The 421854-nt window shown below is 70.6% G+C and carries 357 protein-coding genes, 6 tRNA genes, 6 rRNA genes, 4 pseudogenes and 3 riboswitches; of the genes and pseudogenes, 259 read left to right on the forward strand and 114 right to left on the reverse strand.

From position 1 onward, the window contains the following. The first annotated feature begins 42 nt into the window (after positions 1-42). From P8S73_RS09850 to P8S73_RS09870, 5 genes are all read left to right on the forward strand, one after another. A 16S ribosomal RNA gene (locus P8S73_RS09850) occupies positions 43-1572 on the forward strand. A gap of 80 nt (positions 1573-1652) precedes the next feature. Continuing rightward, a complete protein-coding gene (locus P8S73_RS09855; protein WP_145001424.1) occupies positions 1653-1883 on the forward strand; it encodes a hypothetical protein in 231 nt (76 codons plus the stop codon). Between the two features lie 61 nt (positions 1884-1944). After that, a 23S ribosomal RNA gene (locus P8S73_RS09860) occupies positions 1945-5064 on the forward strand. Between the two features lie 226 nt (positions 5065-5290). After that, positions 5291-5407 (forward strand): 5S ribosomal RNA (gene rrf, locus P8S73_RS09865). The 16S, 23S and 5S rRNA genes sit together here, the layout of an rRNA operon. Before the next feature lie 642 nt (positions 5408-6049). After that, on the forward strand, positions 6050-7978 hold the full coding sequence (locus tag P8S73_RS09870) for an acetoacetate--CoA ligase (protein WP_396350361.1): 1929 nt from the start codon (positions 6050-6052) through the stop codon (positions 7976-7978). A gap of 27 nt (positions 7979-8005) precedes the next feature. Here P8S73_RS09870 and P8S73_RS09875 read toward each other — a convergent pair whose 3' ends face one another. Both P8S73_RS09875 and P8S73_RS09880 read right to left on the reverse strand, forming a co-directional pair. Continuing rightward, complete coding sequence (locus P8S73_RS09875) at positions 8006-8839, reverse strand: lysophospholipid acyltransferase family protein (RefSeq protein ID WP_396350362.1); 834 nt, start codon at positions 8837-8839, stop codon at positions 8006-8008. A 4-nt stretch (positions 8840-8843) separates the two neighbouring features. Further along, positions 8844-9626 (reverse strand): SDR family oxidoreductase, encoded by a 783-nt coding sequence (locus P8S73_RS09880; protein WP_019310270.1) that lies wholly within the window; start codon positions 9624-9626, stop codon positions 8844-8846. Positions 9627-10040: 414 nt separating this feature from the next. Between P8S73_RS09880 and P8S73_RS09885 the strand changes: the two genes are divergently transcribed. Then, positions 10041-10676: a TetR/AcrR family transcriptional regulator gene (locus P8S73_RS09885; RefSeq protein ID WP_124108885.1), complete on the forward strand. Its 636-nt coding sequence runs from the start codon at positions 10041-10043 to the stop codon at positions 10674-10676. Here P8S73_RS09885 and P8S73_RS09890 read toward each other — a convergent pair. The 3 genes from P8S73_RS09890 to P8S73_RS09900 are packed head-to-tail and all read right to left on the reverse strand — an operon-like array spanning position 10673 to position 14262. Further along, positions 10673-11947: a DUF4032 domain-containing protein gene (locus tag P8S73_RS09890; protein WP_164481600.1), complete on the reverse strand. Its 1275-nt coding sequence runs from the start codon at positions 11945-11947 to the stop codon at positions 10673-10675. The genes P8S73_RS09885 and P8S73_RS09890 overlap by 4 nt on opposite strands. Position 11948: 1 nt before the next feature. After that, on the reverse strand, positions 11949-12746 hold the full coding sequence (gene otsB, locus P8S73_RS09895) for a trehalose-phosphatase (protein ID WP_019310267.1): 798 nt from the start codon (positions 12744-12746) through the stop codon (positions 11949-11951). Then, the gene (locus P8S73_RS09900; protein ID WP_019310266.1) at positions 12739-14262 is read right to left on the reverse strand and encodes a trehalose-6-phosphate synthase; all 1524 of its coding nucleotides are present in this window, start codon (positions 14260-14262) and stop codon (positions 12739-12741) included. Before P8S73_RS09900 ends, otsB begins: the two co-directional genes overlap by 8 nt. 189 nt (positions 14263-14451) lie before the next feature. On the opposite strand from P8S73_RS09900, the gene P8S73_RS09905 reads away from it, so the two are divergent. Then, positions 14452-15324 carry a thioredoxin domain-containing protein gene (locus P8S73_RS09905; RefSeq protein WP_124108887.1) on the forward strand — a complete coding sequence of 291 codons (873 nt, stop codon included), beginning with the start codon at positions 14452-14454 and terminating at the stop codon, positions 15322-15324. 302 nt (positions 15325-15626) lie between these two features. Here the strand turns inward: P8S73_RS09905 and P8S73_RS09910 are convergent. From P8S73_RS09910 to P8S73_RS09925, 4 genes are all read right to left on the reverse strand, one after another. Beyond that, positions 15627-15703: transfer RNA gene (locus tag P8S73_RS09910), tRNA-Thr, on the reverse strand. A gap of 130 nt (positions 15704-15833) precedes the next feature. Next, positions 15834-16436 (reverse strand): TIGR03085 family metal-binding protein, encoded by a 603-nt coding sequence (locus tag P8S73_RS09915; RefSeq protein WP_396350363.1) that lies wholly within the window; start codon positions 16434-16436, stop codon positions 15834-15836. A gap of 188 nt (positions 16437-16624) precedes the next feature. After that, the gene (locus P8S73_RS09920; protein ID WP_396350364.1) at positions 16625-18562 is read right to left on the reverse strand and encodes an ABC transporter ATP-binding protein; all 1938 of its coding nucleotides are present in this window, start codon (positions 18560-18562) and stop codon (positions 16625-16627) included. Further along, on the reverse strand, positions 18559-20304 hold the full coding sequence (locus P8S73_RS09925; RefSeq protein WP_396350365.1) for an ABC transporter ATP-binding protein: 1746 nt from the start codon (positions 20302-20304) through the stop codon (positions 18559-18561). Before P8S73_RS09925 ends, P8S73_RS09920 begins: the two co-directional genes overlap by 4 nt. A gap of 189 nt (positions 20305-20493) precedes the next feature. On the opposite strand from P8S73_RS09925, the gene P8S73_RS09930 reads away from it, so the two are divergent. From P8S73_RS09930 to P8S73_RS09965, 8 genes are all read left to right on the forward strand, one after another. Further along, a complete protein-coding gene (locus tag P8S73_RS09930) occupies positions 20494-21285 on the forward strand; it encodes a DeoR/GlpR family DNA-binding transcription regulator (RefSeq protein ID WP_019310261.1) in 792 nt (263 codons plus the stop codon). Beyond that, positions 21282-22469 (forward strand): 1-phosphofructokinase family hexose kinase, encoded by a 1188-nt coding sequence (locus P8S73_RS09935; protein WP_121241923.1) that lies wholly within the window; start codon positions 21282-21284, stop codon positions 22467-22469. Before P8S73_RS09930 ends, P8S73_RS09935 begins: the two co-directional genes overlap by 4 nt. A gap of 46 nt (positions 22470-22515) precedes the next feature. Further along, positions 22516-24642, forward strand: coding sequence for a fructose-specific PTS transporter subunit EIIC (locus P8S73_RS09940; RefSeq protein ID WP_121566516.1), 2127 nt, complete (start codon positions 22516-22518; stop codon positions 24640-24642). 5 nt (positions 24643-24647) lie between these two features. Further along, entirely contained in the window at positions 24648-26393 is a 1746-nt protein-coding gene (ptsP, locus tag P8S73_RS09945; RefSeq protein WP_081477453.1) for a phosphoenolpyruvate--protein phosphotransferase, read from the forward strand. 57 nt (positions 26394-26450) lie between these two features. Beyond that, positions 26451-26732, forward strand: a complete 282-nt coding sequence (locus tag P8S73_RS09950) for an HPr family phosphocarrier protein (RefSeq protein WP_121241921.1) — start codon at positions 26451-26453, stop codon at positions 26730-26732. A 101-nt stretch (positions 26733-26833) separates the two neighbouring features. After that, positions 26834-28738, forward strand: coding sequence for an FMN-binding glutamate synthase family protein (locus tag P8S73_RS09955; protein WP_121241919.1), 1905 nt, complete (start codon positions 26834-26836; stop codon positions 28736-28738). 88 nt (positions 28739-28826) lie between these two features. Then, positions 28827-29909, forward strand: coding sequence for a peptidoglycan bridge formation glycyltransferase FemA/FemB family protein (locus tag P8S73_RS09960; RefSeq protein ID WP_121241917.1), 1083 nt, complete (start codon positions 28827-28829; stop codon positions 29907-29909). Between the two features lie 121 nt (positions 29910-30030). Then, positions 30031-32142 (forward strand): threonine/serine exporter ThrE family protein, encoded by a 2112-nt coding sequence (locus tag P8S73_RS09965; protein WP_019310254.1) that lies wholly within the window; start codon positions 30031-30033, stop codon positions 32140-32142. A 15-nt stretch (positions 32143-32157) separates the two neighbouring features. On the opposite strand, the gene P8S73_RS09970 is transcribed toward P8S73_RS09965, so the two are convergent. Both P8S73_RS09970 and P8S73_RS09975 read right to left on the reverse strand, forming a co-directional pair. Continuing rightward, entirely contained in the window at positions 32158-33012 is an 855-nt protein-coding gene (locus tag P8S73_RS09970) for a siderophore-interacting protein (protein ID WP_121566515.1), read from the reverse strand. A gap of 19 nt (positions 33013-33031) precedes the next feature. Next, the gene (locus tag P8S73_RS09975; protein ID WP_121566514.1) at positions 33032-33715 is read right to left on the reverse strand and encodes a uracil-DNA glycosylase; all 684 of its coding nucleotides are present in this window, start codon (positions 33713-33715) and stop codon (positions 33032-33034) included. 62 nt (positions 33716-33777) lie between these two features. On the opposite strand from P8S73_RS09975, the gene P8S73_RS09980 reads away from it, so the two are divergent. The 4 genes from P8S73_RS09980 to P8S73_RS09995 all read left to right on the forward strand — a co-directional run bounded on the left by P8S73_RS09980 (position 33778) and on the right by P8S73_RS09995 (position 37719). After that, positions 33778-34002, forward strand: a complete 225-nt coding sequence (locus P8S73_RS09980; protein WP_019310251.1) for a DUF3263 domain-containing protein — start codon at positions 33778-33780, stop codon at positions 34000-34002. A gap of 143 nt (positions 34003-34145) precedes the next feature. Next, positions 34146-34460, forward strand: a complete 315-nt coding sequence (locus P8S73_RS09985; protein WP_121566513.1) for a hypothetical protein — start codon at positions 34146-34148, stop codon at positions 34458-34460. A gap of 263 nt (positions 34461-34723) precedes the next feature. Continuing rightward, positions 34724-36358 (forward strand): chaperonin GroEL, encoded by a 1635-nt coding sequence (groL, locus tag P8S73_RS09990; RefSeq protein ID WP_012398905.1) that lies wholly within the window; start codon positions 34724-34726, stop codon positions 36356-36358. Positions 36359-36513: 155 nt separating this feature from the next. Then, positions 36514-37719: an RNase H family protein gene (locus tag P8S73_RS09995; RefSeq protein WP_102613770.1), complete on the forward strand. Its 1206-nt coding sequence runs from the start codon at positions 36514-36516 to the stop codon at positions 37717-37719. A 7-nt stretch (positions 37720-37726) separates the two neighbouring features. Here the strand turns inward: P8S73_RS09995 and P8S73_RS10000 are convergent, their stop codons facing one another. From P8S73_RS10000 to P8S73_RS10015, 4 genes are all read right to left on the reverse strand, one after another. After that, the gene (locus tag P8S73_RS10000) at positions 37727-38017 is read right to left on the reverse strand and encodes a WXG100 family type VII secretion target (RefSeq protein WP_019310247.1); all 291 of its coding nucleotides are present in this window, start codon (positions 38015-38017) and stop codon (positions 37727-37729) included. A 104-nt stretch (positions 38018-38121) separates the two neighbouring features. After that, the gene (locus P8S73_RS10005) at positions 38122-39594 is read right to left on the reverse strand and encodes a HAMP domain-containing sensor histidine kinase (RefSeq protein ID WP_187162194.1); all 1473 of its coding nucleotides are present in this window, start codon (positions 39592-39594) and stop codon (positions 38122-38124) included. A 4-nt stretch (positions 39595-39598) separates the two neighbouring features. Further along, positions 39599-40312 carry a response regulator transcription factor gene (locus P8S73_RS10010; RefSeq protein WP_135010409.1) on the reverse strand — a complete coding sequence of 238 codons (714 nt, stop codon included), beginning with the start codon at positions 40310-40312 and terminating at the stop codon, positions 39599-39601. A 113-nt stretch (positions 40313-40425) separates the two neighbouring features. After that, positions 40426-40686 (reverse strand): hypothetical protein, encoded by a 261-nt coding sequence (locus tag P8S73_RS10015; protein ID WP_070636148.1) that lies wholly within the window; start codon positions 40684-40686, stop codon positions 40426-40428. 139 nt (positions 40687-40825) lie between these two features. Here P8S73_RS10015 and P8S73_RS10020 point away from each other — a divergent pair, with 139 nt between their 5' ends. From P8S73_RS10020 to P8S73_RS10030, 3 genes are read left to right on the forward strand one after another with little or no spacing between them, the layout of a single operon-like run. Continuing rightward, positions 40826-41209: a cold-shock protein gene (locus tag P8S73_RS10020; RefSeq protein ID WP_029603266.1), complete on the forward strand. Its 384-nt coding sequence runs from the start codon at positions 40826-40828 to the stop codon at positions 41207-41209. Further along, positions 41202-42071, forward strand: coding sequence for a DUF3027 domain-containing protein (locus P8S73_RS10025; RefSeq protein WP_396350366.1), 870 nt, complete (start codon positions 41202-41204; stop codon positions 42069-42071). The genes P8S73_RS10020 and P8S73_RS10025 overlap by 8 nt, the downstream gene beginning before the upstream one ends. Before the next feature lie 53 nt (positions 42072-42124). Beyond that, positions 42125-43345 carry an MFS transporter gene (locus P8S73_RS10030; RefSeq protein ID WP_047978762.1) on the forward strand — a complete coding sequence of 407 codons (1221 nt, stop codon included), beginning with the start codon at positions 42125-42127 and terminating at the stop codon, positions 43343-43345. A gap of 39 nt (positions 43346-43384) precedes the next feature. On the opposite strand, the gene serC is transcribed toward P8S73_RS10030, so the two are convergent. Continuing rightward, positions 43385-44506, reverse strand: a complete 1122-nt coding sequence (gene serC / locus P8S73_RS10035) for a phosphoserine transaminase (RefSeq protein ID WP_059280809.1) — start codon at positions 44504-44506, stop codon at positions 43385-43387. Positions 44507-44704: 198 nt separating this feature from the next. Here serC and P8S73_RS10040 point away from each other — a divergent pair, with 198 nt between their 5' ends. The 4 genes from P8S73_RS10040 to P8S73_RS10055 all read left to right on the forward strand — a co-directional run bounded on the left by P8S73_RS10040 (position 44705) and on the right by P8S73_RS10055 (position 48342). After that, positions 44705-45400, forward strand: a complete 696-nt coding sequence (locus P8S73_RS10040) for a metal-dependent transcriptional regulator (protein WP_019310239.1) — start codon at positions 44705-44707, stop codon at positions 45398-45400. A 313-nt stretch (positions 45401-45713) separates the two neighbouring features. Then, a riboswitch (cyclic di-AMP (ydaO/yuaA leader) is annotated at positions 45714-45898 on the forward strand. A 5-nt stretch (positions 45899-45903) separates the two neighbouring features. Further along, positions 45904-46506, forward strand: a complete 603-nt coding sequence (locus P8S73_RS10045) for a C40 family peptidase (RefSeq protein ID WP_135010399.1) — start codon at positions 45904-45906, stop codon at positions 46504-46506. A 230-nt stretch (positions 46507-46736) separates the two neighbouring features. Further along, entirely contained in the window at positions 46737-47720 is a 984-nt protein-coding gene (locus tag P8S73_RS10050) for a C40 family peptidase (RefSeq protein WP_135010397.1), read from the forward strand. 304 nt (positions 47721-48024) lie between these two features. Next, complete coding sequence (locus P8S73_RS10055) at positions 48025-48342, forward strand: hypothetical protein (RefSeq protein WP_235005082.1); 318 nt, start codon at positions 48025-48027, stop codon at positions 48340-48342. 182 nt (positions 48343-48524) lie between these two features. Here the strand turns inward: P8S73_RS10055 and P8S73_RS10060 are convergent, their stop codons facing one another. Further along, positions 48525-49553 carry a DUF4031 domain-containing protein gene (locus tag P8S73_RS10060; RefSeq protein WP_235005081.1) on the reverse strand — a complete coding sequence of 343 codons (1029 nt, stop codon included), beginning with the start codon at positions 49551-49553 and terminating at the stop codon, positions 48525-48527. A gap of 61 nt (positions 49554-49614) precedes the next feature. On the opposite strand from P8S73_RS10060, the gene P8S73_RS10065 reads away from it, so the two are divergent. Then, positions 49615-49687: transfer RNA gene (locus P8S73_RS10065), tRNA-Arg, on the forward strand. 52 nt (positions 49688-49739) lie between these two features. Here the strand turns inward: P8S73_RS10065 and P8S73_RS10070 are convergent. Then, positions 49740-50441, reverse strand: coding sequence for a hypothetical protein (locus P8S73_RS10070; RefSeq protein WP_235005080.1), 702 nt, complete (start codon positions 50439-50441; stop codon positions 49740-49742). Between the two features lie 110 nt (positions 50442-50551). Between P8S73_RS10070 and P8S73_RS10075 the strand changes: the two genes are divergently transcribed. Then, positions 50552-51283: an integrase gene (locus tag P8S73_RS10075; protein ID WP_235005079.1), complete on the forward strand. Its 732-nt coding sequence runs from the start codon at positions 50552-50554 to the stop codon at positions 51281-51283. A gap of 123 nt (positions 51284-51406) precedes the next feature. Then, positions 51407-53869 (forward strand): DNA helicase PcrA, encoded by a 2463-nt coding sequence (gene pcrA / locus P8S73_RS10080; RefSeq protein WP_208546826.1) that lies wholly within the window; start codon positions 51407-51409, stop codon positions 53867-53869. 29 nt (positions 53870-53898) lie between these two features. Here the strand turns inward: pcrA and P8S73_RS10085 are convergent, their stop codons facing one another. After that, a complete protein-coding gene (locus P8S73_RS10085; RefSeq protein ID WP_135010387.1) occupies positions 53899-54648 on the reverse strand; it encodes a hypothetical protein in 750 nt (249 codons plus the stop codon). Positions 54649-54860: 212 nt separating this feature from the next. Between P8S73_RS10085 and sucC the strand changes: the two genes are divergently transcribed. Both sucC and sucD read left to right on the forward strand, forming a co-directional pair. Next, the gene (gene sucC, locus P8S73_RS10090; protein ID WP_039100878.1) at positions 54861-56030 is read left to right on the forward strand and encodes an ADP-forming succinate--CoA ligase subunit beta; all 1170 of its coding nucleotides are present in this window, start codon (positions 54861-54863) and stop codon (positions 56028-56030) included. A 32-nt stretch (positions 56031-56062) separates the two neighbouring features. Then, a complete protein-coding gene (sucD, locus tag P8S73_RS10095; protein WP_039100879.1) occupies positions 56063-56980 on the forward strand; it encodes a succinate--CoA ligase subunit alpha in 918 nt (305 codons plus the stop codon). Positions 56981-57108: 128 nt separating this feature from the next. Here the strand turns inward: sucD and purU are convergent, their stop codons facing one another. From purU to P8S73_RS10110, 3 genes are all read right to left on the reverse strand, one after another. Further along, on the reverse strand, positions 57109-57981 hold the full coding sequence (gene purU / locus P8S73_RS10100) for a formyltetrahydrofolate deformylase (RefSeq protein ID WP_039100880.1): 873 nt from the start codon (positions 57979-57981) through the stop codon (positions 57109-57111). A gap of 609 nt (positions 57982-58590) precedes the next feature. Continuing rightward, complete coding sequence (locus P8S73_RS10105; protein ID WP_396350367.1) at positions 58591-59757, reverse strand: VIT1/CCC1 family protein; 1167 nt, start codon at positions 59755-59757, stop codon at positions 58591-58593. A gap of 191 nt (positions 59758-59948) precedes the next feature. Continuing rightward, positions 59949-62939 carry a DEAD/DEAH box helicase gene (locus P8S73_RS10110; RefSeq protein WP_135010383.1) on the reverse strand — a complete coding sequence of 997 codons (2991 nt, stop codon included), beginning with the start codon at positions 62937-62939 and terminating at the stop codon, positions 59949-59951. A gap of 171 nt (positions 62940-63110) precedes the next feature. Here P8S73_RS10110 and P8S73_RS10115 point away from each other — a divergent pair, with 171 nt between their 5' ends. The 4 genes from P8S73_RS10115 (at position 63111) to P8S73_RS10130 (ending at position 71760) form a co-directional block, all read left to right on the forward strand. Then, a complete protein-coding gene (locus P8S73_RS10115) occupies positions 63111-66230 on the forward strand; it encodes a hypothetical protein (RefSeq protein WP_144802997.1) in 3120 nt (1039 codons plus the stop codon). Between the two features lie 140 nt (positions 66231-66370). Next, entirely contained in the window at positions 66371-68512 is a 2142-nt protein-coding gene (gene betT / locus P8S73_RS10120; RefSeq protein ID WP_144802994.1) for a choline BCCT transporter BetT, read from the forward strand. Next, positions 68509-70002, forward strand: a complete 1494-nt coding sequence (locus P8S73_RS10125) for an aldehyde dehydrogenase family protein (RefSeq protein WP_059280821.1) — start codon at positions 68509-68511, stop codon at positions 70000-70002. Before betT ends, P8S73_RS10125 begins: the two co-directional genes overlap by 4 nt. 171 nt (positions 70003-70173) lie before the next feature. Continuing rightward, positions 70174-71760 (forward strand): GMC family oxidoreductase, encoded by a 1587-nt coding sequence (locus P8S73_RS10130; protein ID WP_059280822.1) that lies wholly within the window; start codon positions 70174-70176, stop codon positions 71758-71760. 140 nt (positions 71761-71900) lie between these two features. On the opposite strand, the gene P8S73_RS10135 is transcribed toward P8S73_RS10130, so the two are convergent. Both P8S73_RS10135 and P8S73_RS10140 read right to left on the reverse strand, forming a co-directional pair. After that, on the reverse strand, positions 71901-72197 hold the full coding sequence (locus P8S73_RS10135; protein WP_019310221.1) for a hypothetical protein: 297 nt from the start codon (positions 72195-72197) through the stop codon (positions 71901-71903). A gap of 368 nt (positions 72198-72565) precedes the next feature. Next, on the reverse strand, positions 72566-73750 hold the full coding sequence (locus P8S73_RS10140) for a glycosyltransferase family 1 protein (protein ID WP_208546829.1): 1185 nt from the start codon (positions 73748-73750) through the stop codon (positions 72566-72568). A gap of 117 nt (positions 73751-73867) precedes the next feature. On the opposite strand from P8S73_RS10140, the gene P8S73_RS10145 reads away from it, so the two are divergent. Further along, positions 73868-75766 (forward strand): DUF6350 family protein, encoded by a 1899-nt coding sequence (locus P8S73_RS10145; protein WP_396350368.1) that lies wholly within the window; start codon positions 73868-73870, stop codon positions 75764-75766. Between the two features lie 37 nt (positions 75767-75803). On the opposite strand, the gene P8S73_RS10150 is transcribed toward P8S73_RS10145, so the two are convergent. Next, positions 75804-76409, reverse strand: a complete 606-nt coding sequence (locus P8S73_RS10150) for a hypothetical protein (RefSeq protein ID WP_135010371.1) — start codon at positions 76407-76409, stop codon at positions 75804-75806. A gap of 75 nt (positions 76410-76484) precedes the next feature. On the opposite strand from P8S73_RS10150, the gene purN reads away from it, so the two are divergent. Next, positions 76485-77042 carry a phosphoribosylglycinamide formyltransferase gene (gene purN, locus P8S73_RS10155; protein ID WP_135010368.1) on the forward strand — a complete coding sequence of 186 codons (558 nt, stop codon included), beginning with the start codon at positions 76485-76487 and terminating at the stop codon, positions 77040-77042. Positions 77043-77167: 125 nt separating this feature from the next. Then, positions 77168-78778, forward strand: coding sequence for a bifunctional phosphoribosylaminoimidazolecarboxamide formyltransferase/IMP cyclohydrolase (gene purH, locus P8S73_RS10160; protein WP_135010366.1), 1611 nt, complete (start codon positions 77168-77170; stop codon positions 78776-78778). Between the two features lie 83 nt (positions 78779-78861). Here purH and P8S73_RS10165 read toward each other — a convergent pair whose 3' ends face one another. Next, positions 78862-79419: a gamma carbonic anhydrase family protein gene (locus P8S73_RS10165; RefSeq protein ID WP_396350369.1), complete on the reverse strand. Its 558-nt coding sequence runs from the start codon at positions 79417-79419 to the stop codon at positions 78862-78864. 163 nt (positions 79420-79582) lie between these two features. After that, the gene (locus tag P8S73_RS10170) at positions 79583-82939 is read right to left on the reverse strand and encodes a beta-phosphoglucomutase family hydrolase (protein ID WP_059280827.1); all 3357 of its coding nucleotides are present in this window, start codon (positions 82937-82939) and stop codon (positions 79583-79585) included. 312 nt (positions 82940-83251) lie between these two features. Here P8S73_RS10170 and glyA point away from each other — a divergent pair, with 312 nt between their 5' ends. Next, entirely contained in the window at positions 83252-84538 is a 1287-nt protein-coding gene (gene glyA, locus P8S73_RS10175; RefSeq protein WP_059280828.1) for a serine hydroxymethyltransferase, read from the forward strand. Between the two features lies 1 nt (position 84539). Next, positions 84540-85430, forward strand: a complete 891-nt coding sequence (locus P8S73_RS10180; protein WP_039100891.1) for a bifunctional methylenetetrahydrofolate dehydrogenase/methenyltetrahydrofolate cyclohydrolase — start codon at positions 84540-84542, stop codon at positions 85428-85430. A gap of 94 nt (positions 85431-85524) precedes the next feature. On the opposite strand, the gene P8S73_RS10185 is transcribed toward P8S73_RS10180, so the two are convergent. Further along, positions 85525-87024: an MFS transporter gene (locus P8S73_RS10185; protein WP_396350370.1), complete on the reverse strand. Its 1500-nt coding sequence runs from the start codon at positions 87022-87024 to the stop codon at positions 85525-85527. Between the two features lie 108 nt (positions 87025-87132). Here P8S73_RS10185 and P8S73_RS10190 point away from each other — a divergent pair, with 108 nt between their 5' ends. The 5 genes from P8S73_RS10190 to P8S73_RS10210 all read left to right on the forward strand — a co-directional run bounded on the left by P8S73_RS10190 (position 87133) and on the right by P8S73_RS10210 (position 91613). Next, positions 87133-87663, forward strand: coding sequence for a hypothetical protein (locus P8S73_RS10190; protein WP_135010356.1), 531 nt, complete (start codon positions 87133-87135; stop codon positions 87661-87663). Positions 87664-87746: 83 nt separating this feature from the next. Beyond that, positions 87747-88586 carry an exodeoxyribonuclease III gene (locus P8S73_RS10195; RefSeq protein ID WP_135010354.1) on the forward strand — a complete coding sequence of 280 codons (840 nt, stop codon included), beginning with the start codon at positions 87747-87749 and terminating at the stop codon, positions 88584-88586. A 211-nt stretch (positions 88587-88797) separates the two neighbouring features. Continuing rightward, positions 88798-89826 carry a tryptophan--tRNA ligase gene (trpS, locus tag P8S73_RS10200; RefSeq protein ID WP_135010351.1) on the forward strand — a complete coding sequence of 343 codons (1029 nt, stop codon included), beginning with the start codon at positions 88798-88800 and terminating at the stop codon, positions 89824-89826. Between the two features lie 58 nt (positions 89827-89884). Continuing rightward, entirely contained in the window at positions 89885-90457 is a 573-nt protein-coding gene (locus P8S73_RS10205; RefSeq protein ID WP_135010349.1) for a 2'-5' RNA ligase family protein, read from the forward strand. After that, on the forward strand, positions 90444-91613 hold the full coding sequence (locus P8S73_RS10210) for a YihY/virulence factor BrkB family protein (RefSeq protein ID WP_260857956.1): 1170 nt from the start codon (positions 90444-90446) through the stop codon (positions 91611-91613). The genes P8S73_RS10205 and P8S73_RS10210 overlap by 14 nt, the downstream gene beginning before the upstream one ends. Before the next feature lie 262 nt (positions 91614-91875). On the opposite strand, the gene P8S73_RS10215 is transcribed toward P8S73_RS10210, so the two are convergent. The 4 genes from P8S73_RS10215 to sdhC form a co-directional block, all read right to left on the reverse strand. Further along, entirely contained in the window at positions 91876-92658 is a 783-nt protein-coding gene (locus tag P8S73_RS10215) for a succinate dehydrogenase iron-sulfur subunit (protein ID WP_039100897.1), read from the reverse strand. After that, entirely contained in the window at positions 92658-94409 is a 1752-nt protein-coding gene (gene sdhA, locus P8S73_RS10220; protein WP_019310205.1) for a succinate dehydrogenase flavoprotein subunit, read from the reverse strand. Before sdhA ends, P8S73_RS10215 begins: the two co-directional genes overlap by 1 nt. 106 nt (positions 94410-94515) lie before the next feature. Next, positions 94516-95001 carry a succinate dehydrogenase hydrophobic membrane anchor subunit gene (locus P8S73_RS10225; RefSeq protein ID WP_019310204.1) on the reverse strand — a complete coding sequence of 162 codons (486 nt, stop codon included), beginning with the start codon at positions 94999-95001 and terminating at the stop codon, positions 94516-94518. A 4-nt stretch (positions 95002-95005) separates the two neighbouring features. Then, positions 95006-95383, reverse strand: a complete 378-nt coding sequence (gene sdhC, locus P8S73_RS10230; RefSeq protein ID WP_019310203.1) for a succinate dehydrogenase, cytochrome b556 subunit — start codon at positions 95381-95383, stop codon at positions 95006-95008. 458 nt (positions 95384-95841) lie between these two features. On the opposite strand from sdhC, the gene P8S73_RS10235 reads away from it, so the two are divergent. From P8S73_RS10235 to P8S73_RS10320, 18 genes are all read left to right on the forward strand, one after another. Continuing rightward, positions 95842-96957 carry a mannose-1-phosphate guanylyltransferase gene (locus tag P8S73_RS10235; protein ID WP_259920207.1) on the forward strand — a complete coding sequence of 372 codons (1116 nt, stop codon included), beginning with the start codon at positions 95842-95844 and terminating at the stop codon, positions 96955-96957. Between the two features lie 256 nt (positions 96958-97213). Next, positions 97214-98473, forward strand: coding sequence for an amidohydrolase (locus P8S73_RS10240; protein ID WP_047978105.1), 1260 nt, complete (start codon positions 97214-97216; stop codon positions 98471-98473). Positions 98474-98617: 144 nt separating this feature from the next. Next, the gene (locus P8S73_RS10245) at positions 98618-99709 is read left to right on the forward strand and encodes a BMP family protein (RefSeq protein WP_019310200.1); all 1092 of its coding nucleotides are present in this window, start codon (positions 98618-98620) and stop codon (positions 99707-99709) included. Between the two features lie 27 nt (positions 99710-99736). Then, on the forward strand, positions 99737-101497 hold the full coding sequence (locus P8S73_RS10250; RefSeq protein WP_059280832.1) for an ABC transporter ATP-binding protein: 1761 nt from the start codon (positions 99737-99739) through the stop codon (positions 101495-101497). Further along, complete coding sequence (locus tag P8S73_RS10255) at positions 101494-102705, forward strand: ABC transporter permease (RefSeq protein WP_059280833.1); 1212 nt, start codon at positions 101494-101496, stop codon at positions 102703-102705. Before P8S73_RS10250 ends, P8S73_RS10255 begins: the two co-directional genes overlap by 4 nt. After that, a complete protein-coding gene (locus P8S73_RS10260) occupies positions 102702-104024 on the forward strand; it encodes an ABC transporter permease (RefSeq protein WP_059280834.1) in 1323 nt (440 codons plus the stop codon). Before P8S73_RS10255 ends, P8S73_RS10260 begins: the two co-directional genes overlap by 4 nt. 136 nt (positions 104025-104160) lie before the next feature. Further along, positions 104161-104568, forward strand: a complete 408-nt coding sequence (locus P8S73_RS10265; RefSeq protein WP_019310196.1) for a cytidine deaminase — start codon at positions 104161-104163, stop codon at positions 104566-104568. Positions 104569-104671: 103 nt separating this feature from the next. Continuing rightward, positions 104672-106573, forward strand: a complete 1902-nt coding sequence (locus P8S73_RS10270) for a hypothetical protein (RefSeq protein ID WP_124108905.1) — start codon at positions 104672-104674, stop codon at positions 106571-106573. Positions 106574-106577: 4 nt separating this feature from the next. Further along, a complete protein-coding gene (locus tag P8S73_RS10275) occupies positions 106578-107789 on the forward strand; it encodes an adenosine deaminase (protein ID WP_396350371.1) in 1212 nt (403 codons plus the stop codon). Then, complete coding sequence (locus tag P8S73_RS10280; RefSeq protein WP_145000941.1) at positions 107786-108730, forward strand: MazG family protein; 945 nt, start codon at positions 107786-107788, stop codon at positions 108728-108730. Before P8S73_RS10275 ends, P8S73_RS10280 begins: the two co-directional genes overlap by 4 nt. Before the next feature lie 104 nt (positions 108731-108834). Beyond that, positions 108835-110118: a phosphopyruvate hydratase gene (gene eno, locus P8S73_RS10285; RefSeq protein WP_019310193.1), complete on the forward strand. Its 1284-nt coding sequence runs from the start codon at positions 108835-108837 to the stop codon at positions 110116-110118. A 139-nt stretch (positions 110119-110257) separates the two neighbouring features. Further along, positions 110258-110833, forward strand: coding sequence for a septum formation initiator family protein (locus tag P8S73_RS10290; RefSeq protein ID WP_019310192.1), 576 nt, complete (start codon positions 110258-110260; stop codon positions 110831-110833). Then, positions 110830-111375, forward strand: a complete 546-nt coding sequence (locus tag P8S73_RS10295; protein WP_019310191.1) for a DUF501 domain-containing protein — start codon at positions 110830-110832, stop codon at positions 111373-111375. The genes P8S73_RS10290 and P8S73_RS10295 overlap by 4 nt, the downstream gene beginning before the upstream one ends. 44 nt (positions 111376-111419) lie before the next feature. Continuing rightward, on the forward strand, positions 111420-112370 hold the full coding sequence (locus tag P8S73_RS10300; RefSeq protein ID WP_039100908.1) for a Ppx/GppA phosphatase family protein: 951 nt from the start codon (positions 111420-111422) through the stop codon (positions 112368-112370). A gap of 78 nt (positions 112371-112448) precedes the next feature. Continuing rightward, complete coding sequence (locus P8S73_RS10305) at positions 112449-113807, forward strand: S8 family serine peptidase (RefSeq protein ID WP_019310189.1); 1359 nt, start codon at positions 112449-112451, stop codon at positions 113805-113807. A 72-nt stretch (positions 113808-113879) separates the two neighbouring features. Continuing rightward, positions 113880-115265 carry an NAD(P)/FAD-dependent oxidoreductase gene (locus P8S73_RS10310; protein WP_019310188.1) on the forward strand — a complete coding sequence of 462 codons (1386 nt, stop codon included), beginning with the start codon at positions 113880-113882 and terminating at the stop codon, positions 115263-115265. A gap of 71 nt (positions 115266-115336) precedes the next feature. After that, positions 115337-115410, forward strand: a tRNA-Leu gene (locus P8S73_RS10315). Between the two features lie 149 nt (positions 115411-115559). Then, positions 115560-116357, forward strand: coding sequence for a Bax inhibitor-1/YccA family protein (locus tag P8S73_RS10320; RefSeq protein ID WP_019310187.1), 798 nt, complete (start codon positions 115560-115562; stop codon positions 116355-116357). Positions 116358-116474: 117 nt separating this feature from the next. Here P8S73_RS10320 and P8S73_RS10325 read toward each other — a convergent pair whose 3' ends face one another. Continuing rightward, entirely contained in the window at positions 116475-117077 is a 603-nt protein-coding gene (locus P8S73_RS10325) for a hypothetical protein (protein ID WP_019310186.1), read from the reverse strand. A gap of 149 nt (positions 117078-117226) precedes the next feature. On the opposite strand from P8S73_RS10325, the gene P8S73_RS10330 reads away from it, so the two are divergent. Continuing rightward, entirely contained in the window at positions 117227-118522 is a 1296-nt protein-coding gene (locus P8S73_RS10330; protein ID WP_396350372.1) for an AI-2E family transporter, read from the forward strand. 143 nt (positions 118523-118665) lie between these two features. Continuing rightward, a complete protein-coding gene (gene ilvA / locus P8S73_RS10335; RefSeq protein WP_271073989.1) occupies positions 118666-119913 on the forward strand; it encodes a threonine ammonia-lyase in 1248 nt (415 codons plus the stop codon). 19 nt (positions 119914-119932) lie between these two features. Here the strand turns inward: ilvA and P8S73_RS10340 are convergent, their stop codons facing one another. The 3 genes from P8S73_RS10340 to P8S73_RS10350 form a co-directional block, all read right to left on the reverse strand. Beyond that, positions 119933-120145 (reverse strand): hypothetical protein, encoded by a 213-nt coding sequence (locus P8S73_RS10340; protein WP_019310183.1) that lies wholly within the window; start codon positions 120143-120145, stop codon positions 119933-119935. A 170-nt stretch (positions 120146-120315) separates the two neighbouring features. Next, positions 120316-120813, reverse strand: a complete 498-nt coding sequence (gene greA, locus P8S73_RS10345) for a transcription elongation factor GreA (RefSeq protein ID WP_019310182.1) — start codon at positions 120811-120813, stop codon at positions 120316-120318. Between the two features lie 165 nt (positions 120814-120978). Continuing rightward, entirely contained in the window at positions 120979-121467 is a 489-nt protein-coding gene (locus P8S73_RS10350) for a DUF4307 domain-containing protein (RefSeq protein WP_019310181.1), read from the reverse strand. A 135-nt stretch (positions 121468-121602) separates the two neighbouring features. Between P8S73_RS10350 and mca the strand changes: the two genes are divergently transcribed. From mca to P8S73_RS10365, 3 genes are all read left to right on the forward strand, one after another. Further along, the gene (gene mca, locus P8S73_RS10355) at positions 121603-122517 is read left to right on the forward strand and encodes a mycothiol conjugate amidase Mca (RefSeq protein ID WP_019310180.1); all 915 of its coding nucleotides are present in this window, start codon (positions 121603-121605) and stop codon (positions 122515-122517) included. A gap of 8 nt (positions 122518-122525) precedes the next feature. Then, on the forward strand, positions 122526-122954 hold the full coding sequence (locus P8S73_RS10360; protein ID WP_310265808.1) for a hypothetical protein: 429 nt from the start codon (positions 122526-122528) through the stop codon (positions 122952-122954). Positions 122955-123078: 124 nt separating this feature from the next. Further along, on the forward strand, positions 123079-125307 hold the full coding sequence (locus P8S73_RS10365) for a thioredoxin domain-containing protein (RefSeq protein WP_396350373.1): 2229 nt from the start codon (positions 123079-123081) through the stop codon (positions 125305-125307). Positions 125308-125319: 12 nt separating this feature from the next. Here P8S73_RS10365 and P8S73_RS10370 read toward each other — a convergent pair whose 3' ends face one another. Continuing rightward, positions 125320-126027 carry a hemolysin III family protein gene (locus P8S73_RS10370; protein ID WP_082698293.1) on the reverse strand — a complete coding sequence of 236 codons (708 nt, stop codon included), beginning with the start codon at positions 126025-126027 and terminating at the stop codon, positions 125320-125322. Positions 126028-126163: 136 nt separating this feature from the next. Between P8S73_RS10370 and P8S73_RS10375 the strand changes: the two genes are divergently transcribed. Further along, positions 126164-126925 (forward strand): isoprenyl transferase, encoded by a 762-nt coding sequence (locus tag P8S73_RS10375; protein ID WP_059280844.1) that lies wholly within the window; start codon positions 126164-126166, stop codon positions 126923-126925. A gap of 222 nt (positions 126926-127147) precedes the next feature. Next, positions 127148-128590, forward strand: coding sequence for a PhoH family protein (locus P8S73_RS10380; RefSeq protein WP_223110450.1), 1443 nt, complete (start codon positions 127148-127150; stop codon positions 128588-128590). Positions 128591-128726: 136 nt separating this feature from the next. Here P8S73_RS10380 and P8S73_RS10385 read toward each other — a convergent pair whose 3' ends face one another. After that, complete coding sequence (locus P8S73_RS10385; protein WP_396350374.1) at positions 128727-129497, reverse strand: hypothetical protein; 771 nt, start codon at positions 129495-129497, stop codon at positions 128727-128729. Between the two features lie 79 nt (positions 129498-129576). On the opposite strand from P8S73_RS10385, the gene P8S73_RS10390 reads away from it, so the two are divergent. Continuing rightward, positions 129577-130116 carry a prepilin peptidase gene (locus P8S73_RS10390; RefSeq protein WP_396350375.1) on the forward strand — a complete coding sequence of 180 codons (540 nt, stop codon included), beginning with the start codon at positions 129577-129579 and terminating at the stop codon, positions 130114-130116. Positions 130117-130189: 73 nt separating this feature from the next. Beyond that, positions 130190-130657, forward strand: coding sequence for an NUDIX domain-containing protein (locus tag P8S73_RS10395; RefSeq protein WP_059280846.1), 468 nt, complete (start codon positions 130190-130192; stop codon positions 130655-130657). A gap of 122 nt (positions 130658-130779) precedes the next feature. On the opposite strand, the gene P8S73_RS10400 is transcribed toward P8S73_RS10395, so the two are convergent. The 4 genes from P8S73_RS10400 to P8S73_RS10415 all read right to left on the reverse strand — a co-directional run bounded on the left by P8S73_RS10400 (position 130780) and on the right by P8S73_RS10415 (position 136338). After that, positions 130780-132522, reverse strand: a complete 1743-nt coding sequence (locus P8S73_RS10400) for a pyruvate dehydrogenase (protein ID WP_396350376.1) — start codon at positions 132520-132522, stop codon at positions 130780-130782. Between the two features lie 346 nt (positions 132523-132868). Continuing rightward, positions 132869-134275 carry a class II fumarate hydratase gene (locus tag P8S73_RS10405; RefSeq protein WP_102613734.1) on the reverse strand — a complete coding sequence of 469 codons (1407 nt, stop codon included), beginning with the start codon at positions 134273-134275 and terminating at the stop codon, positions 132869-132871. Positions 134276-134616: 341 nt separating this feature from the next. Then, positions 134617-135267 carry a carbonic anhydrase gene (locus tag P8S73_RS10410; protein ID WP_200829432.1) on the reverse strand — a complete coding sequence of 217 codons (651 nt, stop codon included), beginning with the start codon at positions 135265-135267 and terminating at the stop codon, positions 134617-134619. Between the two features lie 195 nt (positions 135268-135462). Beyond that, on the reverse strand, positions 135463-136338 hold the full coding sequence (locus tag P8S73_RS10415) for a DUF4245 domain-containing protein (RefSeq protein ID WP_070636206.1): 876 nt from the start codon (positions 136336-136338) through the stop codon (positions 135463-135465). Between the two features lie 137 nt (positions 136339-136475). On the opposite strand from P8S73_RS10415, the gene glpX reads away from it, so the two are divergent. Continuing rightward, a complete protein-coding gene (glpX, locus tag P8S73_RS10420; protein ID WP_019310167.1) occupies positions 136476-137483 on the forward strand; it encodes a class II fructose-bisphosphatase in 1008 nt (335 codons plus the stop codon). Between the two features lie 114 nt (positions 137484-137597). After that, positions 137598-139103 (forward strand): hypothetical protein, encoded by a 1506-nt coding sequence (locus tag P8S73_RS10425; RefSeq protein WP_102614033.1) that lies wholly within the window; start codon positions 137598-137600, stop codon positions 139101-139103. Positions 139104-139153: 50 nt separating this feature from the next. Here the strand turns inward: P8S73_RS10425 and P8S73_RS10430 are convergent, their stop codons facing one another. The 5 genes and pseudogenes from P8S73_RS10430 to P8S73_RS10450 form a co-directional block, all read right to left on the reverse strand. Further along, a complete protein-coding gene (locus P8S73_RS10430; RefSeq protein WP_019310166.1) occupies positions 139154-139909 on the reverse strand; it encodes an SDR family oxidoreductase in 756 nt (251 codons plus the stop codon). Next, positions 139906-140898: a peptidoglycan bridge formation glycyltransferase FemA/FemB family protein gene (locus tag P8S73_RS10435; RefSeq protein WP_249494309.1), complete on the reverse strand. Its 993-nt coding sequence runs from the start codon at positions 140896-140898 to the stop codon at positions 139906-139908. The genes P8S73_RS10430 and P8S73_RS10435 overlap by 4 nt, the downstream gene beginning before the upstream one ends. Before the next feature lie 56 nt (positions 140899-140954). Beyond that, on the reverse strand, positions 140955-142634 hold the full coding sequence (locus tag P8S73_RS10440) for an LCP family protein (protein ID WP_396350377.1): 1680 nt from the start codon (positions 142632-142634) through the stop codon (positions 140955-140957). Between the two features lie 202 nt (positions 142635-142836). Beyond that, positions 142837-143340, reverse strand: a complete 504-nt coding sequence (gene purE / locus P8S73_RS10445) for a 5-(carboxyamino)imidazole ribonucleotide mutase (RefSeq protein WP_275439788.1) — start codon at positions 143338-143340, stop codon at positions 142837-142839. 90 nt (positions 143341-143430) lie between these two features. Further along, a pseudogene (locus P8S73_RS10450) lies at positions 143431-144561 on the reverse strand (5-(carboxyamino)imidazole ribonucleotide synthase); the annotation flags it as partial. 235 nt (positions 144562-144796) lie between these two features. On the opposite strand from P8S73_RS10450, the gene P8S73_RS10455 reads away from it, so the two are divergent. Continuing rightward, on the forward strand, positions 144797-145444 hold the full coding sequence (locus P8S73_RS10455; protein ID WP_396350378.1) for a GtrA family protein: 648 nt from the start codon (positions 144797-144799) through the stop codon (positions 145442-145444). Here P8S73_RS10455 and P8S73_RS10460 read toward each other — a convergent pair. Further along, entirely contained in the window at positions 145441-146154 is a 714-nt protein-coding gene (locus P8S73_RS10460; RefSeq protein WP_396350379.1) for a TIGR03089 family protein, read from the reverse strand. The genes P8S73_RS10455 and P8S73_RS10460 overlap by 4 nt on opposite strands. 222 nt (positions 146155-146376) lie before the next feature. On the opposite strand from P8S73_RS10460, the gene P8S73_RS10465 reads away from it, so the two are divergent. The 4 genes from P8S73_RS10465 to P8S73_RS10480 are packed head-to-tail and all read left to right on the forward strand — an operon-like array spanning position 146377 to position 149597. Then, a complete protein-coding gene (locus P8S73_RS10465) occupies positions 146377-146946 on the forward strand; it encodes a WhiB family transcriptional regulator (protein WP_396350380.1) in 570 nt (189 codons plus the stop codon). 5 nt (positions 146947-146951) lie between these two features. After that, a complete protein-coding gene (locus P8S73_RS10470) occupies positions 146952-147551 on the forward strand; it encodes a DUF3499 domain-containing protein (RefSeq protein WP_259906056.1) in 600 nt (199 codons plus the stop codon). A gap of 58 nt (positions 147552-147609) precedes the next feature. Continuing rightward, positions 147610-148881, forward strand: a complete 1272-nt coding sequence (locus tag P8S73_RS10475) for an Ig-like domain-containing protein (protein ID WP_135010333.1) — start codon at positions 147610-147612, stop codon at positions 148879-148881. Further along, a complete protein-coding gene (locus P8S73_RS10480) occupies positions 148878-149597 on the forward strand; it encodes a TIGR01906 family membrane protein (RefSeq protein ID WP_039100933.1) in 720 nt (239 codons plus the stop codon). The genes P8S73_RS10475 and P8S73_RS10480 overlap by 4 nt, the downstream gene beginning before the upstream one ends. Here P8S73_RS10480 and P8S73_RS10485 read toward each other — a convergent pair. Then, the gene (locus tag P8S73_RS10485) at positions 149581-151215 is read right to left on the reverse strand and encodes a dolichyl-phosphate-mannose--protein mannosyltransferase (RefSeq protein ID WP_135010331.1); all 1635 of its coding nucleotides are present in this window, start codon (positions 151213-151215) and stop codon (positions 149581-149583) included. The genes P8S73_RS10480 and P8S73_RS10485 overlap by 17 nt on opposite strands. A gap of 97 nt (positions 151216-151312) precedes the next feature. Between P8S73_RS10485 and rsmI the strand changes: the two genes are divergently transcribed. Beyond that, entirely contained in the window at positions 151313-152233 is a 921-nt protein-coding gene (gene rsmI / locus P8S73_RS10490; protein WP_135010329.1) for a 16S rRNA (cytidine(1402)-2'-O)-methyltransferase, read from the forward strand. A 139-nt stretch (positions 152234-152372) separates the two neighbouring features. Here the strand turns inward: rsmI and P8S73_RS10495 are convergent, their stop codons facing one another. The 4 genes and pseudogenes from P8S73_RS10495 to P8S73_RS10510 all read right to left on the reverse strand — a co-directional run bounded on the left by P8S73_RS10495 (position 152373) and on the right by P8S73_RS10510 (position 158613). Further along, entirely contained in the window at positions 152373-155000 is a 2628-nt protein-coding gene (locus P8S73_RS10495; RefSeq protein WP_235005074.1) for a DUF3488 and transglutaminase-like domain-containing protein, read from the reverse strand. Beyond that, the gene (locus P8S73_RS10500; RefSeq protein ID WP_135010327.1) at positions 154997-156403 is read right to left on the reverse strand and encodes a DUF58 domain-containing protein; all 1407 of its coding nucleotides are present in this window, start codon (positions 156401-156403) and stop codon (positions 154997-154999) included. Before P8S73_RS10500 ends, P8S73_RS10495 begins: the two co-directional genes overlap by 4 nt. Beyond that, positions 156400-157350, reverse strand: a complete 951-nt coding sequence (locus P8S73_RS10505; protein ID WP_052239230.1) for a MoxR family ATPase — start codon at positions 157348-157350, stop codon at positions 156400-156402. The genes P8S73_RS10500 and P8S73_RS10505 overlap by 4 nt, the downstream gene beginning before the upstream one ends. A gap of 44 nt (positions 157351-157394) precedes the next feature. After that, positions 157395-158613, reverse strand: a pseudogene (locus P8S73_RS10510) (IS110 family transposase). 384 nt (positions 158614-158997) lie between these two features. Between P8S73_RS10510 and P8S73_RS10515 the strand changes: the two are divergent. The 4 genes from P8S73_RS10515 to P8S73_RS10530 all read left to right on the forward strand — a co-directional run bounded on the left by P8S73_RS10515 (position 158998) and on the right by P8S73_RS10530 (position 163756). Continuing rightward, a complete protein-coding gene (locus tag P8S73_RS10515) occupies positions 158998-159999 on the forward strand; it encodes a TatD family hydrolase (RefSeq protein WP_191872895.1) in 1002 nt (333 codons plus the stop codon). Between the two features lie 125 nt (positions 160000-160124). After that, positions 160125-161201, forward strand: coding sequence for a 16S rRNA (adenine(1518)-N(6)/adenine(1519)-N(6))-dimethyltransferase RsmA (gene rsmA / locus P8S73_RS10520; RefSeq protein ID WP_396350381.1), 1077 nt, complete (start codon positions 160125-160127; stop codon positions 161199-161201). Continuing rightward, positions 161198-162190: a 4-(cytidine 5'-diphospho)-2-C-methyl-D-erythritol kinase gene (locus P8S73_RS10525; RefSeq protein ID WP_396350382.1), complete on the forward strand. Its 993-nt coding sequence runs from the start codon at positions 161198-161200 to the stop codon at positions 162188-162190. The genes rsmA and P8S73_RS10525 overlap by 4 nt, the downstream gene beginning before the upstream one ends. A gap of 123 nt (positions 162191-162313) precedes the next feature. After that, entirely contained in the window at positions 162314-163756 is a 1443-nt protein-coding gene (locus P8S73_RS10530; protein WP_396350383.1) for an RNB domain-containing ribonuclease, read from the forward strand. On the opposite strand, the gene P8S73_RS10535 is transcribed toward P8S73_RS10530, so the two are convergent. After that, complete coding sequence (locus P8S73_RS10535; RefSeq protein WP_112235393.1) at positions 163746-165101, reverse strand: APC family permease; 1356 nt, start codon at positions 165099-165101, stop codon at positions 163746-163748. The two genes, P8S73_RS10530 and P8S73_RS10535, sit on opposite strands and share 11 nt — an antisense overlap. Before the next feature lie 295 nt (positions 165102-165396). Between P8S73_RS10535 and P8S73_RS10540 the strand changes: the two genes are divergently transcribed. The 6 genes from P8S73_RS10540 (at position 165397) to P8S73_RS10565 (ending at position 169557) form a co-directional block, all read left to right on the forward strand. After that, positions 165397-165951, forward strand: coding sequence for a TetR family transcriptional regulator C-terminal domain-containing protein (locus tag P8S73_RS10540; protein ID WP_144830887.1), 555 nt, complete (start codon positions 165397-165399; stop codon positions 165949-165951). A gap of 14 nt (positions 165952-165965) precedes the next feature. After that, positions 165966-167378, forward strand: a complete 1413-nt coding sequence (locus P8S73_RS10545) for a flavin monoamine oxidase family protein (protein ID WP_396350384.1) — start codon at positions 165966-165968, stop codon at positions 167376-167378. A gap of 73 nt (positions 167379-167451) precedes the next feature. Continuing rightward, positions 167452-167757 (forward strand): antibiotic biosynthesis monooxygenase, encoded by a 306-nt coding sequence (locus tag P8S73_RS10550; RefSeq protein WP_112235390.1) that lies wholly within the window; start codon positions 167452-167454, stop codon positions 167755-167757. A 313-nt stretch (positions 167758-168070) separates the two neighbouring features. Beyond that, positions 168071-168709, forward strand: a complete 639-nt coding sequence (locus P8S73_RS10555; protein WP_012398799.1) for a hypothetical protein — start codon at positions 168071-168073, stop codon at positions 168707-168709. A 206-nt stretch (positions 168710-168915) separates the two neighbouring features. Beyond that, on the forward strand, positions 168916-169050 hold the full coding sequence (locus P8S73_RS10560; RefSeq protein ID WP_012398798.1) for a hypothetical protein: 135 nt from the start codon (positions 168916-168918) through the stop codon (positions 169048-169050). Positions 169051-169155: 105 nt separating this feature from the next. Continuing rightward, a complete protein-coding gene (locus P8S73_RS10565; RefSeq protein WP_396350385.1) occupies positions 169156-169557 on the forward strand; it encodes a GTP-binding protein in 402 nt (133 codons plus the stop codon). A gap of 9 nt (positions 169558-169566) precedes the next feature. On the opposite strand, the gene P8S73_RS10570 is transcribed toward P8S73_RS10565, so the two are convergent. Next, on the reverse strand, positions 169567-171432 hold the full coding sequence (locus P8S73_RS10570) for an ABC-F family ATP-binding cassette domain-containing protein (protein ID WP_396350386.1): 1866 nt from the start codon (positions 171430-171432) through the stop codon (positions 169567-169569). Positions 171433-171577: 145 nt separating this feature from the next. Here P8S73_RS10570 and P8S73_RS10575 point away from each other — a divergent pair, with 145 nt between their 5' ends. From P8S73_RS10575 to P8S73_RS10590, 4 genes are all read left to right on the forward strand, one after another. Then, positions 171578-172324 (forward strand): hypothetical protein, encoded by a 747-nt coding sequence (locus P8S73_RS10575; RefSeq protein ID WP_396350387.1) that lies wholly within the window; start codon positions 171578-171580, stop codon positions 172322-172324. Between the two features lie 56 nt (positions 172325-172380). Continuing rightward, positions 172381-172452, forward strand: a tRNA-Gln gene (locus P8S73_RS10580). A gap of 22 nt (positions 172453-172474) precedes the next feature. Beyond that, positions 172475-173992, forward strand: coding sequence for a bifunctional UDP-N-acetylglucosamine diphosphorylase/glucosamine-1-phosphate N-acetyltransferase GlmU (gene glmU / locus P8S73_RS10585; RefSeq protein WP_396350388.1), 1518 nt, complete (start codon positions 172475-172477; stop codon positions 173990-173992). 54 nt (positions 173993-174046) lie between these two features. Next, the gene (locus tag P8S73_RS10590) at positions 174047-175027 is read left to right on the forward strand and encodes a ribose-phosphate diphosphokinase (RefSeq protein WP_039102235.1); all 981 of its coding nucleotides are present in this window, start codon (positions 174047-174049) and stop codon (positions 175025-175027) included. Positions 175028-175277: 250 nt separating this feature from the next. Here P8S73_RS10590 and P8S73_RS10595 read toward each other — a convergent pair whose 3' ends face one another. After that, positions 175278-176948, reverse strand: a complete 1671-nt coding sequence (locus P8S73_RS10595; protein WP_059281028.1) for a GH25 family lysozyme — start codon at positions 176946-176948, stop codon at positions 175278-175280. Between the two features lie 277 nt (positions 176949-177225). After that, positions 177226-178704, reverse strand: coding sequence for a sugar transferase (locus tag P8S73_RS10600; RefSeq protein WP_019310136.1), 1479 nt, complete (start codon positions 178702-178704; stop codon positions 177226-177228). A gap of 761 nt (positions 178705-179465) precedes the next feature. Between P8S73_RS10600 and P8S73_RS10605 the strand changes: the two genes are divergently transcribed. Continuing rightward, positions 179466-180101: a 50S ribosomal protein L25/general stress protein Ctc gene (locus P8S73_RS10605; protein ID WP_019310135.1), complete on the forward strand. Its 636-nt coding sequence runs from the start codon at positions 179466-179468 to the stop codon at positions 180099-180101. Between the two features lie 318 nt (positions 180102-180419). Then, a complete protein-coding gene (gene pth / locus P8S73_RS10610; RefSeq protein WP_029603223.1) occupies positions 180420-181007 on the forward strand; it encodes an aminoacyl-tRNA hydrolase in 588 nt (195 codons plus the stop codon). Positions 181008-181127: 120 nt separating this feature from the next. On the opposite strand, the gene nhaA is transcribed toward pth, so the two are convergent. Together nhaA and P8S73_RS10620 are read right to left on the reverse strand one after the other, a co-directional pair. Then, entirely contained in the window at positions 181128-182423 is a 1296-nt protein-coding gene (nhaA, locus tag P8S73_RS10615; RefSeq protein ID WP_019310133.1) for a Na+/H+ antiporter NhaA, read from the reverse strand. Between the two features lie 112 nt (positions 182424-182535). Then, the gene (locus P8S73_RS10620; protein WP_019310132.1) at positions 182536-183036 is read right to left on the reverse strand and encodes a DUF2505 domain-containing protein; all 501 of its coding nucleotides are present in this window, start codon (positions 183034-183036) and stop codon (positions 182536-182538) included. A gap of 436 nt (positions 183037-183472) precedes the next feature. Here P8S73_RS10620 and P8S73_RS10625 point away from each other — a divergent pair, with 436 nt between their 5' ends. Genes P8S73_RS10625 through P8S73_RS10635 form a run of 3 tightly spaced genes read left to right on the forward strand, consistent with a single transcriptional unit; the run spans position 183473 to position 188268 of the window. Next, on the forward strand, positions 183473-184831 hold the full coding sequence (locus P8S73_RS10625; RefSeq protein WP_237708728.1) for a glycosyltransferase: 1359 nt from the start codon (positions 183473-183475) through the stop codon (positions 184829-184831). A gap of 37 nt (positions 184832-184868) precedes the next feature. Continuing rightward, on the forward strand, positions 184869-186728 hold the full coding sequence (locus tag P8S73_RS10630; protein WP_019310130.1) for a hypothetical protein: 1860 nt from the start codon (positions 184869-184871) through the stop codon (positions 186726-186728). Between the two features lie 7 nt (positions 186729-186735). Further along, a complete protein-coding gene (locus P8S73_RS10635) occupies positions 186736-188268 on the forward strand; it encodes a lipopolysaccharide biosynthesis protein (protein WP_019310129.1) in 1533 nt (510 codons plus the stop codon). On the opposite strand, the gene P8S73_RS10640 is transcribed toward P8S73_RS10635, so the two are convergent. The 4 genes from P8S73_RS10640 to P8S73_RS10655 form a co-directional block, all read right to left on the reverse strand. Continuing rightward, entirely contained in the window at positions 188241-189326 is a 1086-nt protein-coding gene (locus P8S73_RS10640; RefSeq protein WP_019310128.1) for a glycosyltransferase, read from the reverse strand. The two genes, P8S73_RS10635 and P8S73_RS10640, sit on opposite strands and share 28 nt — an antisense overlap. Positions 189327-189395: 69 nt before the next feature. Next, on the reverse strand, positions 189396-190775 hold the full coding sequence (locus P8S73_RS10645) for a hypothetical protein (RefSeq protein WP_121241882.1): 1380 nt from the start codon (positions 190773-190775) through the stop codon (positions 189396-189398). Next, positions 190772-191956 (reverse strand): glycosyltransferase, encoded by a 1185-nt coding sequence (locus tag P8S73_RS10650; RefSeq protein ID WP_396350389.1) that lies wholly within the window; start codon positions 191954-191956, stop codon positions 190772-190774. The genes P8S73_RS10645 and P8S73_RS10650 overlap by 4 nt, the downstream gene beginning before the upstream one ends. After that, entirely contained in the window at positions 191946-192626 is a 681-nt protein-coding gene (locus tag P8S73_RS10655; RefSeq protein WP_052239386.1) for a YveK family protein, read from the reverse strand. The genes P8S73_RS10650 and P8S73_RS10655 overlap by 11 nt, the downstream gene beginning before the upstream one ends. Positions 192627-192867: 241 nt before the next feature. Between P8S73_RS10655 and P8S73_RS10660 the strand changes: the two genes are divergently transcribed. Both P8S73_RS10660 and P8S73_RS10665 read left to right on the forward strand, forming a co-directional pair. Continuing rightward, positions 192868-193905, forward strand: coding sequence for a glycosyltransferase family A protein (locus P8S73_RS10660; protein ID WP_019310124.1), 1038 nt, complete (start codon positions 192868-192870; stop codon positions 193903-193905). A 64-nt stretch (positions 193906-193969) separates the two neighbouring features. Continuing rightward, on the forward strand, positions 193970-194767 hold the full coding sequence (locus tag P8S73_RS10665; RefSeq protein ID WP_019310123.1) for a sirohydrochlorin chelatase: 798 nt from the start codon (positions 193970-193972) through the stop codon (positions 194765-194767). Here the strand turns inward: P8S73_RS10665 and P8S73_RS10670 are convergent. Beyond that, positions 194740-195579: a uroporphyrinogen-III synthase gene (locus tag P8S73_RS10670; RefSeq protein ID WP_019310122.1), complete on the reverse strand. Its 840-nt coding sequence runs from the start codon at positions 195577-195579 to the stop codon at positions 194740-194742. The two genes, P8S73_RS10665 and P8S73_RS10670, sit on opposite strands and share 28 nt — an antisense overlap. Positions 195580-195810: 231 nt before the next feature. Between P8S73_RS10670 and mfd the strand changes: the two genes are divergently transcribed. The 3 genes from mfd to rfbD all read left to right on the forward strand — a co-directional run bounded on the left by mfd (position 195811) and on the right by rfbD (position 202106). Beyond that, positions 195811-199596: a transcription-repair coupling factor gene (gene mfd / locus P8S73_RS10675; RefSeq protein WP_019310121.1), complete on the forward strand. Its 3786-nt coding sequence runs from the start codon at positions 195811-195813 to the stop codon at positions 199594-199596. Positions 199597-199671: 75 nt separating this feature from the next. Continuing rightward, the gene (gene rfbB, locus P8S73_RS10680) at positions 199672-200670 is read left to right on the forward strand and encodes a dTDP-glucose 4,6-dehydratase (RefSeq protein ID WP_019310120.1); all 999 of its coding nucleotides are present in this window, start codon (positions 199672-199674) and stop codon (positions 200668-200670) included. Between the two features lie 17 nt (positions 200671-200687). Beyond that, the gene (rfbD, locus tag P8S73_RS10685) at positions 200688-202106 is read left to right on the forward strand and encodes a dTDP-4-dehydrorhamnose reductase (RefSeq protein ID WP_257744290.1); all 1419 of its coding nucleotides are present in this window, start codon (positions 200688-200690) and stop codon (positions 202104-202106) included. A gap of 77 nt (positions 202107-202183) precedes the next feature. Here rfbD and P8S73_RS10690 read toward each other — a convergent pair whose 3' ends face one another. Next, positions 202184-202612: a hypothetical protein gene (locus P8S73_RS10690; RefSeq protein ID WP_019310118.1), complete on the reverse strand. Its 429-nt coding sequence runs from the start codon at positions 202610-202612 to the stop codon at positions 202184-202186. Positions 202613-202716: 104 nt separating this feature from the next. Then, complete coding sequence (locus P8S73_RS10695; protein WP_019310117.1) at positions 202717-203529, reverse strand: purine-nucleoside phosphorylase; 813 nt, start codon at positions 203527-203529, stop codon at positions 202717-202719. A 75-nt stretch (positions 203530-203604) separates the two neighbouring features. Here P8S73_RS10695 and P8S73_RS10700 point away from each other — a divergent pair, with 75 nt between their 5' ends. Beyond that, positions 203605-205029, forward strand: a complete 1425-nt coding sequence (locus P8S73_RS10700) for an NAD(P)H-quinone dehydrogenase (protein ID WP_029603220.1) — start codon at positions 203605-203607, stop codon at positions 205027-205029. A gap of 87 nt (positions 205030-205116) precedes the next feature. Here P8S73_RS10700 and P8S73_RS10705 read toward each other — a convergent pair whose 3' ends face one another. The 14 genes and pseudogenes from P8S73_RS10705 to P8S73_RS10770 form a co-directional block, all read right to left on the reverse strand. Beyond that, on the reverse strand, positions 205117-206529 hold the full coding sequence (locus P8S73_RS10705) for an MFS transporter (protein ID WP_029603219.1): 1413 nt from the start codon (positions 206527-206529) through the stop codon (positions 205117-205119). A 229-nt stretch (positions 206530-206758) separates the two neighbouring features. Continuing rightward, entirely contained in the window at positions 206759-208570 is a 1812-nt protein-coding gene (locus P8S73_RS10710; RefSeq protein WP_019310114.1) for a biotin carboxylase N-terminal domain-containing protein, read from the reverse strand. 122 nt (positions 208571-208692) lie between these two features. Further along, positions 208693-209313, reverse strand: coding sequence for a nucleoside triphosphate pyrophosphatase (locus P8S73_RS10715; protein WP_019310113.1), 621 nt, complete (start codon positions 209311-209313; stop codon positions 208693-208695). Between the two features lie 169 nt (positions 209314-209482). Further along, positions 209483-209689: pseudogene (locus P8S73_RS10720) on the reverse strand (hypothetical protein); the annotation flags it as partial. A gap of 13 nt (positions 209690-209702) precedes the next feature. Continuing rightward, positions 209703-211181 carry a polysaccharide biosynthesis tyrosine autokinase gene (locus P8S73_RS10725; protein ID WP_019310112.1) on the reverse strand — a complete coding sequence of 493 codons (1479 nt, stop codon included), beginning with the start codon at positions 211179-211181 and terminating at the stop codon, positions 209703-209705. 126 nt (positions 211182-211307) lie between these two features. Then, positions 211308-212804, reverse strand: a complete 1497-nt coding sequence (locus P8S73_RS10730) for a PqqD family peptide modification chaperone (protein WP_124108936.1) — start codon at positions 212802-212804, stop codon at positions 211308-211310. A gap of 26 nt (positions 212805-212830) precedes the next feature. Continuing rightward, complete coding sequence (locus P8S73_RS10735; protein ID WP_029603217.1) at positions 212831-213235, reverse strand: DUF779 domain-containing protein; 405 nt, start codon at positions 213233-213235, stop codon at positions 212831-212833. A gap of 197 nt (positions 213236-213432) precedes the next feature. Next, positions 213433-214956: an aldehyde dehydrogenase family protein gene (locus P8S73_RS10740; protein WP_019310109.1), complete on the reverse strand. Its 1524-nt coding sequence runs from the start codon at positions 214954-214956 to the stop codon at positions 213433-213435. 142 nt (positions 214957-215098) lie between these two features. Continuing rightward, positions 215099-216559 (reverse strand): dicarboxylate/amino acid:cation symporter, encoded by a 1461-nt coding sequence (locus P8S73_RS10745; RefSeq protein ID WP_050899454.1) that lies wholly within the window; start codon positions 216557-216559, stop codon positions 215099-215101. A gap of 104 nt (positions 216560-216663) precedes the next feature. Continuing rightward, on the reverse strand, positions 216664-218400 hold the full coding sequence (locus P8S73_RS10750; RefSeq protein ID WP_019310107.1) for a DUF885 domain-containing protein: 1737 nt from the start codon (positions 218398-218400) through the stop codon (positions 216664-216666). 55 nt (positions 218401-218455) lie between these two features. Next, on the reverse strand, positions 218456-219562 hold the full coding sequence (locus tag P8S73_RS10755; protein ID WP_019310106.1) for a MauE/DoxX family redox-associated membrane protein: 1107 nt from the start codon (positions 219560-219562) through the stop codon (positions 218456-218458). 158 nt (positions 219563-219720) lie between these two features. Further along, positions 219721-220059, reverse strand: a complete 339-nt coding sequence (locus P8S73_RS10760; RefSeq protein ID WP_019310105.1) for an acyl-CoA carboxylase subunit epsilon — start codon at positions 220057-220059, stop codon at positions 219721-219723. Next, positions 220056-221639, reverse strand: a complete 1584-nt coding sequence (locus P8S73_RS10765) for an acyl-CoA carboxylase subunit beta (RefSeq protein WP_019310104.1) — start codon at positions 221637-221639, stop codon at positions 220056-220058. Before P8S73_RS10765 ends, P8S73_RS10760 begins: the two co-directional genes overlap by 4 nt. Positions 221640-221824: 185 nt before the next feature. Further along, positions 221825-222106, reverse strand: a complete 282-nt coding sequence (locus P8S73_RS10770; RefSeq protein WP_019310103.1) for a YciI family protein — start codon at positions 222104-222106, stop codon at positions 221825-221827. A 131-nt stretch (positions 222107-222237) separates the two neighbouring features. Between P8S73_RS10770 and P8S73_RS10775 the strand changes: the two genes are divergently transcribed. Genes P8S73_RS10775 through P8S73_RS10790 form a run of 4 tightly spaced genes read left to right on the forward strand, consistent with a single transcriptional unit; the run spans position 222238 to position 225806 of the window. Then, positions 222238-223134 (forward strand): biotin--[acetyl-CoA-carboxylase] ligase, encoded by an 897-nt coding sequence (locus tag P8S73_RS10775; protein ID WP_019310102.1) that lies wholly within the window; start codon positions 222238-222240, stop codon positions 223132-223134. After that, positions 223131-223739 (forward strand): hypothetical protein, encoded by a 609-nt coding sequence (locus P8S73_RS10780; protein WP_019310101.1) that lies wholly within the window; start codon positions 223131-223133, stop codon positions 223737-223739. Before P8S73_RS10775 ends, P8S73_RS10780 begins: the two co-directional genes overlap by 4 nt. Continuing rightward, positions 223732-224892 (forward strand): adenylate/guanylate cyclase domain-containing protein, encoded by a 1161-nt coding sequence (locus P8S73_RS10785; protein WP_019310100.1) that lies wholly within the window; start codon positions 223732-223734, stop codon positions 224890-224892. The genes P8S73_RS10780 and P8S73_RS10785 overlap by 8 nt, the downstream gene beginning before the upstream one ends. Further along, on the forward strand, positions 224889-225806 hold the full coding sequence (locus P8S73_RS10790; protein ID WP_019310099.1) for a PP2C family serine/threonine-protein phosphatase: 918 nt from the start codon (positions 224889-224891) through the stop codon (positions 225804-225806). The genes P8S73_RS10785 and P8S73_RS10790 overlap by 4 nt, the downstream gene beginning before the upstream one ends. Before the next feature lie 244 nt (positions 225807-226050). On the opposite strand, the gene P8S73_RS10795 is transcribed toward P8S73_RS10790, so the two are convergent. Next, positions 226051-228165 (reverse strand): acyl-CoA dehydrogenase, encoded by a 2115-nt coding sequence (locus tag P8S73_RS10795; protein WP_019310098.1) that lies wholly within the window; start codon positions 228163-228165, stop codon positions 226051-226053. Further along, positions 228165-228881 (reverse strand): TetR/AcrR family transcriptional regulator, encoded by a 717-nt coding sequence (locus P8S73_RS10800; RefSeq protein WP_235005072.1) that lies wholly within the window; start codon positions 228879-228881, stop codon positions 228165-228167. The genes P8S73_RS10795 and P8S73_RS10800 overlap by 1 nt, the downstream gene beginning before the upstream one ends. A gap of 72 nt (positions 228882-228953) precedes the next feature. On the opposite strand from P8S73_RS10800, the gene P8S73_RS10805 reads away from it, so the two are divergent. From P8S73_RS10805 to P8S73_RS10840, 8 genes are all read left to right on the forward strand, one after another. Next, positions 228954-230351: an acetyl-CoA C-acetyltransferase gene (locus P8S73_RS10805; RefSeq protein WP_047979051.1), complete on the forward strand. Its 1398-nt coding sequence runs from the start codon at positions 228954-228956 to the stop codon at positions 230349-230351. A gap of 49 nt (positions 230352-230400) precedes the next feature. After that, positions 230401-231783 (forward strand): 3-oxoacyl-ACP reductase, encoded by a 1383-nt coding sequence (locus tag P8S73_RS10810; protein ID WP_259921772.1) that lies wholly within the window; start codon positions 230401-230403, stop codon positions 231781-231783. Positions 231784-231787: 4 nt separating this feature from the next. Further along, positions 231788-232867 carry a MaoC/PaaZ C-terminal domain-containing protein gene (locus P8S73_RS10815; RefSeq protein ID WP_259921773.1) on the forward strand — a complete coding sequence of 360 codons (1080 nt, stop codon included), beginning with the start codon at positions 231788-231790 and terminating at the stop codon, positions 232865-232867. 227 nt (positions 232868-233094) lie between these two features. Beyond that, complete coding sequence (ligA, locus tag P8S73_RS10820; protein WP_396350390.1) at positions 233095-235437, forward strand: NAD-dependent DNA ligase LigA; 2343 nt, start codon at positions 233095-233097, stop codon at positions 235435-235437. Continuing rightward, positions 235434-236318: an inositol monophosphatase family protein gene (locus P8S73_RS10825; protein WP_052239331.1), complete on the forward strand. Its 885-nt coding sequence runs from the start codon at positions 235434-235436 to the stop codon at positions 236316-236318. Before ligA ends, P8S73_RS10825 begins: the two co-directional genes overlap by 4 nt. A 433-nt stretch (positions 236319-236751) precedes the next feature. Next, positions 236752-237435, forward strand: a complete 684-nt coding sequence (locus P8S73_RS10830; protein WP_039101811.1) for a transglycosylase family protein — start codon at positions 236752-236754, stop codon at positions 237433-237435. A gap of 225 nt (positions 237436-237660) precedes the next feature. Beyond that, positions 237661-238785: an NAD(P)/FAD-dependent oxidoreductase gene (locus P8S73_RS10835; RefSeq protein WP_396350391.1), complete on the forward strand. Its 1125-nt coding sequence runs from the start codon at positions 237661-237663 to the stop codon at positions 238783-238785. Positions 238786-239076: 291 nt separating this feature from the next. Continuing rightward, positions 239077-239658 carry a hypothetical protein gene (locus P8S73_RS10840; RefSeq protein WP_396350392.1) on the forward strand — a complete coding sequence of 194 codons (582 nt, stop codon included), beginning with the start codon at positions 239077-239079 and terminating at the stop codon, positions 239656-239658. Between the two features lie 46 nt (positions 239659-239704). Here P8S73_RS10840 and P8S73_RS10845 read toward each other — a convergent pair whose 3' ends face one another. Continuing rightward, the gene (locus P8S73_RS10845; RefSeq protein ID WP_396350393.1) at positions 239705-242149 is read right to left on the reverse strand and encodes a S9 family peptidase; all 2445 of its coding nucleotides are present in this window, start codon (positions 242147-242149) and stop codon (positions 239705-239707) included. A gap of 26 nt (positions 242150-242175) precedes the next feature. Between P8S73_RS10845 and P8S73_RS10850 the strand changes: the two genes are divergently transcribed. Then, the gene (locus tag P8S73_RS10850) at positions 242176-242952 is read left to right on the forward strand and encodes a CPBP family intramembrane glutamic endopeptidase (protein ID WP_052239328.1); all 777 of its coding nucleotides are present in this window, start codon (positions 242176-242178) and stop codon (positions 242950-242952) included. 38 nt (positions 242953-242990) lie between these two features. Here the strand turns inward: P8S73_RS10850 and P8S73_RS10855 are convergent, their stop codons facing one another. Beyond that, complete coding sequence (locus P8S73_RS10855) at positions 242991-243629, reverse strand: VOC family protein (RefSeq protein WP_039101808.1); 639 nt, start codon at positions 243627-243629, stop codon at positions 242991-242993. Between the two features lie 105 nt (positions 243630-243734). Then, positions 243735-243854, forward strand: a riboswitch (SAM riboswitch). A 74-nt stretch (positions 243855-243928) separates the two neighbouring features. Between P8S73_RS10855 and P8S73_RS10860 the strand changes: the two genes are divergently transcribed. The 3 genes from P8S73_RS10860 to P8S73_RS10870 all read left to right on the forward strand — a co-directional run bounded on the left by P8S73_RS10860 (position 243929) and on the right by P8S73_RS10870 (position 248088). Continuing rightward, a complete protein-coding gene (locus P8S73_RS10860; RefSeq protein ID WP_039101807.1) occupies positions 243929-245377 on the forward strand; it encodes a bifunctional o-acetylhomoserine/o-acetylserine sulfhydrylase in 1449 nt (482 codons plus the stop codon). Next, positions 245374-246600 (forward strand): homoserine O-acetyltransferase, encoded by a 1227-nt coding sequence (locus P8S73_RS10865; protein ID WP_039101806.1) that lies wholly within the window; start codon positions 245374-245376, stop codon positions 246598-246600. Before P8S73_RS10860 ends, P8S73_RS10865 begins: the two co-directional genes overlap by 4 nt. Positions 246601-247050: 450 nt before the next feature. Continuing rightward, positions 247051-248088: an IS30 family transposase gene (locus tag P8S73_RS10870; protein ID WP_168165702.1), complete on the forward strand. Its 1038-nt coding sequence runs from the start codon at positions 247051-247053 to the stop codon at positions 248086-248088. Positions 248089-248170: 82 nt separating this feature from the next. On the opposite strand, the gene P8S73_RS10875 is transcribed toward P8S73_RS10870, so the two are convergent. Further along, entirely contained in the window at positions 248171-249046 is an 876-nt protein-coding gene (locus tag P8S73_RS10875) for an SGNH/GDSL hydrolase family protein (protein ID WP_039101398.1), read from the reverse strand. A 72-nt stretch (positions 249047-249118) separates the two neighbouring features. Here P8S73_RS10875 and P8S73_RS10880 point away from each other — a divergent pair, with 72 nt between their 5' ends. Next, entirely contained in the window at positions 249119-249763 is a 645-nt protein-coding gene (locus tag P8S73_RS10880; protein ID WP_396350394.1) for an alpha/beta hydrolase, read from the forward strand. Positions 249764-249829: 66 nt separating this feature from the next. On the opposite strand, the gene P8S73_RS10885 is transcribed toward P8S73_RS10880, so the two are convergent. Next, positions 249830-250066, reverse strand: a complete 237-nt coding sequence (locus P8S73_RS10885; protein WP_396350395.1) for an RNA-binding S4 domain-containing protein — start codon at positions 250064-250066, stop codon at positions 249830-249832. 202 nt (positions 250067-250268) lie between these two features. Between P8S73_RS10885 and P8S73_RS10890 the strand changes: the two genes are divergently transcribed. Both P8S73_RS10890 and mmsB read left to right on the forward strand, forming a co-directional pair. After that, positions 250269-251765, forward strand: a complete 1497-nt coding sequence (locus P8S73_RS10890) for a CoA-acylating methylmalonate-semialdehyde dehydrogenase (RefSeq protein WP_396350396.1) — start codon at positions 250269-250271, stop codon at positions 251763-251765. Positions 251766-251950: 185 nt separating this feature from the next. Then, positions 251951-252883, forward strand: a complete 933-nt coding sequence (gene mmsB, locus P8S73_RS10895; protein ID WP_396350397.1) for a 3-hydroxyisobutyrate dehydrogenase — start codon at positions 251951-251953, stop codon at positions 252881-252883. Here the strand turns inward: mmsB and P8S73_RS10900 are convergent. Further along, complete coding sequence (locus P8S73_RS10900) at positions 252849-253385, reverse strand: MarR family winged helix-turn-helix transcriptional regulator (protein ID WP_047978997.1); 537 nt, start codon at positions 253383-253385, stop codon at positions 252849-252851. The genes mmsB and P8S73_RS10900 overlap by 35 nt on opposite strands. Before the next feature lie 113 nt (positions 253386-253498). Here P8S73_RS10900 and P8S73_RS10905 point away from each other — a divergent pair, with 113 nt between their 5' ends. The 10 genes from P8S73_RS10905 (at position 253499) to P8S73_RS10950 (ending at position 266294) form a co-directional block, all read left to right on the forward strand. Further along, the gene (locus tag P8S73_RS10905) at positions 253499-254692 is read left to right on the forward strand and encodes an acyl-CoA dehydrogenase family protein (RefSeq protein WP_039101405.1); all 1194 of its coding nucleotides are present in this window, start codon (positions 253499-253501) and stop codon (positions 254690-254692) included. A 347-nt stretch (positions 254693-255039) separates the two neighbouring features. After that, positions 255040-256422 (forward strand): glycine--tRNA ligase, encoded by a 1383-nt coding sequence (locus P8S73_RS10910; protein WP_257744917.1) that lies wholly within the window; start codon positions 255040-255042, stop codon positions 256420-256422. A 4-nt stretch (positions 256423-256426) separates the two neighbouring features. Further along, positions 256427-257392, forward strand: coding sequence for a GNAT family N-acetyltransferase (locus tag P8S73_RS10915; protein WP_257744916.1), 966 nt, complete (start codon positions 256427-256429; stop codon positions 257390-257392). Positions 257393-257595: 203 nt separating this feature from the next. Then, positions 257596-259086 (forward strand): sugar porter family MFS transporter, encoded by a 1491-nt coding sequence (locus P8S73_RS10920; protein ID WP_396350398.1) that lies wholly within the window; start codon positions 257596-257598, stop codon positions 259084-259086. A 51-nt stretch (positions 259087-259137) separates the two neighbouring features. Beyond that, on the forward strand, positions 259138-260502 hold the full coding sequence (locus tag P8S73_RS10925; protein ID WP_259920037.1) for a galactokinase family protein: 1365 nt from the start codon (positions 259138-259140) through the stop codon (positions 260500-260502). 20 nt (positions 260503-260522) lie between these two features. Then, on the forward strand, positions 260523-261356 hold the full coding sequence (locus tag P8S73_RS10930; RefSeq protein ID WP_259920035.1) for a hypothetical protein: 834 nt from the start codon (positions 260523-260525) through the stop codon (positions 261354-261356). Continuing rightward, a complete protein-coding gene (dusB, locus tag P8S73_RS10935; protein WP_039101410.1) occupies positions 261337-262521 on the forward strand; it encodes a tRNA dihydrouridine synthase DusB in 1185 nt (394 codons plus the stop codon). Before P8S73_RS10930 ends, dusB begins: the two co-directional genes overlap by 20 nt. 5 nt (positions 262522-262526) lie before the next feature. Further along, positions 262527-263846, forward strand: coding sequence for a deoxyguanosinetriphosphate triphosphohydrolase (locus P8S73_RS10940; RefSeq protein WP_396350399.1), 1320 nt, complete (start codon positions 262527-262529; stop codon positions 263844-263846). Positions 263847-264051: 205 nt separating this feature from the next. Further along, on the forward strand, positions 264052-266097 hold the full coding sequence (gene dnaG / locus P8S73_RS10945) for a DNA primase (protein ID WP_257744908.1): 2046 nt from the start codon (positions 264052-264054) through the stop codon (positions 266095-266097). Between the two features lie 121 nt (positions 266098-266218). Beyond that, positions 266219-266294: transfer RNA gene (locus P8S73_RS10950), tRNA-Asn, on the forward strand. 330 nt (positions 266295-266624) lie between these two features. Here P8S73_RS10950 and P8S73_RS10955 read toward each other — a convergent pair. Further along, entirely contained in the window at positions 266625-267575 is a 951-nt protein-coding gene (locus P8S73_RS10955) for a calcium/sodium antiporter (protein WP_257744907.1), read from the reverse strand. Positions 267576-267697: 122 nt separating this feature from the next. Between P8S73_RS10955 and P8S73_RS10960 the strand changes: the two genes are divergently transcribed. The 6 genes from P8S73_RS10960 to P8S73_RS10985 are packed head-to-tail and all read left to right on the forward strand — an operon-like array spanning position 267698 to position 273473. After that, a complete protein-coding gene (locus P8S73_RS10960; protein WP_257744906.1) occupies positions 267698-270484 on the forward strand; it encodes a DUF4040 family protein in 2787 nt (928 codons plus the stop codon). Continuing rightward, entirely contained in the window at positions 270481-270957 is a 477-nt protein-coding gene (locus P8S73_RS10965; RefSeq protein ID WP_257744905.1) for a sodium:proton antiporter, read from the forward strand. The genes P8S73_RS10960 and P8S73_RS10965 overlap by 4 nt, the downstream gene beginning before the upstream one ends. Further along, positions 270954-272435, forward strand: coding sequence for a monovalent cation/H+ antiporter subunit D family protein (locus P8S73_RS10970; RefSeq protein WP_308219540.1), 1482 nt, complete (start codon positions 270954-270956; stop codon positions 272433-272435). The genes P8S73_RS10965 and P8S73_RS10970 overlap by 4 nt, the downstream gene beginning before the upstream one ends. Further along, on the forward strand, positions 272432-272821 hold the full coding sequence (locus P8S73_RS10975) for a Na+/H+ antiporter subunit E (protein ID WP_257744904.1): 390 nt from the start codon (positions 272432-272434) through the stop codon (positions 272819-272821). The genes P8S73_RS10970 and P8S73_RS10975 overlap by 4 nt, the downstream gene beginning before the upstream one ends. Positions 272822-272880: 59 nt before the next feature. Further along, on the forward strand, positions 272881-273075 hold the full coding sequence (locus P8S73_RS10980; RefSeq protein ID WP_257744921.1) for an MrpF/PhaF family protein: 195 nt from the start codon (positions 272881-272883) through the stop codon (positions 273073-273075). Then, positions 273072-273473: a monovalent cation/H(+) antiporter subunit G gene (locus P8S73_RS10985; RefSeq protein WP_229565180.1), complete on the forward strand. Its 402-nt coding sequence runs from the start codon at positions 273072-273074 to the stop codon at positions 273471-273473. The genes P8S73_RS10980 and P8S73_RS10985 overlap by 4 nt, the downstream gene beginning before the upstream one ends. Before the next feature lie 258 nt (positions 273474-273731). On the opposite strand, the gene P8S73_RS10990 is transcribed toward P8S73_RS10985, so the two are convergent. From P8S73_RS10990 to P8S73_RS11010, 5 genes are all read right to left on the reverse strand, one after another. Beyond that, positions 273732-274004 carry a hypothetical protein gene (locus P8S73_RS10990; protein WP_396350400.1) on the reverse strand — a complete coding sequence of 91 codons (273 nt, stop codon included), beginning with the start codon at positions 274002-274004 and terminating at the stop codon, positions 273732-273734. 212 nt (positions 274005-274216) lie between these two features. Beyond that, positions 274217-274393 carry a hypothetical protein gene (locus P8S73_RS10995; RefSeq protein ID WP_257744903.1) on the reverse strand — a complete coding sequence of 59 codons (177 nt, stop codon included), beginning with the start codon at positions 274391-274393 and terminating at the stop codon, positions 274217-274219. Continuing rightward, positions 274394-274633, reverse strand: a complete 240-nt coding sequence (locus tag P8S73_RS11000) for a hypothetical protein (RefSeq protein ID WP_257744902.1) — start codon at positions 274631-274633, stop codon at positions 274394-274396. It lies immediately after the preceding gene. Positions 274634-274660: 27 nt separating this feature from the next. Beyond that, positions 274661-275056, reverse strand: a complete 396-nt coding sequence (locus tag P8S73_RS11005) for a hypothetical protein (RefSeq protein WP_257744901.1) — start codon at positions 275054-275056, stop codon at positions 274661-274663. A 75-nt stretch (positions 275057-275131) separates the two neighbouring features. After that, the gene (locus P8S73_RS11010) at positions 275132-275254 is read right to left on the reverse strand and encodes a hypothetical protein (protein WP_257744900.1); all 123 of its coding nucleotides are present in this window, start codon (positions 275252-275254) and stop codon (positions 275132-275134) included. A 480-nt stretch (positions 275255-275734) separates the two neighbouring features. Between P8S73_RS11010 and P8S73_RS11015 the strand changes: the two genes are divergently transcribed. The 6 genes from P8S73_RS11015 to P8S73_RS11040 all read left to right on the forward strand — a co-directional run bounded on the left by P8S73_RS11015 (position 275735) and on the right by P8S73_RS11040 (position 282140). Continuing rightward, positions 275735-276454 (forward strand): DUF998 domain-containing protein, encoded by a 720-nt coding sequence (locus P8S73_RS11015; protein ID WP_257744899.1) that lies wholly within the window; start codon positions 275735-275737, stop codon positions 276452-276454. Continuing rightward, positions 276451-277356 carry an alpha/beta fold hydrolase gene (locus tag P8S73_RS11020; RefSeq protein ID WP_257744898.1) on the forward strand — a complete coding sequence of 302 codons (906 nt, stop codon included), beginning with the start codon at positions 276451-276453 and terminating at the stop codon, positions 277354-277356. Before P8S73_RS11015 ends, P8S73_RS11020 begins: the two co-directional genes overlap by 4 nt. Before the next feature lie 120 nt (positions 277357-277476). Then, positions 277477-278535, forward strand: a complete 1059-nt coding sequence (locus P8S73_RS11025) for a FecCD family ABC transporter permease (RefSeq protein WP_396350401.1) — start codon at positions 277477-277479, stop codon at positions 278533-278535. Positions 278536-278771: 236 nt separating this feature from the next. After that, entirely contained in the window at positions 278772-279623 is an 852-nt protein-coding gene (locus P8S73_RS11030) for an ABC transporter ATP-binding protein (RefSeq protein WP_237573721.1), read from the forward strand. Continuing rightward, positions 279620-280792, forward strand: coding sequence for an ABC transporter substrate-binding protein (locus P8S73_RS11035; protein WP_082019287.1), 1173 nt, complete (start codon positions 279620-279622; stop codon positions 280790-280792). The genes P8S73_RS11030 and P8S73_RS11035 overlap by 4 nt, the downstream gene beginning before the upstream one ends. 94 nt (positions 280793-280886) lie before the next feature. Next, complete coding sequence (locus P8S73_RS11040) at positions 280887-282140, forward strand: MFS transporter (protein WP_065118182.1); 1254 nt, start codon at positions 280887-280889, stop codon at positions 282138-282140. Here the strand turns inward: P8S73_RS11040 and P8S73_RS11045 are convergent. After that, positions 282133-282756 carry a response regulator gene (locus P8S73_RS11045; protein WP_396350402.1) on the reverse strand — a complete coding sequence of 208 codons (624 nt, stop codon included), beginning with the start codon at positions 282754-282756 and terminating at the stop codon, positions 282133-282135. The two genes, P8S73_RS11040 and P8S73_RS11045, sit on opposite strands and share 8 nt — an antisense overlap. Beyond that, a complete protein-coding gene (locus P8S73_RS11050) occupies positions 282753-284132 on the reverse strand; it encodes a sensor histidine kinase (RefSeq protein ID WP_396350403.1) in 1380 nt (459 codons plus the stop codon). Before P8S73_RS11050 ends, P8S73_RS11045 begins: the two co-directional genes overlap by 4 nt. A 212-nt stretch (positions 284133-284344) precedes the next feature. On the opposite strand from P8S73_RS11050, the gene P8S73_RS11055 reads away from it, so the two are divergent. The 6 genes from P8S73_RS11055 (at position 284345) to P8S73_RS11080 (ending at position 289899) form a co-directional block, all read left to right on the forward strand. Next, positions 284345-285460 carry an ABC transporter permease gene (locus P8S73_RS11055; RefSeq protein ID WP_396350404.1) on the forward strand — a complete coding sequence of 372 codons (1116 nt, stop codon included), beginning with the start codon at positions 284345-284347 and terminating at the stop codon, positions 285458-285460. A 2-nt stretch (positions 285461-285462) separates the two neighbouring features. Next, positions 285463-286302 (forward strand): ABC transporter ATP-binding protein, encoded by an 840-nt coding sequence (locus P8S73_RS11060; protein WP_396350405.1) that lies wholly within the window; start codon positions 285463-285465, stop codon positions 286300-286302. A 111-nt stretch (positions 286303-286413) separates the two neighbouring features. Continuing rightward, complete coding sequence (locus P8S73_RS11065; RefSeq protein WP_039102330.1) at positions 286414-287280, forward strand: phage holin family protein; 867 nt, start codon at positions 286414-286416, stop codon at positions 287278-287280. Between the two features lie 268 nt (positions 287281-287548). Next, positions 287549-288502, forward strand: coding sequence for a DMT family transporter (locus P8S73_RS11070; protein WP_144803247.1), 954 nt, complete (start codon positions 287549-287551; stop codon positions 288500-288502). Between the two features lie 22 nt (positions 288503-288524). Continuing rightward, entirely contained in the window at positions 288525-289679 is a 1155-nt protein-coding gene (locus P8S73_RS11075; protein ID WP_144803251.1) for a glycosyltransferase, read from the forward strand. A 146-nt stretch (positions 289680-289825) separates the two neighbouring features. Further along, a tRNA-Ile gene (locus P8S73_RS11080) sits at positions 289826-289899 on the forward strand. A gap of 83 nt (positions 289900-289982) precedes the next feature. On the opposite strand, the gene P8S73_RS11085 is transcribed toward P8S73_RS11080, so the two are convergent. Together P8S73_RS11085 and P8S73_RS11090 are read right to left on the reverse strand one after the other, a co-directional pair. Beyond that, positions 289983-291038: a site-specific integrase gene (locus P8S73_RS11085; protein ID WP_257744965.1), complete on the reverse strand. Its 1056-nt coding sequence runs from the start codon at positions 291036-291038 to the stop codon at positions 289983-289985. A 46-nt stretch (positions 291039-291084) separates the two neighbouring features. Then, positions 291085-291780 carry a helix-turn-helix domain-containing protein gene (locus P8S73_RS11090; protein ID WP_257744964.1) on the reverse strand — a complete coding sequence of 232 codons (696 nt, stop codon included), beginning with the start codon at positions 291778-291780 and terminating at the stop codon, positions 291085-291087. A gap of 113 nt (positions 291781-291893) precedes the next feature. Here P8S73_RS11090 and P8S73_RS11095 point away from each other — a divergent pair, with 113 nt between their 5' ends. The 15 genes from P8S73_RS11095 (at position 291894) to P8S73_RS11165 (ending at position 299801) form a co-directional block, all read left to right on the forward strand. Further along, positions 291894-292079, forward strand: coding sequence for an AlpA family transcriptional regulator (locus tag P8S73_RS11095; protein WP_257744963.1), 186 nt, complete (start codon positions 291894-291896; stop codon positions 292077-292079). Between the two features lie 130 nt (positions 292080-292209). After that, positions 292210-292380, forward strand: a complete 171-nt coding sequence (locus P8S73_RS11100) for a hypothetical protein (protein WP_257744962.1) — start codon at positions 292210-292212, stop codon at positions 292378-292380. Positions 292381-292538: 158 nt separating this feature from the next. Next, complete coding sequence (locus P8S73_RS11105; RefSeq protein WP_257744961.1) at positions 292539-292829, forward strand: hypothetical protein; 291 nt, start codon at positions 292539-292541, stop codon at positions 292827-292829. Beyond that, positions 292826-293143, forward strand: a complete 318-nt coding sequence (locus P8S73_RS11110; RefSeq protein WP_257744960.1) for a hypothetical protein — start codon at positions 292826-292828, stop codon at positions 293141-293143. The genes P8S73_RS11105 and P8S73_RS11110 overlap by 4 nt, the downstream gene beginning before the upstream one ends. Then, a complete protein-coding gene (locus P8S73_RS11115; protein WP_257744959.1) occupies positions 293140-293322 on the forward strand; it encodes a hypothetical protein in 183 nt (60 codons plus the stop codon). The genes P8S73_RS11110 and P8S73_RS11115 overlap by 4 nt, the downstream gene beginning before the upstream one ends. 5 nt (positions 293323-293327) lie before the next feature. Beyond that, positions 293328-293636 (forward strand): hypothetical protein, encoded by a 309-nt coding sequence (locus P8S73_RS11120; RefSeq protein WP_257744958.1) that lies wholly within the window; start codon positions 293328-293330, stop codon positions 293634-293636. Then, entirely contained in the window at positions 293633-294697 is a 1065-nt protein-coding gene (locus tag P8S73_RS11125; protein ID WP_257744957.1) for a helicase RepA family protein, read from the forward strand. The genes P8S73_RS11120 and P8S73_RS11125 overlap by 4 nt, the downstream gene beginning before the upstream one ends. 95 nt (positions 294698-294792) lie before the next feature. Then, entirely contained in the window at positions 294793-295017 is a 225-nt protein-coding gene (locus P8S73_RS11130) for a hypothetical protein (RefSeq protein ID WP_257744956.1), read from the forward strand. Positions 295018-295034: 17 nt separating this feature from the next. Beyond that, positions 295035-295223 (forward strand): hypothetical protein, encoded by a 189-nt coding sequence (locus tag P8S73_RS11135; protein WP_396350406.1) that lies wholly within the window; start codon positions 295035-295037, stop codon positions 295221-295223. Positions 295224-295353: 130 nt separating this feature from the next. Then, entirely contained in the window at positions 295354-295599 is a 246-nt protein-coding gene (locus P8S73_RS11140; RefSeq protein WP_257744954.1) for a hypothetical protein, read from the forward strand. Continuing rightward, a complete protein-coding gene (locus tag P8S73_RS11145; protein ID WP_257744953.1) occupies positions 295596-295880 on the forward strand; it encodes a hypothetical protein in 285 nt (94 codons plus the stop codon). The genes P8S73_RS11140 and P8S73_RS11145 overlap by 4 nt, the downstream gene beginning before the upstream one ends. Beyond that, positions 295877-296464, forward strand: coding sequence for a hypothetical protein (locus P8S73_RS11150; protein WP_257744952.1), 588 nt, complete (start codon positions 295877-295879; stop codon positions 296462-296464). Before P8S73_RS11145 ends, P8S73_RS11150 begins: the two co-directional genes overlap by 4 nt. 233 nt (positions 296465-296697) lie before the next feature. Then, entirely contained in the window at positions 296698-297549 is an 852-nt protein-coding gene (locus P8S73_RS11155; RefSeq protein ID WP_257744951.1) for a phage major capsid protein, read from the forward strand. Positions 297550-297609: 60 nt separating this feature from the next. Beyond that, positions 297610-298197 (forward strand): hypothetical protein, encoded by a 588-nt coding sequence (locus P8S73_RS11160; RefSeq protein WP_257744950.1) that lies wholly within the window; start codon positions 297610-297612, stop codon positions 298195-298197. 216 nt (positions 298198-298413) lie between these two features. Continuing rightward, a protein-coding gene (locus P8S73_RS11165) for an IS3 family transposase (protein WP_370518181.1) occupies positions 298414-299801 on the forward strand; the annotation gives its coding sequence in 2 pieces (ribosomal slippage) (positions 298414-298762 and positions 298762-299801; 1389 coding nt in all). Between the two features lie 213 nt (positions 299802-300014). On the opposite strand, the gene P8S73_RS11170 is transcribed toward P8S73_RS11165, so the two are convergent. Continuing rightward, a complete protein-coding gene (locus P8S73_RS11170) occupies positions 300015-300587 on the reverse strand; it encodes an MOSC domain-containing protein (protein WP_011117093.1) in 573 nt (190 codons plus the stop codon). A gap of 215 nt (positions 300588-300802) precedes the next feature. Between P8S73_RS11170 and P8S73_RS11175 the strand changes: the two genes are divergently transcribed. Both P8S73_RS11175 and P8S73_RS11180 read left to right on the forward strand, forming a co-directional pair. Continuing rightward, positions 300803-301432: a TetR/AcrR family transcriptional regulator gene (locus P8S73_RS11175; protein WP_158443063.1), complete on the forward strand. Its 630-nt coding sequence runs from the start codon at positions 300803-300805 to the stop codon at positions 301430-301432. 297 nt (positions 301433-301729) lie between these two features. Continuing rightward, positions 301730-302194 (forward strand): YkgB family protein, encoded by a 465-nt coding sequence (locus tag P8S73_RS11180; RefSeq protein WP_051050204.1) that lies wholly within the window; start codon positions 301730-301732, stop codon positions 302192-302194. Positions 302195-302369: 175 nt separating this feature from the next. Here the strand turns inward: P8S73_RS11180 and msrB are convergent, their stop codons facing one another. After that, complete coding sequence (gene msrB, locus P8S73_RS11185; protein WP_053447646.1) at positions 302370-302795, reverse strand: peptide-methionine (R)-S-oxide reductase MsrB; 426 nt, start codon at positions 302793-302795, stop codon at positions 302370-302372. 156 nt (positions 302796-302951) lie between these two features. On the opposite strand from msrB, the gene P8S73_RS11190 reads away from it, so the two are divergent. Both P8S73_RS11190 and P8S73_RS11195 read left to right on the forward strand, forming a co-directional pair. Next, positions 302952-304339 (forward strand): IS3 family transposase gene (locus tag P8S73_RS11190; RefSeq protein WP_370518181.1). Its coding sequence is split into 2 segments (ribosomal slippage): positions 302952-303300 and positions 303300-304339, totalling 1389 coding nucleotides; the frame shifts between segments, so codons are not numbered across the junction. Positions 304340-304645: 306 nt separating this feature from the next. Continuing rightward, entirely contained in the window at positions 304646-304813 is a 168-nt protein-coding gene (locus tag P8S73_RS11195) for a hypothetical protein (RefSeq protein WP_257744949.1), read from the forward strand. A gap of 29 nt (positions 304814-304842) precedes the next feature. On the opposite strand, the pseudogene P8S73_RS11200 reads toward P8S73_RS11195, so the two are convergent. Next, positions 304843-306062, reverse strand: a pseudogene (locus P8S73_RS11200) (IS110 family transposase). Positions 306063-306758: 696 nt separating this feature from the next. Beyond that, positions 306759-307271 (reverse strand): M23 family metallopeptidase, encoded by a 513-nt coding sequence (locus P8S73_RS11205; RefSeq protein WP_052239407.1) that lies wholly within the window; start codon positions 307269-307271, stop codon positions 306759-306761. Positions 307272-307843: 572 nt separating this feature from the next. On the opposite strand from P8S73_RS11205, the gene rpsB reads away from it, so the two are divergent. The 17 genes from rpsB (at position 307844) to P8S73_RS11290 (ending at position 325126) form a co-directional block, all read left to right on the forward strand. Next, entirely contained in the window at positions 307844-308713 is an 870-nt protein-coding gene (gene rpsB, locus P8S73_RS11210) for a 30S ribosomal protein S2 (protein ID WP_019310866.1), read from the forward strand. 113 nt (positions 308714-308826) lie between these two features. Then, the gene (gene tsf, locus P8S73_RS11215; RefSeq protein ID WP_019310867.1) at positions 308827-309657 is read left to right on the forward strand and encodes a translation elongation factor Ts; all 831 of its coding nucleotides are present in this window, start codon (positions 308827-308829) and stop codon (positions 309655-309657) included. Between the two features lie 330 nt (positions 309658-309987). Next, complete coding sequence (pyrH, locus tag P8S73_RS11220; protein ID WP_029603509.1) at positions 309988-310719, forward strand: UMP kinase; 732 nt, start codon at positions 309988-309990, stop codon at positions 310717-310719. 135 nt (positions 310720-310854) lie between these two features. Further along, on the forward strand, positions 310855-311412 hold the full coding sequence (gene frr / locus P8S73_RS11225; protein WP_019310869.1) for a ribosome recycling factor: 558 nt from the start codon (positions 310855-310857) through the stop codon (positions 311410-311412). Beyond that, positions 311412-312389: a phosphatidate cytidylyltransferase gene (locus tag P8S73_RS11230; RefSeq protein ID WP_039102327.1), complete on the forward strand. Its 978-nt coding sequence runs from the start codon at positions 311412-311414 to the stop codon at positions 312387-312389. The genes frr and P8S73_RS11230 overlap by 1 nt, the downstream gene beginning before the upstream one ends. Positions 312390-312465: 76 nt before the next feature. After that, a complete protein-coding gene (locus tag P8S73_RS11235) occupies positions 312466-313146 on the forward strand; it encodes a DivIVA domain-containing protein (RefSeq protein ID WP_039102326.1) in 681 nt (226 codons plus the stop codon). 153 nt (positions 313147-313299) lie between these two features. Beyond that, a complete protein-coding gene (locus tag P8S73_RS11240) occupies positions 313300-313689 on the forward strand; it encodes a DUF485 domain-containing protein (RefSeq protein WP_019310872.1) in 390 nt (129 codons plus the stop codon). Continuing rightward, complete coding sequence (locus tag P8S73_RS11245) at positions 313686-315326, forward strand: cation acetate symporter (RefSeq protein ID WP_070636361.1); 1641 nt, start codon at positions 313686-313688, stop codon at positions 315324-315326. The genes P8S73_RS11240 and P8S73_RS11245 overlap by 4 nt, the downstream gene beginning before the upstream one ends. 150 nt (positions 315327-315476) lie before the next feature. Further along, positions 315477-315740 carry a GlsB/YeaQ/YmgE family stress response membrane protein gene (locus P8S73_RS11250; protein ID WP_029603513.1) on the forward strand — a complete coding sequence of 88 codons (264 nt, stop codon included), beginning with the start codon at positions 315477-315479 and terminating at the stop codon, positions 315738-315740. A gap of 168 nt (positions 315741-315908) precedes the next feature. Beyond that, positions 315909-317189, forward strand: a complete 1281-nt coding sequence (dxr, locus tag P8S73_RS11255; RefSeq protein ID WP_348613927.1) for a 1-deoxy-D-xylulose-5-phosphate reductoisomerase — start codon at positions 315909-315911, stop codon at positions 317187-317189. A 190-nt stretch (positions 317190-317379) separates the two neighbouring features. Beyond that, a riboswitch (SAM riboswitch) is annotated at positions 317380-317494 on the forward strand. Between the two features lie 91 nt (positions 317495-317585). Next, positions 317586-318467, forward strand: coding sequence for a MetQ/NlpA family ABC transporter substrate-binding protein (locus tag P8S73_RS11260; protein WP_396350407.1), 882 nt, complete (start codon positions 317586-317588; stop codon positions 318465-318467). After that, positions 318464-319516 (forward strand): methionine ABC transporter ATP-binding protein, encoded by a 1053-nt coding sequence (locus tag P8S73_RS11265; RefSeq protein WP_121566876.1) that lies wholly within the window; start codon positions 318464-318466, stop codon positions 319514-319516. The genes P8S73_RS11260 and P8S73_RS11265 overlap by 4 nt, the downstream gene beginning before the upstream one ends. Further along, complete coding sequence (locus tag P8S73_RS11270) at positions 319516-320172, forward strand: methionine ABC transporter permease (RefSeq protein ID WP_102613557.1); 657 nt, start codon at positions 319516-319518, stop codon at positions 320170-320172. Before P8S73_RS11265 ends, P8S73_RS11270 begins: the two co-directional genes overlap by 1 nt. A gap of 179 nt (positions 320173-320351) precedes the next feature. After that, the gene (gene ispG, locus P8S73_RS11275) at positions 320352-321518 is read left to right on the forward strand and encodes a flavodoxin-dependent (E)-4-hydroxy-3-methylbut-2-enyl-diphosphate synthase (RefSeq protein WP_102613558.1); all 1167 of its coding nucleotides are present in this window, start codon (positions 320352-320354) and stop codon (positions 321516-321518) included. Positions 321519-321556: 38 nt separating this feature from the next. After that, positions 321557-322372: a DUF4081 domain-containing GNAT family N-acetyltransferase gene (locus P8S73_RS11280; protein ID WP_259463950.1), complete on the forward strand. Its 816-nt coding sequence runs from the start codon at positions 321557-321559 to the stop codon at positions 322370-322372. A gap of 99 nt (positions 322373-322471) precedes the next feature. Then, the gene (locus P8S73_RS11285; RefSeq protein ID WP_102613560.1) at positions 322472-324298 is read left to right on the forward strand and encodes a proline--tRNA ligase; all 1827 of its coding nucleotides are present in this window, start codon (positions 322472-322474) and stop codon (positions 324296-324298) included. A 21-nt stretch (positions 324299-324319) separates the two neighbouring features. Further along, positions 324320-325126, forward strand: a complete 807-nt coding sequence (locus tag P8S73_RS11290; RefSeq protein ID WP_259906197.1) for a TSUP family transporter — start codon at positions 324320-324322, stop codon at positions 325124-325126. Positions 325127-325162: 36 nt separating this feature from the next. On the opposite strand, the gene P8S73_RS11295 is transcribed toward P8S73_RS11290, so the two are convergent. Beyond that, a complete protein-coding gene (locus P8S73_RS11295) occupies positions 325163-326215 on the reverse strand; it encodes a hypothetical protein (RefSeq protein WP_396350408.1) in 1053 nt (350 codons plus the stop codon). 108 nt (positions 326216-326323) lie between these two features. Here P8S73_RS11295 and rimP point away from each other — a divergent pair, with 108 nt between their 5' ends. From rimP to P8S73_RS11340, 9 genes are all read left to right on the forward strand, one after another. After that, complete coding sequence (gene rimP / locus P8S73_RS11300; RefSeq protein WP_019310882.1) at positions 326324-326815, forward strand: ribosome maturation factor RimP; 492 nt, start codon at positions 326324-326326, stop codon at positions 326813-326815. A gap of 149 nt (positions 326816-326964) precedes the next feature. Beyond that, positions 326965-327942: a transcription termination factor NusA gene (nusA, locus tag P8S73_RS11305; protein WP_144803274.1), complete on the forward strand. Its 978-nt coding sequence runs from the start codon at positions 326965-326967 to the stop codon at positions 327940-327942. A 127-nt stretch (positions 327943-328069) separates the two neighbouring features. Next, positions 328070-328402, forward strand: a complete 333-nt coding sequence (locus tag P8S73_RS11310; RefSeq protein WP_019310884.1) for a YlxR family protein — start codon at positions 328070-328072, stop codon at positions 328400-328402. Between the two features lie 125 nt (positions 328403-328527). Beyond that, the gene (gene infB / locus P8S73_RS11315; RefSeq protein ID WP_259906192.1) at positions 328528-331419 is read left to right on the forward strand and encodes a translation initiation factor IF-2; all 2892 of its coding nucleotides are present in this window, start codon (positions 328528-328530) and stop codon (positions 331417-331419) included. Between the two features lie 216 nt (positions 331420-331635). Next, positions 331636-332097: a 30S ribosome-binding factor RbfA gene (rbfA, locus tag P8S73_RS11320; RefSeq protein ID WP_144803282.1), complete on the forward strand. Its 462-nt coding sequence runs from the start codon at positions 331636-331638 to the stop codon at positions 332095-332097. A gap of 5 nt (positions 332098-332102) precedes the next feature. After that, positions 332103-333281, forward strand: coding sequence for a tRNA pseudouridine(55) synthase TruB (gene truB, locus P8S73_RS11325; protein ID WP_396350409.1), 1179 nt, complete (start codon positions 332103-332105; stop codon positions 333279-333281). Beyond that, complete coding sequence (locus tag P8S73_RS11330) at positions 333281-333652, forward strand: hypothetical protein (RefSeq protein ID WP_019310888.1); 372 nt, start codon at positions 333281-333283, stop codon at positions 333650-333652. The genes truB and P8S73_RS11330 overlap by 1 nt, the downstream gene beginning before the upstream one ends. 44 nt (positions 333653-333696) lie before the next feature. Continuing rightward, positions 333697-334164 (forward strand): hypothetical protein, encoded by a 468-nt coding sequence (locus P8S73_RS11335; RefSeq protein WP_310266637.1) that lies wholly within the window; start codon positions 333697-333699, stop codon positions 334162-334164. Positions 334165-334209: 45 nt separating this feature from the next. Beyond that, positions 334210-335238, forward strand: coding sequence for a bifunctional riboflavin kinase/FAD synthetase (locus tag P8S73_RS11340; protein ID WP_144803292.1), 1029 nt, complete (start codon positions 334210-334212; stop codon positions 335236-335238). Positions 335239-335384: 146 nt separating this feature from the next. Here P8S73_RS11340 and P8S73_RS11345 read toward each other — a convergent pair whose 3' ends face one another. Both P8S73_RS11345 and mtnN read right to left on the reverse strand, forming a co-directional pair. Further along, on the reverse strand, positions 335385-336257 hold the full coding sequence (locus P8S73_RS11345) for an aldo/keto reductase (RefSeq protein ID WP_059280767.1): 873 nt from the start codon (positions 336255-336257) through the stop codon (positions 335385-335387). A gap of 77 nt (positions 336258-336334) precedes the next feature. Further along, complete coding sequence (gene mtnN / locus P8S73_RS11350) at positions 336335-337096, reverse strand: 5'-methylthioadenosine/S-adenosylhomocysteine nucleosidase (RefSeq protein ID WP_144803299.1); 762 nt, start codon at positions 337094-337096, stop codon at positions 336335-336337. Between the two features lie 188 nt (positions 337097-337284). Between mtnN and rpsO the strand changes: the two genes are divergently transcribed. The 17 genes from rpsO (at position 337285) to dapF (ending at position 356202) form a co-directional block, all read left to right on the forward strand. Beyond that, positions 337285-337554 (forward strand): 30S ribosomal protein S15, encoded by a 270-nt coding sequence (gene rpsO, locus P8S73_RS11355; protein ID WP_019310893.1) that lies wholly within the window; start codon positions 337285-337287, stop codon positions 337552-337554. 274 nt (positions 337555-337828) lie between these two features. After that, on the forward strand, positions 337829-340084 hold the full coding sequence (locus P8S73_RS11360) for a polyribonucleotide nucleotidyltransferase (RefSeq protein ID WP_019310894.1): 2256 nt from the start codon (positions 337829-337831) through the stop codon (positions 340082-340084). A gap of 20 nt (positions 340085-340104) precedes the next feature. Next, positions 340105-341511, forward strand: coding sequence for a pitrilysin family protein (locus P8S73_RS11365; protein ID WP_019310895.1), 1407 nt, complete (start codon positions 340105-340107; stop codon positions 341509-341511). An 11-nt stretch (positions 341512-341522) separates the two neighbouring features. Continuing rightward, positions 341523-342281, forward strand: a complete 759-nt coding sequence (gene dapB, locus P8S73_RS11370; protein ID WP_019310896.1) for a 4-hydroxy-tetrahydrodipicolinate reductase — start codon at positions 341523-341525, stop codon at positions 342279-342281. After that, the gene (locus P8S73_RS11375; RefSeq protein ID WP_019310897.1) at positions 342278-342913 is read left to right on the forward strand and encodes a hypothetical protein; all 636 of its coding nucleotides are present in this window, start codon (positions 342278-342280) and stop codon (positions 342911-342913) included. Before dapB ends, P8S73_RS11375 begins: the two co-directional genes overlap by 4 nt. Before the next feature lie 9 nt (positions 342914-342922). Then, positions 342923-343858 carry a 4-hydroxy-tetrahydrodipicolinate synthase gene (gene dapA / locus P8S73_RS11380; RefSeq protein ID WP_121566366.1) on the forward strand — a complete coding sequence of 312 codons (936 nt, stop codon included), beginning with the start codon at positions 342923-342925 and terminating at the stop codon, positions 343856-343858. A 16-nt stretch (positions 343859-343874) separates the two neighbouring features. After that, entirely contained in the window at positions 343875-345569 is a 1695-nt protein-coding gene (locus P8S73_RS11385; protein ID WP_019310899.1) for a ribonuclease J, read from the forward strand. 83 nt (positions 345570-345652) lie between these two features. Beyond that, the gene (locus P8S73_RS11390) at positions 345653-348556 is read left to right on the forward strand and encodes a DNA translocase FtsK (protein ID WP_019310900.1); all 2904 of its coding nucleotides are present in this window, start codon (positions 345653-345655) and stop codon (positions 348554-348556) included. Next, on the forward strand, positions 348553-349185 hold the full coding sequence (pgsA, locus tag P8S73_RS11395; RefSeq protein ID WP_019310901.1) for a CDP-diacylglycerol--glycerol-3-phosphate 3-phosphatidyltransferase: 633 nt from the start codon (positions 348553-348555) through the stop codon (positions 349183-349185). Before P8S73_RS11390 ends, pgsA begins: the two co-directional genes overlap by 4 nt. Further along, positions 349182-349721, forward strand: coding sequence for a CinA family protein (locus P8S73_RS11400; protein WP_144803309.1), 540 nt, complete (start codon positions 349182-349184; stop codon positions 349719-349721). Before pgsA ends, P8S73_RS11400 begins: the two co-directional genes overlap by 4 nt. Before the next feature lie 148 nt (positions 349722-349869). Then, positions 349870-350295 carry a helix-turn-helix domain-containing protein gene (locus P8S73_RS11405; RefSeq protein ID WP_035885382.1) on the forward strand — a complete coding sequence of 142 codons (426 nt, stop codon included), beginning with the start codon at positions 349870-349872 and terminating at the stop codon, positions 350293-350295. 177 nt (positions 350296-350472) lie between these two features. Further along, positions 350473-350694, forward strand: a complete 222-nt coding sequence (locus P8S73_RS11410; RefSeq protein ID WP_396350410.1) for a DUF3046 domain-containing protein — start codon at positions 350473-350475, stop codon at positions 350692-350694. 154 nt (positions 350695-350848) lie between these two features. Continuing rightward, a complete protein-coding gene (gene recA / locus P8S73_RS11415) occupies positions 350849-352000 on the forward strand; it encodes a recombinase RecA (protein WP_019310905.1) in 1152 nt (383 codons plus the stop codon). 133 nt (positions 352001-352133) lie between these two features. Beyond that, on the forward strand, positions 352134-352697 hold the full coding sequence (locus tag P8S73_RS11420) for a regulatory protein RecX (protein ID WP_396350411.1): 564 nt from the start codon (positions 352134-352136) through the stop codon (positions 352695-352697). Between the two features lie 94 nt (positions 352698-352791). Beyond that, positions 352792-354315, forward strand: a complete 1524-nt coding sequence (gene miaB, locus P8S73_RS11425) for a tRNA (N6-isopentenyl adenosine(37)-C2)-methylthiotransferase MiaB (protein ID WP_396350563.1) — start codon at positions 352792-352794, stop codon at positions 354313-354315. A gap of 5 nt (positions 354316-354320) precedes the next feature. Then, complete coding sequence (miaA, locus tag P8S73_RS11430) at positions 354321-355247, forward strand: tRNA (adenosine(37)-N6)-dimethylallyltransferase MiaA (protein WP_396350412.1); 927 nt, start codon at positions 354321-354323, stop codon at positions 355245-355247. 10 nt (positions 355248-355257) lie between these two features. Further along, entirely contained in the window at positions 355258-356202 is a 945-nt protein-coding gene (gene dapF / locus P8S73_RS11435; protein WP_396350413.1) for a diaminopimelate epimerase, read from the forward strand. A gap of 91 nt (positions 356203-356293) precedes the next feature. Here the strand turns inward: dapF and P8S73_RS11440 are convergent, their stop codons facing one another. After that, positions 356294-356911: a class I SAM-dependent methyltransferase gene (locus P8S73_RS11440; protein WP_396350414.1), complete on the reverse strand. Its 618-nt coding sequence runs from the start codon at positions 356909-356911 to the stop codon at positions 356294-356296. Between the two features lie 85 nt (positions 356912-356996). On the opposite strand from P8S73_RS11440, the gene hflX reads away from it, so the two are divergent. Further along, the gene (gene hflX, locus P8S73_RS11445) at positions 356997-358658 is read left to right on the forward strand and encodes a GTPase HflX (protein ID WP_101888427.1); all 1662 of its coding nucleotides are present in this window, start codon (positions 356997-356999) and stop codon (positions 358656-358658) included. Then, positions 358655-360712: an ATP-dependent DNA helicase gene (locus tag P8S73_RS11450; RefSeq protein ID WP_144803331.1), complete on the forward strand. Its 2058-nt coding sequence runs from the start codon at positions 358655-358657 to the stop codon at positions 360710-360712. The genes hflX and P8S73_RS11450 overlap by 4 nt, the downstream gene beginning before the upstream one ends. Before the next feature lie 21 nt (positions 360713-360733). Here P8S73_RS11450 and lexA read toward each other — a convergent pair whose 3' ends face one another. After that, entirely contained in the window at positions 360734-361492 is a 759-nt protein-coding gene (gene lexA, locus P8S73_RS11455) for a transcriptional repressor LexA (RefSeq protein WP_070636369.1), read from the reverse strand. 279 nt (positions 361493-361771) lie between these two features. Between lexA and P8S73_RS11460 the strand changes: the two genes are divergently transcribed. The 7 genes from P8S73_RS11460 (at position 361772) to P8S73_RS11490 (ending at position 366836) form a co-directional block, all read left to right on the forward strand. After that, on the forward strand, positions 361772-362209 hold the full coding sequence (locus P8S73_RS11460; RefSeq protein ID WP_396350415.1) for a LysM peptidoglycan-binding domain-containing protein: 438 nt from the start codon (positions 361772-361774) through the stop codon (positions 362207-362209). Positions 362210-362311: 102 nt separating this feature from the next. Then, the gene (locus tag P8S73_RS11465; protein WP_235586572.1) at positions 362312-363358 is read left to right on the forward strand and encodes a histidinol-phosphate transaminase; all 1047 of its coding nucleotides are present in this window, start codon (positions 362312-362314) and stop codon (positions 363356-363358) included. 185 nt (positions 363359-363543) lie between these two features. Beyond that, positions 363544-364161: an imidazoleglycerol-phosphate dehydratase HisB gene (hisB, locus tag P8S73_RS11470; protein WP_019310916.1), complete on the forward strand. Its 618-nt coding sequence runs from the start codon at positions 363544-363546 to the stop codon at positions 364159-364161. Further along, positions 364158-364874 (forward strand): imidazole glycerol phosphate synthase subunit HisH, encoded by a 717-nt coding sequence (hisH, locus tag P8S73_RS11475; protein ID WP_039101306.1) that lies wholly within the window; start codon positions 364158-364160, stop codon positions 364872-364874. The genes hisB and hisH overlap by 4 nt, the downstream gene beginning before the upstream one ends. After that, on the forward strand, positions 364871-365032 hold the full coding sequence (locus tag P8S73_RS11480) for a hypothetical protein (RefSeq protein ID WP_164481643.1): 162 nt from the start codon (positions 364871-364873) through the stop codon (positions 365030-365032). Before hisH ends, P8S73_RS11480 begins: the two co-directional genes overlap by 4 nt. A gap of 204 nt (positions 365033-365236) precedes the next feature. Then, positions 365237-365986 carry a bifunctional 1-(5-phosphoribosyl)-5-((5-phosphoribosylamino)methylideneamino)imidazole-4-carboxamide isomerase/phosphoribosylanthranilate isomerase PriA gene (priA, locus tag P8S73_RS11485; RefSeq protein WP_039101305.1) on the forward strand — a complete coding sequence of 250 codons (750 nt, stop codon included), beginning with the start codon at positions 365237-365239 and terminating at the stop codon, positions 365984-365986. Next, a complete protein-coding gene (locus P8S73_RS11490) occupies positions 365979-366836 on the forward strand; it encodes an SseB family protein (protein ID WP_039101304.1) in 858 nt (285 codons plus the stop codon). The genes priA and P8S73_RS11490 overlap by 8 nt, the downstream gene beginning before the upstream one ends. A 50-nt stretch (positions 366837-366886) precedes the next feature. On the opposite strand, the gene P8S73_RS11495 is transcribed toward P8S73_RS11490, so the two are convergent. Continuing rightward, on the reverse strand, positions 366887-367336 hold the full coding sequence (locus P8S73_RS11495) for a DUF1844 domain-containing protein (protein WP_039101303.1): 450 nt from the start codon (positions 367334-367336) through the stop codon (positions 366887-366889). 329 nt (positions 367337-367665) lie between these two features. Here P8S73_RS11495 and infC point away from each other — a divergent pair, with 329 nt between their 5' ends. From infC to P8S73_RS11540, 9 genes are all read left to right on the forward strand, one after another. Then, positions 367666-368700: a translation initiation factor IF-3 gene (gene infC / locus P8S73_RS11500; RefSeq protein WP_224764911.1), complete on the forward strand. Its 1035-nt coding sequence runs from the start codon at positions 367666-367668 to the stop codon at positions 368698-368700. 120 nt (positions 368701-368820) lie between these two features. Then, the gene (gene rpmI, locus P8S73_RS11505) at positions 368821-369018 is read left to right on the forward strand and encodes a 50S ribosomal protein L35 (RefSeq protein WP_016998296.1); all 198 of its coding nucleotides are present in this window, start codon (positions 368821-368823) and stop codon (positions 369016-369018) included. A 92-nt stretch (positions 369019-369110) separates the two neighbouring features. After that, the gene (rplT, locus tag P8S73_RS11510; RefSeq protein ID WP_039101302.1) at positions 369111-369497 is read left to right on the forward strand and encodes a 50S ribosomal protein L20; all 387 of its coding nucleotides are present in this window, start codon (positions 369111-369113) and stop codon (positions 369495-369497) included. 8 nt (positions 369498-369505) lie between these two features. Beyond that, positions 369506-370468 (forward strand): RNA methyltransferase, encoded by a 963-nt coding sequence (locus P8S73_RS11515; protein WP_039101301.1) that lies wholly within the window; start codon positions 369506-369508, stop codon positions 370466-370468. After that, positions 370465-370980, forward strand: a complete 516-nt coding sequence (locus P8S73_RS11520) for a (deoxy)nucleoside triphosphate pyrophosphohydrolase (RefSeq protein ID WP_396350416.1) — start codon at positions 370465-370467, stop codon at positions 370978-370980. Before P8S73_RS11515 ends, P8S73_RS11520 begins: the two co-directional genes overlap by 4 nt. Continuing rightward, the gene (locus P8S73_RS11525) at positions 370977-372476 is read left to right on the forward strand and encodes a DHA2 family efflux MFS transporter permease subunit (RefSeq protein WP_059280752.1); all 1500 of its coding nucleotides are present in this window, start codon (positions 370977-370979) and stop codon (positions 372474-372476) included. The genes P8S73_RS11520 and P8S73_RS11525 overlap by 4 nt, the downstream gene beginning before the upstream one ends. Before the next feature lie 272 nt (positions 372477-372748). Further along, positions 372749-373807 (forward strand): phenylalanine--tRNA ligase subunit alpha, encoded by a 1059-nt coding sequence (gene pheS / locus P8S73_RS11530; RefSeq protein ID WP_019310927.1) that lies wholly within the window; start codon positions 372749-372751, stop codon positions 373805-373807. Between the two features lie 3 nt (positions 373808-373810). Then, positions 373811-376363: a phenylalanine--tRNA ligase subunit beta gene (gene pheT, locus P8S73_RS11535; protein WP_102613853.1), complete on the forward strand. Its 2553-nt coding sequence runs from the start codon at positions 373811-373813 to the stop codon at positions 376361-376363. A 28-nt stretch (positions 376364-376391) separates the two neighbouring features. After that, on the forward strand, positions 376392-377000 hold the full coding sequence (locus P8S73_RS11540; RefSeq protein ID WP_019310929.1) for a hypothetical protein: 609 nt from the start codon (positions 376392-376394) through the stop codon (positions 376998-377000). 22 nt (positions 377001-377022) lie between these two features. Here P8S73_RS11540 and P8S73_RS11545 read toward each other — a convergent pair whose 3' ends face one another. Then, entirely contained in the window at positions 377023-377997 is a 975-nt protein-coding gene (locus P8S73_RS11545) for a quinone oxidoreductase (protein WP_019310930.1), read from the reverse strand. A 222-nt stretch (positions 377998-378219) separates the two neighbouring features. Here P8S73_RS11545 and argC point away from each other — a divergent pair, with 222 nt between their 5' ends. The 6 genes from argC to P8S73_RS11575 all read left to right on the forward strand — a co-directional run bounded on the left by argC (position 378220) and on the right by P8S73_RS11575 (position 384280). Further along, positions 378220-379269 carry an N-acetyl-gamma-glutamyl-phosphate reductase gene (gene argC / locus P8S73_RS11550; RefSeq protein ID WP_019310931.1) on the forward strand — a complete coding sequence of 350 codons (1050 nt, stop codon included), beginning with the start codon at positions 378220-378222 and terminating at the stop codon, positions 379267-379269. A gap of 50 nt (positions 379270-379319) precedes the next feature. Then, complete coding sequence (gene argJ, locus P8S73_RS11555) at positions 379320-380525, forward strand: bifunctional glutamate N-acetyltransferase/amino-acid acetyltransferase ArgJ (protein ID WP_019310932.1); 1206 nt, start codon at positions 379320-379322, stop codon at positions 380523-380525. Positions 380526-380535: 10 nt separating this feature from the next. Further along, complete coding sequence (gene argB / locus P8S73_RS11560; RefSeq protein ID WP_019310933.1) at positions 380536-381486, forward strand: acetylglutamate kinase; 951 nt, start codon at positions 380536-380538, stop codon at positions 381484-381486. Then, positions 381483-382718 (forward strand): acetylornithine transaminase, encoded by a 1236-nt coding sequence (locus P8S73_RS11565; RefSeq protein WP_019310934.1) that lies wholly within the window; start codon positions 381483-381485, stop codon positions 382716-382718. The genes argB and P8S73_RS11565 overlap by 4 nt, the downstream gene beginning before the upstream one ends. Before the next feature lie 99 nt (positions 382719-382817). Further along, on the forward strand, positions 382818-383789 hold the full coding sequence (gene argF, locus P8S73_RS11570) for an ornithine carbamoyltransferase (protein WP_019310935.1): 972 nt from the start codon (positions 382818-382820) through the stop codon (positions 383787-383789). Continuing rightward, a complete protein-coding gene (locus P8S73_RS11575) occupies positions 383786-384280 on the forward strand; it encodes an arginine repressor (protein WP_019310936.1) in 495 nt (164 codons plus the stop codon). The genes argF and P8S73_RS11575 overlap by 4 nt, the downstream gene beginning before the upstream one ends. A gap of 135 nt (positions 384281-384415) precedes the next feature. On the opposite strand, the gene P8S73_RS11580 is transcribed toward P8S73_RS11575, so the two are convergent. After that, positions 384416-384847: an ankyrin repeat domain-containing protein gene (locus tag P8S73_RS11580; RefSeq protein WP_019310937.1), complete on the reverse strand. Its 432-nt coding sequence runs from the start codon at positions 384845-384847 to the stop codon at positions 384416-384418. A 209-nt stretch (positions 384848-385056) separates the two neighbouring features. Here P8S73_RS11580 and P8S73_RS11585 point away from each other — a divergent pair, with 209 nt between their 5' ends. The 11 genes from P8S73_RS11585 (at position 385057) to rrf (P8S73_RS11635) (ending at position 400536) form a co-directional block, all read left to right on the forward strand. Beyond that, the gene (locus P8S73_RS11585; protein ID WP_144803369.1) at positions 385057-386571 is read left to right on the forward strand and encodes a long-chain fatty acid--CoA ligase; all 1515 of its coding nucleotides are present in this window, start codon (positions 385057-385059) and stop codon (positions 386569-386571) included. A gap of 87 nt (positions 386572-386658) precedes the next feature. After that, positions 386659-387864, forward strand: coding sequence for an argininosuccinate synthase (locus tag P8S73_RS11590; protein WP_019310939.1), 1206 nt, complete (start codon positions 386659-386661; stop codon positions 387862-387864). A gap of 231 nt (positions 387865-388095) precedes the next feature. After that, positions 388096-389541, forward strand: a complete 1446-nt coding sequence (gene argH, locus P8S73_RS11595) for an argininosuccinate lyase (RefSeq protein WP_019310940.1) — start codon at positions 388096-388098, stop codon at positions 389539-389541. Then, positions 389538-390248, forward strand: coding sequence for a DNA-3-methyladenine glycosylase (locus P8S73_RS11600; protein WP_019310941.1), 711 nt, complete (start codon positions 389538-389540; stop codon positions 390246-390248). The genes argH and P8S73_RS11600 overlap by 4 nt, the downstream gene beginning before the upstream one ends. Before the next feature lie 42 nt (positions 390249-390290). Then, positions 390291-390818, forward strand: a complete 528-nt coding sequence (locus P8S73_RS11605; RefSeq protein ID WP_019310942.1) for an adenine phosphoribosyltransferase — start codon at positions 390291-390293, stop codon at positions 390816-390818. A gap of 88 nt (positions 390819-390906) precedes the next feature. After that, entirely contained in the window at positions 390907-393192 is a 2286-nt protein-coding gene (locus P8S73_RS11610) for an AAA family ATPase (RefSeq protein WP_348613921.1), read from the forward strand. Between the two features lie 13 nt (positions 393193-393205). Further along, positions 393206-394516 carry a tyrosine--tRNA ligase gene (tyrS, locus tag P8S73_RS11615; RefSeq protein ID WP_019310944.1) on the forward strand — a complete coding sequence of 437 codons (1311 nt, stop codon included), beginning with the start codon at positions 393206-393208 and terminating at the stop codon, positions 394514-394516. A gap of 653 nt (positions 394517-395169) precedes the next feature. Next, positions 395170-396701 (forward strand): 16S ribosomal RNA (locus tag P8S73_RS11620). Between the two features lie 80 nt (positions 396702-396781). Further along, positions 396782-397012: a hypothetical protein gene (locus tag P8S73_RS11625; RefSeq protein WP_145001424.1), complete on the forward strand. Its 231-nt coding sequence runs from the start codon at positions 396782-396784 to the stop codon at positions 397010-397012. Between the two features lie 61 nt (positions 397013-397073). Further along, positions 397074-400194: ribosomal RNA gene (locus tag P8S73_RS11630) — 23S ribosomal RNA — on the forward strand. A gap of 225 nt (positions 400195-400419) precedes the next feature. Then, positions 400420-400536 (forward strand): 5S ribosomal RNA (gene rrf, locus P8S73_RS11635). Positions 400537-401152: 616 nt separating this feature from the next. Here the strand turns inward: rrf (P8S73_RS11635) and P8S73_RS11640 are convergent. Next, positions 401153-402364, reverse strand: a complete 1212-nt coding sequence (locus tag P8S73_RS11640; protein WP_019310945.1) for a dicarboxylate/amino acid:cation symporter — start codon at positions 402362-402364, stop codon at positions 401153-401155. Between the two features lie 1228 nt (positions 402365-403592). Between P8S73_RS11640 and P8S73_RS11645 the strand changes: the two genes are divergently transcribed. The 9 genes from P8S73_RS11645 to P8S73_RS11685 all read left to right on the forward strand — a co-directional run bounded on the left by P8S73_RS11645 (position 403593) and on the right by P8S73_RS11685 (position 414873). Continuing rightward, entirely contained in the window at positions 403593-404762 is a 1170-nt protein-coding gene (locus P8S73_RS11645; RefSeq protein WP_019310947.1) for a hypothetical protein, read from the forward strand. Further along, positions 404752-405789 (forward strand): HAD-IIA family hydrolase, encoded by a 1038-nt coding sequence (locus tag P8S73_RS11650; RefSeq protein ID WP_224764882.1) that lies wholly within the window; start codon positions 404752-404754, stop codon positions 405787-405789. Before P8S73_RS11645 ends, P8S73_RS11650 begins: the two co-directional genes overlap by 11 nt. A gap of 631 nt (positions 405790-406420) precedes the next feature. Next, on the forward strand, positions 406421-407188 hold the full coding sequence (locus P8S73_RS11655) for a TlyA family RNA methyltransferase (protein WP_019310949.1): 768 nt from the start codon (positions 406421-406423) through the stop codon (positions 407186-407188). A gap of 56 nt (positions 407189-407244) precedes the next feature. Next, positions 407245-408327 (forward strand): NAD kinase, encoded by a 1083-nt coding sequence (locus P8S73_RS11660; protein ID WP_019310950.1) that lies wholly within the window; start codon positions 407245-407247, stop codon positions 408325-408327. Further along, a complete protein-coding gene (gene recN / locus P8S73_RS11665) occupies positions 408324-410036 on the forward strand; it encodes a DNA repair protein RecN (RefSeq protein WP_019310951.1) in 1713 nt (570 codons plus the stop codon). The genes P8S73_RS11660 and recN overlap by 4 nt, the downstream gene beginning before the upstream one ends. A gap of 32 nt (positions 410037-410068) precedes the next feature. Continuing rightward, complete coding sequence (locus P8S73_RS11670; protein WP_029603541.1) at positions 410069-411784, forward strand: CTP synthase; 1716 nt, start codon at positions 410069-410071, stop codon at positions 411782-411784. A gap of 189 nt (positions 411785-411973) precedes the next feature. Beyond that, the gene (locus P8S73_RS11675) at positions 411974-412630 is read left to right on the forward strand and encodes an NUDIX hydrolase (protein WP_019310953.1); all 657 of its coding nucleotides are present in this window, start codon (positions 411974-411976) and stop codon (positions 412628-412630) included. After that, complete coding sequence (locus P8S73_RS11680) at positions 412627-413799, forward strand: site-specific tyrosine recombinase XerD (RefSeq protein WP_223110115.1); 1173 nt, start codon at positions 412627-412629, stop codon at positions 413797-413799. Before P8S73_RS11675 ends, P8S73_RS11680 begins: the two co-directional genes overlap by 4 nt. Positions 413800-413889: 90 nt before the next feature. Then, positions 413890-414873, forward strand: a complete 984-nt coding sequence (locus P8S73_RS11685; protein ID WP_050899520.1) for a D-alanyl-D-alanine carboxypeptidase family protein — start codon at positions 413890-413892, stop codon at positions 414871-414873. A gap of 285 nt (positions 414874-415158) precedes the next feature. On the opposite strand, the gene P8S73_RS11690 is transcribed toward P8S73_RS11685, so the two are convergent. The 4 genes from P8S73_RS11690 to P8S73_RS11705 all read right to left on the reverse strand — a co-directional run bounded on the left by P8S73_RS11690 (position 415159) and on the right by P8S73_RS11705 (position 419548). Then, entirely contained in the window at positions 415159-416298 is a 1140-nt protein-coding gene (locus tag P8S73_RS11690; protein WP_144802819.1) for a bifunctional 2-methylcitrate synthase/citrate synthase, read from the reverse strand. An 82-nt stretch (positions 416299-416380) separates the two neighbouring features. After that, positions 416381-417292, reverse strand: coding sequence for a methylisocitrate lyase (gene prpB / locus P8S73_RS11695; RefSeq protein ID WP_019310956.1), 912 nt, complete (start codon positions 417290-417292; stop codon positions 416381-416383). Between the two features lie 2 nt (positions 417293-417294). Continuing rightward, on the reverse strand, positions 417295-418827 hold the full coding sequence (locus tag P8S73_RS11700) for an MmgE/PrpD family protein (protein WP_019310957.1): 1533 nt from the start codon (positions 418825-418827) through the stop codon (positions 417295-417297). Between the two features lie 64 nt (positions 418828-418891). Then, entirely contained in the window at positions 418892-419548 is a 657-nt protein-coding gene (locus P8S73_RS11705; protein ID WP_019310958.1) for a GntR family transcriptional regulator, read from the reverse strand. A 180-nt stretch (positions 419549-419728) separates the two neighbouring features. Between P8S73_RS11705 and P8S73_RS11710 the strand changes: the two genes are divergently transcribed. Continuing rightward, a complete protein-coding gene (locus tag P8S73_RS11710; RefSeq protein ID WP_259905211.1) occupies positions 419729-421648 on the forward strand; it encodes a propionyl-CoA synthetase in 1920 nt (639 codons plus the stop codon). Positions 421649-421854 lie beyond the last annotated feature (206 nt).

Below are 421854 nucleotides of genomic sequence, written 5' to 3' on the forward strand. Positions count from 1 at the left end.
TACCGCGCCTTGGTGTGTGGTGGGTGGTTTCTGTTGAATTTTTTGACGGAGAGTTTGATCCTGGCTCAGGACGAACGCTGGCGGCGTGCTTAACACATGCAAGTCGAACGCTGAAGCTTGGTGCTTGCACTGGGTGGATGAGTGGCGAACGGGTGAGTAATACGTGAGTAACCTGCCCTTGACTCTGGGATAAGCCTGGGAAACTGGGTCTAATACTGGATACGACATGTCACCGCATGGTGGTGTGTGGAAAGGGTTTTACTGGTTTTGGATGGGCTCACGGCCTATCAGCTTGTTGGTGGGGTAATGGCTCACCAAGGCGACGACGGGTAGCCGGCCTGAGAGGGTGACCGGCCACACTGGGACTGAGACACGGCCCAGACTCCTACGGGAGGCAGCAGTGGGGAATATTGCACAATGGGCGAAAGCCTGATGCAGCGACGCCGCGTGAGGGATGACGGCCTTCGGGTTGTAAACCTCTTTCAGCACGGAAGAAGCGAAAGTGACGGTACGTGCAGAAGAAGCGCCGGCTAACTACGTGCCAGCAGCCGCGGTAATACGTAGGGCGCAAGCGTTGTCCGGAATTATTGGGCGTAAAGAGCTCGTAGGCGGTTTGTCGCGTCTGCTGTGAAAGCCCGGGGCTTAACCCCGGGTGTGCAGTGGGTACGGGCAGACTTGAGTGCAGTAGGGGAGACTGGAATTCCTGGTGTAGCGGTGAAATGCGCAGATATCAGGAGGAACACCGATGGCGAAGGCAGGTCTCTGGGCTGTTACTGACGCTGAGGAGCGAAAGCATGGGGAGCGAACAGGATTAGATACCCTGGTAGTCCATGCCGTAAACGTTGGGCACTAGGTGTGGGGAACATTCCACGTTTTCCGCGCCGTAGCTAACGCATTAAGTGCCCCGCCTGGGGAGTACGGCCGCAAGGCTAAAACTCAAAGGAATTGACGGGGGCCCGCACAAGCGGCGGAGCATGCGGATTAATTCGATGCAACGCGAAGAACCTTACCAAGGCTTGACATACACCGGACCGGGCCAGAGATGGTCTTTCCCCCTTGTGGGGCTGGTGTACAGGTGGTGCATGGTTGTCGTCAGCTCGTGTCGTGAGATGTTGGGTTAAGTCCGCAACGAGCGCAACCCTCGTTCTATGTTGCCAGCACGTGATGGTGGGGACTCATAGGAGACTGCCGGGGTCAACTCGGAGGAAGGTGGGGATGACGTCAAATCATCATGCCCCTTATGTCTTGGGCTTCACGCATGCTACAATGGCCAGTACAATGGGTTGCGATGCCGCGAGGTGGAGCTAATCCCAAAAAGCTGGTCTCAGTTCGGATCGTGGTCTGCAACTCGACCACGTGAAGTCGGAGTCGCTAGTAATCGCAGATCAGCAACGCTGCGGTGAATACGTTCCCGGGCCTTGTACACACCGCCCGTCAAGTCACGAAAGTTGGTAACACCCGAAGCCGGTGGCCTAACCCTTGTGGGGGGAGCCGTCGAAGGTGGGACTGGCGATTGGGACTAAGTCGTAACAAGGTAGCCGTACCGGAAGGTGCGGCTGGATCACCTCCTTTCTAAGGAGCACAGTGGCTGGCCGTGTGGCCGGCACCCACGATCCTCGTCATCTTCGACGGGGTGTGGTTGATGCTCATGGGTGGAATATCAGCAAGCGGACACGCTGCTCCCTGACACGGGAACACGACCGGACACGAGTTCTGGTGGTGGTGTTGGGGTGGTGGTGTGGTGGCACATTGTTGGGTTGTCGATCAACACGCTGGTGTTGGTTGGTTTCCCGCAGCACCACGAAGCTGGGACGGTTGTTCTGGTGGGGTGGTGCTGGTGGGTTGTTGTTTGTCAACTACATAGTGGACGCGAGCATCTTTGACGCCGCGCACCCTGTTGGGGTGTGTGGTGTGTTCTTTGATGATTTATTTGTGTTGTGTGGCGTATAAGTTGTTACGAGCACACGGTGGATGCCTTGGCATCAGGAGCTGATGAAGGACGTGGAAATCTGCGATAAGCCTCGGGGAGCTGATAAACGAGCTGTGATCCGAGGGTCTCCGAATGGGGTAACCCGGCTGCGTGTTATGCGTAGTCACTCGTATCTGAATTCATAGGGTGCGAGGAGGAACGTGGGGAAGTGAAACATCTCAGTACCCATAGGAAGAGAAAACAACAGTGATTCCGTGAGTAGTGGCGAGCGAAAGCGGATGGTGGCTAAACCGGTTGTGTGTGATACCTGGCGAGGGTTGCATGATCGGGGTTGTGGGATGCGTTGTTCCTGGGGTCGCCACCCTGGGCGCTGTGGCGTGGTGGTAGTCGAACTGGTGGTGAGTGCCAGACCGTAGGGGGTGTGAGTCCCGTAGACGAAACTGTCATTGTCGTGGTGTGACGTTCTCCCGAGTAGCACGGGGCCCGTGAAATCTCGTGTGAATCTGCCAGGACCACCTGGTAAGCCTGAATACTTCCTGATGACCGATAGCGGATCAGTACCGTGAGGGAATGGTGAAAAGTACCCCGGGAGGGGAGTGAAATAGTACCTGAAACCGTGTGCTTACAAGCCGTTGGAGCCTTTAGGGGTGACAGCGTGCCTTTTGAAGAATGAGCCTGCGAGTTAGTGTTACGTCGCGAGATTAACCCGTGTGGGGTAGTCGTAGCGAAAGCGAGTCTGAATAGGGCGTTGGGAGTGGCGTGATCTAGACCCGAAGCGGAGTGATCTACCCATGGCCAGGTTGAAGCGCGTGTAAGAGCGCGTGGAGGACCGAACCCACTTCAGTTGAAAATGGAGGGGATGAGCTGTGGGTAGGGGTGAAAGGCCAATCAAACTCCGTGATAGCTGGTTCTCCCCGAAATGCATTTAGGTGCAGCGTTGCGTGTTGCTTGCTGGAGGTAGAGCTACTGGATGGCTGATGGGCCCTACAAGGTTACTGACGTCAACCAAACTCCGAATGCCAGTCAAGTTGAGCGTGGCAGTGAGACTGTGGGGGATAAGCTTCATAGTCGAAAGGGAAACAGCCCAGACCATCAACTAAGGCCCTAAGCGTGTGCTAAGTGGGAAAGGATGTGGAGTTGCTTAGACAACCAGGAGGTTGGCTTAGAAGCAGCCACCCTTGAAAGAGTGCGTAATAGCTCACTGGTCAAGTGATTCCGCGCCGATAATGTAGCGGGGCTCAAGTACACCGCCGAAGTTGTGGCATGACATCGTATAGCTGAGCCGTTTGTGGTTGAGGTGGTGTTGTGGGTAGGGGAGCGTCGTTGGGGTAGTGAAGCTGCGGGGTGACCCAGTGGTGGAACCTCAACGAGTGAGAATGCAGGCATGAGTAGCGATAGACGGGTGAGAAACCCGTCCGCCGGATGATCAAGGGTTCCAGGGTCAAGCTAATCTGCCCTGGGTGAGTCGGGACCTAAGGCGAGGCCGACAGGCGTAGTCGATGGACAACGGGTTGATATTCCCGTACCGACGAAGAACCGACCCTACTGAACCGGGGATACTAACCACCCGAACCACCATGACCGTGTGCCCTTGTGGTACGCGGGGTGTGTGGGGAGCGTGGGACCTGATCCGGGGAGGTAAACGTGTTAACAGGTGTGACGCAGGAAGGTAGCCGAGCCAGGCGATGGTTGTCCTGGTCTAAGCATGTAGGGTGACCCGTTGGTAAATCCGCGGGTTGTGTGCCTGAGATGTGATGGGACTCTCTTAGGTGAGGGAATTCGGTGATCCTATGCTGCCAAGAAAAGCATCGACGTGAGGTTCTAGTCGCCCGTACCCCAAACCGACACAGGTGATCAGGTAGAGAATACTAAGGCGTTCGAGAGAATCATGGTTAAGGAACTCGGCAAAATGCCCCCGTAACTTCGGGAGAAGGGGGGCCCTGTCTGGTGATCACACGTGCTGTGTGAGCTGGGTGGGGTCGCAGAGGCTAGGGGGAAGCGACTGTTTATCAAAAACACAGGTCCGTGCGAAGTCGTAAGACGATGTATACGGACTGACTCCTGCCCGGTGCTGGAAGGTTAAGGGACCTGTTAGACCCTTGGGTCGAAGCGGAGAATTTAAGCCCCAGTAAACGGCGGTGGTAACTATAACCATCCTAAGGTAGCGAAATTCCTTGTCGGGTAAGTTCCGACCTGCACGAATGGAGTAACGACTTCCCTACTGTCTCAACCATGAACTCGGCGAAATTGCAGTACGAGTAAAGATGCTCGTTTCGCGCAGCAGGACGGAAAGACCCCGAGACCTTTACTATAGTTTGGTATTGGTGTTCGGTGTGGCTTGTGTAGGATAGGTGGGAGACTGTGAAGCTATCACGCTAGTGGTGGTGGAGTCGTTGTTGAAATACCACTCTGGTCACTCTGGACATCTAACTTCGGCCCGTGATCCGGGTCAGGGACAGTGCCTGATGGGTAGTTTAACTGGGGCGGTTGCCTCCTAAAGAGTAACGGAGGCGCCCAAAGGTTCCCTCAGCCTGGTCGGCAATCAGGTGTTGAGTGTAAGTGCACAAGGGAGCTTGACTGTGAGAGTGACAGCTCGAGCAGGGACGAAAGTCGGGACTAGTGATCCGGCGGTACATTGTGGAATGGCCGTCGCTCAACGGATAAAAGGTACCTCGGGGATAACAGGCTGATCTTGCCCAAGAGTCCATATCGACGGCATGGTTTGGCACCTCGATGTCGGCTCGTCGCATCCTGGGGCTGGAGTTGGTCCCAAGGGTTGGGCTGTTCGCCCATTAAAGCGGTACGCGAGCTGGGTTCAGAACGTCGTGAGACAGTTCGGTCCCTATCCGCTGCGTGCGTTGGAAATTTGTGGAGGCCTGTCCTTAGTACGAGAGGACCGGGACGGACGAACCTCTGGTATGTCAGTTGTTCCGCCAGGAGCATCGCTGATTAGCTACGTTCGGGATTGATAACCGCTGAAAGCATCTAAGCGGGAAGCTTGCTCCGAGATGAGATTTCCTAGCCTCCTTTGAGGGGTGTGAGGTGCCCAGTAGACGACTGGGTTGATAGGCCAGGTGTGGAAGCGTTGCAAGGCGTGGAGCTGACTGGTACTAATACACCGAAGACTTATACACACACAAACAGTCATCACGTGTGGTGTTCGCGTTCACTATGTGGTTGACCACCAACAACCCCCACCCCACGGGGGGACACGCAACCCAGGCCCGAGAGCCTGGGCCGGCACTGCCGGGGGGCGTGTTCCGGTGAGGGTGGTTCGGGTCGTGTGGTTGGCAACAGAATATTGTTCCCGTAGACAACGGGAAACCAGGTTTCCCCCACCATAGGGCGGGGGTACAGGTTTCCGGTGGTTATAGCGTGGGGGAAACGCCCGGTCCCATCCCGAACCCGGTAGCTAAGACCCACAGCGCTGATGGTACTGCACTCGGTAGGGTGTGGGAGAGTAAGTCACCGCCGGAATCAACATGGAAGGGTTGAGGCCCCACCAGGACCACTCAGGACGAGTGGACCAGGTGGGGCCTCCCCACATTTAACAAGCATTCTCCCACCAGCCGCGGCCACGCAGGCGCTTCGGGGCCGACAACGGATCCCCGCGTGCCCAGGATCCGTGCCCGGACACCGCGGCTCGCCCCAGGCCCTCACGCAGCGGCCGGCCTCTGGCACCTACCGCCCCTCGGCATCGGCCCCGAACCGGTTGGTCGCTGGGCCGCCGCACTCGTCCCGCGCACCGTGCCGCGCTCCTCACGTCCGTGGCATTGCACGGTGCGCCATGGCTTCACGTGCCGCTGGCGGTCCATGCCGGGTTCTTGTGCGTACCAGTCGCTGCATGGTGCGGGAGCCCGCGTGTCCACCTGAGTGAGCCGACTCGGTGCTCCTCACGCCTTCCCTTACTGCTCGCCTCCTCGGTCCACCGGCGGTGCGGACGTCTGAAGTTCTGGTCCTCCCGCTTGTGAGCCAAGCCACCTGGTAGGTTTCGAGCACGATCCCACGAGGTGGGTCACCGTGAGCGAGAGGACTGTTGATCCGATGAGAGCACGAGAACGTGAGAACAGTAGAGCCCTCCTGTGGGAGCCTTCACCGGAGGCGGTTCGCGATTCACGGATGGCGGCCTTTGCCCGGTGGGTCGAGGAATCCCGCGGTCTCAGCCTTTCGGGGTTCACATCCCTGCATGAGTGGTCCATCAGTGACCTGGACGGTTTTTGGGGTGCGGTGTGGGAGCATTTCGACATCGTGGCGTCGGCGCAGGGGGAGTGCGCACTGAGGGCCCACACGATGCCCGGTGCAGAGTGGTTCCCCGGCGCACGGCTGAACTATGCCGAGAACACGTTGCGGTGGGCGCGGACGTCGCCTCATGAGCTGGCCGTCATCGGTGAGCACGAGACCCGTGAACGCTTGGAGTGGACTTGGTCCGATCTCGAGGCAAGAGTGGCGTCGCTCGCCCAGCGCCTGCGAGACCTCGGGGTGGTCCGCGGGGATCGTGTGGCAGGAGTGCTGCCCAACATCCCGGAGACCGTGGTCGCTCTGCTGGCGACGGCTTCCGTGGGGGCCGTGTGGTCCGTGGTCAACACTGATTTCGGGCCGGCGGGGGTGGCGGACCGGTTTGCCCAGATCGAGCCCAAGGTGCTGTTCGTGGTGGATGGCTACGAGTTCGGGGGCACCGTGCGGGACATGACGGGGTCCTACGATGCGCTGCTGGGTGTCTTGCCCTCGGTAGAGCAACTGATTGTGGTTGACCAGATGGGGGATGGGGATGTGGGGCCGCTGCCTGACAGTGCCCTGCGCCTCTCGGGCGTCCTGGGAGAGCCTGCGGAACCGTGCTACGAGCAGGTTCCTTTCGAGCACCCGCTGTGGATCCTCTACTCCTCGGGGACCACGGGTAAACCGAAAGGGATTGTCCACTCCCACGGGGGAGTGGTTCTGGAGTTCTGCAAGGCACTCGGTCTGCACGCGGGTCTCGGGCCGGATGACGTGGCCTACTACGCCGTGGCCACCACATGGATGGTGTGGAACATGCTGGTGGGAATCCTCCTGACCGGCGCCCGCATCATCACCTACGACGGGTCACCCACGTTCGGGGGCCCCGAGAAGTCACTGGAGCTCGCCGCACGGAACCGGGCCACGTTCTTCGGCACCGGCGCAGGGGTGCTGTCCATGGTGCAGAGGGCGGGTGTGGTGCCGAACGTTCGACTGGACTTCTCCGCGCTGCGCTCCATCCTGGTTACGGGATCCCCCTTGCCGGAGGCCACGTGGGACTGGGTGTACGAGTCGGTCTCCTCCACTGTGCGGCTGGGTTCGGACTCCGGGGGAACGGACGTCACCAGCGCGTTCATCGGGACCAACCCGCACCAGCCGGTGTACCGGGGCGAGATCATGGGGCCGTACCTCGGTGTGGCCGCCGAGTCCTGGAACTCCCGCGGTGAGCGTGTGTGGGACGAGGTGGGGGAGCTGGTGATCACCACGCCCATGCCGAGCATGCCCGTGGCGTTCTGGAACGACCCGGACGGCTCGCGTTACCGCGAGGCCTACTTCGACATGTTCCCCGGGGTCTGGCGTCAGGGGGACTGGGTGACCCAGCTGTCCGAGGGGCCGTTCATCGTGCACGGTCGCTCGGACTCCACGATCAACCGCGGAGGCATCCGGATGGGCTCCGCTGATCTCACCCACGTGGTGGACCGCGTGGCGGGCGTTGCGGCGTCCATGGTGATCGGTGCCGAACTGGCCGGCGGGGACTACTACATGCCGCTGTTCGTGGTTCCTGAACCGGGCACCCGGCTCACGGAGGATCTGGAGCAGCGCATCGTGGCCGCCATCCGCGAGCAGGTCTCGCCGCGGTACGTGCCGGACGAGATCATCGAGGCGCCGGCGGTGCCGCGCACACGCACGGGCAAGCTGCTGGAGATCCCGGTGAAGAAGCTGTTCCAGGGTGCGGATCCGAGCAGCCTGAACCGGGCCACGGTGGAAGATCCGGCCGTCCTCGACTGGTATGCCGAGACGGCGCGTCGGCACACCTCGCAACGGCCGGGGTCCTGAGGTCCGGAGCGGGCCCAGCTCTGGCCGTCAGTCCCGGATGTGGTGCCGGTTCGCGGCGTACAGCGCCCGCACGGCGGCTTCGATCCGCTCGTTGAAGCCGATGGCGTTCTCGTTGCTCCGCGCGCGCAGCGGTGCGCCCACGGCCACGACCACGGGCGGACGACCGCGGCGCGGCCAATTGGCTCCCCGGGGCATGGCCTCGTGCGCGCCGATCAGGGCCACGGGCACCACGGGCACCTGGGTGGACAGGGCAAGCGACGCCGCTCCGATCTGGAACGGTGCCATCTTGCCGGTCTTCGAGCGGGTGCCCTCGGGGAAGATCAGCAGGGGGATGCCCGCCGCGAGCAGCTTCTTGGACAGACCTCGATTGGCACCCTCGCCGCGCCGGTCCACGGGAAATGCGTTGAACACGAGCTGGGTGAAGAACTTCTTGTGCCACGCCGTGAAGAAGTAGTCGGCGGCCACGCCCGTGGCCAGGTCACGGGAGATGTAGTGCGGCACTCCACTCATGACCAGCGGGGCGTCCAGGTGGCTCGAGTGGTTGACGACCACCACGCACGTGCCCTTGACCCCGTACGCCGCCGGGTCCACCAGGTTGGTGCGGGTGATCGTGCGGTTCACCATGCCGCGGAAGAAGACGGTCTGCGCGACTCTCCGCGCGAGCCGCCGCACCGGGTGGGTGTAGTGGGCCGCGGTCAGTTCAGCGGACTCCGCAGGGGGAGCCGGGGGATGGGGCTCCTGCTGTCCGGCGGAGCCCTCGAGGGAGTCCAGCACCCGGGGGCGGGGCTGCGGTTCCCTGGCCTTTCGGGGGCGTGCCGGCTTGGCGGAGTCGTTCTCGGCAGGTTCCTGGGAACGCGACATGGGATCAGGCCTGGATCTCGCGGCGTCGGATTCCCGAGATCTGACGGGAGACCCAGCGGACTGCGGGACGGGGAAGGTGGCGCATGGTGGTGGCCATGACCTTGTAGCGCAGCGTGGGGATGGAGATGACCTTGCCCCGCGCGATGTCCGCGAGGGCCTCCTCCGCCAGGCGGTCCGCGTCCAGCCACATGAAGTCGGGGATCGAGGAGCCGGCGATGCCCGCGCGGCTGTGGAACTCGGTGCGGACCCATCCCGGCAGCAGGGCAGTGACCTGGACTCCCGTGCCGTGCAGCTCCACGGCCAGGGACTCGGTCATGCTCGTGGCGTAGGCCTTGATGGCGGAGTACTCGCCCATGGTGACGTATCCGGAGACGCTCGACACGTTGACGATCCACCCCGTTCCACGGGCGGTCATCGCGCGGGCCGCCGCGCCGGAGAGGCGCGCCACTGCGGCGCACATGACGTCGAACCCCATCTCGTGCCGGGCGAAGTCCTTGTCCGCGTAGGGAGTCTTGACGGAGAAGCCCGCATTGTTGACCACCATGTCGACCGGGCGGTCGGGGTCCTCGATGCGCCGCGCGACCCTGGCGAGATCCTCCGCGACGGCCAGATCGGCCCCCACGGTCTCGACGTGGATGCCGTGCTCGTCAGTGAGGTCGTTCGCCGTGCGGGCGAGGCGGTCCTCGTCCCGTGCGACCAGGATCAGGTTGAAGCCCCTGCGGGCGAGGGAGCGTGCGAACGCGGCACCGATGCCTGACGTCCCACCGGTCACGAGAGCGGTAAGCATGCCCCCAAGATACACTACGGTAGGCGTAGCGTTGAGTGGACCTGCGGGCTGACCTGCGGGGAGCCGCGCGGACGGGGTCCGCAGTCTGCCGCCCCGGGCCGGGCGGGCCACGCCCTGGACCGGGCGGGCCACGGATGCCCACGAGGTGGAGGCGTCGCCTCCGGCGGGGGTGCGTGGTCGGCCACGTGGTGCGGCAGCGTGCGCGGTGGGCCGGTGCCCGCCGCGCGGGTGGGGTGCGGTGGTCCTGGTGGCCTGCCGTGGCGGACGACGCCGCCCGCTCCCGTCTGCGGCGGAGCGGGCGCTCCCCGAGCCTGCACCGCGTCCCGCCCACGGACCGAGGGCGGTCCGCCCACCGCTTGTGAACCACCCGTCCACTGCCCGTGAACCAACCGCACCGACACCCGGAGGAGCCCCGTGACCGACAGCACCAGTGCTCCAGCAGCGCGCCCGCGGCCCCCCGAGCCGGACCCGCAGGCCGTCGCGAGTGAGTCCGTGGACCCCCGTACGGCCCGGACCGACCGCAGGATCGTGGCCGGGGCACTGCGCCTGCTCCGGGAGGGTGGTCCGCAGCGGGTGACGATCGAGGCGGTCTCGGCACTCACGGGCGTGGCCAAGACCTCGATCTACCGGCGCTACGACAACAGTCCTCAGCTGCTCGAGGCGGCCCTGAAGCACACGGCCGCGGCGGCGGGCTCCCTGCCGGAGGACGCCACGTGGGAGCAGGCGCTCACGGAGGCCGTGGAGCTGCTGCTGCGGGACATGGGCCTGGGGGTGGCGATCACGCTGCTGCAGGAGCCGGGGTCAGCGACGGCCCAGGTGCTGCGCTCCTCGGTGGTCCGCCCTCGGATGGATGCGCTGCGTTCCCTGCTGCAGCGGGACCGGGACCGCGGGCTGATCCGGGCCTCCGTGGACCTGGACATGGTGGTGGACTTCATCCTGGGAGCCGCGTACGCCCACGTGGCGCGGTACGGATCACTGGACGAGCAGTGGACAGAGCGCGTGCACCGGGCCGTGACCGACCTGATCTGCGTGCCCCCGGACGAGGACTAGAAGACGTCCCGTTCGTCCGGGCGCTGCGCCAGGTAGGACTTCACGTAGTCCTGCGCCGCGGCCGCGGTGGCCACGTCCTCGCCCGCCTTCTCCGACATGAACCAGCGGTGCTCCAGGACCTCGTGGACGATCTGCGCAGGTTCGCGCTTGCGGTGCAGCTCGGCGGGGACAGCGGACATGATGGGCGCGAAGATCTCCCGCATCCACAGCTGCGCCGTGAGGTCCTCGGGAAGACCCGGGTACAGGGCGTGACCGAACTGGTCGATGTCCGTGAGGATCCGCCGGGCCTGGTTCTCCTGGGTGTTGAGCCCCGTGAGGTGCAGGAGTCTGCGGCTGTGGTGCCCGGGCTCCACCACCCTCGGACGCAGGTGCACGCGGCCGGCCTCGTCGGAGTCCAGGGAGGCCTCCTCCACGTCGAATCCGAGGTCGTTGAGCCGCTCCACCCTGGCCTGGACGCGCCAGCGCTCCGCCACGGAGAACACCTCGGTGGCAGTCAGCTCCTCCCACAGCCCGTTGTAGGTCTCCACGAGCCGGTCCGAGACGACGAACGGGTCCACCGACCCGGGGTCCACCCCCTCCTCCGAGAGCCGCTGCTGCATGTGCTCACCGGCCAGCAGGTCCATGATCTCCCCGGCCACGTTGGTACGGGCGAGGTCGATGTCGTACTCCCGCTGCCCGCGCGTGAGCCGGGGATGCAGCTCACCGGTCTCCGCGTCCACGAGGTAGGCGGCGAACTCCCCGGCGTCCCGGCGGAACAGCGTGTTGGACAGCGAGACGTCCCCCCAGTAGAAGCCGGACAGGTGCAGCTGCACGATCAGCAGGGCCAGCGCGTCCACGAGACGCTCGATGGTCCCGGGGGAGGGAACCTGCTCGAAGATCGCGCGGTAGGGCAGCGAGAAGCTCAGGTGGTCGGTCACGAGGGCCGCCGGCAGCGGCTCGCCGTCCGCTGAGCACCGGTCCGTGACGACCGAGTCCGGGACCACCGAGGGGGTTCCCATGCGCTGCAGCCTCCGCAGCAGTCCGTACTCCCGCCGGGCGTAGTGCGCGGTGGTCTCCTTCACTGCCACCACGCGCTCACCCACGCGGGCGAAGCGCACCACGTGACGGGACAGCCCGCGCGGGTACGCGGCGAGCACCTCGGGCGGCCATTTCTCGAGCGGCACGTCCCACGGCAGCTCGAGCAGCCCGGGATCGGGAAAGGCCGTGCTGATGGACACGCCGCGCGGCGGGTGCGCGGGGGTTGAGGTTCCCGGCTGCTGGGTGTCGGCCATGTCAGCCGGCGTGGCCCAGGGCCCGGGCACGACGCCGCACGAGGTCCGCGAGTGCCTCGGCGAGGGTTGCGGGATCCGCCACGCGCCACGGCGCCAAGGAGTCCTTGGCGCCCACCTTGATGCCCACGTCGCGAGGGCCCAGGACGGCCAGGGCGTCCTCGTCCGTGTCGTCGTCCCCGGCGAAGACCGTGACGTCCGGGCGCACCGCGGCGCGGATGGTGTCGAGGCCGTCGCCCTTGGTGGCGCTGAGCACCGAGCACTCGACCACCTGCTGCCCCGGGGTCACGCGCAGCCCCGGCACCGCGGCATAGGCGCTCCTCATGTCGGCCAGGGCGCGCTGCGCCACCTCCGGATCGGCGATGGGGCGGGTGTGGAACGCGACGCCCGCGGGCTTGTGCTCCGCCCGCGAGCCCGGGTAGCGCGCCACGATCGCCTCGGTGGCCGCCACGGCACGTGCCAGGAGCTCACGCTGCTGCGGGTCCAGGACGATCTCGGTGCCGCCGTCCGCGCCGGGGGCCGCACCGAGATCCACCTCGGCACCGTGCGATCCCGAGAGCACCATGGCGCGGTCAGGATCCACCACGGTGCGCAGGAAGTCGAGAGGACGCCCCGAGATCACGGCCACCGTGGTGCGGGGCAGCCGTGCCAGGGCATCCAGGGCGTCCCGGGCCGCGGGCAGGGGACGCGAGTCCTCGGGGCGTTCGGTGAACGGAGCCAGGGTGCCGTCGAAGTCCAGTGCCACGAGCAGGCTCTCGGCCTCCGCCGCGGCGTCGAGCGCGGCCTCGACCCCGTCACCCACGGTCGGCTCCGCTCGCCGCGTCACCCGGCCGTGCGGCGTCGTGCTCCGGTCCGCCCGCGCCGCCGGCGTGGGCCGCGAGGTCGTCGAGGAAGCGCTGGGACCAGTCCACGACGTCGTGCGTGAGGACCTGACGGCGCATGGACGCCATCCGCTTGCGGGCCTCGGTCGCGGGCATGTCCCGCGCGTGCAGGATGGCCTCCTTGAGACCGTCGATGTCGTGCGGGTTGACCAGGATGGCCTGCTTCAGCTGCTCGGCCGCACCCGTGAACTCGGACAGCACGAGCGCGCCGGAGCGGTCCCGGCGGGCGGCCACGTACTCCTTGGCCACGAGGTTCATCCCGTCCCGCAGCGCGGTCACGAGCATGACGTCCGCCGCGAGGTACAGCGCCACCATCTCCTCGAACGGGTACCCGTGGTGCAGGTAGCGGATGGCGGTGTGCGAGATGGTGTCGTGCTGGCCGTTGATCCGGCCCACCATGCCCTCCACGAGCTCACGCAGCTGGCGGTAGGAGTCCACGCGCTCGCGGGACGGGCTGGCCACCTGGATCAGCACGGAGTCCTCCACCGTGATCTCGCCGTCGTGCAGCAGCTCCCCGTAGGCCTTGATGCGGTGCCGGATGCCCTTGGTGTAGTCCAGCCGGTCCACGCCCAGGAAGATGGTCTCCGGGTTGCCGAGCTCCTCGCGGATCTCCCGCGCCCGCGCCTGGACCTGGGGGTCGTCGGCGAGCTCCTGGATGGAGTCCACGTCGATCGAGATGGGGTAGGACTCGGCGTGCACGGTCCACGTGGTCCCCTGGCCGTCCGCGGTGTCCTCCGACATCACCGCGGTGCCCTTGGTGAACTGCGCACCCAGGTACTTGCGGGCGCACCGCTGGAAGTTCTGGGCGTCCCCGGGACGCTGGAAGCCGATGAGGTCCGCGCCCGTGAGCCCGTCCAGCACGGCCCGGCGCCACGGCAGCTGGGAGAAGATCTCGGTGGGAGGGAACGGGATGTGGTTGAAGAACCCGATGGTCACGTCCGGGCGCAACCGGCGCAGCATGCGCGGCACGAGCTGCAGCTGGTAGTCCTGCACCCACACGGTGGCGCCCTGCGCGGCCGTCTCGGCGGCCGTGCGCGCGAAGCGCTCGTTGACGCGTCGGTAGGCGTACCACCAGGTGCGGTGGAACTCCGGGGGTGCAATCACGTCGTGGTACAGCGGCCACAGCGTGGCGTTGGAGAAGCCTTCGTAGTAGCGGGTGACCTCCAGCTCGCTGAGCGTCACCGGGACCAGGTGGAACACGTCGTGGTCGAACGGCTCCAGGGTTTCGTCGGAGGCGCCGTGCCAGCCGATCCACGCGCCGTCGCGCTGCGCCATGACCGGGGCGAGCGCGCTCACCAGGCCGCCGGGGGAGCGCCGCCAGGTGCTGCTGCCGTCCTCGGCCACGTCCCGGTCCACGGGGAGCCGGTTGGAGACCACGACGAAGTCGTAGCCGTCCCGGGGGACGGCCACCTCTTCCATGGACTGTTCTGCACTCATGCTGGTTCCCTTCCCGCGTACCGGCTGGTTTCCCTCCATCCTAAGTGGGCGTACCACCGCCGGGCAGGGGCGGCGCGTTCCGGGGAGGCCCCTGGGTGCCCGCTGAGTCGTGGGCGACCCCCGGGCCGGGTACCCTGAGGACGAGTTGTCGACACCCCGCCACGCCCCACGGAAGGACACCTGGCCCCCATGGTTTCCAAGAACAACAATGCCGGTTCCTCACCGGCGGACGCCCGAGAGCGGGCCCGGCAGATCGCCGACCGCCAGGCGCGCCGCCACAGCGGTCGACCCCTCGGTCTGATCCTGGGCATCGTGGCCCTGGTGCTGGCCATCGTGCTGATCATCGGGCTGGTGATGTGGCAGAACAGCAAGTCCAAGATCCCCGAGGCCGGCCCCGTGCCCGCGAGCGCCAACCAGTACGGCGGCATCACGGTCACCAAGGACGGCATCCCGCAGAACACCTCGGACGTCGAGGAGCGGGACCTCTCCACCCTCCCGCCCGCCCCCGAGGAGCCGGACACCAGCAAGACGCCCCCGGGCATCGTGGACGCGGACAAGGCGGCCACCAACGGGGAGCCCGTGCAGCTCGTGGTATTCCAGGACTACGAGTGCGTGCACTGCGCGGACTTCGAGAAGGAGAACGCGGAGCTCCTCAAGAAGTACGTGGACGCAGGGAAGCTGGACGTGGAGTACCGCAACCTCAACTTCCTGGACAAGGCCACTCCCGACCAGTACTCCTCGCGCGCCGCCAACGCGGCCTACCTGGTGGCCGAGCAGGTCAGTGCGGACCAGTTCCTGGAGTACTCCCAGGAGGTGTTCACCCACCAGGGAACCGGTGGTCTGAGCAACCAGGAGCTCGCGGAGATCGCCGGGAAGCACGGGGCCTCCGTGACCGCCGAGGACATCGACGAGAACACCTACCGCCCCATGGTGGACGTGGCCACCCGCGAGTCCGTGACCAACGGCGTGGCCGGGACCCCCACCATGTTCGTGGACGGCAAGCGCTACGAGGAGGGGGCCTTCGAGGACATGCTCAAGAAGGCCGTCGACGCCAAGAAGTAGGTGCCACAGCTTCCGTGCCGAACGGGCCCTGTTCCTCCGGGAACGGGGCCCGTTGCTGTGCTGCCGGGACACATCGGGCGGGGGCTGCGCCCCGTTGGAACCGTGCCAGGGCAGGGCGGGGCGCAGCGGCGTCGTGGGGGCAGCAGGGGTCCTGAACGGTGACCGCGCGCCCGCAGGAGGTGCTGGCGATCGGGACATCGCCCGGTTGCCGAGTGCAGCGGCGTCGTGCGCGCGGCAACCACCCGGCGCGCACCAGGGGCACACGGCGTGTTCCGTGTGCCCCTCGTGCGCGCCAGGCGCTGTGGAGCCCCCTGCCGGATTCGAACCGGCGACCCTCTGTTTACAAGACAGATGCTCTGGCCATCTGAGCTAAGGAGGCGCTGCGACCCCGGTTCGCTGCCGCGAGAACGGGACCGCTCCATGATACTGGACCGCGCCGGGTGGCCCGCGCACACGACGCCGGCCACGCTCCCCGGGGAACGTGGCCGGCTGTGAGCGAGGTGCGGGGGTTACTCCTTGGAGATCTCCACCGCGGCCTGCTCCCGGCGTCCGAAGGCCCACAGCAGCAGCTCCGAGGGCTCGCCGCGCACGATCTTCACGCGGCGGGCGGACTTCTTGCCGCCGCGCACGGCGCCGAAGCCCGCGGCGAGGAGCACCACGGACTCGGACTCCTTGCGGAGCATGGCCGGACCGCCCAGCTTGAGCATGGCCCACAGGGCCTTCTGCTCGTCGTGGAGCAGCTGACGCGGGTGCCACTGCGGCTGCGCGCGGCGGACGTCCTCGTGGTGCACGAAGAACTCGCCCGTGTTCATGCGCTTGTCCACCGGGGACCAGCGACCGGGGGAGTGCAGCGGGGGACGCTCCACGAGGTTCACGAGGGACTCCCACGGCATGGCGCGGTAGTCCCCGTCCACGGACTTGGTGTGCGAGCCCAGCAGCGGGAGCTTGGGTGCGAACATCCCGGGCACCGCATCCGGGCGCGCATCGCGGATGGCGAGGTGCACGGCGAGGTCGCGGGTGTCCCACCCCTCGCACAGCGTGGGGGCATCAGGGCCGACCCGGCGCAGCAGTGCGGCGAGGTGGCGGCGTTCGACATTGGCGAAGTTTGTCACGGGGACATCCGTTCTGTGGGGTGGACCATCACGACCACGGTAGACGCGCTCGGCCGGGTGCGCCACCGCCCCGGGGCACCCTGGCGCCGAGATCGGGGGTCTGCGCACACCGGCGGCACCGGCACGACGGAGCCGCCGGGAAGCCGCCTCGAGTGCGTGTGGAGGGGGCGCGGTGCCCCGTCCGGAGATCAGGCGTCCGCGTCGGCACCCACGCCGGGTTCGGGTTCGTTGAACTGGGCCTCGTACAGCTCCGCGTACGCGCCCTGGGCCTCGATGAGCTCCGCGTGGGAGCCCTGCTCCACGATCCGCCCGGAACGCATCACGATGATCGTGTCCGCGTCCCGGATGGTGGACAGCCGGTGGGCGATCACGAAGGACGTGCGCTGCGCCCGCAGAGCCGCCATGGCCTTCTGCACGAGCAGCTCCGTGCGGGTGTCCACAGCAGACGTCGCCTCGTCCAGGATCAGCAGGGACGGCTGGGACAGGAAGGCCCGCGCAATCGTGATCAGCTGCTTCTCCCCGGCGGAGACCGAAGATCCCTCCTCGCTGATCACGGTGTCGTAGCCGTCCGGCAGGGCCCGCACGAAGCGGTCCACGTACGTGGCCTGCGCCGCCGCGACCACCTCCTCGTCCGAGGCGTCCTGGCGGCCGAAGCGGATGTTCTCCATGATCGTCCCGCTGAACAGCCACGCGTCCTGCAGCACCATGCCCACCTGGGAGCGCAGGTCGTGGCGCGCCAGGTCCCGGATGTCGATGCCGTCCAGGGTGATCCGCCCGCCGTCGATCTCGTAGAAGCGCAGGACGAGGTTCACCAGGGTGGTCTTCCCAGCACCCGTGGGACCGACGATCGCCACGGTCCGTCCCGGTTCCACGTGCAGGGAGAGGTCCTCGATCATGGGGCTGGCGCCCTCGGCGAGGGCGGCCTTGTCGTAGGAGAAGTCCACGTGCTCGAAGCGCACCTCACCGCGCAGCCGTTCGGGCAGCTGGGCGGTGGGGGTCTCGGGTTCCTGCTCGGGGGCGTCCAGCAGCTCGAAGGTGCGCTCCGCGGAGGCGATGCCGGACTGCAGCTGGGTGGCCATGCCTGCCACCTGCGACAGCGGCTGGGTGAACTCGCGCGAGTACTGGATGAACGCGGTGGCGTCCCCCAGGGTCAGCTGCCCGGTGGCCACGCGCAGTCCGCCGAGCACCGCGATGCCCACGTAGGAGAGGTAGGAGATGAACTGCATCACGGGCATGATCGTCCCGGACAGGAACTGGGCGCCGAAGGCCGCGCGGTAGAGCTCCTCGTTGCGCTCGTCGAACTGCGCCTGCATCTCCCGCTGGCGCCCGTACGCGTGGACGAGCTCGTGGCCCGAGAAGGACTCCTCGATGTGCCCGTTGAGCTGGCCCGTGGCCCTCCACTGCTCCTTGAACATGCGTTGTGAGCGGGTGCCGATCACGCCGGCGGCCACTGCGGACAGCGGCAGCGCGAGCAGCGCCACCAGGGCGAGCTGCCACGAGACCACGAACATCATGACCACGATGCCCAGCACGGTCAGGACGTCCTGGACCAGCTGCGCGAAGGTCTGCTGCAGCGCGGTCTGGATGTTGTCCACGTCGTTGGTCACCCGCGACATCACGTCCCCGCGCTGGCGGGTGTCGAAGTAGCTCAGCGGCAGGGCGTTGATCTTGCGCTCCACCTCGGCGCGCAGGTCGTACACCACCCGCATCACCACGCGGTTGAGCACGTAGCCCTGCAGCCACATCAGCACGGAGGCCACGGTGTACATGGCGAGGACCGTGAGGATGAGGGTGCCCAGCCTGGTGAAGTCCACGCCCTGGCCGGGGACCAGGGTCATGGCGGAGATCATGTCCGCGGTGGAGTCCTGGCCCTGCGCGCGCAGCCCGGCCTCCACCTGCTCCTGGTCCGCACCGGCGGGCAGGGAGCGGCCGACGACGCCGGCGAAGATCACGTCCATCGCACGTCCCAGCACGCGCGGCGCCCACACGCCCAGGACCACCGAGACCACCACGGCCAGGACCACCACGGTGAGGGCCGCCTTGTGCGGCGTGAGCAGCTTCATGAGCCGCGCGGCCGAGGCCCAGAACTGCTGCGGCTTGCGGGCGGGTTCCTGGGTCTCGCTCACAGTGCGCCTCCGGTGCTCTGGTCTGCCGACAGCTGGGAGGTGACGATCTCCCGGTACGTGGTGCTGCTCGCCACGAGCTCCTCGTGGGTGCCCCGGGCGGTGATGCGGCCCCGTTCGAGGACCAGGATCTCGTCCGCGCCCGTGATGGTGGAGACGCGCTGGGCAACGGTGACCACGGTGGCGTCCCGGGTGACCGGGCGCAGCGCCGCGCGAAGTCGGGCGTCGGTGGCCACGTCCAGTGCGGAGAAGGAGTCGTCGAAGACGTAGACGCTCGGGCGCGCCACGAGGGCACGGGCAATGCTGAGCCGCTGGCGCTGACCGCCCGAGACGTTGGTTCCGCCCTGGGACATGGGGGCGTCGAGACCCTGGGGCATGGCCCGCACGAAGTCCTCCGCCTGCGCCACGCGCAGCGCCTCCCACAGCTCCTCGTCCGTGGCGTCCTCGCGCCCGAAGCGCAGGTTGCTCGCCACGGTGCCCGAGAACAGGAAGGGACGCTGCGGAACCAGGCCCACCCGCCCGGCCAGGTCCTCGGGGGCGTAGTCCGGCAGTGCCAGACCGTCCAGCAGCACCTCGCCACCCACGGGGTCGATGAGGCGGGGGATCAGGTTGATCAGGGTGCTCTTCCCGGATCCGGTGGCCCCCACGATCGCCACGGTCCGCCCGGGCTCCGCGGTGAAGCAGATGTCGTCCAGCACGGGTGCCTCGGCCCCGGGGTACTGGAAGGTGACGTCCCGGAACTCGAGGCGGCCGCGGGCGGGCGGGGCGACGGCCGGCTGCTGCGGGGGGTGCATGGCCGGGTGGGTGTCCAGCACCTCGGTGATGCGCTCGGCGCTGACCACCGCGCGCGGGACCATCATGAACATGAAGGTGGCCATCATGACGGCCATCAGGATCTGGAGCATGTACTGCAGGAACGCCGTGAGGGCGCCCACCTCGATCTGCCCCTGGTCCACGCGCTGGCCGCCGAACCACAGCACGGCCGCGGTGGCCAGGTGCATGACCATGTTGATCACGGGGAACATCAGCACGAACAGGGCGCCGATCTTGAGGGAGATGTCCGTGAGGTCCTGGTTGGCGCGGGCGAAGCGCCGCGTCTCGAAGGGCTCCTTCACGAACGCGCGGATCACGCGGATGCCGGTGATCTGCTCGCGCAGCACCCCGTTGATGCCGTCGATGCGCTCCTGCATGGTGCGGAACCACGGCATGAGCCGGGAGACCACGAGCCCCAGCAGCACGCCCATCACGGGTATGGAGACCCACACGAGCCACGACAGCCCGGGGTCCTCCCGCAGGGCCATGATGATCCCGCCCACGCACATGATGGGTGCCATGACCATGAAGTTCAGGGCCATGAGCGTGAGCATCTGGATCTGCTGCACGTCGTTGGTGTTGCGGGTGATCAGCGAGGGCGCGCCAAAGCTCCCGACCTCGCGCGCGCTGAACGAGCCGACCCGCAGGAACACGCTGCGGCGCAGGTCGCGACCCACGCCGATCGCGGTGCGGGCGCCGCACCACACGGCGACCACGGCCGAGACCACCTGCACCAGGGCGACCGCCAGCATCACGGCGCCCGTGCTCCAGATGTAGTCGGTGTCCCCCTTGGTCACGCCGTTGTCGATGATCCTGGCATTGAGGCTGGGCAGGGAGAGGGTGGCGATCGTGGAGATCAGCTGGAAGACCAGGACGCCCACCACCCAGGGACGGTAGGGGTGGGCGTGGATGCGCAGAAGACGCAGCAGCATGAGGGTCGATCCTGACGCAGAGCAGCGCGGCCGGAGCCGATGACGGGCCCAATATACGCGTTGGCACGGACACGGTTGCGCCGGGGACGACCGGAGAAATGTGGGAAAAAGGGTGGTAAAACCACATAAACAGACATAAGCTCACATCCAACACGCGTGAGACCCGCAGCCCCCGTCCGTGAGGTGAGCATGTTCGCTGCAGAACGCCACGAGGAGATCGCCCGCACCGTGACCCGCGAGCGCCGGGTCAACGGCGCGGAACTGGCCCGCCGGTTCGAGGTGACCATGGAGACCATCCGACGGGACCTCGCGGTCCTCGAGACACAGGGAAGGCTGCGGCGCGTCCACGGTGGAGCCGTGTCCGTGGACCAGTCCACGAGCGGGGAGCAGGGCATGGACTCCCGCCACCGTCTGGCCACCGCCCAGAAGCGCAGCATCGCCGTCAAGGCCCTCGAACTCCTGGAGGGCGCCGGAGCCGGGGCGGTGGTGCTCGACGCCGGAACCACGGTGGAGGCGCTCGCGGAGCTGATGCTGTCCCGCGACAACCACCTGGAGGGCGGCCAGGAGCAGCTGGTGATCACCCACGCGCTGCACATCGCGGCCAAGCTCGCGGACGCCGAGGGCGTGGGGCTCGAACTCGTGGGCGGACGGATCCGCAAGCTCACGTGGGCGGCCACCGGTTCCCGGGCGGCCCAGCACTACGACCAGCTGCGACCGGACCTCGCGTTCGTGGGCTGCAACGGCGCCCACGCCCGCTTCGGGCTCTCCACCCCGGACCCCATCGAGGCGGTGGTGAAGTCCGCGATCGTGACGGCCGCACGCCGCGTGGTGGTGCTGTGCGACGCCAGCAAGCAGGACCAGGAGACCCTCACACGATTCTGCTCGCTGGAGCAGATCGACACCTTCATCACCGACAGGGCACCCGTGGGGGACCTCGCGCAGGCCCTCGAAGACGCAGACGTGGAAGTGGTCGTCGCATGATCATCACCGTGACCCTCAACCCCTCCGTGGACCGCACGGTGGACCTCTCCGGCCCGCTGGCCCGTGGCCGCGTGCAGCGTGCGCACGCCACCCGCCAGGACCCGGGCGGCAAGGGCATCAACATCTCGCGGGCGCTCGCCGCCGGGGGAGCGGCCACGGTGGCCATCGCCCCGGGGGACGACACCGACCCCCTGTTCGCGGGGCTCGACGCCGCCGGGGTGCGCTACGACAACGTGTCCACCGGTGCCGCCATCCGCACGAACATCACCGTGACCGAGCCGGACGGCACCACCACCAAGATCAACGAGCCCGGTCCCGCCCTGGACGAGGGCACCGTGGAGCGGATCGTGGAGCGCATCGTGAGCCGTGCCGCCGGTGCCTCGTGGCTCGTGTTCGCCGGTTCCGTGCCCCCGGGACCCGCCCAGGACGTGTACGCGGTCATCGCGTCCCGGGTGCGCGGGGCACTCGGGGCCGCGGCGCCGTCGTACGCCCTGGACACCTCCGGGGCCCCGCTGACCGAGGCGCTGGCCCCGGGAGCGATTGTGCTGCCGGACGTCATCAAGCCCAACGGGCACGAGCTCGCCCAGCTGCTCGGCCGGGAGGACGGCGACGCGCTCGAGGCCGATCCCCGGGCCGCGGCCGATGCCGCGCGCATCCTCGTGGAGCGCGGCGTGGGCGCGGTGCTGTGCACGCTGGGCGGCCACGGCGCCGTGCTCGTCACGGCCGACGGCGCGTGGCACGCGGTGCACGAACCGGTCACCGTCCGCTCCACGGTGGGGGCCGGGGACAGCGCGCTGACCGGGTACCTCGTGGCCGCCGAGCGGGGAGACACGCCGAGCGAGTGTCTGCGCCACGCGGTCGCCCACGGGTCCGCGGCCGCCGCACTGCCCGGTACTCAGATGCCGAGTGCCGCCCAGACGACCCCCGACGCCGTGCGCGTGACGGAGCTCGGCCCGTGTGCGGGGTTCCCGCAGGTCTCCCACACCCCGCCTGCCTCCCACACCCCGCGGGGCACGGCCCACGACGCCGCACGGCACCGGGCCGCCGCGACCCAGCCCGCCGTGAAGCAGCCCGCCACGACCCGGCCCGCCGACCCACCGGGGACGGCGTCGGCGCCCGGCCCCGCCGACGCCGCCCCGGACGCCCCCGGTCCCGACCGCGGGCCTGCGGGTCTTCGTCCCTGATCCACCCACTGCGCGCCGCACCGGCCCGTACCCGAGGAGCACCGAGATGTCAGAACTCATCACCCCCGACCTGGTCCTGCTGGACCGGGAGCTGGGCGGGGACACCGACAGCGTGATCCGCGCCCTCGCGGCGACCGTCCACCGGAACGGCCGCGCGCGGAACGCCGACTCGCTCGCGGCGGACGCCCTCGCCCGCGAGGCCAAGAACGCTACCGGGATCCCCGGCGGCATCGGCATCCCGCACTGCCGCTCCGAGGCCGTCACCCGGGCCACCCTCGTGATGGCGCGCCTGGCCCCTGCCGTGGACTTCGGCGCCAAGGACGGCCCGGCGGACATCGTGTTCTTCATCGCGGCCCCGGCGGGCGCGGACCAGGAGCACCTCAAGCTGCTCTCCAAGCTCGCGCGCTCCCTCATGAAGAAGCCGTTCGTGGCCTCCCTGCGCGCGGCCGCCTCCCCGGAGGAGGTCGTGGCCGTCGTGGACGGGGCCCTGGGGCTCGCTCCGGCCGACGACGCCGCCGCACGCCCCGCGGGGGACGGCACCTCGTCGGCGGGCTCACCCGCGGCTCCCGCCGCGGGTGCCACCGCGGTCGGTGCGGTGACCGGGGGAGCGGGCGCCGCGGCGTCGTCGTCCCACGGTGAGGACGGTGCGCGGGACGCCGGTGGCCCGCGTCGGCTCGTGGCCGTGACCGCGTGCCCCACCGGGATCGCGCACACCTACATGGCCGCAGACGCTCTGACCAACACCGCGCAGGAGATGGGGGTGGACCTGCAGGTCGAGACGCAGGGCTCCTCCGGCGCCACCCGCCTGGATCCGCAGGTGATCGCGCGCGCCGAGGCCGTGATCTTCGCGACCGACGTGGATGTCCGCGAGCGCAACCGCTTCGCGGGCCTGCCGTACATCGCCTCGGCCGTGAAACGGGGGATCGACGAGCCCCGCGAGATGGTCGAGGAGGCGCTCGCCGCCGCGGACGACCCCCGCGCACCGCGCGTCACGGGGGACGGCACGGCCACGGCAGATGCCCTGACCGCGAGCGAGGGCTGGGGCACGCGCATCCGCAAGGCCGTGATGACGGGCGTGAGCTACATGATCCCGTTCGTGGCCGCGGGCGGTCTGCTCATGGCCATCGCGTTCATGATCGCGGACCCGGTGGCCGTCGCGAAGCAGGCGGAGGACATCCTGGGCACCGCCACCCTGGGCAACCTGGGGGACGTGTCCCTGTCCATGTACTTGGGCGCGGTGCTGTTCACGATCGGCAACCTCTCCATGAGCCTGCTGGTCCCGGCGCTCGCGGGCTACATCGCCTACGGGCTCGCGGACCGGCCGGGCATCGCCCCGGGCTTCACCGCGGGTCTGGTGGCCAACTTCATGGGAGCGGGCTTCATCGGCGGCATCGTGGGCGGTCTGCTCGCGGGGCTGTGCGCGTACTGGCTGAGCCTGCCGCGGCTGCCCCGCTGGCTGGGCTCGCTCATGCCCGTGGTGATCATCCCGCTGCTGGCCTCGCTCTTCGCGGGCGGGCTGCTGTTCCTGGCGATCGGCGGGCCCATCGCGGCGTTCATGACGTGGCTCAACGGGCTGCTCGCCGGGATGAGCGGGGCGTCCGCCGTGGCGCTCGGGGCGGTGCTGGGCCTCATGATGTGCTCCGACCTGGGCGGCCCCATCAACAAGGTGGCCTACTCGTTCGCCGTGGCCGGTCTGGGCGCCGCCACCGCGACCAACACCGCACCCCAGGAGATCATGGCCACCGTGATCGCCGCGGGCATGGTGCCCCCTCTGGGACTGGCCCTGGCCTCCACCGTGCTGGGCCGGAAGTACTTCACCGCGGCGGAACGGGAGAACGGGAAGACCTCGTGGCTGCTCGGGGCCTCCTTCATCTCCGAGGGCGCCATCCCGTTCGCCGCGGCGGATCCCCTGCGCGTGATCCCGGGATGCATGGCCGGCGGTGTGGTGACCGGCGCCATGACCATGGCCTTCGGCGTCACCTCCGCCGCTCCGCACGGCGGGTTCTTTATCCTGCCGGTGATCGGTGGTCCCCTGGCCTTCATCGGCTCCGTTCTGGTGGGCACCCTGGTCACCGGCGTGCTGGTGACGCTCCTCAAGCGCGTGGGCGGGGTCGAGAAGCGGGCCGCCGAGACCCCCGGGGTTCCCGCCACCCCGCAGACCGTGGAAGCGTGAGCAGCATGGACGAGAACCGGACGGGGCAGCAGAGCCCCGAGAAGCAGCCCGAGCAGCAGAGCCTGCACGGCGTGGGCGTGAGCCCGGGGCGGGTCATCGCCCCCCTGGTGCACATGGCCCCGGCCGTCACGGAGCCGCCCGAGGGGGATCCGCTCACGGGCGACCCCGAGGCGGCGGTCGACCGGCTCAGGGCCGCCGCGCTCGCGGTCAAGGCCGAGCTCACCGAGCGCGCCGCCCGCGCCCGGTCCGAATCCGCGGCCGAGGTGCTCAAGGCCACCGCGCTGATGGCGGGGGACCGGGCCCTGACCAAGAACGCCGGCAAGCTCGTGGTGTCGCAGGGGCTGAGCCCCGAGCGGGCACTGTGGCAGGCCGCCACCGCCTACGCGGACCAGATGCGTGCCATGGGCGGCTACATGGCGGAGCGTGCCGCGGACATCGAGGACGTGCGTGCACGGATCGTCGCGCAGTTGCGCGGGGAGGACGCCCCCGGCGTGCCCCAGCGCCGTGAGCCGTTCGTGCTCGCCGCCGAGGACCTCGCGCCCGCGGACACGGCGGTGCTCGACCCCGATGTGGTGCTGGCCCTGGTGACCGAGTCCGGCGGTCCGCAGTCCCACACCGCGATCCTCGCCCGCAACCTCGGTCTGCCCGCGGTGGTCGCCGTGGCCGGCGTGCTGGAGCTGCCCGGCGGCACGCGCGTGTACGTGGACGGCGCGGCCGGGGCGGTCGTGACCGAACCGGGCGTGACCGAGGAGCAGGCCGTGGCCGCGTGGCGGCGCGCGAGCGAGCAGCTGGCGTCCTTCGACGGGCACGGCGAGCTCGCGGACGGCACGGCGGTCCCGCTGCTGGCCAACGTGGGAACGGGCGACGACGCCCGCGCGGCCGCCGAGGCCGGCGCCCAGGGCGTGGGGCTGCTGCGCACCGAGTTCTGCTTCCTCGGGCGGGACACCGAGCCCACCGTGGCCGAGCAGGCCGAGGCCTATGCCGAGGTCTTCGCCGCGTTCCCGGGGCGCAAGGTCGTGGTGCGCACGCTCGACGCCGGCGCGGACAAGCCGCTGCCGTTCCTCACCGACGCGCAGGAGCCCAACCCGGCGCTGGGGGTGCGCGGCTACCGCACCGACTGGAGCACACCGGGTGTTCTCGCCCGGCAGCTGGAGGCCATTGCCGCGGCCGCCGCCGAGAGCTCTGCGGACGTGTGGGTCATGGCCCCCATGATCGCCACGGTGGCCGAGGCCGCCCACTTCCGTGAGCTCGTCCACGCGGCGGGGCTGCCCGTGAGCGGCGTGATGGTCGAGACGCCCGCCGCCGCCATGACCGCCGAGCAGATCCTGGACCGCGTGGATTTCGTGTCCCTGGGCACCAACGACCTCACCCAGTACACGATGGCCGCGGACCGGATGCTCGGCTCGCTGGCCGAGCTGAACTCCCCGTGGCAGCCCGCCGTGCTGCGCATGGTCGAGTGCGTGACGCGCGGGGCGGCGTCGGCCTCGCAGTCGCACGCCACCCCCAAGAACGTGGGAGTGTGCGGAGAAGCCGCCGCGGATCCCGCGCTCGCGGTCGTGCTGGTGGGCCTGGGCGTGGACTCGCTGTCCATGAGCGCTCGTTCACTCGCCGCGGTGGCCGCGGTGCTGAGAACCGTGGACACGGAGCAGGCCCGGAGGATCGCGCGTCTCGCACTGCGGGCCACGAGTCCGCAGGAGGCGCGGGACACCGTGCGGGCGGAGCTGCCCGTGCTGGCCGAGCTGGGTCTGTGACGGCCCCCGGGGCTGCCCGGAACGAAACCATCCGCAAGACAACGACTAGGAGCTGACATGTCAGAACGCACTGCCACCGTGGCCTCCAGCGTGGGGCTGCACGCCCGACCCGCCGCGATCTTCGCGGAAGCGGCCGGGGAGTACGAGAACCTGGAGATCACCATCCGCGCCGAGGGCGAGGATGCCGAAGAGGGCATGGACGCTTCCTCGGTGCTGTCCCTCATGTCCCTGGGCGCCGCCCACGGCGATCGCGTGGTCCTCGCCGCCGAGGGCGAGGGAGCCGAGGAGGCCCTCGAGCACCTCGCGGGCATCATCGAGACGGACCTCGACGCCGACTGACACTCCCCCCGGTGCACCGGATTCCTCCGCGGATCCGGTGCACCGGTGTCATGCCCGCACGCCTCGGGCCGGGCTCCGGACGCGCGGGGTACGGTGTCCCCATGGTGCGTCATCTGATCCTCGCCGGCCTCGCCGTGGCCACCCTCGCCACGGTCCTCGCGGCAGTTCTCGGTCCCTGGGGATGGTGGTTCCCCGCCATCGCCTTCCTCCTCCTGCTGCTCGTGGCCGTGCGCGACGCCACGCAGCGCAAGCACTCGGTGCTGCGCAACTTCCCCGTGCTGGGTCACATGCGGTTCTTCCTGGAGAAGATCCGTCCGGAGATCCAGCAGTACTTCATCGAGCGCAACTACGACGGCAAGCCCTTCGACCGCGACCAGCGCTCGCTCGTGTACTCCCGGGCCAAGGGCTTCAAGGGGGACAAGGCGTTCGGCACCGAGCTGAACGTCAACGAGCCCGGCTACGAGTACTTCGTGCAGTCGGTGGCTCCCAAACCCGCGCCCGAGGACGAGCACCGCGTGCGGCTGGGCGGCCCGGACTGCCTCCAGCCCTACGACGCCTCGCTGCTGAACATCTCCGCCATGAGCTTCGGCTCCCTGTCCAAGAACGCCGTGCTGGCCATGAACAAGGGTGCGGCCCTGGGCGGGTTCGCGCAGGAGACCGGTGAGGGCGGCCTCACGGAGTACCACCTGGCGCACGGCGCCGACCTCATCTGGGAGTTCGGCTCCGGGTACTTCGGCACCCGGGACGAGCACGGGAACTTCGACCCGGAGGTCTTCCGGGAGAAGTCCCGCCTGCCGCAGGTCAAGGCCATCAACATCAAGCTCTCCCAGGGCGCCAAGCCCGGTCTGGGAGGTGTGCTCCCCGGCTCCAAGGTCACCGCGGAGATCGCGGCGGCCCGCGGCGTGCCCGAGGGGCAGACCTGCATCTCCCCGGCCAGCCACTCGGCGTTCACCACCCCGCGCGAGCTGATCCGGTTCGTGGCGCGGCTGCGGGAGCTCTCCGGCGGCAAGCCCATCGGGTTCAAGCTGTGCGTGGGCTCGCGCGTGGAGATCCTCGCCATCTGCAAGGCCATGATCGAGGAGGGGGTGAGCCCGGACTTCATCATCGTGGACGGCGGTGAGGGCGGCACCGGAGCCGCCCCGCTGGAGTACCAGGACCACGTGGGCACGCCGCTCGTGGAGGGCCTGATCCTCATGCACAACGCGCTCGTGGGCTCCGGTCTGCGGGAGCGCATCAAGCTCGGGTGCGCCGGGAAGATCACCTCGGGCCACGACATCGTGCGCCACATCATCCAGGGCGCGGACTTCTGCATGAGCGCCCGTGCCATGATGATGGCGGTCGGGTGCATCCAGGCCCAGGCCTGCCACACCAACAAGTGCCCCGTGGGGGTCACCACCCAGGATCCCAGGCTCTACCGTGCCCTGGACGTGACGGACAAGGGCGAGCGCGTGGAGCGCTACCACCGCCTGACGGTGGCGGAGGCGGGGCAGATGATCTCCACCATGGGCTGCGAGCACCCCGAGGAGCTCACCCGGGAGATGCTGCGCCGCAAGGTCACGGCCACCCAGTCCACGTCCTACGAGACCCTCTACCAGTGGCTGCGCCCCGGTGAGCTGTTCGGGGGCGTCGAGGGCGGCTGGGGTGAGGACTGGGACTACGCGGACCCGGACCGCTTCTCCGCGGGCCACCCCGGCAAGTACGTGTTCCACGACCGCGGGCCGCTGACCCCGGCCGGCGTGATCCCCGAGGCGGACCGCAGGTACGCGGGCGGCGCCGCCGGCGTGCGCTTCCCGGACGGGCGCCCCGCGGCGGCGTCGTCCCCCTCCGGAGCCCCCGTTGCCGGGGGCTCCCGGGAGAACGGCTCCCCGGCGGGGACCGGCAAGCGCCCGGAGGGCGAGCCCGGGACCACGGCGGGCGCCCAGCACACCACGCGGGACCCGGTTCCCGAGCCAGACAACGTGGATCCGCGTGACGACTCCCGCAGCCGCAACCCCGGGATGGCCTGAGCGCGGAGGGATATCATGTGGGACGGCGTCGCCGCGCGGCGTCGCCCACCGTCCGAGCACGACCCGCGGTCGAAGGATTGAGAGAGCCTTGCGAGAATTCACGGCACGATTTGCCACCGCCCAGGAGATCGCCGAGTGGGACTCCCACGTGACGGCCAACCCGGCGGGCGGCAACCTGCTGCAGTCGGAGGCCTTCGCGGAGGTCAAGAAGGACCACGGGTGGACGCCCCGGCACGTGGTCTACGAACCCTCGGACGGCTCGCGGGCGAGCTACAACCTGGTGCTCGAGAAGAAGGTCCCTGCTCTCGGCAGGCTCTGGTACATGATCAAGGGCCCGGACGTGGAGTCCGTGGACGACATGCCGGGCATCGTGGCCGCCAACGAGCGCTTCGTGGCCGGCGCGGCCAAGGGCGTGTTCGCGATCAAGTACGAGCCCGAGATCGTGGCCTCGGACTACGCCGCCGGGGTGCTCGCGCGCTGCGGGCTGGTGGAGTCCTTCGAGATCCAGCCGAACGACTCCACCGCGGTGCTGGACACGGACATGGACGAGAAGGCCCTGCTGAAGTCCCTGCACTCCCGCGGCCGCAACGCCGTGCGCCGCGCCACCCGCGAGGGCTGCGAGGTGGCGCAGGTTCCGCTCACCGAGGAGAACATGCGCGCCATGTACACCCTCATGGACTCCGTGGGCCAGGGCCACGCGCACGTGAACCTGCGCTCCTACGAGTACTACCGGGCGTTCTGGACGAACTTCGCCGAGCGCGGCCAGGGACGCCTGTACTTCACCTACGAGGACGGCAAGCCCTCCGTGGGTGCCTACGTGATCGCGTACGGCTCCAAGGGAACGTACAAGGACGGCGGCTCCAAGCCCCGCCGCAAGCAGTACGGGGACTCCCACCTGGTGCAGTGGAGCGCGATCACGGACCTGAAGCGGGACCACGGGATCACGCAGTACGACTTCTGCGGCACACCGCCCTCGGACCAGCTCAAGAACAAGGAGCACCACTACTACGGCCTGGGTCTGTTCAAGACGAGCTTCACGAAAACTGTCGTGGACTACGCAGGCGTCTGGGACCAGCCGCTCAGCCGCGCGAAATACGCTGTCTGGACCAACGTGGCGGAGAAGGTCCAGCGTCAGCTGTGGGTGCGCCGCACGGGGCAGCCGTTCTACTGACCGTCCACCCCGCCGCGACACCCGGCGGGTCCACCGCGTCCCGGCCTGAGAGCCGAGGCCCGCACCAGCCACCACACCAGATCTGAGCAGTGCCCGCGGCGGCAGGGAAGGGTCATCCGACGTGAGCGTGAACGAGCAGTTGAGGCACCTGGCGCACCAGGGGTACCCGTCCTCGGGGGAGGCCACGGCCCGCCCCTCGGCCGACGACCAGCCCTTCGGCCCGGGCGGTGACACGGCGCTGCGGGAGGCCGTGCGTTCCACCGCTCCGCGCCGTCGTGCGCATCCCATGCCGCGCCCCACGGAGGAACAGGCGGCCCAGGCCCGTGCGCGCGCCGCCGCGCACCCGCACACGGACCCGCACGCCGCGGCCCCCCGCACCGCCGGGCCGCGAACCCTGCGGACGGGTCAGTCGGCCACCGCCGGATCCACCCGGGTCTCCGCCCTGCCCGTGCTCACCCCCGGACAGATCGCCGCGGACCGCGCGGGGCAGGGACACCGCGGCGGGGTCCCCGCCGCGCTCACCGAGCCGATCGGCACCACGTCCCGACGCAGCAGCACCCCGGCGGCCTCGCCCGTGGAGCGCCCGGAGACGGTCGAGCACGAGATCGCCCCGGCCACCACCGCGATCCCCCGGGCCGTGTACCCGGCCGCCCGGGTGGACCCCCCGAAGGCCTCCCGGTCCCTGTTCCGCTCGCTCGTTCAGGGCGACGCCGCCCCCACGGCTCCCATGCGCGTGGTGGACCGTCTCACCTCCACGCCGTTCCGTCACCTGCGCAAGTTCGGCGACGGCTCCGACCGGCAGGCCCGGCGGACCCTGAACTTCGCCCTGCGCCTCGCGGAGACCATGTTCCACTACGGGGCGGACGCCCTGGACGTGGAGAACGCCATCATCGCGGTGTGCGCCACCTACGGGGTGGAGAACCTCGAGGTGGACATCACCAACCAGTCCGTGACCATCAACTACGTGGCCGAGACCACCGCCACGGGCCAGCTCGCGGCCGCGGGGCTCACACCGGCCACCACGGTGGCCGAGAGGGAGGCCGGGGAGAACGCATCCTCGTTCGCGGGCACCCCCGGCACCACCGGGGAGATCCGCGGCTCGGGGACCACCCGGACGGGGGAGGACCCCTGGGGGGACTCCGCGACCTCCAGCCACACCGTGATGCGCGTGGTGCGCTCGTGGACGGACAACTACTCGGGCCTGGCGGACACCCACCAGCTCGTGATCCGCATCATCGAGGGCGAGATGCCGCTGCGCAGGGCGGAGCGGGAGCTCGCGGAGATCAATGCGCGCCCCAAGCCCTACGCCCGCTGGATGGTCACGGCCGCGACCGTGCTCGTGGCCGGAACCCTGGCGCTGGCCCTCGGGGCGTCCTGGGTGGGGGCGTCGGTGGCCGTGGCCTCGGCCGCCGTGGTGCAGATGGTCACCGCCAAGCTCAGCGCGTGGCGGATCCCTGAGTTCTTCACACTCGCCGCCAACGCCTTCGTGGTCACGCTCGTGGCCATCGTGGTCTCCGCCCTCGGTGTGCCGCTGTCGCCGCCCACGGTGATCGCGGGCGGTCTGATCATGCTGCTGCCCACCACGCGCATGGTCTCCACCATGCAGGACGCCATCAACGGCTTCCCGGTGACCGCGGCGGGGCGGCTGCTCTCCACGGCCATGGCATTCCTAGGCATCGTCGCGGGCATTGCCCTGGGGGTGTCCCTGACCGTGAACGTGCTCGGGGTGCCTCCCATCGACATCTCCCAGTCGAGCTTCACCCCCACGGGCAAGCTGACGAACATCGCGTTCATGCTCGTCTCCACCGCCCTGATCGCGGTGTCCATGCAGGTCAAACCGCGGCACATCCCCCCGGCCGTGGCCGCGGCCCTCGCGGGGCTGCTGCTGTACCACGGCGTGGGACTCGTGGACGCCGGCAGCCGGATCGCCACGGGCGTGGGGGCGGTGGCCAGCGGGTGCGTGGCCGCCCTGCTGGCCGCCCGCTCCAAGATTCCCCAGGCCGTGCTCGCGATCCCGGCCATGACGTTCCTGCTGCCGGGGCTCACCCTGTTCCGCGGGATGTACGCCATGACGGTGCAGACCGAGGCCCCGGGCCAGGGCATCAACGAGCTGGTCAACGCCATGGCCTCGATCGTGCTGCTGGCCGCCGGCGTGGTGCTGGCCAAGTACCTCATGCGCCCGTTCATCGAGCAGATGCAGCACCTCTCGCAGCGGCGCAACCGCCGCCGCTGACGGCGCGCGCGGACCTCAGAGGATCTTGCCCACGGGCAGCTTCTTCTCCGCCTGGAACACGTCCTCGGTGCGCCCCCGCGCCCAGTAGCCGGACAGCGACACCTGTGCGCGGTCGAGTCCCCGGACGTCGAACAGCTCCCGACGGGCGGCCTTCATGGCCTCGCGCTCGCCGTGCACGAACGCCTGCACGCCCGTGAGGTCCCCGGGCCACGCGGCCTCCGACAGGCCGACGACGAGCGCCCGCTCACCCGGGCGCTCGTCCGCCCGGTGCACCCACCGCACCCGCACGCCCTCGGGTACGGCCGTGTCCGAGAGGTCGAGCTCGTGGGAGGCGTCCTGGACCTCCAGAACCGCCTCACCGCGCGCGGTGCCCGGCAGGGCCTCGAGGTTCGCGAGCACGGCGGGAACGGCGGCGTCGTCCCCCGCGAAGATGCTCCATGAGGCGGCGGGGTCCGGAGCCCACTTCCCGCCCGGGCCCAGGGCCACGATCCGGTCACCGGGCTGGGCGGACGCGGCCCACGGGCCGGCGTGGCCCTCGCCGCCGTGCAGGGCCACGTCGATCCACAGTGTGGCCGTGGACAGGTCCACCCGGCGCAGGGTCAGGTGGCGGGACACCGGCTGCTCGTGCGGTGGCGCGCTCTCCCGGACCGCCCAGTAGTCCGGCAGCTCACCGGGAGCGGTGGCCGCGAGCGTCTGCGGGGAGAAGAAGAGCAGCTTGACGTACTTCTTGGGCGGTGCGATGTCCCGGAAGTCCTCGGGGTTGTCGATGCGGCACACCACGCGCACCATGGCGGGCGCGAGACGGGTGCGCTCGAGCACGCTGAGGTTGATCTGGGGCTTGCGGTCCGCGGGCGCTGGAATCCGTGGCATGGCCCCAGCGTAGGGGACCCTAACCCGGCAGCTCCCACGAGACGGGCTCCGCCCCCTGCTCCCGCAGCAGGTCGTTGACGCGCGAGAAGGGGCGGGAGCCGAAGAACCCTCGGGACGCGGACAGCGGTGAGGGGTGCGCCGACTCCACCGTGGGTGCCCCGCCCAGCCAGTCCTTGGTGGTGCGGGCGTCCCGGCCCCACAGGACGGCCACGAGGGGCTGCTGGCGGTCACCGAGTGCCCGGACCGCGCACTCGGTGACCGCCTCCCAGCCCTTGCCCCGGTGCGACGCCGCCGAGCCCGCCTGCACCGTGAGCACCCTGTTGAGCAGCATGACTCCTTGACCCGCCCACGAGGAGAGGTCCCCGTGCGGGGGCGCCTCGATGCCCAGGTCGGACCGCAGCTCCTTGTAGATGTTCTGCAGGGACCGGGGGACCGGGCGGACATCCGGCGCCACCGAGAACGAGAGCCCCATGGCGTGGCCGGGCGTGGGGTAGGGGTCCTGGCCCACGATCAGCACCTTCACCGCGGACAGCGGCTCCCGGAACGCGCGGAAGATGTTCTCCCCGGCCGGCAGGGTGTGCCGCCCCGCGGCGTGCTCGGCCCGCAGGAACTCGCCCATCTCCCGGATCCGGGGCTCCACGGGCTGGAGTGCGGCGGCCCACTCCGGGTGCATGATCTCGGACAGCGGGCGCGGGGTGCTCACGAGTGGCCTCCTGGTGCGGTGCGTCGCGCGCGGCGCAGTCCCCGCGCGCTAGGGTTGACGCCATGTCTACCACGGGGGAGGAGCTCGACGAGCTGGACCGGGCCGTTCTGGAGCTCGAGTCCGAGCACTGGAAGTACCGCGGCGCCAAGGAGTCCGCGATCCGCTCGCGGCTGGGACTGAGCCCGGTGAACTACTACCAGCGTCTGAACGCCCTGATCTCCTCCGAGGCCGCAGCGCGCCACGCGCCGATGCTGATCTCCAGGCTGCGCCGGGCGCGCTCGCGCTGACCGCTCGTGGACACCGGGCGCGTGTCCCCGGACGCGGGCAGACCTCCGAGCGGGCACCCGGTCGGCCGTGCGATAGTGGCCACTGACAGCGTTGCGCCCGGAGCACCGCGCGGTGCGCGAGCCGGGCCCAGGAGAGCGAGACCATGAGCGAACACCCCCGCGACGAGTTCGACGACGTTCCCGAGGACGGCGCGCGCCAGGGCGCGCACCGCGGCCACAACCCCCGCGCCCGTGAGGGCTCCACGCGACAGTTCCGCACGGTCCTCGTCTCGGGCGTGCTCGCCCTCGTGCTCGGTGCCGTGTGCTTCGTCAACGCGCCCCGCACGGCCCAGGAGGCGCAGTCCCTCGGGAGCGTTGCGGTGTCCCCGGTCGCCGTGACCACCGCTTCGCCCGTGCTCGCCGACGCCGCCACGGCGGGCCTGCGCGCACCGGCCCCGGGCGGCGTCGAGCACGTCTGAGCCGTCCGGCGTTCAGCCGGCAATGAAACCTGAGCCCACCACGCGCAGGGCGTTTGCGGTTCCGCGCGCGGCAGTGCCACTATGGGATTAGCACTCAGTCGGGTGGACTGCTAACCGGGTCCGGTGGCACCGCCTCGGCGCACGAGTGGAAACCACATCACGGTGAGGTGGTCGCGGCGCGGTGAGGACCGCGGTGCGAGCGCCGTCCGTCGCGGGCATCGTGACCAGTCTCGTTTGTCGACCGTCCAGGAGGGACGAATCACATGGCAAAGATGATCGCATTCGATGAAGAAGCACGCCGCGGCCTCGAGAAGGGTCTCAACACCCTCGCGGACGCCGTCAAGGTCACGCTCGGCCCCCGCGGCCGCAACGTGGTCCTGGAGAAGTCCTGGGGCGCCCCCACCATCACCAACGACGGTGTCTCCATCGCCAAGGAGATCGAGCTGGAGGAGCCGTATGAGAAGATCGGCGCCGAGCTCGTGAAGGAGGTCGCCAAGAAGACCGACGACGTCGCCGGTGACGGCACCACCACGGCCACCGTGCTGGCCCAGGCCCTCGTGAAGGAAGGCCTGCGCAACGTGGCCGCCGGTGCGGACCCGCTGTCCCTCAAGCGCGGCATCGAGAAGGCCGTGGCCTCCGTGACCGAGCAGCTGCTGTCCTCCGCCAAGGAGATCGAGACCGAGGAGGAGATCGCCGCCACCGCGTCCATCTCCGCCGCTGACCCCGAGATCGGCAAGCTGATCGCCGAGGCCATGGAGAAGGTCGGCAAGGAAGGCGTCATCACCGTCGAGGAGTCCAACACCTTCGGGCTGGACCTCGAGCTGACCGAGGGCATGCGCTTCGACAAGGGCTACCTCTCCGGCTACTTCGTCACGGACGCGGACCGCCAGGAGGCCGTCCTGGAGGATCCCTACATCCTCATCGTGAACTCCAAGATCTCCGCCGTGAAGGACCTGGTCCCCGTGCTGGAGAAGGTCATGCAGGCCGGCAAGCCGCTGCTGATCATCGCCGAGGACGTGGACGGCGAGGCCTTGGCCATGCTGGTGCTGAACAAGATGCGCGGCGCTGTGAAGTCCGTGGCCGTCAAGGCTCCCGGCTTCGGCGACCGCCGCAAGGCGCAGCTCGCGGACATCGCGATCCTCACCGGCGGCCAGGTCATCACCGAAGAGGTGGGGCTGTCGCTCGAGTCCGCCACGATCGACCTGCTGGGCCAGGCCCGCAAGGTCGTCGTCACCAAGGACGAGACCACCATCGTGGACGGCGCCGGCACCCAGGAGGAGATCGAGGGCCGCGTGGCGCAGATCCGCGCGGAGATCAACAACTCCGACTCCGACTACGACCGCGAGAAGCTGCAGGAGCGCCTGGCCAAGCTGGCCGGCGGTGTGGCAGTGCTCAAGGCCGGCGCGGCCACCGAGGTGGAGCTCAAGGAGCGCAAGCACCGCATCGAGGACGCCGTGCGCAACGCCAAGGCGGCCGTGGAGGAGGGCATCGTCGCCGGCGGTGGCGTGGCCCTCATCCAGGCCGGTGCCAAGGTGTTCGACTCCCTGAACCTCTCGGGTGACGAGGCCACGGGCGCGAACATCGTCAAGGTCGCCATCGACGCCCCGCTCAAGCAGATCGCCCTCAACGCCGGCATGGAGCCCGGCGTGGTGGTCGACAAGGTGCGCGGGCTCGAGACCGGCTGGGGCCTCAACGCCGCCACCGGCGAGTACGAGGACCTCATGGCCGCGGGCATCAACGACCCCGTCAAGGTGACCCGTTCCGCTCTGCAGAACGCGGCGTCCATCGCCGGGCTGTTCCTCACCACGGAGGCCGTGGTGGCGGACAAGCCGGAGCCCGAGGCCGCCGGTGCGGGCGCGGGTGCCGATCCCATGGGCGGCATGGGCGGCATGATGTGATTCCACTCCACCGAGTGGACTCCCACCCGTTCTGCGGGTGAGACCCGTGAAGGACCCCGGACGCGCACGTCGTGTCCGGGGTCCTTCCGCGTCCGGGTGGGGCGGCAAGGCGCCGTGGCGTTCCGCGTGTCGGCACGCTTTGGGAGGATGGGTGCATGACGATCATTGCTTCCGCGGACGGTTCAGCGCTCGGCAACCCGGGGCCGGCCGGCTGGGCCTGGTACATCGACCCCACGTCGTGGCGTGCGGGCGGCTGGGCGCACGGCACCAACAACATGGGCGAGCTCACCGCCGTGCTGGACCTGCTCGAGTGCACGCGCCACCGGCGGGACGAACCGCTCACGGTCTACTGCGACAGCCAGTACGTGATCAACTCGATCACCAAGTGGATGCCGGGCTGGAAGAAGAAGGGCTGGAAGAAGCGGGACGGCAAGCCCGTGCTGAACGTGGACATCATGAAGGCCCTGGACCGGGAACTGTCCGGCCGCTCGGTCACTTTCGAGTGGGTCAAGGGCCACGCCGGTCACGAGCTCAACGAGGCCGCTGACGTGCGTGCCCGGGCGATGGCCACGGCGTACCAGGCGCGCACCGCCCCCGAGGACATGCCGGTGGGTCCGGGCTTCCGGGACGAGGATGCCACCCCCGCCTCTCGTCACGCGTCCGGGGCCGAGCCCTCCGTCACCGACGCCGCCGCACCCGCGTCCGGTGCGGCCGCACCCGTGCCCGCCGCAGACGCCGTTGCACCCGCGTCCAGCGCTGCGACGGCCCCGCCCTCCGCCGAGGGTGGTACGTCCCGCCCCGCGGCCCCGGGGCACGCTGCCGCCGGTGGCGGCACACGTGCCGGACGACCGTCTGCGGCACCGGGGGACGGCATGGTCAGCCAGCCGGATCTCTTCTCCGAGCTGGAGGCCGCGTCGCCGCCGAGCGGGACCCAGGAGTCCGCCGGGGTTAGAGCGGAAGGGTGGTCGGAGCAGTTCGTGGTGGATGCCGTGCAACGGGAGCGCGCGGCGGTGTGCACCCCGCCCGGGGCGGCGCACGAGACCGCCGGGGCCTCACCCCGTGCGGCGGCGTCGCCCCACGCCGCGGAGCACGCCACCGCACTGCTGCACCCCGACCTGCAGTGCATCGACGCGGGCGGTGCCGTGGTGCCGGTGGCGCAGTTCCCGTCCCGGGCCGTGGCGGAGGGCACCCCCGGTGAGGTGCGGGTGACCGCCCTCGGTGCGGATGCCTACCACGTGAGCTACCGGCTCGAGGAGCCCTCGCGCGTGACCCGTCGCAGCTCCGTGTGGGTGCGCGAGGACCAGCACAACGACATGGGCCCCTGGCTCCTGCGCTTCCACCAGGTCACGGCGGAGGACTGAGCTGGACTCACGAGGAGAACATCCGGGCGTTGGCGGCCTCCGTCTCCGCGTACTGCGTTCCGGCGGTCGCGAGGGCCTGGTTGATCTGCGCGACGGCCTGCTCCATCTGGGCCTGCGCCGAGCGCCACGAGCTCAGGGCCTCCTGGAAGCTCGCGGAGGCGGTGCCCGTCCAGGTGCCCTGCAGATCCGTGAGCGTGGCGGTCATGCCGTTGACCTCCGCGCTGAGCCGTTCGATGTGCCCGTGTGCCTGCTGGGACTTGGCGGCAATGGTGTCGCTGTCCACCACGAAGTGAGCCATGATGTTCCTCCTCGGAAAAAGGTGCCGGTGACCGGCGGGTGCCGGTACGGGTCACGCTACGAGGGGGAGGTCCGCGGGGACGCGAGACCGAGGAGACGGTGGACCTAGGAGTCCGATCCGCGGCTGTCCACAGGTTCCGTGTGCGGGATCCGCACGGTGAACGTGGCTCCTCCGCCGTCCGTCTGCTCCAGGCGGACCGTGCCGTCGTGCTGCTCGATGATCGCGGCCACGATGGACAGCCCCAGCCCGGTGCCCCCGGTCTCACGGGTCCGGGAGGAGTCCGCCCGGTAGAACCGTTCGAAGACCCGCTCTGCGTCCGTGCCGTGGATGCCCGGCCCGTGGTCGCGCACCTGCAGCACGGAGGTGGACCGGCCGTCCACGTCGGGTTCGAGACCCACGGCGAGCTCCAGCGGCGAGCCCGCCGGTGTGTAGCGCAGGGCGTTGGTCAGCAGATTGGCCACCACCTGGCGCAGCTTGGACTCGTCCCCGTGGACCCAGGCGGCCTCCGGGGAGGAGTCCTGCAGGCCCACCACCGTCACGGTGCGGTCGGGAGCGGTCGCGTGGGCGTCCGAGGCGGCGTCGTACGCCAGGTGCAGCAGGTCCACCGCGCCCATGGTGGACACCCGGCGCTCGTCCAGGCGGGCCAGGGTCAGGAGGTCCTCCACGAGCTGCGTCATGCGCTTGGACTCCGACTCGATCCGGTCCATGGCCTTGCCCACGTCCTCGGGCGTCTGCAGCGCCCCGTGGCGGTAGAGCTCGGAGTACCCCCGGATGGACACCAGGGGGGTGCGCAGCTCGTGGGAGGCGTCGGCCACGAACCGCCGCAGCTTGGTCTCGGACCGGGTGCGCGCGTCGAAGGCGTCCTCGATGTGGCCGAGCATCGCGTTGAGGGATGCGGAGAGCTGACCGATCTCGGTGTGCGGGTTGTACCCCTCCATGCGCTGGGAGAGGTCGCCGTCCGCGATCCGCGCGGCAGTGGCCTCCACCTGTCGCAGCGGCTGGAAGGCGCGGGTGACCATGACCCACCCCACGGTCATGGCCGCGATCAGGGTGGCCAGTCCGAAGCTGAAGGTCAGCAGGCCCACGCCCGAGATGATCGCGTTCGTGCGGGCCATCGGCTCGGCCACCACCACGGACATGTCGAACATCGTGAGCTTGGCGGGCAGCACCCGCCACGTGTCCTCGTCCGAGCCCACGGACCCCACGGTCTCCGCCTGACCGTCGTGGGCCACCACGTAGTCGAGGGTCATCCTGCTCAGATCTGGATCCGGCGGGTCCTCGGCCGTGGGGGCGCCGCCGTGTGCCGTGGCGATCACGTTGCCCTCGGCGTCCAGGAGGTACCCGTTGGTGGGCACCGGCGAGCTCACGTCACCCTCGAGGGTGCCCGTGAGAGCGGTCGCCACCGCGGGAACGGACTGCCGCAGCTCCTGGTCCAGGCTCGTCACGAGCGAGTCCCGCAGCACCGAGACCGCCACCAGCGTGGTCACCATGATGCTGACCGCGAGCAGCACGCCCGTGAGGGCCATGAGCTGCGAGCGCAGGGACGCGGAGCGGAACCGCCGGGCGAGCACGTTCAAGGGATCAGTGGCGCTTGTCCGCGGAGCGCAGCAGGTAGCCCACGCCGCGCTTGGTGTGGATCAGGGAGGGCTGGTCGGAATCGTTGTCAATCTTGCGGCGCAGGTAGGAGATGTAGGACTCCACGATGGAGGCGTCCCCGTTGAAGTCGTACTCCCACACGTGGTCCAGGATCTGGGCCTTGGACAGCACCCGGTTGGGGTTGAGCATGAGGTAGCGCAGCAGCTTGAACTCCGTGGGGGACAGGTCGATCTCGCGCCCGTCGCGGAAGACCTCGTGGGCGTCGTCGTCCAGGACGAGGTCGTCCACCTTGAGACGGGAGTCCTCCTCCTCGAGGGGCTGGGTCCGGCGCAGCACGGCGCGGATGCGGGCCACGACCTCGTCGAGGCTGAAGGGCTTGGTGACGTAGTCGTCGCCGCCCACGGTCAGCCCGGCCACCTTGTCGTCGGTGTCGTCCTTGGCCGTGAGGAAGAGGATGGGGAAGTGCCGCCCGGCCGCGCGCAGCTTGCGGGTCACGGAGAAGCCGTCGATGTCCGGGAGCATGACGTCCAGCACGGCGAGGTCCGGGTCCTCGGCCTCGGCCTTGAGCAGGGCGTCGCGGCCATTGGCGGCGGTGACGACCTCGAAACCGGCGAACCGCAGGGAGGTGGCGAGCAGCTCGAGGATGTTCGGCTCGTCGTCCACGACGAGCAGTTTCGCTTCTGTGGTTTTCGTGTTCATGCGCTCAGTGTCTCCGAATTTCCTGGATGGAAGCTGTCATGCAGCCCGCGGAAAACTGGGAGGGGTGAGCAGGCGGGGGCACGGGGGCTCCGGGACGACGGCGAGCGGCGCTCTCAGCGGTGCGAGCGGCGTCGTGCACCGCCCCGCACGAGCTCCACGCACAGCAGCAGGAACGCCAGGGGGAAGAGGATCGACGGGATGAAGGTGAACCCGGGCCACAGCACCGTCCCCGCGGCAGAGGCCACGAGCACCGCAATCAGGCAGAGGGCGCTCACGCCAGCCAGCACGAGGGCCACCACGAGCAGCACCGGCAGACCTCCCCCGGTGCGGTGGTCGGCGGCGGCGGCGGTGGTGGGTGCGGTGGATTCAGGCATGCCCACAAGGTAGCAAGCCGGGGTTACGCGCTGGGTTGAACGGGGCCGCGGTCGAGCTCGCGGGGGATAAACTGTGGTGTTCGCAAGGCGCCGCGCAGCGGTGGCCGCAACGAGAAGACGAGAGACTGAGGTGATCCGCGTGCCCACGGGCAAGGTCAAGTGGTTCGACGCAGACAAGGGTTTCGGTTTCCTGGCCACCGACGACGGCCAGGAGGTGTTCCTCCACGCGTCGGCACTGCCCCAGGGGGTGACCACGGTGAAGCCCGGCACCCGCATGGACTTCGGGATCGCGGACGGCAAGCGGGGGGCGCAGGCGCTGTCCGCCACCGTGCTCAGCGCACCGCCGTCGGTCACCCGCAACACCCGCAAGCCGCCGGAGGAAATGGCGGTGCTCACCGAGGACCTGATCCGCCTTCTGGACGGGATGTCCAACGGGCTGCGCCGCGGGCGCTACCCGGACCGCTCCCACGGGCACAAGATCGCGGCCATCCTGCGCACCGTGGCGGATGAGCTCGATGTCTGAGCGCACAGCACGGACCACGGACACCGCCCGCGCGGATGCTGCCGGCTCCCCGGCTCCGGCCGAGCAGATCCCGGACACGCAGACCCCGGACGAGCAGACGGCCACCGGGCAGACCCCGGACGAGCAGGCCCAGCAGGAGCAGACCACCGCTGCCCAGAACCCCACCGAGCAGGGCTCTGCCGACCAGACCCCGGGTGGACGGAGTCCCGCCGGGCAGCTCTCGGTGGATGAGGCCTCGACGGAGCAGGACCCGCCGCAGCAGGACCGTGGGGAGGCCCCCGCGGCATCCCGGTCCGCAGCAGCGGTGACCGCCGCCGAGAGCGGTGCGGAACCGTCGTCGGCTCCGTCCCGTGGCGCGGCGAAGCGGCGCTCGGGACCGCGCACCCGCACGCCCAAGCAGGATCCCGTCCTCACGGAGGCCGTGGACCTGGCCCGGGAAGCGGTCGTGGCGGGCGCCCACGAGGACGGCGGCATCGGCGAGCACGTGGGTGTCACCGTCCACGAGGACCGTCTGCTCACGCACCTCTTCGACTGCACGCTCCCGGGGTACCCGGGGTGGACCTGGTACGCCACCGTGTCCCGCGCTCCCCGTTCCAAGCACGTGAGCGTGTGCGAGTCCGGTCTGCTGGCCGGCCCCCGCTCGCTCCTGGCGCCGGCCTGGATCCCGTGGGAGGAGCGCATGAACTCCCTGCACGCGGAGCAGGAGGGCGCAGAGCACGAGGGCACGGAGCAGCCGAGCCCCGAGCAGGCGGAGACCGACCGTCCCGACGACGCCGCGCGCGAGCCCCACGAGGGGTCCGCGGCCGGTGATCCCCCGGCCGGGCAGGACACGGTGTCCGCCGAGGGCGGCACGTCATCCTAGGCCGCGGGTCCGGCGCGGGGGAGCGGGGACCGGCGGCACCGGGTGCCACCGGGATGTTCCGATCGCTGCGGATCCGCAACTACCGGCTGTGGTTCACGGGGGCTCTGGTCTCCAACATCGGCACGTGGATGCAGCGCACGGCGCAGTCCTGGCTGGTGTTCGACGAGCTGACGGATCACGACTCCACCGCCATGGGCGTGGTCATGGCGCTGCAGTTCGTCCCGCAGCTGCTCCTGGCGCCGTACGCCGGGGTGCTCGCGGACCGCTACGACCGGCGCCGCATCCTGGTGCTCACCCAGGGGATCATGGCGCTGCTCGCCGCGGCGCTGGGAACGCTGCTGCTGCTCGACCTCGCGGGGCTGTCCACCGTGTACGTCTTCGCCCTGGCGCTGGGGGTCGTGGCCACGTTCGACGCTCCCGTGCGGCAGACGTTCGTCTCCGAGATGGTCCCGGACACCCACCTGTCCAATGCGGTGGCCCTGAACTCCACCTCGTTCAACTCCGCGCGGTTGATCGGCCCCGCGGTGGCCGGAGTGCTGGTGGCGGCCGTGGGCACCGGGTGGGTGTTCGTGCTCAACACCCTCACGTTCGCCGCCATGATCTGGGCAATCGTGCTGATCGACGCCGGGCGGCTGCGGCCCGCCCCGCGCGCCCGCCGGGGGCGCGGCCAGATCCGGGAGGGCATCGGCTACGTGGCGCACCGCCCGGACATCGTGGCGGTCATGGCCACGATCTTCATGATCGGCACCTTCGGCATGAACTTCGCGGTGTACCTCGCGGCCATGGCGGGTTCGGAGTTCGGGCGCGGCTCGGAGGAATTCGGGCTCCTGAACTCGATGCTGGCCCTGGGCACCGTGACCGGTGCCCTGCTCTCCGCCCGCCGCGAGCGGGCGCGGCTGCGCTACATCTTCATCGGCTGCGCGGCGTTCGCGGTCTCCTGCCTGGGGGCGGCCACGGCGCCCTCGCTGTGGCTGTTCGCCGTGTGGCTGATCCCGTGCGGCGTGTCCTCGCTGACCATCATGACCACGGCCAACGCCTACGTGCAGAGCACCACGGCGCCCGCCATGCGGGGACGCGTGATGAGCCTCTACATGGCGATCTTCATGGGCGGCACCCCGATCGGCGCCCCCGTGGTGGGGTGGCTCACGGACACGTTCGGAGCACGCTGGGGCATGGGCTCCGCGGTCCTCGCGGGTCTCGTGGGCGCGCTCATCGGGGCGTGGTTCGCGTGGCGCCACGTCCCCGCCCGCTCCGGGGCGCCCACGGCGGGCTGAACGCGGCAGGACGACGACGCCGCGGCGCCCGCCGCGCGCTCAGGCCAGTTCGCCCACGGCCCAGTCGATGCACCGCAGCAGCGCGCGCACGTCCTCGGGGGGAACGGACGCGAAGGTGGCGATGCGCAGCTGGTTGCGTCCGAGCTTGCGGTAGGGCTCCACGTCCAGCACACCGTTGGCCCGCAGGACGGAGGCCACCCGGGCCGCGTCCACGGCGGCGTCGAAGTCCACCGTGCACACCACGGGGGAGCGGTGCGCGGGATCGGCGACAAAAGGTTGCGCGTGCTCGCTGGCCTCGGCCCAGTCGTAGACCAGCCCGGAGGTCTCGGCGGTCCGCGCGGCGGCCCACGGCATGCCGCCCTGCTCGAGCAGCCAGCCGAGCTGCTCGTCCAGCATCACGAGCCCGGCGAGGGCCGGGGTGTTGTAGGTCTGGTGCTTGCGGGAGTTCTCCACGGCGGCGGCCAGCGAGAGCACGTCCGGGACCCAGCGCCCGGAGGCCGAGAGGCGCTCCACGCGCTCGAGGGCTGCGGGGGAGAACGCGGCGAACCAGATTCCGCCGTCGCTGCCGAAGTTCTTCTGCGGGGAGAAGTAGTAGACGTCCGTCTCGGCGATCTCCACGGCCATGCCGCCGGCGGCGGAGGTCGCGTCGACGACCGTGAGGGCGTCGTCGGCCACCACACGGCGCACCGGCATGGCCACCCCCGTGGAGGTCTCGTTCTGCGGCCATGCGTAGACGTCCACGTCCGGCAGGATGCGCGGTTCCTCGGGACGGGAGCCCGCGGGAGCCTCGAGCACCACGGAGCGTTCCAGGAACGGTGCCCGGTCGGTGACGCTCGCGAACTTGGCGCCGAACTCGCCGAAGGCCAGGTGCTCGGCGCGGGAGCGCACCAGGCCGAAAGCGGCGCTGTCCCAGAACACGCTGGCACCGCCCGTCCCCAGCACGATCTCGTAGCCCGCGGGCAGCCCCAGGAACTCGGCCAGCCGCTCCTGGATCCGGGCCACGAGGTCCTTGACGGGGGCCTGCCGGTGGGAGGTTCCCAGCAGCGTCGTTCCGGCCCGGGCGAGGGCACCCAGCTGCTCCGGGCGCACGCGGGACGGGCCAGCCCCGAACCGGCCGTCCTCGGGAAGCAGGTGCGGGGGGATCACGGGCAGATCGGTCACGGTGGGTCCTCCTGGAGGGCGGGACGGTGGTGTGCTCCATTGTGCTCGCCCCGGCCGGTGCTGCGGCGCACGACGACGGCGGGGACGAGACCCGCCTCGTTACAATTATCCTGAATCATTCACACCACGCTGGAGTGCACCCCCCACCGGGGGCCGTTGACCCGCGCGCCGCGGTGCGCAGAAATTCGAGGACGGACCATGAGCGGCGACCTGATCGACACCACCGAGATGTATCTGCGCACGGTGCTGGAGCTCGAGGAGGAGGGCATCACGCCCATGCGGGCCCGCATCGTGGAGCGGCTGCACCACTCCGGACCCACGGTGTCCCAGACGGTCTCCCGCATGGAGCGCGACGGTCTGCTGTCCGTGGCGCCGGACCGTTCCCTGCAGCTCACGCCCGCGGGCCGTGACACGGCCGTGTCCGTGATGCGCAAGCACCGCCTGGCCGAGCGGCTGCTCGCGGACGTGGTGGGACTGGACCTCGCGCACGTGCACGAGGAGGCCTGCCGCTGGGAGCACGTGATGAGCGAGCGCGTGGAGAGCCGGCTCGTGGACCTGCTCGGTGACCCCAAGGTCTCCCCGTACGGGACGCCCATCCCCTGCCGGGACGGGGACGCCCTCGAGGTGTTCGGCGGCCTCACCCTTCTTGACGCCGCCACGGCGGCCGACGGCGCGCAATACGGGGTGCGACTGCTGCCCGAGGTGGTGCAGGCAGACCCCGAGCTGATCGAGACGCTCAGCTCCGCCGGCATCCTCACTGGGTCACGTGTCACCGCCGAGATCAACCCTGGTGACGAGCAGCGAGTCGTGGTGACCCATGTGGCATCGGGGGTTTCCCTGGACCTCGACGGAGCCACGGCACGGGCCATCCGGGTGAGCGCGACCGCCTCCTGAGCCCGGCCCGCGGGCGGGACCGTGATCTTTCCGATGTGTGGACAACCACACGGCGACCGGTTCGTCGTGCCGGGCCGCGCGATGCTCCGCAGGGCTGTCTCCGCAGGTCAGAGATATGTTGTCCCTGGTAATGAGCCCATAAGACCCCCTGTCGATTGCTTTACTTTTTGTGATCAAATGGGCTGACTGATAGCCGTGAGTGCCCGATCCGTGATCGGTTGTAATCAAAACGTGACATTCCCGTGATCTGTCCTGTACAGTCGTGACCGTGCCGATCACTGGTCGGATCCGGCACTCCCGAGCGCTCGCCGAGTTCTGCCACGCGCCCCGGGATCCCGTACACAGAACATCCGCATGGCAGAAGCGGGGGAACCACTTCCCGGATTCGTCACAGCCCGTCGAATCCTTGGGGTCAAGCCGGCACGGCCCATCGGCTCGTGCGGCCGGATGTCTCCCATCCGAACCCGACAGCTCACCCCGCAGGCGTAGGGAGGAAAACACACATGTCTTTCATGAAGCAGAGCTCTGCCCGCCACCGCGCTGAGACCCAGTCCCACGTGGTGCGCAACACCACCGTTGCCACCATCGCGGCCGGCGCGGCCGTGGCCGGCATGACGATGCCCGCTCAGGCGTCCAGCGACATCGTGGAGCTGGGCTCCACCTCGTCCTACAGTGCCGACACCTCTCTGGGCGCCTACAACGCCTCCTACACCACCCCGGCCCCGGATGCCATGGCGTCCGGCTCTGGCATGAGCACGCAGTCGAACCACGCCGCAGGCGGCCTCGTGGGCGATGCCTACGCCGGCATCGGCGGCGCGTACGTCTGGGGCGGCACCGGCTACAAGGCCTGGGACTGCTCCGGCTTCGTCCAGTCGGTGTACGCCCAGAACGGCATCAGCATCCCCCGCACCACCTGGGCCCAGTTTGAGGCCGCCACCCCCACCTCCACCCCGCAGCCCGGTGACCTGGTCTCCCAGAACGGCGGCTCGCACGTGGGCATCTACGTCGGCAACGGCCAGATGATCTCCGCGCTCAACGAATCGCAAGGCACCCAGCTCCACGCTGTCAATGCCATGCAGGTCGACGGCTTTTACACCTTCCGCTGATCCGGCGGGTCTGCGGCGCCCACGGGCGCCGCAGACCCCGATCCAGTGAGAAACACGGCACGGCGCATTGGCCCGCACCCGGGCGGTGCGCACGTGCTCGCACGAACTGACATCAGAAGACATCGCCAACCCGCCCTCCCTCGGTGAGTTGCGGCAGCACTGCGCTGCCCGACGACCACCGCACATCTCCGTGCCCTGGGCGGACACGAACGTGTTAGGAAACCACACGCATGACGAACGAAACCACCACTCAGTCGGCCAAGGGTCTGTTCGCGGGCAAGGCTCGCACCGTGGCAGCCGTTGCCGCCTTCTCCGGTCTGGCTCTCGCCACCACCGTGTCGGTGCAGGCCACGCAGAACGCTTCCGACGAGCAGGCTCCCGCCGCCGCCGTGTCCGAGGCTCCCGCCTCCGAGAACACCGTCTCCGCCGAGCCGGCCGCCAAGGCTGACAAGGCCGAGAAGGCTGAGAAGGCTCCCGCCAAGAAGGCCGAGCCCGCCAAGGCTCCGGCCCAGCCCGCCGTGGTGCAGGCCGCCCCCGTCGCCGAGGTGACCCCGGTCGAGGCGCCCGCCGCTCCGCAGGTGGCTCCCGCCGCCCAGACCGTGACCCCGGTCGCGGAGCAGGCTCCGGCTCCGGCTCCGGCCCAGGGCCGCCACGCCGCGCAGCCCACCCAGCAGACGCTGCAGGCCGAGGCCGCCGCCGAGCAGGGCAACGCCATCTACAACTACAGCGCCCCCCAGACCGGCTACACCGCTCAGACCGGCTACACCGCTCAGACCGGCTACACCGCTCAGACCGGCTACGACACCACCGCCAACACCGGCAAGGTGACCACGCAGTCCAGCACCACCCCCAAGCAGGCCAAGGCCGCGTCCAGCACCCCGGCTTCCGGCCAGGGCCAGGCCATCCTGAGCGCCGCTGAGGGCCAGATCGGCGTCAACCAGGACTGCACCGCCCTGGTGAGCAACGCACTGGCAGCGGTGGGCATCAACCACCACGGCTGGCCCGCCAGCTACAAGTCCCTCGGCACTCCGGTCTCCGCCGCTGAGGCCCAGGCCGGCGACATCGCCTACTACGCCGACGGCGGCGCCGGTGTGGCCCACGTGGCCATCTACGCCGGCAACGGCCAGGCCATCCACGGCGGCTGGAACGGCAACCAGACCGTGAAGACCACCGCCAACGTGGGCTCCGGCCCGGAGTACATCCGCGTCGGCTGAGCTCCCCCGAGTTCGGCACCGCGCTGATCGGCGCGGTGCCACACCTCGAAACGAGTCGGGACCGGTTGTGTACCCGCTCCCGACGAGGACGAGATGAATGCGTACGGACCCTGATGACCACAGGGTCCGTACGTTTTTCTCGTCTCTGCATACCTTTGCATACCTTTGCATGCCTCTGCGTCCCTCTGCGCCACTGCCGCGCAGTACGCGCCGGCCACGGGACCAATCATCCCGTCCGTCCACCGCGGGCCGTCGGGGCCAGCGTGGGGGTGACGTCCAGGGGACGGGATCTAGAATGGACGCCATGTCCACCGATTTCTCGAGCGCAGCCAGAACCCCCCAGGACCAGGAATTCACCTACTACGCCGTGGGGATGGTGGCCGGCGCAGTTCCCGGCATCATCGTGGGATTCATCGTGGCGGCCTTCGCGGGCCACGCGGCCATGTGGCTGTCCGTGTTCGGCGGTCTCGGGATCATCGTGGGTCTCGTGCTGGCGGCGCTCATCTTCCGCCGCCGCCGTGCCTCCGCCCGCGAGCGCGAGGAATCAGGGGCCCTCGCCCCGGACGCCTCTCAGCAGCCCGGGGCGGACTCCACCGCCACGCCGCCGACCCACCGCTCCTGACGTCGACCACGCGGAGCCGTAACCAGCCGCGTACCCTCACCTCGGCGGGACAGCGCCACCCGCGTGCCCTCACCTCGTAGGAATGATGCGACCCGGGTGCACTCACCTCGGCAGAGTGGTGCCAGCCTGGTGAACAGTGGGTCGGCCACGAATCCCCTCGGCGCGCCGCCCCTCCCCGTTGCTCACTGCCCGGTGAGCAACTGGATCTCCCGTGCCACATTGCGCCGGGCCTGCGTCTCCCACAGTGCCACCGCAGTGGCGTGGTGGAACAGGCGGGGACTGGACAGCAGATTCTGCAGCACCTCGGCGCGGGCGGCCCGGAACTGGCTCTCGGGGACGTCTGCGTACTCCCGGCGCACGTCCGCGCGGTAGCGCTCGTACTCCTCCGCGGTGCCCCCGAGCACGGCAAGATCCGCGTCCACGAGCAGGCACGCGTCCCGGTCCGTGGGATCCGGCCGGTGCGCCACGGTGACCATGACGAGCTCTGCGACCCTGTCCGCAAGGCCGGCCGGCAACGACTCCGCAGCTCCTGGACCCCGTCCTTCGCGCGGGGCCGCCCGAACCCCGGACCCGGGGGCGGCGTGGCCCTCCCCGCTGCCCTCCTGGACCGGGGAGCGTCCCGCCCCGCCGCGGCCGGCAGGCGGGGGTGACTCCGGTGCGCACCCGTCGGGGCCCAGCAGCTGCCGGGCGAGGGCCGCCGAGTCCTTCTCGTCCTCGCCGGCCCGCCCCCGGTGCACGGCGTCGTGGAACCACGCCGCCAGCACGAGCTCCTGGGACGGGCGCCCATCCGTGAGCAGATCCACCGCCTCCAGCACCTTCAGCAGGTGGGCGGGGCCGTGGTAGGCACGGTGCGGTTCGAGCCAGCGCTCCAGCAGGTGCGAGCCCAGGCCGGGATGCCCCGGAACGTGCCGCTCCCAGCGGCGGGTGAGCGCCGGGGCCAGCTTGGCCGGGCGGCGTCGTGCGGGGACCCGCAGGCCGCTGCGGATCAGGATCCGCGCGAGGTCCTTGCCCTCCACCGCGACCGCGCCGAGGGCCAGGGCGTCTGCGAGGCGGTGCGCGGGAATGTCGTAGTGGTCCTGGTCGAACGCCCGCACGGACACGCCCAGGCGCGAGGCGAACTCGTGCAGCTCGTCGAGCGACTCGTCCGAGACGAGGTGGGAGAACACGGTCCCGTGGGCGGGCCAGCGCGGGGGATCGATGTAGACCGTCATGGTGACCATTGTGCGCCTGACTCGCGGGGTGGGCCCCCCGCGGATAAGGTGGTGCAGTGTTGCCCTCGTAGCTCAGGGGATAGAGCACGGCTCTCCTAAAGCCGGTGTCGTTGGTTCGAATCCAATCGAGGGCACGAACGATGCCCCGCCCGGTCCCGGGCGGGGCATCCGTCGTACGGGGGGCGGTCAGCCGCGTGGACGCTGGCCGGGCAGCTCGCCCTCGGAGAAGGCATTGATCTTGCGGCGCACCACGGAGATGCTCACGAGCACCGCAATGAGCAGCAGAAGCGCGAACAGCACCCAGCGGGTGACCACCAGCCCGGACGCCAGGGCCACGGCGCCGCTGTCCTCCGGGTGTGCCACGGCGGCGTCGAGCGCGGCGTTGCCCGCCAGGAAGACCACGGCGTACGCCAGGACCACGGACCAGTAGAGCCACTTCCGGGCTCGCTGCGGGGTGTTGAGACCGGTGAACAGCAACCATCCCAGGCTCAGCAGCAGGGGCGTGAACAGTCCGGTGGTCGCGTGCACACCCTCGTAGGAGGCGATGCCCTCCGCGCCCAGTCCGCGCGCGAAGGCGGCGATGTGCTGGGAGTCGAAGCCGCCGGGCATCAGCTCGGGAGCGGTCACCCCTCCGGCCAGGTTCCCGGACACGCCCTGCAGGACGAGCAGGTGGTAGTACAGCCAGAGCGCGATGCCCACGAAGAACGCGACCCCCACGAGGATTCCGGCGGAGGAGCCCTTGGTGGGGTCCGCGGCGAGCTGCCCGTCCCGCATCTCGTGGACGCTCACGGGGCGCACGGAGGCTCCCTGGGTGCTCGTGGATCCGGCCGGGGCAGCACCCGCGGCCTCCCCGTGCTTCCTGGCCTTCTGCGCTCTGGTCATACCCATGGCTCCATTATCTCCCGGGGCGTACTGTGAATCGAAGACGGGTACCCACTCTCGACGACGAGGTGGAGGACAGGTGCCCCCGGCGGGCACCGCGAAAGGTGGTGACGGTCATGGAGCTCTCCATCGGCCTTCCGGACGGTCTGCTCATGAACGCGGGTGACGGCTCGGAGCTCACGCTGTACGAGGCCGACCACTGCACGGTGCGCCGCAGGATCGACTGCTCCGTCCTCGAGGGCGCCCGCATGGCCGACATCGTCTGGTCCCACAAGCTCTCCGCCGTGGTCGCGGCGGTCCCCGACCGCCACCGGCTCTACCGCTGGGACGCCTACACGGACGAGCTCCAGGAGTGGGCGGGCACGGGAGAGCCCGGCCGCAGGGACGGCACGCTCGGCCAGGCCACGTTCGCGGCCACCGTGTCCATCACGGAGGCCGGGGACGGCACACTCTGGTTCGTGGACCGGGACTCCTCCTCGCTGCGGCGCATCGACATCAACACGGACCGGCCCGACGGCGCGCCCCACGTGGTCACGGTGGTCGGCAGGCACGGGGCCGGGTATCGGGACGGCGCGGCGTCCGAGGCCGCGCTCGACCATCCCCAGGACCTGCAGATCCTCTACGACGGCTCCGTGGTGGTGGCCGACACCGGCAACCACGCCCTGCGGCACGTGGACACCTCCGACGGCGAGGTCACGACCATCTTCGGGGGCCCGGAGCAGGTGCTCGACGAGCTGAGCGACGACGACCTCGTGCTGGAGGCTCCCGTGCGGGTCACCGTGGCGGACTCCCAGCTGTGGGTCGAGGACGCGAACGGCCGCCACCAGGTGGAACCCCGGTACGTCTGACGGGCTGGCAGTCGTGCGGTGCCGGACACCGGGGCCCGGCCCCGGCTGCCCGTCGCCGGTGAGGCCACAGTGCGGGTCCGCGCCCGGCTGCGCGTCCGAGCCGCTGGATAGACTGGGCGCACCATGGACTACCTCTCTGACAACCCCCTGCTCTCTGCCACGTCGGTGCGTTCCCCGGCCGGTGGGGCCTCTGCCGAGCCGTCCGACGCCGCGGCGTCCCCGGAGCAGCTCGTGGCGGGGCTCAACGACCCGCAGCGCGCGGCGGTCGAGCACTCGGGCTCACCCCTGCTGATCGTCGCGGGCGCGGGGTCGGGCAAGACGAGGGTGCTGACCCACCGGATCGCGCACCTGCTGGCCACCGGTCGGGCCGGCCGTGGTGAGATCCTGGCCATCACGTTCACCAACAAGGCCGCGGCGGAGATGCGCGAGCGGATCGTGGAACTGGTGGGGGACTCCGCCCGTTCCATGTGGATCTCCACGTTCCACTCGCTGTGCGTGCGGATCCTGCGCCGCGAGGCCAAGACCCTGGGACTGAGCACGAACTTCTCGATCTACGACTCCGCGGACTCCCTGCGGCTGATCACCCAGGTGGCCAAGCAGCACGAGCTGGACCCCAAGCGCTTCGCGCCGAAGGCCATCCAGCACAAGATCTCCGCGCTGAAGAACGAGCTCGTGGACGACGAGACGTACCTGGCGCGGGCCAGCTCCACGGACCCCTTCGAGTCCGCGGTCGCGCAGGTGTACCGGGGGTACACCCAGCGGCTGCGCGCGGCCAACGCCATGGACTTCGACGACCTCATCGGCGAGACCGTGCACATGTTCCGCGCGTTCCCCCAGGTCCTCGAGTACTACCGGCGGCGGTTCCGCCACGTGCTGGTGGACGAGTACCAGGACACCAACCACGCCCAGTACGCCCTGGTCCGGGAACTCGTGGGAGGGAACTCTCCCGGTCACACGGACTCGTCCGGGATCCCCGCGGCCGAGCTCACGGTGGTGGGCGACTCCGACCAGTCCATCTACGCGTTCCGCGGGGCGGACATCCGCAACATCACGGACTTCGAACGGGACTTCCCGTCCGCGCGTACCATCCTGCTGGAGCAGAACTACCGCTCCACCCAGAACATCCTCTCCGCGGCCAACGCGGTGATCTCGCAGAACGCGGACCGCCGGGACAAGAAGCTGTGGACGGCCGAGGGCGACGGCGCACCCATCGTGGGCTACGCGGCGGAGAACGAGCACGAGGAGGCGCGGTTCATCGCGGAGGAGATCGACCGCCTCCAGGACGAGCACGGGATCCGCCCCGGGGACGTGGCCGTGTTCTACCGCACCAACGCCCAGTCCCGCTCCCTGGAGGAGATCCTCATGCGGGTGGGGCTGCCGTACAAGGTGGTCGGGGGCACGCGCTTCTACGAACGCAAGGAGATCAAGGACGCCATCTCCTACCTGCGGGCGATCGCCAACCCCTCGGACGACATCACCGTGCGCCGGATCATCAACGAGCCCAAGCGCGGGATCGGCGACCGTGCCCAGGGGTCGATCGCCGCGCTCGCCGAGCGTGAGGGGATCTCGTTCTCCGCGGCCATGCACCGGCTGGACGAGGCCCCGGCCCTGGCCACCCGTTCCGCCAACGCGATCCGCTCGTTCTCCCAGCTCATGGACGACCTCGCCGAACTGGCCGAGGGGGCGTCCGTGACCGCGGTGCTGGAGGCCGTGCTGGAGCAGTCCGGCTACCTCGAGGCCCTGCGCACGTCCACCGACCCCCAGGACGAGTCCCGGGTGGAGAACCTCGCCGAGCTCGTGGCCGTGGTGCGCGAGTTCGAGAAGGACCACCCGGACGCGGGACTCGGCCAGTTCCTCGAGCACGTGGCCCTCGTGGCGGACGCGGACCAGATCCCCTCGCGACCGGAGTCTTCGGGGGAGGGCACGGCCAGTGCCCAGCAGATCGCGGCGGAGGTGGAGGAGGCCCGGTCCCTGGGGGTGGTCACCCTCATGACCCTGCACACCGCCAAGGGGCTGGAGTTCCCCGTGGTGTTCCTGACCGGCATGGAGCACGGGATCTTCCCGCACCAGCGCAGCTTCGCCGATCCTTCGAGCATGGAGGAGGAGCGCAGGCTCGCGTACGTGGGCATCACCCGTGCCCGGCAGCGGCTCTACATCACCCGGGCGGAGTCCCGCTCCATGTGGGGGCAGTCCCAGTTCAACCCGGCCAGCCCGTTCCTGGACGAGATCCCCGCCCACCTCATCGACTGGAAGCGGGAGGGCTCCGCGGCGGCGGGAGGCTGGGGGTCACCCGTGCACTCCGGCCCGTCCGGTTCCCGGGATCCGCTGCGGGGGTCCTCGTGGGGGGCCGCCGCCGGTTCCGGAGCCACGTTCCGTCGCCTCTCACCGGCCTCGGCGGGCAGGGTGCAGCCGCAGAAAGAGATCCCCTCCCTGAGTGTGGGGGACACCGTGGAGCACAAGGCCTTCGGCCGCGGATCGGTGATCGCGGTGGAGGGCAGCGGGGACAAGACCGTGGCCAAGGTGCGCTTCGGGGCCGAGGAGAAACGGCTCCTGCTGCGCTACGCACCCATGTCCAAGGTCTCGTGACGGAGCGGGCGCGGGGGTCCGGTGCCGCGTCAGATGAGGGCGTAGACCAGGACCGTGAACGGTGCCGTCACGCGCAGGGACTCCCCGGAGCGCACGTGCAGCATGCCCAGCAGCACGCTGGCCACGAGCGTGCTCAGCCCCGCGGCCTGTCCCCGGGACAGCAGGGCCACGGTGCCCAGGCACACTCCGGTGACCAGCCCGCCCCACGGGATCCACCGCGCGCCCCGGAACGTGGCCACGCCGAGCACGGCCCGGTGGGAGTACGCCAGCAACCCGGCCACCACGAGGCAGCGCCCCACGAGGTACACGAGCCACGCGGCCATCGCGAGCCAGGCGCCGTCACCGTACTGCGCGTAGAGGTCCAGGAACCGGTCCACCGGGGCGAAGCCCCACGGCAGCCCCACCACGGCGGGCAGCGCGATCGCGGTGACGACGGCGGCCGCGAAGTACCCGAGGACGGCTCGCCAGGCGCGGTGGTCCGGCCCGTCCGTCCGCTCACCCGCGGGCCGGTCCGGGGGCAGGGGGTCCAGACCGCGGCGTCGGCACCAGAGCACGAGGGCGCGCGCCAGCAGCAGCCACACCGCGCCGAGCGCCACCCAGGTCAGGCACTGCCAGCCGAGGGGGTAGAGCGATGGGACGTCACCCGTGAGGGTCAGGTAGGTGCCGTCGACCACGAGCTCGAGTCCCAGCGCCACGAACGAGAACGTGGCGAGCGAGGCCATGAACCCGTGGTCCGCTTCCCGTGCGTCCCAGACGTCCGGCAGTCCGATCCATTGCATGGACCCAGTCAACCAGGCGATCCCGGGTGGCAGCGCATCGTGGGCTGTGGGTTCACGCGGGCCCCGGTGGGGCGAATCGCCGCGCCATGGACTAAAATCACAGTGAGGGCACTGTGAGCGCAGCGCTGCGCCGCATCCCCCCACATCAGGTCGCTCCAGCCGGGGGTTCCCGGCGCGGAACGACACACCTCGACGCAGAAGGACACTTATCCGTGGACCTGTTTGAGTACCAGGCACGCGACCTGTTCGAGAAGCACGGAGTCCCCGTGCTGGCCGGCATCGTCGCCACTACCCCAGAAGAAGCCAAGGCAGCTGCTGAGAAGATCGGCGGCGTGACCGTCGTCAAGGCCCAGGTCAAGGTGGGCGGTCGCGGCAAGGCGGGCGGCGTCAAGGTCGCGAAGTCCCCCGAGGAGGCCTTCGAGTACGCCCAGCAGATCCTGGGCATGGACATCAAGGGCCACACCGTGCACCGCGTGATGATCGCGCAGGGCGCGGACATCGCCGAGGAGTACTACTTCTCCGTCCTGCTGGACCGCGCCAACCGCTCCTACCTGGCCATGTGCTCGGTCGAGGGCGGCATGGAGATCGAGCAGCTGGCCGTGGAGCGCCCGGAGGCCCTGGCCCGCGTGGACGTGAACCCCGCCGAGGGCATCACCGAGGCCAAGGCCCGCGAGATCGTGGAGCAGGCCAAGTTTGACGCCGAGACCGCCGCCAAGGTCGTGCCCGTGCTGGTCAAGCTGGGCGAGGTCTACGCCAAGGAAGACGCCACCCTGGTGGAGGTCAACCCCCTGGTCAAGACCGGTGACGGGGAGATCCTCGCGCTGGACGGCAAGGTGTCCCTGGACGACAACGCCGAGTTCCGCCACGAGGACCACGCCGCGCTCGCGGACAAGACCACGGCCGATCCCCTGGAGGAGAAGGCCAAGGAGAACGACCTCAACTACGTCAAGCTGGACGGCGAGGTCGGGATCATCGGCAACGGTGCGGGTCTGGTCATGTCCACCCTGGACGTCGTGGCCTACGCCGGCGAGAAGCACGGGGACGTCAAGCCCGCCAACTTCCTGGACATCGGCGGCGGCGCCTCGGCCGAGGTCATGGCCGCGGGCCTGGACGTCATCCTGGGCGACCCCCAGGTGAAGTCCGTGTTCGTCAACGTCTTCGGCGGCATCACCGCGTGCGACGCCGTGGCCAACGGCATCGTCAAGGCCCTGGAGATCCTCGGCGACTCCGCCACCAAGCCCATCGTGGTGCGGCTGGACGGCAACAACGTGGACGAGGGTCGCGCGATCCTCCGCGAGGCCAACCACCCGCTGATCACCACCGCGGACACCATGGACGCCGGCGCCGACAAGGCCGCCGAGCTCGCCCACTCCGCCAAGTAACCGCCCACGAGCAGAGCTACCAGGAAGAAGACATGTCGATCTTTTTGAACAAGGACTCCAAGGTCATCGTTCAGGGCATCACCGGCGGCGAGGGCACCAAGCACACCGCACGCATGCTCGCGGCCGGGACCCAGGTCATGGGCGGCGTCAACGCCCGCAAGGCCGGGACCACCGTGAACCACCAGGACAAGGACGGCAACGCCGTCGAGCTGCCGGTCTTCGGCTCCGTGGCCGAGGCCATGAAGGAGACCGGCGCGAACGCGTCGATCGTCTTCGTGCCGCCGGCCTTCTGCAAGGACGCCGTGATCGAGGCCATCGACGCCGAGATCCCACTGGTCGTGGTGATCACCGAGGGCATCCCCGTGCAGGACTCCGCCGAGTTCTGGGCCCACTCCCAGGCGAACACCGGTGCGGACGGCAAGCCCAAGACCCGCATCATCGGCCCCAACTGCCCGGGCATCATCTCCCCGGAGGAGTCGCTGCTGGGCATCACGCCCGCGAACATCACCGGCAAGGGCAAGCTGGGCCTGGTCTCCAAGTCCGGCACCCTGACCTACCAGATGATGTACGAGCTGCGTGACCTGGGCTTCACCACCGCCATCGGCATCGGCGGCGACCCGGTCATCGGCACCACCCACATCGACGCCCTCGAGGCGTTCGAGGCGGACCCCGAGACCGAGGCCATCGTGATGATCGGCGAGATCGGCGGCGACGCCGAGGAGCGCGCCGCGGACTTCATCAAGGCCAACGTCACCAAGCCCGTGGTGGGCTACGTGGCCGGCTTCACCGCTCCCGAGGGCAAGACCATGGGCCACGCCGGCGCCATCGTCTCCGGCTCCTCCGGAACGGCCCAGGCCAAGAAGGAGGCCCTCGAGGCCGCCGGGGTCAAGGTCGGCAAGACCCCCTCGGAGACCGCGCAGCTCATGCGGGAGATCTTCGAGACCAAGTGAGTCGCGCCCGGCTCCGTCCGGGACCCGCGCTGAGAACGACGCCGCTCGCCCACCTCGGTGGGGGAGCGGCGTCGTTCTCGTTGTGAGTGGCTGGTCGTTCCGGGGGGGGGGGGCGGTCCGGTCGGGTCTCAGGCCAGCACGATGGTGCGGTTGCCGGAGACCACCACCCGGCCCTCCGCGTGCCACTTCACCGCCCGGGACAGCGTCTGTGCCTCGGCGTCCGACCCCACGGCCACAAGATCCGCGGGGGTGTGGGCGTGGTTCACGGGAATCACGTCCTGCGCGATGATCGGGCCCTCGTCCAGGTCCGGGGTGACGTAGTGGGCGGTGGCCCCCACCATCTTGACGCCGCGCTCGTAGGCCTGGTGGTAGGGCTTCGCTCCCTTGAAGGACGGCAGGAACGAGTGGTGGATGTTGATGCAGCGTCCCGCGAGCTCCCGCGTGAGCTCGTCCGAGAGGATCTGCATGTAGCGGGCCAGCACCACGAGCTCGGTGTCGTGGGCGGCCACGAGGCGCAGCAGCTCCGCCTCGGCCTGGGGCTTGGTGTCCCGGGTGACGGGCACGTGGTGGAAGGGCACGCCGTAGAAGTCCACGAGCGGGCGCAGATCCGTGTGGTTGGAGACCACGGCCACGATCTCCACGGGCAGCGAGCCCACGTGCGCCCGGTGCAGCAGGTCCGCCAGGCAGTGGGAGATCTTGGAGACCATCACCAGCACCCGGGTCTTCTTGCGGGCGTCCACCAGCCGGAAGCGCATGTCGTGCTCCTGGGCCACCGGGCGGAAGCCCTCGATCAGCGACTCGGTGGTCACGGTGCCCGGCGCGCTGATGGTGTGGCAGCGGATGAAGAACCGGTCGTCGTGGCGGTCGGAGAAGTGCTTGACGTCGAAGATGTCGCAGCCCTGGCTGGTGAGGTTGGAGGCCACCGCGCTCACGAGGCCGTAGGCCTCGGGGCAGTGGGCGGTGAGGACGTGCTCGTCGGGCGTGGAGGGCTGGGCCGACATGAAGGGGATGCTCCTGGGGTCACGGGACGGATCGGTGGTCCGCGGGGCGGCAGGGCCGCGGCACCGTGGACCGGCGTCGATTTTATCGCCGGGACAGGGGCGTTATCGACCGGTGGCCGCGTGAGCGGACGGTAGGAGCCCGTCCGGCGCGGGGAGAGGTGCGCCTCTGTGAGAGAACCAGCGGCCACCGGCAGGCGATAACGCCTCAACGGGATCGAGCCGTGGGCTGAGCGGCTACCGACGCACAGCACCGGCCACAGTGCACCCCCCAGTGCAGGTGTGGCGGTTTCCCTGTGCGAAGTCTCCCGTTGCAGTGGTTCAGTGAACCACGCGTCCAGAATATCCGAATTTCACAGATGGCTCGGAGGCTGTGCAGAATCAAAGAACCGCTTTACCTACACGGGTACCCCCGCCCTCCGCGGGTGCGGGCGGGCCGGGCGTCGAGAACCCTGCTGTGACTAGGGGAAACGCAGAAAGTAAATGATATCCCTACTATTTACCTCTGCGAATTGCCATATTTCTCGAGCCAAGTCGATTCACTTGTGGGCCCTAGAGGGGACAATACTTTCCGTGGACTGCGGCGATGCGCTTCGGGCCCGCGAGAGCGGGTCAGGCCACCCCGGTGTTGAACACAAGCCCCAGCAGGTAGGTGGCCACGGCCGCGCCGTAACCGATGCCCAGCTGCCGCAGGCCCCGCTTGAGCGGGGAGGCACCGGAGAGCAGACCCACGAAGCCACCCGTGACCAGCAGGGCCATTCCCACCAGGACCATGGCCACGACCATGGCGACTCCGCCCGTGAGCCCGAAGATGTAGGGCAGGATCGGGATGACCGCTCCCGAGGCGAAGAAGCAGAAGCTGGACGCCGCCGCGCCCAGATCCGTGCCGAGGGCCTCGTGCTCGCCGGAGCCCGCGGCGTCGTCGTCGCTCTCCTGTCCAGGGTCCGCGGCACGGCGGGCCTTCTCGTCCTGGAACGAGAGTGAGGGGTCGCAGTCGCAGTCGTAGTGGCCGAGTCGCTCCGCGGCACGGTGCTCCGCGGCCTCCTCGCTCATGCCGCGGGCCCGGTAGATGAGGGTGAGCTCGTTCTCGTCCAGGTCCAGGGACGGGGCGACCCGGAGGGTCACCTGGGTGGGCTGCGAGGCGTCCAGCAGCTCGCGCTGGGAGCGCACGGACACGTATTCGCCCGCCCCCATGGACAGCGCGCCCGCGAGCAGCCCGGCGATGCCCGAGAACAGCACCATCGAGCTGGACGTGCCGGTGGCCCCCACGCCCATGACGAGTGCGAGGTTGGACACCAGGCCGTCGTTGGCGCCGAACACTGCGGCGCGGAAGTTCCCCGAGAGCCGGGTGCGGCCGTCGGTGGCCAGCGCCCGGATGATCTCCTCGTGCACGGCCTCGTCCGCGGCCATGGCCGCGGTGGCGTCGGGGTCCTCCCGGTACGGGGAGCGGGACTCGGCGCGCTGCAGCAGCGCCAGGACGAAGACCGAGCTGACGTGCTTGGCCAGGAACATGAGGATGCGCGCCTCGAGGCCGGGGCGGACCGTGCGCTGCGCGTGGGGTCCCAGGAGCCGGCGCCAGTGCTCCGCGTGGCGCCCCTCGCCCTCGGCCACCCGGTGCAGGATCTCCGCATGGCGCCCGGTGCTGTGGCGGGCCAGGTGCTCGTAGGTCTGCGCCTCGGCAAGCTCGTCCGCGAGGTAGTGGCGCCACCTGCGGATCTGGGCGGGGGTCGGTTCGGCGGTTCCGGGCACGGGGGAGTGCGTGCTGGTGGGCTCAGGCATGTCTCCGGATCATACGCACGAGCCGTCACGGGTGATTTCGGGGCCCCGAAGCTCGGGTCGAGACGCGCGCCGTGGCCGCCACCGGCACCACGGGCCCGGTTCCTCTGATCACGGGCGCCGGGGAGCCGGGGCGCCGGACCCACGCTCTGGCTGCAGTGCCAACTCGCCGTGTGGTGCCGGTGGTGCGGCGCTCAGGGCTCCACGAGCGAGCGGATGTCCTGCGCGTCGAGGCTCGCGGAGAACACGCGGTCGTCGTCGAGCACCGCGGAGAAGAGGTCCGCCTTGCGGGTCTTCAGCTCCATGACCTTCTCCTCGATGGTGCCCTGCGCCACCATGCGGTAGACCATGACCTTCTGGGTCTGCCCGATCCGGTGGGTGCGGTCCACGGCCTGGTTCTCGGCGGCGGGGTTCCACCACGGGTCCAGGAGGAAGCAGTAGTCGGCCTCCGTGAGGTTGATGCCGAAGCCACCGGCCTTGAGGCTCACCAGGAACACGGGGGCCTTTCCGCTGCGGAACGTGTCCAGGGCCGCGGCGCGGTCCCGGGTGCTGCCGTCCAGGTAGGCGTAGGCGATCCCGGCCTCTTCCAGCCGCCGGGCCACGATCTTCAGGAAGCTCGTGAACTGGCTGAACACCAGGGGGCGGTGGCCCTCCTGCAGCAGCTGGGGGAGCTGCTCGAAGAGGACGTCCAGCTTGGAGGAGGCCGCGGTGGACTCGGGGTCCACCAGGGCGGGGTCCAGGGCGAGCATGCGCAGCGTGGTGAGGGACTGGAAGATCGTGAAGCGGTTCCTGTCGAAGTCGCGCAGCAGCCCCAGGATCTTGGCGCGCTCGCGCTGCAGCCGGCGGTCGTACGCGGCGCGGTGCTCGGGGTTGAGCCCCACGGCCAGCACGTGCTCGAGCTTGGGTGGCAGCTGCAGGTCCACGTCCGCCTTGGAGCGGCGCAGCATGAACGGCCTCATGCGGGAGCGCAGCCGGGCCAGGGCGTCCGAGTCCATCGCGCGTTCGATGGGCCGCTGGTAGTGCTCGGTGAAGCGCTTCTTGGACGGGAACAGCCCCGGTGCGGTCAGGGACAGCAGAGACCACAGCTCCGTGAGGCTGTTCTCCATGGGGGTGCCGGTGATGGCCAGGCGGGTGCGGGCACTCAGGTTCTTCACGGCGCGGTAGGCCTTGGTCCGCGGGTTCTTCACGAACTGCGCCTCGTCCATGACCACGCCGGCCCACTCGACGCCGCGGTAGGCATCCGCGTCGAGACGGAGCAGGGCGTAGGAGGTCAGCACCACGTGCGAGTCCCGCGCGGCGTCGGCCACGGAGTCCTTGGTGCTGGTCAGCACGGTGGTCCGCAGCGACGGCGCGAAGCGCGTGAGCTCGGCCGACCAGTTGGCCACCACGGAGGTGGGGGCGATCACCAGGAACGGCGGCAGCTGGGGGTCGCGGGCCACGGCGCGCAGCATGGCGGCGATGGTCTGCACGGTCTTGCCCAGCCCCATGTCGTCCGCGAGGATCCCGCCGAGGTCGTGCTCCCACAGGAAGCTCAGCCACCGGAATCCCTCGTACTGGTAGGGGCGCAGGGTGGCCTGCAGGGCCTCGGGCACGGAGGGCGACGGGATCTCGTCCAGGTGCGCCAGCGCGCGGACGCCCGTGCGCCACTGCTCCGCCTGCTGCGTGTCCGTGGCGAGGTCCTCGAACTGCTCCCAGAGGCTGGTCTGGTACCGGTTCAGGGCCAGGGGCGCGCTCTTGTCCTCCTGCAGGGTGCGGGCCTCGGCGATCAGCTCGCGCAGCCGGACGAACTCCGGGCGGTCCAGGGAGAACCAGGACCCGTCCCGCAGCAGCATCACGTCCTGGCCGCGGTCCAGGGCCTGGAAGATCTCCGAGAAGGGCAGGTAGTGCTCACCCACCTTCACGGTGACTCCCAGCCCGAACCAGTCGTGGTGCTCGGTGGGGGCGGTGGAGACGGTGATCTCGGTGGGCTCGGAGACCTCTCGGTAGGCGGGGGCACCACCGGTCTCCTCGATCCGCAGGTCTGGGATGCCGCGCAGCCGCGGCAGCCACTCCCGCAGCAGCGTGAGGGCGTCCTGGGCGGCGTAGGAGCTGCGTTTGACGTCCAGCTCCGGGACACGGCGGTGCACGGCCTGGACCATGGAGGACTCCCAGCGGGACTCCCGCGCCACGACCTCGTCCCCGAGCGGGTCCAGGGGCCGGAACGGCAGGCGCACGCGCTCCCTGCCCTTCTGGTACTCCCACTCCCACTCCACGCGCTCGGTGAGGTCGTCGTGGTGGACGGTCAGCACGAGCTCGGGATCTGCCACCTGCGGGAGCACCAGGGAGTCCTCCCCGGCGGTCACGTGCATGCTCTGGTGCAGCCGGGGGAAGTACGTCTCGAAGAACTCCTCCACCCCGTCCTGCGGGACCGTGAGGTCCTCCGCGCGGTCCAGGAAGGATCGCTGCTGCTGGTTGAGGCGGGTCCCCAGGGCCACCAGGTGCAGGGGGAAGCGGTTGAGGTCCTCGGCGTCCTCGAGCGCCGCAGGGGAGGCCTCGGGGTAGAACAGCCCGTGACCGGGCTGACCGATGATGTGGGCCCAGCGCAGGGGCACCTCGTGCTCGCCCACGATCAGCTGCGGGCGCAGGCTCAGCTCCCCGTGCTCGCCCGGGTCCACCCGCACCTCGAAGCGCCCCTCGTGCTCCAGCACCACGGGGGCCCCCGAGCCGCGGGAGACGAGGGGGATGCCCAGGGCATCGGCGCGCGACAGGATGGGCCACAGCAGGGGAGAGGTGTAGCGCTCCACGTGCAGCTGGTGGCGTTCGGCGGCGTAGCTGCCACGGTGGGACTCGGACAGGGCGCGCAGCTCCTCGAACCAGTCCAGCTGCTCGGGGCCCAGCCGTCCCGCGCGGACGTGGGAGGCCAGATTTCCCCAGTCGATGCCGCTCTGCACCCAGCCGCGGCGCCCGCGCAGCACGGGCCGCGCGGTCAGTGCGAGGGGCAGTTCCCCGAGTGAGCTCCGCCACGCCCTGGGGGCGCGGTTCTGCACGCGGGAGAGGTCCAGTTCGAGTGCGACGCCCGGGGCGTCGTCGGGGTCGGAGACCACGCGCTCCGAGGCGGTGCCGGGGACGATGCGGGAGAGTTCGCTGCGCCAGTCCGGGCCCCCACCCGGCATGCGGGCATCGGGGAACTGCGCGGCGTCACTCATGCGCACTACGGTACCGCCCGGTACGGACACGGCTGCGCGAGGGCCCGCGCGGAGGCGGCCCGGCGGCGTCGTGGGAATCTCCGCCCGGCCCCCGTGGGACGGCACGGCCCGGACTCCTATACTCGAGGTGACTGTGACGACTGAAGCGCCCACGGCGCAGACGGAGGATTTGTGGCTGACGCTGCCGGTTTCCGCACGGGAGACCACGCGATTGCATCCGGACCCCAGGAAGTCGAGTACCTGCGCTGGAACGACGCCGTGGCGCGTGCGTTCTTCGGCCCCCGCGCCGCGGGGGAGCTCGTCCAGCTGGACCTGGACGAGAAGATGCTCGAGCAGATCGGTTCCGAATTCGGCCTGGACGGGCCGTCCACCCTGCGGGCGCTCGCGGACTCCGTGACGCCGCTGCTGGTCACGGACGGCTCCCGCCGCTCGATGTTCGACGCGTTCAACAAGCTCACCGAGGTCTGGTACCGGATGTCCCGGCGCCAGCTCGAGGACCTCACGAAGATTGGCCCGCCGCCGATCGTGGCGCTGCTGGCCCTGCTGTCCCTCGCGGGACGGCACATGTCCGCGCTCGCGGCCCGCACGGGCAAGAAGTCCGTGTCCACGTTCTACCTCCCGCTCGCGGTGCTGCTGCAGGCGGGGCAGGACAACGCCAAGGCCCTGGAGTCTTCGGTGCGCAAGGACTCGGAGACCTACTGGGACGCCCTGCGCTACTGGCTCGAGGCCTTCGACGGGCAGCTGGGGCTGCCCTCCGCGTACGCCGTGAACCACCGGCCCGTGGGCCTGGCGCTGTCCCAGACGCTGTTCGGCCCCTCGGAGCTGCGCCAGCTGCACCAGATGTTCGAGGACCTGGAGCTCACCACGGCGCAGGGCATGAGCGCGCAGGAACTCGGGATCTACATCGACTTCTGGCTGGACATCGCGGACACGGACGCCTCCAAGTCCATGCGCAGCATCTGGTCCAATCCGCTCACCCGCGACCCTGCGCTGCAGGTGGCACTCGCCCAGCTCGCCGCGTGGGAGTCCTCCCCGGACGACGACGCCGCCGCGGCCACCCGAGGCTCACGGCACCTGGGCTCGCGCAGCCCGGGCCTGTCCCTCACGGACGGCACGGACTACGTGGGCAACCCGGTCTACGAGCTGGGCTTCGTGGTGCCCAAGCGGCTGGTTCCCGGCCGTGAGGTGGACCTGGCCACCACGGCCGGCCCGCGGACCATGTTCCTGAACTACATCGGGGACGCGTTCCTGGGGATCTCCGCCTACAGCGCCCGCATGACCAGCGACACCCTGCTCTCGGGCCAGCTGACCGTGACCGCGGGGGAGCTCACGCTCACCCGCAACCCGCGGCCCGTGGTGGTCTTCGCCAAGGACGCGTACTCGGACACCTTCCTGTCCGTGGACCACGTCCCCACGGCGTGGCCGTGCCGGATCATGGTCCGCAACGAGCCCGAGTGGGTCGAGCAGGTCCGTGCCATCCTGGACGATTCCGCCTCCCCGGACTACCGCGTGGTGGGGCCGGGGGAGAACGGCGTGGCCGAGGGCTGGGTGCTCTTCGACGACGTCCAGGTGCTGCGCGCGGGCGATCCCGCGCTCACGGTCAACGACAACTTCTCCGCCCTGGTGCCCCGCCTGGTGCCGGCCATGACGCTGTCCGGCGGGCTGCGCATCCCGGGGGACGTGGAGCGGTTCTCGGCGCTGCGCCCGCCGCAGCTCACCGTGACCTCCGACAGCGACGACCCCCTGAGCGTGGAGTGCGAGTGGCGCAACCCGCACTCGTTCAAGCTCACGAGCACCAAGCTGACCGCACCGCGCGTGCCCCCGTTCCAGGTGAGCCTGGGCGCCACCGAGCTGGCCACCGAGCACGGTCACCTCAAGCCCAACGACTACACCCTGGTGCTGCGCTCCGGGCGCACCGTCAAGCAGCGGCTCGAGTTCCGGGTCCGGGACAGCTCCTACTACATCACGCAGCGCTCCCTGGGCTACGAGGGTGAGATGGTGCACGTGGCCGAGGAGACCCTGTGGCCCGTCACCGCCGTCACCCGGGACGAGATCCCGGACGAGTACGTCCAGGGCTCGTTCGACAACATGACCCCCCACGAGGCCGAGCTGCCGGAGGCCGAGGTGCCCGAGGTCGCGGGCTGGGAGTCCGCGGAGGGGCAGATGTTCCCCGAGCGCAGCAACGAGCTGCCCACCGCACCAGACGTCTCCTGCATGGTCACGGGCAAGCACAAGGTGATCCTGCCGCCCATGGACCCCAAGGCCAAGGCGCCCTGGGTGTTCGGGCGGTGCACGTTCTGCGGGCTCACCAAGCGCTACCCCGGCCGCCTCACCAAGCTTTCGGCGGTGGGGCAAACCGGTTCGGTGGAGGCCCTGCAGTTCATCGGCCCCGAGGAGGGGGAGTACCCTGGTTCGTGGGCACCCTTCAAGGACATGCTCACGTTCCTGGGCGGCGGCAAGCGCTCGAGCCTGTCGATCGTGGCGCGCCAGCTGGAGGACTCCGAGAGGTTCGAGGAGTGGTTCGTGGGCCACCTCCAGGCCCTGGGGTTCCTGGAGACCATCCGGGACGAGAACTGGACGGTGCGCCGCTGGCAGGTCTGCTCCCCGGCACTGACCCAGCTGGTGGACGGCTCCGTGCTGCTCACGGGCGGGTGGAAGGCCGAGCAGGAGGAGGCCGTGACCCGCGCCGTGGCGGCCCAGGGCGGTGAGGTGGTCGTGCTCTCGCCCGAGGACCACGCCACCACCATGCTGGTGGACGTGGACCTCGACTCCCTGGGCCGGATGCTGCCCGAAGGGATGTGCGACGTGGTGTACGACGCCGGGCCGGTCATGCTCGACACCCTCCCGCCGCTGTCCTCGGTGGTGGCCGGGCTGCCGCTGCGCGAGATGCAGTACAACGGGGTGGCGGAGAAGTTCGTGCCCGCAGACGCCACGTGGGAGGCCACGGAGGACCGCAACACCCCCGGGCTGTACCGGATCAACCACCACCACAAGACGCGCTACGTGTTCCGCACGGCGGAGGACGTGGAGTCCGGCCACGGCCGGCAGGTGTCCTCGGGGCTGGGCAAGCACCTGGCCGCTCGGGAGCTGGGGACCGCCCTGGTCAGCCACGACCCCGAGCTGCGGCTGCTCTCCGTTCCGATCGGAGCCGCCCTGCCGGGGCTGTACGCCCGCGCCGCGGTGCTGTGCTCCGGTCTGCTGCCCACGCTCGTGGACGAGGACTTCTCCCTGAACTACGGGGACGTCTCCGAGGAGTTCGCGAGCGCGCTCGTGGCCAAGCTGCTCGGATGACGGAGACCGGGCGGGGCGCGGATGTGCCCTCGCCCGAGGCCTGTCCTAAGGTGGGAGGGCCGAAAATTTGCTACTTATCGGTAACACGACGCATCGACCCCGGGTCGCCCAACGTCCGACCCAGACGTGAGTTCGTTCCCATGAGTGAGTCCTCGACCCCGCCCTCGTCCGCAGCCGGCGCCACGCCGGTCACCTCCGCAGCCAGCTCCGGCACCGCCCGGCTGCCCGTCAACTGGCGTGTCCTGATCGCGGCGGCCGTGGTCATCATCGGCCTGTCCGCGTGGGCCATTGCCGCCCCTGAGCAGGCCGACGCCGTGATCGGCGGCGTCGTGGCGTGGGTGGCCTCCAACCTGGGATGGTTCTACATCCTCACCGCCACGGTCGTGATCGGCTTCGTGATCATGGTGGCCGCGAGCCGCGGCGGCAAAGTCCGCATGGGCCCCGACCACGCGCGGCCGCAGTTCAACATGTTCACGTGGACCGCGATGCTCTTCGCCGCGGGCATCGGCGTGGACCTCATGTTCTTCTCGGTCTCCGAGCCCGTCAGCCAGTACTTCGCGCCGCCCTCGGGGGAGGGAGAGAGCCTGGAGGCGGCACGGCAGGCGGTCGTGTGGACCCTGTTCCACTACGGCATCACCGGCTGGGCCATGTACGCCCTGATGGGCATGGCCTTCGGCTACTTCGCGTACCGCTTCGGCATGCCGCTCAGCATCCGCTCGGCGCTCTACCCGATCCTGGGCAAGCGCATCCACGGCGTGGCCGGCGACGCCGTGGACACCGCCGCGCTGCTGGGCACCGTCTTCGGCGTGGCCACCTCCCTGGGAATCGGCGTGGTGCAGCTGAACTACGGGCTGAAGTCCCTGTTCGGCGTTCCCGAGAACCTCGCCGTGCAGACGGCCCTGATCGCGGTGGGCGTGGGCATGGCCGTGGTCTCGTGCGTGTCCGGCGTGGACAAGGGGATCCGGCGGCTGTCCGAGCTGAACATCGTGCTGGCGATCGGGCTCATGCTCTACGTCCTGCTCGCGGGCCGCACGTCGTTCCTGCTGGACGCCATCGTGATGAACGTGGGGGACTTCATCTCCAGCTTCCCGGGAATGACCCTGGACACGTTCGCCTACGAGGCGCCGCAGGAGTGGATGAGCGCCTGGACGCTGTTCTTCTGGGCGTGGTGGATCGCGTGGGCGCCCTTCGTGGGGCTGTTCCTGGCCCGGATCTCCCGCGGCCGCACCCTGCGCCAGTTCGTGGTGGGCACCATGACCGTGCCGTTCACCTTCATCCTGCTGTGGATCTCGATCTTCGGGAACTCGGCACTGGACCTCGTGGTGGGCGGCAACACGGAGTTCGGCGAGGTGGCCATGAACACCCCGGAGCGCGCGTTCTACTCGCTGCTGGAGCAGTACCCCGGTGCCACGATCGCCGCCTCGATCGCCACCTTCACGGGCCTGCTCTTCTACGTGACGTCCGCGGACTCCGGGGCGCTCGTGATGAGCAACTTCACGTCCCGCATCGACGACCCCAACCAGGACGGCCCCAAGTGGCTGCGGGTGTTCTGGGCCGTGGGCACGGGTGTGCTGACCCTGGCCATGCTCCTGGTGGGCGGTGTGACCACGCTGCAGAACGCCACCCTGATCATGGGCCTGCCGTTCTCCGTGGTGATGTACCTGATCATGGTGGGGCTGTGGCGGGCCCTGCGCGTTGAGGTCAGCACCGCCGAGTCCGGTGCGGTGGCCAGCCGCTCGGCCGTGGCCGGGCGCACCGGCCGGGACACGCACTGGCGGGCACGGCTGTCCCGGCTGGGCAGCTATCCCGGCGCCCGCGCCGCCCAGCGCTACGTCAAGGACGTGGCCGCTCCCGCGCTGGACACGCTCGCCGCGGAGCTGCGCGGGTCCGGGGCTGCGGTCACCGTGGTCACCGACCCGGTCGAGGAGAACCCGTCCCTTCAGCAGGTGTGCCTGTCGGTGGACCTGGCCCCGGAGCGGGACTTCGTCTACCGGGTGCACCCGGTGGCGTTCCCCACCCCCGGCTTCGGCGGGTTCCGCACCAATCCGGACTCGGACCGCTACTACCGCCTGGAGGTCTTCACGGCCACGGGCTCCCTGGGCTACGACGTCCTGGGCTACACCGCCGAGCAGCTCATCAACGACGCACTGGACTGCTACGAGCGTCACCTGGAATTCATCCGGCTCAACCACGAGCACCCGGGCAGCACCCAGATCGGCCTTCCCTCGGCCGAGACCGGTGCCCCGGTGAACAGCTCCCCGACCAAGGAGGACAACGCATGAGCACCACCCTGTACATCGACGGCCGGTGGGTCCCCGCCCAGCAGGGCGGCACCCGCACGATCACGTGCCCCGCGGACGGCACCGAGGTGGCCGTCGTCGCCGAGGCCACCCGCGAGGACACCGAGCGCGCGATCGCCGCGGCCCGCGTGGCCTTCGACGACGGCCGCTGGTCCGGCGTGCCCGCACCTGAGCGCGGACAGTTCCTGCTGCGCGTGGCCACCCGGCTGCGAGAGCGCGCGGACGAGTTCGCCCGGGCCGAGTCCCTCGACACCGGCAAGCGGATCGAGGAGTCTCAGCAGGACATGGTGGACATCGCCAACTGCTTCGACCACTTTGGCAGGATCGCCGCGGACGACGCCGGACGCGTCGTCGACGCCGGGGACCCGGACGTGGTGAGCCGCGTGGTCCACGAGCCCGTGGGCGTGTGCGGTCTCATCACCCCGTGGAACTATCCCCTGCTGCAGGCGGCGTGGAAGATCGCGCCGGCGCTCGCGGCGGGCAACACCTTTGTGCTCAAGCCCGCGGAGCTCACCCCGCACACCGCGATCCTCATGATGCAGGTGCTCGAGGAGCTCGAGCTGCCGGCGGGCGTGGCCAACCTCGTGCTGGGCGCCGGAGCGGAGGCGGGCGCGCCGCTGTCCTCGGACCCCCGCGTGGATCTCGTGTCCTTCACCGGCGGTCTCGTCACGGGCCGCGTGATCGCCCGCGAGGCCGCGGCCACCGTCAAGAAGGTGGCCCTGGAGCTGGGCGGGAAGAACCCCAACGTGGTCTTCGCGGACGCGGACTACGACGCCGCCCTGGACAACGCCCTGAACGCGGCGTTCGTGCACTCGGGGCAGGTGTGCTCCGCGGGGGCGCGCTTGGTGGTCGAGGAGTCCATCGCGGAGCGCTTCGTGGACGACCTCGTGGCGCGTGCCGAGGGCATCCGACTGGGCGGCCCGTTCGACGAGAAGGCCGAGACCGGCGCGCTGATCTCCGCCGCGCACCGTGACAAGGTGCACGCCTACGTGGAGCACGCCCGGGAACAGGGCGCGCGGGTCCGCTGCGGTGGCCGCTTTGCCGAGGGCCCCTCCGCGGACGGCTCCCTGCAGCTGGAGGACGGTTTCTTCTACCTGCCCACGGTGATCGACCAGTGCACCCCGGACATGGACTGCGTGCACGACGAGGCCTTCGGCCCCACCGTGACCGTGGAGACCTTCCGGACCGAGGAGGAGGCCGTGGCGATCGCCAACGACACCCACTACGGCCTGGCCGGCGCCGTGTGGACCCAGGACGCCGGGAAGTCCCAGCGCGTGGCCGGGAAACTGCGCCACGGCACCGTGTGGATCAACGACTTCCACCCCTACCTGCCCCAGGCGGAGTGGGGCGGCATGAAGCAGTCCGGCGTGGGCCGCGAGCTCGGCCACGACGGGCTGGGGGAGTACCAGGAGACCAAGCACGTCTACCAGAACGTCCGCCCCGCCGTCACCGGCTGGTTCGCGCAGCACTGAGCGCACCGCGGGGTCCACCGGGGCACGACGCCGCCACGGCGCAGGCGCGCACGCACGGAACCTCGGCGCGCTGAGCCGCCCGCTGGGCGGTCTCGCGCCCCCGAACACCTCACCGGCACCGACGCCGCGGTCCCGCACCGCGGCGTCGGGCACCCACCGAAGGGAGAAGGCATGACCGAGAAGAACACCATCGCCGAGTACGACTACGTGGTCGTGGGAGCAGGATCCGCAGGGGCGGTCGTCGCCGCCCGCCTGAGCGAGGACCCGGACGTCACCGTGGCCCTGCTCGAGGCCGGCGACCACGACGCCGGGTACCCGGAGGTCCTGCAGCTCAACCGCTGGATGGAGCTGCTGGAGTCCGGCCACGACTGGGACTACCCGCTGGAGGAGCAGGAGAACGGCAACTCCTTCATGCGCATGGCCCGTGCCAAGGTGCTGGGCGGGTGCTCGTCCCACAACTCGTGCATCGCGTTCTGGGCGCCGTCCGAGGACCTGGACGAGTGGGAGACGAAGCACGGGGCGGAGGGCTGGAACTCCGAGCTGGCGTTCCGGCTGTACCAGAAGCTCGAGAACAACGAGGACCCGGGCGCCCACCACGGCCACGACGGGCCCGTGCGGCTGCGCAACGTGCCCCCGGCGGATCCGAGCGGCGTCGCCCTGCTGGACGCCGCCGAGCAGGCCGGGATCCCCCGCGCGGACTTCAACACCGGCAAGACCGTGACCCAGGGAGCCAACTTCTTCCAGATCAGCGCCCGGGAGGACGGCACCCGCTCCTCCTCCTCCGTGAGCTACCTGCACCCCGCGCAGGACCGGGAGAACCTCACGATCCTCACCGGCACGCAGGTCAAGCGCGTGCTGTTCGACGAGGACCGCCGTGCGACCGGCGTGGAGGTCACCGACAATGCGTTCGGCAAGGCGCACACCATTTCCGCGCGCCGCGAGGTGGTCGTCTCCGCCGGGGCGATCGACACCCCCAAGCTGCTCATGCTCTCCGGCATCGGCCCCGCCGAGCACCTGGCCGAGGTGGGCGTGGACGTCCTGGTGGACTCCCCGGGCGTGGGCTCGCACCTGCAGGACCACCCGGAGGCGGTGATCCAGTGGGAGGCGAAGAAGCCCATGGTGGAGGACTCCACCCAGTGGTGGGAGATCGGCGTCTTCGACCAGGTGGACGAGGGCCTGGACCGTCCGGACCTGATGATGCACTACGGCAGCGTGAACTTCGACATGCACACCTACCGGCAGGGCTACCCCACAGCGGACAACGCGTTCTGCCTGACCCCGAACGTCACGCACGCCCGCTCCCGCGGCACCGTGCGGCTGCGCACCCGGGACTTCCGCGACAAGCCCCGCGTGGATCCCCGCTACTTCACGGATCCCGAGGGCTACGACATGCGGATCATGACGGCGGGCATCCGCCGGGCCCGCGAGATCGTGGCGCAGCAGGGCATGTCCGAATGGGCCGGGAAGGAGCTCTTCCCGGGCGAGGACGTGCAGAGCGACGAGGAGATCGCGGACTACATCCGCCGCACCCACAACACGGTGTACCACCCCGCGGGCTCGTGCCGCATGGGCCCGGTGGAGGACGCGGACTCGCCGCTGGACCCCCAGCTGCGGGTCAAGGGCGTCACCGGGCTGCGTGTGGCGGACGCCTCCGTGATGCCGGAGCTCGTGACCGTGAACCCCAACATCACGGTCTACATGATCGGTGAGCGCGCCGCCGAGCTGATCGCCGAGGAGCGGCAGGGCACAGGGCGCTGATCCGCCCGCTCCCTGACACGATCTGGGGCCCGGCACCGTGCGCGGTTCGCGCGTGGTGCCGGGCCCCAGTGGTGATCGAGTGCCGGTGCTGTTCAGGTGGCAACGGTCCGCCGGAGCGCCCTTGCCCCGGTGGGAGTGGCTCAGGCCGGCAGCGGCTCCAGCTTGAAGAAGGGCATGCCTCCGGTCACCCGGGAGGCTCCCGGCACGAGGAGGCGACGGTACTTGGCGCACCACTGGCCCCGGCCGCGCGTGTGCTGGGTGGCGAGCGCGAGCTCACGGACGTCCTCGGTGCGGAAGGATCGCTCGTGTCCGTCCGCCCCGGTGAGGGAGACGAGCTGGTGGGCGACGTCTGCGCGGACGGTGACGTCCACCCACTGCTCGCGGGACTCGGTCCCGGCGTCGGTGCCGTGCGATGGTCGCTGTGCTGTGCTGTTCATGGTGTGTGGCCTTCTGTGCTTTCTGGCTGCTTGCCGGAGCCACGCGTGTGACCCGGCCTCTTCGTCATCCAATCCACCCCTGGACCGAGGGTTGGCGTGCGCCGAGTTGGAGCTCGGGGTGCGCAGGGGCGTGTCCGCCCTCGCGCAGGCGCATCTCGTGAAGATGGTTCGAGCGTAGCCAGGCGGTCCGGGCGCGAGCCAGGGACCGGCCGGGAATGTCATCAAAACTTAACCAATGCACCCCGTGAGACCCGGATCACGGGGTGCTGGGATGCAGATGTGGTCGACATCACCGCAATTGCGGTCTGCGAGGGGTCTTCGGGGCGCACGTGCGGCACCCCCGGGCATCTGCCGTGGCCCGGGGAGGCTCACTGCAAACCGGCGGGTCCCGTCCGTTCGAGCCTGGATCCGGCACGTGCCCGCAGCCGGCGGGCGTTGACCGTGCGGGCCCGTTCGTAGTGCTCGACCAGCTGGTCGCACACCCCGGCCCACGTGCGCGGCTGGACCGTGCGGTGGGCGGTGCGGGCGAACGCGAGGCGCTTGGCGTCGTCGCCCACGAGGTCCCGGACGCGCTCGCGCAGCTGCTCGGTGTCCCCGGGGCGGTAGAGCCACCCGGTGCGGGAGGAGTCCACGAGGTCCAGGGGGCCGCCGCGGCCCACGGCCACCACGGGCACGCCGGAGGCCATGGCCTCCTGGATGGTCTGGCAGAAGGTCTCGTGCTCGCCCGGGTGGACGAACACGTCCAGGGAGGCCATGGCGGTGGCGAGCTCCGTGCCTGCGAGGAAGCCCTCGAAGTGGGCGTTGGGCAGCAGCGTGCGCAGGGACTCCTTCTCCGGGCCCGAGCCGATGACGACCACGCGGGTGTCCGGCAGCGAGTCCAGCACCACCAGGTCCGAGACCTGCTTCTCCGGGGCGAGCCGGCCCACGTAGCCCACGAGGCGCCGGCCGCCGCCCACGCGCTCCCGCCACGCGTGGTCCCGCAGCTCGGGACGGAAGCGGGCCGTGTCCACGCCGCGGCGCCACATGTGCACCCGCTGGACCCCGTTCTCGTGGAGCGCGGCGATGGATGCCGTGGAGGGCGCCAGGGTGAGCGTGGCGGTGTTGTGCATGGTGCGCACGTGGGACCACATGGCCTTCTCCAGCACCGGGGCCCCGTAGCGCGCGGCGTAGCCGGGGACGTCCGTCTGGTACACGGCCACGCACGGAAGGCCGAGGCCGTTGGCGGCCTGGATGGCCTGCCAGCCCAGGATGAAGGGGGAGGCCACGTGCACGACGTCCGGCGCGAACCGGTTCAGGATGCGCTGCATGCGGGCGACGCTGCAGCTGGCCACCCGGACCTCCGGGTACCCCGCCAGGGGCAGGGACGGGATGCGCTCGATGCGCACGCCGTCCACGTGGTCCACGGAGCCCAGGAAGAGGGTCTTCTCGTACGAGGGGGCGATCACCATGGCCTCGTGGCCGCGGTCGCGGAGGTGCTCCAGGACGCGGAGGACGGAGTGGGTGACGCCGTTGACGTGGGGGAGGAACTGTTCGGCCACCAGTGCGATTCTCACGGTTCCCACGGTGGGGGCCGCGCCCCACCGCAGCGTCACCCCACGGTGGCCGGCGGGTGAAATCCGCGCGAACAACGCTGCCCTGGCGGACGGCGCGGGCGTGGGAGGATGGGAGGGATGAAACTTCCCTCTGTGCCCGGCGCCGTCTCGGGCGTACGCGACCGCTGGCGGGCCCGCGGCTCCTCCGCCGCGCAGGACCCGACCGAGCCCCGCCCCGGACGCGGGGACGACGGCATCCCCATGCCCCTCCCGCTGCAGGGGGTCATCGAACTCCTGGTGGTGGCCGCGGTGAGCCTGCTGCTGGGTGCCCTCCTGCTCGGCGCCGTCTGGGCCGCGGGCGGCTCGGACACCCTCGGGGCCGGGGGCAGCCTGCGGCTCGCGGGCCAGGTGTGGCTGCTGTCCCACGGGGCTCCGCTGTCCATCCAGGCCGTCGAGGGTCTGTCGCTCGCGGGCGGCACCGTCACACTGGTGCCGCTGGGCCTCACCCTGATCCCGTTCGGCCTCTCGGTGGTTGCCGGACGACGGATCGCCCGGGCGTGCTGGCGCGGCCAGTTCCTGCTGCCGTTCGCCGCGGGCATGGTCGGCTACGCGGTGTTCGGCGCACTCGTGGGGCTGCTCAGCCGCACGGAGGAGGCCTCGGTGGACCTCGTGGCCGCGGCCTTCTGCCCCCTCGTTCCCGTGGCGCTGGGAACCCTGGTGGGTGGCTGGAGCGTTTCCCGCTCCCTCGCGGCCGTCCTCGGAGCCGACGCCGCGTCCTGGCTGCAGCGCACGAGCCAGTACTCCCGGTGGGCCGGTTCCTACGTGTGGGCCGTGATCCGCGCGGGCTTCCTGGCCGCCGTGGCCGCCGTGGCGGGGGGCGCGCTGCTGCTCACGGCGGCCCTCGCCTGGAACTGGGACGCCGTCATCGCCGTCTACCAGGACCTCGGCACGGATCCCGCGGGGGACACCGCCCTGACCGCACTGCAGCTGGGGTACCTGCCCAACATGGTGGTCTGGGCGCTCGCCTGGGCCACGGGCGCGGGATTCTCCCTGGGGGCGGGGACCACCACGTCCCCGTTCCAGACCGCGCTGGGCCCTCTTCCCGAGGTGCCCGTGCTCGCGGCCGTGCCCACCGGCGACCCGTGGGCCTTGGCCCCGGGGGTGCTGGCCATTCCGGTGGTCGCCGGTCTGCTCGCGGGCTGGTGGTTCTGCCGGGAGGGGGAGAACCACCTGGACGACTGGATGGCCATCCGCCTGCCCCTGCGCTGGATCACGTTCCTGCTCTCCACCGTGCTGACCGTCGTGTTCATTGCGGCGGTGGGGGCCGGGCTGGTCTCGGTGCTCGCGTGGCTGTCCCACGGCTCGCTGGGGATCGGCCGGCTCACGGACGTCGGCCCGCACGCCGGGTCCGTCTTCCTGTGGCTGGGTGCCGAGCTCGCCGTGGGCGCCGCCGTGGGCTACCTGCTCGGCCCCTGGCTGGAGCACGAGGGCTACCGCTCCCGGGTGCGGGCCACCGCGGACGACGACGCCGCCCCGGCCCCCGACGATCCGCACCGTGCCGGCACCCCGACCACGGACCCCCTGGACCCCACGGGTGCGGACGGAGCGTCCGAAGAGCCCGTGGACGCGCCCGCCGCAACCGGAGCACGACGCTGGCGCCTGGGGGGACGCGGGAACCCGGCGCAACCCACCTCGCGGGACCACGCGGCGTCGGGCGCGGTCGGCGGGGAGGACGCGGACGGCTCCGCAGGACGCGCTCCCGCCGGCTCCTCGGAGCCTCGTGGACGCGACCCCCGGCAGCCCGTGACCGGACCGGCGCCCCGGAAGCTGTCTGCCACGGCCGGCCGGTCCGGAGAGGAGCCACTACGTGCCGGGCGCCCGACCGGCGGGTCCACTGCGGTGTCGCGGGGTGCCGGGCCCGAGGACCGGCCCGCGGTGTCCGCGCGGGAGGAGGCCAAGCGGCGTCGTGCCGAGCGCCGGTCCGCCAAGCGCAAGGCCGCGCGGCTCGCCGCGATGGACCGGGAGAACGAGCGCTAGCTTCACCCAGGCAGGACCCGCAGCCCCGCCGGGCGCGTCAGGTCGAGGGTGTGCCGGACGGGGTGCCCGACGCCGCGCTCGACGGGGCGGCGGTGGGGGACCCGGTGCCGGTGCTCGTCGCGGACGGCGAGGGTGACGACGAGGTGGACGCGGACGGACCGGGCGAGGGCTGCTGCGTGGGGAAGCCGGTCTCCACGGGATCGCCCGAGAGGTGGCGCCACACGTTGTCGGTGAGCTGCTGCTGGCACTGGGACGTGGAGGACAGCGTGAGCGCCCGGTCCGTGCACTCCTGGAACGCCTCGGAGGCCGGCCACACGAGCAGCCGGCTGCCGCCGCCGAAGGCGTTGAGCGTGCCCCACAGGATCGCGATGACCGAGAGGGCGACCACCAGCGCCCGGGCCGCGGAACCCCGCAGCCGCGCGAGGGCCACGATGCCCAGGACCACACCCGCGACGGCCAGGACGATCCCGAGCACCGTGGCCCAGACGTCACCGCTCACGAAGGCCGAGGCCAGCACGGCCAGCCCGGCCGCGGTGGCGGCGAGCTTCACGCGCGCGGCGTCCGCTGCGGAACGGCCCGAGGGATCGGGGGAGCCGGGGGTGTGGTCGTGGGGCGGCGTGCCGCGGCGGGGCGAATCCTGCATGCCCACCACTGTAGGCGAGGCGCGGGGGTGCCCCCGCCGGGGTCCGCGGCCCGGCCCGGCCGTTAGCATGGGCCCATGCGCATAGTGGTTCTGGTCTCGGGGTCCGGCACGAATCTGCAGGCGGTCATCGACGACCTGCACCACGGGGACGCCCCCGTGGAGATCGTCGCGGTGGGCGCCGACCGGCCGTGCACGGGGCTCGAACGGGCTGAGGCCGCCGGGATCACCACGTTCCTGGTGCGCCCCGCGGACCACCCCGACCGGGCGCAGTGGAACCGCGCACTGGAGCGCGCGGTGGCCTCCCACCACCCCGAGCGGGTGGTGTTCGCGGGATTCATGCGCATCGTGGACGCCGAGTTCGTGGCCGCGTTCCCCGGGCTCGTGGTCAACACGCACCCTTCGCTGCTGCCGTCGTTCCCGGGGGCGCACGCGGTGCGCGACGCCCTGGCCTACGGCGTGAAGCTCACGGGCGCCACCGTGCACGAGGTGGTCGCGGACGTGGACGCCGGGCCGATCCTCGCCCAGGTCGCCGTGGCCGTGGAGGACCAGGACACCGAGGACACCCTGCACGAGCGCATCAAGACGGCGGAGCGGCAGCTGCTCGTGGACTGCCTGGCCGACCTCGCCCGCTGAGCAGGCCCGCCGCACAGGGCTGCGCCGGCGACCGCGGCCGTAGACTGGACCGGGCGCTGACCTGCGGTGCCCGCACCGTCGCCGCCGCGCCGGACCACACGTCCCCACGTCTTCCTGGAGAGTCCGTGAACACTTCCGACCTGAACCGTGTGCCGCTCAAGCGTGCCCTGATCTCCGTGTACGACAAGACCGGCCTCGAGGAGCTCGCCCGCGGGCTGCACGACGCCGGCGTGGACATCGTCTCCACCGGCTCCACCGCGAAGACCATCCAGGCCGCAGGGGTCCCCGTGACCGAGGTGGCCGAGGTCACCGGCTTCCAGGAGTGCCTGGACGGGCGGGTCAAGACCCTGCACCCGCGCGTGCACGCCGGGATCCTCGCGGACCGCCGCAAGCCGGAGCACGTGCAGCAGCTGTCGGAGCTGGAGATCGAGCCCTTCGACCTGGTGGTGGTGAACCTGTACCCGTTCCAGGACACGGTGCGCTCGGGCGCCGGCCAGGACGCCGTGGTGGAGCAGATCGACATCGGCGGGCCCTCCATGGTGCGCGCCGCCGCCAAGAACCACGCCGCCGTCTCCGTGGTGGTGGACCCCGCCGGCTACCCCGACGTGGTGCGCGCCGCCCAGGAGGGCGGCTACGACCTCGCCGCCCGCCGCAGGCTCGCGGCGGCCGCCTTCGCCCACACCGCGGCCTACGACACCGCCGTGGCCACGTGGACCGCGCAGCAGTTCGACCACGACCCGGAGGCCAACTTCTGGCCGCCCTACGCCGGACTGGCCCTGCAGCGCGCCGAGTCCCTGCGCTATGGCGAGAACCCGCACCAGAAGGCCGCGCTCTACACGGACGACGCCGCCTCGCCGGGCATTGCGCAGGCCGAGCAGCTGCACGGCAAGGCCATGTCCTACAACAACTACGTGGACGCGGACGCCGCACTGCGCGCCGCCTACGACTACGACCAGCCGGCAGTGGCCGTGGTCAAGCACAACAACCCGTGCGGCGTGGCCGTGGCCACCCCCGGTGCCGCGGACCCGATCGCGGACGCCCACCTCAAGGCGCACGCGTGCGACCCGCTCTCCGCCTACGGGGGAGTGGTGGCCGCCAACCGCCCCGTGACGGCGGGGATGGCCCGCAACCTCAAGCCCGTGTTCACGGAGGTGGTCGTGGCGCCGGAGTTCGAGCCCGAGGCCCTGGAGATCCTCTCCGCCAAGAAGAACATCCGCCTGCTCGCCCTGCCCGAGGATTTCGACCGGGACCCCCTCGAGGTGCGCGGGGTGTCCGGTGGTGCGCTGATCCAGCAGGCGGACCGCCTCGACGCCCCCGGCGACGACCCCGCGAACTGGACACTGGTCGCGGGTGAGCCCGCGGACGAGCAGACCCTCGCGGACCTGGAGTTCGCGTGGCGCTCCCTGCGCGCGGTGAAGTCCAACGCGATTCTGCTCGCGGACCACGGCGCCTCGGTGGGCATCGGGATGGGCCAGGTCAACCGCGTGGACTCGTGCCGGCTGTCCGTGGAGCGCGCCAACACGCTCGCCGAGGACGGTGCGCAGCGCGCCCGCGGTGCTGTGGCGGCGTCGGACGCGTTCTTCCCGTTCGCGGACGGGCTGCAGGTGCTGCTGGACGCCGGTGTGCGCGCCGTGGTCCAGCCCGGCGGCTCCATCCGGGACGAGGAGGTCGTCGCGGCGGCCCAGGCCGCCGGCGTGACCATGTACGTCACGGGAGCGCGCCACTTCTTCCACTGAGCTGCGCCCGCTGAAAGCCAGCGGGCACGGCGGCGGCCCGGACTCCACGAGTCCGGGCCGCCGTGGTGCTCGGGGGTTTCCGGTCAGGCGTTCAGGGCGCGGTGCTCCCGGGAGAGCACGATGTAGTGCTGGGCGTTGCGGCTCACCGCACGGCGCTCCTCGCCCGTGAGCTCGCGGCGCACCTTCCCCGGCACACCGGCCACGAGGGAGCCCGGCGGCACCTCGGTCCCCTCCAGGACCACGGCGCCCGCCGCGATGAGACTGCCGCTTCCCACCACGGCGCCGTTGAGCACGGTGGCGTTCATGCCCACCAGGACGTCGTCCTCCAGGGTGCAGCCGTGGACCACTGCGCCGTGGCCCACGCTCACGCGCTCGCCGATCGTGGTGGGGTGCTCCGGGTCCGAGTGGACGGTCACGTTGTCCTGCAGGTTCGAGTTCGCCCCGATCCGCAGCGGGGAGCGGTCACCGCGCACCACGGCACCGTAGAAGATCCCCGCGCCCGCCCCCACCAAGACGTCCCCCACCAGGGTCGCGTTCGGAGCCACGAACGCGGTCTCGGACACCACGGGGCGGCTCTGGCCGTAGGAGAGGACGAGCGGTCCGCGGGCGGCGTCGGACGCGGAGGAAGCACTGTGTGTCATGCGGCACAGTCTAGTGCGGCCCGGCCCGGCGTGCGGTGGGCTGCGCTCCCCGGGGCGGGGACCGCAGCGGTCCGCAGCCTCGTGGCAGTGCCGGGCGCGGGCCCCGGGCTCGGGCCCCGGGTGACGCCGCCGTGCCCGGCCCGGTGGCGTCACCCGCCGTGCCTCAGGACTCGCCGGCGTCCGAGATGAACCGGCGGCGCAGGGCCGCGGTGGCCTTCTCCGGGCGGCGCGACTCGCGGTGGCGCAGCGCCACGGAGATCTTCTGGCCGCCCTTGAGCACGTACTCGGCGTCGTTGACGTGGATGGTCACCGGATCCGCCTTCACGGAGCTGCCCTCCAGCTCCAGGATGTCGTGGTCCAGGGAGACCTCGATGACCTGCCCGTAGTACAGGACGGTGAAGTCCACGGCTTCGATCTCACGCGGCAGCGCGGGCTGGAACTCGAGCCAGTCGCCGCGCACGCGCAGCCCGGCGTAGGCGCGGGTGACCACGTCCACCGACCCGGCCATGGCACCCAGGTGGATGCCCTCTCCCGTGGTGCCGCCCTGGGTGTCGTCCAGGTCGACCATCAGGGCGTCCTGGAAGGAGCCCCACGAGCGGTCCGGGTCCAGCCACGCGAGCACCGCGGCGTTGACCACGCGGGACAGGGACGAGCCGTTCGAGGAGCGGGCGATGTAGTGGTCCACGGTCCGCTGCACGGCGTCCAGGTCTGTGGTGTAGCCCATGCGGGCGAGCTCCTCGATCACACCCTCCGGACCCAGCAGGTAGACCAGCATGATGGTGTCCGCCTGCTTGGTCAGCTTGTAGTTGTTGGTCATGTCCCCCTCGTTCTCGAGGAGGAGGTCCAGGCGGCCGATGTTGCGGTACTTGTTCCGGTAGAAGTCCCAGTCCAGTTCCGCGAGCTCGTCGTAGCCCTCGAACTGGGCGATCGTGCCGTCCGCGTTGAACGGGACGTACATGTTCTTGGCCATGTTCAGCCAGGTCTGGACCTCCTGCGGGGAGATCTCGAAGCGGGACTCCAGGTACTCGCGCTGGTGCTCCACCATGTCGTTGAAGATGTGGGCGGAGTGGCGGAACAGCCACGAGGCGAGCACGTTGGTGTAGGCGTTGTCCTTCAGGCCGCCGCCGTGCTGGCCCGCGGGGCCGTCGTGGTACTCGTCCGGGCCCATGACCCCGGCGATGTGGTACCGCCCGTCGTGGGAGTCGTACTCCGCCAGGGACGCGAACAGGCGGGTGATCCCGATGATCAGCTCGGCACCCTGGCCGGAGAGCCAGTCCATGTCACCCGTGGACTCGTAGTACACCCACGCGTTGTAGGCGATCGCGAGCCCCACGTGGAACTGCCGCCAGGAGTTGTCCGGCAGCCAGCGGCGGGAGTGGTGGTTGTACAGCTCCGGGGGAGTCTCCTCCCGGCCGTCGGAACCGGACTGCCACGGGAATGCCGCACCGTAGAGGCCGATCTCCTGGGCCCGCTGCTGGGCCATGGCCAGGCGGCGCCAGCGGTAGGAGAGCAGGGAGCGGGTCACGTGCGGCTGGCGCATGTTGATCACCGGCAGGATGAACAGCTCGTCCCAGAAGATGTGGCCGCGGTAGCCCTCGCCGTGCAGACCGCGGGCGGGGACACCGGCGTCGCGCAGGGTCAGGTGCGGGGCCAGGGTCTGTGCGGCGTGGAACAGGTGCGTGCGCATGGCGAGCTGGGTGCTCAGGTGCTCCGGGGTATCCTCCGTGGACTCCAGGGTGACCTCGTAGCGGTCCCAGAACCGGGCCCACTCGATCTCGTGGGACGCGAGCAGCTTGCGCACCCCGAACGGCGTGCGGTTGAGCTCTGCGAGCGCCCCGTCCCGCGGCGAGCCGATCGCGGCGTCGCGGCTGGTGACCACGGCGGTGGTGCTGTCCACGAGCACGGGGCTCCACGGCGTCACCTGCACGGTGTGGCGGCGGAACTCGATGCCACCGGGGCGCACCTCGCGGCGCTCGGTCACCGCACCCTCGCACTCGATGCGGGTGCGCTGGGCCATGGCGATCTCGATCTTGGACTGGGACGTGCGCACGAGGGACAGCAGGGTCTCGTGCTCGTCCGGCAGCGTGGTGGAGTCCAGCAGCAGGAGGTGGTGGGAGTTGAGCTCGCGGTACTCGGCCACCCCGCTGTTGGTCACCGCCGGGTCCACGCCCGTGCGCACGTGCAGCCGCCCCTGGTAGCCGCGCGAGACGATGCGCGTCTCTTGCGCGCCCAGGTGGCGGTAGCGCAGGGACACCAGGCGGCGCTGCTCGATCTCCAGGCTGCGCTCGGGCTCCGGGTCCGCGGGGTCGGCCTCGGTGTCCGTGAGCACGAGCGTGCGGATGAGCACACCCCGGCGCAGATCCAGCTCCACACGCTCCTGCGACGCGCGCAGCCCGCCCTCGGACCACCAGCGGCCGTCCGAGAACCGCAGGTCCAGGTGGAGCCAGTTGGGGGCGTTGACCATGGACTCGTGCTCCACGTCCCGCCCGTTGACGTGGCTCAGCACGCGGTTGAACACGCCGGCCAGGTAAGTGCCGGGGTAGTGCACGCCGTTGGCGGGGAACTCGCACGCCGCGCCGCGCACGCCCATGTAGCCGTTGGCCAGCGTCAGCAGCGCCTCGCGGCGGGCCTCGGTGGCGGGGTCGAAGCCGTCAAAGACGAGCCGCCAGGTGTCGTCCCGGCGGGCCCCCAGGTCCAGCTCGGAGACGTCGTTGAGCACCACGTGGGCACCGGCACGGTAGAGGCGCTCGCGGGCGCCGTCGCGGTTGACTCCCACCACCAGGCCGAAGCCACCCGCGGCACCGGCCTGGACACCGGCCACGGCGTCCTCCACGACCACCGCGTCCGCGGGGTCCACCCCGAGCAGCCGGGCGCACTCCAGGAAGGTGTCCGGCGCGGGTTTTCCGGGCAGGCCGTTCTCCGCGGCCCAGTTGCCGTCCACGATCCGGTCGAAGGAGTCCTGCAGCCCGGCGGCCGCGAGCACCACACCGCTGTTGCGGCTCGCGGTCACGAGTCCCACCGGCACGCCGCTGTCCCGCAGGCGTCCGATCAGCGCCACGGTGCCGTCGAAGACACGGACCCCGTGCTCGGCGAGCTCCTCGTGGAAGAACCCGTCCTTGGCGCTCGCCTGCCCCTGCACGGTCCAGTCCCCGGGCTGCGGGTCTGCGTGGCCGTCCGCCTCCGGGAGGGCCGCCCCGCGGGCGGCGAGCAGTGCACGCACACCGTCCTCGCGGCGTCGTCCGTCCACGTGGGCGCGGTACTCGCCGGCCATGTCGAAGGGTTCGCGCTCCACCCGGCCGCCCGGCTCCGCGGGCTCGAGCCGGGGATCCTGCAGCAGCTGGTCGAACAGCTTCTTCCACGCCCGGGCGTGCACGCCGGCGGTGTCCGTGACCACGCCGTCCATGTCGAAGATCACGGCGGCGTAGCGGGTGCGCAGCACGTCCACGGGTTCCGACGGCGCGTGGCCGTCCGACACGCGGGGCATGGCGGCGGTGAACGGGGCAGTGGGAAGGACGTTCACGGCGCGGGTACTCCTAGCACAGGCAACGGGTGGAAGGGATGGTGCGGATGCTCGCAACCTCCAGGGACAACGGCGGCCCGGCGTGCGTCGACCGCGCGAGTGCTCCGCGAGCGGTTCGGGCACACACGTTACCGGCATTCGTCCCCCGCGTACCACACCGGGCTCCACCCCACCGGTACGCGGCCGGACCCGCGGGCGGGGGAGGGGGACGCGCGCCCGGTCCGGCGGGAAGCCGTGTGACGCACCGAACAGCAGCTGGGCGGCGCACGGATATGCTGGTGCGGACCCTACCGACGACGAAGAAGGTGGAGCATGACGCCGACCCCGGCAGACTCCGTGACCAACCAGCCGCTCTCCCAGGTGGATCCTGACGTGGCGCGCGCGATCGACGACGAGCTGGGCCGCCAGCGCTCCACGCTCGAGATGATCGCCTCCGAGAACTTCGCACCGCGCGCCGTGCTCGAGGCGCAGGGCTCCGTGCTGACCAACAAGTACGCCGAGGGCTACCCCGGGCGCCGCTACTACGGCGGCTGCGAGCACGTGGACGTGGTGGAGAACCTGGCCCGCGACCGCGCGTGCGAGCTGTTCGGGGCCGAGCACGCGAACGTGCAGCCACACTCCGGCGCGCAGGCCAACACCGCCGTGATGGCCGCGCTCATGCAGCCCGGTGACACCCTCATGGGCCTCTCACTGGCCCACGGTGGACACCTCACCCACGGCATGAAGATCAACGTCTCGGGCAAGCTCTACAACATCGCGGCCTACGAGGTGGACCCGGACAGCTACCGGATCGACATGGACAAGGTGCGTGCGCAGGCCCTGGAGGCCCGCCCGAACGTGATCGTGGCCGGCTGGTCCGCGTACTCGCGCCAGCTGGACTTCGAGGCCTTCCGCTCCATCGCGGACGAGGTGGGCGCCAAGCTGTGGGTGGACATGGCCCACTTCGCCGGACTGGTGGCCGCGGGCCTGCACCCCAACCCGGTGCCGTACGCCCACGTGACCACCTCCACGGTGCACAAGACCCTGGCGGGCCCGCGCTCCGGCGTGATCCTGTGCGAGGCGGACCTGAAGAAGAAGATCGACTCCGCGGTGTTCCCGGGGCAGCAGGGCGGACCGCTCATGCACGCGATCGCGGGCAAGGCCGTGGCGTTCAAGATCGCGGCCTCCGAGGGCTTCGCCGAGCGCCAGCAGCGCACGATCGAGGGCGCCCAGATCCTCGCCGAGCGGCTCACCGCACCCGACCTCGCCGAGCACGGGGTCTCCGTGCTGACTGGCGGCACGGACGTGCACCTGGTGCTCGTGGACCTGCGGGACTCCGAGCTGGACGGCAAGCAGGCCGAGGACCTGCTGCACCGCGCGGGCATCACCGTGAACCGCAACGCGGTGCCGTGGGACCCCCGCCCGCCCATGGTCACCTCGGGGCTGCGGATCGGCACCCCCGCGCTGGCCACCCGCGGCTTCGGGGCCACGGAGTTCACCGAGGTCGCGGACGTGATCGCGCAGGCCCTCAAGCCCGGTGCGGACATCGACGGGCTGCGCTCCCGGGTGGACGCGCTCACCGAGCAGTTCCCGCTGTACCCCGGCCTCGAGGAGTGGTGAGGTGACGGCCAGGATCCTCGACGGCAGGGCCACGGCGGCCCAGATCAAGGACGAGCTGACCGAGCGGGTCGGGAGGCTGCGGGAGTGCGGCGCGGTCCCCGGACTGGGCACCGTGCTTGTGGGCGACGATCCCGGATCGCGCTCGTACGTGGCGGGCAAGCACCGCGACTGCGAGCAGGTGGGTCTGGCCTCGATCCGCAGGGAGCTTCCGGCGGACGCGTCCCAGGAGGAGCTCGAGCGCGTCATCGACGAGCTCAACGAGGACCCGCAGTGCACCGGCTACATCGTGCAGCTCCCGCTGCCCGAGCACATGGACACCAACGCGATCCTGGAGCGCATCGACCCCGCCAAGGACGCGGACGGGCTGCACCCCACCAATCTGGGGCGCCTGGTCCTCAACGTCAGCGAGCCCATGACCTCCCCGCTGCCGTGCACGCCGCACGGGATCGTGGAGCTGCTCACCCGCCACGGGGTGGAGCTCGCGGGGCGTGAGGTGCTCGTGATCGGCCGCGGCGTGACCGTGGGCCGTCCCATGGGCCTGCTGCTCACCCGGCGGGAGATCAACGCCACGGTCACGCTCGCGCACACGGGCACGCAGAACCTGCCCGAGTTGCTCGCCCGGGCGGACGTGGTGGTGGCCGCGGCGGGCCGCCCGCACATGGTCACCGCGGAGCAGGTCAAGCCCGGCGCGGTGCTGCTGGACGTGGGCGTCTCCCGCGTGCCGGATCCGGAGACGGGCAAGGGCAGGCTCACGGGTGACATCGACCCCGCGGCCGCCGAGGTCGCGTCCTGGATGTCCCCCAACCCCGGCGGTGTGGGTCCCATGACGCGCGCCATGCTGCTGGTCAACGTGGTCGAGTCCTGCGAACGGCAGGTCGCCGGGGAGGCCTGAGTCCTCCGCCGTCCACGACGCCGCCCGGCCGCCTCCTCCGCGGGGCCGCCGGGCGGCGTCGTCCCACCTCTGGCCGCGGCGCCGGGTCCGTGGGTCAGGTGCGGGAGGCGGCCGTGCGGCGTCGCCCGTCCGCCACGGCCACGGCCATGGCGAGCAGGACCACCAGGGCGATCACCCCGAAAGCGGCCGCGAACGCGGTGTTCCAGTCCGCGAGCTCCAGCACCGCGAACGTGACGGCCGTGATCAGGGCGGTGCCGATCGCGGTGCCCATGCGCTGACCCGTCTGCAGCACCCCGCCCGCGGCTCCGGCGAACTTCAGGGGCACGTCCGCGAAGCTCAGGGTCTGGTTGGGGGCCATCACGGCGCCCTGCCCCGCGCCGATGAACGCGAGCGAGGCGTAGAAGCACGCGATGGGCCAGCCCCAGTGGCTCATGCCGTGGGCCACGAGCACCGACAGCAGGATCCCGGACAGCGCCACGCCCATGCCGACGACCACCACGGTGCGTCCCCAGCGCAGCACGGCGCGTCCGGAGAGCGGGGCGATGACGGCGGAGAGGACGGACGCGGGCAGACCCAGGGTCCCGGCCTCAAGTGCCGTGCGTCCCAGCCCCTGCTGGGCGTACATGGCCACGACGATCCACACGCTCGTCACGCCCAGGAAGTAGATGGAGATCAGCAGGCTCCCGTAGCTGAAGCTCGCGGTGCGGAACAGTTCCAGGTCCACCATGGGGGAGCCGCCCGCGGTCTTGTACCGGCGCTCCCAGCGCACCCAGGCACAGAGCAGGAGCAGGCCCGCGGGCAGCGACAGCCAGATCCAGGGGCTCACCCGAGCCTCCACGAAGGGCAGCAGCAGGGCGAGCACCGCGACGCCGAACACGCCCACCCCCACGGGGTCCATGTCCACGCGGCCGGGGCGGCGGCGCTGACGGGGCAGCCACAGCAGGGCGAGCACGATCGCGAGCACCGCGATCGGGACGTTCACCAGGAACGCCGCGCGCCACCCCGTGCCGGGGCCCAGCACCTGGATGAGCAGACCGCCCAGCGTGGGCCCGATCGCCACCGCGACCCCCACCACGGAGCCGAACAGGCCGAAGGCGCGGGCGCGTTCCCGGCCCCGGAAGTACTGCTGGATCATGCCCACGGTCTGCGGGTTGAGCATGCCGGAGCCCAGCCCCTGGACCACGCGCCCGATGTTGAGCACCGTGGTGTTCGGCGCCAGCCCGCACAGCAGGGACGCGCCCGCGAACACGGCGATGCCCCCGACGAACAGCTTGCGGCGCCCGAACACGTCCCCGGCCCGCCCGCTGGCCACCAGCAGGACGCCGAAGGCCAGGGCGTAGCCGGTGAGCACCCACTGCAGTGCGGAGGCGCTCGCGTGCAGGTCCTGCTGGATGGAGCTCAGGGTCACGTTCACGATGGACACGCTGATCAAGGACATGAACAGCGGCACCAGCAGCACCCCGAGGATGCGACGGCGCGCGGCGTCGCTCAGCTCCTCCTGCTCGCCCCCGGAGGCATCGGGACTCGGAGAGGGCTGGGAGGTCGTGGTGGCGGCGTCGTCGGAGCGCGGGGAAGGTGCGGGGTCGTGACTCACCCTCCTTTGATACTCCTGTCCGGGGGCGAGCGCCACGGGCACGACCCCGCCGCGCGGCCCGGACCCGCGCGATTCGGCACGCACAGCCGGGTTTGAGACAATGACCCCATGCAGCCCATCGGATCTCCCGCCGTCCACCCCGCCGACCCCGACCGCTCACCCCGCTCGGGGCGCACCGCGCTGTGGGGCACCCTGATCGGGCTGGCCGTGCTCGTGGTGATCTTCGTGGTCGCCCTGATCGAGGCGGCCAACGCCAACACGCTGCTGGGCTGGATCCTCGCGGGCATCGCCCTGGGCTGGCTCATGCTCGCCGTGTGGGCGCTGTCCATGGTGCGCAAGGCCGCCGTGTTCGGACGGGAGCAGGTGCGCCAGGCCCAGGAGCAGTTCCAGGCCCAGCACGGTCGAGCCCCCGCCACGTCCGCGGCGGGCGAGGGACGATCGCTGCGGGACGAGAAGCTCGCCCACGGCATGCAGGTCATCCTGGTGCAGTCCAAGGTGGTCAAGGAGCAACTCTCCTCCCCGGAGGCGGATCCCGAGCAGGTCCGGCGGGCCCTGGAGACCATCGACATGACCGCGGCCAACGGGCTGCGCAGCCTCCGCGACTCCGGCACCCCGGTGAGCGGTACGGTGGTGGACTGATCCTGTGGGACGGGGCCCAGCGGCGTCGTCCCTCCGCGTCAGGCACGCACGAGACATCATGGACGACCGAGGAGACTCAACGGATGGCTGACTCAGGGCAGACGGTACGCATTGCCACGGTGAACGTGAACGGCATCCGGGCCGCCTACCGGCGTGGGATGGCCGAGTGGCTGGCACCTCGCGGCGTGGACCTGCTGTGCCTGCAGGAGGTGCGCGCACCGGACAAGATCACGCGCGAGCTGCTGGACGAGGACGTCTGGGACGTGCGGCACGCCGAGGCCGCGGCCAAGGGTCGGGCGGGCGTGGCGATCGCCACCCGCCGGGACGCGTTCGACGGCGCCCTGCTGCCCACCGCTTCACGCGTGGGGATCGGCGAGGAGTACTTCGACGACTCCGGGCGCTGGATCGAGAACGACCTCACGCTCCCCAACGGGGAGACGCTCACCCTGGTCTCCGCGTACGTGCACTCCGGTGAGGTGGACACGCCCAAGCAGGCGGACAAGTACCGCTTCATGGACGCCATGCTCACGCGCCTGCCGCGGCTCGCGGAGGGCTCCGACCACGTGCTCGTGGTGGGAGACCTCAACGTGGGCCACACCGAGCGGGACATCAAGAACTGGAAGGGCAACGTCAAGAACGCCGGCTTCCTGCCCGAGGAGCGCGCGTACTTCGACCGCTTCTTCGGGGACGTGGGCTACGTGGACGTGGCCCGCAGCCTGGCCGGGGACGTCCCCGGCCCCTACACGTGGTGGTCCTACCGCGGCAAGGCGTTCGACACGGACGCCGGGTGGCGCATCGACTACCACATGGCCACCCCCGGGCTGGCCGCGCGCGCCGGGAGCGCCACGGTGGACCGGGCCGCGAGCTACGACGTCCGGTTCTCGGACCACGCCCCGCTCGTGGTGGACTACCGGCTCGCCTGAGCCGCGGCACTGGTTCGACGCCGCGGGACTCCTTCCCCGCAGCGGGGCGCGGCCCGATCCCCGTACCCGACGCACCAGCGCCGTCCGCGCTCCGGCCACCACGACCTCCCGCACTCCCGACCACGACGCCGCCGCCCGCACGCGGCGCGTCACCCGCACCTCCACGCACCGCGGTCCTGCGCGGCCCGCACGAACGAAAGAAGACAGCCCCGTGAGCGAACAGAGCACCCCCGTTAACCAGATCCCGCGCGTGGTCTCCGGCGTCCAGCCCTCCGCGGACTCCCTGCACCTGGGCAACTACGTGGGCGCCCTGCGCAACTGGGTGGACATGCAGGACGACAACGACTGCGTGTTCTTCGTGGCGGACCTGCACTCCATCACCACCGGGCAGGACCCGGCCACGATGTCCGAGCGCACCCGGGTCACGGCAGCCCAGTACATCGCCGCGGGCATCGACCCGGAGCGCTCCACGCTGCTGATCCAGTCCCAGGTCCCCGAGCACACGCAGCTGGCGTGGGTGCTCAACTGCATCACCGGCTACGGTGAGGCCGCGCGGATGACCCAGTTCAAGGACAAGTCCGTGAAGCAGGGGGCGGAGAACACCACGGTGGGGCTGTTCACCTACCCGGTGCTGATGGCCGCGGACATCCTGGTTTACCAGGCCCAGCAGGTCCCGGTGGGGGAGGACCAGCGCCAGCACCTGGAGCTGACCCGCACCCTCGCGCAGCGCTTCAACTCCCGGTTCGGCGAGACCTTCACCGTGCCGGACGCCAAGATCCTGGAGAACTCCGCCAAGGTCTACGACCTGCAGAACCCCACGGCCAAGATGTCCAAGTCCGCTCCCTCGGACTCGGGACTGGTCCGGCTGCTGGATCCCGCCAAGGTCAACGCCAAGAAGATCAAGTCCGCGGTCACGGACGACGGCACCGAGGTGCGCTTCGACCGCCAGGCCAAGCCGGGTGTCTCCAACCTGCTCACCATCTACTCGTCTCTGACGGGCACGCCCGTGGACGCCCTGGTGGCCGAGTACGAGGGCAAGATGTACGGCCACCTCAAGGTGGACCTCGCCGAGGTGGTCACCCAGACCCTGGACCCCATCCAGAAGCGCGCCCAGGAGCTGCTCGACGACCCCGCCGAGCTCGACCGGCTGCTGGCCCGGGGTGCCCAGAAGGGCAGGGACATCGCGTCCCGCACCCTGGCCGAGGTGTACGGGCGGATGGGCTTCCTCCCCGGAGCCTGAGGCACCACGCGGAACACGGTGGGATAGTCTGGAACGCGGCCGAGTCGAGGAGGATCGCGTGAGCGAGCAGCAGACCTCACCCACCGTGCGCCCGGGACACATCTACGCCGGTGTGGTCATCCGGTTGCCCGAGCCCACGGGCCAGGAGCTGCAGGACTGGCGGGCCTCGTTCGAGGACTCCCCGGCCGCGGACGTCTCCCCGCACATCACCCTCATGATCTCGGAGTCCCGAGGCGAGTGGGACCGGCTCGTGGAGCACGTCCGCCGGGTGCTGGCCGGGTGGGAGCCGTTCCACCTGGAGATCCACGGCACCGGCACGTTCCGGCCCGTGACCCCCGTGGTCTACCTGGACGTGGAACGCGGCCGCGAGCAGTGCCTCGCCCTGCACCGGGCCCTGCACGGCAGCGGAATGGACTCCGCCTCCCCCTTCGAGTACCACCCGCACGTCACCCTGGCCCACGGGCTCGACGACGAGACCCTGGACCGGGCGCAGGAGATGCTGCGCACCTACCGCGCCGGCTTCCTCGTGGACCGCGTGCACGTGTACGAGGGCGACGAGCACGGCGTGTGGCACGTGCGCGAGACCGTCCGTTTCGGCCAGCGGGGTGCGGACGAGCGTGGCTCGCACTGACCCACCCCCGGTGGTTCCCGCCCTCGTGGACCGCGCCGGGCTGACCGCCGAGCACCGTAGACTCCGCGCCGTGCGCCGGGACCTGGCCTCTCACGGTGCTCCTGCGGGACGACGCCTCGGCGCGTTCTTCGCGTGGGCCTTCGCCCGGACCATGGCCCTGTTCCCGGTGCGCACCGTGGGCCACTACACGTTCCACGGCGGTCCCCTCATGGCGGCGGGTCTGGCCTACCAGCTCCTGTTCGCCTCCACCGCCCTGCTGGTGATCTTCTTCGCGGCACTCGCCACGTTCCTGGGGACCAACTCCCCGTTGCAGCAAAACCTGGTGGCGGGGCTGACGGAGAAGATCCCCGGGCTGCTGGACGTGGGGGACGGGCACGGGGGAGTGATCCCCCTGGAGCTGCTCGAGAACACCGGCCCCTTCTCCGTGGCCTCCACCGTGGCCGTGGTGGTGCTGCTCTACACCGCGTGGCGCTGGGTGGCCGGGGTGCGCCTGGCGACCCGCCGGATGTTCGAGGTGCCCCCGGCGCCCGGCGCTCCGCTGGCGGCCGTGGCCCGGGACCTCGGCTGGCTCGTGGTCGTCGGACTGCTCCTGCTGGCCTCCGCGACCGTGAGCATCTTCGCCTCGGGCGCGGTGGACGGCATCATCGGGTGGCTCGGGGACATCGGGCTCACCACCCTGCAGCCCTGGCTCGACGGTGGGGTGAAGTCCACGATCACGTTCGCGGTGGGGCTGCTCGTGGACTGCCTGATGAGCTTCACCCTGGTGCGCGGCGTGGCCCAGCTCAAGCTGCACCGCAAGGCGCTCACGGTCACCGTGGTGATCGGCGGCCTGGGCTCCCAGGTGCTGCGCTACGGCGGCAGCGAGATCATCGGGCGCGCGGGGGAGAACCCCTACCTACTGTCGGTGGCCGTGCTGGTGGGTGTGCTGCTGTGGTTCAACTTCTACGGCCAGGTGCTGCTGTTCTCCGCCGCCGCCGGGGCCGTGGTGCAGGCCGACATCCGCGGCGCCCGTGCCCAGCCCGAGCGCGAGGACCGGGCCGTGGCCGCCGTGGCGGCATCCGCCCTTCCCGACGCCGCACGGGGACTCGGTCACGAGGCGCCCGTCGACTTCGGGCGCGCCTCGGGCAGCAGTCCCGCCCCCACCGACGCGCGGTAGGACCTTTCGTCCACCCGGTCCCGGCCCGCGAACTCGTTCCGCACCCACCGACGCGCGGTCGGGCTGCGGGCCGTCCACGGCGGTCATGGGACCGCCCGCCGACGACCGTGGGGGCCGGCGGGTGCGTCGCGGTCGTGAAGCCCGGCCGGTGCGTCGCCGTGGTGAGGGGAGCTGGTCGGGTATCCGCACGGGACACTCGCGGCAGCGACGAAGGCCCCGGGATCCAGAACGGATCCCGGGGCCTGTCGGCTGCGTCAGAGGGTCACAGGGCGGAGGCGAAGACCGCCTTCTTGACCTCTGCGATGGCCTTGGTCACCTGGATGCCGCGGGGGCACGCCTCGGTGCAGTTGAAGGTGGTGCGGCAGCGCCACACGCCCTCCTTGTCGTTGAGGATCTCCAGACGCATGTCACCCGCCTGGTCGCGCGAGTCGAAGATGAACCGGTGCGCGTTGACGATCGCGGCGGGCCCGAAGTACTGCCCGTCCGTCCAGAACACGGGGCACGAGGACGTGCACGCCGCGCACAGGATGCACTTGGTGGTGTCGTCGAAGCGCTCGCGGTCCTCCTGGGACTGGAACCGCTCCCCGGTGGGGGTGTGGTCCTCGTTCACCAGGAACGGCATGATCTCGCGGTAGGACTGGAAGAACGGCTCCATGTCCACGATCAGGTCCTTCTCGCACGGAAGACCCTTGATGGGCTCCACGAGGATGGGCTTGGACAGGTCCAGGTCCTTCAGCAGGGTCTTGCAGGCCAGGCGGTTGCGGCCGTTGATGCGCATGGCATCGGAGCCGCACACGCCGTGGGCGCACGAGCGCCGGAAGGACAGCGAGCCGTCCAGCTCCCACTTGACCTTGTGCAGGGCGTCCAGCACACGGTCGGTGCCGTACATGGTGAGGGGCCACTCGTCCCAGTGCGCCTCGGTCTCGAACTCGGGGTTGTAGCGGCGGACCCGCAGCACCACGTCGTACGTGGGGATGGCCTCTTCGCCCTCGGTATCGGGCTTCTGGGCGTCCTGGTTCTGGTTCTCGGTCACTGCAGTGGACATCAGTACTTACGCTCCATCGGCTCGTAGCGGGTCATGACCACCGGCTTGGTCTCCTGCCGGATGCCCGCGGTGGCTGACGACGGGTCCTCGTAGACCATGGAGTGGACCATGAAGTTCTCATCGTCACGATCAGGGAAGTCCTCGCGGAAGTGTCCGCCGCGGGACTCCTCACGGTGCAGGGCCGCCACGGACATCACCTTGGCGAGCTCCAGCAGGAAGCCCAGCTCCACGGCCTCCAGCAGGTCCAGGTTGAAGCGCTTGCCCTGGTCCTGGATGGAGATGTTCGCGTAGCGCTCCTCGAGAGCGGCGATGTCCGTCAGCGCCTGCTGGATGGTCTCGGCCGTGCGGAACACCTGCATGTTCAGGTCCATGGTGTCCTGCAGGTCCTTGCGGATGGCGGCGACCTTCTCGCTGCCGTGGGGGCTGCGGGCGTTGTCCAGCAGCGCCTCGGTGCGGGCCACGGCGTCGTCGGGGATGGGCAGGAACTCGGCGGTCTGCGCGTACTCCGCCGCGAAGATCCCGGCGCGCTTGCCGAACACGTTGATGTCCAGCAGGGAGTTGGTGCCCAGGCGGTTGGAGCCGTGCACGGACACGCACGCCACCTCACCCGCGGCGTACAGGCCGGGGATCGTGGTCTCGGAGTCCTGGAAGACCTCGCCCTTGATGTCGGTGGGGATGCCACCCATGCAGTAGTGCGCCGTGGGGAACACGGGCACGGGCTCGGTGTAGGGCTCCACGCCCAGGTAGGTGCGGGCGAACTCCGTGATGTCCGGGAGCTTGGCGTCGATGTGCGCCGGCTCCAGGTGCGTGAGGTCCAGCAGCACGTAGTCCTTGTTGGGACCGCAGCCGCGGCCCTCGCGCACCTCGTTGGCCATGGATCGGGCCACGATGTCGCGCGGGGCGAGGTCCTTGATGGTGGGGGCGTAGCGCTCCATGAAGCGCTCGCCGTCCGCGTTGCGCAGGATGCCGCCCTCGCCGCGGGCGGCCTCCGACACGAGGATGCCCAGACCGGCGAGTCCCGTGGGGTGGAACTGGACGAACTCCATGTCCTCCAGCGGCAGGCCGTTGCGGAACGCGATGGCCATGCCGTCACCGGTGAGGGTGTGGGCGTTGGAGGTGGTCTTGAAGACCTTGCCCGCGCCGCCGGAGGCGAAGACCACGGACTTGGCCTGGAACACGTGCAGCTCGCCGGTGGCGAGGTCGTAGGCCACCACACCGGCGGAGCGACGCCCCTCGGGGGTGTCCACCATGATGAGGTCCAGCACGTAGAACTCGTTGAAGAACTCCACGTTGTGCTTGATGCACGTCTGGTAGAGGGTCTGCAGGATCATGTGGCCCGTGCGGTCCGCGGCGTAGCACGCGCGGCGCACCGGGCTCTTGCCGTGGTCACGGGTGTGGCCGCCGAAGCGGCGCTGGTCGATCTTGCCCTCGGGCGTGCGGTTGAAGGGAAGACCCATGTGCTCCAGGTCGAGCACCGCGTCGATGGCCTCCTTGGCCATGACCTCGGCGGCGTCCTGGTCCACCAGGTAGTCACCACCCTTGACGGTGTCGAAGGTGTGCCACTCCCAGTTGTCCTCTTCGACGTTGGCGAGGGCCGCGCACATGCCACCCTGCGCCGCGCCCGTGTGGGAGCGGGTGGGGTAGAGCTTGGTCAGTACGGCAGTGCGGGCGCGCTGGCCGGACTCAATGGCGGCACGCATGCCGGCGCCGCCGGCGCCGACGATTACCACATCGTACTTGTGAACCTGCATACCAGATGTTCTTTCTACGTGGGTGAGTGGGAGAAGTGTGGGGTCCGGAGGCGTGGTCCGGAACGACCGCGAACGGCGGGGCCCGCGGGCCCCGCCGTTCGCCGGGTCACTGCGCGGGGCAGAAGGACGGCAGCAACGACGGATCGGCGCCGGCCGGGCAGGGATCGAAGGTGAAGATCACCATGGTGCCCAGCAGGATCACGAACGCCGAGGCCACGAACAGCAGCACCTTGAGCCAGAAGCGGGTGGTGCTGCGGGCGGCGTAGTCGTCGATGATGGTCCGCATGCCGTTGGTGCCGTGGAGCATGGCCAGCCACAGCATGACCAGGTCCCAGACCTGCCAGAACGGGTTGGCCCACTTGCCGCCCACAAAGCCGAAGTCCACGGCGTGCACACCCTCGCCCACCATGAGGTTGACGAAGAGGTGGCCGAAGACGAGGACGACCAGCAGCACGCCGGACATGCGCATGAACAGCCACGCGAACATTTCGAAGCTGCTGCGGGAGGAGGAGGCACGGTTGTACTTGACGCCGTCCACCTCGAGGTCCCGGCTGCGGGGGACCTGGATCTTGGTCTTGAGAGGAGTGCTCATGGGATCAACCCCCGAAAACGATCGACAGGTGGCGGATGAGGAAGGGGATCATCACGATGACCCACAGGGCGATGACTCCCCAGAGGAGACCCTTCTGGTGCTTGGTCCCGCCCTTCCAGAAGTCGATCAGGATGATGCGCAGCCCATTGAAGGCGTGGTACACGATCGCGGCCACCAGGCCGGTCTCGCCCAGACCCATGATGGGGTTCTTGTAGGTGGCAATCACTGCGTTGTACGCCTCGGGGGATACACGCACGAGTGCGGTGTCGAGGACGTGGACCAGCAGGAAGAAGAAGATGGCCACGCCGGTAATACGGTGGGCAACCCAGGACCACATGCCGTACTGGCCGCGGTAAAGGGTGCCCCTGGATGAGTTCGCCACGGAATGTCCTCCCTGTGTCGCTCGTCGTCGTGCGCACTGGTGATCGGTGAGATTCGGTAGCGGTCTCGCGCGGGTGCACGGCGAAGGCGGAGCTCTGGCTGGCTCTGTCATGGATGATGCGGTAGTTCTCGACAAAGATACCAGCCTCCCGGGAGTTCACTGACAACGTGTCGCCATCCCGAAAACCGCGCGGGGCCGGGGAATTAGCACAGTTCGGCATTCCCGAATCGCGGCCCTCTGAGGCGGCCCCGGACGGTGTTCCGCGGTGGCCCCGGGAGCGGCGTCGGGCGGACCCCCGGCACGTGGACCGCACGCGGCGGCGTCGTGCCCCGGGGTGTGCACGGGGCGGGAAGGGCGACGGCAGCGGCGTCCCCCGGGCGGGGGATGCCGTTCGTCCGGGCGAGATCACAGGCGCGAGATCCGCGGAGCAGCGCGGGTCTGGCCGTACACTGACGGGCGTGACTTCGCCATTGCAACGATTCCATCCGTTCATCCCGGCGGGCGGCGTGGGCTCCCGGCTGTGGCCCCTGTCCCGCGCGGACGCCCCCAAGTTCCTGCTGGACCTCACCGGCTCGGGCTCGTCCCTGCTGCGCGCCACCTACGACCGGCTGGCCGCGCTGACGGACGGGCCCATCATGGTGGTCACGGGACGCTCGCACGCGGGAGCGGTGCAGGAGCAGCTGCCGGAGCTCACGGACGGGGACCTCGTGCTGGAGCCGTCGCCGAAGGACTCGGCGGCGGCGATCGGGCTGGCGTGCACGCTCATCGCCCGGCGCGATCCCACGGCGATCATCGGCTCGTTCGCCGCGGACCACGTGGTGGAGCCCGCGGAGGCGTTCCAGGAGGTGGTCCGCGAGGCGGTGCAGGCGGCGGACACCGGACGGATCGTGACCATCGGCATCACCCCGTCGTCCCCGGCCACGGGCTTCGGGTACATCAAGGCGGGGGAGTCCCTGGGGCTCGAGGGGGCGCCCCACGCGCTCGCGGTCGAGCAGTTCGTGGAGAAGCCGGACGAGGAGACCGCCCGGCAGTACGTGGCCAGCGGCCGCTACACGTGGAACGCGGGGATGTTCGTGGCACCGGTGGGTCTCATGCTCGAGTACCTGCGCGAGAGCGAGCCCGAGCTGGCCAGGGGGCTGGACCGGATCGCCGACGCCTGGGACACCCCCGAGCGCGACGTCGTGGTGGACGAGGTCTGGCCCACCCTGACCAAGACCGCGATCGACTACGCCGTGGCGGAGCCCGCCGCCGCCGCGGGTGCCGTGGCCATGGTCCCCGGGGACTTCACGTGGGAGGACGTGGGGGACTTCGCCGCGATCAACCGCCTCAACAAGGTGGACCCGCAGACCGATTCCCAGGTGTCCATCCTGGGGCAGAACAACCGGGTGCTCGCGGACGAGTCCTCCGGGATCGTGGTCTCGGACACCGGGCGGCTCATCGCGCTGATCGGTGTGGAGGACATCGTGGTGGTGGACACCCCGGACGCCCTTCTCGTCACCACCGCGGAGCACGCCCAGCGCGTGAAGAACGCCGTGGACTCCCTCAAGCGCAACGGGGACACGGACGTCCTCTGACAACCGGCCGCCGGCCCGTCCCGGCTGCGGCGCCCGCGGCCTACTCCCGCCCCGGGGTGGCCCAGGATCACGCGCCCGGCCACGGTTGCGGTGACCGCCGCCTGCCCCGGCGCCGGTGACCACCACCCTCCCCGCCGCGGACGACGCCGCCCGCGCGCCACCGTGCCGCGTGCCGCCGCGCGCGGTGGTGGCCACCCCGGGGAGGGGCACCCGGGTGCGATCCGCGTCACTGCGCCGCGGCGGTACTCTGGCTCTCATGTTGGATCTGCCGCTGCCCTCCGCCGACGACGTGGGCCTGCCCCCCGCGATCGGACCCCTGCTCTCCCACTACCTCCCGGACCTGATCCGCTTCCGGCGCGACGTGCACCGCCACCCGGAACTGTCCTACGAGGAGTACCGCACCACCGAGCGGATCGTGAACGCCCTGGAGGCCTCCGGTCTGCGCCCCGTGCGGTTCGAGCGCACCGGCTGCTACGTGGACGTGGGTCGCGGGCCCGTGATGGTGGGGCTGCGTGCGGACATCGACGCCCTGCCGATCCTGGAGGACACGGGGCTGGAGTACGCGTCCATCCACGAGGGCGTGATGCACGCGTGCGGACACGACATCCACACCACCGTGATGCTCGGGGTGGCCCGGGTGCTCGCGGACCTGCACCGCTCCTCGCCGTTCGCGGGCACCGTGCGGATCGTGTTCCAGCCCGCGGAGGAGAAGCTGCCGGGCGGGGCGCTGAGCATCATCAAGCAGAACGTGCTGGCAGGCGTGCCGCGGATGTTCGCCCTGCACTGCGAGCCCAAGCTGGACGTGGGGCAGGTGGGCACCAGGATCGGGGCCATCACCTCGGCGTCCGACACCATCCGGATCGAGCTGTCCGGGCGCGGCGGGCACACGTCCCGCCCGCACCTCACGGAGGACCTGGTCTACGCCATGAGCCAGATCGCGATCGACGTGCCCGCGGTGCTCTCCCGGCGCGTGGACGTGCGCTCGGGCGTGGCCGTGGTGTGGGGGCAGATCCACGCGGGGGTGGCCCCCAACGCCATTCCCATGTCCGGGTTCATGGCCGGGACCATGCGCTGCCTGGACGCGGATGCCTGGTACCAGGCCGGGGAGATGCTCGACGAGGTCGTCGGCCAGGTGGCGGCCCCCTACGGGGTGAACGTGGACCTCGAGCACATCCGCGGCGTGCCGCCCGTGGTCAACGGCGAGACCGAGACCACCCTGCTGGAGATCGCCGCCCGCGCGGAGCTGGGGGAGGAGAGCATCCTGCTCGTGGAGCAGTCCATGGGCGGGGAGGACTTCGCGTGGTTCCTGCAGCACGTGCCCGGCGCCATGATGCGCCTGGGCACCCGTGAGCCGGGAGGACGCACGTACGACCTGCACCAGTCCGACTACGCCCCGCAGGAGGAGGCCATCCGGTGCGGCGTGCAGGTCATGGCGTCCGCCGCGCTGCGGGCGGTCCGGCTGCGGGTGCGCGAGCTGACAGACGCGGCACAGGTTCCGGAACGGTCCGAGGGCTGACACGCCGACACTCGGTGCACGGCCAGGGATTCATGGGGCTACACTGAGCGGACCTATGATCCGGGTCACGTCCTTCTCGCGGTTCCACCGCGGTGCGAGGACCCGGTTCTGCGCGCCCCCAGCCCGATCCCACCGGAGGACCCCATGACCACTCGACGTTTCCGCGCTCTCGGCGCCCTCGGACTGGCCGGGCTGACCGGCCTCACCCTGGCAGGCTGCGGTGCCGCACCGGACAGCTCCGGGGACAGCAGCGCACAGGCGTCCGACTTCAAGGGCTGCATCGTCTCCGACGACGGCGGCTTCCAGGACCGCTCGTTCAACCAGAGCTCCTACGAGGGCCTCAAGGCAGCGGAGGAGCACAAGGGCATTAAGATCAGCCAGGCCGAGTCCCAGTCCGAGACGGAGTTCGAGCCCAACCTGACCTCCATGGCGCAGCAGGGCTGCAACCTCACCGTGTCGGTGGGCTTCCTCCTCGCGGACACCACCAAGAAGGTCGCGGAGGCCAACCCCGACAAGCACTTCGCGATCGTGGACGACAACTCGATCAAGGCCGACAACGTCAAGCCGATCGTGTACAACACCGCGGAGGCGGCCTTCCTGGCCGGCTACCTCGCGGCCGGCAGCTCCGAGACCGGCAAGGTGGCCACCTACGGGGGCATGGACATCCCCACCGTGACCGTGTTCATGGACGGTTTCTCGGACGGCGTGAAGTACTACAACGAGAAGAACAAGAAGGACGTCAAGGTCCTCGGGTGGAACAAGGACTCGCAGAACGGCACGTTCCTGAGCTCCTTCCAGGACTCCTCCAAGGCCAAGACCGTGACCCAGAACCTCGTCGGTGACGGCGCCGACGTCGTGCTCCCGGTCGCGGGCCAGGCCGCCCAGGGCACCGTGGACGCGGTGGTCGAGGCGAACAAGGGCAACAAGAACGTGCGGCTGATCTGGCCGGACACGGACGGCTACGAGACCCTCGACTCCGGCAAGGAGTTCCTGCTCACCTCGGTGCTGAAGGAGATGACCACCTCCGTGGAGGACGTCGTCACCCAGGCCGCGGACGGCAAGTTCGACAACAGCCAGTACGTGGGCACCCTCGAGAACGGCGGGGTGGGTCTCGCGCCATACCACGACCAGGAGTCGAAGGTGGGGGAGGACCTTGACAAGGAGGTCCAGCAGCTGAAGCAGGACATCATCGACGGCAAGGTCACGGTGGAGTCCGAGAACGCCCCCAAGTCCTGACCGAGCGCGCAGGCAGGAGCTAACGACGTGCAGCTGAAACTCACGGACGTCACCAAGAAGTTCGGTGACTTCACCGCCAACAACCGTGTGAACCTGACCGTGGAACCCCACCAGATCCACTGTCTGCTCGGGGAGAACGGAGCGGGCAAGTCCACGCTCATGAACGTCCTCTACGGTCTCTACGAACCCACGTCCGGGAGCGTGGAGATCGACGGTGAACCCGTGAGGTTCAGCGGCCCCGGCGACGCCATGGCGGCCGGGATCGGCATGGTGCACCAGCACTTCATGCTCGTCCCGGTCTTCACGGTGGCCGAGAACGTGGCGCTGGGGCACGAGAGCACCCGGGGCGTGTCCCTGGACCTGGAGACCACGCGGGCCAGGATCCGGGAGATCTCCCGGCGCTACGGCTTCGACGTGGACCCCGACGCCGTGGTCGAGGACCTGCCCGTGGGCGTGCAGCAGCGCGTGGAGATCATCAAGGCGCTCGTGCGCGACGCGCGGGTGCTGATCCTGGACGAGCCCACGGCCGTGCTGACCCCACGGGAGACGGACGAGCTGCTGCAGATCATGCGCCAGCTGCGGGATGGCGGCACCTCCATCGTGTTCATCTCGCACAAGCTGCGGGAGGTGCGGGCCGTCTCGGACGTGATCACCGTGATCCGCCGTGGCGAGGTGGTGGGGCACGTGGGCCCCGAGGCGTCCACGGAGGAGCTCGCGGCCCTGATGGTGGGCCGGAAGGTCTCCCTCACGGTGGAGAAGGAGCCGGTCCTGCCGAGCGGTGCCGCACTCGAGGTGCGCGACCTCACGGTCGTCGGGGACAACGGTCTCGTGGTGCTGGACGGCGTGAGCTTCGACGTGGCCCCCGGGGAGATCCTCGCCGTGGCCGGCGTGCAGGGCAACGGCCAGACCGAGCTGACCCAGGCGCTCGTGGGGCTCGAGGACCGCGTGACGGGGTCCGCGCGCCTGGACGGCCACGAGCTCGTGGGGCTGCGCACGCGCGAGGTGCTGGCCCGGGGCGTCGGATTCGTGCCCGAGGACCGGTCCACGGACGGCCTCGTGAGCCCGTTCTCCGTGGCCGAGAACCTCGTGCTGGACCGCTACCGGGACCGCGAGTTCGCGGCGGGACCCTCGCTGCGGCTGGGCGCCATCGGCGAGAACGCCCGCTCCGCCGTGTCCGAGTACGACATCCGCACGGGATCCGTGGACTCCGCGGTGGTCACGCTGTCCGGCGGCAACCAGCAGAAGGTGGTGATCGCCCGCGAGCTCGGGCGCCCCCTCACGCTGTTCATCGCCTCCCAGCCCACGCGCGGTGTGGACGTGGGCTCGATCGAGTTCATCCACCGCCGCATCGTGGCGGAGCGGGACCGGGGCACCGCGGTGCTGATCGTCTCCACCGAGCTCGACGAGGTCTACGCGCTCGCGGACCGCATCGCGGTCTTCTTCCACGGTCGGCTGATGGGCATCGTGGGCCCGGAGACCCCGCGCGAGGCGCTCGGGCGCATGATGGCCGGCGAGCCCGCCGAGTCCGTGCTCCCCGCGGCCCCCTGGGACCACTCCGACGTCGCCTCGTCCCAGCAGGCCGACGGCGCCCACGTACCCGACGACGCCCACGCCGCAGCTGACGACGCCCACGCGACATCCGCCCACTCCGACGACACCGGCGCGGGCGCCACGCCCGCCGACGACGCCGCCCACCACGCGGTCCCCGGCGCGGCCTCTGACGCGCACCGGGGAAGCAGCGCGGCCGACCCGACCGACGACCGACCCGAGGGGGACCGCACGGCATGAGCGCGACCACCACACCGGCGCAGACCGACCAGGTGTCGGCGCCGCCACCGACCGAACTCGCCGCGGGCAGCCACCGCCGCACCCTGCTGGGCTCCACGCTCCAGTCGGTGCTGGCCGTGGTGGTGGCGCTGATCCTGGGCGGACTGCTGATCGCGGTCACCAACGAGGACGTCCGGGAGGCTGCGGGGTACTTCTTCGCGCGCCCCGGCGACACGCTGACCGCCATGTGGCAGGCCGCCTCGAGCGCCTACGTGGCCATGTTCCACGGTGCGGTGTACAACCCCGCCGGGGCCACGCTCGCCGACAAGCTCTACCCGCTGACGGAGACCCTCACCGTGGCCACCCCCCTGATCCTCGCGGGTCTCGGCGTGGCGCTCGCGTTCCGCGCGGGCCTGTTCAACATCGGTGCGCAGGGCCAGATCCTGATCGGGGCCACGCTGGCCGCGTGGGTGGGGTTCTCGTGGCACCTGCCCGCCGGGATCCACCTGCTCGCCGTGATGGCGGCCGGCGCCCTGGGCGGTGCCCTGTGGGGCGGGATCGTGGGGCTCATCAAGGCCCGCACGGGCGCCCACGAGGTCATCCTCACGATCATGCTCAACTACGTGGCGCTCAACCTGGTGGCGTGGCTGCTGACGCTGCCGGGCTTCCAGCGCGAGGGCTCGTCCAACCCCATCAGCCCTCCCGTGGACCAGACCGCCATGTTCCCCAAGCTGCTCGGGGACCAGTTCCGGCTGCACTGGGGCTTCGTGCTCGCGGTCCTGGCCACCGTGGCCGTGTCCTGGCTGCTCAACCGCTCCACCGTGGGCTTCGAGCTGCGGGCCGTGGGGGCCACCCCCCGCGCGGCGCGGACCGCGGGCATCTCCGTGACCCGCGGCTTCGTCGTCGTCATGCTGCTCGCGGGTCTGCTGGCGGGTCTCGCCGGCACCGCGCAGGTCTCCGGCACCGAGCACTCGCTCACGGCGGGCATTGCGGCCTCCTTCGGCTTCGACGCCATCACCGTGGCCCTGCTGGGCCGGTCCACACCGTGGGGCACGTTCTTCGCGGGGATCCTCTACGGGGCGTTCCGCGCGGGCGGGGTGACCATGCAGTCGATGACCGGCACCAACGTGGACATCGTGCTGGTCGTGCAGTCGCTCATCGTGCTGTTCGTGGCGCTGCCACCCCTGTTCACCTTCGCCACCCGTCGCTCGCAGGAGGTCGCCGCGTGAGCACCGCCACCGCTTCCCCCCACCTGGACGGCCCGGACGGCTCCGTGCCCGAGGCCGATCTGCCCACCTCCGCGGTGCTGCGCGACGTGGGCGTGCGGACCCTGCGACCCGCGGTCGGCCTGGCCGTGCTCGCGCTCGTGGCCCTCGTGGTCTTCGCCCTGAACGCCTCCGGGCAGTCGGTGCAGTTCCGCTTCTCCGGCGAGAACGACGCCGTGCGCCTGCCCGACGTCTCCGTGGCCTCGACACTGTGCGGCTGGGTGGTGACGGCCGTGCTGGCCGTGCTGGCCGGCTACGCCGCGGTACGGGCCCGCGCCCTGCCCCGCTGGGCCTCGCTCGTGGCCGGTTTCTTCTTCGTCACCGGATTCCTCGTGTGGATCGTGGGCACGGCCCAGACCCCCAGCATCTCCGTGACCGCACTGCTCGCGGGCTCCGTGGCCCTCGCCACGCCGCTGGTCTTCGGCTCCCTCGGGGGTCTGCTGTGCGAGCGCTCGGGCGTGGTGAACATCGCGATCGAGGCCCAGCTGCTCTTCGGTGCGTTCTCCGCGGCGGTCGTCGCAACGATCGCGGGCAGCGCCTGGGCGGGCCTGCTCGCGGCCGTCCTCGGTTCGGTGCTCGTGTCGGTGGTGCTCGCGGTCTTCGCCATCCGCTACCGCGTGAACCAGGTGATCGTGGGCGTGGTGCTCAACGTCCTGGTCTCCGGGCTCACGGGCTTCCTGTTCGCCACCGTGCTGGAGCCCAACGCGGCCGCGTTCAACTCCCCGGAGCGGCTGCCGCACGTGCGGATCCCGGTGCTGGCCGAGATCCCCGTGGTGGGGCCGGTGCTCTTCGACCAGTCCGTGATCGGATACATCATGTACGCCACCGTGGCCGTGGTGTGGTTCGCGCTGTACCGCACGCGGTGGGGCCTGCGGACCCGAGCGGTGGGCGAGCACCCCAAGGCCGCAGACACCCTGGGCATCCCCGTCAACGCCCTGCGCGTGCGCAACGTGCTGCTGGGCGGTGCGGTGGCCGGGCTGGGCGGTGCGTTCTACACGCTCGTGTCGGTGTCCGCGTTCACCCGGGACATGACGGCGGGCTCCGGCTACATTGCGCTGGCGGCCCTGATCTTCGGGCGGTGGAACCCCGTGGGGGCGCTGCTGGCCTCGCTGCTGTTCGGCTTCGCGTCCAACCTGGAGTCGATCCTCTCCTTCCTGGGCACCCCGGTGCCCAGCCAGTTCCTGGCCATGCTCCCGTACGTGGTCACCATCCTCGCGGTGGCGGGCCTCGTGGGCCGGTCACGGGGGCCGGCCGCCTCGGGTGAGCCCTACCTCAAGGAGTGACCACCCCGCCCGGCGAGCGCCTCGACGGCGTAGCGTCGGGGGTGGACCTCCCGCGCGGTGGCGCGCTGAGCGGCGTCGCCGGGAGAATCCGCACAAGGACCCGCACGAGAACCCAGGACCAGGAGCGCACGACACCATGACCGAGAACCAGCAGATTGTGGACGAGTCCACCTGGCAGCGGCTGCAGCGGGCGGCCACCGAGGCCCTCGAGCACTCCTACTCCCCGTACTCCCGCTTCCCCGTGGGAGCGGCGGCACTCGTGGACGATGGCCGCGTGGTCACCGGGGCCAACATCGAGAACGCCTCCTACGGTGTGACCCTGTGCGCGGAGTGCTCGCTCGTGAGCGCGCTGTTCATGTCCGGCGGCGGCAAGCTTGTGGCCTTCGTGTGCGTGGACGGGCACGGGGAGGTGCTGATGCCGTGCGGGCGCTGCCGGCAGCTGCTGTACGAGCACCGCGCTCCCGGGCTGCAGCTGCTCACCGTGAGCGGTGTTCGCAGCATGGACCAGGTGCTGCCGGACGCGTTCGGGCCCGAGAACCTGTGACCCGCCGAGCCGCCGGGGGAGCGTCCGGCTCCCGGGTGGCTCCCGAGCGGCCCGCCTATACTGAGCACCAGACCGAGCCCGGCTTTCGAAGGGAAACATTCACGTGGGTTTGAGAGATCTGTTCCGCAGCAAGAACACCACCCCGACACCCCAGCCGTCGCCCGGCGCCGCGCCGTCAGACCCCGCGGTGGGACCCGTGTCCGGCCAGGCGACGCCGCCCGAGGCAGTGCAGAGCACCGCCGGGGATCACCACGAGCACCCGCGCCAGGAGCCGACCGCCGAGCCGCTGCCGCAGGACGGGGCGCTGCAGCACCTCGTGGAGCTCCTGCTGGCCCGGGGTGCGGACCGTGCCCGGCTGACCCTCGTGCAGTCCGGGAACATCATGACGCACCAGACGCGCCAGGCCGTGGGGGAGGCGCCGGACGAGGTGGAGAACGGGACCGTGGACCAGGGATCGCCCCTGTTCGACGACGTCGCAGACCTCTACACGCAGGCCATGAGCACCCCGGTGGGGCCGTGGCGCCAGCTGGACCTCGTGGTCTCGGCGTCCCACCACGCGGCGCACGAGATCACGGTGACCTACGACTACCCCACCGGGGAGTCGCGCACCGAGCACTACAGCCACCCCGGTGGTGGTTCCGTCCAGCAGCACCACGGTGCCTCCGACGAGTCGCGCACGGCCACGCCGGCGCACCACGAGGAGCAGCACCAGGCCAGCTCGGACGACCGCACGGAGGCCACGGACCGCGTCCAGGACCACCACGGAACCCCGGCGGGCCACGGCTCCGACGACCGGGCCGGTGCCCCCGGGCACGTGGACGCCGCGGGCGCGGGGACGGTGGCCGGCGGTGCGGCTGGGCTCGCCGCCGCGGGCACCTCGGGGGACCAGGGTGACCACATTGCCGATGCTCACCGTTCCGAGCAGGGCCACGCCCCCGGCGAGGCCGCAGAGCAGGTGCACACGGGCGCTCCGCAGGACTCCGACGCCGTGCGTGTGGTCTCCGACGGCCACACCGAGCCGGCCACGGACGGCGACGTCCTGGCCGCGGGCCAGGCGTCACCGGTGCTCGCGTCCGGCGAGCAGAGCTCCGCGGAGCGCGCCGAGGACGGCTCCCCGGCGGTGCCCGCCGAGGAACGGTCCGTGGATCCGGAGCGCGCCTTCGACGCACAGGACGGAGGATTCCCGGACGGCGCCGCAGGGTCGGAGGAGGACGAGCACTTCGACCAGGGCCTGGGCGAGGACCCCCGCATCCTGGGCGGTGGGCCCACCCATGACGGCGCGCGCGGTGCGCAGCCCGGAGCGGAGCACGCCGCTGCCACGGACACCCAGGACGCCCGGTCCTCGGAGGACCTGCCCGCCCACGTGGACGAGTCGGCGTTCGGCACGGAGTCCGAGGACACGCTGGTGCCCGCGCCCGTGCGCGCGGCGGTGGACGGCGACGACGATCCGGCCGGTGCGCCGCAGGTGGCCACTGCCACGGACGTGTCCCCGTCCTACCGGGCCCCTGCCCCGGAGCAGGACGTGGACCCCGATGCCCTCGCGACCGGCAACCTCGCGCTCACCGTGGGTGACGTCACGGCCCGCCTCGCGGATGCGCAGCGGCACCTGTTCGGACCGGAGGGCACCGCCCGTGAGGTCTCCACCGTGCTGATCCGCGTGCGCGCTCTCGGCACCTACTACGACGCCCTGACCCACGTGCGCCTCAACGGGTTCTGGGACCAGCGCCCCACCTTCGACCTGGTGCCCGAGGACCAGCTCAAGGTCCAGGAGCTCAAGGACGACTCGTACGTGGAGGGCTCCGGCGCCCCGCTGGCCATGATGTTCCGCTTCCGTCCGGGCGTTCCCCCTGAGGTCGCGTTCGACTACTCGGACGAGGAGGCGTTCGTGCGCTACGAGCAGCGCCTCCCGGGGCAGAACTACCTGGAGGAGCTGCGCATGTATCCGCGCACCGGCTCCAACATCCCCCAGCACGTCAACGACGCACTGCAGGACTGGAACTACTGACGCCATGAGCACTCGAACGACCCCCGAGGGCCCCGTCCGCACCACGGACGGGGCCCTCGGGCCACACGGACTGATCTCGCTGCACGACCACCTGGACGGCGCACTGCGCCCCGCCACCGTCGTGGATCTCGCGGCGCAGGTGGGCCACGAGCTGCCCACCACGGACCCGGCATCCCTGGGTCAGTGGTTCCGCGACAGCGCCGACTCCGGGAGCCTGCCGCGGTACCTGGAGACCTTCGCGCACACCGTGGCGGTGATGCAGACGGCACCGGCCCTGCGGCGCGTGGCCCGCGAGTACGTGGCGGACTGCGCAGCGGACGGCCTGGTCCACGCCGAGGTGCGCTGGGCACCGGAGCAGCACGTGGCCGGGGGACTCACTCTGGACCAGGCCGTGGACGCGGTGCAGAGCGGTCTCGCGGAGGGTGTCGCCGAGGTCAAGGCCGCAGGCGGGCACGTCTCGGTGGTCCAGATCTTGTGCGCCATGCGCCACCTGGACCGCTCCCGGGAGATCGCCGAGCTCGTGGTGCGGCGGCTGCGGGCGGCGTCGTCCCCGTCCGGGAACCCTGACGAGGCAGTCACCGGCGGCACGCCGGCCACGGACGTCGGCGCGCACACCCCCACGACGACGGCGGACGGCCAGGTTCCCGGGGAACCGGTGCCGGGATCCGTGGTGGGCTTCGACCTGGCGGGCCCGGAGGACGGCTTCCCCGCCTCGGCCCACCGGGACGCCCTGGAGCTTCTCGCGGCGGAGCACGTCCCCGTGACGCTGCACGCGGGGGAGGCCGCCGGCGCGGAGTCCATGGCCGACGCCCTCCGCTCGGGCCGGGCCCTGCGACTGGGGCACGGCGTGCGGCTGCTGGACGAGGACCGGGAGATGACCGCACCGCTGACCCTCTGGATCCGGGACCGGCGGATCGCGCTCGAGGTCTGCCCGTGCTCCAACCTGCAGACCGGAGCGAGCGCGGCGTGGGGCGCCACCGTTGCCGAGCACCCGGTGACGCGCCTGCTGCGGGCCGGATTCGCGGTGACGGTCTCTCCCGACAACCGCCTCATGAGCGGGACCTCCGTGACGCACGAACTGGACCGGCTGCGCTCCGAGGCGGGGTGGAGTTCCGAGGACGTGCTGCGGGTCCAGCGCACGGCGGCGCGCGCGGCCTTCGTGCCGGTGGCCTACCAGCAGTGGCTCGAGCAGCGCATCACGGGGGAGACCTCGTGAGCCCGGAGAGCACAGGACCCGCCGAGCGTTCGCACGGCGACGCGTTGCAGACCTCGGAGGGGGCCGGGGCCTCATCGCCCCGCGATGCGCGGCGGGCCCCGGAGGGCGCGGGGAGCCTGGCCCCTCGTCACGCCGCGACCGGCACGGCCACGCACGGTGCGGAGAGCACTGCGGGCGAGCAGTTCGAACGGCTGCTGGCGGTCATGGACCGGCTGCGCTCTCCGGGGGGCTGCCCGTGGGACGCGGAGCAGACCCACGAGTCGCTGCTGCGCTACCTCGTGGAGGAGGCCTACGAGGTGGTGGAGGCCGTGGAGACCCTCGAACCCTCGAGCCGCCGCCGGGACGAGCTCGTGGAGGAGCTCGGGGACGTGCTGCTGCAGGTGGTCTTCCACGCGCGGATCGGCCAGGAGCACCCGGCCCCGCAGGGCTTCGACGTCACGGACGTGATCTCCGCCGTGACGGACAAGCTCGTGCGCCGCCACCCGGCGGTGTTCGGCGGGGGCGCGGGGACCACCCTGATGGCCACCGGGAACACCCTGCTGGGTGAGGAGAACGTGGACGGCCAGGCGGCGTGGTCGGACGAGATCGCCGCCGCGGGGGAGCAGCCGGGCACCGCCGAGCTCGCCGCGCGCTGGGACGCCGTCAAACGGGACGAGAAACCGCAGCGCACGCGCATCTTCGACGGGATCCCCCCGGCGCTGCCCGCCCTGGCTCGCGCCGAGAAGGCGCTGTCCAAGGCCCGCCGGTACGCGGTCCCCGGGGTCGGACCCGTGGGTCCGGAGCTGCCGGAGGAGCAGCGCGAGGACGAGGAGCGCGAGCTGGGGGAGCGGCTGCTGCGCCAGGTGGCGGAGGCCTCCGCACGCGGCCTGGACGCCGAACGGGCCCTGCGCACGGCGGTGCGCCGCTTCGTGCGGGAGCACGACGGCCCGCTGCCCGGGTGAGCACCGTCATCCCGGGGCGTATCGCCGGGACACAGGCGCGCTCGGTAGGCTGGGACCCGGGGCCGGAACCGCCCCACGGGTCGACGACCGACAAGGAGATTTTCATGGCAATGATCATTGCGCTGCAAGCCCGCCAGATCCTGGATTCCCGCGGCAACCCCACGGTCGAGGTGGAGGCCCTGCTGGACGACGGCAGCTTCGGCCGCGCGGCCGTCCCCTCGGGTGCGTCAACGGGCGAGTTCGAGGCCGTGGAGCGCCGCGACGGCGACAAGAAGGTCTACCTGGGCAAGGGCGTCCTGGACGCCGTGCACGCCGTGGACGAGGAGCTGGAGCAGGCCGTGGTGGGTCTGGACGCGTCCGACCAGCGCGCCGTGGACCAGGCCATGCTCGAGCTCGACGGCACCGACAACAAGGCCAAGCTGGGCGCCAACGCGATCCTGGGTGCCTCCATGGCGATCGCCCGTGCGGCCGCGAGCTCCGCGGACCTGCCCCTCTACAAGTACCTGGGCGGCCCGAACGCCCACGTGCTGCCCGTGCCCATGATGAACATCCTCAACGGCGGCTCCCACGCGGACTCCAACGTGGACATCCAGGAGTTCATGATCGCCCCGATCGGCGCCCCCACGTTCTCCGAGGCCCTGCGCTGGGGCGTGGAGGTCTACCACAGCCTCAAGTCCGTGCTGAAGGACCGCGGCCTGTCCACGGGCCTGGGGGACGAGGGCGGCTTCGCCCCGAACCTGGACTCCAACTCGGCGGCACTGGATCTCATCCTCGAGGCCATCACGAAGGCCGGCTACAAGCCCGGCCGGGACATCGCCCTGGCCCTGGACGTGGCCTCGTCCGAGTTCTTCGAGAAGGGCAAGTACACCTTCGAGGGCAAGAAGCGCTCCGCGGAGGAGATGTCCGCGTACTTCGAGGACCTCGTGAAGAAGTACCCGCTCGTGTCCATCGAGGACCCCCTGGACGAGGACGACTGGAAGGGCTGGGCCACGCTCACCGAGCACATCGGTGACAAGGTGCAGCTCGTGGGCGACGACCTCTTCGTGACCAACCCGGAGCGGCTGGCCCGCGGCATCCAGGAGGACGTGGCCAACTCCCTGCTGGTCAAGGTCAACCAGATCGGCTCGCTGACCGAGACCTTCGACGCCGTGGAGCTCGCCCAGCGCAACGGCTACCGCTGCATGATCTCCCACCGTTCCGGTGAGACCGAGGACACCACCATCGCGGACATCGCGGTGGCCGTGAACGCGGGCCAGATCAAGACCGGTGCCCCGGCACGCTCCGAGCGCGTGGCCAAGTACAACCAGCTGCTGCGCATCGAGGAGGAGCTCGGCGACGCCGCGGTCTACGCGGGTGCCTCGGCCTTCCCGCGCTTCACCGCCAAGTAGGCCCGCCGCGCGGCGTCCCCGGACGCCCCGCCCGGCCACGACGACGCCGCCCGGTTCCGCCCAGGGGACCGGGCGGCATCGTGCTGCGGGTAGACTGGCCGAGCACGATCCGCCCCACGACGTCACCCGGGAGGTACGCATGGTCGGTCCCCGCCCCCGGATCCCCCGACGCACACCGCGCCCCGCGCAGCAGGCCCCTCGGACCGAGCGACCGGACCCGCGCCGCGACGCCGCACCGCGTCCCGAGCGCTCCGCGGGAGGCTCGTCCACGCTGGCGGCGCCCACGCCCGCGCACTCGTTCAACGGGCGCCTGGTGGCCCTGGTCGTCGTGGCCACGCTGATCGTGTTCCTGGCCGCGCCCACCGCCAAGATCTTCCTGGACCAGCGGGCGCAGATCTCCGAGCTGCAGGCGAGCATCGCCCACGAGGAGCAGCGCCAGCAGGAGCTCAAGCGCGAGGAGCAGCTCTGGGGGGACGACGCCTACGTGGAGCAGCAGGCCCGGGAGCGGATGTCCTACGTGAAGCCCGGTGAGAGCGCCTACGTGGTGCTCGGCGGGCAGCAGGAGCTGCACCAGGCCCCGGAGTCCTCGGCCGAGCAGGTCGAGGCCGGCAAACCAGCGTGGGCGGACGGGCTCTGGCAGTCGGTGCTCGACTCCGCCTACCCCCAGGAGGACATCACCCTGGAACCGCAACCGGACGAAAGCAGCGAGAAGTGACCGCACCGCACGACCCGACCGTCACGCCACAGGACCTCACCGTGGTGGGAGCCCAGCTCGGGAGGCCGGCCCGGGACGTCGTGGAGATCGCGGCGCGCTGCGTGTGCGGCAACCCCCTCGTGGTGGCCACGGCCCCGCGGCTGAGCAACGGCACCCCGTTCCCCACGGTCTTCTACCTGACCCATCCGGTGGTCACCGCCGCCGTGTCCCGGCTCGAGGCGGAGGGCGCCATGTACGCGATGTCCGACCGCGTGGCCCAGGATCCGGAGCTCGCCGAGCAGCACCGCGCGGCGCACGAGGACTACCTGGCCCAGCGGCGTCGTGTGGGCGAGCTCGCGGGCACCGGTGACGTCCCGGAGATCGAGGGGATCTCGGCCGGTGGGATGCCCACCCGGGTGAAGTGCCTGCACGTGCTCGTGGGCCACAGCCTGGCCGCGGGCCCCGGGGTGAACCCGCTCGGGGACGAGACCCTCGAGACCATCTCCGGGACGTGGACGCCGCAGCGCTGCGCGTGCGACCCCGCGTGGCGCGACGCGGCCTGACGCGCCGGACCCCTGCCCCCTTCGACACGAGGATCTCTGCTGCCATGCGCGTTGCTGCCATCGACTGCGGTACCAACTCCATCCGACTGCTCATCGCCGACGTGGTGACCCGCGAGCACCACCCCGCCCTGAAGGACGTGGTGCGCGAGATGCGCATCGTGCGCCTGGGTCAGGGTGTGGACGCCACGGGGTGGCTCGCCGAGGCCGCCCTCGAGCGCACGTTCGCCGCCGTGGACGAGTACGCCGCCCTGATCACCGAGCACGGTGCGGACAGGGTGCGTTTCGTGGCCACCTCCGCCACCCGGGACGCCGGCAACCGGGACGTGTTCGTGGCGGGCATCCGCTCCCGGCTGGGCGTGGTTCCTGAGGTCGTCAGCGGCGACGAGGAGGCCGCCCTGTCCTTCCGGGGCGCACTCAACGCGGCCCCGGGCCTGGACCCCGCGGACCGGGTGCTCGTGGTGGACGTGGGCGGCGGTTCCACGGAGTGCGTGCTGGGCACCCCCCGCGAGGTGCTGGCCGCCCGCAGCGTGGACGTGGGGTGCGTGCGCATGACGGAGCGCCACCTGGGCTCCAACCCTCCCACCGAGGAGCAGCAGGCCCACGTGCTCCGGGACGTGGACGAGGCCATGGACGTGGTGGCACGCACGGTCCCCCTGGAGCAGACCACCCGCCTGGTGGGAGTGGCGGGCACCGTCACCACCGTCACGGCCATGGCCATGGGTCTCAAGCGCTACGACCCCGACCGCATCAACGGGACGGTGCTGGACGTCGCGGACGTGGACCGCGCGTGCCGGGAGCTCACCGCCATGACCCGCAAGCAGCGGGCACGCCTGGGCTTCATGCACGAGGGCCGGGTGGACGTGATCGGGGCCGGAGCGCTCGTGTGGCGCCGCGTGGTCGAGCGGGTGGCCCGGGCAACGGACGGCCGGGTCGACACCGTGACCGCGAGCGAGCATGACATCCTGGACGGCATCGGCCTGTCGCTGGTGTCCTGACACCCGACACCTGACACCCGGCACCGCCGGGACCACCCGCGGCACGGACGGCGGGACACACGAGGAGACACGACGGACATGACCGGTCGATCGAGAACGCGCCGCGCGCTCGCGGGGTCGGCGGCGGCGCTGCTGCTCTCGGGAGCCACGCTCGCTCCCGCGCTGGCCCAGGACCCCGCGGTCCCCGCGCCAGCACCGTCCGTCCCGGTGGAGACCCCGGTGCAGCCCCCGCCCGCCGGTGGCAAGCCCCCGGTGGACGGGGCGGACATCCAGCAGAGCGAGTACTGGCTGGACGACTACGGGGTGCGCGACGCCTGGAAGCAGTCCACGGGCAAGGGCGTGAAGATCGCGGTGATCGACACGGGTGTGGACGGTGGCCACCAGGACCTCGCCGGCGGCGTGCTGCCGGGTGCGGACGCGTCCGCCGCCGGCCAGTCCGACGGCCAGAAGGGCCTCGGTGCCGAGCCCGAGCACGGAACCCTCGTCTCGTCCCTCGCGGCCGGACGCGGTCACGGGGCCCCGAACGAGAACGGCCCGGGCCACCAGGAGGGAATCCTCGGGGTGGCTCCAGACGCGGAGATCCTGCCGGTCTCCCTGTGGCTCGGCAACGAGCAGCCCGGTGTCAAGGACGTCAACGAGCAGATCCCCGAGGCCGTCCGGTGGGCCGTGGACCACGGCGCGGACGTGATCAACATGTCCGTGGGCTCCGACTCCACCTCCTGGCCGCAGTCCTGGGACTCCGCGTTCGCGTACGCGGAGGAGAAGGACGTGCTGGTGGTCGCCGCGGCGGGCAACAGGGGCTCCGGACTGAACCAGGTGGGCGCACCGGCCACCATCCCGGGCGTGGTGTCCGTGGGGGGCGTAGACCGTTCGGGCAGGGCCAGCTGGGACTCGTCCTCCCAGGGCATCTCGATCGCCGTGGCCGGTCCCAGTGAGGACATGGTGGGCGCGATGCCCGGTGACGGCTACGCGCAGTGGTCCGGCACCTCCGCCACCGCACCCCTCGTGGCGGGAACGGCGGCCCTGGTCATGGAGCAGCACCCGGAGCTCACGGCCGAGCAGGTCACGCAGCGCATCGTGAAGACCGCGCACGACGCGGGGGAGAAGGGCAAGGACCCGATCTACGGCTACGGGGTGCTGGACGTGCGCGCGGCCGTGCTCGACGACGTCGAGACCCCGGACGAGAACCCCATGGGCAGCGTGCGGCACTGGATCGACCAGAACCGTCCGCGCAGCGGCTCTGCCGCACCCACGGCCACCTCCGGCACCACGGACGGGGACACCCGGCAGGTCACCCAGGAGGCCACCCCGCCGGTCGCACAGGCACCGCTCAACGAGACCGGGGCGCTGCCGGTCGTGGTGCTCGCGTCCTTCGGGCTGGTGGTGACCGCTCTGACCGTGGCCGCCGTCCTGCACATCCGCCGGCTCTCCCGCTGATTTCACGATCAGCACACTTCCCGACCGTCACACCGCCAGCGAAAGCCCGGCACCGTGGGTAAACTCGGGGGCATGGCTTTCAATCAACTTGCTAAGGACCGACCGCGCCTTCTCATCGTGGGTGGCGGCTACGTCGGCTTCACCCTCGCCCAGAAGCTGCAGACTCGCATCAAGGAGTCGGGCGGCGTGGTCACGGTGGTGGACCCCAACCCGTACATGACCTACCTCCCGTTCCTGCCGGAGGTCGCGGCGGGCAACATCGACGCTCGTTCCGCCGTCATCTCCCACCGCCAGCACCTCGGTGACTGCGAGCTGGTCGGTGGCCGCGTGGAGCACATCGACCACGCCTCGCACACGGTCACCGTGCGCGGGATCGACGAGGGCCCGGAGTTCCAGCTGCCCTACGACGAGATCGTGATCGCCGGTGGCTCCACCACCCGCACGTTCCCCATTCCGGGGCTCGCGGAGAAGGCCATCGGCATGAAGACCATCGAAGAGGCCGTGTCGGTGCGCAACTGGGTGCTCGAGCGCATCGAGGTCGCCTCCCTCACCGACAGCGAGGAGGAGAAGCGCAAGGCGCTGACCTTCATCGTGGTGGGCGGCGGCTACGCCGGCTCGGAGTCCATCGCGGAGCTCGAGGACATGGCCCGCACCGCCGTGGAGCGCAACGACCGCCTGCGCGTCTCGGACCTGCGCTTCGTGCTCGTGGAGGCCATGGGCCGGATCATGCCCGAGGTCTCCAAGGACCGCGCCGAGAAGGTCATCGCCGAGATGCGCGCCCGCGGCATCGAGGTCCTCCTCAACACCTCCATCTCCGAGGTGGACGGGGACGTCGTGAAGCTCATCAACATGGGCGACAAGTCCCCGGCCGGCGAGGTGGCCACCGACACCCTGATCTGGTGTGCCGGAGTGGCGGCCTCCGGCTTCGCCAAGAACAGCGACCTCCCGGTGGACGAGCGCGGCCGCGTGCGCGTGGGCGCGGACCTGCGGGTCACCGGTGACGACGGGCCCCTCGAGGGTGCCTGGGCCGCCGGCGACATCGCCGCCGTCCCGGACCTCACGGGCTCCGGCCCCGGCGGGTTCTGCGTCCCGAACGCCCAGCACGCCGTGCGTCAGGCCGCCACCATGGCCAAGAACATCATGGCGGCCCACCAGGGCGAGGCGCTGGAGGACTACTACCACGAGAACCTCGGTTCCGTGGCGGGGCTGGGCCTCTACAAGGGTGCGGCCACCATCCGCGGCGTGGACCTCGGCGGGCTGCCCGCCTGGACCATGCACCGGCTCTACCACGGCTACGCGATCCCCACCGTGGAGCGCAAGGTTCGTGTGTTCACGGAGTGGGGCATCAACATGCTCTTCGGCCGCGACACCACCGCTCTGCGCCACCTGCGGGAGCCGCGCAGCGCGTTCCTCCAGGCCGCAGGCAAGCGCGAGTCCGCGGGGAAGGCCCAGCTCTAGGGATCTTCCGCACGGAAGCAGACGTTCAGCGGTGGGGTCGCACTCGAGGCGACCCCACCGCCGTCGTTGCCGCCCCCATAGCCCAACCGGCAGAGGCAGCGGACTTAAAATCCGCTCAGTGTGGGTTCGAATCCCACTGGGGGCACCCGACCGCCGGTCCCGACCAGCCCGCGCGGCTCTGGACCTGGCAGCTGGCCCTGAACCTGGTGATCCTGCGCTGAAGCGCGCAGTGGCGCGCAGGTGCCGCTGATAGCCTGGGGCAACAGCTCGACTACGCCCTCGAAAGGACGTCACATGGCCGGCGGAAACCCCCTCCTGCGCGACTTCGACAGGAAGAACGCGACCACCCCGGGGTCCTACCAGGATTCCCGCTACTCACCCGAGCAGCTCGAGCGCATGTACAACGCGCCCGCTGCGGGACCCGCGCAGACGGGACGCATGAGCTACGACGACGTCGTGATGCGCACCTCGCTCGTGCTGGCGTGCGTGATCGCCGGTGCGGCGGCGGGCTGGTTCATGCCTGTCCTGGCCTTCCCCGGCGCACTGGTGGGCCTGGTGCTCGGTCTGGTCAACTCGTTCAAGCGCGAGCCCAGCCCCGTGCTCATCATCCTCTACGCCCTGGCCGAGGGCATGTTCCTGGGCGGGTTCTCCATGATGATGGAGGCCGCGTACCCGGGGATCGTGGTGCAGGCAGTGATCGGCACCCTGGCCGTGTTCGTCTCCGTCCTGGTGCTCTACAAGGTCGGTGTGCTGCGGTCGTCCCCGCGCGTGACCAAGTTCTTCATGGTCGCCCTCATGGCCTACGCCATCTTCGCGCTGGTCAACCTGGGCACGAGCCTCATCGGCGGCTTCGACATGCGCTCCGAGGTCTCCATCATGGGCATCCCGCTGGGGCTGGTCGTGGGGGCCGTGGCCATCCTGCTGGCGGCCTACAGCTTCGTGCTGGACTTCGAGAACATCAGCGACGGCGTCTCCCGCGGGATCCCCCAGAAGGCCGCGTGGACCGCGGCTTTCGGGCTGACCGTGACCCTGATCTGGGCGTACGTGGAGATCCTGCGCGTGCTCTCGATCATCCGCTCCATGAGCGACTGACCTCGCAACAGGACTCGGAGCCGCCGCTGCGGATCTGAGCCACCACAGACCACGGCGGCCCGGTGCACTCCAGCACCGGGCCGCCGTGGTCTTGTCGTGGGTTCCGTCCGTGGCGGCTCAGATCCAGCTGATCTCCAGCTCGCGCGGCGGCAGGTTGATGGCCCTGGCCGGCACGCTGTCGGATGCCGCGCGGCCCACGAACAGCCAGCCGAGCACCTCCTCGTGCTCGTCCAGCGAGTAGAAGTCACGGATCAGCTCGCGGTCGAAGGGTTCACGCTGGGACCACATGGTGGCCCAGCCCTGCGCGTAGAACGCGGCTTCCAGCACACCGCGTGCCGCGTGGACCTGACCCCGCTGGTCCTTCTTGGACTCCGGGAGCTCGGGATGGTGCCGGAAGATCAACGCCAGGGCCACCCCGCCCCGGGACGCCCACTGCAGGCTGCCGCGGTAGGCGGCGAGCACGCGGATCTTCTTGCCCTTCAACCGGGGCACCGGGCCGGTGAGGTTGGGCACCGAGGTGAGCCCGGCCATCGCGGCGGCCAGCAGGGAGGCTGACCTGCGGTTGGTCACGGCCACCCGCCACCCCGTGGGGCGGTCGTCGTACTTGGCGCCGGCAGCGGCTCTCAGCACGGCCTCGAGGTCCTCGGGCCGGGGACTCTCCTGGGTGAGCAGACTCGCGGGGCGGCGCTGGGCCAGGACACGCAGCAGTGTGGTGGACATGACAGCCATCTTGTCATCCTCGGTTCTTGTTCGCGTGTATCTGGGGCGCGCGCAATGGTGCGATGATAGTGCGCATGTCATCCAGTGTTCCGACGTCGCACGCGGGCTCACCCCCGGGCCGCGCCTCAGACGTCCCCCAGTCGAATCCCGTGCCCATCGCCGATGCCGAGACCATGGTCACCACGCCCGTTCGGATCGCCGCGGCGTGGTCCTGGCGCGTCCTGCTGATCATCGCCGGGGTGGGTGTGATCGGCTGGCTGCTGAGCCACGTGACCACCGTCCTGATCCCGGTTCTGCTGGCGGCACTGGCCGCCGGGCTGCTGTCGCCCGCCGTGCGGTGGCTGCGCTCCAAGGGGATCCCGGCGGCGTTCGCGGCCATCACGGTGGAGCTGGGCCTCATCCTGCTGGTCCTGGGGCTGCTGACGCTCGCGGGTCAGCAGATCATCGTGGGCTTCGCGCAGCTCTCCAGCAACGTGGTGGCGGGCTTCCAGCAGCTCATGGGCATGCTCGAGGACAGCCGCCTGAACATCTCCACCGACACCATCAACCAGTGGTTCTCGGAGCTCGGCAGCACCCTGCAGGCCAACTCGGACGCGATCCTCTCCGGGGCCATGAGGTTCGGCTCCACCGCGAGCAACATCGTGACCGGCACCGTCATCGCGCTGTTCGTGCTGCTGTTCTTCCTCATGGACGGGGAGAGCATCTGGCTCTTCCTGGTGAAGCTCTTCCCGCGTCGGGCCCGTCCGGCCGTCAACGGGGCGGGCCGCAAGGGCTGGATCTCCCTGGCGCAGTACGTGCGGATCCAGGTGTTCGTGGCCTTCGTGGACGCCGTGGGCATCGGCCTCGGAGCGTTCCTGCTGCACGTGCCCCTGGCGCTGCCGATCGGCGTCCTGGTGTTCCTGGCCTCGTTCATCCCCATCGTGGGTGCGGTGCTGACCGGAGCCGTGGCGGTCCTGGTGGCGCTCGTGGCGGTCAGCCCCGGTATCGCCCTGGCCATGCTGCTGGTGGTCCTGGCCGTGCAGCAGATCGAGTCCAACATCCTGCAGCCCCTGGTGATGGGCAAGGCGGTCTCGCTGCACCCCGTGGCGGTCTTCCTGGCGGTGGCCGCCGGCAGCGTGCTCTTCGGGATCATCGGCGCCCTGTTCGCCGTGCCGCTGATGGCCATCCTCAACACGATCATCCGCTACCTGGCCGGCCGGGCGTGGGAGCACGACGAGGAGATCGCGTGGGAGCCGTTCCTGTACCCGCGTGAGATCAAGAAGGCCGCCAGGAAGAAGAACCTCTCCAGCGAGCAGATCATGGCGCAGCTGCAGCGGTTCCGCGGCAAGCGCCACCGTGAGCGCGAGAGCGAGGAGCGCAAGCGCGAGGAGAAGCACAAGAAGGAGACCGAGCACAACGCGAGCATCGAGCAGCGTTCTCCGGGTGAGGACCAGCCGCTGCGCTGACGCACCGGTGCCATAGCATGGAACGCGGCGTCCCCATCTGCGGGCGCCGCGTTCTGCGTTCCTCCACCACGCCGTCCGCCGCGATCCGGCCGCGCGCGGGGAGCGGCAAGCCTCACGAACCGGCAACGACGAAGGAATTCCCTGTGGGCCACAATGCACTGCCCGTTTCCGCCACGGACGTCCACGACGCCGCGCAGCTGCTGGACGGCATCATCGAGCGCACCCCGCTGGCCCACTCCCGCGCCCTGTCGCGCATGCTGGGCTCCGAGGTGTACCTCAAGTGCGAGAACCTGCAGCGCGCGGGCTCGTTCAAGGCGCGGGGCGCCTACGTGCGCATGGCGCAGCTCAGCGAGGACGAGAAGCGCAGGGGTGTGGTGGCGGCGTCGGCGGGCAACCACGCGCAGGGAGTGGCGCTCGCCGCGGCAAAACTGGGGATCACCGCGCGGATCTACATGCCCCGCGGAGCGGCCCTGCCCAAGATCGCGGCCACGCAGGACCACGGCGCGGAGGTGGTCCTGCACGGCTCCTCCGTGGACGAGGCCCTCGCGGAGGCGCAGCGCTTCGCGGACGAGACCGGTGCGGTGTTCGTCCACCCGTTCGACCACGTGGACATCATCGCCGGACAGGGCACCATCGGGCTGGAGATCCTGGACCAGCTGCCCACGGTGGACACGGTGATCTCCGGGGTGGGGGGCGGTGGCCTGCTGGCCGGGCTGTCCGTGGCCGTCAAGGCGAAGGCCGAGCAGCAGGGGAGGGACATCCGGGTGATCGGGGTCCAGGCGGAGAACGCCGCGGCCTATCCGCCGTCCCTCGCGGGAGACGCGATCGTGACACTGTCCAAGGTGTCCACGATCGCGGACGGCATCGCGGTGGGTCGCCCCGGCCAGTTGCCGTTCCGGATCATCCGGGAGCTCGCGGACGACGTGGTCACGGTGTCCGAGGACTCCCTCTCCCAGGCCCTGATCTTCATGCTCGAGCGCAACAAGATGGTGGTGGAGCCGGCCGGTGCCGTGGGCGTGGCGGCCATCCTCGAGGGCGAGCTGAAGCGGACCCACCCAGAGCTCGGAACCACCGTGGTGCTGCTCTCCGGGGGCAACATCGACCCCATGCTCATGCTCAAGGTGATCCAGCGCGGACTGTCCGCGGCCGGACGCTACATGACCATCAAGATGATGCTCACGGACCGCCCCGGCGAGCTCGCCCAGATCTCCAAGATCATCGCGGACATGGATGCCAACGTCACCGGTGTGAACCACACGCGGATCGGGGGATCACTGTCCATGGGGGACGTGTCCATCACCATCGACATGGAGACCAAGGGGCACGCGCACTGCGACCAGGTGATCGCGGCCCTCGAGACGCACGGGTACCACCCGGTCATCGTGCACTGACGCGCCCGGTGGGGGAGCGCTAGCGGCGTCGCCCCCGCGCGGTGAAGAACGTGAGCAGGGCGGACGCGAACGTGGCCACGAAGAGGATGTTGCGCAGACCGCCCGTGGCGTTGAGCGAGGGATTGCCCTGGCCCAGGACGTGGACGACGATTGCCGCCACGGCCAGCAGCGCCGTGAGGACGATCAACGGCGTGGTCCAGGGTGCCGGGCTGCGATTCCAGTGGGTGACCACGGTCGGGCTCCTCTCGGGGACGTGACAGGTGATGGCACGATCCTACGGGGCGCGCCTGCGGGAACCGTGGGAACCGGGGCGTGGTGGGCGGCGGCACCACCCGGGTACGCGAAAGGCCACCCCGCCGTGGCGAGGTGGCCTCCGGGGACCCGCGGAGGGGTCGGGGTGGCTCAGCGGCTGAAGGGCTTGGCCTTGAGGATCTTCACCGTGATGTCCTTGCCGTTGGGGGCCTGGTAGCTCACGGTCTCGCCCACCTTGTGGCCGTTGATCGCGGCACCCATGGGGGAGCGCTCGGAGAAGACCTCCAGGTCCTCGCCGCCGGTGAGGTCCTCGGCGACCTCGCGGGATCCCATGAGGAAGGTCATCTCGTCCCCGGCGATCTCGGCGGTCACCACCATCCCCGCCTCGATGATGCCGTCGTCTGCGGGGGCCTCGCCCACCTGGGCGTTCTCGAGCAGCTGGGTCAGCTGCACGATGCGGCCCTCGTTCTTGCCCTGCTCCTCACGGGCGGCGTGGTAGCCGCCGTTCTCCTTGAGGTCTCCCTCGGAGCGCGCCTGTTCGATCCGGTCCACGATCTCCTGGCGGTAGGGCCCGGCGATGTAGTCGAGCTCCTTCTTGAGCCGGTCGTACGCTTCCTGGGTGAGCCAGGCTCCCTCTTGTGCAGGCACTGTGCCTCCGTTCTCCGGTGTCCGTCGCCCTGACGGTCACGTGTGAAAAACCCCGCCCCGGGGCGAGCCGTGTGGCCCAGCGCTTCCGGGTCGGGGATGTGGTCTTCGGGCAAGTGTAGAGGACGCTGCGCCCGCACCCCAAAGTGACGCGGGGCACTCGGTGCGTCAGCCGGAGGTGTTCCAGCAGGAGTCCACGCCCGCGGTGTTGGCCAGGTTGGTGGTGCGCACGGGCACCCGGTGGGTGCTGGTGCGGCCGTTGAGCTCGTCCTCGGGGACGTGGCCGATCGTGACCTCGTTCCACCCCACCACGGCGTACTGCTCGTTCAGCGCCTGCACGGCGCACGTGACGGTCTGGTCCGGGTCCTTGGTGAGGTCGAAGTCCGCGTAGACCTGCCCGGCGTCCATGATCTTGAAGCTGACGTCCTTGGCCACGGGCTGCTGGGACTCGCCCCGCACGATCCACGTGACGAACAGTGCCGCCACCAGGGTGGCCGCCACCGCAATGAGGATCCAGCCCCTTGCCCCGGGGCCGCGGCGGGGCGTGCCCGCCACGGTGCGGTGGCCCGATCCGTAGCGCTGGGAGAGCACCCGCTCCGTGGCGGGCTCCTCCGGCGTGCGCCGGGCGTCGGAGGGCTGGGAGGTCGCGGAACTCATGGCCTCCACTGTACCCAGCGGGAATGGGTGCGCACTGGGCGGACGGGCCACCGTCCGGCGGGTTCGGGCGGCGTGATCGGCGTAGGATACCGGGGGTTGTCATTTTCGCTTCGACGTCTTGGAGGCATCCGTTCGGTGACGGACTATTCGCAGCTTCGTTTGTTGGCCATCCACGCCCACCCGGACGACGAGTCCAGCAAGGGCGCGGCGACCATGGCCCACTACGCCGGGCTCGGCGCCCGCGTCATGGTGGCCACGTGCACCGGTGGTGAGCGCGGTTCGATCCTCAACGCCGAGATGGAGGGCGACGTCCGGGCCGAGCGGGACCTGCCGGGTCTGCGCCGCCACGAGATGGCCTCGGCCGTGTCCGCTCTGGGAGTCGAGCACCGCTGGATCGGGTTCGTGGACTCCGGGCTGCCGGAGGGCGATCCCCTGCCCCCGCTGCCGTGGGGCTGCTTCGCCCTCCAGCCCCTGCAGCGCGCGGCCGCGCCGCTGGTGCAGCTGGTTCGTGAGTTCCGCCCGCACGTGATCCTGAGCTACGACGAGAACGGCGGGTACCCCCACCCGGACCACATCCAGACGCACAAGGTCTCCATGGAGGCGTACCTGCGCGCAGGAGACCCCGCGGCGTACCCGGGAACGGGGGATCCCTGGACGCCGGCCAAGCTGTACTACGACCGCGCGTTCAACCCGGAGCGCTTCCTGGCCCTGCACGAGGCCCTGGAGGCCCGGGGGCTGACGTCCCCGTACGCGCAGCGCATCGCCGCGATGCAGGAGTCCGATCCCGAGGGCCACCAGCCGCCCGTGCCCCGGCACGAGACCACCACGCAGGTGCGCTGCCCGGAGCAGTTCCCCGCCCGGGACCGCGCGCTGAGCAGCCACCGCACCCAGGTGGATCCCCGCGGCATGTTCTTCGCGGTCTCCGCCGAGACCCAGGCGGAGGTGTGGCCCTGGGAGGACTACACCCTCGCGGAGTCCCGGGTGGAGACCAGCCTGCCGGAGACGGATCTCTTCGCCGGGATCGACCCGACCACGACCCCACGGAAGTGAGTGCCGCCGTGCCCACGCTGCTGACCGTTCTGACCGCCGTGACCCCCGCTCCGAGCCCCGACACCACCCTGAAGCCGGGTCTGGATCCAAGCCAGGTCTCGCCCGGGCTCGTGGGCTTCCTCATGACGTTCGTGCTGACCGCCGCGGTGGTTCTGCTCGTGATCGACTTCAACCGCCGCAACCGCAGGCTGCGCTACCGCGCGCAGTACGCCGAGCAGCGCGCTGCGCAGGAGGAGCAGGCCCAGGGGGCGGCTCCGGCAGCGGAGCACCTCGCCTCCCGCCACGGTGGTGCGGAGCGGACGGCGTCCGCCGGGGACGGTTCGACCGGGGCGCGGTCGGCGAGCGGCCGTCCACACGACGTCGCCCGCCCCCACCGCGGCGACGGCGATGCCGCCCGCCCGGACACCGTCGACGGTTCGGAGCAGCCCCGCTCCTGACGTCCGGGCGGTACCGACCGCGCAGCGCGCCGTCCGTACCGCGAGCATTGGCGCGGGAGCGTTCCGCGCTCCGGCCACCCCGCCGGGTGGGTGGGGTGGCGGGGCGCTGTGAGACGGTGGTGTCATGACGAACCGTCTGGCGCACGCCACCAGCCCGTACCTGCTGCAGCACGCCGAGAACCCCGTGGACTGGTGGGAGTTCTCCCCGGAGGCCTTCGCCGAGGCCCGGGAGCGCGACGTCCCCGTGCTGCTGTCCGTGGGCTACGCGGCGTGCCACTGGTGCCACGTGATGGCCCACGAGTCCTTCGCGGACCCGCAGACCGGGCACCTGGTCAACGAGCACTTCGTGGCCGTCAAGGTGGACCGGGAGCAGCGTCCGGACGTGGACTCGACCTACATGGCGGCCACCCAGCTGCTCACGGGCCAGGGCGGGTGGCCCATGACGGTCTTCCTCACGCCGGAGGGTCGCGCGTTCCACGCCGGGACCTACTTCCCGCCGCGCCCAGTCCAGGGGCGACCGTCCTTCCGGCAGGTGCTCGCCGCCGTCACCGAGGCGTGGACCGAGCGCCGCGACGAGGTGCTGCGGGGCGCGGACCAGGTCACCGAGGCGCTGTCCCGGCACCCCGAGCTCGTGGAACGGATGCTCGCGGAGGCGGGGCCCGCCGTCGTCGTGCCCTCCGGTGGGGAGGCGGACGACGCCGCGGGACGGCTCGTGGGTGCGTGGCTCGACGGCCTGGAGGTGGCGCGCGACGCCGCCCACGAGGGGTTCGGCACGGGCGCCAAGTTCCCGCCGTCCCCGGTGCTCGACGCCCTGACGCGAGTGGCGCGGGTGCCCTCACCGGAGACGACAGGACCCGGCTCGGCTGCCGCGCTCGGGCAGCCCGGTGCCGATTCGCGCGCCGACGAGGCGGCGGACGCACCGGTTGTCGAGGGCTCCGCCACCGGTCGTGACGGCTCCGGTCGCAGCGGCCCCGAGAACGGGTCGACCGGTTCCGCGCACGCGGCCGCCGAGCAGCGCCGACGGTCCGCGCGCGAGCTGCTGTGCGCCACCCTGGACGCGATCGTGCGGGGTGCTCTGCAGGACCACGTGGGCGGCGGATTCTTCCGCTACTCGGTGACCCCGGACTGGTCCCTGCCGCACTTCGAGAAGATGCTCTACGACAACGCCCAGCTGCTGCGCGTGCTCGCCCGCACCGTGGAGCTGCTGGAACGCGACGGCACGGACCCGGCGCGCGCGGCCCGGTACCGCAGGGCCGCCGAAGCCCTCGTCGAGTGGCTGCACCGCGAGATGATCACGGGAGAGGGTGCCTTCGCGGCCGCGCTGGACGCGGACAGCACCCCCGCCGCGGACGAGCCGCACGCCGAGCGGGAGGGCGCCTACTACACCTTTGCGCGCGACCGGGGCCCCCGGAGCGGAGCGGACCGGGGACATCCCGAGCCCGTCACCGCGAGCTGGGGCGAGGCCGGGGCCCTCACGGGAATCCTCGACGAGAGCGTGCGGCACGAGCTGTGGGAACGACGCGTGGCGCGCGAGGCACCCCACCGGGACGACAAGGTGGTCACCGCCTGGAACGGCATGATGGTCACGGGTCTCGCGGAGGCGGCGGTGCTGCTCGACCGGCCGCAGTGGCTGGAGACGGCGGGCACGGCGGCGCAGTTCCTGTGGGAGCGGCACTGGGACCCCGAGCGGGGGACGCTCGCGCGGACCTCGCGCGGCGACGTCGCGGACCCCCACGAGGGCGCGCTCGAGGACCACGCGTGCTTCGGGGCGGGACTGCTCGCCCTGTACCGCGCCACGGGGGACACCACGTGGTACGAGCGCAGCTGCGAGATCGCGGACGTGACGGTCCGGCGCTTCCTGCGGGGCGGTCGCGTGCTCGAGACCGCGGAGCTGGACGACACGCTCGCGGCGGCCGGTGCGACGGGGCGCGCCGAGCCGTTCGACGACGTCGCCGCGTCCAGCGCCGCCGTGCTTGGCCGGTGGCTCTCGGAGCTGTCCCGGCCCGAGGTGGGCGGGCGCGAGAGCGGGGACGTGGTCGCCGCGGTGACGGCGGCGGCCACGGGTGTGGTGCTCAAGGCACCCACGGCCGCCGGTGGGATGGTCTCCGCGGTGCTGGCGGGGGAGGAGCCGCCGCAGCTGCTGCAGGTGGCGGACGCCTCCCCGGAGCAGTGGCGCGAGCTGCTGGAGGGCGTGGGCGCCGCCCGCGTGCTGGACACCCTCGTCCTGGAGTCCCGTGTGGCACCGTACGGCGCGCCGCAGGACACCGGCGCAGGGTTCACCGTGTGGCGGTGCCGGGACGGGCGGTGCGAGCTGCCCGTGCACTCGGTCGAGGAGCTGCTGCGCCAGCTCTGAGCGGTGCTCGGTTCAGGACGCGAACATCGCGAGCATGATCGAGATGTAGTGGCACACGAAGCCCACGATCGTGCACGCGTGGAAGACCTCGTGGAAGCTGAACGTGGCCGGGCGCAGCCGCGGCCACTTGGTGGCGTAGCAGACGGCACCGGCGATGTACGCTGCGCCGCCGCAGATCAGCAGCACCGTGGCCGGGACGTTCACCGCGAAGAACGCGGGCAGGTACAGCAGGGCGATGCACCCCATGACCACGTAGAGCGGGGTGTACAGCCACCGGGGCGCACCCAGCCAGAACACCCTGAAGAGCACGAGCAGCGCGCCGATGGACCAGATCACGGCGAGCAGCACGGTGGCCGGGCCGCTGGGCAGGAAGCTCACGGCCAGCGGGGTGTAGGTGCCGGCGATGATCAGGGCGATGTTGGAGTGGTCCAGTCTGCGCAGCACCGCGTTCATGCGGGCGCCCCAGTAGAAGCGGTGGTAGATGGCAGAGGTCCCGAACAGCATCACGGCAGTGATCGTGTAGACCAGGCACGCCAGGCGCAGCTGCAGCGTGGGTGCCACCACGATGGCCACGACCCCCATGGCGATCGCGAACGGGCTGAAGCCAGCGTGGATCCACCCGCGCCAGGCGGGCTTCTTCTCCACCGTGAGCTCGCCGTGGCGGGTGTGTCGGACCACGGTGGGGGGTGCGGGGGTCTGGGCCGCACGATCTTCTCGCATGCTGGGTACCACTGCCTTCCAGGACGGCCCGGACTGCGCCGGGGCGGTGGGGCGCTGCTGGACTGCGCTTGACCTACGGGTAGTTTAGAACGTGTGGAACCACGCAGGCCGACGCGAAGCAGGGGGTAGGAACGCCGTGAAGCTCCCCCGAGTGCTGTACTCCTTCTACGAGCATCGCCTGGCCCGCACCCTCGCACCCGAGGAGCTGCCCCACCACGTGGGTGTGCTGGTGGACGGCAACCGACGCTGGGCCAAGCAGTTCGGGGCCACCACGGAGGAGGGCCACCGGGCCGGGGCGCGCAAGATCGTGGAGTTCCTGCGCTGGTGCCACGAGCTCGACGTCCAGGTGGTCACCCTCTACATCCTCTCCACGGAGAATCTCAACCGCCCGCCCGAGGAGCTCGAGGCGCTGCTGGACATCATCACCCAGCTCATGTGCGAGCTGCAGGACGAGGGCATCTGCCGCATCCAGCCGGTGGGCGCACTGTCCACGCTGCCTGCGGCGCTGCAGGAGCAGCTCGAGTGCAGCGCCCGCAGGACCGCCGACAACCCCGGGCCGCACCTCAACATCGCGGTGGGCTACGGCGGGCGCCAGGAGATCGTGGACGCGGTGCGCGAGGTCCTCGCGGACGCCGCCGCCCGGGGGGAGTCCCTCACGGGGATGGCCGAGTCGCTGAGCGTGGAGCACATCTCCGACCACCTCTACACGCGGGGGCAGCCGGACCCGGACCTCTTGATCCGCACCTCCGGCGAGCAGCGGCTCTCGGGCTTCCTGATGTGGCAGTCCGCCTACAGCGAGTTCTACTTCTGCGAGGCCCTGTGGCCGGACTTCCGCCGCGTGGACTTCCTGCGGGCGCTGCGGGACTACGCCCGCCGCCAGCGCCGCTTCGGGGGCTGACGGGCGGCGCACCGTTCCGGCCCGCGGAGGCGTTCACCGATCCGTGGGTGCGGTCATCGGACACGGGCGTTCACCGTGGTTCCCACGGGGATGCCGGGCGGTGCCGTTTCCACGGCGGATGTTCACGCCTCGTTCACCGCGGGGCCGGGGCGCTCTTCCTCTCGGCTCCTAGCGTGGAACCACCCGGCACGTGCCGGCCCGAACCCGCGTGGAAAGGCCCCCATGAGCAGCGACACCTCCGTGGCACCCGTTCGTTCCGCAGGACTTCCCGGCCAGGACGCACCCGTGGGGATCGCGCCTTCCGCCGGGGCCTCCGGTTCCCCGGTGGACCCGAGCGGCCTGGCCGGAGCAGCGCAGCCCGCGGACACAGCCCGCGCGGTGCGCAGCTACGTGATCGACACCTCCGTGCTGCTCTCGGATCCGCGGGCCCTGCTGCGCTTCGCGGAGCACCGTGTGGTGGTGCCCATGGTGGTGATCACCGAGCTCGAGGCCAAGCGTCACGACCCGGATCTGGGCTACTTCGCGCGCAAGGCGCTGCGGCTGCTCGACGACCTCCGCGTGACCCACGGCGGGCTGGACCGCCCCGTGGAGCTCCCGGGTGGTGGGTGCCTGGCGGTGGAGCTCAACCACGTGGCGGACACGGTGCTGCCCCAGAGCTTCCGGCTCAAGGACAACGACTCCCGCATCCTCTCGGTGGCCGCGAACCTCGCGCAGGAGGGTCACGACGTGTGTGTGGTCTCCAAGGACCTCCCGATGCGCGTCAAGGCCTCCGCCCTGGGTCTGGCTGCGGACGAGTACCGTGCCGAGTGGCTGGGCGGGGACGACGAGTACACAGGCGTGGCCCAGCTGGACGTCCCGGACGACGTCGTCTCCGGGCTCTACCTGGACGGGCACGCGGAGGTGGAGGGGGCCCGTGAACTGCCCGTGAACACCGGCCTCGTGGTGCGCTCCTCCGCAGGCAGCGCGCTGGCCCGAGTGCAGCGCGACGGGCAGGCGCGGGTGGTGGCCGCGGACAAGGACGTCTTCGGCGTGCAGGGCCGTTCCGCGGAGCAGCGCCTGGCGATCGACCTGCTGCTGGACCCCTCCGTGGGGATCGTGTCCCTGGGCGGGCGCGCGGGCACGGGAAAGTCCGCGCTCGCGCTGTGCGCTGGGCTCGAGACCGTGCTGGAGCGCCGCGAGCACCGCCGCATCATGGTCTTCCGCCCCCTCTACGCGGTGGGCGGCCAGGACCTCGGCTACCTGCCTGGCACCGAGGAGGAGAAGATGAACCCGTGGGGCCAGGCGGTCTTCGACACCCTCTCCGCTGTGGTCTCCCCGGCCGTGGTGGACGACGTCGTGGCGCGCGGCATGCTCGAGGTGCTGCCTCTGACCCACATCCGTGGGCGCTCGCTGCACGACGCATGGGTGATCGTGGACGAGGCCCAGTCCCTCGAGCGCAACGTGCTGCTCACGGCGCTGTCCCGGATCGGGCAGAACTCCAAGGTGGTGCTCACCCACGACGTGGCCCAGCGGGACAACCTGCGGGTGGGCCGCCACGACGGCGTCATGGCCGTGGTCGAGGCGCTCAAGGGCCAGGAGCTGTTCGGCCACGTGACCCTCACCCGGTCGGAGCGCTCGCCCATTGCCGCGCTCGTCACGGACGTCCTGGAGCGTCACGACGTGTGACGCGCCCCGTGCACGGACGGCCGCGGCGGCGTCGGGCGGGGGACGACGCCGCCCGGTCCGGTGGGAGGGGAGCGGCGTACCCTCGGCGTCCCCCACGGCCGCGATGCCGAGTGTGGGACCGCACGTGGCAGTGCGGCTACGAGGCGGCCACTGGCCAGGGCACGTGGCGGGAGACGTCCGTGAGGTCGAAGTCCTGGCGGGTGAAGAGGTCGTCCAGCATGTACTCGTCCACCGCCTCGATCACGAGCCGGTGGCCCTGCCCCGCGTGGGGGCCCCGGAGCACGTGCGAGTAGACGCACACGCCCGTGGCGGTGTCCACCGCAATGCGCGTGGGGCCGGGGGCCAGCGGATGGGCCTCCGTGACCGGGCGGTAGCGCGGCGTGGGCTCCACGGTGGCGCACCACACGCGGCGTCCGGCGAAGGCCCCCGCCACCACGGAGTGCAGCGCAGCGGGGCGCTGCTCCGGGAGGTAGGGAGGCACGGGCGCCGACCCCACGCACTCCACGGGATCCAGGATCGCCTGCCAGCGGCCGCCGCCGAACACCGGGTCCCCGTAGGCGGCCTCGGGTCGGCGGGTGACCAGGCCGTGGTCGTCGTAGAGCGGCGCCACCAGGGCGGGCGGGAGCAGCCACGAACGGGGAGTGTCTGTGACGTAGAAGTCGTCACGGGAACGCTCCAGGGACGTGGAGGTGTAGAGGGGCTCACCGTGCAGCGTCTCGACGCGCAGGTCCGAGGGGCGCCGCAGCCACGCCCGCACGGGTTCCGCGGGCGTGGTGTCGCCGCCGCCCACCCAGTGCAGTGAGAACCGCAAGGTGTCCCAGCGCCACGGCGAGGAGCGGCAGAGGGCCGCGAAAGTCGCCTCGGACACGTCCGGGTGGGCGGACCGGGTCTGCCAGGGAACGCTCATGGGCCCAGTCTACGAAGCCGCCCTGCACAGCCCCTGCAACATCTCCGGCAGGCGGCTGGGCGGTGCCTACCATGGCCCCATGATGCAGCCCAACTCGGCGGGCATCGGGGGATTCGTAGGGGACCACCTGCAGGAAGCGGCACTCAGTGCCCAGCTCGCGGCAGTGCTGTGCGCGCTGGCCGTCCTGGTGCTCGCGTGCTCCGGGGTGTGGCTCGCGGCCACCGACATCCGCGAGCACCGACTCCCCGGTTCCGTGGTGCGACCGCTCTACCCCGTCACGGTCCTGCTGCTGGGCGCCGCGGCGGTCCTCGGGGACGACCCCGAGCGGCTCGGGTGGATGCTGTGGGGACTGCTGATCATGGGCGGGCTGTTCCTGGCGCTGCGCCTGATGCATCCTGCGGGCATGGGACTCGGGGACGTCCGCCTGGCGGGTGTGCTCGGGATCCTCACCGGCTTCTCCTCCGTGACGCACACCGTGGTGGCGCTCGCGGCCACGTTCCTGCTCGCGGGCGCCTTCTGCGCTGTGCTGCTGCTGTCGGGGAGGGCAGGACCCACCAGCCGCATTCCCCTGGGGCCGTTCATGATCGTGGGAAGCTTGGGTGTGGTGGCGTTCGTGTGACAGGGCCCTCCTGAACCCGCCCACCGCCGCAGTTCTGCACCCCTGCACCCCTGCACCCCGAGGAGATCACCCCATGGCCGTCCCGGACTTCATCCAGCAGCTGCGGCGCAGCATCGGCCACGACCTGCTGTGGCTGCCCGGCTGCACCGCCGTGGTGCTGCACGAGGGCAAGGTGCTGCTCGGACGGCGCGCGGACAACGGGAACTGGGGGCTCATCACCGGCATCGTGGAGCCGGGGGAGGACCCCGGTGTGGCCGCCCGTCGGGAGTGCCTGGAGGAGACGGGGGTGGAGATCACCGTGGATGCCCTGGTGCGGGTCAAGGCCGGAGGGGAAGTGGAGTTCCCCAACGGGGACCGTTGCCAGTTCCTGGACCACACGTTCCTGTGCAGCTACGTGGGCGGGGACGCGCGGGTCGCGGACGACGAGTCCCTCGAGGTCGGCTGGTACCCCGTGGACGCCCTCCCAGAGATGCCTGAGCACCAGGCCGAGCGGCTGCACGCGGCGCTGGAGTTCACGGGGCGCACCGGCTTCGAGAGCTGAGCCCGCGCCCGGACACGCGACGACGCCGCGGGGGTGGCCCCGCGGCGTCGTCGTCCGTGCGTCCCCGGGCGGTAACGGGCCCCGCCGGGAAGGAGCCAGCCGGGACGGACCCGGCCGGCGGATCAGCCGCGCGGGATGTTGCGCAGGTTGGAGCGGGCCATGGAGACGGCCTCGCCGGCGCCGCGGTTGAGCACGATGCGGGACATGGCGGTGGCGAAGCCGAAGACCTGGTCCTTCTTGATCTCCGGGGGGATGGACAGGGCGTTGGGGTCGGTGATGACCTCCACCACGGACGGGCCCTGGTGGGCGAGCGCGGTGGTGAACGCGGACTCGAGGTCCTTGGGCTTCTCCACCCGGATGCCCTGCATGCCCATGGCGGTGGCGATCTGCGCGTAGTTCGCCTGGGGCACGTCCACGCCGAAGTCCGGCAGCCCGTCCACGAGCATCTCCAGCTTGACCATGCCCAGCGTGGAGTTGTTGAACACCACCACGGTCACGGGCAGGTTGTAGGCCGCCAGCGTCAGCAGCTCGCCCATGAGCATGGAGAGCCCGCCGTCACCCGACATGGAGATGACCTGGCGTCCCGGCTCGGCCAGCTGCGCGCCGATCGCCTGCGGCAGGGCGTTGGCCATGGACCCGTGCAGGTAGGAGCCCAGGATGCGGCGGGTGCCCAGCGGATTGATGTAGCGGGCGCTCCACACGTTGCACATGCCGGTGTCCGCGGTGAACACGGCGTCGCGGGCCGCCACCTGGTCCAGGATGGACGCCGCGTACTCCGGGTGGATGGGCGTCATCTTCTCGACCTTGCGGGTGTACGCCCCCACGGCCTTGTTCATGAGCTTGTCGTGCTTGGCCAGGGTCTTGTCCAGGAACGAGCGGTCGGACTTGACCGTGAGCTCGGGCAGCAGCTTGAGGATCGTGGACTTCACGTCACCGTGCACGGGGATGTCCACACCGGTGCGGCGCCCGATCACGGTGGGATCGGTGTCCACCTGGATGGTGGTGACGTCCGGGAGGAACTGGTCGTACGGGAAGTCGGTGCCGAGCATGAGCATCACGTCGGCGTCGTGCAGCCCCTCCGCCGCGGCACCGTAGCCCAGCAGCCCGGTCATGCCCACGTCGAACGGGTTGTCGTACTGGATCTGGTCCTTGCCGCGCAACGAGTGGCCCACGGGCGCCTTCAGGGTGTCCGCGAGGGCAATCACCTCGTCGTGGGCGCCGGCCACGCCGATGCCCGCGAAGATCGCGACCTTCTTGGCCGAGTTCAGGGCCTGCGCCATGCGCTCGACCGTCTCGTCCGAGGGAACGACGGCGCTCGGTGCCGGCACGGCGAACGGCCGGGCCTCCACCGCGACGTCCGAGTCCGCGTGGTCACCCGGCAGCGTGACCACGGAGACGCCGGGGCTGGTCACGGCGAACTGGATCGCGGAGCTCACCACGGCGGGGCACTGCTGCGGGGTGCTCACCAGCTCCGAGTACACGGAGCACTCGGTGAAGATCCTGTCCGGGTGGGTCTCCTGGAAGTACTCGGAGCCGATGTACTGCGAGGGGATGTGGGAGGCGATGGCCAGCACGGGCGCACCGGAGCGGTTGGCGTCGTACAGCCCGTTGATCAGGTGCAGGTTGCCCGGTCCGCACGAGCCCGCGCACACGGCGAGCTTGCCGGTCAGCTGGGCCTCGGCGCTCGCGGCGAACGCACCGGCCTCCTCGTGGCGCACGTGCACCCAGTCGATTCCGCCCTTCGCGGAGCCGCCGGTGCGGCGCACGGCGTCCACGATGGGGTTGAGGCTGTCGCCGACCACACCGTAGATGCGCTCCACGCCGGCTTCCACGAGCTGCTGGACGATCTGTTCTGCGAGCTTCACACTGTCTCCTCGAAGGAACGGCCCGCCGCGGGAGCACCCGGGCGGGCATCACGAATGTCTCTGCCCTCCAGGGTAGACCCGGATCCTTGCAGCCGAAAAGATCTGTGGGCAACGGAACACCGGCGCGTGCGGCGTCCCACGAAGGCCCCGCAGCCGCTCGGTCCCGCGCCGGACGGACGGGGACCGGGCGCGCGGACCCAACCCTGCGGCGTCGTCCGCGCGGCGCGCTGCGGGGCCGGCGCGAGGTCCCCGGTCCGGACACGGAAGGACCCGGCCGCCCCTCACGGGGAGGCCGGGTCCTGTCACGCGCTCGCCGCGCAGGCGGGCGCGGCGGTCAACCGGTGGCTCAGTGGCTGCCAGTCATCGTGGTGACGTCCAGCGCCTTGTCGAGCTGCTCCTCGGTGAGCTTCTCGCCGTCCACGTAGCCGAGCTCGATGGTCGCCTCGCGCACGGTGACCTTGTTGGCCACGGCGTGCTTGGCGATCTTCGCCGCGGCCTCGTAACCGATGGCCTTGTTCAGCGGGGTCACGATCGAGGGGGAGGCCTCGGCCAGGAACCGGCAGCGCTCCTCGTTGGCCTGCAGCCCGTCCACCATCTTCTCCGCGGCCACGCGGGAGGAGTTCGCGAGCAGGCGGATGGACTCGAGCAGGTTCGCGGCCATCACGGGGATGCCCACGTTCAGCTCGAACGCGCCGTTGGTGGAGGACAGCGCCACGGTGGTGTCGTTGCCGATCACCTGGGCCGCCACCTGGATGGTCGCCTCGCAGATCACGGGGTTGACCTTGCCCGGCATGATCGAGGAGCCCGGCTGCAGGTCCGGGATGTGCAGCTCGCCCAGACCGGTGTTGGGCCCGGAGCCCATCCAGCGGATGTCGTTCATGATCTTCATGTAGGAGTACGCGATGTTGCGCAGCTGCCCGGAGGCCTCCACCAGGCCGTCGCGGTTGGCCTGCGCCTCGAAGTGGTTGCGGGCCTCCGTGAGGGGCAGCCCGGTCTCCTCGGAGAGCAGCTCGATCACACGCGCGGAGAAGCCGTCCGGGGTGTTGATGCCGGTGCCCACGGCGGTGCCGCCCAGGGGGACCTCGGCCACGCGCGGCAGGGAGGCGTCGATGCGCTCGATGCCGTAGCGCACCTGCGCGGCCCAGCCGCCGAACTCCTGGCCCAGGGTCACGGGGGTGGCGTCCATGAGGTGGGTGCGCCCGGACTTCACGACGTCCTTGAACTCCGCGGCCTTCTTCTCCAGGGAGGTGGCGAGCACGTCCATGGCCGGCTTGAGGTCGTTGATCAGGGCGTTGGTCACGGCCACGTGCACCGAGGTGGGGAACACGTCGTTGGAGGACTGCGAGGCGTTGACGTGGTCGTTCGGGTGGACCTCCACACCGGCGGACTCCAGCGCCCGGGACGCCAGCGTGGCAAGCACCTCGTTGGTGTTCATGTTCGAGGAGGTGCCGGAGCCGGTCTGGAACACGTCGATCGGGAAGTCGGCGTCGTACTCGCCGGAGGCCACGGCGTCTGCTGCGTCGCGGATGGCCTGCGCGCGCTGCGCGTCCAGCACACCCAGCTCCTCGTTGGCGGTGGCGGCGGCCTTCTTCACCTGGGCGAGCGCCCTGATGTGCTCGCGCTCCAGGGTGGTGCCGGAGATGGGGAAGTTCTCCACGGCGCGCTGCGTCTGCGCACGGTAGAGCGCGTTCTTGGGAACGCGCACCTCGCCCATGGTGTCGTGTTCGATGCGGTACTCGGTGTTTTCAGCCATGGCCCCAGTTTAGGCGCCCGCACCGCCGCACGCCCGCCGCACCGGTGCCCGAGCGGCCGCATGACGGACGACGACGCCGCCCGCCCGGGTGCCGCAGCGTCGTCGCCCGCCCGGAGGCCTTCGCACGGACCTCCGGTGGGGAACCCGCACCCGCAGCTGCACGCCTCCGCGCGGACCGGGACGCTCTCATGTGTCGATAGTGCACAAGATGGGCCGTGATGCTGCGTTTGCTCCACACCACAGCATCACGCGGGTGTGCGGGGCGGGGCGGGGCCGCGGCGGGGCGGGGCTGCGGCTGTGCGATGCGGGCGGCGCGGGGCGTGAGGGAGGCCCCGGGAGGCTCAGGCCTCGCCGAAGGCGGGGTCCTCGCTGTAGACCAGCTCGGCCTTGCCGTCCGCGAGGTGGTAGAACACGCCGATCACAGCGGCGTCCCCGCGGGTGACCGCACTGGAGATCGCGGCGGAGTGGTCCATGAGTCGTGCGGCGGTCTGCCGGGTGTGCTCCACGACCATGTCCTGCAGGTCCGCGTCCCCGGCGCGCTTGGCCTCCAGGACGGACGGGGTGATGCGCTCCACGAGGTCGCGCTGGAAGCCGCGGGGCAGCTGTCCGGACTCCACGGAGTCCTTGGTGGCCGTCACCGCGCCGCACGAGTCGTGGCCGAGGACCATGATCAGCGGCGTGCCGAGCACCTCGATCGCGTACTCCAGGGAGCCGAGCACGGCGTTGTCGATCACCTGACCGGCGGTGCGGATCACGAAGGTGTCACCGAGGCCGAGGTCGAAGATGATCTCCGCGGCCAGCCGGGAGTCGGAGCACCCGAAGATCACGGCGAACGGCTTCTGGGACTGCGCGAGGTCCTTGCGGCGCTGCGCGTCCTGGTGAGGGTGCTCGGTCTCCCCGGCGATGAAGCGGGCATTGCCGTCCTGCAGGGCGCGCCACGCCTCGAGCGGGGTGCGGGGGGTGTGGTCCACGGCGGTGGTCTGAGTGCTCACGCAACGGCTCCAGGGTGCTCGAAGGGTTCGCGGGCGCCGATCGGGCCCGCATCGGTTCCAGGGTAGACCGGCTCACGCCGTGGTTCTGCGGGGCCGCGGACAGCGGCCTGAGTCCGGTCGGTCGAGGCGACCGTGGCGGTCCCGCGGTCTGCGGGCTCCAGAAGCACCGGCGCCACCCCTGGACACTGCGGCGGGTCAGGAGCCGGACAGCGACTGCGCGACCTGCTCGAACTCCGCGTCCGGTGCCTTGCCACTGAGCACCACGGTGGAGTCCTTGAGGTCGGCGACCCACGCCGTGTACTCCTCCTGCTTGTCCGTGGCTTCGCGGTGGTGCAGGGTCCACGTGACCCCGCCGACGGTCTTCTCGCCGGTCTGCGGAGCCTGCTCGGTGCGCTGCGCGAGCCACGTGGGGTTGGGCTCGGCCGTCTGCACCAGGTCCACCAGGTGGTACTCGGGGGAGAGGTATCCCACGTTCCACAGCGGCACGCCGTCCTCGGAGTTCTCGGTCCAGCGCGCGTAGTTGGCGCTCCACCCCTCGGGCAGCTGCGGGGCCGCCGGGGTGAAGGGCGCCTGGTCCGCCACGAACGCGGCCTCCTGGCCCACGTCCACGTTCGCGCGGTAGGGCTGTCCGTCCGGCTTGGGCTGAAGCCACAGGAACGGCAGCAGCAGGAGCATGAGCACCACCATGGAGATGACCATGCCCCGGATGGGGGCGTTGATCCGCGCCGCCTGCTTGGTGGTCAGCTGGGGGACGGGCTGCTCGGCGTCCCCGGCGTTCTCCGTGCCGCTGCCGACGCCGCCCGGTCCACTCTCCGGGGCGGCGCTCTCCGCACCGGGGACGGGACCAGCGCTCCCGGAATCACCCTCGATGCTGGGAGGGGAGGACGCACCGGGGGTGCTGGTTGCACCGGAGGCGGGCGGGACCCCGGGACCGTCGACCGCGCCGCCACTGTTCCCGGGAACGGCCGCGGCGCCGTCGGTGCCGGCGGGGGAGCGGTGGGCGGCGGCGCCGTCGGCGGGGTGATCGCCGTGGGCGGAGCGGGGGTCGGGGCCGGAAGCAGAGGAACTCACGCGCTCCATTGTGCCGTGCCCGCGCGGACCGTCCCAACAGCGGGGCCCGGGGATATGCTGGGGACACCCGTGGTGGTGCCCCGGGTCCCCGCAGCACGCGGACCGGGCGCCGCCGTAACTCGAAGGTGAGGAACAACGTGGCAGAGACGACCCAGCAGGGCTCGGGAAATGTGGCGGACCGCAACTTGGCACTGGAGCTGGTGCGTGTCACGGAGGCCGCGGCGATCGCGGGCGGCCACTGGGTGGGCGCCGGTGACAAGAACAGCGCGGACGGCGCGGCCGTGGACGCCATGCGCTCGTTCCTCTCCACCGTGGACTTCAACGGCACCGTGGTGATCGGCGAGGGCGAGAAGGACGAGGCGCCCATGCTGTTCAACGGCGAGCAGGTGGGCAGCGGAGCGGGGCCGGCCTCGGACGTGGCCGTGGACCCGATCGACGGCACCCGGCTCACCGCGTTGGGCATGAACAACGCGCTCGCGGTGATCGCCGTGGCGGACGGCGGCTCCATGTTCGACCCCTCGGCCGTGTTCTACATGGACAAGCTCGTGGTGGGCCCCGAGGCCGCGGACATGGTGGACCTGCGCCTGCCCGTGAAGCAGAACATCCACCTGGTGGCCAAGGCCAAGGGCGTCAAGCCCAATCAGGTCACCGTGTGCGTGCTGGACCGCCCGCGCCACCAGGGACTCGTGGAGGAGATTCGCGCCACGGGTGCCCGCACCCGCATGATCCTGGACGGGGACGTGGCCGGGGCGATCGCCGCGTGCCGCGAGGGCACCGGAGTGGACATGATGATGGGCATCGGCGGCACCCCGGAGGGCATCGTCACCGCGTGCGCCGTCAAGGCCACCGGCGGCGTGATCCAGGGTCGGCTGGCCCCCACGGACGAGACCGAGCGCCAGAAGGCCGAGGAGGCCGGGCTGGACGTGGACCGCATCCTCACCACGGACGAGCTCGTGACCTCCGACAACTGCTTCTTCGCCGCCACCGGCATCACGGACGGCGACCTGCTGCGGGGTGTGCGCTACCGCGGCCGCACCATCACCACGCAGTCCATCGTGATGCGCTCGCACTCTGGCACGGTCCGCATGGTCGAGGCAGAGCACTTGGCCACCAAGTGGGAGAAGTACGAGCGCCGCCAGGGCTGAGCCTCCACATCCCCCACGAAGCGCGTGCCCACCCGAGTTCGGGTGGGCACGCGTCGTTGGTGCCGGCCGCTAAGCTGGGGCGCGGTGCATCGGGCCCGAGGAGAGGAAACAGGCGTGGCGTTGAGCGTGACCCCGTGCGGCAACCGGAAGAGCTGGGACGCCCGCGTCCGGGTCACCGGAGGGCACCCGGACCTGCTGTGGGGCATCGGGGAGGCCGAGGCCCTCACGGGCGAGCGCGTGAGCGTGGAACGGGTGGCCGTGGACCGCGCGAACCAGACCGTGGGCTACGGGCAGCTTCTGGTCCACGCGGAGGACCGCCACACGGTGGTGGACGCCAAGTCCCTGCACGTGAAGAACCCGCGGGACCTCGTGACCGTGCTGGCCGCGCTGCAGGACCACGCCCGGGACGCCCACCACGCCGCGGTGCTGCGGGTGAGCCCCGACACGCACGCCACCGTGGCGCTGGCCGCCGAGCTCGCGGAGGCCGGGTACCGCCGCAGGGACAAGCCGCGCCGCGGGGAGGCCGGACCGCGTCACCTGGTGGTCCGTCTCGGTGAGACCGAGGGCGAGCTGTCCCGGAGATTGTCCAGCGCCACGCTGCAGCGCTGCCGTGGAGGGCTGCGGGACTCGGGGATCCGGGTGCGCCGTGTGGACGCCGCGGACCGGGACCTGTCCCACGTGGGTCTGCGCACCCAGCACATCAGGGATCTGCTGCGGGCCGTGGGGGACGACTCCGTGTTCCTCGTGGCCACCGAGTGCCCGGAGGAGGGTGGCGCGGAGCATGCCCTGGGCTACCTGTGGTTCGTCCACACCGGGGAGTCCGCCATGATCCACCGCTCGGGTTTCACCGACCGCGCGCGCCAGCTCGGGGTGGACGACGCCCTGCTGCTCACGGGCCTCGTGCAGCTGCAGCAGCGCCAGGTCCACAAGGTGCTTGCCGGGGACCCGGACCAGCCGGGCCAGCCCATGGTGCTGCGCGAACTGGCCACCGAGGACCACGAGGTGCTGGGCACGTGGGAGTTCCCGCTCGTGGGCGAGTTCCAGGTGGCGGGACGCGCGGAGAAGACGCGGCGCCGTTTCTTCGGGCGACGCCGCCCGGCCGCGCCGCAGAACGACCTGCTCCCCGAGGCGGGCGAGGACCCGGGAACGCTGGCGGCTCACGGGGCGCCCGACTCCGAGGGACGTGCGCGTCCTGGGGCGCCGTCACGGCACCCAGCGCCCCAGGTGACCGGTCTCCCGAGCCCTGGGGACGAGCCGCTCGCTCCGGTCACCCCCATTGCCGCCGCGGTGGACGCTGACCCGGACCTCGCGCGACCGCAGGATCTCGCCCCGCACGGTGACGCCGCACCGGCCCACGGAGCGCAGGAGCCCGCGCAGGACAAGCACTCAGGAGCTCGCAGCCGTCTCCTCGTGGGCCGACTCAAGCGCGGCGCGGGGCGCGGCGGCACCGAGTCCGGCGGTGCCGCACCGAGTGCGGGGGCGGCGGCAGAGAGTGGGCGGACGGCGTCGTCGTCCACCGGCGGTGGGGAGCCGGAGCCCAGTGAGAACCGGGCGAGCGCCCTGCTGCGGCGGGCCGTGGCCGAAGGACGCGCCGCCGTGAGGGACGCCGCCCGCTGGTAGCGCCACCCGGCGCCGCACTGGCGCCGTAACCGGCCCCGGGGAACCGGGCGTCAGGAGCGCCCCGACACCCTGTTGGCCACCCGTGCGCTGAGCGCGTGCGGCACGAGACCGGTGATGCGCTCCAGGACGTGGTAGGCCCGCGGGAACACGAGCCGCGAGCGTCCGCGCTCGAGGGCGGACAGTGCCGCTGCCGCGAGGTCCTCCGGCCGGGCCGACCGCCCGAGGTCGATGGCGGCGGCGTCCGCCACGGCGAAGAAGTCGGTGTCCACGGGCCCGGGATTCACGCTCAGCACCCGCACGCCGTGCTTGCGGGCCTCCACACCCACCGCGAGCGTGAAGCGGTCCACGAACGCCTTGGACGCGCTGTACGTGGCCATGGACGGCAGCGGCTGGAACCCCGCCACGGAGCCGATGTTGACGATTGCCCCGCTGCGGGCGGCGGTCATGGTGCGCAGCGCCGCGTGGGTCAGGGTCATGAGCGCGCGCACGTTGACGGTGAGCTCCTCGAGCTCACGGTCCAGATCGAGCGTGGCGAACTCGCCGTGGCTGCCGAAACCGGCGTTGTTGACCAGCAGGTCCACGGGGTCCTGCTCCAGGACGCGCACGAGGGCGTCGATCCCGTCCTGGGTGCCCAGGTCCGCGGCCACCGTGCGGGCCACCCCGCCGGTGACCTCGTGGGAGAGGGCGGTGAGCTTCTCCTCGCTGCGCCCGGTGAGCACCAGCGCCCAGCCCCGCTCGTGCAGCGCCCGGGCGAACGCCCGGCCGATCCCTCCCGTGGCCCCGGTGACCAGCGCGGTGCGGGTCACGACGCCGCTCCGCGGGTGCGCAGCGACCGCAGCTTCCGCCGGGCGGCCACCAGCCCTTCCCGGGCAGCCCTCCCGCCGTTGTAGGCGGCGTACCCCGCACGGGACACCGGGAGGTCCCACGTGCCCGGATGGGACACGGGTTCGCCGCCGAAGGACTTCTTGAAGGATGTGAAGCCGTACCACTCGTGCTCGGGACCGGCACCCTCGGGCGCGGTGCCGAAGAGGTCGAACCACGTGAGGCCCTTCTCCCGGGCGTCCATGATCATGGTCACCACGAGCGGGATCCCGGCCGAGAGCCTGCGGTGCTCCTGGTCCATGGCGGCGTGCGCGTAGGTGCGGGTGTCCGCGGAGTCGTACACGAGCGACGCCGCGATGGGCGTGCCGTCGAGCTTCGCGAGGTAGAGGCTCGCCGCACCCACCGGCATCAGGGTCTCCGCGGCGGTGCGCAGGTAGTCGTCCTGCTGGCGGTTGAAGTTGCGGCGCGCGGCGGTGTCCTCCAGGAACTCGAGCAGGTACCGGACGTCCCCCGGGTCCTCGGAGCGCTCGATGCTCACGCCCTTCTTGTGGATGTTGCGGTACAGGTTCCGGTTGGTGGACTTCATGTCCTTGAGCAGGTCCTTGGGGTCCCTGCGCAGATCCACCACCTGGGTGTGCCCCGGCTGCACCTGGCGCGGGGAGCGCTTCATGCCCCGGCGCTCGAGGGACTCCTCGGGGGTCTCGCCGTCCCGTGCGGGGTGTCCGTCGACCGGCTCCACCCGCACGAACCAGCAGCGGTGGGCCCTGGCCTGGGCCGCGAGGTCCGCGAGCGCGAGGTCGAATGCCTCGGGGGACTCTGCCTCCGGACCGTAGGGGCAGTAGAGGTAGCGCCCGGTCCGGCCGCCCTCGACCGTGGCGAGGTAGCGCCACCCCGGGCCCTCGGCCTGGACCACGCGGTGACCGATGCGTTGCTGGAACTGTGCCCATTCGGGGGACTGGAGGATGTTTGCCACGCCCCCACTGTACCGATGCGCACCTGGTGCGCGCCGTGGCCCGCACCGCACGGGGACTAGGGCACCGAGCACGTGCCGTTCGGGGAGAGCTGCTCCTCGGAGGGCACCCTGGCCAGTGCCGGGCGCGCCGTGCTGGCGCCGGCCGCGGAGACACCCGCGGCGGGCCCCGTGCCGGCCCCGGCGGCGTCGCCAGCCCCCGCGGACGACGACGCCGCGGTGCCCGCCGCCTGCGTGTCCCGGCCGTCGGCCTTCTCCAGGATGCCCGCGAGGTCCGCCTGGAACTGGGCGTAGTCCGGGTAGGTGGGGAAGCTCTGGTCGTAGTACGGCGGACCCGCGGCGTAGGACTGCAGCTCGTGGTTCTGGGCCTTGCTGGCTACGGAGACCATGGAGCCGATCGAGGACTGGGGGATGTCCGTCTCGAGGATCTGCTCCCCGGACGCCGCGAGGTCGTCGAAGTTGGTGAGCACCGTGCGGGGGTCCAGCTGCGAGATCATCGCGGCCTGGACGCAGCGCTGACGCGCCTGCCGGTCGTAGTCCGTGGCGCCCTCGCGGGAGCGCGCGTACCAGAGCGCGTGGTACCCGTCCATGTGCTGCGTGCCGGGTTCGATCCACCCCAGGATCGGGTTCTTCTCGCCCGTCTCGAGGTTGGTGCCGCCGCCGATCGGCACGCGGCCGCCCACGGTGATGTCGATCCCGCCCATGGCGTCGATGAACGCCTCGAAACCGTCCATGTCCACGAGCGCGTAGCCCTGGATCTTCAGACCGGTGACACCCTCGGCGGCTTCCTTGGTGGCCTGGGCGCCCGGGTCCGCGACGCCGGGGTAGAGGTCCTGGTGGTTCTGCATGACGTCCGTGTAGATGGCGTTCATGAGGCACTCGTCCCCGCAGTTGAAGCCTTCCGGGTACACCGACGCCATGGGGGAGTCCGCGGGGAACGGAACGTTCTGCAGGTTGCGCGGGATGGACACCGAGACGGTCTGGCCCGAGGAGGCGTCCACGCTCATCACGGACATGGAGTCCGGGCGGCGGCCCTCCCGGTCCTCACCCGCGTCACCGCCCATGAGCAGGATGTTGTAGCGCCCGTCGGAGGGCGCGAACGGGAGGCCGTCCGCGAACGTGTTCGAGATCGCACTGCGGGCCACGGACACCAGGTGCGCCGCGTACCCGAGTCCGCCACCCGTCACGAGCATGGCGAGGACGGTCACCAGGATCACGGCGCGGCGCATCCCGGTGCTCAGCAGGCCGGGTCTGATCAGGCGCAGGGTGTCGAACCACAGCAGCACCCACCCGATGGCGAGGGCCACCAGGACCACCGTGAGCACCAGGGACGTCACGGCGCCGGTGAGCACCCAGACCACGGCGGTGCGCCACACGAACCACAGCACGAGCGCCGCGAGGAGCAGGGCCCACACGAGGGCCGTGACGCGCACGGCGGCACGCCCGAGCCGGCGGTTGCCCGCCACGAGCTGCGCGGAGCCTGGCACGAGCAGCGTGGCTCCCAGCAGCCACCACGCACGCCTGGTGCGGGTGGCCGGGGCGGCGAAGCGCGGGTGCACCAGGGGATCACCCACCCGCGACCTCGCGCGGCGGGGCCCGTCGTCCGGGTGGCGGGCGGCCGTGGCACCCGCGAACGGGTTGCGCTCGTCCCCGGGGCCGGCGTCAGCGACCTGCTCGTAGGCCCTCGTGGCCGAGGGGTGGGCGGCAGCGCCGTCGGGGCGGTCGGTCGATCCGTTCACGTGCAGCTCCGTGCGGGAGGGGAAGGTGGTGCGGGTCCGCGGGAGCGGTCCCGCGGGGCCGGGGTCCGGTGCCTCGGGGGGAGGGACTCCGACGCGCTCATTGTGCCCTGTCCACCCGGGTGGGTGTCGAGGTGCGGGATGCCCAGGCGAGTCCGCCGCGGGACGGTGCCGGGGCGGACTCGCCCGGCGGGTGCGCGGACGGTCAGGCGCCGGAGCCGACGCCGCGCGCCACCGTCTCGCGCAGGGCGGCGCCCTTGCGGTGCGCCGCCTCGGACAGCTCGCTGGCGAATTCCTGCAGCCGCCCGCGCAGCTCGGTCCCGGAGAGATCGGGGGAGGAGGCGAGGACGCGGGCCGCGAGCAGACCCGCGTTGCGCGCGCCGTCCACGGACACCGTGGCAACGGGAACGCCCGCGGGCATCTGCACGATGGAGAGCAGCGAGTCCATGCCGTCGAGGTTCTTCAGAGACACCGGCACACCGATCACGGGCAGCGGCGTGACGGACGCGAGCATGCCCGGCAGGTGGGCCGCCCCGCCCGCGCCGGCGATGACCACGCGCAGTCCGCGCTCGTGCGCGGTGCGCCCGTACTCGAGCATCTCGGTGGGCATGCGGTGCGCGGAGACCACGTCCGCCTCGTAGGGGATCCCGAGCTCCTCGAGCGCCTGCGCCGCGGCGGACATCGTGGCCCAGTCCGAGTCCGAGCCCATGACGAGACCCACGACCGGGGCCTCCGCCTGCGTTGCGGGAACGGCACCCCATGTGGTGGTGTGCCGGGGATTCACCGTCTCGGAGCCGTCGGCCTGCTCGCCGTCGCGAACGATCGCGGCGGCACGGGTGGCGAGGGTGCGCAGCCGCTCGACCTCGTGGGCGCCTCCCACGGCGTTGACGTGCCCGATCTTGCGGCCGGGGCGCACGGACTTGCCGTACATGTGGATCTTGGCGCGCGGCTCCGCGGCCATGGCGGCGGGGTAGGCCGAGAACAGGTCCTGGTTGCTCCCACCCAGCACGTTCTTCATGACAGCGGCGCCCGCCACGGGATCCGTGGCTCCCAGCGGCCAGTCCAGCACGGCGCGCAGGTGCTGCTCGAACTGGCCGGTCACGGCGCCGTCCATGCTCCAGTGCCCGGAGTTGTGCGGGCGCATGGCCAGCTCGTTGACGGCGAAGCCGGCGTCCGTGCCGGGTGTCTCGAACAGCTCCACGGCCATCACGCCGGTGACGCCGAGCTCGCGGGCCAGCAGCAGGGCCGCCTCCTGTGCGGCGGCGGCGACGCGCGGGTCCAGACCCGGGGCCGGGGCGATCACCTCGTCGCACACGCCGTCCACCTGGATGGACTCCACCACGGGCCACGCGCGGGTCTCGCCGGAGGGACGCCGGGCCACCATCGCGGAGAGCTCCCGGGAAAAGGGGACGGCCTCCTCCGCGAGCAGCCCCGCGCCGTCGGCCGCGCGGGCGCTGCGCTCGAACCACTCGGCGGCCGTTCCACGGGCGGCGGCCTCCGGGCCGTCCACGAGGAGCACTCCCTTGCCGTCGTAGCCGCCGCGCGGGGTCTTGAGCACCACGGGCCAGCCCGTGCTCTCGCCGAAGGCCACGAGGTCCTCGGACGTGCGGACCTCCGCCCAGCGCGGATTGGGAAGACCCAGCCGTTGCACGGCCTGGCGCATCACGAGCTTGTCCTGTGCGTGCACGAGCGCATCCGGACCGGGCCGCACGGCCACGCCCTCGGACTCGAGGGCGCGCAGGTGCTCGGTGGGCACGTGCTCGTGGTCGAAGGTGAGGACGTCCACGTCCGCCGCGAAGCGGCGCAGGGACTCCAGATCGGTGTGGTCACCGGTGGGCGCACTGTGCACGGCGGGCACGGCGCTCGCGTCCGAGGACTCTGCGAGGACCCGCAGCTGCACTCCGAGAGCGGTGGCGGCGGGGGCCATCATGCGGGCCAGCTGACCGCCGCCCACGACGCCGATGACGGGACCGGTAACGGGAGAATTCACCGGCCCAGGATACCGTCACACGCCGCGCCCAGTCATGTCGGAGTAGGATGCAGACATTTATCGCAGAACGCCGAACGACCCCGTCCGGGGCTCGGCGGGTCCGTGGCGGCGCCCATAGTGGGGGTCGGGGCCAGGACCGTCCACCTTCCCCGAGTAGCAGATTGAGATCGAATCCTTGAACAACCTGGCTGACCGCGCTCACGCGCTGTGGGAACTGTTCGTCAAAGAGCTCACCAAGTTCGGACTGGTGGGTGCCGCGGCCTTCGGCATCAACGCGAGCCTGGTGTGGCTGCTCATGCACACGCCGCAGTTCTCCGACAGCCACATCAAGGCCAAGGTGGTGGCCACGGTGGTGGCCATCATCTTCTCGTGGGTGGCCAACCGGATGTGGACGTTCCGGGAGAAGCGCCAGGACGACAAGAAGAAGGAACTCGTGCAGTTCCTCGTGGCCAACGGGATCGGCATGGCCATCGAGCTGGGCTGCCTCGGGGTGAGCTACTACGTCCTGGGGCTGACCTCCGCCACCGCGTCCTTCATCTCCGGCACGGTCATCGGCACCATCCTGGGCACGATCTTCCGCTACTTCGCCTACCGCTTCTGGGTCTTCCGCACGGAGCTGGACCAGGACCCGGACTTCGCGGACAGTGCGGACGAGGAGTTCGCGTTCATCACGAGCCAGATGCCCGTGGTCCACGACCACGGCACCCAGGGGCGCCACGGGGACACGCCGAACGACGCCGCCGGGACGTCCCCCGCCTCCGGCTCCACGGCCGAGCGTCCCACCCCCGAACCCTCCGACGACGACATCCGCCGCGCGTCCTAGAGGGACACGGCGCGTTCCTGGCCCAGGACGTCAGCGGTCGCGTCCTCCGGGGCGGCCGTGATCAGCACGGCCCCGCCCAGCACCACCGTGCCGAGCAGCGTGAGCAGCTCCGTGTCGCCCCACCCGTCGGCCAGGGGCAGGTGCACCGTTGCCGGGTGCTCGGCCATCCCGGAGGGAACGGTCGCGAGGGCCCGCGCCACGAGGTCGCCGTGCAGCACTGCGGATCCCAGGGCCTCGGCCGACGGGTCGGGGGTTTCGAACCCCGTGTAGACGTCCGGCATGGCGCGCACCTCGTCCGCGAAGTCCACGGCACCGTCCGGCAGGGGAGCGGCGCACGAGAAGGCCAGCGCGGGGCCGGCGACCACGAGCAGCAGCTGCGCGGCGGCGTCGTCCGGGGCCGACTCCAGGTGGGCGTGGACCACGGAGTCCGGTTCCGGCCGGTGCGTGAACTGCACGCGGGCCCCGGCGCGCAGGGCGGCGAGCGCGATCACCATGAGCCGCCAGTGCGGAACGGGGGAGACCGTGACCACGTCCGATGCGGCCACGTCCAGCTCGTCCACGAGGAGGCCCGCGGTCTTCTCCACCCAGTTGACCAGGACGCGGCCCGAGAACTCGACACGTTCGGGGCCGTCACGCCAGACCAGAGCGGGAGTGGGGCGCTCGGAGACCGTCATGAGCGCCTGGGTGAGGTCTCTCGGTGTGCGTCCCACGAAGAAACTCCTTAGGGTAAGTGACGGCGCCCCGGGTTCCCGGGCGGCGCGCCGGAAGAACCGGTCACCTCAGGGTACTCGGCTTGACCCCCCGGACTTACACGCGTGTAATTAGGGGGTCCACCCGGCCCCCGTGGGTGAACCCGATCACGGCGCACGGGCCGGGACAACCGGGCTGGTTGAGGGCACGAGACAGCGTACGCGTGGGACGGAAGGACTGACATGGGAGAGGCCGCACGCCGCCGGATCGACGGTCGCGAGGACTCCGGAACCGATGCGAGCGGGGGCACCGTCCCCGTGGACTGGTTCGTCGATCCCGTGGATCAGGCCCGTGGTGCCGCCGGGGTGACCACCCTGGACGACCTGGCCTCCGCCTTCCTGGCCGCCCACCCCGAGGTCGCCGGCGACGTGCTGCTGCGCTCCGACCGCAAGAAGCTCCGCGACTCAGAACCCCCCGCACCCGCTCCCCAGGACTTCAGCGGCATGGAGGTCCACGACGTCCAGAGCGTGGACGCCTCCGTGTGGCAGGCCGTCGCGGGCCTCTACTCCGTGAGCGAGGGCGATGCCGAGGGCGAGCTCGCGTGGCAGACGGACGCGCTGTGCGCCCAGACGGACCCCGAGGCGTTCTTCCCCGAGAAGGGCGGGTCCACCCGGGACGCCAAGCGCGTGTGCGAGGCGTGCCCCGTGAGCGGGCAGTGCCTCGACTACGCCATGACGAACGACGAGAAGTTCGGCATCTGGGGTGGGCTGTCCGAGCGAGAGCGGCGCCGGCTGCGCCGCCGGGGACGCTGAGTCCCGTGCCGGACGCCGCCGCACCTCGCCGCAGCTGCTCCAAGCTGACGTGCAACCGCGAAGCCGTGTGCACCCTCACCTACGTGTACTCCGACTCCACCGCCGTGATCGGGGCGCTCTCCGCGCGCCGTGAGCCCCACGCCTACGACCTCTGCCCCGCCCACGCCGACGCCCTGACCGCGCCCCGCGGCTGGCGCATCGTGCGCCTCGAGGCCCCGGGCGGCTGGAGCCGCGACGACCTCGACAACGTGGTCCAGGCCGTCAGCACGGATGACACACCGCCTGCCCGCCGCGCCCCTGGCCGGGGCCCCTCCCTCGGGGCGGCCCGGCCGACGGGCGGTGCCCGTGTGCTGCGGGACGTCTCCTACCGGGTCCCGCCGGCGCAGGACGCGCCGGGCCGCGCCCCCGGCGCACCAGACGGCACCTCGGGGGCCGACCGGAACGGGACCGAGGACGCGGGCGGCGCCCCGTCCGCTCACGGCAACAGGTCCAGGGAGTATCCTGAACCGACGCAATCAGTTGCAAAGGCACATTCCCACCCTGCACCGCCCCGCTCCGTCGCGATGCCCGACGAGCTGCGCACGCCGCACTGGCGCCGTCCCTGACCGTTCGGCGCCCACCCGCGGCGCACGCGGGCCGGTGGATCCCCCTGTGAGGTTCTCCATGACGTCCTCGTCACCACGCCGCCCGTCCTCGGAGCAGGCCGGGCTCCGCGTCCGCGGGTCCCGCTCGTCCCGGGCTTCCGCCCTGTCCGCCCTGGGTCTCGTGGCGTTGCTGGGTCTCACCGCGTGCGGCGCGGGATCGGGTGACGACGCCGCCGCGCCCGGTTCATCGACGAGCGGCACCACGGCCTCGCAGCACGCGTCGGCCGCTCCCGAGGTCAGCGTGACCCCGGCGGCGGACACCGCAATGGTCAACCCCGTGGACCCGGTGGTCGTGACGGCGTCCGGTGGAGAGCTCACGGACGTGACCGTGACCGCGGCGAGCACCGGAGAGAGCGCGAAGGGCTCCCTAAGCGAGAATCACGGCGAGTGGCGCTCCACGCAGCCCCTGGCGTTCAACGAGACCTACACCGTGTCCTACACCGCACGCAACGGCGACCAGCAGCGCACGGGGCAGAGCGCCTTCACCACCGTGGACGCCGCCCACGAGGCGGACGTGAGCCTGAACGTGAGGGACGGCGAGACCTACGGCGTGTGGCAGGTTCCCGAGTTCACGTTCTCCGAGCCGGTGACGAACAAGGCGGCCGTGGAGAAGGCCATCACCGTGGAGGGGGCCCACCAGAAGGGCCAGTTCCGCTGGTACTCGGACCAGAAGCTGCGCTTCCGTCCGGACAAGCCGTGGACACCCCACTCCTCGGTCACGGTCTCGGCGAACATCCTGGGCACGGACCTGGGCAACGGGATGATCGGCAACGGGAACAAGAGCGTGACCTTCACCACCGGGGCCGAGCAGCGGGCCTACGTGGACAACACCACCAAGACCCTCGTGTCCTACGTGGACGGCAAGCAGACCGGCAGCTGGCCCGTGACCCTGGGCAACCCGGACTGGCCCTCCACCACGGGCAAGAAGGTCATCATCGAGCAGGCGGAGTCCTACGAGTTCAAGGCGTCCTCCCTGAACCTGAAACCCGGCGACCCGCACTACTACCCGCCGTTCGACGCCTCCAACGTGTCCCGGCTGACGTGGAGCGGGGAGTTCATCCACCAGGCCCTTCCCTCCGCGCTGCCGGTGCTCGGCGTGGCGAACGTCTCCCACGGGTGCGTGGGCATGCCCCCGGAGGGCGCGTCCTACATGTACGACGTCTTCCGCCCGGGCGACATGGTGGAGGTGGTCAACACCGACTACCCCCAGGCGGACCCGGACGACGGCTACGGGGACTGGAACATCCCGTTCGAGCACTATGCGGACGAGAACTGGCACGGCAACTGGTGAGCGCGCCCGGTTCCTCCGCAGCCCGGGTCCGAGCGCCCCGCCCCACCCCGGCGCAGCGCGTGCTCCAGGCGTTCCTGGTGCTCACGCTGCCCGTGCTGTGGCTGGCGGCGGCCGTGCGGCTCGTGGCCACCCCCGCGTTCCTGTGGCTGGAGTACCACCGCCCCGGATTCCCCGCCGACCACTGGGGCATGGGTCTCAACGAGCGCATGACCTTCGGCTCGTACGGGCTGGACTACATCATGAACCTCGCGCCGCCCGAGTACCTGGGCGGACTCGTGAGCCCGGAGGGCGGACTGGCGTTCACGCCGTCCGAGGTCTCCCACATGACGGACGTGCAGCACGTCATGCAGTGGGGCCTGCTGCTGGCCGCAGTGCTGCTGGTGCTCAGCGCGCTCGCGGGCTGGTACCTGCACCGCACGGCGCCGGGTACCGCCTCCGCCGCGTGGTTCGCGGGGGCCTGGCTCACCGTGGTCCTGCTCGTGGTGGCCGCGGCCACCGCTCTGCTGGGCTGGGAGCAGTTCTTCACCGCGTTCCACTCGCTGTTCTTCAGCTCCGGGACGTGGACGTTCAGCGTGACCGACACCCTGATCCGGCTCTACCCCATGCAGTTCTGGGTGGACGCCGCCGTGACCGTGGCACTCGTGGCCCTGGTGGGAGCGTTCGCCACCGTGCTGGTCACCCTTCGGCGCCGCCGGAGCATCAGATCCAGGAGCTGAACCACATCCGCCAGCGCCAGTGCTCGTAGGGGATGGTCTGGGCGGTCCACACGGGCCAGAAGAACACGAACAGTGCGGCCACCACGAGCAGGTACACGAGCGTGACGGTGCGCCACCTGCGGGCCCACACCGGGGAGACCACCCGTTCCCGCTCCGCGGCCGCCACGGAGCCCGCCACCGCGCCGCCCCGTGGCACGCCCAGCCTGCCGGTGAGCACTCCCACCGCGCCGGCGATCAGCAGCGCCATGGCCGGGAAGTAGGACAGGGCGTAGAAGAAGAACATGGTGCGCTCGGGGTAGAGGAACCACGGCAGGTAGCCGGCCGCGTAGACCCCCACGAGGGCCCCGAAGCGCCAGTCGCGGCGCACGATCCACAGCCACACCCCGAGCAGCACGGCCGCGATCCCCACCCACCAGATGGCGGGGTTGCCCACGTTGAGGATCGCCTGGCTGCACGCGTCCACGGTGCAGCCGTCCGTGCCCGCCCCCGGCGACTCGTAGTAGTAGGACGTGGGGCGGCCCATGAACGGCCAGGTGGCCGGGCCCGCCATGTAGGTGTGCGGGGAGTCCAGGCCGGTGTGGAACGAGTACGCGGACACGTGGTACTCCCACAGGGAGCGCAGGGCCGGGGGCAGCCACTGCGGGCCCTCCCCGGGGTGCAGCTCGGCCCAGTGCCGGTCGTAGCCCGAGTCCGTGAGCAGCCACCCGGACCACGTGACCACGTACGTCACGAGCCCCACGCCGATCATGGTGAGGAAGCCCCACGGGCCGTCCTTGAGCACCGCTCCCGTGAACCAGTGCCGGGCCCCGGCCACTCGGCGGGCGTTCATGTCCCAGAGCACCACCAGGATCCCCAGGGCGCCAATGCTGAACAGGGCGTTCCACTTCACCGCGGCCGCCGCGCCGCACGCCACGCCCGCGGCCACCCGCCACCAGCGCACCCCCAGCCACGGGCCCAGGGCGGAGCCGTTCCAGCGGGCGACCAGGCGGCGTCGGCCGTCGTCTCGGTCCAGCAGCGCGAAGACGAACGCGAGCAGCAGGAAGAACATGAGGAAGATGTCCAGCAGCGCCAGCCGGGACTCCACGAGGTGCAGCCCGTCCAGGGCCGTCACCAGCCCCGCGATCGTGGCCAGGGACACCGAGCGGAACAGCAGCCAGCCCGCCCACCAGACCAGGGCGATGGACAGCGTGCCGAACAGCGCTGCGGAGAACCGCCAGCCGAACGGGTCGTCCGCGCCGAACAGCCACAGCCCGATCGCGATGAGCCACTTGCCCAGGGGCGGGTGCACCACGAAGGACGGCTGGTCCTCCACCGGTGGGATCATCCCCGAGACGAAGCCCTCGTCCGCGTTCTCCGGCCACTGCTGCTCGGTGCCGTGCAGCAGCAGCGAGTAGGCGTCCTTGAGGTAGTAGGTCTCGTCGAAGACCACGGCGTGCGGGGAGGACAGGCCGACGAAGCGGACCACACCGCCCAGGACCGTGACAAGCAGCAGGGGAACCCACCACAGGTGCGGCAGCCGGGTCACGGCGGGCAGCAGCAGCTCGCCCAGCGAACGGTCGGAGCTGCGGACGGCCGGGGGGCCTGCGGGGGTGAGGGCAGTCGAGGGCACGCCCCCCATGGTAGGGCGCCGACCCGAAGGACCGTGCGGTGCGCCCGCGGCTGCGCGGACGGGGCGCCTGCGCGCCGCGACTGGACGGGGTTCGTAGAGTGGGACTGTGAATTCGCACGCATCGACCCCGTCATCCGGCAGCGACGAGCAGGCACCGACCGAGGACGGCCCCCGAGGGGGCGGCCCCGGCGCCGTGGTCGTCGTGGGCACCCCCATCGGCAACCTCTCGGACGCCTCCCAGCGGCTGAAGGACGTGCTGCGCACCGCGGACGTCCTCGCCGTGGAGGACACCCGCACCCTGCACCGTCTCGCCACGGGGCTCGGCGTCACGGTGTCCGGGCGGATCGTCACGCACCACGAGCACAACGAGAACTCCCGCGCCGGCGAGCTGCTGGACGAGGTCCGGGCCGGGCGGACCGTCGCGGTGCTCTCGGACGCGGGCATGCCCACCGTCTCGGACCCCGGCTTCCCCCTGGTGCGCGCCGCGGCGGAGGCGGAGCTGCCCGTCTCGGTGCTGCCCGGCCCGTCCGCCGTGCTCGCGGCGCTCGCCGTCTCCGGCCTGCCCACGGACCGCTTCACCTTCGAGGGGTTCCTGCCGCGCAAGACCGGGGAGCGCGCCGCCCACCTGGCCGCGCTCGCGCAGGAGCCTCGCACCATGGTCTTCTACGAGTCCCCGCACCGGCTCGCGGAGATGCTCACGGCGGTGCGCGACGCCCTCGGCGGGGACCGCCGCGCCGCGGTGTGCCGGGAGCTGACCAAGCTCCACGAGGAGGTGCTGCGGGACGACCTCGACGGGCTCGTCGCGTGGGCCACAGGGAACCAGGTGCGCGGCGAGATTGTGGTGGTGGTCCACGGGGCCGCGCCCGCACCCGCGCCGGAGCCCGAGGACCTGGTGGGGGAGGTCGAGGCGCTCGTGGCCTCGCACGAGATCAAGCTCAAGGCCGCCGCGCGCCAGGTGGCCACCGACCGCGGCGTGAGCACCCGCCGGTTGTACGACGCCGTGATCGCCGCCCGGGGTCGCGCCTGAGACCCGCAGGAGCGCCCGCGCGCCGTCGGTTCTGACCCGCCGCGAAAGTCCCGCCCACGGTGAGGCCTGAGGTGCGCCTCATGCTCTGCGCTGCTGGACGATGCCGCCCGCTCGCCCGGGCGCGCGGGCGGCGTCGTCGTCAGCGGCGGGATCCTCCGAACAGGGAGGCCGGCCACCACGTGGCACGGAACCGCTGCCCGCGGGAGGCCTTGCGGCGGAACTCGTCCCGGATTGTCGCGAGGTTCTCCGGGGTGGTCCGGGGGATCCACGAGGAGTCCGGTGCGCCGTAGCTCGCGCTCTCCAGGTCCGCGACCACGCGGTCCACGGCCGGCTGTGCCGCAGGGATCCCCGCCGCGAGCCGGCTGGCCCGCGCCCGCGGGGTGTCCGAGACCCGGGAGGCCGCGCCGTGGTCCACGGCGAGGGCCAGGAACTCGTCCCACGCGGCGTTCGCCCGGCGCTGCGGGGTCAGCGAGGTGTCCTGCATCGCGCGGACCCGCGCCCGCCGACGCCGCCCGCGCAGCCACCGGGGCAGCGCCGCGAGCACGAGCAGCAGGGGGACCGCTGTCGCGGCCGCGACGGCCCACCACGGCAGCCGAAGCCCTGCTGGCTGCTGCTCCTGCGGGGCGGGCTCGTCCGTGGCGCCGCTCTGTCCTGGCTGCTGGGAGGCCGGGTCACTGGGCGGCTCGGAGGCGGGCTCGCTGGGCTGCTCGCCGGGACCCTCGCTCGTGCCGGGCTCGGGCTGCGAGGCGCCCGGTGCGGGGGAGGCGGCGGCGTCGCCCTGTTCCTGGGGGGTCTCCGGGGCCCAGCCGGGTGTGCTCGGGACGCCGGGGGTCGGTTCGAAGCGCACCCACCCCACGTTCTCGAAGTACAGCTCGGGCCACGCGTGGGCGTCCCCGGTGCCCACGGTGAACGAGGCACCGTCCTCCGCGGTGGCGGCCGTGGGGAGATAGCCCACGGCCACCCGGGCGGGGATTCCGACCTCGCGGGCCATGAGGGCCATGGCGGGGGCGAAGTGCCCCGAGTAGCCCGTGCGGGTGGACATGAACGTGTCCATGGAGCTCATCCCGCCGGCGTCGTAGCCCTGGGCCAGGGGAGCGTTGACGTCGTGCTGGAAGTCCCGGCGCAGGTGGTTCTGCAGCGCCAGGGCGCGGTCGTAGTCCGTTCCCGCTCCCTCCGTGAACTGCCGGGCGGCGTCCGAGAGGGACTGCGGACGGTCCGCGGGCAGCTTGAGGTACTCGGTCATCGCGGGGTCCGCGGACGCCGGGGGTACCTGGCGCAGGGTCTCGGGGGTGGGCTGCGGCTGCACCGAGGTCACTGTGTAGCTCGCGCCGGACATCCCGGTGGCCGCGCTGTGCACGGTGAGGTCCTGCGGGTTCCATCCCCACCCGTCCTCGCCCAGCCCGGAGATGTCGGCGGGGGCGTAGGGGGCGGGCAGCCAGTGCTCGTCGTAGTCGTCGAACGTGACCTTGGTGGTCACCTCCGTGCCGCCGGGCACGGCCTCGCGGGCGGCACCGCCGAGCGCGGAGAGGTTCTCGTCCAGGCCCTCGGTGTCCGGGAACCACTCGTCCTGGGAGAAGTCCGAGAGGGTCAGCAGGCGCATGTACTGCGCCTGGCCGTCCGAGGTGGTGTAGCTGAAGCGCTGGGCGTCCTCCGCCGAGCGCAGGTCCTGGCCCACGGCGCGCAGCGGTCCCACGCCGGAGGCGCGCCCGGACGTCAGCGAGCTGCCCTGGGGGAACGCGCCGTTGAAGAACCCCGGCATCACCGAGGGCACGAGCAGCACGACCGCGAGCACTCCCGCGATCACGAGCAGGGCGCGCGGCAGCCCTCCCGGTGCCGGGGCGATCCGGCGGTCGCGGGTGGCGCCCCAGATCCGGGAGCCGGCCAGCAGTGTGAGCGCGGCGAGGGCGGCGGCCGCCAGTCCCAGCGTGCTGACACTGTCGGGCAGGGTCAGGGCCGGCACCAGCTGCAGCGTGAGGATCCCCACGCACGCCAGCCCCGCCATGCGCAGGCCCACCAGGACGGTCTCCATGAACACCGTGACCAGGCCCACCAGGGCGCACAGCACGAAGGACAGCCCCGGGTCCTCGCCGTAGGGTGCGGCGTCGCGAGCCACGAAGTCACCCGAGGACCGCCAGAGCGAGGAGGCGGCGGAGAAGGTCTCCCCGGTGGGCACGAACCCCAGCAGCGCGTGATCGCTCAGGTGCACCACCGTCAGCGCGAGCAGCAGCGCGGCGAGTCCCAGCACCGTGACGAGCACCGAGGGCAGCCGCAGCCAGCGCGCGGCACCGGTCACCAGCAGCACGGTGACCACGGTTGCCGCCACGGGCAGGATCCACCACGTGCCGCTCAGCGCGTCGGCCAGTCCCACGCACCCCAGGGCGGTGCTCACGAGCAGCAGCAGAGACAGCTCCGGCACCCGCAGCCGCGGTGCGGAGCCCGGTCCGCCGGTCGGGGCGGCGCCGCCAGAACGACGCCGCCGCGGTGCGGTCTCCGCGCGGCCGGCACCGGTGGCCCGGCGCGGCCTGCGGGCCTGGCCCGGGGTGCCAGCGGGTTCCGCTCCGCCGGCTCGGCCGGTCGCCGCGGCAGTGGTGCCGCCCAGGGGGCGTTCGGTGGGATTGCCACCGGGAGTCTCCCGGCGCGCGGCACCGCCGCTCGCATGGTCCTGGGGTGGTGCGTCGGCCGCACGGTCCGAGGCGACGGCGTCGTCCGCAGGGTTCGGCGTGCGGTCCCACGGCGTGCGGCGGGACGAAGGATCGGGGGAGCTCATGCGGTGGTCCTTCGGGGGGTGCGGCGCATCATCTCGTCCATGCCCAGCTGGGTGGTTCCCGGGGCGGGAGGACGGGGGGCCATCAGGGTGCCGCCGCCGCGCAGGGCCAGCCAGGCGGCGTCGACGTCGGTCCAGCAGCTCACGAGGACCACGGACCAGCCCGCGGCTTCGAACACGGCCGCGCTGGCGGGGCGGTTCAGCGGCGGGTCCACCACCATGACCACCGAGCTCGCCGGGCAGCCCGCGGTGGCCTGCACGTAGCGGCGGGCGGCCGCCTCGGACAGCCGGCCCGTGAAGAGCATCACGGGGTGGCTGAGTCCCTCGCGGTCGAGGCGCGCGGTCAAGGGGTCGTGCGCCGCCTCCGGCTCGGGGCGGGGCACGGGCGCCACCCGTGCCAGCCCGTGGACCACCTCGGTGGCCGTGGTGTCCGTGACCGCGGTGTCCCGCAGCTCGGCGCTCTCCGCGTCACCGCGCGGCAGGGCGCGGCCCTGGTCGTCCAGGGCGTGGACCACGGTCTCGCGGCGGGTCAGGTGCTCCAGCACGGAGGCGGTCGCGCGCACGGCCCACTCGAACTCCTCGGTGGACTCCAGGACCCCGGCCCGCACCGTGGCGCCGGGCCAGTGCTGCGCCACGCAGTCCAGGACCAGGACAGCCCGGCGCGTGCTGCGCGGATCCTCCTGGCGCACCATCAGCTCACCGTGCCTGGCCGACGCCGCCCAGTGCACCCGGCGCATCGGGTCACCGTGGCGGTACTCGCGCGTGGTCACGTTGTCCGGCCCCGGCTGGGGCTGCGCTCGGCGGGACGGATCGTTGCCCGTCTCCGGGACCATGGACACCCCGTGCTCGCTGAGGGGCTCGGGATCGGGCGCCACGTGCAGGGACGTGTGCTCCGCGACGTCCAGCAGCTCGGTCACCACCCCGAACGGATCGCTCACGCGCACCGTGGCGGGGCCCAGCTCGTGAACCCCCCGACGTCGCGGGCGCACCGTGTACGTCACGGGCGCGCCGGACACCGGGACCGAGAAGTCCTGGTCCGTGCCCAGCAGCGGGTCCACCGTCTCGTGGACGTCCACGGCGGCGCGCTCCGTGGAGGTGGACCCCGGGGTGCGCGCACGGGAGCCGAAGGCGGAGCGGCGTCGGATCCTCAGGGCCACCAGGGCGGCGTCGCCGAGCGTGACCAGGGCAGGATCCACCGAGCGCTTGAGCAGCACCCGGGGCTTGACGAGCCACATGGCGAGCGAGGCCAGCAGCGGGACGGCGCCCAGGAAGAGGGACAGCGCCAGCACGTCCTTGCGTCCGAGCCACGTGGCCGCCGCGAGGCACAGCACCGCCGCGACCAGGAAGCACCACCCGCGCGGCGTGAACTTGGCGCGCGAGTCCACGCGAGAGGTGGTGGCCCTCATCGGGTCTGCGGGGCGTCTTCGGTGGGGACGCGGACGTCGTCGAGGATGCCGCGCACGATCTCCTGGGTGCTGTCCGCACCCGAGCGGCGCTCCAGGATGAGGCGGTGGGCGAGAACCGGAACCGCCACGTCCTTGACGTCGTCCGGCAGCACGTGGTTCCGGCCGGCCAGGGCGGCCTGCGCGCGGGCGGCCGCCTGCAGCTGCAGGGCGGCGCGGGGGCTCGCCCCCAGGCGCAGGTGGGGGTGGGAGCGTGTGGCCTGGCACAGCGCCACGATGTAGCGGCGCACCGCGGTGGACACGTGCAGGGACGCCACGTGCTGCACGAGCAGGCGGGCCTGGTCCACGTCCAGCACGGGCTCCAGCCCAGCCAGGGGAGAGCCGGAACCGTGGTCCGAGAGCATGGCGACCTCCGCGTCCGCGTCCGGGTAGCCCATGGAGATCCGCGCCGTGAAACGGTCCCGCTGGGCCTCCGGGAGCGGGAACGTGCCGTCCATCTCCACGGGGTTCTGCGTGGCCACCACCATGAACGGGGACTGCAGCCGGTACGTGGTGCCGTCCGCGGTGACCTGACCCTCCGCCATGGCCTCCAGCAGCGCGGACTGGGTCTTGGCGGACGCGCGGTTGATCTCGTCCCCGATCACGATGTTCGCGAACACCGGGCCCGGCTTGAACTCGAACTCCCGGCGCACCTGGTCGTAGACCGAGACGCCCGTGATGTCCGTGGGCAGCAGGTCTGGGGTGAACTGGATGCGGCTCACCGAACCGCCGATCGCCCCCGCCAGCGTGCGCGCGAGCATGGTCTTGCCCACGCCCGGAACGTCCTCCACCAGCAGATGACCCCCGGCCAGCAGCACCGTCAGTGCGGTGCGGGTCTCGGCGGGCTTGCCGTCGATGACCGCGTTCATGCGGTCCAGGACGGCCTGGGTGTGGGTGGCGAACTGCTCCATATTTCCTCGTCTCACGGGCATGGGGGGTGTCCCTATGTTCCGAGTCAAGCCGCGAGAGCGGTTGGTTCGGGGGTAGGGGCGGTGGGTGGTTGGTAGTAGGTGCCGTTGCGGAGCATCGCGAAGATGACGTTGCAACGACGACGGGCCAGGCAGATCACGGCGGCGTTGTGTCGTTTTCCTTCGGCTCGTTTGCGATCGTAGTAGGCCTTCGAGATCGGGTCGCGATTCGAGGCGATCCACGCGGAGTAGAACAGTGCGTTCTTCAATCGTTTGTTGCCCGAACGAGCGGGGAACTCACCACGGATCGACGTCCCTGATCGCCGTGTGATCGGGGCGATGCCCGCATACGCGGCCAGGTGGCCCGCGGTCTCGAACCCGGTGCCATCGCCGATCGCGAGGAGGATCTGGGCTGCGGTCTTGATGCCGATCCCCGGCATGCTCATCAAGACCGAGGCGAGAGGGAAGTCCTCCAGCATGGCCTCGACTTCGTGGGCGACCGTGGCCCGTTGCGCTTTCAACTCCTTGACCTGCCCGGCCACCCTGGGGATCACGAGCTCGACCGCCGCGGTCGCCGGCACTGTCACGGTCTGCTCGCTCAGCGCCGTGAAGATCTTCTCGACCAGCGCAGAGGGATCGCGGCGAGAATGGGAACGAGCGAACCTCAAAACCCGCCCGCCCAGCGGACGTGAACCCGGTGGGGCCTCCGAACTTCTCTAGCAGCTCCAGCACGAGGTCGGTGGAGAGGGTCCCGCCGGGGAAGACACGTTCTAGTGCGGGGTGGATCTGGGTGAGCAGCGAACGGATCCGGTTCAACGCCCTGGTGGTCTCGTGGGCGAGGTCCTCGTCGAACCCGGCGAGGACTTTCAGCGCGGAGAGGACCTCGTTGTCATGGTCGACCTGCCGCAGCGTGTGGGGCATGGTGCGGGCGGTGTCGGCGATGATGAACGCGTCTCTGGCGTCGGTCTTCGATCTTCCCGGATACAGGTCTGCTGCTTTTCGCATAGCTAACCCGGGAAGATACGCCACAGCGCAGCCGGTGTCTCTGGCCACCGCGATCGGCAACGCCCCGATGGTGTTGGGCTGGTCCACGACCATCAGCACCTCACCACGCTCCTGCAGGCTGGTGAACAACTCCCGCAGCTGGGTCTCGTCCTGCGGGAGGGGTTTGTCGAACAGTTTGTGCCCGGTCGCATCCAGCGCGCACCCGTGGTGGGCGGTCTTGCCCACATCCAGGCCGATGATTACCGCGAAACGGTTCTCCATGATGAGCCTCCTTGGCGCACCATCGCTGGTCGCAGTCTTGACACCCGATGCCGGCACCCACGTTACGAAGAGACCTCGCCACCACGGCGGCGGGCCGTGTCCCTATCAGCGGTCAACGCGTGTCTCTCGACCGGGCGGCAACACCCCCCGGACCATCAATGGCAGGGCAACAAAGCCATACCCGGCCGAGCGACCAGACCCCCGACCATCGGAGGCACTCACAAGGTAACGGGCGGGGGTGGTCCGGGGACCATGTTCTCAGGAATTGCGCAGGTCCGCGCGCATTGCGGCCGCACCCCTGTCCGGGTCCGCGGGCGGCGCGCGGACCGGGCGGTGCGGGTCGGCGCGGGCGGGCCGGGCGGCGTCGTCGCCTATCGTGGAGCCGTGATCGAGACAGCCCTGACCGAGTCCCTGTGGCCGCACGGCGAGCGCCCCGCCCCCGTTCCCGGGGAGACCCCCGCCGCCTACGACCCCGAGCGGTACGCGCTGGCGGCCGGCGCCCCGAACGGGGAGGGCACCGAGCGGCGTGCGGACACCGATGTCCACGGGCAGAAGCGCAACCTCCGATTCCCCGCGCTGCCCGAGCCCCTGCCGCACCCCGTGGTGGACAACCACACCCACCTGGACATGCAGGACGGGCTGGTGCGCGTGTCCGTGGCGGACGCCGTGGCCACCGCGCGGGACGCCTCCGTGGCCGGCGTGGTGCAGGCCGGGTGCGACGTGGAGTCCTCGCGGTTCGCGGTGGCGGCGGCCCAGGCGGTGCCCGGCGTGCTCGCGGCCGTGGCGCTGCACCCCAACGAGGCACCTCAGCTGGCGCACCGCGGTGAGCTGGAGGCGGCGCTGCGGGAGATCGAGGCGCTCGCGGCGCAGGAGCGGGTGCGGGCCGTGGGGGAGACCGGGATGGACCGGGTGCACACCCCGGAGGAGGGGCTCGCGGCGCAGGAGGAGTCGTTCCGCGCCCACATCGAGCTGGCAAAACGCCACGACCTGGCGATGCAGATCCACGACCGCGAGGCCCACGAGGACGTCCTGCGCATCCTGCGGGACGCCGGGGCCCCGGAACGCACGGTGTTCCACTGCTTCTCCGGGGACGCGGAGCTCGCGCGCGTGTGCAACCGGAACGGCTGGTACATGTCCTTCGCGGGGACCGTGACGTTCAAGAACGCCAAGGCGCTGCAGGAGGCCCTGCGGGTCGCGGATCCTGCGCTCGTGCTGTGCGAGACGGACGCCCCGTTCCTCACACCCCACCCGTTCCGGGGCCGGCCCAACGCGCCGTACATGGTGAACCACACGGTGCGCGGGATGGCGCAGCTGCTGGACGCGGAGCTGGAGACCCTGTGCCGCCGGATCTGGGACACCTCGCGGACGGTGTACGGGCAGTTCTGAGGGGCGGCCCGCGCCCGGTGACGCGTGGGGAGAGGTTCTGCCGTGATTCTCGCAGCAATCCGGGGCAGAACCTCTCCTCAGGCCGCAGTGGGGCGTGGACATGCCCCGCCCCGTAGGATTGTCCGGTGACCGAGCACAGCGCAGCCGGGCCCCTGCTGGGCCCCGCCGAGATCAGGGAACTCGCCGAGCGGGCGGGCATCCGCCCCACCAAGACCCTGGGTCAGAACTTCGTGATCGACCCCAACACCATCCGCCGCATCGTGGCCGCCGCGCACCTCACGCCGGAGGAGCACGTCCTGGAGGTGGGGCCCGGGCTGGGCTCGTTGACGCTGGGGCTGCTGGCGGCGTCGTCGGCGGTCACGGCCGTGGAGATCGACCCGCCGCTCGCACGGCAGCTGCCCGAGACCGTCGCACGCTTCTTCCCGGACGCCGCACCGCGGCTGAGCGTGGTGCAGGCCGACGCCGCCCGCGTGCGTGAGCTGCCCGGCGGCGCCGAGCCCACGGCGCTCGTGGCCAACCTGCCGTACAACGTGGCCGTGCCCGTGCTGCTGCACATCCTGGCGACCTTCCCGAGCATCCGGCACGGGCTCGTGATGGTCCAGGACGAGGTCGCGGACCGCCTGGCCGCCGGCCCGGGCTCGCGCGTGTACGGCGTGCCGTCCGTGAAGGCCACGTGGTACGCGGAGGTCGGCAAGGCCGGGGTGATCGGGAAGAACGTGTTCTGGCCAGCACCCAAGATCGCCTCGGGCCTGGTGCGGCTCGAGCGCCGAGAGCCGCCCGCCGAGGAGCGCCTGCGGGTGCCCACGTTCGCGGTGGTCGACGCCGCGTTCGCCCAGCGGCGCAAGACCCTGCGGGCCGCCCTGAGCGGCTGGGCCGGCTCCGGTGCGCGCGCCGAGGGGATCCTGCGCGCCGCCGGGGTGGACCCCGCCGAACGCGGGGAGAAGCTCGGGGTCGTCGACTTCGCGCGCATCGCGGAGGCCGCCAACACCCTGGCCGCCGACGACGCCCCGCCCACGTCCCTGACCGAGGCCACCCCGGTCGTGGGTGGGGGTTCGGTTGCGAACGAGGTCCCCGCTGCGCGTCGGGACGAGGGCCCTGGCGCCAACGGAGCCCCACTGGCGGGCCGCAGCCAGACCGCGGTCGCGGCGCCGGGCGAGGTGCGTGGCACGCACCCGGAGGAGACACCGGGGGATCCGGCATGACCGTGGCGCCCCGGTGGGTCACCGCGAGCGCACCGGCCAAGACCAATCTGCTGCTGCACGTGGGAAGCCCCACCCCGGACGGCTACCACCCGCTGGAGACCCTGTTCCTCGCGGTGGACCTGCGCGAGACGGTGACCGCCACGCTGGACCCGGCCCGCGACGCGGGCGAGGGTGTCGCCGTGACCGTGGAACCGGCGCCCGGCAGCGGGTACGCGCGGATGGTCGCGGAGGGTGCCGCGCGGCTGTCGGACATTCCCCTGGACGCGCGCAACCTCGCGGTCCGGGCGGCCCGGGCGGTGTGCGACGCCGTGGGTGCCTCCGAGTCCGGCCTGGCACTGCACATCCGCAAGGCCGTGCCCGTGGCCGGCGGCATGGGCGGCGGGTCCGCGGATGCGGCGGCCGCGCTGGTGGCGGTCAACGACCTCGTGGCGCGGCACCTGGGCATCCCGGAGCTGGCCCCCGAGGAGCTGCGGCGACTGGGCGCAGAGCTCGGGGCGGACGTCCCCTTCATGCTGCTGGGCGGCGCGGCGGTGGGCCGCGGCACGGGCACGGAGCTGGAACCGGTTCCCACGGACGGGCTGCTGCACCTGGTGTTCGCCCCGCAGGACCGGGGCCTCTCCACCCCCGCGGTGTACCGCCGGTGGGATGCCGCCCACGGGCTGTCGGGCACCGGCGCACCGGACCCGGCGTCCCCCCGGGCGCTCGCGGCCCTCGACCCGGCGGACCCCGGGGCGCTCGCCGCGCTGGTCCGCAACGACCTCCAGGCACCGGCCCTGCACCTGCTCCCGGAGCTCGCGGACGTGCTCGAGCACGGTGCGCGGCTCGGGGCGCTCACCGGCTGGGTCTCCGGCTCCGGGCCCACCGTGTGCTTCCTGGCCCCGACCGACGACGCCGCCCGGCAGCTCGCCGACGCCCTCGCACGGGAGGGCCGGCTCGCGCTCCCGGTGAACGGTCCCGCCCCCGGGGCGCGGGTGGACGCGCGCGGATGAACCGGTACGCGCGGGCTACCCGGGGCACAATCGGGGCAGCACACGCGTGTCAGCACGGTTCGTCCGGACCGGGGCGCGCCCGGGCGGAACTCCTCGGGTGACGTGCCCGGGTGAGGAGTGGGCATGGCCATTCGTCCGCAGCAGGTCCATCCCGTCCCCGAGCCGCTCGTGGCAGCGCTGGAGGCCCTGCGCCATGAGCTCGCCATCCCGGACGACTTCCCGCCGGAGGTCCACGACGCCGCCGCGGCAGCCGCCGCCGCACCGCGCCTCCCGGGCACCGACCGCACGGACCTGGAGCTCGTGACCATCGACCCCGAGGGCTCGCGGGACCTGGACCAGGCCGTGCTGATCGAGGCCGTGCCGGACGGGTTCACGCTCTGGTACGCCATCGCGGACGTCGCCGCCTTCGTGGCACCCGGGGACCCCGTGGACCTGGAGGCGCACCGGCGCGGGCAGACCCTCTACGCCCCGCACCAGCGCACGCCGCTGCACCCGCCCGAACTGTCCGAGGACGCGGCGAGCCTGCTGCCCGGAGTGGTGCGTCCGGCGGTGCTGTGGCGGCTGGGCCTGGATGCGCGCGGCGAGCTGGTGGACACCGGGGTGGAGCGCGCCCTCGTGCGCAGCCGGGCGCAGCTGAGCTACCGCGACGTGCAGGACCGCCTGGATGCCGGGACCGCGGAGCCCTCCCTGCAGCTGCTGCGCACCGTGGGGCTGCTGCGGGAGCGGATCGAACGGGAGCGCGGCGGGGTGAGCCTGCGGATCCCCGAGCAGGAAGTGGTGGTGGAGGAGCGGCAGTGGCGCGTGGTGCACCGCAGCGCCCTGCCCGTGGAGGGCTGGAACGCCCAGGTCTCCCTGCTCACGGGCATCGCGGCGGCCCAGCTGATGCTCCGCGCGGGGGTCGGGCTGCTGCGGGTGCTCCCGCCCGCCACGGACACGGCGGTCCAGAAGCTGCGCGTCACGGCGGCCGCGCTGCAGATCCCGTGGCCGGACGAGGTCTCCTACCCGGAGTTCGTGCGCGGGCTGGACCCCTCGCGGGGCACGCACGCCGCGATGCTGCACGCGTGCACCCTGCTGTTCCGCGGCGCGGGCTACGAGGCGTTCGACGGCGCCGCACCGCAGCACCGCGAGCACTCCGCCCTGGCCACGCCCTACGCCCACGTGACCGCTCCGCTGCGCCGACTCGTGGACCGCTACGGCAGCGAGGTGTGCCTGGCCGTGGCTGCAGGCCGCCCGGTGCCGGAGTGGGTGCTGCAGGCGCTGCCGCAGCTGCCCGCCGAGATGGAGATCTCCGGGCGCAGGGCCTCCGCGTACGAGCGGGGAATCGTGAACATGGTGGAGACCCTCGTGCTCTCGGCCCATGTGGGTCAGGAGTTCACGGCCACCGTGGTGGACGTCAAGGAGGACGGCACCCGGGGCACCATCGTGATCCGGGAGCCCGCGGTCGAGGCCGGTCTCAAGGCCCCGGGCCTGCGGCTCGGCAGCGAGATCCGGGTGCGCCTGCTCAGCGCGGACGTGGCCGCAGGGCGCAGCGAGTTCGAGGTGGTCCCGGGTTCCACTACTCGCTGAGGTGCATGCGCGGCACGGGGCGAGAGAACATCCGGGTGTGCCACAGCAACCGAGAGACGCCGATGACCATCCATGTGAGTCCCAGGACTACCGCGACGGGTGTCAGGCTGGTCCACAGCCAGGCAGTGAGGAGGAACCCCACCGCGGGGATCACGCCGTAGAGCAAGTATGTGCTGATCGTTCGGCGCTCGGCCCGCACCAGATATGTGGCGATGACACTCAGGTTCACCATGGTGAAAGCGCTGAGCGCGCCAAAGCTGACGATGGATGCCACTAAGTCGACGTCTGCCACCAGGGCGCTGAGGGAGATGGCGGCGACGACGAGGATCGCACCCACTGGCGTGCGGAAACGGGGGGAGACCGTACCGAAGAGTTTTCGGGGCAGCAGCCCGTCTCGTCCCATGGCAAACAGGATGCGTGAGACGGACGCCTGGGAGGCCAGCGCGGATCCCAGGGCGCCCGTGACGTAGGCCGCGAGGAAGAGGGCGGTCAGGAGGTTTCCGCCGATGTTGGCGAGCAAGGAGATGGCCGCGACGTCGGCGGCGTCACCGACCATGACTTCGGGTCCGGCCATGTGCGCGAACCATGCCACGGAGACGAAGAACGCACCACCGATCACGGTGGTCAGGATGACGGCGCGGGGAACGGACCGGCGAGGCTCCCTCGCTTCCTCGGCCATGGTTGATACCGCATCGAAGCCCAGAAACGACAGGCACAGCACTGCGGCGCCGGCCGCCACAGCAGTGACGTCAAAGCCCGGTCCGATAAACGGGTCGAGAGGTTGCACCGAGGGGTCGAAGGCCCGGGCCGCGTAGACGAAAAAAATCCCGAAGAAGACGACTTGGAGGAGGACCAGAACTACGTTCGCGCTCTTCACGGCGGCGACTCCCACGATGTTCAGGCCCGTGACCAGGGCCAGCGCCGTGAGGGAAAATACCCATGCGGGTACGGCGGGAAATCGCTCACCGAGATAGAGCCCGATCAGCAGGTAGTTCAGCATCGGCAGAAGGATGTAGTCGATCATCACGGTCCACCCCGTGAGGAAGCCGGCTCCGCTGCCGAGACCAACTCTTGTGTAGGCGTACGCCGATCCTGCCGAGGGGACGACCTTGCCCATGAACGCGTAGCTGCACGCAGTGAAGAGCATGGCGAGCAGCGTGAGCAGATAGGCGGTGGATAGGAAGCCGCCTGTGATCTCGTTGACGATCCCGTAGGTGGTGAACACAGTCATCGGCACCATGTAGGAGAGCCCGAAGAAGACCAGGGTGGGAACCCCCATGGACTGGCGCAACGTGCCGTTCGCGTCCGGCGTGCCAGATCCATCGCGGCGGGATGACGTGGTCATGGGGCGGCTCCTTGGGGGTGTGCCCCGGGAAGAGTGACAGTGCGGACAGCAAACTGCGGCAGTCTCCGAGGTTGCGCCCCCCTTGACCCAGGGCGGCACACCTCTTCTAATTGACCATGTGGTAAATATCACGTGCGCCGAGCGTAAGAGGGGGCGAAGAAGGGTGTCAAGGGCTGATTCTGCGGCGAACTGCACGGAACCTGAGGGACCGGACCCGGGAAGCCCACGGCGTCGGCTCGGCCGCGCCCAGCGGCATCAGCAGATCCGGGATGCCGCCGCATCCCAGGCGTTGCGGGTGGGACTTCAACAACTCACGCATCGCGGCATCGCCTCCGAGCTGGGCGTCACGCACGCGCTGGTGGTTCACTACGAACCCGACATGGCGGCGTTGAGGGCGCACGTGTGCCACGCGCTGTTGCAAGAGGAGTTCCTCCAGACATCCCGCTGCCTTGAGGGGATCGCAGACGCCGTGGACGGGGTGAGGACTCTGATCGGGCTCATGAGCAGCCCGCGCCGGGCGGCACACGCGGCGATCTGGCTGGACGGTTGGAGTCTGGGTCGCCACCACCCCGGTACGGCAGAGGTGGTGCGCACCATGATGCGACGCTGGGAGGACCTCGTGTCTGGGCTGGTGTCCCGTGGGGTCTCGTCCGGCGAGTTCGCGGATGTTGACGCTCGCGCCTGCGCGTGGGAGGCAATCGCACTGCTCGACGGGCTCAACGCACACATGCTGGTGGGATACGGCCACCGCAGTGAGTATGTCGAGCGGATAGCCGTTCCGTGGGAAGCGAGGCTGGGCCTGGCGCCCGGCACGCTGTCGCCGATCCGGGAGCACGACAACAAACTATGAGACAGGAGACGTCCATGAAGGCATCATCCCAACGCCCTGCAGGCTCTCTCGGTTCTGCCGATGTGATCGTCGTGGGGGCCGGGATCTCCGGGCTCTCCGCCGCGGAACGACTGGTGGACCGCGGCCTGGACGTGCTGGTCCTGGAGGCCCGCGACCGCGTGGGCGGGCGCACGGAGGGCGGGCACTTCGCCTCGGGGACACCCATCGAGCTGGGCGGGCAGTGGGTGGGCCCCACGCAGGACGAGGTGCTGGCGCTCGCGCGGCGGCTCGGGCTGGAGACGTTCACCGTGCACGACACCGGCCGCTCGCTGCTCTTCGCGGACGGCTCCCGGCGCGAGGGCGACGACGACTCCTTCGGCCTCGGGCCCGACGCCGCCCGGGCGTTCCAGGACTTCGTGCGCCTCGTCGACACCACCACCGCGCGCGTGGACACCGAGCAGCCGTGGCGCTCGCCGGACGCGCTCGAGCTGGACCGGGTCACGGCCGCCCAGTGGGTGGACGCGCACTGCGGGGACGACGTCGCACGCCGCTTCGCGCACACCCTGCTCGCCTCGATCTTCGCGGCCGAGAGCGACGAGTACTCCGCGCTGCACATGCTCGTCTACCTGGCCTCGGGCGGCGGGCTGCACCGCATGATGCTCACGATCGGCGGGGCCCAGGAGTCGCGGATCCTCGGCGGCACCCACCAGCTCTCCGAACGCCTCGCGCAGCGGCTGGGGGAGCGGGTGATGCTCGGCGCGGAGGTGCTGGGGATCTCGGGGTGGGACGCGGCGTCGTCGTCCGGGCAGCCGCGGCCCGTGCGGGTGCAGACCTCGGCCGGGGACGTCCGGTGCGCGGGCGTGGTGGTGGCGCTGCCGCCGGTCATGGCCTCACGCGTGCGCTACGCACCCCCGCTGCCCGCGGGCCGGGACATCGCCCACTCCCAGATGAGCCCGGGCGCGGTGATCAAGTTCCAGGTCGAGTACGAGACGCCGTTCTGGCGGGCCGAGGGCCTCAGCGGCACCGTGCTGAGTCTGGACCACGACGTGTCCCTGGTCTACGACAACTGCGTCCCGGACTCCTCGCACGGGATCCTGGTGGCGTTCGTGGAGGGCCGCCACGCCCGCGCGTTCAACGCCCTGGACGAGGCCACCCGGCGGCAGCGGGTGCTCGAGGACCTCGGCACGTTCTTCGGGGACGCCGCCCGGCACCCCCGCGAGGTGCTGCAGCGCAACTGGTCGGAGGAGCCCTTTACGCGCGGCTGCTACGGCGGCCGGTTCGGCACGGGGCTGTGGACCACGGTGGGGGCGGAGCTCTCCCGGCCCGTGGGTCGCCTCGCGTGGGCCGGTGCGGAGACGGCCACCGTGTGGGCCGGCTACATCGACGGCGCCATCCGGGCCGGGCGTCGGGCCGCGGACGAGGCGGCCGAGGCCGTGTCCACCCGCTGAGGGCGCGGTCCCAGCCAGCGGTCACCCGGCGGTCCTACAGTGGCAGCCGTCAACCCACACACGAGGAGGCACCATGTCCGTCGTCAAGATCAACGCCATCGAGGTTCCCGAGGGCTCCGGCCAGGAGCTGGAGGCGCGCTTCGCCGCACGCAGGCACTCGGTGGACGGCGAGCCCGGTTTCGAGGGCTTCCAGCTGCTGCGCCCCGTGGCGGGGGATAACCGCTACTACGTGGTGACCACGTGGGCTACGCAGGAGGACTTCGAGGCGTGGCGGGACGGCAGCGCGAAGGCCGCCCACGCCGGCGGCGACCGCAAGCCGGTGGCCACCGGGGCCTCGCTGCTCGAGTTCGAGGTCGTGGACCTCGGCGCGGCGGACTGAGTCCGCGGCACGCCGCCGCACCGGCCGGGCCCGTGCCCGGCCGGTGACGACCGGGCTGCGGCTCTGCCGGCGAGTGTCCCCGGCGGGGCACGCGCCACCGGCCGACCCGCAGCCGCCACCGGGCCCGGCTCCACGCGCTGCCTGGATCCGACTCGCGCACCCATCCCGGACCGGCCCGCACCCGGGTTGCGGCCCGCCCCTCGGACGGGCCCGGGGCTGGCCCGCGGGCGGGGCCGCGCGCGAGAATGAACGGGTCACGCCACGGACGCCGGAGGGCCGGGTCCGTGGGACCGAACCGCAGAGGAGCGCCACCATGACAGACGCCGTTGCCGGGATCGCCGTACCGGACACCGCACTGACCCGGGACGTCACCGAGTACGTCCGGGACACCGAGGACGACCTGCTCTACCACCACTCCCGCCGCGTCTACTTCTTCGGGGCGCTGCTGGGGCAGGTGCAGGAGCTGAGCGTGGACCACGAGCTGCTGTACGCCGGGGCCATGTTCCACGACCGCGGCCTCACCGAGGATCACAAGGGCTCCACCCTGCGCTTCGAGGTGGACGGTGCCAACGAGGTCTTCGAGTTCCTCATGAAGCGCGGGGCCTCCCACGAGCGGGCGCACACCGCGTGGTTGGGCATTGCGCTGCACACCACCCCGGGCGTCCCCGAGTTCATGGCGCCTGAGGTGGCGCTGGTGAGCGCCGGCGTGGAGACGGACGTGCTGGGCATGCACTTCGACCAGCTCACCGACGCCCAGCGCCGGGCGGTGGTGGACGCCCACCCCCGCCCGGACTTCAAGAACCGCATCCTCCGGGCCTTCCACCATGGCATGGAGCACCGTCCGGGCTCCACGTTCGGCACCATGAACGCCGACGTGCTGGCCCACTTCGACCCCTCGTTCGAGCGGGACGACTTCGTGGAGGTCATCCGGACCAACGACTGGAGTGAGTGAGCCGTCACGCTCCCCGGACCCTGTCGCGGCCCCGCTCGGAACGCTCCGAGCGGGGCCGCGACTGTCCCTGGGCCTCCCGGCACGGCATAACGAGAACCGTTACATTTGGTCCGCACGTCCTCGACCACCCGGCTCCGGGGCGGGGCGCCCTCGGGTGCGACGGCTGCGCACGGGCTGCTGCACCCAGCACAACCCAGGGAGGCCCCATGGAACCGGTCGACGTCGTAGCAGTGGTGGGCAGCTGCGCCCCGGAGCGCTCTCGGTTCGCCCGCGAGCTGGCCCGGTGCACCGGTCGCATGCTCGTGCCCGCCCCGCGGGTGGGGCTCTGCCCGGACCCGTGACCGAGGCCGTCTCGTTCGTTCCGTGGTGCACCCGGGGAGCGGGGGCGCTCGGGGTGGGTCACCCTGCTCAACGGGGAGCACGATCCCTGGGTCACGGATCCCCACGTGAGCTCGCTGCGCTACGAGAACGTCCGCCCCCTGCACCCGCAGCGGCTCGGGGACCTGCTCGACCACCGGATCGAGACGGGCGAGTTCGGCACCGTGCTGCGCTCCGCCGGGTTCTGCCGCCTGGCCACCCGCTCGCACGTGATCGCGCAGTGGAACCACGTGGGCCGGATGATCTGCCTCTCACCGCTTGCGCGCGACGAGGACATGGGGGAGCGGGACGAGCTGCTGGCCCTGGGTCAGGACCTCGGGATCATCGGACTGGATCTGGACGTCCCGGCGCTGCGCCGCGCGTTCGACGACGCTGCGCTCACGGACGACGAGCTCGCGGCGGGTCCTGCGGTGTGGTCGCAGTTCCACGACCCGTTCCCCGCCCGGCCCACGGCCGACCGCGCGGACTGAACCCGGAAGCTACTCGAGCGCCTCGCCGAGCTCGAGCCAGCGCAGCTCCAGCTCGTCGATCTCGTCCTGCAGCGCCGTCTTCTGCGCCGCGAGCTTGCCGAGGCCCTCGAAGTCGGAGGGGTCCGCGGCGGCCATGGTGTCGTCCAGGCCGGACACCTCCTTCTGCAGCTTCTGCAGCTTGCGCTCGACGGCGCCCAGTTCCTTCTGCGCCGCGCGGGCCTCCGCGCCGCCCAGGGCGAGCCTGCCCGCGGGCCGGGACGCGGCGTCGTCGCCCGCAGGACCGGACGCCGCGGAGGACGCGCCGCCCGCGAGCGGGTTGGACGCCCCTGCCGAGCCCGCGGCGGAGCCCGAGGCCGCCGCGGAGGACAGCGCGAGGTACTCGTCCACCCCGCCGGGCAGGTGCCGGAAGCGGCCGTCTATCACCGCGTACTGCTGGTCGGTCACGCGCTCCAGCAGGTAGCGGTCGTGGGAGACCACCAGCAGCGTGCCGGGCCACGTGTCCAGGAGGTCCTCCATGGCGGCGAGCATGTCCGTGTCCAGGTCGTTGGAGGGTTCGTCCAGGATCAGCACGTTGGGCTCGTCCAGCAGGATCAGCAGCAGCTGCAGGCGCCGCTTCTGGCCACCGGAGAGGTCCTTGACCGGGGTCTTCAGCTGCGCGGAGGTGAAGCCGAGCCGTTCGAGCAGCTGCGTGGGCGTCATCTCCTTGCCGCCGGTCAGGTACGAGGTCTTCTTCTGCGCCACCACGTCCGAGACGCGGTCCTGCGCGACGTCCTTGAGTTCGTCCAGCTGCTGCGTGAGCGTGGCGATCTTCACGGTCTTCCCGCGCTTGACCCGACCGGACGTGGGCTGCACGTCCCCGGTGACCAGGCCCAGCAGGGTGGACTTGCCCGCGCCGTTGACGCCCAGGATGCCGGTGCGCTCGCCGGGGGCGATGAGCCACGTGACGTCCTCCAGCACACGGGTGGTGCCGGAGCCGTCCGCGGCGGGGAAGGAGACCGAGACGTCCTCGATGTCCACCACGTCCTTGCCCAGCCGGGACACGGCCATCCGGGACAGGGAGACGGTGTCCCGCGGCGGGGGCACGTCTTCGATCAGGGTGTTCGCGGCCTCGATGCGGAACTTCGGCTTGGACGTGCGTGCCGGGGCGCCGCGGCGCAGCCACGCGAGCTCCTTGCGCATGAGGTTCTGGCGCTTCTGCTCCACCACGGCGGCCTGGCGGTCCCGCTCCACGCGCTGCAGCACGTACGCGGCGTACCCGCCCTCGAAGGGCTCGACGACGCGGTCGTGCACCTCCCACGTGTCCGTGCAGACCGCGTCCAGGAACCAGCGGTCGTGGGTCACCACGGCCAGGGCGCCGGAGTTCTTCGACCACCGGCTGTTCAGGTGCTTGGCGAGCCACGTGATGCCGTCCACGTCCAGGTGGTTGGTGGGCTCGTCCAGGAAGATCACGTCCCAGTCCCCGGTGAGCAGGCTCGCGAGCGCCACACGGCGCCGCTGCCCGCCGGAGAGCTGGCCCACGGGGGTGTCCCAGTCCACGTCCGAGACCAGGCCCCCCACCACGTCCCGCACCTTCGGGTCCGCGGCCCACACGTAGTCCGGGACGTCCCCCACCACGGCGTGGCCCACGGTCTGGCCCGGGTCCAGGGTGTCCGCCTGGTCGAGCATGCCCACGGTGGTGCCCGAGCGCACGGTCACGCGACCCGAGTCCGGCGGGATCCGACCGGCGAGCAGCCGCATGAGCGTGGACTTGCCGTCCCCGTTGCGGCCCACAATGCCGATCCTGTCGCCCTCGTCGATCCCCACGGTGACCGCGTCGAACACGGTCTTGGTGGGGTACTCGAGGTGCAGGTTTTCTCCGCCGATCAGATGAGCCACCCGCCAAGGATACAAGCGGGCGGCGGGCTCCCCGGGCGCCGTCGTGGCCCGTGCGCGGAGCCCGCCCAGGGACGACGACGCCGCACGGCCGGGTGGCGGGCGCCCGCGTCCACCGCTGCCACCCGGGCGTGGGAGACTGAGTGCCATGCAGTCATCACAGGGCGGGGAAGAGCTCGCGGGAACCGTGCTGGACGAGCCCCAGGACCTCGCGGCGGCCGTGGCCCGCGTGCGGGAGCACCCCGGGCCGGTCGAGATCACCATCGGGGCGGACCGTCCGGTGGGCTCCCACATGGGATCCAGGGTGCGCCGCCAGGCCGCCCAGCAGCTGCGCGAGGCCGGGGCGGACCCGCTGCTGCTGCGGGCCCCTGTGGCCGTGGACGAGGACATGCCGGACGAGGGTGTGCTCGCGGAGGTCGACGACGCCCTGGGCGTGTGCCGCGGGGTGGGCGCCGGGATGCTCGTGCTCGCCCTCGGCGGGGTCTCCCACCGCGGACGCCAGCGGCAGCGGCTCTACTCGATGCTCGCCGCGCTCGCCGAGGCCGCCTCCCACCAGGAGGTCCGCCTCATGGTCCAGAACGCCACCGCGGTGGAGGAGGTGGTCATGCTGCTCGCACTGCTCGACCGCGAGTACGAGCAGGGGAGCCTGGACGTGAGCTCCGCGGACGTCACCTCCATGGCGTGGGACGTCTCCCGCTCCCGGGCCGCCGGGCAGTCCGACGACGACGCCTGGCACTACGTGCGGCGCGCGGCCGCCCGGGCGCAGGTGGTCGTCCGGGGGATCACTGCGAAGGACGCCGCGACGCTCGCGCGCACCCTGCCAGGATTCCGCGAGGAGCGCGCCGCGGGGCGGATCCTGACCGTGCTGAGCCGCGGAACCCAGGTGCTACAGTGATTTTTCGTGCGCCCGCGGGCGCACGTCCTTTTGTTGGCGCCCACGGGTGACAACGCTCCGCCATGGTGTAATTGGCAGCACACCGGCCTTTGGAGCCGTGAGTCTAGGTTCGAGTCCTAGTGGCGGAACGCACGACACATCGAGGCGAAGATGGCCCCCACCGCCTCACGAGCACCCAGAGGAGTCTGGACCGTGAGCACCCCTCAGCACGCCACGACCGGTGAGAACCCCGCCGCGATCATCGTTCTTGCCGCCGGCAAGGGAACCCGGATGAAGTCCAGGAAGCCCAAGATCCTGCACGAGATCGGCGGGCGCTCCATGCTCGCGCACGCGCTCAAGGTGGCGGGCGAGCTGGAGCCGCAGCGCATCGTGGCCGTGATCCGGCACCAGCGCGATCTCGTGGCCGAGCACATCGCGGACGTGGCACCGGGCGTGCTCACCGCGGACCAGTCGGACGTTCCCGGCACCGGCTCCGCGGTGGACGCGGGCCTCGAGGTGCTCGACGCCGCGGCCCCCGTGAGCGGCACCGTGCTGGTGACCTACGGCGACGTCCCGCTGCTCACGGCCGAGACCCTGCGCGCCTTCGTGGCGCACCACACCGAGCACGGCAACGCCGTCACGGTGCTCACCGCCGACCACCCCGAGCCGGGCAAGTACGGGCGCATCCTTCGGGACGCCGAGGGGCGGTTCACGGAGATCAAGGAGTTCAAGGACGCCACGGAGGACGAGCGTGCGGTCACCGAGGTCAACTCCGGAATCTTCGCGTTCGACGCCGCGGTGCTGCGCGACGCGCTGTCCCGCGTGGACACGGACAACGCCCAGGCCGAGAAGTACCTCACGGACGTCCCCCGCCTGGCACGCGAGGCCGGGCACCGCGTGGACGCCCTGAAGATGGCGGACTACATGGAGCTGGAGGGAGCCAACGACCGCGTCCAGCTGGCCGCCCTGGGCCACTACCTGAACCAGCGCACTCTGGAGCGGCACATGCGCAACGGGGTGTCCATCGTGGACCCCGCCACCACGTGGATCGACGACACCGTGGAGCTCGAGGCCGACTCCACCGTGCTGCCCGGCACCCAGCTGCACGGCAGCACCCGGGTGGCCGAGGACGCCGTCGTGGGCCCGGACACCACCCTCACCAACGTGACCGTGGGCCGCGGAGCCACCGTGGTGCGCACCCACGGCAGCGACTCCGAGCTGCGCGCGGGCGCCACCGTGGGCCCGTTCGCGTACCTGCGCCCCGGCACCGTGCTGGGCGAGGACGGGAAGATCGGCACGTTCGTGGAGACCAAGAAGTCCACGATCGGGCGCGGCTCCAAGATCCCGCACCTCTCCTACGTGGGGGACGCCACCATCGGAGAGAACTCCAACATCGGCGCCGCCTCCGTGTTCGTGAACTACGACGGCGTGAACAAGCACCGCACCGTGATCGGCAACGACGTCCGCATGGGCTCCGACAACATGTACGTGGCGCCCGTGACCGTGGGCGACGGCGCCTACTCGGGAGCCGGGACCACCGTGCGCAAGGACGTCCCCGCGGGCGCCCTGGTGCTCACCGAGGGCAGGCAGGTCATCGTGGAGGGGTGGGTGCAGCAGCACCGCCCCGGCACGGCCGCGGCCCGCGCGGCGGAAGCCGCCCAGCAGTCTGAGCGCGAGGACCGCGCCTGACAGGGCGCGCCACGCGAGCAGGAACCACGAGGAATTCAGAGAAAGCGAGTTCACATGACCGGCATCACCAACACGGGTTCGAACCGGATGGTTCTGCTCTCGGGTCGGGCGCACCCCGAGCTCGCGGAGAACATCGCGCGTGAACTGGGCACCGAACTGGTCCCCACGGACGCCTACGACTTCGCCAACGGCGAGACGTACGTGCGCTTCGGGGAGTCGGTGCGCGGCGCGGACGCCTTCCTCATCCAGTCCCACCCGGCGCCCATCAACCAGTGGCTCATGGAGCAGCTGATCATGCTGGACTCCCTCAAGCGGGCGTCCGCCAAGTCCATCACCGTGGTGAGCCCGTTCTACCCCTACGCCCGCCAGGACAAGAAGCACCGCGGCCGTGAGCCCATCTCGGCCCGTCTGATCGCGGACCTCTACAAGACCGCGGGCGCGGACCGGCTGATGTCCGTGGACCTGCACACCGCGCAGATCCAGGGCTTCTTCGACGGCCCCGTGGACCATCTCATGGCCATTCCGCTGCTGAGCGACTACGTGCGCTCCGTGGTGGACGTGGACAACGTCACCGTGGTCTCCCCAGACACTGGACGCGTGCGCGTGGCCGAGCAGTGGGCGGAGCGTCTGGGCGGTGCACCGCTTGCGTTCGTGCACAAGACCCGCGACATCACCGTGCCCAACCAGGCCGTGTCCAAGGAGGTCGTGGGCAACATCGCCGGACGCACCTGCGTGCTGATCGACGACATGATCGACACCGGCGGCACGATTGCCGGCGCCGTGCAGGTGCTCAAGGACCAGGGCGCCAAGAACGTGATCATCGCCGCGACCCACGCCGTGTTCTCCGGACCGGCCGTGGAACGGCTGTCCTCGTGCGGAGCGGACGAGGTGGTCGTCACCGACACCCTTCCCGTGCCGCCCGAGCACCAGTTCGAGAACCTCAAGGTGCTCTCGATCGCGCCGCTGATCGCCCGCGCCATCCAGGAGGTCTTCGAGGACGGCTCGGTCACGAGCCTCTTCAACGGCAACTCCTGATCCGAGCCTTTCCCGGCCCCGGGCCGGAACCTGGAGAGCCGCCCACGTCGCAGGACGAGGGCGGCTCTCTCGCGTGCCGGCCCGGTTGCGGGGGCGGCGTCGGTCAGGTTCCGGGGGCAGGGTCGCCCAGGTTCCGGTGCGGGGCCGGCCGGGGCCGGGCCGAGTCCGGCGGACACGGCAACGGCGACCCGGGGCTCCGGGCCGCCGTCGGACGGGTGTGCGGGGGATCCGGGGAGCCCGGACCCGGGGCTCAGATCTTGAGGACCCGCACGTGACCGGTCTTGGTGTTGTAGCCGATCATGTAGCCCTTGGAGAAGGTCTGGCGGATCTCGTCCCCGCGGCGGTACTCGTCAGTGGTGGGGAAGCCCATGCCGCGCTCCATGCCGCCCTGGGCCCAGCGCTTGCCGATCGCGCCCTGTTCCTTGATGGCGTGCGGGCCGTTTCGGGGGGTCCACATGACCTTGGTGGTGCGCCCGTTCGGAGCGCGGAACACCTGGTAGGCGCCACCGGGGAGGGGCCGCTCCTCGGTCGAGGGGAAGCCGTAGCCGTACTCGCTGCCGGCACCCAGGAATTTGGCGCCGATGCTGGACTTGTTGCGCAGCATGTGGGCCCCGCTGCCGGGGTGCCAGTAGGCGGTACTGATCACGCCGTTGCGGGAGAACTGCTGGTACTTCCCGCCGTACCCTGCGTTGCGCTCGTTGGAGACGGGCTGGCCCCACGTGGCGGCACCGCCGGTCTTCTTGTAGACCGCGCCGATGCCGCCGCTCACCGTGTAGCCGGACGGGCGCCCGCCCAGGGGCTGGTAGTTCGCGGACGAGGCCAGGGACTGGAACTGCTGCCACGAGCCGCCGTACACGTTGGAGTCACCGGAGAACGGGCCGCTGTCCGAGAACTGCCACAGGTCGTAGCGGGACCAGCCGTTGGGCATGTAGCCGGGACTGGTGACCCCGTAGGACGCGAGGTGCAGCGGGTGGTTGTTGAACTGCGCGGTGTTGCCGGTGCAGGTGCTCCACCAGTCGGCGGTGGTGTAGATGGCGGGCAGTCGTCCCGTGCGCTGCTTGTAGCGGTCGGAGAAGGACTGGATCCACGAGTTCATCTGGGCGGGGGACATGTCGTAGCACGTGTTGCCCAGCGAGGCGTACGGGTTGTACTCGATGTCCAGCAGCCCCGGCAGGGTCCGGCCGTCCGCGGACCAGCCGCCGCCGTTGCTGATGAAGAAGTCGGCCTGCGCGGCGCCCGAGGTCTGGCTGGGCAGCGCGAAGTGGTAGGCGCCGCGGTTCATGCCCACGGCGTAGGAGCCGGTGTACTGGTCGTTGAACGCCTCGGAACGGTAGCCGATGCCCTCGGTGGCCTTGACGTAGGCGAAGCGCGCGCCGTTGGCGTACTCCGCGCTCCAGTTGACCGCGGGCTGCCAGCCGGAGACGTCCATCCCGGCGATCCCGGCCGGACGCCAGGAGTTCTGCTGGATCACGAGCGACATCGAACCCGCGGGGCCCACGCCGGTGTCCGCTGCCTGCGGTGCCTTGGTCCCGGTGGCGCCGCTGCTCGGGGTGCTCGCGCCGGACGCGGCGCCGGACGGGGAGGCCGACGCCGCGGGGCCGCGTCCCAGCACGGCCTTCTCGACCTTCTCGAGCTCCTTCTCCGAGGCGGGGGACAGCTTGGTGGTGTCCTCCATGGTCTTCATCTTCTGGCCCATGGTGGCCCCGGGGTTCTTGTCCCCGGTCTTCGGCGGCGCGGCGGGCAGCTGGGGGTCCTGCACCACCGTCTCCAGCTCCTCCGTCTCGACCGAGACCACGTCACCCTTGTCCGGGTTGAGGTTCTGGTGCGGGTCCTCGGCCGCTGAGGCCGGGAGGAAGCTGGTGACGATCAGCGCGGCTGCGGTCACGGCGGCGGGCAGCACTGATGTGCGGGGGGAGATCATAGGCCTGGCCTTACTGCATGAGGGGGAGCCGCTCGGCAGGGGGGAAGGCGAGCAACCTGGGGGAACGCACTAGAAAGTGTAGAGGTTCACACAGGAATTTGAGGTATCTCACGCCCGGGTTCGGGCGACGCGCAGATGACGGGTGCGTGACCATCCCGTGGCCGCGAGGTGACGGCTGGCCCCGACGGCGCCCGCTCGAGCGGAGTGGTCGAGGTGCCCCGCACCCGGCCGCTGCGCTCCTGGCCGCCCCGTTCCCCAGCCCGTCCGGGAGTGCTGCTCAGTAGGCGCCGTCGGAGGCGAAGACGGCGCGCACGGTGCGCAGCATGATGACCATGTCCTGCACGGGGGACCAGTTCTCCACGTAGTAGAGGTCCAGGCGGACGGTCTGGTTCCAGTCCAGGTTGGAACGCCCGGACACCTGCCACAGGCCGGTGATGCCGGGGCGGACCCGGAGTCTGCGGTAGACGTGCTGCTCGTACTTGTCCACCTCGCTGGCGAGCGGGGGCCTCGGGCCCACCAGAGACATGGAGCCGTTGAGCACGTTGATGAACTGGGGCAGCTCGTCCAGGCTGTACCGGCGCATCCACTTGCCCGGCTTGGTCACCCGGGGATCGTCCTTCATCTTGAAGAGCACGCCGCCGTCGGACTCGTTGGCCGCGAGCAGGGCGGCCTTGCGCTCCTCGGCATCGGTGTACATGGAGCGGAACTTGAGCATCTTGAACCGGGTGCCGTCGATCCCCACCCGCTCCTGCGCGAAGAACGCCGGACCGCCGTCGTGCGCCTTGACCAGGATGCCCAGCACGAGCATCACGGGGAAGAGCAGGATCAGCGCGGTGAGCGAGCCCGCGATGTCGATGCACCGCTTGACGATCTTCTTGGCCCGTGTGAAGCGCGGCGTGGCCACGTGGATCAGGGGAAGCCCAGCCAGCTGCTGGGTGTGGATGCGGGGACCGGCCACGTCCGTGAGACCGGTGTTCATGACCAGGCGGATGCGCTCGTCCGCGAGGGCCCAGCCGAGGTGGCGGATCTCCGTGGTGCTGAGCGGCACCGCGGCCGCCATCACCAGGGTCTCCACGTCGTGCTCGCGGCAGGCCCTCATGATCCCCTGCACGCTCGGACGTTCGGAAGGCGCCAGTGCGTTCTCGGGCAGGCGGACGGACGACAGGGACTCGGGCAGCTTGTGGTGCGACGTGGGCATGTAGACCACCACGGGGTCGAAGCCCGCGTCCGGGCGGCTCTGCAGCTCGCCCACGAGCTCCACGGCGCCGGGGAAGCGGCCCACCACCATGGTGCGGGACATGTTGAGCCCCCGGGAGCGCCGGCGCATGAGCTGGCGGCGGGTCCACATGCGCCCCCCGAGCAGGGTGAGCGTTCCCACGGGCAGGGCGATCAGGATGTACCCGCGCGCGGTGGGCACGTTGAAGGCGTAGGACGCGATGGCGATCGCGGCGAAGAGCGTGAGCGATGCCGTGACCACCTGCTTGGCCTCCTCGGCCCCGTTGCCGATCAGACGCACCCCGCGGGTACCCCTCAGCTCGAGCCACACCCACCAGCCGAGCCCGAGCAGGACGCCCACCAGCCAGTAGGGGATGGGCAGCTCGTCCAGCTGCAGCAGCCCCTGGAGCCGCCCGAACCGCAGGGCCTGGGCCGCGGCCAGGGCGATGACGAGTGCGACGGCGTCGTAGACCCTCAGCTCGCGCTGGTAGCTCTCACGCCAGGACAGATGTTTGTGCTTGTGGCTTGCCTTCTGGAACACGGTCGACGAACCTTCCCCCAAAAACCGTTCGACGGCGAGACGCCCCACGCGCTCGCTCGGTGCTGGCCCGATGTGAGGCGGCCCCAGCACACGGTGTTCATCTCCCCCGAGATTTACGCCCGCTAACACCTGAATATACCCCCTCACCTGGTCAAATACCCCGCAATGACATGATTCGGGGCTGATGTGGGGACACGGACCGCGAAGGATCGCGGCGGGCCGTGGACCGGATGGGGGTCAGTTGTCACCCGCCCTGGTGGCGTCGGCGAACGCGTTGTCCCCACCACGGGTGCGCACCCCCACCACGGGTGCGCACCCCCACCACGGGTGCGCACCCCGACCGCCCTCCGGGCGGGGCCCGGACTCCGCCCCGGGGTGCGCGAGTCCCGGGGTGGGTGCGTCCCCGGGTGGATTCGTCCTCGGGTGGATGCGTCCCGGGGGAGCGGGTTCCGGGGGTGGGCGAACGGCGCCCGTGAGGCTCGCCCCGCCCTCCACGGGCGGCGTCGTGACCCCCGCCGAGGCCGCTGCGCCCGTGGTATCCTGTGCGGGTTGCCAAGGCGAGGGGGCGTGCGCGCCCCGTTATCGACGACGGCCTGTGGATCCTTTCGATCCGCCGCACCCGGTGCAGACTTCCCGGGCGGTGGGCGGAGTGCCGCACCACGTCGGTCGCAGACCGCCCGAACGTCCGGTGCCACCCGCACCGCGAGCGCGCGGACGGTCTGACGGTGACCAACCAGACCAACGATCGAAGGAGCACCATCATGGTGGATGTCATCACCATTCCCGCAACTCTGCGCACCGACTTCGGCAAGGGCTACGCCCGCCGCGTCCGCGCCAACGACCAGATCCCCGCCGTGATCTACGGCCACGGCGCCGAGCCGCTGCACGTGATCCTGCCGGGCCACGAGATGATGCTGGCCTCCCGCAACTCCAACGCCGTGCTGGAGATCAACGTGGACGGCGAGGGTCACCTGGCCATGATCAAGGAGGTCCAGCGCCACGCCGTGCGTCCCGAGATCCTCCACATCGACCTGCTGACCGTGCGCCGCGGCGAGCGCGTCGAGGTCGAGATCCCCGTGCACGTGGAGGGCGAGGTCGCACCGACCGCCATCCACAACGTCGAGGAGAACGTCCTCGTGGTCGAGGCCGACGCCCTGAAGGTTCCCGAGTACCTCGAGGTGGACATCGCGGACCTCGAGGCCGGCGAGCACGTCTACGCCAAGGACGTCACCCTGCCCGGTGGTGTCACGCTCGTGTCCGACCCCGAGCTGCTGGTCGTCAACGTCTCCGAGCCGATCGAGCAGGACCTGGGCGAGGAGCCCGAGACCGAGGACGAGGAGACCGAGGGCGAGCAGTCCGAGGGCGAGTCCGAGGAGTCCTCCGAGGACAGCGAGTAAGGACCGGTTCCAGGTCGCGCCCGCAGGCGGACGCGACGCGGTCTCGTAGCGGCGGCGGGTGCCCTGGGCGCCCGCCGCCGTTCTGCGTCCGCGGGGCGGACCACGCTCCGTGAGGCATCCCGTCATAGGGGTGGCGTCCACGTCGCTGCGGGGCGTGGCGGCCGGACCGCCGGGGCCACCCCGGGATCCGGAGCCCCCCGATCTCCGATGAGGCGGCGGGACTCGTTCGCACCGGTCGACGAGGGGTTCCAGGCCGGCGGGTGGCTGGTCACCGGAGCCGAGCACAGTACGAGATTCACGACGAGTGAGGAGCAGGACATGGGCGATCGCACCCTGGTGGTGGGACTGGGCAACCCGGGTGAGCGCTACGCGGGCACGCGGCACAACATCGGCGCCATGGTGGTCGCGGAGCTCTCGGCGCGGGCAGGCGCACGGCTGTCGGCGCACAGGGCGCGCGCCGCGGTGGCCGAGACGCGGCTGCGCCCGGGCGCCCCGAGGCTCGTGCTGGCCCAGCCGCTGAGCTACATGAACCTCTCCGGCGGACCCGTGAGCGCCCTGGCCGGGTACTACTCGCTGGGGCTCGAGGATCTCGTGGTGGTGCACGACGACATCGACCTCCCCTTCGGGGCCGTCAAGCTCAAGCGCGGCGGCGGGGAGGGCGGCCACAACGGGCTGCGGGACATCACCAAGGCCATGGGCGGCAAGGACTACGTGCGCGTGCGCGTGGGTGTCGGCCGCCCGCCCGGACGCATGGACACCGCGGACTACGTGCTCAAGAAGTTCTCCGGCGCGGAGGCCAAGGAGCTGCCGCTGCTGGTGTCCGAGGCCGCGGACGCCGTGGAGATGCTCACGGAGCAGGGGCTCACCGCCACCCAGCAGCACGTGCACGCGCGCAACCCCGCCTGACCGGACGGGTTCCACCCCTCGGGCCAGCGGCTGCGCGACGGAGGGGACGAACGCGAGCAGCGCCCCTTTCCACACGGAAAGGGGCGCTGCTCGTGGTGGGGCGCGTGCGGCGTCGTCGACTCAGTCCAGGGTGTCCGGGTCGTGACCGGCGGCGCGCATGGCCTTGTACTTGCGGTTGCGCGGGGCGATCAGCGCGGCACCCACGATCGCGGCCAGCAGGGAGCCGCACAGGATGCCCACCTTGGCGTGGTCGCTGTGCGGGCTGCCCTCGCCGAAGCTCAGCTCCGCGACCAGCAGGGACACCGTGAAGCCGATGCCGGCCACCACGGACATGCCCAGCATGTCGAACCACGTGTAGTCCCGGTCCTTCTCCGCGGAGGTGAACCGGTCCATGAGCCACGCGGCTCCGAAGATGCCCACGGGCTTGCCGATCAGCAGACCGGCCACGATGCCCAGGGCCACGGGGTCCGTGGCGGCGGCGGTGATGCCCTCCCAGCCGCCCACGGCCACGCCCGCGGAGAAGAACGCGAACACCGGGATGACCAGCCCGTTGGACAGCGGCCGGAACCGGTACTCCAGTGCGGGGGCCAGACCCATGCGGGGGTCCTCCTGGCGGATGATGCGCGGCTCCTGCTTCAGCACGGGAACCATGAAGCCCAGCAGCACGCCGGCGATCGTGGCGTGGATCCCGGACTCGTACACGAGCCACCACGTGATCACACCGATGGGCAGCAGGATGACCCACGCCGCCCAGTGCTGCGCCATGAACCAGCCCATGTACTTGTGGGTGAGGAACCAGAACAGGCCCAGCATCACGGCGGCGCCGGCCAGGAACCCGAACTCCACGCTCTCCGTGTAGACGAAGGCGATGATGGCGATCGCGATGAGGTCGTCCACCACGGCCAGGGTCAGCAGGAACGTGCGCATGGCCACAGGCAGGGACGATCCCACGACCGCGAGCACCGAGACCGCGAAGGCGATGTCCGTGGCCGTGGGGATGGCCCAGCCGTGCAGCGCCGTGGGGTCACCGCCCGAGGCCAGGTTGATGCCCAGGAAGATCAGCGCCGGAACCGCCACGCCGCCCACGGCGGCCACCACGGGCAGGATGGCCTTGCGCAGGTTGTGCAGCTCCCCGTCCACGAACTCGGCCTTGAGCTCCAGACCGGTGAGGAAGAAGAAGATGGCGAGCAGCCCGTCCGAGGCCCAGTGCCCCACGGTGTGCTGCAGCCCGGCCACCTCTCCCGGGCCCACCTCGGCGTCCCGGAGCCCGAAGTAGGCCTCGCTCCACGGGGAGTTGGCCACCACGATGGCCAGGACCATGGCGATCAGCAGGAGGAGCCCGCCCGTGGTGTCCTTGCGGAGGAATGTGGTGATGCGTCCCCCGGATTCCGGGGCCGTCTGCGTGTCCGTGCTCACTACGAGGATCTCCCAACGCGCGCACCGTGGTTGGTCCGCGACTGTCGTGTCGGATGGGGGACGGCCGGGCGGCACGCGGGGTGCCGTCCGGCCGTCCGGGGCGTTGCTGGTGTCAGTGCCGGGCGATCCACGCCTCGGCCTGGCGGGCCTGCAGGGTCAGGGCCTTGCCGATGTAGGGCTCGGCCGTGGCGGCGATCTTCTTGCCGACCAGCGGGATGTTGGCCTGGACCTCACCGGTGACGTCCACGGAGGTCTCCTGCTCGCCCAGGGGCTTGACCTGCTGCTGGGCGGTGGCGCCCACGGGCAGGCCGGAGGCCTTGATCTCGGTGCGCACGGTGCGGGAGCCGTCCGCGGCGGGGGCGTCGTAGGTGTCCACCTGGGTGAACTTCACGCCGTTCTTCACGAACTTCTTGACGGCGTCCGGCAGCTTGTCCGAACCCATGCTGCGCACGGTGGTCGCGGTGAACGCGGTGGAGGTGTCGCCGTTGACCTCAAAGGACTCGAACTGCGCGCCCCCGAGCTCGGTCACGTGGCGCACGAACGCCTCGTCCACGAAGGTCTTCAGGACGGTGTCCACGGGGGCCTTGATGGTGGTGGATGCATTGACGGACATGGTGCTCCTTGCGGGATCGGTAGCGGTTCGTCGGTTCCGCGCCCGTGGTGACCGGCGCGGGTGCTTCCGTCCATCCTAACGGCGGGAGGGCGGGGCGCCGCCCTCGGCCCGGGCCAGGGGGAGCCACCCCCGTGACCGCCGCAGGATCAGGGGCAGCGCCGGGGTGTCCGCCAAAGAGCGGGCAGGAATCTGGCTCCTGACGGCAACTGGCAGGGTGTCCGCCTCTCTAGACTGATCTCCGGCCGTCCCGGGGGTTCTGGACGCGGCGGCCGAACGGCGGGGTGGGGATCCCGCACGGCGCGCAAGCACGCGCGCACCTGACCGCATCCCGCGACCTCCGCGCGGACGCGCAGCCATGGGGGGTTGAATGTTTCTGCAGCATCCGCGTTCAGCGGGTCACGGCGCGTCGCCGGGCACCTCGGCAACATCGGCGACCGTGGCGCCCGGACCGGTGCCCCGGGACGTCCCCGGGCCGCGGGGCGGTCACCCCGTGGTGCTCCACGTGGTCGAGGCCTTCGGCGGCGGCGTGGCGGCCGCGGTGCGCGACTACGCCCGCGCCACGCCGGAGTGCGAGCACCACCTGCTGTGCCACCTGCGGCCGGAGGCCGTGAACCTCGAGGCGCAGTGGGACGGCGACTTCACCTCGGTGCGCACGCTGCCCGGGGGGCACCTGGCGAACATCAAGGCCACGCGCTGGGCCATCCGTGAGGTCAAGCCGGACGTGATCCACTCCCACTCGAGCTACGCGGGGGTCTACGCCCGCCTGGCCGTGGGCCACCTGCCGCGCCGCCGCAACGACACGCTCTCGCCGCTGAACGCGCCCGCGGCGCCCACCACGCGCGCCGAGCGCCACGGGGACCTGCTCTCGCACGCGGACCTCGCGCCGTCGGGCCAGGACCAGGTTCCCTTGGGGCTCGCAGCACCGCGGGAGCAGGGCACGGGACGACGCCGCACGCGCACCGTGCCGGCCCCGCTGGACAGTGCCCTGCGGGAGCTCACGAGCAACAAGTACCTGGACGTCTCGCTGTCCCGGATCAAGCAGGTGTACACGCCGCACGCGTGGTCCTTCTCCCGCCTGGACCGCTCCCGCCTCACCAGGCTGGGCTACTGGGTCCTGGAGGGTGCGCTCGCGGCACGCACGGACGTGCTCGCCGGCTGCTCCAAGGCCGAGAACAACGTGGCGCACTGGGGACCCATCTCACCGCACACGGTGTACGTGCCCAACATCGCGCACCCGCACGGGGGTCCCAGGCGCCGACCGGAGCCGGGAGAGCCGCTCGTGGTCGCGGGAGCCGGGCGCCTTGCCGCGCAGAAGGACCCGGTGTTCTTCGTGCAGGCCGTTGAGGCCATCCGTGCGGCCGGGCACCGCGTGGCCCCGCTGTGGATCGGCGGCGGGGACGCGGACGTCGAGCAGCTCCTGCGGGATCACGGAGTGGAGGTCACGGGCTGGGTGGGGCACCACGAGGTGCGCGAGCACCTGCAGCGCGCGGACGTCTACCTGCACACGGCGCGCTGGGAGGGCTTCCCCATCACCGTGCTGGAGGCCGCTCTCAGCGACATCCCGGTGGTCGTGCGCCGGATCCGGGTGTTCGACGACGCGGGGCTGCCCGTCGTCGTGGACACCCCGGAGGACGTGGCACGGCGCTGGGCGGAGATCACGGACGAGCGCGCGCGGGACGAGGTCTCCGCGTGGGCGCGCAAGGCGCTGTGGGAGAACTGCTACGCGGTGCAGCGCCGCAGGCTCGGCGAGATCTACGGGATCAGCGTCCCGCTCGTGGAGCACACGGACGCGTGAACAGCGCATCACAGGGGAGAGACCGGGGGAGAAGACCATGACCGTCATCGAGGCACGAGCACCAGAGATGGACAGCCGACCCACCGCACCCGCAGGGGTGCGGGGCGCGGGGATGTGGACGGGCGCGGGAGAGCGCGCCACCTTCACGTGGCTGCACACACCCGAGAACGGACGCACGCGGGGACTGGTGGTGATCGCCCCGCCCGTGGGTCGGGAGCACGTGCAGGCCTACCGGCCGCTGCGCCAGCTCGCGATGCTGCTCACGGGGGCAGGATACTGCGTGGCGCGCGTGAGCTACCGGGGCGTGGGGGACTCCCACGCACTGTCCCCGGAGGAGGACCTGCTCGCCGAGTGGGAGCGCAACATCCTTGACGCCACCCGCCAGGTCCGCGAGGTGTGCGGCATCGAGGACCTGCCCGTCTTCGGCATCGGCTACCGGGTGGGGGCGGGGCTGCTCACGCGCTGTGCGGAGCACTTCGACCGGGTGCTCGCGTGGGAACCCGTGAGCGGCGCCATGTTCGTCAAGCAGTGGGCGCGGCTGCGCCGGGCCACGCTCCCCGAGATCCCCGTGGGGGAGGGGGTAGACCTCATGGGCCTGTGGCTCACGGACGAGCAGGCGCGACAGCTGTCCACCCTCACGGACCCGCGCAAGCTCCCGGAGCTGCCCGGCAACGTGGAGATCCACCGCGAGCAGGACCAGCCCCGCGCCAAGGTGATGTACGGCGTGGAGTCCCTGGACGTGCGGGTGCACTACGACGTGCTGGAGGAGCTGCTGTGGCGGCTGCCCCGCCCGCAGCTGGTGGATTCCGCCTGCGGGGGCAGGGGACCGCAGCGCAACGTGTTCCGGGCCCCCAGCGGTGAGCTGTGCGCCGAGGAGATCGTGGTGGTGGACCCCCAGGGCTACCCCGGGGTGCTGACCGGGCCCGTGCAGGACGAGGCCGCTGCGGTGGCACCGTGGCCGGGCAAGCCCACGACGTTCTTCGCCCCCGGGGCCTCCGAGCCGCGCGACGGCTCCACCCTGTGGTCCGAGACCGCCCGCCGGCTCGCGGGCCAGGGCGTGGTGAGCCTGCGGGCGGACCGGGACGGTGCGGGGGACCGTGCCCTGCTGTGGTCCGACCGGGACCCCAACCCGTACCGGTACCTCAATGCGCAGGCGCTGCGGGAGCAGGCCCAGTGGCTCGCGGACCACTTCCACACGGACGTGGTGGCCACGGTGCTGTGCTCCGGTGCGTGGGCCGCTCTGCGTGCCGCGCGGGAACCCGCGGGGATCGCCGCAACGTCCATGGTCCTCGTCAGTCAGAACGAGTGGCGCATGAACCAGAAGTTCTTCGACGAGCTGCGGCTGAGCTACGACGGGGACGCCAAGCTGCGCGCCAAGACCGCGGCCCGGCCCCCGGAGGCGTCCGGGCCTCACCCGGGCAGCAGGCATGGGGACGGGCGGACCGAACCGGGCCGCGCGGCGTCGGCCCCGCACGGCGCCGAGCGCGCTGCGGCTCGCGCGGTGCCGGAGCGGGCCCGCACGGCCCTGAACGGCGCGCGGGCCTGGGCCACGGACCGGCTGGGGGACGCCAAGCAGGCGGGATCCCTCGCCCTGCGCCACCACACGCCGGAACCGGTGTGGAACCTGATGGCCCGCAGCCCGGCGGCGTCGATCCCGGACCACGTGCTGGAGCGGGCGAGCCGCAACCGGTCCGTGACCCTGCTGGTGGGTCCGGACGACGAACCCCGCTACCGGGAGACCATGGCGGACCGGGCGGTGACCCGGCTGCAACGGCGCGGCCGGGACATCCACGAGCACTTCGTGCCGCACGTGGACCACTCGGTGCTCTCGCGCACCGCACGCAACCTGATCGCTCGTCAGCTCGACGAGGTCTTCGCCCAGTGGAAGGTCCAGTAGCACCGTCATGCCAGACACCCCCGCCGCCCCCGCGCCCCGGACGGACACGTCCCGCGTGGGAGCCAACATCCTGTGGAACTACATCTCGGGATTCACGAGCGTCTTCGGGCTGCTCCTGCTCTACCCCTTCGCCATCGCGATCGTGGGGGCCGAGTCCTACGGCCTGTGGGTCATCGCGTTCAGCGCGATCCAGCTGCTCACGATGTCCGACTTCGGTCTGGGCACGGGCATCGTGCGCACCCTCGCGGACCTGCCCGACGACGCCGCCCACCGGCGCCGCCGGGAGAGCTTCGTGGCGGTGTCGGTGGGAGTGTTCCTGGTGCTCGCCGTGGTGCTCACCACCCTGTACTTCGTGGTGTTCCCGCTGTACCTGGGAACCGTAGCCGTCCCCGAGCGGGACCGCCACGCCGTGGTGCCCATGGTGGTCGCGGCCGGGATCACGCTGTTCGTGTCCGTGCTGGGCCGTGCGTGCAACTCGGTGCTGTGGGCACTGAACCGCCCGGACATCGAGCGCAAGGCCGCCGTGGTGTCCATCCTGGGACGAGCCGCGGGATATGTCCTGCTCATCCCCCTCCAGGGGGGACTGATCGCCCTGGTGCTCGTGGAGTGCCTCTCGCTCCTGCTGCCACCGGTCGTGTGCTTCATCGCCGTGCTGCGCCGCTTCGGACTGGCGCGTCCGCTGCCCGGGGCGTGGCGGGAGCAGGGCCGACCGCTGCTGCGGATGTCCTCCGTCCTGTCCATCGGCTCGCTGTCCCTGCTGGGCGTGTACCAGCTGCCGCTGTTCGTGGTGGGTCCAACCCTCGGGCTGCAGGCCGCCACCGCGTTCGGCGCGCTCATGCGCGTGAGCCAGAGCGCTCGTCTGGTGGTCAGCTGGATCGCCATGCCGTTCGCCTACCCCATCAAGCGGGCCCGTGGTTCCGAGGCCGCGGAGCACATCCGCGTGGCCATGACGGTGTCCCTGCTGGTGGGGCTCATGATCAGCATCCCGCTGCTGGCGATCCCCACGGAGCTGCTGACCGTGTGGCTCGGCTCCAAGATGGCGTTCGCGGCACCGGCCCTGGCCGTGGTGGTCGTGGGCGTGCTCGCCGAATCCCTGGGGCAGGTGCCCACCCTGGTCATGACGCTGCGGGGCAGCCCGCTCGTGGCCTCCCTCATCAGCCTCGCCGTGCTGGTGGTCACCCTGCCCGCGGTGTGGCTCGCGGCCCGGACGGACAACCTGGAGATCGTGATGGCGGCCTCCGTGGTGCCCCTGGCGCTCGCGGTGCCCGTGCAGCTGTACTTCAGCGAACGTGCCGAGCCCAGCGGTGTGAAGGCGGAGAACCTCCGCACCTGGGCGCTCATGGTGCTCGCCGCCGGGGTGGGCGCCGTCGTGTTCGCCGTGCTGGGGCGCGTGCTCCCGGACGTCCTCTCCATCGCGGTGTGCGCGGTGGCGCTCGGTCTGGTGTTCCTGGCGGCGTTCCGCCGGATCCGCCGCCGGGACGACGAGCTCAACGTGGCCCAGCGGGAGGTCGTTCAGGACTCCGCGGTCAGCTCTTCGTAGAGCTCGCGGTAGCGCCGGGCGGCGCCGCGGATGTCGAACTCGTCCCGGGCCAGCTCCCAGCTGCGACGACGCAGCTCGTGGCGCTGCCCGGGGCCCAGTTCCAGCAGCCGGCACACGGAGTCCGCCAAGGACGCGGGATCGGACATGGGCACCACGGCCCACGGCTCCACGGCCAGCAGCCGTGCGTCTCCCGTGTCCGTGGTGACCACGGGGAGTCCTTCCCCCAGGGCCTCGATGCCCGCCATGGGCAGGGCCTCGTGGTTGCTGGAGAACACCATGGCGTGCGCGGAGCGGATCAGCCCGCGCACGTCGGACACCGAGCCGCGCAGGGTCACGGCGTGGTCGATGCCCAGCCGTTCCAGCTCTCGGGTGAGCTCCGTGTTCTCGGGATCCACGCGGTGACCCGCGCAGACCAGCCGGGCGCGGGGGTGGCGCTGCAGCACCCCCGCGAAGGCCGCGAAGAGCGTGGGGTGGTCCTTGGACGGCGCGTGGCGGCCCAGGTGCAGCAGCAGCGGATCTCCCGACGGCTCCGGGGCGGGCTCCGCGGCGGTCACGGAGCCGTTGTGCACGATCCGGATCTGCTCGCCCGGGAAGCGGTAGCCGAACTCCACTGCGAAGTCCCGCGCGGACGGAGAGCACGCCACCACGGCGTCGAAGCGTGAGGACAGTTTCGCGGCGATGCGCCACACGATCCCCGCCACGCGGCTCGAGGCCTGGTCCAGGCTGGAGTGCAGCGTGGACACCCGTACTGCCCCGTGGGGGGTGAGAGCGTTGACCAGGTCGGACTGCTGCAGGTGGGAGTGCACCACGTCGATCCTGTGCCGCTTCACGAGAGTGCGCACGGCCCGCACGGCCGCCACGGGGAGCACGTCACGGCGGCTCATCCCCGCGTAGGTGGTGCTCGTGGCCGCGGCCTCGAGGCGAGGGGACAGCGCCCCGGGGGAGAGCAGCACCAGCAGGTGCGCCTCGTCCCCGGCCTCACGGCTCAGCAGCAGCTGCTCGATGAGGGTCTGCGCGCCGCCGGTCTCGGCGTCGTTGACGATGTGGAGAACTCGCACGGGGCGGGCCTTTCTGCAGAGCGGTGGACGGGAGGGCGGGCGCGGCGCGCCGGCCAGCGGGTCAGGTGGTCAGCGAGTGGTCTGGTGTGCGGTGAGTGGTGCGGGACGCCCGGTTGCCACCGGAGACCCGGACTCGTCCGGGACCCGGGCACGCGAGAGTTCCAGGCCGAGGCACACCCCGGCCACACCCCACACCCAGAAGGCGGAGTCGTAGCTGGTGGTGCCGCCGGCCACCACGAACCACACCACCAGGGTGCACGCGCCGAGCCACAGGGGATTGCGGCCCCCGGAGCGCAGGCACAGGACTGTCAGGAAGATGATGAGCGCCAGGCCGAAGAGCATCCCGCTCTCGAGCACCACGCGGCCGATCACGGAGTAGATGTCCGGCAGCGGGTTGTAGTGCTGCAGATCGCCCAGGGGCATGCGGCCCGTGAGGAACAGCTCGTTGGAGCGGCCGCGCCCCACACCCCACAGGAACGCGGTGGGGTCCGAGAACAGGTAGCGCACGGAGGCGATGATCGAGGACCCGCGGTCCGCCCAGGACCAGTTGAAGGACTCGCGGCGGTCCCGCAGGACGTCCAGGCCCACGTAGACGGCGCCGGCGAGACCCAGGGGCACCAGCAGCACGGCGGCCCATGCCCGGCGCACGGCGTAGGGCGCGATCGCGGCGATCAGCACGACTCCCAGCACCACCACGGCGGCACCTGATCCGGAGATCGCCACGGCCCACAGCACGAGGGCCATGGCCACGACGTCCCGCGGCGTCATCCTGCGCCCGTGGTGGCGCACGACCACCACGAGGGCCATGGCCATGAGGGACAGCGTGCCCACCATGAAGGAGGTCTCCGGGAAGAGCCCGAAGGGCCGGCGCACGTACATGATGAACGTCTCGCTGAACTCGGAGACGTTCGCGTAGCCGGGCAGGCTGTAGAGGCTCTCGAGTGGAATGGTGTCGAAGAGGTCGAAGAACACGTACTTCTGCACGAGTGTGTACGCGGCACTGAGCAGGATGGTCCAGCTCAGCCACGCGATGGCCCGGGAACCCAGGAAGAGGGTGGCCGCCGCGGCTCCGGCCACGGGGAGGGTGTAGACCAGCCACGTGAAGGAGCCCGAGACCAGCAGGGGCTGCGGCGTGAAGAACATCCGCACGAACGAGGCCAGGAACGGCACCGCGCCCACCAGCAGAGCGGTCCACATCACGGGCATGTGGCGGGTGCAGCGCAGGATGAGTGCCACGCAGACCACGCTGGACAGCGGGAGGTTGGTGTTGGACCCCAGCGGCACCGCGGCGTAGGGCAGGGCGGAGAGCACGATCAGCGCCCCCGACAGGGCACGGTCCAGGGCCGTGCCGTGGACCGAGCCGTCCGTGCGGTTTGCGGCGGTGGTCAGGCCCCGGCGTGCGGTCCCGCGCGATCCGGCTCCCGGGACGGGGAGGACGGCCGTGCTCATGAGGTCCAGGTTCCCAGCACCGCGGCCACCGTGGGCTGCCAGTCGGCGTGGTCCCGGCCGGAGACGGCGCGGCGGTCGCGCCGTGGCGTGGCGGCGTCGTCGTACACCGCGCGCAGGGTGGCGCCGAACGCCCGGGTGTCGCGCACGTCGGCGGCGGTGAAGCGGTCGTAGCCGCGGGCCTGCGCGCGCAGGGAGGGCAGGTCCGAGGCGACCACCGGGGTGCCCGCACCCACGGCCTTGGCCAGCACACCGGAGTGCGCGTCGAAGTGCGTGTAGGGCAGCACGATCACCGCGGCCTGCTGCACGAGCGCCGCGAACTCCTCGCGGCTGAGGAAGCGGTCCTCCAGGTCCACGCTGGGGTGGTCGGCGGCGAGGCGCGTCAGCTCGCGGCCCAGCTCGGGGGTCTCGGCGGCGCCGCGCACCAGCAGCGGCACCCCCGCGTCCCCGGCGGCGCGGATGGCCAGCTCGATGCCCTTGTTGGCGCGCATCTCCCCGATGCACAGGGCGAACGGCTCGGCGGGGAGCTGCGCGCTCTGGGCGGTCTCCGGATCCAGTCGGGAGGACACCGGGAGGTCCACGGCCGCCACGGGGCGGCTCGTGCACCCGCGCACGATCTGGGCCTGCTCGGCGCCGTGGGTGACCACCCGGTCCGCGTGCCGCGCGCACGAACGGTCCAGCCACAGCAGGAAGCGCTCGCGCGGGGAGGCGGAGTCCAGGTCGAAGTGCGGCTGGGCGTTGTGCACGAACACCGCAGTGCGCTGGTCCCGGTGTGCTCGCAGCACACCCGGCAGCGGGTACTTGGTGGAGTCCAGGGCGAGCACGGCGGTGCGCCCCGCCCGGGCTGCCGCTGCGCGCACCGCGAGGTGCTCCCGGACGAGGTCCCACACCTGCAGACCGGCGCGCAGCGCCTTCCCTGCGGCCGAGCCCGGCACCCGGGTGCGTCGCGGCGGGACGGTCTCCACGATCCGCACCGGGTGGTCCTCGCCCCACCCCAGGTAGTCGCGTGCGCCCGGCCGGGACACGAGCTGCACGGTGGCCACGCCCTCGTCCGCGCACAGCGCGAGCGCGAGGTCCGCGGCGTGCTCCAGCTGGCCGCCGTACTCGGTGGGGCACACCACGACGACGTCGCGGGGCCCCGTGGTCGGGGCGGGCTCGGCGCTCACGCCGCGCTCAGTGCTCATGGTCCGCGGCGGCGTGGGCACGGCGGCTGGCGCGCTCGGTGGTGGCACGTCCCGAGGCGGCCCGGTGACCGCGCAGCAGCACGAGGAGCAGACCCACGATGAGTCCCACGAGCGTGCCGAGGGCGGTGTTGATGGCCAGGGACGGCCCGGCCTGCTCCTCGGGCGGAGCGGCCTTCTGCACCACGTTGAGCTTGACGGTGGCGGGCTGGGCGCCGTCCTGGGACGGCGGGATGGTCTCGAGCTCCTGGCTCACGGTCACGAGGCTCTCCGCGGTGGCCTGGGCGAGGTCCGCGGCGCCCTGCGCGGACGAGGACGTGGCGGTGATGGTGATCATGGCCGTGTTCGGCTGGTTGGTGGCCACGAGGTCCTTCTCGACGAGCTCCGCGGGGGTCTCCTCCAGGTGGAGCCGGTCCACCACGGGCTGCACCACGGAGCTGGTGGTGGCCACCTGCGCGTAGGAGCCGGCGCGGGCCACGGCGAACTGCTCGCCCATCTGCAGGTCCGTGACCGACCGCGGGTTGGCCACGTTCACGAACACCTGTGCCTGTGACTCGTAGGAGTTGGGCACCACGATCGCGGCGACGACGCCCGCGAGCGCTCCCAGCGCCGTGGCGAGCACCACGAGCGGCCACAGCTGCCGCAGGCAACGGACGTACTGACTCAAATTCATGTTTCTCCCCCTGGAACCCGCACCCGGCGAGAGCCGCCGGGCACACGACGGTCCCCTGATCCCCTCGTGTGTGCACCAGAACTCTAGCCAGGATCACGAACCGCGATCCCCGGAAACGGTGTGTTCGGGACAAACGTGCCCCATAGTGTGGACGGATTCGCGGGAGGAGGGCCCGGCCGCGTTCCTAGACTTGTCCGGGTGGCCGTGCCAGCGGCCGCACGGGACGATCGACGGGGGAGAGATGACGGACCAGGGCGCGGGGGCGGCAGCCGCGGCGGAACCGCTCGTGAGCGTGGTGATCGCGGTGTACAACGGCCAGGACCTGGTGGGGCAGGCCATCAGCAGCGTGCTGCGCCAGACCCACTCGAACATCGAGGTGTTCGTGGTGGACGACGGCTCCACCGACCACACGCCGGAGGTCCTCGCGGGGTACCAGGCGGTGGACCGCCCGGGCCGCCGCGTGCGCGTGCTGCGGCAGGAGAACGCCGGGTGCGGGGCGGCCCGCAACCGGGCGCTGGAGCAGGTGCGGGGCGAGTTCGTGACGTTCCTGGACGCGGACGACGAGCTGCTGCCCCACCACCTGGAGACAATGCTGCGCCGCTACCGGCAGCTGGGGGAGGAGCCCGGGCGGGAGCGCACCGTGGTCTACACCAACGCGTGGCAGTGCACACCCTCCGGGATCAACGCGGAGCGTGTGGTGTACCGCGAGGCCATGCCGGCGCCGGACGAGCAGCGCAGCGTGATCCTGGAGTACAACATCGGCCACCTCTTCGGGCTGTTCCCCCGGGAGTTCTTCCGCGAGGTGGGGGTGTTCGACCCGGAGCAGGTCTTCGTGGAGGACTGGGAGATGTGGCTGCGGGCCGTCTACTCCGGGTGGCGCTTCGACCGCGTGGACGAGGTCACCGTGATCCTCTCGTGGTCCGGGGGCTCCATGCAGTCCCAGCGTGACCGCATGGCGGCGGGCGAGGAGATGGCGCTGCGCAAGACGCTGGCCCGCTTCGAGCAGCAGCTCAGCCCCGAGGAACGCGAGAAGCTGCTCACCCGCCTGCGCAACGGATCCCCGCTCGCGGCGGCGTCGGAGGCGGAGCAGGCCCTGCGCGAGGGCCGTGCGGCAGACGCGCGGCGTCACCTGGAGACGGCCGCGCAGATGATGCCGAGCCAGCGACGCGTGGTGCTCAAGGCGAAGATCGCCCGCGTCCCGGGCGGGATGCGGTGGCTCGTGCGTCGCCAGCGGGCCGTGGACCGCAGCGTGGGGTACACGGACGCCATGCGGCGCTGACCGGCGTGTGGCAGCAGACCCCTCGTGCGGTGCCCGGCCGCACGCAACGGAGCGGGGCCCCACAATGGACAGGGTGAGCACCTCGTCGAACACCCCGCCCGTCCTTCTCGCGTGCGCCCACGGGACCCGTGATCCCGGTGGGCAGCAGGCGGTCGCGGCCCTCGTGGCCGCGGTGCGCGAACGGCTTCCGGGAGTCCGCGTGGTGGACACGTGGGTGGACGTCCAGGAGCCGGACCTCGTGGCGCGCACCGCCGAGCACGCCGGGCAGCGCGCCGTGGTCGTTCCGTTGCTGCTGTCCGCGGGCTACCACGTGTTCGTGGACATGGCCCGGGCCGTGCAGGGCTCACCGCACCACAGGGTGGCCGCGGCCCTCGGACCCGACCACCGGCTCGCGCGCGTGCTCGCCCGCCGGCTGGCCGAGGCACTCGACGCCGCTGGGGAAGCGGCCCCGGAACCGGTCGACGAGATCGTGATGGTCTCCGCAGGCTCCTCCGACCCCCGCGCCGGTCAGGACTGCGAACGGGTGGCGGCCATGCTCTCCGAGGTGCTCGGCCACCCCGTGTCCTCGGCCTACCTCTCCGCGGCCCGCCCGTCCCTGCCCGATGCGCTCGCGGCGGCCCGTGGCCGTGCAAACCCGGGGGACGACGCCGCAGGGTCGCCCCGCACGGATGCCGCTCCCGCGCGTCCTGGGCGCGTGCTGCTGGTCCCGTACCTGCTGGCCCCCGGGTTCTTCCACGGCCGGGCGCTCGCCGCGGGAGCGGACGTCACGGCCGAGCCGCTGCTCGTGCACCCCGGCGAGGTGCCCCCGGAGCTCGTGGAGCTGGTGGTCGAGCACTACCGGGAGGCCGCCTCCGAGGCGTGATCGCACACGGCCCTGACCATGGCCCCGAGCCGGAAGCGCTCCGGGACCACAGCGGGGATTCCGGCCTCCTCGAGCGGCTGCACGCACACGGGCCCGATGGCCACGGCGGTGCAGCGCCCGTCCCGCAGGGCCCGCTGGAGGTCCTCGAGCACGCCGAGGGCGCGGGCGGCGTCGAACACCGCGTCCACCGCCGGCGCCGCGGTGAAGGTCAGGTAGTCCACGCGCCCCTCGACCGCGTCCCGCACGAGCGCGGCCAGGCGCGAGCCCTCGTCCGCGGACTCCCACCGGTACGGTGCCACGACGCGCACGGGCAGACCTGCGGCGCGCAGCCGGTCGAGCTGCTCCTCGTCCGGGGTGCCGTGCACCTGGACCGTCACGGTGCCGCGGGGTGCGGGGTCCCCGGCGAGCAGCCGGTCCACGAGCTCCGCGGTGCGCCCCGAGGAACCGGTGCACGCGCACGGGATCTCGCTCGCCCGCAGCTGCCCCGTGGCCTTCGCCCCGCGCGAGAGCACGGTGGAGGCCCGCAGCGCCGCGAGCAGCTCCTCGCCCAGTCCGTGCCCCTGTGCCACGGCGAGCCAGCGCTTGAGCCCGTAGCCCGTGGTGACCAGCACGGTGCCCGGGGCGGAGGCGATCAGGTCCCGGGTGGCGGCCAGCACGCCGTCGTCCTCGTCCGCGGGCGTGAGCTTCAGGGCCGGTGCGTAGCGCACCCGCGCGCCGTGGCGTTCGAACGCCCCGCCCTGCTCCGAGGCGCGACGGTGGGCGGTGACCGCCACGGTCAGTCCGGTCAGGGCGGGGTGCTCGGGGCTCGTCATGCTCCCAGGGTAGGAGGGGACGCCGACGCCGCACGCACCCCTCGGGCCTCCGCGGTCCCGGCCCGGCGCCCGCGGTGTCCGAGGCCCCGAGTAGGCTGGGGCGCGATCCGCCCGGCCCGTGCACCACGGCGAGGGTCGGGGCCAGGCCCCGCCCGGCGTCGTCGTGCCCCGCGCCGGGTCAGACCGCGCGCCGCCGTGCCATCCGCCCCACACACCAGGAGCCCGCCACTCATGTCCCTGACCGGTCTGCTCACCGCGCTCACCGAGGACCGCAGCTTCGCGAACATCCGCACCCAGGCCGCGCGCCCGCTCGCGGAGCGCTCCCCGGAGACGATCATCAGCGCCACGGACGGGCTGCGCGCCCCCGTGCTCGCGCAGATCGCCGCGGGTCTCGCGGACGACGCCGCGGCGTCGGCTTCCGGGCGCTCCGGCGCCTCCGCCGCGGGGGCCCACGCCCCGGTGCTGCTGGCCGTGACCGCCACGGGCCGTGAGGCGGAGGAGCTGCAGGCCGCGCTGGGCTCCTACCTGCCCGCCGAGCAGATCGCGAACTTCCCGTCCTGGGAGACCCTGCCGCACGAGCGGCTGTCCCCGCGCTCGGACACCGTGGGGCAGCGGCTGAGCGTGCTGCGCCGACTGGAGCGCACCGATCCCTCCGAGCAGCCGCTGCGCGTGGTCGTGGCGCCGGTGCGGTCGGTGCTTCAGCCGGTGGTCGCCGGGCTCGGACAGATGGCGCCGGTGACCCTGCGCACCGGGCAGGACTACGACTTCCAGCAGCTCGTGGCGGAGCTGGCTGGCGCCGCCTACTCACGCGTGGACATGGTCACCCGGCGCGGGGAGTTCGCGGTGCGCGGCGGGATCATCGACGTGTTCCCGCCCACCGAGGACCACCCCGTGCGCGCGGAGTTCTTCGGGGACGAGCTGGACGAGATGCGCTGGTTCGCGGTGGCGGACCAGCGCACCCTCACCACTGCCGAGCACCCCTCGGTGATCGTGGCCCCGCCGTGCCGCGAACTGCTCATCACCCCGTCCGTGCAGTCCCGCGCGGCCAAGCTCAAGGACCAGCTGCCCGGCGGGCGGGAGATGCTCGAGCGGATCGCCGGTGGGCAGTACGTGGAGGGCATGGAGTCCCTGGCCCCGCTGCTCGCGGACGAGATGGTGCAGGTGCTGTCCCTGCTGCCCGGGGGCTCCATGACCGTGGTGCTCGAGCCCGAGAAGGTCCGGGCGCGCGCCCACGACCTCGTGGCCACCAACGAGGAGTTCCTCATGGCCGCGTGGGACTCCGCCTCGGGCGGCAGCGACGCGCCCCTGGACCTCAACGCGGCGCTGGACACGGACGACGGCGCCGCCCGCACCCTCTCGTCCGGCTCGTTCCACACGATCGCCGAGGTGCGCGAGCTCGCCCTGGAGCGCTCGGTGGTCTGGTGGGCCGTGACCGGGCTGAACGTCAACGCCGTGACCACCTCCGAGATCAGCGCGGACACCTCCGACGAGGAGGTCCACCTCGCGGACACGGACGCGGACACCCTCACCGTGACCGCGCGCGAGCCCACCCGGTTCTCGGGGGATGTGCCGGCCGTGCTGTCCTTCCTGGGGGAGCGGGCGCGCGAGGACTGGCGCATCGTGCTGGTCACGGACGGGCCCGGTCCGCTGCAGCGGCTGAGCGAGCTGCTGCACGGAGCGGACGTCCCCGCCGCCCGCCACGAGAGCATCGACGCGGCCCCGCAGCCCGGCCTCGTGGAGCTGACCACCGCGCGCGCCGGGCGGGGTTTCGTGCTCGAGGGGCAGCGGATCGCGCTGCTCACCGAGGCGGACGTGCTGGGCCGCTCCAGCACCTACGACAACCGCGCCGAGCGCAAGCTCCCGCAGCGCCGCAAGCGCAACCAGGTGGACCCCCTGGCCCTGCAGAAGGGCGACTACGTGGTGCACGAGCAGCACGGCATCGGGCAGTTCATCGAGCTCGTGCAGCGGCCCATCGCGGGCGCCATGACCGCTCCCGGCCAGCCGAAGCCCGTGCGCGAGTACCTCGTGCTGGAGTACGCGGCGTCCAAGCGCAACGGGCCCAAGGACCGGTTGTTCGTGCCCACGGACCAGCTCGACCAGGTGAGCTCCTACGTGGGCGGGGAGGCGCCGTCGCTGTCCAAGATGGGCGGGGCGGACTGGAACAAGACCAAGCGCAGCGCCAAGAAGGCCGTCAAGGAGATCGCCAACGAGCTGATCCGGCTGTACTCGGCGCGCATGGCGTCCAAGGGCCACGCCTTCGGCCCGGACACCCCGTGGCAGCGCGAGCTGGAGCAGGCGTTCCCGTACATCGAGACCCCGGACCAGCTCACCACCATCGACGAGGTCAAGGCGGACATGGAGCGGCCCATCCCCATGGACCGGCTGATCTCCGGGGACGTGGGCTACGGCAAGACCGAGGTGGCGGTGCGCGCCGCGTTCAAGGCCGTGCAGGACGGCAAGCAGGTGGCGGTGCTCGTGCCCACCACGCTGCTTGCCCAGCAGCACTCCGAGACGTTCGCCGAGCGGTTCTCGGGCTTCCCCGTGCGCCTGGCCACGCTCTCACGATTCCAGACGGCCAAGGAGTCCAAGGCCACCATGGAGGGGCTGCGCAGCGGTGCGGTGGACGTGGTGATCGGCACCCACCGGCTGCTGAGCAAGGAGATGCAGTTCAAGAACCTGGGCCTCGTGATCATCGACGAGGAGCAGCGCTTCGGTGTGGAGCACAAGGAGAAGCTCAAGGCCATGCGCACGGACGTGGACGTGCTGGCCATGTCCGCCACGCCCATCCCGCGCACCCTGGAGATGTCCATGACGGGCATCCGCGAGACCTCCACGCTGGCCACACCGCCCGAGGAGCGCCACCCAGTGCTCACGTACGTGGGCCCGTACACGAACAAGCAGGTCTCCGCAGCCATCCGGCGTGAGCTCATGCGCGAGGGCCAGGTGTTCTTCATCCACAACCGTGTCTCGACCATCGAGGCGCAGGCCAAGGAGCTCGCGGAGCTCGTGCCCGAGGCGCGGATCGCCGTGGCCCACGGGCAGATGACCGAGTCCCGCCTGGAGCAGATCATCGTGGACTTCTGGGAGAAGAAGTTCGACGTCCTGGTGTGCACCACCATCGTGGAGACCGGTCTGGACATCGCCAACGCCAACACGCTGATCGTGGACCACGCGGACCGCTACGGTCTCTCCCAGCTGCACCAGCTGCGCGGCCGTGTGGGTCGCGGGCGCGAGCGCGCCTACGCCTACTTCCTGTACCCCGCGGAGAAGCCCCTGAGCGAGACCGCTCTGGAGCGGCTCAAGGCCGTGGCCGCGCACAATGAGCTGGGCTCGGGCATGCAGCTGGCCATGAAGGACCTTGAGATCCGCGGGGCGGGCAACCTGCTGGGCGGTGAGCAGTCCGGGCACATCGCGGGCGTGGGCTTCGACATGTACCTGCGCCTCGTGGGCGAGGCCGTGGCGGAGTACCGCGGGGACCAGGACACCGGGCCCGCGGAGATGAAGATCGAGCTGCCCGTCAACGCCCACCTCCCGCACGACTACGTGCCCGGGGAGCGGCTGCGTCTGGAGGCCTACCGCACCATCGCGAACGCCGCCACGGAGGACGCCGTCGCGGAGGCGGGCAACGAGCTGAAGGACCGCTACGGGCCTCTGCCCACCCCGGTGCAGAACCTGCTGGAGGTCGCCCGGCTGAGGATCCGGGCGCGCGCCGCGGGCCTCACGGACGTGGCAACGCAGGGCACCATGGTCCGGTTCTCGCCCGCCGAGCTCAGCGAGTCACGCGAGATGCGCCTCACGCGCCTCTACCCGGGCGCGCAGATCCGTCCGGTGCCGGGCACGGAGGAGCGCATGGTGCTGATCCCCAAGCCCAAGACCGCGCGGATCGGCGGCAAGGACCTCGTGGACGGGGACATCCTCGCGTGGGCCCGCGAGGTGCTGGACGCGATCTTCCCGGTGCTCGAACCCGCCGCCGCGGGCACGGACGCCACTGCGGGCACGGGCGACGTCGCGGGGTAGCGGCCCCGGGGACGTCGGCCCCGCGACCCATCGGCTGCGCGCGTCCCCCGTTCGGGGCTCCTAGGATGAACAGTCATGGGACATCTGCTCGTGACCGGCGGCGCCGGATTCATCGGTGCCAACTTCGTGCACCACGTGCTGGCGCACACGGAGCACTCCGTCACGGTGCTGGACAAGCTCAGCTACGCGGGCAACCGCGAGAACCTGGCGGTCGCTGACCCGGCCCGCTGCGACCTGGTGGTGGGGGATGTCGCGGACGCGGGCGTCGTCGACGACCTGGTGGGCGCGGCGGACGCCGTGGTGCACTTCGCCGCGGAGTCCCACAACGACAACTCCCTGCGGGACCCCTGGCCGTTCGTGCAGACCAACGTGGTGGGCACCTTCACCCTGCTGGAGGCCGCTCGGCGGCACGGGACGCGGTTCCACCACGTGTCCACGGACGAGGTGTTCGGGGACCTTGCGCTGGACGACCCGCAGCGCTTCACCGAGGAAACTGCGTACCGGCCTTCGAGCCCGTACTCGGCCACCAAGGCGGCGTCGGACCACCTGGTGCGCGCGTGGGCACGCTCCTTCGGGGTGGAGGTCACGCTGTCCAACTGCTCCAACAACTACGGCCCGTACCAGCACGTGGAGAAGTTCATCCCGCGCCAGATCACCAACGTGCTCACCGGGCAGCGGCCCAAGCTGTACGGCGCGGGGGAGAACGTGCGGGACTGGATCCACGTGGCGGACCACTCCGCCGCGGTGCTGCGCATCCTGGAGCGTGAGACGCCCGGGCGCACCTACTTGATCGGCGCGGACGGCGAGCGGGACAACCTCACGGTGCTCCGGGAGATCCTGCGGCTCATGGGCCAGCCGGAGGACGCGTTCGAGCACGTGACGGACCGCGCCGGGCACGACCGCCGCTACGCGATCGACGGCTCCCGCACCCGCGAGGAACTGGGGTGGGAGCCCCGGTACACCAACTTCTCGGAGGGTCTCGCGGACACCATTGCGTGGTACACCGAGCACCGCGAGTGGTGGGAGCCCGCGAAGTCCGCCACCGAAGCCGCCTACCGGAAGGCCGGACAGTGAACGCCCAGGACCTCACCGTGCACACCACCGCCATCGACGGCCTGCGGTTCGTGGAACTGCCCGTTCACGGCGACAACCGCGGCTGGTTCAAGGAGAACTGGCAGCGCGCCAAGGCGGTGGCGGCCGGGTTGCCCGACGCCTCGTTCGTGCAGCACAACATCTCCTTCAACGGCTCCCGCGGCACCACGCGCGGGATCCACGCCGAGCCGTGGGACAAGTACGTCTCCGTGGCCACCGGGCGGATCTTCGGCGCGTGGGTGGACCTGCGCCAGGGGACGGGCTTCGGCACCGTGGTCACGCACGAGGTCACCCCGGGCACCGCGGTGTTCGTCCCGCGCGGCGTGGGCAACGCGTTCCAGACGCTCGAGGAGGCGACCGCCTACACCTACCTGGTCACGGACCACTGGCGCGCGGACGCCACCGCCGAGTACTCGTTCGTGAACCTCGGTGACCCGCGGCTGGGCATCGAGTGGCCCGTGCCGCTCGCGCAGGCTGAGCTCTCGGACAAGGACCGCGCGCACCCCGCGCTGGACGACGTCGCCCCGCTGGCTCCCGCGCCCGTCCTCGTGCTGGGCGCCCGCGGCCAGGTGGGCCTGGCCCTCACGGCGCGGCTGTCGACGATGGGGCTTCCGTTCACCGCGTGGACGCGCTCGGAGCTGGACCTAGCTGACCCTGCCTCCTGGCCCGCGGAGATCAGCTCGGGGGACGCCTTGCGGCGCTACCGTGCCGTGCTCAACGCCGCGGCGTTCACGGCCGTGGACGCGGCCGAGAGCACCGAGGGCAGGGCGGCCGCCTGGGCGGTCAACGCCACGGGTGTGGGAGCACTCGCCGCGGCCTGCGCCCGGGCCGGCACCACCCTGGTGCACTTCTCCACGGACTACGTGTTCGACGGCGCCCTGCCGCTGGGCTCGGCGTACGCCCCGGACCACCCTGTGGCGCCGCTGTCCGTGTACGGGCAGTCCAAGGCCGCGGGGGAGACCGCCGTGCGCGCCTGCCCGCGGCACTACGTGATCCGCACCAGCTGGGTGATCGGGCAGGGGAAGAACTTCGTGGCCACCGTGGCGGACCTGGCGCGCCGCGGGGTGGACCCGGCGGTGGTCGCGGACCAGCACGGTCGACTGACCGCGGCGGCCGATCTGGCGGAGGGCGCCCTGCACCTCGTGGACTCCGGCGCCCCCTACGGCACGTACCACCTCACCGGCTCCGGTGCACCGTGCACCTGGGCGGAGATCGCCCGCTGGGTGTTCGAGGAACTGGGGGCGGACCCGGAGCGGGTGCGACCGGTCGGGACGGCTGAGTACACGGCGGGGAAAGTGGGCATCGCACCCCGACCGACCAACAGCTGCCTGGACACCACCAGCCTGGAGGCCACGGGGTGCTCCCCCCGGGACAGCCGGGCCGTGGTGCGGTCGGTTCTCTCCACCACCCACGACTGACCGCACGGTGACGAACACGAGAGAGCCCCGCTGCCTCACGAGGAGGCGGCGGGGCTCTCTGCGGTACTGGGCCGGAATCAGACGGCGCGGTCCTGCTTCTGCTCGCCGGTGCCCACGGCGCGCTGCGCCATCTCGGACGCGTTGCGCGGCAGGTCCAGGGTGACCTCGGTGCCACCGGTGGAGTGCTTGGCGGTGGCGCCGCTCAGGAACAGGGTGGGGACCATCAGCGCCAGGCCGTAGGCCAGGATGCCCACCATGAAGAGCCACCAGCTGTCCGGGTAGGTGCTGAACAGCCACAGGCTCACGAGGATCGTGACCATGCCGCCGCCGAAGAGGACGGCGTTCTTCACGATCTCGCCCTCGCCCGAGTACTGCGGTGCGCGGCGGCCGTGGCGCTCGGTGGTGGTGCGGGTGGCGTGAGCGTCCGCGGCGTGGCTGCCGTCCTCCGTGGTGCGCCCGGTGTGCGGACGGTGCGCGTTGGACTCGGCTTCCGATCTTCTGACCATGAGTTCACCCTTTCAGACCGCCGTGGCGGGCCCAGTACTGTCGTGCGGCCAGTCTAGTGCCTGGCACCCGGACTTGCTGACATTCCGTCGCCGGATGCGGTGGCTCAGAGCCTGCCGGCGATGTCCGCGAGCAGCCGGGAGATGCGGGGCCCGGCGGCGCGGCCCGCCTCCAGGACCTCCTCGTGGGACAGCGCCTCGGGGCTGATGCCGGCGGCCGCGTTGGTCACCAGGGACATCCCCAGGATCTCGAGGCCCGCGTGGCGTGCCGCGATGGCCTCCAGCGCGGTGGACATGCCCACGAGGTCCGCGCCGAGCACCTTGGCCATCTGCACCTCTGCCGGAGTCTCGTAGTGCGGGCCGGGGAACTGGGCGTAGACCCCCTCGTCCAGGGAGGGGTCCACCGTGCGGGCGATGTCCCGCAGCCGCTGGGAGTAGAGGTCCGTGAGGTCCACGAAGGTGGCTCCCTCCAGCGGGGAGCGCGCGGTGAGGTTGAGGTGGTCGCGGATCAGGACGGGCGTCCCGGGGGCCCAGTCCGGGTTGAGTCCGCCGCAGCCGTTGGTGAGGATCATGATCTCGCTGCCCGCGGCCGCCGCGGTCCGAACACCGTGGGACACGGCGCGCACGCCCTTGCCCTCGTAGAAGTGGGTGCGGGCGCCGATCACCAGGGCGTGGGAGCCGTCCGCCAGCCGGATGGAGCGCAGCGTGCCGCCGTGGCCCTCGAGCGCGGGCTTGGAGAAGCCGGGGATCTCGTGGGCGGGGACCTCGGACACGGTCTCCCCGAGCAGGTCCGCCGCTCCACCCCACCCGGAGCCGAGGGTCAGGGCGATCTTGTACCGGTCCACGCCGGTGCGTTCCCGCAGGGCGTCCGCGGCCTGCTGCGCGAGCTCGAAGGGTTCCTGGGCCGTGGTGTCAGTCATGCCACCATCCTAGGCACGCACGGCTGCCGCGTCAGCGTGTGGGCGCGCCCCGGTAGGCTGGGGCGCATGGCTGACATGACTGTGCAGAGGGAATTCGCGGACCAGAAGCTCGTGATCATCGGCGGTGGCCCCGGTGGCTACGAGGCCGCCCTCGTGGCGGCGTCGCTCGGGGCGGATGTCACCGTGGTGGAGGAGCAGGGCATGGGCGGCTCCGCCGTGCTCACGGACGTGGTGCCGTCCAAGACGCTCATCGCGTCCGCGGACACCATGAACCGTTTCGCCTCGGCCCGTGACCTGGGTGTGCACGTGGGCGACGACCTCGACGCCACGGAGGAGCTCAACAACCTGCGCGTGGACCTGGACAAGGTCAACGTGCGCCTGCTGCGCCTCGCGGCCACGCAGTCCCGGGACATCAAGCGCGGCCTGGAGCGCGTGGGTGTGCGGGTGGTGCAGGGCCGCGGGAAGATCGTGGACCGCTACACCGTGGTGGTGGACCCCAGCGACGACGAGCCCTACGAGCTGAAGGCGGACGTGGTGCTCGTGTCCGTGGGCGCCCACCCGCGCGAGCTGGACACCGCCAAGCCGGACGGTGAGCGGATCTTCAACTGGAAGCAGATCTACCAGCTCACCGAGATCCCGGAGAAGCTGATCGTGGTGGGCTCCGGTGTGACCGGTGCGGAGTTCGCCTCCGCCTACAACGGTCTGGGCTCCGAGGTCACCCTGGTCTCCTCCCGCGAGCAGGTGCTGCCGGGCTCGGACAAGGATGCCGCACAGGTGCTCGAGAACGTGTTCGAGCGCCGCGGTCTGCGCGTGCTCTCCCGCTCCCGCGCGGACGCCGTGGAGAACACCGGCGACGGCGTGCGGGTGACGCTGTCGGACGGCCGCAAGATCCGCGGCACGCACTGCCTGCTGGCCGTGGGCTCCATCCCCAACACCGCGGACATGGGCCTCGAGGAGGCCGGTGTTGCCATGACGGATTCCGGGCACATCCGTGTGGACACCGTCTCCCGCACCACCGCCCCCGGCATCTACGCCGCGGGCGACTGCACGGGCGTCATGCCGCTCGCCTCCGTGGCCGCCATGCAGGGCCGCATCGCCGTCGCGCACATCCTGGGTGACACCGTCCACCCGCTGCGCACGGACGAGGTGGCCTCCAACATCTTCACGTCCCCGGAGATCGCGTCCGTGGGCATCACCCAGCAGGACGTGGAGGCGGATCCCGCCATGTTCACCGGAATGACCATGAACCTGGCCACCAACCCGCGCGCCAAGATGATGGCCGTGGACGACGGCTTCGTGAAGATCTTCGCCCGCCGCGGCAGCGGCACGGTGATGGGCGGCGTGGTGGTGGGCCCGCGCGCCTCCGAGCTGATCTTCCCCATCGCGCTCGCGGTCACCCACCGCCTGGGCGTGGACGACCTCTCGGACACCTTCGCGGTCTACCCGTCCCTGTCCGGGACCATTGCGGAGGCCGCGCGCCGCCTGCACGTCCACCGCTGACCCGGCCCCGGGGGCGGTACGACGACGCCGCGGTGACCTTTCCCGCGAAGGTCACCGCGGCGTCGTCGTGCGCGGGGCGGGGGAGGGCTACTCCACGACCACCCGGGCGGCACCCACGGTGTTCATGTCCACGTGGCGGGTCTCGGGGGAGAACCACAGGGCCACCAGCGTGATGAGCGCCGCGAGGGACAGGTACAGGCCCACCGAGCCCACGCCGTAGTTGGCGTTGAGCATCACGGCGATGTACGGCGTGATGGCCGCGCCCAGGATCGAGGCCACGTTGTACGCGATCCCGGAGCCGGTGTAGCGCACGTTGGTGGGGAACAGCTCGGGCAGGATCGCGGACATCGAGCCGAACGTGAGGCCCATCAGGGTCATGCCCACGGTCAGGAAGAACAGCACGCGCGGCAGGGAGGCCTCGGCACCCGTGCCCACGAGGGACGGGGCCATGACGATCCCGAACGTGAGCCCGAAGACCAGGATCAGGGACGTGATCACCAGCTGGGACGAGCGGCGTCCGAAGCGGTCCGCGAGCCAGCCGGAGACGGGGACCATGGCCGCGAACAGCAGCACGGAGAGCAGCTGCAGCACCAGGAACGTGCGGTAGGGGATGCCCAGACCACCGGCGGTGGGCTTGCCGATGCCGTAGGAGAGGATCCACGCGGTCATCAGGTAGAACAGCACGTAGGTGGCCAGCATGATGAACGTGCCCTGGATGATCTGCACCCACGAGGTCTTGAACACCTCCAGCACGGGGGCGGTGACCTTCTGCCCCTGCTTCTCCGCGTGCTTGAACACGGGGGTCTCCTCGAGCTTCACGCGCACCCACAGGCCCAGCAGCACCATGACCACCGAGGCCAGGAACGGGATGCGCCAGCCCCACACCAGGAATGCGTGGCTGGTGCTCGGGTCCTCACCGGCGGTGCCGAACTGCATGAGCACCGTGAGCAGCAGGAAGAAGCCATTGGCCAGGATGAATCCGAACGGCGCACCCAGCTGGGGCCACATGGCGGCGCGGGCCCGCTTGCCCTCCTCGGCGTACTCGGTGGCCAGCAGCGAGGCGCCGGACCACTCGCCACCCAGGCCCACGCCCTGGCAGAAGCGCAGGATGGTGAGGATCAGGGGTGCCCAGATGCCGATCTGGTAGTACGTGGGCAGCACACCGATCAGGAACGTGGCGATGCCCATGGTCAGCAGTGCGCCGATCAGGGTGGCCTTGCGGCCGATCCGGTCCCCGAAGTGCCCGAAGATCACGGAGCCGATGGGTCGGCCGAAGAACGCCGCCGCGAACGTGGCCATGGAGGCCAGCAGCTTGGCGGTGTCGTCGTTGCCCGTGAAGAACAGAGCGGGGAACACGGCCACGGCAGCCGTGGCGTACACGTAGAAGTCGTAGAACTCGATCGTGGTTCCCACCAGGGAGGCCAGGATCACGCGGCCGCGCGGCACCCTCTGGTTCAGGGACGGCGAGCCGGGGCCCGCGGGGGAAGCGGTCGTGGACATGGAGCTCCTCATCGGCAGTCGGTTCGAAGAATGACTACAAGATAGGGGCGCGGATACCACATGGTGAATTCAAGTGTCCATAATGTGAGACAGCCCGTTGACGGCCTGCGGGTGGCCGTTCCGGGGGCCTCGACCGGTACCCCGCACGAGATTCCGATCGTCGGGGGTACGGCGCAACGCACGAGGCCCCGGTCCGCGGGGGACCGAGGCCTCGTGACGGCGAGAGGACTCAGGACTCGATGGTGGCCAGCACGGTGCCGGCGGAGACCGTGTCCCCCTCGGAGACCTCCAGGTCCTTGAGCACACCGGCCTTGTGGGCCGTCAGTGGCTGCTCCATCTTCATGGCCTCGAGCACCACGATCAGGTCGCCCTCGGCCACCTCGTCCCCGTTGGACGCGGCGATCTTCACGATCGTGCCCTGCATGGGGGAGGTCAGGGCGTCGCCGGAGGCGCCTCGTGCGGCCGTGCCGCCGCGGGCGCCGCGCTGCTTGCGGGGCTTGGCCTGGGCGGGCGCCGCGGAGCGGGTGGTGCCGGGCAGCTGCGGCATGGTGACCTCCAGCCGCTTGCCGCCGACCTCCACCACCACGGTCTGCCGCTCGGGCTCGTCCGCGGCGGGCTCGGGGGACGCGGTGAACGGCTCGATGCTGTTGTCGAACTCCGTCTCGATCCACCGGGTGTGCACCGTGAAGGGGGTCCCCTCCGGGGTGGCGAACGCGGGATCGGAGACCACTGCGCGGTGGAACGGGACCACGGTGGGCATGCCCTCGATGGTCATCTCCTGCAGGGCACGGCGGGAGCGCTCGAGCGCCTGCGTACGGGTGGCGCCGGTGACGACGAGCTTGGCGAGCATGGAGTCGAAGTTCCCGCCCACGGTCTCGCCGGCCTCCACGCCGGAGTCCACGCGGACGCCCGGTCCGGAGGGGACCGTGAACGTGGTCAGGGTGCCGGGGGAGGGCATGAAGTTGCGCCCGGCGTCCTCGCCGTTGATGCGGAACTCGATGCTGTGCCCGCGCACCTCGGGGTCCTCGTAGCCCAGGGCCTCGCCACGGGCGATCCGGAACTGCTCGCGCACCAGGTCCAGGCCCGAGACCTCCTCGGAGACGGGGTGCTCCACCTGCAGGCGCGTGTTGACTTCCAGGAAGGAGATGGTGCCGTCCTGGCCGACCAGGAACTCGCACGTCCCGGCGCCCTGGTAGTTGGCCTCGCACAGGATCGCCTTGGAGGACTCGTAGAGCCGCCGGTTCTGCTCCTCGCTCAGGAACGGCGCGGGGGCCTCCTCCACGAGCTTCTGGTTGCGGCGCTGCAGCGAGCAGTCCCGCGTGGAGACGACGACCACAGTGCCGTACTGGTCCGCGAGGCACTGGGTCTCCACGTGGCGGGGAGCGTCCAGGAAGCGCTCCACGAAGCACTCGCCGCGGCCGAACGCGGCGGTGGCCTCACGCACTGCGGACTCGTAGAGCTCGGGGATGGCGTCCCGCTCGCGCACCACCTTGATGCCGCGTCCGCCGCCGCCGAAGGCCGCCTTGATCGCGATGGGCAGACCGTGCTGGTCCGCGAAGTCCAGAACCTCCTGGGCGGAGGAGACGGGGTCCGCGGTGCCGGGCACCTGGGGCGCGTTCACCTTCTCGGCGATGTGCCGGGCCGCGACCTTGTCACCCAGCTGGGCGATCGCGGCGGGCGGCGGGCCGATCCACGTGAGGCCGGCGTCGATCACGGCGGCGGCGAACTCCGCGTTCTCGGAGAGGAAGCCGTAGCCCGGGTGGACGGCGTCGGCACCCGAGCGCCGTGCGGCGTCGAGCACCTTGTCGATCCGCAGGTAGGAGTCCGCGGCGGTGGTGCCGCCCAGGGAGTAGGCCTCGTCCGCCATGCGCACGTGCAGCGCGTCCCGGTCCGGGTCCGCGTACACGGCCACCGAGGTGATGCCCTCGTCACGGGCGGCACGGATCACGCGCACCGCGATCTCCCCCCGGTTGGCCACGAGGACCTTGGTGAGGGGGCGGGTGCCGGTGGCGGCCTCTTGCTGCCGCGAGGTGGTTGTCACGTGTGAACTCCTTGTCGACTCTCTGCCGAAAGATTAGTGCCCGTCCCGGGGGATCACCTAAGTGTGGCGGCAACCCGTCACGACAGCTGTGGAACCCCTACAAATCCGTGCGGTCCACTTCGTCACGCCGCTGACCACCAGGAGGTGGCCGACACCCCGACCGCGCGCAGCAGCTCCCGCAGGGTGGAGAGGCTCAGTCCGATCACGGCATGGGGGTCCCCCGTGACGCGCTCCACGAACACCGACCCGCGCCCGTCCAGGGTGAATGACCCGGCCACCTGCAGGGGTTCCCCCGTGGCCACGTAGTCACGGATCTCCTGGGCGCTCATGTGGGCGAACTGGACGTCCGCCGAGGCGGTGGCACCCTCCCCGAGGGCGGGATCGCGCCGCGTGTCCACGAGCCAGTGCCCGGTGTGCAGGGTCCCGGTGCGACCGCTCATCCCGGCGATCCGCTCCACCGCCACCTCGGGGGTGTACGGCTTGCCGTAGCTCTGCCCGTCCAGCTCGAACACGGAGTCGCACCCCAGTACGAGCGCGCCGGCCGAGCCCGGCAACTGGGCCACGGCCTCGGCCTTGGCGCGGGCCAGGCGCAGCGCGGTGTCCCGGGGGGTCAGCGGCCCCTCGGCGGCGACGAGGGCGTCCTCGTCCACGTGGGAGACCACGGTGTCGAACGGAATGCCGGCCTTGCTCAGCAGCCCGGCGCGGGCGGGGGACTGGGACGCGAGGATGAGTGAAGGTTCCACGGGCCCACTCTACGGCGCGGCGGGCAGCGCGTTCCGGGCAGGGTATGGCTCGGGGCACGGGACAGCGGTGGCCACCGAGGACCTGGTGGGTCCCTCGGCCCCGGCAGCATGCCCGTGCCGCGCCCACGTTGCGCGCGTAGGAGGAGCCCTGCCGCTCGGTGGCTTCCACCACGCGCAGTGGGCAGGGAAGGCCGGGGTGGTCGTGGACGAGGCGGTCCAGCGCGCCGGGCGCCCCGTTGTTCACCACGAGCACCTCGAAGGCCGGTGCCGCGAGCTGCGACCCCAGAGCGGCCAGCTGCAGGGGGAGGGTCTCCGCGTCACGGCTGCACGGGATGACCACGGACACCACGGGGGAGCCGCCCGTCACCTCACGCACTCGAGGCCCGCCGTCAGACGTCGCGGGCGGAGTGGGAGGACGCCGAGGAGCCGGCCGAGGAGGACCTGCGGGAGCGGGCCCGGTCGGGGGTGGCGCGGCGCTTGGCCCGGAACCCTCGCGACGACTTCTTGGTCTCCCCGTAGTAGGACGAGTAGCCGCGTCGGTATCCGCCGTAGCCGAAGCCGTAGTGGGAGGAACCCACGCCCCGCGCCGGAGCCAGGTTGAGCACGGCACCGAGCAGTGTCACGGACACGCGCCGCAGCATCGAGGCCGCGAGCTCCACCTGCTCCTTGCGGGTGCCACCCACCTCGATCACGAGGATCGCCCCGTCGGCCGCCGCCGCGAGCAGGCTGGCGTCCGTGACGGGCAGAACGGGCGGGGCGTCCACGAACACCATGTAGGACTCCCGCAGCTCGGTGAGCACGTGCTTCATGCGCTGTGAGCCCACGAGTTCGGACGGGTTCGGTGGGATGCGCCCGGCGGGCAGCACCATCAGGGAGGAGCCGGGGACCTGCTGCAGGGCATCCTGCAGCGCGACCTGACCGGACAGCACCTGGGTGAGCCCCACGGAGCCGTCCACCCCGAACACTCCCGCCACGGTGGGCCTGCGGAGGTCGGCGTCCACGATCACGGCTGCCTCGCCCGCGTGCGCGAAGGAGTTGGCGATGGCCGTGGTCACGGTGGACTTGCCCTCACCCGGGTTGGGGCTCGTGACCACCACGCACCGCGGCGGGTTGTCCACGCTCACGAAGCGGAGGTTGGTGCGCAGCTGGCGGACCGCTTCGTGGGCGGCGTCGTCCTCCACCTCGCCGCGGTTGTTGCCCTTGAGGGACGGGGTCTTGGGGAGGATGCCCAGCACGCCGGCGTCGGTGAGCTCCTCGACCTCGTGGGACGTGCGGATGCGCACGTCGGACACCTTGCGCAGCAGCGCCACGGCGTAGCCGGCCAGCAGCCCGGCGGCGGCGCCGGCCAGGAGGTACCGCTTGGTGTTGGGGCTCGACGGCCCGCCGGGGACCTGGGCGTCCTCGAGGGGCACCACGCGCACGGGTGAACTGTTGCCCTCGAGGTCCTGGACCACCTCGGCGGTCGCCTGCAGCGCCGAGTTGGCGAGAGCCGCGGACTTCTCCGGATCGTCGGCGGTGGCGTCGACCTTAATGAGGGCGGAGTTGGGGACCACGCTCGCGGTGAGGTGGCCCGCCACCTCGTCCGCCGTCAGACCGAGGGCGGGATCCTGGGCGATCTTCTCCGCCACCGAGCGGGAGGAGATCACCGGGATGTAGGCATTGGCCTTGTTCTGGGCGGCGACGTCCCCGTTGAGCACGTCCCCCAGGGAGCTGCTGCCCGTGGTGGTCACGAACCCCGTGGAGGAGGACGTGTAGATCTTGGGCTGGGCCAGGGCCACGCCGAAGGCCAGCAGCAGCCCGGCAAGGGTGGCCGCCAGCAGCAGCACGAGGTTGGCGCGGGTGAGGCGCAGGAAGTCAATGACGGTCATGCCGGCCCTGGGGGTGGGTCTGTGCGGGGGGATCACCGACATCCGCGGGCGCGGGGACCGGAGGGGTTCACCGGATCTTGCAGCGCGCTGCGTGGAAGATGCGATTTCCTGGAGTTTAGCAATGATTCACGGCTGCTCCCCGGAGCGGCACTGCCCCTGCCGGCTCAGGAATCCCTGTGTGACCAGGTCGGACACGAAGTCCCGCACCTGCGGCCCGATCTCCGTGAGGGGTGCACCGGTCGCCTCGGCCAGCACCTGCGGCAGCGAGTCCTCCGGCGTGGACTGCGCCAGGTGCCAGATCAGCGCGGCGGAGTCGTTGAGGACCACGGGCCGGCCGCCGGGGACGAGTGCGAGGCACACGCTGCCGAGCACGGTCTCCGAGGGGGCCACCTCGACCACGGCCGTCCCCGGCGCGGGGCGAAGCACGCCGGCTCGGGCCGGAGCGCGCCGCGCCGGAGACGCGATGGGCTCCGGGCCGAGCAGCCACGAGTCGGGCTGACCCGGTGCTGCGGGCGGGGAACCGGGCACCCGCGGGTCCGGTGCTGCGGGCTGGTCCGGCGCCGTGGTGTCCGCGGGCGCGGTGCTCGGAGTCCCGGGAGCGGGGGGCAGGGGCATCGACGACGCCGCGTCCGGGCCGGGAGCCGGGCTAGGCAGGACAGTACCGGGGTGGGCCGGCGCAACCTCGTGGGGATGCTCTGCGGCGTGCACCCCACCTGGGAGGGGGGCGGCACCGGGGGAGGCCCCGGCGGTCAGTCGGTCCGCCGTGTCGGGACGACGTCGCGCGCGGCCGGTGAGCAGTTCCGTCACGGCGCGCACGGGGCGGGACACGGTGGCTCGCGTGATCTCCAGGGCGGTGGGCTCCCGGCCCAGGTCCATGCGCAGGTGGTCCACGTTGGGAAGCGGCGCACGCAGCGCGACGGCGAGCTTTCCGCCCACGGTGGTGGCGGCTTTCATGCGGGCCCGCCACTCCTGGGAGCGCGTTCCCTCGTGGGACAGCACGAGCCACAGGTCGTGGGTGGGACGGTCGCGGTAGTTGGGCAGCTGACCCGTGGCGGCCGCGAACGCCACGGTGGCCTCAAGTTCTGCGGCCCGTTGCTCGAGGCGTCGCCAGTCGGCCTCGGTGAGCACCTCGGCCAGGTGCCCCACGTCCTGGGTCATGGACTCGGGGCTGCGTGCCGCGTGCACCAGGATGATCAGGGCGTGCTCGAGCGTGCGCGGCACGTCGCACGGGTAACCGGCCACGAGGCGGGTGCGGCGCTGCGCCCACAGCTGGTCGAACAGTTCCTCGGGGTCCGTCTCGAACCCCGGGAACGAGCGGTGGATGTCCACGAGCCCCCAGTGGGGGTGCCGCATGGTCTGGGCGTGCTGGAAGATGGAGCCGGACCGGAACGTGGACACGGTGTTCCAGTCGTACTCGTGCAGCGCCTGCACCAGGAGGTCCGCGTGGGAGGGCCGGGTGAGGACGTCCACGTCGCTGCTCACCCGCCCCCGCACGTACAGCCGGGGGTCCGCGGCGTAGCCCTTGACCAGCAGGGCGTCCACCCCACGGGCCCGCGCCACCGCCTGGATCTCGGCGTGCGCCAACTCCACCCGTGCCGCCAGGGGGATGTCGGATCGCTCCATCACCCCAGGTTAGCGCGGGTTGGGAGTCACACGGCGCACAGTTCGCTGCGGGTGAGGAACCGGCGCCCGGTGGGGGTCTCCAGGGAGAACCCGGACCCCCGCCCCGGCACCGCGTCGATCACCAGCCGGGTCCGCCGCCACGCCTCGAACTGTTCCGCGGAGATCCAGAAATCCACCGGGCCCAGCTCGGACGAGTCCGCCGCGGTCAGCCGGGCGGTGCCCAGCAGCACGTCGGAGTCCCCCGTGCGGAACTCCCCGGCGGGGAAGCACATGGGTGCGGAGCCGTCGCAGCAGCCGCCCGACTGGTGGAACATGAGCGGCCCGTGCACCTGCCACAGTTCCCGCAGCAGCTCCACGGCTGCCGCCGTGAACCCCACCCGCGAGGTGTTCTCCCCGGGGACGGCGGGGGTGGCCTCCAGTGCCACCTCGATCCCGCCGGTCCCGACGCCGGTGCCACCCGCGAGGGCTCCAACACCGTCCGCCCCGGCAGCGGGGCGGTCGGCACCGGCGCCGCTGGGGCCGATGCCGTCCCCGGCCGCGTCAGGTTCCGAGGGCGTCGTCGTCGACTGCGTGTTGGCGACGCGGCCCTGCTCTACCTGCTCACCCATGTGCGTCCCGCCGTTCCGGTCTAGAAGAAGCCCTGCGCGGACTCCGTGTAGGAGACCAGCATGTTCTTCGTCTGCTGGTAGTGGTCGAGCATCATCAGGTGGTTCTCGCGCCCTATGCCCGAGGACTTGTACCCGCCGAACGCCGAGTGCGCGGGGTAGCTGTGGTACTGGTTCACCCACACGCGCCCGGACTGGATGGCGCGCCCGGCCCGGTAGGCGGTGTTGCCGTCGCGGGACCACACGCCCGCGCCCAGGCCGTAGAGGGTGTCGTTGGCGATGGAGATGGCGTCCTCGTACGAGCCGAACTTCGCGACCGAGAGCACCGGGCCGAAGATCTCCTCCTGGAAGATCCGCATGGAGTTGGTGCCCTCGAACACCGTGGGCTGCACGTAGTAGCCGCCCGCGAGGTCGCCCTCGAGCTCGGCGCGCTCGCCGCCCACGAGCACCTTGGCGCCCTCCTTCTTGCCGATGTCCAGGTAGGAGAGGATCTTCTCCAGCTGGTCGGTGGAGGCCTGCGCGCCGATCATGGTGTCGGTGTTTAGGGGGTTGCCGGCCGTGATCTGCTTGACGCGCTCGATGCCGTCCGCCAGGAAGGAGTCGTAGATGGACTCCTGGATCAGGGCGCGGGACGGGCACGTGCAGACCTCGCCGGAGTTCAGGGCGAAGAACGCGAAGCCCTCCAGGGACTTGTCGTAGAACCCGTCCTTCTCCCGTGCCACGTCCTCGAAGAAGATGTTGGGGGACTTGCCACCCAGCTCCAGGGTGACGGGGATGATGTTCTCCGAGGCGTACTGCATGATCAGCCGCCCCGTGGTGGTCTCACCCGTGAACGCGATCTTGCGGATCCGCTTGTTGGAGGCCAGCGGCTTGCCGCACTCCACGCCGAAGCCGTTGACGATGTTCACCACGCCGTCCGGGACCAGGTCCTGGATCAGTTCCATGAGCACCATGATGGACGCCGGGGTCTGCTCCGCGGGCTTGAGCACCACGCAGTTGCCCGCTGCCAGCGCGGGGGCGAGCTTCCACACGGCCATGAGGATCGGGAAGTTCCACGGGATGATCTGGCCCACCACGCCCAGGGGCTCGTGGAAGTGGTACGCCACGGTGTCCTCGTCCAGCTGGGACAGGTGGCCCTCCTGCGCGCGGATGGCACCGGCGAAGTACCGGAAGTGGTCGATGGCCAGGGGGATGTCCGCGTTGAGCGTCTCCCGCACGGGCTTGCCGTTGTCCCAGGTCTCGGCCACCGCGATGGTCTCGAGGTGCTGCTCCATGCGGTCCGCGATCTTGTTCAGCATGAGCGCGCGCTGCGCGGGGGTGGAGGCGTTCCAGGACGGGGCGGCGGCCCAGGCGGCGTCGAGCGCGGCCTCGATGTCCTCGGCGGTGCCCCGGGCCACCTCGGTGAATGCCCGGCCCGTGACGGGGGTGACGTCCTCAAAGTACTGGCCCTTGACCGGCGGGACCCACTGGCCCCCGATGAAGTGCTCGTAGCGGGGCTTGAAGGTGATGACGGATCCGTCCGTGCCGGGCTGGCTGTACACGCTCATGGTGACCATCCTTGGATCGGTAGTGAGGTGGATCACAGCCTAGTGCCCAGCGCCGACACGATCGACCCCCGCATGCCACGGGGCGGCCCGGGATCAACCCGAGTCGCCCCGTTCGCAGAAGGTGCCGGCGGTGACGCGCGTGCTACACGGTGCGCTGACCGTCCGTCGCCCCGGGTGAGGTCTGGGACAGCGTGGCACCGGACGCCGACGCCGCGTGCTCCGGTTCGCGCGCGGAGGTGCCGTTGCCGGGGAGGCCGGCGGCGTCGTCGTCCTTGAACGGGCGACCGGCCAGCGGGGCGTTGTAGCGGGGGAGGTCCAGGATGCCCTCGCGCTTGGAGACGACCGTGGCCACCAGCGCCTGGCCGGTCACGTTGAGCGCGGTGCGGCCCATGTCCAGGATGGGGTCCACGGCCAGCAGCAGGCCCACGCCGTCCAGGGGCAGGCCCAGGGTGGACAGGGTCAGGGTGAGCATGACCGTGGCACCGGTGGTTCCGGCGGTGGCGGCCGAGCCCAGCACGGAGACCAGCGCGATCAGCACGAAGTGCATGGGCATGAGCTCCACGCCGTAGAACTGGGCCACGAAGATCGCGGCGACCGCCGGGTAGATCGCGGCGCAGCCGTCCATCTTGGTGGTTGCACCCAGCGGGATGGCGAAGGACGCGTAGTGCCCGGGCACGCCCAGGTTGGACTCGCTCACGCGCTGGGTCACGGGCATGGTCCCCAGGGAGGAGCGGGACACGAAGCCCAGCTGCATGGCGGGCCACACACCGGCGAAGAACTGCTTCACGGACAGACCGTTGAGCTTGACGATCACCGGGTACACCACGAACGCCACCAGGAGCAGCCCGGCGTACACGGTGAGCACGAAGCTCACGAGCGAGCCCATGGAGGTCCAGCCGTACTCGAACACTGCGGTGCCGATCAGGCCCAGGGTGCCCAGCGGGGCCAGGCGGATGATCCACCACACGACCTTCTGCATGATGGCCAGCCCGGACTTCATGAGGTTCAGGAAGGGCTCGGCCTCCCGGCCCACCTTGAGGGCGGCGATCCCGACCACCAGGGAGACCACCAGGATCTGCAGGATGTTGAAGTTCACGGTGGTCTTGACGGTCTCGGGGTCGATGACCTTGGAGGTGGTTTCCAGGCCCAGGAAGTTCACGGGGATCAGGCCCTTGAGGAACGCGAGCCACGAACCCTCCGTGCCGGAGTAGGTCTCGGGCTGCGGCTGGCCGGTGCCCACACCGGGCTGGACCACCACGGCCAGCACCATGCCGATCACCACCGCGATCAGCGAGGTGATGGCGAACCACATGAGGGTCTTCCACGCCAGTCGGGCGGCGTTGGAGACGTCGCGGAGGTTGGCGATCGAGGAGATGACCGCGGTGACCACGAGCGGAACCACCGCCGCCTTGAGGATGGTCACGTAGCTGGAGCCGATGGTGCCCAGCGTGGTCATGAGCCAGTTGGGGCTCTCCTCGGGGTCCCCGCCCATGGCAGAGGCCAGGGACCCCAGGAGAACGCCCGCGATCAGGGCAATGAGGATCTGCCACCCGAAGGAGGTCATCCACCGCGGCAGACGCCGGGTACTTTCTGCGGAATTCATGCGCGCCACGATAGGGCGGCGAATGGTAATCCGCACACCCCTCGTGACGAACTGTGACGCCCGGATCCTGGGACAGCCCGGGAAAGCCCCCGGGAATCCGCTCCCTACAGCGCCAGGGCGTAGGTGAGTGTGTCCAAGCCCACGGAGCCCAGCCGCAGCGCGCGGCTGTGGAATCGCTTGAGGTCGAAGTCCTCGCCCTCGCGCGCCATGGCCTGCTCGCGGGCGTCGAGCCACATCTGCAGCCCGATCCGGTAGGAGGGTGCCTGCCCGGGCCAGCCCATGTACCGCAGCCACTCGAAGCGCAGGGTGCCCTCCGCCATCGCCACGTTGTGGCGCAGGAACTTCCAGCCGTCCTCGGGGGTCCAGACCTCCCCTGCGCGGGCGCCACCCAGCATCTCCCCGAGCGCCTCGGGGATCTCGAAGCCGCAGTGGAAGCCCACGTCGAAGATCACGCGCACGGTGCGCAGCCGCTGCGAGTCGAGCATGCCCATGCGGTCCCCGGGGTCGTCCAGGAAGCCGAGCTCGTCCATGAGCCGCTCCGCGTACAGGGCCCAGCCCTCGCCGTGGCCGGAGACCCAGATGCCCATGCGGCGCCACTCGTTGAGCTCGCCCGCGTTGGCCAGGGCCGTGGCGCACTGCAGGTGGTGGCCCGGGATGCCCTCGTGGTACACGGTGGTGGTCTCCTCCCACGTGTTGTGCTGGGAGACCCCCTCCGGCACGGACCACCACATGCGCCCCGGGCGGGAGAAGTCCGCGCTGGGCGGGGTGTAGTAGATGATGCCGTCGTGCGTGGGCGCGATGCAGCACTCCAGGGTGCTCATGGGCTCGGTGATCTCGAAGTGCGTCCCGGCCATCTCCGCCAGCGCGGTGTCCGAGAGCTTCTGCATCCACGCCTGCAGCTCCTCGGGGGAGTGCAGCTGCCTGTCGGGGTCCGCGTTCAGGGCGGCCATGGCCTCCTGCACCGTGGCTCCGGGCTTGATCTGCTCGGCCACGGCGCGCTGCTCGGCGTCCAGCTCCAGCAGCTTCTGCACGGCCCAGTCGTAGACCTCGCGGGGATCACGGCGCGCGCCCAGGAACGAGGCGAGGTGCAGCCGGTAGTCCTCGATCCCGCACGCGTCGGACTCGCGTGCGACCGGGGCGAAGTCCTCGCGCAGGATCCGCGCGATGTCCCGGTAGGCCGCGCGGGCGGCGTCGGACGCGGCGCGCAGCTCGTCCCGCAGGGCATCCGGCGCGGCGGGGTCAGCGGCGAGCGACGCGAAGAAGCCGTCGTCGGACGCATACTGCTCCGCCTGCTGGGAGGCCTCCACGATCTGCGGGGCCGACGGCGGCCGGTTCAGGGAGACGGCCTCGTCCAATCCCGCGCGGTACTGCTCCAGGGCGGCGGGGATGTTGGTCATGCGCCCGGCGATGTGCTTCCAGTCCTGCTCGGTCTCCCGCGGCATGGCGTCCAGCACCTGACGGATGCCCTGCACGGGGGACTCGATGTTGTTGACCGCGGAGACGTCCAGGTTGGCCTCGTGGCGGTCGCGCTCCAGTTCGAGCTCGTTGCGCATGGCGTGCAGGGTCACCCGGTCCACGTCGTCCTCCGGGGTGACCTCCTCCAGGCGCGCGAGGGTGGAGCGGACGAGCTCGGCACGGGCTGCACGGCCGGCGGGACCGAAGTCCGGGTACTCGGTCTCGTGCCCGGGGAAGCCCAGGAAGGTGGCGTCGCTCGGGTTCAGGGCGAGGCTCTCGTGGAAGTAGGTCTCGGCGAGCTGGTCCGCCGCCGTGGCCGTACGCTGCGTGGAACCCAGGGGTGCGAGGGGTTCGTGGGACGGGGATGAGGTGTCGGTGTGAGTCACAGAATGTAACCCTAGTCACACCGGCGACACGGACAAGCACCGCCGTGCACGGCGGTCACCCGGCGAAGCGCTCCGCGAGCTCGTCCAGCAGCTCCAGCACGGCTCCGCTGCCCGCCACCGGTCCGCCCGCGAGCAGCCCGTCCGCGCCCAGCACCACGGCCCAGGGGTTGCCGGGCCGGTCGAAGACGATGGCTGCGGCCTGGTCGGCATCCACCAGCGCCGCGCCGCGCAGGGCCTCCGGAAGCTGCTCGCGCTCGTCCTCGTGAGCCACCACGGCGTGCAGCGCCACCGGGCCGGTGTGGCTCCCGAGCTCCGTGAGCCGCTGGATCATGGGGGCGCACCAGCCGCACGTGAGGCTCACCGTCACCAGTGCGCGAGCTCGAGTGGCGGACAGACCCCGCAGCGTCACCACCTGGCCGTCCGCGGTGGTGAGCCCCGCGTAGGGGATCGGCAGCCGCTCGTAGTCCTGCGGCTCGTCGTCCGCCTGCTGCGGCCCCCCGGGCTCGGTCGCGGGCCCCTCCGTCGCGACCGCGTCCGCCGCGGTCGTGCCGGGGCTCACGGGGGGCGACGCCGCGGCGTCGCCGTCCTCGCGCAGGGTGCGGGGCAGCGGTGGGACGCGGGCGACGTCGTACGGGTCGCCGGCCCGGCCGTGTGCGGGCCGCTCGCTCCAGAGGGTGAGCAGCACGAGGAGCGCGGGGATGGCGAGGGCCGTCACGCCCCACCACGGCAGACGGAGCACGGGGCCGTGGAACGCGACCGCGGACAGGGCGAGTGCCAGGGCGGCCGTGAGGGTGAAGGCGGCGTTGCGCACCACGGTGCGGCGTGAGACCGGCGCACGGGAGAGCCCGCCGAAGCACCCGCACGAGGCAGGATCAGGTGCCCGAGTGCCCCGGAGAACCACCACGGTGAAGACGGTGAACAGTGCCGTGGCCGCGAAGGCGCTCAGCAGCAGGAACGGGCCGGAACCGAGGAGCAGGCACGCGGCCAGCAGGATCTCCCCCCAGGGGAGGGCGCGCTGCAACCAGGGGGCGCGAAGGGCCCGGGGGAGCGGTGCGGTGGTGAGGATGGTGCGGCCGGTGTCCGGCACCGCGAGTTTCGCCGCTCCGCTGAGGAGCAGCACGGTCGCGAGGGAGACGAGGGCGGAGAGGGCGATGACAGGCACCGGACCATTATCCCCGCCGCGGAGGTCGACCTCGTGCCGGCGGGCAGGTCACAAGAGGGCCACGAGCGAGACGGTCGTCGTGAGTTCGTGAGGTCCTGGCAGCGCGGGGCCGTGTGCCCCGGGGACGCTTCAGACCGAGGACCGGGGCCAGGGTGTGCTCACCGCTCCGGCTGCGTCCACCGCCACGCCCCGCGGCCGGGCCGCAGGCGCAGGCCGAGCCGGAGTCTGCGGGACTGGTGGCGCGGCGCACGGCGCGCGTGGGCCGGAGGTGCGTCCTGCGGCTCGGGCAGCGCGCCGAGGACGGCCACCAGGGCGGCCAGCTCCTCGGGACTCGGGTTGCCACGCGTCACGGTGAACAGCGGGTCCGCGTCAGTGGTGGCGTCCGGCAGCGAGGCCACTGCGGCGTGGCGGGTGTCCACGGGCATGCGCGGTGCGGCGCCGGACGAGCTGGCCCCGGTGCGGCGGTCCAGTGATCGCGCTGACTCCGGCGTGCTCACAGCGGGATGTTCCCGTGCTTCTTGGCGGGCTGAGAGGCACGCTTGTCCGCAAGCCCCCGCAGCGCCTTGATGATCTGCTCCCGGGTCTCGGAGGGGCAGATCACCGCGTCCACGTAGCCCAGCTCGGCGGCCTGGTAGGGGTTGAGGAGGTCCTCCTCGAACTGCTGGGCCAGCTCGGCGCGCAGCGCCTGGGCGTCCTCGCCGTTCTCCTCGGCGGCCTTGAGGTCCCGGCGGTAGAGGATCTCCACCGCGCCCTGGGATCCCATGACCCCGATTTGGGCGGTGGGCCACGCGAGGTTGATGTCCGCGCCCAGCTTCTTGGAGCCCATCACGATGTACGCCCCGCCGTAGGCCTTACGGGTGATCAGGGTGATCAGCGGAACGGTGGCCTCGGCGTACGCGTACAGCAGCTTGGCGCCGCGGCGGATGATGCCGTTGAACTCCTGGTCCGTGCCGGGAAGGAACCCGGGGACGTCCACGAACGTGAGGATCGGGATGTTGAAGGCGTCGCAGTGGCGCACGAAGCGCGCGGCCTTCTCGGACGCGGCGATGTCCAGGGTGCCGGCGAACTGCATGGGCTGATTCGCCACGATCCCCACGGTGTGGCCCTCCACCCGGGCGTAGCCCACCATCACGTTCGGGGCGTAGAGCTCCTGGATCTGCAGGAACTGCCCGTCGTCCACGACCGTCTCGATCACGGTGCGCATGTCGTAGGGCTGGTTCGCGGAGTCCGGGATCAGCTCGTCCAGCGCGAGGTCCTCGTCCGTGACCTCGTCCACCTGGTCGTGGTCCAGCAGCGGAGAGTCCTGCAGGTTGTTCCCCGGCAGGTACTCCAGCAGCTCGTGCACGAAGTCGAAGGCGTCCTGCTCGTCCGAGGCCAGGTACGCGGCGGTGCCGGTGCGCTCGTTGTGGGAGCGGGCACCACCCAGGGTCTCCATGTCCACGGTCTCGCCGGTCACGGTCTTGATCACGTCCGGGCCGGTGATGAACATGTGGGAGGTCTTGTCCACCATCACCACGAAGTCGGTGAGGGCGGGGGAGTACGCGGCACCGCCGGCGCACGGCCCCATGATCAGGGAGATCTGCGGGATCACGCCCGAGGCCCGGACGTTCATGCGGAAGATGTCCGCGAACATGGCCAGGGAGGCCACGCCCTCTTGGATGCGGGCGCCGCCGCCGTCGTTGATGCCGATCACGGGGCAGCCGTTGCGCAGGGCGAACTTCTGGACCTTGACGATCTTCTCGCCGTTGACCTGGGACAGCGAGCCGCCGAAGACCCCGAAGTCCTGCGAGTACACGGCCACGAGTCGCCCGTCCACGGTGCCGTAGCCGCTCACCACGCCATCACCCAGCAGCTTCTTCTTCTCCATGCCGAACATGGTGCTGTGGTGCACGGCCAGGGCGTCGAACTCCACGAAGGAGTCCGGGTCCAGCAGCATCTCGATCCGCTCGCGTGCGGTGTTCTTGCCCCGGGAGTGCTGCTTCTCCACGGCGCCCTGTCCTGCCGGTGCGGCAGCCTCATCGCGGCGCTGCCGGAAGTCGGCGATCTTGCCTGCTGTGGTGGACAGGTCGTGGCTCATGACACCTCGCGTGGTCGTGGTCGGGGCGGGGCGCGGCCCCTCGGGAATCCACCCCAGTGTAGTTGTCGGCACCGGGTGCGCACTTGTAGGAGTTCCACAACTCCGGTGCCCCGTCACCGCACGCGGCGCCCGGGTGTCCCACCGCACGCGGCGCCCGGGATGCCCCTCCGCTCGGGGGCGTGCGTTCAGTCCGAGCCCACGGCTCCGATGGTCACGGACCACTCGCGGACCACGTGCTCGGTCACCGCACCGTGGACCACCAGGGGGTCCTCCCGGATGATCTGTTCCACGTGCTCGGCGCTGTCCGCGCGCAGCACGATCAGCGCGCCGTCGTCCCCCAGGGGCCCGGAGGCCAGGTTGACGCCGCGCTCCTGCAGCTCACGCAGGAAGGCTCGGTGGGCGGGGCGGTGCTCGGCCAGGATCTCGGACGGGCCGCCGTAGGTGTAGGTCAGGGCGTAGACGCTCATGCTCGGGATCCTCCGGCTCGACGTGGGGGTCTGGGCTGACGGATCCCAGCATATGCCCGGGCCGTGCGGGTACACCTAAGCTGGAGGAGACCCCCCGACGGCCACGCCGTCCCGTCCTGTGAGGAGCAGACATGCACGCCACGGATCAGCAGCCCGCCGCGGACTACCACCAGTCCGACCTGGAGGACGCGATGCGATCCCACGGCTACCGGTCGGTGACCGTGGTGGACACCGTGGGCTCCACGAACACCTGGTTGTCGGAGCGGGTGGCGCCGCGCGCCGGGGACCAGGGGAGCGGGAACGGCCTCGAGGCCGTGGTCACCGGTTTCCAGAGCCAGGGCAGGGGGCGGCTGGACCGCGGCTGGATCACGCCCCCGGGCACCGCGGTGACGTTCTCGGTGGCCTGCACCCCCGTGGACCGCTCGGGCCGTCCGTGGCCGCAGGAGCTGATCCCGTGGCTCACTCTGCTCATGGCGCACAGCATCACCGGGGCGGTGCGGGAGCTGACCGGGGTGCCCGCCGTGGTCAAGTGGCCCAACGACGTCCTGGTCCGCGACCGCAAGCTCTGCGGCATCCTCGCGACCATGGTCGCGCCGACTCCCGGTGCGGCACCCACAGTGGTGGTCGGTGCCGGCATCAACGTGAGCCAGCGCGAGCTCCCCGTCCCCACCGCCACGTCCCTCGCACTCGAGGTGCAGGACTCCGACGCCGTCCCCAGCCGCGCCGGGCTGCTCACCGCGGTGCTCGGCCGGTTCGCGGACACCCTGGACCGCGCGTCCCAGGACCCCGCGGGGCAGCTCGGCCGCGGGGGAGAGCTGCGGAGCGAGGTCGAGGCGCAGCTGGACACCCTCGGCCGTGAGGTCACCCTGCAGCTGCCCGGCGCACGGGATCCGCTGACCGCGACCGCCACGGGCCTGGGAGACTCCGGCCAGCTCGTGGTGCGCGCCCGGGACAGGAGGGAGCACGAGTACTCCGCGGGCGACGTCGTGCACGTGCGCCCCGCGCACGGCGGGGGCGGCCCCGCATGAGCGGACGGCGCGGCCTGGAGCTGGCACCGGGCGAGGAGACCGTGGTGGCCACGCGTCCGCACCCGCTGGCGCTCGCGGGCCCCGCGGTGACCGCCTGGCTGACGGTCCTGGTGTACTCGGCGCTGCGCCGGGTCCTGGACCTCACGTGGCGTCCCACGGACGCGCCGTGGACCGGACTGCACACGTTCGTGGGGTGGTTGCTGCTCGCGGCCGCACTGCTGCTGGCGTGGCGCCGGGTGGCGGTGCCCGTGTGGCGGTGGTGGCGCACCCGCTTCGTCCTGACCACCGAGCGCCTGGCGCTGCTGGGGCCCCCGGCGCGTGACGGCGCCGTGTCCCTGCCGCTGAACGCCCTGCAGTCCGTGCGTGTCACGCGCGGCGCCACCGAGGTGGGTGCCGCGCGCGAGCACCTGGACCGCGGCACCGTGCTGGCGGATTTCGGGACCCTGGGCGGGCTCAAGCTCGCGGGCGCCCCGCAGCCCGCGCGTCTCACGCAGCTCGTGCGGGAGTCGGCGGCGCAGGTGGGCAACTACAGTGGGGGAGGCACCATCCCGGGGCCGGGACGTCCCGGCCCGCACACCGCCCAGCAAGGAGGACCGCGTGGCTGAAGACCCCTCGGAATCCCCGCAACCCGTGGTCACGGGCCCACAGACCGAGCAGCTGAACCTGAACCTCCACAACCCCGTGCAGTCCAACCTCTACGGCTCGGAGGAGTCGCAGGCCGCAGTGCGCCACCTGGACTCCCTGCTGCTCGGCTCCCAGCGGAACCTGCGCCGCCGCGAGGCCGCCCGCGAGGCGGACCTCTCCTCGGCCTCCGCGCGCAAGATCTGGCGGGCCCTGGGCTTCCCCAACCTCAGCGACGACGACGTCTACTTCACGAACGAGGACGTCCGCGCCCTCAAACTGGTGTCCAGCCTGGTCCAGGACGACAAGCTCAGCGAGGAGGCAGCGCTCTCCCTCGCGCGCTCGGTCGCGCAGCTCACGGACCGCATGGTCGTGTGGCAGGTCGAGGCCCTCGTGGAGGACATGGTGGCCCACCGTGACATGACGGACGCCCGGGCCCGCCGCGAGCTGCTCACCCTGCTCCCGGACCTGCTGCAGCCGCTCGAGCAGCTGCTCGACTACGCGTGGCGCCGCCAGCTCTCGGCGGCCGTCCAGCGCTTGGCCATGCGGGGGGAGCGCCCGGACGGCTCCACGGTCATCCTGCACGACGCCGCTCCGGACGTCGGCGCCTCGGCGCTGCCCCTCGCGCGGGGCGTGGGTTTCGCGGACCTGGTCTCCTACACCTCCCTCTCCCGGCAGATGAACGAGCGCACGCTCGCCAACCTGGTGCAGCGCTTCGAGAAGCGCTGCGCGGAGGTCATCTCGATCGGCGGCGGCCGCGTGATCAAGACCATCGGCGACGAGGTCATGTTCCTCTCGGAGACCCCCGAGGGCGGGGCCCAGATCTCGCTCGCGCTGGCACGGATCATCAAGGAGGACCCGTTGCTGCCCCAGGCGCGCGTGGCCTTCGTGTGGGGCCGTGTGCTGCCCCGTCTGGGGGACCTCTACGGCCCCACCGTGAACCTGGCCTCACGGCTCGTGGCGCTCACGGAACCGGGCGGCGTGGTGGTGGACGAGTCCACCGCCCGCGTGCTCCGGGGGGACGAGCGCTTCGTCCTCGAGCCGCAGCCCACCCGCAACGTCCGCGGCTTCGGGGACGTCCGCCCCGTGGCGATCGCCCAGGGCTGCGGGCCCCTACTGGAAGACGAGGTCGAATGACCGCTCCCCTGACCATCCGATCGGGCGGTGTGACCGACCGCGGACTGCGTCGAGAGACCAACGAGGACGCCCTCATCGTCACCGACACCATGTGCGCGGTGGCGGACGGCATGGGTGGGCACGAGGCCGGCGAGGTGGCCAGCGCCCTGTGCGTGTCCACCCTGGGCGCCTCGGAGCTGTTCACGCTGGAGGACTTCCGCGACTACCGGATCGTGGAACCTGCACCCGGCTCGGACGTGGCCCGGTTCCGGGCCACCATCGACCGGCAGCTCAAGCTGGACCCGGACATTCCGGCCGAGGCGCTCGACGCCGTGCACCGGGTGCGCTCGGTGCTGTGGGAGGCGGACCAGGCCATCCAGGCCCAGTGCGGCACGCGTGCCGGCACCACGGTCACCGGGGCGTGGCTCGTGCAGATCGCGGGCACGTGGCTGTGGATCGTGTTCAACGTGGGGGACTCCCGCACCTACCAGCTCACCGGACCGCGGGTGGGGGAGCCCGTCACGGAGAAGTCCGGGCCCGTGGGGGTCTCCCAGCTCACGGTGGACCACTCCGAGGTGCAGTACCTGGTGTCGATCGGCCAGCTCACTCCCGCTCAGGCTCTGGTGCACCCGCGCCGCAACGTGATCACCCGCGCGCTCGGCACGGGGCAGATCTGGGAGCCGGACGTCGTGGTGCTTCCCGCCGTGCCGGGGCATCGGCTGCTCATGTGCTCGGACGGTCTCACGGGGGAGCTCTCCCCGGCGCACATCGCCCGCGTGCTGCACTCGGTGCAGCACCCCAAGGAGGCCGCGGACGTGCTCGTGCAGGCGGCGCTGCGCACGGGCGGGCGGGACAACGTGACCCTGGTGGTCGCTGACGTCCTCACCGCGGACGACCCCCGCGCGAACACCAGTTCCATCCCGCGCGTGCGCTGAGAGCGCCCTCCGACCATCCACCCGCAGGCAGCGCCCCCTGCTCCGCTCCGCGCGTGCGCTGAGCCGGCCTCTCGGCCGTCCACCCACTCGCGGCACCCCGCCCCGCCCCGCACACGGAAGCGGCCCCGCGGCGTCGTCGTGGGTCGACGACGCCGCGGGGCCGCTTTCTCAGTCCGGCGCTGCTGTGCCCGGCGTCCACCGCGCGCCGCCCCCGTCTCGGGGGCGGCGCGCGGCGTGGCGCGGGTCAGGCGTGGTGGCCGCGGGTCTGGGCGCCCGGGTCCTTGGCGGGCTTGGGCTCCTTGACGGGGGCCTTGCCGCTCGCGCGCAGTCGGCGGTAGTAGTCCGCGGCCTCCTTCTGGCGCTCGGCCTCCACGGTGCCGCCGATCTCCGCGCGCAGCAGCTCCGGGGAGAGCCCGAAGGCATCCACGAGCTCCAGGGAGTAGGGGCGCAGCCGCGCGATGAGGCGGTTGATGTAGGACTCCAGGGCGCGGCCACGGCGCATGGACAGCCGCCCGTAGGAGAGGTACCAGGCCAGGTCCCGCTCGATCAGGCTCAGCCCGAAGAGGTCGCGCAGCCACGTGAGCACGCGCTTGGTGTCCGGGTCCTCGATCTTCTCCAGACCGGCCGTGAACGCCTCCCACTGCAGCAGCTGGGCGTGCGAGCGGGCTGCCTCCAGCAGACGGTTCTGGTTGTTGTTGAACGCCTCGGCCTGCTCGGTGCGGGACTTGCGGGCCACGGCGCGCAGCTCGTCCGCGATGTCGCCGATCATGGTCTGCACCCGGTCGGTGAGCAGCGCGCGCTGGGCCGCGGGGTCGCGCAGCGCATTGACGGATTTGCGGGAGTCACCGGTGTCCGAGAACGCCTGGGTGAGCTTGCGCAACCCGGAGCGGTTGAAGCCCGCCTCGGTGGCGCGGTCCGCGACGTAGCGGGCCATGACCCCCACGTCCGCGTTCTTGAACTCCGCGGAGTAGTCGTTGAGCAGCCGCTTGGCCACGAGCTGCAGCAGGATGGTGTTGTCACCCTCGAAGGTCACGTACACGTCCAGGTCCGCGCGCAGCTCCACGAAGCGGTTCTTGGCGATGAACCCCGCGCCGCCGCACGCCTCGCGGCACTCCTGCAGGGTGTCCAGGGCGCTCCACGTGGACATCGGCTTGAACGCCGCGGCCAGGGTCTCGAGCTCCTGGCGGTTGCCGTCGGACTCGTCCTCGCCGGAGAAGACCTCGTGGAACTTGTCCAGCAGCTGCTGGTGGGCGAAGGTCATCGCGTAGGTCTCCGCGATGCGCGGGATCAGCCGGCGCTGGTGGCGCTGGTAGTCCAGCAGCGTCTGCTCCTCGATGTCCGAGTCCGTGGTGAACTGGCGGCGCTGCTCCGCGTAGCGCACGGCAATGCTCAGGGCGGCCTGGTTGGCGATCGTCGCCGCGCCGTCCAGGGACACGCGACCCTGGACCAGGGTGCCGATCATGGTGAAGAAGCGGCGGCCCGGGGAGGGGATGGGGGAGGAATAGACGCCGTTCTCGTCCACGTCCCCGTACTTGTTCAGCAGGTTGGTGCGGGGCACGCGCACGTGGTCGAAGTGCAGGCGGCCGTTGTCGATGCCGTTGAGCCCGCCCTTGCGGCCGTCGTCCTCGCCGCCCACGCCGGGCAGGAACTCGCCGTTCTCGTCACGCAGGGGAACGTAGAGGCAGTGCACGCCGTGGTTGGTGCCGTTGACGATCAGCTGCGCGAACACCGTGGCCGCGCGGCCGTGCACCGCGGCGTTGCCCAGGTAGTCCTTCCACGCCGCCTTGAAGGGGGTGTGGATCTCGAACTCGTCCGTCTCCGGGATGTACGTGGCGGTGGTGCCGATCGAGGCCACGTCCGAGCCGTGCCCGATCTCCGTCATGGCGAACGCGCCGGGCATGCTGAGGTCCAGGATCGCCGGCAGCCACTTCTCGTGGTGCTCCTCCGTGCCCAGGTTCAGCACGGCGGAGCCGAACAGACCCCACTGCACGCCGGACTTGATCTGCAGGGACGGGTCCGCGAGCACGAGCTCCTCGAACGCGGAGAGGTTGGCGCCGGGGCTCATGGCCCCGCCCACGCTCTCGGGCATGCCCAGGTACTGGGGCCCGGCGTCAGCGAGCAGCTTGAGCTGCTCGTACGTGTGGTTGCGCTGGTCCTCCACGGACTGGTTGTACTGGGAGTGGAAGCGGGGATCCTCGGCGCGCTTGCGGGCGGCCAGGCGAGCCTCGGGCCAGCGGCCCAGGAGGATCTTGCCGAGCTCCGCGGTGTCGAGCGCCGAGGGGGCGGCAGCCCCGTCCTCGGGCAGGTCCTCGATGCGGTCGGTGTCGGGAATGGTTCCGCTGACCTGGGTGGTGCTCATCATGACTCCTGAGGGGTGTCGCGGACGGCGGGGCCGTCCTGGGTACGGGCTTGTCGGGAAGGCGTCGTCGCGGCGGAGACCGCCGCGGACGTGCTGGCCACGGGGCGCAGACCCTCCACGGCCCACGTGGTGATGATGCGACTCATGGTGTGGCGGTCGGGCGTTCCCGGGGCGTCCCCCTGGGCGAGCCAGGCCTCTCCGGCGCCGCGGACCATGCCCACGGTGGCCGCGGCCCAGCTGCGCAGGACGCCATCCCCGGTCTCCGCCTCGCCGTAGTGGCGTACGTACTGCTCCATGAGCAGGTCCCGCACCGAGTCGATGAAGCGCTCGATGGTGGAGCCCTGCTCCTCCGGGGCGGTCACCACGAAGCGGTAGACCTCGGCGGAACCTGCCACGGACTTGAGGTACTCGGAGACGAGTGCGTGGATCATGGCCGCGAAGGTGTCCGCCTCGCTGACGGCGGCCACCATGCGGCGTCGCATCCTGGTCACGAAGTACTCGCCCACGGCCGCCTGCACGCCGGACTTGTCCGTGAAGTAGCGGTAGAACACGGACTTGGACGTGCCGCACGCCGTGGCGATCTCCTCCATGGAGATGGCAGCACCGTTCGCGGCCACCGCGTCGCGGGCGGCCGTGATCAGCTCGGTGCGCCGCTTGGCGCGGTGTCGCTGCCAGCGGCTGTTCCTGCCGTCCACGGGGGTCGTGACCTGTTTCACGATACTGAGAGTATCAGCTACTCTGGGTATCAAGTGACCCACGTCGCACACACCCCCTCTCAAGGAGCAGACATGACCGAGAACACGCAGAGCACCCCGGCCAAGACCTCGACCGCCCAGGGCACCGGCGCCACGCCCGCGGCAGGGTCCGCCGCAAAGCACTCCGCGGGCACCTCCGGCACCCGCCCCGTGGTGGTCGCGGGCAACCGCATCCCCTTCTCCCGCGCGGGCGGCGCCTACGCCAACGCGTCCAACCAGGACATGCTGACCGCGGCGATCGACGGCCTGGTGGCCCGCACCGGGATTGCCGGTGAGCGCCTGGGTGCCGTGGCGGCCGGTGCCGTGATCAAGCACTCCCGCGACTTCAACCTGACCCGCGAGTCCGTGCTGGGCTCCGCCCTGGACCCGGCCACCCCGGCCTACGACGTCCAGATGGCGTGCGCCACGGGCATGGAGACCGTCAGCTCCATCTCCAACAAGATCCGCCTGGGCCAGATCGAGGCCGGCATCGCCGGCGGTGTTGACTCCTCCTCCGACGCTCCGATCGCCGTGAGCGAGGGCCTGCGCCGCGCACTGCTCAAGCTGCAGCGCGCCAAGACCACCATGCAGAAGCTCCAGGCGTTCAAGGACGTCCGCCCCGCGGACCTCGCGCCCGCCGTGCCCAGCTCCGGGGAGCCCCGCACGGGCCTGTCCATGGGTGAGCACCAGGCCCTGACCACCGAGCACTGGGGCATCACCCGTGAGGCCCAGGACGAGCTGGCCGCCGCCTCCCACCAGCACCTCGCCGCCGCGTACGACCGCGGGTTCTTCGACGACCTGGTCACCCCGTTCAAGGGTCTGACCAAGGACAACAACATGCGCCCGGACTCCACCGTGGAGAAGCTGGGCAACCTGAACCCGGTCTTCGGCAAGAAGCTCGCGGGGGAGGCCACCATGACGGCCGGCAACTCCACCCCGCTCACGGACGGCGCCTCCGCCGTGCTGATCACCTCTGAGCAGTGGGCCGCTGAGCACAGCCTCACCCCGCTCGCCGAGGTCGTGGACTCCGAGGCCGCCGCGGTGGACTTCGTCACCGGAAACGAGGGCCTGCTCATGGCCCCCGCCTACGCTGTCCCGCGCCTGCTCGCCCGCCACGGGCTGACCCTGCAGGACCTGGACCTGGTGGAGATCCACGAGGCGTTCGCCTCCACGGTGCTGTCCATCATGAAGGCCTGGGAGTCCCCCGAGTTCTGCAAGGAGCGCCTGGGCCTGGACGCCCCGCTGGGCTCGATCGACCGATCCAAGCTCAACGTCAACGGCTCCTCGCTGGCCACCGGCCACCCGTTCGCCGCCACCGGCGGGCGCATCGTGGCCTCCACCGCTAAGGAGCTCGCCGCCCGCGCCAAGGCCGAGGGCAAGCCCCAGACCGCGCTGATCTCCGTGTGCGCCGCGGGCGGCCAGGGCGTGGCCATGCTGCTGCGCTCGGTCTGAGCACCCACCACGGCAATCGAGACACCACGAGATCAGGGAGAAACTTCACGTGACGGACACTTATCTGGACATGGTCAACTCGGGGCTCGGCAAGCAGCTGGCCTCCAAGCTGGGCCTGCCCCGGCCGGTCACCCTGCGCCGCTACCAGGCGGGCGCTGACTTCCCGGACGGCGCGGTCCTCGTGCTCGGCAAGGGCACGGCGGGCGACGCCGCGGCGTCGGCACTGCTCGGCTGGAACCTGGACGTGCGCCGCCACGCGGCGGACGTGGACCGCGTGGGTGCGGTGCTGATCGACTACACCGGCATCGAGAGCCCCGCGGACCTCGGCGCCCCGGCGCTGGAGCTGGCCTCCGCGCTGCGGAAGCTGCGTCCGGGCGGACGCGTGATCACGCTGTCCCGCCCGGCGCCGGGGATCGGCACCGGAGCGGCGTCGGGCACCGTGGCGGGCGCAGAGCAGCTGGCTCCGGCCCAGGCCGCGGCGCGCCAGGGCGTCGTGGGCATCCTGCGCTCGATCGCTCAGGAGATGCGCGGCGGCGTGACCGCCAACGGCATCCTGATCGCGGACGGTGTGGCCGGGGACGCCCCGAGCGTCACGGGCGCCATCCGCTTCTTCCTCTCGGGCCGCAGCGCCTACGTGGACGGGCAGTTCCTCACGGTCGGTGACGACCGCGGTGACGCGACCGTGGACTGGGAGCACCCCGTGGCGGGGAAGGTGGCCGTGGTCACCGGCGCCGCGCGCGGGATCGGCGAGCAGGTCACCCGCACGCTGGCCGCCTCGGGGGCCACCGTGGTCCCCGTGGACGTGCCCGCGGCCGGGGACGCCCTGAGCAAGCTGGCCAACGAGCTGCGTGTGCCCGCCCTGCAGCTGGACGTCACGGACCCGCAGGCCGGGCAGAAGATCCTGGACCTCGTGGCCTCCCGCTACGGCCGCCTGGACCTGGTGGTGCACAACGCCGGGATCACCCGGGACAAGATGCTCGCCAACATGGACGAGGCCAAGTGGAACTCGGTGATCGCGGTGAACATCGAGTCGCAGCTGCGGATCAACGAGACGCTGCTGGCCTCCGACAAGCTGGGCGCCACCCCGCACATCGTGTGCCTCGCCTCCACGAGCGGCGTGGCGGGCAACCGCGGCCAGACCAACTACGCCGCCTCGAAGGCCGGCGTGATCGGTCTGGTGGCCGCCACCGCACCGCTGATCGCGGCCAAGGGCGGCACCATCAACGCGGTGGCCCCCGGCTTCATCGAGTCGGACATGACCGCCAAGATCCCGGCCGCGCGCCGTCAGATCTCCCGCCGCCTGAACTCCCTGCAGCAGGGCGGTCTGCCCGTGGACGTGGCGCAGGCCATCACGTTCCTGCTCTCGGACGCCGCGGGCGGCATCAACGGCCAGACCCTGCGCGTGTGCGGGCAGAGCATGGTGGGGGCGTGATCGCGTGAGCGCCGCGGATTCCGTTCCCTCCGTTCCTGCTGACTACGAGCGCACCACGCCCTCGGGCGCGGTAAAGCTGCCCGCCCTCTACGCGAGCGCCGGGGCACGTGCGGCCACGAGCGCGGCGGGCGGCGCGGCGTCGTCGGCCTCCCGCAAGGTGCTGCCCGCGCTGCGGAAGTCTCCCGTGGGGCGGGTGCTGCCCGCGTCGCTGCGCACACCGGGTGCCGAGAAGGTCTCCGGTGCGCTCGAGCTGCCGCGCGTGGTCCACGTGGTCGAGGGCCTGTCCGCCGATGCCGAGTGGCACGAGAAGTTCTGCCGCGTGGTGCACGCCAGCCTGCGGCCCATGGCCCCGGGCTCCGCGGAGACCGCCGTGTTCTCCGGCGCGCTGCACTCGCTCGCGTTCCCCGTGGCCATGTCCGTGCTCACGCGCAAGGACTTCCCGCTGCCGGTGCTGGGCATGGTGCACATCTCCAACACGGTCCACCACGTCTCGGACGTGGCCGTGGGGGAGCGCGTCACGGCCACGGCGTGGACCGAGAACCTGCGCGCACACCGCGCGGGGACCATGCTCGACGCCGTGGTGACCCTCACGCGCGAGGACGGCTCGGTGGCGTGGGCCGGACGCTCGGGATACCTGGCCAAGGGCGTGCACACCGCCATCGCCGGTGACGCGCCCCGCGCGGGCGCCGAGGACGAGGCGCAGCGCGAGCACGCGCCGTTCGAGGCGCCGCAGCCCACCGGGCAGTGGTCCCTGGGATCCGGGACCGGCCGTGAGTACGCCGCGGTGAGCGGGGACTACAACCCCATCCACCTCTCGGACCCCTCGGCAAGGGCCCTGGGCATGAAGGGTGCGATCGCCCACGGCATGTACACGGCCTCGCGCGCGCTCGCGCTCACGGGCGTGCCGTCCGAGGTGCCGTTCACGTGGTCGGTGGAGTTCGCCACACCGGTGCGCCTCCCGGCCACGGTGGCGGTCGCGGTGGACGACGACGGTCGGGGCGCCCACTGGAGCGCATCTCGCGTCCAGGTGTGGGATCCCAAGCGGGGCCGCCCGCACGCGGACTTTCGGGTGGCCGCTCTGTAGCGGTGCACTGCTCGCCGGGCCCCTCGGATCCACGGATCCGAGGGGCCCGTTGCGTGCCGCGGGTGCGATGCGCGGGCATGGACACCGTGTGCTGGTGGCGCTGCCGTGGGGCGGGGCGGTCGCGGGGGAGGTGTCCGGTGCCCGGCCGGGGCGCGCCGCGTGACGGCCGTGGAGGGGCGCGGGGGCCGCCGCTCGTGCCTGTCGGAGTCCTGGGTCACAATGGTCCGGTGAGCACAGTCAACGCCAAGGGCGCGCAGCCCGCCACGGACGCCAGCGGCCAGAGTCTCAACCCCGAGGAGCCCAGCGAGGCCCTGCGGGAGGAGTACGCCGAGCTCTCGGACCGGGTCCGTGAGGCCCGCGCCGCGTACTACGTGCACGACCAGCCCGTGATCTCGGACGCCGAGTACGACCAGCTCTACCGCTCGCTCGAGGAGTTCGAGGCGCTGCACCCCGAGCTCAAGGCCAACGACTCTCCCACCCAGGAGGTGGGCGGGGAGGTCGGAGCGGCCTTCAGCCCGGTCAAGCACCTGGAGAAGATGTACTCCCTGGAGGACGTGTTCTCCACGGACGAGCTCGTGGCGTGGCTCGAGCGCGCCGAGAAGCAGGTCGCGGAGCTGCCCGGCGCCCCGGGGGTCGCATGGCTGAGCGAGGTCAAGATCGACGGCCTGGCCGTGAACCTGCTGTACCGGGACGGCGTGCTCGTGCGGGCCGCCACGCGCGGTGACGGCACCACGGGCGAGGACATCACCCACAACGTGGCCACCATCACGACCATCCCGCAGCGGCTCTCCGGGGAGAACCTCCCGGAGGAGGTGGAGGTGCGTGGCGAGGTGTTCATCTCCTCGAAGGACTTCCGCACGCTGAACGAGGCCATGGTGGAGGAGGGGCGTGCGCCCTTCGCCAACCCCCGTAACGCCGCCGCTGGCTCCCTGCGGCAGAAGGACCCCCAGGTCACGGCCCGGCGGCCCCTGTCCATGTTCGTGCACGGCATCGGGTACGCCCGTGGCTTCGAGCTGAAGACACAGTCGGAGGCCTACGACGTGCTCAAGGACTGGGGCCTGCCCGTGAGCCCGTACTCCCGGGTCTTCGGCTCCATTGCCCAGGTGCTGGAGTTCATCGCGGACTTCGGGGACAAGCGGCACAGCCTGCTGCACGAGATCGACGGCATCGTGGTCAAGGTGGATGACCGCCGCACCCAGTTCCGCCTGGGCTACACCTCCCGCGTGCCGCGCTGGGCCGTGGCGTACAAGTACCCGCCGGAGGAGGTCAACACCACGCTCGTGGACATCCTGGTGAACGTGGGCCGCACCGGGCGCGTGACCCCGTTCGGGCTCATGGATCCCGTGCGCGTGGCCGGCTCCACGGTGGAGATGGCCACCCTGCACAACCAGGACGTGGTCAAGGCCAAGGGCGTGCTGATCGGGGACACCGTGGTGCTGCGCAAGGCCGGTGACGTCATCCCGGAGATCGTGGGACCCGTGGTGGCCCTGCGGGACGGCACCGAGCGGGAGTTCGTCATGCCCACCGAGTGCCCGTCCTGCGGCACCCCGCTGCGCCCCGCCAAGGAGGGGGACGTGGACATCCGCTGCCCCAACGCGGAGACCTGCCCGTCCCAGCTCAAGGAGCGCGTGAACCACGCGGCCGGCCGTGGCGCGTTCGACATCGAGGCCCTGGGGGAGGAGGCCGCCAAGGCGCTGACCCAGCCGGTGCCGCTGGACGCACCGGACGGGAGCGACTTCTCCGTTCCGCCGCTGCGCAACGAGGCCGGACTGTTCGACCTGACCCCCGAGGACCTGCGGGACGTGATGGTGTGGCGGGACTACCGCCGCACGGTCACGGACAAGGAGACCGGGGAGAAGACGCAGCGGATCACCCCCGAGCTGGTGCCGTACTTCTGGACCAAACCCACCAGGGCCAAGCCCAGCGTGCCGTCCAAGACCACCGAGCAGATGTTCGCCCAGATGGAGCAGGCCAAGGACACCGAGCTGTGGCGCGTGCTGGTGGCGCTGTCCATCCGGCACGTGGGCCCCACTGCGGCCCGCTCGCTGGCCACGTCACTGCGCAGCATGGACGCCATCCGCTCCGCGGACCTGGACACCCTGGCCGGGACCGACGGCGTGGGGCCCGTGATCGCCCAGGCGGTCAGGGAGTTCTTCGACGAGCCCTGGCGGCGCCGCGTGGTGGAGCAGTGGGCCGCCGCGGGTGTGCGCATGGAGGAGGAGGTGGACGAGTCCACCCCGCGCACCCTGGAGGGGATCACCGTGGTGGTCACCGGTTCCCTCGAAGGCTTCAGCCGTGACTCCGCCAAGGAGGCCATTCTGAAGCGCGGCGGCAAGGCCTCCGGATCCGTGTCCAGGAAGACGCACTTCCTCGTGGCGGGGGAGAACGCCGGGACCAAGCTGGACAAGGCCGAGTCGCTGGGGGTTCCCGTGCTGGACGAGTCGGGGTTCGAGCGGCTGCTCGCGGAGGGCCCGGACGCCTTCGGGGACGAGGAGGGCACGGACCTGGCCGAGGGGGACGCTGATGCTGCCCCCGCAACCACGGGTGCGACTCACACGGAAGGGGAGTGAGGGAACCGGTGGCGGATGCTCTCGAGGGCCTGGGGCCTGGCACGGACGAGCTGCAGGAGCTCCTGGAGGTGGCGCTGGCCGCGGCCGAGGCCGGGGCGCAGGTGCTGCGCGGCCGGGATGCGGCGGCCTTCGAGGCGGTGACCAAGTCCTCAGAGGGCGATTGGGTCACGGCGTTCGACGTCGCGGCGGAGGAGGCTGTCACGGCGGTGCTGCGGGAATGCAGGCCGTACGACGCCATCACGGGTGAGGAGTCCGGCACCTGGGTGCCGCCGCAGCGCTCCGGGCTGCGGTGGTCCGTGGACCCCTTGGACGGCACCACCAACTTCATCCGGGACATCGTCTACTACGCCACGTCGGTGGCGGCGTGCGACGAGCAGGGGAACTGGCTCGTGGGAGTCGTCAATGCACCAGCCCTCGGCAGGGTGTACTACGGCATCACGGGCCTGGGCGCATGGGTCCGGCGCCAGGGCAGGGACACGCGCCTGAGCGGGCCGGTGCCCGGGTGGCGGGGGGCGCTCTACGGCACCGGGTTTTCCTACGACGCCCAGGTGCGTCGTGAACAGTTCGGATCCTTCCTGGACACCATGGAGGACTTCTCGGACATGCGGCGGCTCGGAGCCGCGTCCCTGGACCTCTGCATGGTCGCGGACGGCACGCTGGACGGCTACTCGGAACGGGCGCTGCACGAGCACGACTGGGCGGCCGGCGCGCTGATCGCCCACGAGGCCGGAGCGGTGGTCCACCGTCCGGAGCTCCCCGCCCCGCCGGCACTGTGTGACGAGTCCCACGGCAACGCAGCGCCCAAGCGTCTCCAGCAGCGGGAGGCCGAGTACGAGAAGGCCCGTCTGGCCAGCGTGATCGCCGCCTGGAGGGCGGGATAGCGCGGGGGGGAAATCGTCCCGTTATCAACGGTGTATCCGGCCGTTATGCACAGCGCGGGGGCTCCCTGGGTTGACCCGTCACGCGGGGGTGACCTACCGTGGCTCAGGTTGACCGGCCAGGGTGCCGTGATACATGCCCGCGGCGGGGGTTGTCCCCCAAAGCGGGATAACGAAAAAGTAACGAAGCTCTTGAACTCGGGGTAACCGTTACGCTATCGTTATCTATAACTTCCTCAGCGAACTCTCCTGAATGGAAGTTCGCTACCAGACGCACACGATCCGTCGTCTGGATTGTGCTGGATGCTGCCGCACACCGTACGTCGTCTACATGGCAGCATTCCGTAGTTTCTACCCCTCACACCTAACTGTTATGGGTAGACGACGGCGCGAAGACACCCAGGGATGGGAACGAGCGCAGGTGGCCTGACGGAGCATGATGAAGACTTCAACCGCTATCCGCCGTGGTACCGCTGCTGTCATGATGGGCGGCCTGGCCGTGGGCGCGTTCGCCGTCCCCGCCAATGCTGCTTCCGAGTCCACCTGGGACGCCCTGGCTCAGTGCGAGTCCGGTGGCAACTGGGGCACCAACACCGGCAACGGCTTCTCCGGCGGCCTGCAGTTCACCCCGTCCACCTGGGCTGCCTTCGGCGGCTCCGGTTCCCCGCAGGGTGCCTCCAAGTCCGAGCAGATCCGCGTGGCCGAGAACGTTCTCGCCGGCCAGGGCTGGGGCGCATGGCCCGCCTGCTCCGCAAGCCTGGGCCTGCACGGCAACGGCGGCGGCGTCGCCTCGGCCGCTTCCGTGGCCCCGCAGTCCACCTCCGTGCAGCAGGCCGCTCCCGCGCCGAAGGCCGCACCGGTCCAGCAGACTGCTCCCGTGCAGCAGGCCGCTCCGGTGCAGCAGGCTCCGGTGGCCGAGTACACCGCTCCCGCCGCTCCCGTGCAGCAGGCTGCTCCCGCCGCCGGCACCTACACCGTGCAGGCCGGGGACACCCTGGGCACCATCGCCAACAAGCTGGGTGTGAACGGTGGCTGGGAGGCCCTCTACGCCGCCAACGCCGGCTCCGTGGCCGATGCCAACCTGATCTTCCCGGGTCAGGTCCTGAACATCCCCGCCTGATCCAGGCACCTCATCGCTCGTCGATGACCGGCTGACCCGGCCGAGCTGTTCGACCGGGTCGGTCACAGAACCCCGCCCCTCACCGTCATGGTGAGGGGCGGGGTTCTTCGTGTGCCCGGGGCCTGACGTCCGGCATCCGGGTCAGTCGACCGGCACCCACCGCCCTCCGCCTCCGTGCCGCCCGCCGTGCCCGGGTTGCCCTGGCAGCGGTGGCACCATGGGCTCATGCAGTTCGACATCGTGATCGTCGGGGCAGGCATCGCGGGCCTGTCCGCGGCCTCTGAACTGGCGCGGCTGCGCGGCACGGGGCACGGCATCTGCCTCCTGGAGGCAGAGGACGACGTCGCCCAGCACACCTCCGCGCGCTCCGCCCAGCAGCTCATCCCCAGCTACGGCCCGGAACCGGTGCTGGAGCTGACCCGGTGGTCCATTGCCCGGCTGTCGGAGGTCTCCGCGGACCTGCCCTCACCCCTGGTGTGGCCGAGCCCGTTCGTGGTGACCGGTTCCGCCGAGGACGTCGCGGCGGAGACGGTGCCGGGCCTGCGCCGTGCCACCGACGCCGAGCTGCTGGAGCTGTGCCCCGAGCTCCGGGCGGACCCGGTGCGCTACCGCACCGCCGCGGTGGACGACTCGGCCGTGCGCTCCGACGCCTCGGCACTGCTCGCGTGGCACAGGCGCCGGGCCGAGGAGGCCGGGGTCAGCATCCGCACGGGGTTCCGCGTGGTAGGCGCGCGGCGGTCCGGTGAGGTCTGGGAGCTGTCGCCCGTGGCGGGCGGGCGGAGAACGGACCCGAACGACACGGTCCGCGCGGCCACCGTGGTGAACGCGGCCGGGGCGTGGGCGGAGCACGTCGGTTCGCTGCTGGGTGCCGCGCCGCAGGGGCTGCAGCCGCTGCGCCGCACCGCAGCCCTGGTCCGTCTGGACTCGGCCATGCCCGCGGAGCACCCCATGGTCATGGATGCCGCAGAGCACTGGTACTACCGGCCCGACCCCGTGGGGGCCATGATCTCGGTGGGGGAGTCCGAGCCCAGCGAGGCGTGCGACGCGCAGCCGCACCCGGGCGCCGTCGAACGCCTGATCGCGACCGTCCAGCAGCACACGGCACTGCGCATCACCGGGGTGGCGAAGGCCTGGACCGGGCTGCGGACGGAACGCGCGTGCGGCGTGCCCGTGTGCGGCTGGGACACCGCGGCCGAGGGCGTGTTCTGGCTCGCCGGACAGGGAGGCTACGGCTTCCAGACGAGCGCAGCGATGGCCACCGCGGCGGCCGAGCAGGTCGTCGCCGGGCACGTGGGGGACTGGTTGAGCCCTCGGACGGTGGGGGCGCTGCAGCCGGGGCGTGCCGCGTGAGCCCGGTGGATCCGCTCATGGCCGCGCGCCAGGTCAAGCACGCGCTGTTCGTGGTGAACAAACGGCGCCGCCGAACCCAGAAGGCCCTCCGTTTCGCCGCGGTCACCGCGGTGGCGCCGTGGCACGCACGCCTGACGACCTACGAGTTCGACGCCTCCCGCTACCGCCGTTCCTTCGTGGCCCGCACGCCCCCGGCCCCGGGCGGGCCGCAGGAGCTGCCGCGGCGCGTGGTCTACCCTGTGGCTCGGGGAGAATCCCCTGACCCCGCGGCGACGCGCCAACCTGGACGTGATGCGGGACCGGATCGGACTGCCCGTGGAGCTGGTCACCCGGGAGAACCTGGACGAGTGGCTGGTGCCGGGGCATCCGCTGCACCCGGCGTACGAGAACCTGTCGCTGGTCCACCGCTCCGACTACCTGCGGGCGTACCTCATGCACCACCACGGCGGGGGCTACTGCGACCTCAAGGCGCCCGCGACCTCCTGGGATGCCGCCTTCGCGCGGATGGAAGCCGACCAGCAGGCGTGGCTGAGCGGCTACCCGGAAAGAGCAGCACAGGACGTGACCCGGCTGACCGGCGCGCTCGGCACGGATCTGGCGTGGCACCACCACCGGCTCGTGGGCATGGGGGCCTACCTGGTGCGCTCCCACACCCCCCTGACCGCGGAGTGGTTGCGGGAGGTCGAGCGCCGGATGGGCTACTGGGCGGACCAGGCGGCGGAGTTCCCCGGTGAGGAGCGCGGCGAGGTGGTGGGCTACCCCGTCTCCTGGACCCGGATGCTGGGCGGCATTCTGCACCCACTGCAGCTGAAGCACCTGGACCACGTCCGGCAGGACCCGGACCTCATGCTGGACCTGGACGACTACCAGTAGTGCGGGGCGCTGACGGCCCCATCCCCGGGGGGTCCTGAGACCCCTGTCAGCCCGCAACCCCGAGCTGCCGCGCGAGCCACGCGTACTCCCACGCGGTGTCCTTCCACTGCGCGTACCGCCCGGACGCGCCACCGTGGCCGCCGGCCATCTCGCAGCGCAGCAGCACGGTCTCCGGGTGCGCCACGCGGGTGCGCAGCTCGGCCACCCACTTGGCGGGCTCCACGTAGAGCACGCGGGTGTCGTTGAGGCTCGTGACCGCGAGGATCGGCGGGTAGTCGGCGTCCCGCACGTTCTCGTAGGGGGAGTAGGAGCGCATGTACTCGTAGACCTCCGCGGACTCCACGGGGTTGCCCCACTCCTCCCACTCCAGGGCGGTGAGCGGCAGCTCGGGCATCAGCATGGAGGTCAGGGCGTCCACGAACGGCACCGCGGCCAGCCCGCCGCAGTACAGCTCGGGGGCCAGGTTCAGCACTGCGCCCGCGAGCAGACCGCCCGCCGAGCCGCCCATCAGCGCGATCCGCCGCGCATCCACGTCCGGGCGCGCGGCCAGGTGCCGGGTCACGGCCACGAAGTCCGTGAACGTGTTGGTCTTGGTGTTCTTCTTGCCGTTCTCGTACCACGCGCGCCCCAGCTCACCGCCACCGCGCACGTGCGCCACGGCCCAGATCACCCCACGGTCCAGCAGGGACAGCCGCGAGATGGAGAACGCCGGGTCCGTGCTGATCTCGTAGGAGCCGTACGCGTACTGCAGCACCGGCGCGGGCACGGCGGGGTCCAGGTCCGCGCGGCGGATCAGGCTTACGGGAATCCGCGTGCCGTCCTCGGCGACCGCCCAGTCCCGCTCCACCGTGTAGTCCTCGCTGCGGTACCCGCCCAGCACGGTGGCCTCGCGCCGCAGCACGGGCTCGCCCACGCCGAACTCGTCCAGCGCACCGGCCCCGGGTTTGCCCGTGGGGATGTCGTACACGCGCGGCGGCGTCACGAAGGACGTGTAGGACACCCGCACCACCGGGTTCTCGTACTCCGCGGAGAGCACACCGGTGCTGCTGAGATCCTCGTCGAACGCGGCCTCGGTCCCGGCCAGCAGCCCGGCTTCCGCCGTCGAGCCGGTGCTCGCAGACGACGACGCCGCACCGCCCGCCCGCGCGTCCGTTCCGTCGTGCGCCGCCCCGGCCACCAGCGGCTCCAGGGTGGTGCGGGGGATCAGGCGCACCCGGGGCGTGGTGTTCTCACGCAGGGCCACCACCAGGTGGGTGGCCGTGGGGATGCCGGACTCCACGCGCACGGTGTCCGAGGCCGGGACCACGTCCACCAGGTCCACCTCCGTGAGGCTCCGCCCGGCGTGCTCCAGCGGCATGAGGCTGACGCGCCCGTTCGGGGCGTGCGCGTCGTGGGAGAGCAGCAGGACATCGGTGCCGGCCACCGTGATGGGTTCCACCTCGTAGAGCACCCGCTCGTCTCGCGAGAGCACGACCCGCCACGGCAGGTCCGCGGGGGTCTCTGCGCGTGCCTTCTTCGTGCCATCACCGTGACCGGGCGCCGTTCCCGTGCACTCGTCGGGCGCGTCCCGGTACGCGGTGGAGGGGGCCGCCCCGGAGGACGGGCCGTGGGAACCCAGCGCGGCGGCGTCGTGCTCCGGGGCGTGTGAACCCGGCGCGGCGGCGTCGTCCGCGGTAAGCGCGCTCAGGCGCAGGATGCGGTACTCGCTGTACTCCGAGCAGGACGAGGAGAGCATGAGCCACTGCTTGTCAGCGGAGAGCTCGGCGCCGAGCCAGAGCCCCGGATCGTCCTCCTGGAACAGCAGCTGGTCCTGCGCCACGTCCGTGCCGATTACGTGCCGGTACACGCGGTACGGACGCCAGGACTCGTCCACCACGGTGTAGACCACCTGGGCCGCGTCCGGGGTGAGGAACGCGCCGTAGGAGGTCTGGGGGATCCGGTCCGCGAGCAGCTCTCCGGTGGCGAGGTCCTTGACGTGGACGGTGAACCGCTCGTCCCCGGCCGTGTCCTCGGACCAGGCCAGGCGGGAGCCGTCTTCCGCGACGCTGAACGCCCCCAGGGCGTAGAACTCGTGCTCCTGGGATGCGGCGTTCGCGTCCAGGAGGGTCTGCTCGCCGTGCAGGGGCGTCCCGGGCTCCACGGCGGGCGGGGTCCAGTCCGCGGTGTCCGCCACGGGAACCCGGCAGAACACCTGGTGCGCGCCGCCCTCCACGGTGCGGGCGAAGTACCACCAGTCCCCGTGGCGGCTGGGGACCGAGAGGTCCGTCTCCTGCGTGCGGTCCTTGATCTCCGTGTAGATGCGCTCCCGCAGCGGGGCGAGGTCTGCAGTGACCGCCTCCGCGTAGGCGTTCTCGGCGTCCAGGTGCGCCCGGACCTCGGGGGAGTCCTTCTCCCGCAGCCACTCGTAGGGGTCGGAGAACGTGTGACCGTGGAACGTGCGCTCCACGGGACGGCGGGGTGCCACGGGGAAGGTCTGCTGCTCGGAAGTCATGCGCCCCAGTCTAGGGACGCGGCAGAATGAGCCGCGTGCAGACCACTCCTACCTCCACTTCGCCGAGCGTGCCGCGCGCCGACCTCCGCATGCAGATCCTGCTGGTGCTCGGGGTGTCCCTGGGCGCTTCCGCGGTGTACTCGGTGCTGGACCTCGTGGAGATGGCGGTGCAGTCCTCGATCGCGGAGAGCTCCACCACGCTCAACCAGCCCCTCAGCCCGGTTCCGGTGATCGACGCGCTGCGGCGCCTCACCAGCATCTGCTTCGCAATCGTGCCCGTGGTGCTCGCCCTGTGGTTCCTGGCGGGAACCACCTCCCGCATCCCCGCGGTCCTGCGCGGCATCGGTGCGGACGCGCGCCGCCCGGGGCACGACGCCGCCCGGGGCCTCGCGCTGTTCGCCGTGATGGGCGGTGGGACCCTCGTGCTCTACCAGGCCGGGCGGGCGCTCGGGATCACGGCGGAGATCACCACGTCCACCCTGGAGAACACGTGGTGGACGGTTCCGCTGCTGCTGCTCACCGCCCTGCGGCACGCGCTCGTGGAGGAGATCATCGTGGTGGCGTTCCTCGCGGACCGGATGCGGCGGCTGGGGCGCTCGTGGTGGACGGTGGCGATCGTGTCCTCGGTGCTGCGGGCGAGCTACCACCTGTACCAGGGGGTGGGACCGGCGCTGGGCAACCTGGTCATGGGGCTCGTGTTCGTGTGGTGCTACCGCCGGTACGGGCGGGTGATGCCGCTGCTCGTGGCGCACTTCCTGCTGGACGCAGTCGGCTTCCTCGCACCGCAGCTCCTGGCGGGCTGAGCGCCCGGGTGGGTGGCGGCGTCGTCCCCCCCGGGGGATCAGATGGTGACGGGCCCGTCCGGCGTGCCGAAGGTGACCGCCATGAGACCGGGGGTGCCGTGGGGAGCGGACCACGTGACGTCCACTGAGCGCAGGACGTCCTCCACGGGACCGCCGAGCCAGTCCGTGACGCGCTCGGGGGAGCCGGCGATCTCCATGCCGGTCAACCGGACGTCCGTGAGGCGCGCCTGGGAGGGATGCATCTCGTCCGCAGAGTCGAAGTGGATCATGAACGGCAGCTGCGGATCCGCAATCAGGCCCTTGACGCCGATCTGGTGCCAGTCCAGTCGGCGGCCGTCCGGGAAGATGCGCCCGCCCGGCACGGAGGGGCGGCCCAGCTTCTGCTCGAACGGGGCGAGGTCCGGGACCTCCACGACCCACCCGAGCCAGCCGCCGCCGGCCTCCGAACGGGCGCGGACGGCCTGGCCGAACGGCGCCTTGTCCGCGGCGGGGTGCTCCAGCACGGTCACGACCTCCACGTACTGGTGGTCCGTGAGCGGCAGGATCATGTTCTGCGTGCCGAACCGGGGGTGCACGCCGCCCTTCACGGGCTCGATTCCCAGGCGGTCCGCGATCCGCTCGGTGGTGGCCTCCAGCCCGTCCGGCTGCGCTGCGAAGGAAACGTGGTCCAGCTTCATGCAGTCATGGTGGCACCCGTCACACGGGGGTCCAAATCGGCGGGTGCAACACTGCGGACACCGAACTTGACGCGGCAGCCCCCGGGTTCGCACACTTGAGGTCTAGGTCACGAGAGTCAGCGCCAAGCCCCAGCTTGCTGACCGGCAACCCTCCCTACCGCGGCGGGGTGCCCTGGGTGAAGACCTGGCCGGGACGTCGTCCGACGTCCACGGCAAGCGCGGGCCACCGGTCGCCCGTTCGTGCGGGCACCGTGCGGACGGTCGCCTGGCCCCTGATCCTTCCGAGAAGGAGCACGGCCATGAGCACTGCACCCACCCCCGACAACCCCCAGGACTGGGCCTTCGAGACCCGCCAGATCCACGCGGGCCAGAACCCGGACCCCGTGACGGGTTCGCGGGCCCTGCCGATCCACCAGACCTCGTCCTTCGTGTTCCCGGACGCGGACACGGCCGCGGCGCGCTTCGCGCTCGCGGACATGGGCCCCATCTACTCCCGCCTGACCAACCCCACCACCGAGGTGGTGGAGAAGCGCCTCGCGTCCCTGGAGGGCGGCGTCGGAGCGCTGATGGTCTCCTCCGGGCAGGCCGCCGCCACCCTCGCGGTGCTCAACCTGGGCGGGGCGGGCACCCACGTGGTGGCCAGCCCGTCCCTCTACGGCGGCTCGTACAACCTGTTGAAGCACACGCTGCCGCGCCTGGGCGTGGAGACTACCTTCGTGGCGGACCCGGACGACCCCCAGCAGTGGCGGGACGCCGTGCGCCCCACCACCGTGGCGTTCTTCGGGGAGATGATCCCCAACCCTCGCAACGACATCCTGGACGTGCAGACCGTTGCCGGGATCGCCCACGAGGCCGGGGTGCCGCTGATCGTGGACAACACCGTGGCCACCCCGTACCTGGTGCGGCCCATCGAGTGGGGCGCGGACATCGTGCTGCACTCGGGCACCAAGTTCCTGGGTGGTCACGGCACCGCGATCGGCGGGTTCATCGTGGACGCCGGACGCTTCGACTACGGCGCGGACCCGGAGCGGTTCCCCGGCTTCAACCAGCCGGACCCCACGTACAACGGCCTGGTGTACGCGCGGGACCTGGGGGAGGGTGGCGCGTTCGGCGTGAACCTCTCCTACGTGCTCAAGGCCCGCGTGCAGCTGCTGCGTGACCTGGGCACGTCCATCTCCCCGTTCAACGCGTTCCTCATCGAGCAGGGGATCGAGACCCTGTCCCTGCGGGTGGAACGCCACGTGGCCAACGCCCAGCGGGTGGCCAAGTGGCTCGAGTCCCGCCCCGAGGTGCGCTCGGTGTCCTACGCGGGTCTGCCGTCCTCGCCGTGGCACGAGCGGGCGCGGAAGTACGCACCGCGCGGGGCGGGTTCCGTCCTCGGCTTCGTGCTGGAGGGCGGCAAGGAGGCGGGGATCGCGTTCGTGGACGCGCTGAGCCTGCACTCCCACGTGGCGAACATCGGGGACGTGCGGTCCCTGGTGATCCACCCGGCGTCGACGACGCACGCGCAGCTCTCCGAGGACGAGCAGCTCGCGGCGGGCGTGGAGCCAGGCTTCGTTCGGCTCTCGGTGGGCACCGAGGGGATCGAGGACATCCTCGCGGACCTCGAGGCGGGCTTCGCGGCCCTGGCTGCCACGGAGTCGACCTCGCCCACCCGGACGGAGTCGGTCGTGGACCCCGGCGCGGACGGCGGCCCGGCGGCGTCGTCGACGGCGCGTGCGGACGCAGCCGCCGAGCCTGCGGCATGACCGTGGTGCAGACGGCCCCGGCGGTGCGCCGGGACGGTGTGGTGCGAGCCGCGGAGATCGGAGAGCTCACCCTCGAGTCCGGGTTCCGGCTGCCGGACGTGCGCCTGGCCTACGAAACGTGGGGTGAGCTGGCCCCGGACGGGTCCAACGCGGTGCTGGTGGAGCACGCGCTCACGGGTGACTCGCACGCGGCGCGCGGCACGGCCGTGGGCTACGGCGACACAGCGCCCTTCGACATGGACGGGCATCGTGTCGCGGCGGACACCGGCGGCTGGTGGGACGGGCTCATCGGACCGGGAGCGGCCATCGACACCACCCGCTGGTTCGTGGTGTGCGCGAACATCCTGGGCGGCTGCCACGGCAGCACCGGCCCGGCGAGCCTCGCGCCGGACGCCGCACCGTGGGGCTCGCGCTTCCCACGCATCACCGTGCGGGACACCGTGGCCGCGGAGGCGCGGCTCGCGGACCGACTCGGGATCCGGCGGTGGCGGCTCGTGGTGGGCGGTTCGATGGGCGGTGCCCGCGCGCTGGAGTGGGCGGTGTGCCACCCGGAGCGGGTGGCGGCGTGCGCGGTGATCGCCGCGAACGCCCGGGTCAGTGCCGAGCAGCTCGCGTGGGGCCGCACCCAGGCGCTCGCCATCCGCCAGGACCCCCGGTTCCGCCACGGCGACTACTACGCGGGCCCGCACCCCGTGGAGGGGCTCGGCCTGGCACGGCGGATCGCGCACATCACCTACCGCAGCGCGCACGAGCTCGCGGTGCGCTTCGGTCGGGAGGCCCAGGACGGAAGCGCGTCGGGGGACGACGCCGGGATCGCGGACGCCACCGGTCCCCGGGGCGGCTGGGGCGCTGCTCGCCCGCACCGCACCGTGGACCGGGGGCGCTACCGGGTGGAGAGCTACCTGGACCACCAGGCGCTCAAGCTGGTGGCCCGTTTCGACGCGAACGCGTACCTCAGCGTCAACGAGACGCTGATGTCGCACGACGTCGCCCGCGGCCGCGGCAGCCTCCGGCAGGCCCTCGCGCGCACCCGGTGCGAGTGGCTCGTGGCGGCGGTGGACTCGGACCGGCTGTTCCCGCCCGAGGAGTCTGCGGAGCTCGCGGCCGCTCTGCCCGGTGAGCACGAGGTGCACACCATCACCTCACCGAGCGGGCACGACGGCTTCCTGCTGGAGACCCCGCAGGTGGGGCGGCTGCTGCGGGCCACGGTGCTGGGGGACTGACCGCGCGGGTACGGCTACTTGCTGCGGCTGACCAGGACGACGGCGCCCGCACCCCCGAAAGGTGGGTTCTAGCGATCCCCGCAACACCCTGAATTTCAGGGAGTTGCGGGGATCGTGTTGTCAGATGAGTTGAAGGTGGCGTTTTTCCAGGCGCTGGAACGTGGGGATGGCAGCATCACAGTGGCTGCTCGCGATGTTGGTGTGAACCGGAATACCGCATACGGCTGGGCACGTAAAGCAGGGATCCGTGGTCGCGGGATCCCCAGCACCGGGCCGCACCCGCGGAAGGACGAGTACTTTCAGCTCAGGGCCGGAGGCCTCTCGCGGCGTGAAGCGGTAGCCATCGTCGGAGTCCATGAGCGCACCGCGCAGGAATGGGACCGCGGCATCAAACACACGGGCCATGTCCGCATCTATCCAGATGGCCGCCGGGTGGACTACAACACCGGTATGACCACACTCCTCGCGGGTCCTGCGCTACCAGCTCTGGAAGCCCAACTAGATCCCCGCTTCCTCACGCTGAAGGACCGGGAAGTGATCGCTGACCTGCACCGTGCTGGCCACAGCTTGCGTGCGATCGGCCGAGCGTTGGGCAGGCCGGCCTCGACGATCAAACGCGAGCTCGATGCCCGTTCAGTGGACGGGGCGTACCAGCCGTATGCCGCTCAGCGTGGCTGGGCAGCATCTCGGCCCCGGCCGAAGAAACCCAAGCTCTGCCTGCCTTCCCGGCTGCGGGACTACGTCCAGGACAAGCTCATGCTGCGGTGGTCTCCGGAGCAGATCAGTCACACTCTGGTCAAAGAGTTCCACGACGATGAGAGCATGCGAGTGAGTCCCGAGACTATCTATCAGGCCCTCTACCTCCAGGCCCGTGGCGGTCTGAAACGGGAGGTCGCAGCCGCGCTGCGCACCGGCCGGACCCGCCGCAAGCCCCACAAACATCCTGATCAACGCACCTCGCGGTTCGTTGATCACATGGTGATGATCTCCGACCGCCCACCGCAGGTCGAGGACCGGGCCGTGCCCGGGCACTGGGAAGGCGATCTCATCGTGGGCCCCGGCAGCGCCTCGGCGATCCTCACCTTGGTCGAGCGTTCCACTCGCTACGTTCTGCTGGGGCACCTGCCCGGTGGCCACAGCGCCGAGGAAGTCCGAGATGTGCTCACAGCGCTGATCACCACGTTGCCCGCACACCTGCGGGGCTCACTGACCTGGGACCAGGGATGCGAGATGGCACGGCACAAACAATTCACGGTCGCGACAGGGGTGCCGGTGTACTTCTGCGACCCCCACTCACCATGGCAGCGCGGTAGCAACGAGAACACCAACGGCCTGTTGCGTCAGTACTTCCCCAAGAGCACCGACCTTCGGCCTTACAGCCCGCAGGACCTCGAGCACGTCTCACAGGAACTCAACGCACGCCCACGCAAAACGCTCAACTGGGATACCCCAGCCGAGCGTCTGCGTGATCTACTGACAACCACATAACCATCAGGTGTTGCGAGGACCCCTAGAAACCGCCAAAGGGGCGCGGGCGTCGTCGTCGTGCGGCTGGGCACAGCGGGAGGGCTCAGGCCTCTTCGGCCTGCTCCGGGATCTGCTCGCCCGCGCCGGGGATCGTGGCCTGGCCGAAGGCGGGGCGCTTGGCGGTGATGTAGTCCCCGGAGCTGCGGCGGCGGATGCGGCGGCCCACCCAGGGGACGAAGTACTTGCGGGCCCAGACCATGTCGTCCCGGCGGGCCTGACGCCAGTTGCGTGCGGGGCGCTCCTCGGGGTGGTCGGGGGTGAGCCCGTGGTCCACACCCAGGCAGTCCAAGGCCTCGCACGCGATGAGCTGGTGGCCCAGCGGGGAGAAGTGCAGGCGGTCGGGGGCCCACATCTGGGGGTCGCTCAGCTGGTTCAGTCCCCACAGGTCCACGAGCACGGCGTCGTGGCGGGCGGCCACCGTGCGCACGTTCTCGTTCCAGATGGCCACGCGGCCGCGGATGCTGCGCATCACGGGGGTGTTGCCGATGTCCGGGGCGTCGAACATGACCACGGTGGCGCCGGTCGCGGCGATCTGCTCGATCACGGTGTCCAGCCGGGAGGCGATGTCGTCCGGGTCCGCACCGGGGCGGAGCATGTCATTGCCGCCGGCGCTGATGGTCACGAGGTCCGGTGTCAGCTCGAGCGCCGGCTCCAGCTGCTCGTCCACGATGGGCTGGAAGAGTCGACCGCGGATGGCCAGGTTGGCGTAGGCGAAGTCGTCGGTGGTGCGGGCAAGCTCCTCGGCCATGCGGTCCGCCCAGCCCCGGAACCCACCGGGGACGGTGTCGTCGGGATCGCCCACGCCCTCGGTGAAGGAGTCGCCCATGGACACCATCCGGTGCCACGGGTGCAGGGGCTCGGCGGGGGACTCGGCGGTGGGATCGGGAGACGTGGTCCGGGGCGCAGTGCTCTCATCCATACGCAAATTACTAACACGTATTCCTGGGCGGCGCCGTCATGGTCCGTCACGGGAGCGTGTGAGGATGGGGCCATGGCACAAGCACCCCACGTGATCTGGAACAACGACGAAGCCGACCGCGCCGGCACGCCCCTGGTGGTGATGTTCCACGGCTACGGCTCCCACGAGGGAGACCTGATGGCCCTGAGCGCGTCCCTACCGGACGGGTTCACCGTGGCCTCCGTGCGGGCACCGCAGCGCGCGGGCGCGGGCTTCCAGTGGTTCGCGCTGTCCTCGGACCTGGGCTTCACCACGGACGCCGTGGTGGCCGCCGCGGAGCCAGTGGTGCAGTGGCTGCGGGACGAGTCCCTGCAGTACACGCACGTGATCCTGCTGGGCTTCTCCCAGGGAATGGCGATCGCCGCCACGGTGGCCCGCCACGCCCCGGACCTCGTGGACGCGGTGGTGGGGCTGTCCGGTTTCGTGGCCCCGGTGGCGGACGACGACGCCCAGGCCGACTTCTTCCACGACGCCGCCCTGCGCGCGGAGCCCCTGCGGATGTTCTGGGGCCGGGACCCCCAGGACCCCGTGATCCCGCCCGCCCTGGTGGACCTCACCGCCGAGTGGGCCCAGCAGCACGCGGACGCCACCAAGGTGCAGTACCGGGGGATCGGTCACGGGGTCTCACCCCAGGAGCTGTCCCACGTGTCCGAATACCTGCGGGCACTCACGGACTGAGCGCACCGGCCACCCGCACCATCCTCCGGTCCGGCGCGCCCACTGCGGTGGGGGCGCCGGAGCGCTCTACGCGCCGACGATGCGCACGGGCGGCATGCCGGAGCCCGGGACCTCCAGCACGTCCCCGGGGTGCAGCTGCGCGCCCCGGCGGGTCTCCACCGCACCGTTGACCTGCACCGCGCCCTCGGACACCAGGGTCTTCGCGTGGTGGCCGTCCTCGGCCAGGTTGGCCAGCTTCAACGCCTGCCCCAGGCGGATCATCTGGTCCCGGATGGGCATCTCTTCATACGCAGTGTCGCTCATGCGTCCATTGTCTCAGGCGTGCCCGGGGTGGTTCGCCGGGAACGCCGCCCGGTGCCCGGACGCGCGTGGGCGGGGTGAGGTGAGGAGGCGCGGAAATGCGCCCGGGCGGCGTCGTGCCCCTAAGTAGTTGCACGTCCAATGAACTGGGGATACGTTCGGGGGAGACGCGCATCACACCCTCCCACCATCCCCAGGAGAAGCCATGACACTCGTTCCCCACTTCGTCGCAGGCCGGAAGACCCCGGGCGACTCCGGTCGCACGCAGGACGTCTACAACCCCGTGGAGGGCGCGGTGAGCGCCCAGGTGCCGCTGGCATCCGTGGAAGAGGTCGCGCAGGCCGTGACCGCCGCCGAGGAGGCGTTCCCGCAGTGGTCCGGGCTCAACGCCCAGCGCCGCGCACGGATTCTGCTCAAGTGGGTGGACCTGATCACCGAGAACATGGACGAGCTGGCCACCCTGCTCTCCAACGAGCACGGCAAGACCTTCCCGGACGCCAAAGGAGACATCCAGCGCGGCGTGGAGGTCGTGGAGTTCGCGGCAGGTGCGCCGCACCTGCTCAAGGGCGAGTTCTCCAGCGGCGCGGGCACGGGCATCGACGTCCACTCGCTGCGCCAGCCCCTCGGCGTGGTCGCGGGGATCACCCCGTTCAACTTCCCCGCCATGATCCCGCTGTGGAAGGCGGGCATTGCGCTCGCCGCAGGCAACACCTTCGTGCTCAAGCCCTCCGAGCGGGACCCCTCCGTGCCCGTGCGGCTCGCGGAGCTGGCGCTCGAGGCGGGCATGCCCGCGGGTGCGCTGAACGTGGTCCACGGTGACAAGACCGCCGTGGACGCCCTGATCGAGGATCCGCGCGTGCGGGCCGTCGGGTTCGTGGGCTCCTCACCCATCGCCCAGTCCATCTACACCGCGGCCGCCGCGCAGAACAAGCGCGCCCAGTGCTTCGGGGGCGCCAAGAACCACATGGTGATCATGCCGGACGCGGACCTCGAGCAGGCCGCTGACGCCCTGATCGGCGCGGCCTTCGGCTCCGCCGGCGAGCGCTGCATGGCCATCTCTGTGGCCGTCCCCGTGGGGGAGGCCACCGCGGACAGGCTGCGCGCACTGCTCGAGGAGCGGATCGCCACGCTCACGCTCGGCCCGTCCCTGGAACCGTCCTCGGACTTCGGTCCCGTGGTCAGCGCCCAGGCCAAGGAGCGCATCGAGTCCTACATCGCCGCCGGCGAGAAGGAGGGCGCGGAGCTCGTGGTGGACGGCCGCGGCGCCACCGTGGACGGGCACCCCAACGGGTTCTGGGTGGGCGCCACCCTGTTCGACCACGTGACCACGGACATGAGCATCTACCGCGAGGAGATCTTCGGCCCGGTGCTGTGCATCGCCCGCGCCGCGGACTACGAGGAAGCCCTGCGCCTGCCCAGCGAGCACGAGTACGGCAACGGCGTGGCCATCTTCACCCGGGACGGGGACACGGCCCGGGACTTCACCACTCGCGTGGAGGTGGGCATGGTGGGCGTGAACGTCCCCATCCCCGTGCCGATCGCCTACTACACCTTCGGCGGCTGGAAGGCCTCGGGCTTCGGGGACCTCAACCAGCACGGCACGGACGGGCTGAAGTTCTACACCAAGACCAAGACCGTCACCACGCGCTGGCCCTCCGGGACCAAGGAGGGCGCGAGCTTCGTGATGCCCGCCGGCAGCTGAGCCGCGCGGCGTCGTCGTGCGCCACGCCGAGGGCGCGCCGTACGACGCCGCCGCGCCCGGCAATCCCGCCCCGCCGCCGGACCCCGCACAACGGCGCCCGGCGGAGTCCCAGCACTCCGGCCCTCCCGCATTCCGGCGGCTCCGCGACGCGTGGAGCCACCGCCACCCCTGGAACGAGGAACGTCATGACAGAGACCACCAGCCAGCAGCTCCCCACCGTCGCCTTCCTGGGCCTGGGCCACATGGGTGGACCCATGGCCGTGAACCTGGTGAAGGCCGGGGTGTCCGTGACCGCCTTCGACGTGGTGCCCGCCGCCATGGACGCCGCCCGGAAGGAGGGCCTCACCGTGGCGGAGACCCCGGAGGACGCCGTGCGCCAGGCGCAGGTGGTCATCACCATGTTCCCGTCCGGGCAGCACGTGAAGGACGCCTACACGGGGGCCGGCGGTGGCGAGGGTCTGCTGGCCGCGGCACCCGCCGGGGCCACGTTCCTGGACTGCTCCACCATCAACATCTCCGAGGCGCAGGAGGCCGCGGCCCTGGCGCGGGAGAAGGGGTTCACCGCCGCGGACGCCCCGGTCTCCGGGGGAGTGGTGGGTGCCACCGCCGGGACGCTCGCGTTCATGGTGGGTGCACCGGACGAGGTCTTCGAGCGCGTGCGGCCCCTGCTGGAGATCATGGGCGCGCGCGTGGTGCACTGCGGCGGCGACGGCATGGGCCAGGCCGCGAAGATCTGCAACAACATGGTCCTGGGCGTGTCCATGGTGGCGGTGAGCGAGGCGTTCGTGCTCGCGGAGAAGCTGGGCCTGGAGCACCAGGCGCTCTACGACGTGGTCTCCAATGCCTCCGGCCAGTGCTGGGCGCTGACCACCAACTGCCCCGTTCCCGGGCCCGTGCCCACGAGCCCCGCCAACAACGACTACGAGCCCGGTTTTGCCGGCGCCCTGATGGCCAAGGACCTCAACCTCGCGACCACTGCACTGGAGGAGACGGGTGCCACCGCGCCCATGGGTCGTCTTGCGGCGGAGCTCTACAACCAGTTCGTGGCGGACGGCCACGCGGGCAAGGACTTCTCCGAGATCATCACGACGCTGCGGGAGGGGTCTCGGGAGGGGTGAAGTCCCCCTCGCGGGCACGGAGCCCGCTCAGCGCCGCCACGACCGCCTCCACCTCGTGCGCCGCGAGGCCGGTGTCCAGGAAGAGCTGCTCGTTCAGCGCCTTCGTGGCCCGGCCCACCACGTCCAGGCCGGTGGGGGTGAGCGCCACGTTCACCGCCCGCCGGTCTGTGCTGACAGGTTCCCGGCGCACCAGCCCGGCGTCCTCCAGCCGGTCCACCGCGTTGGTGATGGACGTGGGGTGCACCTGCAGCAGGGCGCTGGCCCGCTTCATGAGCATCTTGTGCTCGCGGGCAAAACTCAGCAGCGCGAGCACCTCGTAGCGCGAGAACGTCAGCCGGAACGGCTTGAGGATCCGGTCCGCGCGGCCCAGCAGGATCTGCTGGGCCCGCATGATCGAGGTCACCGCGGCCATCGGGCCCGCGGCCTCGGTCCAGCCCCTGCGCTCCCAGTTGCGCTGTGCTTCCGCAATGGGGTCCCTGTTGAGCGGCTGGTTCTGGGGCATGGGCACAGTCTAGGGGCGCGCGGGGGGCGTGATCGGGACCACAGGAAAATACATGCCTGCGTTATAGTCGGAAGCACCACTATCGACCTGCCCACCACATTAGGAACAGGACCATGACCTCAGCCGCAGCATCCCCGCGCGCCCCCCGCTCCCTCCCGGGCCCCGACCTCCTGCACCTGGAGCGCCAGCTGCCCGAGTCCGAGCGCGAGCGGCTGCACGCCATCACGGAGCACCTGCAGGCCGAGGTGCGGCACCAGAGCGTGGACGCCTGGAACAAGGAGGAGCTGCCGCGCCACCTGCTGCCGGCGCTCGCGGAGCTCGGTCTGGGGCAGGTGGCCCAGGACGGGTCCTCGCGGCTGTTCCAGGGGCTGGTGCACGCGCAGATCGCCCGAGCGGACATCTCCCTCTCCGCGCTGCTGGGCATCCACAACGAGCTGATCGTGGGCACCATTGCCGCGTTCGGCTCCCCGGAGCAGCAGGAGACGTGGCTGCCGGGTCTCATGAAGCTCGAGCGGCTCGGCGCGTTCTGCCTCACGGAGCCGGACCACGGCTCGGACATCGCGGGCGGGCTGGCCACCACGGCCACCCGTGACGGGGACGGCTGGGTGCTCAACGGCCGCAAGCGCTGGATCGGGCTGGGCACGGTGGCGGACCTCGCGCTCGTGTGGGCCCGGGACACCGCCGACGGCCGCATCAAGTGCTTTGCGGTGGACACCTCCCTGCCGGGGTACACGGCGTCCAAGATCGAGCACAAGATCGGGCTGCGGATCATGCAGAACGCGGACATCGAGCTCACGGACCTGCGGCTGCCCGCGGACGCCCTGCTGCCCGGTGCCGAGGACTTCTCCGCGGCCAACGGCCTGCTCAAGGACTCCCGCGCGTGGGTCGGCTGGCAGGCGGTCGGCGCCCAGATGGCCGTGTTCGACATCGTGCGCGACTACGCGATCGAGCGGATCCAGTTCGGCAAGCCGCTCGCGAGCTTCCAGCTGGTGCAGCAGGTCATCGCGGAGGCGGCCGGCAACCTTGCCGCCTGCTCGGGGCTCATGGCCCAGGTGACCCGCGTGCAGGAGGCGGACGACCTGCAGATGATGCAGGCCGCCCTGGCCAAGTCCACCGCCACGCGACTGGCCCGCCAGAGCGCGTCCCAGGCCCGGGACGCCCTGGGCGGCAACGGCCTGCTCAGCCACTACGGGATCGCCAAGGTCATGGCGGACATCGAGGCCATCCACACGTACGAGGGCAGCTACCACATCAACTCCCTGATCGTGGGCCGCGCGCTCACGGGCGTCTCCGCGTTCGTCTCGTAGCAGCGCGCGGGGGACGACGCCGCTGGGCCGGGTCCGGCACCCGCCCCGCCCGCGCCGGCGCGACCGCCCCGGGACGCCCGATCACCCCGGCGCGCCGGGAAGCCCGGTTCCGAGGGCATGCTGCGAAGGCGGGGCAGAGGCGACGAGGTGAGCCGCGCGGGACCGTGCGGTGCGCAGGGACGCCGGCCGTGCGGCGTCGTCGTCGTGCGCGGGGGTTAGGTCCGGCCTGCGGAACCTCGCTACCCTGGAGCGGAACGGCTCTCCCCGCGCGGGTCGAGAGCCCCAGCCCACCGATCCCCACGCGCGAGCCCCCGCGGGCTCCGCGCGAGACACGGAAGTGAGACCGCATGGCCCCGAAATCCACCCTGGACAATGTCATCTCCCTGGCCAAGCGCCGGGGCTTCGTGTTCCAGGCGGGTGAGATCTACGGGGGTTCGCGCTCCGCGTGGGACTACGGGCCCCTGGGGGCGGAGCTGAAGGAGAACATCAAGCGCGAGTGGTGGCAGACCTTCGTGCGCGGCCGCGCGGACATGGTGGGCCTGGACTCCTCGATCATCCTGCCGTCCGCGGTGTGGCAGGCCTCCGGGCACGTGGAGACGTTCACCGACCCCCTGGTGGAGTCCCTGCACACCCACAAGCGCTACCGCGCGGACCACCTGCTGGAGGCGTACGAGGCCAAGCACGGCCACCCCCCGGTCAACGGCCTGGCGGACGTCAAGGACCCGGAGACGGGCCAGGACGGCAAGTGGACCGAGCCGCAGCAGTTCTCCGGCCTGATGAAGACCTTCCTGGGCCCCGTGGACAACGAGGAGGGCAAGCACTTCCTGCGCCCGGAGACCGCCCAGGGCATCTTCGTGAACTTCCTCAACGTGGTCACCGCCGCGCGCAAGAAGCCGCCGTTCGGCATCGGGCAGATCGGCAAGGCGTTCCGCAACGAGATCACCCCGGGCAACTTCATCTTCCGCACGCGCGAGTTCGAGCAGATGGAGATCGAGTACTTCATCCACCCGGACGAGGCCAAGCGCTACTTCGACGAGTGGGTCGAGGCGTGCTGGGACTGGTTCGTGGACCTGGGCGTGAACCCGGACAACATGCGCCGCTACGACGTCCCTGCGGACGACCGCGCGCACTACTCGGACGGCACCATCGACATCGAGTACCGCTTCGGCTTCCAGGGCTCCGAGTGGGGGGAGCTGATGGGCGTGGCCAACCGCACGGACTTCGACCTCAGCAACCACACCGAGGCCTCCGGCACCAAGATGCAGTACTTCGACCAGGCCTCCGGCGAGCGATACACCCCGTACGTGATCGAGCCGTCCTTCGGCCTCACGCGCTCCATGATGGCGTTCCTGGTGGACGCGTACGTGGAGGATGAGGCGCCCAACACCAAGGGCGGTGTGGACACCCGCACCGTGCTGCGCCTGGACCCGCGCCTGGCCCCGGTCAAGGCCGCCGTGCTGCCGCTGTCCAAGAAGGAGGACCTGCGCCCCGCCGCGCAGCACCTGGACGCCGAGCTGCGCCGCCGCTGGAACATCGACTACGACGACGCCGGGGCCATCGGGCGCCGCTACCGCCGCCAGGACGAGATCGGCACGCCGTTCTGCATCACCGTGGACTTCGACACCCTGGAGGACCAGGCCGTGACCATCCGCTCCCGGGACGAGATGACCCAGGAGCGCGTGGGCCTGGACCGCGTGCAGCAGTACCTGGCCGAGCGCCTGGAGAAATGAGCGCATGAGCATCGACTACCGCCCCTGGCACGAGGACGACGACCTGCGCCTGCTCGAGCTGTGGCCGGACCCCGAGTCCGCGCCCGTCCAGGCGTTCCGCGCCCGGCTGGGTGCCGAGGACCAGAGCGGGTTCGCCGTGACGCTCGTGGCCACGGACGACGACGTTCCGGTCGCCGCCGGGGTCTGCTACGCCTCCGCGTGGCACCCGCAGCGGCTGTGGCTGTTCGTGGAGGTCGCACCGGAGCACCGACGCGAGGGCATCGGGCGGGAGCTGGCGTCCCGGCTGCGGGCGGCCGCCCGTGAGGCGGGTGCTCCCGTCGAGGCCCTGCGCACGCGCGTGACCCCGGGCTCCACGGGGGAGGGCTTCGCCCGCTCCCTGGGCTTCGCCGACGCCATGCGCTCCCGCGTGGTGCGTGTGGACGCCGGAGCCCTGCCCGCACCCACGCTCGGGCAGAACGCGGACGGCTCCGACGCCGAGGCCGTGGCGGACCTCGCGACCGGCTCCGTGGAGCTGACCCGCGCAGTGGAGTCCTTCTACCGGGAGGTCCACGCGTGGGACCCGGTGGGGGAGGTGAGCATCGGCGCGGTCAACAAGCAGTTCCTCTCGGACACCGCCGGGGCCTACGGTGCCGTGGCGCTGCGGCGCACGGTGGACGGCACGGACGGCAAGGGCCCGATCGCAGCCTTCGCCGTGAGCTACCGCCCGTTCGACCCGGCCAACCCGCACGACGAGCCGCAGCCGAACGAAGTGGCGGACGTGCTGCTCGGCTCCGTGCCCGGTGCGGCCGGGGCCACCCCGGAGCAGTCCGGTGCGGCGCTCGAGACTCTGCTGGCGCTGCTCGTGAGCGACTACCCGGTGGAGCTGGAGGTGGACGACTCCATGGGCCCGCTGGTGGCCGTGGTGGACAACCTCCTGGGCGCCGGAGTGGCACGAGTGGTCACGGAGACCGAGACGCTGGTGCTGGACTAGAACTGTCGGGCAGAGCCCTCCCGCCGCACCCGCGGTGGGAGGGTTCTCGCGTGTCCGCGGGTTGCGCCGGAACGCGCCGTGCGCGGTGCCCACCGTGCCGTCGTCTGGCGCCCCCGGGCGGCCCCCTGGCACCGCCTCACCCCCGCGCATGTGCTTTCCGCGGTGAGGACCGTGGTAAGACGTTCACGGACGAAAGGACCTCCATGCCCGCTTCCCAGGCGCACTCCCCGCAGCACACCGGACCCACCGCACCCGGCCCCTCCACACCCGGGCGCTCCGGCGACGCCGCCGCACCGTACGACCCGCACTCCACTGGTGCGCCCGACACCCAGCCCCTGAGCGGGCGGCTGCGGCTGATCGCCACCGTGGCCACGTTCGGCGGCCTGCTGTTCGGCTACGACACCGGTGTGATCAACGGCGCGCTGCCCTCGCTGGTCTCCGACATGCAGCTGACCCCGTTCCTGGAGGGGCTCGTGGCCTCCATTCTGCCGTTCGGGGCGGCCTGGGGCGCCGCATTCGGCGGGCGGCTCGCGGATCGGTTCGGGCGGCGTCGGCTGCTGATGGTGCTCGCCGTGGTGTTCGTGGTGGCGACCGTGGGCTGCGCCACCGCGCCCTCTGTGGGCGTGCTCGTGGCGTTCCGCGCGGTGCTGGGACTCGCGGTGGGGGCGTCCTCGGTGGTCGTGCCCGTGTTCCTCGCGGAGCTGGCGCCCGCCCACCTGCGTGGGCGCGTGGTCGCCCAGAACGAGCTGATGATCGTGGGCGGGCAGGCGCTCGCGTTCATCTTCAACGCGGCTCTGGCGACGGCGTTCGGGCACGTCCCGCACGTGTGGCGCTACATGCTGGTGCTCGCCACACTGCCCGCCCTGGCGCTGTGGATCGGGATGATCGTGGTGCCGGAGTCCCCGCGCTGGCTCGCCCGGAAGGGGCGCGGCGAGGAGATGGTGCGCGTGCTGCGTCGGATCCGGGAGGACGCCTACACGCCGCAGGAGGCGGACACGGTGCGGGAGCTCGCCGCGCAGGACGCGCACCGCCCCGCGGCCAGCGTCCTGGACCTGGTGCGCGTCCCCTGGATCCGCCGGATCTTCGGGATCGGTGCGGGCATGGCCGTGATCAACCAGATCTCCGGGATCAACGCCATCCAGTACTACGGGGTCACTGTGCTGCAGGACGCCGGGTTCGGGGGCAACGGCGCGTTCTACGCGAACATCATCCCGGGGGTCGTGGGTGCCGCGGCGGTGGGCCTGGCCATGGTGCTGCTCAAGCACGTGGGGCGCCGGCCCATGCTGCTCACCGGGCTCTGCGGGACCATCGTGTCCCTGACCGCCTTTGCGCTGGTCTACCTGCTGGTCCCGGAGGGCAGTCCCGCCCGGGCGTGGGCGGTCCTCGCGTGCATCGTGGTGTTCGTGGGCTTCATGCAGTGCTGCATCGGGACGGTCACGTGGCTGTACATGTCCGAGATCTTCCCGCTGTCCGTTCGCGGGGTGGGAATGGGCGCGTGCGCGTGGTTGCTGTGGATGATGACCTTCGTGGTGGGCCTGACCTTCCCGCTGCTCACCGACGCCCTGGGCGTGGGGTACACCGTGCTGATCTTCGTGGCCCTGCAGCTCGTGGCGCTCGTGTGGGTGCACCGGGTGGCCCCGGAGACCAAGGACCGCACCCTGGAGGAGCTCGAGGAGCACTTCCGCGCCGCGTAGGGGACAATGGCGTGTCGCCACCGCACCACCCGATCATGTGAGGAACCGTCCGTGTCCTGTGAACCCGCCGTCGTCGCCCCGCCGGAGGAAGCCGGGTGCCCGCAGTGGGTGCCCCAGCCGGACGTCCTCGCGCGCGCCGAGCTGCTGAACGAGCGCTTCGAGCGGGCGTACGGCCGCGCGCCGGTGGGCGTGTGGGCCGCGCCGGGCCGCGCCAACCTCATGGGGGAGTACATCGACTACTCGGGCGGGATGTGCCTGCCCTTCGCCCACCAGTACGTGACGCTCACCGCCGCCGCGTCGCGCACGGACGGCGTGCTGCGGGCGCTGTCCCTGCAGGACGCGGACGAGTCCGTGGCGGACCACCGGCTGCGCACCACCCCCGTGGCGGACATCGCCCCCGGCGCCATCGGCGGCTGGTTCGGCTACGCCGCCGGGGTCGCGTGGGGCATGCAGCGGGTGGCCTCGGGCCGCTCGGACCACCCCGTCGCCGTCCCCGAGCTCGCCCTGGCCCCGGACTTCGGTGCGGACCTCATGGTGGACTCCACCGTGCCCATCGGCGCCGGACTGGCCTCCTCCGCGGCCCTGGAGTGCTCGGTCGCGCTCGCGCTGTTCTCCCTCTCCACGGGCGATGACGTCCCGGACGACCGCCTGCGCCGCGCCCTGGCCCGCGCATGCATGGACGCCGAGAACCACATCGTGGGCGCCAACACGGGCGGGCTGGACCAGACCGCGTCCCTGCGCTCGCACGCGGGGGAGACCCTCGCCCTGGACTGCCGGGACTTCGACGCCGCCCGCCTGCCAGCCGATCCCTCCGCCGCCGGTCTCACGTGGCTCGCCGTGGACACCCGCGCCCCGCACCGCCTCGCGGACGGCCAGTACAGCTCCCGGCGCGAGCAGTGCGAGGCCGCCGCGGCCGTCCTGGGCGTCGCCCGGCTGAGGGACGCCCTGCCCGCCCACCCCACGGACGACGACGCCGCCGCGGTCCTCGAGCGCTTCGACGCCCTGCTGCGCGCCGGACCCACCACTGACACCGACCCGGAGGGCATGCGCCTGCGGTTGCGGCACTCCCTGACCGAGATGGTCCGCTCGGTGCACATCGCGGATCAGCTTTCTACCGCGACTCCGGACTGGGACCTCGTGGGCCGGTTGCTCGTGGCGGGCCACGAGTCCATGCGCCTGGACTGCCAGGTCACGGTTCCGGAGCTCGACGCCGCCGTGACCGCGTGCCTCGACGCCGGCGCACTGGGCGCCAAGGTGGTGGGGGGCGGCTTCGGCGGCTCGGTGATCGCTCTGGCCCGGGAGGATGAGCTGGACGAGCTGGCCGCCTCCGTGTGCTCGGCGTTCTCGGACCACGGCTTCCGCGACCCTCTGTTCCTGACCCTGAACCCGTCGCCCGCTGGGCGTCGGGTCCGCTAGTACGACCCCGGAAGCGCAGCATGTTCGCAGCCCAGACCTCCGCCCGCCGGCTCAAGCGCGCCGCCGCCGCCCGTGAGCGCGGCGACCTCGTCGAGGCTCGGACGCTGCTCGAGGACGCCCTGCGCACCGCCCGCCTGGGTGACGCGTGGTGCGCGGCGGGTGACGCGGCGTCGTCGCTGGGGGATCTGGAGCGGGACGCGGGGAATCTCACCGACGCCGAGCACCACTACCGGATCGGCGCCGTTCAGTACCGCCGGGCGGAGCGCACCGCGCGGTCCGTGCGCGGGCGGGTGCGGTGCCTGGAGGAGCTCGGGGACGTGCTGCTCGCCCTCGGGCGCCCGTGGGACGCGTACCGGGTCTTCCAGGAGGGCGCCGAGGTGGCCGGGGTGGATCCCGACCGGCCGGCTCACGCGGGCGGCGCCGGGTTCGTGACCCGCGAGGACCTGCGCTGGACCTCCCACCTGGCCACGGCGGCGCAGGCGGCGGGGCGGCGTCGTGTGGCGGAGGAGCACTACGAGGCGGTGCTCAGCGGTTGCGAGTCCCGCCGGGACGTGGCCGGGCAGATCCTGTGCTGGAGGGGGCTCGCGGCGCTCGCCGCGGACCGGATGGCGTGGGCCGACGCCGCCCACGCCCTGGAGAACGCCTCCAACCTGTACTCGGCCCTGCCCGATCCGGAGGCCCACACGGACGAGTGGGTGGCCTGCCTGCGGGAGCTCGGGGCGGCGTGCAAGACCCTGGGCCGCCGGGACGAGCAGGTGCGCGCGTTCAAGCTCGCGGTGCGCCTGGAGCAGATCGCGGCGGGGGCCCGGGCCGCAGGTGAGACAATGTCAGGCGATGAGCACCGAGACGACTGAGACCGCGGACCGCGAACCGGCCGTGCTGAACCTGAAGCCGCTGCACCTGGGACCGTTGACCATCGACGTCCCCGTGGTGCTGGCCCCCATGGCCGGGGTGACCAACAAGTCCTTCCGCAAGCTGTGCCGCGAGTACGGCGGGGGCCTGTACGTGACCGAGATGGTCACGGCGCGCGCCCTGGTGGAGCGGCGGCCGGAGTCCCTGCGGATCATCCACCACGACCCGGACGAGACCCCGCGCTCCATCCAGATCTACGGCGTGGACGCCGTGAACGTGGGCAAAGCCGTGCGGATGGTCGCGCAGGAGGACCGCGCGGACCACATCGACCTCAACTTCGGCTGCCCCGTGCCCAAGGTCACCAAGCGCGGCGGCGGCTCCGCGCTGCCGTGGAAGACGGACCTGTTCCGCGCGATCGTGAGCACCGCGGTGCGCGAGGCCGGGGACATTCCCGTGACGGTGAAGATGCGCATCGGCATCGACGACGAGCACCAGACCTACCTGGACGCCGGGCGCATGGCCCGGGACGAGGGCGTGGCCGCCGTCGCACTGCACGGACGCACCCTGGAGCAGCACTACTCGGGCACCGCGAACTGGGATGCGATCGCGCGGCTGCGCGAGGCCCTGCCGGACATCCCCGTGCTCGGCAACGGGGACATCTTCTCGGCCGAGGACGCGGTGCGGATGGTCGAGCACACGGGCGTGGACGGCGTCGTCGTGGGCCGCGGCTGCCAGGGCCGGCCGTGGCTGTTCGGGGACCTGCAGGCCGCGTTCGAGGGCAGCCCCCGCCGCTTCCGGCCGGGCGTGCGCAAGGTCGCGGACACCGTCTACCGCCACGCGGAGCTGCTCACCGAGGAGTTCGGGGACGAGGCCAAGGGCTGCCGCGAGATCCGCAAGCACGTGTCCTGGTACTTCAAGGGCTACCCCGTGGGCGGTGAGCTGCGCGCGAAGATGGCGCAGGTCCCGGACCTCGCCGCGCTGCGCGAGCTGCTGGACCAGCTGGACCTGGACGCCCCCTACCCCGGTGCGGACGTGGAGGGGCCCCGCGGGCGCGCGGGCTCGCCCAAGAAGCCGCACCTGCCGGACGGCTGGCTGTCCTCGCGGATCCTGGGCGACGCCGAACGGCTGGGTCTCGCGGCCGCCGAACTCGACGTCTCGGGAGGCTGAGCGCCGTGCACACTCCCGACCGCCTGGGCATCCTGGCCCCCGGCTACGAGCCCTCGGACACCGAGCGCTACGTCAGCGAGGACCACCACAACCGCCACCGCAGCCACTTCGAGCGGGACCGCGCGCGCGTGCTGCACAGCTCCGCCCTGCGCCGGCTCGCGGCCAAGACGCAGGTGGTCGCCCCGCAGACGGACGACTTCGTGCGCAACCGCCTCACCCATTCGTTGGAGGTCGCGCAGATCGGGCGGGAGCTCGGCAAGGCGCTGGGCTGCGACCCGGACGTGGTCGACGCCGCGTGCCTGTCCCACGACCTCGGCCACCCTCCTTTCGGGCACAACGGGGAGACCGTGCTCGCGCAGCTGACGCGGGGGATCGGGGGCTTCGAAGGCAACGCCCAGACCCTGCGGCTGCTCGTGCGGCTGGAACCCAAGCTCGTGACGCCCTCGGGGGAGCCTGCGGGTCTGAACCTCACGCGTGCCACGCTGGACGCCACGTGCAAGTACCCATGGTCCGCCGAGGACGCCCCGCCGCGGGCGGACGGGCGGCCCAACCGGAAGTTCGGCGCGTACGAGGACGACCTCCCCGTGTTCGAGTGGTTCCGCGAGGGCGCGGTGGAGGGCCGCAAGTGCCTGGAGGCGCAGGTCATGGACCTCGCGGACGACATCTCCTACAGCGTGCACGACGTGGAGGACGCCGTGGCCGCCCACGCCCTGCAGCTGGACCTGCTGGCCGAGCCCACCCAGCGCGGGCGCGTCATCGAGTGCACGCGCGGCTGGTACCTCCCGGACGCCACGGACGAGGAGCTCGACGCCGCCCTGCACCGTCTCGAGGCCACCCCGGCCTGGGTGCCGCGCATGGACGGCACCCGCGGGGACCTCGCGCAGCTGAAGAACATGACGAGCCAGCTCATCGGACGCTTCGCGATGTCCGCGGTGGAGGCCACCCGGGAGGTCGCCGGGGAGGACTGGCTCACCAGGTACCGGGCGTCCCTCGTGGTGCCCCGGGAGACCGAGCTGGAGATCGGGGTGCTCAAGGGCATCGCCACCGCGTTCGTGATGACCGTGCGGGACGCCATGCCCCTGTACGAGAACCAGCACGAGATCCTCACCATCCTGGTGGAGGCCCTCATGGAGACCGACGGCCGGTTCCTCTCCCCGGAGTTCGCCGCGGACTGGCGGGCCGTGGAGGACGGACCGGGGGCGGAGGCCGCGCGGCTGCGCCTCGTGGTGGACCAGATCGCGTGCCTCACGGACCACTCGGCCGTGGCACTGCACGACAGGATCCGCGGTACCAACTGGCGGACCGGGGACAAGCCGCTCTGGTGAGCGGGCGGGCCCGGGCTTGCCCTGGGTCGGATGGGGGCAGACCGTGCCCACGCGGGCGGTGGCCGCGCCGGGTTGGTCCCGCGCGGCGTCGTCGTCCCCTGGGGCCCTGCCGCGGCAGGGCGTCTTCCACGCACCGTGCGGGGCACCCTGCACACCCGCCCGGGCGGCGCCGTCCGTGGTTTGACGGGGTGCCTAAACTGGCCCAGTGGCCGGACTGATCAAGCGTGAAGACATCGACGAGGTTCGCGCGCGCACGGACATCCGCGAGGTCGTCGAGCAGTACGTGACCCTCAAGCCCGCGGGGATCGGTTCCTACAAGGGGCTGTGCCCGTTCCACGACGAGCGCTCGCCGTCCTTCCACGTTCGCCCGCAGATGGGCACGTACCACTGCTTCGGCTGCGACGAGTCCGGGGACGTCATCGCGTTCCTCATGGAGATGGACCATACCCCGTTCACGGAGACCGTGGAGCGGCTGGCCGCGCGCATCGGCTACGAGCTGCACTACGAGCAGGGCGGCGCACCCAACCGCGAGGAGGTGGGCCGCCGCCAGCGTCTGCTGGACGCCCACAAGGTGGCCGCCGAGTTCTTCCAGCGCAGCCTCTACACCCGCCAGGCCGCCGCCGCCCAGAAGTTCCTGGGGGAGCGCGGCTTCGACCAGGACGCCGCCCGCACCTACGGGGTGGGCTACGCGCCGCAGGGCTGGTCCCACCTGCTGAACCACCTGCGCAACCAGGGGTTCACGGAGCAGGAGCTCAAGCTCACCGGCATGTTCTCGGAGGGCAACCGCGGGCTCTACGACCGCTTCCGCGGTCGGCTCATCTGGCCCATCCGTGCGGTGGCAGGGGAGGTGATCGGCTTCGGGGCGCGCAAGCTCTACGAGGACGACCAGGGCCCCAAGTACCTCAACACCCCCGAGACGCAGCTCTACAAGAAGTCCCAGGTGCTCTACGGCATCGACCTGGCCAAGCGGCCCATCGCCAAGACAAAGCAGGTGGTGGTGGTGGAGGGCTACACGGACGTCATGGCGTGCCACCTGGCCGGCGTCTCCACGGCGGTGGCCACGTGCGGCACGGCGTTCGGCCCGGAGCACATCAAGATCGTGCGCCGCTTCCTCTCGGACGACTCCGCCGGTGGCGAGGTGGTCTTCACCTTCGACGGCGACGCCGCCGGGCAGAAGGCCGCGCTCCGCGCCTTCCAGGAGGACCAGCGCTTCGTGGCCCAGACCTACGTGGCCGTGGAGCCGAACGGCATGGATCCGTGCGACCTCCGCCTGGCCCGCGGGGACGTGGCGGTGCGGGATCTCGTGGAGACCCGCACCCCGCTGTTCGAGTTCGCGCTGCGGGCCACCATCAAGGAGTACGACGTCAACAGCCTGGAGGGGCGGCTGCGCGCCATGCGGGCGTGCGCGCCCATCGTCGCGCAGATCCGCGACCCCTCGCTGCGCCCCGCCTATGCGCGGGAGCTCTCCGGGTGGCTCGGGATCGAGACGGACGAGGTGATGCGCGCGGTGAGCGCGGCGGCGAAGTCCGCGCAGCGCGGCGGTTCGGGACCCTCGGGTGCTGGGTCTTCCGGCCCCTCCGGCCATGGGTCCGCGGGTTCGGGGCGTTCTGGGGCAGGACCGGCCGGTTCCGGGTACGACGGCGCTCGCGGCCGGCAGCAGGCCCAGGGACCATCGCGCGGGGGAGCGGACCACGACCCGCAGGCCTCGCGGGGAGCGGCCGGCGCTCACGATGGGTCACCCGAGGAGCCGCAGGGGCCCCGGCCGGTGGAGCTGCCCGACCCACGGGAGCCGGTGTCCCGCATGGAGCGCGAGGCGCTGGAAGTGGTGCTGCAGGTCCCGGACCTCGTGCCGCTGGCCTACTGGGGGCACTTCGAGTCTGCGGGCATGACGTACCGGGTGCACCAGGTCATGCACGACGCCGTGGTGGGTGCCCGTGCGGACCTGGGAGAGGGTGTCCAAGGCGGACGCGTGTGGCTGGAGTCCGTTCGGAACCACCTGCCCGAACCCCTGCACGGCTACTTGGCGCAGCTGTCCGTCACGCCGCTGCCTGCGGCCACCGAGCAGCAGATGCGCAACTACGCGGTGGGGGTCATCACCTCGCTCGTGGAGATGCACATCAACCGGGAGAAGTCCGACAAGCTCGCGCACCTCAACCGGCTCAACGCCCAGCGCGAGCCGGACCTGTACCAGCAGCTCAACCGCGAGCTGCTGGACCTGGAGCTGCAGCGGCGCAGCCTCATGGGGGTGTGAGGCGCAAGCTTTCCTTCCGCAGGGCGGGCGGGTGCGGCGCTGTCCGGCCAGCGGCGAGGCAAGTTGAGGAAGCCCGCGACGGGAGGTAGAGTATCGTCTCGTTGCGCGGCAACGTGCACATTCCCCCGTAGCTCAATTGGCAGAGCATTCGACTGTTAATCGAAGGGTTGCTGGTTCGAGTCCAGCCGGGGGAGCCACCACGGAGGCCTCCTCCCCGGAAGGGGAGGGGGTTTCTTTGCGTTCCTCTCAGGCGTGGAAGTTCAACCGTGCCCACCTCATTTAGCCACTGCGTGGGGTTCCGACGAGTTCTCGTCAGTGTGGCCGACGTCCAGGGTGGGGCTTCAAGCTGTGGGGGGGGGGTGTACCTTCCTGCATGTCGGTGAAGATGGCAGGTGTCCTAATTGTGACCCCTGAACAGGATCCGGCAACCGGTCATCGACAGGTGAGAGCATGCTCGTCGAACCGCGCCGGAGACGGTGCCCCTCCTGGGCAAGCAGAACATTTGGGTACGTAGCATCCATACTTGGTCAGGGGCGGTCTGTCATTACCAGGGAGGCGATGTAGATTAGGTACCCAAGGGCGAAGGCCACGCCCCCAACCCGCCCAATTCGGCCTCGCCCCACGCCCACCACCCATAGACATAAAGAGACCAAGAAAGCAAAGAAAATATCTTGTCGCACTGCGGGGAAAGGAACGGGGATCGGCGCGACGAGCAGTGCTGGGACCCCAAGGACAAGTCCGATGTTGGCAATGTTGCTCCCCAGTGCATTGCCCACGGCCAGTGTGGCCTCACCTCGGCGCGCTGCTGAAACCGCGGCGGCAAGCTCCGGTAGGGAAGTGCCTATAGCCACAACGGCTAGACCCACTACCACCTCATCAACGCCCCATGCTTGCGCTAGAGAACCGGCCCCGTACACGAGGAGTTCAGCTCCTGCCACCAGCGACATAGTTCCCGCGATGATGCGCCCAAAAGCTTGAGTGGGGGTTGTCTTCTGATCGGATGGAGGGGTGGTCGCGAGGGTCTTGCCAGATCTCGTGGACCATACGGCCCAGCCCAGGTGCATGGCCAACATCACAATCAGCACGAAGCCATCGGCCTTGCTGACTGTTCCATCCGCAGCCAAAAGTATGAGGACGACGGTGAACGCGATGCTCACCGGCAGATCACGCCGCGTGGCTTCCCGCGTCAGAACCACCGGGGCCAGAACGGCAGCGGTTCCGAGGACGAGCAAGACGTTGGCGATGTTACTGCCAATGACGTTGCCGAGCGTCAGTCCCGGGTCCCCGCTCAGTGTCGCTCCCACCGACACTGCCAGCTCAGGCGCCGACGTGGCCAGCGCGACAACGGTGACACCCACCGTAGCCGGGCGCAACCCGAACCGGAGGGAGATACCCTTCGCTCCGGTCACAAGTACTTCTCCACCGATCACCAAGAGGACAAACCCGGCCAGCGCGGCAGCGATTGCAGTGAGATCCACTCCAAGAGTCTAATGAGAACGCCCCCGGGGCCGCATCCACGCTACCGTGGGAGAGTTGCCCGGTATTCGAACACTCGATGGGGTGGAAGCATCTTGACAACCTTTTTGAGGAAGGACCCACCATGGCATTGCTGAGCCCGCTTGTCCTGACAGCTGGGGTATGCCTTGCCACCTTAGCCCTGGGTCAAGCGTTGGGGCGCAAAGCCGGGTGGTTCGCTGCTGCAGGCCTGCTTGCCGCGGCCGGGCTGCTGGCAGCGGCCTGGGGTGGCCGACCTGTCACAGAGTCCTATCCCTGGATGCCCTCGTTGGGGGTCGGGATGACCCTGAGACTCGACGGGTTGTCGCTGGTCTTCGGTTTGGTCGTGTTGGTGATCGGCGCAGTCGTGCTGGCTTACACAGCAGGGTATCTACCACGTGGTCGCCATGGCACCTTCCTCGGCCTGTTGACCTTCTTCGCAGCTGCCATGACAGGGTTGGTGCTCACCGACGACATCGTGGTGCTGTGGGTGATGTGGGAGTTCACGACCGTGTGCTCGTTCCTGCTCATTAGCCAATCTGGGCCCAAAGCGAAGGGCCCGGCAGTCAGAACGTTCCTCGTGACGGCCTCAGGCGGTCTTGCTCTGCTTACGGCCGTCGCGCTCATGTGGGCACGGTTCGGAACCACCTCACTGAGTGCCATTCTTGCGGCTCCGGAGTGGCAGAAGGCGCCTGGTTTTGCTGCCACGATCGCCGTGCTGGTGGCTGTTGCCGCGTTCACGAAATCGGCGCAGTTCCCGTTTCATGCATGGTTGCCGGACGCGATGGTCGCCTCAACGCCCGTGAGTGCCTATCTGCACGCTGCTGCGATGGTAAAAGCCGGGATCTATGTGCTGTTGCGTTTTTCCACGGCCCTGTCCGACGTGCCGGTGTGGAACATCCTTCTCGTAGCAATCGGTTTGATAACCGCTCTCATGGGTGCAGTCTTCGCGCTGCAACGTCATGACCTGAAAGAGCTTCTCGCTTATTCGACCGTCAGCCAGCTTGGTTTTCTTGTCGCGACGATCGGCCTCGGTTCCGCGTATGCCCTCTTGGGAGCAATCGTGCACGTTGTCGCACATGCACTGTTCAAGTCATCCCTCTTCATGGCGGTCGGAGTGATCGACCACGAGTGGGGTACGCGGGACATCCGCAAGATACGGGGGGTGTGGCAGACGATGCCGTGGACGGCAGGTTTTCTCACGCTCAGCGCTGTCTCCATGGCTGGTTTGCCGCCTCTGTTCGGGTTCGTGTCGAAAGAGGCAATGTTCAAGGCGATGGCGCAACTTCCCGGTGGTGTGGCGTGGGTTGTTGGGGGCGTGGCTGTGCTCGCGGCGATGTGTACGCTTGCGTACTCCGCTCGCATGGTTCTCGCCGTCTTCCGCGGGAAGAGAATCGCCAACGCGCCGCGCGAGGGCAAGCCGAGCCTGCTGGTTCCAGTCGGTGTCGTAGTGGTGGCCAGCCTGGTTCTCGGAGTGGCGGGCCCTGTGGCTGAACCGTTGATCAATGCCGCAACTAGAGCGATCGGTGTGGGACCTGTGAGCGCGGATCTGTCGCTTTGGCACGGGTTCACACCGGAACTGGGCATGACTGCAGTGGTGGTGACAGTGGGTGCGTGGCTGGTGTGGCAGCGCAAGCCTGTGGACCATGTCTTGGCGCGCGATCTTTCTCCTGTTCGCGCGGTGGACGTGGTCGAAGCGTTCCGTACCGGTTCTATCTCGCTTGGTGTTCAGGTTGGTCGATTGACCGATTCCGATGCTCCTATGCGACATCTGGTGCCGCCGCTGGCAATGGTGGTAGGCCTCGGCGCCGTGGGGCTGACCAGTGTGCGCCCAGGGCCGGTTCAACCCGATCTTGTCCACTGGGTCGATTGGGTCGCGTTATCGCTCATCGCGCTTGGTGTGGTGTTGGCGATCCGGGCCACGACACGTATGGCACTGGTAACAACCGTAGGTGTCGCGGGTTTTGCTGTCGCCCTTTGGTTCTACGCGCTCGGTGCCCCCGATGTGGCCTTGACGCAGCTGCTAGTCGAAATTTTGACCGTTGTCATCATGGGGTTGCTGCTTGGCCGACTTCCGCGCACTTTCCACGTGACGGGTCGCGGGCGATTGTGGTTCGCAGGCACCCTGGGTGTCCTTGTGGGAGTGCTGGCGACCCTGGCCACCGCCACGCTCACCGGCCGTCGGCCTATATCAGAGGTGGGGGCAACGTTGCTGGACCGCAGCTACGATCTGACTGGCGGAACCAACCTCGTCAACGTGATCCTTGTAGATTTCCGCGCACTGGACACTTTCGGTGAGGCGGTCGTGGTCGGTGTCACCGGGTTGGCGCTGGTGGCTGCCCTGGATGCGCGCGGCGTGCTGCCCCTTCGGCCGAGCCTGATCCGGGTGGAGCCGACGAGTGCGAGTCAGGATTCCTACGAGAACTCGCTTACCCTACGATTCACGGCCAAGATCCTGGTGCCAATCCTGTTGGCTTTCAGTGTCTTCTACTACATCCGGGGGCATTCAGCACCAGGTGGGGGCTTCATCGCCGCGCTCATCGGTGGAGCTGCCGTCGCCCTCACCTATCTATCCGCCTCGAGCAATCGGGTCAGCTCCTTGCGGTTGCCGTACATGCGCTTCATCGCCGCAGGGACGATCATCGCCGTTCTCTCGGGTCTGCTCGGGTTCGGTGATGGGGCGTTTTTGCGCCCGCTCACCGCTGAGATCGGCCCTGTCAAGCTCAGCACGGCCCTGATCTTTGACCTTGGTGTCTACCTCAACGTAATCGGGGTGATCCTGGCTGCCATCAACAAGCTCGGCATCGATGAGTCTGCTCCTCCCCTCCGAAAGCCCGAAGAGCCGCGAACCCGGGGATTCGCAGACCAGAAGGGAAGGGAGGGATCCGCATGAGTGTTCTTGCGATCGGTATCGGACTGCTCGTCGGCGGCGGGGTGTTTATGATCCTTAGGCGCGGCCTGATGCGCATCATTGTGGGCTTCATTCTGCTGAGCAACGGGGTCAATCTCATGATCATGGCCGCGGGAGGTATCGATCGTCGCGAAACTGCCATCGGGTCAGAGCTGGACCCGGCCCAGGTCTCGGATCCTCTTCCTCAAGCATTTGTGCTCACAGCCATCGTGATCGCTTTCGCGATCACGATGCTGCTCTTGGTCCTTTCCATCACCGGCGAAGGCGATGACGACACCCACATCAAGCTTGCGGGACGCGAGATGGAGACCCCTCACCTCATCGATGCCGCGGAGGTCGAGCAGCATCCCCGCCGCAGAGAACCGGGCGGTCCCGAACCAACCCACCCTCACCCGTACCTTGACTGGGCCGATGATCTCGACACGTTTGGCGTGAGAGGGAAGGAAACCCGATGATTCCTGCATCATCCCTACCCTTGTATGCTGCGCTGCCCATTCTTGTCGGCGCTGTCCTTGTGCTCACCAACCGCAGGACCCGGCTCACTCATGCGCTGGCCGTTGCGGTGCTGCTTCTCAACGTTGCGGCGGGGACCCTGCTCGTGGCTACGGTGCGTGACGGTACCGTCGTCGCTGGGCACGTCGGCGGCTGGGATCTACCGTTGGGGATCACGTTCGTGGCTGACCTGTTCGGGGCTCTAATGGTGACCGCAACGGGCTTATTGACCCTGGTGTGCCTGTGGTTCGCTATTGTCTCGCGGCAAACCGGGCAGGGGTACTTCTCTGCGATGGTGCTCATACTGACTGGCGGGGTGAATGGTGCGCTCTTGACCGGTGACCTGTTCAACCTGTTCGTGTTTATCGAGGTCATGCTTCTGCCTTCGTACGCCTTGCTCGTCGTAGCTCGCCGGGGCCGTGGTCAGCTCATGCAAGTCACCGCGCCGCGGATCTATATAACCGTCAGCCTTCTCGCCTCTACTCTGTTATTGGCCGGGATCGGTTTGGTGTACGGCGTCACCGGGACCGTGAACCTGGCGCAGCTTTGGGGTGCCGCCGCCAAATCGCCCGAGGCCGGTACCGCATTCGCCATCATTTTGGTTGCGTTGTCGGTCAAGGCCGCAGCCTTCCCCGTGCATGGGTGGTTGCCACGGACCTATCCTTTCATGTCACCGGCGGTGACCGCTTTGTTCTCGGGCCTGCACACCAAGGTGGGTGTGTACGCATTTTTCCGGTTGTACGCCATCGCCTTCGATGGTGACGAGCGGTACCTGTGGATTGGAGCTACAGTATTCGCACTGACCATGATCTTCGGGGTCCTTGGTGCTGTCGGACAGACTGACGCGCGAGCAATCCTGTCGTTCCACATGGTCAGCCAGATCGGTTACATCCTCATGGGCCTGGCCCTCTTCACCCCGCTCGGGTTGGCGGCTGGCGTCTTCTACCTGCTGCACCACATGTTCGTGAAAGCATCTTTGTTTCTCTCGACCGGGGCGGTCGAACTCGTACACGGTCGGCACACGTTGGGTGGCGTGTCTGGCTTGGGGCGGCGGGAACCCCTCACAGCAATCGTATTCTTCGTCGCTGGGATGTCACTTGCCGGAATCCCTCCCTTCTCGGGTTTCGTGGCCAAGCTGACGCTGATCGTCGCTGCCCTGGACGCAGGGCAGTTAGCTGTTGCCGTAGTTGCAGTGGTTGTGAGCTTGTTCACTATTCTTTCGATGCTCAAGATCTGGGGGGCGATGTTCATGGGCGAACCACAGGAAGCCGAAAACAACGTAGGCCGGGTGAGCATCCCGCTGATTCTGCCCGCATTTGCCCTGGCTGGCGTAACAATCGGCCTGGGTCTGGGCGCCGAACCGCTCCTTGCACTGTGCCGTGTTGCAGCAGCTGGGCTGACTGATCCGAGCACGTACGTCGAGGCGGTGGTTGGAGCATGAGCTGGCTTACTTGGCCCCTCCGTCTCGTATGGTTCGCTCTTTGGTTCATTGGCCGCCTTGCGTTGACCAACATCGCAGTCGTCAAAGACGTGGCCGTGAGCCAGCAGAAATCTTCACCGGTCGTGGTGGCATATGTAACTCAATGCGACAGCGACCTCGAAGTCGCCGTGCTTTCGATGATGATCAGTCTGACCCCTGGGACCCTGGTTTTGGCTACCCGGGACGCTCCGCACGCCCCCGGCGATGATCCGGACCATGGGCACGCGGGGTCACGAATCTATGTCCATGTGATGTATGCAGACGGGGTCGGTCAAGCACTGAGTGAATTGCGGGAAGACGAGACCCACCTGTTGCATGCTTTCCGAAGGAAAGGAGTCCCGGAATGATCGGTGTACTTATCACGTTGGGGTTGCTGCTCTACGCGACAGTCGTGGCGGCGTTCCGCATGTTCCGTGGCCCTGACGATGCTCACCGGGCAATCGGATCTGATCTACTATTCTTCTCATTTGTAGGCCTGCTCGGGGTAATCGGGGTGCTCACCAACAGTCGCGTGGTTTTCGATTTGATTCTCATTGCCACTGTCGTCGGGTTCCTCGCTAGCATCTCCTTGGCGCGTGCCCTTACCAACGGGAGGCGATGATGCTCTCAACCGTCGATTGGACCCACTGGTTGGTACTTACCGGTGTGCCGCTGTGGATGTCCGTACTAGGCCAGTTACTTATGGTGGCGGGCGCAGGCCTGTTCGCTACAGCAGCGTTGGGCATGTACCGGCTACCCGACCTCTACACAAAGTCGTCCAGCGTGGCGACGGCCTCCGGCGTGGGTATCTCACTCGTTATCACAGGCGTGTTTTTCCTCATCCCCGGGTGGGACATGCTGGTCAAACTCTTTGCAGCTGTGATCTTGCAGTTCGTGACCGCGTCCGTGGGTGAGATGGCGATCGCCCGCGCAGCCTATCTTGTAGGTTCACCGCTATACTCGCCCACCCGAAAAAACGCGCTAGCGGAGGACAGCGAGGAAAATAACCATAAAAACTGAGGTAATACTTATTGCGTGCGGCCCAATAAGTGACTGGGCCAGCTCTCAATGTAAGCAACAAGTTGCTTTCTAGCTGGACTGATCGGGGATGCTGATCATCTGTGAGAAGGGAGGCTAGTTTCCGCAGGGCGTGGGGGTCGGCATCGGGGCCGTCGGCCTTGTCGCGGTCCAGGGTCATGACAACGACCTCGTTTTGACCGACTTTGTAGCCGATCACGCACGGGGTTTGGGCGGTGCCCTCTGACGGTGATCCCACCTTCACTCCGAGATCAGTTCCTCACCCACGACGAGTCCTTCCGGGGCGGTGGTGACGATCTCGACCCCGTCCAGGTTCTTTGACTCGTTCTCGACCAGCCCAATGTGCATGTCGACGAATTCCAGGCCTATCCACGCTTTGTGTAATTCGCGTTCTTTTGAGTTGGAGCCAATATTACTAAGGATCCCAGCACCTATCCAGTGAATTTTACCCATGAGGAGTAAGAGACGGTTGAGATGCGCGTCTGCGCCGCCCTCGACCGCCTCCGCGCTCACGGCGTCGGTGGACTTACATGGCGCCCGACAGCCCACGAGCACACCCAGGGTCGGAGGTTTCCGCCCTGGATTCCGGGCCGTCTGCGGTGGCTGCCCACAGCGCGCAATGGAAGGGTTGCCGGTTCGAGTCCAGTCGGGGGAGCCACCCAACCGGGCCTGATCTGCGGAGACGCAGGACAGGCCCGGTTTGTCGTGTCCAGCGACGGGAAGAATCATTCGGTCGGCGTGCTGGCGAGCATCTGCACGATCTTCGCGTCGGCTGCTCCTGGCCCTTCGGGGTCCAGTTGGGCGCTGACCGCGCGCAGCGCCTGGCAGTTGCCGTACTGGGCGTAGTGGGTGATTGCCGCGAGGCCGGCAATGGATTGCTGGTACTCCGGTGGCGCTTGCACTCAGAGCTGGCGCAGCGTGTCGGTCATGGCCGGGGTGGGGTCGGTGCAGGCTTCCACCATCAGCCGGTCCGAGACCCGGTGATCGGTGGAGGGGTTGATCACCGCCGCCAGGTGCTGCTGGTTTCCTGAGACCAGTGGGGACTGGCCATCGGCGAGCACGCGAGCCAGCCGCACGGTTTCTTCGACCCGTTCGGTCGGAGGGAAGGACTCCAGGCGTTCAGCGAGCGAGGAGGGCAGCACGTCGTAACCCGGTACGGGATCGGGGAGCTACTCGCGGTCCTTCATAGTGCGCGACGCCGAAGGTGTCGCCTTGCCCAGGGCGGTCATTTCCGCGGACACGTCGGGTAGCGGGCCACAGTCGATCTTGTGGCAGTCGGTGGCGATCATCTGCACGTGGGGCCCGTCGTGGTGCGGTGGGATCGTCTCGGCGTTGATCGCCATGGCGTCCTGGAAGGTCTCGGCTACCCGGGTGGAGAATAGATCGCCGTTGTCTCCGTAGCCGATGGTGAATGCCAGCGGCTTGCCATGGAAGTCTTTCACGATCCGCCGGGCGGTGTCGCGCAGGGAGTCATCGAGGCCCTCGCCGAGCTCGTCGCAGGGAAACCTGACGCCGGGCCCGGTGACGGCGCTGTTGCTCTGGTCCCGGTCCAGGCTGAACGGCACGACGTCGTTGTCGCCCAGTTCGTACCCGAGGAGCCAGGGGGGTGAGGGCTGCGATGTCTGCGGGGGTTTCCATCTTCATTCGGCGATCAGCCCTTCGCCGATGGTGGTCCTGTTCGGGGTGGTGGAGATGATCTCGACGCGGTCGAGGGTGCCGCTCTCGCTGGCGATCAGTTCGGCGAGCATGTCGGTGAATTCCATGTCCATCACATCCTGGTGTTGTTGGTGGGTCTTGCACTTGGGTTCGAGGCTGCGGAGTTGTGTGCCCCTGAACGTGTTGAAGTCGGCCCCTGTGGATGGCGGGGCGGTGCGGGAGGTCCCGCATCAGACGTGGGCCAGCGGATGCCGTGAGCGCTGACGAGTCCGCAGAGCCCAGGAGTACGTCCGGGACCCGCCCCGGCTTGCCAGGGCGGGGCACAGCCGTGTGCGGCTGGGGTGAGCGGATAATCGAAGGGTTACTGGTTCGAGTCCAGTCGGGGGAGCCAACGAACCGGGTCTGACCTGCGGAAACGCAGAACGGGCCCGGCTTTCTCCATGTCCGGATACGTTCGGGGTGGCGGATTGGTCACGGATTCCTGCGTAGTTCTCGGGGCCCGTGGACTCCAAGCAGGGCACCGATACAGTGAACTTCTGCTGCAGTCTCGCAGCCCCACGACGACGACAGGCGGGTGACCCAGTTCCATGACCCTCGCGTCCCGCCGTCTCGCGGCGCTGATCGCCGTCCTCTACTCCACGTGGCTCGTTGCCCCGCTGCTGGACCCGCAGCTGCATCCGTGGACGTCCTACGCCTCCGAGTACTTCGTGGCGGACCGCCCCGCGGCCACGCTCCTGCGCACCACGGACGGGGTGGCCGGGATGCTGCTGATCGTGATGGCCGTCCTGTCCTACTCGCGGGCCCGCACGCTGTGGCGCGGATTGCCGGGCGGGTTCGGTGGGCTGGACGCCTCCCGGCCCACGCGGCGTCGTGCGCGGTGGGCCGTGCGGGTGTGGTGCGCGGCGCTGGCCGTGGCGGGTGCGGCCACGGTGGTGGACGCCATCAATCCCATGACGTGCGCGCCCTCGGTCTCACCCGAGTGCGCCGCCGCCGAGGCCGCGGGAACGCTGCCGCTGCAGCACCACATGCACACCGCATCCTCCGCCGTGGCGGGGACGGCGTTCGTGGTGGCCATGCTCGCGTCTCTCGTGCTGAGCACCGCCGCCGACCGGGTGACCCGGATCGCCAGCTGGGTGGGCATCGTGACCATCGCCCTGTCCGCGGTGGACGCCCTGCTCACCAGGATCCCCACGGAAGGGATCACCCAGCGGATCTCCATGGTCGCGATCGTCGTGTGGCTCGTGGCCGTGGCGGGCCTGCCGGTCGTGGACCGGGTGCGCGCCGCACCCCGGGCGGTTGCGGCGTGAACCGGTCCACCGCTGCGCTGTGGCGCGCGCACCTGAGCGAGATCCCGGTCCAGGGCGTGCCGGTCCGGGTGCTGGACATCGGCTCCGGCCCGGCGCTCGTGTGCTCCTCGGGCGTGGCCTCCGTGCTGTGGGACTGGGCGCCGGTGGTCGAGCTGCTGCGCGGGGGCCACCGCGTGATCGTGCTGGACCGCCCCGGATGCGCACCGGGCCAGACGGTCCCCGAGACCCTCCCGGACCTGGACGCGGAGGCCGCCCGCCTGCTCGCCGTCCTCGACGTCCTGCACGTCACCGGACCCGTCACCGCGGTGGGCCACTCCTTCGGTGCGGCCGTTGTGGAGGCCGCGGCTCGGCTGCATCCCGGGCGCCTGGCATCCCTCGTGCTCCTCGACGGCTCCGTCCCCGAGGCCGAGGGGGCCGACTGGGCGCACGACGAGGCCCGTGCCGCCCGCCACTTCCGCCACCGCACGCACCCAGCCGCCCGCTCCCGGGCCGTGCGCCGGCTCTGGCGTCTCGTGGGGCCTGCGGCCTCGGTGGCTCTCGTGCCCGGGCGACTGCGCGTGGCCCGGGTGATGGGCGGACTGCGTGCTGAGGCCTCCGCGTCGAACACGCTGCTGGCCTCCCTGCGCGAGCTCGCGGGCTACGTGGCCTGCATGAACCGGCTCCGCGAACTGCGTGCCCGTCTGCCCCTGGACCCCGGGGTGCCCCTCACGGTCGTGGCCGCCAACGGCCGCGTGCCCCGGCCGGGGCTGTCCCGGTGGGTGCGCCACGTCCTCGCGCAGGCCGCGCGGCTCGCGGAGGAGACCTCGGCGCGTTCCGTGGTGGTCTCCCGCAGCGGTCACTTCGTGATGCTCGACCAGCCACGCCGCACCGCCGAGCTGATTGCCCAGGCCGCCTCCCACTGACGCCCCGGCGCACGACGCCGCCCGCTCACCGCGCTCGCTCCCTGCGCCATCCGCTGCTGGTCAGCGCGCCAAGGACAACATATTGTGTCCTCATATGCGAATGATTATCATTACAGTCCCATGACCACGACACCCCGCTTTTCGCCCCGCGCCCACGCGCTGCTGGTGCTCGCGCTGCTCGTCGCGCTGGGCCCCTCCGTTCCCGCCGCCGTCTCGTGGGGTGCCGCGGAGATTCCCGTCGCAGACACCGCCCGGTTCTTCTGGGCCGCGCTGACCGGCGGGGCAATACCTGCGGCGGACTTCACCGACTACACCGTGGTGCTGCAGATCCGCACCCCGAGGGTGCTGCTCGCGGCGGTGGTGGGAGCGGGGCTGAGCGCTCTGGACATCGCTGCGCAGGCCATGGTGCGCAACCCCCTGGCGGACCCCTTCATCCTGGGGATCTCCTCCGGTGCGGCCGTGGGGGCGAGCGCCGTCGTCTCCTGGGGACTGTTCGCCGCGCTCGGGGGACTCGCGCTGAGTGCGGCCGCGTTCCTGGGCGCGCTGGCGGCGTCGGCACTCGTGTACCTGCTGTCCCGCACCCCGGGCGGGGTGGCGCCCGTGCGGCTGATCCTCACGGGCGTGGTGCTCTCCTTCGGCTTCCAGGCGCTGATGTCGGCCATCGTCTTCTTCGACGCCAAGGGCGACGCCGCCCGCACCGTGATGTTCTGGATGCTCGGCTCCCTGGGCGCGGCCACGTGGCAGCAGCTTCCCCTGCCGGTGGCCGCCACCGCGCTGTGCCTCGCGTGGCTCGCATGGCGCGCACAGGACCTGGACACCCTGTCCATGGGGGACGGCTCCGCCGCGAGCCTGGGCGTGGACCCGGACCGGATGCGCGTGCAGCTGTTCGCGCTCACGGTTCTGGGCACCGCCACCCTGGTCTCGGTTGCGGGGACCATCGGCTTCGTGGGACTGGTGGTCCCGCACGCCACCCGCATCGTCCTGGGACCGGCCCACCGGCGCGCCGTGGTGGTGGCCCCGCTCGTGGGTGCGCTGTTCATAGTGTGGGTTGACCTGCTCAGCCGCGTGGCCGTGCCGCCCCGTGAGCTGCCGCTCGGCGTGGTGACCGCGCTGATCGGCGTGCCGGTGTTCCTGGTGCTGATGCGCCGCGCCGGCTACGTGTTCGGAGGTTCCCGGTGAGGGCGCGCGCACCGCGGCCCCGGGCTGCCTGGGGGAGAGCACACGCGCCGGGCACGACGCCGCCCGACCCGGCCCCCGCCGGCACCTCACCTTCCGGTCACGTCACCGGAGGCACCGCGCATTCTGTCCCGGCCCCGGGAAACGCCGCGGCCTCAGACCCGGCCGTCGAAGGCACCCCGCCCTCCAGCCCCGCCGTCGGAGGCAGCGCGCATTTCAGCCGCGCCATCGGAGGCACTGTGCCGTCCGATCAGGCCATCGCCGCTTCCGGCCAGGCCGCCGCCGCGCCCGTGGACACCCCGCCCCGCAGGACCGGTCTGGAGCTGGCGGGTCTGCGGCTCGACGTCGCCGGGCGCACCGTGGTGCCGGGCCTCTCCCTGCGGGTGGCGCCGGGGGAGGTGGTGGGGCTGGTCGGTCCCAACGGCTGCGGCAAGTCCACCGTGCTCAAGGCCCTCTACCGTGCCCTGCGCCCGTGCGGCGGGGCTGTGCTGATCGACGGCGAGTCCCTGCACGGGATGCGCTTCCGGGACTCGGCCGTGCGGATCGCGGCGCTGCCCCAGGACGAGCGGAGCGAGCTGGACTTCCTGGTCGCGGAGGTCGTGCGCCTGGGGGCGGCGGCCAACCCGCGCCTGCGCACGGAGGAGCTGGGCGGCGTCGTGCGGGATGCCATGGCCCGTGTGGGGGTGGCGGACCTGGCCGACCGCAGCGTGCTGGGGCTCTCCGGGGGCGAGCGCCAGCGGGTGCTCATCGCCCGCGCCCTGGCCCAGCGCACCCCGTACCTGCTGCTGGACGAGCCCACCAACCACCTGGACCTGCGCCACCAGACAGACCTGCTGCGCACCCTGCGCGGCACCGCCGGGACAGGGCCCGCCGTGCTGCTGGCCCTGCACGACCTCAACCTTGCCGCCGCGCTGTGCGACCGGATCGTGGTGCTCGCCGCGGGGCGGGTGGTGGCCGACGCCCCGCCCCACGAGGCCCTGGACCCCGACACCGTGGAGCGTGTCTACGGCGTGCGGCCCCTGCTGATCACCCGTCCCGACACCGGGACACCCCATCTGTTGTTCCCCAACGACCGAGAGGACCCTTCATGAGAACACCCCCCAGCTCCGGCCCCCACGGCCCCGAGCGTGCGCACGGCCGCACCGGCGCGCCCGAGACCCGTCGCTCGTACTCCGGTGACGGGGCTGCGCTGCCCGGAGGCGCGGCGTGCGGCGAGGACGGGCCGGGCGGCGTCGTGCCCCGCAGTGCACCCGGAGGCGGCCGAGCGCTGACCCGACGCGGCGCGCCCCTGGCCGTGGGGCTCGTGGCGACCCTGCTGCTCACCGGCTGCGGCGCGCAGGTCCAGAAGGACGCGGCGTCGGGCGCGGAGAAGACCATCGAGAACTGCGGCCGCAGCAGCACGTACCCCACCCCGCAGAAGGCCGTGGCGTACGACGTCTCGGCGATCGAGAAGATGTTCTCGCTCGGGCTCGCGGAGCAGATGCGGGGCATCGTGCTGCCGCAGACCGTGAGCAGCGTGGTCGAGAAGTCCCCCTACAAGGAGGACTACGGCAGGACCGAGACCATCTCCGACTCGGTGCTGGGCCAGGAGGCCGTGGTCAGCGCGCAGGCGGACTGGGTCTTCGCCGGTTGGCAGGCCGGGTTCAGCGAGGCCCGCGGGGTCACCCCGGACTCCCTGCAGGGCGTGGGGATCAACTCCTACATGCAGCACGAGACGTGCAAGGGCTACCAGGGGGACACCTCCGACCCCGACCCGCTGGACGCCACTGTCGAGGACCTGAAGGATCTGGGGACCATCTTTGGGGTCGAGGACCGCGCGCAGGAGCTCGTGGGTCAGCTGCAGGAGAAGCGGCGCGCCCTGCAGGAGGCACCGCGGCCCGAGAACCCGGCCCGCGTGTTCGTCTACGACTCCGGGACCTCCGAGCCCTACACCGCGGGCCGGCGGACGGCACTGAACGGGATGGTGGAACTGGCCGGGGCCACCTCGGTGACCAGGGACCTCGACGCTCGCTGGGACACCGTGGGGTGGGAGTCGGTGGTCACGAGCGAACCCCAGGCGATCGTGGTGGTCGACTACAACAAGCAGCCCGTGCAGGAGAAGCTCGACTACCTCAGGACCGAGTCCCCGGTGAAGGACTCGCCCGCCGTGAAGAACGGGAACATCTACGTCATGGACTACGGCGAGGCCGTCTCGAGTCCCCGCAACATGGACGGCGCCCAGAAGCTCGCCGACTACCTGCGGTCCAAGGGGCTGAGGTGAGCGGGCGCCAGCCGGGTGTGGGAGAACGGCGAGCGCACCCGTTGCCTGCGGCCCGTGAGTGTCGGCGCCACGGATGGGCGGGGAGCCCGCAGCGGTGACGGCCGGCACCCGCGCACCGACGCCCCACGCTGACGCCGCCCTGGGCGACGCCGCGATCGCCGCCCGAATCTGGCCGCTGCTCGGCGCGAGCGCCCTGGGACTCGTGCCGTTCACCCTGTACTCCACGGCGCTCGTGGAGATCACCCGTGACGCGCAGAGCGATGCCGCGCTCATGGGCTGGCTGCGCGGCACGGGCGGGGTCGCCGCGCTGGTGGTGGGCCTCGGCTGTGCACCGCTGCTGGACCGGGTGTCCCGGGGAGCGATGGCCGCCGGCGCGCTCGCGGTGATCGGTGGCGCGTGCGCCGTGGCCGTCCACGGGACGGTGTGGTCCTGGACGATGTTCTGTCTGCTCGTGGGCGCGGCCACCTCCGTGCTGAACCCCGCGGTCTCGGCCATGGCCGCGGACCGTTTTGCGGACGGCGCCACGGCGGGCCGCGCGGCAACCCAGGTCTCCGCCACCATGACCCTCACCGCGGTTCTCGGCGCGCCGACCCTCGCCCTGTCCGCCCGGTGGTGGGGCTGGCGCGGGGATCTCCTGGCGGTGGTGGCACTGGCCGCGCTCACGGCGGTCGCTCTTGTCCGCCGGGGCGCGCCTGCCACGGCCGGAAGAAGCACCTCGGCAGCGGCAGGCGCTGGCACCGGGTACGGGCAGGCGCTGCGCACCGCGTGCAGGACGCCCGGGGTGGGAGCCCTCCTGCTCGTGTCCGTCCTTCGGACCACGGCGTTCATGGGGCAGCTGGCCTATCTGGCCGTGCTGTGCTCCGAGCGCTGGGGCGCGGGCCCGGGGCTGGTCTCCATGGTGTGGGGCGTCTCCGGGCTGTCCTTCTTCCTGGGCAACTGGTGCGGCGGGCGGTTCCTGCGCTCCGTGACCGCCGCGGACCGGGCCGCATGGCTCGCCGCGGGGGCTGCCACCCTGGGTGCCGGGTCGGTGCTCGTACTGTTCGTCACGGACCACGGTGGGGTGGCGGTCGTCATGACGGTGGTGCTGGGACTCACCCACGCGGTGGTGGCCGCCGTCGTGACCACGCTGCTGGTCCGTGCGTGCCCCGGAAGTCGCGGCACGGTCCTCGGGCTCAACGGCGCGGGGCAGAGCCTGGGTGTGTGCATGGGGGCCACGGTGGCCGGAGTGGGTCTCGCCCTCGGCGGCTGGCCGGGCGCGGGACTTGCCCTCGCGGTCGTGAGCGGGCTCTGCGCGCTCGTCGCAGGGCTTGCTGCGCGGCGCCTGCGTGCCGGCAGACCCCTCAGATGATGTGCTCCTCCCGGGCACGGCTCACGGCGGCGGTGCGGTTGTCCACGCCGAGCTTGTCGTAGATGTGCACCAGGTGGGTCTTCACGGTGGCCTCGGAGATGAACAGGGACTTCGCGAGTGCCCGGTTCGAGGCGCCCGTGGCCAGGCCCCGCAGGATCTCGACCTCCCGCGGGCTCAAGGAGGTCCCCGGGGTGCGGACCTGGTTCATGAGCCGCGCCGTGACCGAGGGGGAGAGCACGGGACGTCCCGCCGCGGCGTCGTGCACGGCCTGGCCGATACTCTCCGGCTGCGCGTCCTTGAGCAGGTAGCCGGTGGCACCGGCCTCGAGGGCGGCGACCACGTCCGCCTGGGTGTCGTACGTGGTGAGGATCAGCACGGGTGGTCCGCCCGCGGCGACGATCCGCCGGGTGGCCTCCAGCCCGCCCATCCCGGCGCCCATCTGCAGGTCCATGATCACCACGTCCACGCCGTGCCCGGGTGCCTCCAGCCGTTCCAGGGCGGCGCGCCCGTCCTGAGCCTCCGCGCACACGGTGATGTCCCCGAGGGACTCCAGCACCGCCCTCAGTCCGGCGCGCACCACGGGGTGGTCGTCCACGAGCAGCACTCTGGTGGTCATGCGGTGGCCCTGCCTCCGGGTCGGTGGTGGTCTGCTTCGGTGGACGACGCCGCAGGGTCGCCCTCGCCGCGGTCCGGCACCAGGGCCGGGGGAGCGGCGTCGTCGGTCCCCGGGATGGCGGGTGCCCCCGCCCAGGACGTTGCCCGCGCGAGCGGCAGCCGCACGTTCACGGCGGTGCCGCTGCCCGGCTCGGACTCCACCGTGAGCTCGGCACCCAGCTCGGCCGCGCGGCGTCGCAGGTGGGAGAGGCCGAACGAGTCCTCCTCGTGCGCGCGGGACACCGAGCGGGGATCGAAGCCCACGCCGTCGTCCACCACGTCCAGGGCCACGGCGTCGTCCCAGCCCTCCAGCGTGACCACCACACGGGTGGCCCGGGCGTGGGAGAGGACGTTCGCGAGCGTGGACTGCGTGGCCCGGATGAACAGCGTGCGCTGCCGGTCTGTGAGTTCGGGTGGCGTCCCCTGCACACGGAACTCGCACGCAAGCCCCGTGCCGGCGGCACGGGAGCCCTCCTCCGTGCGGCGGCAGACCTCGGCGAGCGCGCTCGGGAGGGACTCGTCCAGGGCGGGGGAGGCGAGGTCGCGGACGAACCGCCGGGCCTCGGCCAGGTTCGCGGCGGCGGTGTCCTCGATCGTGGCCAGCCGCGCGGCGGTCACCTCTCGATCGTCCAGGGACAGGGCCTGCTGGGCCGCGCGGGAGACGAGCACGATCGAGGTCAGTCCCTGCGCGAGGGTGTCGTGGATCTCCCGGGAGAGCCGTTCCCGCTCGGTCATGGTGCCCGCGGTGCGCTCGCGGCGCGCGAGCTCGGCGCGTGTGGACTCCAGCTGGCGGATCACGCTCACGTGGCGCCGGGCGTCCCGGTACAGGGCGCGGTAGCCGTAGCTGACCAGCACCGCCACGACCGCGCCGATGCTCGGTCCCACGGCCATGGGTGCCGTGAAGGTCCCGGAAGGGACGTGCAGCAGCTGGGAGAGCACCACCACGCCGGTGAGCACCACGATGCTGACCAGGGCCACCGCAGGAGGCAGCAGCACGGGGTAGAGGAAGAAGAGGGGGAAGACCACCCACGCGAAGTCCCGGCTCAGCAGCGCCAGGGCGATCCACAGGACGGTCACGAAGCCCAGCCACACGGGGGTCCAGCGCAGCCGCGCCGGGTTCGCGCGACCGCCGGCCACCCGGTTCTCCACCGTGGTGCCGAGCACGTAGGTCGTGGCGAGCAGGGCGGAGAGCACGAGCACCACCGCCGTGGTGGCACCGTCTCCTGGAGGCTGCATGAGTGTGCGCAGCACCGCCAGACCGAGCAGTGCGGCGAAGCTCAGGTGCAGGGTGACCCGCATGACCCGCAGCAGGGCCGGGGTGGACAACTCCTGACGCACGATCTGCCTTCCTGGACGGCGGCCGGGGAACGGGGGCAGGAGTGGCCGACTCCGTGGTCATGGTACGCAGGTGGCTCGGCAGGGCATCAACCGATCGGTTGATTCCCGGATCAACCCTCTGCGCGGCCCGGTTCAACCGCGCTGGCGATCCGCGGCGGACCGCGGCGCACGAGACTGGGAACAGTCCAGAAAACTACGTCACGGGAGTTCCCATGTTCTTGTCCCTGAGGGACATCACGTACGCCAAGGGCCGGTTCGCGCTGCTGGCCACGGTCGTGGCTCTCATCACCCTGCTGCTGGTCCTGCTCACGGGCCTCACCAACGGTCTGGGTCATCAGAACACCTCGGCCCTCGAACGGCTGGAAGCCCAGCGCATCGTGCTCCAGGCGCCCCCGGGCGATTCCGACACGCCCTCCTTCACCACGTCGCAGATCGACGAGAAGCAGCTCACCACCTGGGAAGACGCCGTGGGTGCTGACCAGGTCGAACGACTCGGCATCACCCAGACGAGCGCGAGCCGCGGGGCGCAGTCCCAGGGAGACTCCGCCCGCACGGACACCACCGCCGTGGCCGGCATCGCCCTGGAACCGGGAACCTCTCTGGCGCCCGGCCTGACCGCGACCTCCGGGGCCACCCACCCGGGCAAGGGGGAAGTGGTCCTCAGCGAGACCCTGGCCGAGGACCTCAAGGTTTCGGTGGGGGACACCGTCTCCATGGGCGGCACCAGCCTGAAGGCCACCGGGATCACGGAGGACGAGTACTACAGCCACGTCCCCGTGGCGTGGATGAGCACGGAGGACTACCCGGCCGTGGCCCACACCTCCCCGGAGGAGCAGGCCACCGCTCTGGCCCTGACCACTGCCGACTACCCCCAGGACGTGCCGGGCGACTCCGACACCGTGGCCCTGGACACCAAGGGCTCGCTCGCCGCGCTGCCCGCCTACCAGTCCGAGCGCGGATCGCTGCTCATGATGCAGGCGTTCCTCTACGGCATCAGCGCGATGGTCGTGATCTCCTTCCTGACCGTGTGGACAATCCAGCGCACCCGCGACATCGCCGTGCTGCGCGCACTCGGCGCCGGCCGCAAGTACGTGGTGGTGGACTCGCTCGTGCAGGCCGCCGTGGTGCTGACCGTCGGCGTCCTGGTGGGCGGCGCCCTGGGCCTGCTGGGCGGAATGCTCGCGGGCTCCGCGGTGCCCTTCGAGCTGAGCGTCGCCAGCGTGGCCGTGCCCGTGGTCGGGGTGCTGGTCCTCGGCCTGCTCGGTTCGCTGCTGGCCGTGCGCCGCGTCTCCACCGTCGACCCGATGATTGCCCTGGGAGGTAACTGATCATGCATGCTGCTGAGTCCGAACCGCGCCACCGCGCCGAGCACCACGAGCACCACCGGGGCCGAGCCCACGACCCCCGCCACGAGCACGACGCCGCCCGCCACCCGCAGGGCGACGCGCACCAGGGCGAGTCGGCCGGCGACGCCGCTCCCGCGCTGAGCGTCCGCGAGGTCACCCTCGAGTACCCGGACGGCACTGCCAACGACGGCACCCCGCGCACCGTGCGCGCCCTGGACCGCGTGAGCCTTGAGCTGCAGCGTGGGGAGATGACCGCCCTGATCGGTCCGTCCGGATCGGGCAAGTCCTCCCTGCTGGCCGTGGCCGCCGCCCTGATCAAGCCCACGTCCGGGACCGTGATGGTCGCGGGGGAATCCCTCACCGAGCTGCCGGAGAAGGAGCTCGCCCGGATCCGCCGTGGCCACACGGGCATGGTGTTCCAGCAGCCCAACCTGCTCGCGGCCCTGACCTCGCGCGAGCAGCTCGTGCTCTCGGCGCACGTGGCGGGCGCCCGCGGCAAGGAGCTCAAGGCGGCTCGCACCCGCGCGGACGAGCTGCTCGAACAGGTGGGCCTGGTGGACTGCGGCGACCGCCGTCCCCACCAGCTCTCGGGTGGTCAGCGCCAGCGCGTGAACATCGCCCGCGCCCTGATGAACGACCCCCAGCTGCTGCTCGTGGACGAGCCCACCGCGGCCTTGGACCAGGAGCGCTCGCGGGCCATCATGGAGCTGCTCGCGAACCTCACCCACGAGTTCCGTCTGGCCTCCCTGGTGGTCACGCACGACACCGAGTTCGTGCCGCTCGCGGACCGCTGCGTGACCATGGAGGACGGCCGTCTGCAGTGACCACCACGCCACCGGCGGCGCGCGCGGACATGGCCTGTCCGCGCGCCCGCCAGTGGTATTTTGGGAGCGGACTGACCTTTTGAACACCACCACGTACTCATCGGAGGCGGCATGAGCCATGCAGTGGGCCCCAACAGCGGCCACTCACCCAGGGCAGGAAATCGCACCACCAAGAAGCCGGGCGCGGCGTCCATCGTGGACGTCGTCAAGGTCTTCCTCAGGCTGCTGCCCAAGCAGCTCAAGGACGAAGCACAGCTGGCCGTCCTCGAGCTCAAGGCCAAGGGCATCAAGCTGGGCATCGGCGCCGCGTTCGCAGTGGTGGGTCTCATCTTCCTGGGCCTCGCCGTCATCGCCCTGGTGGGAGCGGCCATCGCCGGGCTCTCGCACGTGATGCCCGCATGGCTGGCGGCGCTGCTGCTCGCCGTGGTTTTCCTGGTGGTGCTCGCGATCCTCGCCCTGATCGGCGTGTCCAAGATCAAGGGTGCCCTGCCGCTCATGCCGGAGAAGGCCGTCTTTGGCCTGCGCTACGACCTCGGCGTCGTCAAGGAGGGCTCCGCCTACAACGAGGGCCGCGTGCAGCGCGACATCAACGAGGCGGAGCAGAAGAAGCAGCGCGAGAAGGAGGAGGCCGCGAACGACCCCAACCAGGTCAAGCCGGTCAAGCCCACGGAGGAGCAGCTGCGGAACCGCCTCAAGCTGCGCCGCGAGCACCTCAAGAGCCTGCGCGACGACACCCAGAACCGTGTGGACTCCGTGCAGTCCGCCACCCAGGGCTTCGTCAACCGCACCTCGCGGACGTTCTCCTCCACCCAGGAATCGGTCAAGTCCACGTTCGCCTCGAAGGGCGGCTCCCAGGGCGTGCGCCCGGAGGGATCCACCTCCACCTCGGACCTGCTGAGCGAGCGCTGGCAGCCCCTGGCCGTGGCTGCCGCAGCGGGCACCGCGTTCCTCGTGTTCCTGCGCAAGCTGCTGAAGTAGACGCACCCCTCGCGGTTCCTCGGAACCGATGAGTCCACAGAAGGCCGGGCCCTCGGGACCCGGCCTTCTGCGTGCCCGGAGGCGTGGCACCTCGGGTTCGGGACAGCGCCCGTCCGGGACTGTGGCGGGCCCGCATCGTGAGGGAGACGTCGGACGGGTGGCGCGCGCGGCGTCGGACCGGGTGCGCGTGCGGCGTCGGCGTGTGCCCGGAGAGTGGCGCTGGCTGAGAACCCTACGATGGGACCGTGACGTCCCAGCGAGGCTTGCGATGAACCAGTGGGTGGCGGTCGCGCTCGCGCTGGCCTCGGCGGTGTGCCTGGCGGTTGGCACGCAGACACAGTCCCGGGCCGTCACGGGCCACACCTCCGGAGCCCTGAGCCCCCGGGCGCTGCTTACACTGCTGCGCAACCGACGGTGGCTCGCGGGGACCGGGCTGCTCGTGCTGGGGATGCTCCTCAACGTCTCGGCCCTCGCCCTGGCCACCGTGACCGTGGTGCAGCCGCTCGGCGTCGTGGCCCTGGTGATCACCACGCTGCTGCACGCGCGCCGCGAGGGGCTGAGGATCAACCGCCGCACGTGGCTGGCCGTGGCCCTGTGCACCGCGGGCGGTGCGGGCTTCGTGGTGTGCGCCGTGGCGGGAACCGACCCCGCGCACCGGCCCGGCCCGGAGGCGGAGCGGCTGGTGGTGCTGATGCTGGTGGGTCTCGTGGTGCTCATGGGCATCGCGGAGATCTTCGTGCGCCGGCACCGGATCAGCATCTTCTACGTGCTCTGCGCGGGCGTGCTCTACGGCTTCGTGGCGGTGCTCGTGCGCCTGGTGGCCACGGCAGTGGGGGACGGCGGGATCGCGGCCGTGAACTGGCTCAGCGTGCTCATGGTCGTGGTGGCGGCCGCGCTCGGGGGCTGGATGGTGCAGTGCGCGTACTCGTGCGGGCCTCCGGACCTGGTCATCGCGGGGCTCACGGTGGTGGACCCCATGGTGGGAGTGGCGCTGGGGCTGGCAGTGCTGGGAGAGGCCGGGCCCACCTTCACAGGTGTGCTGGGGGCGGGCATGGGCGTGGCAGGTCTGATTGCTATAGTCGGCGTGGTCCTGCTCTCCCGGTACCACCCGGAGGTCGTCAGGCGCCGAGCCGCTGCTCGCAACGGCACCCGGGGCCAGGGAAGCGGCACCAGTCCCCGGTCCGCCTCGGCTGAGAGCCGGACCGGCCACGCCGACCAGTGACCTACGTACGGAACCCAACGCCTTGAAGATTCTGATCACCGCAGAGACCTACCCGCCCGACGTCAACGGGGCGGCGCAGTTCGGTCGCAGGCTGGCCCACGGGCTGCTCGAACGCGGTCACGAGGTCCACGTGGCCGCTCCCATGCCCACCCGCGGCGCCTCGCGGACCATGGAGGACCACGGCATCACGGAGCACCGGTTCCGCTCCCACCACGCGGCCACCCATCCGTACTTCCGGCTGTGCCTGCCGTGGGAGATCAAGCGGGAGGTGGCCCGGCTGCTCGACGAGCTGCAACCCGACGTGGTCCACGCCCAGTGCCACTACATCCTCGGCCGACTGATGATTCGCGAGGCGGCGCGCCGGGGCATCCGGGTGGTCGGCACCAACCACTTCATCCCGGAGAACATCGAGCCCTTCCTGCCGTTCCCGGAGTGGTTCATCCGGGGCTACCGCAAGGTCTCCTGGTGGGACATCGCCAGGGTGTTCCGCCACTGCGACGTGATCACCGCCCCCACGCCGCTGGCCGTGCGCACCATGGTGGAGAACGGGGTGCCGGACCGTGCGGTCGCGGTGTCCAACGGCATCGAGGCCGGGCACTACGAGGCCACGGCGGGCGAGGAGATCCGTCATCCGGACCACCCGGTGGTGCTGTTCTGCGGTCGGCTGGCGGTGGAGAAGAACGTCAACGAGCTCATCGAGGCCATGGCCCTGATCCCCCGGGAGAAGAACATCCACGCGGAAATCGTGGGGGAGGGGGAGCAGCGGGACCGCCTCGTGGCACTCGCCCACGAGCGGGGAGTGGCGGACCGCGTCCACTTCCTGGGGTTCCTGACCGATGAGGAGCTGCGGCTCGCGTACCTGCGGGCGGACGTGTTCTGCCAGCCCGGCACCGCGGAGCTGCAGTCCCTGGTGACCCTCGAGGCCATGAGCGCGTCCACCCCCGTGGTGCTCGCCAACGCCCGTGCGCTGCCGCACCTCGCGGACGAGGGGCGCAACGGCTACCTGTTCACGCCGGGGGACCCCGCGGACCTCGCGGCCAAGCTGCAGCTCGTGCTGGACGCGTCCCCCGAGCAGCGTCGCGCCATGGGCGCTCACAGCCACGAGATGGTGGCCCAGCACTCCTTTGCGCACACGCTGGACACCTTCGAGCGGATCTACGCCGGCGCCAGCCGCTGAGGACACGGCGCGGCGGGGGAGGCTCGCCCGCGTTCGATCAGCTCCCCTGCGCGGGTCGCCAGCGTCATGCGTGGCTCCGCATGCACCTGTTCCGCCCACCGCGTGCGGTACCGTGGAGCCGCGCTCGGTCACCGGGCGCAGATCCTGGGGCGGTAGCTCAGCTGGTCAGAGCAGAGGACTCATAATCCTTGGGTCGTGGGTTCAAGCCCCACCCGCCCTACTGGAATCGCCCTCTCACTAGGCATGATGCTTAGCGGGAGGGCGATTTTCGCGTTCGTGGGTCCGGGATCCATCCGAAACCCACTACTTACCGGAGAAAGCTTCCAGTTCTGCGGAGGCATCCGGCGCGTCCGCGAGCTTCTGGACGTAATGTTTCAGCGTGATCGCTTCGGAGGCGTGACCGAGTTGCGCGGAGGCAGCGGCCACGGATGAGGCGTGAGCGAGGCGGGTGGCGACGGTGGCGCGGATCATGTGCGGGTGGACGTGCTCGAAGTCGCTGCCCTTCAACGCGGCCCGCCACTTCTTACGGAAGTTGCTCGGGTCCATCGGCGTCTCGCGGGCGCTGGGGAACACGAGGTCCGTCCACTGCCGACGCCGCCTGAACACTTCCGCCCCGAACTGGGGGAGGAACAGCCGGTGATGCGACCCGGCTGACTTCGGGTGCGCTTGCCGCTGGATCTTCCCGTCCGGCCCGCGCACCACTGTCCCCGTGATCGACAACCGCGGCGTGTCCGTCTCGAGCTCCACGTCCTCCCACCGCAGCGCGAGCACTTCCCCGATACGCGCCCCGGTGGCGAGCAGCACGTCCAGAACGTCCCGTAGGTCGCCTTCTGGGAGTGTTTCGCGGAGTCGTTGGACCTGGGCCACGCTGAGGGCTTCCACGGCCTTCTGGGGCGCGTGTACGGGCTCCGTGGACAACATGGGGTTGGAGGGGATCGCGTTCCGCCGCGTCGCAAGGGAAAACAGGTGCCGCATGACCGTTTGGCACAGTTTCGCGGTCGGGGCGCCGTGAGCGTTCTTTATCTCCTGGAGCACGTTGTCCAACAGCCCCACGGAGCACTCGTTGAGTCGGACGGCTCCTAGCTTCGGGAGGATGTACCAGTCCAGCACCTCCCGGTAGCGGCGAACGGTGGCCGGCGCAGCGTCTTTGTCCTGGAACACGACCCACCAGACGGCGGCGAGCTCAGTAACGCGGGTGGTGCGCTCAATCGTCCCTTTGGTGGGCGTCTGACGATCCGCGATCGCGGTGCGGAGTGCGCGTTTCGCTGCGGCCTCAGACTCCCCGTGTCGTTCTACGAGCCGGACCCGGCCGTCCATGTCTCGGTAGCGGGTGCGGGCGCGCACGTGGCCGTTGGGCATGGTGGTGAGGGTGAAGTCCCCCGCGGTGCCCAGGGGGAGTGGTGGCCTACCCATTAGGCAGAGTCCAGAAATCAGAGAGGCCGGCGGGCGGTGCCGGATATTGGTGCTCGGTCAGCGGCCAGGGCTCAACTCCTAGGGCCGCTAGACGCGCCGCGGCCTCTCTCTCCAGCTGCGAAAGAACTTCTACCCTCTCAGCCAGCCATTCAAGCTCGTGGACTCGTGCCTGGAGCTGCATGTCGGATTCCTCCTCCCTGCTTTGCATGAGGGATTTAGCTCGTTCCTTTTCCAGCTCAGCCTGGGTTGTCCGAAGGTTGACGCGAGCCCCGTTGAGTTTTTGGGCAGCAAGGCGGACCTCCTCTGCTGGCTGGTTTAGGTCGCCGCCTTCCGGGGAACGCTTATGGCTCAGGGCTGGCCACGCCTTATAGGTGGGCAACTCCCAGACGGGAGTCACAGCCACTCGTTGGTTCGGTTCGTAGGGGGAATAAAGCAGGGTGGCGAGTGACACGCCGAGTGAGTCCGCGAGAACGATTGCCTCTTGCAGTGCGATCGTGTTCTTGGGGCGCACCTCGATATTGGCGATGGTGCTCCTGGGGATCGGATAGCCCCTCCTCTTCGTCTCGTTCGAGAGGTCCTGCGCGGACCACCCCAAGTTCTGCCGGTACCGGCGAACGTTCTGGCCGATGCTGCGGGTGAGCTCTCGCCCCCACTCTCTGCCGGTCTCTTCCGATGCGTCTTGTCCCATGCGGAGCAGTTTACGGCCGCTATTGCCCTGAGCAAATCATATGTGTACGATGATCTGCGTGGGCACAAGGTCCGCGTGAATTGTCCCGTCCGGGACAGATTGGAGATGTGGAAGTGGAAGATCAGTTCCTGACGATGCAGGACGTGGCGGACCGCTACGGCGTGAAGCTCCAGACCGTCCGTGCTTGGCGCATGACGGGGTACGGCCCCAAGGGCTTCAAGGTGGGCCATCTCGTGCGATACCCACTCGCGGAATGCGTGAAGTGGGAGGCGGAGCAGCTTGCTGACGCGAACGCCTGAACCGACCAGCACCAGGGCGCAAGCTCACAGGTCCGAGGGGGCCGCACCGGGGTCCACCATGCCCGCCGTGAGCCGGTACGCGGCGACGAAGCAGCGGGTCCGGGATCACGCCGCGGCGCACGGTTACCGGATGTCACGGAACTCCATCGAGCGGGCTGCCAAGTACGTCATGGCGGCTGAGGACGGTGCGTTCTTCGACGTGGGCCCGTCCCCGCTGACATACAGGGACGACACCGGGGAACGGGCCACCGGCCGCGGCTCCATCGGCGTCCACGAATTCGTCGCGGAGCTGATCCGATGAGCCCGCGCCGGCCCCGGGGCACCGTCCAAGAGCCTGTCGAGGATTACCACGACACCAATCGCCCCGCCCATGGAAAAAGCCGCCCCGGTGGTCATCCGACCAAGAACACCACCGAGACGGCCTCGAACAAAACAACTCCCAATCAGAAGGAGCTTCACATGTCTCAGACTACCAACGCACCCGCCCACCCCGCGAACGTCCCGCCCAGGTTCCGGGCTGAGTGCGACACAGACGGGAGCCTCATGTTCTGGGGCGCGGACCTCGTCGCCGAGGATGACTTCGAGGCCGAGGCGGTCAAGTATCCGGCTGCGCCCAACATCACCCGCTACAGCGTGGCGCTGCGTGTGGAGGAGGGCACGGCAGAGGAGACCCGCGCCGCCCTGGACCGGTTGTGCGCGTGGTGGGCATCACAGGAGGCGCACCTGGACGGTGCGGAGGTGGCCCGATGACCGCCCCCGCCGCCACACCCCTGACCGAGTACCGGGCACAGCTGACCGCGGAGCTTGAACGGCACAACGCCACCGCAGTGGGAGACCTGAACAACCCCCGCCACCCGAGCGCGTACATCCACTACATCCAGATGGACCGGTTCGAGAACGCGGTCCTCGAAGACCGCAAAGACTTCCGTGCGGTCTGTGGGTTCCAGTGGAAGAAAACCCCGCAGATAACCGAGCTGCGGAACGCGGAGTCCTCCTCGGACGAGTTCTGCCCCCGGTGCTGGGTTCTCGTGCACCGCACCCTGTTCGGCAGGTGGTCCCGATGAACGGGCTCATCCTGACCCCTCGGGGGTCCCGGTGGTGGGATGCGCTCACCGGGCTCGGAGCGGTGCTCCTGGTCTGCGGTGCGTTCTACCTTGCGTTGCTGACGGTAACGACCGTGACCGGGCCTGACATCGTGGCCGGCGACTCCGGCCGCGCTCCTGCGATCGACCCCATCACCTGACCGCGGTGGAGGGCGCCTTCGAGGGCGTCCCCACCGAAACCCTGCGCGCCGCCCTGGCCTACTTGGATCATCCGGATCCACAGGTCAGGGCGGCGTACTTGTTGGGGACGGTCATGGGACGCCAACATCACAAAGAATCCTTACCCTCACTCGTCCAGCACGTCGTCAAGAAATCACTGTCCGACCAAATGGGCGCGCCGCCGTGGGAGGAAAACCCGATCGCGGGTTACGACTATCCGCTAACGGATGCGCAGCGCCGAGAAATGTTCCCGCAGCGACGGGACACCGAATTTGATGGAAGGAGGGCCGCGTGAACGATGAAGGCCCTATTGCACCGGACCCCCTGGACGCAGCGTTCGGCGCGGACTGGCTCACCAAACAAGAATTCCCGCCCGTTGAGTACGTCGTGCCCGGAGTGATCCCGGAAGGCCTCACACTCCTGACCGCAGCCCCCAAAATTGGGAAAAGCTGGATGGTGCTGGGATTGGGGGTCGCGGCCGCGTCAGGGGGTTACGCGTTCGGTCAGATCAAGGTTGACCGGCGCCCCGTCCTGTACCTCGCCCTGGAGGACGGCAAGCGCCGGCTGCTGTCCCGGCTGCGCACGATCGGTGTTGAGCACGGCCCCGCCGGGCTCACGTTCATGACGGATCTGCCAGCGGGGCCGGTGCCCACGATCGACGCGTTCTTGGACCGCCACGCCCATGAGCAGCCGCTTGTCATCTTGGACACGCTCGGGAAGATTCGTGGGGTTTACGGGGGCAACGACGCGTACGGCAAGGACTACTCCCAGATGACGGCGTTGAAGGATCTCGTGGACGCCCGCCCCGGGTCCTCGCTGCTGCTCGTGCACCATACCCGCAAGGGAGAGGCGTCGGACTTCCTGGACAGCGTATCCGGAACGCAGGGTCTCGCCGGGGCCGCGGACAGCATCCTCGTGCTGCGCCGGGACCGTCACGCCGACGGCGCCACTCTCCACGTGACGAGCCGCGACGCCGTGGAAGGTGAGTACGCGGTGAACCTCGCGGACGGGTCCTGGACCCTCGAAGGGGCAAGTCTGCTGGAGGCGGCGCGAGCTGTGGAGCAGCGCAGGGCCACCGCGGGGGTGGGCGACCCGATGGCCGACCTCGTGTCGAAGGTTCACCAATACCCGGAAGGGGCCAAGGCCGCGGATCTTGCCACGCTGCTGGGGTGGGAGGTCTCCAAGGTCCGGACGTACCTCGGACGGGCTTGCGAGGCGGGCCGGATCGAGAAGCTGCAACGCGGCCTGTACGGCCCTGTTATTTCTGTTGCGAGTGTGTCGTCTGACCCCGGGGACTCCCACCGACAACACACAAATAACAGACATAACACGCACCACTTGGAGGTGGTGAAGTGACCGGGCCGCCCCCGCCGCCCTCTCAACCTGAACACGTCCCCCAGCTGCCCACCCGATTCCTGTCGGGTGGGCAGTCTCATTCCCAAGGACTACCGATGACCCAAGCATTCACCTGCGGTGTGTGCTCCCACCCCATTGGCCGGGACGCCCCACACATGCTGATCGACAACACGGTGGTGTGCCTCACCTGTACCGGCACGCGGGCGGCGCACAACATCACCGCTTGCCCCGTGAACTGGCACGACGGGTGGGACCACACCACACACGTCACCGACCGGGACACCGCCCGCGTCCTCCTCACCAACGGGGGGCACTCGTGAGCAGGAAACTGCGCGCTGTGCCCTACGTCTGGGACCGCGACACGAACCCCGTGGACGGCATCGCGTTGATGCTCGGACCGTTCGTCAAAGCGTTCGTTCCCCTGGACCGGGTACTGGAGATCTCCGACCGGATGGTGGACCTCTACGAGCAGCGGGAGGAGGTGGAGGAATGGGACTCCCACAAGAACCGCGGACGCTCCGACTGACCCCCGGTTCGCAGAACAAGAAGGGCGGCGTGTTCATCACCGCGGACAACGCCACCGTGTTCATCCCGCAATGGGCGCTACCGGATATCCGGCGGCAGCTCGCACAACTGCAACACAGATTGGAAAAGGCATGATCCTCAACACGAATGACTGGATCCGCGTCAAGGAAATCCGCACCGGACTCGAACCCCGACACCACCGCGTCGTGGCGTGGACGGACAACGGCGTCCCGCTGATCCTCGGGGTCCGCGGACTTCACGAGCCGCGGTTCCGCCGCTGGGTGCTGGAGGACAAGCTCACGCAGCTGTCCGTCCACGAGCAGCACGCCCGGGACGCCCTCGCGGACGAGCTCGGACGGCGGGGGGAACTCGTATGACCACCACACCCGGTGCGGAGAACATGCGGGAAGCCCTCGCGGATGCGATCGCGGCCACCGAACTCCCCGGCCCCGCCGAGCCCCGCCGAACCGAGCCGTCACTGTCCAAGGCCCAGGCCCGTTTCGTGGGGGAACTCGCGTGGCGCTGTGGTTTGGGACCGTCCGACATCTGGACCGCCACCACGCCCCGGCACCTCCTGGACAAAGACCGCAACCTGGACCCCGAGAAGCTCGCGGCCGCGATCGTGCGCGCCGCCCAGACCACGAAGGACAACCGATGACCGAGAACACCACCACGCAGGACGAGCAGCGCGACGAGGACACCACCCCCGACGAGCAGCACGAGGACCCCCAGGGCACCACCCCGGAGCAGCCGGAGGACGACGCCGCCCAGGACACCGAGGACCCCCAGGACGATGAGCAGGACGAGCAGCCCACCCCACTGGAGAAGCAGCTCGCCCGTGCGCGCCGTGAGGCCGCAGAACGCCGCGTCACCGCACGGGAAGCCACCGAACGGGCTGAGGGCCTCCAGGCCGAACTGGACACCGCACGCGGGGACCTCGACCGCTTCAAGCAGGGCATGGCGCGGGACATCGTTCAGCGGGGCATGAGCGTCACGTTCGATGCGTTCACCGCCGCCGGCCACACCCTCGAAGACCTGACCGACGAGGACGGCAGGCCCGACCCCGAGAAGATCCGAGCCCTGGACGATGAGCTCGGGGAGAAGTACGGGCGCACCCGATCCGGGAACTTCGGCGGGGTCTCCAAGATGGACGCCGCACGCGCCCTCGCCGACCGTTATACCAACCCGTTCACCGGCAACACCGCCGGCGGATCAACATGGGGTGACGTGCTCAAAAAGTAACCCCGAGCAATAGCAGGCGGGCCGCCACTATCCACCCCGGAAAGTGGCGGCCCGTCTCACCCCCGCGATAGACTGGAAAAAGATTCCCAGGCGGAATCTCGCCCAACAGCATAACGGTTCAAGCTCTCCCCGGCGGACAGCACCTTACACAGAGACCGATCCGGTTATCGGCCCAGTAAGCAGAACAAGACACCATCAATTGTTCAACCATTCCGCCCAAGGAGGGCTTTCGTATGTCAACGCTATTCTCCAAGGATCTTTCCCCGATCATCCCCGAGCAGGTCGCACAGGACCTCCTCATCACCCCGCTCGTGGAGACGAGCATCCTGTTCAACCCTGCGGTTTCCCGCACGGTCATTACCGGCAACCGGCAGATCCGGTTCCCGCGGATCACCCGCCACGCCACCGCCGCGTGGGTCGCCGAGGGCGCGGAGATCCCCGCCACCGACATCGCCGTGGGTGATGAGGTGATCGTGCCCTCGAAGGTCGCCGCCCTCTCGGACCTGACCCGTGAGTCCGCCGAGGACTCCGACCCTGCCGCCCAGGAACTCCTCGGGCAGTCCATGATCCGCGGTATCCGTGAGCGGCTCGACAACTCGTTCCTGAACTCGAAGAACGTCCCGTCGCTTTCCAAGCCCGAGCCCACCGGACTCGCTGGCCTGACCGGCGCAACCGAGGCCACCCTCGACCTCACCGACCTGGACAGCTTCGTGGCCGCCGCGTACTCCATCGCGCAGCTCGGAGGCACCGCCACCGCCTACATCGTGTCCCCGGAGGACGCGCTGACCATCGCGACCCTCAAGACAGCCACCGGCTCCAACCAGTCGCTCATCGAGCAGAACCAGCCCGGGGTCACCACCGTGAACGGGCTGCCCCTGATCGTGGCACCGCAGCTCACGGCCGGCACCGCGTACGCCGTGGACAACTCCGCGGTGATCGCCGTGGTCCGCCGTGACGCCACCGTGGAGACCAGCGACGCGCCCCACTGGTCCTCGGACCGGATCAGCGTCCGCACCACGATGCGGGCAGCGTGGGGATTCGCTGACCCCGCCCGTGTCGTGCGCATGACCACGGCCGCAGCCTAAGGGTATCGGGGCCGACCCTGTGCAACTACACGGCACGGGGTCGGCTCTTACACTATGTGGATGCATGAAATCTTAGTCAAAGCTGTCGCTTTTACCGTACCGCTCGCACCCTCTTTGGTTGGAGCCATCATTGCTTTTGGACTCAATGCAATGATGGAACGCGGAAGAGTCCGACGCCATCACGGTCTCCAGGTCCAGGATGCCGCGCTCAAGTACGTGGACGACTGTCGAAATATGAACCGACAGAATGTGCGTAACGCTAGAGAAGCGGAACAATATCAAAATATACTGAATATAGGTAAGAATACGCGGGCTACTTCAAGTCTTAACATTGAGGGTCGCAATATGTGGACCGAGGAGGCTCAGCGGCAGTTGGATCGTCTCGTTGCAAGCGAAGAAACTAAAGTGGAGACTGCTAAAGAGCTGAGGCTGTCTGATTTGTCCGTCTCCTTTCTGGCTCCTGGTCTCAACAAGTTTCGCGTTCCCCTCACAGAGGTTGCACGAAGCCCCAAGACCGCCCCCGAATCGGATCCATACCAATGGGACCGCGAGTACCAAGCGGAAGAGGAACGCTTCCTTCAGGCATTGCGCATCTATGTCGGCACCCCTAAAGCTCCAAAGAAGTTAACGCGCCCCGTAAAGAACTAAACCGATTGCGCAGCCGGTGTTGTCCCCATTTTCCGCTTGCCAGGCCCCACCCCCATGCCCCTCCCGGGTGGGGCCCGTGCGTCCCTGCGTGTCAGGGTGAGTTGAGTCCAGTGGTTCACAGCAAGTCCGCCTGACGCAGGGCGAGATTCAGGATCGATCACCATGAGTAGTTCCACGTTCGCCCCGCCGTTGTCCGCGATCGCCGATGATGGACAGATGAGTGACGCTCACCCTCGTGCTGGTGGCCCGGCTCGGCGCCGGAGCTTCACCCCGGAGCAGAAGCTGGCGCATCTGGCCGCCTACGAACAGGCCTGCCAGGAGCAGCAGGGTGGGGCCTACCTTCGCCGGGAGGGCCTGTACTCCTCGCTGATCAGCGAATGGCGCCGGATGCGCGATGCTGGCGTGCTCGAAGGCAAGGCGGCCGATGAAGCCGTTGGCCGGCCGAGTGCGGAGCAGGCCGAAATCGCCCGGTTGCGCCGCCAGCTGGCCGCCTCCCAGCAGAAGCTGGCCACCACCGAGACCGCCCTGGACATCATGGGAAAAGCACACGCGCTCTTGGAGCAGATTTCCGAGAGCGCGGACACCGAGCAGCCGCGCAAGAAGCGCTGATGGGCGCCTACACCGAGCTCACCGCCGCAGGCGTGACCACCCGGGACGCAGCGGGACTGACCGGGGTGTCGCGGGCCACCGCCACCCGCCGGCGGGCCCGGACAGCACCGGGACCTCGGACCGCGGTGGAGCCGGCCAACCGGCTCAGTCGCGTTGAGCGGGAACGGGTGCTGGAGGTGCTCAACAGTGACGAATTCGTCGACCAGCCCCCGGCCCAGGTCTACGCCACGCTGCTGGAGCGCGGGGTGTACCTGTGCTCGATCGCCACCATGTACCGCATCCTCGCAGCCGCCGCGCAGGTGAAGGAACGCCGGCGCCAGGCCCGTCACCCGGCCCGAGCGATCCCTGAGCTGATGGCCGACGGATCCGGTCAGGTCTACACCTGGGACATCACCAAGTTGCCCGGCCCGGCCAAGGGCGTCTACTACGACGCCTACGTGATGCTCGACGTCTACTCCCGCTACATCGTCGGCGCCCACGTCCACGCCCGAGAGTCCGGGCCTCTGGCCGAGGAGATGATGAAGGAGATCTTCGGGGTTCACGGTGTGCCCACCGTGGTGCACGCCGACCGCGGCACCTCGATGACCTCCAAACCTGTGGCCGCGCTGCTGGCCGACCTCGGCGTCACCCGTTCCCACTCCAGACCCAGCGTGAGCAATGACAACCCGTATTCCGAGGCGTGGTTCAAGACCTTGAAGTACGCCCCGGTCTTCCCGGACCGCTTCGGCTCTCTGGCCGACGCCCGGGCGTTCATGGCCGGTTTCGTCGAGACCTACAACCACGGACACCGTCACACCGGGATCGGGCTGCACACCCCCGCCGACGTCCACTACGGCCACGCCGCGACCGTGAGTCAGCAGCGCTCAGCGGCCCTGGCCGCGGCCCGCGCTACTCACCCCGAGCGCTTCTCCACCACCGCTGACCCGAAAATCCTCGCGCTACCCACCCACGCCTGGATCAACCAACCAACCGCCGCCGAACCGGTAGCCGCCTGACACCCACTGGCCTCAAACACCTTGAAAAATTCCGGAGACGACCAGCGGCCACAGGAATCCCGAGGCGGCATACGCCACACAGCGCACTGCCACATCGATCTACCCGTACGGCCCCCGCGGGAACCCCAACTGCGTCATCGTTGCCGCGGGTGACCGGTAGCCGGGCCTTACGTAAAGCAAGGGGGTCCCTGGCTGCGTCACCTACGAGGGGCGCTATGGCAGCCGTGTCGGTCGCCGCCGGACGGAATCCCCGGCTCGTTCGGCCTCGAGCGGGACAGGGCTGTGCAGTACGGCCGGCCCGCGGTGCAGGAACCCGTCCGAGAGCACTTGGCAGCGCAGGCCGCCCCGGCCGCGCATGGCGGCGTGCGCGCCCGGGGCGAGCACCCGGTCCATCCAGGCGCAGGGGTGGGCCGGCCGCCCACCCCGCAGCCGCACGAAAGCACCTTGGGACTCCAACGCGAATTCCCCGCCGAGCAGGGGCGCCAGCTCGGCGCCCCGGAGGACCACGTTGCGCCGGGTCAGGAGCGGGTCGAAGGGAGGTGTGCCCAGATCTGCCGCCATGGCCTCGAGTGCTTCGACGGCGAGCAGGGTGAGGGCGGCGTCCATGTGCGCGGCCTTGCCGAAGAACCGGTCGCCCACCACGCCCTTGCCGGCCACCAGCTCGACCCGGTCGGCATCCGTGGTGGGCACGTCCGCCGCGCCGTCCCGGGCGCGGCCGAAGTAGGCATGGCCCGGGGACACGAGCAGGTGCAGGATCTCCACGTCGTACTGATAGGTCTGCATCATGCCATCATTCCCTTCGTCACCACGGTTGCCGGCACACCGTAGACACCACCGGACGCACCGTTGATAGCGAGAATTTCAGCGTTCAGGTTTCCTCCTCCAAGCCCCGTCAGAGACCCGGGGGATCGGTTGTCTTACGGGCCTCCGGCGCGGCGCCAGCCACGATTGTAGACGGATCCGTCTAGCCAGAATAGACGGATCCGTCTAGCATGGTGCGCATGATGGCAGTCATCCCCGAAGCCCAGGCCACTGCGCCGAACCGGTCGCCTGCGAGGTCCACGGGAGCTCGTGAGCGGATCATGGCGACCGCCCGCCGGCTGTTCTACACACGCGGCATCAATGCCACCGGCATCGATCTGGTGATCGCTGAGGTCGGCGTGGCCAAGGGCAGCATGTATCACCACTTCGGCAACAAACAGGCTCTGGTAGTGGCTTACCTCCAGCAGGAGGAGGCCACCTGGAAAGCCGCTTCCGAAACCAGGGACGACCCCCGGGCCAGCGCGACTGAGCGCTTGAGAGTCTTCTTCGATGGAATCTCTGTCGATGTTCTGGCCGGCACGTTCCACGGATGCCCGTTCATGAACGCCGCCATCGAACGCCCGGATGATCTCGGGGTGGGCCAGGTGATCGCTCATTACCGGGAAGCACTGGCCTCACATATCGCCCATTTGCTCGGGGAGGACGGGTCCTCGACCGCGGTGGACAAGGTGATGGTGCTGTACGACGGGGCGAAAACGTCCGCCAAGATGACACGGGATCCTGCGCTGGTCGAGCTGGCCGCCGACATGGCCTGCGAAGTTGTTCATGGGCACGGTTCGACTCGCAGGCCGATAGCTCGGAAGGGATGAGCCCTGTTGACACCTGGCGACGACGATTCCGGACCATGATGCGTCCGGAAGCACGTGAGGTGGCGCACGAAGCCGACGAGGTCGTCCCGACGCGCCTGTGCGCGCGAGTTCCGCAGGTGGCCCGGGGAAAGGGTTGCGGCACAGACAACGCGGAAGACGGGGTGTGCGTACCACGCTGCGTCGGTGGGAAACCGCGGGTTGCCGGTGCAGAACCAGGTGCTGCATGAGCATGGAACCGTGGGTTCCTTTTCAAGTCCGAGTGATATCTACAAGAAAAAACGAGGAGACAAGAAAATGATGACGAAGAACACTTCCACCACGGGGATCGAGCAGATGGGGAATTCGGTACTGCGCTATTCCCTGGTGACGAACCTCGTCTGGATCGGTTCCCTGAAATTCCAGGACTACGAGATGGAGAACATCAGGCCCCTGGTCACCTCCAGCCCCTTGTTCTCCGGGGTGCTCAAGAAGCTGGGGGAGAAGAAGACAGCGCAGCTGATCGGGGTGGCCGAGATCGGTATGGGAGCTCTCATCGCCGCCAAGCCCCTCGCCCCGCGCGCTTCGGCCCTGGGCAGCCTCGGGGCGGTAGGGATGTTCGTCACCACGCTCAGTTTCATGGCCACGACCCCGGGAGTGCAGCAGGAGAACCACGGGAAAACCAAGTTGTCCATGGTGGGGCAGTTCCTGCTCAAGGACACCGTGCTTCTGGGGGCATCCATCCTCACGGCTGCCGAGTCGCTGCAGCACGCCCGCCGCCGGTAGCCCGGAAACGACCGTTGCCGTGACCCGGAACGAGCCGGGACGGGAACTGCTGGTGCGGTACCCCGTCCCGGCCCATGTTCTCTGCCCCGGTGACCTGGGGGCCGGTTGGTCAGCGCGCCGGCGGCGGCGAAGCCCTGGAGCCGGCGCGCTGAGGGTTCAGCCGGTGGGCGGCCACTCAGTCGGAGGAAATCAGTTTCATGGAGATCGAGTTGATGCAGAACCGCTGATCGGTGGGGGTCTGGAAACCTTCACCTTCGAAGAGGTGCCCCAGGTGGGAGTCGCATCGGGAACAGCGCACTTCGATGCGCTCCATCCCCAAGGACCGATCACGTAGGTAACGCACCCTGTCCTCGGCCAGGGGAGCCCAGAACGAGGGCCACCCGCAGTGCGAGTCGAACTTATCAGTGCTGGTGAACAGCTCTTGGCCACACGCCCGGCACTGATAGACACCGGTGGTGTGCGCGTCGTAGTACTGGCCCGTGTACGGCCTCTCGGTGCCCGCCTTCCGGAGTACCTGGAACTCCTGCGGCGTCAGTTCCTCACGCCACTGCTCCTCACTCTTGTGCACCTCGGGCCGGTAGTTGTCGTATCCAGTGTTCATGACGGCTTCAACGGTCCCCGGCCCCTGCGTGTCAGGGTGAGTTGAGTCCAGTGGTTCACAGCAAGTCCGCCTGACGCAGGGCGAGATTCAGGATCGATCACCATGAGTAGTTCCACGTTCGCCCCGCCGTTGTCCGCGATCGCCGATGATGGACAGATGAGTGACGCTCACCCTCGTGCTGGTGGCCCGGCTCGGCGCCGGAGCTTCACCCCGGAGCAGAAGCTGGCGCATCTGGCCGCCTACGAACAGGCCTGCCAGGAGCAGCAGGGTGGGGCCTACCTTCGCCGGGAGGGCCTGTACTCCTCGCTGATCAGCGAATGGCGCCGGATGCGCGATGCTGGCGTGCTCGAAGGCAAGGCGGCCGATGAAGCCGTTGGCCGGCCGAGTGCGGAGCAGGCCGAAATCGCCCGGTTGCGCCGCCAGCTGGCCGCCTCCCAGCAGAAGCTGGCCACCACCGAGACCGCCCTGGACATCATGGGAAAAGCACACGCGCTCTTGGAGCAGATTTCCGAGAGCGCGGACACCGAGCAGCCGCGCAAGAAGCGCTGATGGGCGCCTACACCGAGCTCACCGCCGCAGGCGTGACCACCCGGGACGCAGCGGGACTGACCGGGGTGTCGCGGGCCACCGCCACCCGCCGGCGGGCCCGGACAGCACCGGGACCTCGGACCGCGGTGGAGCCGGCCAACCGGCTCAGTCGCGTTGAGCGGGAACGGGTGCTGGAGGTGCTCAACAGTGACGAATTCGTCGACCAGCCCCCGGCCCAGGTCTACGCCACGCTGCTGGAGCGCGGGGTGTACCTGTGCTCGATCGCCACCATGTACCGCATCCTCGCAGCCGCCGCGCAGGTGAAGGAACGCCGGCGCCAGGCCCGTCACCCGGCCCGAGCGATCCCTGAGCTGATGGCCGACGGATCCGGTCAGGTCTACACCTGGGACATCACCAAGTTGCCCGGCCCGGCCAAGGGCGTCTACTACGACGCCTACGTGATGCTCGACGTCTACTCCCGCTACATCGTCGGCGCCCACGTCCACGCCCGAGAGTCCGGGCCTCTGGCCGAGGAGATGATGAAGGAGATCTTCGGGGTTCACGGTGTGCCCACCGTGGTGCACGCCGACCGCGGCACCTCGATGACCTCCAAACCTGTGGCCGCGCTGCTGGCCGACCTCGGCGTCACCCGTTCCCACTCCAGACCCAGCGTGAGCAATGACAACCCGTATTCCGAGGCGTGGTTCAAGACCTTGAAGTACGCCCCGGTCTTCCCGGACCGCTTCGGCTCTCTGGCCGACGCCCGGGCGTTCATGGCCGGTTTCGTCGAGACCTACAACCACGGACACCGTCACACCGGGATCGGGCTGCACACCCCCGCCGACGTCCACTACGGCCACGCCGCGACCGTGAGTCAGCAGCGCTCAGCGGCCCTGGCCGCGGCCCGCGCTACTCACCCCGAGCGCTTCTCCACCACCGCTGACCCGAAAATCCTCGCGCTACCCACCCACGCCTGGATCAACCAACCAACCGCCGCCGAACCGGTAGCCGCCTGACACCCACTGGCCTCAAACACCTTGAAAAATTCCGCGTCGCCCCCGGCATAGTCAGATCCCTCCCCAGGGTTTCCACACCGTTTACTGTGCGTCTGACCTGGGGCGCTTCAGGGTGGTTCTGAGCCCGGTCTGTGGACTTCTAGAGGCGGGTTTGTGCCGCGTGTTTCCGGGGTTTTTCGCGTACACATGGGCCGCGCCCCGGGTTCTGGGTCGTGGTACCCGCGGGGCGGGTCTCCTGCTTTTACATCGTCTGACCGGAGGAGTTTGATCGTGGAGAGAATGTCTGTTCCGAGGTGGCGTGTTGGTGTGGATCAGCAGCGGGACCGGCTACGGGTCCGTGTGGCGATCGGTTCGCGGTTCCGGCTGCTGGAGGTCTCGGACGCCCGCAGGATCGCGGACAAGATCCACGACACGTGCGACCGGGTGGAGGAGCTGCAACGGCCACGGGCGGCCCGGGACGCGGAACGCTCGTGAGGGGAGGGGGGGTGTCCCTATGTTCCGAGTCAAGCCGCGAGAGCGGTTGGTTCGGGGGTAGGGGCGGTGGGCGGTTGGTAGTAGGTGCCGTTGCGGAGCATCGCGAAGATGACGTTGCAACGACGACGGGCCAGGCAGATCACGGCGGCGTTGTGTCGTTTTCCTTCGGCTCGTTTGCGATCGTAGTAGGCCTTCGAGATCGGGTCGCGATTCGAGGCGATCCACGCGGAGTAGAACAGTGCGTTCTTCAATCGTTTGTTGCCCGAACGAGCGGGGAACTCACCACGGATCGACGTCCCTGATCGCCGTGTGATCGGGGCGATGCCCGCATACGCGGCCAGGTGGCCCGCGGTCTCGAACCCGGTGCCATCGCCGATCGCGAGGAGGATCTGGGCTGCGGTCTTGATGCCGATCCCCGGCATGCTCATCAAGACCGAGGCGAGAGGGAAGTCCTCCAGCATGGCCTCGACTTCGTGGGCGACCGTGGCCCGTTGCGCTTTCAACTCCTTGACCTGCCCGGCCACCCTGGGGATCACGAGCTCGACCGCCGCGGTCGCCGGCACTGTCACGGTCTGCTCGCTCAGCGCCGTGAAGATCTTCTCGACCAGCGCAGAGGGATCGCGGCGAGAATGGGAACGAGCGAACCTCAAAACCCGCCCCGCCCAGCGGACGTGAACCCGGTGGGGCCTCCGAACTTCTCTAGCAGCTCCAGCACGAGGTCGGTGGAGAGGGTCCCGCCGGGGAAGACACGTTCTAGTGCGGGGTGGATCTGGGTGAGCAGCGAACGGATCCGGTTCAACGCCCTGGTGGTCTCGTGGGCGAGGTCCTCGTCGAACCCGGCGAGGACTTTCAGCGCGGAGAGGACCTCGTTGTCATGGTCGACCTGCCGCAGCGTGTGGGGCATGGTGCGGGCGGTGTCGGCGATGATGAACGCGTCTCTGGCGTCGGTCTTCGATCTTCCCGGATACAGGTCTGCTGCTTTTCGCATAGCTAACCCGGGAAGATACGCCACAGCGCAGCCGGTGTCTCTGGCCACCGCGATCGGCAACGCCCCGATGGTGTTGGGCTGGTCCACGACCATCAGCACCTCACCACGCTCCTGCAGGCTGGTGAACAACTCCCGCAGCTGGGTCTCGTCCTGCGGGAGGGGTTTGTCGAACAGTTTGTGCCCGGTCGCATCCAGCGCGCACCCGTGGTGGGCGGTCTTGCCCACATCCAGGCCGATGATTACCGCGAAACGGTTCTCCATGATGAGCCTCCTTGGCGCACCATCGCTGGTCGCAGTCTTGACACCCGATGCCGGCACCCACGTTACGAAGAGACCTCGCCACCACGGCGGCGGGCCGTGTCCCTATCAGCGGTCAACGCGTGTCTCTCGACCGGGCGGCAACACCCCCCGGACCATCAATGGCAGGGCAACAAAGCCATACCCGGCCGAGCGACCAGACCCCCGACCATCGGAGGCACTCACAAGGTAACGGGGTAGGAGGATCCCGCTTCGAGGCCCGAGCCCCGAGGCAAGGCGGACGGGCGGTTACACCAAGCAGGTGCGGAGCCCATCTTTTACCCATCGTTTTTCGAGACATGGCACCAAATTACGATCAACCTGCGTAACTCCGGTGGCCCGTGTAGGCCTTGACTTCGCGCATCCCGGCCACTCTGGAGCAACTCACCTGAATGTCCCCACTCATAATCCTTGGGTCGTGGGTTCAAGCCCCACCCGCCCTACACCACCGGCCCCGCGCGAGCGGCACCGGACGGAGGCCCTCGACGACGGTCGGGGGCCTTCCGCGTGTCCGGAACCCGGGGGCTGGGCCGCCGGTCTCCGACCGGGCAGCGGCCGCCGCGCACCGCAGACCGGGCACGGGGCCCGGAACGTGGGGTACCTCCCCTCGCCCACCGGGCGCCGGCCAGCAGTCCCCGGGCGCCTGACACCTAGCAGCAGTCAGGACGCACCGGGCGCGCTGCGCTCGGCATCCGGCACGGGCAGCAGCACGGAGGGGCGCAGGTCCACCACGAACTGCAGCGGGTTCACGTACTCCCCGTGCTCCCGGACACCCCAGTGGACACTTCCGCCCCGCGGCCCGTGACCCGGCGCCGCCACGCGGGCCACCACCTGCCCCCGTTCCACACGCTCACCACGGCGTACCGTGGCGCTGACCGGCTCCACCGAGGACTTCCGCCCGTCTCCGTGGTCGATCGTGAGCACCTCGCGGTCCACCACCACGCCCGAGAAGCTCACGACTCCCGCGGCGGGGGACCGGAGGGGGGTTCCCGGCGGGGCGGAGAGGTCCACACCGCGGTGACCCGGCAGCCACTTCTGGGCCGGTGCCTCGAACGCGCGCTCGACGCCCGGACGGGGAGACACCGGCCACGCCCAGCCGGCTCCGGCCGCGCCCGCGGGGTGGGCACCCAGCACGAACAGGGCCGTCAGGAGAGCCGCGAGGCCCAGGGCCATCCACCGTGGTGCGGGACACTCCGTGCCCGTGGCCGCGGGCCGCCCGGGGAGCCTGGGATGCACGTCCCCGCCCGGACAGGCCACCGGCCCCGCGGCGGGGCCCGGCGGTCCGCCGATCGCTGGAGACTGGACAACCGGCCCGGCGGTGAGCGCCAAGGCGAGAGCGGAGGTGGGAACGGTCGGAGCGGTCTCGGAGCTGCGTGGGTGAGCCATGGGACCAGGGTGACGCGGCGGCGTCGTGCTGCCGGGGGAGGGGCGCGCGATGTGGAGAGGAGGTGCCGCGCGATGCGCTAGACTGGCCAGTGCAGTTGCCCTGCCATCAGTTGCGCATGCCCGTTCGCGGGTGGGTGCGGCGGCGGGTGACTGACTTCGCGCGCGAAGGAACCCGGAACGGATCCGTTCCCTCCGGGTGCGTGCCCCTCGGTCCGGATCCGCCTGTGGAACCGGTACGGGGCACGTCGGACCCGCTCCACGAGCACGGTCCGCGCATCGCGCCAGGGACCGGCACGTCCGGTCGACAACCGTCAACCCACGGTGGCCCCCGGGCCGCCGGATACTCATGAGGAGACGACATGCCTGTCGTTACCATGCGCCAGATGCTCGACAACGGCGTCCACTTCGGTCACCAGACCCGTCGCTGGAACCCCAAGATGAAGCGCTTCATCTTCACCGAGCGCAACGGCATCTACATCATCGACCTGCAGCAGTCGCTGGGCTTCATCGACAAGGCCTACGAGGCTGTCAAGGCCACGGTCGCCCACGGCGGCACCATCCTGTTCGTCGGCACCAAGAAGCAGGCCCAGGAGGCCATTGCCGAGCAGGCCACCCGCGTGGGCATGCCCTACGTGAACCACCGCTGGCTCGGTGGCATGCTCACCAACTTCCAGACGGTCTCCAAGCGCATCGACCGCATGAAGGAACTGGAAGAGGTCGACTTCGACGACGTCGCCGGCTCGCAGTACACCAAGAAGGAACTGCTGCTGCTGCGCCGCGAGAAGGAGAAGCTGGAGCGCACCCTCGGTGGCATCCGCAACCTCACCAAGACCCCGTCCCTGATCTGGATCGTGGACACCAAGAAAGAGCACCTCGCGGTCGACGAGGCCCAGAAGCTCGGTGTGCCGATCGTCGCGATCCTCGACACCAACTGCGATCCGGACGAGGTCGCGTTCCCCATCCCGGGCAACGACGACTCCATCCGCTCCGTCTCCCTGCTGACCCGCGTGGTCGCGGACGCCGTGGCCGAGGGCCTCATGGAGCGCCACAACGGCAAGTCCAACGCCGCCGAGGAGCCCATGGCCGAGTGGGAGCGCGAGCTGCTCGAGCAGCACGAGGGGCAGAAGTCCGAGCAGGCCGCCCCGGCCGCTGAGGCTCCCGCCGCCGAGCAGGCCGCCCCGGCCGCTCCCGCCGAGACCGAGCAGAAGGACGCCCCCGCCGCCGAGTGAGGCCGCGGAAGGTGTTCACCTTCCATTCTCCCCGGTGACCCACGATGGTGACCGGACCCGCCCGGGCGTCCACGGACGCCCGGGCGGACACAACCGACAACAGAGGAGTTCACATGGCGAACTACACCGCTGCTGACATCAAGGCCCTGCGCGAGCGCACGGGCGCCGGCATGCTGGACGTCAAGAAGGCGCTGGACGAGGCCGACGGCGACGCCCAGAAGGCCCAGGAGATCATCCGCGTCAAGGGTCTCAAGGGTGTGACCAAGCGCGAGGGCCGCTCCACCGCCGAGGGCATCGTGGTGGCTCGCACGGAGAACAACGTGGGCTACATGGTCGAGGTCAACTCCGAGACCGACTTCGTGGCCAAGTCCGCGCCGTTCGTGGAGTTCGGCAACAAGGTGCTCGACGCCGCCGTGGCCGCCGACGCCGCGGACCTGGACTCGCTGCTCGCGGCCGAGGTGGACGGCACGCCCGTCTCCGAGCTCGTGACCGAGACCGGTGCGCTGCTGGGTGAGAAGGTCGTCGTGCGTCGCGTGGCCCGTGTGGCCGGTGACCACGTGGCCGTGTACCTGCACAAGACCTCCAAGGACCTCCCCGCCCAGGTGGGTGTCCTGCTGGCCGTGTCCGGCTCCGAGGCGGAGACCGCCGCCCACGACGTCGCCGTGCACATCGCCGCGATGTCCCCGGCGTTCCTCTCCGAGGAGGACGTTCCCGCCGAGACGGTGGAGAACGAGAAGCGCGTGGCCGAGGAGACCGCCCGCAACGAGGGCAAGCCGGACAAGATCATCCCGAACATCGTCCAGGGTCGCCTCAAGGGCTACTACAAGGACGTCGTGCTGGTGGACCAGGACTTCGCCAAGGACTCCAAGAAGACCGTGGGCCAGGTGCTGTCCGAGGCCGGCGCCACCGCCACCGCGTTCGCGCGGTTCCGCGTGGGGGCCTGATCCACGACCCCACCGGGCCCGGCGCTGCACGCACGTGACGCGCTGACGGCCCGCAGCGGCGTCGTCCGCGGGAGACCGCGGCGCCACCGCACCCCGTGACGGCGGGGCACCACCCGGGAGACCGGGGGTGCCCCGCCGTTTCTGTATGCTGGAGGGCGGTCTGCCGAGCCCGTGACGGACGCGATGTGTCCGCTGTGCCGCCCGAGGGCGGGGACACGTCCTGCGGGCGGGTCCGACGACCAGCTCGACCACTGCCCTGACGACTCATCGCCCCCGGGAGGATCCATGCCCACCACCAACGAATCCGAGCCCCAGGACGAGGCGATCCGCATGAGCCGCGACTCCCGCCGCGCCGAGCCGGCGCGCCGCAGGGTCCTGCTGAAGCTCTCGGGCGAGGTCTTCGGCGGTGGCAGCGTGGGCGTGGACACCACCGTGGTGCGCCAGATCGCCGAGCAGATCGCCGCGACCGTGGGCCAGGTGGAGACCTCCATCGTGGTGGGCGGTGGCAACTTCTTCCGCGGTGCCGAGCTCTCCCAGGCCGGGATGGACCGCTCGCGGGCGGACTACATGGGCATGCTGGGCACCGTGATGAACTGCCTGGCGCTGCAGGACTTCCTGGAGCAGTGCGGGGTGGACACGCGCGTGCAGTCCGCGATCAAGATGGAGCAGGTCGCGGAGACCTACATTCCGCGCCGGGCCATCCGGCACATGGAGAAGGACCGCGTGGTCATCTTCGGCGCGGGTGCCGGACTGCCCTACTTCTCCACGGACACCGTGGCCGCCCAGCGCGCCCTGGAGGTGCACGCCACCGAGGTGCTGATGGCCAAGAACGGAGTGGACGGCGTCTACACCGCAGACCCCCGCAAGGACCCGGACGCGCAGCGCCTGGCGAGCCTGACCTACGACGAGGCCCTCGCGAGGGACATCCGCGTGATGGACCAGACCGCGTTCGCCCTGTGCCGGGACAACCACGTGACCATGCGCGTGTTCGGCATGGAGGGCGCGGGCAACGTGACCCGTGCGGTGCTGGGCGAGGAGATCGGCACCCTCGTCACCGCCTGACGGGGCCGGACCGTCCCGTGGCGTGAGAGCCCGGGCGCCGGGCGCGACCACCCGGGCGCGACCGTTAGAGTGGAGACCACGTTCCGTTGCCGCCGGTGCCAGACGACCGCGGCCGTTGCATAAGGAGAACCACCCGTGATTTCAGACGTCCTCTCGGAGGCCACCACCAAGATGGGCAAGGCGGTGGACGCGGCGAAGACCGACTTCTCCACGGTGCGCACCGGCCGTGCGAACCCGGCCCTGTTCTCGAGCCTGCTCGTGGAGTACTACGGCACGCCCACCCCGCTGCAGCAGCTCGCGTCCTTCCAGACGCCCGAGGCCCGCACGCTGCTCATCACGCCCTACGACCGCAGCGCGCTCAACGACATCGAGAAGGCCCTGCGGGACTCGGACATCGGCGCCAACCCCGCGAACGACGGCAACGTGATCCGCGTGGTCATGCCCGAGCTCACCGAGGAGCGCCGCAAGGAGTACGTGAAGATCGTCCACGCCAAGGCCGAGGAGGCCCGGGTGTCGGTGCGCAACATCCGCCGCCACGCCAAGGAGTCCATCGAGAAGTTCGTCAAGGATGGGGACGTGGGCGAGGACGACGGCAAGCGCGGGGAGAAGGATCTCGACGCCGCCACCAAGAAGCACATCGACCAGGTGGACGAGCTGCTCAAGAACAAGGAAGCCGAACTGCTCGGCGCCTGATGGCCTCGCCAGACTCCGACTCCGCGCCCACCTCGCACCCCGCGACCGCGCCCACGGCGCCCGCGGGGCAGGGCGTGCCGCAGCGCGACCGGGACCCGCTGGCCACCGGCTCCCTGCGGCAGGTCCTCGCGCGCCCCTTCCACCGCAGCTCCGAGCACAGGGCACCGTCCCGTGCGGGACGCAACCTCCCCGCGGCCGTGACCGTGGCGGTGGTGCTGATCGCCACGCTGCTCACCGGCCTGTTCTACGTTCCGCTGGTGCTGGCCCTGCTGGCCGGGGCCGCGTCGGGCATCGGGGTGTGGGAGGTTGCACGGTCCCTGACCTACAAGGGTGTGCAGATCCCCAAGGTCCCCGCCGTCATCGCCGCGGTGCTCATGCCCCTGGCCGCGTTCTTCGGAGGCGGCGAGGCACTGTCCATGGCGCTCGTGCTCGCGGTCACGCTCGTGGTGGTGTGGCGCGCCTTCGGGCCGCGGCACGGCATGATGCTCTCGATCATGGGATCCGTGTTCGCCCTGGTGTGGGCGTCCTTCCTGCTGAGCACCGCGGTGCTGCTCTACCACTCGCCGGACGGCTCCCGGAAGGTGCTCACGGTCATTCTCCTGGCCATCAGCTCCGACACCTTCGGCTACGCGGTGGGGGTGGTGTGGGGCAAGCACCCCATGGCTCCCAGGATCTCGCCCAAGAAGTCCTGGGAGGGTTTCGCCGGCTCCGTGGGCGGCGCCGTGGTGGTGGGTGTGCTGTGCGCCGAGTTCCTGCTGGAGATGCCGTGGTGGCAGGGTGCGGTGCTGGCCGTGGCCATCGTGGCAGTCTCCACGGTGGGGGACTTCTCCGAGTCCATGATCAAGCGCGAGATCGGGATCAAGGACATGGGGACCCTGCTGCCGGGCCACGGCGGTGTGATGGACCGGATCGACTCGATCCTGTTCGCGGTCATCACCGGCTACGTCATCTTCGAACTGTTCAGCGCCCTGGCCTGACGCCACGCCGGGGCGCCGCTGCCGGGACCGGTCACCGCGCGTGACCGGTCCCGATCTCGTTCTCGAAAGGGCTCGCATGACATCTCAGGACCGTTTCCCCCGCTGCGGCGACCGGCTGTGGGGCTACGACACCGCCCAGGTGGACGACCTCCTGGACCGCCTCGACGCCCTGCGCGCCACCACGACGCCGCCCGCCGCCTCCGAGCCCGTGCCCACTTCCGCGCGGGTGGACTCCGCCGCCCGCACCCCCGCCGGCGAGGGCACCGACCCGGCCACGGGCTCCCACGCGGTGGGGGACCGGCGCATGGGCAGCCGGCAGCTGCGCGAGCGGGTCTTCGACCGCGCCCGCGGCGGCTACGACCCCGCGGCCGTGGATGCGCACCTGGACGTGCTGGAGGACGAGCTGTTCGAGCGCGAGCGCACCGTGTTCATCGAGGAGCACGGCGAGCAGCGGTGGAACGAGCACGTGGAGTGGCTGGGCGGGCTGCTGCTGGGACGGCTCAACCGGCCCCACTCCGAACGCTTCCGCCGCCCCCGCAGGCACCGCACCCAGGGGTACTCGGCGGCAGAGGTGGACGTCCTGTGCGACCGCCTGGTGGCGGAGCTGCGCAGCGGTGAGGACGTCTCGCCCGAGCTCCTGCGCCACGCGGTGTTCCGCCCGGCCCAGGGCCAGAGGTGCTACGAGGAGCAGCAGGTGGACGCCTTCCTGGACCGTGCGGTGGAGTTCGTACTCGCGGTGCGCGGCAGAGGCGCCTGACCGGCGTTTCTGTATACACAGTGCCGGACGACCTGCGGGGACCCCCAGTGACTCGCCCGTAATTTCAAGGATTATTGCAGCAGTTTTCTGCCACCCCTTGTGTCTTTGGATACACAACTCCTAGTGTGGTGCCCATCACACTAGGAGGCACTCATGGCATCCACGTCCTCTGTCGACCCGAACGGCTCCCCGGCAGCCTTCGGCATCGACTTCCCCGCGGTGCAGCGCTCGGAACAGTTCCAGCGCCTGCGCAAGACCCACCGGTCCTTCGTGTTCCCCATGGCCGTGGCGTTCCTGGTCTGGTACCTGCTCTACGTGGTGCTGGCCATCTACGCTCCCGGCTTCATGTCCACCCCGGTGGCGGGCAACATCAACCTGGGGCTCGTCCTCGGGCTGCTGCAGTTCGTCACCACGTTCGGCATCACCGCGGCGTACGTCGCGTTCGCCAACCGCACCCTCGACCCGCAGGCCACGGCGCTGCGCGAGGAGCTCGAGGCATCCCTCGACAAGCAGACCGAGACCGACCAGGAGGTCCGGCCATGATCGCCGTTCCCGCCATGTCCCTGCCTGCGGTGCACCTCGCGCAGGAGAGCTCCGCGACCGTGGGCAACCCCGCGATCAACATCTCGATCTTCCTGGGCTTCGTGCTCGTCACGCTGGTGGTGGTGATCCGGGCGTCCAAGTCCACCGCCACGGCGGCCGACTACTACGCCGGCGGACGCTCCTTCTCCGGAACGCAGAACGGGCTGGCCATTGCCGGTGACTACCTCTCCGCGGCGTCGTTCCTGGGCATCGTGGGGGCCATCGCCCTGCAGGGCTACGACGGGTTCCTCTACTCGATCGGTTTCTTCGTCGCGTGGCTCGTGGCGCTGCTGCTCATCGCGGAGCCGCTGCGCAACACGGGCAAGTTCACCATGGCGGACGTCCTCTCGTTCCGGCTGCGCCAGCGCCCGGTCCGTGTGGCGGCCTCCATTTCTACGCTGGCGGTCACCTTCTTCTACCTTCTGGCGCAGATGGCGGGCGCGGGTGCGCTCGTGTCCCTCCTGCTGGGCATCAGCTCCAAGGCTGGCCAGTCACTGGTGATCGTGATCGTGGGCGTCATCATGATCGTCTATGTGCTTGTGGGTGGAATGAAGGGCACCACCTGGGTGCAGATCATCAAGGCGTGTCTGCTCGTGACCGGCGTGGCCGTCATGACGGTGTGGATCCTCGCGATGTTCGGCTTCAACCTCTCCGCCATCATGGGTGCCGCGGTGGAGACCAACAACAACCCCGCGATGCTCGAGCCCGGACTGAAGTATGGAGTGAGCGAGATCTCCAAGCTGGACTTCATCTCCCTCGGACTCGCGCTCGTGCTCGGCGCGGCGGGGCTGCCCCACGTGCTGATGCGCTTCTACACGGTGCCCACGGCCAAGGAGGCCCGCAAGTCCGTGGTGTGGGCCATCACCCTGATCGGCATGTTCTACCTCTTCACCCTGGTGCTCGGCTTCGGCGCCTCCGCCCTCATCGGAGCGGACCGGATCAAGAGCGCACCCGGGGGAGTGAACTCCGCCGCACCCCTGCTGGCCTACGAGCTCGGTGGATCGGTGCTCATGGGTCTGATCGCGGCGGTCGCGTTCGCCACCATCCTGGCCGTGGTCGCGGGACTGGCCATCACGGCGTCGGCGTCCTTCGCGCACGACATCTACACCTCCGTGATCAAGAAGGGGAACTCGGACCCGCGCCAGGAGCTGCGCGTGGCCAAGACCACCGTGGTGGTCATCGGCCTGATCTCCATCGCCGGCGGCATCGGCGCCCAGGGGCAGAACGTGGCATTCCTCGTGGCTCTGGCCTTCGCGGTTGCGGCCTCCGCCAACCTCCCGACCATCCTGTACTCCCTGTACTGGAAGCGCTTCACCACCCGCGGGGCGGTGTGGTCCATGTACGGCGGGCTGATCCTCTCCGTGGTGCTGATCGTCTTCTCCCCGGTGATGTCCGGCTCGGAGACCTCCATGATCCCCGGTGCGGACTTCGCCATCTACCCGCTGTCCAACCCGGGCATCATCTCCATCCCGGCCTCGTTCCTGCTGGGCTTCCTGGGATCGGTGACCGAGCGGCGCCGTGAGGATCCCCTCAAGCAGTCCGAGATGGAAGTGCGTTCCCTCACAGGTGTGGGCGCCGAGAAGGCTGTCTCGCACTGACTCCACCGCGACGGCCCCGGTTTTCAGGGGCCGCCGCGGTGCACCGGAGCCCATAGACCCCCAAACTGGTAGTACACTGAGCGACGGTTCGCTGACCAGAGCGACTGCGGGCAACCGCACGCGTTTGCAACGAAAACTTGAGGTGGAGAAATGGGCATTTTCAGCTGGATCATCCTCGGCATCATCGCTGGCGCTCTCGCCAAGCTGATCTTGCCGGGCAAGCAGGGTGGCGGGATCATCGTCACCATGATCCTCGGCATCGTGGGCGCGTTCCTCGGTGGCTGGCTCGGGTCGTTCATCCCGGGTCTGAGCAACGGGATCCAGGAGATCAGCTTCGGCACCATCATCACGTCCGTCGTGGGCGCGATCATCGTGCTGCTGATCTACGGTTTCGTCGTCGGCCGCCGTCGCTGAACCGCACGGGTCCGCGAGGACCACTGAGCAAGGGCGTCACCCCCGGGTGGCGCCCTTGTCGTCTGTCCAGGGCCGTGACGACACCTCCCGGTGGCTCGGGCGGATCTCGGGCGCGCCAGGGCCCTGCGCGGTGAAGGCCGGGTCGGACGGGCGCGCCATACTGGTACCATGACCTCCGCAGCCATGACCCCCGACCTCGACCGCGCCACCCGTGAGACTCCCCGCCGTCTGGTGGTCCTCGGCTCCACGGGGTCCATCGGCACGCAGGCGCTCGACGTCGTCCGGGGCGCCGCCCAGCTGACGCGGCCCGGGGGCGGCGTCACCCACGCGCCCTTCGAGGTCCTCGCCCTCGCCGCGGGAGCGGGCCACCTCGAGCTCCTCGCGCAGCAGGCGGTGGCCTTCAGCGTGGCGGCCGTCGCCACCAGCGGGTCCGCGCAGGACGCCGCCCGGTTGGGTGAGCTGATCGACGACGCCGCCCGGGCGGCACGCTCCCCGGCGCCGCGGCCCGAGATCCTCCACGGCCCCCGAGCCGCCGCACAGGTGGCCGCGTGGGAGGGCGCGGACGTGGTCCTCAACGGCATCACCGGAAGCATCGGTCTGGAACCCACGCTGGCGGCCCTGGAGGTCGGGCGCCCGGTGGCGCTCGCCAACAAGGAGTCGTTGATCGCGGGCGGTCCGCTGGTCACGGCGGCCGCCGCGGCCACGGGTCTCACGGATGCGCTGATCCCCGTGGACTCCGAGCACTCCGCGATCGCCCAGGCGCTGCGCTCCGGGACGGCCGGGGAGGTGGACCGTCTGGTGCTCACGGCGTCCGGGGGACCGTTCCGCGGCATGACCCGGGAGCAGCTGGCCCACGTGAGCCCCGAGCAGGCCCTGCGGCACCCCACCTGGGACATGGGTCCCATGGTCACCACGAATTCCGCGACCCTGGTCAACAAGGCCCTCGAGGTGCTCGAGGCGAGCCTGCTCTTCGACGTCCCGCTCGAGCGGATCGACGTGACGGTCCACCCCCAGTCCGTGGTGCACTCCATGGTCCAGTTCACGGACGGCTCCACTCTCGCGCAGGCCTCGCCGCCGGACATGCGGCTGCCGATCGCGCTGGGCATCGCGTGGCCCCACCGGGTCACGGGTGCGGCGGCCGCGTGCGACTGGACCCGCGCCGCCGAGTGGACCTTCGAGCCGCTGGACTCCGAGGCCTTCCCCGCCGTGGAGCTGATCAAGCACGCCGGGGGGCTCGGCGGCACGTGGCCCGCGGTGTTCAACGCCGCGAACGAGCAGGCGGTGCACGCGTTCCACCGCGGGGAGCTCGGATTCCTGCAGATCGTCGAGCTGGTCTCGCGCGTGGTCGACGAGCACGACGGCGTGCGCGAACCCCGCCTGGAGGACGTGCTCGAGGCGGAGACATGGGCCAGGGCGCGCGCGGACGAACGGATAGCGGGAGGTCGCTGAACCCGTCTGCCAGTCCGAACTCCCACTGCGGGCGTCGCCATGCCCGGGGGGCGCTCGAGGGGGGGGAGGAAGCCAGGCGTGGCCCCGGGGTGCACCGTGGCACGCGATGACGCCGTGCGGACGGGGGCGGCCCGGGCGGCGTCGTCCGGCGGTACGGGAACCTGTGAACACCGTGCTACAGTTCTGGGCGGATGACGAGATCCGGCGCGAAGCTCTGGCTGGCCGGACGGCAACCCTCTCCCGTAGCGGGGTGCCCCAGATGACCATCCGGCCGCGGTTCGAACAGATCACGGCAAGTGCGGTTTTCCCCGAATGGCACGTGTCTGATCATTGCCCTCATCCAGGTGGGACTGTTTGCTCCGCGCATCCGTATCCCGACCCTGGAAAGGCATCACCGTGCGAAGCAAGCGCCTGATCCCCGTTGTACTGGCCACCACCCTGGGCCTGACCCTCACCGCGTGCGGCGGCCCCGAGAACACCGATCCCATGGCCGACGGCAAGATCACCATCGGCATCGTGGGCGCCACCCCCGTCCAGGACGCTCTGAAGGACGTGGCGGCGCAGAACGACGTCACCGTGGAGTTCGTGGATTTCAGCGACTACAGCCAGCCGAACCCCGCCCTGAAGAGCGGGGACATCGACATGAACTGGTTCCAGCACATCGCCTACCTGGCGGACTACAACAACAACTCGGGTGACACGATCACCCCCGTGGGCTCCACGTCCATCTTCCCGCTGGGGCTGTACTCCAAGTCCGTGAAGTCCGTGGCCGACTTCAAGGACGGGGACGAGATCGCCGTTCCCAACGACTCCATCAACCTCTCCCGGGCGCTGAGCCTGCTGGAGCAGCAGGACCTGGTGACCTTCACCAAGGACACGATCGCCCCCACCGAGCAGGACGTGGACACCGAGAAGTCCAAGGTGAAGGTCCGTCCCGTCTCCGCGGAGCAGACCGTGCTGTCCATGGACTCCGTGGCCGCCTCCGTGGTGAACAACGACTTCCTGGACCGGGCTAACCTCGAACCGAAGAACGCGCTCGCCCAGGACGATCCCACGGCGGACAGCGCCAAGGTCTACGACAACCTCTTCGCCGCGACCGAGGCGAACGCGGACAACGAGACCCTCAAGAAGGTTGCGGGTTTCTACTACGACGACAAGGTGCAGGAGGCCGAGAAGCAGGAGACCAAGGGCACCGCGGTGCCCACCAGGGTGGACCAGCAAGAGCTCAAGGACCTGCTGTCCCGCTACTCCGAGGACCTCAAGGGGCAGAGCAAGTGAGCCCGGCGCCCGAGGCGCAGACACTGGTCAGCTTCCGGGACGTCAGCAAGGTCTTCGTGACCGGCTCCAAGCGCCGCACGCGCACGGTCACCGCCGTGGACTCCGTGGACCTGGACATTCGGCGCGGGGAGATCTTCGCCGTCATCGGCTACTCGGGTGCCGGCAAGTCCACGCTGGTGCGCCTGATCAACGGCCTGGAACCCATCACGTCCGGCAGCCTGCAGGTGGCCGGCCGCCAGGTGGACGGCCGCAGCGAGACCCAGCTGGCCCCGATCCGCCGGGACATCGGGATGATCTTCCAGCAGTTCAACCTGTTCACGTCCCGCACCGTGGCCGGCAACATCGAGTTCCCGCTCAAGCGCGCCGGGTGGAAGCCGGAGGACCGCAGGGCGCGGGTGGCAGAGCTGCTCGAGTTCGTGGGTCTCACCGAGCGCGCCGGCAACTACCCCGAGCAGCTCTCGGGCGGCCAGAAGCAGCGGGTGGGCATCGCGCGAGCGCTCGCCACGAACCCCGAGCTGCTGCTCGCGGACGAGTCCACGTCCGCGCTGGACCCGGAGACCACGCAGGAGGTCCTGAGCCTGCTGCGACGCGTCAACCGCGAGCTGGGGATCACGATCGTGCTGATCACCCACGAGATGGACGTGGTGCGCGCCGTCGCCGACCGTGTGGCGGTCATGGACTCCGGGCGGGTCGTGGAGACCGGGACCACCGCGGAGCTCTTTGCGCACCCGAGGGCGGAGACCACCCGCAAGTTCGTGTCCTCCGTGATGCGCACCGTGCCGCGGGAGGACGAGCTCGCCAAGCTCCGGTCCGAGCATCCGGGCCGGCTCGTGCTCGTGGACGTCACCGACCGCAACAGGATCGGCTCGGTGCTCTCCGACGCCGCGCGGGACGGCGTGGCCTTCGAGATCGCGTTCGGCGGGATCTCCATCCTGCAGTCACACACGTTCGGGACGCTCACGCTGTCCCTCGACGGGCCCGACGACGCCGTGTCACGGGCCATCGAGGCCCTGCGGGCGGTCACCACGGTCCAGGAGGTGTCCGAGTAATGGACTGGTCCACTCTCGGCCCGCAGTTGCTGCAGGCAACCGGGCAGACGCTCTACATGGTCTCGGTGACCCTGGTCCTCGCGGGGCTCCTGGGTCTCGCGGTGGGCGTGGGGCTCTACGTGACCCGCCGGGGCAACATCCTGGCGAACAGCGCGGTGTTCACCGTGCTCAACCTGCTGGTGAACTTTGTACGACCCATCCCGTTCATCATCCTGCTCGCGGCGCTGGGGCAGGTCACGGAGTCCGTGGTGGGCACCCGGCTGGGGCCCAACGCCGCGATCTTCGCCATGACCATCGGCGCCACGTTCGCCGTGGCGAGGATCGTGGAGCAGAACCTCATGACCGTGGACCCGGGGGTCGTGGAGGCCGCCCGGTCCATGGGGGTCTCGCGGTGGAAGATCATCACCACGGTGGTGCTCCCCGAGGCGCTCGGCCCCCTGGTGCTGGGCTACACCTTCCTGGTCATCGGCATCACGGACATGTCCGCGATGGCGGGGGCGATCGGTGCTGGCGGTCTGGGCGACTTCGCCTTGCGGCTGGGCTACCAGCGCTTCAACGACCAGGTCACGTGGGCCGCGGTGATCGTGATCATCATCCTGGTCCAGCTCGTGCAGTTCTTCGGCAACTGGCTCGCGCGCAAGATCATGCGCCGCTGACCTCCCCGCCCAGGCTCGACGCCGCCCCCGGCCACGCACGCGCGCGGCCGGGGGCGGCGTCGTTGTCTCCGGGACTGGTGGGCGTCAGCCACGTCGGAGGAGTGGGGCACAATGGGGGGAGCAACGTTCGCGGGGCGCGCGTCTCGGGCCCCGCAGGTCGATTCCCCTGGAGGAAACACGTGACGTCGGTCAATCTCGGCATGCCCGCAGCGCCCCAGCCCGTTCTGTCCCCGCGGCGCAAGACCCGCCAGATCCGGGTGGGATCCGTGGGAGTGGGCTCGGAGTCGCCCATCAGCGTGCAGTCGATGACCACCACCCCCACCACCAACATCAACGCCACGCTGCAGCAGATCGCGGAGCTCAACGCCGCCGGCTGCGACATCGTGCGCGTGGCGTGCCCGTCCCAGGACGACGCCGACGCCCTGCCCATCATCGCCAAGAAGTCCCCGATCCCCGTGATCGCGGACATCCACTTCCAGCCCAAGTACGTCTACGCCGCGATTGACGCCGGGTGCGCCGGTGTCCGCGTGAACCCGGGCAACATCCGCAAGTTCGACGACCAGATCGAGGGCATCTCCCGCGCCGCGGAGGCGGCCGGGGTGTCCATCCGGATCGGTGTGAACGCGGGCTCCCTGGACAAGCGGCTGCTGGAGAAGTACGGCAAGGCCACCCCCGAGGCGCTCATGGAGTCCGCGGTGTGGGAGGCCTCCCTGTTCGAGCAGCACGACTTCCACGACTTCAAGATCTCCGTGAAGCACAACGACCCCGTGACCATGGTCCGGGCCTACCAGCTGCTGGCCGAGCGCGGGGACTGGCCCCTGCACCTGGGCGTCACGGAGGCCGGTCCGGCGCTGCAGGGCACCGTGAAGTCCGCCACGGCGTTCGGCATCCTGCTCTCGCAGGGCATCGGGGACACCATCCGCGTGTCCCTGTCCGCCCCTCCCGTGGAGGAGGTCAAGGTGGGCAACCAGATCCTGCAGTCCCTCGGACTGCGCCCGCGCAAGCTGGAGATCGTCTCGTGCCCGTCCTGCGGGCGTGCGCAGGTGGACGTGTACAAGCTCGCGGAGGAGGTCAACGAGGGGCTCGCGCACCTCACCGTGCCGTTGCGCGTGGCCGTGATGGGCTGCGTGGTGAACGGACCGGGCGAGGCCCGCGAGGCGGACCTCGGGGTGGCCTCGGGCAACGGCAAGGGCCAGATCTTCGTCAAGGGCGAGGTCATCAAGACCGTTCCCGAGGACCAGATCGTGGAGACCCTGCTGGCCCAGGCCAACGAGATGGCCGAGAGCATGGAGCTGGACGAGAACGGCCAGCCCGTGGAGGGCTCCCCGGTCGTGACCGCCGGGTGATCCGGCGTCGGGGCGCGCGGGCGCTCGCACCCGCCGCCGTGGACCCCGCGGCACTGGACCGGCTTCTCGCGCAGGACCCGGTGGCCTCCGTGTTCGTGGCGTCGCACGTGCAGCGGGTTCGTGCCTCCGGGGCCCGCCGCCCGCCGGTGTACGGGGTGGCCGCACCCTCGGGGGAACTCGTGGGGGCGTGCTGGGCCGGGACCAACGTGGTCCCCGTGGTGCTGGACGAGCGGGGAACGGACCTCGTGGCGGACGCCCTGGCCCGCGGCGGGCCCCGCTTCGCCTCGTTCTTCGGCCCGGCAGAGCCGGTGCTCGGGCTGTGGGAGCGGCTGCGTGACTCGTGGCCCGCGCCGTTCGACGTGCGTCCGGTGCAGCCCCTGCTGGTCATGGACCGAGACCCCGACCCCCGCCTGCTCGCCGGCCCCGCGAGTTCCGTGCACTGGGGGAGCGAGGCGGACCTCGAGCGGGTGCTCCCCGCGGCGGCCGCCATGTTCACCGAGGAGGTCGGCTACTCGCCCCTGGGCAGTGGCGCCCACGGCTACCGGGAGCGGATCCGGTCCCTGCTGCGCGACGGTCGCACCGCGGTGCTCACCGACCACCGCGGTGACGTGGTGTTCAAGGCCGACATCGGCTCCCTGCACGGCGGGGTGTGCCAGATCCAGGGGGTGTGGGTGGCCCCCGAGCACCGGGGCAAGGGCCTCGCCGTCCCCTGCATGGCCGCGACCGTGGCCCTGGCCCGGCGGCAGGCCCCGACCGTGAGCCTCTACGTCAACGACTACAACGCCCCCGCGCTGGCCACCTACCGCCGGGTGGGCTTCCACCGTCACGGGGATTTCGCCACCGTGCTCCTGTGAGCACGGCGGGGCTGACCCCCGGGACGCGTCACAGCGATAGACTCGCCGCAGACATCAGCAGCTTCGATCGGCCCGGTCACGGGCGGTTAGGACCTATTCGTGCCGCTTCGCCTCAGTTCCCTGTTCCTGCGCACCCTGCGTGAAGATCCGGTGGACGCCGACGTCGACAGCCACAAGCTGCTCGTGCGCGCCGGCTACATCCGCCGCGCCGCCCCCGGCATCTACACGTGGCTGCCCCTGGGCCTGGCCGTGCTGCGCAGGGTCGAGAACATCGTCCGCGAGGAGATGGACGCGATCGGCGCCCAGGAGGTCCACTTCCCGGCGCTGCTGCCGCGTGAGCCGTACGAGGCCACCAACCGCTGGACCGAGTACGGCGAGAACCTCTTCCGGCTGCAGGACCGCAAGGGCGCGGACTACCTCCTGGCGCCCACGCACGAGGAGATGTTCACGCTGCTGGTCAAGGACATGTACTCGTCCTACAAGGACCTGCCCGCGATGCTCTACCAGATCCAGACCAAGTACCGTGACGAGGCCCGTCCCCGCGCCGGTCTGCTGCGCGGGCGCGAGTTCATCATGAAGGACTCCTACTCCTTCGACGTGGACGACGCCGGGCTGGACGAGTCCTACGCCAAGCACCGGGCGGCCTACGTGCGGATCTTCGAGCGGCTCGGGCTGCCCGTGGTGGCGGTCTCCGCCACCTCCGGTGCCATGGGTGGCTCGCGCTCCGAGGAGTTCATGCACCCCTCGGCGGTCGGCGAGGACACCTTCGTCCGATCCGCTGGCGGGTACGCCGCGAACGTGGAGGCCGTGACCACCGTCGTCCCGGAGCCCGTGGACTACGCGGACGCGCCGCCCGCACAGGTGCACCGCACGCCGGACAGCCCCACGATCGAGACCCTCGTGGCCCGTTCCAACGAGCTGCACCCCCGCGAGGGCGAGCCCTGGACCGCGGCGGACACACTCAAGAACGTGGTGCTCGCCGTCTCCCTGCCGGAGGGCCGCAGGCAGCTCGTGGCCGTGGGCATTCCCGGGGACCGGGACATCGACCTCAAGCGGGTGGAGGCCGGCATCGGCGAGGCCCTCGGCGAGGGCGGTGAGCTGGAGGTCGCGGCCGCCACGGAGGACGAGCTGCGGGCCGTCCCCGAACTGGTCAAGGGCTACATCGGTCCGGGACTGACCCGGGACGAGCCGCTGCTCGGCGCCGAGTCCCTGACCCGCATCCCCTACTTCGTGGACCCCCGCGTGGTGCCCGGAACGCGCTGGATCACGGGCGCGAACGTCGCGGAGTCCCACGTGTACGACCTCGTGGCGGAGCGCGACTTCACGTGGGACGGCACCCTGGAGGCCTGCACGGTCCGCGATGGCGATCCCGCACCGGACGGCTCCGGGCCGCTGGAGATCGCCCGCGGCATGGAGATGGGCCACGTCTTCCAGCTCGGCCGCAAGTACGCGGAGGCGCTGGGCCTCAAGGTGCTGGACAGCAACGGCAAGCTGGTCACGGTGACCATGGGCTCCTACGGCATCGGGGTGACCCGGGCGCTCGCGGCCGTGGCGGAGTTCTACCACGACGACAACGGCCTGCTGTGGCCGCGAGACCTGAGCCCTGCCGACCTCCACGTGGTGGCCACGGGCAAGGGCCCGGAGGTGCTGGAGGCCGCCGAGGAGATCGTGGCGCACCTCGAGGCCGCGGGCATCAGCGTGCTCTTCGACGACCGCCCCAAGGTCTCCCCGGGCGTGAAGTTCCGGGACGCCGAGCTGCTCGGAGTGCCCACGGTGCTCGTGGTGGGGCGCGGACTGGCCGACGGTCTGCTCGAGCTCAAGGACCGCCGCAGCGGCACCAGCCGGGACGTCCGGCGGGACCAGGTGGTCGCGGAGATCACCGCCGAGCTGCAGGGCCAGAACGGCCCCGCGGCCGAGTCCCTGTAGCGGACGCGCGACGCACGGACGGTGGATGCCTCGTTCCTCAGCGGCTCCGGGCTGGGGTCGGCAACTCCAGGGCTGATCGCCCTGCTCGTGGTCACCGGTCTTGCCGCGGGCTTCATCGACGCCGTGGTGGGTGGTGGCGGTCTGCTGCAGCTGCCGGTCACGCTCATGATCCCGGGACTGAGCCCGGTCCAGGCGCTGGCCACCAACAAGATGGGCTCCGTGTTCGGCACGGCCACCTCAGCGGTGACCTTCTACCGCAGGGTGCGCCCGGACCTGCGCACGGCGTTGCCGATGGCCGCGGTTGCCGCGCTCGCGGCGGGCGGGGGTGCGGCGGTGGCCGCGGCCCTGCCCGAGTCCGTGTTCACGCCGATCATCGTGCTGGCGCTGATCGCGGTGCTCGTGTTCACGGTGGCGCGTCCGTCCATGGGCCAGCTCACCGAGCTGCGCCACGCCGGCGCGCACCACTACGCCCGGGCCGTGGCGCTGGGCGCACTGATCGGCTTCTACGACGGTGTCATGGGCCCCGGCACCGGATCCTTCCTCATCATCGCTCTCGTCTCCGTGCTGGGGTACAGCTTCCTGGAGGCCAGCGCGAAGGCCAAGATCGTGAACCTGGCCACGAACCTCGGGGCGCTGGCCGTGTTCGCGGCCCACGGCTCCGTCCTGTGGGGGCTCGGTCTGGTGCTGGGGCTCAGCAACATGACCGGCGGCTACCTCGGCGCGCGCACGGCCGTGGCGCGGGGCAGCTCGTTCATCAGGGTCGTGTTCTTCGTGGTGGTCACCGCGCTGATCGTCAAACTGGGGTGGGACGTGGTCTCCGGATCGTGAGGTCCGTGGCGCGGCGCGGGCTCAGGGCGATGCCCTTCAGGGCGCGGCGGGCAGCGCGGGCACCGGTTCCTGCGGAGCCAGGGCCTGTGCCGTGCGGACGGTGTCCCGGAGGGCCGTGAGCAGCCACACGCGGTCCTCGGAGGGCGACGACGCCGCCGCGGCCAGCAGCGCGCGTGCCGTTTCCTGCTGCGTCTGTCCCACGCTCCGCGCCGGTTCCACCGCCAGGTCGCGGGGGAGGTCGTGACGGGCCGCCACGGGTGACGGCTCGCACGCCAGCAGGGGCTCGACCCGGGGCTGGGACAGCGTGGTGCGGACGTCGTCCGCCACGGTGGTCACGGTGTCCTGGGCGGGACCGTCAGTCATCACGGCAGAGGCGGCCTCGGCGGTGAACGCGGAGCGGTCCAGGGCGGTCGCAGCGGCGAGCAGGTCCTCCTGGCACGGGGTCTCTGTTCCGGTGGGGGAGCCGGCATCCGTGGTGCCCGGCATGGCCCCGGGACGTGCGGACTCGAAACCCGTCCCGCCGGAGGAACTCGATGGCACGGCGGCAGGGCTCGATCCCCGGCCGGAGTCCCCCGGGCCGCCCGCCGCCGGGCCCACCCCCTCGTCGGAGGGGCGCCCGGCGGTGTCGAGCGGAGAGTCGGGCGCCTGCGCGGGAGTTTCCGCGCCCATGCTCTGCTGCGCGGTCCACCAGGACGCGGCCACGGAGGCCGTGTTCCCGGCCAGTTCCTCGTCCGGTGCTGCGACGGACAGCCGGGCCATCCGGTCCGCGGCGTCCGCCAGATCAGCCGGAGGGCTCCAGTGCCCGCCCTGTTCGTCGAGGCGTCGTTGCTGCGCGGGTGTGGCCGCGGGGCCGAGGGCATTCAGCTGGCGTGCCAGGGCGTCGTCGGGAAGCACGTCAGGATCCGGGTTCAGCTCGCTTCGCACGGACTCGACCGTGGCGCGCGCGGCGAGCCGTACGGCGTCGTGCTCGGACAGGGGCCGCCAGAGTGCCCAGGCACCCCCGGCGAGCACCAGGACGAGGAGCACGGCGAGGACGGCGGCCGTGATGCGCCAGGGCCGCGCGGGGGCCGGGGACGGGTGGGAGCTCACGAAATTCCTCCGGGGGGACGGGTCTGCTCCATGATAGGGAGGACACCCGACCCGCACAGGCGCCCGGAGCACCGGGCGCGCACGAGAACGCGCACGAAAAGAGGACCGATGACTTCCGAGCACGATGCACCCATCCGCGCCGCCGTGGAGCCCGTGGTGGAGGCCGCCGGGCTGTTCCTGGAGGAGTGCGAGCTGAAGGGACAGGGCGGAACCCGGACCCTGCAGGTCCTCGTGGACCTCCCGGACGGCACGGACGCGCTGAGCCTGGACCGGGTGGCCGCCGTGGCGCAGGAGATCTCCGACGCGCTGGACCGCACGGACCCCGTGCCCGGCCCGCCCTACGAGCTCGAGGTGTCCTCACCGGGCGCCACTCGCTCGCTGGAGACGCCGCGGCACTGGCGGCGCACGGTGGGCCACCTGGTGCGGATCCGCCCGCTCGAGGGCGAGCGCTTCACGGCGCGGCTGCTCGAGGCGCACGACGACCACGCTGTGGTGCAGCGCTCCCACCAGCCCAAGAAGGGCATGCCCGTGAAGCTGCTGGACCCCGAGCGCGTGGACTACGCGAGCATCCGCGGGGCGAAGTCCGAGGTGGAGATCTGAGGCCGGGCCCGGCGATGTAGCATGGCCTGCAACAGATCACGACGTGAGACCCATGCAGCAGCGCACCGCACGCACCCGTGCGGCGCGCTGTTTGGTTCCCGGCCCCGCTCGGGCCGGACAGCCGCGTGGCGCGAAGGAAGGCCGGACACATGGACATCGACATGAGCACCCTGCGACTGCTGGAGCGCGAGCGGGACATCCCCGTGGACGTCTTGATCCCCACCATCGAGCAGGCGCTGCTGCTGGCCTACATGCGCTCGCCCGGAGCGATCGACGGCGCCCGTGCCGAGGTCGAGCGCCGCTCGGGCCACGTGACCATCTGGGCGCCCGAGCTGGACGAGGAGGACCGCCGGATCGGCGAGTTCGACGACACCCCCTCCGGCTTCGGGCGGATCGCCGCCGCCACCGCGCGTCAGGTGATCCTGCAGAAGCTGCGGGACGTCGAGGACGACAACGTCCTGGGCCACTTCAAGGGCCGTGAGGGTGAGCTGGTGTCCGGCCAGATCCAGCAGGGCAACAACCCCAAGATGGTCCAGGTGAACCTGGGCACGGTCGAGGGGCTGCTGCCCCCGCACGAGCAGGTTCCGGGAGAGACCTACCGCCACGGCGACCGCATCCGCGCGTTCGTGGTGGAGGCCAAGCGGGGCTTCAAGGGCCCGTCCATCACGCTGTCCCGCTCCCACCCGGACCTGGTGCGCCGGCTGTTCGAGATGGAGGTCCCGGAGATCGCGGACGGCTCCGTGGAGATCGTCACCCTGGCACGTGAGGCCGGGCACCGCACCAAGATGGCCGTGGAGGCCACGCGACCCGGTGCGAACGCCAAGGGGGCGTGCATCGGGGACATGGGCTCGCGTGTGCGCGCCGTCATGAACGAGCTCGGGGACGAGAAGATCGACATCATCGACTTCTCCGAGGACCCGGCCAAGTTCATCCTCAATGCCCTGTCCCCGGCCCGGGTGTCGCGCGTCGTCGTGCTGGACGAGGCAGCCCGCTCCGCGCGTGCGGTCGTCCCGGACGCGCAGCTCTCGCTGGCCATCGGCAAGGAGGGACAGAACGCGCGCCTCGCGGCCCGGCTCACGGGCTGGAAGATCGACATCGTGCCCGAGTCCCGCGCAACGGATCGCTGAGACCCGCGGAATTCGAGGGAACGGCGCCCGGCGCGCTAGACTGTGCTCCGATCAGGTGGACCATCTGTCGGGACCGTGCGCGCTCAGGCGCCGGGCGGTCCACGGGGATGGCACACGAGGAGCAGGGATGAGCACCACGAGCCTTCGCACCTGCGTGGGGTGTCGCACCGTGACGTCCCCCGATCAACTCGTCCGCGTGACGACGGAGAGCACCGCAGCCGGCCCCCGGGTCGTTGCGGATCTCCGCCGCCAGTTGGGAGGCCGTGGGGCCTGGGTGCACGCCACCCCCCGCTGCGTCGACCTCGCGATCCGGAAACGGGCCTTCAACCGTTCGTTCCGTACCGCGGTCAGCGCACAGGACCTCATGGAACAGCTCCGCGTGCTCCTGCCCGTGCAGGAGGACGAACACCAGGAAAGCGAGTCAGAAGACCATGGAAAACCGATGAGTGCCGGCCGATGAGTACCTCCACGTACTCACCCCGCAGCCGTGCAGGACACCCGCGCACCGCGCTCGTGTCCGGCGGCGGCTTCAACGGAAGATAAACGGTTCGTACCTGTTTCGGTGCGGACCGAGACAGGAGAACAGTGGCCAAGCCCCGTGTCCACGAGCTCGCGAAAGAGCTCGGAATCACGTCCAAGGAAGCAATTTCCAAACTTCAGGAACTCGGTGAGTTCGTCCGTGGCGCATCGTCCACGGTCGAGCCGCCCGTAGCCAAGAAGCTGCGCACCGCGTTCCCCGCCGGCGGCGACAGCGCCACGGCGTCCAAGCCCGCGGCCAAGGCCCCCTCCCAGGGTGCCAAGAAGCCCGCGGCCCCGGGCCCGAAGCCCGGCGCCAAGGCACCCGCCAAGCCCGGCGCGTCCAGCGACGCCGCACCGGCCGAGAAGCCCGCGGCGCGCGAGACCCCGAAGACGGCTGCCCCGAAGGCCGAGGCGCCGCAGCGGACCGAGCCGGCCGCGCCGTCGTCGGAGTCCGCAACCCCCGAGGCCCCGGCGAGCAGCGCTCCCAAGCCCGCGGGCGCCACTCCCGGCCCGCGCAAGAGCCCCGCGCCCGGCGCCAAGCCGGGGCAGTCCGCTCCCCGTCCCGGGAACAACCCGTTCGCCTCGCAGCAGGGGATGGGCCGTTCCGAGGGCGGCGCGCAGCGCGGCGGTCCTCGTCCCGGTGGCCAGCAGCGCTCCGCCAAGCCCGGTGCGCCGCGCCCCGGCAACAACCCGTTCGCAGCCCAGCAGGGCATGCGCTCTGCCAACTCCGGTCAGGGCGGGCCCCGTCCGGGCGGTCCGCGCCCCGGGGGCCCCCGTCCCGCGCCGTCGGGCCAGGGCGGTCCGCGTCCCGGTGCGCCTCGCACGGGCGCTGCCCGTCAGGGCCAGGGCGGCCCGCGTCCCGGTGGTCCTCGCCCCTCGCCGAACATGATGCCCGGCCAGACCACGAGCGTGGCGCCGATCGGCAGCCGCCCGGCTCCGGGCAGCGGCCCGCGCCGTGGTGGTGGCGGTCCCGGTGGCGGACCCGGTGGCGGCGGCGGATTCCGCGGTCGCGGCGGTCGTGGCGGCACCCAGGGTGCCTTCGGCCGCGGCGGTGCCCGTGGCAAGCACCGCAAGTCGAAGCGGGCGAAGCGCCAGGAGCTCGAGCAGATGAGCGCACCCGCCGTCGGCGGTGTGTCGGTGCCCCACGGCGACGGCAGCACGGTTGTGCGCCTGCGCCGCGGTGCCTCGCTCATGGACTTCGCGGAGAAGATCAACGCCAACCCGGCGTCGCTGGTGACCGTCCTCATCCACCTGGGTGAGATGGCCACGCAGACCCAGTCCCTGGATGAGGAGACCTTCCAGCTCCTCGGTGCCGAGCTCGGCTACCAGATCCAGGTGGTGTCCCCGGAGGACGAGGAGCGCGAGCTGCTCGAGTCCTTCGACATCGACCTCGAGGCCGAGCTGGAGGCCGAGGGCGAGGACGTCCTCGCCCCGCGTCCCCCGGTGGTGACGGTCATGGGCCACGTGGACCACGGCAAGACCCGTCTGCTGGACGCGATCCGCAACACCAAGGTGATCGAGGGCGAGGCCGGTGGCATCACCCAGCACATCGGTGCGTACCAGATCTCCACCGAGGTGGACGACCAGGAGCGCCTGATCACGTTCATCGACACCCCGGGTCACGAGGCGTTCACCGCCATGCGTGCCCGTGGTGCGCAGGTTACGGACATCGCCGTGCTGGTGGTCGCCGCGGACGACGGCGTCATGCCGCAGACCGTGGAGGCGCTGAACCACGCGCAGGCGGCCAACGTGCCGATCGTGGTGGCCGTGAACAAGGTGGACAAGCCGGACGCGAACCCGGAGAAGATCCGCGGCCAGCTCACCGAGTACGGTCTGGTGCCGGAGGAGTACGGCGGCGACACCATGTTCGTGGACGTCTCCGCCCGCGAGAACCTCAACATCGACGACCTGCTGGACGCGATCGTGCTGACCGCGGACGGTGCTCTGGAGCTGCAGGCCAACCCGGACAAGAACGCCCGCGGTGTGGCCATCGAGGCCAACCTGGACAAGGGCCGCGGCGCCGTGTGCACCGTGCTGGTCCAGTCCGGCACGCTGAAGGTCGGCGACTCGATCGTCGCCGGTGCGGCCTACGGCCGTGTCCGCGCGATGTTCGACGAGATGGGTCGCACCGTGGAGGCGGCCACGCCGTCCCGCCCGGTGCAGGTGCTGGGTCTGTCCACCGTGCCGCGCGCCGGTGACACGTTCCTGGCCACCCAGGAGGAGCGCACCGCACGGCAGATCGCCGAGAAGCGTGAGGCGGCGGACCGCAACGCCCAGCTGGCCAAGCGCCGCAAGCGCATCACGCTGGAGTCCTTCGACGAGGCCGTGGCCGAGGGCAAGATCGACACCCTCAACCTCATCATCAAGGGTGACGTGTCCGGTGCCGTGGAGGCACTCGAGGACTCGCTGCTCAAGATCGACGTGGGCGAGGAGGTCCAGCTGCGCGTCATCCACCGCGGCGTGGGCGCCATCACGCAGAACGACGTGAACCTGGCCACGGTGGACAACGCCGTGATCATCGGCTTCAACGTCCGCCCGGCGGAGCGCGTCACGGAGCTCGCGGACCGCGAGGGCGTGGAGATGAAGTTCTACTCGGTCATCTACAACGCCATCGACGAGGTCGAGAGCGCGCTCAAGGGCATGCTCAAGCCGGAGTACGAGGAGGTGGAGCTCGGCACCGCCGAGATCCGCGAGGTGTTCCGCTCCTCCAAGTGGGGCAACATCGCCGGCGCCTACATCACCAAGGGCATCGTCCGCCGCAACGGCAAGGCCCGTCTGGTGCGCGACGGCAGCGTGGTGCAGGACAACCTCACCATCGACTCGCTGCGCCGCTTCAAGGACGACGCCACCGAGGTCCGCGAGGGCTACGAGTGCGGTATCGGACTCGGTTCCTTCAACGACATCCACGAAGGTGACATCATCGAGACCTGGGAGATGCGCGAGAAGCCGCGCGACTGACAGGCTCCGCCGGCCGTGGCGCTCCTCGCGGGGCGTTGCGGCCGGTGCGCACGATCGCGTGACCGGATGCCCGGGGACTCCTCACGGAGGCCCCGGGCATCCGGCCCCGCACCGGGGCGCGTCCCGAACGCGCCGCACCCGGGCGGACCCGCACCGGCGGTTCCGTCCCCTGACTTCGGCAGCGCGCCGCGCTGCCCGCACACGAGGAGTTCCACCATGGCCGACGCCGCACGCGCCGCACGACTGGCCGATCGCATCAAGGTGATCGTGGCCCAGGCTCTCGAACGCAGGATCAAGGACCCCCGACTGGGATTCGTGACCGTGACCGACGCCCGCGTGACCAACGACCTGCAGCACGCCACGCTCTACTACACGGTCTACGGGGACGAGGAGCAGCGCGAGGAGACGGCCCGTGCGCTGGAGTCCGCCAAGGGCATCCTGCGCTCCGAGGTGGGCAGGAACATCACCGCGCGGCTGACCCCCACGCTCACGTTCGTGGCGGACGAGATCCCCGCGGACGCCGCCCGGCTGGAGACCCTGCTGCGCTCGGCCCGTGAGAAGGACGCCCAGGTGGCGGCCCAGGCCGAGGGCGCCCAGTACGCGGCGGGGGAGGACGCCTACCGCACGCCGTCCGACGAGGACGACGCCGAGGGCCCCCGCAGCACCCCGCAGGCCTGAGCTCCGTGGGCGCACGAGAGGACGTCCCCACCCCGGCCCCGTCCCTTCCGAGGGTCCCGGGGCTCGTGGTCGTGGACAAGCCGCTGGGCTGGACCTCGCACGACGTCGTCGCGCGCATGCGCCGACTGGCGGGGACCCGGAAGGTGGGTCACGCCGGGACCCTGGACCCGGCGGCGTCGGGCGTGCTGGTGATCGGTGTGGAGAAGGCCACCAAGCTGCTCACCTGGGTCACCGGCACGGACAAGACCTACCGCGCCGGCATCCGTCTGGGGGCGGCCACCGTGACCGACGACGCCGAGGGCGACGTCACGCGCACGGCGGACCCCGAGCTGCTGGCCGGGATCACGGACGAGCAGGTCCTGGCCGCCGTGGCGCGGCTCACGGGCGAGATCCAGCAGGTCCCCTCCGCTGTGAGCGCGATCAAGGTGGACGGTCAGCGCTCCTACGCGAGGGTGCGCAGCGGAGAGGATGTGCAGCTGCCGGCCCGCCCGGTCACGGTGTCCCGGTTCAAGGTGCACTCGATTCGCCGCGCGGAGTCCGCAGCGGGCGACGGCCCCGGGGCGCCCAGGGCCATCGACGTGGACGTGACCGTGACGTGCTCCTCCGGAACCTACGTCCGCGCCCTCGCCCGCGACCTCGGGGAGGACCTCGGCGTGGGCGGACACCTCACGGCGCTGCGGCGCACCCGCGTGGGATCCTTCACGCTGGACTCCGCCCACACGCTGGAGGAGCTCACGGAACAGGTGCGCTCCGGCGGCACGGTGACCACGCTGGCCATCGCCGACGCCGCGCGGCAGCTCTTCCCGGTGCGCGAGCTCACGGCCACGGAGGCCACGGACCTCTCCCACGGCCGTCGGATCCCGGCCTCCGGGACTCCCCGCCACGACGCCGCCCGGGGAGCCGGGGAGACCCCCGTCGCGTGCTTCGCGCCGGACGGGACACTCGTGGCCCTGGCCGAGGACCGGGGACGTGCGGAGCAGCGCTACACGACCTCGGTGCTGGGGATCACCGCAGGAACCACGTTCTCCGAGCCGGCACCACGGGAGACACCCGCGGCGGCGGAGCGCTCCGGGCGGACGCACGCCGTGGCCGACCAGGTACCCGGGATCCCGGGTGAGGACCGGGGGAGCGGAACCTCAGCAGAAGCCACGGGCACGACACACGGAGAGCGGGCGGACGACTGATGCTGTGGGGATACGACGGGTGGTTCTGGGCCGCGGTGGTCCTCGGTGTGCTCTCCTGCGTGGTCTGCCTCGTGCAGGCACTGCGTGGTCGGGCACCGGACGACTTCTCCCAGGGCTCGGTGCTGGTCCTCGAGGCGTTCCTGCTGGTGTACTGCGTGGGCTCCCTGCTGCTGCCGGTCCTCGGCCCCTCGGCCTCCGGCAGCGTGCTGGAGTACTGGGGGTACCTGCTCACCGCGCTGCTGATCCCGGCGGGCACGTTCGTGTGGTCCCTCGTGGAGCGGTCCCGCTGGTCCACGCTGATCCTCGCGGCCGCGGGCCCCGTGGTGATCGTGATGGTCTACCGCATGAACTACATCTGGTACTACCAGTGACCCCGGGCACGCCCGCACCCCAGCACTCCACGGAAGGACAGACGATGGACCGCGAGACCTCGCACAGCACCCTGCAGCAGCGCTTCGGCCGCCGCGCGGGTGCCCGGCGGCACGACCGCAAGAGCACCGGCTTCGGCCGCGTGCTGATCGTGGTCTACTGGGTCTTCTCCCTCTCCGCGGGTGTCCGCTCGCTGTACCAGCTGGCCACCGAGTTCAGCCTGGCGCCCCTGGCGATCCTGCTGTCCACGTTCTCCGCGGCCGTCTACGTGGTGGCCACGATCGCCCTGTCCCGTTCTGGCGCGCGCTGGCACCGCGTGGCCACCGCCGCGGTGCTCGTGGAGCTCGTGGGCGTGCTCGGCGTGGGACTGCTGAGCGTCCTGCACCCCGAGCTGTTCCCCAAGGCCAGCGTGTGGTCCGACTTCGGCGCAGGGTACGGCTACATCCCCCTCGTGCTCCCCGTGGTGGGGCTCGCGTGGCTCTGGGTGACGCGGCCGTCCCGCGCGGAGCGGTAGGCTCTACGAGATGCGCCACCAGCCGAGAAGACATCGAGGAGAGCTGTGATTCGCTGGAGAAGCCTGGACGAGGTCACGCCTGGATTCGGTCCCTCCGTGGTGAGCATCGGCAACTTCGACGGTGTCCACCGGGGCCACCAGGAGGTCTTCACCCGGCTCCTGGACACTGCCCGGCGGCGTGAGGCGCACTCGGTGGTGGTCACGTTTGACCCGCACCCCGCGCTGGTGCACCGCCCGGAGTCCCACCCCGGCCTCATCATGGGCCTCGAGGACAAGCTCGACGCGCTCGAGCAGACCGGTGTGGACGCCGTGCTCGTCCTGCCGTACAGCCTGGAGTTCTCCGAGCTGGGCCCCGAGGAGTTCCTCGTGAACTACCTCGTGAACCCGTTGCGCATGGTCTCCCTGGTCATCGGCTCCGACGTCCGGCTGGGCCGGGACAACTCGGGGGACCTCACCGCCATCCGCGAGCTGGGACACCAGCACGGCTTCGACGTGGTGGTCGTGGAGGATGTCCCCGGAACCCCCGTGGCAGCGGACGCCGATGACACGGACGGTTCCGCGCCACGCCGGGAGGACCGGCGCTGCTCCTCCACCTGGGTGCGCTCGTGCCTGGAGGCGGGGGACATCACGGGTGCCGCCCAGCTGCTCGGTCGGCCCCACCGCATGCGTGGCGAGGTGGTCCACGGTGCGGCCCGTGGCCGGCAGCTCGGTTTTCCCACCGCCAACCTGGCCCCGGAAGCCACGGGGTTCATCCCCGCGGACGGTGTCTACGCCGGGTGGCTCGTGGACCAGGAGGGCGCCCGGTGGCCCACCGCGATCTCCGTGGGGTCCAACCCCACGTTCGAGGGCGTCACCCGTCAGGTCGAGGCCCACGTGATCGACCGCCCCGAGGAGGCCGTGGAGGACTTCGACCTCTACGGGCAGACCGTGGTGGTCGAGTTCGTGGAACGGCTGCGCGGCATGGTGGCCTACCGGGGAGTGGACGCCCTCGTGCTGCAGATGCGCGACGACGTCAGACGCACGCGCGACATCCTGCGCGGGCACCGGCCGGGGAGCGAACCCTCGGACGACTGAGCGGCTGCCCGATCGCGCAGCTGGTCGCACGCCCGGGCCCGGAGCACCCTGCGGATCCGGGGTGGGGCACCACTGGCGCGGAAGCCGCCCCGGAACCCGGTGCGGAGGGCACGGCCGCGGAGAGAGCCTCCCCGCGGCCGTGGCACTCACATCTCCTCGTGCACCGCCGGATCGAATCCAGACCCGCTGATTCCGGTGTGCATCATGCGCAACCGCTCCATCTGCTCGTCCGTGAGCTCCCAGCCGAACACGTCGATGTTCTCGGCCATCCGCTCCGGGTTGGAGGACTTGGGGATCGGCACGATGCCGGACTGCACGTGCCAGCGCAGGACCACCTGGGCGGGAGTGCGTCCCTGCCGGCGCCCGATCTCCGCGAGCCACTCGTCCTGCAGAAGGTCGGTCTTGCGGCCCAGCGGGGACCACGCCTGCGTGAGGATGCGGTGCTCCTCGTGGAACCTGCGCAGGGCCTCCTGCTGGTACTGCGGGTGCAGCTCCACCTGGTTCACCACGGGCATCTCCCCCGTCTCCCGCTCGAGCCGCAGAAGGTGCTCCGGCAGGAAGTTGGACACACCCACGGAGCGCACGAGGCCCTCGTCCCGCGCGGCCAGCATCTCCTGCCAGGTCTGCACGTACTGGTCCACGCCCGGATTGGGCCAGTGGATCAGGTACAGGTCCAGGTGGTCGGTGCCCAGACGTGTGAGGGTCTCCTCGAGCGAGCGGCGCACGCTCGCCCGGCCGTGGTCGCGTCCGGGAATCTTGGAGGTCAGGAACAGATCGTCCCGGGGAATGCCGCTGTGGCGGATGCCCTGGCCCACGCCGCGCTCGTTGCCGTAGTTCACCGCGGTGTCGATGAGCCTGTAGCCGCGCCACAGGGCCTCCGGGATCAAAGCCTCCGCCTCGGCGTCGTCCATGGGGTACGTGCCGAAGCCCAGCTGCGGGATCTTGTGGCCGTCCCGCAGCACGTGGGGGGCCACCTCCGGCGCGGTGTCCCGGAGGTCCTGGGTCTTGTCCTTGCTCATGCGTTCCTCGTCTTCCTCGATGCCTGGCTGGTCTGGTGCACTGCTCTCACCGGACAGTATCCCCGGTGATCCTGGATTCATGCCCGGGTGGTGTCCTGGAACGCGGACAGCAACCGCAGCACGGCCCGGGCGCTGATCCGTGCGACCACGTCCAGCTCCAGGTGGAACTGCTGGTCCGCCGCGGGCCCGCACAGGTCCGAGATGCTGCGCACCGCGAGGAACGGGGTCTCGTGGCTGCCGCACACCTGCGCCAGGGCGGTGGTCTCCATGTCCGTGCTCAGGGCCTCGGGAAACAGCTCCCGGGTGGCCCCCACGTTCTCGGCCGTGACGAACGAGCCGCCGGAGAGCATGGTGCCGCGCCACAGCTGCCGTCCCTCATCCGCCGCGAGGTGCTCCGCCGCGGAGAGGAGCGGTCCGGCGGCGTCGAAGGACTCGGGCATGCCGGGCACCTGCCCCGGGGCGTACCCGAAGGCGGTCGCGTCCGCGTCCGCGTAGCGGAACTGTGCTCCCACGACGAGGTCGCCCACGTTCACGTCCGCGCGCAGCCCGCCGCAGGACCCCGCGGACACGACGGCGCTCGGCTCGAACCGCTCGAGGGCGGACGTCAGCGCCGAGGCCGCGTTGACCAGCCCGATGCCCGTGCGGACCAGGAGCACGGGCCCGCCCTCCAGCTCCAGGGCGTGCAGCTGCGCGCCTCCCACCTGCTGGGGGATCGAGCAGCGGGCCGTGGCGAGGTCGAGGAAGGGCTGCGCCTCCTCGGCCATGGCGACCACCACGGCGGGTGCGCCCACGCAGGCGGCGAACAGGGCGGCGTCGTCGGACGTGTCTGTGCTGTGCATGCCACCATTGTCCCAGTCCGCTCGGACACGCACGCCGGGGGAGCGGTGCGGTGCTCCGCGGCGGCATCGGCTAGGATGGTCAGCGGTCTGACTGCGGTCCGTGGCGGTCGGGCCCCGGGGCACGCCCCGGACCCCGGGCGGGAATCTCACGCACCGGGCGGTCACGGTACTGACTCTAGGAGTTACCCATGGCACTGGATGCCGCTGTCAAGAACCAGATCATCACCGAGTACGCCACCCACGAGGGCGACACCGGTTCACCCGAGGTGCAGATCGCCGTTCTGTCTCGCCGGATCTCCGATCTGACCGAGCACCTGAAGATGCACAAGCACGACCACCACACCCGTCGCGGCCTCATGGCCCTGGTGGGACGCCGTCGTCGCATGCTTGACTACCTGCGTCGCACTGACATCGCCCGCTACCGTGCGCTCATCGAGCGCCTCGGCCTGCGCAAGTGATGTGAGTCCCGGCGATTCCCCGCCCTCCCCACCGGGAGCGCGGGGAATCACCACACCCGGCGCTGTCCGTGACGGACACCGCCGCGGCCCGCGGTGACGCGAGCCGACCGGGTCCACAGGGCCCGCAACCACAGAACCACCCATCAGACTGTGCAGCCCGCCGCATGTCGCGGTCCTCGACAGTGGCCTTCGCAACGCGGGAGCGGTGCGAGCGCCTCGATCGAAGACCGGTGTGTCGCGCGGGTTGCGCACCACGAAGAAACGGAGGTGACCCGTGGAGGGTCCCGAGATCCAGAGTGCAGAAGCCGTCATCGACAACGGCTCCTACGGACAGCGCGTCGTGCGCTTCGAGACCGGGCGGCTCGCCCGTCAGGCCGCCGGTGCGGCCATGGTCTACATCGACGAGGAGACCTCGATGCTCTCGGCCACGGCCGTGGGCAAGCACCCCCGTGAGGGCTTCGACTTCTTCCCCCTGACGGTGGACGTCGAGGAGCGCATGTACGCCGCGGGCCGCATCCCCGGCTCGTTCTTCCGCCGCGAGGGCCGCCCGTCCACGGACGCGATCCTCACGTGCCGCCTGATCGACCGCCCGCTGCGCCCCGCGTTCGGCAAGGGCCTGCGCAACGAGGTGCAGGTGGTCGTCACCGTCATGTCCATCGCGCCGGACGAGATCTACAACACCGTGGCGATCAACGCCGCCTCCATGTCCACCACGCTCTCCGGCATGCCCTTCCAGGGCCCCGTGGGCGGCGTGCGCATGGCGCTCATGGCAGAGGAGAACGGCGGCCACCAGTGGATCGCGTTCCCCAAGCACTCCCAGCTGGAGAACGCCGTGTTCGACATGGCCGTGGCCGGCCGCGTGGTGACCACCAAGGACGGCGGCCAGGACGTCGCCATCATGATGGTCGAGGCCGAGGCCACCGACAACGCGTGGGAGCTCATCAAGGGCCAGGGTGCCGTCGCGCCGTCGGAGGAGCTCGTGGCCGAGGGCCTCGAGGCCTCCAAGCCGTTCATCAAGGCGCTGTGCGACGCCCAGGCGGACCTCGCGGCCCGCAACCGCAAGCCCGAGCTGGATCTGCCCCGCTTCGGCGGTTTCGGTGACGACGCCGCCCAGGCCGTCGAGGAGTTCGCGGGCGAGCGCATGGCCCAGGTCTACTCGATCGCCGGCAAGCAGGAGCGCGAGGCCGCCACGGACGAGCTGCACCAGTCCACGCTGGCCGAGCTCACCGGGGAGGGCAAGCCCTTCGAGGGCCGCGCGGACGAGGTCAACGGCGCCTACCAGGCCCTGACCAAACAGACCGTGCGCCAGCGCATCCTCAAGGACAAGGTGCGCATCGACGGCCGCGGTCTCACGGACATCCGCCAGCTCAGCGCCGAGGTGGACGTGCTCCCGCGCGTGCACGGCTCCGCGCTGTTCGAGCGCGGCGAGACCCAGATCATGGGTGTCACCACGCTGAACATGCTCAAGCTGGAGCAGCAGATCGACTCGCTGTCCCCGGTGAAGAGCAAGCGCTACATCCACCACTACAACTTCCCGCCGTACTCCACGGGCGAGACCGGTCGCGTGGGTTCCCCCAAGCGCCGCGAGATCGGCCACGGCGCCCTCGCCGAGCGTGCGATCACCCCCGTGCTGCCCTCGCGCGAGGAGTTCCCCTACGCGATCCGCCAGGTCTCCGAGGCGCTGGGCTCCAACGGCTCCACCTCCATGGGCTCCGTGTGCGCCGCCACGCTGTCGCTGTTCAACGCCGGTGTGCCCCTGCGCGCCCCTGTGGCGGGCATCGCCATGGGCCTGGTCTCCGACACCGTGGACGGTGAGGTCCAGTACGCGGCCCTGACCGACATCCTCGGTGCCGAGGACGCCCTGGGCGACATGGACTTCAAGGTCGCCGGCACCTCCGAGTTCGTCACGGCCATCCAGCTGGACACCAAGCTGGACGGCATCCCCGCCTCCGTGCTGGCGTCCGCGCTGACCCAGGCCCGTGAGGCCCGCCTCTACATCCTGGACGTGCTGACCTCCGCGATCGACGCCCCGGACGAGATGAGCGAGTTCGCCCCGCGCGTGATCTCCGTGAACGTCCCCGTCTCCAAGATCGGCGAGGTCATCGGCCCCAAGGGCAAGATGATCAACCAGATCCAGGAGGACACCGGCACGGACATCTCCATCGAGGACGACGGCACCGTGTACATCGGTGCCACCGACGGCCCCTCCGCCGAGGCCGCGCGCTCGGCGATCAACGCGATCGCCAACCCGCAGGTCCCGGAGGTGGGCGAGCGCTACCTGGGCACCGTGGTCAAGACCACCACGTTCGGTGCGTTCGTGTCCCTCACCCCGGGCAAGGACGGTCTGCTGCACATCTCCGAGATGCGCAAGCTCAACGACGACAAGCGCGTCAACGAGGTGGACGACGTCCTGTCCGTGGGCCAGAAGGTCCAGGTGGAGATCACCAAGGTGGACGACCGCGGCAAGCTGTCGCTCGCCCCGGTGGTGGCCGGATCCGACTCGGACGCCGCGTCCGAGGACGAGAACTGAGCAGAGGTCACCCGCACCAGATGACGGTTGTTCACCTTCCCCTGAAGGCGGGCAGTCCCGAGGAGCACGGCTCCCCGGAGGACGCCCGCCTTCGGGCGTATCCAGACACGGACCCGGCCGGAGGCTTCACCCACACGGTCCACGACGACGCCGACGGCGCGGTCATCATGCGCACGGTCCTGCCGTGCGGCACCCGCGTGCTCACGGAGAAGATGCCCGGGCAGCGCTCGGTGTCCGTGGGGTTCTGGGTGAGCCTGGGCTCCCGGGACGAGGCCCCGGGCATGCTGGGCTCCACCCACTTCCTGGAGCACCTGCTGTTCAAGGGCACGGCCCGGCGCAGCTCCCTGGAGATCGCCGAGGCCTTCGACCGAGTGGGCGGAGAGTCCAACGCGTTCACGTCCCACGAGCACACGTGCTACCACGCCCGGGTGCTCTCCGAGGCGCTGCCCATGGCCGTGGACGTCCTCGCGGACATGTTCACGGGCGCGGTGCTGGACCCCGAGGAGTTCGACCGCGAGCGCGGCGTGATCCTCGAGGAGATCGCCATGGACCGGGACGACCCCACGGACTTCGCGTTCGAGCAGTTCACCGAGCAGGTCTTCCACGGCTCCCCGCTGGCGCGTCCGATCGCGGGCACGCCCGAGGAGATCCGCAGCGTGGCCCGGGACGCGGTGTGGGAGCACTACCGCGGGGCCTACCGGCCCGAGAACCTGGTGGTCACGGTCGCGGGCGGGCTCGAGCACGAGAACGTGGTCCAGCTGGTCCGCGAGTCGCTGGCCCGCGCGGGCTGGGATCCGGACACCGCCGGGGGAGCGGGCGCGCGCCGCCCCACCACCCCCGCGCTGCTGACGCCGCTCACGGGCACCCGCGCGCTGAACAGACCGGTGGAGCAGGCCAACGTGGTGCTGGGCGGGGCCGGGCTGCAGTCCGGTGACGAGCGTCGTTTCACCATGACCGTGCTCAACGCGGCCCTGGGTGGTGGCATGTCCTCCCGGCTGTTCCACACCATCCGCGAGCAGAAGGGCCTGGCGTACTCCACGTTCTCGTTCTCCGGCTCGTACTCGGACGCCGGGTTCTTCGGCATGTACGCCGGCTGCACGGCGGACCGCGTGGACCGGGTCACCGGGCTGATGCGCGACGAGCTGGACCGCCTGGCCCAGGACGGCATGGACGCCGCGGAGCTCGCCAAGGTGGAGGGCCAGCTCAGCGGGGCCACCGTCCTCGCCCTGGAGGACACGGGCTCGCGGATGTCCCGGCTGGGTTCCGCGGAGCTCAAGACCGGGGTGTTCATGGACCTGGACGAGTCCCTGCGCCGGATCCGCGCGGTCACGTCCCAGGACGTCCAGCAGCTCGCCGCGGATCTCGGCGCGGACGCGACCGTCCGCACGGTGGTGGGACCCGGCGTCGCCCGGGAACCGCAGGAATGAGGGGAACGGACATGGCAGAACCGATCCGGGTGGCCGTCCTCGGCCGCGACGGCCGCATGGGCTCCGAGGCGGTGCGCGCCGTCGACGCCGCCCCGGACCTCGAGCTGGTCGCGGCACTTGGCCGCGGGGACGGTCTGGAGCAGCTGCTCGAGGCCCGCGCGGAGGTGGTCGTGGACCTCACGGTGCCCGCCGCCACGCGGGAGAACGTGCGCTTCGCGGTGTCCCACGGGATGCACGCGGTCGTGGGCACCACGGGCTGGGACCGGGCCGCCCTGGACGAGCTCGAGGCCCAGCTCGCCGAGTCCCCCGCAACCGGGGTGCTGATCGCCCCGAACTTCGCGGTGGGGGCGGTGCTGGCCATGAAGTTCTCGGAGCTGGCAGCACGGTTCTTCGACTCCGTCGAGGTCGTGGAGCTGCACCACCCGCGCAAGCTCGACGCGCCGTCGGGCACCGCGGCCCGGACCGCCGCCCTCGTGGCCGCGGCCCGCCAACGGGCGGGTGTGGGAGCCTCCCCGGACGCCACGGAGTCCGATCCGCACGGCGCACGCGGTGCGGTGGTGGACGGCGTGCACGTGCACTCCGTGCGGCTGCAGGGTCTGGTGGCCCACCAGGAGACCCTGCTGGGAAACACGGGGGAGCAGCTCACCGTGCGCCACGACTCCTTCGACCGCGCCTCGTTCATGACCGGTGTGCTGCTGGGGATCCGCCGGGTGGCGGAGCACCCCGGGCTCACGCACGGTCTGGACGGCTACATGGATCTCGGACTGTGAGCCGGGCAACGGGGCGCAGCGGGCTGCGCTGGTGGGCCGCACTGGCCATCCTGCTGCTGGTCCTCACCGTCCTGCTGCTGCCCATCCCGTCCGTGTCCAAGGTGTGGATCATCGCGGTGCTGGTCTTCGCGGGCGTGTTCACGGTGCTCGAGGCCGGGTCCATGGGGCGCGCCCTCGCCGCGCTCATGATCGCCCTGCTGACCCTCTACCTGGGGGTGTCCTTCCAGCGGGCCTGGCTGCTGCTGGGCACCGAGGGCTGGGTGCCCAAGCTGCTGGGGCTCGCCATGGTCGTGATCCCCGCGGTGGGCACGTGGGCCATGGTGCGGGAGATCCTCTTCGGAGCCCGCACCGCGCGGCTGGGGCGCGAGCTCGCGGCCCGCGGCGAGCTGCCGGTCGACGAGCTGCCCCGCACACCGTCGGGACGCTACGTGCGCGCCGCCGCGGACGCGCACTTCGACGTGGTGCGGCGGGAGGTCGAGGCGAGCCCCGAGGACTGGGGCGGGTGGTACCGCCTGGGCCTGGCCTACTCGGCCAGCGGTGACAGCCGCCGGGCCCGGGGCGCTATGCGCACGGCGATCGCCCTGCACCGGGGGGCGGACCCCGAGACGGCGCTCGCGCGGTCCGGGCGGTAACCTGTGGGCATGACACACGAGAGCTTCCCCGCGCCCACGGACCGTCCCGCGCCCCTGTTCGGGACCCTGCTCACCGCCATGGTCACGGTCTTCCACGAGGACCGCTCCGTGGACCTCGAGGCCACCGCGGCCCTCGCCGTGCAGCTCGTGGACGACGGCTGCGACGGCCTGGTGGTGTGCGGCACCACGGGGGAGTACTCGACCATGACGGACGAGGAGAACCTCTCGGTGTTCCGCGCCGTCAAGGACGCCGTGGGCGGGAGGGTCCCCCTGCTCGCGGGCACGGGATCCAACGACACCGAGCACTCCCGGTACCTCTGCCTCGAGGCGGAGAAGATCGGGATGGACGGTCTGCTCGTGGTCACCCCGTACTACAACAAGCCCACCCAGGCCGGTGTCGAGGCCCACTTCCGCTCGCTCGCGGACTCCGTGGACACGCCCATCATGATGTACGACATCCCAGGCCGCTCCGGGATTCCGATCGAGCCCGGGACCATGATCTCGCTCGCCTCGCACCCCAACATCGTGGCCGTCAAGGATGCCAAGGCGGATTTCGTCGCCGCGTCCCGCGTCATGGCGGAGACGGACCTCGTGTTCTACTCCGGCGACGACGGTCTCACCCTCCCGTGGATGGCCACCGGCGCCGCCGGGCTCGTGGGCGTGACCACCCACGTGGACACCGCGCGCTACCGCCGCATGATCGACGCCGTGCTGGCCTCGGACCTCGAGACCGCCCGCAGGCTCAACGCGGAGCTGCTGCCCCTCGTGCGCGCCACCATGACGCGCGTGCCCGGGGCCGTGGCCGCCAAGACCATTCTTCAGTGGCAGGACCGCCTGCCGAACGCCGTGGTGCGCCTGCCGCACGTGGCACCAACGCACACCGAGCTGGAGCAGATCCGTGCGGATCTGAGCACGTCGGTGATTGCGGACACTCTGACCAACTAGCAATGAAAGGGGTCTCATGACCCAGTGGAACTCTTCCGATCTCGCTGAACCCCCCGCCCTGGCCAAGGACACTCTCCGCGTGGTCCCCCTGGGTGGCCTGGGGGAGGTCGGCCGGAACATGACCGTGTTCGAGATCAACGGGCAGCTGCTCGTGGTGGACTGCGGTGTGCTCTTCCCCGAGGAGACCCAGCCCGGCGTGGATCTCATCCTCCCGGACATCAACAACATCCGGGATCGCGTGGACGACATCGTGGCGATCGTGCTCACGCACGGCCACGAGGACCACATCGGCGCCGTCCCGTACCTGCTCAAGCGCCGCCCGGACATCCCCGTGATCGGCTCCCAGCTCACCCTCGCGCTGATCGAGGCCAAGCTCCAGGAGCACCGCATCAAGCCGTTCACCATGGCCGTGCGCGAGGGCCAGGTGGAGCGCCTCGGCGAGTTCGAGTGCGAGTTCGTGGCCGTGAACCACTCCATCCCGGACGCCCTGGCCGTGTTCCTGCGCACCAAGGCCGGCACCGTGCTGCACACGGGTGACTTCAAGATGGACCAGCTGCCCCTGGACGGGCGCATCACGGACCTGCGCCACTTCGCACGTCTGGGCGAGGAGGGCGTGGACCTCTTCCTCACGGACTCCACGAACTCCGAGGTCCCGGGGTTCATCCCCTCCGAGAAGGCGATCGGTCCCGTGCTCGCGGACGTGGTCTCGCGAGCCAAGCAGCGCGTGATCGTGGCCTCATTCTCCTCCCACGTGCACCGCGTGCAGCAGGTGCTCGACGCCGCCGTGGCCAGCGGTCGCAAGGTCGTCCTCATGGGCCGCTCCATGATCCGCAACATGGCGATCGCGGAGAAGCTCGGCTACCTGGACGTCCCGCCGAACGTGCTCGTGGACCAGAAGAAGGTCGGGGACTACCCGGACGACAAGATCGTCATCATGTGCACCGGCTCCCAGGGCGAGCCCATGGCCGCGCTGTCCCGCATGGCCAACGGGGACCACAAGGTGCAGGTCAACGCGGGGGACACCGTGATTCTCGCGTCGTCGCTGATCCCCGGCAACGAGAACTCCGTGTTCCGCGTGATCAACGGCCTCATGCGCCTGGGCGCGAACGTGGTGCACAAGGGCAACGCCAAGGTCCACGTCTCCGGCCACGCCGGTGCCGGAGAGCTGCTCTACTGCTACAACATCGTGGAGCCCGAGTACGTCATGCCGGTGCACGGCGAGATCCGCCACCTGATTGCCAACGGCGAGCTGGCGCGGGAGACCGGCGTGCCGGACGACCACGTGATCCTCGCCGAGAACGGCACCGTGGTGGACATGCACGCCGGGAAGGTGAAGATCACCGGCCAGGTGGAGTGCGGCTTCATCTACGTGGACGGCTCCTCCGTGGGGGAGATCACGGACGCGGACCTCAAGGACCGCATGACCCTCGGTGAGGAGGGCTTCATCTCGGTGGTGACCGTCGTGAACCGGGACACGGGCAAGATCGTCTCCGGTCCGGACATCCACGCCCGCGGCGTGGCCGAGGAGGACAAGGTCTTCAACGAAATCCGCCCCAAGGTGGCCGCGGCCCTCGAGGACGCCCTGAGCGAGAGCGGCAAGAACCACACCGCCCACCAGCTGCAGCAGATCGTGCGCCGCACCGTGGGTTCGTGGGTCTCCCGCAGGCTGCGTCGCAAGCCCATGATCGTGCCGGTGGTCGTGGAGGCCTGACGCCCCCGCGCCCCGCACGCACCCCACGGCCCGTCCGGTCACCCGACCGGACGGGCCGTCGTGCGTCCGGGTACCCTGGAGCAATGGCGTCACGAACTACCCCCGCGCGCTCGTCGAAGACCACCAGCCGGTCCAAGGCCCCCGCGCGGTCCCCCAGGAACGGCAAGAAGACCCCGGCACGCACCACGCCCGCGGGGCCCTCTGCCGGCACCACCGCGCTGCGCGCCGTGGTGGGGGCGTGGTCCGGGGCCGGACACGTGGTGGGCGCTGCGGTGCGTCGCGTGGGCACGCTGCGCACGGACATCGCCCCCGAGCAGCGCCGCGACGGCGGAGCGCTCGTGTGGCTCGTGCTCGCCGTGCTGATCGCCGCGGTGGAGTGGTGGAACCTGCGCGGCGTGGACTTCGCCCCGATCGCGGTTCCGGCCTCGTGGGTGCACTCCGTGGTCGGCGGCACGTTCGGCTTCATGGCCCTGGTGCTCCCCATCTTCTGCTTCTGCTTCGCCATCCGCGTGTTCCGCCACCCGGAGCCCACGCAGGCCAACAACCGCGTGGCGATCGGCCTGCTGGCCCTCACCGTCGCAGGCTCCGGCACCGCCCACCTTGCGGGGGGCTCCCCGGACCTCGGGGACGGCTTCGAGGCCGTGTGGCGCGCCGGCGGCTTCGTGGGCTTCCTCGCCGCAGATCCGCTGTCCTCACTCATCACCCCGTGGGGAGCGCTCGCCGTCTTCGTCCTGCTGGCCGTCCTGGCACTGCTGGTGATGACCGCCACACCCGTGGGGGAGATCGGCCCGCGCCTGCGCGAGCTCTACCGCCGTCTGACCGGTCAGACCGAACCCCGCACCACGGACCTCTCGGCGCCCGAGCACGACCGCTCGTACCTGGATCCCGCGCCCGCACGCGGTTCCAAGCGCGCGTCCCGGGCGGAGAAGCGCCGGCAGCGTCAGGACCTCGACCGCTACGACGGGGACGAGGCCTTCGAACGCGCCGTGGTGGACGAGGCCAACCGCCGGGAGGCGCGCGGTGCCGCGGCCACGAGCGTGTTCGACGTGGGATCCCACACCGCAGAGCCGGCCGCCCGCCGCGCCGGCTCCTCCGGCACCCGCGCGGGCACGGCGGCGTCGGGCTCCAGCGCCGCGGACTCCCAGGCCACCGAGGTCGTGGGGAGCCCCGAGCCCGGGCCGCGCCCCGGCGAGAAGCGCCCCACGCGTTCCCAGCGGGAGGCCCAGAAGCTGCGCGAAGAGCAGGGGATCACGCCCGCCGCGGACACCGCGGCGGCCTCGGACGCCCCCGCGCTCGACGTCACGGCCGAGGCCGACGCCGCGCGCACCCACACGCCCAGCACGCCCATCCCCGCCCGGTCCGAGCAGCTCAAGCTCGCGGGCGACGTCGCCTACAGCCTCCCGCCCGTCGCGGACCTCGTGCAGGGCCCGCCCGCCAAGGAGCGCTCCGAGGCCAACGACCAGGTGGTCAGCGCCCTCACCAGCGTGCTGCAGCAGTTCAAGGTGGACGCCGAGGTCACCGGCTTCTCCCGCGGCCCCACGGTCACGCGGTACGAGATCGAGCTCGGCTCGGGCACCAAGGTGGAGCGTGTCACCGCGCTGTCCAAGAACATCGCCTACGCGGTGGCCTCCGCGGACGTGCGCATCCTGTCGCCGATCCCCGGCAAGTCCGCGATCGGCATCGAGATTCCCAACACGGACCGCGAGACCGTGGCGCTGGGCGACGTGCTGCGCTCCCAGAAGGCGCGCGCGTCCGAGCACCCCATGGTCATGGGCGTGGGCAAGGACGTCGAGGGCGGATTCGTGCTCGCGAACCTCGCCAAGATGCCGCACATGCTCGTGGCGGGTGCCACGGGGGCGGGCAAGTCCTCGTTCGTGAACTCGATGATCGTCTCCATCCTCATGCGCTCCACCCCGGACGAGGTCCGCCTGGTCATGGTGGACCCCAAGCGCGTGGAGCTCACCGCGTACGAGGGCGTGCCCCACCTGATCACGCCCATCATCACCAACCCCAAGAAGGCCGCGGAGGCCCTGCAGTGGGTGGTGCGGGAGATGGACGCGCGCTACGACGACCTCTCGCACTTCGGGTACAAGCACATTGACGACTTCAACAAGGCCGTGCGCAACGGCAAGGTGCAGCCGGAGCCCGGATCCAAGCGGACCATCCGGCCCTACCCGTACCTGCTGGTGATCGTGGACGAGCTCGCGGACCTCATGATGGTGGCCCCGCGGGACGTGGAGGACGCGATCGTGCGCATCACGCAGCTCGCGCGTGCGGCCGGCATCCACCTGGTGCTGGCCACCCAGCGGCCCTCCGTGGACGTGGTCACCGGTCTGATCAAGGCCAACGTGCCCTCCCGCATGGCGTTCGCCACGTCCTCCGTGACGGACTCCCGCGTGGTCCTGGACCAGGCCGGCGCGGAGAAGCTGATCGGCCAGGGTGACGCCCTGTTCCTGCCGATGGGCGCCTCCAAGCCCATGCGCGTGCAGGGGGCGTGGGTCTCGGAGTCCGAGATCCACAAGGTCGTGGAGCACGTCAAGTCGCAGATGACCGTGGACTACCGGGACGACGTCGTCCAGGAGGCCCCGCAGAAGACCATCGACGAGGACATCGGTGACGACCTCGACGTCCTGCTGCAGGCCGCCGAGCTGGTCATCACCACCCAGTTCGGCTCCACGTCCATGCTGCAGCGCAAGCTGCGCGTGGGCTTCGCCAAGGCCGGGCGGCTCATGGACCTGCTCGAGTCCCGGGGCGTGGTGAGCCCGTCCGAGGGTTCCAAGGCGCGGGACGTGCTGGTCAAGCCCGACGACCTCGCCGCGACCCTCGCGCTGATCCGCGGGGAGGAGCCGCCCGCGCCCGATCCGCAGCCCGTGGGCGGTTCCGTGGACTACGGCGAGGACCCCGTGGAGGCGTCGCTCGCCGACGTGGCCCACGACTACCACGACGGATCCACCACCGAGGACGCATGGGAGCTGACAGGACGATGACCGCACACCAGGCCGCCGCACCGCACGGAGAGCCGGCACCCAACAGCTCCAACTGGAACCTGCCCAACGCGCTGACGGCGCTGCGCATCGTGATGGTGCCGTTCTTCATCTGGTTCCTGTGGGCCGGAGGGCCCCACGGCCAGGACTCCACGGGCATGCGCTGGGCTGCGGTGATCGCGTTCGGGCTGGCCATGTACACGGACAAGCTGGACGGGGACCTCGCCCGGGCCCGCAACCTCATCACGAGCTTCGGCAAGATCGCGGACCCGATCGCGGACAAGCTGCTCACGGGCTCGGCCTTCGTGGTGCTGTCGCTGCTGGGCGAGCTGTGGTGGTGGGTGACCATCCTGATCCTCGTGCGCGAGTGGGGCATCACGGTCATGCGCTTCGTGGTCATCCGCTACGGCGTGATGGCGGCTTCCAAGGGCGGCAAGACCAAGACGGTGCTGCAGACCGCGGCCCTGATCGCGCTGCTGCTGCCGCTCTCGCCGGTTCTGGGCGAGTGGTGGCTGTGGTTCGCGTGGTTCCTCACCGCGCTCGCCCTCGCCGCCACCCTGGTCACCGGCGTCGACTACGTGGTCAAGGCCGTGCAGCTGCGCAACCGGGCGGTGCGCGGGGAGACCGCGTGACGGCGTCGGGCCGGGGGCACGACGCCGCCGCGGTCGGTTCCGGGGCACCGCAGCCCGCGTGCGGTGCGGCCGAGCTGGTGCACCGCGCCACGGAGCGCGGCGTGAGCGTGGGGACCGCGGAGTCCCTCACGGGCGGGGCGGTGGCCTCGGAGATCGTCACGGTGGCCGGGGCGTCGTCGTGCTTCGAGGGTGCCGTGGTGAGCTACTCGCACGACGTCAAGGAACGGGTGCTGGGAGTGTCCCACGAGCTGCTCGAGGATCGCGGCGCCGTGGACCCGGACGTGGCGGTCGCCATGGCCCGGGGCGCCCGCACGTGCCTGGGCGTGGACTGGGCGGTGTCCACCACGGGGGTGGCCGGCCCGGAGCCGCACGACGGCCACGCCGTGGGGACGGTGTTCGTGGGGATCAGCGGGCCCGGTGTGGACCGGGCCGAGCGGCTGGACCTGCCGGGGGACCGGGCCGCCATCCGCGCCGCCACGGTCCGTCACGCGATCGACACACTGGCGACTCAAATCTCATTCCCAGGCAATGCCTAGTGCATTTCGTCCGGCGACAGGGAACAATTGAACATGCAAGCACGTTATGAGAGACAGAGCTTGAGCCGTCAGGGCGCAAGACCTCGAACCCGTCGCATCCGATGGATGTGCAGAGCCCGTTCGTTCCCACGAGGAGTAGGCAATTCACATGACGAAGCAACCCGTGTCTGTCAATGGTGTCGTCCGTTGGAAGGACGTGGGTGTGGCAGATGACGTCAGCACGGACTCCCACGAGGCCAAGGTGGGCGTCCTGCGCCAGGAGATCGGGGAGGTGCTGCGCAGCGTCCGGCAGCGGCAGGGCCGCACCCTCCGCGAGGTCTCGCACCTCGCCCGTGTCTCCCTGGGGTACCTGAGCGAGGTGGAGCGCGGCCAGAAGGAGGCCTCCTCCGAGCTGCTGGCCTCGATCTGCACGGCACTGGACATTCCCATGTCCCAGATGCTGCGCGAGGTGGCGGACCGGCTGGCCTACGCTGAGGGCAACTACATCCCCGACACCGTTCCGTCCGAGCTGACCGACGAGTTCACCCGCGAGGTGCGTCAGCTGCGCGGAGGCACGGCGGCCGGCGCCCACTGATCCACTCCCACCGACCCGTCGGGCGCACCACCGAGTGAGCCCGGAGCAGCAGCGGACCCACCCAGGGGGTGGGTCCGCTGCCGTGTCCGCCGTGCGGCGACGTCCGGTTCACTGGGCCCACCGGATTCGAACGGTCAGCACCCGCGCCTCTGCACAACCACCCGAGGAGTTCACGCCATGCGAGTCAGCACGTTTTGGGAGCTGATGTCCCACGAGTTCGGGGTCGGCTACTGCCGGGTCCTGGCGGACGACCTGGTGCTGAGTGAGGTGGGGGAGCGCACCGCCACGGAGGCCCTCGCGGCCGGGGTGGATCCCAAGTCCGTGTGGTTCGCGGTGTGCCGTGAGCAGGACGTCCCCGAGTCCCGGTGGTGGGGCCCGGACCAGCCGCCCAGGAGCTGACGTGCACCGAGCATGATTCGAAGGTATATTCGAAGGGCGTCACGCGGGCTCCACAGGCGGCCCGGTTCCTTATGGGTGTCGGACACCCTCGTTAGCGTGGACCGCGAAGACATCGACAGGGCCTGGACCAGGCCCCTGAGACCCGAGGTGAATCATGGCAGCCAAGTCCAAGGGTGCATCCGCTCCCACGCCGTCTCAGACGGCCGGCTCCGATCGGCAGAAGGCGCTCGACACCGTCCTCTCGCAGATCGACAAGAACTACGGCAAGGGCTCGGTCATGCGTCTGGGCGACCGCCCGGCCACCAAGATCGAGACCATCCCCACGGGCTCCATCGCGCTGGACGTCGCCCTGGGCATCGGCGGCTTCCCCCGTGGCCGCGTGGTCGAGATCTACGGCCCGGAGTCCTCCGGCAAGACCACCGTGGCACTGCACGCCGTGGCCAGTGTCCAGAAGGCGGGCGGCATCGCGGCCTTCATCGACGCGGAGCACGCGCTGGATCCGGCCTACGCGGAGAAGCTCGGTGTGGACACCGACAACCTCCTCGTGTCCCAGCCGGACACCGGTGAGCAGGCCCTGGAGATCATGGACATGCTCGTGGGCTCCGGGTCCATCGACATCATCGTCATCGACTCCGTGGCCGCGCTGGTGCCCAAGGCCGAGATCGAGGGCGAGATGGGTGACAGCCACGTGGGTCTGCAGGCCCGCCTGATGTCCCAGGCGCTGCGGAAGATCACGGGCCGGCTGTCCCACACGAACACCACGGCCATCTTCATCAACCAGCTGCGCGAGAAGATCGGCGTGTTCTTCGGCTCCCCGGAGACCACCACGGGTGGCAAGGCGCTGAAGTTCTACGCCTCCGTGCGCGTGGACGTCCGGCGTATCGAGACGCTCAAGGACGGCGCCAACCCCGTGGGCAACCGCACCCGCGCCAAGATCGTGAAGAACAAGATGGCTCCGCCCTTCAAGCAGGCCGAATTCGATATCCTCTACGGCCAGGGCATCTCCATCGAGGGTGGCCTGATCGACATGGGGGTCGAGCACGGGATCGTCAAGAAGTCCGGCGCCTGGTTCACCTACGAGGGTGACCAGCTGGGTCAGGGCAAGGAGAACTCCCGCCGCTTCCTCAAGGACAACCCCGAGCTGGCGCAGGAGATCGAACGGAAGATCCTGGTGAAGCTGGGCATCTCCGAGGACCCGGACGAGGCCTCGCAGGACCCGGAGGGGCTGGACACCGAAACCGGGGAGCTGGATCCGGATGCACCTTTCGCCCCGCAGCAGAGCGACACCGAGCTGCCCGCCTTCTGAGTGAGGTGATCCGGTGGTGAACCAGTTCTCGCAGCACGGATCCCGGGCTCGCCGGTCCACGGCTTCGCGTCGTGGTCCGGCGAGCCCGGGGGATGCGGCGTCGCCGATCGCGGTCGCAGAAGCAGATGCTCAGGTGGCGGACACGGTGGAGGCCGCAAGCGCGGAGCAGCTCGAGACGGCTCGCGGCATCGTGCTGCGGCAGCTCACGGCCTCGGCCAAGTCACGCCGCCAGCTCGAGGACAAGCTCGCGGAACGGGATGTGCCGGAGCATGTTGCCCAGGAGGTGCTCGACCGCTTCGAGCAGGTCGGTCTGGTGGACGACCGTGAGTACGCCGCCATGTTCGTCCGCTCCCGTGCCGAGACCCGCAAACTCTCGCGGGCGGCTCTGCGGCGTGAGCTCTCCCAGCGCGGTATCACGGGGGAACTGGCGGAGCAGGCCCTTGAGCAGCGCCACGAGAAGGACGAAGTGCGTGACGCGCACGAGCTGGTCCGCAGGAAGCTTCCGGCGTCGGCGGACCTCACGGACCGCAAGGAACGGGACAAGCTCACCCGCCGACTGGTGAGCATGCTGGGCCGCAAGGGGTACCCGTCCGGCATGGCGTTCGCCGTGGTCAAGGAGGAGCTCGCAGGGCTCGGACCCACATCCGATCCGGGGTCGGAGGACGGCGTGGGCGCCGAGGTCTGGGACACCCCGTGAGGGGGTCGTTCTGTTCTCCGGGTGCTGCCCGGTGAACGGGCAGGCACGGCCCCGGAAGATTTGACCCCGTCCCTAAGATGATGGGGTGACTCAGATGCCCCACACCGCCGTAGACCCTTCCGCACCGGTCCCGTCGGACGCTCCGCCCGCCTACGAGGTGCGGACCCTCGGCTGCCAGATGAACGCCCACGACTCCGAGCGCATCACGGGCCTGCTCGAGAACGCGGGGTACATCCCGGCCGTGGGGCGGGAGCCTGATCTGGTGGTGTTCAACACCTGCGCGGTGCGCGAGAACGCGGACAACAAGCTCTACGGACAACTGGGCCAGCTCGCTCCGGTCAAGCGTCGCAACGACCGGATGCAGATTGCCGTGGGCGGGTGCCTCGCGCAGAAGGACCGGGCCACCATCGTGGAGAAGGCTCCGTGGGTGGACGTGGTTTTCGGCACCCACAACATCGGCTCGCTGCCGGTGCTGCTGGAACGCGCCCGGCACAACGAGCAGGCGCAGGTGGAGATCCTGGAGGCCCTCGAGACCTTCCCCTCCGCGCTGCCCACCAAACGCGAACAGGCGTACGCGGGATGGGTGTCCATCTCGGTGGGGTGCAACAACACGTGCACGTTCTGCATCGTCCCGCAGCTGCGGGGCAAGGAGAAGGACCGTCGTCCGGGGGACATCCTCGCGGAGGTCCAGGCCCTCGTGGACTCCGGAGCGGTGGAAGTCACGCTGCTCGGGCAGAACGTGAACTCCTACGGTGTGGAGTTCGGTGACCGCGGTGCGTTCGCCAAGCTGCTGCGCGCGTGCGGCGACATCCAGGGACTGGAGCGGGTCCGGTTCACGAGCCCCCACCCCGCGGCCTTCACGGACGACGTGATCGACGCCATGGCCGAGACCCCGAACGTGATGCCGCAGCTGCACATGCCGCTGCAGTCGGGCTCGGACCGGATCCTGAAGGACATGCGGCGCTCGTACCGGTCCAAGAAGTTCCTGGGGATCCTGGAACGGGTGCGGGAGCGCATCCCGCAGGCGGCCATCACCACGGACATCATCGTGGGCTTCCCCGGGGAGACGGAGCAGGACTTCCAGGACACGCTGGACGTGGTGGAGGCCTCGGAGTTCTCCTCCGCGTTCACGTTCCAGTACTCGATCCGCCCGGGAACCCCGGCGGGGGAGATGGCGGACCAGGTGCCCTCAGCCCTCGTGCAGGAACGGTTCGAGCGCCTGACGGCGCTGCAGGACGCCATCAGCGCCCGGCTCAACCGCCAGCTCGTGGGCACGCGTGCGGAGCTGCTCGTGAGCGCGCAGTCCGGGCGCAAGTCCGGTGCCACGCACCGGCTCTCGGGACGCAGCCGTGACCAGCGCCTGGTGCACTTCAGCGTGCCGGAGGGCTCACCCGTGCCGCGCCCCGGTGACTTCGTCACCGTTCCGGTCACGGGCGCCGCGGCCTACCACCTGCTCGCGGACCCAGCGGATGCCTCCGAGTACCACGTGCGGCCGTCGCGTGGCGGGGACGCGTGGGAGGCGGCCCAGGCGGAGAGCTGCGGGGCGCCGTCGTCCGGTGGGGCCACCGGATCTGCCGGGACCGTGGGGCTGGGGATGCCGGCACTGCGGAAGCCCTGACCGGGATGGCAGACCGCGGTGCACCCACGCCCCTCGTGGCCGTGGTGGGCCCCACGGGCACGGGCAAGTCCGACCTCGGCATCGCCCTGTCCCACGAGCTGGGCGGCGAGGTGATCAACGCTGACGCCCTGCAGCTCTACCGGGGCATGGACATCGGCACGGCCAAGCTGCCGCCCGAGGAGCGGGACGGTGTGCCCCACCACCTGCTCGACGTCCTGGACATCCACGAGGAAGCCTCCGTGGCCGCGTTCCAGCGGGATGCCCGGCGGTGCGCGGAACAGATCCGGGAACGGGGTCGCGTGCCCGTCCTCGTGGGCGGCTCGGGGCTGTACGTGCGGGCCGCCCTGGACGCCATCGACTTCCCGGGAACCGACCCCGTGATCAGGGCTCGGCGCGAGGACCAGCTGCGGCGTGACGGCCGTGCGGTGCTGCTGCGGGAACTGGCCAGGGTGGACCCGGAGTCCGCGGCGCGCGTCAAGGACGACCGGCGTCTGGTACGGGCCCTCGAGGTCCACGACCTCACGGGGCGGCCCTTCACGTCCTTCATGCCGCAGCGCCGGTACGTGCGCCCCACGGTCCAGATCGGGCTGGCCATGGGCCGGGACGAGCTCAACGACCGGCTGGCGCGCCGTGTGGACCTCATGCTGGAGCGGGGCTGGCTGGACGAGGTCAGGGCTCTCGCCACACGCGGTCTACGGGAGAGTCCCACGGCCGGCAGGGCGCTCGGGTACCCGCAGCTGCTCACCGTGCTGGACGGCACCATGACCCTGGCGGAGGCCCGCGAGGACACCGTGGCGGCCACCCGCAGGTTCACCAAACGGCAGCGCACATGGTTCCGCGCCGACCCGCGCGTGCACTGGATCGAGTGCTCCGCAGGGCGCAGCGTCACGGACCTCGCGGCTCGTGCCCTGGAGATCGTCCGTGCTCAGTAGGATGACGCGCATGAGTGCAACCAACGAGGGGACGGGACGGGCAGTGGGCAGCGGCGAACTGGCGGGCGTGCGGGTGAGCAAGGCGCACGGCACGGGCAACGACTTCGTGGTCTGCACGGACCGCGACGGGACGCTGGACGTCTCTGCAGAGACCGTGGCGAGCGTGTGCGACCGGCACACGGGGCTCGGCGGGGACGGACTGATCCGTGCCGTGCGCTCCCGGCACCTGGAGGAGGGGCGTCGGCTGCTGGAGCGGCATCCGGATGCCGAGTGGTTCATGGACTACCGCAACGCGGACGGCTCACTCGCCCAGATGTGCGGCAACGGCGTGCGGGTCTTCGTGGACCACCTGGTCCGCGAGGGACTGCTGACCCTGCCCCCCGGCGCGCGGGTGCGGATCGGGACCCGCGCTGGTGTGCGGACCGTGGCGCGCACTTCCGCCGGGTACGCCGTGGACATGGGGCCCTGGAGTTTCCGCCACGGCGAGGAGGCCCGCGAGCGGGGTTCGGACTGCGTGGTCACCGCCCACGGTCTCACCGTCCCGCGACCGGGCGTGTCCATCGACATGGGCAACCCGCACACGGTGGTCGTGCTCTCCGAGGGGGAGAAGCTCGACGCCCTGGACCTGCACGCCGCGCCCGTGGTGGACCCGGTGCCCTCGAACGGCACCAACGTGGAGTTCGTGGTCCCGCTCGACCACGACGACACCGAGGTGGGCCGGCTCGAGATGCGCGTGCACGAGCGCGGCGTGGGGGAGACCCTCTCGTGCGGCACCGGAGCGTGCGCGGCTGCGGCCGCAGCCCGTTTCTGGGGCGGGCCCGAGTCCCCGGACCGGTGGTTCGTGCAGGTTCCCGGCGGGGTTCTCTCGGTCACGTTCGTGGCCGCCCCGGACGGCACCGAGCACGTGGTGCTCGCGGGACCGGTCCGTGTGGTCGCCACCGCTGAGCTCGTGTAGCGGATCCGGGAAGTCACCCGCCGGTCGCGCGGAGGCGGGCGGGCGGCGTCGTGGGGTGTGGGCGTCGTGCGAGGCGGGGCCGCGGGGGCCCTCAGTCCCGGCGGACGGCGATGATGCGGAAGCCCTTGTCCGTGGCCGCACGCTCCACGCGGAAGTCCGCGGTCAGGGTCTGCGCGAGCCAGCGCTGCAGCGAGTCCCCGCCCAGGTTCTTCTGGACCACCAGCCACGCCGTGCCGCCGGGGTTGAGGCGGGGCAGCCACGTGGTCAGGATCTCGTGCAGGGCGTCCTTGCCCACCCGGATCGGGGGGTTGGACCAGATGGTGTCGAACGTGCGACCTTCCGGAACGTCCTGCGGCAGAGCGGCCTCCACGCCGGTCAGGCCCAGGGACCGGGCGTTCTCGGCGGTGAGCTGGAGGCTGCGCTGGTTGACGTCCACGGCCGTGACGCGCGCCTCGGGCGCCGCCTGGGCCAGTGCGATCGTGATCGGACCCCACCCGCAGCCGATGTCCAGCAGGTCTGTGCCCTGCGGATCCGGCACGGTGCGCAGCAGCGCCGCTGTCCCCTTGTCCAGGTCCCCGGGGGAGAACACGCCGGCGGCGGTCACCACGTCCACGTGCCGACCTCGCAGCTCCACGCCGATACTGCGCCGCTTCTCCGGCAGCGACGGATCGGAGACGAAGTAGTGGGGGACGGGGTGTTCGGCGGCCATGGCTCCACATGGTAGTGCCCACGGAGTCGTGTCGCCGCCCGGCGCTAGACTGGGCCAACCCGTCACCAGCACAGATCAAGGAACCATGACTGACTCTCTTCCGTCCCGGAACCACGCCTCGGAACTCTCCGAGCGTTCCGGCGAACTGTCCGCCTCGGAACTCGAGGACGTGGTCTCGCGCGTCCTGGCGCGCGCCCGGTCCCGCAACGAGCCCACCGCCACTCAGGACGACGACGCCGCCGCGCCCCGCGCGGGCCACGAGCGTCTCGGACGGGCCCGGGAGCTCGTGGACGAGGAGGACACCTACGTCCCCTCCGACGGGGACCAGCAGGACCTCGCCGAGCGCCACGCGCTGCGGCGCGTGGCCGGACTGTCCACCGAGCTCGAGGACGTCACCGAGGTCGAATACCGGCAGTTGCGCCTGGAGCGAGTGGTGCTCGCCGGTTTGTACTCCAGCGGCACACTCGCGGACGCGGAGAACTCCCTGCGGGAACTCGCCGCGCTCGCCGAGACTGCGGGCTCCGAGGTCATGGACGGCATGCTGCAGCGGCGCGTGAACCCGGATCCGGGCACGTACCTGGGCTCCGGCAAGGCCCTCGAGCTCAAGGACGTGGTGGCCGCCACCGGTGCGGACACGGTCATCGTGGACGCCGAGCTCGCCCCATCCCAGCGGCGCGCGCTCGAGGACGTGGTCAAGGTCAAGGTCATCGACCGCACCGGTCTGATCCTGGACATCTTCGCGCAGCACGCGAAGTCCAAGGAGGGCAAGGCCCAGGTGGAGCTCGCCCAGCTGGAGTACATGCTCCCGCGACTGCGCGGCTGGGGCGAGTCCCTGTCCCGCCAGGCCGGCGGCCGGGCGGCGTCGGGCGAGGGCATCGGCAGCCGTGGACCCGGTGAGACCAAGATCGAGCTGGACCGCCGTCGCATCCGTCAGCGGATGGCCAAGCTGCGCCGGGAGATCGCGGCCATGAAGCCCGCGCGGGAGACCAAGCGGCTGAACCGCAAGCGCAACTCGGTGCCCTCCGTGGCGATCGCGGGCTACACCAACGCCGGGAAGTCCTCCCTGCTGAACCGGCTCACGGACGCCGGTGTGCTCGTGGAGAACGCCCTGTTCGCCACCCTGGACCCCACGGTGCGCAAGGCGCAGACCCCGGACGGCATCGGCTACACCCTGGCGGACACCGTGGGCTTCGTGCGGTCCCTTCCCACGCAGCTGGTCGAGGCGTTCCGCTCCACGCTCGAGGAGGTCGCGGACGCGGACGTCATCGTGCACGTGGTCGACGCCTCCCACCCGGATCCGGAGGGTCAGCTCAAGGCCGTGCGGGACGTTCTCACGGACGTGGGGGCCAACGACATCCCCGAGATCGTGGCCCTGAACAAGGCGGACATCGCGGATCCTGTGGTGCTCGCCCGGCTGCGCAACCACGAGAGTCCCTCCGTGGCGGTCTCGGCGCGCACGGGAGAGGGCATCGAGGAGCTGCAGCGGCTGATCTCCGGTGCCATCCCACGGCCCGACCACGAGCTGGACCTCCTGGTCCCGTACACCCACGGGGAAGTGGTGTCACGGCTCCACGCCCAGGACGCGGAGATCCTCAGCACCGAGCACACCCCCGAGGGCACACGCCTGCACGTGCGGGTGCGTGAAGACCTGGTGGACGACCTCGAGCGCTACCTCAGTGCCCCCCACACCCCTGCCGGGGACGAGGCCCAGGGGCGGGAGCAGGCGCAGGACTCGCAGGGCGCATGAGCGCACCGTTCATCGACGAGACCGGCAAGGACGTCTCGGAGGTCCGCCCGGAGTCCCTCCCCGGGGGCGCGGACGCCCTCGAGCTGCTCGACGCCGCCGTCACCGCCCTCGGGGGGCAGCGGCGGGACGGTCAGCGCTTCATGGCGGCCAAGGTGGCCGAGGCCCTGCAGACCCACCGCCACCTGCTGGTGCAGGCGGGCACGGGCACGGGCAAGTCGCTCGCCTACCTCGTTCCCGCGCTGGTCCACGCCAGGACCTCGGACAAGCCGGTGGTCGTGGCCACGGCCACCCTGGCCCTGCAGTCGCAGATCACCGGCCGCGACGTGCCGCGCCTGCTCGACGCGCTGGAGGACGAGCTCGACGACCGCCCGGACGTGGCACTGCTCAAGGGGCGCTCCAACTACGCGTGCCTGCACAAGGTGGAGGGCGGGTACCCCGAGGACGACGACGCCGCTCTGTTCAGCGCTCCGGTCGGAGGCTCCGGCGGCGTGGGAACGGACCGCCCTCTCGGAGGGCTGGCGCAGCAGGTTCTCCGCCTGCGCGAGTGGGTCGAGACCACCGAGAGCGGGGACCGGGACGACATCCAGCCGGGGGTCTCGGACGCCGCGTGGCGCCAGGTCTCCGTGACGGCCAAGGAGTGTCTGGGGCGCAAGTGCCCGCTCGTGGAGGAGTGCTTCGCGGAACGTGCCCGCGCTCAGGCGGGTGAGGCGGACATCGTCATCACCAACCACGCCCTCCTCGCGATCAACGCCTTCGAGGGCCTCGCGGTGCTCCCGGAGCACGACGTCGTGATCGTGGACGAGGCGCACGAGCTGCGCGACCGGGTCACCGGCGCGGTCACGGCGTCGTTGTCAGCGGCGGCCGTGCGCGCGGCGAGCACCGCCGTCCGCAAGCACACGGCGGCCTCCAGCGATGCGCTGGAACGAGCCGCGCAGGCCTTCGACAAGGCGTTCGACGACGAGGACTCGGGCCTGCTGCCCCGGGGATTCACCGAGGAGCAGGTCTACGCGGTGCGGGGGATCCAGGACGCCGCCCGCACAGGGCTCAGCGACACCAAGGGGGAGTCCAAGGGAGAGGACGCCGGACGGCACGCCGCACGCTCGCGGCTCTCGGAGCTCCTGGACACCTCCGAGCGCATGCTCGGGGCGGACACCGCGCACGACGTCCTGTGGGTTTCGCGTGTGGGTCGGTGGAGCCCCACGGAGGGGTACGTGGGCACCTCGGCGGGAGAGCCTGCCACGCTCAACATTGCGCCCCTGAGCGTGGCGGGGCCCCTGCGCGAGGGCCTCTTCGACGGCCGCACGGTGGTGCTCACCTCCGCGACACTGGCCGTGGGGTCGTCCTTCTCGTCGGTCGCCGGGTCCCTCGGCCTGCAGGGCCCGGGGGCGCCGCCCTGGCGGGGCGTGGACGTGGGAAGCCCCTTCGACTACCGCCGCCAGGGGATCCTCTACGTGGCCAAGCACCTTCCCAAGCCCGGGAGGGGCGTCTCGGAGGAGCAGCTGGGCGAGCTGCTCGAGCTGCTGGAGGCATCCGGAGGCGGAGCGCTCGGGCTGTTCTCCTCACGGCGCGCGGCGGAGGACGCCGCAGAGGCGTTGCGGGAGCGGACCGAGCTGCCCATCCTGTGCCAGGGGGACGCCTCGTTGCCCTCACTCGTCAAGGAGTTCACGGACGATCCCGCGGCCAGTCTGTTCGGCACCATGAGCCTGTGGCAGGGGGTGGACGTCCCGGGACAGTCCTGCCGGCTGGTGGTGATCGACAGGATCCCGTTCCCCCGCCCCGACGATCCGCTGGGCACCGCCCGCACCCGTGCCGCCGAGCGCGCCGGGGGCAACGGCTTCATGACGGTGTCCGCCTCGCACGCGGCTGTTCGGCTCGCCCAGGGCGCGGGACGGCTGATCCGTGCGAGCGGGGACAAGGGTGTGGTGGCGGTTCTGGACTCCCGCCTTGCGACGGCCCGCTACGGGTCCTTCCTCGCCCGGTCGCTGCCCCCGCTGTGGCCCACCACGGACAAGTCCACCGTGCTGGGGGCGCTGCAGCGGCTGGGCCGGCAGTGAGGTGAGGGCCCCGCGCCGCCGCTACAGAGAGCGCAGGACGGAGACGACCTTGCCCATCACGGTGGCGTGGTCGCCGAGTATGGGTTCGTAGCGGGTGTTCTGCGGCAGGAGCCAGGTGTGGCCGTCGCGCTGCCGGAAGGTCTTCACCGTGGCCTCGTCGTCCAGCAGGGCAGCCACGACGTCCCCGTTCTCCGCGGAGTTCTGCTGGCGCACGACCACCCAGTCGCCGTCGCAGATGGCGGCGTCGATCATCGAGTCCCCGGCGACCTTGAGCATGAACAGCCGGCCGTGGCCCACGAACTGCCGTGGCAGCGAGTAGACCTCCTCGACGGACTGCTCGGCGGTGATGGGGCCGCCCGCGGCAATGCGGCCCACCAGGGGCACGGGCACCATGGTGTCGTCCTCGTCCGCGGCGGGCACCGAGCCCAGGGTGGGCGTGAGGGGCGAGACCGTGGCACCGCCGGAGGCTTCACCCTCCTGGGGATCCTCCTTGCCCAGGTGGTGGTCCAGCTCCTGCTGGCTGAGCGGTCGCAGCACCTCCATGGCCCGGGGGCGTCGGGGGTCACGGCGGAGGTATCCCCACTTCTCCAGCTGACCGAGCTGGTGCGTGACGCTCGACAGGGACGCGAGCCCCACGATGTCCCCGATCTCCCGCATGGACGGAGGGTACCCCCGCGTGGCGATCGAGCGCTGCACGGCGCCCAGGATTCTCGCCTGACGGTCCGAGAGTGTTCGAACGGGTCGGCCAGGTGTCTGCTGAGCGGGGGAAGTGGTGCTCACGAGCGGGGTCCTTTCGCCGTGCCGCACAGGGCGTGCCCGGGGGCCGGGCCGCGGACCGCTTATGCGTGTCGGAGACGTGGGGTCGACTGTCACATGTCTGGGGCCAGCTTAACCCGGGTGACCTGCGCATTCAAATATGTGTTCGAAACGGACCTCGACACCGTTCGTACATCCGTGCTAGAACTGTCACCAGACATTCGAAGATGTGTTCTACCCGCTACCGCGGTTCGAACACCGCCGCCCGGTGGGCGGCATCGACCGGAACACCAGGAGGTTGCCATGACCGCTCTCATCATGCCGAGGCCCGTTCGCCGGGCCACCGGAGTACGCGGCCGGTCCAGCATCCGAGCCGGTGTCGCCCGTCAGCTGGACGCCGCCGGTGAGGCAGGGCACGATCTCGGACCGGGGATCATGCGCTTGACCCGCCGCGGCAGACTGCTGCTGATCGGACTGCCCGTGGTCACCGGAGCCGCAGCGCTGCTCGTGGTGGCCGCGGTGTTCCTGCTGCCGCCCACCGTCAACGCCTCCACGGACCCCGTGGGTGAGCCCGTGACCCAGAGCGTCACGGTGCAGGCCCGGCAGAGTCTGTGGGAGATCGCGGTGGCCGCCGACCCCGACCGCGACCCGCGGGAGGTCATGGACGACATCGCGGAGCTCAACGGCCTCAGCTCGTCCCAGCTCTCGGCCGGCCAGGTCCTCGAAGTTCCGGCCCGGTAGGCCCTGCTGACTCTGCGGCCCCTGCGGGCCCGATAGGATGAACCGGTGAATTCCGCCGCAGACCCTCTGGCCTCCCTCCCGCTGCGTGACGACCTGCAGGGGATGTCCCCGTACGGGGCTCCGCAGCTGCAGGTGGAGGTCGCGCTGAACACCAACGAGAACACCCACCCCGTTCCCGACGCCGTCGTGGACGCGATCACGGATCGTGTGCACCTCGTGGCCGGGGCGCTGAACAGGTACCCGGACCGGGACTTCACCGCCCTGCGGAAGGCCCTGGCCTCCTACCTGGGGCACGGCCTCGACGAGCGGAACATCTGGGCGGGCAACGGCTCCAACGAGGTGCTGCAGCAGATCCTCCAGGCCTTCGGGGGACCGGGGCGTTCTCTCCTCAGCTTCGTTCCCACGTACTCCATGTATCCGTTGCTCGCACTGGGAACGGGCACACGGTTCATCGCGGGGGAGCGGGACGCCGACTTCTCCCTCACGGCGGACGCCGCGGCCCGGCAGGTGGCCGAGCACGCGCCCAGCGTGGTGTTCCTGTGCTCGCCCAACAATCCCACGGGGACCGCTCTCGAGCTCGACGTGGTCGATGCCGTGTACCGCGCCGGAGAGACGCACCGCACGGTCGTGGTGGTGGACGAGGCCTACGCCGAGTTCGCCCGCGAGGGAACACCGTCCGCGCTGACCCTGCTCGAGGACCGCCCCCGGCTCATCGTGTCCCGGACCATGAGCAAGGCCTTCGCCCTGGCTGGAGCCCGCCTCGGCTACTTCGCGGCGGCGCCGGAGATCGCGGATGCCATGCGGCTCGTCCGGTTGCCCTACCACCTGTCCTCCGTCACCCAGGCCACCGCGCTGGCGGCACTCGAGCACCACGGTGCGCTGCTGGCCACCGTGGAGGACATCAAGACCCAGCGTGATCGGATCGTGCGGGAACTCACCCGTCTGGGGCTCGCGCCATCGGCGTCGGACTCGAACTTCGTGTTCTTCGACTGCGGCGGAGACGCGCACGCGATGTGGCAGGCCCTCCTGGACGACGGGGTGCTCGTGCGGGACGTGGGGATTCCCGGGCACCTGCGGGTCACCGCCGGCACGGAGCCCGAGACGTCCGCGTTCCTGGACGCTGTGGCGGGGTACCTGTCCGCGCGCTGAGTCACGACGGACCCACGTTCACCGGAGGCCGGAGGCCGGGGGCTGGCTGCGGGCGGCGCGTCGGCCAGGGCGCGGAGCAACTGCGGTCCCGCCTAGACTGGAACGACCCGCGCGCACCACGCGTCCCGCCATTGCCGGACCGGCCGCGCGCGGGCGGATCGAACCACGAGGAGTCAGTGCCAGACATGAGTGCGACCGAGAAGCAGCGCACCGCCACGGTGGAACGCGTCACGAGCGAGTCCACGGTGCGGGTGAGCCTGGACCTGGACGGCACGGGCACCTCCCGCATCGACACGAGCGTGCCGTTCTACGACCACATGCTCACCGCCCTGTCGAGGCACTCGCTCATCGACCTGGACGTCACGGCGCACGGGGACACCCACATCGACGTCCACCACACGGTCGAGGACACGGCCATCGTGCTGGGCGAGGCATTGCGGGAGGCGCTCGGGGACAAGCGCGGGATCCGCAGGTTCGGGCAGGCCACTGTTCCCCTGGACGAGGCCCTCGCCTCGGCGGTGGTGGACGTCTCCGGCCGCCCCTACGTGGTGCACACCGGAGAGCCCGAGGGACAGCAGTACCACCTGATCGGTGGCCACTTCACGGGGTCCATGACCCGTCACGTGCTGGAGTCCCTGGCCCACCACGCGCAGCTGTGCCTGCACATGGACGTGGTGCGCGGGAGGGACCCCCACCACATCGTGGAGGCACAGTTCAAGGCGCTGGCCCGTGCACTGCGCGAGGCCGTGGAGCTGGATCCGCGGATGGCCGGCACCATCCCGTCCACCAAGGGCGCCCTGTGAGCGCCGAGGTGACGGACGCGCAGGACGCGCCGAGCGTCGTCGTGCTGGACTACGGCGCGGGGAACGTGCGCTCGGCGGTCCGCGCGCTGGAGGCCGCGGGCGCGCGCGTGCGACTCAGCGCGGACCCGCGCGACGTCCTGGACGCGGACGGGCTCGTGGTGCCGGGCGTGGGCGCGTTCGAAGCGGTGATGGAGGGGCTGCGGTTGGTGGACGCCCCCCGGCTCATCGACCGGCGCGTGAGTGGCGGCCGCCCCGTGCTGGGGATCTGCGTGGGTCTGCAGGTGATGTTCGACCGCGGCGTGGAGCACGGCCGCGAGACCGCGGGCCTCGCGCAGTGGCCCGGAACCGTGGAGCGACTGGCCGCGCCCGTGGTGCCCCACATGGGCTGGAACACGGTGCGCCCGCCCGAGGACTCGGTGCTCTTCCGGGGCCTCGAGAACGAGCGCTTCTACTTCGTGCACTCCTACGGTGTGCAGGGCTGGGCGTTCGACCAGAGCATCGAGGTCATGGCTCCTCCCGCCGTGACCTGGTCCGAGCACGGCACGCCGTTCGTGGCCGCGGTGGAGAACGGACCGCTGAGTGCCACGCAGTTCCATCCCGAGAAGTCCTCGCACGCGGGGATCGCCCTGCTGCGCAACTGGCTGGCCACGCTGCCTCGCACGGGCCGGCTGGACGACCGTCTTTCCGACCCCGCAACGGAGCATGCCTCATGACCGCCTCGGTCCTCGTCCTCGTCGCCGGCGCCTTCTTCGTCGGTGGCGCCATCTCGTTCGCCCAGCAGCGCAAACCCGTGTGGTCGATCGTGCTGCTCGCCCTGGTCGCCGCCGCGCTGATCGGCTACGGCGCGTACTCGTGGTTCACGAGTCTGTGAGCACGCCCGTGCCAGGATCCGCGCACCGCACGTGACGCGGTGCGCGGCGCCGCCCCGGGCCTGACCCCGTTGCCGCCTCGGGTGCCGCATCCGAGACCCGGGCCGGCGGAAGCACCGGGGCAGGCTCCCGAACCGGCCACCCCGCGCCCCACGGCGCGGACACCATTCGACGGCGCGCCGTCCGGCGCCCACGTGAGGAGACCCATGACAGAGAACACCGACCGTCGGCTCGAGCTGCTGCCCGCCGTGGACGTGCAGGGCGGGCAGGCCGTGCGCCTGGTCCAGGGCGAGGCCGGTTCCGAGACCGGCTACGGAGATCCGCTGGAGGCCGCGCGCGCCTGGCAGGAGGCCGGCGCCGAGTGGCTGCACCTCGTGGACCTGGACGCCGCATTCGGCCGAGGTGACAACATCGAGGTGCTGCGCCGTGTGGCGGAGAACCTCGACCTGAAGATCGAGATGTCCGGGGGCATCCGGGACGACGAGTCGCTCGAGCGCGTCCTGTCCCTGCGTCCCGCGCGCATCAACCTGGGCACGGCCGCGCTCGAGAACCCCCAGTGGACGCACCGCGTGATCGCGGAGCACGGTGACGTCATCGCCGTGGGACTGGACGTGCGGGGCACCACGCTCGCGGCACGTGGCTGGACCCGGGACGGCGGTGACCTCTGGGAGGTGCTGGACCGGCTCGAGGCGGACGGCTGCGCGCGCTACGTGGTCACGGACGTCACCAAGGACGGCACCCTGCGGGGCCCCAACACCGAGCTGCTCGCGGAGGTCGCGCGCCGCACCGACAAGCCCGTGGTGGCCTCGGGCGGCATCTCTTCCCTGGAGGACATCGCCGCGCTGCGCGAGCTGGTCCCCGCCGGCGTGGAGGGAGCGATTGTGGGCAAGGCGCTCTACGCGGGCAAGTTCACGCTCGCGCAGGCCCTCGACGTCGCGGGGCGCCCCGTTGCCTGACGACGCCGCCCGCCCCCTTCCCCCTCACATCGCCGCGCAGCTGCGCTCGGCCGGCGGCCCCACCGACACCGGTGGCCAGGCCTGGGAAGGGCGCAACCTGGGCGACGGCACGAGTCACACCCACCAGTTCCCGGACGACCCCGGGACCGCCGACCCCAGCGCCGCCCGCGCGCTCGCCGCGTGGCGGGACGGCCGGGCCGGGGAGCAGGACGTGGTGGCCGCACTGGCCGGAATCCGCGTGTTCGTGCCGATCGTCGCCCAGATCTCGCGCTCGCACATCACGCAGGACGGGCTGGTCTCGGACAAGGAGGCCGACATGGCGCTCGTGAGCCTGCAGGCCTCCGACGGGCGCAAGGCCCTGCCGGTGTTCACCTCCACCCAGGCGCTGAGCGCGTGGAACGGGGACGCCCGACCGGTGGCGGCGGACATCCGCCGTGCCGCGCTGTCCGCGGTGCAGGACGGCTCGTCGCTGCTCGTGGTGGATCCGGCGTCGGACCCGGCCTTCGTGGTGCGGCGCCCGGCGCTGTGGGCCGTGGCCCAGGGGAGGGAGTGGACGCCGTCGTACCGGGACTTCGCCGTGGACGACGCCGTGACCCGCGCGGCGGTGGGAATCCCCGGGATCGTCTCCGCGATCGCGGAACCGGGCCGGGGCGTTCACGCCGTGCGCGCCGACGCCGCGGTGCTGCGTGGCGGGGGAGAAGGACCGGAGCTCACGGTGTCGCTGCAGCTGAGTGCCGGCCTTCCCGAGTCCGAGGTCCGTGCAGCCGTGCAGGCGTTCCAGGAGGCCCTGGCGGCGGAGGACATCGTGGCCGAGAATGTGGACTCGGTCCAGGTGCGGCTGACGTCCTGACAGCTGCGGCCCCCGACGTGGTCGGGGGCCGCAGCGTGTGGGGATCCTGCTCAGCCGTAGACGGGTCCAGTGAACTTCTCCCCGGGGCCCGCGCCGGGGGCGTCCGGGAACGGGGACGCCTCGCGGAACGCGAGCTGCAGGGACTTGAGCCCGTCGCGCAGCGGGCCGGCGTGCTGGGAACCGATCTCCGGTGCGGCGGCGGTGACGAACCCGGCCAGGGCCGTGATGAGCTTGCGGGCCTCGTCCAGGTCCTTGAGCTCGTCGGCGTTCTCCTCCGCGGCCAGACCGCACTTCACGGCCGCCGCACTCATGAGGTGGACCGCCGCCGTGGTGATGACCTCCACGGCCGGGACCTCGGCGATGTCCCGCATCTGGTGGCTGACCTCGTCGAGGGCCTCCTGGGGCAGCTCGGCGGAGCCGGCGGCGGGGGGCTGCGCCGTGGTGCCCGCAGACGGGTTGGCGGTGAATTCGAAGCGCTCGGGGCGCAGTTGTTCGGACATGATCTCCACTGTAGAACAGCGGGACCGGCGCGCCGACGTCAGGACAGCCTGGTGCAGGCATGCCCGGGTGCTGCGGGCCGGGGCGGTCCCGGCCAGGCGAGGGGAGCATCACACCACAGCGGACGGAGCCCGAGGGAACTGGCGCGCCAGCGTGGCGGTGCGCTACCATGGTTGGCAGTGTGCAAGCGGAGGCAACTCCCACCCGCCGCCGACCCCGGGATCTCCCGGGACCCACCAGGCGTCCGGGTTCCAGACCTGAACGGTCCCACCGTCATCGGACGGTGTCTCCGATTCGCGGTCTCCGTGTGGTGTCCAACCTCCGTTTGCGCGTGCCGCAACGGAGGTTTTGTCGTTGTGGCGGCAGTCCCGCCCACGGGGTCACCCACGAAACTCAGGAGATTGGCATTAGCGATCCACGTATCAATGACAGAATCCGTGTCCCGGAAGTCCGTCTGGTCGGACCTGGCGGCGAACAGGTCGGCATCGTGCGCGTCCAGGACGCGCTGCGGCTGGCCCGTGAATCGGATCTCGATCTGGTCGAGGTCGCCCCGAACGCCAAGCCTCCCGTCGCCAAGCTCATGGACTTCGGCAAGTACAAGTACGAAGCCGCGGTCAAGGCCCGCGAGTCACGCAAGAACCAGGCCAACACGGTTCTCAAGGAAGTGCGTTTCCGTCTGAAGATCGACACGCACGACTACGAGACCAAGGTTGGCCACGCCAAGCGCTTCCTCTCCGCGGGGGACAAGGTCAAGGCCATGATCCAGTTCCGCGGTCGTGAGCAGCAGCGCCCCGAGATGGGAGTGCGCCTGCTCGAACGGCTCGCGAACGATGTCGCCGAGGTCGGCGCGGTGGAGACCAACCCCCGCGTGGACGGTCGCAACATGGTCATGGTCATCGGCCCCCTCAAGAACAAGGCCGAAGCCCGTGCCGAGGCCCGCAAGCAGCAGCAGCGGGAGAACTCCAAGGCCGAGAACCAGCGCAAGCAGCGCGTGGACACCTCCTCGCCCGAGACGGTGACCCAGTCCATCGGGGACGCGTTCCCCGAGGAGCTGCGCAACGCGGCGTCGGCACCGGCCGAGGACCAGACGGTGGAGAGCGCCCCGCTGGCTCCGGAGGACGAGGTCAAGGCCACGGTGGCTCCGGCCACCGAGACCACGGAGACCACGGTCGACCCGACCGCTCCCGCGGTGGAGCCCGCCGAGCCGAAGGCCGCGCCCGCCAAGTCCGCAGCCAAGCCGGCGAGCAAGCCCGCAGCGGCCAAGCCTGCTGCGGCCAAGCCCGCCGCCTCCCCGGCCAAGCCGGGTGCGCCGAAGCCCGGTGCGCCCAAGCCGGGAGCGGGCAAGCCGGGTCCTGCCAAGAAGTAGCGGCACCAGGAATTGACAGCGTCGGGCGTGCGATCGCCCGGCACCAGCGTGGTCGCGGCCGCCGAGCCGCGACCCACCGGTGTGCCCCACACCGGTCGATGTAAGAAGGAGACGGCCACCATGCCGAAGATGAAGACCCACAGCGGAGCCAAGAAGCGCTTCAAGCTCACCGGCTCGGGCAAGGTCAAGCGCCAGCAGGCCAACCGCCGCCACTACCTGGAGCACAAGTCCTCCCGCCTGACCCGCCGCCTCGCGAGCGACCAGATCGTCTCCACCCCGGGTGAGGCCAAGGCCATCAAGCGGATGCTGGGCAAGTAAGCCCCTTCGCCGTCCAGTCAGAAGTTCGCCGCGAGAGCGGCGGGTAGTCATGTTCCGGTGAGCACCGGGACCAGATCGTTAGGAGTACACACGTGGCACGTGTGAAGCGGGCAGTCAACGCCCACAAGAAGCGTCGGGAAGTCCTCGAGAAGGCATCGGGCTACCGCGGTCAGCGTTCGCGCCTGTACCGCAAGGCCAAGGAGCAGATGCTCCACTCGTACACCTACTCGTACAACGACCGCCGCAAGAAGAAGGGCGACTTCCGTCGGCTGTGGATCCAGCGCATCAACGCTGCGTCCCGCGCCAACGGCCTGACCTACAACCGCTTCATCCAGGGCCTGAAGGCCGCTGAGGTCGAGGTGGACCGCCGCATGCTGGCCGAGCTGGCCGTCAGCGACGAGACCGCGTTCGCGGCCCTGGTCCAGGTGGCCAAGGAGGCCCTGCCGGAGGACACCTCCGCGCCCCGCACCGCCGCCTGAGTGCTGCTGTGACGTTCGTCGAGCGCCTGGAAGACCGGTTGCTGTCCAACCCCCGTGCTGATCGGGTGAGGGACGTGGCCGCGTTGACCAGGCGCTCGATGCGTTCCAAGCGCGGCCTGTTCCGCGCAGAGGGCCCCCAGAACGTGCGGGAGGCGGTGCGTCTGGCGCTCGACGCCGCCCGCCCACCCCACCGGGGCCCGTCGCTTCCCGCCCTGGACGCCGTGTACGTCACGCGACAGGAGCTCGAACGCCATCCGGGGATCGCCGCGGACCTCGAAGCGCTCGGGTCCCGGCGGGACGTGTTCCTCCGCATGGTCACCCCCGAGGTGCTCGGGGCCATGACCGACGCCGTGACCCCCCAGGGGATGCTCGCGGTGTGCCGCCTTCCCGAGGTCTCGGTGCTGGACGCGCTCGCGGACGCCCGGCTGGTGTGCGCGCTGGCCCGGGTGCAGGATCCCGGCAACGCCGGAACCGTGGTGCGCGCCGCCGATGCGGCCGGTGCCGGTGCCGTGGTGTTCTCCGAGGGCAGCGTGGACCCGTTCAACCCCAAGGCCGTGCGCTCCACGGCGGGTTCCCTCTTCCACCTCCCCGTGCTCACGGGGGTGGAGCTCTCATCCTTCGTGGCCTCGGCCCGGGGCCGTTCCCTGCGAGTCCTTGCGGCGGACGGCTACGCGCAGGCCACCGTGGACGAGCTCGCCGACGCCGCCCTGCTGCGTTCTGCGGGCGTCGCACCGGTGGTGGAGCACGACGTGCGGCTGGAGGATCCCACGGTCTGGCTGTTCGGCAACGAGGCGCAGGGGCTCTCGGATGACGAACGGGACCTCGCGGACCTGGCGGTGGCCGTGCCCCTGTACGGGCGGGCGGAGTCCCTCAACGTGGGCACCGCCGCGACCGTGTGCCTCTACGCCTCGGCGAGGGCGCAGCGACGGGCGGACAGCGGCGTCGTCACCGTGCGGCGCGGAACCCCGTGACCGGCGGGACCCCCCGGACGCGCGTGGTCGGGGCCGCGATCCTTGACGACGCGGCGTCGCCCACCCGCGTGCTCGCGGCCCAGCGAGCGTACCCCGAGTCCCTGCGCGGGCTGTGGGAGTTCCCCGGCGGCAAGCAGGAACCGGGGGAGGGCGCTCGCGCCGCCCTGCTGCGGGAGTGCCGCGAGGAGCTCGGGGTGCACCTGGACCTGCTGTCCGAGGTGGGACCACCGGAACCCCACGGCTGGCCGCTCACCGGCTCCGCCGTGATGCGGGTGTTCACCGCCGTGCTGCGCGGTCCGAGGGACCTGCGGTCCGCGGATGCCCCTGAACCTCGGCACCCCGTGTCGCCCGAACGGGTGCTCGAGGAGCGGGTCCGCACCGGTGAGGACCACCTGGACGTCCGGTGGCTGCCACTGGACGATCCCGCCACCGTTCTGGCGCTGCCGTGGATCCCAGCGGACCTGCCGATCGTGGCCGCACTGCTGGAAACACTGCGAACGGAGCACGCGTGAACCACACGACCGCCGAGAGCCGGGACGGCACCGATCCGCGGGCGTGGCACGCGCTGTGGGCCATGGTGCTCGGCTTCTTCATGATCCTGGTGGACGCCACGATCGTGTCCACCGCGATCCCCGCCATCACCGCGGGACTGCACACCGACATCTCCGGGGTGCTGTGGGTCACGAGCGGCTACCTGCTGGCCTACGCCGTGCCGCTGCTGGTCACGGGGCGGCTCGGGGACCGGCTGGGGCCGCGGACGGTGTACCTGTGGGGGCTCGCGATCTTCACGGGGGCGTCCCTGTGGTGCGGCTTCGCGCAGGACGTCACCGCGCTGGTGGTCGCACGCGTGGTCCAGGGTCTCGGGGCGGCCCTGATGTCCCCGCAGACCATGACCGTGATCACCCGGATGTTCCCGGTGGCCACCCGCGGCACGGCCCTGGGCATCTGGGGTGCCACCGCGGGGATCGCGACCCTCGTGGGGCCGCTGCTCGGCGGGATCCTCGTGGACCTCGCGGGGTGGCGATGGATCTTCTGGGTCAACGTGCCCGTGGGGATCTTCGCCCTGTGGCGCGCCGCGGTGCACCTGCCCCGGCTGCCGGTGCGCAGCCACTCCCTGGACCTCGTGGGCGTGGTGCTCTCCGGGCTCGGGCTGTTCCTCGTGGTGTTCGGCATCCAGGAGGGGCAGAGCCACGACTGGTCCACCGTGGTGGGTCCCGTCACGATTCCCATGGTCATCGGGGCCGGAGTGCTGATCCTCGTGGCGTTCCTCGCGTGGCAGGCCGTCACCCCCGCCGAACCGCTCGTGCCCCTGCCCCTGCTCCGGCAGCGCAACTTCACCCTGGCCAACGCCGCGATGGCCGCCGTGAGCCTCACCGTGAACTCCATGATCATCCCCGCGATGCTCTACCTGCAGGTCGTGCGCGGACTGGACCCCACAGTGGCCGCACTGAGCTACGCGCCCATGTCCCTGCTCTCCGCGGTCCTCGCCCCTTTCGTGGGCCGGGCGCTGGGCCGGGTGGCACCGCGGAGCATCGCGCTGCCCGGGATGCTCATCATGGCCGCCGGGCTCGCCGCGTACGCCCTGAGCCTGCGCCCCGGGACCTCCGTGTGGCTGCTGGCCGCGCTGACGCTCGTGATCGGGCTGGGCAGCGCCATGATCTGGTCCCCGGTCTCGCTCACCGCCACCTCGGACCTCGCCCCGGACGTCGTGGGCGCGGGCTCGGGGGTGTTCAACGCCACCCGGCAGGTCTCGGCCGCCGTGGGCAGCGCCATGATGGCCGTGCTCATGCAGGCCCAGCTGGCCGCGAACCTGCCGGCCGGGGCGGCAAGCGGCGACCTCGCCACGGGAGGGTCGGGGCAGGCCCTGCCGGAGCAGCTGCAGCCGGGATTCGCCCTCGCGATGTCCCACTCGCTGCTGCTGCCGGTGGCGGTGCTCGTCCTCGGTGCCGTGGCCACCGCGTTCTTCCGCGCTCCCGGTCGCACGCACCCTGACCGAAGTGCTGACTGAACCACTGGCCCAAGCACTGCCCGAACCACTCCCGACCGGACCGGGCCTGGCCGCACGTGCTCAGACCGGCCCCGCCCGCACCCGCGGCGGTGCGCGTGGCCCCGGCGGGTCCGCGAGCGGCGTCGCCGGCTCCTGACGGGCGGACGGCGCGGGCGCATCCACTAGACTGACCGTGCCCGTTCGCCCCGGCGGCGGGCACCGCCGTGTCCCGCGGCGAGCGCGCCCCAGGGACACGGAGCACCCCGTCCGCGAGCGCAGGAACGCGAGAAACCATGTCCGAGACCACACCGTCCGCCGCGGTGGACCCCACCGACGAGGCGGCCGTCACCGCCGCCGTCGAGGACGCGCTGAGCGCGATCCGGGCCGCCGCGGATCTGCCCGAACTCAAGACCGTCCGGCTCGCCCACGCGGGCGAGAAGTCCCCCCTGGCGCTCGCCAACCGGGCCATCGGCGGACTGGACAAGGCCGCGAAGGCCACCGCCGGCAAGCTCGTGGGGCAGGCGCGCGGACGCGTGAACAAGGCGATCGCCACGCGCACCGCCGAGCTCGAGGAGGAGCGGGACGCCCGGATCCTGGTGGAGGAGGCCGTGGACGTCACAGCGGCCACGCGGCGTCGTCGGATGGGCGGGCGCCACCCGCTGAACACCCTGATGGAGCAGATCGGGGACATCTTCGTGGGCATGGGCTGGGAGGTCGCGGAGGGCCCCGAGCTCGAGCACGAGTGGTTCAACTTCGACTCCCTCAACTTCCAGCCGGACCACCCGGCACGTCAGCTGCAGGACACGTTCTTCGTGGACCCGCCGTCCTCGCACCTGGTGCTGCGCACCCACACCTCGCCCGTGCAGATGCGCTCGCTGCTGGAGCGCGAGCTGCCCGTGTACGTGGTGTGCCCCGGCAAGACGTACCGCACGGACGAGCTGGACGCCACGCACACCCCCGTGTTCCACCAGGTGGAGGGCATTGCGGTGGACGAGGGGCTGTCCATGGCGGACCTCAAGGGCACGCTCACGCACTTCGCGCGCACCATGTTCGGGCCGGAGGCCGCCATCCGGCTGCGCCCCAACTACTTCCCGTTCACCGAACCCTCTGCCGAACTGGACGTGTGGCATCCCACGGCCAAGGGCGGGCCGCGGTGGATCGAGTGGGGCGGCTGCGGCATGATGCACCCCAACGTCCTGCGGGCCGCGGGCATCGACCCCGAGCGCTACTCAGGCTTCGCGTTCGGCATGGGCATCGAGCGGACCCTGATGTTCCGCAACAACGTCCCGGACATGCACGACATGGTCGAGGGCGACGTCCGTTTCAGCGAGCACTTCGGGATGGAGATCTAGAGCATGCGTATTCCCCTGTCATGGCTGCGCGAGTACGCGCCCGTCCCCGAGGACGCCACCGCCGAGGACGTCCTGGCCACCCTGGTGAAGGTCGGCCTGGAGGAGGAGGACGTCCACCGCCCCACGGACTCGCTGTCCGGGCCGATCGTGGTGGGCCAGGTGCTCACCATGGAGCCGGAGACCCACTCCAACGGCAAGACCGTGAACTGGTGCACCGTGCGCGTGGTCCCCGAGGGCCAGGAGCAGACGCTCACCGGAAAGGGCATCGAGGCCTCCGGGGTGCAGGGCATCATCTGCGGGGCCCACAACTTCTCGGTCGGGGACAAGGTGGTCGTCACCCTGCCCGGTGCCGTGCTGCCCGGTGACTTCCGGATCTCCGCGCGCAAGACCTACGGCCACACCTCCGCGGGCATGATCGCCTCCGTGCGCGAGCTCGGCATCGGGGAGGACCACGACGGCATCCTGGTGCTGTCCCGGCTCGGGCTGGACCCCGAGATCGGCTCCGACGCCATGGAGCTGCTGGGCCTCTACGACTCCGCCGCCGAGGTCAACGTGACCCCGGACCGGGGCTATGCCTTCTCCCTGCGCGGTATCGCCCGCGAGTACTGCAACGCCGTGCGCGCACCGTTCACGGATCCCGTGGCCCAGCTGGCACCGTCCGTGCCCGCCCCCACGCAGGACGGCTTCCCGGTCACGATCGACGACGCCGCCCCCATCCACGGCCGCGCCGGTTCCAACCGCTTCGCGGTGCGCGTGGTGGAGGACGTGGACGCCTCCCGGCCCACCCCGCCGTGGCTGGCATCCCGGCTGCGCCTGGCGGGCATCCGCTCGGTGAGCCTGCCCGTGGACATCTCCAACTACGTGATGCTCGAGTACGGCCAGCCCATCCACACCTACGATGCGGACACCCTGCAGGGCGGAATCACCGTGCGACGGGCCGCCGCGGGGGAGACGCTGACCACGCTGGACGGCAAGGACCGCACGCTGGACACCGAGGACCTCGTGATCGCGGACGAGTCCGGTGCCATCGGCCTCGCGGGCGTGATGGGCGGAGCCGCCACGGAGGTGAGCGGGTCCACCACCCGGATCCTCGTGGAGGCCGCCCGCTTCGACGAGGCCTCGATCGCCCGCACCGCTCGCCGGCACAAGCTGCCCTCGGAGGCGTCCAAGCGCTACGAGCGCGGCGTGGACCCCGAGCTCGCACCGGTCGCCGCGCAGCGCGTGGTGGACCTGCTGGTCGAGCTGGCCGGCGGGGCGGACACCGGTCGCGTCACGGACGTGGACCACACGCAGGCACCCACCCCGATCGACCTGGCGGCCGGCTACCCCACGGCGCGCGTGGGTGTGGACTACTCCCCGGAGGTCGTGGAGCGCACGCTTACGGCGATCGGCGCGGACGTCACCGAGACGGGCGACGGCTGGATCGTGACCCCGCCGTCCTGGCGCCCCGACCTCACGGGCGAGGACGACCTCGTCGAGGAGATCGCCCGACTGGACGGCTACGACAAGATCCCGAACCGGCTCCCCGTGGCCCCTCCCGGCCGCGGATTCACGCGCTCGCAGGCCGCACGACGCCGCGTGGCCACCACCCTTGCGGCAGCGGGCCTCACCGAGGTGCTCAGCTACCCGTTCGTGGCGCAGGCGGACAACGACCGCTGGGGCAGCCCCGAGGGCGCGCGTGTGCCCTCGATCAGGTTGGCGAACCCCATCAGCGAGGCGCAGCCCCTGCTGCGGGTCAGCATCCTGCCCGGTCTGCTGGAGGTGCTCAAGCGCAACCACTCCCGCGGGTTCCGTGACCTCGCGCTGTACGAGATCGGCCACGTCTTTCTCGCCGAGGGGTACACCCCGGACACGCAGCCGGTGCCGCCCCTGGGCGTGCGCCCCATGGACCCGGATCTGGACCGCCTCCACGCCGCCGTGCCGGACCAGCCGCGCAAGCTCGCCGCGGTGCTGGCGGGTCACGACGCCGCCGCGGGCCCGTGGGTCACGCCGCGCGCCTACGACTGGCAGGACGCACTCGACGTCGCCGAGCTCGCCGCGCGCAGCGCCGGTGTCGAGCTGGAGGTGGCCCAGGGCCGTCACGCCGCGTTCCACCCCGGCCGCACGGCCGAGCTGCGCACACCGGACGGCGCCGTGATCGGCGTGGCCGGCGAGCTGCACCCCAAGCTCGTGGCGGCCGAGGGCCTGCCGGAGCGCACGTGCGCCATGGAGCTGGACCTCTCCGCCCTGCTCGAGCGGGAAGCACCCGCCGTGGTGGCGCAGCCGATCTCGGGCTACCCCGCCGCCACGCAGGACGTCGCCCTCGTGGTGGACGGCTCCGTGACGGCCGCGCAGTTGCTGGAGACGGTGCGCCGTGGTGCCGGTGAGCTGCTGGAGTCCGCGGACGTCTTCGACGTGTACGCGGGCACGGGCATTCCGGAGGGGAAGAAGTCCGTGGCCATCGCGCTGAGGTTCCGGGCCCCGGACCGGACCCTCACCGCGGACGAGGCCTCGCAGGCTCGCGAGGCCGCCGTCACGGCCGCCCGTGACGCCCACGGCGCCGAGATCCGCAGCTAGCACACCCACCCCCAGCACAAGGAGCGTCGTGTCCCCCGATTCACGCGAACTCATCGACTTCCACGAGCAGCAGGATGACCACGCCCCGAGGTCCCGGGGCTGGCTCGTCGTGAGCATGGCGCTCGTGGGTGCGGTGCTCACGGTGGTGCTGGGGGTGCTGTGCGCACTGTCCTTCGAGAAGGCCTCGCGCCTGGAGGACGTGGCGGGGGAGACCATGGTGGTGTCCGGGACGTACCAGACCCTCACCAAGGACCTGGACACGCAGGACTACAACGGGATCTACTCGGGCACCATGCCCGCGAACGACCTCGTGGTGCAGCACCCGTTCGACAACCGGCTCAACGATCCGCAGCAGAAGGCGGAGGGGGACCAGATCACATTCCGGGGCACCCAGACCGGGGTTCAGGACGCGGACTTCCCCCGGGACGTCGACGCCCTGCTCGCCGTGCGCGACGGCAACCTTACTGTCGTGGAGACGGACGTCCCCGGAACCTACGGCACGGAGGGGGTGACCGAGTCCACTGTCACCACTCAGCGGGTCAAGGCCACCGCGTGGGGTGCGAGCGCTCTGCTGTGCGCCCTGCTGACCGTGTGGGGCGTGCGTCGCACCCACCGCGGGGTGCGTGTGGGCGTGTGAGTCGCGGTTCTGCGGACCGCGCTCAGGGCACGAGCAGCAGCTTGCCCTGCGTGGTACGGGACTCGAGATCCCGGTGCGCCGCGGCGGCGTCGGCCAACGGGTGGGTCCCGCCCACCCGCACGGTGAGGTCGCCGCTGCCCACCGCGTCGGTGAGCTCGGACCACCGCCAGGCGCGCTCCTGCGCGTCCCGAAGGTAGTGGGCAAGCGACGGCCTCGTCACGTAGAGACCTCCCGCGCCGTTGAGCCGCTGCAGGTCGAACGGGGGCACCTGGCCCGAGGCTCCGCCGAAGAGCACCACGGTGCCGCGCACGCGGGTGGCGCGCAGGGACTCGTCAAAGGTGCTGCGCCCCACGGAGTCGTAGACCACGTCCGCGCCTGCTCCGTCGGTGAGCTCCCGGACCCGCTCCGCGAATCCCTCGTAGCCGAGCACGTGATCCGCGCCCAGCCCACGCGCCGTCTCCTCCTTCTCCGGCGTGGAGGTCAGGGCGATCACGGTGGCCCCCACGCGCTTCATGAGCTGGATCGCCAGCCCGCCCACGCCGCCGGAGGCCGCCGTGAGCACGGCGGTGTCCCCGCGGCCCAGCCGGACCGTGGAACGCACCAGGTAGTGGGCGGTGAGGCCCTGCAGGGGGAGGGCCGCGGCGGTCTCTGAACCCATGTCCTCGGGGACGGGGAGGACCGTGTCCGCGGAGACCACGAAGTGCTCTGCGTACGTGGCGCGGGCCTCGGCGGTGGCGATCCGCTGCCCCACGGAGACCTCCGACACCTCCGTTCCCACGGCCGTGACCACACCGCACCCCTCGGCCCCGGGCGTGAACGGAAAGGACACGGGGTAGACCCCGCAGCGCTGGTAGGTCTCGATGAAGTTCACCCCTGCGGCCTCGGTGCGCACGAGCACCTCGCGTGGGCCCGGAGTGGGCACGGGCAGCTCGTCGAGCCGGAGGACCTCGGGGTCCCCGGCCTGTCGGGCAACGATGGCCTGCATGGTGGTGGTCATGGTGCGGTCTCCTTCGTGGGGCACGTCAGACGGTGCACGGCAGCTCGCTGCTGGGCGACGGCGTGCGGGCGGGGCGGGGGCGGCCCCGACCGGGCGGTGTCTCTCCGGCCAGTCTCACCCGCCCCCGTGCACGGGGCAACCCCGGCGGAGCGGCGGGTGGTCGGACAGGCCCTGGTGAATAAGTATTGAATAGAGTGCATAGAAATACGCTATGCTGACTGCATGACCTACACCGCAGCAGTTTCGGGCGCCACCGGCTACGCGGGCGGAGAGGTGCTCCGTCTGCTGTGCGGGCACCCGGAGATCGAGATCACCACCGTCACCGCCCACTCCTCGGCCGGACGCCGCCTGGGGGAGCTGCAGCCGCACCTGCACGAGCTCGCGGACCGGGAGGTCCTGGAGACCACCGCGGAGAACCTCGCGGGGCACGACGTCGTGTTCCTGGCCCTGCCGCACGGCCAGTCCGCCGCGTTGGCCGCGCAGCTGCCCCCGGAGACCGTGGTGGTGGACGCCGGCGCGGACCACCGGCTCGCGTCCGCCGAGGCGTGGCAGCAGTTCTACGGCACGGAGCACGCGGGCACGTGGCCGTACGGTCTGCCCGAGCTGATCGTGGATCCGAGCGGACGCACGCAGCGGGACCGTCTGCACGGGGCGGCACGCATCGCCGTGCCGGGGTGCTACCCCACAGGTTCGCTGCTCGCGCTGGCACCGGCGCTCGCGGTCGGCGTCGTGGAACCCGCGGACCTCGTGGTCGTCGCCGCGTCGGGCACCTCGGGGGCGGGCAAGTCCGTGAAGCCTCACCTGCTGGGCGCGGAGACCATGGGGTCCATGTCCCCCTACGGTGTGGGCGGAGGGCACCGGCACACGCCCGAGATCGAGCAGGGCCTGGGGTGGGCCGGGGGCACGGAGGTCTCCCTGTCCTTCACCCCCACCCTGGCTCCCATGCCCCGGGGAATCCTCACCACGGCCACCGCCGTGCTGCGTCCCGGCGTGGACGAGGCCCGGGTGCGGGAGGTCTACCGGGCGGCCTACGCGCACGAGCCGTTCGTCCACCTGCTGCCGGAGGGCCAGTGGCCGACCACCCAGTCCGTGCTGGGGTCCAACCACGCGGCCCTGCAGCTCGCGGTGGATCCGCACGCGGGGCGCCTCGTGGTGACCTCCGTGATCGACAACCTCACCAAGGGCACCGCCGGGGGAGCGGTTCAGTCCGTGAACCTGGCCCTCGGCCTGTCCGAGACCACGGGCCTCACCGCTCAGGGGATGGCCCCGTGACCGGTTCCGCCGCAGCCCATCCCTCCGACCGCACAGGAGCAGAGACACCCATGACGTCCCACGACCCCGTTCCCGAGATCCCCGTGACCACGGAGTCCGGCGTGTGCACCGCCGCGGGCTTCACCGCCTCCGGCGTCGAGGCCGGCTTCAAGGCCTCCGGCGGTCCCGACCTGGCGCTCGTGGTCAACACCGGGCCCGAGTTCGCCGCCGCCGCCCAGTTCACCTCCAACCGCGTGGCCGCGGCCCCCGTGCACTGGTCCCGCGAGGTGGTGCGCGCAGGATCGGTGCGTGCCGTGGTCCTGAACTCCGGCGGCGCGAACGCGTGCACGGGCCCCGAGGGCTTCCAGAACACGCACACTACGGCGGAGCTCGTGGCCGGGGAGCTGGGCATCGGCGCGGGGGACGTGGTGGTGTGCTCCACCGGGCTGATCGGGGAGCAGCTGCCCATGGACGTGGTGCGCCGCGGGGTCCCCGAGGTGGTGCGCGCGCTCGCGGCCGGGCAGGACGCCGGGCGGCGGGCCGCGGAGGCCATCATGACCACGGACTCCGTCCCCAAGCAGGCCAGCGTCTCCGGCCCCGGGTGGACCGTGGGCGGCATGGCCAAGGGCGCGGGAATGCTCGCCCCGGGACTTGCCACCATGCTCGTGGTGCTCACCACGGACGCCGTCATGGCCGCGGACGCGCTGGACGCCGCCCTGCGGGAGGCCTGCCGCGTGACGTTCAACCGCACGGACTCGGACGGCTGCATGTCCACCAACGACACCGTGGTGCTGATGTCCTCCGGGGCGTCGGGCACGGCCGCGGAGCAGGGGGAGTTCACCCGGGCCCTGACCGCGGTGTGCCACAGCCTCGCGCAGCAGCTCATCACGGACGCGGAGGGCGCGTCCCACGACATCGCGATCACCACGGTGGGCGCGGCCACCGAGACGGAGGCCGAGGACGTCTCCCGCACGGTGGCGCGCTCCAACCTGCTCAAGACCGCGGTGTTCGGCAACGACCCCAACTGGGGTCGGGTGCTCTCCGCGGTGGGCACCACGCAGGCACAGTTCGACCCCGACCGGATCGACGTCACCATCAACGGTGTCACCGTCTGCCGCAACGGCGGCATCGGCGATCCCCGCGAGGGTGTGGACCTCGCGGCGTCGCGCGCGGTGGACATCGAGATCGACCTGAAGACCGGGGACGCCCGAGCCACCGTGTGGACCAACGACCTCACCCACGACTACGTCGAGGAGAACAGCGCCTACTCCAGCTAGGCCGACCACCATGTCACGACTCAGCGACAGCACCCGGTACGACACCGCCCGCTCCAAGGCGGAGACCCTCATGGAGGCCCTGCCCTGGATCCAGCGCTACGCGGGATCCACCATGGTCTTCAAGTACGGCGGCAACGCCATGGTCGACGACCAGCTGCGCCGCGCGTTCGCGGAGGACATCGTCTTCCTGCGCCACGTGGGCATCCGCCCCGTGGTGGTCCACGGCGGCGGCCCGCAGATCAGCACCATGCTGGAGTCCCTGAACATCCACTCGGAGTTCAAGGACGGGCTGCGGGTCACCACGGAGGAGGCCGTCAACGTGATCCGCATGGTCCTCACGGGCCAGGTGGGCCGCGAGCTCGTGGGCCTGATCAACGCCCACGGCCCGTACGCGGTGGGCATGTCCGGGGAGGACGCCGGGCTGCTGCAGGCCCGCCGCGTCCGCACCGGTTCCGACGGCGCCCCGGTGGACCTCGGTCTCGTGGGCACCGTCACGCGGGTCAACACCGTGGCGGTCGAGCAGCTGCTGGACATCGGCAAGATCCCGGTGATCGCCTCGATCGCCCCCGAGCTCGCGGAGCCGGAGGATGACGCCGCCGGGCTCGGTGCGCTCACCGGCCAGGTTCTCAACGTCAACGCCGACACCGCCGCGGCGGAGGTTGCCGTGGCCCTGGGTGCGGAGAAGTTCGTGGCGCTCACGGACGTCGAGGGGCTCTACGCGGACTGGCCGGACCGCTCGTCGCTGATCTCCTCGCTCACGGCCCCCGAGCTGCGGGAGATGCTGCCCTCCCTGGAGTCCGGGATGATCCCCAAGATGCGTGCGGCCCTGCGCGCGGTGGACGGCGGGGTACCACGGGCGAGCATCGTGGACGGGCGCTCCGAGCACTCCTCGCTGCTGGAGATCTTCACGGACACGGGCATCGGCACCGAGGTCACACCGGACGAGGAGGGCATCGCATGAGTCGGACCACGGAACTGCTGGACGGGTACCGGGACAACCTGCTGGGGGTGTTCGGGGATCCAGCGCTCGTGCTCGTGGAGGGGCAGGGGTGCCGCGTCACGGACGCCGACGGCCGCCGCTACCTGGACCTGCTCGCGGGCATCGCCGTCAACTCCCTGGGCCACGCGCATCCGGCGTGGGTGCGGGCCGTCGCGGAGCAGGCGGGTCGGCTGGCGCATGTGTCCAACCTGTTCACGACCCCGGAGGTCGTCGAGCTGGCCCGGGAGCTCCTGGAGGTCACCGACGCCCCGTCGGGATCCCACGTGTTCTTCGCGAACTCCGGCTCCGAGGCGAACGAGGCCGCGTTCAAGCTCGCGCGCCGGCACGGCCGGGAGCACCCGGATGCCCAGGGGCGCCCGCGGACGCGCGTGCTCGCGCTTGAGCACGCGTTCCACGGGCGGACCATGGGATCGCTCGCGCTCACGGCCAAGGAGGCCTACCGCGCACCCTTCGAGCCGCTGCCCGGCGGGGTGAGCCATGTCCCGGCCACGGTCGAGGCACTCGCGGCCGAGCTGGACGACACGGTGGCCGCGCTGATCGTGGAGCCGGTGCAGGGCGAGGCCGGCGTCCGGGGTCTCCCGGAGGGCTACCTGGCGCGGGCGCGGGAACTCACCCGGGAGCACGGCGCACTGCTGATCGTGGACGAGGTGCAGTCCGGGATCGGACGCACCGGCGACTGGCTCGCGAGCACGGCCCAGCTGCCCGGGGGCGAGTTCCCGGACGCCGTGACGCTCGCCAAGGGACTGGGTGGAGGCTTCCCCATCGGGGCCCTGCTCACGGCGGGCCCCGAGGTGTCCGGGCTGCTCGGTGCCGGCCAGCACGGGACCACGTTCGGCGGCAACCCGTTGGCGGCTGCGGCCGCACTCGCCACTGTCAGGACCATCCGTGACGAGGGCCTGCTCGAGAACGCCCGCGCGGTGGGGGAGCACCTCGCCGCCCGGCTGCGGGACGTCCCCGGCGTGACGGTCGTGCGCGGACACGGGCTGCTCGTGGGATTGGACCTCGTCCAGGGAGCTCCCGACGACGCCGTGGCCCCGCGTCTCGTGGCCGCGGCGCGGGACGCGGGGTTCCTCGTCAACGCGACCGGACCGGCCACGGTGCGCCTGGCGCCGCCGCTGATCGTGACCCGGCAGGAGGTGGACACGTTCGTGTCCGCGCTGCCCGATCTGCTGCGCACCGTCAGCTCCACCTGAGAGCCTGCCCCTGAGAGAAATCCCTGCATCCCCGCGCCCGAGACGGCGCGTCCGAGATCCCGGTCCCGCCGGGCCCCGCGAACCGAAGGAGAACCCCGCGTGCTGCGCCACTTCCTGGTCGACACCGATCTGAGCCCCGAGGAGCAGTCCGAGGTGCTGGACCTCGCCGCCGCCCTCAAGGCGGACCGCTTCTCGCGGCGTCCGCTCGCCGGCCCGCAGACGGTGGGGGTGATCTTCGACAAGACCTCCACGCGCACCCGGGTCTCGTTCGCCGCCGGGGTGAGCGACCTCGGCGGGAACCCCCTCGTCATCAACCCGGGGGAGTCCCAGCTGGGGCACAAGGAGAGCGTGGCGGACAGCGCCCGCGTGCTCTCCCGCATGCTCTCGGCGATCGTGTGGCGCACGTACGCGCAGTCCGGGCTGGAGGAGATGGCCGAGCACAGCAGCGTGCCCGTGGTCAACGCCCTCACGGACGACTACCACCCGTGCCAGATCCTCGCGGACCTGCTCACCCTCCGGGAGCACTTCGGGGACGTGGCCGGGCGCACCCTGGTGTACCTGGGTGACGCCTCGAACAACATGGCCAACTCCTACCTGCTGGGCTGCGCCACCGCCGGAATGCACGTGCGGATCGCGGGCCCGGAGGGGTTCCTGCCGCGGGAGGACGTGGTGGACGCGGCGCGCGAGCGGGCCGCGCAGACGGGCGGATCGGTGCTCGTCACCACCGACGCGGGCGAGGCGCTCGCGGGCGCGGACGCCGTCGTGACCGACACGTGGGTGTCCATGGGGCAGGAGAGCGAGAAGGCCGAGCGCTGCGAGATCTTCCGGCCGTACTCCGTGACCACCGAGGCCATGGCGCTCGCCGCGGAGCACGCGGTGTTCCTGCACTGCCTGCCCGCCTACCGCGGGCTGGAGGTCGCCGCCGAGGTCATCGACGGGTCGGCGTCCCTCGTGTGGGAGGAGGCCGAAAACCGGCTGCACGTCCAGAAAGCGCTGCTGACGTTCCTGCTGGACTCCTCGGGACTGTCCGCGGACCTGCCGGCGGCCCTGCGACGGGAGGAGACGCGATGAGCATCCCCACCACCAAGACCGCCCGGCAGGCCCGGATCCTGGACCTCGTGACGGGCGGGGACGTCCACTCGCAGGCGGAGCTCGCGGAGCTGCTGGCCGCGGACGGCATCCAGGTCACCCAGGCCACCCTGTCGCGGGACCTCGTGGAGCTGGAGGCCGTCCGGGTGCGCTCTCCGCGGGGCGGGATGGTCTACGCGGTGCCCATGGCGGGGGCGGACCGCTCCCCGGCGAGCGGCATCACGCGCGAGAGCACTGAGGCCAAGCTCGGGGCACTGTGCCGCGAGCTGCTGGTCACGGCGGAGGGCAGCGCCAACCTGGTGATCCTGCGCACCCCGCCCGGAGCCGCGCAGTACTTCGCGTCCGCGATCGACCACTCGGTCACCCCCGAGATCCTGGGCACGATCGCCGGGGACGACACCATCATGGTGGTCAGCCGGGACCCGCAGGGCGGCGAGCAGCTCGCGCAGCGGTTCCTGGACCTCGCCCGCTGAGCGCTCCCCCGGCAGGCGCACCGCCGCCGACGCCGCCCGCAGTGCCCACTTCTCGTCTCGCCTCCCGGCGTGGCACCCGTTGCCCCGGGCCCCGTGCCGTCGTTGCGGCGCAGGCCCCGGAGCCGTCGGAGCGGCTCAGGACTCGCGCGTCTCGTAGCTCTCGAGCAGCGGCAGCAGGTGCTCCTGGCCGAAGACCCGTGCGACGTCCTGAGCGTGCTGGTGCCCGGTGGCCTGGCCCGCCCCGGCCTCGAGCAGCGCCCGGGCGATCGGCTCGTTGCCGCGGAACACGGCGCAGACCAGGGCGGTGAAGCCCATGTCGCTCACGCGCTCGGTGTCCGCACCCTTCTCCAGCAGCATCCGCACCGTGTCCTCCCGCTCGAGGTAGGCGGCGAGGTTGAGCAGGGTGTCACCCTTGTCGTTGGTGAGGTTCACCGGAACGCCGGCCTCCACGGCGGTGCGCAGCAGCTGTGTGTCGCCGTTGCGGGCGGCGTCGAACAGGGAGGCCACGTAGGCGAGCTCCTCGTCCGTGAACTGGGGGGTCTGAGCGGCGCTCTGCTGATCGGTCACGGGGCATCCTCCGACACTGAGCGGCCCACTGGCTGGCGGGCCTGGTGCTGATGTTCACTGCTACCGCTCCGTGGCACCCCGGGGGAGGGGTCACGGTGCGGCGCGCTCCAGTCTCCCACGCCCCAGCCGGGGCGGTGACGGTGTTTGACTCAGATACCCGATACGGGCAGTATCACGTGGTAGAACTCACATTCCTACCTGGAGGATCCATGACAAATCTGGCCACCCTGCTCACCACGTCGGCCGAGAAGTACGGCTCGGATCCCGTGATCATCCTGGACGACCTCCACATGAGCTACGACCAGCTCAACGACCTCTCGGCCCGTGGCGCGGCGCTGCTGAAGGCCAACGGGATCCGTCCCGGGGACCGTGTGGCGCTCGTGCTGCCCAACGTGCCGCACATGGCCGTGCTCTACTACGCGATCCTGCGCGCGGGCGGCATCGTGGTGCCCCTCAACCCGCTGCTCACTCCCCGTGAACTGACCTACCACTTCCAGGACGCGGGGGTTTCCTTCGTGCTCGCGTGGGAGGACATGGCCGAGGCCAGCCAGAAGGCGGCCGAGGAGATCGACGGGCTCAACGTGCTGCCCATCAGCGCCCAGGGCACGGTGGGGCGGCTGCAGGCCGTGGATCCCGACCACGAGGTCGTGGAGCGCGCGGACTCGGACACTGCGGTGCTGCTGTACACCTCCGGCACCACGGGCCGGCCCAAGGGTGCGGAGCTGACCCACCACAACCTCCTGTCCAACGCGGAGGTGGCCGGTGAAGTCTTCAACCTGGCCCACGGGGACGTGATGTTCGGCGGACTCCCGTTATTCCACGTGTTCGGCCAGACCGTGGCCCTGAACGGCGTGATCTGCGCCGGTGCGACCGTCACGCTGCTGCCGCGCTTCCACCCCGCCGAGGCGCTCGAGGTGCTGCGCCGGGACCGGGTGACCATCTTCGCCGGCGTGCCCACCATGTACGTCGCGCTGCTCCACCAGTCCGGGCAGGATCCGCAGGCCGTGGAGGGGATCGACCTGCGCGCCGGGGTATCGGGCGGATCGTCCATGCCCGTGGAGGTCCTGGCCAAGTTCGAGAAGGTCTTCGGCACCACGGTGTTCGAGGGCTACGGGCTCTCGGAGACCTCTCCCGTGGTGTGCTTCAACCAGCCCGGCAACGTGCGCAAGCCGGGCTCCATCGGCTCCGAGGTGCGCGGCGCGCAGCTGCGCGTGGTGGACGGCCAGGACAACGAGGTCCCCACCGGCGAGGTCGGCGAGCTCGTGGTGGCCGGCCAGTACGTCATGAAGGGCTACTGGCACAAGCCGGAGGCCACCGAGGAGGCCATGCGCGGCGGCTGGTTCCACACGGGGGACATGGCCCGGAAGGACGAGGACGGCATGTTCTTCATCGTGGACCGCAAGAAGGACATGATCCTGCGCGGCGGCTACAACGTGTACCCGCGTGAGGTCGAGGAGGTCATCTACCAGTTCCCGGGCGTGGTGGAGGCCGCCGTGGTGGGGGTCCCGGACGAGAAGCACGGCGAGGAGGTCGGCGCCGTGGTCGTGTTCGAGTCCGGCGTGCTCGAGTCCAAGGGCAAGGAAGCGCTGACCCGGGAGCTGGACGCCTTCGTGCAGGAACGGGTGGCCAAGTACAAGTACCCCCGCATCTACCGCGTCACCGACGAGCTGCCCAAGGGCCCCACGGGCAAGATCCTGAAGCGCGAACTCACCCTCGATGCATAAATACTGACTGGCGTGTATAGTCATGCATGAAGCGCGGGAGGTCCCGTGCAGTCAGAGCCGTCGTTGAGCAGTGTGGAGGGAAGCGCCGTGAGTGATCGCGTGGTATTGGCCTACTCGGGTGGACTGGACACGTCCGTGGCCATCGGGTGGATCGGTGAGGCCACCGGTGCCGAGGTCGTGGCCGTGGCCGTGGACGTGGGACAGGGTGGCGAGGACCTGGAGACCATCCGCCAGCGCGCTCTGGACTGCGGCGCGGTCGAGGCGTACGTGGCTGATGCCCGGGACGAGTTCGCGAGCGAGTACTGCATGCCCGCGCTGCAGGCCAACGGTCTCTACATGGACTCGTACCCGCTGGTCTCCGCCGTGTCCCGCCCGGTGATCGTCAAGCACCTGGTGGCGGCCGCGAAGAAGTTCGGCGCCACCACGGTGGCCCACGGCTGCACGGGCAAGGGCAACGACCAGGTCCGCTTCGAGGTGGGCATCCAGACCCTCGGTCCGGAGCTCAAGTGCATCGCCCCGGTGCGGGACCTCGCGCTGACCCGTGAGAAGGCCATCACCTACGCGGAGCAGAACAACCTGCCGATCGAGACCACCAAGAAGAACCCGTTCTCGATCGACCAGAACGTGTGGGGTCGTGCGGTGGAGACGGGCTTCCTCGAGGACATCTGGAACGGGCCCACCAAGGACGTCTACGACTACACGGACGACCCCACCTTCCCGCCCGCCGCGGACGAGGTCGTGATCACGTTCGAGAAGGGCATCCCCGTGGCGATCGACGGCAAGCCCGTCACCCCGCTGCAGGCCATCCAGGAGATGAACCGCCGCGCCGGCGCGCAGGGCGTGGGCCGGATCGACATCGTGGAGGACCGCCTCGTGGGCATCAAGTCCCGCGAGATCTACGAGGCCCCCGGGGCCATGGCGCTGATCGCCGCGCACCAGGAGCTCGAGAACGTCACCATCGAGCGCGAGCAGGCCCGCTTCAAGAAGACCGTGGGCCAGCGCTGGACGGAGCTCGTCTACGACGGCCAGTGGTTCTCCCCGCTGAAGAAGTCCCTGGACGTGTTCATCCAGGACACCCAGACCTACGTGAACGGCGACATCCGCATGGAGCTGCACGCCGGGCGGGCCACGGTGACCGGTCGCCGTTCGAACACCGGGCTGTACGACTTCAACCTGGCCACGTACGACGAGGGCGACTCCTTCGACCAGTCCAACGCCCGCGGCTTCATCGAGCTGTTCGGCATGTCCTCCAAGGTCGCGTCCCGGCGCGAGCAGGGACTCGCCGGGAAGTGACACCCGGTGGCCGCGGCAGCGCGGCCCCACCGCCCACGGGCGGACCCGGACGGCCGGGCTCCTAGACTGGAGCCCGGCCGTTCACCACGCCGGGCGGCGTCGTCCCCGGCCCCCGCAGGGTCGCCGCACGCGCGGCTCGGCCCCCGCGGGGGACAGCGCACGCGCCACTCGACCCGCAGGGGGACGCGGCGCCCGGCCCACGAACCACAGCACACGTCAGCGAGGAGCACCATGGCCCAGCACGAGCAGCACGGAACCAACGAGGGCGCCCTGTGGGGTGGCCGCTTCGCCGGGGGACCGGCGGACGCGCTCGCCGAGCTGAGCCGCTCCACCCAGTTCGACTGGCGCCTGGCGCCGTACGACATCGCGGGCTCCCGCGCGCACGCCCGGGTGCTGCACACCGCGGGGCTGCTGGACGACGCCGAGCTCGCGGGCATGCTCGACGCCCTGGACCGGCTCGAGGCGGACGTGCGCAGCGGCGCGTACGCCCCGGCGCCCTCGGACGAGGACGTCCACGGCTGCCTCGAGCGCGGACTGATCGAGCGCGCCGGGGCCCAGCTGGGCGGCAAGCTGCGGGCCGGGCGCTCCCGCAACGACCAGATCGCCACGCTCGGGCGCATGTACCTGCGGGACCACGCCTCGATCGTGGCCCGCAACCTGCTGGACGTGGTGCGCGCGCTGATCGAGCAGGCCGAGCGCCACCCGAACGCCCCCATGCCGGGGCGCACGCACCTGCAGCACGCCCAGCCGGTGCTGCTGTCCCACCACCTGCTGGCCCACGCGTGGGCCGTGCTGCGGGACGTCCAGCGGTTCGTGGACTGGGACCGCCGCGCGGCCGTCTCGCCCTACGGGTCCGGAGCGCTCGCGGGCTCCTCCCTGGGGCTGGACCCGAATGCCGTGGCCGCGGAGCTCGGCTTCGACTCCGCAGTGCACAACTCGATCGACGGCACGGCCTCGCGGGACGTCTACGCCGAGTTCGCGTGGGTGTGCGCGATGGCCGCAGTGGACATCTCGCGCATGAGCGAGGAGGTCACCACGTGGGCCACCAAGGAGTTCTCCTTCGTGACCCTGGACGACGCCTTCTCCACGGGCTCCTCGATCATGCCGCAGAAGAAGAACCCGGACGTCGCCGAGCTCGCGCGCGGCAAGGCGGGCCGGCTCATCGGGGACCTCACCGGCCTGCTGGCCACGCTCAAGGGCCTGCCGCTCGCCTACAACCGCGACCTGCAGGAGGACAAAGAGCCGGTCTTCGACGCGATCGACCAGCTCGAGGTGCTGCTGCCGGCGGTCGCCGGGATGATGGCCACGCTCGAGTTCCACCCCGATCGCCTCGCGGAGCTCGCACCGCAGGGCTTCGCGCTCGCCACGGACGTGGCGGAGTGGCTCGTGCGCCAGGGTGTGCCCTTCCGCGAGGCCCACGAGATCTCGGGGGAGGCCGTGCGCGTGTGCGAGGAGCAGGGCATCGAGCTGTGGGACCTCACGGACGAGCAGTTCGCGGCCATCTCGACGCACCTCACACCGGGCGTGCGCGAGGTCCTCACGGTGGCCGGTTCGCTCGCCTCCCGCAGCTCGCAGGGCGGGACCGCACCCGAGGCCGTGGCCCGGCAGCTCACGGAGCTGAAGCGGCAGCTCGCGGAGCTCGCCGCCTTCGAGACGCGCGAGCCTGTGATCTCGTGAGCCTCGCGCTGCACGAGCTGCTGTCCCGGCCCGCGCCCGACGTCGCTCCCCGGCTCCTCGGGGCCGTGCTCGTCTGCGCGCGGGACACCGGCACGGTCGCGTTGCGCCTCACGGAGGTGGAGGCCTACGGCGGTCCGCAGGACTCGGACCTCCCGGACCCGGGGGCGCACACGTTCCGGGGTCGCACCGCGCGCAACGCCGCCATGTTCGGGCCGCCGGGGCACCTGTACGTCTACTTCACCTACGGGCTGCACCACGCCGTGAATGTCGTGTGCCGACCCGAGGGCATGGGCGGGGGCATCCTGATCCGCTCCGGTGAGGTGGTCCTGGGGACCGAGCCCGCCACGCGGCGTCGGCTGGCCACGCGCAGCTCGGAACCCCCGTTCGCCACACTGGCCCGCGGGCCCGGCAACACCGCGCAGGCCCTCGGCCTGACCCTCGCGGACGACGCCGCCGCGATCGTGGATCTCGGGACCTCCCTCGATCCCGTGGCCCGTGCCCGCGAGGCCGTGGCCGAGCGGGAGGGAACCACCTGGACGGGTCTGGCGCTCGCGGAGCCTGCACCGGAGGAGTTCATGGAGACCCCGCGCACGGGAGTGTCCGGGGAGGGCGGCACCGATGCCTTCCCGTGGCGCTTCGCCCTGTCCGGGGAGCCCACGGTGTCCCCGTACCGACGAGCCACGGTGAAACGGCGCCGCACACGTTGACTCCGAGGGGGCGCAACCGGTCGCGGCGGATACGATGACCGGGTGACTGAATCCGTGGAACAGATGATCGACCGGTTGTGCGCCAAGATCCCCGACCACCCCGAGCCGGGGGTGCTGTTCCGTGACCTCACACCGCTGTTCGCGGACGGGCCCGGGTTCCACCGCACGGTGGACGCCCTCGTGGACGCCTTCGACGGCCAGTACGACTGCGTGGCCGGCGTGGAGGCGCGCGGCTTCATGATCGCCGCCGCCGTGGCCTACGCCTCCGGGGCCGGGATCATTCCCGTGCGCAAGGAGGGCAAGCTGCCCCGGGAGACCATCTCCCAGTCGTACAACCTCGAGTACGGCACCGGGACGCTGGAGATCCACACCGACGACGCCCCACGGGGTGCGCGCGTGCTCGTGCTCGACGACGTCCTGGCCACCGGCGGAACACTCGGCGCCGCGGCGTCCCTGCTGACCCGGGGCGGCTACAACGTCGCGGGGTTCGGCGTGATCATGGAGCTCACCGCGCTGCGCGGTCGCGCCCAGCTGGGTGGGCACCGGGTGCGCGCGCTGCTGCGCGTGTGAGCGCCCCGGCGGCGTCGGCCGAACGGTAGGATGGTCGATCGCCGGTCGAGGAACCGGCGTTTCCGGCTGTGTGCGTGAGGTGAACTGCGTGGAGGAATCCGCAACCGTGGGAGTGTCCCGGCAACTCGAGCTGGAGCGCGAGCACGTCGCCACGGCCTACGCGCGGCTCGACGAGCTGCGGGCACAGAGCGAGCGCGAGCTGCGCCGGGTGCGGACCACCCAGTACGGCGGAGGCCACCAGGCCCGTTCGGAGCGCGATGCGTTCGCCACCCACTACGAGGACCGGCTCACCCAGCTCAACGCCGTGGACGAGCGGCTCGTGTTCGGCCGCCTGGACACCACGGAGGACGAACGGCACTACGTGGGCCGGCTCGGGCTGGCCACCGAGGACCACCGCCGGCTCGTGCTGGACTGGCGCGCCCGTGAGGCGGGCGCCTTCTACCAGGCCACGGCCGCGAACCCCATGGACCTCGTGCGCCGCCGCCACCTCATCATGGACGGGCGGGACGTCACCGCGCTCGAGGACGACGTCTTCGACGCGGAGCGGGTCGCGGACGAGGACGTGGTGCACGGGGAGGGCGCGCTGATCGCCGCGCTGAACTCCGAGCGCACGGGCCGCATGACGGACATCGTGGCCACCATCCAGGCCGAGCAGGACCGGATCATCCGCGCGCCGCTGTCCGGTGTGAGGGTGGTTCAGGGCGGGCCCGGCACGGGCAAGACGGCCGTGGCCCTGCACCGCGCGGCGTTCCTTCTCTACGAGCACCGGGAACGACTGGCCAAGTCCGGTGTGCTGATCGTGGGACCTTCGTCCTCCTTCCTCTGGTACATCGAACGCGTCCTGCCCGCTCTGGGCGAGACGGGTGTGGTGATGTCCTCGCTCGCGGACCTCTACCCGGGCGTCCACGGCACGGTCGAGCCGGACCCCTGGGTCACCCGCTGGAAGTCGGGGCTGCACATGGTGGACGTGGTGGCCCGCGCGGTCGCCGACCGCCAGAAGGTCCCGCCCCGTGCCCAGTGGCTCACCGTGGACGGCCACCGCGTGAAGCTCTCCCGGTCCCTCGTGCGCCGCGCCCGTGAGCGCGCCCGCGCGACCGGCAAGCCCCATAACCAGGCCCGCGAGACGTTCGTGAAGGTGGTCATCAAGGAGCTCGCGCAGAAGCTCGGGGACGAGCTGAACGAGAAGGCCGGCTCCACCATGGACCGCTCGTACCTCAAGGAGGACCTGCGGCAGTCCCGCGAGGTCAGGATCGCGCTCAACCTGCTGTGGCTGCCCCTGACGCCCCAGCAGCTCGTGGGCCAGCTGTTCAGCAAGGAGCACTACTTGCGTTCCGCCGCCCCGGAGCTGAGTGACGCGGAGGTCGCGCGCCTGCTCCGTCCCGCGGACGCGCCGCTCACGGTCGCGGACGTCGCCCTGCTCGACGAGGCCGCCGAGCTGCTCGGGGACTTCGAGTCCGCGGGCATCACCGTGCGCGGTGACCGGTCACTCGAGGAGCGCAAGTCCCAGGAGTCCGCGCAGAAGGCCCTGGAGGCCATGGCCGAGGGCTTCGAGGACATCGGTGCCCAGGGCGTGGTGACGGTCGAGCAGCTCACGGCGTTCAACGCCGAGGCGCCGCACCGCATGACCGCGGCCGAGGCGGCGTCGTCGGACCGCACATGGGCCTACGGGCACGTGGTCGTGGACGAGGCGCAGGAGCTGTCGCCCATGCAGTGGCGGGTGCTGATGCGCCGGTGCCCGCTGAAGTCGTTCACCGTGGTGGGGGACATCGCGCAGGCGGGAAACGCCGCCGCCGCGCGCACGTGGTCCGAGGCGCTCGAACCGTTCGTGGGGGAGCGCTTCGACCTCGAGGAGCTCACGGTCAACTACCGCACGCCCCAGCCGATCGCCGACGCCGCCGCGCGGGTGGCGCGCGCGGCAGGCCTCACCGTGTCCGACCCCCGGGCCGTGCGCGACGGCGAGGCCCCCGATGTCCTGTGCACGGGCACCGAGGACGAGGTGACGCACGCGGTGGTGCGGTGCGTGGGAACCGAACTCGACGCCCTCGCCGGAGGCCTCGTGGGGGTCGTGTGCCCGGGCCACCTCATCGGCGCGGTCGGCCGGACCCTGGACCGGGAGTTCCCCGGGCTGGTCGCCGCGGGCATGCGCAGCCTGGACCGGCGCATCATGGTCCTCACCCCGTGGGACGCCAAGGGCCTGGAGTTCGACTCTGTCGTGGTCGTCGAGCCGAACGACATCGCCGGGGACCCTGCGGGCGGGGCGGGCAACCTGTACGTGGCCATGACCCGGCCCACCCAGCGGCTGCACCTCGTGGGCGCGCACGGCATGCCCGCCGGCATCACGGAGCAGGGCGGGGAGCCCCAGCCCGTCGCCTGATAAATTGGTCGGCGTGTCAACCACCGATCTCAGCACGCAGCACAACGATCCCTCGTTCTCCTCCCTCTGGGAGGAACTGAACTGGCGGGGCCTGGTCCAGGTCTCCACGGACCCGGAGGCCCTGCAGGCGGCGCTGGACGGTGAGCCGATCACCTACTACTGCGGCTTCGATCCCACGGCGTCCTCCCTTCACCTGGGCCACCTCGTGCAGCTGCTGCTGCTGCGCCGGTTGCAGCTCGCGGGGCACCACCCCATCGGCCTGGTGGGTGGATCCACCGGCCTGATCGGCGACCCCCGGCAGACCTCCGAGCGCATCCTCAACTCGCGCGAGACCGTGGCGCAGTGGGTGGAGATGCTGCGCGAGCAGGTCCAGCGCTTCCTGTCCTTCGACGGGGAGAACCCCGCCCGCATGGTCAACAACCTGGACTGGACGTCGCAGCTGTCGGCCATCGATTTCCTGCGCGACATCGGCAAGAACTTCCGCGTGGGCACCATGATCAAGAAGGACATCGTGGCCAAGCGACTGAACTCGGAGGAGGGGATCTCCTACACCGAGTTCAGCTACCAGATCCTGCAGGGACTGGACTTCCTGAACCTCTACCGGCAGTACGGCTGCACCCTGCAGACCGGCGGCTCGGACCAGTGGGGCAACCTCACCTCCGGCACGGACCTCGTGCGCAAGACCGAAGGTGCCGCGGTGCACGCCATCGGCACCCCGCTGATCACCAACTCGGACGGCACCAAGTTCGGCAAGTCCGAGGGCAACGCCATCTGGCTGAACCCGGAGCTGACATCGCCCTACGCCTTCTACCAGTTCTGGCTCAACACCGCAGACGCCGACGTGGCCGACCGCTTGAAGGTCTTCACCTTCCGCACTCGCGAGGAGATCACCGAGCTCGAACGGCTCACACGCGAGGAGCCGTACCGCAGGGAAGCGCAGCGCGTGCTCGCGGAGGACGTCAACACGCTGGTGCACGGTGCCGAGGCCACCCGACAGGCCATCGAGGCATCCGCTGCGGTGTTCGGAAAGGGAGCCTTCGAGGACCTGGACGAGTCCACGCTCGCGGCGGTGGCGGACGCTCTTCCCGGCATGACCGTGACGGGGCGGGAGGAGCAGCCGGTGGTGGACCTGCTGGTGGGCACCGGGCTGTCCGAGTCCAAGTCCGCGGCGCGACGCACCCTCAAGGAGGGTGGCGTGTCCGTCAACAACCACAAGATCACGGGGGAGGACGCCGTGGTCACCTCGGACGAGCACCTGCACGGCCGTTTCGTGCTGCTGCGGCGCGGCAAGAAGAACCTCGCGGCCGTCACGTTCACAGACTAGCTCCCGCCGGCCCCGGCGCCGGGTCGAGGCAGTCGCCTCTGCCCCGCGCCCGTCGGCGCCGCGAGGCACCAGGTACCTCCGCGGCCGGCGCGATCCGAGAGGGCCGTGCAACCCTGCAGCGCCCTCTCCTCACGAGCCAGGACCGGCACTTTGCGCCAGTCCTGGCTCGTGTGTAATGTATTCCGAGTCGCCGCGGCGAGGGGCCCGAAAGGGATCGGACCTGCGGGGGTGACCGGCAAAGATCAGCCCGAGCGATCGGACCTTGTTCATGCTACGGTTGCCCAGCAGCCCGCAGGGGAAGCGCAGAGACTTGAGAAGTCAAGTTGACACGCCGAACCAGGCAGGGATAAGCTCTTCTAGTTGCTCCAGCAAGGGACCAGAAAGGTCCAACCGGGAGCAGCAATCAAAGTCTTGATCCGCCGCAGGGCGTGATCGCAACCGACCGTGGTGGTCCTCGTGATGGGGAGCTGCGTTGTGGTGTGTTGTTTGTCAACTCAATAGTGTGTCTAGTTTGTTGATACCAGAAGTTTTATATTTTTGGTTGATGGCCCGATGCCTTTTCAGGTGTTTTCCCGTTTCCTGGGGGTGTTGGGTGTCAGCTGGGATCCCACCGTACCGCGCTTCGCGTGGTGGGTGGTTTCTGTTGAATTTTTTTGACGGAGAGTTTGATCCTGGCTCAGGACGAACGCTGGCGGCGTGCTTAACACATGCAAGTCGAACGCTGAAGCTTGGTGCTTGCACTGGGTGGATGAGTGGCGAACGGGTGAGTAATACGTGAGTAACCTGCCCTTGACTCTGGGATAAGCCTGGGAAACTGGGTCTAATACTGGATACGACATGTCACCGCATGGTGGTGTGTGGAAAGGGTTTTACTGGTTTTGGATGGGCTCACGGCCTATCAGCTTGTTGGTGGGGTAATGGCTCACCAAGGCGACGACGGGTAGCCGGCCTGAGAGGGTGACCGGCCACACTGGGACTGAGACACGGCCCAGACTCCTACGGGAGGCAGCAGTGGGGAATATTGCACAATGGGCGGAAGCCTGATGCAGCGACGCCGCGTGAGGGATGACGGCCTTCGGGTTGTAAACCTCTTTCAGCACGGAAGAAGCGAAAGTGACGGTACGTGCAGAAGAAGCGCCGGCTAACTACGTGCCAGCAGCCGCGGTAATACGTAGGGCGCAAGCGTTGTCCGGAATTATTGGGCGTAAAGAGCTCGTAGGCGGTTTGTCGCGTCTGCTGTGAAAGCCCGGGGCTTAACCCCGGGTGTGCAGTGGGTACGGGCAGACTTGAGTGCAGTAGGGGAGACTGGAATTCCTGGTGTAGCGGTGAAATGCGCAGATATCAGGAGGAACACCGATGGCGAAGGCAGGTCTCTGGGCTGTTACTGACGCTGAGGAGCGAAAGCATGGGGAGCGAACAGGATTAGATACCCTGGTAGTCCATGCCGTAAACGTTGGGCACTAGGTGTGGGGAACATTCCACGTTTTCCGCGCCGTAGCTAACGCATTAAGTGCCCCGCCTGGGGAGTACGGCCGCAAGGCTAAAACTCAAAGGAATTGACGGGGGGCCCGCACAAGCGGCGGAGCATGCGGATTAATTCGATGCAACGCGAAGAACCTTACCAAGGCTTGACATACACCGGACCGGGCCAGAGATGGTCTTTCCCCCTTGTGGGGCTGGTGTACAGGTGGTGCATGGTTGTCGTCAGCTCGTGTCGTGAGATGTTGGGTTAAGTCCCGCAACGAGCGCAACCCTCGTTCTATGTTGCCAGCACGTGATGGTGGGGACTCATAGGAGACTGCCGGGGTCAACTCGGAGGAAGGTGGGGATGACGTCAAATCATCATGCCCCTTATGTCTTGGGCTTCACGCATGCTACAATGGCCAGTACAATGGGTTGCGATGCCGCGAGGTGGAGCTAATCCCAAAAAGCTGGTCTCAGTTCGGATCGTGGTCTGCAACTCGACCACGTGAAGTCGGAGTCGCTAGTAATCGCAGATCAGCAACGCTGCGGTGAATACGTTCCCGGGCCTTGTACACACCGCCCGTCAAGTCACGAAAGTTGGTAACACCCGAAGCCGGTGGCCTAACCCTTGTGGGGGGAGCCGTCGAAGGTGGGACTGGCGATTGGGACTAAGTCGTAACAAGGTAGCCGTACCGGAAGGTGCGGCTGGATCACCTCCTTTCTAAGGAGCACAGTGGCTGGCCGTGTGGCCGGCACCCACGATCCTCGTCATCTTCGACGGGGTGTGGTTGATGCTCATGGGTGGAATATCAGCAAGCGGACACGCTGCTCCCTGACACGGGAACACGACCGGACACGAGTTCTGGTGGTGGTGTTGGGGTGGTGGTGTGGTGGCACATTGTTGGGTTGTCGATCAACACGCTGGTGTTGGTTGGTTTCCCGCAGCACCACGAAGCTGGGACGGTTGTTCTGGTGGGGTGGTGCTGGTGGGTTGTTGTTTGTCAACTACATAGTGGACGCGAGCATCTTTGACGCCGCGCACCCTGTTGGGGTGTGTGGTGTGTTCTTTGATGATTTATTTGTGTTGTGTGGCGTATAAGTTGTTACGAGCACACGGTGGATGCCTTGGCATCAGGAGCTGATGAAGGACGTGGAAATCTGCGATAAGCCTCGGGGAGCTGATAAACGAGCTGTGATCCGAGGGTCTCCGAATGGGGTAACCCGGCTGCGTGTTATGCGTAGTCACTCGTATCTGAATTCATAGGGTGCGAGGAGGAACGTGGGGAAGTGAAACATCTCAGTACCCATAGGAAGAGAAAACAACAGTGATTCCGTGAGTAGTGGCGAGCGAAAGCGGATGGTGGCTAAACCGGTTGTGTGTGATACCTGGCGAGGGTTGCATGATCGGGGTTGTGGGATGCGTTGTTCCTGGGGTCGCCACCCTGGGCGCTGTGGCGTGGTGGTAGTCGAACTGGTGGTGAGTGCCAGACCGTAGGGGGTGTGAGTCCCGTAGACGAAACTGTCATTGTCGTGGTGTGACGTTCTCCCGAGTAGCACGGGGCCCGTGAAATCTCGTGTGAATCTGCCAGGACCACCTGGTAAGCCTGAATACTTCCTGATGACCGATAGCGGATCAGTACCGTGAGGGAATGGTGAAAAGTACCCCGGGAGGGGAGTGAAATAGTACCTGAAACCGTGTGCTTACAAGCCGTTGGAGCCCTTAGGGGTGACAGCGTGCCTTTTGAAGAATGAGCCTGCGAGTTAGTGTTACGTCGCGAGATTAACCCGTGTGGGGTAGTCGTAGCGAAAGCGAGTCTGAATAGGGCGTTGTGAGTGGCGTGATCTAGACCCGAAGCGGAGTGATCTACCCATGGCCAGGTTGAAGCGCGTGTAAGAGCGCGTGGAGGACCGAACCCACTTCAGTTGAAAATGGAGGGGATGAGCTGTGGGTAGGGGTGAAAGGCCAATCAAACTCCGTGATAGCTGGTTCTCCCCGAAATGCATTTAGGTGCAGCGTTGCGTGTTGCTTGCTGGAGGTAGAGCTACTGGATGGCTGATGGGCCCTACAAGGTTACTGACGTCAACCAAACTCCGAATGCCAGTCAAGTTGAGCGTGGCAGTGAGACTGTGGGGGATAAGCTTCATAGTCGAAAGGGAAACAGCCCAGACCATCAACTAAGGCCCCTAAGCGTGTGCTAAGTGGGAAAGGATGTGGAGTTGCTTAGACAACCAGGAGGTTGGCTTAGAAGCAGCCACCCTTGAAAGAGTGCGTAATAGCTCACTGGTCAAGTGATTCCGCGCCGATAATGTAGCGGGGCTCAAGTACACCGCCGAAGTTGTGGCATGACATCGTATAGCTGAGCCGTTTGTGGTTGAGGTGGTGTTGTGGGTAGGGGAGCGTCGTTGGGGTAGTGAAGCTGCGGGGTGACCCAGTGGTGGAACCTCAACGAGTGAGAATGCAGGCATGAGTAGCGATAGACGGGTGAGAAACCCGTCCGCCGGATGATCAAGGGTTCCAGGGTCAAGCTAATCTGCCCTGGGTGAGTCGGGACCTAAGGCGAGGCCGACAGGCGTAGTCGATGGACAACGGGTTGATATTCCCGTACCGACGAAGAACCGACCCTACTGAACCGGGGATACTAACCACCCGAACCACCATGACCGTGTGCCCTTGTGGTACGCGGGGTGTGTGGGGAGCGTGGGACCTGATCCGGGGAGGTAAACGTGTTAACAGGTGTGACGCAGGAAGGTAGCCGAGCCAGGCGATGGTTGTCCTGGTCTAAGCATGTAGGGTGACCCGTTGGTAAATCCGCGGGTTGTGTGCCTGAGATGTGATGGGACTCTCTTAGGTGAGGGAATTCGGTGATCCTATGCTGCCAAGAAAAGCATCGACGTGAGGTTCTAGTCGCCCGTACCCCAAACCGACACAGGTGATCAGGTAGAGAATACTAAGGCGTTCGAGAGAATCATGGTTAAGGAACTCGGCAAAATGCCCCCGTAACTTCGGGAGAAGGGGGGCCCTGTCTGGTGAGCACACGTGCTGTGTGAGCTGGGTGGGGTCGCAGAGGCTAGGGGGAAGCGACTGTTTATCAAAAACACAGGTCCGTGCGAAGTCGTAAGACGATGTATACGGACTGACTCCTGCCCGGTGCTGGAAGGTTAAGAGGACCTGTTAGACCCTTGGGTCGAAGCGGAGAATTTAAGCCCCAGTAAACGGCGGTGGTAACTATAACCATCCTAAGGTAGCGAAATTCCTTGTCGGGTAAGTTCCGACCTGCACGAATGGAGTAACGACTTCCCTACTGTCTCAACCATGAACTCGGCGAAATTGCAGTACGAGTAAAGATGCTCGTTTCGCGCAGCAGGACGGAAAGACCCCAGACCTTTACTATAGTTTGGTATTGGTGTTCGGTGTGGCTTGTGTAGGATAGGTGGGAGACTGTGAAGCTATCACGCTAGTGGTGGTGGAGTCGTTGTTGAAATACCACTCTGGTCACTCTGGACATCTAACTTCGGCCCGTGATCCGGGTCAGGGACAGTGCCTGATGGGTAGTTTAACTGGGGCGGTTGCCTCCTAAAGAGTAACGGAGGCGCCCAAAGGTTCCCTCAGCCTGGTCGGCAATCAGGTGTTGAGTGTAAGTGCACAAGGGAGCTTGACTGTGAGAGTGACAGCTCGAGCAGGGACGAAAGTCGGGACTAGTGATCCGGCGGTACATTGTGGAATGGCCGTCGCTCAACGGATAAAAGGTACCTCGGGGATAACAGGCTGATCTTGCCCAAGAGTCCATATCGACGGCATGGTTTGGCACCTCGATGTCGGCTCGTCGCATCCTGGGGCTGGAGTTGGTCCCAAGGGTTGGGCTGTTCGCCCATTAAAGCGGTACGCGAGCTGGGTTCAGAACGTCGTGAGACAGTTCGGTCCCTATCCGCTGCGTGCGTTGGAAATTTGTGGAGGCCTGTCCTTAGTACGAGAGGACCGGGACGGACGAACCTCTGGTATGTCAGTTGTTCCGCCAGGAGCATCGCTGATTAGCTACGTTCGGGATTGATAACCGCTGAAAGCATCTAAGCGGGAAGCTTGCTCCGAGATGAGATTTCCTGACCCCCTTCGAGGGGTGTGAGGTGCCCAGTAGACGACTGGGTTGATAGGCCAGGTGTGGAAGCGTTGCAAGGCGTGGAGCTGACTGGTACTAATACACCGAAGACTTATACACACACAAACAGTCATCACGTGTGGTGTTCGCGTTCACTATGTGGTTGACCACCAACAACCCCCACCCCACGGGGGGACACGCAACCCAGGCCCGAGAGCCTGGGCCGGCACTGCCGGGGGGCGTGTTCCGGTGAGGTGGTTCGGGTAGTGTGGTTGGCAACAGAATATTGTTCCCGTAGACAACGGGAAACCAGGTTTCCCCCACCATAGGGCGGGGGTACAGGTTTCCGGTGGTTATAGCGTGGGGGAAACGCCCGGTCCCATCCCGAACCCGGTAGCTAAGACCCACAGCGCTGATGGTACTGCACTCGGTAGGGTGTGGGAGAGTAAGTCACCGCCGGAATCAACGTAGGATGGGTTGAGGCCCCACCAGGACCACTCACACCGAGTGGACCAGGTGGGGCCTCCCCACATTTAACACGCATTCCATGGCCCGGGGCCACAAGCCCCCGGGCATAGCCCGGCGCATGCTGGGCTCCCCAGCCCCAGCGGGGCAGGCTCCCAGTCCACTCAGGGCCTGGTGCTCCCCACTCCGGGCCTGGTGCTCTCTAAACCGGGTGTCGTACTCTGCGCTCCGCGCACAGCCCGTCCGTGGGCCCCGGCCATCGACGCTGCCTGTGCGCGCCACGGTCCGAGTTCGCCGCGGTGAGTTCTTCCCGTCGTCGTCTCGACGAGGTGACGATGAGCGTCCCGTCTCTGTGCCGATGAGATGCCGGTGGTCTTCCCATCGCCTTCCCTTGGCACTGACGATGATCTTCCTGTGCCTGGACCGACGGGTTGGTCATGGTTAGCCGTGCCTGGTGCGACCGGTTTGGCTCTGCGGCGGGTTAGGGGTTGTCGCCGTCTCCATGTGCGGGTGTTTCGGCTGTCCTCTGACCGCCGGTCGATCTGGTGCCCCACACGTGTCAGGGGCGCGCCGTGTGACACGGCGCGCCCCTGGAAGGCGTGGCGGTTGCTGTTCAGCGAACCGCGGCGCTGGGGGAGTTGCGCAGCCGCCCGTCCTTCCCTCGCAGCATTTTGTCCATGACCGCGGCGATGGCTCCGTCGCCGGTGACGTTGCACGCGGTGCCGAAGGAGTCGATGGCCACGTACGTGGCGATCATGAGCCCCACGGCAGTTTCGTCGAAGCCGAGCTGCGACTGCAGGATCGCCACGGCCGCCATGATGGCGCCGCCGGGCACGCCCGGTGCCGCGACCATGGTCACGCCCAGCAGGAAGATGAACCCGACGTACTGCCACGTGTCGATGGGCATGCCAGAGATCGTCATGATCGCCGTGGAGAACAGCACGATCTTCATGGTGGATCCCGACAGGTGGATCGTGGCGCACAGGGGGATCGTGAAGCCGGCCACTCGCTCGTCGACGCCATTGCGGCGGGCGCACGCCAGGGTCACCGGGATGGTCGCGGCCGACGAGGCCGTGCCCAGGGCGGTGGCGTAGGCCGGCAGCATGTTCTTGAGCATGACGAACGGGTTGCGCCTGGTCACCACTCCCGCGATCCCGTACTGGATGAGCAGGATCACGATGGTCATGATGAACGCGAGCACGACCACGCGCAGGAATGTGGAGATCACCAGCGCGATCTGGCCGTTCATGGTGAGGCTCAGGAACATGCCGAAGATGTAGAGCGGCAGGAGAGGGATGATGACCTTCTCCACCACGCGCATGACGATGGTGCGCAGTTCCGCGAAGCCGGAGTGCAGGGTGGTTCCCCGCACGAACGTGATCCCCACACCCAGGCAGAAGGCCAGGACGAGTGCTGTCATGACGTCGAACACCGGGGGCATGGCGATCTCGAAGTAGCCGCTGAGCGCGTGCTCCTCCGGATTCTCGAGCCCGTCGATCGACTGTGTCCCGCCCAGCAGCCAGGGATAGCTGCTCTGGGCCACGAGGAACGCCAGCAGCCCCGCAAAGACGGTGGAGCCGTAGGCGACCGCCGCGGTGACCGCGAGCCACTTGCCGGCGCCCCGCCCCAGCTCGGCGATGGCCGGGGTGACGAGACCCACGATGATGAGGGGGATCAGGAAGCCCAGGAACTGGCTGAAGATGCCGTTGAACGTCATGAACACTCGAGCGAGCCACTCGGGCATGACTGCTCCGAGTGCACTGCCGAGGACGATGGCTGCGACAACGCGGACGAGCAGGTTCTGGAAGAGGGATCTCAAGCGCATGCTCCATTATCAACGCAACCTGGCCACCGGCCCTTCACCAGGGTCCTCGCGTGGCGCTGCGGTGAAGGGCGGGGACGGGGCGGGGGCATTGTGAGGCGGTCGGTGACCGTTTGTAGAATGCTCAGCAGACCAGTGGACATCGCCCGTCGATGACCTGAACACCAAGGCCTGAGGCCGCAGTAGGAGACACCCCTTGAGCGCATCTGATCAGCACGGTTCCCGCGATCACTCGGATCGTCGGCGGGACGAGGGTGAGCGCGGTGGCTGGCGCGGCCGCGAGGACCGCGGCGGACCACGCGGTGGATGGCGTGGGGGTCCCGCATCCCGCGACGGTGGGGACCGGGGCGGGCGCGACGGCTACCGGGCCGGCTCCGACCGGGACGACTACCGGGGGCGCGGCGAGGGTCAAGGCCCTGGGCGCGGTGCCGGCCGCGATGACCGCTATGCAGGGGGACGACCGGCGCGGCGCGATGACCGGGCCCCGGGCGGCCGTGACGACCGCCGCCGTGACGACCGCAACGACTACCGCCGCGGTGAGCGTGACGGTGCACGCGGTGGCTACCGGGGCCGTGACGACCGTGGAGATCGCCGGTTCGAGGGTCGCCGCGATGATCGCGGTTCGCGGTCCCGGGACGACTACCAGAGCCGTGAGGACCGCGGGAACCGTGGCTTCGGCGGCGACCGGGACGGGCGGCGTCGTGAGAGCGGGGGATCGGAAGGCTACCGCGGAGGGAACGATCGGGGCTCCGTTGGGCGTGAGCGCCAGGACCGCGATCGTCGGGACGGCCGGTCCTACGGGTCCGGCACCGACCGGCGCCGCTTCGACGAGCGCGGCGGCGAGGAACGCCGAGGCAGTGCCGGTGGGCCGGGACGCGGCAGGGACGGTTACCGGGGAGACTCGGCGGACCGCCGGGGTGACAGGGATGCCCGGCACCGGGACGCCCCCCGCAGTGGTGGCTTCTCCCGGTCGGATGCGCGCGGCGACGGTCGCGGCCGCGCGGACGCCCGTGGCGGATATCAGTCCCGCGACCACCGTGGTTCCACCGGGGGCTCGGGACGGGGGCACCGGGACGACCGCGGAGGCAGCGGCGGCCGCGGGGACCGTTTCGAGGCGCGGCACGACCGGGGCGGACAGGACCGCCACGCCCGTGGGGGTGATCGCCGTGGCGAGTTCGGCTCGTACGACCGCACGGACCGGCGCGGTTTCGACGACACGCGCCCGCGGTTCGTGGCCCCGGAGATCGATGCGGACGTCACCGGTCGGGAGCTCGACCGCACGATGCACCACGAGCTCAAGGCCCTTGAACCCAGCAACGCGGAACGCGTGTCCCAGCACCTCGTGATGACCGCGCGCTACCTCGACGACGATCCCGAGTTCGCGCTGGAGCATGCGAACGCGGCCGTCCGCAAGGCGGGACGCATCGGCGTCGTGCGCGAGGCCGCGGGTGTCGCGGCCTACGCGGCGGGAGACTACGCGCTCGCACTGAAGGAGCTGCGCACCCACCGTCGCATCTCGGGCTCCCAGGAGCACCTCCCCCTCATGGTCGACTGCCAGCGGGCCCTGGGCCGCTCGGACAAGGCCATGGAGGAGGCGACCTCCGACGCCGCGGCGCAGCTGGATGCCGAGGGCAAGGCGGAGCTCGCCATGGTCGTCTCGGGCATCCACGCCGACGCGGGCGACCACGACGCCGCCCTGGCCTCCCTCGAGATCCCGCAGCTCGACAAGAACCGGGGCTTCGTCTACAGCCCCAAGCTCTTCCGCGCCTATGCGGAGGCACTGCGGGCCGTGGGCCGGGACAAGGAGTCGATGGGCTGGGAGCGCCAGGCCATCGTCGCGGAGGCTGCCCTGGGCATGGGCCAGTTCTCCGAGCCCGAGATCGTCGACCTCGGTGACGACCTCGACGAGGAAGAGGCGCGGCGGACCGTGCGCGAGGCCCAACGGCGTCACAGCGCACCGGAGCCGGAAACAGCCGACCGTTCTGGGGACCGTGACTCTGAGGAGCGCGGTTCCGGTGACGGGACGTCCTCGAACCGCCCAGCGGAGGCTCCGGAGCCGACGGAGCCGGCGGGAGCGTCTGACTTTTCCGCCTCTGCCGAGACCGCTGCGCCTGTTAGGACCGCCGAGTCTGCCGGAACCGCCGAAACTGCCGAGTCTGCCGAAGCGGTCGAGTCCGCCGTGTCCGCCGGGCCCTCCGGTACGGCCGGGACGGCTCCTGGCGTCGGTGCCCCTGAGACGGCTGCGCCCTCCGGCTCCGCTGCACCGGCCGCGCAGGGTGCGTCTGCAGAGACGAACGCGCCTGCCCATCGCACCGAATCCGCAGTACACGGGGACACCGCCCAGGAGGCGGATCCTGCTGAGCACGTGGGCGAGGACACCCCGGAGCACCGTGCAGACTGAGCGGATTCGACCCGCGGTGGACGAGGGCGCGCCGCTGATCGAGCGGTTCGACGCCCTGCTGTGCGACCTGGACGGTGTGGTCTACGCGGGGCCGCACGCGATCGACGGCGCGCCGGAGGCTCTCGACGCGGTGCGGCGCTCCGGCCGTGCCGTCGTGTACGTCACGAACAATGCCTCCCGGCCACCGAGCGCCGTGGCGGAGCACATCTCCGCTCTCGGGGCTCCCACCAGGGTGGAGCACGTGGTCAGCTCGGCGCAGGCCGCGGCCACTCTGCTCGCGGAGCGGCTGCGGCCCTCCGCCCGGGTGCTGGTCACGGGCTCGAGCGCGCTGGCCGACGAGATCCGCGACGTCGGGCTGGTGCCGGTGGACTCCCAGGCCGACGACCCCGTGGCCGTGGTGCAGGGCTTCGATCCGCATCTGGGCTGGGAGCAGCTCGCCGAGGCCGCGTTCACGCTCGCGGACGAGTCCGTGCTGTGGTGCGCCACCAACACCGACCGCACGATTCCCAAGGAGCGCGGCATTGCGCCGGGCAACGGGACCCTGGTGGCGGCCGTGGCCGCGGCATCGGGCAGGGATCCGCTCGTGGCGGGAAAGCCCGAGGCCCCGATCTTTCAGGAGGCCGCCGACCGCGTGGGCTCCACCCGCCCGGCGGTGGTCGGGGATCGGCTGGACACCGACATCCAGGGGGCGCACAACGCTGGCATGCAGAGCATCGAGGTGCTGACCGGAGTGGACTCTGCGGCCACCGTACTGGCCGCGTGCTCGGCGCAGCGACCCACGTTCCTCCTGGGTTCGCTCCGCGAGCTCTTCGAGCCGTACCCGCGGATCACCGTGGAGCACCGCGGCCCCGGGGTGCGGGCCACGTGTGGGCACGCGGTCGCGGAGGTGGAGGGTGACCTCGTGTCCGTGACGGCAGAGAAGGACCACCTGGACGGCTGGCGCGCGGCCTGCGCCGCGTGGTGGAACGTGCACCCGGATGCCGAGCAGCCCACAAAGCCGCAGCTGCAGTGGAAGGACCCCTCGTGAACCACGAACCGGCACCCGAGGCTGCGGCGGCCTCACGCGGCTCGTCCGATTCACAGGACGCGCCCCCGCCGGGGGGACCCATCTCCGGGCCCGAATCGACGCCCAGTCTCAACTCACGCGTTCACAACGGCCCGACCACGGGGTCGGTGACGCCGCACGACACCTCAATCGCCAACGACACTTCCACCGCCCACGATTCGTCCGGGCCTCAGGAGTCGTCTGCGCCGCAGGAGTCGTCCGTGGGGCGGGAGTCACCCGCGGGGTCCGGGTCCGGTCGGGACGACGTCCCGGGCAGCGTCGTTCCCCGGACGGGGTTCGGACCGGTCGACGCCGTGCTGGCACGTGAGCCCCAGATCTCCCGGATGCCCGTGGCCCAGCGGGCGGCGGTGTTCGCCGAACTGCACACGGAGCTGGAGCGGATTCTGGCGCAGGATCCGGCATCTCTGCCCGCAGGGCTGGTTCCTCCGGGGCCCCCGCGCCCAGGGTCACAGTCCCCAGGGTCACCGGCCTCGGAGTCCCAGTCCCCGGCGTTGCAGTCACCGAGGTCCCAGTCCCCGGCGTCACCGTCCTCGGTGGCCGGGGTTCCCGGCCGGGCACCCGGCCAGAACCACCCCGCCGGACGCGAGTCACGGTGACCCCGCGACTCGACCGGGTGCTCACGGAGCGTGGGCTCGCCCGCTCGCGCACCGCGGCCGCGGCGTGGATCAAGGACGGCCGCGTGGCCGTCAACGGCGTCCCTGTCACCAAACCGGCCACGCCGGTGGGGGAGCAGGACGTGGTGGAGGTCGCGCCGTCGGCCGAGGACGAGTACGTGAGCCGCGCCGGCCACAAGCTGGCGGGTGCGCTGGAGTGCTTCCCGGACGTGGACCCCGCGGGCAGGCGGTGCCTGGACGCCGGAGCCTCCACGGGCGGCTTCACGGACGTCCTGCTGCGCCGGGGCGCCCGCGAAGTGGTTGCCGTGGACGTGGGACACGACCAGCTGGTCCCCGAGCTGCGCGCAGATCCCCGCGTGGTCGTCCACGAAGGACTCAACGTGCGCTACCTGGAGCCGGAGCAGATCGGTGGGCCCGCGCAGCTCACGGTGTGCGACCTCTCGTTCATCTCCCTGACCCTCGTGGTCGAGGCCCTGGCCGGCGCCACGGAGCCCGGAGGGGACCTGTTGCTCATGGTCAAACCGCAGTTCGAGGTGGGAGTCCACAACCTGTCCCGCACGGGGGTGGTCACGTCCGAGCAGGCCCGCGCGGACGCGGTGCGGCGCGTCACCGACCGAGCGGGCGACGTCGGGCTGGACGTCCTGGCCACCGCCCCGAGCCCGCTGCCCGGGCAGGACGGCAACGTGGAGTTCTTCGTGCGGTGCCGCCGCCCGCGGACCGCCGGCGGCGTCGGAGTGCTCGCGTAGTGTGGAACGCGTCAACGCACGGTGGGAGCCGAACGCAGGAGGATGATCTGCAGCACGTGAGCCGGAAGATCCTGGTGATGACCCACACGGGCCGTCCCGAGGCGAAGGACGCCGCGCGCCAGTCGTGCGCGCAGCTGCACTCCGCGGGGCTGGTCCCCGTTCTCTCACGTCCGGACCTCGAGGAGCTGTGCGCGGACGGGCTGGACATGTCCCCGGTGGAGATCCTCGAGGAGGACGTCGCCCTCAAGGACATCGAGATCGTCATGGTCCTCGGTGGCGACGGCTCGATCCTGCGCGCGGCGGAGCTCGTCCGGGGAGTGGACACACCGCTGCTGGGCGTGAACCTGGGGCACGTGGGATTCCTCGCCGAGTCCGAGCGCTCGGGTCTGAACGAGACCGTCGAGGCCATCGTGGACGGGCGGTACACGGTGGAACGCCGCATGGCGCTGGACGTCACCGTGTGGGAGCACCGGCGCAAAGTCCTGCACACGTGGGCGCTGAACGAGGCCTCCGTGGAGAAGGGCGACCGCGAGAAGATGATCGAGGTGGTCACCGAGGTGGACCGCCGCCCGCTGTCCACCTTCGGCTGCGACGGCGTGGTCATGGCCACCCCCACCGGGTCCACCGCCTACGCGTTCTCCGCGGGCGGGCCCGTGGTGTGGCCGGAGGTCGAGGCACTGCTCATGGTGCCGCTGTCCGCCCACGCGCTGTTCTCCCGTCCACTGGTGATCTCCCCGCGCTCCATGCTGGCCGTGGAGGTCCTCACCCGAACGGACGCCCGCGGCGTGCTGTGGTGCGACGGTCGGCGCACCGTGGACCTGCCGCCCGGGTCCAGGATCGAGGTGCGGCGCTCCGAGAAGTCCGTGAACCTCGCGCGCATGCACGCCACGCCCTTCTCGGAACGGCTCGTCAAGAAGTTCGAACTGCCGATCGCCGGGTGGCGCGGCCCCCGGCCCGGTGAGCAGGTGGAGTCCATGACCACCGCGCTGCCCATGGTCCAGCCCACCACGGTGGTGGCGCAGGACCTCTCCCAGCCCAAGCTCAGCGTGGGGCGGGAGATCCCGCACCACGGACCACTGGGACGTGGCGGGACCTGCACCCCGGACGCCGATGACCCGAACGGAACCAGCGGATCATGATCGAGGAAATCCACATCCACGACCTCGGCGTCATCACCGACGCCGTCCTGCCCCTGGGCCCAGGTCTCTCGATCCTCTCGGGCGAGACCGGGGCCGGAAAGACCATGGTGGTCACGGCCCTCGGCATGCTCCTGGGCAACCGCGCGGACGCCGGCGCGGTGCGCTCGGGCAGCTCAAAGGCGCTCGCGGAGGCCACCGTGCGCGTGCCGGTGGACCACGCGGCGGTCGGGCTCGTGGAGGAGTCGGGCGGCACCGTGGACCGCGAGGAGGTCGGGGGCGGCGACGAAGCGCTCATCCTGATCTCACGCACCGTCTCCGCGGAGGGCCGCAGCCGCGCCCACGTCGGAGGACGGTCGGCACCCGTGGGAACGCTCGCTGCGGTGGGGGAGTCCCTCGTGGCCGTGCACGGCCAGTCGGACCAGCTGCGGCTGAAGTCCGCCGGGGCGCAGCGCACGGCCCTGGACGACTATGCGGGGCAGCCGGTCGCGGCCGAGCTCGCCGTGTACCGGGAGGAGCTCGCCCGCTACCGTAGCGTCGTCGCCACCCTGCGGGCCGCCAAGGAGAACTCCCGCGAACGCGCGTTGCAGGCCCAGAGCCTCACCACAGCCCTCGCGGAGATCGACGCCGTAGAGCCCGTCCCGGGCGAGGACACGCAGCTGGACGCCGAGAGCGAGAAGCTCACCAACCTGGAGTCCCTGCGCACCGCGGCCACCACCGCGCACGCGGCCCTCAGCGGTTCCGAGGCCGACGACGCCCCGGAGGCCAACGCCGTGGCCCTGCTGTCCCACGCCCAGCAGGCCCTCGAGCTGGAGTCCGACGCGGACCCGGACCTCGCGGCGCTCGCAGCTCGTGTGCGCGAGCTGACCGTGGTGGCCGCCGACGTGGCCGCGGACCTCTCCGGCTACGCGAGCGGTCTGGACGAGGACGGCCCGGCGCGCCTCGCGGAGGTCGAGGCCCGGCGCAGCGCGCTGCGCGCTCTGACCAAGAAGTACGGCGCCACGATCGACGAGGTGCTGAGCTGGGCGGACGAGGCGCGCACCCAGCTGGACGAGCTCGTGGTGGACCCCCATCGCGAGGAGCAGCTGCGGGCCGAGGGGGAGAGGCTGCACGCGTCCCTCGAGAAGCACGCCGCCACCCTGCTGACGCTGCGGCGAGCGGCCGCGGAGAAGCTGGCGGCCGCCGTGAGCGCGGAGCTCACGGCACTGGCCATGCCCAACGCATCTCTCGTGGTGACGGTGGAACCCTCGGAGCGCTTCACGGACGACGGCCGGGACACCGTCGAGTTCATGCTCGCCCCGCACGCCCAGGCCACCCCTCGTCCGCTCGGCAAGGGCGCCTCGGGCGGTGAGCTCTCCCGCATCATGCTGGCGCTGGAGGTCGTGCTTTCCGAGGTGGATCCCGTGCCCACGTTCGTCTTCGACGAGGTGGACTCCGGGGTGGGCGGCAAGGCGGCCGTGGAGATCGGACGCCGGCTCAAGATGCTCGCCCGCAACGTGCAGGTCCTGGTGGTCACCCACCTGCCCCAGGTGGCGGCCTTCGCGGACCAGCACATCCTCGTGACCAAGTCCTCGGACTCGAGCGTCTCGGACGTGAAGGTCCTCACCGAGGAGGAACGGGTGGTCGAGCTGGCGCGGATGCTCGCCGGGCACGAGGACTCGGACGCCGCCCGCGAGCACGCCCGTGAACTCCTGCGGGACGCCACCGCATGACCGCAGACCCCCGTACCCCGCACACGACACGAATGGTAGGCTCGAATCCCGTGGTTGATGCTCAGGACGCCGCCCGCGAGGCAGGCACAGAAAAGAACAACGGCAAGGTGACCCGGCAGATCTTCGTCACGGGTGGTGTGGCCTCGTCCCTCGGCAAGGGGCTCACCGCATCCTCGCTCGGCATGCTCCTGCGAGCACGCGGGCTGTCCGTGACCATGCAGAAGCTGGATCCCTATCTGAACGTGGATCCGGGCACCATGAACCCGTTCCAACACGGCGAGGTCTTTGTGACCGACGACGGCGCGGAGACGGACCTGGACATCGGGCACTACGAACGCTTCCTGGACGAGAACCTGGACGCCTCCGCCAACGTGACCACCGGGCAGGTGTACTCCACGGTGATCGCCAAGGAGCGCCGCGGCGAGTACCTCGGGGACACGGTGCAGGTGATTCCCCACATCACGGACGAGCTCAAGCGCCGCATGCGCCGCCGCGCCGAGGACGAGAACGCCCCGGACATCATCATCACCGAGATCGGCGGCACGGTGGGCGACATCGAGTCCCAGCCGTTCATCGAGGCCGCCCGCCAGGTGCGCCAGGACGTGGGTCGGCGCAACGTGTTCTACCTGCACGTGTCCCTGATCCCGTTCATCGGCCCCTCCGGTGAGCTCAAGACCAAGCCCACCCAGCACTCCGTGGCCACGCTTCGCGGTCTCGGCATCCAGCCGGACGCCCTCGTCCTGCGCTGCGACCGGGACGTCCCGGACGCCATGCTGCGCAAGATCGGCAGCGCGTGCGACGTGGACCTGGACGCCGTGATCTCCTGCGCAGACGCACCGAGCATCTACGACATCCCCAACACCCTGCACACCCAGGGCCTGGACACGTACATCCTCGACTACCTGGGTCTGGACTACCAGGACGCGGACCTGCGCCAGTGGTCTCGCCTGCTCACGGCGGTGCACGAGCCCGAGCACCAGGTCACGGTCGCCCTCGTGGGCAAGTACATCGACCTCCCGGACGCGTACCTCTCGGTCTCCGAGGCCCTGCGCGCCGGCGGGTTCGCCAACAACGCCAAGGTCAACCTCAAGTGGGTGGCCTCGGACCTGTGCGACACCCCCGAGGGGGCGCAGCGCGAACTCGGCGACGTGGACGCCATCTGCGTGCCCGGAGGCTTCGGCATCCGTGGCCTGGAGGGCAAGCTGGGCGCGCTGACGTGGGCTCGCACGCACAAGGTTCCCACCCTGGGGCTGTGCCTGGGCCTGCAGTGCATGGTCATCGAGTACGCGCGCAACGAGGTGGGGCTGCCCAACGCGTCCTCCACCGAGTTCGACCCCGATACCGACACCCCCGTGATCGCGACCATGGAGGAGCAGAAGCAGTTCGTCGAGGGCGCGGGTGATCTGGGCGGCACCATGCGTCTGGGCCTGTACCCCGCCGCACTCGCCGAGGGCTCCGTGGTGGCCGAGACCTATGGCACCACCGAGGTCTCCGAGCGCCACCGCCACCGCTACGAGGTCAACAACGCGTACCGCGACGCCCTGGCCGAGGCCGGGCTGCGGATCTCGGGCACCTCGCCGGAGGGCACCCTCGTGGAGTTCGTGGAGCTGCCCCGCGAGGAGCACCCGTACTACGTGGCCACCCAGGCGCACCCCGAGCTCGCGTCGCGTCCCACGCGCCCCCACCCGCTCTTCGACGGTCTGGTCCGGGCCGCCCTGGAGCGGCGCGGCGTGCAGGCGCACGCCTGACCCGCAGCTCTTCTGACACGGGCCCCGACGACGCACCACCGGTTGTCGGGGCCCGTTCGTCACCCCGTGCCCGACCCTGGAGGACGCGATCCGGGCGCATGCACCCGGCGCCGTGACTGCTCGGCGACCACCACGGTCCCGCACATCCCGCCGCCAGTGACGGGCCACCGACCACCGAACGGAGACACCATGGACTTCACCGACATCACCTCTGAGCAGTTGCACGACACCCCCGACCCCCACGCGGCGGAGTCCTCGGAGACCGTGTTCGACGGCGCGATCTGGGACGTGTGCCGGGAGACGTTCCGCATGGCGGGCCAGGAGAACGGGCTCACCCGGGAGTTCATCACCCACCCCGGGGCGGTCTCGATCGTGGCCCTCGACGAGCGCGACCGGGTGCTGCTGATCAACCAGTACCGTCACCCGGTGCGGCTGCGCATGTGGGAGATCCCCGCCGGCCTCCTGGACGTCTCGGGCGAGCCCGCCCTGGACGCGGCCCAGCGTGAACTGGGGGAGGAGGCGGACCTGCGCGCCGAGCAGTGGGACACGCTCGTGGACTTCGACAACTCCCCGGGTTCCTCTGCCGAGGCCAACCGGATCTTCCTGGCGCGGGGGCTCAGAGAGGTCCCGGCGGCCCAGCGGTTCACGCGGGAGGGCGAGGAGGCGGAGATCGTCGCCGGCTTCGCGGATCTCGACGACGCCGTGGCCGCCGTGCTGGACGGCCGCCTCACGTCCCCGGCCGCTGCACTGGGCGTCCTGGCCGCGCACATCGCCCGCGCCCGCGACTGGAGCACTCTGCGGGCTCCGGACGCGCCGTGGTCGGCCCGCCCTCAGCACGCCGGGTGAACGACCACCAGGGGCTGAGTGCGGAGAACCCACGCCGGGGTCTCAACACGGCGGAGGCGGGGTTCCCGGACACGTTGCCGCGGCGGAGCGGGACGCCGGATGCCTCCCCGCGGGTCACCCGGAACGGGGAGGCCGCGCAGCCGGAGACCGGTCCCGACACGGAGCCGCTTCCCGTGGTGGTGCAGGAGCCCGCCAGACGGGAGCCAGCGGCGTCGGCCTCGGAGCAGGAGCCCGCGGTGGAACTGGTGCGGGCCGTGGGGCGCTACCTGGACCACCTGGTGGTGGAGCGCGGACTGGCACAGAACACGGTGACCGCCTACCGGCGTGACCTGAGACGCTACCTGGGCCACCTCACGCGGACCGCGCCGGACGTGCGCGTGCCGCGGGACATCACCACCGACCACGTGCGGGCGTTCATCCGTGTGCTGCGGGAGGGGGACGACGAGCACCCGCCCCTCTCGGCGCGCAGCAGCGCCCGGGTGCTCGCCGCGGTGCGCGGGGCCCACGCGTTCTGGGCCACCGAGTCGACCGTGGACGCGGACGCGGCCTCGCGGGTCAGCCCGCCGCCGCCGCCGCAGCGGCTGCCGAAGGCGATCGGGGTCACCGAGGTGGAGAACCTGCTGGCGGCCCCCGATCCCGAGACGCCCGCGGGACTGCGCGCCCGCGCGTTCCTCGAGCTGCTCTACGCCACCGGTGCGCGCATCTCGGAGGCTGTGGCCCTGGACGTGGACGACCTCGCGGGCCTGGACGACGAGGAGCTCGCGCTGATCCGGCTCGTGGGCAAGGGGGACAAGCACCGGCTGGTACCCGTGGGCTCGTACGCCGTGACCGCGCTGGAGCGCTACCTGGTGCGCGCACGCCCCGAGCTGGCGCGCCACGGCAGGGGAACTCCCGCCGTGTTCCTCAACGCCCGGGGCTCACGGATCTCACGGCAGACCGCCTGGACCATGGTCAAGGACGCCGCGCGCACCATCCACCAGGAGGACAGGATCACGCCCCACACGCTGCGGCACTCCTTTGCCACCCACCTGCTCGAGGGCGGCGCGGACCTGCGCGTGGTGCAGGAACTGCTGGGGCACGCGTCCCTGGCCACCACGCAGATCTACACGAGGGTGTCCGTGGAGTCCCTGCGCGAGGTGTACGCCACCTCCCACCCGCGGGCCCGCTGAGCCGGACCCGCCCAGTGGGCGGGACGGCGATTGCTTCTGCACCTCCGGCCGTTCACCCTCCCGTCACGGACCCGGTCTACCCTGGGAGGGATGAAACCGTTCACGCGCCTGCCCTCCGCCCTTCTGGCCGTTCCGCTCGCCGCGACCCTGCTCACGGCCGGAACGACTCCCGCGTCCGCCGTGACGGGCATCGAGGCCGAGTACGACGGCCTGCCGCAGGCCCAGGACTGGCTCGGCGAGCCCACGTCCGAGGAGTCGTGCGAGCTACGGGACAAGGGGTGCTACCGCGAGTACGACAAGGGCGCCATCTACTGGTCGCCCGACACGGGCGCGCGGGCGCAGCGCGGAGCGATCTACGCCCGGTGGCGGGCCGAGGGATCCGAGCACGGGCCGCTCGGCTACCCGGTGAGCCGGGAAACCTGTTCCGACGGGACGTGCGAGGTGCGCTACCAGCGCGGGAGCATCACGTGGACCGAGGCGGACGGCACCACCGTGCACCGGGACGTGGACGAGGCAGCCAGCGCGGGCGTCGTCGTCAACAAGCAGCGGGCGCTGTCCCCGCAGGACTACGCGCCCGCTCCGCTGCGGGACGTGGGCGGGGGCGTGCAGCTGCGCGACGACGCCGCGGCCGCGTACGAGCGGATGTCACGCGCTGCGGCGGAGCAGGGGGTGGAGCTCACAGCCGTGAGCGGGTACCGGGACTACGCCACGCAGGTGGGACTGTACGAGCAGTACACCTCGACGTACGGACGGGAGACCGCCGACTCGATCTCCGCGCGCCCCGGGCACTCGGAGCACCAGACCGGTCTGGCCATCGACGTGGGCGCGCCGGACGGTTCGTGCGCCCTGCTCGCGTGCTTCGAGGACACCCCTCAGGGCCGCTGGGTGGCCGATCACGCACACGAGTACGGGTTCGTGGTGCGGTACCCGGACGGGCGCACGGGCACCACCGGCTACGCCTACGAGCCGTGGCACCTGCGCTACGTGGGCGAGGACACCGCCACGAGCGTGAAGAACAGCGGGAAACCCGACCTGGAGTCCTACCTGGGCCTGCCCGACGCTCCCAGCTACTGACCCCTCCCGCAGTGGCCACCGAGCCGGCCGCGCACTGCGGCCCGGGACCGCACCGGGCACGAGCCACGTGCGGTGGACACGCGACGAGCGGTGGATGAGCCACGGGTGGTGAACGAGTGATGTGCGGTGAACGAGAGTGCGGGGCCCGCGTCCGGGGAGGACGGCACTGTGGACGAGACGACCCGTGGTCCCCCGGAGGGGCCACGGGTCGTCTGCGTGGTGCTGCTCACGAGCCGCAGTGCACCGGACCGGGGGGCCCGCGGGCGTTCCGGTCCGGTGACGGAGTCAGCTCAGGTGGCGCTCGTCCGGGCCGTTGTAGTCCGAGAGCGGGCGGATCAGGGAGTTGTTCGCGCGCTGCTCCATGATGTGGGCCGTCCAGCCCGCGATCCGCGCGCACACGAAGATGGGTGTGAACGTGGGGATGTCGAAGCCCATGAGCCAGTACGTGGGGCCGGCGGGGTAGTCCAGGTTGGGCTTGATGGACTTGGCCTCGTCCATGGACTTGGCCAGGCCGTTGTAGAGCCCCAGGATCTCCTGGCGGTCGTAGTGCGCCAGCATGCGGAACAGCGCGTCCTGCATGGTGGGCACGCGGGAGTCGCCGTGCTTGTACACGCGGTGCCCGAAGCCCATGACCTTCTTCTTCTCGGCCAGCGCCTGGTCCATCCACTCCTTGGCGCGCTTCTCGGCCTCCTCGGCGGTCTCCTCCTTGCGGATCCCGAGCTCCTCGAAGGTGTGCATCACGGCCTCGTTGGCGCCGCCGTGCAGCGGTCCCTTGAGGGCGCCGATCGCACCGGTGACCGCGGAGTGCAGGTCCGACAGCGTGGAGGTGATCACGCGCGCCGTGAAGGTGGACGCGTTGAAGGAATGCTCCGCGTACAGGATGATCGACACGCGGAACGCGTCCACCACCTCGGGGGCAGCTTCCTCGCCGAAGGCCATCCACAGGAAGTTCTGCGCGTAGTCCAGGTCCTCGCGGGGCTCCACGACCTCCTGGCCGTGACGGCGGCGCTGGTCGTAGCAGACCACGGCGGGCATGACCGCGAAGAGCTCCTGGGCCTTGCGCAGCTCGGCCTCGGGGGAGTTGTCCTCCGCCAGGGGGTGCTGGGCGCCGATCACGGACGCGGCGGTGCGGCACACGTCCATGGGGTGGCACGTGGTGGGCAGCTCGTCGATCACGCGCTTGAGCTCGGGGGTCAGGGCGCGGTTCTCGCGCTCGAGGATGCGGAAGGCCTCGAGCTCCTCCGCGGACGGCAGCTCGCCGTTCCACAGCAGCAGGGCCACCTCCTCCGCGGAGCACTTCTCGGCGAGCTCCTGCACGGGGTAGCCCCGGTAGAGCAGGGAGTTGGTCTCGGCGTTGACCTTGGACACGGCGGTGGCGTCCGCCACCACACCGGCGAGTCCCTTGCGGATTTCGGTATCGGCCACGGTTGATCTCCTTCGACAGCTGTGGACTAAGAACGTGTGATGGTTCCCACCCCACCAGAGTAGGCGGGGTGGGAACGGGGAGTCAGGAGTTCGGGGTGCCCGGCACCTCGAAGTTGAAGACCCCGGAGTCGAACTGGTTGTACCCGGTGTAGTCCACCAGCTCGTAGAGCCGCTTGCGCGTGAGCATGTTCTCCACCTGCGCCTGCTGGGTGCCGTCCTCTCGGATGGTGGTGAGCAGACGTTCGATGGCACCCATGGCCTGGCGCTCCAGGGACACGGGGTAGATGATCATCGACACCCCCGCGTCCTGCAGCTGCTGCCTGGTGAACAGCTCGGACTTCCCGAACTCGGTCATGTTCGCGAGGATCGGGACGTCAAGCGCCTCGGCCATGCGCTCGAACTCCGAGAGGTCCGCCATGGCCTCGGGGAAGATCACGTCCGCCCCGGCCTCGGCGAGCGCCTGGGCACGCTCCACGGCGGCGTCGAAACCGTCCACGCCGCGGATGTCCGTGCGGGCCATGACCACGAAGTTCGGGTCCCGGCGGGCCTCCACGGCGGCGCGGATGCGCTTGACGGCGGTGGCGGTGTCCACCACGTTCTTGCCGTCCAGGTGGCCGCAGCGCTTGGGGTTGAACTGGTCCTCGATGTGGCACCCGGCCAGCCCGGCGTCCTCGAGCTCCTGCACGGTGCGCGCCACGTTCATGGGCTCGCCGAAACCGGTGTCGGCGTCCACGAGGCACGGCAGGTCCGTGCCGCGGGCGATCTGACCGGCGCGGGTGGCGACCTCGGTGAGCGTGGTCAGCCCGATGTCCGGCAGCCCGAGCTCGTTGGCCAGCACGCCGCCGGAGATGTAGACGCCCTCGAAGCCCTGCTCCTGGATGAGCTTGGTGGACAGCGGGGTGAAGGCGCCCGGGAACTGGGCGATCTCCGGTGCGGCGAGCAGCTCGCGGAAGCGCTCACGCTTCTGGGCGGGGGTCACGGTGGTGTACAGCATGATCAGAAGATTCCCTTCGGCGACTTCTCCAGCTCCACTGCGGCGGCGATGTTGAGCTGCCCCAGCTCCCCGGCCTTGAGCTCGGGCAGGCGCTGGACGGTGTCCAGGAAGCGCTCGATCTCCTCGGGGGCCACGAGACCCTCGGCCAGGGTGCGGAACTTGGTGATGTACTGCTCGCGGGCGAACGGCCGCGCACCGAGCGGGTGGGCGTCCGCCACGGCGATCTGGTCCGTGACCACGGAGCCGTCCTTCATGGTGATCTCCACGGAGCCGCCGAACGCCTTCTCCGAGATGTCCAGGGAGTGGTAGCGGCGGGTCCACTCGGGATCCTCCTCCGTGGTGACCTTGTGCCACAGCTCCACAGTGTCCGGGCGGCCGGCGCGCTCCGGTGCGTAGGAGTCCACGTGGTGCCACGCGCCGTCCTGCAGGGCGACCGTGAAGATGTAGGGGATGGAGTGGTCCAGGGTCTCGCGCGAGGCCGTGGGGTCGTACTTCTGGGGGTCGTTGGCCCCGGAGCCGATCACGTAGTGGGTGTGGTGGGAGGTCCTGATGAGCACCGACTCCACATTGGCGGGGTCGGTGACCTCGGGGTGCTCGCGGTGCAGCTTGCGGGCCAGGTCGATCCACGCCTGCGCCTGGTACTCCGCGGAGTGCTCCTTGGTGTACGTGTCCAGGATGGCGCGCTTGGCCTCGCCCGGGGCGGGCAGGGGCACCTCGTAGCTGGCCTTCGGGCCGGAGAGCAGCCACGCGATCACGCCGTCCTCACCCTCGTAGATGGGGGTGGGGGAGGTCTGTCCGCGCATCGCACGGTCCACGGCCTCCACGGCCATCTTCCCGGCGAACGCGGGGGCGTGGGCCTTCCACGTGGAGATCTCGCCCTTGCGGGACTGGCGGGTCTGCGTGGTGGTGTGCAGCGCCTGGCCGATGGCCTGGAAGATCGTCTCGGTGTCCAGGCCCAGCAGGGTGCCGATGCCCGCGGAGGCGGACGGGCCGATGTGCGCGATGTGGTCGATCTTGTGCTCGTGCAGGCAGATGCCCTTCACGAGGTCCACCTGGACCTCGTAGCCCGTGGCGATGCCGCGGATCAGGTCCTCGCCGGTGCTGCCCACGTGCTGCGCCACGGCGAGGATCGGCGGGATGTTGTCACCGGGGTGGGAGTACTCCGCGGAGAGGAAGGTGTCGTGGTAGTCCAGCTCGCGCACGGCCACGCCGTTGGCCCACGCGGCCCACTCGGGGGACACGGCGGCGTCGTCCTCCGGGGCGCCGTAGAGCAGGGAGCCCTGGCCGGAGAACCCGGCGTTCGGCACCACCTTGTGGCACAGCGCCTGCGAGCGCGCGGAGACGATCGGGCCGCGGTTGAGGGAGGCGATGGCCACGGAGGCGTTGTCGATGATCCGGTTGATCACCATGTCCACCACCTCGGGCTCCACGGCCACGGGGTCTGTGGCCACGGAGGCGAGCTTGTGGGCCAGCTGCTCCTCGCGGGGCAGCTCTTCCTTGGAGGAGTACGTGCGCACGGTGTGTGTGACGGTCACGGGTGTTCCTTTCAGTGCGTGGTGCGTGGTTTTCGACGTGGTCGTGGTGCCGCGGGGCGGCCGCTCAGGAGGCCACCGGGACGGCGGCGAGCTCGGGGGTGCGCAGGGCGTTGCCGAGCGCGTTCTTGAGGTGGACGCGGGTGGTGGCCACGGCGAGGGCGGCGTCGCCCTCCGCGATCGCGCGGGCGATGGCCTCGTGCTCCGCGGCGGCCACGGCCAGGCGGCGCGGGTTGGACGTGGACAGCCGGCGGACCCGCGCGAGGTGCAGCCGCACATTGGCCAGTGCCTGCTGCAGGTAGGGGTTCTGCGCGGCGGCGTCGATCTCCGCGTCCATGCGGTCCACGAGCTCGTAGTACGCCACGTGGTCCGGGTCCCCGGTGAGCGTCTCCGCGATGTGCGAGAGCTGCTCCGCGAGCTCCCGGAAGGTCTCGCGGTCGCCGCGCTCGGCGGCCAGCTCCGCGGCCCGGCAGTCCAGGGTGTCCCGCAGCTCGTACAGCGCGCGGACGTCCTCGGAGGAGATCGCGCTGACGACGACGCCGCGGCCGTTGTGCGGCTCGGTCAGCCCGTCCGCGGTGAGCCGGGACAGGGCCTCGCGGACCGGGGTGCGGGAGATCCCGAGCCGCTCGGAAAGGTCCACCTCCCCGAGCACCTGCCCGGGGGTCAGGCGCCAGGACACGATGTCAGCGCGCAGCTCGCGGTACGCGCGTTCTCCAGCTCGCATGACTCCTCCTGACGTGGTGGTGACTCCATTGTATACACCGAGGGTGGGCAATTCAGTAAAACCGCGGAATCAGTGGGGTTTTGCAGGCATCGTGTATACACAATCCTTGCCCGGTGTGATGCAGGGCACTACCATGAAGGTACGCCGATGCCCGCCCCAGCACCACGTCCGGAGGACGCCATGTCGCAGCCCACCTACGAATCCGTCTACCGCGCGAGCGTGGATGATCCCGAGCGGTTCTGGCTGGACGCCGCCGACGCCGTGGAGTGGATCACCCCGCCCACCCGAGCCCTGGACGACTCCGCAGCCCCCCTCTACCGCTGGTTCCCGGACGGGGAGCTGAACACGTGCGTCAACGCGGTGGACCGCCACGTGGCCGCGGGCCACGGGGAGCGCACGGCCCTGATCTACGACTCCGCGGTCCTCGGGGTGCAGGAGCACATCACGTACGCCCAGCTGCAGGAGAAGGTCGCCCTCTTCGCCGGCGCGCTCGCGGCCCAGGGTGTCACCAAGGATGACCGGGTGCTGCTCTACATGCCCATGATCGCCGAGTCGGTCGTGGCCATGCTGGCGTGCGCCCGACTGGGGGCGGTGCACTCCGTGGTCTTCGGAGGCTTTGCACCCCGGGAGCTCGCCAGCCGCATCGACGACTCCCGGCCGGTGGCCATCGTCACGGCGTCCGGAGGCGTGGAGCCCAAGCGTCGCGTCGAGTACCTGCCCGCGATCGAGGAGGCCCTGCAGATCAGCGAGCACGCGCCGTCGGCGGTGCTGGTCCACGAACGGGACGGCTTCACCACCACGGTGGCCGAGGCCCGTGAGCGCTCGCAGGCCGCGGGCGGGCCCGCGTGGTTGTCCTGGACCGAGGCTCAGGACGGCGTGGAGCCCGCCGAGCCGGTGACCGTGGCGGCCACCGATCCGCTGTACATCCTCTACACGTCCGGGACCACCGGAAAGCCCAAGGGCGTGGTCCGGGACAACGGCGGCCATGCCGTGGCGCTGAGCTGGTCCATGGCCAACATCTACGACGTCTCCGCCGGCGACGTGATGTGGACCGCCTCGGACGTGGGATGGGTGGTGGGCCACTCGTACATCGTGTACGCGCCGCTGCTCGCGGGGGCCACCACGGTGGTCTACGAGGGCAAGCCCGTGGGCACCCCGGACGCCGGGGCGTTCTGGCAGCGGGTGGAGGAGCACGGGGTCAAGGTGCTGTTCACCGCCCCCACCGCGCTGCGCGCGATCCGCAAGGCGGACCCCGAGGGGGACTTCGTCAGCAAGCACGACATCTCCTCCCTGCAGGCCCTGTTCGTGGCGGGGGAGCGGCTGGACCCGGAGACCTACACGTGGGCCTCCACCGTGCTGGGTGTTCCCGTGGTGGACCACTGGTGGCAGACCGAGACCGGGTGGGCCATCTGCTCCAACCCGTTCGGCATCGAGAGGCTGCCCATCGTGGCGGGATCCCCCACGGTGCCCGTGCCCGGATTCCACGTGGAGATCCTCGACCCCGTCGGGGAGCCTCTGGGCCCCGGCGAGGAGGGCAACATCGCCCTGCGCCTGCCGCTGCCCCCGGGCACCCTCAGCACGCTGTGGGGCAACGACGAGCGCTTCGTCTCCTCCTACCTCTCGGCCTTCCCCGGGTACTACGCCACGGGGGACTCCGGGTACATCGACGAGAACGGGTACGTGTTCGTGATGGGACGCACCGACGACGTCATCAACGTCTCGGGCCACCGGCTCTCCACGGGGCAGATGGAGCAGATCGTGGCCACCCACCCGGACGTCGCCGAATGCGCCGTGATTGGTGTGAACGACCCCCTCAAGGGCCAGCGGCCCTCCGGGTACGTGGTGCTCAAGACCGGCGCGGAGATCACCCAGGAGCGGCTGGCCGAGGAGCTCGTGACCATGGTGCGCTCGCAGATCGGCCCCGTGGCTGACTTCAAGGACGTGGCCGTCGTCGAAGCCCTGCCGAAGACCCGCTCGGGCAAGATCCTGCGCAAGACCATGCGCCAGATGGCCGACGGCGAGCAGTACACGGTGCCCTCCACGATCGAGGACCACTCCGTGCTGGAGGCGCTGCAGTCGGTGCTGGCGCCCAAGAACTAGCGTCCCGTCCCACCACGGACGCGGAGCCCCGCCACGGAGCAAGTCACCGGGGCGGGGCTTCGCCGTGAACGACGCGGGCGGCTCTGCTCTCAGCCACGCCACCCGTACTCGAGCTCGGGCCGGCCCGGTGCGCCGCGGCGCGCCCGCCGTTCGAGCATCCCGGTCTCGCACAGGTGCTCGAGATACCGCCGAGCGGTGACCCGCGA

It is taken from the genome of Kocuria sp. ChxB (genome assembly GCF_044359605.1).
GTDB lineage: Bacteria > Actinomycetota > Actinomycetes > Actinomycetales > Micrococcaceae > Kocuria > Kocuria rhizophila.

Bases quoted from the DNA above. Each gene is read 5' to 3' on its own strand.
- P8S73_RS10655 (WP_052239386.1), bottom strand. From the start codon at position 192,626: ATGAATTTGAGTCAGTACGTCCGTTGCCTGCGGCAGCTGTGGCCGCTC.
- P8S73_RS10575 (WP_396350387.1), top strand. From the start codon at position 171,578: ATGCAGTCATCACAGGGCGGGGAAGAGCTCGCGGGAACCGTGCTGGAC.
- P8S73_RS11450 (WP_144803331.1), top strand. From the start codon at position 358,655: ATGAGCGCACCGTTCATCGACGAGACCGGCAAGGACGTCTCGGAGGTC.
- P8S73_RS11480 (WP_164481643.1), top strand. From the start codon at position 364,871: ATGACCGCCTCGGTCCTCGTCCTCGTCGCCGGCGCCTTCTTCGTCGGT.
- P8S73_RS11410 (WP_396350410.1), top strand. From the start codon at position 350,473: ATGCGAGTCAGCACGTTTTGGGAGCTGATGTCCCACGAGTTCGGGGTC.
- miaB (WP_396350563.1), top strand. From the start codon at position 352,792: ATGCCCCACACCGCCGTAGACCCTTCCGCACCGGTCCCGTCGGACGCT.
- P8S73_RS10870 (WP_168165702.1), top strand. From the start codon at position 247,051: ATGACCACACTCCTCGCGGGTCCTGCGCTACCAGCTCTGGAAGCCCAA.
- mmsB (WP_396350397.1), top strand. From the start codon at position 251,951: ATGACAGAGACCACCAGCCAGCAGCTCCCCACCGTCGCCTTCCTGGGC.
- P8S73_RS10145 (WP_396350368.1), top strand. From the start codon at position 73,868: ATGAAACTTCCCTCTGTGCCCGGCGCCGTCTCGGGCGTACGCGACCGC.
- P8S73_RS10965 (WP_257744905.1), top strand. From the start codon at position 270,481: ATGAGTGTTCTTGCGATCGGTATCGGACTGCTCGTCGGCGGCGGGGTG.
- P8S73_RS10505 (WP_052239230.1), bottom strand. From the start codon at position 157,350: ATGGAGCAGTTCGCCACCCACACCCAGGCCGTCCTGGACCGCATGAAC.
- P8S73_RS10980 (WP_257744921.1), top strand. From the start codon at position 272,881: ATGTTCCGTGGCCCTGACGATGCTCACCGGGCAATCGGATCTGATCTA.
- pth (WP_029603223.1), top strand. From the start codon at position 180,420: ATGGGCGATCGCACCCTGGTGGTGGGACTGGGCAACCCGGGTGAGCGC.
- P8S73_RS10165 (WP_396350369.1), bottom strand. From the start codon at position 79,419: ATGACACACAGTGCTTCCTCCGCGTCCGACGCCGCCCGCGGACCGCTC.
- P8S73_RS10135 (WP_019310221.1), bottom strand. From the start codon at position 72,197: ATGAACAGCACAGCACAGCGACCATCGCACGGCACCGACGCCGGGACC.
- P8S73_RS10310 (WP_019310188.1), top strand. From the start codon at position 113,880: ATGGCTTTCAATCAACTTGCTAAGGACCGACCGCGCCTTCTCATCGTG.
- P8S73_RS11235 (WP_039102326.1), top strand. From the start codon at position 312,466: ATGACATCTCAGGACCGTTTCCCCCGCTGCGGCGACCGGCTGTGGGGC.
- dapF (WP_396350413.1), top strand. From the start codon at position 355,258: ATGAGTGCAACCAACGAGGGGACGGGACGGGCAGTGGGCAGCGGCGAA.
- P8S73_RS10860 (WP_039101807.1), top strand. From the start codon at position 243,929: ATGAGCACTGCACCCACCCCCGACAACCCCCAGGACTGGGCCTTCGAG.
- P8S73_RS09925 (WP_396350365.1), bottom strand. From the start codon at position 20,304: ATGCTGCTGCGTCTTCTGCGCATCCACGCCCACCCCTACCGTCCCTGG.
- P8S73_RS11015 (WP_257744899.1), top strand. From the start codon at position 275,735: ATGACCCTCGCGTCCCGCCGTCTCGCGGCGCTGATCGCCGTCCTCTAC.
- pyrH (WP_029603509.1), top strand. From the start codon at position 309,988: ATGAGCCGCGACTCCCGCCGCGCCGAGCCGGCGCGCCGCAGGGTCCTG.
- P8S73_RS10725 (WP_019310112.1), bottom strand. From the start codon at position 211,181: ATGACCGTCATTGACTTCCTGCGCCTCACCCGCGCCAACCTCGTGCTG.
- P8S73_RS10550 (WP_112235390.1), top strand. From the start codon at position 167,452: ATGTCCGTCGTCAAGATCAACGCCATCGAGGTTCCCGAGGGCTCCGGC.
- P8S73_RS09930 (WP_019310261.1), top strand. From the start codon at position 20,494: ATGTTCGCTGCAGAACGCCACGAGGAGATCGCCCGCACCGTGACCCGC.
- P8S73_RS10880 (WP_396350394.1), top strand. From the start codon at position 249,119: ATGGCACAAGCACCCCACGTGATCTGGAACAACGACGAAGCCGACCGC.
- P8S73_RS10765 (WP_019310104.1), bottom strand. From the start codon at position 221,639: ATGAGCCACGACCTGTCCACCACAGCAGGCAAGATCGCCGACTTCCGG.
- prpB (WP_019310956.1), bottom strand. From the start codon at position 417,292: ATGCTGTACACCACCGTGACCCCCGCCCAGAAGCGTGAGCGCTTCCGC.
- P8S73_RS11140 (WP_257744954.1), top strand. From the start codon at position 295,354: ATGATCCTCAACACGAATGACTGGATCCGCGTCAAGGAAATCCGCACC.
- P8S73_RS11130 (WP_257744956.1), top strand. From the start codon at position 294,793: ATGACCCAAGCATTCACCTGCGGTGTGTGCTCCCACCCCATTGGCCGG.
- P8S73_RS11060 (WP_396350405.1), top strand. From the start codon at position 285,463: ATGCATGCTGCTGAGTCCGAACCGCGCCACCGCGCCGAGCACCACGAG.
- P8S73_RS09875 (WP_396350362.1), bottom strand. From the start codon at position 8,839: ATGTCGCGTTCCCAGGAACCTGCCGAGAACGACTCCGCCAAGCCGGCA.
- P8S73_RS11270 (WP_102613557.1), top strand. From the start codon at position 319,516: ATGGACTGGTCCACTCTCGGCCCGCAGTTGCTGCAGGCAACCGGGCAG.
- P8S73_RS11330 (WP_019310888.1), top strand. From the start codon at position 333,281: ATGCTGTGGGGATACGACGGGTGGTTCTGGGCCGCGGTGGTCCTCGGT.
- P8S73_RS10535 (WP_112235393.1), bottom strand. From the start codon at position 165,101: ATGACCACGTCATCCCGCCGCGATGGATCTGGCACGCCGGACGCGAAC.
- tsf (WP_019310867.1), top strand. From the start codon at position 308,827: ATGGCGAACTACACCGCTGCTGACATCAAGGCCCTGCGCGAGCGCACG.
- P8S73_RS11575 (WP_019310936.1), top strand. From the start codon at position 383,786: ATGAGCATCCCCACCACCAAGACCGCCCGGCAGGCCCGGATCCTGGAC.
- P8S73_RS11440 (WP_396350414.1), bottom strand. From the start codon at position 356,911: ATGGCCGCCGAACACCCCGTCCCCCACTACTTCGTCTCCGATCCGTCG.
- P8S73_RS10770 (WP_019310103.1), bottom strand. From the start codon at position 222,106: ATGAGCGTCTACGCCCTGACCTACACCTACGGCGGCCCGTCCGAGATC.
- P8S73_RS11465 (WP_235586572.1), top strand. From the start codon at position 362,312: ATGTCCCCGTACGGGGCTCCGCAGCTGCAGGTGGAGGTCGCGCTGAAC.
- hflX (WP_101888427.1), top strand. From the start codon at position 356,997: ATGACTGACTCTCTTCCGTCCCGGAACCACGCCTCGGAACTCTCCGAG.
- purU (WP_039100880.1), bottom strand. From the start codon at position 57,981: ATGTCGGCCCAGCCCTCCACGCCCGACGAGCACGTCCTCACCGCCCAC.
- P8S73_RS10000 (WP_019310247.1), bottom strand. From the start codon at position 38,017: ATGGCTCACTTCGTGGTGGACAGCGACACCATTGCCGCCAAGTCCCAG.
- P8S73_RS11585 (WP_144803369.1), top strand. From the start codon at position 385,057: ATGACAAATCTGGCCACCCTGCTCACCACGTCGGCCGAGAAGTACGGC.
- P8S73_RS11345 (WP_059280767.1), bottom strand. From the start codon at position 336,257: ATGAGCAAGGACAAGACCCAGGACCTCCGGGACACCGCGCCGGAGGTG.
- P8S73_RS10960 (WP_257744906.1), top strand. From the start codon at position 267,698: ATGGCATTGCTGAGCCCGCTTGTCCTGACAGCTGGGGTATGCCTTGCC.
- recA (WP_019310905.1), top strand. From the start codon at position 350,849: ATGGCAGCCAAGTCCAAGGGTGCATCCGCTCCCACGCCGTCTCAGACG.
- P8S73_RS10305 (WP_019310189.1), top strand. From the start codon at position 112,449: ATGACCGGTCGATCGAGAACGCGCCGCGCGCTCGCGGGGTCGGCGGCG.
- P8S73_RS09940 (WP_121566516.1), top strand. From the start codon at position 22,516: ATGTCAGAACTCATCACCCCCGACCTGGTCCTGCTGGACCGGGAGCTG.
- P8S73_RS09970 (WP_121566515.1), bottom strand. From the start codon at position 33,012: ATGCCACGGATTCCAGCGCCCGCGGACCGCAAGCCCCAGATCAACCTC.
- rpsB (WP_019310866.1), top strand. From the start codon at position 307,844: ATGCCTGTCGTTACCATGCGCCAGATGCTCGACAACGGCGTCCACTTC.
- P8S73_RS09870 (WP_396350361.1), top strand. From the start codon at position 6,050: ATGGCGGCCTTTGCCCGGTGGGTCGAGGAATCCCGCGGTCTCAGCCTT.
- P8S73_RS10665 (WP_019310123.1), top strand. From the start codon at position 193,970: ATGGACAGGGTGAGCACCTCGTCGAACACCCCGCCCGTCCTTCTCGCG.
- P8S73_RS09955 (WP_121241919.1), top strand. From the start codon at position 26,834: ATGGTGCGTCATCTGATCCTCGCCGGCCTCGCCGTGGCCACCCTCGCC.
- P8S73_RS10900 (WP_047978997.1), bottom strand. From the start codon at position 253,385: ATGCCCCAGAACCAGCCGCTCAACAGGGACCCCATTGCGGAAGCACAG.
- P8S73_RS10605 (WP_019310135.1), top strand. From the start codon at position 179,466: ATGGTGGATGTCATCACCATTCCCGCAACTCTGCGCACCGACTTCGGC.
- P8S73_RS10745 (WP_050899454.1), bottom strand. From the start codon at position 216,559: ATGAATTCCGCAGAAAGTACCCGGCGTCTGCCGCGGTGGATGACCTCC.
- P8S73_RS10805 (WP_047979051.1), top strand. From the start codon at position 228,954: ATGACCGAGAACACGCAGAGCACCCCGGCCAAGACCTCGACCGCCCAG.
- P8S73_RS11495 (WP_039101303.1), bottom strand. From the start codon at position 367,336: ATGTCCGAACAACTGCGCCCCGAGCGCTTCGAATTCACCGCCAACCCG.
- P8S73_RS10070 (WP_235005080.1), bottom strand. From the start codon at position 50,441: ATGGGTATGACCAGAGCGCAGAAGGCCAGGAAGCACGGGGAGGCCGCG.
- P8S73_RS10930 (WP_259920035.1), top strand. From the start codon at position 260,523: ATGTTCGCAGCCCAGACCTCCGCCCGCCGGCTCAAGCGCGCCGCCGCC.
- P8S73_RS10850 (WP_052239328.1), top strand. From the start codon at position 242,176: ATGAGCCGCGTGCAGACCACTCCTACCTCCACTTCGCCGAGCGTGCCG.
- P8S73_RS10255 (WP_059280833.1), top strand. From the start codon at position 101,494: ATGAGCGCGACCACCACACCGGCGCAGACCGACCAGGTGTCGGCGCCG.
- glyA (WP_059280828.1), top strand. From the start codon at position 83,252: ATGACGCCGACCCCGGCAGACTCCGTGACCAACCAGCCGCTCTCCCAG.
- P8S73_RS10620 (WP_019310132.1), bottom strand. From the start codon at position 183,036: ATGTCCGTCAATGCATCCACCACCATCAAGGCCCCCGTGGACACCGTC.
- P8S73_RS10325 (WP_019310186.1), bottom strand. From the start codon at position 117,077: ATGTCCACCACACTGCTGCGTGTCCTGGCCCAGCGCCGCCCCGCGAGT.
- P8S73_RS10855 (WP_039101808.1), bottom strand. From the start codon at position 243,629: ATGAAGCTGGACCACGTTTCCTTCGCAGCGCAGCCGGACGGGCTGGAG.
- P8S73_RS10240 (WP_047978105.1), top strand. From the start codon at position 97,214: ATGTTGGATCTGCCGCTGCCCTCCGCCGACGACGTGGGCCTGCCCCCC.
- P8S73_RS11685 (WP_050899520.1), top strand. From the start codon at position 413,890: ATGAAACCGTTCACGCGCCTGCCCTCCGCCCTTCTGGCCGTTCCGCTC.
- P8S73_RS10560 (WP_012398798.1), top strand. From the start codon at position 168,916: ATGGAACCGGTCGACGTCGTAGCAGTGGTGGGCAGCTGCGCCCCGGAG.
- P8S73_RS10730 (WP_124108936.1), bottom strand. From the start codon at position 212,804: ATGGAGCGATCCGACATCCCCCTGGCGGCACGGGTGGAGTTGGCGCAC.
- P8S73_RS11240 (WP_019310872.1), top strand. From the start codon at position 313,300: ATGGCATCCACGTCCTCTGTCGACCCGAACGGCTCCCCGGCAGCCTTC.
- P8S73_RS10365 (WP_396350373.1), top strand. From the start codon at position 123,079: ATGACGAACCGTCTGGCGCACGCCACCAGCCCGTACCTGCTGCAGCAC.
- pheS (WP_019310927.1), top strand. From the start codon at position 372,749: ATGTCCGAGACCACACCGTCCGCCGCGGTGGACCCCACCGACGAGGCG.
- P8S73_RS11335 (WP_310266637.1), top strand. From the start codon at position 333,697: ATGGACCGCGAGACCTCGCACAGCACCCTGCAGCAGCGCTTCGGCCGC.
- P8S73_RS11010 (WP_257744900.1), bottom strand. From the start codon at position 275,254: ATGGAATTCACCGACATGCTCGCCGAACTGATCGCCAGCGAGAGCGGC.
- P8S73_RS10265 (WP_019310196.1), top strand. From the start codon at position 104,161: ATGACCGAGAACCAGCAGATTGTGGACGAGTCCACCTGGCAGCGGCTG.
- pcrA (WP_208546826.1), top strand. From the start codon at position 51,407: ATGGACTACCTCTCTGACAACCCCCTGCTCTCTGCCACGTCGGTGCGT.
- P8S73_RS11085 (WP_257744965.1), bottom strand. From the start codon at position 291,038: ATGCCCAACGGCCACGTGCGCGCCCGCACCCGCTACCGAGACATGGAC.
- P8S73_RS11405 (WP_035885382.1), top strand. From the start codon at position 349,870: ATGACGAAGCAACCCGTGTCTGTCAATGGTGTCGTCCGTTGGAAGGAC.
- P8S73_RS11230 (WP_039102327.1), top strand. From the start codon at position 311,412: ATGGCCTCGCCAGACTCCGACTCCGCGCCCACCTCGCACCCCGCGACC.
- P8S73_RS10590 (WP_039102235.1), top strand. From the start codon at position 174,047: ATGACCGGCATCACCAACACGGGTTCGAACCGGATGGTTCTGCTCTCG.
- P8S73_RS10075 (WP_235005079.1), top strand. From the start codon at position 50,552: ATGGAGCTCTCCATCGGCCTTCCGGACGGTCTGCTCATGAACGCGGGT.
- P8S73_RS10500 (WP_135010327.1), bottom strand. From the start codon at position 156,403: ATGAGGGCCACCACCTCTCGCGTGGACTCGCGCGCCAAGTTCACGCCG.
- P8S73_RS10215 (WP_039100897.1), bottom strand. From the start codon at position 92,658: ATGTCCACTGCAGTGACCGAGAACCAGAACCAGGACGCCCAGAAGCCC.
- P8S73_RS10195 (WP_135010354.1), top strand. From the start codon at position 87,747: ATGGCTGACTCAGGGCAGACGGTACGCATTGCCACGGTGAACGTGAAC.
- P8S73_RS11175 (WP_158443063.1), top strand. From the start codon at position 300,803: ATGATGGCAGTCATCCCCGAAGCCCAGGCCACTGCGCCGAACCGGTCG.
- P8S73_RS11150 (WP_257744952.1), top strand. From the start codon at position 295,877: ATGACCGAGAACACCACCACGCAGGACGAGCAGCGCGACGAGGACACC.
- sdhA (WP_019310205.1), bottom strand. From the start codon at position 94,409: ATGCAGGTTCACAAGTACGATGTGGTAATCGTCGGCGCCGGCGGCGCC.
- P8S73_RS10915 (WP_257744916.1), top strand. From the start codon at position 256,427: ATGAGCATCGACTACCGCCCCTGGCACGAGGACGACGACCTGCGCCTG.
- P8S73_RS11390 (WP_019310900.1), top strand. From the start codon at position 345,653: ATGGCGTCACGAACTACCCCCGCGCGCTCGTCGAAGACCACCAGCCGG.
- eno (WP_019310193.1), top strand. From the start codon at position 108,835: ATGGCAATGATCATTGCGCTGCAAGCCCGCCAGATCCTGGATTCCCGC.
- P8S73_RS10290 (WP_019310192.1), top strand. From the start codon at position 110,258: ATGGTCGGTCCCCGCCCCCGGATCCCCCGACGCACACCGCGCCCCGCG.
- P8S73_RS11160 (WP_257744950.1), top strand. From the start codon at position 297,610: ATGCATGAAATCTTAGTCAAAGCTGTCGCTTTTACCGTACCGCTCGCA.
- P8S73_RS10840 (WP_396350392.1), top strand. From the start codon at position 239,077: ATGCGGGACCGGATCGGACTGCCCGTGGAGCTGGTCACCCGGGAGAAC.
- P8S73_RS10150 (WP_135010371.1), bottom strand. From the start codon at position 76,409: ATGCAGGATTCGCCCCGCCGCGGCACGCCGCCCCACGACCACACCCCC.
- P8S73_RS10525 (WP_396350382.1), top strand. From the start codon at position 161,198: ATGACCGTGGCGCCCCGGTGGGTCACCGCGAGCGCACCGGCCAAGACC.
- P8S73_RS10970 (WP_308219540.1), top strand. From the start codon at position 270,954: ATGATTCCTGCATCATCCCTACCCTTGTATGCTGCGCTGCCCATTCTT.
- pgsA (WP_019310901.1), top strand. From the start codon at position 348,553: ATGACCGCACACCAGGCCGCCGCACCGCACGGAGAGCCGGCACCCAAC.
- P8S73_RS11025 (WP_396350401.1), top strand. From the start codon at position 277,477: ATGACCACGACACCCCGCTTTTCGCCCCGCGCCCACGCGCTGCTGGTG.
- P8S73_RS10225 (WP_019310204.1), bottom strand. From the start codon at position 95,001: ATGAGCACTCCTCTCAAGACCAAGATCCAGGTCCCCCGCAGCCGGGAC.
- P8S73_RS10125 (WP_059280821.1), top strand. From the start codon at position 68,509: ATGAGCACCACCCTGTACATCGACGGCCGGTGGGTCCCCGCCCAGCAG.
- P8S73_RS10320 (WP_019310187.1), top strand. From the start codon at position 115,560: ATGGCCGGCGGAAACCCCCTCCTGCGCGACTTCGACAGGAAGAACGCG.
- P8S73_RS10300 (WP_039100908.1), top strand. From the start codon at position 111,420: ATGCGCGTTGCTGCCATCGACTGCGGTACCAACTCCATCCGACTGCTC.
- P8S73_RS10645 (WP_121241882.1), bottom strand. From the start codon at position 190,775: ATGAGCACGGCCGTCCTCCCCGTCCCGGGAGCCGGATCGCGCGGGACC.
- rpmI (WP_016998296.1), top strand. From the start codon at position 368,821: ATGCCGAAGATGAAGACCCACAGCGGAGCCAAGAAGCGCTTCAAGCTC.
- P8S73_RS11180 (WP_051050204.1), top strand. From the start codon at position 301,730: ATGACGAAGAACACTTCCACCACGGGGATCGAGCAGATGGGGAATTCG.
- rfbB (WP_019310120.1), top strand. From the start codon at position 199,672: ATGGGACATCTGCTCGTGACCGGCGGCGCCGGATTCATCGGTGCCAAC.
- P8S73_RS10545 (WP_396350384.1), top strand. From the start codon at position 165,966: ATGAAGGCATCATCCCAACGCCCTGCAGGCTCTCTCGGTTCTGCCGAT.
- P8S73_RS11145 (WP_257744953.1), top strand. From the start codon at position 295,596: ATGACCACCACACCCGGTGCGGAGAACATGCGGGAAGCCCTCGCGGAT.
- P8S73_RS11045 (WP_396350402.1), bottom strand. From the start codon at position 282,756: ATGACCACCAGAGTGCTGCTCGTGGACGACCACCCCGTGGTGCGCGCC.
- groL (WP_012398905.1), top strand. From the start codon at position 34,724: ATGGCAAAGATGATCGCATTCGATGAAGAAGCACGCCGCGGCCTCGAG.
- P8S73_RS11100 (WP_257744962.1), top strand. From the start codon at position 292,210: ATGTCACGGAACTCCATCGAGCGGGCTGCCAAGTACGTCATGGCGGCT.
- P8S73_RS11065 (WP_039102330.1), top strand. From the start codon at position 286,414: ATGAGCCATGCAGTGGGCCCCAACAGCGGCCACTCACCCAGGGCAGGA.
- P8S73_RS10025 (WP_396350366.1), top strand. From the start codon at position 41,202: ATGTCTGAGCGCACAGCACGGACCACGGACACCGCCCGCGCGGATGCT.
- P8S73_RS10030 (WP_047978762.1), top strand. From the start codon at position 42,125: ATGTTCCGATCGCTGCGGATCCGCAACTACCGGCTGTGGTTCACGGGG.
- P8S73_RS10650 (WP_396350389.1), bottom strand. From the start codon at position 191,956: ATGAGCACTGAGCGCGGCGTGAGCGCCGAGCCCGCCCCGACCACGGGG.
- P8S73_RS10275 (WP_396350371.1), top strand. From the start codon at position 106,578: ATGAGCACTCGAACGACCCCCGAGGGCCCCGTCCGCACCACGGACGGG.
- mtnN (WP_144803299.1), bottom strand. From the start codon at position 337,096: ATGCACAGCACAGACACGTCCGACGACGCCGCCCTGTTCGCCGCCTGC.
- rimP (WP_019310882.1), top strand. From the start codon at position 326,324: ATGACTTCCGAGCACGATGCACCCATCCGCGCCGCCGTGGAGCCCGTG.
- P8S73_RS10055 (WP_235005082.1), top strand. From the start codon at position 48,025: ATGTCCACCGATTTCTCGAGCGCAGCCAGAACCCCCCAGGACCAGGAA.
- pheT (WP_102613853.1), top strand. From the start codon at position 373,811: ATGCGTATTCCCCTGTCATGGCTGCGCGAGTACGCGCCCGTCCCCGAG.
- P8S73_RS10975 (WP_257744904.1), top strand. From the start codon at position 272,432: ATGAGCTGGCTTACTTGGCCCCTCCGTCTCGTATGGTTCGCTCTTTGG.
- P8S73_RS09890 (WP_164481600.1), bottom strand. From the start codon at position 11,947: ATGGCCGACACCCAGCAGCCGGGAACCTCAACCCCCGCGCACCCGCCG.
- P8S73_RS10085 (WP_135010387.1), bottom strand. From the start codon at position 54,648: ATGCAATGGATCGGACTGCCGGACGTCTGGGACGCACGGGAAGCGGAC.
- dxr (WP_348613927.1), top strand. From the start codon at position 315,909: ATGACCTCCGCAGCCATGACCCCCGACCTCGACCGCGCCACCCGTGAG.
- P8S73_RS10370 (WP_082698293.1), bottom strand. From the start codon at position 126,027: ATGCGAGAAGATCGTGCGGCCCAGACCCCCGCACCCCCCACCGTGGTC.
- P8S73_RS10245 (WP_019310200.1), top strand. From the start codon at position 98,618: ATGACCACTCGACGTTTCCGCGCTCTCGGCGCCCTCGGACTGGCCGGG.
- dusB (WP_039101410.1), top strand. From the start codon at position 261,337: ATGAGCACCGAGACGACTGAGACCGCGGACCGCGAACCGGCCGTGCTG.
- P8S73_RS11105 (WP_257744961.1), top strand. From the start codon at position 292,539: ATGTCTCAGACTACCAACGCACCCGCCCACCCCGCGAACGTCCCGCCC.
- P8S73_RS09905 (WP_124108887.1), top strand. From the start codon at position 14,452: ATGGTTTCCAAGAACAACAATGCCGGTTCCTCACCGGCGGACGCCCGA.
- P8S73_RS10660 (WP_019310124.1), top strand. From the start codon at position 192,868: ATGACGGACCAGGGCGCGGGGGCGGCAGCCGCGGCGGAACCGCTCGTG.
- rpsO (WP_019310893.1), top strand. From the start codon at position 337,285: ATGGCACTGGATGCCGCTGTCAAGAACCAGATCATCACCGAGTACGCC.
- P8S73_RS09880 (WP_019310270.1), bottom strand. From the start codon at position 9,626: ATGCTTACCGCTCTCGTGACCGGTGGGACGTCAGGCATCGGTGCCGCG.
- P8S73_RS10385 (WP_396350374.1), bottom strand. From the start codon at position 129,497: ATGAGCGTTCCCTGGCAGACCCGGTCCGCCCACCCGGACGTGTCCGAG.
- glmU (WP_396350388.1), top strand. From the start codon at position 172,475: ATGGCCCCCACCGCCTCACGAGCACCCAGAGGAGTCTGGACCGTGAGC.
- P8S73_RS10890 (WP_396350396.1), top strand. From the start codon at position 250,269: ATGACACTCGTTCCCCACTTCGTCGCAGGCCGGAAGACCCCGGGCGAC.
- P8S73_RS10390 (WP_396350375.1), top strand. From the start codon at position 129,577: ATGATGCAGCCCAACTCGGCGGGCATCGGGGGATTCGTAGGGGACCAC.
- P8S73_RS09980 (WP_019310251.1), top strand. From the start codon at position 33,778: ATGTCTACCACGGGGGAGGAGCTCGACGAGCTGGACCGGGCCGTTCTG.
- P8S73_RS10795 (WP_019310098.1), bottom strand. From the start codon at position 228,165: ATGAGCACCACCCAGGTCAGCGGAACCATTCCCGACACCGACCGCATC.
- P8S73_RS11385 (WP_019310899.1), top strand. From the start codon at position 343,875: ATGACCCAGTGGAACTCTTCCGATCTCGCTGAACCCCCCGCCCTGGCC.
- P8S73_RS10740 (WP_019310109.1), bottom strand. From the start codon at position 214,956: ATGAGCGTGTACAGCCAGCCCGGCACGGACGGATCCGTCATCACCTTC.
- P8S73_RS10380 (WP_223110450.1), top strand. From the start codon at position 127,148: ATGAGCAGCGACACCTCCGTGGCACCCGTTCGTTCCGCAGGACTTCCC.
- P8S73_RS11250 (WP_029603513.1), top strand. From the start codon at position 315,477: ATGGGCATTTTCAGCTGGATCATCCTCGGCATCATCGCTGGCGCTCTC.
- P8S73_RS10395 (WP_059280846.1), top strand. From the start codon at position 130,190: ATGGCCGTCCCGGACTTCATCCAGCAGCTGCGGCGCAGCATCGGCCAC.
- rbfA (WP_144803282.1), top strand. From the start codon at position 331,636: ATGGCCGACGCCGCACGCGCCGCACGACTGGCCGATCGCATCAAGGTG.
- P8S73_RS10555 (WP_012398799.1), top strand. From the start codon at position 168,071: ATGACAGACGCCGTTGCCGGGATCGCCGTACCGGACACCGCACTGACC.
- recN (WP_019310951.1), top strand. From the start codon at position 408,324: ATGATCGAGGAAATCCACATCCACGACCTCGGCGTCATCACCGACGCC.
- P8S73_RS10060 (WP_235005081.1), bottom strand. From the start codon at position 49,553: ATGACGGTCTACATCGATCCCCCGCGCTGGCCCGCCCACGGGACCGTG.
- P8S73_RS10495 (WP_235005074.1), bottom strand. From the start codon at position 155,000: ATGAGCTCCCCCGATCCTTCGTCCCGCCGCACGCCGTGGGACCGCACG.
- P8S73_RS10905 (WP_039101405.1), top strand. From the start codon at position 253,499: ATGACCTCAGCCGCAGCATCCCCGCGCGCCCCCCGCTCCCTCCCGGGC.
- P8S73_RS10920 (WP_396350398.1), top strand. From the start codon at position 257,596: ATGCCCGCTTCCCAGGCGCACTCCCCGCAGCACACCGGACCCACCGCA.
- argC (WP_019310931.1), top strand. From the start codon at position 378,220: ATGACCTACACCGCAGCAGTTTCGGGCGCCACCGGCTACGCGGGCGGA.
- mfd (WP_019310121.1), top strand. From the start codon at position 195,811: ATGTCCCTGACCGGTCTGCTCACCGCGCTCACCGAGGACCGCAGCTTC.
- P8S73_RS10670 (WP_019310122.1), bottom strand. From the start codon at position 195,579: ATGACGAGCCCCGAGCACCCCGCCCTGACCGGACTGACCGTGGCGGTC.
- P8S73_RS11675 (WP_019310953.1), top strand. From the start codon at position 411,974: ATGGACTTCACCGACATCACCTCTGAGCAGTTGCACGACACCCCCGAC.
- P8S73_RS11310 (WP_019310884.1), top strand. From the start codon at position 328,070: ATGAGCACCACGAGCCTTCGCACCTGCGTGGGGTGTCGCACCGTGACG.
- argJ (WP_019310932.1), top strand. From the start codon at position 379,320: ATGACGTCCCACGACCCCGTTCCCGAGATCCCCGTGACCACGGAGTCC.
- P8S73_RS10830 (WP_039101811.1), top strand. From the start codon at position 236,752: ATGATGAAGACTTCAACCGCTATCCGCCGTGGTACCGCTGCTGTCATG.
- hisB (WP_019310916.1), top strand. From the start codon at position 363,544: ATGAGTGCGACCGAGAAGCAGCGCACCGCCACGGTGGAACGCGTCACG.
- P8S73_RS10465 (WP_396350380.1), top strand. From the start codon at position 146,377: ATGGGAGAGGCCGCACGCCGCCGGATCGACGGTCGCGAGGACTCCGGA.
- P8S73_RS09985 (WP_121566513.1), top strand. From the start codon at position 34,146: ATGAGCGAACACCCCCGCGACGAGTTCGACGACGTTCCCGAGGACGGC.
- P8S73_RS11170 (WP_011117093.1), bottom strand. From the start codon at position 300,587: ATGATGCAGACCTATCAGTACGACGTGGAGATCCTGCACCTGCTCGTG.
- P8S73_RS10105 (WP_396350367.1), bottom strand. From the start codon at position 59,757: ATGCCTGAGCCCACCAGCACGCACTCCCCCGTGCCCGGAACCGCCGAA.
- miaA (WP_396350412.1), top strand. From the start codon at position 354,321: ATGGCAGACCGCGGTGCACCCACGCCCCTCGTGGCCGTGGTGGGCCCC.
- P8S73_RS11035 (WP_082019287.1), top strand. From the start codon at position 279,620: ATGAGAACACCCCCCAGCTCCGGCCCCCACGGCCCCGAGCGTGCGCAC.
- P8S73_RS11670 (WP_029603541.1), top strand. From the start codon at position 410,069: ATGGTAGGCTCGAATCCCGTGGTTGATGCTCAGGACGCCGCCCGCGAG.
- P8S73_RS11115 (WP_257744959.1), top strand. From the start codon at position 293,140: ATGAACGGGCTCATCCTGACCCCTCGGGGGTCCCGGTGGTGGGATGCG.
- P8S73_RS10485 (WP_135010331.1), bottom strand. From the start codon at position 151,215: ATGGGGGGCGTGCCCTCGACTGCCCTCACCCCCGCAGGCCCCCCGGCC.
- P8S73_RS10690 (WP_019310118.1), bottom strand. From the start codon at position 202,612: ATGGTCAGAAGATCGGAAGCCGAGTCCAACGCGCACCGTCCGCACACC.
- P8S73_RS10130 (WP_059280822.1), top strand. From the start codon at position 70,174: ATGACCGAGAAGAACACCATCGCCGAGTACGACTACGTGGTCGTGGGA.
- P8S73_RS10835 (WP_396350391.1), top strand. From the start codon at position 237,661: ATGCAGTTCGACATCGTGATCGTCGGGGCAGGCATCGCGGGCCTGTCC.
- msrB (WP_053447646.1), bottom strand. From the start codon at position 302,795: ATGAACACTGGATACGACAACTACCGGCCCGAGGTGCACAAGAGTGAG.
- dapA (WP_121566366.1), top strand. From the start codon at position 342,923: ATGACACACGAGAGCTTCCCCGCGCCCACGGACCGTCCCGCGCCCCTG.
- argB (WP_019310933.1), top strand. From the start codon at position 380,536: ATGTCACGACTCAGCGACAGCACCCGGTACGACACCGCCCGCTCCAAG.
- P8S73_RS10405 (WP_102613734.1), bottom strand. From the start codon at position 134,275: ATGGCTGAAAACACCGAGTACCGCATCGAACACGACACCATGGGCGAG.
- P8S73_RS11090 (WP_257744964.1), bottom strand. From the start codon at position 291,780: ATGGGACAAGACGCATCGGAAGAGACCGGCAGAGAGTGGGGGCGAGAG.
- P8S73_RS11205 (WP_052239407.1), bottom strand. From the start codon at position 307,271: ATGGCCCTGGGCCTCGCGGCTCTCCTGACGGCCCTGTTCGTGCTGGGT.
- P8S73_RS10595 (WP_059281028.1), bottom strand. From the start codon at position 176,948: ATGATCTCCCCCCGCACATCAGTGCTGCCCGCCGCCGTGACCGCAGCC.
- P8S73_RS10790 (WP_019310099.1), top strand. From the start codon at position 224,889: ATGACCGCTCCCCTGACCATCCGATCGGGCGGTGTGACCGACCGCGGA.
- P8S73_RS10875 (WP_039101398.1), bottom strand. From the start codon at position 249,046: ATGGATGAGAGCACTGCGCCCCGGACCACGTCTCCCGATCCCACCGCC.
- P8S73_RS10700 (WP_029603220.1), top strand. From the start codon at position 203,605: ATGACTGTGCAGAGGGAATTCGCGGACCAGAAGCTCGTGATCATCGGC.
- purN (WP_135010368.1), top strand. From the start codon at position 76,485: ATGCGCATAGTGGTTCTGGTCTCGGGGTCCGGCACGAATCTGCAGGCG.
- P8S73_RS10190 (WP_135010356.1), top strand. From the start codon at position 87,133: ATGCAGCCCATCGGATCTCCCGCCGTCCACCCCGCCGACCCCGACCGC.
- P8S73_RS10885 (WP_396350395.1), bottom strand. From the start codon at position 250,066: ATGAGCGACACTGCGTATGAAGAGATGCCCATCCGGGACCAGATGATC.
- P8S73_RS11245 (WP_070636361.1), top strand. From the start codon at position 313,686: ATGATCGCCGTTCCCGCCATGTCCCTGCCTGCGGTGCACCTCGCGCAG.
- P8S73_RS10910 (WP_257744917.1), top strand. From the start codon at position 255,040: ATGGCCCCGAAATCCACCCTGGACAATGTCATCTCCCTGGCCAAGCGC.
- P8S73_RS09995 (WP_102613770.1), top strand. From the start codon at position 36,514: ATGACGATCATTGCTTCCGCGGACGGTTCAGCGCTCGGCAACCCGGGG.
- nusA (WP_144803274.1), top strand. From the start codon at position 326,965: ATGGACATCGACATGAGCACCCTGCGACTGCTGGAGCGCGAGCGGGAC.
- P8S73_RS10845 (WP_396350393.1), bottom strand. From the start codon at position 242,149: ATGACTTCCGAGCAGCAGACCTTCCCCGTGGCACCCCGCCGTCCCGTG.
- P8S73_RS09950 (WP_121241921.1), top strand. From the start codon at position 26,451: ATGTCAGAACGCACTGCCACCGTGGCCTCCAGCGTGGGGCTGCACGCC.
- P8S73_RS10865 (WP_039101806.1), top strand. From the start codon at position 245,374: ATGACCGTGGTGCAGACGGCCCCGGCGGTGCGCCGGGACGGTGTGGTG.
- P8S73_RS10985 (WP_229565180.1), top strand. From the start codon at position 273,072: ATGATGCTCTCAACCGTCGATTGGACCCACTGGTTGGTACTTACCGGT.
- P8S73_RS11710 (WP_259905211.1), top strand. From the start codon at position 419,729: ATGTCGCAGCCCACCTACGAATCCGTCTACCGCGCGAGCGTGGATGAT.
- P8S73_RS11070 (WP_144803247.1), top strand. From the start codon at position 287,549: ATGAACCAGTGGGTGGCGGTCGCGCTCGCGCTGGCCTCGGCGGTGTGC.
- ptsP (WP_081477453.1), top strand. From the start codon at position 24,648: ATGGACGAGAACCGGACGGGGCAGCAGAGCCCCGAGAAGCAGCCCGAG.
- P8S73_RS10530 (WP_396350383.1), top strand. From the start codon at position 162,314: ATGGCCATTCGTCCGCAGCAGGTCCATCCCGTCCCCGAGCCGCTCGTG.
- P8S73_RS10780 (WP_019310101.1), top strand. From the start codon at position 223,131: ATGAGCGGACGGCGCGGCCTGGAGCTGGCACCGGGCGAGGAGACCGTG.
- P8S73_RS11640 (WP_019310945.1), bottom strand. From the start codon at position 402,364: ATGCGCTTGAGATCCCTCTTCCAGAACCTGCTCGTCCGCGTTGTCGCA.
- P8S73_RS10630 (WP_019310130.1), top strand. From the start codon at position 184,869: ATGACCGTCATCGAGGCACGAGCACCAGAGATGGACAGCCGACCCACC.
- P8S73_RS10110 (WP_135010383.1), bottom strand. From the start codon at position 62,939: ATGAGTGACGCCGCGCAGTTCCCCGATGCCCGCATGCCGGGTGGGGGC.
- P8S73_RS11155 (WP_257744951.1), top strand. From the start codon at position 296,698: ATGTCAACGCTATTCTCCAAGGATCTTTCCCCGATCATCCCCGAGCAG.
- dapB (WP_019310896.1), top strand. From the start codon at position 341,523: ATGGCAGAACCGATCCGGGTGGCCGTCCTCGGCCGCGACGGCCGCATG.
- P8S73_RS11565 (WP_019310934.1), top strand. From the start codon at position 381,483: ATGAGTCGGACCACGGAACTGCTGGACGGGTACCGGGACAACCTGCTG.
- P8S73_RS10475 (WP_135010333.1), top strand. From the start codon at position 147,610: ATGACGTCCTCGTCACCACGCCGCCCGTCCTCGGAGCAGGCCGGGCTC.
- P8S73_RS10045 (WP_135010399.1), top strand. From the start codon at position 45,904: ATGTCTTTCATGAAGCAGAGCTCTGCCCGCCACCGCGCTGAGACCCAG.
- P8S73_RS10775 (WP_019310102.1), top strand. From the start codon at position 222,238: ATGCACGCCACGGATCAGCAGCCCGCCGCGGACTACCACCAGTCCGAC.
- P8S73_RS10695 (WP_019310117.1), bottom strand. From the start codon at position 203,529: ATGACTGACACCACGGCCCAGGAACCCTTCGAGCTCGCGCAGCAGGCC.
- P8S73_RS11460 (WP_396350415.1), top strand. From the start codon at position 361,772: ATGACCGCTCTCATCATGCCGAGGCCCGTTCGCCGGGCCACCGGAGTA.
- P8S73_RS10010 (WP_135010409.1), bottom strand. From the start codon at position 40,312: ATGAACACGAAAACCACAGAAGCGAAACTGCTCGTCGTGGACGACGAG.
- P8S73_RS09900 (WP_019310266.1), bottom strand. From the start codon at position 14,262: ATGAGTGCAGAACAGTCCATGGAAGAGGTGGCCGTCCCCCGGGACGGC.
- P8S73_RS11545 (WP_019310930.1), bottom strand. From the start codon at position 377,997: ATGACCACCACCATGCAGGCCATCGTTGCCCGACAGGCCGGGGACCCC.
- P8S73_RS11110 (WP_257744960.1), top strand. From the start codon at position 292,826: ATGACCGCCCCCGCCGCCACACCCCTGACCGAGTACCGGGCACAGCTG.
- P8S73_RS10705 (WP_029603219.1), bottom strand. From the start codon at position 206,529: ATGTCCACGACCGCTTCCCCCGCGGGCCCCGGCTCGCCGTCCCTGAAC.
- P8S73_RS09935 (WP_121241923.1), top strand. From the start codon at position 21,282: ATGATCATCACCGTGACCCTCAACCCCTCCGTGGACCGCACGGTGGAC.
- P8S73_RS11705 (WP_019310958.1), bottom strand. From the start codon at position 419,548: ATGCGAGCTGGAGAACGCGCGTACCGCGAGCTGCGCGCTGACATCGTG.
- P8S73_RS11055 (WP_396350404.1), top strand. From the start codon at position 284,345: ATGTTCTTGTCCCTGAGGGACATCACGTACGCCAAGGGCCGGTTCGCG.
- sucD (WP_039100879.1), top strand. From the start codon at position 56,063: ATGTCGATCTTTTTGAACAAGGACTCCAAGGTCATCGTTCAGGGCATC.
- purE (WP_275439788.1), bottom strand. From the start codon at position 143,340: ATGGGCTCGGACTCGGACTGGGCCACGATGTCCGCCGCGGCGCAGGCG.
- betT (WP_144802994.1), top strand. From the start codon at position 66,371: ATGAGTGAGTCCTCGACCCCGCCCTCGTCCGCAGCCGGCGCCACGCCG.
- P8S73_RS10040 (WP_019310239.1), top strand. From the start codon at position 44,705: ATGAGCGGCGACCTGATCGACACCACCGAGATGTATCTGCGCACGGTG.
- P8S73_RS10350 (WP_019310181.1), bottom strand. From the start codon at position 121,467: ATGAGTTCCGCGACCTCCCAGCCCTCCGACGCCCGGCGCACGCCGGAG.
- P8S73_RS10015 (WP_070636148.1), bottom strand. From the start codon at position 40,686: ATGCCTGAATCCACCGCACCCACCACCGCCGCCGCCGCCGACCACCGC.
- argH (WP_019310940.1), top strand. From the start codon at position 388,096: ATGGCCCAGCACGAGCAGCACGGAACCAACGAGGGCGCCCTGTGGGGT.
- P8S73_RS11365 (WP_019310895.1), top strand. From the start codon at position 340,105: ATGACGGTTGTTCACCTTCCCCTGAAGGCGGGCAGTCCCGAGGAGCAC.
- P8S73_RS10635 (WP_019310129.1), top strand. From the start codon at position 186,736: ATGCCAGACACCCCCGCCGCCCCCGCGCCCCGGACGGACACGTCCCGC.
- P8S73_RS10050 (WP_135010397.1), top strand. From the start codon at position 46,737: ATGACGAACGAAACCACCACTCAGTCGGCCAAGGGTCTGTTCGCGGGC.
- priA (WP_039101305.1), top strand. From the start codon at position 365,237: ATGACAGAGAACACCGACCGTCGGCTCGAGCTGCTGCCCGCCGTGGAC.